Below are 454,453 nucleotides of genomic sequence, written 5' to 3' on the forward strand. Positions count from 1 at the left end.
CGAATGTCCACAAGCTGGTGACGCATGCCTATACGGCCTTCCCCAACTGCGTCGTGGTAACCAGCCAATATTATACCAGCGTCATGCTCCTCATGCCGCGCGGCCCCGATCGTACGACGGTCGAATATTTCATGCTGACCCCCGAAGCGGCGGCGACGCCCAAGGCCGAGGAGGTGTTCGCGCGCTCCTACGAACTGATCCTCGGTGTGTTCGGGGGCGAGGATTTTCGCGCCGCCGAGATCAGCCAGCAGGGGCTGAACGCGGGTGTGCCCCAAGAGACGATCTATTGCGGGCTCGAGACCAATATCATCCGCTATTATGAAGCGATCGAAGCGCTTCTTTGAACGATAAGCCGGCAAAGACCGGATGGAGAGGGACCGAATGGCGCAGACTTTGCCGGGCGCGATGGATTGGTGGGCACGGATGCGGCCGGAGCAGCCTGCGGTGGTGCTCGGCGGCGACCGGCTGAGCTACGGAGAATACAAGGATTGGTCCGACCGCGTTGCCGCCATGCTCGAGGCCGACGGGTTGCTACCCGGCGACCGCGTCGCGATCTGCTCGACCAACAGCCTGGCCTATTGCGCGCTGATCATGGGGATCATCCGCGCCGGCGGCATCGTCAATCCGGTCAACTTCCGCTTCACCCCGCGCGAAATCCGCGAGCTGTGCGAGACGACTGAGCCGCGCTTCGCTTTCGCGGCGCCCGAGTTTGCGGCGAATGTCGAGGCGGCAGGGCTAACCCCGCGTCCGATGGCAGAGATCGAGACGCTTCGCCATGCGGAGCCCGCCTTGCCCGCGCATGATCCGCTTCCCGATGCTCCCGTCGTCATCATCGCGACGAGCGGATCGACCGCCAAGCCCAAGGGGGTCGTCTTCACCAACCGCTCGATGACCGCTTACGCCGCCTGTTGGGCGGTCGAGGAGACGTCGTCGTCGCCGGGATCGCGCGTGATCACGCTCGCGCCGCTCAACACCTCGGCGGGATTCGTCCAGCTCGTCCATTATACGGTGCAGGGCTGCACCGTTTATATGGAGCCGGCCTTCGTGCCCGACGCGATCCTGCAACTGATCCAGGACGAGAAGATAAGCTGTTTCGGCGGTGTCCCGACCTTCTTCGAGGCGATTACGCGCTGTCCCGGCTTTGCCGAAGCCGACCTGTCGTCGATCCGCCTCGCGACCGCGGGCGGCGCGCGGGTGAGCCGGCAATTGCTCGACACGTGGAAGGCAAAGGGCATCACGATCCGGCAGATTTACGGCCAGACCGAAGTCGGCGGCAATGCGACGATGATGCCCGAGCATCTGGCGATCGAAGAGCCCGAAAAATGCGGCTGGGGCGGCGTCTTCATGGATCTGCGCGTCGTACGGGCCGACGGCAGCGATTGCGAACCCGGCGAACCCGGCGAAATATTGATGCGCTCGCCCGGCATGATGCAGGGCTATTGGCGCAACCCGGAGGAAACGGCGAAGGCGATCCGCGATGGCTGGCTCCATTCGGGGGATATCGGCACCCTCGACGAGCGCGGCCTTTTGACCTTCGTCGACCGGATGAAGGATCTGATCATCTCGGGCGGGCTCAACATCTCGGCGGCCGAGGTCGAGCGCGTGGTGTGCGAATTCCCCGGCGTGGTCGAGGCGCTGGCGATCGCGGCGCCCGACGAGAAGTTCGGTGAGACGCCCTTCGTCGTCTATCACGGCCCCGCCGAGGTCGACGTCGCGGCGCTGATTGCTCACTGCAACACCAATCTCTCCAATTACAAGGTGCCGCGCTACGTCGCTTTTTCGGCCGATCCGCTGCCGCGGCTCGCGACCGGCAAATTGTCGAAGCCCGCGGTGCGCGAAGCCTATGCCGGCGCGCATGAAACGATGGCGCGCGTCAGATGAGGAGCCAAGGATGACTGCTGCCCAGCTCGCCGCCGCGCCGGTGCCGCCGCATATCCCGGCGCATCTGGTGTTCGATTTCGACATCTATGCCGACCCGCGCATCGGCGAGGATGTGCAGGGGACATATGCGGCCGCACTCGAGGACGCACCGGGCATTTTCTGGACGCGGCTCAACGGCGGACACTGGATCGTCAAGAGCTTCGACGCGATCAGCCAGATCGTGCTCGATCCCGAGCATTTCTCGGTGCGCGAGATGCAGATTCCGCGCGTCCAGAACCCGCCCTTCATGATCCCGCTCAGCCTCGATCCGCCCGAAAACCTGCCCTATCGTCGTGCGATGATGCCGATGTTCGGACCCGCCGCGATCAAGGCGCTCGAACCGCGGATCCGCGAATGGGCTGCCGAATTTGTCGAGGCGGTCGCCGACAAGGGCGCCTGCGACTTCCAGGCCGATGTGTCGAAGGTCTTTCCAGTCAGCGTGTTCATGGAACTGATGGGCATGGACCTTGCGCGGTTGCAGGATTTCCGCCATCTCGCCGAGGATTTCTTCTCGGCACAGAATGACGAGGCAGAGCTAGGCCGGTTGAGTGCGTTGATCCTCGGCGAGCTCAAGGGGCTGATCGCGGAGAAACGCGCGGTTCCCGACGGCAAGCTGATGACGCACTTCATCACCGTCGAGGTCGACGGGCGCACGATGAGCGACGACGAGATATTGGCGATGAGCTTCGTGCTCTTCCTCGGCGGCATGGATACGGTGACCAATGTCACCGGCTTCGCCTTTCAGCAGCTCGCGCAGATGCCCGAGGTTCAGGCACGGCTCGCCGCCGATCCGTCGCTGATCCCGGCCTTCGCCGACGAGGCGGTGCGCCTCTATGGCGTCGTCAACACGCCGCGATTGGTGGTGCAGGACCAGCAGATCGGCGAGGCCCGGTTTCGCGAAGGCGAGATGGTGCTCAATGTCCTCTGCCTCGGCAGCCGCGACCCGGCGAAGTTCGAGCAGCCGAACATCTTCGACCTCGACCGCAAGAAGACCGCGCATCTGACCTTTTCGTCGGGCCCGCATCTGTGCGTCGGCCATGTCCTCGGCCGCGCCGAACTGCGCATCCTGACCGAGGAATGGGTGAAACGTGTCCCTGCGTTTCGCCCCGTTCCCGGCGAGAAGCACGGCTTTCGCATCGGGACGGTGATGGCACTCGAATCGCTGCCGGTCGAATGGGAAGTCGCGGGCTGAGCTAGTCGGTCTCGCCGAGCGGCGCGCCGATCGTATCGGTGCCGAGCCGGCGGCGCACCCCGACGAGAAACATCCGCAGCGCTTCGACGAACATCTCCTCGTCGCCGAAAGGATTGTCGTCCACGGCCTTCGCAAAATTCGGATATTTGGCGGCGTCGACCGGCGGGATCACCGGAATCCCACGCACCTGCGCCGACGCCTCGAACAGCGCGGTGCCGAAAGTGTACTTCTCGATCGCGTCGATCACGGTGAGGTGGATCGAGGGCGGATAGGGCTCTTCGGATGCCGCCCGCTCATAGGCGGCGAGCAGCAGGTGGCGCGGGAAATAGCGGAGCATCAGCGGCGCGGCATTGGGGTGCTTGAGCAAGGCGCGGCGGGTGACGACGCAGCGCGCGATGATCTGTTCTTCGAACGACTGGGACGGATCGTTCACGGTCGGGATGCGCACGAACATCATGCGCGCGACTTCCTGCAACAGCTCCGACTTGTCCTTGAAATGATGGTAGAGCGAGGGCGGCCGGACGCCGAGCTTTTGCGCCACGAGATTGAGGCTCAGCTCTTCGAGCCCGGCCTCGTCGATGACTTCCAGCGCGGCCTCGGCCGCATTGGCGCGCGATATCAGCGGTTTGGATGGTCGTGCCAAAGATTGTTTCCCCTTGCCCGGTCGCTCATGGCAGTGAGGCGCCGCTAGCGCCAGTGCTAAAGCCGTCGTCCGGTTGCACATGTTCAATCTATTGACGTTAGGTAAGCGCGGGGTCATTGTCGAGACCGAGGAGAGAAAAGCGATGGCAGATCGTCTGAAGCGCAGCGTTTTCGTATCGGCCGACGGCGTCAGGCTGGTCGGCGATCGGGGCGGGGCCGCCGATGCGCCGTGCGTCGTGTTGTTGCACGGCGGCGGGCAGACGCGGCACAGTTGGAGCCGCGCGGTCGACAGTCTGATCGGGGCGGGGTTGCAGGTGATCAACTTCGACGCGCGCGGGCATGGTGACAGCGATTGGTCGCCGAGCGGCTCTTATGCATTGAGCGACCGGGCTGCCGATCTTCGCGCGGTGGTCGCGGACCTTGGCGTGCCGTTCGTGCTCGTCGGCGCATCGCTTGGCGGCGCGACCGCGATCCAGGCGGTGCACGAGGGATTGCGGCCGGCGGGGGTGGTGCTCGTCGATATCGTGCCCGAGCCCGATCCGCGCGGGATCGAACGCATCGTCGGTTTCATGCACGGGCACCGCGGCGGCTTTGCGAGTATCGACGAGGCGGCGGCGGCGGTCGCGGCCTATAATCCCCAACGCGCGCGGCCGAACGACACGAGCGGGCTGATGAAGAATCTGCGTCCGCGCGACGACGGGCGCCTCTATTGGCACTGGGATCCGCGCATCCTCGATACCGCGCCGACGACGCATCATATTGTCGTCGAACGCGCGACCGAGACATTGGGCGCATTGATCGACATCCCGGTCCTGCTGGTCCGCGGCCTGTCGAGCGACGTGGTGAGCGAGGCGGGGATCGCCGCCTTTCGGCGACAGGTGCCGCGTCTCGAAATTCTCGACGTGCAGGGCGCCGGGCACATGGTCGCGGGCGATCGCAACGATGCCTTTAATGACGGCGTGATTGCCTTTGCGAAGCGGCTGCTCGTGCCTGCGGCCTGATATATCAATAGAAATAAGATATTGATTTAACGCAATATATATCGCCTGTTTCAAAAACCTTATGGCGTTAAATTTGCGATTGACTTTAAATCTAATGACTGTAGGTTAATTCCCAAGGCCGCAGATGATGGCCTCATCTTTGGGAGGAGACGGTCATGGATCGCACATTTTCGCGTCCTGCAATTCGCTACGCTAGCCTGGCATCGGTTATCGCGCTCGCGGCGGTCGCCGCACCGGTTTCTGCCCAGGACGATCCGGCTGCTCAGGCGCCGGCTGACGAAGCGACGACCGGCAGCATGGCCGACAGCGAAATCATCGTCACCGCCCGCCGCCGCGACGAGCGTCTGATCGACGCGCCCGTGGCGATCACCGCGCTCGGCGGCGCCGCGCTCGACAATTATGCGGTCACCGAATTCAACGATATTGCGCAGCTCGTGCCGACGATGGTGGCAGGCAAGGCGGCGTCGGGGTCGTCGGCAAGCATCTTCCTGCGCGGCGTCGGATCGACCGCGCTCAGCGCCGGTTTCGACCAGTCGGTGTCCTTCGTCGTCGACGGCATGCCGATGAGCCGTGGCCGCGAGATCGGGCTCAGCCAGTATGACGTCCAGCGCGTCGAGGTGCTCAAAGGGCCGCAGGCGCTGTTCTTCGGCAAGAATGCCACCGCCGGCCTGATCTCGGTCACCACGAACAACCCGCGCGACGTGTTCGAGGCTGGGCTCAAGCTCGGCTACGGCTTCGAGGCGAAAGAGAAATATGGCGAGGGCTATATTTCGGGCCCGCTCGCCGAAGGGCTGCGCGCACGGCTGGCCTTCCGCATTTCGGACAGCGAGGGCGCCTTCACCAACACGGCGGCCGAAACCTATATCGATCCGTTCGGCCTCGAACGTCACCGCAACAGCAAGAATCGCGGCTATGGGCGGACCTACAGCGGCCGCGCGACGATCGAATGGGACGCGACCGACAATCTGACCTTCCAGGTCAAGACCGGCTATACCGACCAGAAGGATGGCGGTCCGACCGACATCATCGAACGCATCTGCGGCGGCGGGCGTACCGTGCCTTTCGCGGCGAACGGCATCCCGCCGAGCCCCAACGCCGATTGCGTCATCAACGGCCGGTCGGACAGCTCGACGATCCCGGTCGAGGTTGCGGGGCTCGATTACCGCTACGCCGGCGACGGGCGCATGTATTCGCGGCTGAAATCGGGCTTCGGCATCCTGACCGCGACGCTGACCAGCGACGTGTTCGACGTGACCTCGATCACCTCATACTACCGGTTCAAGCAGACCGACCTCAACAATGTGTCGGGCGAGGCTTACCCGGCGACCTTCTCGCAGCTTGCCGATTATCGCCAGACATCGGAGGAGCTGCGCTTCCAGTCGAAATGGGACGGGCCGGTCAATGTGCTGTTCGGGCTGTTCGCGTCGAGCAACAAGTTCATCTTCAATACCGACGCCTATATCTTCCCGCTGCCGGCGGTCGCGGCGGGCACGACCTATGTGACCTTCAAGCGCGACAATGGTTTCAAGGGCAGTTCGATGTCGGCGTTCGGCGAAGTGACCGCGAACCTGTCCGATGCGATCGAACTCGCGGCGGGCGCGCGCTACAGCTATGAATCGCGCGACAGCTTCCAGCAGTCGCTCGCCGCCAATCCGGCCTTTGGCGCCGCCTTCCCGGGCGGCCTGCGGCTCGATGACCGGTACCGCGAGTCCGACGTGTCGCCGCAGGTAACGCTGCGCTACAAGCCGTCGCGCGACCTGACCTTTTATGCCGCCTATAAGGAAGGCTTCAAATCGGGCGGGTTCAATATCTCGCAGACGCTGACCCCCGCCGCAACGGTCGCGGCCGGCGAGTTCGGCGCGGAGCGCGCCCGCGGCGGCGAGGTCGGTGCCCGCGCGATCCTGATGGGCGGCGCACTGTCGCTCAACGCCACCGCTTATTATTACGACTATCTCGACCTGCAGGTGCAGAATTTCGATCCGGTCACCATCGGCCAGGTCGTGGCGAACGCCGGCACGCTGCGCGTCAAGGGTATCGAGGGCGATTTCAACTGGCGCTTGGGCGGCTTCTCGCTGCGCGGCGCGGCGGCGTTCAACGATGCAACCTACAAGGATTATGTCGGCCAATGCTATGGCGGCCAGACGATTGCGCAAGGGTGTAACTTGCTCGCGCCGGCGCCCGGGGCCGCTTTCACCAGCCAGGATTATGACGGACTGACCCCGCCCAAGGCGCCGCGCTTCGCCGGCCGTCTCGGCGCAAGCTATGAGGTCGAGCTGTCGGGATCGGGCCTGCGGCTCGAGGCGAGCGGCGACATGAGCTATTCGTCCAAATATAATTTCTCGGACACGCTACGCCCCGACGCAATCCAGCCGAGTTTCACCAAGTTCGATGCGTCGTTGCGGCTGAAAGGCCCCGAGGATCGTTGGACCCTCGCGCTGATCGGGCGTAACCTCAGCAACAAATATGTCGTGACCGGCGGTTCGGAAATCCCGTTCACCGGGGGGACCGGCACCGGCACCGCAGGACCGGGCGTGCTCAGCGATCTGTCGGCCTTCGTCGACAATCCGCGCGAATTCTACATCGAAGCATCCGTGAAATTCTGATGTCCGGAACGACATGGAGCCCGGCACCGCGCAAGCGGGCCGGGCTCATGCTATTGGCGTTGTTGGCCACGACGGTTCCGGCAGCGGCCAAGCCATCCGATGTCGGCGACGGCGGTGTGCCGTCCTTCTATCGCTGGTCCGGCGCTTTGCCGAACGAAGCGGGCGTGGTGCTGGCTGAAGAGCTTTTGCCGGACGAATTTTCGGTCGCGACGGCGGGGAAGGCCGTGCGCATCCTCTACACCGCCCGCGACGGGATCACCGACAAGGGCGTGGTGCCGGTGTCGGCGGCACTGTTCCTGCCGCGCGGGGCACCGCCGGAAGGCGGTTGGCCGGTGATGGCGTGGGCGCACGGCACGACCGGCATCGCCGATATCTGCGCGCCGTCGGCGCGTCCGCGCGGCGAACGCGACAGCCGCTATATCGCAAGCTGGCTCGACGCCGGTTTCGCGGTGGTGGCGAGCGACTATCAGGGGCTCGGCACGCCCGGCATCCATCCCTATTCCAATTATCGTGCGAGTTCGTACAGCCTGCTCGACAGCGCGCGGGCGATCATCGGGGGCCGTTATGGCGCTGCCAATGCCGTCGTCCTCGTCGGGCAATCGCAGGGCGCCGGGACCGTTGTCGCCGCCGCCGGCTATGCGCCGTCCTATGCGCCCGATTTGCAGGTCCGTGGCGTCGTCGCGACGGGCGCGCCCAACCTGTCGCGCGAGGCGATCGAGAGCGGGCTCGCGTCGAGCGCGACCGACGTCATGGTCACCGGCGCCTATGCCATGATCGGCTACGAACTCACGCGCACCCATGCCGATCTCGACGCCGATGCGGTGTTCACCGAGCAGGGGCGCGAGATCGAGGCGATGGTCGGATCGGCGTGCCTGCCCGACCTGATGAAGGCCGCCGCCGCGCGCAATCTCGACCCGTCGAAGGCCTTCCGTCCGGGGATGCTGAAGCGCCTCTGGGATACCGACGTCGATCTGCGTTCCTTTCCGACGCTCGACCTTGCGCCGCCGGTCTTTTTCGGGATCGGCGCGGCGGATACCGCGGCGCTGCCGATGACGACGCTGGCACTGGTCAATGACCTTTGCAGCCGCGGCAATGTCGTCGAGGCGCACATCTACCGGGACAAGGATCATTCGGGCGTGGTCAATGCCGCGGCGCCTGACGCCATTGTCTTTGCCAAGGCCGTGCTCGAAGGGCGGCCGCTCGCGGCGACCTGCAAGCCGTAGCCGGTCAGCGCCGCCCCTCGTCGGCGACACGCCGGTACGCCGTCGTGGCGAGCAGGATCAGCCCGACGGTGAGCGGCAGCATGATCAGCGCCAGAACCGACAGGCTCTGGCGCAGCGCGTCGCTGCCGGTGAACACCGCATCGGACAGCCACGCCGACAGTGCCGGGCCGCAAGTCAGGCCGACCAGATTGCCGACGAGTACATAAAGCGACGTGATCTTCGCGCGCATGCGCGGCGGGGCGATGTGCTGGATGATCAGCACGGCGAGCCCGCCCGCCGCGCCATAGCCGAAGGTCGCGACGGCAATGAGCGCGATCGCGCCGTCGATATCGCTCGCGAGCAGGAACGCGGCGACCGCGGCGTGACCGATGCCGAGGCCGATAGCGAGCGCGAGCACTGCCAACTCGGCGCGGCCGCGCTTCAGCACCCAGGCGCTTATGGCTGGCCAGAAAATGGCGGCGACGGCCGCTGCGATCACGCCCACCAGCCCGAAGATCGCACCGGCCTGGGCGACGCTCTGGCCATAGCTGCGCGTCAGCATCGTCGCGGTCCAGGCGATGAAGCTGTAGCTCGCGAGCGCCGAGACTCCGAAGCTCAGATAGAAGGGAAGATAGAAGCGCCAATGGCGGCCGAGATAGGCAAAGGCGACCGCGACACTCGTCTGGTCGGCCTGACCCGGTTCTTCGATGCGCTGGGGCTCGGCGACGCTGATCAGCCAGAGCGGGCCGAGGAGTAGCCCCGGCACGCCGACGATGACGAGCGTCAGGCGCCACGGGCTGAGCCCGAGGTCGGGAGACAGGATTGTCGCCAGCTCGAAAGCCCAGGCACCGATCAGGAAAGCGCCCGACGCCATCAGGGTCGACACCGCCATGAACAGTCCGATCGGTAGCGCGCGCTTTTCGGGCGGAAACAAGTCGGCGACGATCGAGACCGTTGCGGGCACCAGCACTGCTTCGCCGATCGCCACGCCGGCGCGCGTTGCCAGCAATATCTCGAAATTAGGCGCGAAGCCCGAGGCGACCGTCGAGAGGCTCCAGACGATGACGCCGATGCCGACGATCCGCACGCGCGTGCCGCGGTCGATGAGGTACGCGACGGGCACGCCCGACAGCGCGTAGAGCAATCCGAAGCCGAGCCCGATAAGCAGGCCGATCGCGGTCGCATCGATGCCCATATCCCTGATGATCGGATCGGCGAGCAGCGCGATGATATAGCGGTCGAGATAAGAGAGCGCCGCGATCAGGCAGAGCAGCCCCGCGACATACCAGGCGCGGCGGAGCGACGGCCATGCGGTCTCCGTCATGCCGCGCAAATCTCGACCGGAAAGCCTTCGAGCCAGCTCATGCCCGACACCTGCTCGGCCTGATCGGGGGTGGAGGGGGTGATTTCGTTGAGGTTGCGGCCGGGCTGTGCGTTGGCACCCTGCCAGCCGCCGCGATGACCCCAGCCGTGCGGATAGGCGACGCAGCCTTGGCGGACCTCGTCGGTGACCTCGGCAACGACCTCGATCGTGCCCCACTGCGTCGAGATCTTCACCGCCATGCCGTCGTCGATGCCGCGTGCGGCAGCGTCGACCGGGTTGATCAGCAGCGCGGGCGAGTCCGAGCGGACGAGCTTGTCGACATTATGCATCCAGCTGTTGATCGAGCGCAATTTGCGCAGGTTGATCAGGCGCAGCATATTGGGGTCGGGATCGGGTTCGGCGCGGAGCCGCGCGACCTCGTCGCCCGCGATATCGTCCCACAAGTGGATCTTGCCGTCGGGGTGGCCGATGCGCTTTTCGAAGTCGAAGGCCCAGCGGCCGCGTTCGATCATCACGCCGTGCGGGTTGGCCTTCAGCTTGGCAAGCGACAGTCCGTCCTGACCCTCGATTCCCGCTTGCAGCGCGCCGTCGGCCATCTCGAACGGCGTCATATTGCCGAAGGCGCCGTCGCGGCCCATGCGCGCGGCGAGGTCGCGCAAAATTTCATATTCGCCGCGCGCCTGCCCGGTCGGCGGGACCACCGCGGGGACATATTGGGCGAAGGGGCGGACCATGTGGTTCATGAAGAACTGGTTGATATCCTCGCGCTCAAGCGCGGTGGTCGCGGGCAGGATATAGTGCGCGTGGCGCGAGGTTTCGGTCATGTAGAGATCGACCGAAACCATCATGTCGAGCAAAGCGAAGCCCTCGGGCAGACGCGGGCCGCCGGGCATCGACAGCACGGGATTGGCGCCAACGGTCAGCAGCGTCCTGATCTGGCCTTCGCCGGGCGTCGTCATTTCCTCGAGGAAGGTCAGGCTCGACTGGGTGCCCCAGACCGAGGCCTGGCCGCTGACGCGCGAGCTGTGACGTTTGTGGCGCGCGTGCCCTGGCCCGGTCGATTGCGCCTCGGTCGCAGTGCCGCCATGCCCCCAACCGACGCCGCCGGGCTTGTGGAACTTGCCGCCGAGGACGTTGAGCAGGTGCAGGAAATAGTTGGTCAGCGTCGAGTAACTCGCGCGGCAGATGCCGATGCGCCCCATCGCGGCGGCGCGCGGCGCGGCGACGAAATCGCGCGCTAGCGTGCGGATTTCGTCGGCATCGATGCCGCAGCGCGGCGCGGCGAGTTCGGGGGTGATCCAGTCGATCGCGGCCTTGAGCTCGGCAAAACCGGTGCAATGGCGTTCGACAAAGTCCATGTCGGCCAGCCCTTCGGCAAGCACGGTCTGCACCATCGCGCCGAGCAGCCAGACGTCGCCGGCGGGGATGATCGAGACATGTTCGAACTTGCGCGCGGTTTCGCTGCGGCGCGGATCGACGACGATGACACGGCCGCGCTCGGCGATCTCGACCAGATCCTCCTTGAAGCGCGGCGCGATGAGGAGCGAGCCGTGACTGACCAGCGGGTTCGACCCGAAGATCAGCAGATGGTCGCATTGGGCGAGGTCGGGGAAGACGAAGCCGTGGGTGCCGAAGATCAGTTCGGTGGCCAGCACGACCGACGTGATGTCCTCCGACGACGGGGTGAACAGCTTGGTGCAGTCCATCGCGCGGCTGAACAGATAATTGCCCATCGAGCTGGGCCAGCCCATGCTCGGCGGGTTGCCGGTGTTCATCGCGAAGCTCTGGCTGCCATGCCGGTCGATCGAGGCCGATAGGCGCGCGGCGATGTCGTTCAGCGCTTCGTCCCAGCCGACGGGTTCGAACTCGCCGGGGCCGCCGACGCGTTTGAGCGGCGTCGTGACGCGGTCGGGATCATAGGTAACCTCGGCGAGCGCGGGTCCCTTGACGCAGATGTGGCCGCGCGAATGGGGATTGTCGCGGTCGGGGCGGACCTTGACGATCTTGCCGTCCGCGACCGTCGCGACCATGCCGCACAGCGCCTCGCAGACACGGCAGTAAGTGATGTGGTCGCCATCGGCGCCGGGGGTGGTGGTGAAGGCCATGCGACTTCCTCCTTCTGTCACTGCGCCCTTGGCGGGGTGATCCGGATATTGACGGTACGGATGCGGCCATCGAGCGCGCCCGCGGTCCTGCCGCCCTCGAGCGGGCCCGAGCCGCTGTCCTGTCCCAGGTCGAAGGTCTCGGTCGGTGAGAAGGACAGGCGGGGCAGGGCGCCTTTGATCGTGCCGCTCGCGACTTCGGCGCCGTCGGCGAGGATGTGGACCAGCGCCTCGCTTTCGCCGCGCCGCTCGAAGCGGAGCAGCAGATTGGCGGCACCGCGGCGAAGCACGCGGTCGGCGGCGACCTCGCTCAGCTTCATGTCGAGGCTGCGATAGGTGAAGACCGGACGGCCCTTGCGCACATGGAGTGCGAAGCCGCCGTGACGGCCACCGATCGCGGCGATGGTGCCATTGGCGTCAGCATCGAGATCGAGCGCCGCCTCGATCGTGAAGCTGGTCGACGGGACGGGCGGCGCAAGTGCTTCGGGGATGCGTGCGGTGGCGCCGGTGTAGGTCCACAGATAGCCGCGGCGCGCCATATCGGCCGCCATGATCTTGCGGACATAGCCCCACGCGTCGCTGGTGTTGGTCAGCGGATAGACGTTGTTCGCCTTTGCCTCGCGATCGAACAACGCCTTCATTTCGGCAAGCTTGCGTGGGTTCGCGGCAGCGACGTTGCGCTGTTCGCCGGGATCGGCCGCGACGTTATAGAGTTCCCACTTGTCGTCGCTAAACGTCGGCTTGTTCATGAAATCCCACACGTCGAGCCGGTGCGGGACGACGGCTTTCCAGCCGTTCGCATAGATCGCGCGGTTGCCGTACATCTCGTAATATTGCGTGGCATGCCGCGTCGGCGCGGCGGGGGCCGCGAAGCTGTATTTCATGCTGACGCCGTCGAACGCCATCTGGCGCTGGCCGTTGACCATCACGGCGGGGGCGATGCCTGCGGCGTCGAGGATCGTCGGCGTGATGTCGGTGACATGCTGATATTGCCCGCGCAGCTCGCCGCGGGCGGCGATGCCGCCCGGCCACGAGACGATCAGCGGGACGCGGGTGCCGCCCTCATAGGCCGTCTGCTTGTAATAGCGGAACGGCGTGTTGCCCGCGACCGCCCAGCCATTGGCGTAATGCGGATAGGTCGAGGGACCGCCCCAATCGTCATAGTGGCGCAGATTTTCGGCGAGCGTCGCGAAATAGGCGTTGGCGAAATAATGTTCGCTGAAGGTGCCTTGCGGTGCGCCCTCGGCGCTGGCGCCATTGTCGGCGGTGATCAGGACGACCGTGTTGTCGAGTTCGCCGCGCGCTTCGAGCGCATCGAGGATGCGGCCGAACTGTTCGTCGGCGTGGCTGAGTTGCGCCGCGAAGGCCTCCATCTGGCGCGCGAACATGCGCTGCTCGTCGCGGCTGAGCTCGGCCCAATGTTTTACCCCGGCGGGCAGCGGCGGCAGCGCCATGTCGGCGGGGACGAGGCCGAGCGCCTTCTGCCGGTCGAGGACCTGCTGCGCTGCGACATCCCAGCCCGCGTCGAAGCGGCCCTTATAATGGTCGAGCCAGCGCTGCGGCGCGTGATGCGGGGCGTGGACCGCGCCGGTCGCCCAATACATCATGAACGGCCGCTTCGGATCGGTGGCATCGCGCGCGCCGATCCAGCCGATTGCCCTGTCGGCCATGTCGGCGCTGAGATGATAATCGGCGCGCGGCGACAGCGCGACCGGATCATGGTCCGACCAAAGCGTCGGGTCGAAATTGTCGGCGTCGAAGGCGAGGAAGCCATAATAGCGATCGAACCCCTGACCGCTCGGCCAATAGGTGAAGGGTCCGACGGCAGACGCATCGGCTTGCGGCAGATGGTCCCATTTGCCGATCGCATAGGTGAGATAGCCCGACTGGCGCAGATTCTCGGCGACGGTGCCGGCGCTCCGCGGAACGAGCGCGTCCTGCCCCGGAAAGCCAACCGCGATCGCCGAATGGCCGCCGATATGGACCCGGTGCGAATTGCGCCCGGTGAGCAGCGCGGCGCGGCTGGCCGAGCAGATGGGGGTAGTATGGTAATTGGTGTAGCGCAGGCCCCGCTGCGCGACGCGGTCGATGTTCGGGGTTTCGACGAGGCCGCCATAGCTGCCGAGCTGGCCGAAGCCCATGTCGTCGATCACCCAGACGAGGACATTGGGGGCGCCCGCGGGGGCGACGGTGCGGGTGATTTTTCCGGGTGCCGAATCGGCGAAGGTCTTGCCGATTTTGGGCTGGTCGCCGGGTGCCGCCGATGCCGGCAAGGCCGCCGCCGCTGCGATCGCGCAGGCGCTCGCCATGTTGAAAAAGCGGTAGTTCCTCATTCCCGTACACCTCGTGTCTGTCGATCGCCGGATGCTTGACGCCGCACTATAGATGAATTACAATCTTCGTAAAGTGTAAACATGCAGGATGGCGAGGGACAGGACATGAAAATCGAGCTGGATACGATCTATCGCCGCATCGTCGACCATCTGGAAAATGGCACGACCGACATGGCCGCCGATTCGATCGAGGTCCCCGCTGCGCATTTCACCGATACCGACCATCTGGCCCGCGAACTGGAAGTGTTCCGCCGCCAGCCGCTGGCCGCTGCAACGAGCATGGAGGTCCCCGAGCCGGGCAGCTTCGTGACCCGCGACATATTGGGCGTACCGCTGCTGATCGTGCGGCAGAAGGACGGTAGCGTCGGGGTGTTTCGCAACATGTGCCGCCACCGCGGCGGCAAGGTCGAGCAGGGCGACAAGGGGAAGAAGCCCTTTTTCGTCTGCGCCTATCACGGCTGGAGCTTCAAGGGCGACGGCAGCTTGCGCGGCGTGCCGTTCGAAGAGCAATATGGCACGCTCGACAAGGGGTGCCGCAACCTCTTCTCGGTCGAGGCCGAGGAACGCCATGGCCTGATCTGGATCAAGCTGCCGCAGGCGCCGCAGGATTTGTCGCTCGCCGACTATCTGGGCGAGGCCGACGAGCGGCTCGCGGCCTATGACATCGAACGGCTCACCGTGTTCATGGACCAGAAGATCGACCTCGACATCAACTGGAAGCTGGTGATGGACGGCGCGATCGACGTGCTGCACCCGCAATTTCTGCACGCCGAGGGGGTCGGCAAGCTGATCCAGACCGGCGCCGCGGTGTGGCTCGACCTCGGGCGGCACGGCCAATCCTATTCGGCGCGCAAGCGGTTGGCGCGCAAGCTCAAGGCCGGCGAACCGATCGACAAGGGATTCCGCTACCTGACCGGCAACCTGATGATCTTCCCGAACATGAGCGTGATCCCGACCCCCGACCATATCGAGCATTGGACGGTATGGCCGCACCTGACCGACCCCGGCAAATGCCATGTCCATATCCGCTTCCTGACCGATCCGGCCAAGCTGACCGACGAGGTCGCGGCGCGGATCAACCGGAGCTGGGACATTCTGCGGCAGGCGGCGACCGAGGAGGATTTCCCGATGGAGGAAATGATCCAGGCCAATGCCGCGGCGCTGCCGACCACCGATTTCCTCTATGGCGCGAACGAGGTGCCGACGCAGCATTTGCACCTGCAGATGGCGCGCGAGTTCGAGGCGTTGACCTGACGAGCGCGCCGCGCCGATGATCGAATGAAACGACCGGACGAAGAGCCGGGCCCCGCGACAAACCCCTCGGGAGAGACTGCATGAATATCGCCGAACTCGTTCGCTATTGGGCGCGCTGGAGACCGGGGCATACCGCGGTGATCACCGACGACGTCCGCACGAGCTGGGCCGAGTTCGACGCGCGCAGCGACGCGATTGCGCGCGGGTTGCGCGCTGCCGGTGTGGTCAAGGGCGACCGCGTCGGCATGCACCTCGACAACCGGATCGAGGCGCCGCTGCTCACCGTCGCCTGCCTGAAGCTCGGCGCGATGATCGTGCCGCTCAATTTCAAGCTGACGGCGAGCGAAATCCTGCCGCTGCTCGAGGATGCCGACTGCAAGCTCGTCGTCACCCAGGCGAAGCATCTGGGCCGGCTCGAACTGGCGGCGGCGAAGCTGCCGTTCAAGATCTACAGCCTCGACGGCAGCGATGTGCCGGGCTTCTCTTCGCTGCTGATCGACAGCGGTCCGGCGCCGGTCGAGGCGATCGGGCTGAACGATGCCGGTTTCCTCTGCTACACCTCGGGCACGACGGGGCGGCAGAAGGGCGCGCTGCTGACGCATGGCGGCGCCATGTATCCGGGGCTCGCCAAGAATATCGCCGAGGGGCTGACCTGGCGCGATTCGATCATGGTCGCGGTGCCCTTCGTCTTCACCGGCGCGATCGTCTCCTGCTTCATCCAGTTCGCGGTGAATGCGGGCGGCACGATGGTGCTCGAATCCGATTTCGACATCGACCGCTACCTCGACGTGATCCAGCGCCACCGCGTCAGTGCGGCGACGACGGTGCCGGTGGTATGGGAACGGCTGATGCGCTCGCCGGGGTTCGACAAGGCCGACCTGTCGAGCATGATTTCGGCCGCCGCGGGCGGCGCGCCGGTCAGCGTCGACCTGATCGAGGCCTATCGCGCCAAGGGCATTTCGCTGATCCAGTCCTACGGCCTGACCGAAGCGTCGGGGCTGGCCGCGACGATGCACGGCGAGGATGCGATCGCGCATATCGGCTGGGCCGGGCGCCCGATCGTTGGCAGCGAAATGAAGATCGGCGATGCCGACGGCAATGCGCTCGCCAATGGCGAGATCGGTGAGATCATGGTGCGCGGGCCGCATGTGATGCGCGAATATTGGCGCAATCCGGAAGCCACCGCCGCGACCTTCGCGGGCGACTGGCTGCGCACCGGCGACACCGGCATGATGAACGACGAAGGTTTCGTGAAGGTCGTCGACCGGTCGAAGGACATGATCATTTCGGGCGGCATCAACGTCTATCCGGCCGAGATCGAAAAGATCCTGTCGGCCAACCCGCATGTCCCCGAACTGGCGGTGATCGGGGTTCCGGACAGCGACTGGGGCGAAGTGCCGATGATCGTCGCGAGCGGCGTGAAGGACGAGGGCGCGGCGCTGTCGGCCTTCGAATGCGACGGGTCGGCGCAGCTCGCGCCGTTCAAGCGGCCGCGCCGGGTGGTGTTCATCGACGAACCGCTGCCGCGTACGCTGTCGGGCAAGATTTCCAAACCGACGCTGCGCGGGCTGTTCCCGGCGGTGCCCGAGGGGGCGCGGGCGCTGTTCGGGAAATAGGGGGCAGGAGCGGAGGTTCCCTTACCTTGTCATTCCCGCGAAAGCGGGAACCCAGTGTGGGGTCAGCCGACGGACGCTCGGGTCCCCGCTTTCGCGGGGATGACAAAAGTGGGGTGCGCCATCCACCCCTAAGCCGTCTACGGCGTCATCGTGCCCGTACAACTCCAGTTGCGCGCATCATTGATGTCGCTGTCCGCCGCGCCCGTAAACTGCGCCACCTTCGGAAAGGCGCAGATGCGGTACGTGCGCGCGGGCGGGGCCTCGACCACCGCCGGCTTTTCCTTGCTCATCCCCGACACATACATGGCGGTGTTCGAGGTCGAGTTGAGCTCGAGTTCGCGCGGGGCGTTGGTCATCAGGATTTCGGTCGGGCGGTGGCCCCCCTCGACCCAGCGCTCCATCGCCTCGAGCAGCGCACGCGAGCTGTCGGTCGGCGTGCCTTCGCCGCCACGGCAATGATACATGCCGGGGATGAAGAAACTCTGGAAAAAGTCTTCGCTCGCGGCGCCGTATTGCTGGCGGACGCCGGCGCTGTAATTGGCGGTATAGGCGGGCGGAACCGCTTCGTCGGATGCCCCGGTCCACATGATCAGCTTGCCGCCGGTCCGGGTCATGCCAGCCAGCTTTTCGGGGGCATAGCCATAGCCGCCGACCTTGTCCCAGATCGCCGCTTCGGCATTGCGCTGGCGCGGATCGGCAAAATCCATCTGGCTGAGCGCGTCATAGCCGTCACCGCGCAGCGCCTTCATGCTGAGCACGGTCGATCCGAACAAGGGCGGGCGTGTCGCGTCGGTCCAGGGCGGCGCGGCGGTTCCCAATCCGATCGGGCCCAGCAGCGCGGGGTTCGCCAGCCAGTAGCCGGGCGCCGATACCGCCGATCCCTTGATCGCAGGCAGCCCGCCCGCGAGCAATTCGAGCGTCGAATATTGCGCGTCGCTGAGGAAGGAGAAGAGGGTGCGCGACAGCTCGATACGCGTCGGGTCCCAGATCAGGCCGTCGCGCGCCCCGTCGCTTTCGTCGAACCGGTCCATGATCACCTGTCCGACGCGGCCCATCTCGGCCGGTGAAATCCAGCGCTTCGGATCGCGCGCGACATGCTGCGCGATATAGGCCCAGAAGGTCTGGATATAGGCGCTGGTGGGGGCGCCGCCGGCAATGAAACCGTCGGCGTCGCCCGGATAGCGTTCGGCCTCCATCAGCGTGCTGACGCCGCCGCCCGAGCAACCCATGATATAGCGCGGCATGCGCGGCCGGTCGTAATAGCCGCGCGCGATCGCCTGCGTCGCCAGCGCCGCGACATGCGCGCCGCGATGGGCATAATCCTCGGACTTTCCGGGGTCGGCGCGGAACGACATGTCGAGCGCGCCGGTCGAATGCGACCCCTTGTCGGTCGATGCGACGGCGTAGCCCGCGGTGATATGCTCGCGCGACGGGTTGACGATATAGCCGGCGGACCCGCCGGGAATGACCATCAGGTAACGGCCGTTCCAGCTCTGCGGCAGCGCGATCATGAAGCCGACGCTGTTCGGCCCGGGCTCGTCGGTGCGCACGATCCCGTCGATGCGGCAATAGGGCGCGGGGTCGGACAGCCATTGCACCGACCGGATTTCGACATCCTTGCCGCCCCAGCCGATCGCGCCGGTCGAGCAGGCCGCCGCGGCCGTGCCGGGGATCGCGGCCGGGGGCCCGTCCTGCGCCGCCGTCGCCGGCGTCGCTGCGATCATGCCCGCCGCCATCAACATCGCCCGATACCGCATATCTTTTCCTCCCGCTCCGCGTGATTCCAACGGATCGAGAATCCGTTAAGGCATCAAATAACAAAAAATGGAAAATGTAAATAACGATGCTATGGTCGGAACCGGACGCGGAGTCGGCTGTCGGGTTCGCGGGCGGCTGCGCTGGCCAAAAGCGCGGCGGAAAGCTAGGCAGGGGGAAGGATGGGAGAGGCATTGGACGATCCGGCACAACAGGCCATGCCCGATATCGGCAAGACCGGCGCGAGGATCGTCGACGGCGCGCGGCGCTGTTTCGAGCGTTACGGTATCGAGAAGACGACGATCGAGGATATTGCGCGCGCCGCCGGGGTCTCGCGCCCGACGGTCTATAAATTCTTCGGCGGCAAGATGGATATCGTCGATTACATCGGTTTCGCCGAACTCGACAAGATCCAGGAGCTTGTTCGCGCGCGTGTCCAGCGCCACCGGAATTTCGCCGACACGACCACCGAGGCGATCGTCGCGTCGGTGCAGGTGGCGAGCGGCAATCCCTATATCCGGCGCTTCGTCGAGGATCTGGAGGTGTCGGCGCAGAGCCAGCTCCCTACCAGCCCCTATCAGGAACAGGCGCGGCACCGCTGGGAGTCGGTGATGAAACGGGCGCAGGCGAGCGGCGAACTCGCGGCCGATCTGGATCCGGCCGACGTCGTCAACTGGCTGTCGCGCAACCAGGTCATGCTGCTGCGGGTGCTCGACCAGTTTCGCGGCGACGAGGACAAGCTGCGCCACATCGTCCGCCGCTTCGTTGTCGAGCCCCTGCTTGCCAATCGGGCGATCACGTCAAGCTGACTCCTTTGGACGGCACGGGCCCGATTCGCCTTACGCCCGACATCTGCCGTATCTTGGGCCATGATCGAAATTGCGAGGGTAATGGTCGATCAGACCCAAGAATCTCAAGCTTTTCTGCGCATTAAACTACATATCATAGATTGTGCACTGCAGCGTCGTTTCTGCGTTCGGCGACAGAGTTGACATTTTATCGAATCTGTTGTCTGTAAGTTTCGGGAGTGATGCACGGCATAGGACCGGCCGACACGATCTGCCCTGATCGCGTCGAGCAGCGCGCCTCCCACGATTTTGGACTGCGCGGGCTCGCCTCCACGAATGGCGGGCGCCGCAAATGGGAGGATGCTATGCGCTTTTCTTACAAGCTCGCCACCTGCTCGCTGGCAATTGCGGTTTCGACCGTCTCGACGGTGGCGATGGCCCAGACCGCCGACGACGGCGCCGACAGCTCGGGTGCCAATGAAATCGTCGTGACCGCGCAGAAGCGCGACGAACGGTTGCAGGACGTGCCGATCGCGGTAACCGCGTTCACGCCCGATCAACTCCAGCAAAGCGGCATCTCCGACGTTCTGGAACTGGCTGCGGTTACCCCGTCGCTGTTGATCACCGAAGGATCGAGCGCGGCGCAACCCTATATTCGCGGCGTCGGCGGCCGGAACATTACGCCGGGCAACGAAGCCACGACCGCGGTTTATGTCGATGGCGTCTATCAGACCGACAAGACCGGTATCCTGCTGCAGGGTTTCCCCGATGTGCAGTCGGTGCAGGTGCTGCGCGGTCCGCAAGGCACGCTTTTCGGCCGTAATGCGACCTCGGGCGCGATCCTTGTTACCACCCTGAAGCCCGACACCGAATTCGGGGGCATGCTCGAAGGCACCTATGGCACCGACGAGGAGGGCGCGCGCGGCTTCCTGACCGGCGGCCTGTCGGAGACGATGGCGGTCAGCGTCAGCGGCTTCTACCGTAACGAGCGTCCCTATATCCGCAACCGGACCCAGGCCCTGAACGGCGCCGGAAAATATGTCGGCGGCGACCAGAGCTTCGGCTTTCGCGGGTCGCTCTTGTGGGAAGCGACGCCCGATTTCACCGCGACGCTGTCGGGCTATTATTCCAAGGGCGAAACGAACGCCGTGGTGGCTTTGCAGCCGATCCTTGGAGAAACCACCACGACCGGTCAGGTCGCATCGGGTATCGACATCTCGCGGCCGGAACGTTCCTATTACGGCGAAATCGATCCCGAGGTTCGCTTTCAGGGCTATGGTGCATCGCTGACGCTCGACGCCGATGTCGGCGCGGTCAATATCAAGTCGATTTCGGCGTATAGCCACAGCACTTCGGGCGTCGAATATGATCTCGACGGCTCGCCCGCCCCCGTCTTCTGGTTCGATACGGCGCTCAAGGGGCGGAGCTACCAGCAGGAAATCGACATCACTTCGAAGAACGACGGCCCGTTCCAGTGGATCCTTGGCGGCTTTTATCTCAACTACCGCGACGGCTATGCGGGACTCGATCAATATGTCGGCCTGCCGGTTCCGGCAACGCTGCGGCCGCACACCATCCCGCAGGCGCTGCTCGATCGCTCGGCAGCCGGCGCTGGTCCGACGTCGGGCCTCGCTTACATCGATCAAAGCGCCTTTGTCACGGTCAAGTCGCTGGGGGTGTTCGGTGAAGCATCTTATGAGTTCAGCGACGCCGCCAAGCTGACGCTGGGGTTGCGCTACACCGACGAGAAGCATGTGCTCGACAAGGATAATGCCGGCACGACCTATGTGCCCGACGGGACCGGCGGCGTCATTGCGATCGCGAGCAATTCCGCCGCGATCTGCGCCGCGAACCCGGCATGCAAGGGGCTTAGCGCGCCTTTCTCCGAGCTGACTTATCGGGCGGTTTTCGACTATAAGTTCAGCGACGATGTCATGGGCTATCTGAGCTACAACCGCGGCTTCAAGAGCGGCGTCTATAATATTTCGTCGATCCCGAACGTCATCCCGACGCAGCCGGAGACGATCGATGCGTTCGAAGCCGGTCTCAAGACCAGCCTGTTCGATCGCAAGGTGACCTTCAACGCCGCCGCCTATTATTACAAATACGACAATCTGCAGGTTCCGGTGGTCGATCCGGTGACCAACACGCAGCAGTCGATCAATGCGGCCAAGGCGACGATTTCCGGTCTTGAAATCGAAGCAGCCTACCGCCCGAATGATCGCTTCTCGCTTTCGGCCGGCTTCGCGACTTTCTTCAAATCGGAATATGACAGCTTCAACAACTGCGCCATCTACCGCCGCCGGGCATCGGGACTCGCAGTCCCCCCCAACGCGGATTGTTCGGGCTTCGACCTGCCGGCAACGCCTGACGTCACCTTCAGCCTCCAGGCCAATTACGACATTCCGCTGGCCAATGGCGGGAAGTTCGAACTCAGCGGCCTGTTCAGCTATGTCGACGAGTTCGATCACGCAACTTACGGCGCTTATCCGGCGGGGGGCACGGGTGCCGGCGCCTATCCGGCCGGCATCGGACGCGCGCCGGTCCAGAAGGCGACGGAGACTTTGAACCTGTCGGCGACCTTCCATGCGCCCGACGACGCCTTCTATGTGTCAGTGTGGGGCAAGGATCTGTTCAACCAGAACGACGTCTTCCGCAACGTGTCGACCACGTCGTTCGGCTATTATTCGGTGCTGTCGCGCGGAACGACCGCCGGCGTCACGATCGGGACGAAGTTCGGATCGCAGCGCTAAAAAAGGGGCACGGCCGCCGGCGAGGGCACTGCCGGCGGCCGCGTTTTTCTAAGGAGAGCGACGTGGCCACTTCCCCCGGTGCCGCGGGCGACATGCTGCCGCCCGACCTCTCGGCGCATTGGTATAATGCCGGTGATTTTGCGCCCGGCGAGCCGTGGAGGGCATTCGATCCCCGCCGGACCGCGCTGGTCCTCGTCGACCTGATCAATTGGCAGGTCGATCCCGGCGGCCCTTCGATCGCCGCGATCCGCGCAGCCGGGCACCCCGAGCGCGCCGGCCATCTGCTCGATCGCTTCGCGGGCACCATCGCACCCAATCTCAAGCTGCTGTTGCCTGTAGCGCGCCGCGCGGGCGTGCGCATCGTTCATGCCCGGCTCGCCAGCCGGCATCCGGGCTATGCCGACATTGTTCCGGCGCTGCGCCCCTATGTGAAGGCGGCCGAGGCCCGTGACGGATCGCTCGCCGCGGCGCCGATCGCCGAGGTGGGCAACGAACCCGGCGACCTGTCGATCGTCAAGCGAGGATCGGGGGCCTTCGGCGGCACCGAGCTCGACTTCCTGCTCCGCCGCGAAGGCATCGAGACGATCCTCTATGCCGGGGTGGTGACGACGGCGTGCGTGCTGCTCAGCGTTGCCGCAGGGTTCGACCTTGGATACCGGCAATATCTGGTCGCCGATTGCACCGGCACCCTGTCGGGGCGCGACCAGGAAGATGCCGAGCGGCTGATCGGCAATTATCTCGCCGAAATCGTGACCGCCGCCGATGCTGTGGCGGCGATGGAGAAACACAGCGATGCCCTATGATTTCCTGACCGATCTGCTGGTGATCGAGGTCTCGCATTTCGGCCCCGATGCGCTTGGCGGCCGGCTCGCCGACATGGGCGCCCGGGTGATCAAGGTCGAAGACCCCGACGGCGGCGATCCGGTGCGCCGCGCCGGGCCGTGGTCGGTGGGTGAGGAACATGGCTTCTCCTATCTCCACCTCCGCTGGAATCGCGGCAAGGAAAGCGTGATCATCGACCTGGCGACCGAGCAGGGCCGGGCCGACTTCCTGACGCTGACGGAAAAAGCCGACGTTGTGATCGAAGGAATGCGCGCGGGCGTGATGGCGCGGCTCGGCCTCGGGTACGCGGTGCTGAAGGCGGCCAATCCCGCGATTGTCTTTTGCTCGCTGTCGGGGCTCGGTGAGACGGGTCCCTATGCCAAGCTCGCCTCGCACGGCCCGTCGTTCGACGCCTATGGCGGACTCGGCACACCGGCGGGCGAGAGCATCTCGCGCTACGACGGGCCGCAGGCGCCGTCGATCGGCATGTATGCCTATGGACTGGAGGCGGCTTTTGCGGTCGTTGCGGCGGTGCATCGCGCGCGCCGGACGGGCGAGGGCGCAGCGATCGAGGTCGCCGCCGCCGATTGCTCGGCGCACTGGATGCCCGAGGCGCTCGATCCGTTGCTCAATCCTGACGCGACCTTTGCGCGGCCGGGCTTCCTCGACGCGAGCGGCAAGATGCGTTTCTGGGCGCGGATGGAGAATTACCGCTGCGCCGACGGCAAGCTGATCTTCCTGATGACCTTCACCGCGAAGAGCTGGCAGGCGCTGCTGAAGCTGATCGGCCGGCCCGATCTCGACGCCATCTATACGCGCGAGCCGCAGACGGGGACCGAGGATGCCGAGGTCAATGCCGCGCTGATCCCGATCTTCGCCTCGCGCCCGCGCGCCGAATGGCTCGCGGATTTCGAGCGTGACAATGTCGCCGCAATGCCGGTGAACAGCTTTGCCGATGTGATTGCAGACCCGCATTTCCGGGCGCGCGACAACACATATCAGGCGACTCTTCCCGATGGACGGAAACTGACGCTGACCTCGTCGGCGATCCATGTCGCGGGGCAGCATTTCGGCATGCCGCTGGCGCCCGAAGCCGGCGAGGATAGCGCCGCGATCCGCGCGGAATTCGGACTCGGCGGGGACAGGGAATAGGGCGGCTTTTGGTCGGAAGCGGACTTTTCTTTGTCGTCACCCCGGGCTTGACCCGGGGCCTGCCTTTTCTTTGATCTGACGTCGAAAGAAGGAAGGCGGGTCCCGGGTCAAGCCCGGGATGACGACTTAACAAGCGACAGTTCTCCACCCCACAGCGGTCGTTCAGCCGCGCGCGGCGCGCGCCTGCATCGGAACGACGCTGGGTCCCGCCATCACCCGGTCATAGCTGCGGTGAAACTGCTGGTTGATGACCTCGTTGTGCGCGAGCAGCATCGTGCCGGTGTTCGGCATGTTCGCCGAGCGCTGGATGCTGTCGCCGATCGGCACGTCCTCGTTCAGGATCGCGGCCTCGGCGATGTCCCAATTCTTGGCGAGGATCGTCTGGCCTTTCTCGTCATAATCGCCCGGAGCCTTCGGGGTCAGGAAGCGCAGGTGGACGCGCGAGCGGCCGGGATCGTGGACGTCCTGATACATGGTCCAGAATTCGGCGTGATGCGGGTGCAACTGGATGCTGACATTGGGAAAGACCATATTGCCATAGACCACATAAGGGTCGAGGTCGTGCTCGCCCGGCTCGCTGTCGAGGATTTCGTCGATCTTGCGCCGCGGCGTCGTCGTTACCGCATGATCGCCGGTGCCTTCGACGCGCGCCATCATGTTCATGTAGAAATAGGGCCGGATCGTCGGGCCATGGACCCATTGGACATGGTAGCCGTCGGTCAGGCCGTCGACCATGATCTTCCAGTTCTGGTCGAAGGTGAAAAAGGCCTCGCGATAGAAATATTGCCGGTCGAGGCGATAGCCCGCGAGCACGCCGTCCATCACCGGGCCGAGGTGCGCGGCGACGTCGATCGACCCTTCGGGATTTTCGACGATCCAGACGAAGCCGTGACGCTCCTCGCACGGCAGCGCGATCAAATTGCGCTCGCGGCACGGCAGGCTGAGCCCCAGCGTCTGTTTGAAGGTGAGGCCGATCAGTTCGCCCTCATTGGTATAGGTCCAGCCGTGATAGGGGCAGGAAAAGCGCCCCTGCTTGCCCTCCGCCTCTGTCACCAAAGTCGCGCCGCGGTGGCGGCACATGTTGAGGAAGGCGCGGACCTGGCCGTCCTTGCCGCGCGTGACGAGCGCCTCGCTGCGGTTGAGCTTCACCGTCACATAGCTGCCCGATTCGGGGAGCTGGCTGCTGTGCAGTGCCATCATCGGATAATGTTCGAAGATCTTCTCGCGCTCGGCGACCGCGATATCGGGGTCCGAATAGACCGAGAGCGGATATTCGTAGGTTTCCTCGATCATGTCGGTGCTGTTGTCGCGGATATGGCGGAACAGTTTCTCCGCGACCTGCCGGTTATGTTCGGGGCTCAAATACATTCGTCTCTCCGTAGGGCGCCCGCGACGGAAGCGATTGCCTTTACACATATGTAGCATTGTAAATGGCAAAAGCCTATATAAAAAGGGCTTTGCAAAAAATGCGACTTTACGCAGCCGTGAATCGGCAAGGCAAAGCGCGGGGAGAGTTATGGTCGATACGCTGAAGATGCCCTCGGTCCCGGTGCTGATCCGCGAACGCGCGGCGCACGATCCGTCGGCGCCGTTCCTCACCGATGTCGCGGGCGGCACGATGACCGGCGGCGCGTTCCACGAGGCGGCGCTGCGGATTGCGGATGCCATGGCGGCGCTGGGGATCGAGCCGGGCGAATGCGTCGCGACGATGCTCGATCCGTGCCTGACCGCTTACACGGCGTGGATCGGGCTGAGCTGGCGCGGCGCGCTCGAAGTGCCGATCAATCCCGAATATAAGGGCAATCTGCTCGCCTATGCGCTCAACGATTGCCGTGCGCGGGTGCTGATCACCAGCAATGGCTGCATCGATCAGGTCAATGCGATCCGCGATCGGCTGGAGACGCTCGAACGCATTATCACGATCGATGATGCAGTGTGCGTCAGTGAAATTCCGGTGGCGACGCTGGCGTCGGTCGAGGCCGGGGCACCGCGGATCGAGCATGCGGAACCGACACTCGCCGACACCAACGCGGTTATCTACACCTCGGGCACCACCGGCCCATCGAAGGGTGTATTGCAGGCGTGGGGTTCGATCCAGCAGGTCCAGCATAATTTCAGCGGCGAGGCGATCGATCCCGATCAGGTGCCGGTCTATTATTCGCCGTGGCCGACCTTTCATTCGTCGGGGCGTGTCGGCTTTGTCTTCGCGGTGGTGCGCGGCGGGCATATGGTGTTTCGCAGCCGCTTTTCGGTCAGCCATTACTGGGCCGATGTGCGGGCACATGGCTGTACCCACACACAGTTGATGGGGATTGCGGGCTTCCTGATGAACGTCGAGCGGCGGTCGGACGACGCCGACAATCCGTTGCAATGGGTGCTGATGAACCCGGTGCTCCCCGATTATCGCGATTTCGAGACGCGCTTCGGGGTGAAGGTGTGCACCGGCTGGGGGATGACCGAGATCGGTTTTCCATTGAACGCCTCTAACCTTCCCAATGCGCAGACCTGCGGCAAGCTGTCGCCGCTCTACGAAGTGCGCATCGTCGATGCCGATGGCCGCGACCTTCCCGACGGGCAGGCGGGCGAATTGCTGATCCGCGGCAAGGCGCCTTTCCTGATCACGCAGGGCTATCTGAACAAGCCCGACGCGAACCGGAAGTCATGGCGCGACGGCTGGTATGCGACGGGCGATATCTTGCGCCGCGACCCCGACGGTTATTTCTACTTCCTCGACCGTGCCAACGACTATCTCCGCGTGCGCGGCAATAATGTCTCGTCGCTCGAGCTGGAGGGCGAGGTGCGCGGACATCCGGCGGTTGCCGAGGCAGCGGCGATCGCGGTGAAGGCGGCGGACGTTCCGGCGCTGCCCGGTAACGCCCGCGCCAGCGAGGATGAGATCAAGGTCGCCGTGCAACTGAATGGTTCGGTGCCGCTCAACGAGGGCGACCTCGTCGATTATCTCGCCGAGCGGCTACCGCGCTATATGGTGCCGCGCTTCGTCGAGTTCGTCGATGAATTGCCGCGTACGCCGACGGGCAAGATCCGCAAGGCGGGGCTGCGCGAGGCGCCGGTCAACGCGGCGACCTGGGACCGGCTCAGCCGATCCGTTCCCGCCGCAACCTGATCCCCGCCGCCTCGCGGTCCCAGGTGTCGTCGGTCACCCCGTCGTCGCGTAGCGCATATTTCTGGATCTTCTGCGTCGGGGTGCGCGGCAGGTCGGCCATCAGGCGAAAATAGCGCGGCACCATATAGTGCGGCAGGCGGGTGGCGAGAAAGTCGGTCAGCGCCTTGAGGTCGATCTCGGCGCCGTCCGAGGGCATGATGCACGCCATTACCTCATCCTCGGTCTTGTCGCTCGCGACCCCGATCACCGCGGCCTCCTTGACCCCGGTGAAGGCACGGATTTCCTGTTCGACCTCATAGGCGGAGATATTCTCGCCGCGGCGGCGGATCGCGTCCTTGCGGCGGTCGACGAAGAAATAATCGCCGTCGGCGTCGCGGCGCAGCAGGTCGCCGGTATGCAGCCAGCCGTTGCGCCAGGTTTCGGCGGTCGCCTCGGGATTTTTGTAATATTCGGTGAACATCGTCCAGGGCTGGTCGCAGCGCAGGATGGCTTCGCCGACCGCGCCATCGGGCACCTCGATGTCATGCTCGTCGACCAGCCGGATATGCTGCCCGGCGCGCAGCCGGCCGGCGACACCGATCTTGTCGGGGTTGAGCGGACTCTGCACCGGATTGGCGAGTTCGGTCATGCTGTAGGCGGCGAAGGCGCCGACCCCGAAGCGCGCGGTGAACGCCTTGACGTCGGCGGTGTAGGGCACCGCGCTCACCGATTTCAGGCTGTGGTCGCGGTCGTCGTCCGACGGCGGCGCGCTGAGCAGGAAGGGGATCATCGCGCCGAGCAGCGTCGTGGTGTTCGCGCCATGCTCGCGGACGATCTGCCAGAACTGGTCGGTCTTGAACGATTCGACGAGCACGACCGATCCGGCGTTCGAAAGCTGGCCATAAAGGCAGCCGAAGCCGCCCGAGTGGAAGATCGGCAGATGCGCGAGATGGCGATATTCGCGGCCGATCATCGCCGGCATCGCGGCGTGATAGAAGGTCCACATATGCGCGTAGGAGCACATCACCGCCTTCGACGGGCCGGTGGTGCCAGAGGTGAAGATGATCGTCATATTGTCCCAGGGCGCGAGCGGCTTCGCGAGATCGCCGGCATGTCCGGGCGCGTCCAGCATCGCCTCGCCGTGGAGGGTGAGGCCGTCGATCGGCTCCGCTTCGCCGCCGATGACGATCACCTGTTCAAGCATGCCGCGCTCGACCTCGGCGAGACGGGGCATGAGGTCGCGGTGGACCAGCCCGACCTTCGCGTCGGCCAGCCACAGCACGTGCCGGAGCAAGCTGCCGCGATAGGCGAGGTTTGCGGGCACGAAAACGCCGCCGAGCATATGCGTGCCGAGCCAGGCGCGCACTGCGGCCTTGCCGTTGGGCAACCAGTTGAAGACATGGTCGCCCTGTTCGACGCCCAGCTTCTTCAGGGCAGCGGCGGCGCGATGCGCCTGTTCGAGCGCCTCGGCGAAGCTCCATTCGCTGCCGTCCTGAAAGCGCATATAGAGATCGTCCGGATGCTCGCGCGCCTGCCGTTCGAGCAGGTAACGGGTGATCGCCTGATCGGAGGTGGGGAAGGGCATTTCGGACATCGGCGTCATTCCTGCTGTGCACGGGTGAAGGGAAAAAGCGCGGCCTCCTCGCGGCGGAGACCGGGGCGCGCGTTGGCGAGGCGGAGCGAGGTGGCGTAGCGCTCGGGCTGCGAGCCGAAGCAGGTTGCGGGCAACGGACCCGACAGCGCGCCGTCGCGGCCATAATATTGGGTGATGTCCATGCGCTGGCCGCGCCCGACGAAGGTGCCGCGCTGGATCAGGAACAGGCGTTGGAATTCCTCCGCCGACAGCCGCTCGGCGGCCCAGCGCGCGAAGCCGCTCAGTAGGGGCGCCCCCGCATAGGCGGCGGGCGCCGTGATCTGAAAATCGGCGTCGATCATGATTTCGAGCACAAGCGCACCGTCCTGAAGGAGTCGCACCGGCTGCTTGTCGAGGTCGGCGTCGGGCAGAATCACGTCATGCCGCCGATCATCGCGCCCCTGCGAGATATGCACCGCCGCGAGGCGCAGCGTGTCGAACATATGTGTGCAGTGCAGTGCGGGTTTGGCCTGCAGCCAGCGGGTGCGGAGATCCGCAACCAGGGGCAGGCCCGCGAGACCGGCGAGCGCGCCGTCGGCGCCCGCGCAGCTCGTCAGCGGATGGCGCTCCCAGCGCCCTTCGACGGCGGTCAGCGCGTGGTCGTCGTGTTGGATCCGCAGCGCGAGCGCGTGGAACGGATCCTCCAGCACCGCTTCGATCCGGTCGGGAGCGAGGCGGCGGAAGCGTGTCGTCCGGACGAAATAGCCGTCGCCATAGGCGGGATTAGCGGGCCTTGGGTGCGCCGGATCGTCGGTCATCGCTCGATCGGGCCTCCCATGCTCTGTCGCGATTTCCGCGGCTATTTAATCGATTGATTAAATAGCTGTGTCAGCTTGGGGAGGAGGCGTCAAGCCGCCTGTGATGGCCTCAGCGGATTTCGCTGCCTGCGAGCAGGGGTTGGACGATGAAACGCCGGATGAAGCGGCGCTTTTCGGCGTCGTCGATCTGCGGCGAAGCGACCTGCAGCATCAGCATCGCCTGCGCCCGCGCGAGCCAGTAGATGCATTCGTCGATTTCGAGGTCGGTCGCGATGTCGCCGCGGGCGCGCGCCTGTTCGAACATGTTCGCCCACCAGGTGCGCTGCAATTGCTGCATCAGGCTGCTGGGCGAGATCACCGATTCCTGAAACTCGATGCTTTCGACCATGCGGCGAATATAGATATTTTCGTTCGCCAGCCGGATCACGAGCAACAAAGTGTCGGACAGGAAGTCGGCGAAATCGTCGGAACGCACCAGCCGCCGCCGAACCTCGCTGTTGACCCGCCACGTCTCGCGCACCGAAATCTCGTCGAGGATCGCATCCTTGCTCGGATAATATTTATAGACGGTCGGACGCGACACCTTGGCGCGGCTCGCGATATTCTCGATCGTCGTCTTGCCGATCCCATATTGCTCGAAACAATCATAGGCGGCGCGCAGGATGCGCTCCTGCGTCGAATTGTCGTCCGTCCGGGCTGCCACCGGGCCGCTGTCCATCACCTGATCTCCTGCCCCGCGACGGGAATGCTGCATCGCGTCGTCGTTAGCAAGGTCGGTATCGCGAACAAGTCGCAAATTTGTCACGCTGCGGCGGCGATCTTGCGGACCGATACTTCCAGTCCGTCCATGATCGTCGTGCCCGAGATCGCCTCGACCGCCTCCGGACCGACCGGCAGCAGCCAGTTGATATTGCTGCCGCCCTGCGCATTGGCGTGCTGCCAGCCGCCGTGGTGGCCCCAACCGTGCGGATAGCTGACGGTGCCGGGGCGCATATCATCGGTGACCGCGATGCATACAGTGACCATCGCGGCGCCGGTCGACAGGTCGACGGCCTCGCCATCGTGCAAGTCTAGCCGCGCGGCGTCCTCGGGATGCATCAGCAGTTCGGGATGCTGGCTGCGGACGAGGCGCGGGACATTGTGCAGCCAGCTGTTGAGCGAACGGATGTCGCGGTGCGTGATCAGGCGCAGCGTATCGGTCGGTGCGGGCGTCAGCCGCGCGAACTCGTCGGCGATCATCGCGTGCCACAGCTTCGCGCGCCCGTCGGCGATGCGCGGCCATGGATCATAGGGATCGGGCAGGTCGACCATCACGCCGTGCGGCACGTCGCGGAGCTTGTCGAAGCTCCATCCCTCGCGCGCGCCCATGTCGTCGCCGGCGGGGCCGAGGCGGAAGGCCTTGTCGAGATCGTCCATCGGCCGGCCGTGCGTCGGTTTGCCCATGCGCGCGAGCAGGCCGTTGAAAATCTCCCATTCCGATCTGGCTTCGCCGACCGGCGGGATCACCGCATCGGTCACCTGCACGAAGGGACGGATCATCGAGCCCAGTCCCGCCATCGGATAATCGTCGCGTTCGAAAAAGGTCGGGACGGGCAGGATATAGTCGGCGTAGCGGTTGCTTTCGGTCTGGTAGAGGTCGAGCGCGACGATCAGGTCGAGTTGCCCAAGCGCGTCGACCAGCGCCTGCCCGCCGGGCGCCGACATCACCATATTGCCGCCGGTCAGGATCATCGCGCGCACCTGCCCCTCGCCGGGTTCCAAAATGTCCGCGGGCAGCATCGCCGAGGCGAGGAATTGCGCGACGCTGGGGAAGTCGCCGACGCGGCTGCGTGTGTCGCCATAGCCGCCGGTCAGCACCTTCTGCGATCCGCCGAGGATCGTGCGGCTGAAGATCGCGCCGCCGGGGCGCCCCAGCTTGCCGCCGAGCAGGTTGAGCGCGATCAGCAGGAAATTCTCGAGCGTCGCATGCGGCCCACGGCAGACGCCGAGCCGGCCATAGGCGACGGCGCGCGGGGTGGCGGCGAAGCTGCGCGCGAGCTCGGCGATGGTGCCCGCGTCGACGCCCGCGCGGCCGGCGCAGTCGACGAGGTCGTATTGCGCGACCGTGGACGCGAGGTCCGCGAAGCTATCGGTATGCGCGGCGACATAGTCGGCATCGTACAATTCTTCGTCGATCAGCACGCGGAGCAGCCCGAGCAGGAGCCAGACGTCGCCGTTGGCGCGTACCGCGACATGCTGGTAGCGGCGCGCAGTCTCGGTGCGGCGGGGGTCGACGACGACGACGCGTCCGCGTTCGGCGATCGCGTCGAGGTCGTGGCGCACGCGCGGCGACCAGACCATCGATCCGTTGGAAACCAGCGGATTGGCGCCGAACATCAGCAGCATGTCGGTATGCGGCAGGTCTGGAATGTCATAGGTCACCGCCGAGCCGAAAGCGAGATAACAGGCGGTCAGCCGCGCATTGGTATCCTGCGATCCCGCGCCATAATATTTGGTGATGCCGAGCGTCCCCAGGAATGCCTTGAGGCTGAACGACACGTCGATGCCGAAGGCGATCGGATTGCCCTTGTACGACGCGACCGCGTCGGGCCCGTGGGTGTCGATCACTTGGCCGAGCCGCGCCGCAATATCGTCGAGCGCTTCGTCCCAGCCGACGGGTGCGAATTCGCCCGGTCCGCCGACGCGCTTCAGCGGGGTCAGGATGCGGTCGGGGTCGTAGGTGACATTGTGGAAGGTGATCCCCTTCAGGCAGACATGGCCCAACGAATGCGGATTTTCCTTGTCGGGCTGGACGTCGGTGATGCGGCCGTCCTCGACTTTGGCGGCGAGCCCGCAATGCGCTTCGCAGAGGCGGCAGAAGGTGACATGCACCCCGTCCTCTCCGGGCTGGAGCCGCTTGGTCTGGCTCTCGGTCATCGCCTGCCCCTCATGAATCGCCTCTCATATCTAATAGTATTTGATTATCGCCGCAAATGGTGCAAATCCGGGGACGGGAACCGGATTTCCGAACGATATGGGCGAGGGTAAAATGGACTTTGCGAGCAACTACACGCTGACCATCGATGGCGCTGCGGTCGACACCGCGGAGCGCGTCGACGTGATCAATCCCGCGACGGGCAAGGCCTTTGCCTCGGCGCCCGCGGCCGGGCAGGCCGAGCTCGACCTCGCGGTCGCCGCGGCGAAGCGCGCGCTGCCGGCGTGGAAGGCGCTCGGCTGGGAGGGACGGCGCGAATTGCTGGTCAAAGCGGCGAAGGCGATCGAACCGCATCTCGACCAGTTCGCTGCCCTGTTTGTCGCCGAACAAGGGCGACCGACCGCGCTCGCCAAGGGTGAGGTGCAGATGGGCGCCTGGTGGCTGAAGTCGGTCGCGCGGCAGGACCTGCCCAACGAGGTGGTCGAGGACAGCGACACGCGCCAGGTGATCGTCAAGCACGAGCCGCTGGGCGTCGTCGCCGCGATCGTACCGTGGAATTTCCCGTTCCTGCTCGCGATGTGGAAGATCGCGCCGGCGCTGCTCGCGGGCAACACGATGGTGCTCAAACCGTCGCCCTACACCCCGCTCTGCTCGCTGAAGCTCGCCGAACTGTGGCGCGATATCCTGCCGGCCGGTGTCTATAATGTCATTTCGGGCGACGATGCGCTCGGCCCGCTGATGACCGCGCATCCGGGCTTTGCGAAGATCAGCTTCACCGGCTCGACCGCGACGGGCAAGCGCGTGATGGAGGCGGCATCGCGCGACCTCAAGCGCATCACGCTCGAACTTGGCGGCAACGACGCCGCGATCGTGCTGCCCGACGTCGACGTGGCGGAGGTCGCGCCGAAACTCTTCTTCGGGTCCTTCTACAACACGGCGCAGGTCTGCATCGCGACCAAGCGCATGTATATCCACGACGATATCTATGACGAGATGCTGGCCGCCTTCCACCGGCTCGCGAAGGAGGCGGTCGTCGGCGACGGGGCGCAGCAGGGGGTGCAATATGGTCCGGTCCAGAACCGTGCCCAATATGACCGCGTCCGCGGCCTGATCGACGGCGCGCGCGCCGAGGGGCTGAGCTTGCTGCAGGGCGCCAACGTGCCCGAGGGCGACGGCTATTTCATCCCGATCACGCTCGTCGACAACCCGCCCGAGGATGCGGCGGTGGTGACCGAGGAAGCCTTCGGCCCGGTGCTGCCGCTGCTGCGCTTTTCGAGCATCGAGGATGTCGTCGAGCGCGCGAACAATTGCGATTACGGCCTTGCGGGCGCGGTCTGGTCGAAGGATATCGACGCGGCGGTCGCGCTCGCCGACCGGATCGAAACCGGCACCGTCTGGATCAACGACAATTTCCAGAACGGCCCACATATCCCCTTCGCGGGGGCGAAGCAGTCCGGGTTCGGAGTCGAGAATGGCGCCGAGGGCCTGCGCGAATTCACCTTTCCGAAGGTGATCTTCGTGCCGAAGAAACCGGCCTGACGGGCGAGGGCGCATCGGCGGTTCCGGCATGCGCGCCCGGCCTAAATCCCGGCGATCCGGGCGAGGTGCCAGTCGCTATCCGCCCACAGCACCTCGATCGCCATCGCGCGCTTCACATAATGGCCGACCGGCAGTTCGTCGGTCATGCCCATGCCGCCGTGAAGCTGGATCGCCTGCTGCCCGACGAAGCGGCAGGCGCGGGCGACATTGACCATCGCGCTCGACACCGCTCGGGCGCGTTCGGGCGCCGCTTCCCCGAGCGCCTCGACCGCGAGCCATGCCGACGAGCGTGCCAGCTCGCATTCGAGATACATGTCGACCATGCGGTGTTGGAGCGCCTGAAAGCCGGCGATCGGCTGGCCGAACTGGCGCCGCTGGCCGGTGTAGGCGATCGTCTGTTCGAGCAGGTTGTCGAGCAGGCCCACCGCCTCGGCCGCTAGCAACGCGAGCGCGCGGTCGCGGGCTTCTTCGAGCAGGTCGAGCGCGCCGCCTTCGGGGCCGATCAGGGCATCGGCGGGGAGGGCGTGGTTCTCGAAAACCAGATCGGCGGCGGGGTGGCTGTCGATCGTCCGGTACGGCGACAGCCGGAGGCCTTCGGTCCGGGCTGGGTCGATCCGGAAGAGCGACAGCGCGTCGGCGCCGGTGTGCGCGGCGACCAATAGGACATCGGCTTCGGCCGCCCAGCCGACGACCGCCTTGGTCCCGTCGAGGCGCCAGCCGTCGCCGTCGCGCCGTGCGTGCGTCTCGATGCCCGCAAAATCATAGCGCATAGCCGGCTCGGCCCAAGCGAGGGTCGCGATTGCCGTGGCGGGCAAGGCCGGGGCGTTGCAGCGATCGAGCAGCCACGCCGCCGTCGCCACGTCGGCGAAGGGCAGATGCGCGCGCGTGCGGCCGATCTCTTCGGCGATGATCGCACCCTGTTGCGCGTCGAGCAGCGCGGCGTCGATGCCGAGCCGTTCGGCAAAATCGGGCCAGCGAGGAGCTTCGTCCCTGCCCAGATACGCCCGCACCGCGTCCCGCAGCATCGTCTGTTCGGTTTCGGATAGCGGGGCGCTCATCGTGCCATCCCCGCCAGCGAACGCCAGATGATATTCTTCTGCACCTCGGTCGAGCCGCCGTAGATCGTCTGGGCGCGCTCGAAGAGATAGGATTGCACGGCCACCGGGCCGAACGGCGTGGTCGCCGGCGCCGCCGCTGCCCAGTCGGCCTCGCCGCGATCGAGCATCGGCAGCCGGTTACGGCCGGCGACGTCGATGCCCAACTCGGTGATCGCCTGCGCGCATTCGGTGCAGGCGATCTTGAGCGCCGCGGCGGTCGCCATCGAAATCTCGCTGCGCAGCGCGCGCAGGATCGAGGCCTCGATCGCCGCGAGCCGCGCCGCGACGCGGGCATGGGCGAGACGGAAAGCCGGGTCGCGGTCCATCGTGCCGCCGCCGTTCGCGGGCAGCCGTCCCGCTTCTTCGAGCAGCTTGGCGAGATCGCGCTTCTTCGATCCGATATGCGCGTAGGACAGGCGCTCGTTCTTGAGCAGGACATTGGCATAGTGCCAGGCCTGACCCTCGTCGCCGATGCGGTTGGTGACCGGCACGCGGACATTGTCGAATTCGATGCGATTGAGCTCGTCCGACCCGTCGATCAGCCGGATCGGGTGGACGCTGATCCCGGGCAGGTCCAGCGGCGCGCAGATCAGCGAAATGCCCTGCTGCTTGCGCTCCTCGCGGCTGGTGCGCGCGAGGCAGAATATCCAGTCGGCCCACTGCGCGCCCGACGTCCAGATCTTCGTGCCGTTGAGGATATAATCGTCGCCGTCGCGCACCGCCGAAAAGCGCAGCGAGGCGAGATCGGAGCCGGCTTCGGGCTCCGAATAGCCCTGCGCCCAGAAACTGCGCGATTCGAGGATCGCGGGCAGCCAGTCGGCCTTCTGCTGGTCCGATCCGAACGCCGCGATGATCGGCCCGATATAGATCACCGCCATCGGAATGATCGCGGCGGCGTGCGCCAGTTCGAGTTCCTGATCGAAGATATAGCGTTCGGCCGGCGTCCAGCCGGTGCCGCCGACCTCGCGCGGCCAGCCGACGCCGAGCCAGCCGCGCGCGTTCAGCGCGCGCTGCGCGTCGATATGGTCCTGCTTGGTAAGCCGCTGTCCCGCCTTGTTCCTGGCGATGACGTGCGCGGGATAGTCGCGTGCGAAAAACGTCCGCACGGCATCGCGAAACTCGGTTTCTTCGGCAGTCAGTTTGAGCACGTCGGGATCCTGTCGACAGGGTGGGACAGCGGGTTGCGGCCCCACCCTAGAACATGGTCAGGACGCGCGGAAGGTGACCGGCAGCGTTTTGAGCACCCGCGATTCCCCGACCGCGAAATCGGGCTGGAAATCGGAGCGGATCTTGAGGTCGGGCAGGCGCTCGAAGATCGAGCGGATCATCATTTCGAGCAGCGCCTTGGCGAAATGCTGGCCGATGCAGATATGCGCGCCGCCGCCGAAGCCCAGATGATCGTGCTCGCTGCGCACTGCCCGGTCGAAGCGGACCTCGTTGGGGTCGGCGAAATGGCCGGGGTCGTGGTTCGCGGCGCCGTTCATCGCCATGATGTAATCGCCGGCCTTGAGCGGACAGCCCTCGAGCTCGGTGTCGCGCGTAACGGTGCGCCGCAACCCCTGGATCGGCGAGGCGTAGCGCACGAATTCCTGCAGCGCGGTCGGGAAATCGATTTCGCCGCTCAGCAGCTTTGCGCGCTCCTCGGGATGTTCGATCAGGTACCAGAGCGACATGCCCGCGACCGCGCTGGTCGTGTCGAGCCCGCCGAACAGCACCAGCGTCGCGATGCCGACGATTTCGTCATCGGTCAGCTTTTCACCGCCGATTTCGGCGTCGATCAGCGTCTGCATCAGATCGTCCTCGGGCGGCGACTGCCGCCGCCGCGCGGCAAATTCATACAGATACTGGCTGAGCTCGAGGCCATATTGGCCGCAGGTTTCGGGATCCTCGACGCGCATGCGGGTGAGGAAGTCGATCTTGTGCGACAATATTTCCCAGTCCGCGCGGGGCACGCCGAGGAAGGGCATGATCACCGTCGCGAGCGTCGGGCGGACGAGCTGTTCCTGCAATTCGGCCTCGCCGGCCGGGACGATCGCGTCGAGCAGCTCGGTGATGATCGCCTCGAAACGCGGGCGATATTTCTGGATCGCGTCGGGCAGGAAGATCGGGTTGAGCAGCTTGCGCATCCGCGTCTGCTGCGGCGGGTCGAGGTCGATGGGATAGAGCGCCAGCGGCTGCTTGGGCAGTGCGGTGCCGTCGGCCGAACTGAAGGTCCGGAAATCGTCATAGACGCGGCGCGTCGCGGCATAGTTGGTGGTGTACCAGAAGCCGCCAAGCTGTTCCGAGCGTGCGACCGGACAGCCGCCGGCGCGGACCTTGTCATAGAAGTCATAGGGGCGCTGCATCAGCGTGCGGTCGTGCTGGCTGAATTCTTCCACCGCATAGTCTTTGACGTCCGCCATCGATCGATCCTCTCGCCTGTGCCACCCGCGGGCCTTTTCGCGATGCAATTTCGATCAAATGGCAAGCCGTGTCAACCAATCGATTAATTGTTTTCTTCTTTCGTGGGCAGGAAAATGGCACTTTCCGGCGATTTTTGTCTCGGGAGCGTGACTTTACATTTCGAAGAATATGGACAGTCGGCGAAAAGGATGAGAGGTTCTAACCGATCAACTAACTGGAGCGAATCATGCGGCCAGCGACGGGCGAGGACGGCGACCATATAACCTTCTGCCGCATCTGCACGGCGGTATGCGGGCTGGTGGCGACGGTCGAGGACGGCAAGGTCGTGCGCGCGCGGCCCGACCCCGACAACCCGTCGTCGCAGGGCCATGCCTGCGTGAAAGGCATCGCCTATCATGGCGTGACCCACGACCCCGACCGCGTGACGCGGCCGATGAAGCGCGTCGCGCCTGGCCGCTTCGAGCCGGTGAGCTGGGACGAAGCGCTGGACGATATCGCGGCGCGGCTGTCGGCGATCATCGCCGAGCACGGCCCCGACGCCGTGGCGAGCTATCAGGGCAATCCGCCCGCCTATGCCACCGACGGCATGACGGGGTTCCGCATGTTCCTGAAGGCGCTCGGTACGACCAAAATCTATGGCGCGGGCTCGCAGGACACCAACGCCCGCTTCACCGCCAACTGGATACTCTACGGCAGCCCGCTGACGATCGACGTGCCCGACGTCAACAATGCCGACTTCATGCTGATCTTCGGCGCCAACCCGCTGATCTCACACGGCTCGCTGATCTTCACCCCGCGCGTCCGGCACCAGCTCGACGCGGTCGCGGCGCGCGGCGGGGTCGTCGTCGTCGACCCGCGGCGCAGCGAGACCGCGGCGCGCTACGAACATGTCGCGATCGAGCCCAATTCGGATTGCTGGCTGATGCTCGCGATGCTCAAGACGCTTGCCGACGAGGGGCTGGCCGACGAGGCGTTTCTTGCCGAGCGTTGCGCGGGCTGGGGCGAGTTGCAGGTGGCGCTCGCGGGCATCGATTATGACGATACCGCCCGGCGTACGGGGATCGATGTCGAAACGATCAAGACCCTCGCGCGCCGCCTGACCGCCAGCCCGAAATCGGTGTGTTACGGCCGCGTCGGCATCTGCCGCGGGCCGCATGCGACGCTCGCGAACTTCCTGCTGTCGGCGCTCAACATGGTCGGCGGCACCTTCGGACACGAAGGGGGCAGCACGTTCGCGACGCCGGTGCTTGCCGGCAGCGACCGTGCTACCACCGGCGGCTATGACGAGGTGCGCAGCCGCGTCGGCAATTTCCCCAGCGTGACGCAATTCCTGCCGTCGGCGGTGATGCCCGACGACATTCTCGAACCCGGCCCGGGCAAGGTCCGCGCGCTCCTGTCGCTCGGCGGCAATGTGCTGCTCGCGGCGCCGGGCGGCGACCGGCTGCGGCGCGGGCTCGAACAGCTCGAGCTATCGGTGTCCTTCGACCTTTATATCAACGAGGCGGGGTCCTACGCCGATTATGTATTACCCGGCCTGACCTTCTACGAGCGCGCCGACCTGCCGATGGTGCCCTTCATGAGCATGGTGCAGCCCTTCCTGCAATATGCCGAGCCGGTGATCCCGCCGGTCGGCGACGCACGGAGCGAGTTCGACACCTTCTGCGATATATTGGCGCGGATGGGGCTGCGCATGCCCGCCGCTTCGCCCGATGAGGTGGCGGCGCAGGCGGCGGGCGGGCAGATGCGTCCGCTCGAAGTGCTCGACGGCGCGATCCGGCAGGGACCGGCGGGTGTCCATGGCGACTGGTCGATCGACAAGTTGCGCGACCATCCGCACGGCGTGATGCTCGACATTCCCATACCTTGGGGCAATCAGGAGAAAATCGCGCATGCCGACGGCCGCATCCATCTGTGGGACGATATGGTCGCCGCCGAACTCGGCCGCCTGTTCGCGGCGGCGCCGGTCGAAGGGCTGAAGCTGCTGTCGCGGCGCGACATGCGTTCGCACAATGGATGGCTCCACAATGTCGACCGGCTGATCCGCTCGCAGAAGCCGACCTTGCATATCCATCCCGACGATGCGGCCGAGCGCGGCCTCGCCGACGGCGACCGTGCGACCTTGTCGAACCGCTTCGGCGCGATCGAGGTCGAGGTCGAGATCAATGACGATCACCGGCGGGGTACCGTTTCCTATCCGCATTGCTTCGGGCATGACACGGGCGGCTGGCAGCGCGCGAACCGGGCCGGCGGCGCAAACGTCAACATCCTGCTCGGGCACGGCCCCGATGTCGTCGAGGCGGTGTCGGGGACGACGCTGATGGACGGGATCGCGGTCGAGGTGACCGCGCTACAGCCGGCGTGAACGCGTTGGCGTCAGGGCGCGAGGCCGCGCAGATAGATGTCGCAGACCATCTCGGCATATTTCTGCTTGATGCCATCGTCGAGCTTCGCGACCCCCAAGGTCGACGGCACGGAATAGCCGGCGTGGAAAATATGGTCGGCCGCGCCGACGAGGCAATAATAGAGCAGCCCCGGATCGACGTCCTTGAGCACGCCTTCGCGCACCCCCTGCGCGACGATGTCGCGATAGACCTCGATCATCGGCTCGATGAAGATTTGCGCGACGCGCTTGCTCGCCGCGGGGCTGCCGGACTCGACCATATAGTGGATCAGCCGGTTGATGTAGGGCGAGCGATAATAGGCGTTGATGATGCCGTTGATATGGATCTTCAGCTTCTTTTGCGCCGGAATGTCCATTTCGCTGAGCGCCTTGAGCGCGGTCATCGCGGTCTCGGCATCGCGTTCGAGCACCGCGAGCAGCAGCCCTTCCTTGTTGCCGAAATAATATTTGATCATCGCGCTGTTCACCGACGCGCGCTGCGAAATCTCGTTGAGCGACACGTCGATCGTCGTCGCCTCGGACAGCAGCTGTGCCGTCGCGTTCAAAAGCGCCTCGGCCGATGCCGAACGTTCCTCGCGCCGGGCTGCCTTGATCGTCAAGCCGCTGTCTTTGTCCATGCTGATGTCCGTTGTCTCCGCCCGGCCTACCGTTGGGACTCGGGAAGGAAGACTGTCAAGCCCTCCAGATCGTCGGTCATCGCGATCTGGCACGACAGGCGGCTGTTCGGGCGCGGGTCGTTGACGCAGTCGAGCATCTCGCTTTCGTCGGCGCCGGCGGGGCCGACGCGCTCCAGCCAGTCGGGGGCGATATAGATGTGGCACGTCGCACAGGCACAGACGCCGCCGCAATCGGCCTCGATCCCTTCGACCATATTGTCACGCGCGCCGCGCATGACGGAATCGCCGACCTCGATCTCGATCGTCTCGACACTCCCGTCCGCTGCATGGAAATTCACGCTCGGCATATGCTTTTCCCCGTCCCGGCCATGGTGGATCAATCCACTTTCAATCGATCAATTAATATTGCATGGTGACGGTGTCAACGAATGCGCTTATGCAGCGCAAATTAATTAGTCGATTGATGGAGAGGCCATGTCGGGCGAGGAAGCGGACTATATCGTCGTGGGCGGGGGCAGCGCGGGTTGCGTCCTGGCGGCGCGGTTGAGCGAGGATCCGGGCGTCCGCGTCGCGCTGGTCGAGGCGGGCGGCGAATCGACCGGCCTGATGGTCCAGATGCCCGTCGGCTTCGCCAAGATGCTCGTCGACGACCGTTACGACTGGAAATATTGGCAACAGCCCGACCCGTCGATCAACGGGCGGCGCTTCATCTGGTCGGGCGGGCGGATGCTCGGCGGCGGCAGCGCGATCAACGGCCAGGTTTATATCCGCGGCACGCGCGCCGACTTCGACGCGTGGGAACGGCTGGGCGCCACCGGCTGGAATTTCGACAGCGTCTTTCCCTATTTCCTGCGCAGCGAGAGCTGGAGCGGTGCGCCGAACCAGAGTCACGGATCGCAGGGGCCGCTGTCGGTGTCGCCGATGCGCGACCCGCATCCGCTGTGCGACCTGTTTCTCCGTGCCTGCGAGCAATATGGCCTCGCGCGGCTCGACGATTATAACGGCGGGCAGATGGAGGGCGCGTACCTCACGCAGGCGACGCAGCGCGACGGCTGGCGCTGCAGCACCGAAAAGGCCTATCTTCGCGACGCGCGGAAGCGGCCCAATCTGATGACCGTCACCCATGCGCATGTCGAAACGATCATTATCGAAAATGGCGAGGCGGTCGGCATCCGCTACCGGCAGGGCGGCGATGCCAAGGTGCTGCGCGCGCGCCGCGAGGTGATCGTCTCGTCGGGATCGATGGGATCGCCGGCGCTGCTGCTGCGCTCGGGGATCGGTGCCGGCGACTATCTGCAATCGCGCGGCATTGCGGTGCAGGCCGACCGGCCCGAGGTCGGCCACAATTTGCAGGAACATCCCGGCATTACCCAGAACAAGTTCGTCAGCGTGCCGACGCTCAACAGTCAGGTCGGCCCGCTCGACATGGTCCGCCACCTCACCAAATTCTTCTGGAACAAGACGGGGCCGATGGGCGCCCCCGCAGTGCAGGCAATGGGCCTCGCGCGGACGCGCGACGGGCTCGACGAACCCGACGTCCAGCTCCATTTCATGCCGCTCGCCTATAATGTCGAGCCCGAGACGGTGTCGTCGGCCGAGGCGGTGATGCCGAAGGAACCGTGCATCAGCATCAACGTCTCGCTGACGCGGCCGAAGTCGCGTGGCCGCGTCGAACTCGGCGATGCGCTCGAACCGGTGATCCATCACAAATTGCTCGGCGAGCGCGCCGACGTCGATACGCTGATCGGCGCGATGAAGCTGGTCGACCGGCTGTTCGCGATGCCGGCGCTCAGCGCGATCACGCTCGGCGACCGCTCGCCCGACCCGGTACCGACCGACGATGCCGGCTGGGAGGATTATGTCCGCGCCAAGACGATGATCACCTATCACCCCGTCGGGAGCTGTCGCATGGGGTCGGACGCCGGCTCGGTCGTCGACCCCGAGTGCCGCGTGCGCGGGGTCGGACGGCTGCGCGTCGCCGACGCCTCGATCATGCCGCAGATCACCAGCGGCAACACCAATGCCGCGACGATCATGATCGGCGAGAAGGCCGCCGAGCTGATCCGCACCGCCGCATGAGCAGTACCGGCGCCTATGATTTCGAGCACATAGCGGTCGAACGGCCGGCCCCCGGCCTCGTCCTGCTGACGCTCAACCGGCCCGAGCGGATGAATGCGACCAACGACGTGCTGCACGGCGAACTCGTTCGCTTACCCGCGCTGATCGACGCCGACCCGGATGCCCGCGCCGCGGTGGTGACCGGGGCAGGGCGCGCCTTTTGCGTCGGGGGAGACTGGGCCGATATCGCGAGCGACGGCAATGATTATGCCAACAAGATCCGGATGATGCGCGAAACCTCGCAGATCCTGACTGCGTTGATCGAGATGCGCAAACCGCTCGTCTCGGCGATCAACGGGCCTGCCGCCGGGATCGGCCTTGCGCTCGGGCTGCTCGCCGATATTTCGGTCGTGAACGAAGAGGCGAACCTCTCCGACGGACATCTGCGCATCGGGCTTGCCGCGGGCGATCATGCCGCGATGGTGTGGCCTTTGCTCTGTTCGATGGCGAAGGCGAAGCGCTATTTGCTCACCGGCGACAAATTGAACGGCCGCGAGGCCGAGCGGATCGGGCTCGTCTCGGACGCGGTGCCCGCCGCCGACGTGCTGTCGCTCGCGCTGCGCTATGCCGCGACGCTCGCCGAGCGCTCGCCGCTCGCGGTCGAGCTCAGCAAGCGCGCGCTCAACCATTGGTGGCGTCAGGCCATGCCGATTTTCGAAGCGTCGCTGGGTTACGAGATGGTGACCGCCTTCGACCCCGACCAAGCGGCCTATGTGCCGTCCAAAAGCTGAGGAACTGCCGATGACCACCGAACCGACGCTGATCGTCGCCACCCCCACGCCGGGCGTGCTGCACCTGACCTTCAACCGGCCCGACGTGCACAACGCCTATGACACGCCGACCTTTACGGCCTTTGCCGAACAGCTCGACCGCGCCGCGAGCGATCCCGATATCCGCGCCATCGTGATCAGCGCGCGCGGGGGAAAGGCGTTCAGCGCCGGTTTCGACATCCATGAGATGGCCGGCTTCGATGCCGCCACGATGCGCCGCGCCTTCGAGACGCGCGATCCGGTGTTCGGCCGCGTCGCCGCACATCCGCTGCCGATCATCGCCGCGATCGACGGCATCTGCTTCGGCGCGGGCGCGCTGCTCGCGCTCGCCTGCGACATGCGCATCGCCACCCCCGGCTTTCGCTTCAAGGTCACCGCCGTCGGCTATGGCTGCGCCAACGCAACCTGGTCGCTGCCGCGCGCGGTCGGCGCGCCGCGCGCCAAGGCGATCCTGATGACCGGGCAGGTCGTCGGAGCCGAGGAGGCAGAGCGCATCGGGCTGGTCAATGCGGTCGTCGAAGCGTCCGAACTCGACGCGCATGCCATCGCGCTTGCCTCGGCCATCGCCGGGCATCCGCCGCAGGGGATCAAGGGCATCAAGACGCTCGTCGACGGCAGCCTGACGCGCTCGCCGATCGAGGGCTGGCAGGCCGAATATGACTGGATGATCGCCAGCATGACCGACGCCCCGGGGGGCGGCGAGACGTTCGGAAAATTCCTGTCCGAGCACGACGACCACAAACGCTGAACACGACATCAGGAGAGTAGAATGATCGGCCAAGCCAACGCGCAGGTGGCGCATCCCGACCGGCTTTTCATCGGCGGACGCTGGATTCCCGTCGAGGGTAGCGCTCGCTTCACCGTGACCAACCCCGCGACCGAGGAAGCGTTCGGCGAAGTCGTCGCGGCAGGCGCGCCCGAGGTCGAGCGCGCGGTCGCGGCGGCGCGCAAGGCGTTCGACGAGGGTCCTTGGCCGCGGATGTCCGCCGCCGAGCGCGCAACCTACATGCGCGCCTTGTCGCAGGCGCTGCAGCGCCGCGGCGCCGCGCTCGACAGCGCGTGGATTTCGCAGGTCGGGGTGCCGATCTGGATGGCGCAGGGCTCGGGGGCGGGCACCGCGGGGCTGCTCGATTATTATGCCGGGCTCGCCGAGGCCTATCCGTTCGAGGATGTCCGCCCGTCGAATGGCATGATGTCGAAGGTTGCGGTAGTTGTGCGTGAGCCTGTCGGCGTCGTCGCGGCGATCGCGCCGTGGAACGGCCCGCTCGCCTCGCTGCTCATCAAGCTCGCTCCCGCGCTCGCGACCGGATGCACCGTCATCCTGAAACCCGCGCCCGAAACCCCGCTCGAGGCGTTCATGCTCGCCGAGGCCGCCGAGGAGGCGGGCTTCCCCGAAGGTGTGATCAACCTGCTGCCCGCCGACCGCGAGGCGTCGGACCTGCTCATCCGCCATCCTGGCGTCGACAAGGTCGCCTTCACCGGCTCGACCGAGGTCGGGCTGCATATCGCGCAGGTCTGCGCCGGCCGCATGGCGCGCTTCACGATGGAACTGGGCGGCAAGTCGGCGGCGATCGTGCTCGACGATTTCGAGCCCGAGGCGATGGGCCCCGCGCTGGCGCCGATGATCACCCTGCTCTGCGGCCAGGTGTGCATCAATTTCAGCCGCGTGCTCGTGCCCAGAGCGCGCAAGGATGCCTATGTCGAAAGCCTTGCCGCGGCAATGGCGGCGACCAGCATCGGCGACCCACTCGACGCGAACACGATGATGGGCCCGCTCGCGATGGCGCGGCACCATGCCAAGGTGTCGAGCTATTTCGACAAGGGCGTCGCCGAGGGCGCGCGCATCGCCACCGGCGGCCGCCGCCCGCCCGCGCTCAACAGCGGCTATTATGTCGAGCCGACGGTGTTCGCTGATGCGACCAACGACATGGCGATCGCACAGGAGGAAATCTTCGGCCCCGTCACTGCGGTCATCCCCTATGACAGCGTCGAGGAAGCGATCGCTATCGCCAACGACAGCCAGTTCGGCCTGTCGGGTGGCGTTTATACGCACGACACCGATCGCGCCTATGGCGTCGCGCGGCGTATCCGCACCGGCCATTTCACCCAGAACGGGCGCGATTTCGACCTGACCAATCCCTTCGGCGGCTTCAAGAAATCGGGCGTCGGGCGCGAGGGCGGACCCGAAGGCATCGAGCCCTTCACCGAGGTCAAGACCGTGTTCCTGCCGCAGGCGCCGAGCGTACTCGCATGAGCATTTATGTCGCCGGCCTGTTCGACGTCGCGGGCAAGCGCGCGCTGGTCACCGGCGCGACCTCGGGCATCGGCCGGATGATCGCGCGCGGGCTGGCGCAGGCGGGTGTCGAAGTGTGGGTCGTCGCGCGCGGCGCCGACGACGTCGATGCGATTGTCGGGGAATTGGGCGGCAAGGCGCAGGGTGTCGTGGCTGATGTCGCGACCGAGGACGGCATCGCGCGGATCGCCGAGGCGCTCGGCGACCGGCCGCTTCATATCCTCGTCAACAATGCGGGGACCGATCGCCCGACCCCGCTCGACGCCGAGGGGCGCGAGGATTTCGACGCGGTGCTTGGGCTCAACCTCACCGCGCCCTTCCTGCTGACGCGCAAACTGCTCCCGCAGCTCGAAGGCGCCGCCAGCCCCGGCGATCCGGCGCGCGTGATCAACATCGCCTCGATCGCCGCCCTCAATCCCGGCCATCTCGAAAATTTTGCTTATGCGTCGAGCAAGAGCGGGGTCGCGATGATGTCGCGCCATCTCGGCCGCCATCTCGCCAAGCGCAACATCAGCTGCAACGCGATCGCGCCGGGGCTCTTTCCGTCGCGGCTGACCGAGCAATTTCTCGGTATGGGGGAGGCGGACGAGGTCCCCAAGGCGTTCGTTTCGCCGCTCGGTGCACGGGCGGGCGAGATGGACGATATCGCGGGCGCGGTGATCTATCTTTCGTCGCGCGCGGGCGCCTGGGTGACCGGCGTGCTACTCCCGGTGAGCGGAGGGATTTCAACCGTTAGTTGAGTATTGGGGAGCGGCCTCATTTGTTTGTCATCCCCGCGAAAGCGGGGACCCAGAGCATGCATCGGCCTACCCTACACTGGGTTCCCGCTTTCGCGGGAATGACGACGTTGGGAAACATCAGCTAGCGGGCCTAACCGCCCGTCCGACGCAATCCTAATCCACCCCGAAGATTGCCGAACTGATCGTCGGCGCGCCGGGTCCGCCGGCGAGCAGACAGGTCTGCGCGTTCGGCACCGGGTTCGGGCTTTCGCCGCGCAGGCAGCGCACCGCTTCAACCGCGGTGACAAAGCCGTGGACGAAGCCATGCGCGAGGTTCCCGCCCGAGGTGTTGACCGGCAGCTTGCCCGACGGCGCGATCAGATTCTCGAAGCGCACGACCTCGGCGACATTCTCATAGGTGCAGAAACCGTGATCGATCAGCGACGCGATGCCCTGCGCGCTGAAATTCTCATAAAGCTGGACGACGTCGATATCGGCGGGGGTCAGCCCGGCGGTGCCGTAGAGCCGGTCGCGGATGGCGCGGAAGCCGGCGGTCGGATAGAGGTCGGTCGCGTCGTTTTCGAGCAGGTCGCCATAACCTGCTTCGGTGCCCTGTGCGACCGACAGCAATTTGACCGGTTTCTTCTTCAGGTCGCGCGCCATCTCGGTCGACACGAGCAGGATCGCCCCGGCACCGTCGTTCTCGCGGCTGCAATCGAACAGGTGGAAGGGTTCGGCGATGATCCGCGAGCCGCGATATTCTTGCGTGTCGAACTCTTTGCCATAGGCGACCGCTTCGGGATTGCGGCTGCCGTGGTAATAGGAAGCGCGGACCAGTTCCTCGCACAGCTCGTACGGCACGCCGTGATATTCGAACATCCGCTGCGCACGCATCGCGCAGACCTGCGCGGGCGCGAGGATGCCCGACGACACCATATGGTCGTTGAGGTGGTGCGCCATCACGGCGGCCGACAGCCGCCCGCTATTGCCCTCGACCAGTGCGCGGAACACGACGACGGCGCGCGCCTGGCCGGTCAGGATCGCCGAGGCAGCGATGCCGAAGGCGCCAGCGATGCCGCCGCCGCCGCCGCCCCACACCTGCGCCGACCAGTTGATCGCCTTGGTGCCGAGATCGGGCATCAGCCGCACGGGCTCGTTCTTGTCGTCGCCATAGGAGACGAAGCCGTCGACGTCGGCAGGGTCGAACCCCGCATCCTCGCATGCATCGACGATCGCGCGGACGAGCACGCCGCGCTCGGGCAGGGGCGCGGTGCCGCGCTTGTACTGGCGATAGCCGACGCCGGCGGCCGCCGTCAGGCCGGACAGATTGGGGGTCATGCAAGTCTCCAGCGCAGCGCAGGAATTTCTGCGTCACCGAAGGCGGTGCGCGCGATGGTGCCGGCGACGGGGGCGCCGATCTTCAGGCCCGCTTCGTCGCCTTCGAGCACGCCGACCAGGCGCACCGGCACGGCATCGAGGGTGACGACGAGCGTCGCAAAGGGTTTGGCAAAGGCTTCGGTGCCGCCGAAGGGGTGGTGGGTGCGGGTGTATGTGAAGACCGTGCCGGTCAGCGGCTGCTCGACCCATTCATGGTCCCAGCCGCCGCACGCGCTGCAACGCCAGACCGCCGGCCAATGCCAGTGTCCGCATCCCGTGCAGCGCGGCAATTCGAGCCGCCCTTCCAGAAGCGCATCCCAATAGCGCCCTTCGGCGCCGATCGGGCCCGTTGCCGAATGATAGGTCATTCGCCCCGCATCCTTTCCCGCCGCTCTCCAGCGGCCATTGCATCATTTATCTACACTATATAGATTCGATGCCGACGTGCAATGGTGAAGTGCGCGGGACGGGATAACGCCCGCGCGGAGGGGAGAGACGATGATGCTGCGAGTGACCTTCTGCCTGAAGCGGCTGCCCGGGCTGACGCGCGCGCAGTTTCAGGATTATTGGCGGAACCGCCATGCCCCGCTGGTGAGGGAACATGCCACGGCGCTCGGCATTCGCAAATATGTCCAGTCGCACAGCCTGACCCTGCCCGGTGCCTTTCCGCTGGCCGATGTAAGGGGCTCATCGGGCCTCGATTTCGACGGCGTCGCGCAGCTCTGGTGGGACGATATGGCAAGCTTTGCTGCGGCCGGGACGACCGAAGCGGGGCGTGTTGCGGGTGCGCTGCTGCTCGCCGACGAGCAAAAGTTCATCGACCTGCCCAATTCGCCGATCTTCCTGTCGGACGATTATCACGTCATCGACTAGACGCGACGGAGAGCCCTATTTGGGATGCCCCGTCGCGGTCACGGGTTCGCGGCTTGCCATATGCGCCTCGGCCTGTTGCCGGGTCAGTTCGGCAAGCGGCTCGAGGACGGCATTATCCTTGAGCGCGTCGATGCCCGCTGGGTCGACACCCAGCCAGTCGGCGATGACCTCTGCGCTCTGCTCGCCGCTCAGCGGCGCGGGGCGAGGGGGCGGCGCGGGCAGGTCGCTGGTCCGCGCGATATAGGCATCGCCGAACACGTCTTCCTGCAGCCAGGGGTGACCTTCGATCCGGTAGAAGCCGCGTTCGCGATAATAGGGAAAATCGGGAAGTTCGGAGAGGCGCAGCATCGGGGCGGCGGCGATGCCCGCCGCCTGCAGCATCTCCGCTGCCTCATATGGCGTGCGGTCGGCCAGCCAGGCCTCGATCCGCTCGTCGATCGCGCCCCGCGCGGCAAGCCGCTTGGCCGCGGTATCGAACGCCGTTCCCTCGACATAGCCGATGGTGTCGCACAATCGCGCCCAGTCTGCGTCGGACTCGACGGTGATCACGCACCATTCGTCGTCGCCCGCAGTGCGATAGGCGGCCCACGGCCAGTCAGTCGGGGCACCGCCCGCCGGCGTGCCGCGCACGACGTCGGCGGCGAAATGGCCGATCATCACCTCTGACTGCGCGACCTTGGCGACCCCGCCCAGCCCGGTGCGCAGCCGTCGGATCAATAGCGCCGCAACGCCGATCGCGCAGATGCGGCCCGCGACATGGTCGGGATAGACGGTGATCGAATCGCTGAAGCTCTGCGGGTCGTCGGGGTAGCGCCAAGCAAGCGTCAGCCCGGTCGACGCACGGACGAGCGGACCATAGCCCATGCGCCCGCTCCACGGCCCGGTGTCGCCGAAGGCCGAGCTTTCGGAAACGACGATCCGCGGGTTGATCGCGCGCAGTTCGGCTTCGCCGAGGCCCAGCTTCTCCATCGTGCCGGGTTTGAAATTCGAGCAGACGACGTCGGCCTGTTTGACGAGGTCGAGGAACAATGCGCGCCCGGCCTCGCTGCGCAGGTCCAACCCCAGGCTGCGCTTGTTACGATGGCCGGCCGCGAAGCTGACCGACATGCCATGCTCCAGATAGGATTGGCGGCTGCCGTCGGGGAAGGCCTGGCTTTCGATCTTGATCACATCGGCGCCGAAATCGCCGAGCAACCGCGCGCCCTCGGCGCCGACGACGATGACGCCAAGGTCGAGGACCTTGAGGTCGCCAAAGGGGGCGAGGGGAGGAACTTCGCTCGCCGCGGGAAAGGCGACGTCTTCCGGGGCAGAGAGCGGCCCCATACGCGCGCCGTCGATGGTCAGGAAGCCGTTGGGCAGCCGCGTTCCATCGCCGAGCGTCGCCACCGCCTCGCGCGCCGCCGCATGATCGCTGTCGAGAAACTCGCCGAGCGTCAGCACCGACGCGATCGGCACGCCATGCTCCTGCCCCTCGCGCTCGAGATCGACGCGATGCTTGTCGGCGAAGAAGCCTGCAATATAGGGAAGGAGGTCGGCCGACGCATAACGGTGCGACGTCCGGTCGAAATCGGGCGAGGCGAACTGCTCGGGCTCGCCCATCCAGCGGAACATGCCGCGCCACTGCCGCTTCGCGAGCAAACAGATTCGTACATAGCCGTCGGCGCAGCGCATGATCGGATATTGAAAACCGGCGCGCGGCCGATCGCGGAGCAGCAGCCCGACCGGCTTGCCCATCGTCGCGCTGCCATTGATGCCGAAGCCCGGATCGAGACCTTGTACCGCGCCGTCGAGCGCCGCGAAGTCGAAATGCGCGCCTGCGCCGCCGCTCAAGCTCCGATAGAGCGCGCCGAGCAGCGCAAAAACGGCCTGCGGGGCTGCGCATTGGTAAGCAAGATCGCCGGGCGGGATCAGCGGCTCGCGGCCGCGGATGCCCGAACGCGACAGCACGGCGGACAGCGCGTGAAGGACCGGGCCGGTCGCGCGCCAGTTCGCCAGCGGGCCGTTTTCGCCGAAGTCGCTGACGGACATGGTGACAAGCGCGGGTCGGTCGCGGCGCAGCGCAGCGAGGTCGATGCCCGCCGAACGATCGGCGATGACGATATGCGCTCGTTCGATGAGAGCGGAGGTTTCGGTCAGCGCTTCGACGTGAATCCGTTTGCCTGCTTGCGCGACGATTGTTTCCGCACCGCGATCCGCATCGGACGCGAAGCTGTCGACCTGCGCGCCCAGATCGGCAAGATAGCGTCCGATCATCGCCAGCGGACCGCGCACGCTTTCGACGATGCGAACGCCGGAAAGCGGTCGGTTGGACATGGACTTACCTTTCTGTTCGGCGCTCGGCCGGGCGCAAAATCGTCCGGCTGGGATCACGGGCGCTTGCCATATCCGGGCCGCGAAGAAAAGTTAATTAATCGACTAATTCGTTTTGCGGGCTCGGACCTTCTATGTTAGCGGCCCTGTCACGGAGAGCTGACGATGGACTTCACTTTCACCGACGACCAGCGTCAGTTGCGCGACGCGTTGCGCGGTTATCTGGCACGCAACAATGGATTTCCCGCGCGTACGGCGAGCGCCCGGAGTGCGTCGGGCTGGAGCGAATCGCTGTGGCGCGGGCTCGCCGACGATCTCGGTATCCTCGGCGTGCTCGTCGCCGAAGCAGCGGGCGGGGCCGGCGGCGATGCGGTCGACATGATGGTGGTGATGGAGGAACTGGGCGCCAACCTGCTTGTCGAGCCCTATCTTGAAACCGCAGTCATCGGCGCCTCGGCGCTGGGCGCCGCCGGAGGGCGCGAAGCCGAGCTGAAAGCGATCGCGAGCGGCAGCATGCGCGTTGCCTTTGCCTGGGCCGAGGCCGAAGCGCGCTTCGATCATATGCCGTACGATAGCGTCGCGTCGCGCACGGCCACCGGGTGGCGCCTCGACGGCGCCAAGGCGGTGGTGATCGCGGCACCGATCGCGACGCACTTTCTCGTCACGGCGCGCGCCGACGAGGAGCCGGCGCTGTTCCTCGTCGAAGCCGGTGCTGCCGGTATCTCGCTTACCGCTTTCCCGACTATCGACGGGCGCCGCGCGGCCGATATGCGCTTCGACGCCGTGGCGATACCCGAGAGCGCGCTCGTTGCGCGGGGCGCGGAAGCGATCGAGCGGTTATGCGATATCGCGACCGCGATGCTCGGCGCCGAAGCGCTTGGCGTGATGCGCGTGATGCTCGACGACACCATCGCCTTCACCCGCGAGCGCCGCCAGTTCGGGCAGGCGATCGCCACCTTTCAGGTGCTGCAGCACCGCATGGTCGACATGTATATGCAACTCGAGCTCGCAACTTCGGCTGTGTATCGTGCGGTGCTCAGTCTCGATGCCGCATCCGCCGAACGCGCGCGCGCCGTTTCGGCGATGAAGGTCACGGTCGCGGGCGCCTGTCGGTTCATCGGCCAGAATGCGATCCAGCTCCATGGCGGGATGGGCATGACCGACGAGGTCGCGGTGTCGCATTATTTCCGCCGCGCGACCGTCATCGAAAGCGAATTCGGATCGGCCGACTGGCACCGCCGCCGCTTCGCCAGCCTGTCGCGCGCGGCCTGAGGAGGGATAGATGGATATCGCCTGGAGCGCCGACGAAATCGCTTTTCGCGACGAAGTGCGCGCCTTTCTCGCCGACAAGCTCACCGACGACCTGCGCGCTAGCGGCGCGCATATGACAAGCGTTTATGCCGACCCCGATCATGCGCGGGCGTGGCAGGCGATCCTGCACGAAAAAGACTGGGTCGCGCCGTCCTGGCCGGTCGAGCATGGCGGCACCGGCTGGAGCCTCGCGCAGCGCTACATCTGGCAGCGCGAACGCATCGCCGCCGGCGCGCCGCCGGTCTCGCCGATGGGCGTGCAGATGTGCGGCCCGGCGATCATCGGGCATGGCAGCGCGGAGCAGAAGGCGTTTTTCCTGCCGCGCATGCTGTCGGGCGAGCATTTCTGGTGTCAGGGCTATTCGGAAACCGGCTCGGGCTCCGACCTCGCCAGCCTGCAATGCCGTGCCGAAGAGGATGGCGATCATCTGGTCGTCACCGGCCAGAAATTGTGGAGCACGCACGCGCATGCCGCGAACTGGGGCTTCTTCCTTGTCCGCACCGCGACGCTCGACCGGCCGCAAAAGGGGATCAGCTTTCTGCTGATCGACATGACTAGCCCCGGCATCACCGTCGTGCCGACGATCTCGCCCGCCGGCGAGAATATCCAGAACGAGATTTTCCTCGATAATGTGCGCGTGCCCAAGTCCAACGTCGTCGGCGCAATCGGCGACGGCTGGACCGTCGCCAAATATCTGCTCGAGTTCGAACGCGGCGGCGCCGCCTATGCGCCGGGGCTGCAGATCGATCTCGACGAAATCGAGCAATTCGCCAGCGCGTCGCGCGGCGACGATGGCGGACGTCTGATCGACGATGCCGCCTTCGCCGACGCCATGGCGCAGGCGCGGATCGACGTACTGGCACTCGAAATCTTCGAATTTCGCGCGATGAGCGATGCGGGGGCGGGCCGTTATCCGCATGCCATCCCCTCGCTGATGAAGATCCGCGGGACCGAATTACAACAGCGGATCACCGAACTGCGCCTGCTCGCCGCGGGACGTTATGGCATGGCTTATCAGCCGCAGGCCGGCGTGTCGGCCGGCCCCGTCCACTTTCCCCATGCGGAGGGCGGCTTTGCCGGGCCGCGCGAGGCCGCGATCGCGCCGATGCGCTACGTCAGCGAACGCGCCGCGTCGATCTATGCCGGGACCAACGAGATCCAGCGCAACATCATCGCCAAGATCATGGGCCTCTAACCCCTTTCGGAGAAACAAGATGACCGAAGTGCTCGCCGAACGTCGCGGCCATGTCCTGATCCTGACGATCAACCGGCCCGAGGCCCGCAACGCGGTGAACGCCGCCGTCCATGTCGGGCTTGGCGAAGGCCTCGAGCTGGCCGAGGCCGACCCCGAAATTCGCGCGGTGATCGTCACCGGCGCCGGCGATCAGGCCTTTTGTGCGGGCGCCGACCTCAAAGCGCTCTCGCGCGGCGAACGGCTGGAGCCAGAGGACAAGGCGCAGCGCGCGTGGGGTTTTGCAGGCTTTGTCCGGCATCCGATCGGCAAGCCGATCATCGCCGCGGTCAACGGCTTCGCGCTCGGCGGCGGCACCGAACTCGCGCTGGCGTCCGATATCGTCATCGCCGCCGACCATGCGCAATTCGGCCTGCCCGAGGTCAAGCGCGGCATCATTGCCGCGGCGGGCGGTGCTTTCCGCATCGTCCAGCAGCTCCCGCAAAAGGTCGCGATGCAGATATTGCTGACCGGAGAGCCGATTTCGGCGCAGCGCGCGCTCGACCTCGGCCTCGCCAACGAGGTGGTGCCGCTCGACCGGCTGATGGAGACCGCGCTCGATTTCGCCGATCGCATTGCGGTCAACGCCCCGCTCGCGGTGCAGGCGAGCAAGCGGATCGCGATGGGCATCGCCGAAGGGCGGATCGCCAGCGATGAGGATTTCTGGGAAGCGAACAAGCGCGAAACACGCCTCGTTTTCACGTCCGAGGATTCGCGCGAAGGCCCGCGGGCCTTTGCCGAAAAGCGCCAGCCCGTCTGGCAGGCTCGCTGAGGAAGCAGGTATGTCGGACGAGAATATCCCCATCATCGTCGGCGTCGGCCAGATCAACGATCGACCGGAAAACCCCGTGGACGGACACAGCCCGGTCGGCTTGATGGCCGAGGCCCTCCGGATCGCCGAAATGGATGCCGGAGGCGCGTTGCTTGCCGACGCCGATTATCTCGGCATCGTCCAGCAGATATCGTTCCGCGACATCCGCGACGCGCGCGACCCGCTGGCCCAGGAACTCGGCATCGCACCCGCGACGATGGTGCAAAGCGAAGGGCCGAACGGCGACAGTCCGGTCATGCTGCTCAACGAGGCGGCGAACCGGATCGGGGCCGGCGAATCCCGGATCGCGCTGGTCTGCGGTGCCGAGGCGCTGCGAACCGCGGCGGCGAGAGCGGCGGCACAGGAATCCGGTCGCCGCATCGACGCGACGCGCGAAGCAGCGCAGCGGCGCGAGCCGAGCTATGCCCAGCAATATGGGCTGGTGGCGCCGGTCGATGTGTATCCGCTTTACGAAAATGCGCTCCGTGCATCGCTCGGGCAAAGTTTCGCCGAGGCGCAGGCCGAGAGCGGGATGATCTGGTCGCTTTTTTCGGAGGTCGCGGCCGCCAATCCGAACGCCTGGCTTCGCAAGCCGGTCAGTGCCGACGAGGTGATCGCACCGTCGGAAAGCAACCGGCCGATCGCCTTCCCCTATAACAAGCTGATGGTCGCCAACGCTTCGGTCAACCAGGGCGCCGCCTTCATCGTGACGAGTGTTGCGGAGGCGCGCCGGCGCGGTATCGCGGAGGATCGCTGGATCTATGTCGGCAATGGCGCCGCCGCTCACGAACCGAACAGCCCGCTGCAGCGCGATCGTTACGACCATAGTGCGAGCATGGAGGTTTCGATCCGCCGGACCCTGGCGCTGAATGATGTCGACCCGTCGGGGCTAGACATCGTCGAATTGTACAGCTGTTTTCCCTGCATCCCGAAGCTCGCCCGCCGGATCATCGATTGGCCCGCCGAACGGCCAGCCACGGTCTTTGGCGGGCTGACCTTCGGCGGCGGGCCGATCGGCAACTATATGGGCCACGCCATTGCGAGCATGACCGATCGGTTGCGGGTGGATGGCGGCACGGGGCTGCTCTTTGCAAATGGCGGTTACGCGACGCACAATCACAGCATCGTGATCAGCAGCGAGCCGATCACCGCGGCCTCCTTTCCCCGCAGCTACGACTATCAGGAGGAGGCTGACGCGATGCGCGATGCAATTCCGGCGCTGGCGCGCGACTATCTGGGCGACGCGACCATCGAAAGCTACACGATCCTCTATCGGCGCGACGGATTGCCAAAGGCGGGCGTGGTTGTCGCCAGGACCCCGGCGGGCGAGCGGACGCTCGCCCATGTCCCACCCGGCGATGAAGCCGTGCTGCGCCGGCTGGCCGATGCGGAGGCGGATCCTGTCGGCGCCACCGGCCGGATCGTAGAGGGCGCGGCGCTTCGCGAATGGCGCTTTGCGTGATCGCGATCGGCAGGATTGAAGCGGAAGCGGCGCATCGCAGCCTCCTGACTGTTCAAAGCCGGGTAATGGTGGCATCTGTCGGCCTAATGCCGATAGGGAAAGGGATAAGTTTGCCCGCCAGCCAAGCCAGGAAGAAAAAGGGTCCGGGACGCCCGCTGACGCCGCTGATCACGCGCGAAACGGCGATCCTTGTGTCGATCGACCTGCTCGATCGCAAGGGGCTCGACGCGTTGACCGTGCAGGCGGTGGCGCGCGAACTGAACGTCCAGGCGCCGTCGCTCTATTATCATTTCAAGAATCGCGACGAGCTGCTCCACATGATCGCCAGGACCTTGCTGGTCGAGGTGGGGCAGGGCGAAAAGCCGGGCTCGTCATGGGAGGAGCGGGTGATCGATCTCGCGGTCGCGACGCGGCGCGTGATGTTGAACCATGCGCATGCCGGGCCGTTGATGCTACGCTTCTTCCCGCGCGAACTGATGCTCGGTGCCTATGAACGCGGACTGTCGGACTGCCCTTATCCGCCCGAGCATCACCTTGCGGTTCTCGAGGCGCTCGAAAAGCTGACCTATGGCAAGTCGCTTTTCGACGCAGCGGCCAAGGCGCACGACCATGCCGCGATGCCGCCGGTGGATGCGACGCGCTATCCGCTGCTGGCCGCGGCAATTGCCAAATCGCCGGTGTCGGACGAGGCGCTGTTCGTCGAAACATTGCAGGTGCTGCTCGACGGTTTCAGATTTCGATACGGACAGAGAGGCGGAACGATATGATCGAGGGCGGATGCAATTGCGGCGCGGTGCGTTACCGCGCCGAAGGCGACCCCATCGTGGTGGCGCAATGCCATTGCACCAACTGCCGCCGGCAGTCGGGCAGTGCCTTCTCGGTCAACCTGCTCTTCAAGGGGGCGGCCGTCAGCCATGACGGCGAACTGTCGGTCTATGAAGACAAGGACACCTTCTCCGGCAACGCGGTGCTGCGCAAATTCTGCGGTCGCTGCGGGTCGCCGATCTTTTCGGAGCCCACCGACGGAAAGGGGCTGTTGATCGTCAAGGCGGGAACGCTCGACGATCCGGCCCCCTTTGTTCCGACAGTGAGCGTCTGGACGTCGACCGCGCTGCCTTGGGTTGTGCTACCCGAAGGGCAATATGCGTTCGAAAAGAACGCCTGACGCGAACTGCCTCTTTCTGACGGCTCAGGCGGTGTAGCCGCCGTCGACGACGACCTCAGTACCCGTTACGAAGCTGCTTTCGTCCGAAAGCAGGAACAGGACCGCACCAACGCTCTCTTCCGGTTGCGCGACCCGCCCGAGCGGCGTCAACTGCGCCCCGCGGACGAGGGCCTCGCTGTTCGTCGTCTCGGTCAGCAGACGCGTTGCGAAAAAACCCGGGATCAGGACATTGACGCGAATGCCGCTGGGCGCGAGTTCCTTGGCCGCCGCCCGCGACATCCCGATCACTGCTGCTTTTGCGGCCGAATAGGCGACGAGATTCGCATGGGCTTTCGTGCCCGCAGGCGATGCGACATTGACGATCGAGCCGCCGCCCGATTCCAGCATCACGCGCGCGCCCTCGCGCATGCCCCAGAATACGCCATTCTGGTTGACCGCGATAATGTCGGCCCACTCCTCGTCGCTGATTTCGATCAGCGGGCGTGTGGCACCGACCCCTGCATTGTTCACAAGCCCGTCGATCCGGCCGAAACGCTCCACCGCGAAGTCGACTGCAACCTTCCATTCCTCGGGCCTGGTGACGTCGAGCGGCACAAAATGGGCTTTGCCGTCGAGCGATGCCGCGATCGCCGTTCCCGCGTCCCGGTCCCGGCCGCCGAAAACGACCTGCGCGCCCTCGTGTACCATTCCGCGAACCTGCGCTTCGCCCATCCCTCGGGTCCCGCCCGACAGAAGAATTATTTTCCCCGACAACCGGCCTTCCATCGAACCTTCTCCCGCAAGATCTGCGGCACCACAGCCCTCATGGGCCATCGGAGCCTATTATCTATAGGGTATAAATATATTTCCTCGGTTGCAATGGGCCGTTCGCCGCGAAGTTCCGGCAACAGGCTGTCAGGGATTGGCGAGTGCAAAGTCGATGGCGGCGCGCACCGCCGCGACCTGCGCCTCGATGCACTCCTCCGGCGATGTCCGCGGGCTGTCCGGATAGACTTCGGTGGTTGTCGTATATCGCGCTCCCGTGATCGCGCCGCAGAGACCAAGCTCCTGCAGCGGATATTCGATCACGCCATGGGCCACGACCGGTGAGCCGATGATTTCGCCATTGTCGTCGGGGGGAGCGATGTGGGTTACGCTCTCGACCGCGGCGATAATCGCCTGCTGGAATGCGGGCTGCCGATTCGCGCTGTCGTCGACGACATAAAAGCCGTCGGGGATCAGTTCCAGATCGTTGACCTTACCGTCGCGCGCCGCGCGCGCGGGCCCGAATTCGCTGGCGTCGGTGTCGGTCGTTTCATGAAGGTCGATATGCATCAGAAATGGCGACTGTACCGACGCGATCAACTCGATGAGCGCCGTCGCTTCGCGCGCCGGCCCGTCGGGACGAAAGTTGCGGTTCGGATCGACGGCGTCGTAATTCCATCGGTTGATACGCTCATAGGCCCACGGGCTGACGCAGGGAATCGCGAGAAGATTGACCTTGCCCGCATAGTCCGATGCGGCGGTTTCCATAAACGTCAGCGCGCCGAGGACGCCGCTCGTCTCGTAACCATGCACGCCTCCCGTCACGAGGGCGGTCGGAAGATGGGGCGCGAACGAGCGGTCGCGAAGCGCGAGCAGCGGGTATGTTTCCCCGGCATAATCAAGCTCGCCATAAACCACCCGATCATAGCGTCCGGCCAATGCGTCGATACGGGGCATGATATCGACATCGTAGCGGCGCTGGCGCGATTGCTGGTTCCGCCACGCTTCGATTTCGGCGGCGCCCCAAGGCTCGCCCGGCGTTCCTATCGGATAAATATTCGACTTGGTCATGATGCCTATCTTCTCGCTACTCGTCACTACCATTCAACCATATATATCGCCGTAAAATATTGAGATCACGCTAGAAAATATATTTCGCCCGAAATGACCGAGCGGCAGTCGGTCAAAAACTACGCTTATGAAAAACAAGGAGAAATTTCGCGGTTCGGCGAGACCTCGAATCCGAAGACTATCGATCGCTATGGTTGATCTGACATTGACTCCATTTTCGCGAATAAACGTCCAATAACAATTGACAATGGTGTCTGGCAAAGAGATATTTGACGAACGACCAATATGAGTTCGCTAAAGCTAGGCGGCTATCCGGTGGGGCCGGGTGCGAAGATTTCCATGTGAGCAGTCTGGCGGGCGATCATGGCCGGACTGATTGAAATGGTTGGACAGGGGCAGGCTCATGACGAAACTGGCACGGTCGTGCACGGCGGTTGCATTTGCGATGTTGGCAGCGGCCATAACTTATCCCGCGCAAGCGGCGGAGGAAGACGAGCGCGGGACGACCGTTCAGATCACACCCTATGTCTGGGCAACGGGGTTCGGCGGGACCCTCCGCCCCGGGCCGGGCGCGCCGACCGTCCATATCGACAAGAGCTTCGGCGAACTGATCGAGGATGTCGATGCGGCCTTCTTCGTCAGCGGGCTGATCAAGCATGATCGCCTGGTGATCGTCGCCGACCTCACGCATTCCTCCTCGTCACGCGAGGGACTGGTGCCGACCGGAAATCCGGCGCTTCCGGTCGTCCCGGCCGAAGGCAAGCTGAGCCAGACGTCGGCGACGGCGCTCGTCGGTTACCGGGCCGTCGAACAGGAAGGTGCCTCGCTCGACGTGCTCATCGGCGGGCGGGCCTGGTGGATCCGCCCGAAGGCGGCAGTTCCGGCGCTCAATCTTTCGGCGAGCGCAAAGGCGAGCTTCGTCGATCCGGTCTTTGCGACGCGCCTCAACATCAAGGCGTCGCCGAAACTCTCGTTCCTGCTGTACGGCGACATCGGCGGCTTCGGCGCGGCGTCGGACGTGACGGGGCAGGCGGCCGCGACGGCGAACCTGCGCGTCGCGAAAAATATCTGGCTCTCGGGCGGCTACCGTTATCTCTATGTCGATTACAAGAGCGGCAATGTCCGGACGAGCGCCGCGCTCGCCGGTCCGCTCCTGGGCGCGACGGTCGCATTCTGATCGGCCGGAAGGCAGGCGCGGAGCTTCGATAGGGACTTTCGAACTGGACAGGGGCGGGCGATGAACATGACGGCTTTGCGTTGGGGACTGGGTGTTGCGGCGGCGGTCCTCGTTTCTTCCTTCTCCGTCGGCGTACAGGCTCAGGATCCGGCGGCATCCGAAACGTTGTTCCGCAATGTCCGCGTGCTCGACGTGGTGAAGGGGCAGTTGGGTGCGCCGACCAATGTGTTGATCGAGGGCGGCCGTATCGCGAAGATCGGCGGTGACATCACTCCGCGCGGGCCTGCGAAAATCGTCGAAGGCGGCGGCCGCACGTTGATGCCGGGCATGATCGACGTGCATGTCCACTTGACCTTCGGCGCACTGACGATGCCGCAGATGCTGTCGCCCGACCTCACCCCCGAAAAGGCCGAGGATGCCGCCGGGCGCCAGGCGCATGATATGTTGCTGCGAGGGTTTACGGCAGTGCGCGACGCGGGCGGTCCGATTTTCGGTCTCAAGCGGCGGATCGACGCCGGCGATGTCGTCGGGCCGCGCGTCTGGCCGTCGGGGGCGGTGATTTCGCAGACCAGCGGGCATGGCGACTTCCGGCTGCCGAGCGAGCGGTCGCGGAAATTCGGCGGAACGGTTTCGCGATCCGAACTGTTCGGTGCCAATTTCATCGCCGACGGCACCAGCGAAGTGCTGACCGCGACGCGCGAGAATCTGCGTTTCGGTGCCAGCCAGATTAAGCTGATGGCGGGCGGCGGGACCTCGTCGGATTACGATCCGATCGACGTCACCCAATATACGTTCGAGGAGATGAAGGCTGCCGCCGACGCCGCGGCGGACTGGAACACCTATGTGATGGTCCACGCCTATACGCCGCGCGCGGTTCGCCGGGCGATCGACGCGGGCGTGAAATGCATCGAGCATGGCCAGCTTCTCGACGAGGCGACGCTCCGCGTGATGGCCGAGAAGGGCATCTGGCTTTCGACCCAGACGCTGGCCGACGACAATCCGAACATGGACCCCAACCGGCGGGAAAAGCGTCGCGAGATCCTCGCCAACAATGCGGCGCTTTGGCAGAATGCGAAGAAGCTCGGCGTGAAGCTTGCCTGGGGCACCGACTTTCTGTTCGAGCCCGAACTCAACGCCGAACAGAACGCCTATCTGATCCGATTGAAGTCGTGGTTCACCCCGGCCGAGATCGTCAAGCTGGTGACCTATGACAATGCGCAGCTTCTTGCGCTGTCCGGCCCCCGGACGCCCTATGCGGGGAAACTCGGCGTGGTCGAGGAAGGCGCGCTCGCCGATCTCATCCTTGTCGACGGCGATCCGCTCGCCAGAATCGACCTGCTCGGCGATCCGGCAAAGAATTTCGACGTGATCATGAAGGATGGCAAATTCTACAAAGGCGGCCAGTGAGCGGTCGGGCGCTTCGTGCGCGGATGCCGATGGCATGAGCGCATCGCCCATCGGAAAGGTCCCGGCCTGGACCGCGGCCCTACCGGTCCTCGCGCTTGTGCTGATTGCCGGCCTTGGCGCGCAGGTCGTGGGAGCATGGAATGCGGGCATCCTCGCGCTCGCGGCCCTGAGTTCGTAAGCGTTCGGCCCGCCGGGGCGGGCAAGGAGGAGTGAAGCCTGTGTCGACCCTGTCCATGATGCTCCGTTTCGCAGGCGTCTTTTCGGTAATCTGCGGCGTTCTTGCGATCCTCAACCCGCTGGCCGCAACGATGGCGGCGGTCACGCTCGCCGCCATTGCCCTGGTCCTGTCGGGCGGAATTCAGCTTGCCGGCGCCTTTTTCGAAACGGGATGGCGGACGCGCGCGCCATCGCTGCTGACGGCGGGCGCCGCGCTCGCGCTTGGCCTTTCGATCCTGTTTCATCCGGTCGCCGGCGCCCAGGCGCTCACCATCCTGATGGGCATATTGCTGCTGGTTTCTGGGCTCGGCAAACTGGTGTTGAGCTTCTCGCACCGCGAGGATTCGAGCTTCTGGCCGCTCCTCGTTTCGGGCGCTGTTTCGCTGCTGCTCGCGCTGCTCGTCTATCGTCACCTCCAGGGCGGGCGCTCCGCCATATTGGGCACGTTCCTGGGCGTCGAACTGATGCTCAACGGATTGGCGTTGCTGGCGGTCGCGGCGCTTGGCCGCCGGGTTCTCGCGGAGGTGCGGGGCTGATGCGGCGGATCGCCGCCTGCGCGGCGATCTTGCTCGGCGGCTGCGCCTCCTGGCCGCACGACAGATACGCCGCCTGTCCGGGCGCGCCCGAAATGCCCGTCGTTACGCGTCTGGCCGACGGGCGGCAGAGCACGACGCTCAGCGTGTTGATCTACAATGTCGAAGGGCTGCCGTGGCCGGCGCGCAAGAATCGCGGTCCTTCGCTCGACCGGATCGGCCAGACGCTCGCCGGTTTGCGGGCCGAGGGCCGGGCGCCGGACGTCGTTCTGATGCAGGAGAGCTTTACCAGCCGCGCGGCGCGGATAGGTGCGCGTGCGGGCTACGCCAACGCGATCGGCGGGCCGAAGCGATCGGATATGGTGAAGGACCCGGCCGTCGCCCGCGAATTTGTCGCCGAACGCCGCCGCAAGAAGGGCGAGCGGGCGCCCAAGCTGATGCGAAGCGGCCTTTATGTGCTCAGCGATTTTCCGGTCACCGAAATGGTCCGCGAAGGCTTCGCGCGAAAGGCGTGCGCGGGGTTCGACTGCCTTGCCGCCAAGGGCATGATGCTGGTGCGGGTGACGGTGCCGGGCGTGCCGGCGCCGATCGATATTTTTACGACGCATATGAACTCGGGCCGGGCGGCGCGTGTCTCGCTCGAACGCTCGGGCGAGGCGCATCACTATCAGGCGCTCGAGGCGGCACATTTTCTCGACAAATATCATGTGCCGGACAATCCGCTGATCATCGGCGGCGATTTCAACATGCGGAGAAGCCCCGACCGGTTCGATTTTTTTTCGACCGCGATTCCCTATACGATCGTCCATCGCCGGTGCCTCGAGAAGGCCTCGGCCTGCGAGGTCAAAATGTCATGGGACGGCGACGAGCCGTGGCTCGACACCCAGGACCTGCAGGCCTTCGACAATGGCAAGGCGGTGTCCGTCGAACCCATTCGCGTCGAAGCGATGTTCGACGGTTCGGACAATGGCGCGCGGCTCTCCGACCACGACGGCTTCCTTGTCACCTATCGCCTGTCGTGGCGAGCGAATGTGCCGCGAAACGCCGACACGGGATGTCCCGGGATGTCCGGACAGGCCACTCGGCGTTCGTCCGGTCTTCGTGCAGGATAGGGGGCAGGCACGCTCTTTCGATATTCGGTTCCGGCACGGATCGACGGCGGGCGACGATGACCATGTGGTCACGGCGCGTTCGATGAACGGGAAATATGACATCGGCTCGACCGGGAATGTCCGAAAGCTCGATCTCGGCGTCGACGAGGAAAATGGGTTTTCAGGCGACGTCAGCGGGAAGTCTTCGACGAAGAAGATGTGGCGCGGAAGCTTGTCGAGCCTGCTGGCTGAACGGCGGCGCCTGCGCCGGGTTTTGCCGATTTTACCAGTTCGAGGAAGCAGTCGCACGCTGTTGCCTGAAGCTGCGGCATGGTATCCTGCCAATATTTGCCATAGCCGGCAAACACGGCGATCCCCTCGACCGAGGACAGGATGAAGGTCGACAGGACAGAGCGGTCGCTTGCCGAAAGGGCGGGATTCAGCTCGGCAATGATTTCGTCGAAGCGTTGATGCTCGCGAAGATAGAGTTCGTCGACGCACTGTTTCGCAAAAGGGTCATGATTTGCGAGCGACCATAGCTCGGGGAACAGATAGCTGGTCTGACGCGTCGTCCCATCCTGAAGGATGAAGGAAATCAGCTGGGTCAGCTTGCCCTCCGGATCACCGGCGGTGCCGTCGGTCGCTTCGGTAATCGCCGCTTCGTAACTGCCCGATATCGCCTGCAGAAGCGCGCGGACGAGATCGTCCTTCGACTTGAAATAATAGGAGATATTACCCGCCTTCATGCCGCATTCCTTGGCAATGCGACGGAGCGTCATGTCCTTGTAGCCATGCTCGACGAGCACCGAGACAGCGGTTTTCAGAATCAGTTCGAAACCTTCCTGGCCGCGCGCATATCCGCCTTCGCGCGGGACGAATTTCAAAACCGAAAAATTGAGGTCGGGCACCCCGATACCTTTCTTCCAGCCCAGCTTCGGGCGTGAACCACTATCTCCGAACCTTCCGGCCGGTAAAGCGGTAAAGCCGTTCGCGCCATCAAATGCAATTCTTGACATATGTCAAAAATATAGAGAGCTTTCTCGATGGTAGGAAAGGCGATCGTTGCCGTTCCCAATGCTCCGAAAGAAGGCAAGATGGATACAAACCGAACAACAGCTCCGCACAAGCTTGTGCCACTCGATCCCGCCGTGGCGATCGATGGCTTGCACCCGCTGCCCGATCCGGAAGGGGCGGTGGTGCAAGGAGGAGCGCGCTCCTTCTACCGGAGCGCCGATGGGCAGATCGACGTCGGGGTCTGGCAAGGGTCGGCCGGGCGGGTGGCCATTGCAGCCTATCCGAGCGACGAACTGTGGCACATCGTTTCGGGCAAGGTATACTTCGTCAGCGAGACCGGCGAGGCGCAGTCCTTTGGCGCCGGGGACTGCTTCGTTCTGCCGAAAGGCTATTCGGGCACAGCCGAATTCAGCGACAATTTTCGTAAGGTTTACGCCATGTCCCCGGCTCTCGGAACGGTTTAACCGAACCCGAAAAGGAACCCGGCGCAGTTCTTTGGAAATGCGCCGGGCTAGGTCAGGGAGTGCTACCCCGTTCAGATGCAGTGGGACCTCACGTCAGAGGGGCCGGATATTAGAAGCGCCCGTTGATGCTCACGCCAAAGGTGCGCGGGGGCGAATAGCCGCTCAGCGAATTGTCGAGGAAGGTGACCGGATTGCGTCTCAGCACCCGGAACTGGTCGAGAACGTTCTGGACGAAGAAGGTTATCCCGTATCTTTCGTCGGCGTCCTGCAGCGTCAGCCGGAGATTGAGATTGAAGAAATCATCGGTCTTTCGCGCCGGGCTGAGCTGGGGCGCCTTCACATCGTTGCCGGTCGAATAATAGGACCCCTGCACGAAACTGAAATCGACCTGCGGCGAGATCAGCGCTGCGTCGTTCGCCACCGGCAGATCCAGTCGCACCAACCCGTTGACGGTCCAGTTGCCGGTGCCCGGAACGGTGTTTCCCGAGCGATCGATGGGGCCCGAGCCGGTCGGTTCGATGAAGCGCTTGTACTTGCCTTTCTGCCACCCGGCGCCGAGCTTCGCGGTCAGCACCTCGATCGGACGCGCGGTGGCTTCGAATTCGAAACCGTAGAACTCGACCTTGTCGGCGCTGCTCAGAAATTCGCGGGCGAACTGGTCGACAACCTTCTGGTGATAATTGTCGACGTCGTAATAGAAGGCCGCGAGGTTGGTTTGCAGGCGCCGATCCGCCAGCGTCAGCTTGACGCCGGTCTCATAGGCAAGAACGGTTTCCGGGCCGATGGAATTCGCCTCGGAAATATCGACGAGCGCCGCCGTGTTGAACGCTCCGCTTTTCACGCCGCGCGACAGGCTCGCATAGAGCAGGGCGTCGGGCGATGGCTGGTAGTCGATCGCGAGCCGGCCGCTCCAGTTTGTCCAATCGAGCTTTTGCTGCGTGCGGTCGAGGCCGGACAGGTCCGTGACGTCCGAGAATTTCGGGTGAAGCGGATCGATGGTCGCGCCGTTCACGAACGTCGTCGCGCCGTCATAATTGGCGAAGGTCAGGTCGAGCGAGCGCCTGTCCCAGGAAACGCGGCCGCCCAGCGTCAGTTTGAGCTTGTCGGTGAACTTATAGTCCCATTGCGAGAAGAGCGCGAACGACGACAGGTTTTGCTTGTAGATGCTGTAGGTCAGGAAGGCCGCAGGGTCGTTGCCGAAATAGCCGAAGGCCCCCGAATCGTCGCCGGCGAAAAACCAGATGCTCCCGTCGAGCTTTTCCTTGAGATAATAGGCCCCGAGGATGAACGACAGCGGTCCGTCGGTCTGCGACGTGAGCCGGGCCTCCTGCGAAAACTGCTTGCTGTGCGCGGTGCCGCCCTGGACGCCGTAAAGCGCGGTCTGCACGGGACCGGCGCCATAGCCGAGATCGAGGAGGCCGATCTGGGTGCCGTCGAAGAAGTTGGTCGAAAGACCCGATTTGATATCGAGATAGCCCGTTATCAGATCGAGCCCCACCGGGCCCAGATCGACTTTCAGGCGTGAAGACAGTTCGCCATATTCGACATTCTCATATTGCGCGAGTTCCTGACGGATTTCACGCTTTCCGCCCAATGTTTCTCCGGTCAGATTGTTGACATCCTGTTCGGTGGGCCGGATCGCCGGATCGCCGTTATATTTGCCGTATTGAGCCTTGATCAGGACGCTGGCGTTCGTTGCAAGGTCGACGTCGAGCAGCCCGCGGATGGCCCAGCGATTATCCTTGCCGATCCGCTCGCCGTTGTTGATGTTGATGAAATCGCCGTCGTCGCGGCGACCGAAAAAGGCGATTCGGCCGCGGACGCTGTCGCCGACCAGCAGACCGCCGACGGCCAGGTTGAGCGTCCGCTCGCCATGTCCGGCAATCGACGCCGAACCCGATCCCTCCAGACTGTCCGTCGGGCGCCGGGAGATGAACTGGATAGCGCCGGCCGAAGAGTTGTAGCCGAACAGCGTACCTTGCGGCCCCTTCAGCGCTTCGACCCGCTGGAGGTCGAACAGCGCGAACCCCTGACCCGTGACGTTGTTGATCAGGATATCGTCGCTGTAGATCGGGACGGGTGTATTCGACGACGGATTGAAATCGGCGTTGCTCATACCCCGCACCGAAAAGAGCGGCGCGCTCGCTCCCAGCGTATTGGTCGCGCTCATGTTGGGGATTTGCTGAACGATCTGGGTCGCGTCGTTGAACCGGAAGCGCTCGAGACTGTCGCCGCTGATGGCGGTGATCGCAATCGGGACGTCGTTGATCCCCTCTTCGCGGCGCTGCGCGGTGACGACGATGTCGTCGCCGCCCGATCGCGCGGCGTCTTCAGCCGGCGACTGCTGGGCTGCGGCCGGCATCGTACCGGCCACCGCGCACGCCGTGGAGAGCAAAAACAGGCACGTCTTCTTCATTTCGGATCCCCTTCCAAATCAGCGGCCGGGGAGCGTCTGTCGCGCTCCGCATGTCCAGCCATGTCTCAATATTAGATAAATGTCCAAAATTGGTCAATCGTCTTAAATTATAGTCTAAATAGATGAATATATTCAATATTATTCCAATTCGACGGGATCGGGTGTTGGGCAAACGCCATCGTTCGCTTTCGGACAGCGCGAGTCGAAACGAGAGTCACAGAAAATTTGACATATGACAAATATTGTGTTCGGAGAGCCATCCGGACAGAATTGGAAGAGGGCATCAGCAATGAGTGACGATAGATCGCAAAAGAGTTTTCCGTCGCGCCGGGCGGTGTTGGCCACGGCAGCGGCGGGCGTCATGGCATCCTCAATCGCGCAGGCGCGTCCCGCCAGCGGTGGAAAGGACAAGGGCGACTATGACGCCATCATCGTCGGGGCCGGCTTTGCCGGACTGACGGCAGCGCGCGAGCTTAAGCGGCACGGCTACAAGGTGCTGATCCTCGAGGCGCGCGACCGGATCGGCGGCCGGACCTATACCGCAGAGTTCGATGGCAAGCCCAACGACATGGGGGGCACATGGGTGCATTGGTTCCAGCCGCATGTCTGGGCGGAGATCAACCGCTACGGTGTCGAACTGGAGGAGTCGCCGGGGAATTTTGCCGATGACGTCATCTACCTCGACGAAGCGGGGACGCGCCACCACGCCAAATTGTCGGAGCGGGGGGCCGAATTTTACGGCCCTGTCCAGACGATGTTCGCGGATGCGCGTGCGATCATGCCGCGGCCGGCGGAACCGTTCGCGGACCCGGGTTGGATTGCGGCCGATACGATTTCCGTCGCGGACAAGATCGCCGCGTCTTCGCTGACGCCCGAGGCCCGCATTCTGGCGGCGACGATTTTTGCGGCGAGCAGTGGCGGTGCGGCGGAGAATGTTTCGTGGGTCGACATCGTCCGGCTGGTCGCCCTCAGCGGCTATAGTCTCGAGCTCGAGTCCGATGTCGTAAGCCGCTTCAAGCTCAAAGGTGGAATGCGCTCGCTATATTCCGCACTGGCTGACGATTGCGGGGCAACAATTGAGTTGAACAGCCCGGTGGCCACGATCGAAACGACGGGCGACGGCGTGCGCATCATCGGCACGAACGGCAAGGCCTGGTCGGCCCGGGCCGCGATTTCCACCTTGCCGCTGAACACGCTCAAGGACGTCGGTTTCCGTCCGCCGCTTCCCAGGCAGAAGCTCGACGTCTCGGTCGAAGGCCATGCGGGCAAGGCAAACAAGATCCACATCCTGATCGAGGGCGAACGGCCGATCTTTACGGCTTGGGCGCCGGGGACCGGCCCCAGCCCGATCAACCATATGTTTTGGGATGGCGCAGCGAACGGTCGCACGCATCTCATCGCTTTCGGCTCGGGCGATCACCCGCTCCGGATCATGGACAAGGGCGAGGTGCAGAAAGTGGTCAGGCAATTCCTGCCCGACGCGGTTGTGGTCGACGTCAAGGCGCACGACTGGAACAACGACCCCTATTCGAGAGGGGCTTGGTGCATTTCGCGGCCGGGGCAGATTTCGAAGGCGCTCAAGGATTTGCAGGCGCCTCACGGCCGAATCTTCTTCGCGAGCGGCGATTGGGCCAGCGCTTGGCGCAGTGCGATCGACGGCGCGATCGAACAGGGAATTACAACATCGCGCGCCTTGCATCGGCTTCTGACCGGGAATTAGGAAATCGGGTAATCCGGCTGCCGCTCCGACGCGATCGTCATCGGCGCAGGGCTCTCGGGTCTCAGGGCGGCGATCGCAGGCGCGCAGCAGGATAAACTCCTTGGCGGCTGTGGCACAGCCTTGACGCCGACGTCGAGCGGAACAGTCCGGTGCCCACGGTCTAACAGGATGCGGAGGGCGTGCGTGTCGTCAGCGCGGGCGCACCTATTTCGCCAACGCAGAGCTGCGACCTTCAAACCGACAGAGTTGGGGGGCGTCGGTTTGGCCAGTGATTACTGTTACTTGGTGTCGATTGACACCGTCACTCCCACTCGATGGTGCCCGGTGGCTTCGAGGTATAGTCGTAGACGACGCGGTTGATGCCCTGCACTTCGTTGATGATGCGCGTTGCGCAGCGGCTGAGGAAGCTGGCGTCAAAGGGGTAGATGTCGGCGGTCATGCCGTCGGTCGAGGTAACGGCGCGCAAGGCGCAGACATGGTCGTAGGTGCGCCCGTCGCCCATCACGCCGACCGTTTTCACGGGTAGCAGCACCGCGAAAGCCTGCCAGATCGCATCGTAGAGCCCGGCATTGCGGATTTCCTCGAGATAGACGGCGTCGGCCTTGCGGAGGATGTCGCAGCGTTCCTTCGACACTTCGCCCGGAATGCGGATCGCGAGGCCGGGGCCGGGGAAGGGGTGACGGCCGACGAAGATGTCGGGGAGGCCAAGCTCCTTGCCAAGCAGGCGGACCTCGTCCTTGAACAGTTCGCGCAGCGGTTCGACGAGCTTCATGTTCATGCGCTCGGGCAGGCCGCCGACGTTGTGGTGGCTCTTGATCGTGACGCTAGGTCCGCCGGTGAACGAAACGCTCTCGATGACGTCGGGGTAGAGCGTGCCCTGCGCGAGAAAATCGGCGCCGCCGATCTTCTTCGCTTCTTCCTCGAACACGTTGATGAATTCGGCGCCGATGAACTTGCGCTTCTTCTCGGGGTCGGTGACGCCTGCGAGGCCCGCCATGAAGCGCTCTTCGGCATCGACCACGACCAGCGGGATATTGTAATGGTCGCGGAACAGTCGCTCGACCTGCTCGCGCTCATTCATGCGGAGAAGGCCGTGGTCGACGAAGACGCAGGTGAGCTGCTCGCCGATCGCTTCGTGAATCAGTACCGCGGCCACCGCGCTGTCGACGCCGCCCGACAGACCGCAGAGCACGCGCTGGTCGCCGACCTGTTCGCGGATCTCGGCGATCTTGGTGGCGCGGAACTCGGCCATCGTCCAGTCGCCCGAACAGCCGCAGACGTGGCGGACGAAATTGGCGATCAGCTTTGCGCCGTCGGGCGTATGGACGACCTCGGGGTGGAATTGCGTGCCGTAATAGCGGCGCTCGTCGTCGGCGATCAGCGCGAAGGGGGCGCCGTCGCTGATCGCGACGATGCGGAAGCCGGGGGCGAACTGCGTGACGCGGTCGCCATGGCTCATCCAGACCTGATGGCGCTCGCCGACCTCCCACAGGCCGTCGAACAGGACGCAAGGCTCGGTGACAGTCAGGAAGGCGCGGCCGAACTCGCCGTCGCGTTCGCCATCGGCGCCGCCGGGCTCGACCTGTCCGCCGAGCTGCTGGCTCATCACCTGCTGGCCGTAGCAGATGCCGAGGATCGGCAGGCCGCTGTCGAAGACGGATTGCGGGGCGCGGGGGCTGCCGGATGCAGGAACAGAGGCGGGTGAGCCCGAGAGGATCACGCCCTTCGGTCGCATGCGTTCGAGCGCGGCTTCGGCAGCGCTGAATGGCACGATTTCGCTGTAGACGCCTGCTTCGCGGACACGGCGAGCGATGAGCTGGGTGACCTGGCTACCGAAATCGATGATCAGGATCGATTCAGGGGCGGCGGGAGAGTCGGGAGTCGGCATGGCTGGCCGATAAAGAGGCGCGGCGTCGCTGTCCAGCCGCCAAGGCGATGCATCGGTCGACCTTTTGCCGCGCTGCCACACTGTTGCGACAAATGCGACATAGCTGAACCGCAGGAACAAGCCGGTGTCATGACCGGTTCAGCCGCCGATGATAAGAAATAACAAAGACAAAAAGACAGAAGGCATCTCTCCCGATGAATAATAATCGCCTCTCGCTTTCGATCCGCGCCGCGTTGCTGGCAGCGACCGCGATCGCATCGACGCCTGTATTGGCGGCCGACGAGCAAGTCGCCGACCCGGCCCTCTCGACCTCCAATATCGACGATGGCGAAGAAGATATCGACGGCGAGGAAATCGTCGTAACCGCCCCCCGTCTTGCCGGGCAACTCGATACCGACTTCGCGGCGGAGGCCGAACTCGATGAAGCGGCGATCGCCAGTTACGGCGCATCGTCGATCGAGGAACTGCTCGACGCTCTCGAACCGCAGACGCGGTCGGGCCGCGGCCGCGGCGGCGGGCGCCCGGTGATCCTCGTCAACGGCCGCCGGACTTCCGGGTTCGGCGCGGTGCGCAACATCCCGCCCGAGGCGATCGCGAAGGTCGAAATCTTTCCCGAAGAAGTCGCGCTGCAATATGGCTATGCGGCGACCGAGCGCGTCGTCAATTTCGTGCTCAAGCCCAATTTCCGGCAGGTGTCGGCCGAGGCCGAGGCGGGCATCCCGACACAGGGCGGACAGTTCAAGAGCGAGTTCGAACCGGCCTTCATCGCCATCGGACAGAACGGCCGGCTCAATCTCAACGGGAGCTGGGAGCATCAGACGATGCTGCGCGAGGACGAGCGGAACCTCGTCTATGACGACCCGGTCCTCGCGGCCGGCGCCCCGGCGCGCAGCCTGTCGCCGGCGAGCGACACCTATGTCATCGACGGGACGCTGGTGCGCAACATCGGCAAGGTGACCGAGGCGTCGGTCAGCCTGCGCTTCGACCAGACCGACAGCCTCAGCCTGCTCGGTCCGGGTCCGGGCGGCGCGACCGATCCGCTCCGCCGCGACAGCCGCAGCCAGAACTGGACCAGTTCGGCCAGCGTCAACGGCATGCTCGGCGACTGGCGCTGGTCGGTCACCGGCAATTATGCCGACGCCGATACGCGCACCTTCACCGACCGCGACAGCGGCACGCGCGACCGCTTCGACAGCAGCCAGCAGAGCTTCGGCGCCAATACCAATTTCTCGGGCAGCCTTGGCGACGGCTGGGCGGGACCGATCCGCGTGTCGGCGACCGCCGGCTATTCGGGGCTCCGCTTCGACAGCCGCTCGCAGCGCGGGACGACGATTACCACCACCGACCTCGCGCGCGACGTGCCGAGCGCCTTCGGTTCGCTCAACATCCCGCTGCTCGATCCCGACTATAATGTCGGCCCGTTCCGGGTGTCGGCGACGCTCAGCGGCCAGATTCAGAAGCCGAGCGATTTCCAGACGCTCAAAAATTGGGGCGCCAACCTCAATTTCAACTTCACCGACAATCTGTCGCTGGTTGCGAGCTTCAACAGCGATGAGGAAGCGCCGACCGTGACCCAGCTCGGCGCGGCGCCGCAGGTGACCGACGGCGTCACCTATTATGATTTCCGTACCGGGCAGACGGTGCTGATCTCGACGATCAGCGGCGGCAATCCCGACCTGCTTGCCGAGCGCCGGCGCGATTTCAAGCTGGGGCTCAACTGGGCGCTGCCGATGGTCGACGGTCTCAATTTCTCGATCAATTACAACAGCAACAAGAGCTATGACACGGCGAACAGCCTGCCGGTGCTCACCCCCGAGATCGAGGCGGCTTTCCCCGGCCGCGTCATCCGCGACGACGATGGCAATCTGCTGTCGATCGACCAACGCCCGATCAATTTCGACCGCGCCAGCAATTCGCAGATTCGCTGGGGCTTCAATTTCGGCAAGAGCTTCGGACAGAAGGACGAAGCGGGCGGTCGTGGTCGCGGCGGTGCGGGCGAAGGGCGCGGAGCAGGCGGCCCGCCGCCCGGATCCGGCGACGGGCAGGCGGCGCCCGCGGGCGAAGGGCGGCCGCGGGCAGATGGCGAGCGCCGGCGCGGTGGGGGTGGCGGCGGCGGCTTCCGCGGCATGGGTGGCGGTCGCGGCATGTTCGGGCAGCAACAGCAGGGCGGCCGCTGGCAGGTGTCGCTCTATCACACCATCAAACTGACCGACAAAGTGCTGATCGGACCCGGCGTCCCCGAACTCGATCTGCTGGGCGGCTCGGCGACCGGTAGCGGCGGCGGCAGCAACCGTCATCTCGTCGAACTCGACGGCGGGCTGTTCTACAGGGGCTTCGGGACGCGCGTCAGCGCGAAATATGACAGCGGCAGCAGCATCGTCGGCGGGGCCAACGGCGACCTGAAGTTCCACGACCTCGCGACCTTCAACCTGCGCTTCTTCGCGGATTTCAACCAGATGCCGAAGCTGACCGAGGATTTGCCCTTCCTCAAGGGTTCGCGCCTGCGCCTGTCGATCGACAATCTGTTCGACGCGCAGCGCAAGGTAACCGACGGCAGCGGCGTCGTGCCGCTGAACTATCAGCCGGGGTACACCGATCCGCTTGGCCGCTATGTCGAGCTGGAGTGGCGCAAGGCCTTTTAGGCCCTAGGCGGTGGCCGGCGCTGCGGCGGCGTGGCGGGGCATCGGCTCGACGGGGATGAATGTGAGCGCCTTCAGGAATTGCTGGGTGCAGTTCGGCCAGTTGTAGCGTGCACCCAGCGTCGCCGCGTCGGCCCGGTCGCACGCCAGCGCGGCGGCAATTGCGGTATCGAGATGATCGTCGAGCGCGCCCGCACCGTCACGGACGATGTCGCCGGGCCCCGGGACCGGATAGGCAGCGACCGGCGTCCCGCACGACAGCGCCTCGATGACCACCAGACCGAAAGTGTCGGTACGGCTGGGAAAAACAAAGACATCGGCGCCGGCATAAGCGCTGGCCAGGGCTTCGCCGCCGAGCTTGCCGAGGAAGAGCGCGTCCGGATGCAGCGCCTTGAGCTCGGCGAGCGCGGGACCGTCGCCGACGATCACCTTGGTGCCGGGCTGCGTGGTATCGAGGAAGGCGCCGATATTCTTCTCGACCGCGACGCGTCCGACATAGAGCTGGATCGGCCGCGTCAGCCCTTGATAGGCCGGATATGGAGCGCGATCGGAGCGGAACAGTGCATGATCGACACCCCGTTCCCACATCATCGTCTGCCCCAGTCCCTGTTCGGCGAGTTCGCGCGCGAGGCTGCGGGTCGCGACCATGATGTGGCGCGCGGGCCGGTGGAACCAGCGGATGAAGCGCCAGACGAAGGCAGGCGAGACGGGGAGCCGCGCCGCGACATATTCAGGAAAGCGCGTGTGATAGGCGGTGGTGAAGGGAAAGCCGTTGGTCAGGCACCAGCGCCGCGCCGCGAGGCCGAGCGGCCCTTCGGTCGAAATATGGATCGCCTGCGGGCCGAACCGCTCGATCAGCCGCCCGACCCTGCGCGCGCCCGCAAAAGCGAGGCGGATCTCGCCATAGCTGGGGCAGGGGATCGAGCGGAACAGGTCGGGCGATATTACCTCGACCTCATGGCCGCCCTTGCGCAATTCGCCGATCGTCGCTTGCAGCGTGCGGACGACGCCATTGACTTGCGGCTCCCATGCGTCGGTGACGATCAGTATCTTCATGCGGCTCGCGCCGGTGCGGGCAGTTCGAGCGTTGCGGGTACCGAACGCGCCGCAACCTCTTCGGCCCAGTGTAATATCTCCATCGTGCCGTCGTGATGCTCGACCAGCGCGGTGCAGCCTTCGACCCAGTCGCCGTCGTTATAATATTCGGTGCCTTCGATCTCGCGCATCTCGGCGCTGTGGATGTGACCGCAGACGACACCGTCGACCCCCCGCGAGCGTGCGGCGTGTGCCACCACTTCTTCGTAGCGGCCGATGAACTGCACCGCGTTCTTGACCTTGTGCTTGGCGACCATCGACAGCGACCAATAGGGAAGGCCGAGCTTGCTGCGCACCGCGTTCACGACGACGTTGCACTTCATCAGCGCAGTGTAGGCAGCATCGCCGACAAAGGCGAGCCAGCGGTGCGCCAGCATCACCGCGTCGAATTCGTCGCCGTGAACGACGAGCAGCTTTCTGCCGTCGGCGGTCTCGTGGACCGCCTCGCGGCGGATTTCGACGCCGCCGAAGTCGAAGCCGTCGAACGGCTTGACCATCTCGTCATGGTTGCCGGGAACATAAACGACGCGGGTGCCGCGCTTGGCGCGCTTGAGCACCCGCCAGACGACGTCATTATGCTCGGGCGGCCAGAAGTGCCGCTTCTTGAGCCGCCAGCCGTCGATGATGTCGCCGACGAGGTAGAGCGTCTCGCAGTCGACATGGTCAAAAAAGTCGATCAGCATCGCGGCGTTGCAGCCGCGCGTGCCAAGGTGGATGTCGCTGACCCAGACGGTGCGATAGCTTCGCCGCTTGCCGATCACGCGTTCGGGAATATGCGGATCGGTCGTGAACGGGTCGGGAAAGCGGGCGGGGATCGGCAGGGTCGAAATCGTGGCCATGTCGCACTCCGGAAGCAGCCTTTGCTGCTCCCGGCCTAGACAGGAGATTTGTTACATGCGGAGAATCGAACCCGCGACAGTTTGAAGAAAGTTTGGCGGCGGATTTGTGACGATTATCCCCCTCCCGCAGGCGGGAGGGGTTAGGGGTGGGCGCGAGCGTAGCGAGCATCTGCGCAGGCAGTTGCCCACCCCGCTGCGACAAGGCAGCAAGCTGCCAAGTCTCGCTGCCCCTCCCGCCTGCGGGAGGGGAGGATCAGACCCGGCGGATCACCAGATTGCGGATTTCGCTCATATCCTCCATCGCGAAGCGCACGCCTTCGCGTCCCAGCCCGCTGTCCTTGACGCCGCCATAGGGCATGTTGTCGACGCGGTAGCTCGACACGTCGTTGACGACGACCCCGCCGACATCGAGCGTGTCCCACGCATCGAGCACTTGATGGATGTCGCGCGTGAAGATGCCCGCCTGCAGCCCGAACTTGCTGTCGTTGACTTCCGCCATCGCCTTGTCGAACTTCTTGAACTTCGACAGGATGGCGAGCGGCCCGAAGGCTTCCTCGCGATAAGCCTTCGACTTGCGGTCGACATTTTCGAGCAACGTCGCTTCGAGCATCGCGCCGTCGCGCTTGCCGCCGGTGAGCAGCTTGGCGCCACCCGCGACCGCTTCCTGGATCCAGCCGTCGAGCCGCGCGGCCTCCTTTTCGGAAATCATCGGGCCGATGAAGGTGTCGCGCTTCTTCGGATCGCCCGCGATCAGCGTCTTCGTCCGCTTGACCAGCATCGCGCGGAACTTGTCGTAGATATCCTCGTGGATGATGATCCGCTGCACCCCGATGCACGACTGTCCCGACTGGTAGAAGGCGCCGAAGATGATCCGCTCGAGCGCATGCTTGAGGTCGGCGTCCTTGTCGACGATCACCGCCGCGTTGCCGCCGAGTTCGAGAACGATCTTTTTCTTCCCCGCCTTTGCCTTGAGGTCCCAGCCGACCCCGGGCGATCCGGTGAAGGAGAGGAGTTTCAGCCGCTCGTCGGTGGTGAACAGGTCGGCGCCGTCGCGGCTCGCGGGCAGGATGCTGAACGCGCCTTCGGGCAGGATGTCGCACTCGGCGAGCACCTCACCCATGATGATCGCACCGAGCGGCGTCATCGACGCGGGCTTCATCACGAAGGGGCAGCCCATCGCGATCGCCGGCGCGATCTTGTGCGCGGCGAGGTTGAGCGGGAAGTTGAACGGCGAGATGAAGCTGCAGGGTCCGATCGGCACGCGCTTCCACATTCCCATATAGCCCTTGGCGCGGGCGCTGATGTCGAGCGGCTGGACCTCGCCATAATTGCGCACCGCTTCCTCGGCGGCGATGCGGAAGGTATCGATCAGTCGCGTGACTTCGCCCTCGGCATCGTTGATCGGTTTCCCGGCCTCGACGCACAAAGCATAGGCAAGTTCGTCGAACCGTTCCCGGAAGCGCGTAACGCAATGGTTGAGCACCGCCTGTTTCTCGAAGCTCGCAAGCCGCGCCATCGGCTCGGCTGCGCGCACGGCGCCCGCGATCGCCTCGTCGATCACATCCGGCGTAGCGAGCGCGGTGCGAAAGGCCGGCTTGCCGGTATATTTGTCGGTGACGACCAGATCGGTGTTCGGCTGTGCGGCCTTGTTGTTGAGGTAGAGCGGATAGACGGGTTTCAACTTCACAATCATTCTCCAACGCTGTCATCCCCGCGAAAGCGGGGACCCAGGGGCGGTACAATCAAACGTTGAGCCGGTCGTACAGGTCGAGCCATTGCGGATTGTCTCTTTCGATCAGTTCCAGCTTCCACGCCCGGCGCCATTTCTTGATCGCCTTTTCACGCGCAATAGCTTCGCTGACGTCAGGGAAGGCTTCCGCATGCACCAGGCGGTGAACGCCGTAACGTTCGGTAAATTGTGACCCTTGCCCATTACGATGCTGGCTGCAACGCGCTGCGAGATCTCCCGTCACGCCCGTGTAGAGCGTACCGTTGCGTCTGCTGGCAAGGATATAAACGTGATAGGTTTGATCCATCTCGCTCCTGGGTCCCCGCTTTCGCGGGGATGACAAGAAAACAGGCGGTGGCGAAGGCTTACAATTCCTTCGACAGCTTCTTGATGTCGATGTTCAAAATCTGGTCATTCTCCGAATAATCGACCGGGCAGTCGATCAGATGCACGCCCGGCGTGTCGCGGGTGTGCGCGAGCAGTTCCTTCAAATGCGCGGCGCTTTCGACGCGGTGGCCCTTGGCGCCATAGCTTTCGGCATATTTGACGAAATCGGGGTTGCCATAGGTCAGGCCCCAATCCTTGAACCCCATATTCGCCTGTTTCCAGCGGATCATGCCATAGCTGTTGTCGTTGAGGATCAGCACGGTGATGTTGAGGCCGAGGCGCACCGCGGTCTCCATCTCCTGACTGTTCATCATGAAACCGCCGTCGCCGCAGATCGCCATCACCTTGCGCCCCGGATAGACCATCGCCGACATCATCGCGCTCGGCAGCCCGGCGCCCATCGTCGCCAGCGCATTGTCGAGCAGCACGGTGTTGGGGCGATAGGCGGTGTAGCCCCGCGCGAACCAGATCTTGTAGACGCCGTTGTCGAGGCAGATGATCCCGTCGTCGGGCATCGCGTCGCGGATCGACTGCACCAGATGCGGCGGAAAGATCGGGAAACGCGCATCCTCGGCGAGCGGCGCGGTATGTTCGACCTCGGCCTTGCGATAGGCGAGCAGATGGTCGAATTTCCAGCCGCCGTTGGGGACGATATCTTCCTTCATCTGCCAGACGGCATTGGCGATATCGCCTATCACCTCGATGTCGGGGAAATAGACGGGGTCGACTTCGGCGGTCTTGGTCGAGACGTGGATGACCTTCGGCCCGCCTTGCTTCATGAAGAAGGGCGGCTTTTCGATCACGTCATGCCCCAGATTGACGATGCAATCGGACGCCTCGACCGCGCGGTGGACGAAATCGCCGGCGCTCAATGCCGCACAGCCGAGAAATTTCGGATGCCGCTCGTCGATCACGCCCTTGCCGAGCTGGGTGGTGAGGAAGGGGATGCCGGTCTTTTCGATGAATTGCAGCAGCATGCGGCTCGTCATCGTGCGGTTCGCGCCGGCGCCGATGACGAGGACGGGCGAGGTCGCTTCCTCGAGCGCCTTCACCGCCTCGCGGATCGACTTGACGTCGGCGGTCGGCCGGCGGCTGTGGCTGCGCTTGAGCGGCAGGCTGTCGGTATGTTCGTCGGCGATGTCCTCGGGCAGCTCGATATGCACCGCGCCCGGCTTTTCCTCCTCGGCAAGGCGAAAGGCCTCGCGCACCCGGCTCGGGATATTGTCCGACGAGGCCATCTGGTGGGTATATTTGGTGATCGGCCCCATCATCGCGACGACGTCGAGGATCTGGAAGCGGCCTTGTTTGGATTTCTTGATCGGCTTTTGCCCGGTGATCATCATCATCGGCATGCCGCCGAGCTGTGCGTAAGCCGCAGCGGTAACGAAGTTGGTCGCGCCGGGTCCGAGCGTCGCGAGGCAGACGCCGGTCTTGCCCGTATGGCGGCCATAGGTCGCGGCCATGAACCCCGCGCCCTGTTCATGGCGGGTCAGGATCAGCTTGATCTTCGTCGAGCGTGACAGGCTGTCGAGGAAATCGAGATTTTCCTCACCCGGAACGCCGAAAATATATTCGACGCCTTCTTCTTCCAGGCACTCGATGAACAGGTCGGATGCTTTTTTCATATGCCAGTCGCCCCCTCAGCCACGCACCACCCCGGTGCGGCCCCAAGTCATGCTGGCGACCCCTCAGCACATATGTCGTTGCAGCGGCTCTCGTCGTAGGCCGCGAGTCCCTGCTGCACCGGGAAGCGGTTGTAACGAGGGGGAAAGGGGTTGTCACCCTGCGACGCGGACCGCCTCGGGTCAGCGCCCGTCGAGCCAGAGATCGCGGTCGAGACGGCCCGAAACCTCCGAACCGGCAGGGATTTCGGCACTCCGCCCCGTCGCGATGAACGGGAAGGCGAGGAAAGCAACCGCCGTCGCTGCGGCATCGTCGGCGCCATGTTTGCCGCGCGCTTCCAGCATCCCGCTGACGCGCAGCGTGCCGCCGGGCAGCTCGGCATACAGCAATTGCACATCGAGCTTTCCGGACCTTCCGAAAGCGCCCCGTTTTTCGGCCCGCTGCAACTGGGCGACGACCACGGTATCGATGGGGATGACCGTTACGCCGTCGACGACGACCGGTGCTGCAACCTTCAGATAGAGAAGGTCGCCTTTGACGCTCTTCTGGCTGGAGATGCTGTTGGTAGTGACGAGGTCGATAACCGATCCGGCGGGGACAAGTAGCCGCGCTGCGGACACGGCCGGGGCGGTCTGCGTTGGCGTGCCGTGTTCCTGCCCGCTTGCGGGCAGCGCCAGCGTCAGTCCGGCGCATGCCGCCCATATGCGGAGCGGCGTCACAAGCCGGCCGGCAGTGCGCGCGGGAGTTCGGTGTCCTGTTCGACGAAGCCCGTCATCAGTTCGCCTGCCTTGATCTTGGCGTTATTGCCCTTGGCAAACAGGCCAAGCGGGCCAAGGGCAAGGACACCAAGCGCAGTTTCTCCGCCGCCGCCCGCGCCTTTGGCGGCGTTGGCTCCGCTGATCGGAATCTGCAGCGCGCCGCTTTCGACATACAGCAGCTTCGCTTCGAGCGACCCGGCCTTGCCGACATTGCCGCTTTTCTTCACGGTCAACACTTCGCCCCACGCCGTGGCGCCGACGGGTATGACGACGACACCATCGATTACCACCGGCTTGTCGACGCGCAGCTTGAACCGATGGCCTGCCAGATGGGTCTTTGTCGTTACTTCTGACACGACCATGAAGTGGATCGGTGTATCGCGCCGCAATATCAGCGGCGGCACGGCTGCCATCGCGGCCGGTTCTGGGGCGACCTGTCCCGCATCGATCGCGATCGAGGTGGGTTCGGGGGCCGGCAGGATCTCTGCCGCCGAAGCAAGCCATATCGCCGCCGCCGCGGCCTGAATCGATATCATGATATCCCCCTGTAAACCCCGGGACTTAGGCCACGGACTGCCCGCTTTGCCAATAGAGATTCTGATTGACGTCCCCACGCGGCACGGCGAATTACAGCGGACTTAACGGGGGAGCAGAAAATGAAACGAATCAAGATTGTTGCAGCTGTGGCTATTGCGGCCGCGGCCATTTCGACGCCGGCCATGGCGAAGAAAAAGGACGTGACTTATGTGATGGTCAACGAGGAGATGGGTGTGCCCGTTTTCCCCTATGACATCACCGACAAGCCCTACAAGATCATCGGCGTCGTGACCGCGGGGGTTCGCAAGGCGACGATATTCAGCAAGGAGCCGTCGCAGCAGAAAATCTATAACGAGATATGGGAACGCGGCGAAAAGCTGGGCGCCGACGCCGTGATCGGCGCCAAATATGGCGACAGCCATGTGACCGCGCTGAGCTGGGGCAATACGAAGGCTGGCGGCGTCGCGATCAAGTTCCTGACTGCCGAAGAAATCGCCGCGGGCACAAAAGGCGATACGCTTGAGGGTTTCGACCCCGAAGCGTGGACCGGCAAGAAGATGTAAACATCGGATATCCGGGGAAGAGGAAGGGGAGCGGCGATGCTGCTTCCCTTTTTTCTGCGAATGCTCAATCGATGTCGAACAATCCCGCGAGTTGCTCGACCATCGTCCCGCCCAATTGTTCGGCGTCCATGATCGTCACCGCGCGGCTGTAGTAGCGCGTGACATCATGCCCGATGCCGATCGCGCACAGCTCGACCGGGGAGCGGTTCTCGATCCATTCGATCACCTGACGCAGATGCTGGTCGAGATAGGCGCCATGATTTACCGACAGCGTCGAATCGTCGACCGGCGCGCCGTCCGAAATCACCATCAGGATGCGGCGTTCCTCGGGACGATTGACGATCCGGTGGTGCGCCCACATCAGCGCCTCGCCGTCGATATTTTCCTTGAGCAGCCCCTCGCGCATCATCAGCCCCAGCGACTTGCGCGCGCGGCGATAGGGTTCGTCGGCGGGCTTGTAGATGATGTGGCGAAGGTCGTTGAGGCGGCCGGGATGGGCGGGGCGCCCTGCGGCTAGCCAGTCTTCGCGGCTCTGCCCGCCTTTCCATGTCCGCGTCGTGAAGCCGAGGATTTCGGTCTTCACGCCGCAGCGTTCGAGGGTGCGCGCGAGGATGTCGGCGCTGATCGCGGCGATGCTGATCGGCCGTCCGCGCATCGAGCCCGAATTGTCGATCAGCAGCGTGACGACGGTGTCGCGGAAATCGGTATCGCGCTCGATCTTGTAGCTGAGCGAATGGCCGGGCGAGACGATGACGCGCGCCAGCCGCGCGGCGTCGAGCTGGCCTTCCTCCTGATCGAAATCCCACGCGCGGTTCTGCTGGGCCATCAGGCGGCGCTGGAGGCGGTTGGCGAGCTTGGTCACCGCGCCCTGCAGATGCGCCATCTGCTGGTCGAGATAGGCGCGGAGCCGCGTCAGTTCGTCGGCGTCGCACAGTTCGGTGGCGAGGATGATCTCGTCATGCTTTTCGGTGAAGCGGACATAGTTGAAATCGGGAACGTCGGTCGGCAGGCGGTTGGGGCGCACGGGCAGCATGCCCTCGTCGCCTTCGCCGCCCATCTCGGGTTCGCCGTCGGCTTCCATTTCCTGCGCGTCGGGGTCGGTGTCGCCGTCGTCGGCCTGATCACCCGCCATTTCGGCGCGCGCGTCGACCTGGCTTTCCCCGGCGCCGCCTTCTTCGCTTTCCTGTTCCTCGGGCGATTTCTCGGCTTCGGACTGGTCCTCGTCACCGCCGTCCTCGGCGCCCTCCTCCATCGGCTCGTCGCCATAGATGAGGTCGAGGTGGCGGAGGGCGAGCTTCGCGGTCTCGGCGAACGCCGCCTGATCGTCGAGCAGCATCGACAGCGCGGTGATATCGGCGCCCGCGTCCTTGGCGATCCATTCGCGGACCAGCGACAGGCCGGTCTCGGTACCCTGCGGCGCCTGTTCGCCGGTCAGCGCCTCGCGCAGCATCAGTTCGAGCGCGCTCGACACCGGCACTTCGTCGCGGTTCTGCGCGCGGCTGATCGGGTCCGACCGCATCCGCATCGTCAGCGCCGCCGACAGATTGCCGCGCATCCCGTCCATGTGGCGCGCGCCCAGAGCTTCGATCCGTGCGCGTTCCATGGCGTCGAAAGCGGCGGCGGCAAGCGGTTCTGCCGGCCGCGCAGCGGCGTGCAGTTTCTCGCTGTGGTGCTTCATGCGCAAGGCGTAGCTGTCGGCGAAGCCGCGCGCTTCGGCGACCTGTTCGGCGGGCAGGGTGCGCGACGGGGTCGGCACCTTGATCGCCTTGCCGATCTGCGCCGGGGCGTCGGCGGTAAATCCGACCTCGACCTCGGCATCGCGGGTGACCGCGCGCGCGACGCTCGACAGCGCGGCCTTCAGATCGTCGAGGGGAGAGGAGGCAGACATCGAGTCGGCTCTAACCAGCTTTGCCGCGTGAAGGAAGAGCTACTCCTTCGTCACCCCGGATCCAGGGTAACGAAGTGGGTGTAGGTCGGGCGATAGCTATGCTCGCTTGACCCGGCACCGCAAGGGTTGCATCCGGCAACCTATGGTCTCCCCCGCTATCTCTCCCATGAAAAAGCCGTGGATCGTTATCCTCTGCGCCGCCTTCATCGTCACGCTGGCGATGGGCGTACGGCAGAGTTTCGGCCTGTTCCTGCCGCAGATGAGCGTCGATATCGGCATCAGCCGGTCGGACTTCGGCCTTGCGATGGCGCTCCAGAATCTGCTTTTCGGTCTTGTCCAGCCGTTCGTCGGCGCGCTCGCCGACAAGCATGGCGCCGGACGCGTCGTGCTCGCCGGGGCGCTGCTCTATGCGCTCGGACTGGTCGGGGCGGCCTTTGCGACCGATGCGATCGGGCTGCATATCAGCTTCGGAATCCTTATCGGCATGGCGCAGTCGGCGACGACGTTCGTCGTGGTGCTCGGCGCGGTCGGGCGCGTCGTTAGCCCCGAAAAGCGCAGCAGCGCTTTCGGTATGGTCACCGCAGGCGGTTCGCTCGGGCAATTCCTTGTCGTGCCGCTCGCCTCGATGCTGCTCGGCGATCTCGGCTATCACCAGACGCTGTGGATCATGGCGGGGCTGGTGGCGCTTTGCGGCCTGCTGGCCATCGGCGTTGCGGGCCGGACCGACAGCAATCCGGGTATAACCGCTGCCGTCGAACAGACGGCGCGCGAGGCACTCCGCGAAGCTGCGGTTCACCGTGGTTATTGGCTGCTCAACGCGGGCTTCTTCGTCTGCGGTTTCCATATCGCCTTTATCGCGACGCACCTGCCCGCCTATCTCGACGACAAGGGGCTCGGCATCGAAATCGGGGCGCAGGTGCTTGCGCTCGTCGGCCTGTTCAACATCCTCGGTTCCTACGTGTTCGGGCGCGCGGGCGACCTGATGCGCCAGAAATATGTACTGTCGGTGCTTTACGTCGCCCGCTCGGCGGTCATTGCGCTGTTTCTATTCCTGCCGCTGACCCATTGGACCGCGCTCGCTTTCGCGGGGGCGATGGGGTTCCTGTGGCTCGGCACCGTGCCGCTGACCAGCGGTATCGTCGGGCGCATCTTCGGCGTCCGCTATCTGTCGATGCTCTATGGCATCGTCTTCCTCAGCCATCAGGTCGGCAGCTTTTTCGGCGCGTGGATGGCGGGGCTGATCTTCGACGCCACCGGCAGCTACGATATCGCATGGGGCTTCGCGATCGCGCTCGGCCTGTTCGCCGGGATCGTCCACCTGCCGATCGCCGACGCGCCGGTCAAACGGCTGCAACCGGCATGAAGCTCGCTCGGCAGGACTGGGTGGCGCTCGGCCTGTTTGCCCTGATCGCGGTCGGCGGGCTGTGGCTGTGGACCGGCGAGGGGCCGGTCGTCTGGCTCGCCGATTTCGCGGTCCTCTGCGGTTTCGGCTGACCGCGCCTATTCGTTTTCGGAGCCGCCGGTGATGCGGTTGCAGATCAGGTCGTCTTCGGGCTTTGGGTTCCCGGGATCGGGCAGCAAGCGGAAGACATGGCCAAGCTGCGTCGCCGTCCGTTCGGGCCGCGTCCGTTTGCCTGCGACGACGTCGATGAAATCGCGGCACGCGACAGCGCTGCGCAGGAAATTGCTGTGCCCTGTCGATCCGCGCGATACGTCGGTCGTGTCGACGACGGTCATTCCCGAAATCGCGACCGGATAGCAGCGTTCGGGCAATCCCTTCGCCTTCAGATCGGCTGCCTCGAACGGGTCGAAGCAATAGGGCGAGCCGAGGCGCGGATAACCGTGCAGCGCGCGCGAGGCAGCGAGCGCCTTGTCGGCGCGCGAGACATAGACGGTGATCCGCCGGTCGCGCGCGACGCGCCGCGCCGACAACACCTCTTCCTCGATATCGCGCTCGAACGTCTCGCGGTCGATGTCGGGCGAGGCGAGGATGATGTTCGAGATATTGCTGCTGTCGGCGCTGCTCGACGTGCGGTCGACATAGGAAATCGCGGGGATCACCAGCCGCGCGCCGAGCGAGTGCGAGACGATGACGATTTCCTTCACCCAGCTCTGTTCGGCGAGCGACTTCAGGAAGATGCGGAAATTGCGCACGTCGTGGTACATGTTGGTTTCGTCGACGACATAGCCGAGCACCTTGTGCTGCGATGGCCAGCTATAGGCGATAACCGGCCCGTCGAAGCCGGTCATCCGGGCGATCTGCGCGGCATCCTTCGTCGTCGTCTCGAAATTCTCGCGATAGCCATGGACATAGAGCAGGACGCGGCCTTGGCGCCGGTCGGTTTCGGCGCGCAGCGCCGCCCACCAGTCGGCGTCGGTCTGGAAGGCGAGCGGAGTCAGAAACTCCTTCTTCTTGGCGATCTCGACATCGCGTGGCGGGGCGAAACGCCCGTAACGCACCTTGTCGCCGCGATATTGCAGCAGGCGGATATCGGCAGTGCGGCAGTCGGGCAGGCGGCTCGTCGCGAAGAACAAAGGCAGCGCTTCGCCATCGACCGCGGCGCCGGGCTGCGCGGTGCAGCGGGGATCGGCGACATAATCGGCGTGGCGGACCTTGCCATAGTCGACCGGAGTGATGCAGCCGCCGAGCAGCAGTGCGGTCAGGATCGCAGGAAAGGGCGTCGTTCGCATGGCGGCTTCCATCTTCGGTCCGGCGCGTCGCGCGATGCTGGCAGGAGAACATCGCCTTTGGAAGGCGAAAACGGCAGCGTCAAGGAGTATTGATCGAATAACACACTTCGCTTATCGAGAGACCGCAGGCGCCGTGCAGACGCCGGTTTGGGGGAGATGTCCGTGTCGCTGTTCGCCGCCCTGCTGCTGGTCACCGCCGCCAGCCCGCCGCTGCCCTATGAACCGGCTTTCGACCCTCGCGACCTCAAGGCGGGGGTGGCGGGGGAGGTCGGCGAAGCGCTCGTCCTCGGCACCCCGCATCTTTCGGGCCTGCCCGACAGCTTCGCTCCCGAAAGCCTCGAGCCGCTGCTGGCGCGGCTCGCGGCGTGGAAGCCGGGGATCATCGCGGTCGAGGGATTGTCGGGCCGCGATTGCGAGCTGCTTATGCGCTACAAGCCGCTCTATCCGGGGGCATCGGACTATTGCTGGGATCCCGCGCCCGCGCAGAAGGTGATCGGTCTCGATATGGTGGCAGCAACGGTGGAGGCGGAGCGCCTGCTGGCCGCCTGGCCCGCACAGCCCGCGCCGGGCGACCGCCGTCGCCTTGCGGGACTGTTTCTCGCCGGCGGCGAACCGGCCTCTGCGCTTGTCCAGTGGCTGCGGCTTCCCGCAGACGAACGCCGCGCGGGCGATGGCCTCGACGACACGCTCGTCGCGGCGCTCGAAAAGCTGCGGACGCGCCGTAACGAGAATTTTCTCCTCGGGTCGGTGCTCGCCGCCCGGCTGGGGTTGGAGCGCGTCTACGCGGCCGACTACCACAGCGCCGACGCGACGACGGCGTCGCTCGACAAAGATCCGGGCTATGCGGCGGCGATGCAGCGTATCTGGGAAACGCCGCAGCTCAAGGACCGGATCGCCGCCGAAAAGGCGCTGGAGGCAAAGCTCGATGGCGACGGGGTGATGGCGCTCTATCGCTTCTATAATCGCCCTTCGACGATGCGCCTCGCCTTCGACACCGATTTCGGTCCCGCGCTCGCCGATGCCACGCCGCAAAACTATGGACGCCGCTACACCGGCTGGTGGGAGGTGCGGAACCTGCGCATGGTCGCCAATGTCCGCGCCGCGATGGCGGAGCGGCCGGGGACGCGCACGCTCGCGATCGTGGGTGCGTCGCACAAGGGCTATTTCGAGGCCTATCTCGCCATGATGCACGACGTCCGGCTGGTCGACGCCGAGACCCTATTGAAGTGACCGGTTATTTGCCGATCACGCTTTCGGGCAGGTCTTCGCCGAACACGCGCTGATAATATTCGGCGACGATCATCCGCTCGGCCTCGTCGCATTTGTTGAGGAAGGTGAGGCGGAAGGCGAAGCCGAGATTGTTGAAGATCGCGGCATTCTGCGCCCAGCTGATCACCGTGCGCGGCGACATCACGGTCGAGATATCGCCGTTGATGAAGCCCTGACGGGTCAGGTCGGCGACCTTGACCATATTGGCGACGGTCGTCTCGTCGGTGTTCGGCACCTTGGCGAGGATGATCGCGCTTTCGGTCGCCGCGGGCAGATAGTTCAGCGTCACGACAATGTTCCAGCGGTCCATCTGGCCCTGGTTGATCTGCTGCGTCCCGTGATAGAGCCCGCTCGTGTCGCCGAGCCCGACGGTGTTCGCGGTCGAGAAGAGGCGGAAATGCGGGTTCGGGCGGATGACCCGGTTCTGGTCGAGCAGGGTCAGCTTGCCTTCGGTCTCCAACACGCGCTGGATCACGAACATCACGTCGGGACGCCCCGCGTCATATTCGTCGAAGACGAGCGCGGTCGGGGTCTGCAGCGCCCAAGGGAGCAGGCCTTCGCGGAATTCGGTGACCTGCTGGCCGTCCTTCAGCACGATCGCGTCGCGGCCGACGAGGTCGATGCGGCTGATATGCGCGTCGAGGTTGACGCGGATGCACGGCCATTTGAGCCGCGCCGCGACCTGTTCGATGTGGGTCGACTTGCCGGTGCCGTGATAGCCCTGCACCATCACGCGGCGGTTATATTTGAAGCCCGCAAGGATCGCGAGCGTCGTGTCGCCGTCGAAGACATACGCCGGATCGAGGTCGGGGACGCGCTCGTCGGCCTCGCTGAACGCGGGGACCTTCATGTCGATATCGACGCCGAACACCTCGCGCGCATCGACCTCGGTATCGGGCGCCGAAAGGAGCGTCGAGCCGTGGTGGTCGGGAAGGCTGTTCGGAATATCGGTCATGGCAAAGGTCCAGCGAGTGCGTACGGGAGAGAGTCGCCGCCGGGCGGCGCTTCGGCTGTCGCGGTATCGCCATGGGTTGCGGCTTGCAACGCCTTTCGTGGCGATATCCTACAGGAGGCCGAGCGCCTTCATCACCGCCGACTGGTCGTAATAGGGACGTTCGCAGACGATCTTGTCGCTGCCGGGTGCGAACTGGAAGCTCGCCGCCATGCGGATACGGAACGCCTTGCCGGTCGGCTCGATCGTCCGCACGCCGAGGCGCAGCGGGCCGAGGTGGGTGCCGGTCAGCCAGAATTCGACCAGCACCGTGTCGGTATCGGCATCGGCGGCGATCGCGATCACCTCGTTCGCCTGATCGGGAAATGGCTCGCGCGACGAAGCGAAATAGGAACGGACCGCCGTCTCGCCGTCGAAGATGGTGCCGGGGCCCATCAACTCGTAGCGCGGATGCTCGAAGGTCGCGAGAACGCCGTCCCAGTCGTGCGTGATCTCGAGCGCCATGTGCCGGCGCACCACTTCGATCCTTGCCTCATCGAGATCGGTCATCGTTCCTCTCCTATGCAAAGGCCTTCGTCTTGCGCAGCAATTGATACGCCTGAACTACCTCGCCCAGCCGCGTTTCGAAACTGCGATCGCCGCCATTCCGGTCGGGATGATATTTGCGGACGAGTTCGCTGTATCGCCGCCGCAGCGCCGCACGGTCGGCGTCGGCGGGCAGGCCAAGCAGCTGCATCGCGTCATGTTCTTCGCGCGACAGGCCGGGATTGGCGGCCTCGCGCCGCGCCTCGTCCATGCGCTGGCGGAAACGCGCGCCCAAGGCGTCCATCGGATCCCTGAAATCGGCCCAGCGCGGCGGCAGGTCGGCGCTGCCCGCGGCGCGAAAGGCGCGGCTTTCGGTTTCCCAGCCGGCGGTGGGCGATTGTGCCGCCATGATCTGGTCGGCGGTCATGCCGTCGAAATAATTATAACCCGCATTATGTTCGCGCACATGGTCGAGGCACAGCCAGCGGTACGGCGGCGGCCCGTCGGGCGAGCGGTGCGGTGAGGCGGGCGCGCGAAATTCGCCGGGTTCCTCGCACCCGGGAACGGCGCAAGCGGCTTCGCGCGGGACGCGGCCGTGGAATCGGTTGGACCTGGGGCTTGTCATGCTGTTCTTTCCTCCCCAACATGGGGGCATGAGCGAAAAAGGTCCAGTGCAACGCGAGATGGAGGAGCTGCTGACGGCGGCTTTTCCCGACGCGAAATTCATTCTCAGCAACGACAGCGCCAGCCATCACGGCCATTCGGGCGACGACGGATCGGGCGAATCGCATTTCAGTCTCGCCATCGAGTGGCCGGGATTCGCAGGGCAGAATCGCGTCGCGCGCCAGCGCGCGGTGAACAAGGCGCTCGGCGACCTCCCAGGGCAGCGCGTCCACGCGCTCGCGATCAAGGCGACGGCGCCGGGCGAATAGGAGGAGCGGACGTGGACGAGCATCGTGTCTATAAATACAGCTTTGCGAGCGTCTATCCGCACTATGTCACCAAGGCCGAGCGCAAGGGGCGCACCCAGGCGGAGGTCGACCAGATTATCCGCTGGCTGACCGGATACAGCCAGCAGCAACTCGACGATCAGATTGCCGCCAAGACCGACCTTAGGGGGTTTTTCGGCGACGCGCCCGCGATGAATGCGGCGCGCGACCAGATCAAGGGCGTGATCTGCGGCATTCGCGTCGAAGAGATTGCCGAACCGCTGATGCGCGAGATCCGCTACCTCGACAAGCTGATCGACGAACTCGCGAAGGGCAAGGCAATGGAGAAGATCCTGCGCGCCGCCGATCCCGGCAAGCCCTGAGCAACCACGCCAAAAGGATAGCCGATGTTCGAAATCATCACTCCCTCGACCCACGACCTCGGCGCCTTCGAGGTGCGGCGGACGCTGCCCAACAAGGCGCGGACGATGGTCGGACCCTTCATTTTCGTCGACCAGTTCGGCCCGGCGCATTTCGACATCGGCAAGGGCATGGATGTGCGCCCGCATCCGCACATCAACCTCGCGACAGTGACCTATCTGTTCGAGGGCGCGATCGATCACCGTGACAACCTCGGCACCTATGCGACGATCCGCCCCGGCGCGTGCAATCTGATGACCGCGGGCAGCGGTATCGTCCATTCGGAACGCACGCCCGCCGCCGAGCGCGCGACCGGATCGCCGATCTCGGGAATGCAGACCTGGCTCGCGCTGCCCGACGGCAAGGAAGAGATCGACGCCGCGTTCGAGCATGTCGCGAAAGACGATTTGCCGCTGATCGAGGACGGCGGCGTGTCGGCGCGTGTCATCATGGGCAGCCTTTGGGGTGCGACCTCGCCGATCACCCAGCATGCGGCGACCATCTACGCCGATATCCTGATGAACGCAGGGGCGTCGATCCCGATCGAGGCGGAGGCCGACGAGCGCGCAGTGCTCGTCGCGCTCGGCGACGCCAGCCTCGATGGCGAAGCGCTCGACCGTTACAGCCTCTATATCCTGAAACCGGGGCAGGCGATGACGCTGCGCGCCGACAGCGACGCGCGGGTGATGCTGCTCGGCGGCGAGGCTTTCGCGACGCCGCGGCATGTCTGGTGGAATTTCGTCAGCTCGTCGCGCGACCGGATCAATCAGGCCAAGCACGACTGGAAGGAAGGCAAATTCCCGCTCGTCCCCGGTGACAGCGAGGAGTTCATCCCGCTTCCCGAAGTGCCCAAGACTGTGAGCTATCCGTGAGCCTGCTGCTTGCGCTGGCGATGACGCCGCCGCCGCCCGAGCCGATATTTGCGTGCAGTTTCGGGGCGAAGCAGTTGGTGATCGCCGAAGCGGGCGGCGCGCTCATCTATCGGTATGGCACCGCGACAAAGACCGAACTCCGCCTCGTCGCGAATGCCGCGAGCAACCGCGTATTCTATCACCGCACGCTCTATCCGCGCGCCGAGGATCAGACGCTCCGCTTCGTGAACGGCGAATATAATTATGTCGTCTACGCCCACTGGTCCGCTCCGAGCGCGGGGATGACCGAGGAGGCTTCGACGCCCGAAAGCCATTATGGCGGGCTGATCGTGATGCGCGGCGAGAGGGAATTGGCATCGTATCGCTGCAGCCGCGGCGGCGACATGCGCGAATGGCCGATCTTCAAGACGCTGCCGACCGACGAAACGAACATGACGCCGCCCGAATAGTGAATCCTTCGGCGTTGCGGCTTGCCAGCCGAAGCGATCGCCGCCAGATTGGTTTTGAAAAGAAACCAAAAGGAGCGGAATATGATCGGCGATTTCGAACAGCGGCGGGTGGCGCTTTCGACCGGGATCGAACTCGACGTCGTCGATATGGGGCCAAAGGAAGCCCCCGCGCTGATCTTCCTTCACGGTTTCCCCGAGTCGCACCGTACCTGGCGCTACCAGCTCCCGCATTTTGCCGATCGCTTCCGCTGTATCGCGCCCGATCAGCGTGGCTATCGCGGCTCGTCGAAGCCGCAGGATGCTGCTTCCTATTCCGGTGACAAGCTGATCGCCGACATCTTTGCGCTCGCCGATGCGCTGGGCGTCGGGACATTCACGATCGTCGGCCACGACTGGGGCGGCGCGATCGCGTGGGGCGTTGCGCTCGGCGGCCAGCCGGACGGACTGTTTCCGGCATGGTCGGGCCGCGTGACGCGCGCGGTGATCGCCAACGCGCCGAACCCGGCGATCTTCCAGAAATTGTTGTTGACCAACCCCGACCAGCGCGCCGCGAGCCAGTATATCCGCACCTTTCGCGATCCCGCGAGCGACGCGATCATCGAGGCGCACGGCATCGCCGGGCTCCTCGCGCACGCCTTCGCCGACAAGGTACCGAGCGGGGGCATCCAGCCGCCCGACGAGATCGCCCGGTCGCTCAAGGATTGGGAAGATCGCGACACGTGCCGCGCGATGATCAACTGGTATCGCGGGTCGGCAGTCACCGTGCCGGCGATGGACGAACCTTATGCCGAGCCGCCTGCCATGCCTTTCCCCAAGCTCGCCATCCCGACGCTGGTGATCTGGGCGCTCGACGATGTCGCGCTGCCGCCGTGCAATCTCGACGGCATCGAAGAACTGGTCCCTGATGCCACGATCGTCGAGGTTCCCGGATGCGGCCATTTCGTGCCGTGGGAGGCGCCGGACGCCGTCAATACGGCGATGGACGACTTTCTTGCGCAAAGCTGACGCGGCACCGGCGCCCGGCCGGCGCCGTCATTTCGTCGTGTAACCACCGTTCACCAGCACGGTCTGACCGGTCATCCACCAGCCGTCGGTAACGAGGAAGCGGATCCACGGCACGATATCCTCGATATCGGTGAGGCCGGTCTTCGAAAAGGGGGACAGCGCCGCTGCGGTCTTATGATAGGCGACCGCGTCTTCGCCCTCGGCCGGGTAGAAGAAGGGCGTATCCATCGGCCCCGGTCCGATCGCGGTTACCGAAATGCCCCGTTCGCCGAATTCCTTCGACGCCGCGCGCGTATAATGTTCGACCGGTGCCTTGGTACCGGCGTAGCTGGAGTAGAAAGGCGTATAGGCGCCGAGCAGCGACGTCACGAGCGTGCAGACTTTGCCATTGTCGCTGACATGCTTTCCGGCCTCCTTCAGGAAGAAAAAGGCCGATTTCGAATTGACCGCGCTCATCGCGTCGAACTCGGCTTCGCTGATATCGACCATCGGCTTTTTCAGCACCTTGCCGATCGTGTTGATCGCAATGTCGATGCCGCCCATCGCGTCCTTCGCGCTGGCGAACAGTTTTTCCATGGCGCTCGCCGAGGTCAGATCGGCTTGCATGGCGTGGCCCTTCGCGCCCGCCGCTTCGATTGCGGCGACCGTTTCCTCGGCCTCCGCGCGCGACGCTTCGCTGTTGTAGTGGACGTAGACGGCACGCGCTCCCTGCAAGGCGAAGTCGCGCGCAATCAACCCGCCGAGGTTCTTGCCGCCGCCGGCGATGAGAACCGCTTTTCCTGCGATATTATGGTCAGCCATGATCATCTTCCCGAATATCAGGAAAGGAGAACTTTCCTTGCGATTGACCCGGACCGCGAGCCTGACCAGGCAGGCGGCGCCCGCGAGGATATGGCAAAACGGTGACCGGAAAAAGTGGCGGGCAACGGGGTTGGCGCTGCCCGCCGGGAGGGGTCGGTTTCCGGTGGACGGGGTCCACCAAATCCTTGCCCCAATTCCCTAGTCCACGTCGGGAATTGAAGGCGCGAGTTAACCATAAAAGCCGCCAATATTGCAGGCTTTCAGATTCTCCCACACTTGCCATAGTCGCGTAATGGAAGTGGGCGGACTGAGGGTGGCATCGATCGTCAAGCGGATCGAGGGCCCTGGCAGCTGGACGATCGAACGCGACGTTCATGCGCTGATCCTGCACGAGGCGGGAAGCTATCACTGGCTGGAAACCTGGCTCGACGGCCGCCGAACGTCGCTCGGCGACCCATTGCCGGGCGAGATATGGCTGGCGCCCGCCGGGCATAGCTATCGCGCGACGGCGCAGGGCGGCGGTGTGCGTTATATCGAGGTCGAAATTCCGTCCGAACGATTGGCTGTTCCACCGGCCGCGCGGGCGCTCGCCGGCTATCACGATCCCGCGATGGCTGCGCTCGTTCGCGCACTGGCGGCGGGCGACGCCGAAGCTGCCGATGCGCTGGTCGCGATGCTTGCCGAAACCTTGGGCGGCATGACGTCGCCAGCCGAACCGCGCGCCATCGCACGGCGGATCGATGATCTGCTGGCGTTCATTCAGACGCGACTCGAAGCGCCGCTGACATCGCGCGAGATGGCGGCGCGTGCGGGCATGTCGGTGAATAGCCTGATCGTCCATTTCACGCGTGCGACAGGGCGCACGCCGGCGCAATATGTGCTGCACCAGCGGCTCCGTCGGGCATGCTGGTTCCTGATGCACCGGCCGCTGACGGTCGCCGAAATTGCCTTCGCTACCGGCTTCTCCAGTCATGCGCATCTGTGCGCGGCGTTTCGTCGCAAGCTCGGCATGTCGCCGGGACAATGGCGCCGCAGCTCCGCTTCGGCTATCATGACCGAGGGGGAGGCCTGACGAATGTCACACACGGCTGTCATGCTGCTCGCGGGGCTTGCCCTGCTGATCGTCTTGCGCCTCGCCGTCCGCGACGCACGGCGTGCGACCCGCCTGTTCCTTTCGTTATGGTTGATCGCGTCGATCGGCAACCTGCTCGTCGGGGTGCTCTACGCGGGCTATGGCTGGGCCGAGGAATCGGTGATCGGCTTGCTCGTCTTCGGCGTTCCGGCAGCGATCGCGTTGGGCGCGGCGCGTCTCGGCGCTAATCGGCGCTAATCGGCGGGATTGAGCAGGCAGCCGTTCGCACCGGCAAAGCGCGCGCTGCGCGAAGCGAGCAGCGGCACGCTGCCGGTGATCGTCTTCGTCGCCGGGTCTTCGGCCAGCGAGACCATCTCCATCCCCGGCTCGAAATCGCTCTGGCAGCTTTCGAGGCTGCGGCCCTGGACATAGCGGCACGAGCAACCGACTCGCGCGGCATAGGCGGAGCCGAGTTCGGCCTGCGCCTTGAACGACGGGAACTTCCAGATTGAGAAGACCGTCATCAGCGCGAGCAGGATCAGCACCCACGGCAGGCATCCGCCCCAGCGGCTCTGCCGCGGCCTGCCGCGCAGCTTCTTCGGCACCTCTGGCGGCGGGGCCGAAGGTGTCGGTGCGGGCGGTACTGGGTCGGGCGTTGCCGTGCCCGGTGGGTTGGTGTTAGTCACCGCAGCCATGATCACGAAAAAAGCCATGCTGGCAAGTGCCGCGCTCGTGATGCTGGGGGGCTGGTCGCTGACGCACGCGGCGGGGCAGGGCGCTATCGCTCCCGCATCGCCAGCACCGAGACTCGGCGCGTCGCTCGACGATGTCGCGCCGGTCGAAGCCTCGCAGGCGCTTCCCTCCCTCGATCCCGCGATCAAGGCCCGGGCCGATGCGCTGTTCGTCGATGCGGAAGATGTGGGGGAAACCCGCGCGCTGTACGTGCTCCGCGACGGCGAGCCGATCTACGAACGCTATGGTGCGGGCTTCGGCCCGGACAGCAAGCTGATCAGCTGGTCGATGGCAAAGAGCATTACCGCCGTGCTCACCGGTTTCCTCGTCTCCGACGGGCAGTTGTCGCTCGACGGCCCCGCCCCGGTCGCGGCGTGGCAGCGCAGCGGCGATCCGCGCGGTGCGATCACGCTCAAGCATCTTCTCCATATGTCGTCGGGGCTCGAGCACATCGAAAACGGCGATCCGGTCTGGGACGGCGACACGGTCGCGATGCTGTTCGGTGGCGGCGCGGGGGACATGGCCGCCTTTGCCGAAGCCAAGCCTGCGGCGGCACAGCCGGGCGAGGTTTTCAACTATAGTTCGGCGACCAGCGTCATCCTCGCCGACATATTGGCCGACACGCTGACCCCTTCGCAAAATCCCGCGGCCCGGCGCGATGCGGTGCGCGAGTTTATTCAGGGCCGTCTTGCCGAACCGCTCGGCATGACCAGCCTGACTCCCGAATTCGATGCGAAGGGCACCATGATCGGCGGCTCGATCATGCACGCGACGGCGCGCGACTATGCCAGGTTCGGCGAGTTCCTGCGCAATCACGGCGTCGTGAACGGCCAGCGGCTGCTACCCGAAACCTGGATGAACTTCATGCTGTCGCCGTCGGCGAACGACGCGGGCTATGGCGGGCATATCTGGCTCAACCGCCGCCGCCCAGCCGGCGCCGACGCGGCACTGTGGCCCGATCGCGGTCCGAACGACCTGTTCGCCTGCATCGGGCATCAGGGGCAATATATCATCGTCTCGCCGTCGCAGCGGGTGACGATCGTGCGGCTGGGCATCACCCGCGACGACCAGTTCCCGGCGTTGCGCCGGCATCTGGCGGATTTGACGGCCGCGCTCTGATTCGATCGTCGCCCCGTCGGCAGATCAGCCGGCGGGTTTCCGCTGCATCGCGCGAGCCCGGGAGACAGAGCGAAACAACGGCACGGTCAGGGTCGTCGATATCAGCGCCAGCGTTACCAGCACCGCAAAGACCGTCGGCGTGATCAGCCCCGCCTGCACGAGGATTGTTGCGGCGACGATTTCCATCAGGCCCTTGCACTGAAGCAACAGGCCCAGCCGGGTACGCTCGGTCATCTGCATGTCCGCCGCGGGCGGCGCGATATGCACCGCCGCCACCTTGGACAGGCCCGCGAGCAATAGCAGGGCCAGCGCCGCGCCGAGCGCTTCCGCAGTTACGACTGCGCCGTCGATGCTCAGTCCGCGATGCGCGAAAAACAGCGGCGACAGGCCGAACAGAGCCAGCTTGCCGAGCGCTTCCGGGTGCAATCGTTCCGCGAGCTGCCGCGGCGCCAGCATGCCGGTGAAATAGGCGCCGAGCAATTCGTGCAGGCCGAGCATGCTCGTCGCCCAGGCACCCGCTGCAAGATAGGCGATGCCGAGCGCGCCGCTGATCAGCATATGGTCGGGCAGCCGGTCGACAAACCGTCTGCGAACCGCGATCATCGCCGCGAAGACGGCGATCGCCCCGGCTTGCGGCAGGCCGCCGGCAAACAGCGAATCCGCTTCGCCCTTGTGCAGGAACAGCAATGCAGCGAGTCCGATCCACAGGATTGCGTCGTCGAGCGCCGCAATGCGAAGCGATAAATTGCCGAGCGGCCGATCTTCCATCGGCAATTCGCGGACGATTCCGACGAGCACCGGCAAGGCGCTGACCGCAAGGCACAGCCCGATCGCGCTCGCCGACAGCAGGCTTGAAACCCCCGCCGGCTGGGCGAGCACCATGTTCATCGCGCCCGACAGGATGACGACGAAACCGACCGCGAACGGCAAAGCAACGCCGACCAGCGCGGTGGTTACCACCCGGCCACCGGGCCTTGGCCCGGGATTTGCGGTGATCCGGGTTTCGAGTCCTGCGCTGAACGCGAGTATCAGCACCCCGAACCATCCGATCGTTTCGCCCCATTTCGACGGCCCGAGAACCGACTTGTCGAAGCCGAAACGATCCGCCGCGATCGCCACGGCGAGTCCGGTCAGGATCGGCAACACCGCCATGGGCACAGCGCCGCGGACGAGGCGCCAGCAGATAACGGGCACGAGCAGAAAGCAGGCCAGATCGATCAGAAACCCCATGGGCAAAGGCTAACCCCTGCCGGGCACCCGGACAAGCATTATTGTGAACGTTCTCTTTATAGCGAACCCCGCAGCTTGGGAGGCTTATAGGAGAAAGTCGCCGACCAGAGTTGTGACGCAATTGCCCGTCAGCTCGACCTGCTCGCCATCCATCCGGCAGCCGACATGCCCGCCGCGGGCGCTCGCCTGATAGGCTGCGAAGCTGTCGCGGCGCAGCCGCGCCGACCAATAGGGGGTCAACACGCTGTGCGCCGACCCGGTGACCGGGTCCTCGTCGATTCCCGCGCCCGGCGCGAAGGCCCGGCTGACGACGTCGGCGCCCGACGCGTCGCCCGTGCCCGGCGCCGTCGCAATATAGAGGATGTCGCCGCCCGCCTTCAGCGCGCGCAGGTCGGGTTCGAGCGCGCGGACGCTGGCGGCATCGGGATAGACGATCAGGGCATAGCCGCCGTCGTGCCATAGCGTCTCAAGGACGTCGCCGCCCATCGCGCGGATGATGTCGGGCATTGCCTTCGGCGCCGGCGGATAGGCGGGCAGGGCCATTTTATAGCCTTCGTCTTCGCCGTCGCGCGCGACGCGGAGCAGACCGGCCTTGCGGGTGCGAAACACCATGTCGTTGCGCCACGGCGCTGCCGACAGCAGCACATGGCCGCTCGCCAGCGTGGCATGGCCGCACAGCGCCACCTCGACCCCCGGGGTGAACCAGCGCAGCTCGTAATCGGCTTCGCCGCTTTCGTCGGGGATCAGGAAGGCGGTTTCGGCGAGATTGTTTTCGGCCGCGATCGCCTGCAGCAGATCGTCGGAAAGCCATTCGTCGAGCGGCATCACCGCGGCCGGATTGCCGGTGAACGGGCGGTCGGCGAAGGCGTCGACGCGGGTGATCGGCAATCGGCGTGATGCGCTCATGGGTAGAGATATCCTTTCGTCCAGCCCGCGCCCTCGCGCACGAACAGCGTGCGTTCGTGCAGGCGATGCGCGCGGTCCTGCCAAAATTCGATGCGCTCGGTCGTGACGCGCCAGCCCGACCAGCGCGGCGGGCGCGGCACGTCCTGTCCGTCGAACCGCGCCGCCATTTCGGCGAAGCGCGCTTCGAACGTCTCGCGGCTGCCCAGCGGGCGTGACTGGTCGCTCGCCCAGGCGCCAAGCTGCGAATCGCGGCCGCGCGTCGCGAAATAGGCGTCGGCGGTGGCATCGTCGACCGGCGCGACCGGCCCCTCGATGCGGATCTGGCGGCGCAACGATTTCCAGTGAAAGAGCAGCGCGACGTGCGGATTGGCCGCGAGTTCGCCGCCCTTGCGGCTGTCGAGATTGGTGTAGAAAACGAACCCGTCGGGGCCATGACCCTTCAGCAGCACCATGCGCAGCGACGGGTGTCCGTCGGCGGTTGTCGTCGCGAGCGCCATCGCGTTTGCGTCGTTGGGCTCGTTCGCTCGGGCTTCGGCGTACCAGTTGTCGAACAGGGCGAAAGGATCGGTCGTCATGCGGGCGCTTCTATCGTGCGCCTTGATCTAGTGAAAGCGCGATCATCGGCGGGAACTTGACCCTCTGCTGCGATGTTCCCACATGGCGCGCGCAATCGGGCCTTCCCGGCCAATCACTTATCGGGCTACAGAAGACATATGGCAGACCCCTATTCCACCCTCGGCGTCGCGAAGAGCGCCAGCGAAGCGGAGATCAAATCCGCCTATCGCAAGCTCGCCAAGGAATTGCATCCCGACAAGAACAAGGACAATCCGAAGGCGTCGGAAAAGTTTTCGGACGTCACCCGGGCCTACGACCTGCTTTCCGACAAGACCAAACGCGCGCAGTTCGATCGCGGCGAGATCGACGCCGATGGCAATCCGGCGATGCCGTTCGGCTATGGCGGAGGCGGCGGTTTTCGCGGCGATCCGCGCGGTCAGCAGGGTGGTTTCGGCGGCTTCGGAAATGATGGCGCCGACTTTGGCGACATCTTCGAGGGCTTGTTCGGCGGTCGCGGCGGTGGCGGCGGCGGCGGCCCGTTCGGCGGCTTCGGCGGCCGGGGCGCAGCGCCGCCGAAGGGCGCCAATGTCGCCTATCGCCTGTCGGTATCCTTCATCGATGCCGCGACGCAGGCGCCGCAGCGCATCACGCTCGCCGACGGCGGTACGATCGACCTCAAATTGCCCGCCGGCGTCGAAACCGGCACGCAGATGCGCCTCGCAGGCAAGGGGCAGCCGGGGCCCGGCGGCCATGGCGACGGCATCGTTACGATCACCGTCAAGGATCATCCCTTCTTCGTCCGCGAGGGCGCCAATATCCGCCTCGACCTGCCGGTGACACTGGGCGAGGCGGTCAATGGTGCCAAGGTCAAGGTGCCGACGGTCGACGGCCCGGTGATGCTGTCGATTCCCGCGGGATCGACCTCGGGCAAGGTGATGCGCCTCAAGGGCAAGGGCTTCAGCCAGAAGAGCGGCGGCCGCGGCGATCAGCTCGTGCGGTTGATGGTCGACCTGCCCGCCGACGACGATGCGCTGGTCAAGCTGGTCAGCGAATGGACCGACCCCCGTCCGGTGCGCGCGGAACTCGGTGTGTGATGCGTGGCTGAGCCGGCGGAAAAGAAGATCGTCGCCGCGCTCGAGCGCGAGGTTGCCGAAGAGGTCGGCAAGGAATTTCTCGCCGAAGGCCATTCGCCGCACTCGCCCGAAGCCCGCGCCGAACGCGCCAAACGGGTCAAATTGCGCGCCCGCGCCGAAGGGCTGATCCATCGCGGCCGCGAAACGCTCGGTCCCGGAACCCGCATCTTCCGGGTCGCGCGCCGCGTCGTCGTCGGCACCTATACCGACGGCTTCATCCACGCCGGCAATCTTGCCTATCTGGCGCTCATCGCGCTCTTTCCCTTCTTCATCCTGCTCGCTGCCGCGCTCAGCATCTTCGGCGGCAGCAGCGGGGGCGAGGCGGCGATCGAGGCGGTGTTCTCGACGATGCCGCCGACGGTCGCCAAGGCGCTGTCGGGGCCGATCCGCGAGGTGATGACCGCGCGTACCGGCATTTTCCTGTGGCTCGGTGCGCTCGTCGCGCTATGGACCGTGGGCAGCCTGATCGAAACGGTGCGCGACATCCTCCGCCGCGCCTATGGCACGCACTTCAGCAAGGGCTTTTTCCATTACCGGCTGCTGTCGATCGGCATCATCACCGGCGCGGTCGTGCTGATGCTGCTGTCGTTCAGCATGCAGGTGCTGATCGTCGGCGTCGAACAGTTCGTGACGCGCGTGCTGCCGGAACGTTTCCAGTCGGTCGGGATCGTGCTCATTTCCCGCGGCGTGTCGGGTTTCGGCCTGTTCCTCGCCATCTACATGCTGTTCTACAGCCTGACGCCGTCGAAATACCGTCGCCTGAAGAATTGCCCGAAATGGCCCGGGGCGCTGTTCACGACGCTCTGGTGGATCGCCGTGACGCTGGCGCTGCCGCCGCTGCTCGCCAGCCTGCTCAGCTATGACGCAACTTACGGCAGCCTCGCGGGTGTCATGATCGCGCTGTTCTTTTTCTACCTCGTCGGATTGGGTATGGTGATGGGCGCCGAACTCAACGCCGCTTTGGTAGAGGTTGAGGATTTGGGCCACGACGCTATTGGGCGCGTCGACGACATCATTATTGAAGCCAAAAAGGCCGGAGAAGAAAAATGACAGGTCTGATGAAGGGCAAGCGCGGGCTGATCATGGGCCTCGCGAACGATAAATCGCTTGCCTGGGGCATTGCCAAGGCGCTGCACGGCGCGGGTGCCGAGCTTGCGATCAGCTATCAGGGCGAAGTGATGGAAAAGCGGGTGAAGCCGCTTGCCGACCAGCTTGGCTGCGATTTCCTGATCGATTGCGACGTTGCAGACATGGACAATCTCGACGCGGCCTTCACCACGCTGGCCGCGCGCTGGCCGACGATCGACTTCGTCGTCCACGCCATCGGCTATACGAACAAGGAGGCGCTGCGCGGCCACTATGCCGATGTCACGCTCGAAGACTTTCTGATGACGATGAACATCAGCGTCTACAGCTTCACCGCGGTCGCCAAGCGCGCCGCGGCGATGATGACGCCGTTCGATCCTGAAACGGGCGCGGGCGGCGGCTCGCTGCTGACCCTCAGCTATTATGGCGCCGAAAAGGTGATCCCGCATTACAACGTCATGGGCGTCGCCAAATCGGCGCTCGAAACCAGCGTCAAATATCTCGCCAACGACTATGGCCCGCAGGGGGTGCGTGTGAACGCGATCTCGGCCGGTCCGATCAAGACGCTGGCGGCATCGGGGATCGGCGATTTCCGCCTGATCCTGAAGTGGAACGAGCATAATGCGCCGCTGCGTCGCAACGTCACGATCGACGACGTCGGCGGCTCGGCGCTCTATCTGCTCAGCGACCTTTCGGCGGGCGTCACCGGCGAAACGCACCATGTCGATGCGGGTTACCACACGGTCGGGATGAAGCAGGAAGACGCGCCGGACATCGCGCTTGCCTGACGGCCTCGTCATCCGACCCGCACGTGCGGAGGATGCCGAGGCGATCGATGGGGTGATCCGGGCGGCCTTCGCGGAGACCGAATTCGGTCATCAGGGGGAGGCGGACCTTGTGCGGATGGTGGGCGAAGACGGCGATACGCTCGTTTCGCTGGTCGCCGAAAGCGGCGGCGCGATCATCGGGCATGTGCTGTTCAGCCGCATGGATGTCGACGCCGACGGTGCCGCCCTGTCCGCGGCGGGGCTCGCGCCGGTCTCGGTTGCGCCGGCTTTCCAGCGGCGGGGCATCGGCGATGCGCTGATCCGCGCCGGGCTGGAGGTGCTCCGCGGGCAGGGCGTGACGATCAGCTTCGTTCTCGGTCACGAGGCCTATTATCCGCGCTTCGGCTATTCGCCGGACCTCGCCGCGCGCTTCGCTTCGCCCTTTGCCGGGCCGCATTTCATGGCGATGATGCTGGACTCGGACGCGGCTTGGCCGCTAGGCGGGCGCGCGGATTATGCGCCCGCATTTGGCCGGATGGGGTAAGGCGATGAGTTTCAACAGCTTCGGACGCGTTCTTCGCTTCACGACATGGGGGGAAAGCCATGGCCCCGCGCTCGGCGCCGTCGTCGACGGCTGCCCGCCGCGCCTGTCGCTCTCCGAAGCCGACATCCAGCCGTTCCTCGACAAGCGCCGTCCCGGCCAGTCGCGCCACACGACGCAGCGGCAGGAACCCGATCAGGTGCGTATCCTGTCGGGCGTGTTCGAGGGCAAGACCACCGGCACGCCGATCAGCCTGATGATCGAGAATGTCGACCAGCGGTCGAAGGATTATGGCGACATCGCGCAGGCCTATCGCCCCGGCCACGCCGATTATGCCTATGACGCCAAATACGGCATCCGCGACTATCGCGGCGGCGGGCGGTCGAGCGCGCGCGAAACCGCGGCGCGCGTCGCGGCGGGCGGCGTCGCGCGGCTGGTGATCCCCGAGGTGCAGATCCACGCATGGGTCGCCGAAATCGGCGGCGATGCGATCGATCCCGCCAACTTCGATCTCGAAGAAATTGATCGCAACCCCTTTTTCTGCCCCGATCCCGCCGCGGCGCAGCGCTGGGAAGGACTGATGGACGCCGCGCGCAAGTCGGGCAGTTCGCTGGGCGCGGTGATCGAATGCGCGGCGAGCGGGGTGCCCGCCGGCTGGGGCGCCCCCATCTATGCCAAGCTCGACAGCGACCTTGCCGCAGCGATGATGGGCATCAACGCCGTTAAAGGCGTCGAGATCGGCGCGGGTTTCACGGCAGCCCGGCTGCGCGGCGAGGAAAATGCCGACCCGATGCGCCCCGCCACCGACGGCAGCAATCGCCCCGATTTCCTGTCGAACAATGCCGGCGGCATCGCGGGCGGCATTTCGACCGGCCAGCCGGTCGTTGTCCGCGTCGCGTTCAAGCCGACCAGTTCGATCCTGACCCCCGTGCCGACGATCAACAAGGCGGGCGAGGCGACCGACATCGTCACCAAGGGGCGTCATGATCCGTGCGTCGGCATCCGCGGCGCGCCGGTGGTCGAAGCCATGATGGCGCTGGTCCTCGCCGATCACAAATTGCTGCACCGGGCCCAGTGCGGCTGATGACATGCGGCTGATGAGCTGATGGAGGCTGTTGCCCCTTTCATCGCGGAGCATAAGGCGGTGATCGGCCTGTTGGTCCTCGCCGGCATGTTCGCGGCCTTCGTCTGGGAACGCTTTTCGCCGTCGGTCGTCGCGGTCGCGGGGGCGGGCACGATGCTCGCGCTCGGCCTGCTCGACGAAAAGGGGGCCTATGGCGTCTTTTCGAACAGCGCGCCGCTCACTGTCGGCGCGATGTTTATCCTGTCGGGGGCGCTGATCCGCACGGGGGTGATCGACAAGGTCGGTAATTATGTCGTCGACCGGGCGAAACGGCATCCGCGGCTCGCCGTGATCGAAGTGTTTGGAGGCGGCCTGCTCGTATCGGGCTTCATCAACAGCACGCCGTTCGTCGTCGTCATGATGCCGGTCTGCTTCCGGCTTGCCGAGGCGCTCGGCATCTCGCCCAAGAAGCTGCTGATGCCGCTATCGGTGATCGCGGTGCTCGGCGGCTGCCTGACCTTGATCGGCACGTCGACCAACCTTGTCGTTGCGGGGATCGCGGAGCAGGCGGGGCTGGGGCGTTTCAGCCTGTTCAGCATCACGCCCTATGGCCTCGCCGTCGCGGCGGCGGGGGTGCTCGGGCTGCTCGTCATGGCGCGCTTCCTGCCGTCCGACTACCCCCGTATCGCCGAGAAGGCCGACGGCGAGCAGCAACTTTACCTCACCGAACTGGGGCTTGGCGAGAATGACCCCGCCGTCGATATGGCGCTGGAGGCAGCGAACCTTGGCGTCGCCGCGGGGCAAATCGTCGGCGTCATTGCCGGCGGGCGGCTGATCACCGGCAGCGACGCGCAGCATCACCGTCTCGTGGCGGGGAACCGGATCGTGGCGCGGCTCGATGGCGCCGCATTGATGACTTTGCGCAGCGAGGGGCGTTTCGCGATCGGCATCGGCGACGGGACCGAAGCGGGGGCAACCGTAGTCGAAGTGACGGTATCGCCCAGCCATGGCTCGATCGACCGCCCCCTCGCCGAAATTCCGTTTCTCCAGCGGCAACGTGTCCGCATCCTCGGGGTGACGCGCTTTCGCCATCTCCCTGGTCCGACGCTATCCGAAAATCGTATCCGTGCCGCCGACCGCTTGCTGATCGAGGCCGACGACCCGAACGTCGCGCAACTCCGCGACAATCCCAATTTGATCGGGCTCGCGATGGCGTCGGTGACCGCCTTCCGCCGCCGCCGCGCGTGGATTGCGATCCTTGTGATGGCGAGCGCGGTGCTGTTGTCGGCGACCGGGGTGATGTCGATCGGTATCGCCGCGTTCATCGGCGTCGGCATCGTGCTGCTCACGCGCTGTATCGACGCTTCGGAGGCGTGGGGCAGCATCGACGGCGACGTGCTGATCCTCATCTTCGCGATGCTCGCGGTCGGCGCGGCGCTCGAACAGGCGGGGTCGGTCTCGCTGATGGTCGGGGCGCTTGAACCGGTGCTGATCCACGCGCCGCAATGGATGGTGATCGCGATCGTCTATTTTTCCGCGCTGCTGCTGTCCGAACTGCTCAGCAACAACGCCGTCGCCGCGCTGATGGGGCCGCTGGTGATCGGGATTGCAGAGGCAACCGGCATCGCGCCGCAACCGTTGCTCATCGCGTTGATGCTCGGCGCATCGGCGTGCTTCGCGACCCCGGTCGGCTATCAGACGAACACGCTCGTCTATGCCGCCGGCGACTATCGTTTCATGGACTTCGTTCGTGTCGGCGTGCCGCTCAACATATTGACCGGCACCGCCGGGGTTGTCGCGCTGAGCTTCTGGACGCCCTGATCCGCCCGTTCGGCAACAGGCGATTGCCCGCCACGTAACGGGCTGTTACCCCCTCCGCATAGATCCGGCCCAGCCGGAACAGGGAGCATTTTTTCATGGCAAAACGCCTGACCTTATTCATTCTTGTCGGCATGGTGCTCGGCATTATCGCCGGCGCGATCGGGCATGCCCAGATCGGCGCCGACAAGGAAGCGGCGACGCAGATCGCCGGCTATTTCAAGATATTGCCCGACGTCTTTCTCCATCTGATCAAGATGATCATCGCGCCGCTGGTTCTCGCGACGATTGTCGCCGGCATCGCGAACATGGGCGACAGCGCGGCGCTCGGCCGCATCGGGCTCAAGTCGCTGCTCTGGTTCATCGGCGCCAGTTTCATGTCGATCACCCTCGGGCTGCTGCTCGTCAACCTGCTCCAGCCGGGCGTCGGGCTCGACCTGACGCCGACGGCGGAGATCGGCGAGGTGAAGACGTCGGCGCTCAACCTGCGCGATTTCATCCTCCACATCTTCCCCGAATCGATTTTCGGGGCGATGGCGTCGAACAATATCCTGCAGATTCTCGTCTTTTCGATCTTTGCCGGGGTGGGCCTGTCGGCGCTCGGCGATCGCGGCGCGCCGCTGCTCCGGGGTGTTGACGTGCTCGCCGAACTGATGCTGCAGGTCACCAACTATGTGATGCTGTTCGCGCCCTTCGCGGTGTTCGGCGCGCTTGCCGGCGTGATCACCGTCAACGGGCTCGGCATCCTGCTCGACTTCCTGCGGCTCATCCTCGAATTCTACCTCGGGCTGACCTTGCTGTGGATGATCCTGTTCGGGGTCGGGGCGCTTTTCCTCGGCAGGCGCATCCTGACGCTGGCGCGCTATATCGTCGAACCGTTGCTGCTCGCCTTCTCGACCGCCTCGTCGGAAGCGGCGCTGCCGAAGCTGTTCGAGCAGCTCGACCGTTTCGGCATCCCGCGCCGCGTTTCGGGTTTCGTGCTGCCGCTCGGCTACAGCTTCAACCTCGACGGTTCGATGATGTATATGAGCTTTGCGACGCTGTTCATCGCGCAGGCCTATGGCATCGACCTGTCGATCGGCACGCAGATCCTGATCCTGCTGACGCTCATGATCACGTCGAAGGGGATTGCGGGGGTGCCGCGCGCCAGCCTCGTCGTCATCACCGCGACGCTGACCCAGTTCGGCCTGCCGGTCGAAGGCGTCGCGCTGATCCTCGGCATCGACCAGTTCCTCGACATGGGCCGCTCGGCGACCAATGTCGTCGGCAATGCGGTGGCAACGTCGGTCATCGCCAAGTGGGAAGGCATGCTCGAAGTCCCGGAACCCGCCGACAAGGACTATCCGCACGCGCCAGCCCACACGTCGCATCACGGCGCGCGCGGGCTGACGCTCCAGGAGGATATGGTGAGCGACAGCAGCAAGCCTCCGGCCCGCTGACTGCCGCCGACCTGGTCGCCGTTATTGCGGACGGGTGCGATTGACCCGGTCGCCCGCGCCGCGCGCGGGCGGATCGGCGCGCGGTTGCGGTGCGGGGCGGGCCGCGGGGGCCGGACGCTGAGCGGGTGCGGGTCTTGCCTGCGCGGGCGGACGCGGTGCCGTCGCCGCACCGCCGGGCTGGCCGCCCGGACGTCCCGGCCGGACGCCATCGCCATTGCCGCGGCCTGGCCACGACGGGCGCACGCCATCGGGTCGGCCGGGCCTGCCCGGACGCCCGGGCGTTGCATCGACCGAACCGGGCGGACGAGGTCTCACGCCGTCGGGACGTCCCGGCCGTCCGGGGCGTGCCGGATTGGTCGTCGTCGGCGGACCGCCGGGGTTGCCCGCGCCGGGGCGACCCGGACGCGTGCCATGATGACCATCGTTGTCGCGATCGCCCGGCGTCCAGCCGCCAGGGCGTCCCGGCCGGCCCGGACGGCCGTCGCCATGGCCGGGGCGGCCCGGTCCATTCCAGTGGCCGTTGCCGGGACGGCCGCCATGATGGCGCCACCAGGCGCGGCGGCCACCCCAATAGTTGAGATACTGGCCGCGCAGCGGATAGCGGTGGCGGTAGCTGTCGTACATCCACGTGCCGTATCCGGGATAATAATAATCGTCGTACCAGCCGCCGCCGAAGCCGATGTTGACGAAGCCGCTGCCATAGTCCGACCCGTCATAGCAGTCGTAGCCATAGCCGTCGTCATAGGCATAGGGGTCGTAGTCGTAATAGCTGTCCGCACAGAGGTTTCCGGCCGAAGCATAGCTCGTCCCGACGTCGCCATAATAGCAGCCGCCAAGCGCTGTGGTCGCGAGCGCGCCGAGCACGATGGAGAGGGGACGCCTCAGGCTCTTGATCATCATCTTGTCCTTCAAGGGCCCAACGAACGGGCCCGCGATATTGGACACCCGATTGCACGAGTCGAGTTGAATTTGCGGTGAATGGAGTCGTATCGCCGACCAAGCGTTACTTGCATGAATGTAAGTAGTTCGATAGGCTCGCCCGGATAGACGGATACGAGGATATGACGCGATGAACGCCCCGACGAAGATCAACTGGCCCGAAGCGCGGTTCGGCCCCGAAACGCAGCACTGGCTGCCGCGCAATCCCGATGCCGCGCTCGATCATATTCCGGGCGAGGACGGGATGCCGGTCATCGGCAACACGCTCGACCAGCTTCGCGACTATCCCGCCTTCACCCGCCGCATGGTCGCCACCTATGGCCGGGTCTATCGCAACAACAGCTTCGGCGGGCGCAGCGTCGCGCTGCACGGCCCCGAGGCGAACGAACTCGTCATGTTCGACCGCGACAAGATTTTCTCGTCCGAACAGGGATGGGGGCCGGTGCTCAACCTGCTTTTCCCGCGCGGCCTCATGCTGATGGACTTCGAAAAGCACCGCGCCGACCGCAAGCTACTGTCGGTCGCCTTCAAGCCTGAACCGATGCGCCATTATGCCGACTCGCTGAACGAAGGCATCGCCCGGCGCGTCGCCGAATGGAGCGGCAAGAGCTTCAAATTCTATCCGGCGATCAAGGAACTGACGCTCGACCTTGCCGCAACCAGCTTCCTCGGCATCCCCTGGGGGCCCGAAGCGGACAAGGTCAACAAGGCGTTCGTCGACATGGTGCAGGCGTCGATCGGCATCGTCCGCGTGCCCTTGCCCTTCACCGCTATGGGGCGCGGCGCAAGGGGGCGGGCCTATCTCGTCGATTATTTCGGCCGCATGGTGCCCGAACGGCGCGAAGGCAGCGGCGAGGACATGTTCAGCCAGATTTGCCGGACGAAGGACGACAATGGCGACTATATGAGCGTCGAGGCGATCGTCGATCATATGAATTTCCTGATGATGGCGGCGCACGACACGATCACCAGCTCGGTCACCTCGCTCGTCTACATGCTCGGCAAGCATCCCGAATGGCAGGACCGGCTCCGCGAGGAGATGCTTGCGGTGGCGCCGGCGGGCGAGGGGGTCGGACACAACAGCCTCGGCGAGCTCGAAATGACCGAATGGGCGTTCAAGGAAGCGCTCCGGCTCGTGCCCCCGGTGCCGAGCTTCCCGCGCCGCGCGCTCAAGGATTTCGAATATGGCGGCTATCGCATCCCGGCCGGAACTTCGGTCGGGGTCAGCCCCGCCTTCACCCATATGATGGAAGAGCATTGGCCCGAGCCCGAAAAGTTCGATCCGATGCGCTTTTCGCCCGAGGTCGCCCGCGAGCGCCACAAATATGCATGGGTGCCGTTCGGCGGCGGCGCGCATATGTGCCTCGGGCTGCACTTCGCCTATATGCAGGCGAAAATCTTTTTCCACCATGTCGTCACGACGCACCGCATCGTCCTTCCGGACGGTTATGCCCCCGACTGGCAGGTGCTGCCGATCCCGCGGCCCAAGGATGGTCTGACGGTCACCTTCGCACCGCTCTGAGCTTGCCCGGCCGGTCGTCACGCGCCATCTGGGGCGCGTGACGAGTCTCCGCCCCTATCTCATCTGGTTCGCCGTCGCGGTGCTGCTGGCGCTCGGCGCGATCCGCGCGATGCAGTGGGTCCGCGACCATCCCGAACATGTTCGGACCGCGCGTTTCGAGCTGGCGCATCCGCAAGGCTGGGCCACGCACGCCAAGCTCGTCGGCCTGGCGGGCGACGATGCCGCCTGCTTTGCCGCTTTCGACCGCGCGAAGGCCGGGTACCTGCGGCGTCCGGCGGTCGGGCGCGGCGTGTGCCGGGCGAGCCAGCGGATGATCCTGACCGGGAACAAATTCGCGCCGACGATGCGGCCCGCGGGTGCCGCGCCGGGCTGCGCCGTGACCGCCGCGATGATCCTGTGGGACCGCGACGTCGTGCAGCCGCTCGCGCGGAAATATTTCGGCCAGAAGGTCACCGAACTCGAAAACCTCGGCAGCTATAACTGCCGCAAGATCGCCGGACGGCAGGCGCAGAGCGAGCATTCAACCGCCAATGCGATCGACATCTCGGCCTTCATTCTCGCCGACGGCACGCGCATTTCGCTGATCAACGATTGGGACGAAGGCGACAAGCGCGGCGAGTTCCTGCACGCGGTGCGCGACGGATCGTGCGGCCTGTTCAGTACCGTTCTGTCGCCCGACCACAATGCCGCGCACGCCAATCATTTCCACTTCGACATGGCGAAGCGGACGGCGGGCTGGACGATCTGCCGCTAGGTCCCGGGTTTAGACGGTGAAGCTCTCGCCGCAGCCGCACGCACCCTTGGCGTTCGGATTTTCGAACACGAAGCCGGCAGCGAAATCGTCCTCGACCCAGTCCATCGTGCTGCCGATCAGATAGAGTACCGACGCGCCGTCGATGTAGAAGGTGCCGCCGGGGGTCTCGATCTTCTCGTCGAACTTCTGCTCCTCGGTGACATAGTCGACCGAGTAAGCGAGTCCCGAACAGCCGCGGCGCGGCGTCGACAGGCGGACGCCGATCGCGCCTTCGGGCGCCGACGCCATCAGCTTCGCGATACGCTCCTCGGCATTGGCGGTCAGCGTGACCGCGGCGCGGCGAGCGCGGGTTTTTACGTCGGTCATCACAGCATCCCCAGTTCGAGGCGCGCTTCGTCGCTCATATTCTCGGGGCTCCACGGCGGATCCCAGACGAGATTAACCTCGGCATCGCCGACCCCGGGGACCGCGCCGACACGCAGTTCGACTTCGGCGGGCATCGATTCCGCGACGGGGCAATGCGGCGTCGTCAGCGTCATGGTGACGAGGACATGCCCTTCGTCGATCTCGACATTATAGATGAGGCCGAGGTCGTAGATATTCACCGGGATTTCGGGATCGTAAATATCCTTCAGCGCATTGACCACGGCTTCATACAGGTCGCCGCCGACCGCACCGGGCGCAACCTCTGCGGGTTTCGCCGCGAGAAAGCCTTCCAGATAGTCGCGCTTGCGCTCGAGCTTCTCGGGTGCGCTCTCGACGTCCTCGACGCGCGCCTTGGGCGGCGCTTCGACGCTCGTGACTTCTTCCACCTTGATCATGCGATCCTCGCTCATCCGAAAATCCTCTCGACGCGGGCGAGGCCGTCGATCAGCGCCGCCACATCGTCGTCATTGTTGTACACACCGAAGCTCGCGCGCGCGGTCGCCGGAACGCCGAGCTGCTCCATCAGCGGCTGCGCGCAATGGTGCCCGGCGCGGATCGCGACCCCGCTTTCGTCCAAGATAGTGCCGATATCGTGCGGATGAACCCCCGCCATCGCAAAGCTGACGATTCCAGCACTGTTTTCAGGGCCATAGAGCGTAATGCTGTTCTTGCGGGCAAGGGCTTCGCGTAACCTATTGACCAGAGCGACCTCGTGCGCGTGGATCGCGTCGATGCCGATCGCTTCGACATAATCGACCGCCGCCGCCAGCCCGATCGCCTCGACGATCGCGGGGGTGCCCGCCTCGAAACGCGTTGGGGCGGGGGCGTAGGTCGTCCGCTCGAAGGTCACGCGGTCGATCATCGACCCGCCGCCCTGCCAAGGCGGCAGCATGTCGAGCTTGTCGCTCCACAGCACACCGACGCCGGTGGGGCCATAGAGCTTGTGGCCCGAGAAGGCGTAATAGTCGCAGCCCAATGCCGCGACGTCGACGGGCAGGCGCGGCACCGCCTGACAGCCGTCGATCAGCAGCTCGGCGCCGACCCGGTGCGCGAGGTCTGCCGCGCGCGCGACGTCGAGTGGGCTGCCGAGCACGTTCGAGACATGCGCGAAGGCGACCATCGTGTGTTCGGGGGTGAGCAGCTTTTCGGCGGCATCGAGGTCGATGCAGCCGTCGGCGGTCAGCGGGCAGACGTCGACCTGCCAGCCCGCGAGCTGCCAGGGGACGATATTGCTGTGATGTTCGAGCACCGACAGCAGCACGCGGCCTTTGCGCGGGTGCGAGTAGGCGACGAGGTTGATCGCCTCGGTCGCGCCGCGCACGAAGGTCACGTCATTCTCGCGCGCGCCGATAAACGCCGCGATCCGCCGCCGCGCCGCCTCGTAAGCGAGCGTCATATCGGCCGAGCGCGCATAGACGCCGCGGTGGACGGTCGCATAGTCGCGGCCCATCGCATTGACGGTCGCGTCAATCACTGCCTGCGGCTTCTGCGCGGTCGCGGCGGTGTCGAGATAGTGCCAGCCGGGCGTCAGGCCGGGGAAGTCAGACCTTATGTCCCCCTCCCGCTTGCGGGAGGGGTTAGGGGAGGGCATGTTCCGGTTCAGGCCATCGACAGGCCCTCCCCCGACCCCTCCCGCAAGCGGGAGGGGAGAAGAGATGTCGGCGCTGCTCACACCAATTCCCCCAGTTTCGCGAGCGCGAGCGCCTGCAACTGCTCTTCATCCTCGGCGCCGTCGAATACGCCCGCGACGAAGGCCTGCAGCAAAATCTTCTTCGCTTCGGCGGGCGGCAGGCCGCGCGACTGGAGATAATAGAGGCTCATCGCGTCGAGTTCGCCGATCGCGCAGCCGTGCGCACATTTGACGTCGTCGGCGAAGATTTCGAGTTCGGGCTTGGCGTTGGCGGTCGCGCTGCGGTCGAGCAGCATCGCCTTCACATCCTGTTCGCTGTCGGTCTGCTGGGCATCGCGCGCGACGGCGACCTTGCCGAGATAGGTGCCGGTGGCGGTGCCGCCGAGGACCGAACGCACCATCTGCCGTGACGTAGCGCCGGGTTCGGCGTGGGTGACGGTGGTGACGATCTCGAGATTCTGCTCGCCGCCGCCGATCTGCGCCGCGCCGAGATGGAAGTCGGCGCCTTCGTGCAGCGTCACGGCGAGTTCGATGCGGCCATAGGCGCCGCCGATGTTGAGGATGTGCAGTTGGGCGACCGCACCCTTACCAAGGGTGAGGGTGATCTGGCGAATGTCGCCTTCGTCCTGAATGATCGCACGCGAGAAATTGCCGCCCGCGGGCACCATGATGCTTTCGGGTGCGGGCAGCGGCCACGCCGCCGCCACCGCGTCGATATCGCTATAGCGCCACGCTTCGTCGCGGCGGGTGGGGAGGGCGGTAACGGTCAAGCCGCGATCTCCGCATAGCCTTCGCGTTCGAGTTCGAGCGCGAGTTCGGGGCCGCCCGACTTGACGATGCGGCCGGCGGCGAGGACGTGGACGAAATCGGGCTGCACATAGTCGAGCAGGCGCTGATAATGGGTGATCAGCAGCACCGCCTTGTCGGGGCGGCGCATGATCGCGTTGATCCCGTCGCCGACCACGCGCAGCGCGTCGATGTCGAGGCCGCTGTCGGTCTCGTCGAGGATCGCCAGCTTGGGATCGAGGATGCCCATCTGCACCATCTCGTTGCGCTTCTTCTCGCCGCCCGAAAAGCCGACGTTCACTGGACGCTTGAGCATGTCCATGTCGAGCTTGAGCAGCCCCGCCTTCTCTCGCGCGAGCTTCAGGAAGTCGCCGCCCGAGAGCGGTTCCTCGCCGCGCGCCTTGCGCTGGGCGTTGAGGCTTTCGCGGAGGAACTGGACGTTCGATACGCCGGGGATCTCGACCGGATACTGGAAGCCGAGGAACAGGCCCGCCGCGGCGCGCTCGTGCGGGTCCATGTCGAGCAGGTCCTGCCCGTCGAAGGTCGCCGAACCGTCGGTGACCTCATAGCCGGGGCGCCCGCCGAGGACATAGGACAGCGTCGACTTGCCCGCGCCGTTGGGACCCATGATCGCATGGATTTCGCCCGCGTTGATGCTGAGCGACAGGCCCTTCAGGATCGGCTTGTCGGCGACGGTGGCGTGGAGGTTTTCAATTTTGAGCATTTTGTTTTTTCATCCACTCGGCGGTTTCTTTAGCGATTTTCACATGCGACGCGTCTTCGGTATCAAAAGTATCGTCGATCGAGGCTTTGCGCTTCTCGGCGTCTTCCCAACCGATGGTCTTGCTCAAGGCGATATCGGCGTCGATGATCGATTTCGCACGTACGTCTTTGCACCGCTCGATGTCCTTGTGCGCTTGGTGGGCGATCTCGGAAAAATTGTAGAAGGTGACTTTTCCGAGCTTTGCATCGAGACATTCCGAATAGGCTTCCAGCATCGGCCGGACAGGCGGTTCCATGCCGACGTCGATCCCCGTCGGATATCCGAGTGCCCGCGCTTCCTCGGCAGTCTGAGGGGGTTTGTGGGATTCCGTCCCCATGGCGAGCATGGTCAGCACGATCGTTGCAGGAAAAAGCATCACCCCACGCTCCCCTCAAGGCTGATCCCCAGCAATTTCTGGGCTTCGACGGCAAACTCCATCGGCAGTTGTTGCAACACTTCCTTCGCGAAACCGTTGACGATCAGCGCCACCGCCTCTTCCTGCCCCAGCCCGCGCTGCATCGCGTAGAAGAGCTGGTCGTCGCTGATCTTGCTCGTTGTCGCTTCATGCTCGACCGTCGCGCTCGGGTTGCGGACTTCGATATAGGGGACGGTGTGGGCGCCGCAGGTGCTTCCCAGAAGCAGGCTGTCGCACTGGGTGAAGTTGCGCACACCCTCGGCATTGGGCGCGACGCGGACGATGCCGCGGTAGGTGTTGTTCGACTTGCCCGCGCTGATTCCCTTGCTGACGATGGTCGAGCGCGTGCGCTTGCCATTGTGGATCATCTTGGTGCCGGTGTCGGCCTGCTGGTAATTGTTCGTCACCGCGACCGAATAAAATTCGCCGACGCTGTCGTCGCCGTTGAGCACGCAGCTCGGATATTTCCACGTGATCGCCGAGCCGGTCTCGACCTGCGTCCACGACACCTTGCTGCGCTTGCCCTGGCACAGCGCGCGCTTGGTCACGAAATTATAGATGCCGCCCAGACCCTCGGCATTGCCCGGATACCAGTTCTGGACGGTGCTGTACTTGATCTCGGCATCGTCGAGCGCAACCAGTTCGACCACTGCGGCATGAAGCTGGTTCTCGTCGCGCATCGGCGCGGTGCAGCCTTCGAGATAGGACACATATGCGCCCTTGTCGGCGACGATCAGCGTCCGCTCGAACTGCCCGGTATTCTCGGCATTGATGCGGAAATAGGTGCTGAGCTCCATCGGGCAACGCACACCCTCGGGCACATAGACGAACGTCCCGTCGGAGAAGACCGCGCAGTTGAGCGTCGCGAAATAATTGTCGTGCATCGGCACGACCTTGCCGAGCCACTTCTTCACCAGCTCGGGATATTCGCGGATGGCTTCCGAAATCGACAGGAAGATCACGCCCGCGCGCTTCAGTTCCTCGCGGAAGGTCGTCGCGACGCTGACGCTGTCGAACACCGCGTCGACCGCGACCTTGCGCGCGCCCTCGACCCCGGCGAGCACCTTCTGCTCCTCGATCGGAATGCCGAGCTTCTTGTAGACTTCGAGGATCTCGGGATCGACCTCGTCGAGGCTGGAGAGCTTCGGCTTCGCCTTGGGCGCCGCGTAATAGTAGGCGTCCTGATAGTCGATCGGCGGGACGTTGAGCTTCGCCCAGTCAGGCGTCTCCATCGTCTGCCAGTGGCGGAACGCCTTCAGCCGCCAGTCGAGCATCCATTCGGGCTCGTTCTTCTTCGCCGAAATAAAGCGGACCGTATCCTCGGTCAGCCCCTTGGGCGCGAAGTCGGTCTCGATGGCCGAGGACCAGCCATGCTCATAATCGGCGACTTTGGCGGCGGCGTCGTGCGCGGCCTGATCCTTGAGGGGGGTATCGGTGCTGTCGGTCATACTCTGATCTCGTCGCCGGCCAGCGCCGGGGCAGGCCGGGTGAATGTCGGTTTCGGTGCGGCGGCAAGGCTCGCGAGGCTGATCTGCGCCAGTGCGCCGCGCACGGCGCCGTTCACGACGCCCCAGTGCGGCTGGACCTTGCAACTGCCCTCGAGCGAGCAGTCGTGCCGCCCTTCGGACACGCAGGACGTGAGCGCGATCGGTCCCTCGACCGCTTCGATGATATCGGCGACGCTGATCGCCGCCGCGGGCCGCGCGAGGCGCACCCCGCCGCCGCTGCCGCGCGAGGCGACGAGCAGCCCGGCGCGGGCGAGCCCGCTTACCAGCTTCTGCGCGGTCGGTCCGGGAATTCCCGTCTGCTCGGCGAGCATGCCGGCGTGAATCGGCACCGACCCGCACTGGCGGGCGGCGGCACTCATCAGCACCACGGCATAATCGGCAAGGTTCGACAGGCGCATTTTTGCGAACGATTCTTAACTGGAGTAAATTACTCCACTTATATAGGCCAGCCCTTTGTGCGGCGCAACCAAGGGGCGCTATATGCCGCCCAAGAAAAAAGGCACCCACCCGGCCGGGAGCCGAATGAGTGCCAAGATGAAGGTCTCGTCCTCGCGAGGAGGATGAGCTCTTCTGGGTCGCAAGGCTGGATTATGCCCGCGGGCCGATTCGCGATTGTACGAAAACGCCAAAACGACGGCGGGCGCGATTTTCGTGGTTAACGGCGCGGTGCGGGGTGCGGCGTCAGGTTTCGGAGACGAGCGGGCTGACCTTGCCGGCCAGTTCCTTGCGGCCGCGCGTCGTCGCTTCGGTATAGCGCGACGGCTTGCCGAGCTGCCCCGGCGTGGCGCCGGCAAAGCGCTTGATCTCGCGGATCAGGTGCGACTGGTCGTAAAAGGCGTCGCCGAGCGCCGCGGCATCGAGCCCTTCGCCGCGCGCCAGCGCTGACGCCGCCCGGACGGCGCGATATTTGCGCGCCAGCATGCGCGGCGACAGGCCGTAATAATGTTTGGTCATCCGCTCGACCGAGCGGATCGACATGCCCGTCGCGTCGACCAGTTCGGGAACCTGCGGCGACGCGCTTTCGGTCAGCCAGCGGTCGACAGTGCGGATGAACCACATCGGCGCGGGCTCGTTGCGTTTCAGGATTTCGCGGACGAAATTATTGCCGATCACCAGTTGTTCGGCGGCGTCGGCGGCATTTTCGAGTGCGGCGGCGACTTCGCCGATCCAGTCGCCGAACAGGTCGGCGGCGTCGATCGCGCGGTCGGTGAGCTTTTCGGCGTCGTCGCCCATCAGCGCGGCCCAGCCCGCGGGGAGCATGCCGAAGCCGAACATGCGCGTCGGGCAATTGCTGATCGCGCGCACCCGGCCGCTCGTCGGGCCGACGATATTGGCGTTGCAGACCTGCGACCGGTGGCCGTCGGCGAAGACATATTCGCCGTCGGCGGCGGTCACGAAACGGAATTGCGGGCGGTCGGCGCGCTCATATTCGTCGAAGCGCGGCATGTTGACGCGCGCAGCGTAAAAGCTCGACACCATGTCCGCCAGATCGGGATCGGGCGGAAAATAATGCAGTTCGAACGGCGCTTCGCCGCTTACGTCCCCTGACGAGGAAATATTATCCGACATGACGAGACCGACCCCATCGGCAGCTTTTTTGCCGCCTGTTTATGCCGGATATAATTTTCCTTTCACCGCGGCGCGTCAAGCCGCAATTTATTTATCGTGGGCTAGCCCTTCTGCGTGGCAATCCACGCGTCGACGCGGCGCTCCAATATGTCGAGCGGCACCGGTCCCGATTCGAGCACGACGTCGTGAAACGCGCGGATGTCGAACCGGTCGCCGAGCGCCGCCTGCGCGCGGCCGCGAAGTTCCATGATCTTGAGCTTGCCGATCAGATAGGCGGTCGCCTGCCCCGGATAGACGATATAGCGCTCGATCGCCTTTTCGATGTCGCCTTGCGGGTTCGGCGTATTGTCCTTGAGATACTGGATCGCCTGCTCGCGGCTCCAGCGCTTGTCGTGGATGCCGGTGTCGACGACAAGCCGGCACGCGCGCCACAGCTCCATCCCCAGCCGGCCGAAATCGCTGTAGGGATCGGTATAGAAGCCCATGTCCTTGGCGAGTTCCTCCGAATAGAGGCCCCAGCCCTCGGTATAGGCGGTGAAGCCGCCGAAGCGGCGGAAGGGCGGCAGGCCGGTGAGTTCGGTCTGCACCGCGCGCTGGAGGTGATGGCCGGGAACCCCCTCATGATAGGCGAGCGCCTCAAGCTCGGTCTTCGACATGTCGCGGAGGTCATAGAGATTCACATAATAGGTGCCGGGACGCGACCCGTCGGGTGAGGGCGACTGGTAGAAGGCCTTGCCGGCCGATTTTTCGCGAAACGCCTCGACCGCCTTCACCTGCAGCGGCGCCTTGGGCAGCATGTTGAAGAAGGCCGGAAGCCGCGCCTCCATCGCCTTCACCTTCGCATCGACCTCGGCCAGATAAGCTTCGCGGGTGGTGTAATAATATTGCGGGCTGTCGCGCAGATGCGCGAAGAATTGCTGTAGCGTGCCCTTGAAGCCGACCTGCGCCATGATTTTCTTCATTTCGCCGTGGATGCGCGCGACTTCGGACAGGCCTAGATCGTGGATTTGCGCGGCGGTCATGTCGGTCGTGGTGTAATTCGCCAGCAGCGCGGCATAATAGGCGCCGCCGTCCGGCATCCGCCATACGCCGTCCTCGGTCGGCGCGCTTGCCTGCTGGCGCTGCATTTCGGCGCGCAGCCGTTCATAGGCGGGGCCAGCGCTTTCGCGCCACGCCGCCCCGGCTGCGGCGACGAGGCGCGTCTTTTCCGCCGGAGCAATGTCCAGCTTGCCGACCTTGGCGGCGAGGTCCTCCACCACGGCATTGTCGGGTTTGAGCAGATTGCCGATGTCCGAAATCACATAGGCATAGACCCATTTGGGCGGCTGCAGACCCTTGGCGGCGCGCTCCGCCGACTGCGCGGTCAGCGAATCGAGCACCGGGCCGAGGCCGCGGATTCGTTCGACATAGGCCTCGGCCTCGGCGACGTTCGACACGCGGTGGATGTTGATCAGGAAGGCGGGAAGCCGGCTCTGCGCGCCGTTCATCTGGTCGAAGAGATAGCCGTGGTCGCGAAAAGCGAACAGGCGGTCGGCGCGCTCGGCCTGCGCATTGAACAGCTCGAACGACAGCGCGTCCTCGGTCGACAGCCGGGCGGGGTCGAAACTGCCGCGCATCGCCTCCGCCGTCGCCTGCTGCAGCTTGTGCGTCGCGACCTCGCTTTCGTCGCTCGGGTCGTCCCATTTGCCATAGTCGGCGTCGCGAATGCCGCGATATGCCTTGCCCTGCGGCGAGAGCGAAAGCTGCGCCGCGTCATATTTGTCGAAGAATTCGGCGAGCCCGGCTCCGGCGGGCGGATCGGCGGGGGCAGGGGCGGCGGGCGCCGTTGCCACGGGATCGGCAGTAGCCGACGCGCATCCCGCGAGCGCAAGGACGAGCAGGCCGCTGGACAGCCTGGCGGCAAGGCGAAGGTGCGACACCATTTTTCTCCCCGGTTTCCGGTACTTCATTCTGACCCGCCGAAGGGCTTGCCATAGGCTCCGGTCCGGCGCAATGGCGGGCCATGTCGCTCTTCGCCTCTGCCGCCGATGCCGCCTATGCGCTCGTTCGTCCGCTCGTCCATGCGACCGACGGCGAAGCCGCGCACAATCTGACCCTGAACGCGCTCCAGCCGCTGCCGCGTGCCCGTCACGCGCTGACCAGCCCGGCGCTGGCGACCGAGCTCGCCGGTTTGCACTTCCCCAATCCGGTCGGGCTCGCGCCGGGGTTCGACAAGGATGCACGCGTCGCCCATGCGATGCCGCATTTCGGTTTCGGCTTCGTCGAGGTTGGCACGCTGACGCCGCTGCCGCAGGACGGCAATCCGCGCCCGCGGCTGTTCCGCCTCGTCGAAGACGGCGCGGTGATCAATCGCATGGGCTTCAACAATGGCGGTCAGGAAAAGGCGGCGGAGCGGATCGTCTGCCTGCGCCGGTTCGGGTTGCCCGTACCGCTCGGCATCAACATCGGCGCCAACAAGGATAGCGCCGACCGCATCGCCGACTATGCCAAGGGCACGGCGGCGATGGCACCGCTCGCCGACTATCTGACGGTCAATATCAGCTCGCCGAACACGCCGGGCCTCCGCGCGCTGCAGGATCGCGGCGCGCTCGAGGCGTTGCTCGACGGCGTCGCCGCGGCGCAGTCCGCAGACGGCGCGAGGCCGGTATTCCTCAAGGTCGCGCCCGATCTCGAACCCGCCGACATCGACGACATCGTTGCCGTCGCCTTCGACAAGGGGCTGGCGGCGGTGATCGTATCGAACACGACGATCGAGCGGCCGGCGCTCGCCTCGCGCCATGCGGGCGAAGCGGGCGGGCTGTCGGGTGCTCCGCTGGCAGGCCTCGCGCTCCAGCGGGTCCGCGATTTCCGGAGCGCCAGCGGCGGCAAGCTGCCGCTCGTGGCCGCAGGCGGCATTGCTTCGGCCGAACAGGCGTGGGAACGGATTCGTGCGGGGGCCAGCCTGATCCAGATCTATTCGGCGATGGTCTATGAAGGACCGGGGCTCGCGGGGCGCATCGCGCGCGGGCTCGAAACGCTCGCGGCGCGCGATGGCTTTACGCGGGTCGCCGATGCGGTGGGGACGTCCGCCTGATCCGCCATCGGGGTTGCGCTGTCTGCACCCCCGCGCCAATGTCGCGCGCATGATCAAACGACTCCTTGCCGTCATCAGCCTTTTTATCGTTTCGCTTCCCTCGCTCGCCGCGGCGCAGGGCGTTACCTCGTCCGCCGATCCGCGCGCGACCGAGGCCGGACGGGCGATCCTGCAGCAGGGGGGCACGGCAGCCGATGCGGCGGTCGCGATGGTCGCGGTGCTGACGCTCGTCGAACCGCAGTCGAGCGGCATCGGCGGCGGCGGTTTCCTCGTCTATCACGACGCCAAATCGGACGGCATCGCGACGATCGACGGCCGCGAGACCGCGCCGGCGTCGGCGAAGCCCGGGCGTTTTCTCGGCCCCGACGGCAAGCCGCGCGGTTACTCGGACGTCATTCCCGGCGGCCTTTCGGTTGGTGTTCCCGGCAATATCCGCCTGATGGAAATGGCGCACCGGAAATGGGGCAAGCTCGAATGGAAGGCTTTGTTCCAGCCCGCGATCAAACTGGCCGAGGACGGTTATGAGGTTACCCCGGCGCTCTACAACTGGCTCGACCGCTATCAGGCGCTGTGGAAGGATTTTCCGGCCGCGCGCGCGATCTATTATGTCGATGGCAAGCCGGTGCCGGTCGGGACGCGGCTGAAGAACCCGGCCTATGCGGCGCTGCTGCGCGATATCGCGGCGCGCGGTCCCGACGCCTTCTACACCGGCGCCAACGCCCGCGCGATCAGCGAAACGGTCGCGAAATCGGTGCGCAATCCGGCGGTGCTGACCGCGCAGGATCTGGCCGCCTATCGGGCGAAGGACCGTCCCGCCGTCTGCACCACCTATCGCGTCTACAAGGTCTGCGGCATGGGCCCGCCTTCGTCGGGCGCGACCACGGTGTTCGGCATCCTCGGCATGATCGAGGGCTGGGACATGAAGACGATGGGCAAGGACAATCCGATGAGCTGGCACCTCATCGCCGAGGCGATGCAACTCGCCTATGCCGACCGCGCCAAATATCTTGGTGACGGCGATTTCGTCGATGTTCCGGTCAAGGGGCTGCTCGACAAGGCCTATCTTGCAGAGCGCCGCCAGCTCATCTCGCCTTATGGCGCGGCAGGCCATTATGAGGCCGGAACGCCGCCGGGCGCCCCGGCGCGCACCTCGTCGGGTCCGGTCGCCGAGAACGGCACAACGCATTTCGTCGCGGTCGACCGCGCCGGCAATGTCGCGTCGATGACCTCGACCGTCGAAAGCATCTTTGGCAGCCATCTCAATGTGAACGGCTATTTCCTCAACAACGAGCTCACCGATTTCGATCACAGCCCCGTGCAGGACGGCGCTCCGGCCGCCAACCGCGTCGAGGCGGGCAAACGTCCGCTGTCGTCGATGTCGCCGACGATCGTTTATGGCCCCGACGGCAAGGTCATCCTTGCGGTCGGCTCGGCGGGCGGCAAGCGGATCATCATGCATGTCACGAAGACGCTGATCGGCGTGCTCGACTGGGGGCTGTCGGCCGAGGAAGCGATCGCGCTGCCGAACCTGTTCTTCGGTGAAAAGGGCGTGCTGATCGAGGACGATGCGGCGGGACAGGCGATCGCGGCGAAGATGCAGCCATTCGGTTACGCTTTCACCCCGGCCGACCTCGGGTCGAAGCTAAACGCGGCGCAGCGCGTTGGGGAGGTGTGGCACGGCGCCGCCGACCCGCGCGGTCCCGGCACCTCGTCGGTCGATGGCGCGCCGCCGCAGGGATAAGAGCATCATATAACGGAAAAACCTCTGTGGGAGAGCAAGAGGCATGAAGCTGGAAAACCCCCATCTCGACCATTTTCCGAGTCTGGTCGCGATGTTCTTCGACCGCGCCGAAAAGGGCGGCGACGATCCATTCCTGTGGCACAAGGCCGATCGGGCCTGGCAGCCGCTGAGCTGGCGGCAGGTCGCCGGCCAAGTGGCGGCGCTGGCGCATAATTTGCGCGAACTCGGCCTCAAGGAAGGCGACCGGGTGGTGCTGGTCAGCGAGAACCGCCCCGAATGGTGCATCGCCGACTTGGGCATCATGGCCGCCGGCTGCATCACCGTTCCGACCTATACGACCAACACCGAACGCGACCATCAGCATATCCTCGACAACAGCGGTGCCAAGGCGGTGATCGTGTCGACGGCGAAGCTGGCGCGCGTGTTGATGCCCGCGGTGATGCGGTCCGAAGCGCATATCGTGATCAGCATGGAAAGCCTGCGTGTCGGCCAGCAGGGCGAGGTTTCGGTCCACGACTGGGCGCCGCTCGTCCAGAACGGCGAGACATATCTGGAGGAAACCAAGGCGCGCGGGCTCGGCGTCAAGCGCGAGGATACGGCGTGCATCATCTATACCAGCGGCACCGGCGGCGCGCCGCGCGGGGTGATGCAGCATCATGGCGCGATCCTGCACAATGCAGCGGGTGCCGCGGAGGTGCTCGTTAATGATTTCGGGATCGGCGACGAAGAGGTATTCCTCTCCTTCCTGCCGCTCAGCCACGCCTATGAACATTCGGGCGGCCAGTTCCTGCCGATCATGGTCGGCGCGCAAATCTATTATAGCGAGGGGCTCGAAAAGCTCGTCTCGAACATCGAGGAAACGCGCCCGACGATCATGGTCGTCGTCCCGCGGCTGTTCGAGGTGATCCGCGCGCGGATGATCAAGGCGGTCGAAAAACAGGGCAAGCTCGCCAACTGGATGCTGAATCAGGCGCTGCGCGTCGGCGAGAAGGATTATGAGCGGCGCATGGGCCTGCTCGACCGGCCGGTCGACCTGCTGCTCGACCGGCTGTTCCGGCCCAAGATCGGCAAGCGTTTCGGCGGCCGGATGAAGGCGCTGGTGTCGGGCGGCGCGCCGCTCAATCCCGAGATCGGCGTTTTCTTCCACTCGATCGGGCTGACTTTGCTGCAAGGCTATGGCCAGACCGAGGCCGGGCCGGTGATCAGCTGCAACCGGCCGTCCGCCGGGATCAAGATGGACACCGTCGGGCCGCCGCTGATGAACACCGAGGTGAAGATCGCCGACGACGGCGAGATATTGGTGCGCGGCGAGCTGGTGATGAAAGGCTATTGGCGCAATCAGGCGGAGACCGAGCGCGTGCTCGTCCCAGATCCGGCGGAGCCGGACAAAGGCGCCTGGCTACACACGGGCGATATCGGCCATATCGACGACAAGGGCCGCATCGTCATCACCGACCGCAAGAAGGACCTGATCGTCAACGACAAGGGCGACAATGTCTCGCCGCAACGTGTCGAGGGCATGCTGACGTTGCAGCCCGAAATCCTGCAGGCGATGGTCTATGGCGACAAGCGCCCGCATCTTGTCGGCATCCTCGTCCCCGATCCCGAATGGGCGGCCGAATGGGCCGAGGCCGAGGGGCTGCCCAAGGATCTGAAGCTGCTGCGCGAGCATGAGAAGTTCCGCGCCGTGATCCGCGCCGCGGTCGACCGCGTCAACGGCCAGCTCTCGGTGATCGAAAAGGTGCGCAAGTTCGATTTCGCCGACGAGGCCTTCACGATCGAGAATGAGCAGATGACGCCGTCGATGAAGATCCGGCGCCATGTGCTGAAACAGGTTTACGAAGACAAGATCGCGGCCTTGTACAAGGCATAGCCCTTATCCGTTCGTGTCGAGCGAAGTCGAGACACCCATCGGTCTTGCGCCTAGCCCGAAGGGCATCTCGGCTTCGCTCGATGCGAGCGGGATATGGTACGCAATCTTCAAATAGCAGGCGGGGGTGCGACCCGAAGAGCTCGGCGCAAACCGGGCCCCGCCTGCGACCGAACCGCTGGTTCAGCCTTCGTCCCCCGCCGGTTTGCGATAGGGGACAAATTCTCCAAGCACGCAGGTCGGACCGCGAATGCCGCTCGACCGGTCGACCAGATGAAAGAAATCGCCGCTGCAGGTCGATGACCCGAACTGGCGGATGACCATGATGTCGCTGTCGCGCGCGAGCCCGGGGCAACTGCCCTTCAGGTCGTTGCGATAGACGAGGTTGCCGCTCGCCCGGTACAACAGGATATTGTCGGACACCCGGATCGTGTCGGTGGTGCGAAAGCTCGGCAGGCATTTCTCGGGCTTGCCGGGGACCTTGCCGGCAAGCTGCTTGTCCAGCGTTTCGGCCTGTTTCGGCGTCAGCGCCGCCGCGCCCGGCCCGGCGTCGCCCGCAGGCGCGCAGCCCGCGACCAGCGGTGCGGCCAATATCGCCAGTGCGATGCCGTGAACCGGATTGAGCTTCGCCATCATGTTGCTCCTGCCTTCGCTATGACGTCCCGAAAGTGAACGCTCCCTGAAGCTCCGCGCGCCGCCCTAGGCGGCGTCCTTCAACGCCCGGATGCGACCGAGTTCCTGCGCGCTGGCGGCGCGGAGGAACGGGTTGGTCGCGCGTTCCTCGCCGATGCTCGTCGGCACCGTCGCCTCGCCCGCACCGCGCGCCGCCTCGACCGCCGCGAGCCGCGCCGCAAGCGCCGCATTGTCGGGCTCGACGGTGACCGCGAAGCGTGCGTTCGACAGCGTATATTCGTGCGCGCAATAGACGCGCGTCGCATCGTCGAGCGTGCCCAGCCGCTGCATATTGCCGAACATCTGCTCGGCCGTCCCCTCGAACAACCGGCCACAACCCATGGCGAACATCGTGTCGCCAACGAAGATCGCGCGATCGTTCGCGAAATGATAGGCGATGTGACCGGCCGTATGCGCAGGGACGTCCCATACCTCGGCGCTGTGGCTGCCGAGCCGGACCGTGTCGCCGCCCTTCACCTGCACGTCGAGCGTCGGGATGCGCTCATATTCGGCAGCCGGGCCGGTGATCGTGCACCCCGTCGCTTCCTTGATCGCGGCGTTGCCGCCGGTGTGGTCGGGATGCCAATGGGTGTTCCAGATATCGGTGATCGTCCAGCCGCGCTCGGCCGCCGCGGCCAGCACCGGATCGGCGACCGCGGGGTCGACGACCATCGTCGCGCCGCTGCCGGGTTCGTGGACCAGCCAGACATAATTGTCGCTGAGGACCGGAATGCGGACGATGTCGAGTGCAGTCATGATCGTCTCCTTTCGCTTTCGGCCTCGTTCGCTTCCAAGACGAAGCGGAAGGCCGTCAGCCTTGATAGGTGCAGGTTGCTACATCAGCAGGCGATGGCGTCATATCCCGCGGCATTGAATTCGATCAGGCAAAATCCGTGTCCGAACGGATCGGCGAACATCGCCTGCCGGCCATAGGGCAGGTCGATCGTCTCGCCCTCCTGCGTCGCCCCGGCGGCCAGCGCTCGCGCGACGGCGCGATCGAGGTCGTCGACCGTGAAATCGGGGTGCACGGGCGACCAGTGCCGGTGATAACGCCTGAAATCGCCGCCGCCGGGGCCGATTGCGGTCCCGGCGGGCTTGGCGATCAGATAGATTGGCGCATCGCACCCGGTCAGTTCGACGATATCGCTGCCGAGGCGGCGCCCCACCGTCAGGCCGAGTGCGGCGGTATAAAATCGCTCGCCGGCGATCACGTCGGGCACGTCGATGTTGATCAACAGGCCCGGCATGGTGGCTTACCAGTTCCCCGTGTTGGGCATCGATGCCCATGGCTCCTGCGGCGGCAGATGGCCGTCCTGCAGCAGTTCGACCGAAATGCCGTCGGGCGAGCGGACAAACGCCATATGCCCGTCGCGCGGCGGACGGTTGATCGTCACGCCCGCGTCCATCAGCCGCTGGCAGGTGTCGTAGATATTGTCGACGCGATAGGCGAGATGCCCGAAATTGCGCCCGCCCGTATATTCCTCGGCCGCGCTGCCGTCGGCGGGCGGCCAGTTATAGGTCAGCTCGACCTCCGCCACCCCCGCCTGGCCCGGCGGCGCGAGGAAGATCAGCGTGAAGCGGCCCTGTTCGCTGTCGAAACGGCGCACTTCCTCGAGCCCGACGAGGTTGAAGAAGGCGATGGTGGCATCGGGATCCGACACGCGGATCATCGTATGGAGATATTTCGTCATGCGCCTTATCTAGGCGCGAAGGCTGCGTCCTTCAAACGCTTCGAACAGATTTACGAATGCATCGGGCACCGGCGCGGTCGCGCCGCGCGCTTCCTCGACATGGACGCTGACCTCGAGCCCCGATGCGCGCAGGTCGTCGCGGCCGGCGCCATGCAGTTCGAACAGGAAGGTCATCGAGCTGCGGCCGACGCGCGAGCAGCGGACGCAAATGTCGATTTCCTCGTCGAGCAGGATCGGCGCCTTGTAATCGACCTCGGCGCGCGCGACGTGGAATTCGGGGCTTTCGAGCGCGGTCCAGTGCTCGTAGACGCCGGCCGCGCGCCAATATTCGGTGATCCCGATGTCGAAATATTCGAGGTAGCGGCTGTTGAACACGACCGCCTGCGCGTCGATCTCGGCATAGCGGACGCGCTTGGTGACGTGGAAACGAAAGTCGCTGCGGGCCATGGTAATCCTCTAATTGGTCGCGAGCCGCGCGACGGAGTCTAATTTGTCGCGATCCGCGCGAGGGTGCCTAATTTGTCGCGATACGCGCGACGGTGTCGATCAGCAGCGCGATATCGGTATCGCGCGATAGCCGGTGGTCGCCGCCCTTGACGAGCGTCACCTGCACATCCTCACTGGCGAGCGCGGCGGACAGCTTCAGGCTGATATCCGGCGGAACGTCGCCGTCCTCCTCGCCGTGAAGCAGGCGCACGGGGCAGGCGAGGGGAATGTCGCCGTCGAGGAGGCGGTTCGCCTCGCCCGACTGCCAGAAGGCACGCGTCGTCACATAGGGCTGGTCGCTGTACGGCGTCTCTTCGCGCAGTTCGCCCTCGGCGAGGATGATCGCCTTTTCTTCGGGGGTGAAGCCCCAGCCGGTGAAATCGGGCGCTGCCGCGACGCCGACCAGCCCCGCGACGCGCGCCGGCCCGTCGCGCTGCACCAGCGCGAGCGCGGTAAGCAGCATCAGCCACCCGCCCATCGACGATCCGACAAGAATGACCGGTCCCGCGGCCTTCGCGTCGATCAGGTCGAGTACGTCGCCGCGCCAGTCGAGCAGGGTCTGTTCGGCGAACAGCCCGTCCGACCGTCCGCAACCGGCGTAATCGAGAAGCAGACAGGCCTGCCCTTCGGCCGCTGCCCAGTCGAAAAGCGCCGTCGCCTTGCCTCCCGCCATGTCGGACATATAGCCGGGCAGGAAGATGATCGTCGGACCTGTTCCCGCCACAAAGCGATAGGCAAGCCGCGGCCGCGCCGCGCGGTCGAGATAATCGGGGGTGTCGGACACGCGGTCAGATGACCCAGTCGACCGTGTTCATCTGCATTGCGGCCTGCCCCTTGGCGGCGCGCTGTTCGACCATGATCTTGTTGAGGCGGCGGATCGTGTCGCTGCCCGTGGTGATGCACCAGCCCGGAACGACGGCGTGGACCAGCGCGCAGGCGCCGCCCCAGATCATTGTCAGGCCAAAGCGCGATGCGACGCCGAAATGTTCGGCATAGCTTTCATCGACGGCCTTGGGGTGATCGACGAACAGGCGCTTGAACATGAAGGGCTCCCTTTCGGCATCCGGATGACCGGCGGCGTTTTACGAAGCCGCCTGCGCGAAGCGGCCATGGCGGCGATACTGGACCAGCCAGCCGTCGGTCACGTCGGCGAGCGCGGTCGGGGTGACGCCGAGTTGCGTCAGGGCGTTCGCACCCGTCGCGACGACATTGTCGGTCTGGAGCATCAGCCACTGATCCTTGGTGATCGGCGCGCCGGGTGCCCAACCGAGCCCGCTGGCCAGCGCCGATGCGACCGCGTCGGGAATATCGACGAACAGCGGCTTGCGTCCCGTCGCGTCGGCGACCCGCCGTTGCAATGCGGCCATCGTCAGCACCTCGGGCCCGCCGAGTTCGAAGGTCTTGCCCGCCGCGGCCGGGGCAAGCGCCGCGACGACCGCATCGGCGGCGTCGCCGACATAGACCGGCTGGAATTTCGCCTTCGGCGCGATCACCGGAATGACCGGCGACAGGCGCATCATCGTTGCAAAGCGGTTGATAAAGTGGTCTTCGCGGCCGAAGAGAATGGACGGGCGCAGGATTGCCGCTTGGGGAAAAGCCCCGCGCACGGCCGCCTCGCCGTCGCCCTTGCTGCGGCCATAGGCGGATGCGCTGCCGCTGTCGGCGCCGATCGCCGAGATATGGACCAGCGTCGGAACGCCGGCCGCCTTCGCCGCCGCCGCGACATGGCCGGCGCCGTCCGCCTGTACCGCACGCATATCGTCGAAGCTGCCCGCGAGGTTGATCACCGCATCGCTTCCGGCAACGGCGCGCGCGACGCTTGCGGCATCGCGGACGTCGGCGGCAACGAACTGCGTCTGGCCGAGGCCACCGAGTGGCTTCAGGAAGACCGCCTTGCGCGGTTCGCGTTCGGCAATGCGCACGCGCGCGCCGCGCGCCAGCAGACGTTGCACGACATAGCGGCCGAGGAAGCCGCCGCCGCCCAGCACCGTGATCAATTGCCCGTCGAGCTTTTGCATCATGTCCGCCTGTATCCGATTCTGTGCTGGCGCGTGCGCGCGCCCGATGGCTCCCCATGCCGCGAAGCGTTCGCCGGGGCAAGGGGCGAGGCGGCGGATGGCAACGCGAAACCGCGCCCTTGCGATAAAATATGCGGCTCCGGCCGCAGCGCGGTTGACAAGCCGACTGCCCCCCCGCTAAGCGCCCGCTCCTACCCCGTGCCCAGATGGCGGAATTGGTAGACGCACCAGCTTCAGGTGCTGGCGATCGCAAGGTCGTGGAGGTTCGAGTCCTCTTCTGGGCACCAGTGACCTTTCCGGCAACGTCCGGGAATGTCCAGCAAGCGGCTGGTTTTCCACCGTTTTTTCGATGAGAATCGCTGAATGGAATCCAGGCTGATCCAGCCGGAACCATCAGCATACCATCAGCTTTGATGGTGTTTTTGATGGTTCCGGTCAGCCTCTTGCAGGTGAAACCATCATGACGCTTACCCACATCCAGATCTCGAACGCCAAGCCCATGGAAAAGGCCTATAAAATGGCCGATTCGGATGCGCTGTACCTCTTGGTAAGGCCGAACGGGGCCAAACTCTGGCGAATGAACTATCGGCACCTCGAACGGCAAAAGACGCTCTACTTCGGGTCTTGGCCGGACGTCGGGATTTCCGCCGCCCGTGAGTTGCGAGACGCGGCCCGCAAGAAAATCGTCTCCGGTCTCGACCCGGCCGCGGAAAAGAAGGTCGAACGGATCACCCGAAAGATCGCCGAGGACAACACGTTCAAGACGATTGCGGCGGAATGGCTGGCGAAAAACGAACGGGAAGAGCGCGCGGCCGTCACGCTTCGCAAAATTCGCTGGCTTCTCGATATCGCCAATCCATTGATCGGCAGCCGGCCGATCTCAAAAATCACGCCCCAGGAAGTTCTGGCCGTTCTCCGAAAGGTCGAAGCAAATGGCCGGTATGAAAGTGCCCGTCGAATGCGCAGCGTTATTAGCAGAGTCTTCCGCTATGCAATCGCCACCGCAAGGGCCGACCGTGATCTCGCGGCTGACCTGCGCGGCGCGCTCACGGCACCCAAGGTAAAGCACCACGCCGCGATCACGACCCGCAAGGAAACAGGGGCGCTCTTGCGCGCTATCGAAGGATATACCGGTCACGAAATCACGGCGATTGCGCTGCGACTGACTCCGCATGTCTTCGTCAGGCCGGGGGAATTGCGACAGGCGGAATGGACAGAGATCGATGTCGAGGACGCGGTGTGGACGATCCCGGCCGACAAGATGAAAATGCGTCGCCAGCACTGTGTTCCCCTGTCGAGGCAGGTTCTCGAAATGCTTGAAGTACTGCACGGCCTCACCGGCCATGGGCAATTTCTGTTTCCGTCGTTTCGGACCTCCCGGCGGTGCATGTCCGAGAATACGGTGAGCGCGGCACTGCGTCGCCTCGGCTATAGCCGCGAGGAGATGACGGCGCATGGGTTCCGATCGACAGCAGCCACGCTCCTCAACCAGATGGGCATGTGGCACCCTGATGCGATCGAGAGGCAGCTCGCCCATCTCGATGCCAATGCGACCCGCCGTATCTACACGCGAGGCGAATATTGGGATGAGCGCGTCCGCATGATGCAACATTGGTCCGACTATCTGAACGAGCTTCGCGATGGCGCTCAAATTCTGCGACCCGCTTTCGGGAAACCGGCGAACTCAAGTGGCTAGCCGCCGGTCAGCGCCTTGAGGCTCTTGAATGGAATTAATGTGGACCGGCCGACCTTGACGGTGTCGAGGTCGCCGGACTCGATGAGTTCATATATTCGTGATCGACTGATGCCGGTAAGCTTGACGGCGGTCGAAATCCGCACCGTTAGGGGCTCGACAAATACGATCTCGACCGGAGCGTCATCAGAATCCCGCATCTTTCGTGTCCTCGCAACGAGACATTTTTGCGCGCGGTTCCAACGCAGCTTTCGCCGGCTCGAGTATTCCCGGCGCCACGTTCGTCACAAGGGTTAGGGCATAAATCTGCCGGTCGGCGGCATTCCTGCGCCGCGGGGGCAATCGGACCAATGCTGCAGCCAAGCCGAGCGAGGAGGAAGAGAGGGGGGGATTGCGTGTCCGTCCTGATGAAGAGGCTTGCCATGCCTGCTGGGTTTTCAACGTCTCGAAAGCCAGAACTCGAGGTCGCCGGGGCTGCTCTTGTGCGCCGCTTAGGCGGGGCTTGGTCAGGCGATTCTGGCATGTGCTGCTGTCCTGCTCATGACGATCGAACGCCGAGCCTGTCGGTCAGGGTTGGCGAAACACGACTTTTGTTCAAATGCTTTGCCGGCTGCGACATTTCCGATGTGCTCCGGGCTCTCCGTCGCGACGATCTGACCGCCCTCGACGCGCATGACGGCAGGGGTGTGCCATCCTGCCTGCCTAAGGAATGGCTACAGCGGCGTGCCCGTGAGCTGTGGGGCATTGGTCGGCCAATAAATTGGACAATCGCGGAGACCTATTTGCGGAATAGGTCGATCGATATTGCACCTGACTGCCTGCGCTTCGCTCCGCGAACGCCGCTTGGCAGGGGGCGACTGGCCGTGTTCCGACCGGCGATGCTCGCCGCGGTAACAGATGATTCGGGATTGGTGGCCGTCCACCGGACCTTCCTGGATCGCAAGGGCCGACGCGCGCGCGACCTCCAGCATCCTCGCAGATTGCTCGGTCACCCCCGCACAGGTGCGGTTCGACTCGCGCCCGCCACTGATACACTCGGAATTGCCGAGGGCATCGAGACAGCGATCTCGGCGATGATCCTCCTCGGCATTCCGGTCTGGGCTGCGCTCGGCAATGAGCGCATCCCACGTATTGCTACGCCAGATTCGGTGTCGCGTCTCATCCTGTTGCCCGACAACGACCGTGCCGGCCGCCTCGCCGTGCCGCTCGCCATGAAGGCGCAGGCGGTCTCCGGACGGCGTATCGAGACGATCTGGCCATGGAACGATCGGAACGACTGGAACGACGTCCTACGACATGGAGGGAAGGGAGCGAGGGACTGGCGGCGCCGAGCGGCCTGAATGGTCGGGCCATCGCCGCCAGGAGACAGACTATGACATTTCCCATCATATACGCTCTCGCGCGCAATTGCGTCGTGTCGCCGCTCAATGTCCGAACCGAAAGCGACCCGGATGCCGATGCCGAACTGGAAGCTATGATCGGCCAGGCCGGCTTCATCATCCAGAATCTGATTGGCACCGCTGTCAAGCGCAAGAAGGATCAGTACAGCATCTTCGGCGGCGGGCGCCGTCTCACGAGGGTGCACGCGCTGATCGAGAAGGGCGAGCTTCCGGAAGATTTCAAAGTACCGGTCATGGTTCGGCCCGACACCAAGGACGCGATCGAACTCAGCTATGCTGAAAATCGCAAGCTGCCGATGAGCGCTGCGGACGAATGCATGGCGTTCAAGAATATGATCGAGAAAGAGGACAAGACTGCGGCCCAGGTAGCGGCGCGCTTCGGCAAAACCGAGCGTTTTGTTCTCGGTCGCGTCCGTCTCGCGGACCTGCACGAGACAGTCTTCGATGCGCTGCGCAAGGGCGAAATCACCCTCGAAATCGCGAAAGCCTATGGCAGCACGTCGGACACAGCCCGACAGGCCCGTGTCTTCGAGCAATATCGCGAGAGCTATTACCGTAATGACCCGTTCACCATCCGGCGTGAGCTCGCCGCCGGCAACTATCGAGGCAACGACCCGAAGGCTTTGCTCGTTGGACGCGAAGCCTATGTCGAAGCGGGCGGGCGGATCGACTCCGACCTCTTCTCCGACAGCGCGTCCGAAAACTGGATCGACGGCGACGTCCTCGACCGGCTCGCCGATGAGAAGCTTGCGGCGGAAGCTGAATCGATCCGCGCGCGCGAGGGCTACGCGGAAATTCGCGCGGTCCCAATGACGCGCATCTCGTTCGCGGATTATGACGGCCTCCGCCCGGTCCGCGGCGAGATCCCCGAACCGACGGCAGAGGAGGAAGCGCGGTGCGCCGAGATCGAGGCCGAGATGAACTCCATCGCCGAATCCGCTGACGAGAGTGATGACGGCATCACCGAGGACGAGGAACAGCGGTATCGCGAACTCGAATCCGAACTGAGCGGCATCCAGAATCGACCGGCAGTCCTCACCGAAGACCAGAAAGCCGCGGCCCTCGCCTTCCTCGTCATCGGCGAAGACGGCCAGCCCCGCGTTCATCATCAGGCCTACATGGTCCCGAACGAGGCCGACGAAGACATCGATGGCGACGAAGATGACGACGGCGACACCGAAGGCTCTGTTTCGGCGAAACCGTCGATGAGCCAGCGGCTCATCGACGAACTCGCGACGATGAAAGCCGAGCTGCTCCGGGTCCATGTCGCAAGCGATCCGCGCTTCGCGCTCGATCTCGGCACGTTCGTGATGGTCGATGCGGCTTTGCGGCGCTACGCCTCCGATCTCGCGAGCGACCTTCGCGCCGACTCTGCGCCGTCGCGCGTCATTGGCTTCGAGAGCGGATCGCTCGCGGCTGACGAATGGACGAAGCTCGAAGAGGGGCTCGATCGAAGCTGGGTCCAGCCGAACATCGGCGTCGCCGGGCGCTACGATGCCTTCTGCGCGCTCGGCGAAGAAGCGCGTGCGGCTTGGCTCGCCTGGGCGATTGCCCGGACGATCCATGCGGTGCCCATGAAAGATTCCGCCAGCGGTTTCGTCGATCATCTCGGTCGCAAGCTCGAGATCGACGTCGCCGCCTGGTGGCGCCCGACGGCCGCGAATTACTTCAAGCGGCTGACCAAGAGCTCCATCATCGACCTCTTCCAGGACATCGGTGGCAGCGAACTCAGCCAGCGCTACGGGGCATCGAAGAAGGACTTGCTCGCGTCCTCGGCTGAACAGCTCTTCGCCGGGAACATCATCGTCGAGGCGGACGTCAAGGAAAAGGCGCTTGCGTGGCTCCCTGACGCCATGCGCTTCGAGCACCCGGTCGCCGAACCGGTGAACGATGATCGCGATGACGAAATGACCGACGCCGTCGATCCCGAGGCGGCGGGCGATCCTGCCGATGATGTCGACGAGGACGAGCAGCTCTCCGACGCGGCCTGATTCTCCGTCCGGCCTATTGGGTCGCGGCCACACGCCGCGGCCCCTCTTTTCCTGCCATTCGCGTCGGGAGGAGAGGGGGAAGGGCGATGGCAGCGGGGGCGTGTTGCTCCCGAACTTCTTCAGGAGAATTGCCATGACCCTTCCGCTTCTGAGGCTTGCCGAAATCCCGGATACCGCGGCCCGAGAAAACGCCGAACGCCTCTATGGCGTCGCGCGCGCACTGCGCGACCGGCTTGCTGTTCCGCAATCGGTGACTCGCTCCCTGCTCAAGCGGTTGATGACCGAAGCGTTCGGCGGGTCCGATGCCGACGGGCGCTGGTCGATGCGCGATGCCTATGACGCGCTCGAAGCCGCGCAGGCTTCTGACACGCTCGCGCCCGACAATGAACCGAACCCGGACTGCGCGCCCGAAGATGATTTCGCGGATATCCTCGCGTTTGAGAAGGCGCTGCCGACCCAGACCTACCGCAGCGAGCACCAGATCGACATGCAGCAGTTCAGCACGCCCGCCGCGCTGTCCTGGCTAGCGGCCCGAACGGCGGCGATCATGACCGACGATCATGTGCTCGAACCGTCGGCGGGCACGGGCATGCTCGCGGCGCACGCGATTGCCGCCGGCGCGAGCGTCTCGCTCAACGAGCGCGATCCCTGCCGGGCGGCGCTGCTTTCCCTCGTGACGAGCCGCGCGGTCACGACCCATGACGCCGAATTTATCAACGACCGACTGCCGGCGGATGTTCGGCCCACCGTCGTCCTGATCAACCCGCCCTTCAGCCGTAGCGAGGCGCGCGGCCAGGACCGTCATGCCGGGGCTCGCCATCTTCGCTCCGCGCTGCTGCGTCTTGCCGAGGGCGGACGCTGCGTCGCGATCATGTCGCCGACCTTCGCGCACGATGCGAGCGGTGCGAGCGGCTATGTCTCCGTCGCCGAAATTGCCCGCCCGCGCGTCGAGATCACGATTCTCGGCCGCCCCTATGCGAAGCATGGTACCAGCGTCGCTATCCGCCTGATCGTCTTCGACAAGGGCTGGATCGGCCAAACTGAGCGACACACGGTCGACACGATCGAGGCGGCGCTGCCGATCGTGCTCGCGCTTCCGCCGCGGCTTGACCCGTCCGACGAACCGCCGCCCGCGTCCCCGGCGGTGATCCCGATGCGGCCCGCGCTGGGGCCTTCGTCGTCTTCGCTCTTCTCCGGCCTCGCTGGCCCCAGGATCATTGCGCCTTCACGGATTGCCGCCAAGGATGATTCGGCGCGGCCGCTCGCCTATTCGGTTCGCGATACGCCGTTGCCGGTCGGCGATCCGGTCGGCATCTACGCGCCCTGGCGGCTCGCCCGCATCGATATTCCGGGCGCGAAGCCACACCCCGACAATCTCGTGGAATCGCTCGCCATGGCGTCGGTTCTGCCGCCGATCCCCCAATATCGTCCGCTCTTCCAGAAGCGGGCGAGCGAGTCGCTGTCCGACGCCCAACTCGAAGCGATCATCTACGCAGGCGATGCCTTCTCGCGCGACCTGCCGAGCCGGTTCGTCACCAACACCGCCGGCGACCTGCTGATCGAGGATTCCGAAGGCCCCGCCTATCGCATGGGTTTCTTCATCGGCGACGGGACGGGCGTGGGCAAGGGCCGCGAAGGCGCTGCGATCATTCGGGACCAATGGAACTGCGGCAACCAGCGCGCGATCTGGATATCTAGGGGCGCGACGCTCCTTGAAGATGCCCGGCGCGACTGGAGCGCGCTTGGCGGACTTCCGATCGATGTCCAGCCGCTCGACGCCTTTCCGCTCGGCCAGCCGATCGGCATGGCGAGCGGCATCCTTTTCCTCACCTATGCGACGCTCCGGTCCCAGCGCCACGACCAATGCTCGCGCCTGCAGCAGATTCTCGAGTGGACTGGCGCAAACTTCGAAGGCGTGATCCTGTTCGATGAATCCCATTCGATGGGCAACGCCGCGGGCACCAAGGACGAGTATCGGCGGGCCAAGGGTTCCGAACAGGGCCTTGCCGGGGTCCGCCTGCAAAATGCGCTGCCGCGCGCCCGCGTCGTCTATGAATCGGCCACCGGTGCGACGAAGCCCGAAAATTTGAGCTACGCCTCGCGGCTCGGCCTCTGGGGTCCGGGCACCGCCTTTGCCAACCGTGACAGCTTTCTCGCTGCGATGACGGATGGCGGCATCGCCGCGATGGAAATCGTCGCCCGCGATCTCAAGTCCATGGGCCTCTATACGGCCCGCGCCCTCAGTTTCGCCGGCGTCGAATATGACCCACTCGAGCATCAGCTCACGCCCGACCAGATCGACATCTACGACGCCTATGCCGACGCGTGGGCCATCATCCACCAGAACCTCGACGAGGTCCTTATGGCATCGAACATCGTCGACCGCATGTCGGGCCAGACGATGAACGCCCAGGCCAAGGGATCGGCGCTCAGCCGGTTCGAGAGCGCGAAGCAGCGGTTCTTCTCGCAGGTCCTGATCTCGATGAAGATGCCGACGGTCGTTCGCGCTATCGAGGATGAACTCGCCACGGGCCATGTCGCCGTCGTCCAACTCACCAGCACGGCCGAGGCAATTCTCGGCCGCCGCCTTGCAGATCTTTCGCCCGAAGAACGCGCGAACCTGTCGATCGATGTCTCGCCGCTCGACACGCTGATCGATTATCTGAGAACGGCCTTCCCGACGCGCCAGATGCGCGCCTTTCGCGCGACCGATGGATCGATGCGCTCCGAGCCGATGCTTGACGACGAGGGCAACGGTGTCCTGCGCCAGGAAGCGGTCGACGCGCGCGACGAGCTGATCGAGCGGCTCTGCTCGATACCGCCGGTTCCGGCTGCGCTCGACTTCCTGCTCGCGCATTTCGGGACCGACATGGTCGCGGAAGTCACGGGACGCACGCGGCGCATCGTCGTCGACGGGCAAGGCCGGCAGAAGGTCGAGCGTCGCACGTCCAGTTCCAACATCGCCGAGACCGACAATTTCATGTCGGGGCGAAAGCCTATCCTCGTCTTTTCCGAGGCGGGCGGCACCGGACGCTCTTATCATGCCGACTTGGGTTGCCCCACAGCGCACAAGCGGCGCATCCATTTCTTGCTCGAGCCCGGGTGGCGCGCCGACATCGCGATCCAGGGCCTCGGCCGCACCCACCGCACCTACCAATCGATGCCGCCGGTGTTCCGCCCCGTCACGACCAACTGCAAGGGCGAACGTCGGTTCATCAGCACCATCGCTCGCCGCCTCGACATGCTCGGCGCGCTCACGCGCGGCCAACGCCAGACGGGCGGCCAGAACCTGTTCGATCCGGCCGATAATCTCGAAAGCTGCTACGCCCGCGAGGCCCTGACCCAGTGGTATCACCTTCTCCACGCGGGCAAGCTCGCGAGCGTCAGCCTCGAGAAGCTCCAGATCATCACCGGTCTGAAGCTCGTCGATGAGCACGGCACCTTGCTCGACAAGCTGCCGCCGATCCAGCGATGGCTCAACCGCATCCTCGCGCTGCGGATCGCGACTCAGAATGCGATCTTCGAGGAGTATATGGGTCTAATACAGGCCCGGGTCGACGCCGCGCGCGAAGCCGGAACGCTCGATCTCGGCGTCGAGGCGATCCGCGCCGAGCACATCGTCCCGATCTCGAAGCGGGTGCTCAAGAAGGACCCGGTGTCCGGCGCCGAAACCCGGCTGCTCCGCCTCGAGCTTCATCTGAAGCCGCACGTTACCGGATGGGCGCGCCTCGACAGAATCTGGGGCGGCACCACAGATGTCCAGTATCTCCGCAACAATCGTTCGGGACGCGTCGCCCTTTGCGTTCCATCCTGGTCGATTACCGACGACGAGGGGCGCCCAGTCAAGATGCTGGAGTTTGTCCGACCGACGGGTTCCAAGCGCATCCAACTCGCCGAGCTTTGGCAGACCTTCTGGAAGGAAATTGATCGCGACAGCTTCAAGGCCTTCTGGGACGTAGAGGTGTCCGAGGCGCTCGAGAAGGTCGATATTCATACGATCAGCGTTGCGACCGGCCTCCTACTGCCCGTCTGGAACAAGCTGCCGCAAGATGATGTTCGCGTCTGGCGGATCGATGACGCAGCGGGAACCTCGATACTCGGACGCATCGTGATGCCCGCGGCGCTCGAGAAACTGGAAACCGCATTTGGTCTTGAATCGTCCATCAAGCTTACCCCTGCTGAATTGATCGAGGCGGCGCGTGGCGGCGATGGCACACTGATCCCGGGCCTCCACGGCGCGCGCCTCGTTTCCACGATGGTGAACAGTAGCCGGCGCTTTGAGGTCCGGGATTTCCAGCCGCAGGATCGCGAATGGCTCAAGGCTCGCGGCGCGTTCAGCGAGGTGATCCAGTACAAGACGCGGCTCTTCCTTCCGGCTGAAAAGGCCGACGAAATCCTCGCAGCAATCATCGACCAGCGGCCGCAGTGAATCCAAAATCGAAGAAGGAGAACGCCATGTCTGGCTCGGGTCTGCCGGTCGATCAGGACTTTGTCGACCGCTTCAACACGGCCCTCATCGCGCTCCGGAGCGAGGCAATCGGAGCCGGGTGTGGCGGCGGAATTGTCCGCAGGGCCATCGAGACGATGCAGGTTCGCATGACAGACTGTGCATCTGCGACCATTCGAGTCCCTTTCGTTCCGGCAAACGCTCGTTTCTATCCACGCCGGTCTCGATCTTCGCCTCGCAGATCCGACCCAACTAATTCTGAAAGCCGACCTAACCCGTGGAATCGGTCGATGTCGTGATCTATTTTGCGGACGAACCGGAGTGCCTCCCTTCAGGAGCGCCGGTTGCGATAACGAGCATTCCAAACGGAGAAGCGACCAGTCGGCTTCGCGCCGGATATCGGTTGCTCTGGCGGTCGTCGCAGAATTCTGAAATCGGACAGAAAGTTTCGAGCATCGAATTCAGGCCGGCGTTGCCGATGAGCGCATCGGGTCCAAGAGGAACAGCTTGTATGCCGGGCGGAAGCCGGAAGTGTCTATTTTTGTGTCGTTTCAACGGCGTAGGCGTTATTCAGGAACCGTAGGTCAAAGAAATTGTCAAAGTTGCGGTCGTCCGGCACCTCTCTGATTCTGCCCCGCCCTGAGAGAAACCGCGCGATCGGATGGAGTGATCGTGCAAAGGCACCTGCATTTCCGTCTTGTCCCAGATATGCCGACGTCAATTGCTGGCGGCAGGGCAGGACTCCCGTGCCGCGCATCATTCGCGCAGCCTCCTGTGGATCGACACCCAGCTCGCGCTCGACGATTTGCGCCGTTTCCTCGGGGTGGTCATGCCAGAACGTGATCGCAGCGCATTCCGCTTGTACATAGCGGGCGACCAGTTCCGGCCGCGCCTCGGCTAGCGCCTTGGTTACTACGGCGATGTCGCCAACAGCCAGGCCATGTTTTGCCATGTCGCGATTGTCTATCAGGATACGGCCGCCATCTGCTACCATCTGATGAAGTGCCGTCTCCCAAAGCCAGGCGCCATCGATCTCTCGCCGGTCCCATGCGGTCCGCGCTTGCGATGGTGTCATGTCGACCAGCGTGACGGCATTTTCGGGAATATGTTCCAGCCGCAACAATGACAGCAGGAGATAGTAGGACGTCGACCCGAACGGAACCGCGATCCGCTTACCCGAAAGATCGGTGGGTGCGGAAATGGGGAGGTCGGCCCGCACGACCAAGCCTTCGACGCTGCCCAGCATGTTGAGGATGAAGAGGCCGCGATAAGGAAGTCCGGCCGATATGCCCGCCGCAGCGGGGGGTGTGCCAACGGCTCCGAAGTCGATCCGGCCGGCGGCAATGGCGGCGTTGACCTGTCCGCCCGTTTCGAACGGCACCCATTCGACTTTTAGCCCGGCCCGCTCGTGGAGGCCGAGCGCCTTGCTGACCAGTTGCGCGTTGGCAAGGCGCAGATAGCCGACGCGGATCGTTCCGGAAGGCGCCTCGGGCGCTGCCGCTATCGGTGATGCAAGGGCGATTGCGGCGATCAGGATCGCAGCAGACACGCGCTTCACAGCTCCCTCGCGAAGAAGGCGGTCATTTCGCTCATGAAGGCCTCGGCATCGCCGGGCCGGCTGCCGATCGTCACGCCCTTGCGCCCAAAACCGGCCTTGGCGGCATAGCTCGTGAAATCCTTCGCCGTCAGCGCCGGGTCGGCTTGTCCAGTGCGTGGATCGATATAGATGCCCGTATCGGTCATGTAGATGGTCGGAAAGGTCGTGGAGGTGATCGCCCCGGGGATCGGCGTCGGCGGGACGTCTGCCCTGTCGAAGGCGTGGAGAGCGCCGGGCACGATCCGCATCGACGCCGCCTGGCCGCCGACGATCATCGCGTGAACCGCATCCTGGCATTGCTGAAGCGACACCCAGTCGTCGCGGTCGCCCTGAAGGACGAGCAACGCCGCCCCTCCGGACAGGCGCGCCGACTGGAACTGCGTCCCGCACCAGGGATAGCCGGCGACCACCGCGCGCAGCCCCTTGCCTGGCCCCAGCACCGCCTCGGCAAAGGGCGCGGCGGCGGCCATCATCACGGCCGTGCCGCCACGGCTTCCGCCGAGCGCGCCGATCCGCGCCGGATCGATGTCGCCTCTGGACTGGAGATAGCGGACCGCCGCCAGCACGTCATAAGTGCTGGCGACCCAGGTCAGCCGTCCCTGATCGGCGATGGTGTCCGCGATTCCGCGCGCGCGGAACGGATCGATGAGCAGTACCGCATAGCCTGCCGAATTGAGTGCGGCTGCCTCGGCCAGATGGTGCGTGCCGATATTTCCACTGCCCGGCACCATGATGATCGCGGGCAGTTCCTTCTCGCGGCGGACCGGGAGGAATATCTGCGCATTGAGTGTCACCGCCGGTCCTGTTTCCCCTTGAATCGTGGCCGCCCACTCGGTGGGCGTGCGACTTTCGAACGAGATGATCGTTCCTTTGATACCGTTCGAAAGCGTGACTGGCGCGGAAGCAAAGCTTGCGCCGCTGACGGTCGGTAAGGGGGCGTCCGCCCCGGCGGCGCCCGACGTCGGGCTGAGGCTTGCCAGCAAGGTTGCGGCCAGTAATCGTACAAACATCGAGTATCTCCCCATTCGCGCATGCAAGAAGGCGAATATTGGCGCATGGCCTGCCGGGGTCTGTCTTCAGGGGAACAATTGGATCACTCGCCACGCGCAAATTGTTCGAGCGCGGCTACATCCCGGACGACGATGCGCCCATAGCCCAGCTCTACCATGCCCCGGCTTGCGAGATCGCGCAGTATCTCGTTGATCCGGGGGCGCGTGGCACCGACCGACATCGCCAACTCCTCCTGACTGATATGGTCCAGCGGCGACACCGGCCCCGCATCCTCGCCATAGGGCCATCGACCGAGATCGCAGAGACGCGCGGCGACTCGCTGGACGAGCGGCAGGCCCATGCCTTCGATGATGAACTGAGCCAGCTTTCGCTCCGCCGCCAGTTCGGGCGCCAGCAGCAAGCGGTATGTGGCGACGTCGCGCTCGAAGATACGCGCCACGTCGGCAGGAGCCAGCGACAAGGTCCGGGCGCCATATCTCGCAATGCCTGAATAGGCGTGCGGCAGGCCGTCGAGGCAGCTCAGATAGCCGACCCACTCACCGGGATGGATGACGCCCATGATGACCGCCCGGCCATCGCGCGAATGGCCGACGACACGAATGTCGCCGGAGAAAACGCCGTGCAGGCCGGTCGGCGGGCCGTCTTGTTCGAACAGCGCCGCGCCGGGCGCGATCGTGCGCACGCTGCTCGCTTTGAAAACGGCCTGACGCACCGCTTCGGGCAGGGTCGCAAGCCAGCCGCCGCTGCGCAGCATCGCTTCGAATACAGCGGCTTTGTTCACCATCGAACCAATTGTCTCCCCAGGAACAGTCGCCGGCGATGCTGCCATGTAGCGCCATACAAGCACAAGTCGATGACCCGAAGCGCGCGGACGCATCAGGCATCCCGGTTCGCAGGAGGCCGTCCGTGCAGCATCAAGGGGGATAAGATGAACCGACCGAACCGCAACCTGTTTGCCGCCCTGTCAGGGATTTCCTGGCTGGCGCTTTGCCCGCCTGTCATGGCACAGCAGAACGAGGCGCCCGCCACGGCCGTGTCGGAAGAGGATGGCTCCGCCCCGGGTGACATCGTGGTCATGGCGCGAAAGCGGGAAGAGCGGCTTCAGGATGTGCCGCTGTCCATATCGGCAATTTCCGGCGACACTGTGGCCAATGAGCGGTTGTTCCGCATCAGCGACTATGCTGGAAAAATACCGAACTTCTCCGCGCTTCAGCAAAATACACGTACGTCCGGCCTCTATATCCGGGGCGTGGGCGGCAACGCCAACAATGACGGCGCGGAACCGGGCGTCGGGCTCATCGTCGACAATGTCTTCTTCACCCATGTGGGCTTCAGCTGGCTGGACTTCGTCGATCTCGATCATGTCGAGCTGGTGCGCGGGCCGCAGGGAACGCTGCTTGGCAAAAACACGACCATCGGTGCGCTGGTCGTTACCACCAAGAAGCCCAGCTTCGATCCGGGCCTTGAGCTGGAAGGCACGGTCGCCAACCGCAATCGCTATGAAATCCGGGCCAATGCGACAGGGCCGATTGCAGGCGACACGCTGGCCTACCGGGTCACTTTCTATAACACGAAGGGGGATGGCTGGGCCCGCAACGCATATAATGGCCGCAAGCTGCTGGACCTCAACCGCTGGGCGGTGCGCGGCCAATTGCTGTTCGAAAATGGCAACGTGACCAATCGGGTCATCGCCGAACATTATGAAACGTCGGAATATAACAACTTCTATTCGCCCTTCGCCGACGTCAATACGCTGAATGACGGCACCGTCCGCAATGGCTGGGAGCGGAAGATGCGGACCCTGTTCGGTTATGACCCGAACTATGATTTCCCCAACAATGCCAATTCCGATCAGCTCGGCCTGATGAAATCGAAGACCAACGGTCTGTCGAACCAGCTCGATGTGGAAATCGGCGATCATACGCTGACCTCGGTCTCGGCCTGGCGGGACTATAGCTATCGGCCCGATCATGACTCGGACCTGTCGCCCTTCTCGATCCTGAAGGCGGGGTTCGACCTCGACGTATCGCAGCTGTCGCAGGAAATCCGCCTGGCCTCGCCCACCGGCGGCGCGTTCGATTATCAGGTCGGCGGTTATTTTCTGCGCGAGAAGATCGACAGCAACAACCGCTCGCGGTTCCAGAAGGACGCGACCACCTATTTTCTCAGCCCGCTTTTACCGGCGTCGGTGCTCGACGGCGTGGAATATGACCAGTTCGGCCGCGCCAGGATCACCAGTTACGCCGCGTTCGGCCAGGCGAGTTGGCACGTCACCGATCGCGCGACGCTGACCGGCGGCCTGCGCTACACCATCGAGACCAAGGAAGCCTCCAATACGGGCAGCAGCTTCGGCGGAGAGACGCTCCCCGCCGGGCTGGAACCCTACCGCGCCGCGCTGGTCAGTGCTTTTGGCGGTCCTTTCCTTGTCGAAGGCAAACGGACCTACCGCTCCTTCTCCTGGCTGATCAATCCGTCCTACAAGCTGACCGACGATATTCTTGCTTATGCCTCGGTCAGCTATGGTGAAAAATCGGGTGCGGCCAATCTCTCTGCCCTGCCGGGCCGGCCGCTTTTGATCGATCCGGAAAAATCGACGGCCTATGAGATTGGTATCAAGACCAGCTTCGCCGATCGCCGCGGCACGTTCAACGTCGACCTCTACTGGAACGACATCAAGGATTATCAGGCGGGACAGATCGATCCGGACCGCCTCGCACTAGGCACCTATCTCGGCAATGCCGGCTCGGTTCGTATGCGGGGTGTGGAATTCGATGCGGCTTACCGCATCGATCGGCATTTCAACCTGTCGCTGAGCGGCGCCTATAACGATGCGATTTACAAATCCTATGCCAACGCGCCGGCACCGATCGAATATGGTTCCGGCATCCTCGACCTGTCCGGACAACGAACCGGCGCGCCGAAATGGTCGGGGCAAGCCAGCCTCAACTATGAAGCCCCGGTCACGTCGAACCTCAACATTTCGGCATTCGTGAACCAGAGCTATCGCAGCCGGACCAACCTCCTCAATCCGCTGTCCGTCTATGGCGAGCAGGAGGGATATGGGCTGACCAATGCCGGACTGGGCATCAAGGATCCCGACGATCGCTGGTCGGTGCAGATCTGGGGCCGCAACCTGCTCGACAAGATCTATGCCGTCGGCATCCAGTCGGCCAATCCCGTGGCACCCTTCTTCAAGATACCGGGCGATCGCCGCACGTTCGGCCTGACCGTGAAGGGGCGCTTCTGATTGGGTCTGACATAGACGTCACGATGGGTTTCGACCAGCATATGGTCATCTTTATCCCTTCACGCTCCGTCAAAAGCTTGGCGCGATCACCGCGACCTCACCTTGGTATGCGGCAGAAATGCGCCTCATGCCGGTCGTTGAGGCGGTCGCTGAACAGGGCCCGAAAGCAGACGATAGGGCGCCTGACCATCGATGACGTGCTTGTGCTTCGGGAGGCCGAGACATCCCGCGGCGATCTCGAGAGCCTACGTGCTACTGTGGTAAGGCCGTCCTGATTTATTGTCTGTGCAGCAAAGCTAATCGATCTTTTCGTTCCGCTTCCCACTTGATTTCAGACCAAAGCCAAAGTTCGTCGTCTCGAACAACGACACGCGCTTTGCCGGTGCCGGTAGGATCGAGGTGGGAAACCATATTGGAGGGCGCAACAAGCCGTCCGTTGTCTTCCACGCTTATGTGCAAGTATCGATCAAGTGCTGCGAGCGCCATGTCACTTTTTCCCGACGATGCCGCGTCGATGGCTTTCCTTACTAGTTGGACAACCTCGTTGCCGTGATCTTCCCATGCATCAAGCTTTGCTCTGCCATTCGGCTCTAACGTCGCAAGGAGGCCTTGGGCCGTCGCGCTTTCAAACCAGGTGAGCCGACGACGAACGGCTGCGGGCATCCCAAGACGTCCCTTCGATCCGAATTCGATCACTTCGGTCCACGTGTGCGGATACAGACCCGCAAATGGATTCCAGCTGGGAGGTCTGCCTTTCATGGGACGTTATGGGATAAAATAGGCTGCATTTGTCCACAGACTTATCATCGCGGTTATGCACCAATGCAATAGGGCAATTCATCGATATTTTCTTGTCCCGGTTCAATGACTCTGGCACAGCCTGCGAAGTATATGGGGAAAAATATGTCGCACGCTTGTCAGTACCGTTCATTCTCTCCCCAGCCGCAGAGTCGGACGGCGGCGGAAGATTATCTTTGCTGGTCGCGAATGCAGGCTGAAGCTGGGCAAATGCTCGACGCGATTATTGCGAGGAAGGAACGCGAGCGACGCGCGGGCGACGGTCTTTTCTTCTGGGGCGTCGGCAACGCACCGTCCCGCGCGATCAGCGCCCTCGCACGGATGCGGCTCCCGGTTCCGGTCATATTTTCAAAGATGAAATCTAAGCCCAAGGCCGTTGACGTCGCCCCAACCCGGACGGTGGTCTGGCGCCAATATATCGATGAAAACGGAATAGAGCGACCGCTACCAGAAAGTGCGCTCGTCACGAGCCGAGGAGATAGCGCGGGGGGCGCTAAGAACCGGCACTACGCACTTATGTGCTTCTCTGACGCGCCGTTGAAAGTACAGCGCGGCATACCTTTCGATCCCTCGGCGTTCAGAAATGCAGGTGGAGTTGGAGCTCCAATCGGCGCGTCGCAAGTGACCGCGCTGCTCCGCCAGGTCAACGAGCCCAACTCTTCAACGGACTATGAAGCCAATGTAATGGCATGGCTGACGGGTGGCTACTGGGTGAAACTTGCTGATCCGAGCGAGCTTACGCGAGATGTGATCGAGGAGATCGCCGAGTTTGAGGGCAACGAAGAGGAGTGGATCGCGCTCGCAACTCGTGTCCGGGGTTCCCCGAGCCAACGTCCAGTCTCACAAAGCAGCGAGAGGCTTTTGCTTTAATCGCTCTTCGACATCCCCGCGTGGTCGTGCTACCCGGCAAGTCCTTTGAATGGCTATGGGCGGAAATTGGACCTCGATAGTTCAAAACTTCGGCGCGGGCTTCGTGAAGCTGGCCTCAGCGATCAAGTAATCGACGCTGCCTGGCCTTCTTGGTGGCGCGACGAACTCGCCGCAGATCCGTCCGGGCGAGCAGAGTTGCGCTTTGCGCTTGCCAGAAAACTCGGCGTATCCCCCAAGGGTCTGCTGGGCGAACGTGTCGAGTTTGTTTGGAACGATGAGGCTAAATTCAAACATCTTTCCACTGAAGATGGAGCGCAGCGCGCGGCGCTGACGTCGTTTGGCGTGACAATTGGCCGAATGCTGGTTCGAGCGACGCCGAGGCCGGGAAGCTTGGAAGGTCTCGACGCATTCCTCATCCGGGAGGCCATGCTGACAAGCCAGCAGTTCGTCGATCTTGGCGGTCTTTTGGCTCTCTGTTGGGCAGTGGGGATCCCCGTCATTCACCTCAGGGTGTTTCCCCTCGAGGCGAAATCGATGCACGCGATGGTCGTGCGGGTCGACGATCGGTTTGCGATCCTGCTCGGCCGAGATGCAAGTTATCCAGCCCCAATCGCTTTTACCTTGGCACACGAGCTTGGACATGCCGTCCTCGGCCATCTGCGCGACGCCCCTGCCTTGGTAGATTTGAAGGATCCTGCGACAGTCGTTGAACCTGATGACCAAGAGAGCGAAGCTGATCAATTTGCGTTGTCTCTGCTGACAGGGCGACCCGATCCCGAGATCACAACAAGCCTTACAAGCTTTAATGCCCCTACTTTGGCGGATGCAGTAATTCGGGCGGCGCCCTCGTATCACATTGAGCCGGGTACCTTGGCGCTATGTGTCGCTCATCGTACCGGAGCTTGGCCAATGGCGATGTCTGCGCTGAAGTTCATTTACGGCCAACCCGGTCCGATCTGGAAAGACGTCAACGCATATGCAGGCACCCAGATCGACTGGGGTGAACTCGGGTCCGAAAGCGCAGAATATCTTCAGAATATTATGGATATTCGTGGCTGAGCCTGTCCTCCTAGACAATGACGTGGTTTTGAAGGCATGCGCCTACCAGAGCCACGCTGAAGCCTTGGCTAGGACAACGATCGATGAACTGCCACCTGGCATCCTGAAGATTGCAAGATACACGCTTCAGGCCGTAATCGCACGGGCCAGCAATCTCGTCGACCGCGAGTCTGCGGCTCGCGCTCTCGATATCTTTCTCAACGAAGCCATGCTTCTCGAGCCGTCTGACGGCGAGATCGAACTTGCTGCCGACCTTGAAGAAAGAGCCGCGGCGGCGTCATTGGAGTTCGATACCGGCGAGAGCCAGTTAGTCGCAATTATGATCTCGCGAGGCTGTCCTCTTCTGGTGACAGGAGATAAGCGCGCGATCATCGCGCTATCCGGGATTTTGCTCGCCGAGGCCCATGGCCGGGTGGCGTGTTTTGAGCAGTTCATGATGCTCCTGACCGCGATGATCCCTCATGACGAGCTTCGACGTCGCGTCTGTTCCGAGCCCGGAGCAGACAAGGCGATTGCAAACTGCTTCTCTTGTTCGGCTCCAGCCATCGGCCTCGAAGATATCCTTAATGGATTGCTGAGCTACAGCGAGCACCTTCGGGGGGCTTCTGGCGAGGTGTTGATCGCCGACGACCGCCTACTGGCGATAGTTTCGTAGAAACACCGCGTAAGGCTCCATCATTTCCGCAATCAAGTTGATTGGCCGCGCAGCCTTCCCAGCATCCTCGTTTGTCAGTTCCGGTTGAGGCAGAACCTCCAAGCACGCCTTGTCTACTCGGCCGTTCACATATCGGCTTCCGAGCCGTCCGCTACTTGGCCCGACCGGGACGACCGTCTGGTTCAGCGGCAGTATGAAATCGGCCATCTGCAAATCTTTGATCACCAAAGCGTATCGAGAGCCACGCACTTCGATAGCATCAGGAATGGGCGTCCAATTGAGACCGTCCACCGATGACTCCGCTGCACATAACGGCTCGGCGAAATGGTTGGATTCCATTTCTTCCATGACCAAATGGATTGGTTCTCGCCGCTCGGAATAGGTTCGCGCGAAAGGCTGCACCATTGTGCTCGGATGGCAGGTATTTCCGCCATAGCCCCAGAGAGTATGACCGACTTTCTCAATCTCCGCGCGTTTTCGGGCGATGATTTCCGCGAGACTCTCCTGTGCATGGGTACCGACTTTCATGAACAGCAGCGCCGCTCCGGGATGGATGATCTCGCTCATTTATTCTTCTCCAACAGCTCCAGAGCATATTCTTCCTCGGGAGCTTTACCATAGTCGGGCTTCTTCTTCTCCCTGACATAGTGCACCCACGGCTCTTGCGAGCGGCCATAGAAGTTCTTGAGTTTTTCTGGATCCGTAACGGCCTGGCTTGGCCGCAGTCTTTTGGCGTTGCCGGGCCGCGCACTAACGAAGAGGTTGCAGGATTTCAGATCGGGCGCGTCATCTAGATGATATTCATGCAATTTTCGTTGCATACGCGAAACGTAGAAGCCCGCTTGCGAGGCGTAGGCCTGCACATTGCCCAACACTTCCTTGGGCCAAGTAAGCTCGTCATCGTCGGCGATGACGATCATACCTTCGCCCTCGAAGTTTACCGCTTCGATTCCTCGCTGCACAAATACATTGACGCTTTCGCCGCCGTTCGACGCTCCCCACGGGGGATTGGTATAAAAGCAGTCGTATTTTCGGCGATCGGGAAAGGCGTCCAAGCAGTTATAGAGTTCCGCATCTAGGTTCTCGAGCCGTTCGCGATCGGCAAATCTTTTGACGGCCTGGACTGTACGCTCGTCGAAATCGTATACCGTGATCTTGCTCGGACCAAAATCCAGCACGTCACGCGCCTGAAGATAGGCCACACATACGCTTACAGCGTCGCCGTCACCTATGAACGCCAATCTTTTGCCGTTGGCCCACTCTGCGACAATCTCGCTCTGCATCACCATGTCACCGGTCTTCATGTGGATCTGATCGAATTCGCGCAACGGCCGCGGTCGATTTTGCACGACATCGGAAACCGCATTTACCGCCATCCTCAAATCAACTTGTTTCATTCGGACCCCTCCGAGGTTTTTACTCTGACAGTCGGATAGCCAGCTTATCAACTAGTGTCGTTTGATCGACGGCCGTGTCGAACATGTAGACTGGGCAACCTACTGCAATTCCGAATGTGCAGGCGACTGACGCTTGGGCGAAGCTATGCATCCTTGCCTCTTCGATCGATATCGATGGCCGACCGGCTGGGTCGCGTGCAATCCGTTCGACTGTGAGTTCTGGAGCCACATAAAACAACCAGATCTCAGTCGGGTGGAGGCTTTGAAACCGGTCGACGGAAAAGGCGGTTACGCGGAATCCATAATCCTCTTTTGTAACCGGATGGCTGTCGATTACAGTGTGTCCGCGAAGCCTGCTCGCTACGGTCCAGCTCAGCAGCTCATCGTCGAGCTCATCAATGTCGGATGGCTGCGCAACACTGGCAGAACGAGTCCGAAGTTCATCCTGATTGCGCAGGTCTGACCCGCGGTTTTTGAGGAAGTCTGTCAATCGACTGCCATATTCCCACACATTAATCCCAGGCACCTTCTCGCTAAGAAGCGCCATCGTTGAGCTCTTGCCGGAGGCTGGCGCGCCGGTGACATAGATAACTTTGTAGGAAGGCAAGCAACTTCCCCAATACGCCTGCAGGAATGTCGAGAAGGCGCGAAATCCGTGTCTTAGTCAAGAAGAGTTTGAAAAGTTACTCCAAGTTGGTGAGTTTTGTAGCGCTATATATTTGACCGTTGTGCCCTAGGGGTTAGCTCGATGAGCTTGGCTACCAGCATCATTTATCCGGCTTCAGTTGGCGGTGGCGCCTCCAGCGCGTCAAGAAAAGTTAGGACGCGCTCTTTTTCCCCCGAATTGACCGCGATCAAGGGGATGCCGAGGTCGGAGGCGTAGTCGTTCGCGAGCGACTTCGATCTTGCGCATTGACGCTTGAGTTCGGCTAGCGAGCGCTGCGGACGCTTGCGCTTGTCGGTCGTGCGCCGTGCCGCAATTTGTTCGGCCGGTACGTCGATCAATATGATCCCCGCAAGATCCAGCGATGCCATGACTTCGGCCGGTACGTCGATGAGCTCGCGGTCGTTGTCGATAAAACTGTGCGCTTCGAGCAGGACGGGCCTCTTCCATTGCCCGGCTCGGGCCTCGGCCAGCGCACCCGCTAATTCCGTTTGGTTCTCGCGGACATCGTCGCCCTCTGCGGTTCTCAACTTCTCGCCAGTGGTGTGGAATGAACGGCGCAGCAGGCCGCCGGCGCTCAGGCGCAAGTATTCCGGCCGCGCCCGAGCGATGCTGCGCCCGAGATAGCTTTTTCCCGATCCGGAGAGGCCAAGGATCGCAATCACCGGGCCCTTGATCACAGCGCGAATCCGAAATTCATGGATGGAAGGATATGATCCAATCGCGCCCGGTCAATTCGCGTGATCGATTGGGGCGCAGCCTTCAGAACGCCGGACCGGGTCATCTCGGCAAGGCCAATCGGCGGATCGAGATGGCGGATGAGCAGGAAATCGATAACCGCGACGCCGCCGGGCGACTCTTCCGCGATCGCGCGGAGATCCTGTTCCGAATAGACAGAGCGTCCGGCGGTGAACCGGATCAGTTCCTGTGCATCTTTCGCGCGCCGCAAATTCTCGACGACGCCGACCGTCGTCAGGGACTGCGAATTCAGGGCGGCTTCGTCCTTCGACTGGTAGAAGAAGATAACGTCGCCGGCGCGCAGGGACGCAATCTTCGAGCGACAGACATAGACCTTGCGGATGGTGTTTCCTGGCACCCTTCCTGCGTCGCGATCGTCGCGGCTCTCGTCATTGAATAGCGGCATCGGGACTAGCCTCGCTGCCTCAGGGAACAGCTGCCGGTGAAAATGCCACTGAACGGGGATTGCAAAGAGACCGACAGGCGCGTCGATACAGAACCTCGGATATCGCGTCCGGACGAGGCCGGCGGAAATGGGTTCCGGAGAAGCGTCGAGCCTAGCTGACGGAAGCTGCTTCAAGAGGATCAATTCTCCTCCCGAATTCGTGCCGGCAATCTCGAAGCCATATCGTTCTAGAAGTTCGATCAGCATCGTCTGCTTCGGAAAGGTGGTAAGATACACAGCGCCGATGCCGTTGAGCTGGGCGTGCCAGATCGATTTTCGCAGCAGCAACTCGCCAACCTTGTGACCCTGCGCCCGCGTTGCGACTTTCCAAGTGCATAGTTTGAGCATCCGCAGCGATGGATCGAGACCGATCTCGCCTCCATCTTCAATCTTGCGAACGATCAACCCATCGATATGCCCGTCACGCCCACGGATGATCCAGCAGTCGCGATGCTCTGCAACGCATTTGTTGCGCCACCAGTCTCTGAACGGTGGGTAATCCTCTTCGAGGCTGCGAAAAATCGGATCCTCTACGTCTATGGCGTACGCGGGAACATCGCCAACCAAGGCGATATCGTCATCGACGGTATCCTGAAACGCCTTGAGCCATGCGACCGCGTCGGCGATCGTCATAACACGATCGTCGAGCTCCGAGCCGCGGACGCGGCGGTGTATCCCGTCGTCCTGCGTGACGAGAACATCAACAGCGTCGAGCGACAAGGCATGAAGCAGAGCAATATCGACCCGGTCGTTATCATTTCGCGCGGGTCCGTATCGTTCTTCGAGCACTTCCCAAGGAGGGAGTGGGATTGATGCGAGGCACGGATATTTCTCCATGCGCGACGACGAGACTAGGCGGCGGACGGCATTTCGATCGCGATTGAAATCGTCGTGCATCGCTGGATGGATATGCAATGTCACATTGCCCGCCTGACACCGGCGACATAGCTCGGCAGCGACCGGGTCGGTACGCCCGGGGTCCTCGAGCGCAATCAGAACATTCGTATCAATCAGCGCCCTAGTCTTGCTCATGCGCGATAAGCTCGCGATGCGCATCGCGCAGGAAGATATAGGATTGCGGCGCCGTCAAACCGTGCGTGCTCCGCAAGTCCTGAAGCGGCACAGGTTCCTTGTATGTCTTAGGGTTGCTGAGCAACACGGCGCATCCATCTTCGACGCCGGCAAAATAGCTGCGGAAATCTTCTGCCGATATCGCGGCATCCTTGCCGTAAAGGCGCCAGATTTCGTCGGTAGACAGGCACTCGACGTTGTCGATGACGACATGACCGACGACTGCCGCTGTGGGCGATGTCGCGTAGATCAGCATCCGGCTCCCGGCGGCTTCGGAATCAAAGCGGCGACGGAGTTCCACACGCTTTTCTCCTGAAAGGATCAGACGGGCATAATGGCTGTGGATGCTGACCAGCAGCGCCTTCTCTGCATCGCGCGCAGCGACTGCGCGCTGGGTCTCACCCGAAGCCATGCCGTTCACGATTGCAGTTGGGCGCTGAACTGGCCGTTGTAGATATGTTCCACCACGCCCGGGCGATAGAGCGAATTCAGGCGCTGGGTTTCGTTAAAGCGAAACCGCTCCATCAGGGGCTGGAACTCGTCATAGCGCTGAGCCGGAACCGTGAAGAGGGGATGATCGTCGCCGATCCAGTCGATCGCCTCTTCGAGCAGCTCGCGCCCAAGGCCTCGGCCTCGGCCCGCTTCGGAAACCCACAAAGTACAGATCTTTTTCTCGGCAGCGTCGCGCTTGACGATCGCAAGGCCCGAAGGTGCATTCAGCGACCCCTGCCGGAGAATGGCACGCGTACCTCGAAAGATTCCGGGCACCACCTTGCTCCAGTACCAGCTGCTGAAACCCGGGTAGGTCGCTTTCAACGGGGCCAGAGTCGGCCAGACCGCGCAGGCTTCCTGCCATGCCGCAACTCCTTGATCGCGCGCATGGGCGTTGGCGAGGTAGGGCGCAATTGGATGGGTGCAGGACATTGACCCAATGATAGCGATGCAAGGGCGAACTGGGAAGGGGCGCCCGATTATTTCCATCGTCATAGTTTCCGCCACCATCGCTTCAGCTTCGAGAACCACATCGGAGCGAGTGCGGCTAGCCCGAGGATGAAACCCGTAATCAGGTTGGACCAGCCGACGCCGAGCGGACCCCATTCGAAGATCTTGAGAAACCTTGCCAGGCCGGACAGGCCCACGTTGAGAAGAGCGCTACCAACGCCGCCAATCGCAAGCGCAGCCACAAAATAGGCAAGGATCTTGTCCTTCGCGATGCGGAAGCTCGCGTAGGCGATGAAATCGTCAAGGTAGACCGGCTTATTCGTGGCCTTATCTTTTCGCGCAATGGCTCGCCATTGATAGATTATCATCCCGTCAGCGCGTGGCTTTCCGCTCCATTTGCGCGGTGCCGGCTGCCCTACCAGCAGATAGCTCGTCCAGATATCGGGCTCGAGGTGACGCACCTTTCTGAAGTTTTGGTGCTGGCTGCCAAGCTGGTGGTCCTTGCTACGGATGAGAAAATAATGGACCGATTCGAGGCGTACCTGACCTTCAGCAGCCCGCTCGAGGATGACATGCGGAAAGCTTCGCCGCTCGTTCAGACGGAACTCGGTCGTCTCAAGCATGTCTTGCGTGAGCGACAGGCCGAGGCTCGTCGCACCGTCCTCGGTCGTGAAGAGATTCTGCGCATCGCCGTGCAGGAAAATACGCAGCCGGACATAATGCTGCGGGGCCCTGTTCTTCTGGTCGTTGATCCTGGCGCACAGCGCGCTTTTGAGCGTGATCGTCGTCCCGCAGGGTCGGCCTGGAATAGGTACGGGTAGAACCGATATGTCGCGCGCCGGATCGACATGGTGGATGATGCGCCGGCTCGTGTCGGTCTTGATAATGAAGTGTTCGTCAGCCTCGCGCTCAATGGCTGCAACCTCGTTGAACACGGCATTTAGCGTATCGGCATCTTTGAGCGCGTTGCTGAGATCATAAATAGATGCGATCTCGATCGGGGCGGGCAGGTAAAGGTAGAGCCGGTCAAGATCAGCCGTCTCTTCCAGATGGAAGCCGATGTCGAGGAAATTGAATTTCTTGCTTATGTCGCGCCACAAATTGACGTGCAGCCGAACCAACGGCGGAACAATGGGTCGGTCAACCTCTTCTCTCGCGCCGGGCCCCTCGATTGCGCCTGCCTCTTCGCTAGCCTCCGCTTGTGGGCCCGCTGTAGCCTTGTCGCAGACCTCGCCTTCCATGCCGGTGTCCGCTGCGGTGCAGGCGTTGACCCGCTCGTCAGAATCCGGGTCCCGTTTGCTTTCATACCATAGAGCTAGAGTGCCATTCATTGGCAGGTTCATAAACGGGACAGGTTAAGAGTCTAGTCGAAGAAGAACTACATTTTCTGCTTACTTGTCGAGCACCTAATGGTGACTCCGCAGATACGTTACGTCGCCCAACCGGCGGATCGACTGTTATAATGCGGGCACAACTGGCAATGTCCGGTCCTTTGGCTCGGCCACCATAAAACCGCCAGTCTGCTATCGGCCAGAACTGCTTCAAAACAGACTCGTGAGCGGTTGACCAGTTTGACTGTTTGGCCGTGGCAGCGGGAATGGCCGCTTTAGCGGCCCGGCTGCGAATGACGCTCTAGGTCACCGACTCATAAATCGCATCCAGATTTTGGCTGAGGCGAGTTTGACGAGGGCGAGGTAGTTTGCGTCGTGCTTCTCGTATCGAGTTGCGACGGCTCGGAAGTGCTTGAGCTTACTGAAGAAGCGCTCGACGAGATTTCGGTAGCGATAAAGGAAGGCGCTGAATGCCGGCACCTTCCTCCGGTTCGGCAAAGGTTTGATGTTGGCCCAGGCACCTTGTCCGGCGATCTTCTCACGCAGCGCGTCACTGTCATAGGCGCGGTCGGCAAGGAGGATCTGATCCTCGCCGATCGCGTCGAGCATGTCGGCGGCGCTGCGGCCATCATGGGCTTGGCCCTCGGTGAGCTTCAGCATGATCGGCAGGCCGTTCGCATCAACAAGCGCATGGATCTTGGTGGTCAGTCCGCCCCGCGAGCGCCCCATGCATCGGGCTGGAGCGTCGTCCCCAGCCTCGGCTTCCTTCGGACCCCTTTTTTTGCATTCGCGCCATGCTGATGGACGCGGATCGAGGAACTATCGATCATCTGAAGCTCGCCTTCATAGGCTCTCGACACCGCCTCGAAGATGCGGTCCCAAACTCCCGCTTTGCGCCATCGAACGAAGCGGTTGTAGCAGGTCGTCGGTGGGCCATAGCGCTCAGGTATGTCCGCCCAAGGCGAACCGGTTCGAAGACGCCAGAAGATGCCGTTCAGCACCCGACGATCATCGACCCTGGCAACTCCGCGCGGCTTGTTGGGCAGCAACGGCTCGATCACCGACCACTCGAAATCCGACAGCTCGTAGCGACGCACGCTCATCATAAGCTCCCTTCCAGGAGCTTGAATCACGACCACCCCAAAAAGGGAATCCCATTTATGAGTTTGTGACCTAGCCTGAATTCGGAATGATCTCGACCGTCTGGACTGATCGTCGGCTTCCCTCGTTCAGAGGAGGAAGGGGGGTGAGGGCGGAGTGCGTCCAAAGGCTGATCGGCCTTCCGCGCAACCCATCCCACCAAGGAGAGCCACCGTGGCCACGCTCGCACCCACAACTGGAAATCCCGTTTCAGGCGCCTATCGCGTCGATATCTCCCGCGGCCGAAATATCGGGCGCGTATCTTCCGAATGGTTCTCGCGCCCCGACGATGAGCGCTATCTTTCGCTGACCGAGCTTTACGCGGCCGTTCGTGCCCGCGCCGACCGCTCCACCGCACGCGTCGTCGATAGCAAGGAAATCCGCGTCGAGGCGCGCAGCGACAGGCCCGAACGCCTCTCGCTCATCGTCCCCGGCGAGGAACGACCCGTTGCTCCAACCAACTGGTCGTTCGGCCAGCTTTGCAGCCTGGTCAGCGCACCCGCATCCTATCTGCGCGAACTGCCCGCGGCGCTCGCGGGGATCAACCTTCAGCACGGGCTCGTCGCGCACCGGGCCGAACAGGTCAAACTCTACCAGACCCACGATGGACGGACCGAACTGCGCGCTGCCACCGGTCCCGACTATGGCCGGATCTTCGATCACGAACTCGTCGCTGCGGTGATGAAGATCGCCGGAGATGGCGTCGGGCAGACCCGGTGGAAGGTTCCAGGCGTGCTCGACTGGTCGAACATGCACTATAATCCCTATGTCGACGTCAGCCGCGACACGACGACGCTCTATGCGTCCGATCGCGACGTCTTCCTGTTCCTCGTCGACGACACGCACCCGATTGAGGCGGGCAAGCTTCCGAACGGCGAACCCGATCTCTACTTTCGCGGCTTCTACAGCTGGAACTCCGAGGTCGGCGCCAAAACGCTCGGTATGGCGACCTTCTATCTCCGCGCCGTCTGCATGAACCGGAACCTCTGGGGCGTCGAGAATTTCGAGGAGGTCAAAATTCGCCACTCGAAATTCGCGGCCAACCGCTTCGCGCACGAGGCCGCACCGGCGCTCGAGAATTTCGCGGATTCCTCGCCGATGCGCTTCGTGAACGGCATCAAGGCGGCGCGCGAGCGCATCGTCGCCAGGAAGGACGAAGATCGCGAGGATTTCCTGCGCAAGCGGGGCTTTTCCAAGGCCGAGTCCGCCAAGATCGTCGCAACCGTGCTCAGCGAGGAAGGCCGTCCGCCCGAGAGCATCTACGACTTCGTGCAGGGCATCACCGCCTTCGCCCGCACCAAGACCCACCAGGACAGCAGGCTCGATACCGAGGGCAAGGCCCGCAAGCTCCTCGAAGCCGTCCACTGACATCCAGCGCCGCCGGGCGCGATTGTCCGGCGGTCCCCCTTCGAATGAGGAAAACTATGGCCGACGCACGCCACATCCTGCTTGCGACGATGCAGGACCTCATGTCCAACTATCTCGTCGACGAATGCCCCGATCATGTGACGTGGGAAGATTTCGATCCCGATATCGACGGTCTGCGATCCACCGTCATCGACCTGCTCGACAAGTTGCTGTCGCCGACCGCTCCGGCAGATATCATCACCTATGTCGTCGACGTCGATTTCTACAGCGGCGATGACTGCTTCGCGACCGAGGTCTTCACGATCGACGCTTCGACGCCCAATGGCGCCCAGCACCGCGCGCTCGATCTGTCGCTCGATAGCATCTACAATGACCCGCGCGTTCCTGACCTTTCAAGGAGGGCTTCGGCCCAGTCCACCGATGACGGCGCGGGCAGCCCGGAATGATCACCGACCGGACCCAGCGGTGGCGCAAGCGCCGGTGCCGCTGGGTGCCGGGCACTGCGGAAATCGACCCCGCAACCCTGTCCGTCGATATAATCGATACCCGGCGCGAGGCCGCGCCGTTCGTCAGGGAACATCATTATGCGGGGTCGATGCCGGTCGCACGGCTCTCGGTCGGCCTCTTCGCCAATGGCCGCGGTGGACGATCGGAACTCGTGGGCGTTTGCGTCTTCTCGCACCCGGTCAATAATGCAAGCGTTCCGAAAACGGCGGGTCTCGGCGATCCGCGCGCGGCGTGCGATCTTGGACGTCTCGTCATACTCGACAGTCAGGGCGCCAATTCGGAATCGTTCCTGGTGGCACGGGCGTTCCGGCTGCTCCGCCGTGAGAAACCCGAAATTCTGTCGGTCATATCCTATGCCGACCCGGTCAGGCGCGTCGATGCAGACGGACACGTGTTCCTTCCTGGCCATGTCGGCGGCCTCTATTCGGTGATGGGAAGCCGCTATATCGGCCGATCGAGCGCGTGCACCGACCTCATCCTGCCCGATGGCCGCCCCATATCGTCGCGGGCAATATCCAAGATCCGCAATGCCGAATGCGGTCAGAGATATGCGATGGAGGATTTGATCCGAGCCGGTGCCCGCGCGCCGCGCTTCGGCGAGGACCGCGGCGAATGGCTGGCCAGCCTCGAACGCACCGGCCTTTTGACACGGCGGCGCCATCCTGGCTGCCACGCCTATCTCTTTCCTTTGACGAAGGCGGCGGTGCCGAGCCTGCCGTATCCCATTCTCGACCGGGCGGCGACAGAAGGCGACGTCACGAAGCTCCCGCTCCTCGACCTCGCTGCCTAGGCGGTCCCTTCAGCGATCGGTGCTGGCGGCCCCAAAATCCGTTCGTTCAGGGAGAAAGCGAATGCACATCATCCAGATTCAAGGTCGGATCGACGTGCCTGACGGCACCACTCCAATACCAGGCATCGAGAACCAGTTTCGGCTTCCTTCAGGACAAATTGCCTCAGTTCACCCTGTAATCGAACTGGCAATCGGTCCCGATACGGATGACCACCGCGATCTCACCTATTCGGAAGCCGCAAGCATGGGAATCCTCCTCGACCTGTACGATCGAACAGCGACTCTCCGCACATCGAATTGAGCTCAGGCTCGACAATCCAGCACGGCCTGAAATTCTCGGCAAACAGCGACCGATAGCGCAGCCATCGTGGCAGCTGCATGGAGAAGAGGGGGATGGGGCTTGGGTGATCGTCCAATTCAGGAGGCGCCACCCATGAAAATCGAACTTCGCCGCATCACCTATAATGCCGCTCTGTCTCAGGAAACCAGCGCCTACACGGCTGACGTCTATATCGATGGCGAACTGGCCTTCCATGCCCGCAACCAGGGGAAGGGCGGCGCTGACTTCTTCCACAAGATCGGCCGCTGGACCGAGATGGAAGTCAACCAGTGGTTGCTCGCGAACCGGCCGCCGCGATCCTTCGGCAGGTTCAGCTATGATCACGACCTCGAGGTCGAAGTCGGCGATCTCCTGGCCCGCGAACTCGAACGCCGCCGGTTGAAGCGGCTGATGCGGACCTGTCTCGTCACGATCGAGCGCGGTCAGATCTACCAGTTCCCGCTTCGCAAGCGCCCGGTGGACACGATCATCAGCGCGGTCCGGGCGACCAATCCCGATGCGGTCATCGTCAATGGCGCGAGCGGCGATGTGCTCGCCCAGGCCGTCGAGGTTCTCCTCTCACAGAAATGACCTGTCGCCACGAACCCCAAGGAATCCGAACATGGCCAACAACTATGTCGAGACGGCCTTCAATGTGCCCGTCACGCCCGAAGAAGCATCGCTGCTCGAGGAATGCTTTCTTGTCGCCGAGAAACTGTCCCCCGGTTTCAGCAAATCATCGCGCGCGGCGATGCAGGCGCTCGAGTCACTCTGCGCCGCTTGCAGCGATGCCTTCCGCAAAACATTCCCAAAGCAAGATCAGGAGGAAAATCCGTTCGCGTCCTTCCTCGAACTCTGGCTCGATCCTGATGTTCCTACTTTCGATGCGGACATCACAATCGACGAAGAGCGCGACGATACGGGCCTCGTCGCGTTCATTCGCGGACATGAAGCCGATGTTCAGGCGATCGCATCGCTGATCCAGAAGGTCTGCAAAAGCGCGCTGCCATTCGGTTTCGAGTGGGCCTCAACCTGCGACAAGTTCAGGCCGGGCCAGCATGGCGGCGGATATTTCGTGATCAGCGACACGCAAATTCTCGGCGCCTCGACCCGCGAGATGATGGACGAAACCCTTCGATCGCTCCGCCCGGGAGTGAGGACGTGACCGGCATCGCCAGCGCGAGCGTGACGCACTATGTCGATGTGTGGGACGAGCAAATCATGTGGCAATCGGCCTTTTCCGCCTATGAAAAGACGAACGGAATCGCCGACCAGCCCGATTTCGAACTGATGTGTGGGACGCAGCACAAGCCCGATATCTGCGCCTGCCTCCAGATGATCTTCGATCCCGGCACCAGCCCGATGGGCGTCCAGAACGAGGATTGCTGCGCCGAGCTGATCGAGAATAGCGGACCGGAGCTGACCGAATGAAGCGGGAGGAGAGGGGGATGGGCGTGGGCGGGCGCGATGGGGCGTCCGGAGGCAGGAGCCTATTCCATGGCCTACGATATCGCGTTCCGATTCCAGCAAGCGCTCGATCCTTCGGGCTTGTCGACGCTTCCGGCCTGTCTCCACGCGCTGACCACCGCGATCAAAGATTGCCGGAACGCCGGTAAGTCCGACGATCTCGATCCGGCCGTGATTTTGCTCGCGCGCCATCTCGGCGCCGTAGCGAGAGACTTGGGAGAGAATGACAGTCTGCTTCGCCGCGTCTGCATGGACCGGATTGCCGACATGCGAGGCAAATCCGCCCTTGCGGTGCTCGCGCAGAAGGGCGTCAGCTATGACGAGCAGGCCAAGAAGCTCTTCCATAGCGATGGCCGCAAGGCGTTGAAGCGACTCGGCGACGCCCTTTGCCTCGCCGACGGAAGCTATGACCTGCGCTCGAACAAGGGCGGCATCGCCGTCAGCGGCGAGATCATCCTTCATGGCGAAGACATCTATGTCCAGCTCGGCCTCGGCATCGGGTCGGGCCGCGAGGTGATGTTCCGCCGTGTTGCAGGACGACGCGACTATTGCGGCGACCGCAATCATTGGGCTGCCATTGGCGAACTGCTCGAGCCCGATCGCCTCGCCGTCCGCATCCGCCGCGACCTCCATCTCCCCAATCCCGGAACGCCGCCCCTGCGGCTCGTCGCCTGAGGAGTAAATCGATGGAAATCCTTGTCTCCCGTTCCCGCCTCGCGGGGACGCCGCCCCATTATGTCTACCGCGTCCTGGTCCCCGTCGACGGCGTGGCGGCTGAACGCCGCGCAATGGGCGGCGTTTCGGTAGCGCCCAGGGTCGCGGGGCGGATCGCATGTGTTCGCGTGGCGCCCGTCGTGGCGCCCGAGCGCTATTTGATGATGAGCCCCGTCGAACGTGCGGCCCTCGCGCCGCGCATCGGGGCGCTCAGCCGCAGGATCGAATTGCTGATCATCCGCTCGATCTTCCCCGAGATGACCGCGGACTCGGTGCCGATCATATTCGAGCTCGACCATGACCCAGGCGATGCGTGCGTCTGGATCCAAATCGCGGACCTCACGGCCGCATTCGATCGCCTTGAGTCCAACCTCGACATTCTCACGGCCTTCGACCTCGGTCTGCGTCAGGGCGACAATCTGCGCGCCGCCTGATGTCGGCCGGCCGAGTCCACGAAACCTGCAACCTCGTCATGAAGTCACTCAAAAAGAAAGGGTCTGAAATGACCGTTATCGGACATAATCACATACGAAAGGTCGAAACGTTCGACGGCTACGATATTATCGCGCACCCGCTACCGGCACGCGATGAACGCGTCTATTATCCGACGGAACCGGACAGCTGCAGCGCAGGCGTCACCTATGCCTCGCACGATGTGATGGTCGCAAGGCCGACCGGCATCGGCAAGAAGGGCCGCCTCGCCATATTGATGCACCATGGCGGCGGCCGCCATGTTCTCGAATTCTACGAGGGGCTTTTGCCGGTCGCTTCGGCCCTGCTCGCTCTTCCCGAGCGCGAGCAATATGCGCTTGCCTATACGATCTTCGAGCAGGCCGACGAATGCGCGGCGGGCATGCGCGCCGCCGAGGCGCGGCGCTGGGCCGAGGCCCATGTCGATGGCCGCATCCGCAAGCGCCGCCGCGGTCGCTCACAACAGGTCTATGTCGAAACCGAAGCCGAGCGAGCCATTCGCCGCAGCCGATAACGGGCGCCATCTTGGCGGGCCTATGCGCCTGCTTCCCGAATGCCGGGAGGGAAGGGGGGAGCGGATCGATGCGGCAGCAATGATGTTGCCGGGCAACCGGAGATCCTGACATGGCGCTTCCCAGCGAGATTCGTCCATCAGTCGGCGATGAACTCATCACGAAGGTATCGCGCCTGTTCAACGGGACGATCACCGATGTCCTCAACGAGCTGTTCCAGAATGCCCGCCGCGCGGGCGCCGGACGGATCGAAGTTCATGTGCGCGATCATGAGGGCGGCTCGAGCCTCCACATCGCCGACGATGGCCGCGGTGTCGACGACCCTGCTTCCTTCGTCACGCTTGGGCGCTCTGGCTGGAGTGACGAGATCGCGCAGCGCGAGGACCCGGCCGGCATGGGTGTGTTCAGCCTTGCCGGCAGGACCGTGACCGTGCGGTCCTTCTCGCGGGTCGCAGACGAGGGCTGGGCAATGACCATCCCAGCGGACGCCTGGGAAGGAACGCAGCCTCTGGCTGTTGAAAGCTGTCGGATCCGGGCGGGGACAGAGATCATCATCGCCATGCCCAAGGAATGGCTCTGCAATCTTCGCGCCCAGGTCGAGGCCGCTGCGCGGCATTTCCCGCTTCCGATCCATTTTCACGGCGAACTTCTGCCGCGCGAAGATTTCCTCGAGGGAGCCCATCGCGTCGAGGAATGGAATGGTTGCCGGATCGGCATCTTTCGGGGCAGCTATGACCTCGTGAATGAGCCGCGCATCAATTTTCACGGCGTCAAGGTCGCCTGTCGATTGCCGTCGGTCAAAGAAGTCGATGCTTCGTATCCGTGGACCGCCCGGATTGATATCGTCGACGCCCCATCGTTGCAGCTCGTGCTCCCCGCGCGCAAGGAAGTGGTCGACAATGCCGCACTGGGCGCGCTGCGGGCCGCCGTTCAGACCGCCATCTATCGAACGATTGGATCCGAGGGCAGCCATCGTCTCTCATTCCAGAACTGGCAGCGCGCCGCGGACCTCGGCATCGAACTTCCCGAAGCCAGCGCCTGGCTCTACGAATGGCGCCCGTGCACCGCGGACGATCGTGGCGGCGCCGAGGGCGCCCGCATCGAGGCCGTCCCGATGATCCTGGTTCCCGATCATGACGCCGATATCGAGCAATGCGCGGCGCCGCTGCTGACCGAAGATCGGCTCGGCTTGCGTGCCGTCCGCGCCGAGGACGCTTTCTCGGGCTACACATGGTATGATGGCCTTCCCCGCGTCACGGGCCTGTCCTTTGCGACCGAGATTGACGGGCGGCAGATTCACTACGCCGACGGCGATGTGATTTTCCCGGACATTTTGTCCGGACGCGTTCCAATGATCACGCTCGAAGTTCCAGTCGTCCGCTGCGCCGCCTCCGACGAGCCGATCGTGACGCTGTGCTTCCCGGTCGATATGCTGGTCTGCGCGAATGGCGGAACGAGTCTTGATGAAACCCATGTCTTCGTTCGCGAAGGAGCCTCTATCGCACCGGCGGCGCTTGCGCAGAAGATCGAGGACTGTTGTTTCGCCTACGACGAGGATTGCATCAGCGACAGCTGGCGCACCCAGCAACGCGATTTCGAGCGCGATGCCCGAAAATTTGCAAATGAACTGCTTCTTGGAGCCGATGAAGCGCTGGCGGAGAATATCCGCGCCGTCTTCGCCGAAGAGGTTCAATGGATGATCCCGATCGGGCGGCGGCTCACGCTCGAGGCCCACCAAGGCGATGTGCGGGTCGCGCTGACGGCCAATGACGCTGACCCTGAAATCACCACGGCATGACCATGCCCAAACCCTGATCCGAGCGGGCGAACCGGTGGTCGCCCGCTCGGCCCGATTCCCGAGGAGTCACTCCCGTGGCGGAAGATGAATTCGACAATCTCATCGACAACGCGACCCATGCGGTCAACAATTTGATCCCATCCTCGCTGCTCGCCGGAATGGATGCCGAGGGGCGGTCGAATCTCTTGATCCTGATCAACGATGCCCTTGCGCCCATCTTGCGCGACCTCGGTCCTCCCGAGGGTGGCGACGCTGGCTCCGCGAGGACGCGCCTTTCGACGATGGCCACCTTCATTTCCGAACTGATCGAGACGCATGTCGACAAATGCGAAGACGTCGGGTGCGGTCCGGACGAGCGCCCGGCGCACATCGTGTCCGAGACATTCGGTACGCAGGCCCAGATCGCCAGCATCGCGACCAGTTCGAGGATCGATGCCGCGCATATTCATATCGTGCTCGAAGGCGGCGATGCCTTCCGGCTCAAGATCGAACGCGTCGGCGCCTGAAGGCGGGCCTCCCTTCATTCCCTTCGACTGGACCTTGTCATGGCGAACGCTGAACCATCGACCCAATTGTCGCCGCGGCGCGCGGAACTCGCCTCGTTCGAGCGCTGCTATGCGGTCGCTGTCAGGAACCGCCTCGCCAGCGGCTGTATCCAGTTCATCGTGAGCACCGGGGAGGCGCTGCGGCCCTTCAGGGTTTCGTCGCGGCCGCCCGAAAAGGGCGAAAACTTGACAACCCTCGTAGCCTGACCGGCCCGAAGCGGAGGAGGGAAGGCGGGGTCATTGGCACGATCCTCTGAAGGGTTTTCGCCGATGACATCTTCACGCCCACATCATTCGCACCACTTCTTGCGGCGATCGCTCGACTGCCGGAACCGCTGATATGGCTGCCGCGCTCGCCCGCCTCGCGTCTGGTGTCTGGCTACGCCCCTGCCTTACGGACGATCCTGCGCTGCCACGCACGCCGGTCATCGCCGCGTGGGGTATGGGACTCGACAGCACGGCGATGATCATCGAGTGGGTCGCGCGCGGCAGGCCCCTCGACCTCGTATTGACGGCCGATACCGGCAGCGAGCGTCCGGAAACCTATGACTATCTCCCGATATTCCAGCGCTGGATGGACGTCCGCGGCATCGCGCACGAGATCGTCCGCTACGCGCCGAAGCGCTTCAAGCATTGGCCACCCTATTTCTCGTTGCTTGAAAACTGCCTGACCAACGCGACGTTACCCTCGATCAGTTTCGGACGGCACAGTTGCAGCCAGAAATGGAAGATCCAGCCGCAGGACAAATGGGTCGAGAGCTGGGATCTCGCGAAACAGGCTTGGGCGCGCGGTGACAAGGTGATCAAGCTCATCGGCTACGACGCTTCGCCAGCGGACAGCCGCCGGTATGCGCACCGCGAGGGACATGTCGACCCGCGCTATGACTATTGTTACCCCTTACGCGACTGGGGCTGGGACCGGCATCAATGCACGGCTCGCATCAAAGCCGAAGGTCTTCCCGTTCCCGTCAAGTCGAGCTGCTTCTTCTGTGCGGCCATGAAGCCGCACGAAGTGCAGACCTTGCCCGCCTGGTGTCTGCGACTGATCGTTCTCATGGAAGCGCGCGCGGCACCCCGACTGATCAATGTCGAAGGCCTGTGGCGACGGTCCACTGGTGCGCGTCCCGGTACGATGACCGAATTTATCCGGGGACGCGGCCTTTTGCCGCCCCTCGAGATTGCCGCGATCGTGAACGGCGCCCCCGTCGCCCTCGTCGAATTCCAAGCCGTCGCGGCACAGTTTCCAGTCGAAGCGCGCCCGCCGCTGCGCGAATGGATCGACCGGTTCAACGAAGGTGTCATGCGGCTCGCTGCGTGACCGTCGAGAACCGCGGACCCGACTTCGTCGCCCGAACCGCAGACTCTGTTCATCGGATGGTTTCTGATCCGAGCTCACCACCCAAGGAACTCACTATGGAAACTGGACAATATCTTGTGCTCAGTACCGCACATATTCGCTGTGCGACCGGGCAGATACTCACCGCCTGGGCGGATTATCCGCCACACAAGCAACCGTTGCCAGTGGCGCCGACGCAATATGGCTGGTTCCTTCATACGATGACGCCGCCGCCCGAAGCGCAGCGCCGCCTCCCCAAAGAATTGCCCCCGATCCTTGCGTTCGGCCGCGACAACGGCTGCGATTATGTGCTGCTCGACAGCGACGGCCCGACCGAAGACTTGCTCCCGACTTTCCCGTGGTAGGGCACAGAAATTGGCAGCCTCGTTACGGTTCAGCATCGGACTGCGGTTTTACTTGCATTTGTTCCCGGCAAAATGCCTGCTATTGGACAAGTTAGATAGCTTGGTATTCTGAAGGGTGAACTCATGGACGATTCCGAAACGCTAGGGCTGAGACTCATTCAGAGCCAGAAGGCCAAGGTAGTGACCAGCGCGACGGCTGACAGGAAGTTGGCGGCGAGCTTGTCGTAGCGTGTGGCGATCCGACGGAAGTCTTTGATCCGGCAGAAGGCATTTTCGATGAGGTGCCGGCTACGGTAGCGGTGCTGATCGTATCGGATGGCTCGCTTGCGGTTGCGGCGACCCGGAATGACGGGGCTGGTGCCATTCTCGCGCAAGGACGTCCGCAGCCGGTTTGCGTCGTAGCCCTTGTCGCCGAGCAGGTAGCGCATCGGTCCGGCGCGTTCGAGCAGTGCCGGTGCAGCCTTCACATCGCTGACATTGCCCGCCGTCAGCATAAGGGCATAGGGGCGGCCGAGAACGTCGGTCAGGGCATGGATCTTGGTTGTCCAGCCGCCGCGAGAACGACCGATCGCCTGCGTCTGGCGCCCCCTTTTCCACCAAAGGCCGAGCGCTGGGCTTTGATGTAGGTGCTATCGATCGCCGTGCTCTTCGTCACCGCACCCGCCCCTGCCAAGGCATCGAGCAACTTCGTCCAGAACCCCCGCCGCGACCAGCGGTTGAAGCGGTTGTAGACCGTCGTCGATGGTCCATAGTCTGCCGGACAGTCGCACCACCGGCAGCCGGATTTCAGTACATGAAGGATGCCCGAAATCACCCGCCGGTCATCGACCCGTCGCGCACCAGGCTGGTTCCGGGGCAAGTACGGCTCGATCGCCAGCCAAGCTTCGTCCGACAACCAGAATAAAGAACGCGACATCGTGAAGGGCCTCCCGCTGCGGTGAAGGCCCTTTGAATCAATACATACAAGCAATTTCAAGAGGCTGATTGGGTTTTAACCCTAGACCTCCGATCTGATAATCCAGAAACAGTGGGCCGCCGAGCAGCGTCCCGTCATGGAGATCGAGCCTGATCACCCAATGTCCGTCGGATAGCAGCCAGTGTTCGGCGTTGGTTTCGTCGACGGCGACTGACACGAATTCGGCAAAGTTCCGGATATCGAGCAGGTTGGCGCTCGATGCCGATTGATCGTCCGCCGCGGTGCTGCGGAGAACCCTCGGATCAAGCGCCGGCGTCCATATTGGTCGAGCATATGGCGTCGCAAGATCCGGGTCCTCTAGTTTCATCAGTCCAAAGTCAGAGGGGACAATCTCACCAACTTCCCGAGTTAGCGTCCGCGCTCGTGGTGTAATTTCCGGTGTAGGCGATGGTGTATTCCGGGGTGGGGCATGCCCCACCCCGGAATGCGGCGTCGCTGGTGGCCACCGGGTTCATCGTTATGGTGGAGTTTGCACACTTCAACCGTGACGAAGAGGAGTTCCCGATGACCGAGGACAGATTACTGATCGAAGAGCTTGCTGCGAAGGGCGGCCAACCGGATTTTTTGCGCACCATCGCCGAGAACGTGCTGCAGCTGATCATGGAGGCCGACGTTGATGGCCTGATCGGCGCGGGTCGCCACGAACGCAGCAGCGAGCGCGCGACCTGGCGCAACGGCTATCGCGACCGTTCGCTGGATACCCGGGTAGGCACGCTGAACCTGAAAATCCCCAAGCTGCGTGCTGGGTCCTACTTTCCGGGCTTCCTTGAGCCCCGCAAGATGGTCGAGAAAGCGCTGGTTGCGGTGATCCAGGAAGCGTGGATCGGCGGGGTCAGCACCCGGCGGGTCGATGAACTCGTCCAGGCCATGGGCATGACCGGCATCTCCAAGTCCACCGTCTCCAAGCTTTGCAAGGACATTGACGAGCGCGTCCATGCCTTTCTGAAACGCCCGCTCACCGGCGAATGGCCGTATCTCTGGCTCGATGCCACCTATCTCAAGGTACGCGAAGGCGGGCGGATCATCAGCGTTGCCGCAATAATCGCCATGGCCGTCAACACCGAGGGCCGGCGCGAGATCGTCGGCCTGCATATCGGCCCCTCGGAAGCGGAGGTCTTCTGGTCCGACTTCCTGAAGGACCTTGTTCGGCGCGGTCTTACCGGCGTGAAGCTGGTCATCTCCGATGCTCACGAGGGCCTCAAGGGCGCGATCACCCGCGTCATGGGCGCCACCTGGCAGCGCTGCCGGGTGCACTTCATGCGCAATGCCCTGTCCTATGTGCCCAAGGGCCAGAACACTGTCGTCGCCGCCGCGATCCGCCAGGTCTTCCTGCAGCCCGATCAGAAAAGCGCAACGCAGGTCTGGCGACAGGTCGCCGACCAGTTGCGCACCCGTTGGCCCAAGCTCGGCGCCTGCATGGACGAGGCCGAAACCGACGTGCTCGCCTACACCGGCTTTCCCACCCAGCACCGCACGAAGTTACACTCAACCAATCCGCTCGAGCGGCTCAACAAGGAGGTCAAGCGCCGCGCCGACGTCGTCGGAATCTTCCCGAACGAAGACAGCATCATCCGCCTCGTCGGGGCTGTGCTGATGGAGCAGAACGACGAGTGGCAGCTCCAGCACCGATACATGCAGATCGAAGGCATGGCCGAACTCAACCAACCCATGATCGAGGAGGAAAATCAGCCCCTACACATCACCGCCAAAGCCGCCTGACGATGGCCCACGGCCACAGCCGAAATTACACCACCTTGACGGACGCGACCCTTCCCGATCCCGCCATGCCGCGCGATAGGGCGCGCTGCGCCGGAGCCATTCCCATGCGAAACTGCGCCGATCGGCAAACAGCAACACGGCATATTCGCTGGCCAGCAGCCAATCCGGCACTTGAGGTGCCGGTCCGGGATCGCCGCCCAGCCCGTTCACTCTGACAGTTCGTGATCTTGCTTTAGCGACCCCATGCAAAATGGATAGGCACGCCCGTCCGCGTTGTCAGCCGAATGCGTTCTGAAACAAACGGTGGTTAGCGTCCGCGCTCGTGGTGTAATTTCCGGTGTAGGCGATGGTGTATTCCGGGGTGGGGCATGCCCCACCCCGGAATGCGGCGTCGCTGGTGGCCACCGGGTTCATCGTTATGGTGGAGTTTGCACACTTCAACCGTGACGAAGAGGAGTTCCCGATGACCGAGGACAGATTACTGATCGAAGAGCTTGCTGCGAAGGGCGGCCAACCGGATTTTTTGCGCACCATCGCCGAGAACGTGCTGCAGCTGATCATGGAGGCCGACGTTGATGGCCTGATCGGCGCGGGTCGCCACGAACGCAGCAGCGAGCGCGCGACCTGGCGCAACGGCTATCGCGACCGTTCGCTGGATACCCGGGTAGGCACGCTGAACCTGAAAATCCCCAAGCTGCGTGCTGGGTCCTACTTTCCGGGCTTCCTTGAGCCCCGCAAGATGGTCGAGAAAGCGCTGGTTGCGGTGATCCAGGAAGCGTGGATCGGCGGGGTCAGCACCCGGCGGGTCGATGAACTCGTCCAGGCCATGGGCATGACCGGCATCTCCAAGTCCACCGTCTCCAAGCTTTGCAAGGACATTGACGAGCGCGTCCATGCCTTTCTGAAACGCCCGCTCACCGGCGAATGGCCGTATCTCTGGCTCGATGCCACCTATCTCAAGGTACGCGAAGGCGGGCGGATCATCAGCGTTGCCGCAATAATCGCCATGGCCGTCAACACCGAGGGCCGGCGCGAGATCGTCGGCCTGCATATCGGCCCCTCGGAAGCGGAGGTCTTCTGGTCCGACTTCCTGAAGGACCTTGTTCGGCGCGGTCTTACCGGCGTGAAGCTGGTCATCTCCGATGCTCACGAGGGCCTCAAGGGCGCGATCACCCGCGTCATGGGCGCCACCTGGCAGCGCTGCCGGGTGCACTTCATGCGCAATGCCCTGTCCTATGTGCCCAAGGGCCAGAACACTGTCGTCGCCGCCGCGATCCGCCAGGTCTTCCTGCAGCCCGATCAGAAAAGCGCAACGCAGGTCTGGCGACAGGTCGCCGACCAGTTGCGCACCCGTTGGCCCAAGCTCGGCGCCTGCATGGACGAGGCCGAAACCGACGTGCTCGCCTACACCGGCTTTCCCACCCAGCACCGCACGAAGTTACACTCAACCAATCCGCTCGAGCGGCTCAACAAGGAGGTCAAGCGCCGCGCCGACGTCGTCGGAATCTTCCCGAACGAAGACAGCATCATCCGCCTCGTCGGGGCTGTGCTGATGGAGCAGAACGACGAGTGGCAGCTCCAGCACCGATACATGCAGATCGAAGGCATGGCCGAACTCAACCAACCCATGATCGAGGAGGAAAATCAGCCCCTACACATCACCGCCAAAGCCGCCTGACGATGGCCCACGGCCACAGCCGAAATTACACCACCTTGACGGACGCGACCGATATCGCCCATCGCGGTTCGCATATATTCCGCCACAGCCTTGCAACCGAACTTCTGCGTTCGGGCGCCGCTCTGACCCAGATCAGCCAGGTGCTGCGGCATAAAGATCACGATACCACGCGCATCTACGCGAAGGTGGATCTGGCAAGCCTGCGTACCCTGAGCCAGCCATGGCCGGGAGGCGTGCAATGAGCCCGCTACGCGACGCGCTCGAGCGCTACATCACCATGCGCCGCGGGTTCGGATACAAGCTGCGATGCCAGGCTCTGCTGCTCTCGCGTTTCGTCGCCGACATGGAGCAACAGGGTGCGGCGATTATCACCACCAAGCTTGCCCTCGACTGGGCCACCAAGGAGGCAAGGCCGCCAACCTGGCCGGGACGCCTGTCGGCCGTCCGCGCCTTTGCCAGGCATTTGTCGAGCACCGAGCCGCGCACCCAGATTCCGCCGACGGACATCCTCGCGGCAAGGCAGCGCCGAACGCCCTATATCTATACCGACCAGGAGATCGGCAGCCTGCTCAATGCGATGCTGACGGTTCGCTCGGCGAAGGGCCTGCATCGCTGGACCTATTACTGCATTTTCGGCCTGCTTGCGGTCACTGGATTACGGATCGGTGAAGCGCTCAGGCTCAAGCATGACGATGTCGATCTCGGCGCTGGCCTTCTGACTATCCGCGATACCAAGTTCGGCAAGTCCCGCCTCGTTCCGATCCATTCGACCACGGTTGCCGTGCTCACCGATTACGCCAAGCGCCGCGATGCAGTCTGCTTCACGCCGATCAGCCCGACATTCTTCGTCGGGGAACAAGGTCGCGCGTTAAATCATAGCGCGATCCATCTGATATTTCGTACGGTCGCTCGCCAGATCGGCTTGCGCCGTCCCGGCGATGCATATCGCGGCCCGCGCATTCACGACCTGCGCCACAGCTATGCGGTCGCCACCCTGCTGCGCTGGTACCGTGCCGGCGACGACGTCGAGCAGCGATTGCCCATCCTGTCGACCTATCTAGGGCACAGCCATACCAGTTGCACATATTGGTATCTGTCGGCCTGTCCCGAGCTGATGGAGCATGCCGCGCGGCGGCTCGATGCCCGATGGGAGCAGGCGTCATGACCCGGTCCCCGTCCATTGCGCCACTGATCGAGCGGTATTTCGCTCAGCGCCTCATGCATCAGCGCGGTGTCAGCCCGCACACCGTCGCATCCTACCGCGACACGTTCCGGCTGCTGTTGCGCTTTGCACAGCGCAGGCTCGGGAAGCCGCCTTCGCACCTCGATCTCGCCGATCTCGATGCCCCCTTCATCATCGCCTTCCTCGACGATCTCGAAGCGGGCCGCGCGATCGGAGCCAAGACCCGCAACCTCCGGCTGACGGCGATACGGGCGTTCTTCCGTTTTCTCGCTTTCGAGGAACCGGCAAGCAGCGGGCAGATTCAGCGCATTCTCGCGATCCCCGGCAAGCTCACCGAGAAGCGCGAGGTCCATTTCCTGTCGCGCCCGGAGATCGACGCGGTCCTCGCCGCGCCCGATCGAACATGCTGGCTCGGCCGCCGCGATCATATGCTGCTGCTCTTCGCGATCCAGACGGGCCTGCGCCTTTCGGAGATCGCCAGCCTTGATCGCAGCGACATCATGCTCGGCACCGGCGCGCATGTCCGATGCGTCGGCAAGGGCCGCAAAGAACGGCGCACGCCGCTCGCAGGCAAGGTCCGCGCTGCGATGCAGAACTGGCTGAAGGAGTCGCCACGCGGCGGGGCATCGGCGCTGTTCCCCAACATCCACGGTGGCCGCCTCAGCCCCGACGCCATCCAGTATCTGCTCGCCAAGCACGTCCGGACGGCGCGCGCGCATTGCCCATCGCTGCGACACAAGCGGGTATCGCCGCATGTCCTTCGGCACACCGCCGCGATGGAACTGCTCCAGGCGGGTGTCGACCTGTCGGTGATCGCGCTGTGGCTCGGACATGAGTCGATCCTGACGACGCAGGCCTATCTCCATGCTCATATCGCACTCAAGACCGCCGCGCTCGCCAAGCTCCAGCCGCATAATATGAAGCGACCCGGGCGGTTCGAACCGGAAGATCGACTGCTGGCCTTTCTCGACGCGCTGTAGCTCGGACCGCCGCAGCGATCAGAGGTCGGCCTTCTGCCGGAGCCCATCGAGCCATTCGCGCGACACCGTCTCAACCGTGTCGCGCAGCATGGCCACCGCCGCCCTGATCGCCTGCAGATCATCGCTGCCGATATCGTACGCAGCCGAGTAGCGCGCCTCGACATAAGCGCGTTTCGCCAGTTCGAAGCGCCGGCGATCGACCTTCGTTGCCCTCGGCCAGGCCTCGACGAGCCGCGTCTCCCGGTCCTCGGCGAGCGAACGCAAAAACTTCAGATTATGCGAACGCGGAACATATTGGCTGCGCACCAGAAGGAAGCAGGTGTACGCCCGCTCGGCAGCCTGATGCAGCGTGAAGGCGGCGTCGTTCTTGTGTCCTTTGCCGATATAAAAATCGGCCCCCTCAAGCGCCGTGTCGACCTTGGCCAACCAGTCCGCAAAATAGCCGCTCGCCATTTCATAGGCATCCGCCGCGGTCAGCGGCTGCGGCGTGGCGAGCGCCGTGCCGTGCAACTCGTAGAGAGCGACACCGTCCTGCGCGATGTCGACCCAAAAATACTCGCCGCGAGTGAGCCCCCGATTCACCTCTTCGAGCGTGTGGACGATAATGTTCACGGGCCGTGCAATCGCCGCATCACGCAGGATCTTGTCCTCGGCGACATACCAATATTCCGCGATATCGGCGAGGTCAGCGTGGCTGACGATGATCAGCAGATCATAATCAGACTGATACCCGTTCTCGGGCTCATCGACCCAGTCGCCGCGCGCATAGCTGCCGAAGAGGATGACCTTCCGGACCTTGCCGTTCTTCTTCCACGGCTGCGTCGCGCGCGAGATCGCGACGGCAAATTCGTCCATCAAAATCCGCGTTGCTAGCGCCAGTTCTTCCTGCTGCGCCGGCGGAAGATGATCGACATCGTTCTTCATCCCCGGAGTCTCGCCATCTTCACGCCCGGTGGCAAGACCTCATTGCGGCCGATCGGCATCGATTGCCCCAGATCGGATGCGTAAAACTATGCCGAGCCGATCACCGCAAAGTTGCTGGAAAGCCGGGACCTACCGCGCCCGCTCGGCATAGTGTGGCGCTCGGCATAATCAAAGTTATGCCGAACTCGGCATAATTTCGAATAGCGCGCCTTCACATAGGCGTCCTTCAGCTTCTCGAACCGCGCCCGGTCAGCACGCGTCTCGCGCGGCCAAGCATCGACAAGGCGACGATCAATCCGCTCGGCCTGCTTGCGGAGGAAAATCAGATTATGGACATGCGGCGTGTAGAAAGTCTCGACCAGAAGTATGCAATGGTAAAGCATCTCAGCGGTCTGATGCAGGTCAAATGCAGCCGGCTTTAAGTGCCGCTTTTCGATATGAAACTTTGCACCTTCGTATTTTTGCATCGCGCCAGGAAACCAGTCTTCGAAATACTCCTCCGCCATCGCCAGCGCCGATTCCGGCGTCTTTGGCTTCGGTTCGTGGAGTTCATCGTCGACTGTCTGATAGAGCGCGATGCCGTCGCGCCGGACGTCCATGAAGAAATAGCGGCCATGCGCCAAGCCGTCATTCACCTCCTGGATTGTGTGCACGATGAAGTTCACCGGTGTCTTGATCGTCTGGGTGATTGCCAGTTCTCGCGTCAAGCGATCGTCGGCCTTCAACCAATAATCGACGCGATCCGTCAGCCTTTTATCGTTGACGATGATCAGCAGGTCGAAGTCCGACCGATAGCCCTTGGCCGTGTGCGGCTCGTCCACCCAGTCGCCGCGGGCATAGCTGCCATAGAGAATAATTTTCTCGATACGACCGCGTTTCTTCCATTGCTGCGTTGCCAGTGCCAGCGCATCCTCGAATTCTTCGAAGATAATCTGGACGACCCGCTCAAGGTCTCGACGCTTCTGGGGAGGGATGTGGTCAATGTTCGTCCGCATGAGAACAGCCTAGCAACACTGTGCCCACGATGCACCCATTCTTCGGGTCCATCTTTGACTAAAGCGGCGGGTCGGCGCGCGCCCATTGGTTTTCTTGCCGACGACCCTCGCAGCGAGCCCTGGTCGCCGCGGACGACCAAGGTGCTGCCCATTGAAGCTTTCATCCGCAGTCATAATCATCTCTCTGCTGCCCGATTCCTATCGCGAAACGGTGCTGCTGAGCAAACGCGCAAAGGTGCCCGCTTCATGTCTGCGTCGTTCGTGATAGCGTCCCAGGAGGTCCCGAAAGATGCGGCGGTCGTGTCTCTCGCTGGCCATCGTCTCAAGCTCGGAAAGTTCGTCCGCCGCGTCGGCGAATACCTCGAGTTCGAGCATACGCGTCCGATGCAATCGGTCGTTGAGTGCGCCCACCGCGGCGACGATTTCTCCATTTGCCGAGTAACTCGCCAGCCGAAGGAAGAGGCGGCTCGAGCGGTCCGCGATATCACCCATATTCTGGTTGCCGTCGCGTGGAAGCCCAGCCTTGCCGACGGCCGCGAGCAGCAGCAGGCGATTGAGTCCAAAGAGATCGCGTAGCTCGGCCTCGCTATACAGCGGAACGCGAAATCCTTCCCCCGCGATGAAATCCACCATGCGTTCCCCGGCAAGCCGATTGAGGGCATCGCGTACTGGTGTGATGCTGACGCCGATCTCGTCCGCGAGCCGCGCTGCTTCGATCCGAACGCCAGCAGACCAGGCGCCGGTCATCAGCCGATGCTTGGTCGCGGAATAGGTCGGCTCATGCACATGGGCGGGACTCATTGCTCAGCCCGCCGACGCCCGGAAATAATCGGCAAGCATCGCCTCCTGATCGGGGCGCAACGCATCGATCGCACCGATATGGTCGGGAACATTGTCGTCCAGCAATATCGATGGGCATTGCCCTTCATAATTGCCGAGGTTGGGGCGGTGCTGCGCATATCCCGCGAGCGCGGCGAGTTCGGGTGAGAATTTGCGGGCGATATTCGGCGGATAGGAAAGCCACAGATTCTCATAGGGCTTGAGCCATCCGAGACTGTAGCCGATGACCACCCCGCGGCGTACCGATTGGGTCAAATTGGGCCCGGCGCCGTGCGCGGTCGAGCCAAGGAAGCAAATTGCTGAACCCGGATCGCAGATCGCGGCAATCGGGTCGCCGACATCCTCCTTCTCCATCCCGTCGCGGCCGTGGCTATAGGGATAGATTTGGGTCGCGCCGTTATCAGCCGTGAATGGAGTAAGCGGCCAGATGACGTTGATCAGATATTCATGCTCGCCCTTGGCGCCATTCCACATGTCATGATCGCGATGGGGAAACTGCCGCGTCTCACCGGGATGGATTTCGATCGCTTGCGCCACATTGAGCTGAATCCGGTCGCACGCGCTGCCGAGTATGGCTTGAACGGCGCCGAGGGTCGTCGGCTCCAGGGCGAGCGTTTCAGCATGGGCAGATCGCTTCAAGAGCCCGCCGAACCGCTTGGTGCGGTAGCCGTAGAAGCGCCCCTGGCCGAAAGGCGTCGCCGCGAAGACGGGATCGAGGTCGGCATTGAATGCATCGATCGTCGCGGTCGGCAAAACGTCCGGGACGATGCAATAGCCGCATTCGACCAGCCGGGCGGTCAGTTCTTCGGAAGACATATATGTCATTCCACCAACTCCTGCTGGCCGAACAGTGCGAATGTCAGCGGTTCGAAGACGCCGCCGCGCTTCAGGCCATCGATCGTGCGCTCGTCGATCTGAATATGGAGGGCAGCGAGCGTTCTCCCGTCCTGGCGTAAGGGCCTTCCGAGCGGCCGGCACAGCCATCCGAATTGAAGAATTTGTTGGAGCCAGCCGATTTCGGCGACCCCAGTGTAATCCGTGATGCCGGTCGCCAAGGCATGCTCGGCAAGCGCGGTTACGAGTTGGTTTCGCGCCATGCGCCTCTCGCCGGCTGTCTGATTCCGGTCGAGGCAAAAGCGAGTGATCTCCCTGACATTCGGCCCTGCGGGGACGGGCCCGTCGCAGAGAAAGGGATACAGGTCGCCGAGCAGATGCGAGCTGTCGGTTGGCAGCAGCCGCGCGGATGCGCGGTGGCGACCCCATTCGTCGGCCAGAATCAGATAATGGGCCGCCGGAGTATCGAACTGGTCGATCTCGAACCGGCCGTCCAGAACGGGTAAGTCCCATTTTAGCAGGTCGACGAACACCTCTTTGCGGGCCGCGAACATGGCGCGCAGCACATCGTTCTCGGACACCTCTGGCGTCCGCGTGGTAGGGGTAGGCATATTGGCTCCTGGGCTGTCTGTTCCCGGAGTCTCATCATGATTTTGCCGATCTGCCTATAGCATGAAAGGGGGATGGCTTCCCACCGAGCCATCCTGATCCAGTGTCAGTCAGTGAACGGCGGGCCGCGCCCACCGGATGATGTCGCCGAAGCCGATCAATCCGTCGAACAGCGCGCAAAGGATGAGCGCCTGCCGACAATGCACCGCATATCGATCGCGCGCCGTTCTAAGATGCTGATTGACTGTCTCCTCGCTTATTCCAAGGATGGCGGCAATTTCGGCCTGGGACTTGCCGCGAGCAGACCAGAGGACGCATTCTCGCTGGCGCTTGCTCAGGACTGGACGCTCGCGCACGGGCGCGACCCCGACGATCCGCCGCGCGCTGGCCAATGCAAAGGCGCCGACAATTTCGGCGACATGAAGCATTTCGCGAGGGATCTCCCGGTTCGGACGAACGGCGAAAGAGCACGATCCACTGGCCTCGCCCGGCAAATGCCGGGGGACCGTGAAGCCGTCGCCGACGCCGTTTTCGCGTCCCACCGCCAGCATATGCCGATCGCCTTCGGTCATGGGGACGAGATCAGGCAGATGCTGCCACTCGAAGCCGACTAGCGATCGTTCTCCTGCCCGGCGCACCGGATCGGCGCCCCCGAGGTCGAAGTCGACATAGACATTCGCCCAAGCGTCCGGATAGTCATGGATCAGCAAATTGGCTTCGGCTTCGTCGCCGGCTCGCCGATCATAGACCAAGGCAAAATGATCGAAACACATTCGACGCGCTGCGGTCATCAGCGCTGCATGAAGTTCATCTTCGTCATCTACGGAACAAATTTCTGAAACCAGATCTTCCATCAAATGCAATCGCATGATCATTGATCGACCGAGGGCGCGTTCCCAACCCGCCATCCCGCAGGTCGCTCCTAATGTCATCGAATTCGGTTCCTTTCCTTCATCGACGATCGCTGAACATGAATGCTCGATACCGAGCGGTTGAAATAGATGCTGAATAGCTCGGTGGCTTCTCTCCTTTGCTGCGCCCCGACGAAGGCGTGGGTCGTTCCGCCAGCGGTGATAAGTCTCGGCATAGACATTGATGCGAATGTGGTGTGCCTTGGTCGGGGCGAGCCTCGTCATGTCTCGCCGCCTTCGGAGAAATAGGCATGCAGTCGGTGCGCGACCGAGGGCGCGAGCCGTACAAATTGTCGCCTGCCGTCGCTGGGATCTTCGGCGCGATAAATGAGTTCGGCGTCGCACAGCTTTTGCAGGACCCGCATCGCGCTGCTCAGAGGACGCTCGACCGCCCCGCATAGCGATCCGGTCGATATCGGTTTGTCCTCGCACTCATGGATGAAGAGCTCAACCAGCATATCCCATGCTGGTTCGCCGAGAATTTCTGGCGAGCCGAATAACTGCTGCCTTAACAGGCGCCGTCGGACAGCGCGTCGGGCGTTAGCAAGCGCTTGATCCGTTCGCGCTTGCTCCGAGCTCGATCGATCGGAAGCGCTGTCTCTCAAGTGCTGGCCTGCCGATTTGGCGGTTGTATTCGGTCGCGGGCGCGACTTCATTATTCGCCGGCACTCGGAGTTCGTGACAACGATGTGTTCGACGATTTCTATGTCGAGCGATCGGGAAATCTGTACCAGCGCGCGTGTTGCAATCAGGTCCTCCTCGCTGGGCGTCGCATCCCCACTGGGGTGATTGTGAACGAGGATGAGGCTCGCGGCGTTATGTTCCATCGCCCGGCGAAAGATTGGCCGAGGATAAATTACGAGCTGGTGCACCGTTCCGCGTTGCACTTGCTCATCGGCAATCAGCCGGCCAATGCCATCCAGAAAGAGGATACGGAGGGTTTCATCCTGGAGCGAGCCCATCGTGGCAATCAGATGCCGCAACAGCTTCTGGTCGCCTGGATCGATTATTCGCTTTCCCAGTTCCCCGCGCGACCCTTCGAGCATTAAGGCGCGCGCGCCTAACAGGAGTCCAGGCACCGCGCTGCTTTTCCCGCAAATCCGGGCCAGACTTTCCTTCGACTGCGAACAGATTCGATTGAGGGTGTGAAACTCTGCGAGGAGCGCGCTTGCTAATTGCTGGCTTTGCTCAGGGGCGACGATCGCGATGAATTTCGCCAGGACGGATCGCTGCCGTTCTGCTGTAAGCGTTGCTGATGACGCCATGTTGCAAAGATCAGAAGGGGAGGCACCAGCCATGACCAGGCGACCTGCATGATCATGTAGGCAGCCGGGTGCATCGACAAATCGGACGCCCGGCTGAGGTGTGCCATCAATGGGAGCAGGTGAAGCGCAGCGGCTATCATCGGCCAGAATCGGTGTGCGATCAGCGCTAGGACCAATGTCGAGGTAGCGCCGAATCCATCGATAACAAGATGACCGAAATCGAGTGAAGCATAGCCAAGCGGAACGAATCGATGGAGTATCGGATCGGATGCGACCATCACGATCGCAACCCCCGCCATCACCCGTTCGGGACCTCCACCGCGCCGTGCGGCGTAACCGAGAGCCACCAAAAGAAGCAGGAAGAATGCCGCGACGCGCATTGCGATCCATATTCATAGTAATGGCCCCCAGTCAAACCGTGTCAGGCAACGGCGTGGAGCGGCACGACCGCCGATTCCTGGAGCGGGCAGTCTTCGTGGATGTCGTAGCCCGCGGTTTCTCGACCGATGGTCACCAGATCACCGTGAACGCGGAATACCTCGCCGCTGATATCGACCAGCGACATTTGCGCCTTGGCGAGACGCTGGATCATCGCATGGCCTTTCGCAGCCGGTACTCCGGCAGTGTCCCGGCGGGCCGCCACGACACTGGTGGTGAGCGACAGAAGGGCGATCATCGCGTCATCGATGCGAGCCTCTGCCGCCGGCACGTCCTGCTGCAGGCGGGTTACGATGGGTTCGACTTCGGTATGCATGGCTTCTCCTTGCCGGAAGCCGCGGCGGCTCCGACTTTGTGGTTGCGACAATGTGGGATCAGACGGAAATCAGCTGCGTAAGCACCAATGCAATCGCAAGCCCGACGAGTGCTATGATCGCCGCAGAGACCGCTATGGTCACGGTGATCAGTAACCTGCTCTTCGTGGCATGATCATGCCTCCATAGATCCTTGAACGGTGATGGGCGCCTCGGCGGCTCAACCACTGACGTCATGTGCTCGCTCAGTGCGATGGCCTTGAATGCACTTCCGTTCGTGTCGATGCTTGGCACGCTGTTCTGGGGTTGGGGAAGGTCTACCGGATCATATATCACCCGATCATATATCGGCTTTAGCCGGGAATAGATGATCGCCGTTTCATCGCGGTCGGAAGCGCTGAGAATATTGCGGGCCGCCCTGATGCGCTGATCGACGGTCACCTTCGCAATGCCGAGTTCGCGGGCGATTTGTTTTGACGTTTTGCGCTCGACGAGCAGATCGAGGCAAGCACGCTGCTTCTCGGTCAGCCGAGACCAGCGTTCGGCATCATCCGATTCTCGCGATCCCAATTCGTCCATAGCGCCGCTGCCACTGTGACCCCTGGTGGCCAGATTTTCCTTCGGAGTTAGAGATATTTCACGCGGAAGGCCCGGAGGTCGAGTCGATATTACAGTTTTTTGCAGTCAGTGGCGCCGGGTGCTTTGCGGAGTTTCTCGAAATTGAGCGCCGCGAGGTAGGTGATCAGTGAAAATCATGGCTGCGTATGCGCAGGATTTCATCTTGTTCGGCGGTTGTCCCGAACGGCGGTGAGGGCAATGTGCGCCCGCGCGGCGCCCATGCCGGATCACGAGGGTCCCGGCGTTATACCTTGAAAGGGTCGATGATGGCGGACGGCTGGGCACATGACGGTGCTGTGCAGGAACAGATCGAGGATACAGTTGCCGATGCGGTCAAGATCGCGCGTTCACGCATCGCGTCGGGCGAAGGGACGCGCTTCTGCGAGGACTGCGGCATGGAAATTCCCGCCGCGCGCCGCAAGGCGATGCCATCGAGCCGGACCTGCGTTTCCTGTCAGGACAAACGCGATGCGTCGATCCGGCCAGCGGGCTCCAATCGCCGCGGCAGCAAGGACAGCCAGTTGCGCTGAAGCGGCTTTTGCGCGCGGCGATCTGTTTTGCCGGCTTGCTCATTCATGGTTAGGATCGACCAAAAGAAAATCGGAGTCGCAATCATGGGTGCCAAGGCCGACAACGACCTTTGGGGCCAAGCGCTCGCCATCGAATCTCAATATGGCGATCGCGGACCCGAGGTTATCACGACAATGATCGACGATTTGCGCCGCTCGGGTGATCACTCGGGCGCCGCGTTCTGGACGAAGGTAGCCGTTTGCCTGACGGATCTCCATGAAATCCGCTACGTCGGCAGCATAGCATCGCCGGCGGCAGACGGTCGGCGGATTGCCGCCCGTGCCGCCGCGCAGGGACAGTCCGGGCCGACGAGACAGCACCCCGATGCGGCTGCCTCGCGTCCGAATCCGGCGCCGGAAACTAGAACGGATAATTGATCCCATAGTAGCCGTAGACCTCGCGGCCATAGTCGCGATCAAAGGTCGGCTCGCTATCGGCGCCATAACGCGGCGCCTGTTCGAGAACCTTCTTGTCGAGATCAACGACATAGCCGCCCTGTTCGGTGTCGTAAGTCAGGACGTCCCAGGGCAGCGGATAATAATCGCTGCCAAGACCGAATAGACCGCCGAACTGGAGGGCCGCATATTCGACGCGACCTTCGCGCTTCGTGACCATGAAATTGTAGATCGATCCGAGCTTCTCGCGGTCGCGGTTGTAGACGGCGGTGCCTTCCACCTTGTTCGAGGCGATCAGGCGGCTGGTTTCGTCCGTGGCGATGTCCGTGTCAGCCATGACATGTTTCCTTTCTGCGTCTCCCCTCTCTCCTCACGCTACGCTTTGCATCCCGCAATCTTTCCCTGCTTCAATCGAGCATCCGGCAATATTCGCTGAGACGTCGGACTCGTGTGACGAGCCGAACGCCAGCTCAGTCCGCGCACCACCCGCGCATGGCGCGATCGTATTTAGCGCGCCGCACTGACCTTGCCTTTCGGCCGCTCTTTTTCATGAGCCTGATCGGCTTCAAGCATGCGCCAGCTGCGGTCGCGTTCGGCCTGGCGGTTCGCAATCGCCCCGCGCTGCTGCTCGCGCGGGGTTTCCTGGGACGCCGAGTCGACGACGCGAGCGCTAGCGAACTCGGCCTGGTCACGGGCTGCAATGGATTCAAGGCGGCGCTTCGCCGCGCTCTGAGAGGTTGGCCAATGATATCGAGCCGTCTCGGCTGAAGGGGCGCCGGTTCTGGTGCCGATGAGGCGCTAAATATCAGGCTCGGTTCCCATAATCAGCCTCAGGCATTCTCGAACGGTGATAATGCGCGCCCCGCCATGGCGCCCGAGACTTAACAAGTCGGCCTTATCGCCGGTGATCAAAAGTTCGGCCATCCCGGCCTCGATCGTCGCCAGAAGATAGTTGTCCCAGGGATCCGGGCTGACGGACACGTCGGGCAGATTCTCTATGACAATGGCGCTGCCCTTGAGTTCATTGACGAGTCTGCCGGCAACGGCTGGATTCAAGCGGGCTCGCAGTTTGGGATAGCGTGTAACGCGCCGAATTTCCTCTAGCTGCTCCGCAGAGGTGATTAAGGTGACCTTGCCTTGGCGCCACAAGGCAATCAGCTGAAAGGGAAGCGACCGCCCGTGCAGGAGTGCGCTGACAAGCACATTGGTGTCGATGACAACGCGCATTGATCAGTTCCGACGCGCATCCGCAATCGCTTCGTCGATCAACTCGCTCATTTCTTCCGGCGAGACGTCATCGAAACCGGCACGGGCCTCGGCGAGCGTAAGATCGAGCAGGCGCCATTTCACGGACTCTTCAATGAAGCGCGATAGATCGCCCTTTTTCATTCCGCGCTGAGCTAGATATGTGCGGACATCAATGTCGGTTTCGGTCGCGACATTGACGGTCCAACGCGTCGCATCTCCCATAATCTAGACTCCTCATGGACGTTTAAGCGGATAAGCGCTTATCATCTTTTACGCCAATCTTCAATTGCGACATATGCGCTGGATCGACTTGCCACAGGGGGGCTCGATTTAGCTTACCCCGATTTTCGAGCCTCTGCACGGAACACAATAGATCGCAGCATCCACCTCGGCGCCGGATGTTCCGGCTCTCCACGTCAAACTGACGCGAGGCGCAAACGGACGCATGGCGACGCGGATCGAACAAGATGATCCACCGTTCGATGTCGAAGCTCGACGGCTTCGCCTATGCCGTGAGCTGCTTGTCGAACGGCAGATCATTGCGCGGTACCTCAAGAAGCAAGACTGGAGCCATGCGGGCTGGATCATGCTACTGGAACTCTATGTCGCGGATACGGTCGATAAAAGGCTGCCGGTTTCGAGCCTGGGATATGCGAGTGGCGTTTCGATTCCGACTGCGACGCGGCAGACCATTGAAATGGAATCCTGCAAATTTGTGGTTCGCGAGCGCGATCCTCACGACGGGCGTCGAACGAACATCGCCCTGACCGCTCGCGGTCGAGCCATCCTCAGGTGCATTCTAGACGACTATGCGAAGTCCCGGGCGAATGCCTGATGGCTGCCGCTTCCTCGATCGTCCAGAACGAAATCTGTCATGCCTAAACGAGAGACGAAGAATCTGGCTTCAAGGTTCAAGGGAGAAAGAGGGAAGCCGAAGTTGATGTAACTACAAAAGGAAATTGGAAAATCATCGGATCAGGGAAAGCAAAATGTCCATTTCCGGAAGCTCTTTTGATTCCTTCAATCGGCATCTTCTGATAGGCTGCCGACCGAGAAAACACATGCAGGCGAGCCACCTTTCCGACGCATCAACAGCCGATACCGTTCGGGAGCCCGTCGCGCGCGATTGGCTCTGGAAGCCGTGGTACGCGAAGCTTTGGTGGGCAGCGATTCCGGTCTACTGGGCAGGCGCGGCGGCCTCGCTGAAACTCCCGGCTCTGGCGGAGTTTTATACCAGCGCTCTGGCGGGCTATCTCAACATGCTCTTCTTCCCGCTGACGACGCTGCTGGTGCTTGGTTTTGGATTCATCCGAGCTTGGTTGAACAGGCCGCTGTCTGGCGAACCTCTCTCGGACGAGGAAATCGACGAACTCGAACAGATGAGGATGGAGGACGAGCACTGGGAGCGTCTTGGGCGACCTCATTGGTCGGTCGACATCTATGATCCGCGCTCCGGCGGACTCTATATAGGCAACCCACTCAGCCCTCAGCACCCTGGACGTCGAGATTAGCGCTTCTTGTAGCTGCTATCTCCGTCGAATGGACCATTTGCTAGGTCGGTAGAAAATCGGCCACTGCTCAAGATCGAGGATTGTTCAAGCGACGTCATCGGCCCAGTAATATCGGCGGTTCCACGTGCGGAATCGGCTTGCCCAAGGTAGCGATTTCGCAGCCCCTCGGGGCCAAGCACCTGACGGTTCAACTCGCTCGTAAATGTCGTTTCAGGGTTTACAGAGCGCGCAGCCGCCCGCTCTGCGGCGGATATCGCCTCGCGTACATCATAGTTTACGATATCGAGCGAAGCCCGAGCGGTCTCGTTACTCGTGCCCATGTCGCTGCTGCTATATCCCAAGCTGCCGCCGACGCTCCCTGACGTTGCTGTCTGTGATCGTTCCTTACCCTTGACCGAACCACCACGCGACGCATAATCACCGCTTTGGGCACTTGCGCCGACATTGCCGCCAACCGTCGTTCCCATTGAGATTTGGTCTTGCGCCGAGCGAGATATAGCCCGCTGCCACCCGGTCTGGGCCATGATCGCGGACACGTCGCGCTGAAGCGTATCGGCGACCTGCGGATTGAGCCGCCACTCGCCGTTGCGGTCCATTTCGAACCCTCCACGGAGCCAGTTGGCCATCATCGCCTGACCCTCGGGGCCGCTGCTCAGCATATGCTCGACAGTGTCGGGGCCGGCCTGCTTGCCGGCTTCATATTTGGTGCTGGTATCGCTGCGCGCGGACTGCGTGAACCCGGTGCTGCTCGATACGAGCAGATCATTGTCCGCGAAACTGAAGCGCGCGCGGCCCCCCTCGGCGATCGCGCCATATTGGCTGTCGTTGATGAGGCCGGCGGCGCGGAGCTGTCGCGCGACATCGGGCGAGACATTGAGATTGAGATCGCCATTCTGCGCCATGGCGAGCTCGCGCTTGGTCATGTTGATGCCCTCGCTGCGCAGCAGACCCTGCATGCGTGTGAGCCGCTCGTTGTCGACGATGCGCGTCAGCCGCTCATTGCGCGCGCGATCGGCAATCCCGGCCGCGCCGCCCTCGGCCATGTCGACCTGGTTGCCCGCCGTGCGGCTGAGTGCCTGGATGAAGCTGTCGAGCCGCGCCGCCTCGCGCGTGGAGACGCCGGCGGCGGCTGCGCCTTCCGCGAACCCGAAATTGTCGCTCTGCCGCCGCTGCTCGCCGATGCGCGCGGCGCCACGCACGCCGTCATGCCCGACCTCGCGCTGGGCATCGAGCTTGCCCGAGCGTTCGGCAAAGTCATAGCCAGCCACCTCGCGGGTGCGGCCATAGACGCTCTTTCCCTCACGCCCGGCCTCGGCTGTCGCGCCGTCGGCGGTGCCGAGCTGGACCGAGGCGTTATAGGTTTCCAGCGCGCGCATGACCTGCGCCTCGTTGCGGCCCGTCGCGCGGGAGAGCGAGGTGATCGCCGACGAGCGGGCCTCGCCCGAGAGGGTGTTGATGAAGCCCATGCGGCGCGAGGTTTCGTCGACGGACAGGCCGAGCATCGACGCGGCGTTGCGCTGGCCCTCGTTATTCCCGGTGCGCCACGCCTGCTCGGTTGCGACGTTGCGCCGTTCGATCCCGGCGACATTGTCGCCCGCATAGTCGCGCCGGCCTTCCATCGCGCCGACATTGACCTGCGCGGTGGTGAGATCGTTCCGCAGCATCGCCTCCTGGTCGTAGGTGTTGGCGATCAGCTTGGCGAAGGTCGGGTCGGCCGAAGCCTGTGCGATCACGGTCGAGGCCTTGAGCGCGGCATCCTTCTGGTCATAGCCATTGCGCTCGAAATGCCGCTGCGCGCCCTGCATCATCATGTCGTAGGCCCGCGTGTCACCGAACGCTTTCCACTGCACCATGTTCTGCGCGAAACCGGCGAAAGCCCGCTCGCCCGCCTGACCCGGCCCGAAATAGTTCGTCCCCAAGTTCCGCAGCGCGTCCTTCTCGGCGAAATTGTGGATCGCTGACGTCGTCGCATTGGCGCGCACGGCCGCGGCCGTCGCGGGATGGGTTAAGTCGCGGCCGACAAGAGCAGGAGCGAGGCCGCCAAGTTCGCGCGCGGCATCGGTCGCTCCGAGCGCAAAACCCGTCGTTCCCGCGATGCCCGGCGTCCGGTCGGCGAGATATCCGCCGGCCGCGCCGAAAGCACGATTGGCGCCCATGGCGGACCGCACCCCAAAATCCCCGAAGCTCGATGCCGCGCTGCGGCGCGCCGTCGTGCCGGTCGCCGAGGCCTGCGCCTCGAGCGCCTGAGCGCGGCCTTCGTGCGTCATGATCGGCGTCGCGGCCGCGGTGCCCTGGCCCTGCACGCCGAGCGCGCCGCTGGTGAAGGAGGTGAACACGTTGCCCGAGAAGCGGAACACGGTGAATACGAAGGCGCCGGCGAGCCCGGCGGCGGCGGTGCGAAAACTCCCGAAGATGGCCAGCGCCTTCATCGCCGACCCCGGTGCGAGCATCCAGGCATTGGCGGCGACATGGTTCGAGCGCATCTCGGCAAGCACATCCATCGCGCGGCCGAGCGTGAGCTGGTAGATGCCGGCATCGATCACGCCCCACATGGCGACGAAGACGAAGAGGCCGAGCGCGAAGCTCGCGACGCGCAGGTTGATCGGGGTCAGGATGAAGAGCAGCGCGATCGGCATCATGAACAGCATGATCCCGAAGACGGTGGCTCGGATCGTCGGCATCCATTCGTTCGCGGTCGACATGGTCGCGAGACCGCTCGAGACGACGGCGCGGTTGGCCATGACGCGCGCGGCGGTCGCGGGGCTGTCTTCGAACAGCACGTCGCCGACAGCATTGCCGAGGTTGATGTTGGTCATCAGCTGCTGGAGCGTCAGCGGCGTCGCCAGCATCTTGTCGCCGAGCGCGCCAAGATTGGACCTGCAGCGTTGAAGCTGGGCGGCGTTCGAGACATCATAGCCGGTACGCTCGCAGACCTGACGGCTGTAATCGTCGAACAGCGCCGGATCCGAAAGCCGGCCCGAGATATGCGTCCAGGCCTCGGTACAGCTCACCGTCGTTCCGCCCTTGTCGGTCGCGGTAAAGACGGTGCTGAAGGTTGCAGGGCCCGCCATCGCGGCGAAAGCCGCTGGAAGATCGTTGCTGGTGCGGAAGAGCTGATCGTCGTCGATGCCATAGGCGGGAGAGACGCGCGCGACGGGATAGCATTGCCGGACATAATCCTTGATCGTTGCATCGAGGAAGCTGTCAGTCATCGGCCCTCGCGGGCTAACAGCGTTCAGGAACAGGTCGAAGCTGTGGCCGCCGGCGCCGAACTCGAGCTTGGCATTGGGATCGATGGTATTGTCGTCAATCGTCTCAGCGATCGCGCGCTCCATCATGTTGGTGACGCCCGCGACCAGCACGATCAGGTTCGGGACGTCGCCAACGGGCTGATAGGCGTTGCGGACCCGGTCGTAGACATGGACGGTGCCCGTGGTCGCGACCATGCCGACGAAGAGCCCGATGCCGACGAGCGTCTGAAAGCCGAAAGCGACGATCCCCATGCCGTTGCCGCGCACGCTCGCGAGTAGCGCGCCGAGCGCGATCCCGGCGACCGCGACGATGAGCACCAGCGTTTCGTAGCGCGGATCGGCAAAGATCATCGAGACGAGCCGGAACGCATCGACGGTCTCGTTGAACCCGTCATAGGTGTGGAAGCTGGTCTCGAGTGCGAGCGCGGGAGCGGGCAGCAGCGCGACCAAGGCGGCGGCGAGCGCGGAAAGCGAACTGACACGCATGGCCGTCAGCGATTGCGGTTGGCGGCGGCGCCGGCGGCGTCGCGCGCGTCGCGGTCGCGCTGGCGAACGAGCCCGGCGTAATTTGCCGATAGGTTCGCCTGGTTCAGCGACGCCATATAGGACTGGCGCATCTGCGCGCGCTGCCGCAGCACTTCTTCGCGGAGATCGCGGAGCTGCTCGATGCCTTTGGTAAGGATGCGCGTCTGACAGATATTTGCGTTGCCGGCGTCGGCGGCACCGGCGACCGACGTTCCGCGTTCGGCATTGGACAGCGCGAAGTCGATGCTGCGGGTGAGGTCGTTGAGCATCTGGTAGGCGAGGGTCAGCGCGACCAGCTCGTCGGTATCGCCAATCACCGCGTCCTCGACGCCTTCGCGCACGCCCCATTCGAGCATGCGGTAGATGGGGAGGGTCTTCACATTGGCAACGAACTGCCGTTCTTCGGCCGTCAGTGCGGTGCGGGTGCGGATCTTGGTGGCGATCGCCTGCATCCGTTCGCGCGCGAGGACGAGCGCGCCGCGGCCCGGCCCGTCGACCCTGCAGTCCGCGCCCGTCGGCGGCAGGTTGAGCGATCGGGCCGGTACCCGCCCGGTCAGGAAATCCTCGACGGCCTCGGTATCCTGGCGCGGGCAGGCAGGGATGGCCGAGAAGAGCGGCACCTTGTCGGCCTGATCCCAGCGCATGTAAACATCGCCGACCCGCGCGCGCATGACGTTGGTCCATTCGCCTGCACCGACGCGCGCCGCGGCATGCGCGAGCAGTGAGCCGGTGCGGAAGATGTCGGTGACCTCGCGCGGGCAGTTGGCGAGCGCCTCCTTCAGATCCTCGGTCGGGTTGTTGTTGTTCGCCTCGATCTTCTCGCGGCTCTGCTGATAGCTTTTGGCATAGCCCTGCTTGATCGAGCGGTAGCCGGTCATCTCCTCGATGATCCCCGACATATTGTCGTCGCCCTTCGCAATCTGCACCATGCGGTTCGCGAGACGGCAGTCGTTGACCTGGATCGAGTTCAGGAAGTTGGTCGCGGCTTCCATTTTCGAGATGATGTTGCCCATCTTCTCGTCAAGGGTTTCGAGGAGATACTGGAAGGCGACGGCGGGCGCGGCCTGCAGGATGCTCTCGAGCTTCTGGACGAGATAGTCGGGATCGAGAAACGACATGCCGCCGAGGAACATGTCGATGCCACCGCAGCCCGCGCGCACCTTGGGCAGCGTCACGCTCGTCAGATAGTCGTGGTGGACGTCGACGCGGCCCGAGAAGCCGCCCGCGGTCACATAACCGCGCGCCTGGTCCTCGAAACTACCGGGCGACGTGTAGGTCACATTGTCGAACCAGTGTTCGGCCCAGCTTTGGGCATAGGCTCCCGGCGCGCCGGCTCCGCAGGTTGACATGATGAGGGCGATCATAATGGCGCGGCGGCCGCCAAGCGAGGACATCAGCGTTCTTTCTCAGGGGCGGGATGTGGCAGGCTGAACCCACTCATGGTCGCTTGTGTTGACCTCTCGCGACAAGGACAGAGGCACGTACGCGCCTCTCAGAGGCAAGGTCCTTCCGCTAATATGTCCCACGCGAAATGGGCCACTGCCATGTCGATCATCGCCTCGTCCCATGTTTCAGGGTCGGCAAGATGCCGTGATGGATTGCAAACGCTTTCAAAGGATCGTATGTGTATGATCTAAGAAAAGGATACACATCATGCGGACCAACATCGTCATCGATGATAATCTTATGAACGAAGCTCTTCGCGCGACGGGTCTCAAGACGAAGCGCGAGGCCGTTGAACTCGGCTTGCGGACGTTGCTTCGGCTTCGCAAACAGGACGAGATTCGAAGGTTCCGGGGCAAGCTCACCTGGGCGGGCGATCTTGACGCCATGAGAACCGACGGGTGATCCTCGTCGATTCCAGCGTCTGGATCAATTACTTCCGGGGCGATGCCACACCGCAGACGGAGAGGTTGGACGCGTTGCTTGGCGCGGAACCGCTGCTGACCGGCGACATCATTCTGGCCGAGGTTCTGCAAGGTTTTACCAGCGATCGCGCCTTCAACGTCGCGCTAAGATTGATGGGGTCTCTCGACCAGATCGATATCGGAGGTCGTGACGTCGCAATCCAGGCGGCCCGAAACTTTCAGACCCTGCGCGGAAAGAGGATTACCGTTCGCAAGACAATCGATACGCTGATCGCCACGCGATGCATCGAGGATGGATTGTCACTGCTCTATAGTGATCGCGATTTTGAACCCTTTGTGGAGCATCTCGGACTGGCGTCGGCCATGTCGAGCGCACGTTGATGTGTGATCACTTATCCTTGCAAATCTGGACCGTGGCTCCAGATTTGCAAGGATAAGTGATCGGCCAACTTGGCCTCGTCGCCTTGAAGGGAGTCTCGAACCGGCATTCGATCGAAATTATGGCTTCGTTCGGCGCTGCAATGAGATGCCCGGCCCCTGAGCAACAATTCCCGTGAATTTCGAAAACGCCCGGACCCCGGCTTGCAGGGCGCATGCCGGTCAGTATCTTTACGGCGAGATATAAATTGCGCGCGATATTGGGCGCATGATTCGGTGCCAACGGCAATCGGAATGATCCGGTTCGTATCGTTCACCGGTCGGACTCATGCGGCCGGGTATCCGGATTCAGGATAGGCTGTTTCGCTGAAGCTCGTCCGATCAGGTCTCGACTGATTTCTCGGGAGTGGGCAACGAGATTGCGCGTCTTTTCGCGAAGCATGAGCTGGCCAATAATCCCTTCAACATAGGCGGGATTCGTTTTGTTGATGACTGCCAGAGCCGTTTCGCACCTCGCGCGGCCGCAATGCTCAATAGCCCCGACTACATAGTCGGGTCCAAAATGCTCGGCGACCGCTGCAAGGTCGAACATATCGCGCGGCTGGAAACTCCAACCGCGATAGAAGACCTTTTTAGCGATGATTTCCGCTGGCGTTTCAAGCGCGATGGCGTGACCTTGAACGTCGTGCGCTCGTGTTGGATCTGGAATGATGCTGTCGCAGCAGATGAAATCAATTTCGCCCAGATCGTGATAAGCAAGCTTCAGCATATCGGTGCCTGCCTGATAGCTGTCAGGAGCGTGATCGAGTTTGATGCCTTGCGTTTCCGGATTGAGAAATGGGAGGATTTGTGGATCGTCCAGAAACAGGTCGATGTCGTGACTTTCACGATGATCGATCTGCAGCATCAGTGCGGTTCCGCCGCCGAAGCTCCACTGAGGCGCGAAGCCGTTCGCCTTCCTGAAATGGTCAAGAATATCTACGGCGAGATTGAAAAGGACCGGCCATTCGCTCGGCCGCTTTGCAGACACGGCGTCAGGCCGCCAGCGGTAGCGTGTAGCCCGAAAGTTCGGAGATTTTATCGGCGACTTGGCTCGCTTGACTTGCGTCTACGCCCATCGCTGCCATGAACTGTTCCTGGACGTTCAGCGGCACTTCGGAGAAGAAAGCGAAAACCGGCGCGTTGCAGTCAATCGCGCTCTTCAAGTCGACGATCATGGCAGCAAGCTGATGTGCGGAAACGGCCGCCCCATAAGGGGCGTTCACCGTCGTCAGCACTTGAGTTACAGCGTTTGCCATCATTCCACTCATAACACGATCCTGTTTGGATCGTTGTTTTCATATAGTCGCGAGCGGTTATCAAAACAAGAATCTCGCTCAGGTCGCGTCCTACGCCCGACGCGAGGCAATAATGACAAGACCAGATTCAGCTTATGAAGCATGCATCATGGCTTTGATGTTTCAAGCAGATTCCGCGCCAGAGCTAAGAAAGTTCCGTCCGGCTTATCGCGACGGGCCCCCAACGATTCCAGTGAATTTCGAGAGTGCGCGGACGCCTACCGCTGGGCGAACGCCCGTCAGCATCTTCGCGGCGAGATAGAGGTTGCGCGCTAAATTGGGCGCATGATCGGTCCCGACGGCGATTGGAATGATCCGGTTCGTATCGTTCATCGGACGCACCCATGCGACCGGATGCCCGATCCAGGGCAAGCCGAGCCGGCCCGATCGCAGCATCGCTTCCTGCGCGGAAATGGCGCGGACCTGCCAGCCATATCGCCTTCCCAGACTTCCGAGCTTGGTCCAGAGATCGGCGCAGGGAACGCAGCCGGGCGCGGTGCTCATCTCGACGACGAAGGCCGAACTGCGTCCGCGCAGTTCCTCGGTAAAGTCCGGCGGGAAAGCGCGCGTCACCGGAACGCGCGAGAGCCAGTGGTTCATCGCCGCAGTTGTTCCGACCGGATGGATCGCGGCGCGCGCTGCATCCTCGCGGCTGACAGTCTGCGCCATGCCGGGCGAAATGACTAGGATGCTCATGCTCAGCGCGCTTGCACATCGCGCCAACATACTGAACTCGCCTTGCAGGTAAGGGGATTTGCTCTTACCTTGTGCTATTGAAAGGACTCGCCACATGAACGCTGTTACCATTACCGCGAAAGGGCAGGTCACGCTGCGGAAGGAATTGCTCAGGCATCTCGGCGTCCATCCAGGCGACAAGATCAGCTTTGACAAACTCCCCGGCGGTGAAATCAAGATTCGGGCCATCAGGCCTTCCGGAAAGATTGAGGATTTCTTCGGGTCACTCAAGCGGGAAGGCCAGCGGCCCATCTCGATCGAGGAGATGAATGAGGCCATTGAAAAGGGCTGGGCCGGACAGCTGTGAAAATTACTGCCGACACCAATATCCTCGTCCGATCCGCAACGCTGGACGATCCCGTTCAAAGCCCCTTGGCAAAAAAGCTCCTGAAGGAAGCAGAACTTATTGCTGTGACGCTTCCGGCCTTGTGCGAGTTCTGCTGGGTGCTCAGGAAAGTGTATCGCTATGAGGCGGCAAGGGTCGCTGCATCGGTCAGATTGCTTATCGACGCCGGCAATGTCGCAGCGGACCGACAGGCTGTTGAAGCGGGGCTTGCAATACTGGAGCAAGGTGGAGACTTCGCTGATGGGGTCATCGCCCACGATGGCCAATGGCTGGGAGGCGAGACCTTCGTGAGCTTCGATCGAGGCGCTGTTGGCCTTCTGGCAAAGCATGGGCAAGCTGCGATGAACCCCGATCAATCGAAAGCTTGATCCGACTGCGCGGCGCTGCGCGGCAATAGACGCTGTCATCGACGCGGCTCCATGCTTGCGCCCACCAAATCGCCGCCGAGTGCGCGCGGATCGGTCGCCGATACCGGCCCGTTGCCGAGCGCATCGAAGAAACCATCTTCCTCGCCCGCGCCGGTCAGGAACTGCTCGGGGCGGATGTCGCCGAGCATCAGCCGCACGGCCTGGTATGTGGTCTGCGCGAGATTGGGATAGGATTCGACACCCGACGCGATCACCATCCTTGCCGAGCTGTCGCGGCGGATCACCATCGTCGTCGGCGTGATCTCGACGCCGAAGCGCTGGCCGAGTTCGGGACGGCGCTCGAGATCCATCTGTGTGACCTGCCAGCCCGTCTCCTCGCGGAACCGTTCGAGGATCGGCCATTGCACCCGGCAATAGCCACAGGAATTCCGCGAGAACATGACGAGCGCGAACTGGCCTGCGTGGGCGCGGAGATACCGGCGGCGAACCGCTTCCTTCTCGGCACCCATCGCCGCGCGCGCGTCGCCGACGATCGGGTTGGCGGACTTGGCATTGAGTTCGGGGTTCTGGAGCAAGGCGATCTGAGTCACGCCTGCGAACGCACGTGCCTTGCGCCGCGCGAAGTCCTGCAGCCGCCAGAAGTCCGCGACCGCGTCGACGGTGAGCACGGTCGCGGCATAGTCGCGTTGCTGCTCGATCAGCTTGCGGATTTTGGGCGGCGTCCATGTCGCCAGTTCCGCCATCGGCGGTATCGCCGGCTTCATCAGCGCGTCGGGCTCGGCATCCGCATCTTCGACCGGCGGCGGTGCCTGATACCACCAATAGCCCTGCTTCGGTTCGCGGGTGGGTGAGGTCGGCTGCGCGGCGGCGGGGAAGGCCGTGATGAGCGCCGCGAGGAGGGCAGGGCGGATCACAGCAGCTTCTCCATGCGGGTGAGGCGCGCGATCGGCACCGGTCCGTAATAGCGGCTGTCGAACCCGCTCGGGTGCAGCGAGCCGACATAGATCAATCCCGGCGGGATCAGCCCGTGATCGGGCCGCCAATAGTCGAGCCGCTGGCCACCCCGGCCATAAGGCTTGGTCACGCCGAGCAGCACGCCGTCGCAATAATACCAGCCATCCATGGCATCGGGCTCCATCGAAGATGGCTTTTCGATCAGCGATATCCGTTCGCCCGGCATGCAGAGCGCGCGCTTGGTCACCTTGACGGGCTCGGAGCCGGCCAGCGGATGTGAGAGCATGAACAGGACGAGGTCGCCCTTGGCGATCGGCCCCGGCGCCGCGCGCACCGCCAAGGCGTCGATCGACGGTGACATGACGAGAATGGCTTGCGGGATCGCCCACCAGGTCAGCAGCGCGAGGGGCACGAGGAGCGCCGTCGCCTTCCAGAGCCGGTCGGGGCGTGCGGGTTCGCCGAGCCCCGGACTGCCGAGCGCAACGGCTGCGCGCCGCGGCAGTCCCTTCAAACCGATCGCCAGATGCTTACCGGCCTTCCAGGCGAGACTGAGCATCGCGCACCTCCTCTTTTCCGCCGAGGCGGGCAATTTCCTCGAGCAAGCCAGAAAGCGCGGCATCGCCATAGGCGACGTGCGCAGCGCGCGGGCTTTCGTCTTCGCGCTCGCAATAGGGGAGCACCGGATCGCCCGGGATCATGGCGAGCGCGGGCACGCGGGTGACGCCGTGCTGGCGAAAGACCAGCGGGTCGACGATCACCTGCACGTCGCGCATCACGCATGCCGGTCCCTCGCAGCCGGGATCGAGGCGGAGAATCTCGGCGGTGAGCTTCGCCATCGGCGCGACCTTGGCCATCCCGCCCGGCATGCCGCGGAACGCGAGGACACCGCGTGCCTTCTCGAGCTGCGCTGCATAGGTGCGCAGCGTTGACGTCGGCATCGACGAGGAGACGAACAGCACAGGCACCCAGCCTTTCGCCGCCGGCGCCGGACCGGCATCGGCGACGGCCTTGATCTCGGGCGCTTCGAGCCCGAGTGCCTGGCCGAGCCGCTTCGCCATCGCCTCGCGCTCTGCGGCGAAGCGGTCTTTGCCGGTCTCAAGCGCATCGCGGGCGCGGGCTTCCATCGCTGGCGACTTGGCACGGTCGCGCATCGCCTCGAAGGCGCGCCGGCGTTCGACCTCGCTCGGCTTCGGCAGGTCAGATGGGCCGTTTTGCTGTTGGGCTTTGCGGCGCGACACCGCGCCCTTCAGCCGGTCCATCGCCGCTTCGCCCTCGCGTTCTACCTTCTCGCGCGCCGACGGGTTGTCGTCGATGCCCGGCGATATTTGCGCTGCGGCAAGGCCGGCGATGCCGGCTACGTCGGCGAGCGCCACCGCGAGTACGGCGCGGCGCCTAGCGGCCGATGGCCTGCATATAGGCATCGATACGATCCTTCATGTCTGACTGGATGTCGGCCTGCGCGCGGGCCTGAACTTCCGAATAATATTCGGAGAGGTCCATTCGGCTGAAGTCGAGCGCTTGGAACTCTTCGGGCGTGAACCCGCGGCAGTTCGGCGTCTTCACCGGTCCCCAGCCATCCGCGAACGACTTCAGCTGCGGGCGGCCCTGTTCCTGGATGATGCGGCCGAGCTTGGTATTGAAGCAGCAATGGCTGCGCGACTTCTGGACGCAGATGCCGAGGATCTTCGACGAGCAATAGGAGCCGACCTCGACGCACATGCCCGAGCCGCGTAGCATGCCCGTCTCCATGTCCTGCTGGTCGCAGGAGGAGAGGAGGAACTCGATCATGACGTTGACCGCGAGGCTGATCGCGATCGAGGTCGGATCGATGCCGACAATGATCGCATTGGCGCCCGCGCTCGCCGCCTGGCTTGCCGTCGCGCCCGCCTGGAAGGCGGCATAGGCGGCTTGGGCTCCGGTGAACACGCCCTTGGCGATCGCGATCTTCGTCTGCGTCGACGCGATCGACGAGCCCATTCCGTCCTTGACGATCTTACCCTTGTCCTTGCAGCAGTTGGAAAAGGTTGTCTTGAGGCCCGCTGGGCGGCAGCGCAGCGCGCGGCCGCCGAATATCTCGATGTTCCCGAGACAATTGCCGTCGGTGTCGACTTCGCCGTCGGCGGGCGCGCCCGGATCGTCGACGACGGGTTCATCCTCGATCGGGTTTGCCGCGGTATCGATGCAGGCGTTCGGCGAGCAACTCGGCACGCCGCCGCTCGCCAGCGTCTCGCACGCATATTGCGAACCAAGCGGGCAGGACGACGCGCCGCCGGGCTCGGGCGCGCACGATGCCCGTTCGATCGGGCACTGCCAGCTACCACCTTGCATCCCGACGCAGCTAGCGGTCTCGCCCGCGTCGTCGGCGTCACCATTGCCATTGAGGTCGACCGCGCAAATCTGCTGCGCCTGCGCTGCCGACGCGTAAACGGCGAGCGCGAAGGCGACGATGCCGAACAGGATCAGCGCGAGGCGCGACGGCCAGAAGAGAAAGCGGCCCATCATCGCGCTGTCGCCGTGCAGGCGAGATCGGCGCCAGCGAGCCTAACCGTTTGCATCATGACCACCGCCTCGGGAAAGGTATCAAGGCAGCCGCAGGGCGTGACGATGGTCTCGCCGGGACCGGCGGGACAGACATTGCCCGGTGAGCAGGCGTGATAGAAGGTGTCGAAGCCGGTCGGGCTGGTCTGCTGCGCGCCGACGACGCCCGCAGGCGCCGCGTCGGTATTGGCTTTCGCAGAGCGCGTCTTGCAGACCGCCTCGCAAGCTGGAACCGAGCCGCGATCGGGAAGCGCGAAGGCGCGCGTAGACGCGGCGCTGCCGCCGTCGGCCGTCCGAACGCGGTCGGCGAGCAGCGTCTCGGTCGAACGATCGATGATATAGGCGCCGCGCGACAGGTCGGGTTCGGGCATCGCGCCGGTGTCGATCGCGCATTTATAGGTCCGCTGGCGCAGGAAAAAGTCGCGGGTAAGGGTAGCGGTGCAACTGCCCGTGCCGAACTGGCGCGACCGCGGGAGGGGGCGAAGGCCGGTGCCGACGCCGTTCAGAAACGTCTGGACGCCATCGACGCTCTCGCTGTCGAGGCGGCACTTTTGATTGGCGCCAATATCTGCGCACTGGTCGACGAGCCGGTCGCTCGGTTCGCATGCGTCCGAAACGCGAATCTCGACGTCGACCAGTCCCCATTCGGTCGTGAGAGGCGCACCGCCGCCGCCGCCGCGCACGCGTGCCGACACCGTCGTCGGCCCCGCCCGCAGGTCGGTGGTAAAATCATAGGAGGTGTAATTGCGCGCCGCGCCGCCATCGGTGCGGCAGTCGCCTGAAGGCAATCCTGTCGTCAGCCACGGACGCGGCCCCGCGGAGCCGACGACGCGGCCGTTGATGCGGCCCTGGACCCAGTCGTCGGCGCCCATCTCGACGATCCGCGCCGACAGGAGCTTCGCGGGGTCGCTGACTTCGAAGCGCGCGGTGAAGATCGGCGGCGCGCTACTGCAATTGCCATCTCCGATGATGCGAAAGCGTCGGCAGCCTTCGCCGCAGCCCTGAACCGAATAGATGACGCCCGTCGCGGAGACGATATCCTCATACGCGAGCGGCCGCAGTGTGACGTCGCGTTCGATCGTGCAGGCGCGGACCTGTTCGGCCTTGCCGATGCCGGCGGGCGATCCCTTGAGGCTCTGGAACAGCGAGCTTCCGGCTGCGGTCGCCGCGGCGTCGCCGAGGATCGAAGTCGGACGGCCGCGATAGGCTGTTTGCGGAAGGTCCGGCAAAGCCGTGCAGGCGGTTGATTGCGCTCCGACATACTGGATCAGCGGGCCGTTGATGCGCGCCTCGGCCACGCCGACGCGGGGATCGTGGCTCGTGAGTGCGCCGATCGCGCCGCCGCCGAGATCCTTGAGCACCGACGGCAGATTGTCCATCACGAGATTCGCGCCGCAGCTATTGTTGATGCAATAGCAGCCCGCGAGTTCGGCCATTTCGGCGGCGGCGAGCCCCAGGTCGCCCGAGACATCGACGTTCCAACGATGATAGTTGCACGCGTTCCAGCTTCCGGGCTGGCAAGCGATGACGCCGTTGGCGCAGATGCCCGAGACGGGCACGGGCAAGGTGGACACGCGGTCGAAGCTGCCGTCGAGATCGGTGTCGCGGGCGATGCGGACGGTGTTGATGTCGCCCGTGCCGTCAGGCTGGATCAGGATTTCGAGGAGGCTCGATGTTTTCTGGCAGGCGAGACTCGGCGTAAAGCTCTGGCTGCGATCGACCGTCGCGATCGGCTGTCCGCTGAGGCCGGGGGTGAGGTAATTCTCCTGGATCGCCTTGCTGGTCGAGGACTTCGCGCGAGAAGCTTCCGCGGCTGCGCGCGCGCGGTCCTCGACTGACTGCGCCAGTGTGCTGGCGGAAGCCATTGCCGCCATCGGCAGCAACAGGAGAGAAACCGAGCGCTTCACGAACGATCACCGTCCACAGTGCGCGATCCATGCGCGAGCCGAAACAGGTCTCCCGCCCGGAAGTCATCGGATCCGGGCGAGAGGTGCCGATAGACGGCCTGGCCGTCGAACACCGTGAGCACCGCTTTTACCCGAGGACACGGCGGGATCAGGGCCGGTCTCGCTTGTGGCGATGGCAATTTACCCGTATCGTCTGCAGGTGGAGCGGCGCCCGAGAGGGGGCAGGGCGCCGCTCCCGCCTCGCGCGCCTGCCGGCAGCCACCGGGGCTGTGGCGGGCAGACCGGGCCGATTCCGGGCTGCGCACGAGACGATCGGGGAGTGCCGGGTCAGGGCGTCGAAATGCCGGCACAGCAGATCGCTTTCTCGAAGAGCATGAACTGGGCGTTGTCCTTGCCCGGCGCGTGTTTGCCGGAGGTCCAGAGCGCGCCGGGACGGCCGATGTTGACGCACTTGCCGCCCTTCACCGGCTCCATGAGCTGGAGTTTGTATCGGCTCTTGGTCCAGATCGGCTGCGGCTTGAACGAGCAGCCGTCCGCCGAATGGATGGTCAGCGCGCCGAGCCGGCCCATCATGAACGTGCCGCGCGCTGCCAGCCCCGCCCAGGCTTCGACGCGGTCGCCCATGTGAATGTCGCCGGCGACAGGATAGGTGCTTCCCCAACTGCCCATGCACCAGAAGAGCGGGTCGATGACCTTGCCCGCTGCCGCCGCGGCGCTGTCGGACATGCAGGCAAGGCCGGCCGCGGGATTGCCGAACAGGATGCCTTCGGGCTGGATGATCGCTCCCAGCGTCCCCGACTGCCAGGTCGGCATCACCTCGGTCATCAGCGCGACGTCGAAACCGTCATCCTCGAGGCACGGAAGATCGCTGAACATGTCGAGCATCTTCCAGACCGGCGCGACATAATAGTGCATCTGCGCGAACAACTTCGTCGTGTTCGTGCCGTCCGAAATCGACGACTGGCTGCCCTGGAGCTTGCCGCCGGTCGCCATGATGTCCGTGCCGAGCGCCATCATGCAGCCGGGTTCGGTCACCACGTCGATCATCCGGTTCGGAGTCCAGAAACTGACCTTGACACCGAACCAGAAGGTTGCACCTTTGCGGCACGCACACAGCGGTTTCGACGCCGATTGTGCGTCGAGCGCCTTGTCGAGCTTGTCGTAGCTGCCGGCGCGCACGCCGCCGATGGTGATGGGGAAGATGCAGTTCCAACGCACCTTGGTGATCGGGTTGAAGATCGTGTCGCTCGGACATTTGGATGCTTGCGCTGGAGCGGGGATGAAAGCGAGAACTGCGCCGAGCCCGACGGGTACCGCCCAGCGAAAGGACCGGCGCGTCTTCTTCGGCTCGACTTGGCGCCTGGCGCCGCTGCTCCCCGATGCGGAAGTCGCGCGCAAGTGTCGGCAAGCTGGCATGACTTCTCCGTTCCGCCAGGTAGGGCGCTGAAAAGGTTGGATGAGGCTTCGGCGCTCTGTATGGGCGATTGGCCTGCCCGAAGCGGAGATGGACCCGCCGACATGCTCGTCGCAACCAGATGGGAAAGGATATGCCGCGGATGGGCACATCGTTGCCGCTATCAGCGGTGCGGGGCCGGCTTCCGTGACGCTGAGGTTGGATTTGCCGATCAGATGTCTGCTCGCGGTCCCGTCGCGTCCTTGCGGACCAGACCATGGCGAAGGGAAGGCACCAAAGCTCGCTTCTTGCGAAGCGAGTTCCTCCAGGCATCAACGAAGTCGACGATCGGGCCAAATGGGACCCTGCGGAATCTTGCGAACTTCATCGAAGTAAAAAAAGACGCCCGTCCAGCCGAAGCCAGGCGGGCGTCAAGATGAAGAACTCTGTCTTCGTTTCCGAGTAGAGCTCCCCTGGGTCGCGGCGTCCGAATAGGCGGATGACCGGATTTGCGATTGGATGAAGGCGCCAAAAAAGAGCTGGCGAAATTACGGCGTGCTCGCCGAGCGTAGGATTTGGCTCGCGGGAGCCGGGCCTTTTCGTTCAAGCGCGAACTCGCTGACCTCGAGCTTTTGTCCGACCTGCGCGACTATGACCGGCGCAACGCGAAGATCGAGCCGCTCCTTCACGCGCTCTTCGAGAATGAACAGCGGGCGCGCAACCTTCTCTCCGAGTGCGATCGGGTCGGTCACCTCCGGGCCGCCCCCGGCGAGCAATATCCAGTCGCTCGCCCGCGCGTGGCCAAGCGCCCAGTTCAGGTCGCGCGAATGAACCACGATCAGGCGCTGCGGCATCGACACATAGGTGAGGGGGTTGAAGGTGTAGCCTTTGGGATAGAGCAGTTTGCCGTCGTCCAACCGGACCTCAAAATCGAGCGTGTGGAACGGCACGACGCTTCGTTTCCTGTTCGCGCGCGCAACGCCGAGTGCGGCTGACTGCATTGCGCTCCACTTCTCACGCGGACCGAAACGACCCGCGATGCTTTTCGGCTGCTGCGCAACGCGCGCCTCGATTTCAGAAAGGGCATCGGGTTCAGCGATCGCCCAGGTGCGCCCGACCGCCGCGGTCTGTCCACGCGCCGTGGCGGCGATGACGAATGCCCCAAACACGAGCATCAACGAGGTGCCAAACTGCCAGGCGGCCACTCGAATGCTACCGCGATCATGTTCCACGACGATATCTCCTCCATCTTTCTCGCGGATCGGAGCTGCCAACACCGATGATCGCACCGACAAGTGAAACCAACGAGAGAAGGCTCAGCACGACGATGAGCGATCGCGGCGAGTTCGCGATTGGGCCGGGCGCGGCGAAGAGGATGAGGGCTTGCGCCTGGCCGAGCATCAGGCCACCGACGGCCAACCTGACCGCGATGGGCGAAGGAGCGTGGGAGAGGAGGCCGTTCATCGTGTCCGCCGATGACCGCGCCACCGGAGCATCAGACCGCTCGTCACGGACGAGAGCCAGATCAGGAGCAGCCCGCTTGCGAAGCAAGCGATTCCGACCGTCACCGACGCCTGCGTAAACAGCGACGTCGGCTGGTCAACCAGCAGTCCGGCGATGAGAACGAGGCCAGCCATCATGACGGATTCGATCATGACGAGCCGGAACCGCCAACCCAGTGCCTGCCGCTCGGCCACTGCCGCAACGGCCGCGTCGAACAGCGCCCGATCGGCGGGCAACATGGCGTCGAGCTGCATCGCTAGCTCGTCGGGATGGAGCGAAGGCCGCTTCATGCCGCTGGCTCCGATGCTCGCGGCAAGTCGCGGCGATCGCCCAATATCTCGCGGGGATCGACGTCGGCGAGCTCGCACACAGCCTCGAGCGGCGATCGCCCGGCCCGGATCAGTGCTTCGAACGCCGCGACTTCGCCGGGCGCGCTGGTGTTGATCCAGTAGCTGAAGGGATCGACGACAAGCCGCGCGACCCCGAGCCCGAGCGGAGAGTCGATGAAGACCTCGCTATAGTTCGGCTTGTTGTTGCGGACCGATTTCAGGAGGTCGAGGACGAACCCGGAATAGTCAAGAATTTTGCTCTCGACAGCACGATCATAGGTGGAGCCTTGCAGGAGGAACCGCGTCGCCGCATTCTCGAGGATGACTTGGCCTGTGCCGCCGAACAGCGTGAGGTCGTTCATAGACTGGAGGACGATGCCGAAGCTGCCCTGATATTTGCGGGCACGGCGGTAGCCTTGTGCGAAGGCTTCAGCCAGCCGCGACAGATCCTGACCATCGCTTTTCGTCATGAACTGCGCTGCTTCGTCACAAAGCACGAAGCGGGGCCGGTCGCGCGCCGAGAGGTAGAGCTCCTGCGTCACCGCATTTACCACCACCATGACGATGACGTTGAACAGGTCAGGCATGGCTTTCAGCCGCTCGAGCTCGAGGACGACGAACTCGTCGGCGGAGATGTCGAAGGTCGACGGCCCGTTGAAGAAGTGCCCGTAAGCGCCATCCGAGCCGAAATCCCTGAGATTGAACGCGAGCTCGCGCGCGACCGGCTTCAGATGCTCGACACGGTCGAGATCGGCTGCGGCAAATTGCGGATAGGCACCGAGCCAGGCGCGGACCCAGTCGATGCCTTCATCGGCATAGCCCCCATCGATCGTCCACTGGACGGCCGACTTGATGAGATTCCATTCTGAGGTCGAAACGCCTTTGCGCGTCGCCGCGTTCGCCATCTCGGCAACGATCGCGACCGCCATCGCGATCGCCGAATGCTTGTCCTCGCCGTCGAGCGCGAGCCCGAGGTCGAACGGGTTCAGAACCAGCCGTTCCTCGCCGACGTCGATATAACGACCCGAGCAGAGGGTGCAGAGCTTGCGGTAGGAACCGCCAATGTCGATGATGCGGATGAGGGCGTTCTGGGCATAATATTGCCGGCAGAGATCGTTGAGGAGGAAACTCTTGCCCGCGCCGCTTTCGGCCGCGACCACAAAATTATAATTGTTGATGCGCGGATCGAAGAGGTCGAGTGTGACGAGCTGACCCTTGCGGCCCACATAGAGCAGGGCAGGGCGGCCGCCTCCGCGAAAGTCGGTCTGGATCGGCACCATCAGCGCTGCCGCCTTCACCGGCATCCGGAAATCGCGCTCGAGCATCTTGATCGTTCGGCGCTCGGGATAAAGGCCGAACGGCAGGCTCGCGGTCAGCAAGATCGGATTGAGGTAGGATTCTTCCTGCACCATCCAGGGCAGCGGTTCACTTTCCCAGAGGCGCTTGGCGCGCGCGGCCATCTCGCGGGCGTGATGGGAATCGCGGCCGAACACCCAGACGGTCGGCATGACCGAGACGAAACGGCTGTTGCCGGCCTCGTCGAGCACCCAGCCGATTTCCTCGATCTGTTTGCCGACCTCGACCGCAAAGCTGCCCGCCGCTTTCTGCGCCGACAATATCTGGGCGCGCTTGTGAATTTCGAACTGCGAATGGTCGAAGAGGATGTTGAGGCAATAGAGGAAGGGGCCGCCAATCTGGTCGCTGTCCTCGGCGCTCCCGCGCATCCCGCCCATCAGCCGGTTCATGCGTTCCGCGGTAACCCGCCTCGCCGGCGCTTTCGGCGTCAGGCAGCGTGCGACCTGGCCCCCGAGGAACACTTCGGGTCCGTCGAAAGCGAGATCGGGTCCGGCATCGACGATCTGCTTGCGGATCGGCGGGGCGGGGTGCCCGGCTGCACCGCTGGCGAATACGCCAGGAGCGTCCTCGAAGACGCCGTTGAAGATACGGCGATAGAAGGAGATCATTTCGTGCGGCTCGACGCGGCGAATGCCGAGCTTGGCAAGCTGCTCTTCGATCTGGCGGCGCAGGTCGCTGTGCATGGGGGCGCGCGTTTTGACAGCGAGGAAGGTCCGGAAATCACGCACCGGAATGCCGTGGAGCGCGCCAAGCCCGTCCCGGCCTTCGTTCAGATAAGCGTGCGTCCGGCGCGCCGATGCCTGGATCAGCGGATCTGGCCGGGTCTTGAGGTCGAGATAGGCGTCGAGCGCTGGCGCAATCAGCGGGTCGGCGAAGCTGATAAGCTGGACGACGCTGTTCTCGGGAAACTGGACGTTGAACAGGCCGAGCAGCGCCTGGTGAACATGCGCGAACATATAGGCGGCAGGGGTCAACTCCCAAGCATAGCCCCAGCCATCATCGATGCAGAGAAAGGCTTCCTCTTCCTCGACCCAGGCGACGAGCGGGAGGAAATCCGAATAGCGGTCGCGCGCAACGGCGCGGTGCAGGTCGGAGAAGGTAAGACCACCGCCGGTTCCGGGCGCCTTCATGGCCGCGGCTCCGCGCGCGCGGGCACAACCGGCGGCGTCAGTTCGCTTCCGGGCACCTCGCGGATCTGCTCGAGCACCGGCACGCGCGCCGCGGCTGAGACCAGCGGCACGAGATAGCCGCCGACGACCCAGGAGGGGGTCTCGAGCACCGAATAGACGAAGCGCGACATGTAGAGCCGGTCGGGCCGGTTCCGATCGGCATAGGGCAGGATCAGTGTTCGCACCGCCTGCGCCGGCCGCAGCATCGGCGTCTCGGGCGCCTCGATCAGCCCCTGAAGCTCCCGGTAGACGCTGTCGCGGTAATCACCATAGGCATCAGCATCGCTGCGTCCTCGGCGCGCGGTGCCGCGCTGGTTCGCCTTGAGCAATATCTTGTCGCGTGTCACCGCCGGGTCCGAACGCGAAGCCCGGCCCTCCGCCGCATCCTCATAGGCTTTCTCGGGATGGATGCACTGGCCGTGATCGTCGTTCTTGCAGCTGAACTTTTCGCTGTACGGCGACATCGCTGAGCCGAGCGTTGCGCACCCTGAGAGTGGCAAGACGCCGGCAAGCAAGAGTGCGGCTGAGCAGAGGCGCGCGCGGCGCCGGTTTGACATATCGGTCATCGATATTCCTCCGAGGATGGGCGGGGGCATCAGAACTTGCTCCCGGCGGTCGGCTTGATCTCGAGCGTGACGCCTTCCTGGATGACGACGACGACGTCCTTGGCGGCGCCCACTTCGACGATAGGTCCCGCCTGCCGCGCGAGATCGAGATAGAAGTCGGTGAGCTTGTCGGACGACTTCGAGAGGCCGCCGGCGATCCCCACCTTGGCGGCGTCGCCGACATCGAGCGTCCGCACCGAACCCAAGGCCGATGTCGACACGTCACCGACCGTGTTCTCGACCGTCTGGCTGATCCCGCTGATCGTGCCGGCGATGAAGGCGCGCGCGAGACTCGCGCCGGCGCGCGTTACCACCTTGCCCGACAGCCCCTTCTTGCCGTCGGTGTCGACGAAGAAACCCTTGATCGGCTGGTCGACCACCGAGCGTTCGTCGAAATCGACGCAGGACAGCGACACGAGCTGGACCTCGACCCGCTCCTTGGCGAGGCTGCCCGTTGCATTGCCGATGACGAAGCAGCCCGAGAGATTGGCCTTGACGTCATTCGGCAGCACGGCGGGCGCCTGGACGCGCGCAATCAGCGGTTCGGGGTTCGAGGTAGCATCGCGGCTCGCGAGCGCGTCGATCCCGGTCAGCAGCCGCGCTTTCATGAAACCAGGCGGCAAATAGATCGTCCGGGTCTTTTTTTTAGCGCCAGACTGTGCATTCTTGCCGTCGGCTGCGGCGCTTGTCCCGAGAGCGGTCACCGCGGTGCCGATCCCGCCGACGGCCTTTTCAACCGGGGGCGCAGGAGGAGCAGGGGGCGCCGCCGGTGGTGAAGGAGGTGGCGGGATCTCGCCTGTCGCGATTTCGGCATCGCCGGGCGCGGGTGGATAATCTGGTATCGCGCCCGGCAGAGCCGGGGGAAGCCCGGGGTCGCCGTCGGGAGGTGCGCCTGGCTTGCTGCCGGGCACGACCTTGCCCTCCTCGATCGCGGTGACGCGGTCGCCGAGCAAGGTCTGGCCATCGAGGATCTTCTTCAGGTCGCCTCGCAGCTTGGTCTCGAGGCTGTCGCCGCGCAGACCGGCGCCCATGTCGAGCTTGGTCGCCGCTGGCGCCTCGGGCGCCTTCTCATCTCCGCCTGTACTCGCCGTGTAGAGACCGGTTCCGAGCATCGCGACGACGCCCGCGACACCCAACTGCTTGGCGCGCAGCTTCTGTTTCGAACTCAGCGTCGCCCAGCGGTCCTTGAATGCGAGAAGAGCGGGGCCGCGAGTGGCCTCGGGCGGAAGCGGTTTGCCGACCTCGCCGAGATCGAGCGGCTCTTGTTCGGGCGTGTCGTTCATTCGCCGTCTTCCCGGCGGATCACGATCAGCCGCGCGTCTTCGCCCGCCTTGAGGCTCAGTCGGTCGAGCGTGACCGCGAAGATGTCGGTGCCGAGGGCGCGGTCTAAGAACTGCCGTTCCTCGAGAACGGCGTCGCTATCGCTGGCGAGACGATACTCGGAGACGGAAAGGCCGGAGCCTTCAATCGCGAGACGGCGCCGCTCGACCAGCTGCGCCGAAGGGATGGCGGCAATCGTGATCGTCCCCGACCGCGGCGCTATCTCGGTGAAGCTCGCCGGCACGCGGTCCTGAAGCATTGCCAGCGTGACCGACACCGCCCGCTCTTCTTCGACGAGCGGACCAAGCAGTTCCTCGTTCGCCCGCGCGAGCTGCGGCCGTCCGGGCGTAAGCGTGACCGTTTGCGCGGGAATCTCCGCGGGTTCGGCATAGAGCGGATAGATGGCGCCGTTGCAGTTGATGAAGAACTCCGAGGGCGTCGTCACATAGCTGCGCGTTACCATTCCCATGTCGTCGACCTCCTTGACGAGGAACTTGACCCATGCGTCGGAGCCCGCCCGCTCGACCGCGATCGCCTTTTCGGCCGAGAATTTCACATCCTCGATCTCGCCGCCGACGCAGACGATATGATTGACGTCGCGGTTTGAGAGGCGGATCGTGCTCATCTGGTCGGGAAGGACGGTGATGGCTTGCGCCGATGCGGGCGCGGGCAACAGCAGCGCGGCAACGGGCAGCGCCGCCGCGAGCCTAGCGAGGCTGGACATCGAATTTCTCCTCGGTGAGCGCGACGAGCCAGAAGCGGCCATTTTCGACGGCGTAGCGAATGCGAAGATCGCCGCGGAACTTGCGGATGACGCCGCCGATCACGCGAACCTTCTCGATTGGCACCAGGATGTCGCGGTCGGTCCACTGCACGGGCTGGTCGGGGCGGATGTAGGTCGCGATTGACAGCGTCGGATTGTTCGCGAGATCGTCCAATATGCTGTTCAGGCTGTCGCGCATGCTGTTGTACGCCGATGGGTGGACGATCGAGAGCAGTTCCTGGAACTGCCGGTCGGCCGAGTAGGCCGAATAGGTCCCGGCGAGCGCGACGATATTGCGCGTCATCGTGCGGATATAGGCGGCCGATGGCTTCGAGCCGGTCACATAGAGATCGCCGCCCGAACCGAACGGCACGACCACCGTGCGCTCTTTCTGGTCCGAGCTGTAAATCACCGCGCCAAGCACCGCGGTAATGCCGAACAGCCCGACGATCGCGAACTTGAGCAGCCGGTTCTCTTCGAAGAGGTTCGATGAGCCCTGAATGTAACGATGGATCCCGAAGCTGGCGGGTTTACCGAGCAGCGGGTCGACCGGCGCGCTTCGGGGTTTGCGATGACGCGAGAACATCTGCGGCCTCACTCGTAAAATCGGGTTTGGGTCGGACCCGGATAATGGCGAAAGTGAAGCATCCCCCAGCGCCATGCGAGATGGGCGAGGAAACCGCGCGGCTGCGCGCGCTTCCATGGCAGGAAAAGGAGAAGGGCCGCGATGAACGCCCAACCGACCAGTCCGCCGACGATGACGGCGACGAAGATGGTGGTGACCACCAACACGAACTCGTCCGATCCGAACCACAGGATCTGAACCGGCTTGTGCAGATATTGGGGCAAGCGTTCGTCCATCGACCCTTCTCCTCCTGCTACGGTCCTCACCAGCGAAGCAAATCGAAAGCGAGGACGAGGGTCCGGGAGCACTTCCTCCCGGTGACCGGAACGTGGGCGAGCGTGGAACCCGAATGCTTGCCCACGTTCCGATGCCGTCAGATCACCATGCCGAAGGTCTGAAGGATGCTGTCCGCCTTGATGAGGCAGACGGCAGCGACGATCGTCGGGATGCCGATCATGATATTGCTGAACAGTCGCGACACGCCGAACAGGAAGGCGGCGACACCCCCGACGAAGCCGAGCGGGCCTTTGACACCCTGGTTCACGACAATGTCGTAGATGTCGTAGCCGAGATCCCCCGCCACGGGCGCGGTAAAGGCGTGGACGCTTGCCGCGAGGAGCGACAGAAGCAGGACCGGTACGCCGACATCGGCGGCCGAAAGTACGGTTCTGGTAAGTTTTTTGACCATGGATGATTGCTTTCTTGGGCATTGGGCCGCCCTGAACTCTGCCTGCCGGCATCGATGGTGATCGTTGTCGGCCGACGGCGGTGCTGGACGGCCCGAAGGGGCGTCGCCGCCGGCATTCCGGTGCGTTGGGACCGAGAGCGATGATGCTCTCTGCGTCCGAGCAGCCGCCATGAAGAGATGGAATTCAGCGAGAAACACGGTTGGTCTTCGCCGAGGATAGGAATGCCTCGATCTCGGCCTGCTGAAATCCTGAGATGAGCTTGCCCCCCACGATCAAGGTCGGCGTCCCGCTGACGCCAGCGGCGCTGACCACTTTGGCGTGAGCTTCGACCTTTCCGCGGCCTTCAGCGCAGGTTCGCAGCGCTGTCGGGGCGGCACCCGAATAGATGGCTTTAAAGGCTACCGCCTTATCGACTGAGCACAGGATGTGCTCGGACTTTGCCGCGGCTTCCGGATGGATGCCGCTCACGAAGAATATGAGACGCCGGACCGGTTTTCCCTCGGCGGCCTTCGCTGCCCAATATCGATTAAGCGCGCGACAATAGGGGCAGTCGGGATCGGTAAATTCGATCACCGTCGGCGCATCCTTGGGGCCGATTTCAAGCGCCTGTGAGGAGTCTATCGATTTCAGACGGTTGGAGATGCCGGCTTCCTGCGCGAGGGCTGTCAGATTGACGCCGTTCTTGTCGAAGATCGACGCGAACAAGAGATGCTCGCTCTCGGGCGCATAATAGACGATCCGGCCGCCAGCACTCGCTTGATAGATCGCGCCTTTCACCGGCGCCGGTTCGAAATCATCGAACTGGAGATTTGTGAAGGTTTGCTTGAGTTGCTGCTCCGCCTCCGCTGCGGCTTTTGCCAGCAACACCTTCTCCGTCTTCTCTTGTGCACTAACGACCGGCGAGGCGAGAAGTGCGGCCGCCGCCAGTAAGACGGCAGGTTTCTTGAAGGGGCCGTTCGCCGATAATGACGATAACCGGAATCGAGGCGCAGCACGATCGTTCGCGGAATCGCATGACATGAGTCCTCCCTGGCGCGACGGCGCCCGTTCGATGTGGGTTGCGTGAACGTCCGATGAGGCAGCCAGTGATAAGTCAGCCGGTCGGAACGGAGGGATAGATGGACGCGCTGTGAGCCAGCGGCAATCGTGAGGGCAGGCGCGTTCCCCAAGGCGGCACGATTGTGCCGCAGCCGAGCATCGTGATTCCAACTTTCATATTGGAATCAATGAATTGAAGGGAATTGCGTCAGGCGCGACACAGACTGAAATCGTTGAAGATGAACGAAGCTAATAGACTGAAAGCATCTCTACTTGCTGTGTCGCTCAGCGATAGCCAGCCTCGCATGGAGCGCTAGCGCACCACATACTATTCGGACGGAAGCTCATGTCGGACACCAGGACATGCGAGAAGGGCGGCGTCGCTTCGCTGGATCAGCTCAAGGAGTTCTCTGGGCGGCGCATCGAAAGCGAGCGTCTTCGCCGTCGCTTGAGTCAGGAGCATCTTGCCCGCAGAGTTGGATTGAGCGTTCGTTGGCTACGAGAGATCGAGAGCGGTAACCCGGCCGTGGCGCTCGATGACCATTTACGTTGCGCAGCGGCGCTCCGTCTCGCGCCCGCGTTCGTCCTTCTTCCCTTGTTGGACCCTGACTACAGCCAAGCTTCGTCGATCGATCCAGCGCCATTCGAATGGGCCGACATCGAATATCTGATCTGGACTCATATCGGCAGACGAGCAGGATGGGCTGCACACCGCGGCGAATTTGAACGCGCCCAGGAACCTCTGCGCGCCGAGGTTCGAGTCCCTGCTGAAAATCAGTCAAGAACAGCACAATCTTTACCTGCTACTCAGGATAGGAGCTAAAATTGCTACTTCTGAAAATTTGTCAAGTGAACCAGGGACAAGGATTTGCGTACCCGAGTTGCATTGCGATCAGAACGACGAAGTTTGGGGCAAACCGACATCCCAGGATCGTCCAGAACTTGCCAAGATACTCGATGGCTTCTGAGCTGCTACCCGTTTCTGGACCGCCCTGCTGGCAGCCTTCCAGCGTGCTGACATCAGGGCGGGCCATGTGCCGCTGATGCCAACATGAGCGATATCGGTGATTTGTTCTCGATCGCGCTGTGCGGTCGTACCTCGTTGTAGTCCCTACGCCAAGCCTCGCATTTTCGCACCGCGTCATCCAGGCTCATGAACCAGTGGGCGTTAAGGCATTCCTTGCCGTTGAAGCTCTCGATGAACGCGTTGTCGGTGGGCTTGCCAGGCCGCGAGAAGTCGAGCGTCACGCCCTTCATGTAGGCCCACAGATCGAGCTCGCGGGAGATAAAATTCGCTGCCATTGTCAGCCCTGATCGAGGCGGGATAACCCACTTGCGCGCAGCCCCGTTCCAGCACCTCGAACACATCCGGTGTCCGGTGCAGGCGCGATTGCCGCTCGACGACGTGTTCATCGCGCTGAAGGACGTGATCCCACACCTGACACGCTCGTCGCTGCACCGTTGCCTGCAACGCCACGGGATCAGTCGGTTGCCCAAAGCCGATCGGGAGAAGCCGAAGAAGTTCAAGAAATATGAGATTGGCTACTTCCACGTCGATATCGCGGAACTGCGCTATGAAGGCGGAAGAGGCTTCCTCTATGTCGAAGTGGACCGCACCTCGAAGCTGGTGTTCGCCCGCATCTATCGCCGGGCGACCAAGCTTGCCGCGGCAGCCTTCCTGCGCGTGCTTATCAAGACGGTGCCATACAGGATCCGTAAGCGCTAATTTACCCCCACATTTTCGAATGTTCTGAGATCGTTATGTTGCGCGCCTTCTGTATCGGGAGCGTAACTAGCGATGGGCGATGTAACGACGTTCGAAAGTAGCTTCGAAAGCAACGGGAACGGTCGTGCTCGCCCGATGGAGGTGATCCCGGCGGGTCGCGAGCGTCGGCAGTGGACGCCGGAAGCGAAGGCCCGGATCATCGCCGAGAGTATGGCGCCGCGGGCGAACGTCGCGGATATCGCGCGCCGGAACGATATCCTGCCGCAGCAGCTCTACGCCTGGCGCCGGGAAGCGCGCGAACGGATGGAATCGGACGACGCGCCGGCCTTCGTTCCGGCGATGGTCGAGGAGCCGAAGGCGCAGGGCAGCGGCGCCGAGATCCGCATCAACATCAAGGGCATGACGATCCGCATTCCCGACGGCGTGACGGCCGACCATATCGAGCGGGTGCTGCTGGCTGTGCAGGTGTCGACATGATCATCCCGCCGGGACCGCTCAAGGTGCTGGCGGCGGTGAAGCCGGTCGACTTCCGCAAGGGAATGGTGGGCCTGGCGTCGCTCGTGCAGCACGAGCTGAACCGCGACCCCTTCTCCGGAATCATGTTCGTGTTCCGCTGCAAGCGCGCCGATCGGATCAAGCTGCTGCTATGGGACGGGACCGGCCTGGTGCTGGTGACGAAGCGGCTCGAGACGGGCACGTTCCGCTGGCCGCGCTTCGGCGACGGGGTGATGAGCCTTACCGCGGCGCAGGCTTCGGCGCTGATCGAAGGGCTCGACTGGGCGCGTGTTCATGCCCCGCGTGTGGCGCGTCCGGTCATGGCGTTATAGGCCGTGAAAATGACTCGTCTTGCCGCACAAAACGGGCAGAAAACCGCGAAATAATGTATCCATCCGCACCATGAGCGAGGGGGTGGAAGAGCTGCCCGACGACGTCGAGGCACTAAAGGCGATGATCATCGCCGAACGGCTCCGCTCCGCCCGGCTCCAGCACCTTCTTGATGTCCTCAATCGCATGCACTTCGGCAAGCGGTCGGAGAAGATCGACAGCGGCCAGCTCGCGCTGGCGCTCGAAGATCGCGACGTATCGATGGCCGAAGCTGAACTGCTGGTCGAACAGGGCGAGGAAGCCACCGGCATCGCGCCGCCGCGGCGCAAGCGTGCGGCGGACGAACCCGCGCCTCGCTGCCGGCGCATCTTCCGCGTCACGAGATCGAGATCGCGCCGGAGGCCGGCTGCTGCGCGGGCTGCGGCGGTGCGCTGCACCGGATCGGCGAGGATCGGTCCGAACGACTCGACATCATCCCCGCCCAATATCGCGTCATCGTGACGGTGCGGCCGAGGATGGTGTGCCGATCGTGCGGCGATAGCGTCGCGCAGGCGAAGGCTCCCGCGCATGTGGTGCCGGGCGGCCTGCCGAGGGAAGCGCTGCTCGCCGATATCCTCGTCAAGAAATACGCTGATCACCTTCCGCTCTACCGGCAGGCGCAGATGTTGGCGCGCCAGGGCGTGACGATCGATCGCGCGACGCTCGCGGGCTGGGTCGGCCGCGCGGCGGGCTATCTGAAGCCGATCGTCGACCGGCAGAAGGCGGAGCTTCTGAAGAGCGATCGCCTGTTCGTCGACGAGACCACCGCGAAGGTGCTGGCGCCGAGCAGCGGCAAGACGAAGACGGGCTACCTGTGGGCGATGGTCCGCGACGACCGCCCGCATGGCGGGGTCGATCCACCCGCGATCGTTTACAGCTACATGCCGGGCCGGGGCGGCATGTGGGCGGCGAAGCTCCTCGGCGAGTATCACGGCATCCTGCAGGTCGATGGCTATGAAGCCTATGGCTAGTTTGGCAAGGCGGGCCGTCCCGGCGGACCCTCGGTGCTGGCCTATTGCTGGGCGCATGTTCGCCGCGGCTTCTTCGACGCCGGCGGCAAGGGCGATGGCGCGCCGATCGCCACCGAAGCGCTGCACCGGATCGGGCTGCTCTACAACATCGAGCGCGAGATCCACGGTCGCACGCCCGAGGAGCGCCTTGCCGTCCGCTAGGCGCGGGCCAGCCCGATCGTCGACGAGCTGCATGACTGGCTCGACGCCAAGCGCCGGCGCATGTTCAGCGGCTCGCCGACCCTCAAGGCGATCAACTATGCACTGAGCCACTGGGCCGGGCTCGTCCGGTTCCTCGACGATGGCCGGATCGACATCGACAACAACCCGGTGGAGCGGTCGATGCGGCCGATCGCACTCCAACGGAAAAATGCGTTGTTCGCGGGCCACGAACTGGGCGCCGAGAACTGGGCGGCGATCGCGTCGCTGATCGAGACCTGCAAGCTGGGTGCGATCAACCCCGCCGCCTACCTGGCCGACGTCCTTGCCCGCATCGTCACCCGCGGCGACGGCGAGCCCATCGATGACCTGCTACCTGGGAACTGGGTCGATACAAAGGCCGCCGAAATGACGTTCGAAACGAGTGCCACCGCCAACGCCGCCTGAGCAAAGCACGATCGAAATTAGATACAACGAAATTAGGCGCCAGCTTCTAATCGAAGCCCGCGCCCGTCCGCCCCGCGTGGGGGAAAATTATCGCTTACCAGGATCCACACCATCCTGACAGATAACGTCCTATGTTAGGAAGGCGTAGCGGAAAAAGGCCAGCAGATCTCGTTGCGCCGAGGGTGATCGGCGCTGGTGATTTTATGATCCAGATGGCTTCCATCGTCAAGGAAAGCACTCTCGGCCATAGCAAACACAGGATCCATCGATTGTCGAGGTCGTGGTCCTCACCGTCCTTAAGATGAGATGCGCATGCCAGATGGAAGGCCCAAACATTATCTACAGGGTCGCGCCAAGAGATCTTGGCACGCCCTCACGGCACAGCAGAGAGGGGTCCTTCCATCTGGTGTCCGCCCGTTCAACGAACGGACGGTACTCGGTTCCCGTCTTGATGACGGCGTGCACGACGCGGGCCATCTTGGCGGTGAGAGCGGTCATCGCCTTGCGGCGTCGATCAGGATCGTCGGCATGCCCGGCAACATAGCGCCCGAGCTTGTCGCGGAAGCTGTTGTTGGGCTGCCGGATCGCAACCTGGGTCGCCATCCAGAAGGTGCGTCGCAATCGGGCGCTGCCGTACTTCGACAGCTTGGTTCGTCCGCGGAACAGGCCTGACTGTCGGGTGGCGAGATCGAGGCCGCAGAACTTTAGAAACTGGCGATGGTGGCCGAAACGGCGCAGGTCGCCGGCTTCCGCCAGGATCGTCAGGGCATTGATCGGGCCGATCCCCGGGATCATGCGCAGGAGTTGATAGTCGCGGTTCGCGGCCAGCGCATCATGGGCGATCCGCTCGATCTCGTTGCGCTGCCGAATAAGGGTGCGTGCCTGAGCGATGACCATGCGGAACATTTTGACGGCGGTGGAATCTTCGTCGATCGGCAGCGCCATCGACGCGCAGGCCGTCTCGTAAATGTCGTTGACCACCCGGGCCTTGGAAACCTTGCGACCGATCAGCGGCCAGACCTGTTCGGTGAAATCCTCGCGCCCGATCGAGGCGATGCTGCCCGGAGTCGGAAAGCGCTCGATCATTGCCAGGAACCAATCTGATCGGCTGTTCCCCGCGAAGCGCTCGATCTCCGGAAAATACAGCGGCAGATAATGCGTCAGAATCCGGTACCATGTCTGGGTCTTCGCCTTGGAAATGGCTTCGTGTGTCTTCGACATCTCCTGCAGATCGTTGATGCCCGCGGCCAGCGGATCGACATAGCGCTGGGTCGCGCCGATCCGCAGCATATGCAGGATCTCCTGCGCGTCCTTGGAATCATTCTTGTCCCAGCCATTGTGCAGGGCTTCTCGGGTCCGGGCCAAAGCAACCGAGGAAATCAGGCGCAGCTCGAAGCCGGCGGTCAGTAATCGATGCGCCAGCGTGCGGTGATAGTTGCCGGTCGCTTCGAATCCGACGATGACGGGCCGGCCGATTGCGGTCAGCTCGTCCGCGAGCCGGTCATAGTCCGCCTTCGTCGCCATCACGGTCATACGGCGACGGCGGCCGCCTTCCGGTCGCTCAAGGAGAATCTCCTGGCGGTGCTTCGCCATATCGATCGCTACCAGCACGGCATCGGGTGGAGTAGAATTACGCTTGGTCATGATCGGTCAGCCTCCAAAGGGTTGTGTCGACAACTTCTCTTTAGAGACCTGCTGGCCGATCATGGCTGCCTTGATGAAGCCGGCGGGCGCTACGCGCCCTTGTCTCCATCAAGGCATTGTGGCCCTTCGATAGGCCGCTTCCCAATGTGCTACGGCGTACAGTTCGTGCAGCGGGACCAAGGCGGCCCACTGGGATGGATCGGCCATATCTTCGGCCGTGTCTGCGAGCAGAACGGCATCGAGCATCGCCTCACCAAGCCCTATCACCCATGGACCAACGGCCAGGCCGAACGGATGGTGCGCACCATCAAGGAGGCCACCGTCAAATCCTTCCGTTACACGTCGATCAATGAACTGCGCCGCCATGTCCGCGACTGGCTCGTCGCTTACAACTTCGCCAAGCAGTTGAAGGCTCTGCGCTTCAAGACAACCTACGAGGCCATCGAAGAGCTCCGGAAATCCAAGCCAGATATCTTCAATATGAAACCACACCATCACATGCTGGGACTAAACACCTAACAGTCCACGCGGACCACTCGGTGGGGGCCGGTCAGATTCGAGGGGCAGGAGCCAATGTGCCTCCCATATCGCTCGCGCGAGACGCAAGTTTCCGCAGTGCGCACGCCGGACGTATCTCACACCAATTCCTCGCCAAGACTGCAATTGGCGCATGAAATCGGCGTCGGAGGGCCTGCTACTGGCCCTCCGACGCCGCGATTTTCATGCGGTATAATTTTTCCCGATCGATTGGGACAGCTAAATCATTAGAATTTTGCGCCGATCGCGACACCATAACGCCGCGGATCAAGCGTGTAGATATTTGTAAAATTACCGGAAGATGCATCGGTGACATAAAGTCCGGTAACTGAGTTGCTATCGAAGATATTCTGAACGAACCCCCGGACAAACCAGCGCTCGTCGGCACCATTCAACTGCAAAACTGCATTAGCCTGTACGAAAGGTTGGATGCGATTAATCCTGCCGTTGAAGATATTGCCATATTGCTTTCCGGTCATGGAAATGTCGACGCGGGGGACGAGTGTCATACCATTCCCGACCTCTGCCGTGTACTGCACGCCCATCGAGACCTTGACATTCGGCGCTTGCGGCAATGTGTTGCCCTTGATGTTAACCTCGACGCCAGGACTCAATACCTGGATCCCGCTGTTCGCAGGGATAGCGCTCGCGAGGACACCGCAAATGCCGAACGCGCCGCTGGAGGCGATATTGCCGTCCGAAGGAAATTCCTGCGGTGCGCGAAGGCCGAGAGCCGCATTTACGCCCGCAACGAACGCATCAGCAACGCCAGGCGCAGGTCCCGTGACAGCGCAGTGCGCACCATTGCTGATGTCCTTGATAATCACGGCATCAGGATCCCCGCCGCCCGGATCACGCGGATTGGAGAAGAATTGATCGCCGGCGACCTTGGCATTGAGATAGCTGAAGGACAGATTGATAAGCCAGTTCGGGTCCGGCCTGATGACAGACTCCAGTTCGACACCCCAGATATTGGCGTCAACCGTGTCATTCACGGACGTTCTTGCCACGATGCGGCTGAGCTGCAGTCCACTATATTTGTAGTAAAATGCGGTGGCATTGAGTTGCAACGCGCCGTTTGCGAAGACGTTCTTGGAGCCGATCTCGAAGGCATCGATCGATTCAGAGCCGAAACTCTCGCTGACGGCGAAAATCGGAGAAAGCGGAGGATTGATCCCGCCGGATTTGTAACCCCTAGAATAAGATGCATAGAGTGAATTGTCCGGCGTAACCTCGAAGGCCAGAACTGCTCGTCCGGTAATTTCGTCGAAGCTTACTTCGCGAAACTGGGCGAGCTGTTGGCCCGGCGTCCCCGGGTCGGCATCGAAAAGCCCAGACGGCCCGGTGAGGGGCGTTATCGGGGTATCGAACGGATCTCCATCATTGGCATAAGGGTTCAGGAAACTGATCAGCGTCGTACGCGCCGTCACATCCTTCTTGTCATTGTTGTAACGCAGCCCCCCGGTCAACGTCAGCCGGTCGCTTAGATCGAAATAGACCTCGCCGAAAATGCCATAGCTCTCTAGATTCGATTCCAGCGAGTTGTTCCGATACATCGACGTCGCGAAATAGGATGGCGGAAGGCCGCCCGACAAGGAGCCGAATGAACCCAATACGGCACTGGCGTAATCGAGCGCAAACGAGTTCACATAATAGCTATTGTCGGTGGTTTTCGATTTCGCATAAATTCCGCCCAACAGGAAATTGAACGGCCCGTCGAAGTCACTCGTGAGGATGAGCTCTCCGCTCCACGATTCGCGTTGTTCCGAAGATCGATCGAAAGAAAGCGGCGTTTCGGAACACAGCGAGTTCCCTTCGAAAGCGCCTCTGCTTCCATCATCATTATCCGACGTGCACAGCACGCCCTGCGGACCGTCCGGGATTAGAGCGCCGGCAATCGGCGAAAAATAGGCCGAAGAGCCGGGAATGAAGGCTGGCGCCGGCGGAGCAAGACCTGTCGGTAATCCGTTAGCCGCAAAAAAGTCCAACGTATTGAGCGCCGGGGCGAAACCGGCACGGCTTTGAATTCCAAGAAAATAGTCCTGCCTGGAATCGACTTCAGTATCCTGATAAATGCCGGTGGCCGTCAGGGTCATCGCGCCGAATTTTTGCTCAAGGCGCGCCTGCACCTGTAGCTCTTCGGCAAAATAGAAAGGGGTATAGGCCGTGTTGACGACACGCACATCGCCAGGCTCCTGAAACCCGGAAAACCCATCAGGGCCATAAAGGCTGCCGAGGCCGAGCACGGCGGGAATGCCCTGAATGGCGAAGAACTCGGATGAACTGAGCGTCGCACCGACCGTTGAATTTGCGTTCGTGGTATCGAAATCACGTCGATTGTTCAGGCATCCGAGCACGCCCAATGGATCGCGTTGGCACGTTTGTTTCTGGTTTCTGAGGCGCGTGTCCTTTTCCCGGAAATAATAGCCCATGAGATCGATCGTCGTATCAGGACCGGGTTCGAAACGAAGGGAGCCTCGCAACGCATAGAGGTCCCGAGCGTCGATGTCCGATCCATCATAGAGATTCGTCGTATAACCGTCGCGGTTCACATATATGCCCGCCAGCCTCACGCCGATCATATCCCCGATCGGGACGTTGACCATGCCACGCGCTTCGATGCTGTTGAAATTGCCATACTCGAATTGCGCTTCAGCCTCGAAACGGGAGAGTTTGGGTTTCGCGGTCACAACATTCACGACCCCGGAGGTCGCATTCCGGCCGAACAGGGTGCCTTGAGGTCCGCGAAGGACTTCAATCCTTTCCAGATCGAAATATTCGGTCTCGAACAGGCGTGTTCCGAACAAGGGGGATCCATTGACATGGATTGCGGTCGCAGCATCGCAGGTGACGCCGACGCACAGGTCGCCAACGCCGCGAATAGTGAATGAAGCTGAGGTGAAATTGCCTTTCGAGAAAGATACATTGGGCAGCGTCAGCTGTAGATCCGAGGCATTTTCGATCTGCTGGCTTTCAAGCGCCTCAGCGCTGAATGCGCTGACAGCGATCGGTACGTCTTGCAAGCTTTGCGCCTGACGTTGCGCTGTCACGACGATGACATTGTCACCGCCATCTGGCTCTTCGGCTATGACTTCCTGAGCATTTGAGACCTGTGGCAACGCCATCACGACGGCGCTTGCCAACCAATAGGCTTTCTTATTCATCACCCTATCTCTCCCTGTCTCGATTTTTTCGTTTCTTGCGCGAACCCGTCCTTGTCCCCGATTGTCGATGTTCAAAAATGGGGCAGCTCGCCGAGCTGCCCCGAGTTTGAGGAGTGGCCAGAAGGAGATTTCCGGAGAGGAAAAGATTCTCGCCGCTCGGCTGGAAGATGAGCAGTTTTTCGGCATTTGGTAAAGAACTTTATTATGGCACTTTATTATTTTGCTCGGGGCGGTGGGAGGTGTGCCATCTCAGATCCGAAGATATCAGTTTATACATCCGATGCTTGCTGTCAGCGCTTCAGCCTTGGCGCGGTCGAGCGCGCGCCGACGACTTTTGGATGCGGCTGCGGTACGGCATGCCCGATCCGGAGCGCATGACCCGCGTGGTCGAAAGTTGGATAGCAGTGCAAAAGGCCGGGCTCTGATCCCGGCTGGTGGAAACCAGGGGGTCAGGTCAGTTCACCTATTCCTTCCCGTTCATTTTAGAGTCATCAAGATCGTATTAACCACGTCACGGTCCCTGCCGGGCAGGGCTTTCACGTGGGGGCATCCATGACCAGAACCAAACCATCCCTTAAGTCAGCTATCCTGTTGGCCAAATAGGATCAAGGCGACCGGCGCACCAATTTACCTCGTGACTGAGCCATGTGCGCGCGAAAACCGTCACCACTTCGATGGGGATTCGACATGACATTGCCATTTCACATGCCGTCCACAATCCGCCTTTCGGGTGTAGGTCTTGCCGCTTGTGCGATTGCCACGATTGCTGCCGCAAGTGCGCAGGCGCTACCACTATCCAGCTTCAAGGATCAGGGCGTCGACCATATCTTTGGCAGCTACGCCCCGCGCGGCGACTGCTCAAAGGAACCGCGCGTAACCATCGATGAAAAGGGCAGGTCGCGTCCGTCAAGGTGGTGTAATTTCGGCTGTGGCCGTGGGCCATCGTCAGGCGGCTTTGGCGGTGATGTGTAGGGGCTGATTTTCCTCCTCGATCATGGGTTGGTTGAGTTCGGCCATGCCTTCGATCTGCATGTATCGGTGCTGGAGCTGCCACTCGTCGTTCTGCTCCATCAGCACAGCCCCGACGAGGCGGATGATGCTGTCTTCGTTCGGGAAGATTCCGACGACGTCGGCGCGGCGCTTGACCTCCTTGTTGAGCCGCTCGAGCGGATTGGTTGAGTGTAACTTCGTGCGGTGCTGGGTGGGAAAGCCGGTGTAGGCGAGCACGTCGGTTTCGGCCTCGTCCATGCAGGCGCCGAGCTTGGGCCAACGGGTGCGCAACTGGTCGGCGACCTGTCGCCAGACCTGCGTTGCGCTTTTCTGATCGGGCTGCAGGAAGACCTGGCGGATCGCGGCGGCGACGACAGTGTTCTGGCCCTTGGGCACATAGGACAGGGCATTGCGCATGAAGTGCACCCGGCAGCGCTGCCAGGTGGCGCCCATGACGCGGGTGATCGCGCCCTTGAGGCCCTCGTGAGCATCGGAGATGACCAGCTTCACGCCGGTAAGACCGCGCCGAACAAGGTCCTTCAGGAAGTCGGACCAGAAGACCTCCGCTTCCGAGGGGCCGATATGCAGGCCGACGATCTCGCGCCGGCCCTCGGTGTTGACGGCCATGGCGATTATTGCGGCAACGCTGATGATCCGCCCGCCTTCGCGTACCTTGAGATAGGTGGCATCGAGCCAGAGATACGGCCATTCGCCGGTGAGCGGGCGTTTCAGAAAGGCATGGACGCGCTCGTCAATGTCCTTGCAAAGCTTGGAGACGGTGGACTTGGAGATGCCGGTCATGCCCATGGCCTGGACGAGTTCATCGACCCGCCGGGTGCTGACCCCGCCGATCCACGCTTCCTGGATCACCGCAACCAGCGCTTTCTCGACCATCTTGCGGGGCTCAAGGAAGCCCGGAAAGTAGGACCCAGCACGCAGCTTGGGGATTTTCAGGTTCAGCGTGCCTACCCGGGTATCCAGCGAACGGTCGCGATAGCCGTTGCGCCAGGTCGCGCGCTCGCTGCTGCGTTCGTGGCGACCCGCGCCGATCAGGCCATCAACGTCGGCCTCCATGATCAGCTGCAGCACGTTCTCGGCGATGGTGCGCAAAAAATCCGGTTGGCCGCCCTTCGCAGCAAGCTCTTCGATCAGTAATCTGTCCTCGGTCATCGGGAACTCCTCTTCGTCACGGTTGAAGTGTGCAAACTCCACCATAACGATGAACCCGGTGGCCACCAGCGACGCCGCATTCCGGGGTGGGGCATGCCCCACCCCGGAATACACCATCGCCTACACCGGAAATTACACCACGAGCGCGGACGCTAACAAAAGGGCATGACGTTCCGCGCCAATGGTCGGGAAATAAAGCCCCCTCGGGTGGAATATGCTCTCACCTTCATGGGCCAGAGCTATGACGGCATCATGGCAGTATTTTTTCCCTTTCCAGTTAGGGCTGAGACTCATTCAGAGCCAGAAGGCCAAGGTAGTGACCAGCGCGACGGCTGACAGGAAGTTGGCGGCGAGCTTGTCGTAGCGTGTGGCGATCCGACGGAAGTCTTTGATCCGGCAGAAGGCATTTTCGATGAGGTGCCGGCTACGGTAGCGGTGCTGATCGTATCGGATGGCTCGCTTGCGGTTGCGGCGACCCGGAATGACGGGGCTGGTGCCATTCTCGCGCAAGGACGTCCGCAGCCGGTTTGCGTCGTAGCCCTTGTCGCCGAGCAGGTAGCGCATCGGTCCGGCGCGTTCGAGCAGTGCCGGTGCAGCCTTCACATCGCTGACATTGCCCGCCGTCAGCATAAGGGCATAGGGGCGGCCGAGAACGTCGGTCAGGGCATGGATCTTGGTTGTCCAGCCGCCGCGAGAACGACCGATCGCCTGCGTCTGGCGCCCCCTTTTCCACCAAAGGCCGAGCGCTGGGCTTTGATGTAGGTGCTATCGATCGCCGTGCTCTTCGTCACCGCACCCGCCCCTGCCAAGGCATCGAGCAACTTCGTCCAGAACCCCCGCCGCGACCAGCGGTTGAAGCGGTTGTAGACCGTCGTCGATGGTCCATAGTCTGCCGGACAGTCGCACCACCGGCAGCCGGATTTCAGTACATGAAGGATGCCCGAAATCACCCGCCGGTCATCGACCCGTCGCGCACCAGGCTGGTTCCGGGGCAAGTACGGCTCGATCGCCAGCCAAGCTTCGTCCGACAACCAGAATAAAGAACGCGACATCGTGAAGGGCCTCCCGCTGCGGTGAAGGCCCTTTGAATCAATACATACAAGCAATTTCAAGAGGCTGATTGGGTTTTAACCCTAGCAGCAATGATTTTGGTCGGGTTCTCATGTATGTGAACGACGACGAGAAGCGCGGTGTCATCCGCTTTGAATCCGATCTGCCGCGCGGCCAACGCCCGGCTTCTTTCCATGCGGCCTTCACGGGTGGCGGCCCGTTCACGCTCTGCCAGGGCAGCGCTCTTGCTGGCACGCCACTGCCGCCACGGCCTGAGCCGGCGGTGGCCGTGCAAGGCATTCCAGCGGAATGGACCAATCTCGCCAGCCTCGTCGGCAAATATCCGGGAAGCTACGCCAAGGACAATATCGACCTGTTCGATAAGGGTACCTTGGCTGCGGCATTGAAGGCCCGGATGGGGCCGAAGATGGCTGCGCTGCGGACCAATCTCTCAGCCGTCTCGCCATTGCAGCGGGCTGGGAACTATTACTATCTTTCCGGCAATGCGCAGCATCAGGGCGGTGTGGAGCAGGCCTATATAATAATAGACCCGGCGCGCCGTGCGGTGCAGGTGGGCCTTTGGGAGCGCGGCAAGCTAACAGTTTATCCGTCTGCTTCGGGCGTTAGGCTGCCGATTGCGCCGGAAATCAAGACGCTGTTGGACAAAAGCCCGCCCGAAACGGCAGTGCCGCTTCCCGGTACACCCTGGGAAGTTGTACCGGTGCAAGGTCGCGCGCCCATGGCTTATGTGAGCGCCGCGGCATCGCCCAACATCGAAGCCCTCAGTCTCTATTGTGAAGGCGGAAAGCCCTACATGGCGATGCTGCTCAACAAGCCCTCCGCCGACAATGCGATGACGATGACGTGGAACTTCTCCGGTCGGCTCGTTAGCATATCCGTTCAGCGCGCCAATGCGAACGGCACTCAATGGATCGGCGGCGTGACGGGTACGCAACTTGTTCCCCTGCTCATGCAGCAAAGCGGGACGGTGATGCTACGTATCAACGGGCGGCTGGAAGGCGAAGCCTCGCTCAGCAATTCAATTGCAGTGCTGCGCGATACCCTGCGGGGATGCGTGCGGCTCTGACCTGTAAGAACGGCGCCGCCTCCATTTCAGGTGCTCTGCCACCTGAATTCTGGACCAGTTGCGGTTAGAGTTTTCCGCCGTAGATATCATTGGCTGGGCGAGGAGTTAGAGCGGGATGACATTTGGCTGATTCAAAGGGGATTCTTTTTTGGGCGGTTTTCTGATTCATATGTGGACGCCCCCTATGGCAAGGGCTTTGTGGTCGCGATGGCTTTGATCGGTTGCTTTCATATGTCCGGCCTGTTTGTGCGGCGTTTTGAGTGCCGCTGGCCTTGATGGAAATCCGCCGGTGAGGTCCCTAATCAAGTTGGCGCGCGGTTGAAGCGCATTGAATCAGACGGGTTGGTTTCACCATTGGCTCGATCGTTACTCATCATTGACTGCCACTGCCAATTCGGTTGTTCGGTATTCTGTTAGGTCGTCAGTTGATAGGGCCCATAGGCTTCCTTCCGGGTCAGCACGACCCAGGCGATCCGGGCCAACTTGTTGGCAAGCGCCACGGAGACGACCCTGAACGGCTTTTTCTCCGAGAGTTTCCTGATCCAGTCGGCCATGGGCGTTGGCTTATCCTTGATGTGGCGCATGACGGCGGTGGCGCCGACGACGAGCAGTCGGCGCAGATATCGGTCTCCCTGCTTCGAGATGCCACCCAACCTGGTCTTGCCGCCGGTGGAGTGCTGCTGCGGAGTTAGGCCGAGCCAGGCGGCGAATTGCCTTCCCGACCGGAACTGATCGGGATCGGTGACGATAGCAGCGATCGCGGTTGCCGTGATCACGCCGAGCCCCGGGATCGCGGCGAGCCTGCGAGAGGCCTCGCTCTCGGCATGCCAGGCCGCGAGTTGCTGGTCGAGCACCGCAATCTGGCTACTGACGCCCATGATCTGACGGATCAGTATCTCTACGGCCGCGCTTGCATAGGATGGAAAAGCATCTTTGTTGGCCAGCACCTGGTCGGTCAGCTTTGCAAGGTTGGCAATGCCGGGGTTAGTGACGAAGCCCAGTTCCGCCAGATGCGCGCGCAGGGCATTGGCGAGCATAGTGCGCTGGCGCACGAGCAGGGACCGGGCGCGATGGGTCATGAGGATGGCCTGCTGCTCGACTGTCTTGACGGGCACGAACCGCATCGTCGGACGCTGCACGGCTTCGCAGATCGCTTCGGCATCGAGGGCGTCGCTCTTGCCGCGCTTCACATAGGCCTTCACGTAGGATGGTGGGATCAAGCGAACCTCGTGTCCCATCTCGGCGAGCGTGCGTGCCCAGTAATGTGCCGTTCCGCACGCCTCAATGCCAATCAGGCATGGCGACAGCTTCGAAAAGAACGGCAGCATCTGCTTGCGGTGCAGCTTCTTCACCAGCACCGTGGCGCCGTTCTCATCGACGCCGTGCGCCTGGAAAACGCTCTTCGCCAGATCCAGTCCTATCGTCGCAATCCTCATCGTGAACGCTCCTCTTTCTGTTCGGGTGACCGACTCGCAGCATAGCGGCTGCGGACCGGTGCAGGGGCGTCCACATCATCAAGCTTTGTGCTGGGATTGGAGGCCAGCAAATCATGTCCAGACCCATATCGACGGATTTACGCGAGCGGCTGGTTTTGGCGGTTTTGCGGGAGGGGATTTCGGCCCGGGCTGCTGCGGCGCGCTTTGGTGTTTCGGTCAGCAGCGCGATTGTGTGGGTCCGTCGGCACCGTGAGACGGGGAGCGTGGCACCGGGCAAGATCGGCGGTTACAAGCCCAACATTCTGTCGGGCGCGCATGGCGACTGGCTGGTCGAGCGAGCCAAGTCAGATTTCACCTTGCGCGGACTGGTTGCCGAACTGGCCGAACGCGGGGTCAGGGTCGACTATGTGCAGGTCTGGCGCTTCGTCCATGCGCGGGGGCTGAGCTTCAAAAAAAAAGCGTTCTTCCCGCCGAACAGCTGCGCCCCAAGATCGCAAGGCGGCGCGCGCAGTGGCGCAAGTATCAGGGGCGGCTTGATCCCCGGCATCTCGTCTTCATCGACGAGACCTGGGCCAAGACCAACATGGCCCCGCTCAGGGGCTGGGCGCCCAAGGGCCAGCGGCTGCACGCCAAGGTGCCCTATGGCCATTGGCGCACCATGACCTTCATCGCCGCGCTGCGCTGCGACCGGATCGATGCACCGTGCGTCCTCGATCAGCCGATCAACGGGGCCAGCTTTGCCAAATGGGTCGAGCAGTTCCTCGTGCCCACCCTCGCACCGGGCGACGTCGTCATCATGGACAACCTCTCCAGCCACAAACGTCCAGCTATCCGCCAGGCCATCCGTGCCGCCAAGGCCAAGTTGCTCTACCTGCCACCATATTCGCCCGACCTGAACCCGATCGAGCAGATGTTCTCGAAGCTCAAACACCTGCTGCGAAAGGCCTCCGAGCGAACCGCTGAAAACACCTGGCGACGCATCGGATCATTGCTCGATGCCTTCAGCCCACAAGAGTGTGCCAACTACTTCGCCAACTCCGGATATGCATCAACCTAATGTCATCCCGGTCTAATGTGCGCTGGCGGCCCGCGCGTAACGAACAGCTCGGCCAGGGCCGCAAGCACGTCGTCGCTCTTGAGCTTGCGCGCGACCGGCAACGCCAGGCACTCCCGGCTCGCCTCGTCGATGATCGACAGGATCCGGTATTTGCGGCCATCGTGGGTGCGACCCTCGACGAAGTCGTAGGACCAGACATGCCCAGGATACTCGGGCCGAAGCCGGATGCATGATCCGTCGTTCAGCCACAATCGCCCGCGCTTCGGTTGCCTTTGCGGCACCTTGAGCCCCTCGCGTCGCCAGATGCGCTCGACCCGCTTGCGGTTCACATGCCACCCCGCGTCGCGCAGCAACGCAGTCACCCGGCGATAGCCATAACGACCATATTGCCGCGCCAGCGCGATGATATCCTCGGTAAGAGCCGCTTCGTCATCTGCCCCGCGGGGCGCCTTGCGCTGTGTCGACCGGTGCTGCCCAAGCACACGGCACAGCCGCCGCTCGGACACCGGCATCATCATTCTGATGTGGTCGATACAGCGCCTTCGGCGCGCGGGGCTCAGAAGTTTCCCCGAGCAGCTTCCTGCAGGATCAGTTTGTCCAGCGTCAGGTCAGAGATCGCACGACGAAGCCGCGCATTCTCTTTCTCCAGGTCCTTCATTCGCCGCGCCTGATCGGTCTTCAGGCCGCCATATTCCTTGCGCCACCGATAATAGGTCTGCTCGCTGACCGCGATCCGGCGACACGCTTCTGCGGTCGTCGCACCCTGCGCCAGAACAACCTCCGCTTCACGCAGCTTGCCGATAATCTCTTCCGGGCGATGCTTCTTGCTCGGCATTCATAATCTCCTTCGAAATCCAAAATATCATCAATTTTGGACCACTCAGAAGGAGGCAGATCAAAGGCTGGACTGTGCGCTGGTAGTTGAACGCCTCCGGCGACCGGATCGCCTTCCGGACCACCTTGCGCGATAACCGAAGATCACGGGCGATCACCTTGATCGCCTTGCCAGACGCATGCTCACGCCGAATCCGAACCACTGTCTCCACTACGAACATCCCGTTCTCGCCAACTAATCAAACCAGTCAGCCGCCTAAATCCTCGGGATGAAGGGTCCTATTGCACGCTGATCCTCAGCCTTGGCCGAAACGATCAATGGCCTTTACAAGGCGGAGGTGATCCACCGGCGAGGTCCGTGGCGATCCTTTGAAGCTGTCGAATATGCCACGCTCGAATGGGTCGACTGGTTCAACAACAGGCGGCTGCTCAAGCCTATCGGAAACATCCCGCCCGCTGAAGCCGAAGAACGATATTACGCCATGCTGGACGACATCGCCATGGCTGCGTAACTTATGCCAAATGGCCTCCGGCAGTCCCGCGGCGCTTCACTTCATATTCGACGGCGTATACGACCATGCCTTCGACAAACGATTTTAACCGGTACAACTGAGGCCGAGCCAGCAAACCCAATCATACACCGCTACGATCGCGACATCATCGATCGGAGAAAGATGCAAAAACCCCTCTTGACGGTCACGCGACCGTTACAAGTCCACGCTATTTTACCAAGTCCTTGGATATGACCTCGCGCTGGATTTCGGAGGCACCGCCGAAAATAGTGCCCGCCAAACCATTCAGATGCCTACCGACTATTGCCCAACCGTGTTCTGGCACTGGAGCCTCATTGGAAACTGCGAATGCTGGACCATCGAATGCCAAATCAGGCAGCGCATGGGGCCCAAGGGCTTCCACCGAAGCTTTTTCGATCTCTTGGAGAAGCTCAGAGGCGAGCGTCTTGATGAGCGAAGCTGTCGTGCCGAGACGTTCTCCGGTCTGTCGCTTTGCGACTAGCCGCATGTCTAGCGCTTCGAGCGCCATCACTCGCGCCTCCAATTCGCCCAATCGAAATTGCCTATCTTTTTCGTCAATCAGGCGACTGCCATGGGAATCGCCGACTTCGTTCCGCAGGACATTCTTGAATCGCTCAAGCGCCACGCGCGATCGAACGGATGGCGCGCCGCCGCCTCGTTCGAATTCAAGCAGGTACTTGGCCTGGTTCCAGCCTTTTCCTTCTTCACCAACGAGGTTTTCGACCGGCACGCGAACGTCGTCGAAGAACACCTGGTTAACTTCATGATCGCCGCCAAGAGTAATGATCGGTCGAACCGAAACACCCGGTGATTTCATGTCGATGAGGAGAAAGCTGATCCCTTGCTGCTGCCGTTCCTCCGGCGACGTGCGCGCGAGCACGAAGATCATGTTCGCGAAATGCGCATGGGTCGTCCAGATCTTTTCACCGGTGACGATGTAATGATCGCCATCCCGCACGGCCTTCGTCTTCAGGCTGGAAAGGTCAGAGCCGGCGCCAGGCTCGGAAAAGCCCTGGCACCAGTAGTCTTCGCCGGATCGAATGCGAGGTAGATAGAACTCCTTCTGCCAGGGTGAACCGAACTCGCAGATGACTGGTCCGACGAGATTGATTCCCATGGGCGCGACGGCAGGAGCGCCACAGAGTGATGCCTCGCTCTCATAGATATATCGCTGCATGGGAGACCAGCCACATCCGCCGTATTCCCGAGGCCAGGCATGGGTAATCCAGCCCTTCCGGAATAGCGCCTGATGCCATTCTTTTGACCAGGGGGGATCGACGAATACGCCGGTGGATAACCGACTCGCGCGACGGACGTCCGCCGACAGATGCTCCTCAAGGAAGGATAACACTTCCCGACGGAATTCGAGATCCTCTGGGGCTAGATCAATATCCAAGTTTACCTAACCTTCCATGTTTCAGCCATGCCCCGCAGAAAACGTGACAAAGCGCTTCGAACCAATAGTGGTCAACCGACGTTGCCGCTAAATTGCGCGATTTCTCCAGTGATACTAAGGTGCCGGGATGCCGATGCATCACACCTTGAAATATCCGGCTACGACACCGGTTGAACCGGAATGCGATGAGTCATACCCATCCTATCCTAGGCCGTAAACTCATAAACTGACTTGCGCGGCGCGGGCGCGGTTGATTCAAGGCTTCGGGAAGGAGCTTTGGATGACGCGTCGTAGATTTGAACTGACCGATGATGAGTGGCTGGTGATCGAGCCGTTGTTGCCGAACAAGCCTCGCGGGGTTCCGCGTGTGGATGACCGGCGGGTCATCGACGGGATATTGTGGCGCTTTCGCACGGGCAGTCCTTGGGCTGATATTCCCGAGCGCTATGGCCCACATACCACCTGCTACAACCGTTTCGTGCGCTGGCGCAAAGCCGGTGTGTGGGACCGCCTTCTCGAAGCGGTGAGCCAAGCCTTCGACGGCGAGTTGGTCATGATCGACAGTTCTTCCATCCGGGTCCACCAGCACGGTGCGACCCTAAAAAGGGGGACCCAAATCGCTGCATGGGACGTTCCCGGGGCGGTTTGACAACCAAGATCCATGCCCTGGTTGATGGTCGCGGCCTGCCGATCCAACTGCATCTGTCCGAAGGCCAGGCGAGCGATTGCCGTGAGGCCGAGAGGCTGCTGGCCGCCGTGCCGAACGCCACCACCTTTCTCGCCGATAAGGCTTATGACAGCGATGCCATTCGCAGTCAGATCACCGCGCAGGGTGGCTTCGCCAACATCCCAGCCAAGCGCAATCGTCGCAAAGGCTTCGCGTTCAGCAGCTTCCTGTATCGCTACCGTAATCTGGTCGAGCGTTTCTTCGGGAAACTCAAAAACGCCAGAGGCTTGGCCACCAGATACGACAAACGAAGCGATAACTTCCTCGCTGCCATCAAGCTCTTCTGCACACGCCTATGGATCGCCGCTAATGAGTCTACGCCCTAGCATAAGACAGTCCGGCCATTGCCACCGCCTTAGCCTTACCTAAATTAATATAACGCGTATCATAATTTAAGTCAATCACGGGCCCTAAACTGAGTTTGCGACATTCGTCAGCCCACACGGGCCGACGTTTTGCAATAAAGGCGTCTACGGCCTCAATGTGATCGACTGTGTGATGCGCCAAGGCCTGATAAGCAGCTGACAGTTCCAAAAGGGGGCCTAACTTCATGTCCTGACCTTCTCGAAGAAGCCGTTTCGCCAAACGTGTCGAATGGCCGGGGTTCGCTGCGATTCGGTCGGCGATATCCAGGGCTCGATCGAGACAGGTCTCGGGCTCCACCACCTCGGTCACCAGTCCGAATTCAAGCGCGGTTGCCGCATTAATCGCGTCCCCGGTCAATGTCATGATGCTGGCGCGCGCCATTCCTACTATGCGCGGCAGGAGCCAGGCACCACCATCTCCCGGGATAATTCCCAGTTTGACGAAACTCTCTGCGAATGCTGCAGTTTTCGAGGCTATTCGGACGTCACACATACAGGCGAGATCAAGTCCGGCGCCAATCGCCGGTCCGTTGACCGCCGCAACCACGGGAACTTCGAGTTCGTACAGGGAAAGAGGAATCTTTTGAATGCCAAGCCGATAGTAATTTCGCTGTTCATACGGATTGCCTGCAAACATTCCATGCCTGGCCGCCATGTCCTTAACATTTCCACCGGCACAAAAAGCGGATCCTGCGCCGGTCATGACGATCACTCTGACAGTATGATCTTCGGTCATTTCGCGGCAAAATTCCTCAATTTCCCTGCTATCATCGCGCGTGGAAATGGCGTTGCGTTGCTCAGGCCTGTTGAGGGTTGCAATAGCCACCGGCCCTTCGCGAGAAACCTTTAGGAATGAGCTCATTTCAAATTCTACTCCGTGTTGACATTTTTGCCGGAATGGGCGTTTAGTCAAACCGCTGCTATATCCGCAACCCCAATCGGTACGGATGCAATGATCGGTGAACCAGGCGTGCCACACGCTTTCGGGGAGTGTACCTCATACATGTTCAGTTCCTTTTCTCTTTCCGACATTCCGGGAGCGGATGAGGAATTCCGCTCGCGCGCGCGCGATCTTGCGGCAAGTGCGGTGGCGAATATGCCTATGGACCGTCGCGCACGCTCATGGATGGGTTTCGATGCCGAATTCAGCCGCCGTTTAGGCCAGGCCGGTCTTATCGGACTGATGCTGCCAGAAGAGTATGGCGGGGCCGGGCTGGGCCCATTCTCGCGCTTCGTGATCGTGGAAGAATTGCTTTCGGCGGGCGCGCCGGTCTCGGCCCACTGGATTGCTGAACGTCAGAGCGCGCCCCTGCTTCTAAAGTTCGGCACCGAGACCCAACGCTACAAGTATGTTCCCGGGATTTGCCGCGGCGAAATATTTTTCTGCATCGGTATGAGCGAACCAAACGCGGGTTCCGACCTGGCAAGTGTCAGGACCAGGGCCGAACCGATCGACAACGGCTGGCTCCTCAATGGCCAGAAAATCTGGACCACCAACGCTTTACATTCGGATTACATGATCGCTCTGGTCCGCACTTCCGGCACGCCGGAAGATCGGCACAAGGGCCTTTCCCAATTGATAGTGGACCTGCGCTTACCGGGCGTGGAAATCAGGCCGATAAGGGATCTCGCTGGAGACGAACATTTCGCGGAGGTTTTCTTCGATAACGTGGAACTCGATACTTCCGCGCTGATCGGTGAAGAAGGAAAGGGCTGGCAACAGGTAGCCGCAGAGCTCGCCTTTGAAAGAAGCGGTCCTGAACGGATTTACTCGTCTCTGGTGTTGCTGGACGGCTGGCGACAGCACTTGCGGAATTCTGGGCGATCCGACGAAACGACCGCACGCACCTTGGGATCGCTGGTCGCGCGATTCAGCAGTTTACGCGCTATGTCGCTCGCTTGCACTGCGCAGCTGGCTTTAGGCGAAAGTCCTGTCGTCGAAGCCTCGATGGTCAAGGATCTCGGCACAGCGTTCGAGCAAGACATACCCCGCATCGTGGGCGATGACCTGGCGTCCCATCCCGAGGAAGACGTCGATCAGGATCTGTACAAGACATTGGCTTACATCGAGATGATCTGTCCGAGCTTTTCTCTAAGAGGAGGAACGCGGGAGATTCTCAGAGGCATCATCGCTCGCGGAATGGGGTTGCGATAATGGACGAAATCGGCCTTCTTGAACCGTTTGACCGGATGCTTGCCGATCTGTTCAGCAGCGCGACCCTGCGGCAAATCGGACGGGGTGAGCTGGATCCAGAAATTTGGATTACTCTGGAATCTTCGGGTTTCCTTGATGCACTAGTGTGCGAAGAGAGCGGCGGGGCGAATCTGTCTTTTGCCACTGTCCTGCCTCTCTTCTTGGCGCTGGGACGAAGAGCGGTTCCGCTCCCGGTCGGCGAAACCATCGTGGCCCGCGCCTTGCTGGCGCAAGCGGGAAGCGATTATCGCCTCGGGCCAATCGTGCTCGGCGTTCCATCATTGATACTCCCAGGTGCGGAACACTCAAATTTTGTTCTGACGGAGGATTCGCGCGGAGTGAAACTACAACGTCTGGATGGCGTCGAAACGGTCGGCGCTTCCCGCGATCCGCTTTCGAGGAAAGAGCCAGCCATCGGGATGGAAGAAGGCCGCGTGACAAAGACCGCCCCGGCTGCCGCAGTGCTGTATGCCGCCTTGATTGTCGGCGCGAGCGAGGCAGTTCTGGAAATGTGTGTGGACTACGCCCTCCAGCGTACCCAATTTGGGAAACCGATAGCGCGCCAACAGGTGCTTCAGCAGAATCTTGCGCTTGCTAGCGAACATGTAGTCGCCGCGCGAATGGCCTGCGAGACGGCAGTCCGGCATAGCAGTTGGCCAAGTCCCCTGGCAGCTGCAAGCGCCAAATTGATCGCCTCGCGTGCGGCACCGGTCGTTGCCGGGATCGCTCACGGCCTGCACGGGGCAATTGGAATCAGCGGCGAACACGATCTCAATCTTCTTATTCGACGAATCCATGCCTCGCGCCTGGCGGGCGGAGCCGAGAATTACTGGGCCGGCCTGATCGGTCGCGAAATACTGGCTGATCCTAGATCCACGCTCGATCTCGTTCGCGAAGAGATGTTTTCGTAGAGTCTGAATTCAGAATCATTGGTGATGATTTTATGAGCTTGCGAGTCTGCGGGTGATGAGCTGGATCAAGGCGAGGTAGAGCCACGCCGCGGCGCTTCCTGCCCTTGATCTTCTTGCCCGCATCAGAGCCGCCCCGCGGCTCAGGACGTTGAAAGCTTGGCTAGTCGCAGAGCGTGCTCTCGTTTGTTGCCGTACATCTCTTGCAAAGCGAGTCCGCGCTTGTAGTGGTGTGAGAGTTCATATTCGTCCGTCAATCCGATGCCCCCGTGAAGTTGGATTGACTGCTTGCCAATGAAGTCAAAGGCTTTTGCGACCGTTACCTTGGCGGCGGAAACGAGCTTGGCAGCGTGATGTGTTCCCGCCGGAAAGATGCACAGCCCGGCAACTACACTTCGTGCCAATTCGTAATGCATGAGCATTTCGGCCAGACGGTGGCGGACTACCTGATTTCCGGTGAGCGGACGCCCAAACTGAACACGACTGTTCGTGTACTCGGTCGTCAGTTCGAACATCCGCCTCAAAATCCCCAGGCTTTCGGCGACAGCTGCGCGGGCACCCCGGTCATGCATGCCTTCAATAGCGCGGACAGCACCTGCGCCACTGGCGACCATCGCTGCGGATGTTAATCTGGTGTTTTCGAATTCAAAGTCCGCCGCCAAGGTCCCATCGATGAGCCTGTACGTCCTGGTTGAAATCCCGTCGGTTCCTGCCGGCACAAGCAATAGTATCAAACCATTCTCAGCGTCCTCATTCGCCAGAAGGGCGCTAACCAGGAGAAAGTCTGCCTCTGGATAGGAAACGACGTGCTTGGTGCCCCATAGTGTAATGTTTCCGCCATCGATCTTCGCTCGGCACGCGATTGCGGCAGCGTCGAACCGCCTGGCACCTTCTGAGAGCGCAACGCCGACGGTTTTGGTTCCTGCCTGCATCTCGGCAGCCAGGGTTCGCGCCCGACCCTCGTCGTCGAATTCCTGGAGGGCTACCGCAGGTATGACAATGTTTTCCGAAAATGGCTCAACGGCCAGCCGGTAACCCAATTCTTCCTGTATGATAGCGATTTCCGCTGCTGTTCCGCCAAGACCGCCCAAACCATCAGGGATTGGCAAGGATAACACGCCCAGATCCGCCAGCGCTGACCAGTTTTCCGGATCGTATCCGCGGCGCTGCTCCAGAAACTGCTGTCTGTGCGCAACGGAATACCGGTCATCAAGAAACCTTGCGATGGTTTCACGGTACATCGCCTGCTCTTCGGTAGGGTTGAAATGCATAATAATCCCAAAAAGAGTTTCGTGTATAATTTTGATGCCGCGCTTTGATTGCGTTGGCAAGAGATTTAGCAAGTTTAGGTCCTTATCACTCTGTCACGAGAGGCGAATCGCCGAACGATCCGCCGCGATCTGAGTGCTCGGAGTCTGCCAGAAATGGCTGAATTCCGTGCCTTGATAGCAGCGTCGCGAAAGAGTGCAGGGAAATCGCAGGTCACTGCCCGCTTCGCCGTGCGTCAAAAGTATAACAGTGCGTATATAGTGTTGCAATCCAACTCTGTGGCTGTTATCTGGCGGGCAATCAGAGCGTCCGGGATTCATGCCGCGCTGAGGGAGATGGAGAGGAAATGAAAGCCCTAGAGCCGATCTCGATCGCCGGTGTCGAAATCCCGAACAGGGTGGTGCGAACCGCTCACAGCACGCATTTTGGTAGCGGCGGAATTGTCCCCAGCCTTATAGACTATCATGTCGAACGTGCGCGTGGCGGCGTTGGTCTGACGATTCTCGAAATCGCAGGGGTGCATCCCACCTGCCCGTCTTCGATCTGCAACTTCGACGATTCGGTAATCGAAGGGTACGAACAATTGATGCGGGCCATCCGGCCCCACGGCATGCGGGTGTTCCAGCAATTATGGCACGCGGGACATAACGGGGTCCCAATTGACGGGAGCCCCCCATGGTCTTCCTGCGATCTTCCAAGCCCGGTACTCGGGATAGTGCCCATCACGATGAGCCAGTCCCAGATCCGGGAGATGGTAGAGGCTTTCGCTGCTGCTGCGGAGCGCTGTCAGAGGGGCGGGATCGACGGGGTGGAGCTGCACGGCTCGCATGGTTACCTGCCGCAGCAATTCATGTCCGCCATGCTCAATCGGCGAGAGGACGAATATGGCGGCAGCTTCGAGAACCGGATGCGGTTCACCGTGGAAGTGCTGGCGGCAATTCGCGAGCAGGTCGGCCCCGGCTACCCCGTGGGCATTCGCCTCAGCCCCGAAATCGTCGAAGGCGGAATGACGCCCGAGGAAACAGCCCGCGCGGCCAGCTATCTCGAGGAACGGGGGCTGATCGATTTTCTCGACGTATCGATGGGCGGGTATTTCGCCTTTCCCAAGATGATCGGCGGAATGTTCGAGCCGGCGGGTTACGAGCTGGCGACCAGTGCGCCCGTGACCGCGGCGGTAAAGGTTCCACGGATCGTTACAGGCAGGTTTCGTACGCTTGAGGAGGTCAGTCAGGTCATTGCCGAGGGGACGGCGGACCTAGTCGGCATGACCCGCGCGCACATTGCCGATGCCGCGATCGTCCGCAAAACGCGCGAGGGGAGGGAGGCAGAAATCCGCCCCTGCATTGGCTGCAATCAAGGTTGCGTCGGAATGCTGCTCGGTCCGGAACGGCGTATGGGGTGCACGGTCAATCCCTATATCGGGCGGGAAGGCGAAGTGAGCGACGATCGTCTGCCGCCCGCAGATGCAAAACGAACGGTACTGGTCATAGGAGGCGGGCCGGCAGGGATGGAGGCGGCTCGGGTTTCCCGGCTGCGGGGACACAACGTCATTCTCGCCGAAGCGGCCCCCCAACTTGGCGGCCAGGTGAGGATCGCGGCGCTGGCTCCCCGGCATCAAGGGATCGGCGATTACACTCTTTGGCAGGAGGCGGAAATCTATCGCCTGGGCGTCGATGTGCGGCTCAGCACATATCTGGATGGGGGCGATGCCGACGCTTTCGGAGCGGACCGGATCATCATTGCCACCGGTTCCAGTCCGCGGGTGGACGGGGTCCAGATGGCTATTCCCGCCCGCCCCATGAAAGGAATCGAACATCCCGATGCAATATCATCGATCGACTTTTTTTCCGGTCGGCATAATTCCTGCCCTGCCAGTGCGATAGTGGTCGATGACGTCGGGCATTACGAGGGCATTGCGGTCGCCGAAGCGCTCATCGAGCGTGGCTCGGATGTCACTTTCGTCACCCGTCACAAGTCCTTCGCCCACCTGCTCGAATCGGCGTTGCAGCCAGAGCCGGCGCTGCAGCGTCTCAACCGCGGGAGCTTTCGCCTGCACCTGCGCTCGCACGTGGATTCGTTCAACGGGTCCGAGGCAGTCATAAGCGATCTGAACGGCGGAGGCACAAGCACCGTCCGGGCAGATTGGGCAGTTATGGTCAGTCATAACCGGCCTGCGATCGAGCCATTTGCCGATCTTCTGGGGACCAGATCCGACATCGCGATTGTTGGGGATGCCAACAGCCCGCGCTTTCTTCTCCGCGCGATCGCCGAGGGGAACCGGGCAGGCTGTATGGCATGATAGAGTTCGTATTGAGAGCCGAGAGTGCAGTTGCTGCTAGATAAATTGATGGAAAGAGGACGACCATGACTTCTACGGTACAAGATGCGGATCCCGCCCAGTTGGATTTTGCCAATCCGCAGGTGATGGAGTGTCCCTATCCCATCTACGAGAGCTTGCGTGAAAAAGCGCCGGTTTACTTCGCGGAGAAGTTGGGATTCTGGCTCATTACCCGCTACGACGATTGCCTGAATGCCATCCGCGATCCGCAAGTATTTTCGAGCAAGATGGGTTTTCGGCCCGGCTCGGTTCCCGATGAGGTAATGCGGATTTACAACGAAGAAGGCTTTGGGGATCTTCCCGATACCTTGGTCAGCAACGATCCGCCATCGCACACGCGTTATCGCAAGCTGGTCGACCGCGCTTTTACCGCCGGTCGCGTGCGTCAGATGGAAGATTACATGGTGGTGGTCGTCAGGGAATTGATCGACGCCTTTATCGAGAAGGGTCGCCTCTCGGTCATGCAGGACTTCGCTGTCCCCGTTCCCATGTATGTGATTGCGGACCAGCTGGGCGTGCCGCGCAGCCACCGGGACAGGTTCAAGGAATGGTCGGATTCGGCGGTTGCCCCGCTCGGCCTGCTTTTGTCTGACGAGAGAAAAATCGAATGCGCCAAAAGTGCAGTCGAAATGCAACATTACTTCGTTGAGGTCTTTGCCGATCGCCGGGCAAATCCGCGCGACGACATGATTTCGGATCTGGTCACCAAGGAAATCGACGGAGCTCCGTTGAGCATCCCGGAACTCCTGTCGATCCTCAATCAGCTTCTCGTCGCCGGCAATGAGACCACGACCAGCGCAATCGCTGCGTCCATAGTGCGCCTGGCCAACGAGCCCGAACTGGTCGAACTCCTCGCCAAAGAACCGGGCAAATGCGACAATTTCGCAGAAGAAATTCTGCGTCACGAGTCTCCCGTCCAGGGACTGTTCCGGATGACGACTGCGGATGTCGAGGTCGCCGGCGTTACCATTCCCAAAGGCAGCCTTGTAAACCTTCGCTATGGCTCGGCGAACCGCGACGAGCGAAAGTATGAATGCCCCGAAGTATTCAACGTGGCTCGCGCGAACGCGTCATCCCATCTAGCATTCGGGGCCGGCATCCACCACTGCATCGGCGCTCAGCTGGCGCGTCGCGAAATCGCGATCGCCGCGCGCGAACTGACGGCCCGGCTGAAGGACATCCGCCTGGTCGAGGCGGACAAGATTTCGCATGCGCCGAGCGTGATCCTGCGGGCTCTCAATGAATTCGAGATCGAATTCTCGAAGCGGTGAGATCCCAGGTGAGAACAGACATGACCTACGACTATGATGTAATCGTGATTGGCGGCGGAGGGGCCGGGATGGCAGCCGCCATCACGGCTTGTGATTCCGGCGCGCGCGTGGCGCTTCTGGAAGCCGCAAACCAGCTTGGCGGCTCGACGGCATTGTCGGGCGGTGTGGTTTATGGTGCCCCGACCAGCATCCAGCGGGCTGCCGGCATCGACAGCGACACAGTCGATGCAATGTTCGAATATTACATGACCTTGAACCAGCACAAGGTGGAACCGTCGATCGTTCGGCGGCTCTGCGAGTTGTCCGGACCGGCGATCGAATGGCTCATCTCGATGGGGGTCGAGTTCGATCCGGCTGAACTGTATGCCTCCGGTGTGGAAAGCGTTCCGCGAGGCCACAAGACAACGGGCAACGGCGCCGCCTTGTCAGAGGTGCTGGACCGCGAGGTCAACCGCCGCAATATCGACGTTTCGCGGGGCTGCCGCGTGACCGCGCTGCACACAGACGAACACGGTTGTGTGCGCGGCGTCGTACTGGATGGCGAGACCGTAAGCGCGAATAGCGTGATAATCGCCACAGGAGGCTTCGGTCACAACCGGCTCCTCCTGAACCGTCACTATCCCGAAGCCGCCCAGCACGGCGATTGGACTTGGGCCATAACCGCCAAGACCTGCACTGGCGATGGCCTGTTGATGGGCCAGGAAGTCGGCGCGGATATTGCCGGTCACAATCGCGGGTTGCTGCTGACCACGCCCGGTTTCTATCGCGATCTCGAAGTCTTCGTCCCGGGCTGGCTGGTCTATGTCAACCGCGAGGGGCGCCGCTTCATCAACGAAACCACCGAATATGCGGTCATGGCCGGGGTCGTGAAGGACCAAATTGGCGGGTCTATCTTTGCTATCTTCGACGAGAATGCACGCGCCACTGCCGTGCCAGAGCCTCGCTATGCCGCAGCCCACAAGGCGGGGATCATCACGCTGAACTGGGTGACCGACAAGATCGACGAACAGATCGCCAAGGGCAAGGTCATCAAGGCGCAGACCTTGGCCGAACTCGCCGACCTGGTCGGTATCGAAAGCGGCGCGTTGGAAACCACGATCGCCCGTTACAATTCGGATTGCGAGCAAGGGGTGGACAGCAAATTCCACAAGGACGGCGCACTGATGAAGCCTGTCGCCCAACCGCCCTTCTATGCCGCCGAAATCCGCCCTGCGATTGTCTGTCTGACCTCGACCGGCTTGCGGGTGGACAGGGACATGCACGTTCTCGACTGCGCAGACCGCCCCATCGGCGGGCTCTTTTCTGCCGGAGAAGTGTCGGGCGGTGTTTTGGGTGACAGATATATAGGCGGCGGAAATTCGATCGCCAACGCGATCGTCTTCGGACGTGTCGCAGGTGAGCAGGCGGCGCGTGAAGCGGGCCTTGGAACCGACAGGGAGCAAGCATGATGGCAAACGAATTTTCGCTAGACGGCAAAGTGGCGCTCGTCACCGGCGCGGCACGGGGCATTGGCCTCGAAATCGCTTGCCGGCTTGCGCAAAGCGGCGCGCAGGTGGTTTTCACCGATGTCGAACCAGAACTCGGTCCCGAGGCCGCCGCTTCGGTGCAGGGTGGCTCATACCGCAATCTCGACGTCACGGCGCAATCCCAATGGGAAGACACGATCCAGGAAATTCGTGACCAGCATGGTCGCCTGGACATTCTCGTCAATAATGCCGGGATCAGCCCGGCCGGGAACATTGAACAAAGCGATCTGGCTTTGTGGCGGCGCGTTCAGACCATCAATGTCGAGAGCGTGTTTCTCGGGTGCCGAACCGCGCTGCCGCTGATGCGCCAATCTGGCGAAGGCGGTTCGATTATCAATCTCAGCTCGATTCAGGCCCTGCGCCCCGCAGCCGAACTGGCTGCCTATTCCGCATCGAAGGCCGCCGTGCGGGCTTTGACCAAATCGGTGGCACTCCACGCTGCCCGTGACCGGATACGTTGCAATTCGGTGCACCCAGGCGGGGTGCATACCCGAATGCTTGACGATTTCGCCGCGCTTACCGGCGATGCGGAAGCGGCGCTGCTCAAGCTAAATGCCGCAAACCCCTTGGGGCGGGTGGGTTTGCCGCTCGATATTGCGAATGGCGTTCTCTATCTCGCCTCAGACCTCTCGGCTTGGGTCACGGGCCTCGAACTTGTGATCGATGGAGGTTCGACCCTGTGAGGGAAGGTGTCCTCGATCCTTCAGGCTGGCGGTTGTGGCGCAGCCAGGACGAGATGAAAGATCTGGTCAAAACGGGCGTGTGGGAAAACCGCACCACTTGGCAGGATGCCGTGGCCTTTGCTCAGTCAGACCCCGACGGCGTCGCTATCTGGTTCGACGACGGTTCCGAGTTGACTTACCGTCAGGGATGCGAGGAGGCGATTACGCTTGCTGCCTCGCTGAAGGAACTGAGCCTGCGCAAGGGTGACGTGGTCAGCGCCACCCTGCCGAACTGGCGGGAGATGGCGATCATCAACCTAGCTTGCTGCGCCCTCGGCCTGGTCATCAACCCGATCATTCCGATTTACCGCGATCGCGAGGTGGGCTTCATTCTGAAGGACGCTGGCTCGCGCCTGCTGTTCACGCCGGGCGGTACGGGGAGCTTCGACTATCTCGCCATGGCGGCGCGCATTGCGGCAAAGACCCCTTCGCTGGAGCACATCGTGACGGTGAGGCCGGGCGAAAGCGAGAGCGCAACCCTGAGCTACGCTGAGCTTATCGAGAAAGGGAATCCCGAACAATTTGAAGCTGCGGAGGTCGATCCCAGTCACGTCAAGCTCTTGATGTATACCTCCGGCACCACGGGAATTCCCAAAGGGGTTCTGCACAGCCATAATACGCTGAGGCGTTCTGCGGCCAATTCCCGCGAGGCGCGAGGAGTGGGGGAAGGCGACATCACCCTGATGGCGTCGCCGGTTACTCATGTGACGGGCTATTCGTCGCTCGAGCAGGCATTCAATTCCCCGATCAAGACTGCTCTCATGTCACGCTGGGATAAGGCAGCGGCCATTGATTTCATCAATCGCACAGGGGCCACCCTGACGGTTGGCGCAACCCCTTTTCTCAAGGAGCTTCTGGACGAAGCGGAAGCGCGCGGCACCGGCCTGCCGAGCCTGCGTCAATTTGCCTGCGGTGGCGCGGAGGTGTCTCCCCAGCTGATCGTCCGGGCTCATGAGACGCTTGATAATTGTCGCTGCTTCCGGGTCTTTGGAAGCACTGAGGTGCCGCTCGTCACACAAGGATACCTGCGGCCCGAACATGCAAATCTGGCCGCCGAAACCGACGGCCGGATCTACAATTACGACGTGCGCATCGTCGATGCAGACGGCCGCGATGTCGCACCTGGCGAAGAGGGAGAAATCCTCGCGCGGGGGCCGTCGATGTTCCTTGGGTACACCGATTGGCAGGAAACGATGAAGGCGGTCGACGGGAATGGCTATTTTCATACCGGCGATCTCGTTCGCGCTGGGCCAGAAGGCAGCATTGTCGTCAGCGGGCGGTTGAAAGATCTCATCATCAGGGGTGGCGAAAACCTCAGCGCGAAAGAGATCGAGGATGTCCTGAGTCTTCATCCTGCCATTCAGGAGGCTGCGGTGGTCTCGATGCCTGATCCAAGGCTGGGAGAAGGTGTCTGTGCCTTTCTCGTTCTGCAGGCCGATTGTCCGGCGCCAAGCGTTGGCGAACTCAGCCAGTTTGTGCGGCAACAAGGCCTTGCCCCTCAAAAAGCACCAGCCAGAATCGAAGTAATCAGCAAATTTCCAATGACTGCCTCTGGCAAGATTCAGAAAAATGTTCTGCGTGAGAGAATTCGTGAAATTATATAAATATTTGGGGAGAGAACTTATGAACAATAATCACAACTTTTTGTCGGGTTGCGCAATTGCTGCTCTTGCCTGGAGTGGATTTTCTGCGCCGGCCTTTGCCCAGAACGCCAGTGAACAGGTTGCGGAGACTGCGGATCCTGCCGAGAGCGATGAGATCGTAGTTACTGCCCGTCGGCGTGACGAAGCGCTCCAGGATGTCCCGATTACCATCGCATCCATTGGTGGTGACGAACTCGAGAAGTCGCAGATCACCAAACCGGAAGCACTTGCGGCGCGCGTGCCCACATTGAATATCGCGGTGGGCGGTTCGGGTTCGGGCGGCCAGATGAGTCTGCGTGGGATCGGATCCTCGAATGTGTCTGCGGCGTTCGACAGTGCAGTTGCGCTCGATTTCGACGGCATTGTGGTCAGTTCCATGCGCCTGGTCCAGTCTGGGTTTTTCGACGTCGCCCAGATCGACATTCTGAAGGGACCGCAGTCGTTGTATTTCGGCAAGAGCGCTACCGCTGGCGTGGTTTCGATCCGGTCTGCCGGTCCTACGTCGTCACTCGAAGCATCATTGCGCGGGTCCTACGAATTCGAAGAGAAGGGCTATACTGTCGAAGGATACGTTTCCGGACCGATCAGCGACACTCTGGGTTTCCGCATCGCCGGCCGCTTTAACAAGATTGACGAGCTCTATTTCAATGCGGCACCAAATGTGGCCCACCCCTATCGCGGGGAGAAGAACATCAATCTGCGCGGCACGCTCGAATGGGAGCCGAGTGCAGACTTCACTCTCAATCTCAAAGCGAACTATGTCGGTCACAATAACAACGGCGAGATCCGGCACACACAGATTTTCTGCGGAGCGAACGGCTTAGCCGACCCCCTGCATTTGCTGGGCGGGGCTGTGGTCATTCCAGCTGGCTACGATTGCAACGCTTTCGACAATGTTTTCTGGTTGCCGGATTCCGCAGTTCCCTTGGGCGCAATGGCACCTCCGGGCATGGATAATAACGGAGGTGTTCCGTTCAACGATACGGATACGTACCTGATCCGCGCAAAAGCAGACATAGCGCTGCAGGATAATTTGTCGCTGGCGCTGGTGACCGGATATTTCGACTTCAAATCGCGCGGTCAGGATTTCTATGGTTATGGCGGCGTGATGGGGGTCGGTACCGATCTTAACCTCAACCGGAACCAGCAGTTCACGCAGGAAATTCGTTTCGCCAGCGACAATGAAGGACCGTTCAACTGGCTGGTCGGCGGTTTCTACGAGCGCCGCGACATCCTGTTCGAAGCAGCGCAGAATGCAGTCAACATTTCATTTCTGGCGGCCGACCCCATTACGGGTTCGACATTTGACTGGCGCCGTCAGCATTACACCAAGACTGACGCATACTCGGTCTTCGGCAACGTTTTGCTGGAACCCACAGAAAACCTCGAGCTGTCGGCTGGCCTGCGTTACACCAAGGAAAAGAAGATGAACCGGATCGAGGTTCCTTACGTTCACCGTATATTATCCGGCCCGCCGTTCAACTTCATCGCAAGCGGTTTCGAATCGCCGCAGATCCGCTTCCAGGACGATAATTTCTCACCAGAAGTATCGGTGAAATACAAGATTTCCGACGATGCCCAGGTCTATGCTTCCTACAAGAAGGGCTTCAAGTCAGGCGGAATCGACAATAGCGCCTTGCCCTCAAGCGGGTTGAGTGCCATCGTTGCTTCGGGCGACTATTCCTCGCTCATCTTCGCTTCCGAGACGGCCGAAGGTTTTGAGGTCGGATTGAAAAGTTCACTGGCTCAGAACAAAGTGCGATTGAACATGTCGCTGTTCAACTACACCTTCTCGGGCTTGCAGATACAAAGCTTCGATCCGGTCGCCATCCAATATAGCACAAGCAATGCTGGCCAACTGCGATCACGCGGCGGAGACCTTGAGCTCCGCTGGAAAGCGCCGACGGATGGCCTGACCCTTAGTGCGGCAGTCGCTTATACTGATGCCGAATTTACCGAGACCTTCATCAGCAATGCCGGAATCGACCTCAAAGGCAGGGCTGCACCAAGAGCGCCCAAGTGGTCAGGCAATCTGTCTTTCGACTGGGAGATCCCGATCTCTAATAGCCTCGACTTCAGTGTGTTCGGTTTGGCTAACTACAGCGGTTCCTATTTTGCCGATGCAACGACCTTGAATGACTATGTTCAGAAAGACTACGTCACATTGGATGCCAATGTTACGATCAGTTCGTCGAATGATCGTTGGCGCATTTCCTTGTTAGGAAATAACCTGACCGACAAGATCTATGTCAATCAGGCATCTGGTCGACCGTTCCGGCAAGCCGGAGTGGGTGACGACTTGGCACTCACACAGAACAGGGGCCGGCAGGTCTTCGTAGAGTTCGCTGTTAAGTACTGAGTCTCTCAAGTTTGATGTCATTGTGGATAGAGGAGTCTCGATCATGATAGAAACGCTGACCGGAACAAATCGATCAAGAGGATTATCCTATCAGGAACTCCTCAAGACTGATTCGAAAAGCGTACCTGCGTCGCTGAAGAAGGAATCGGCGCTGGATCATACTCCTCTATCTATCGATGTTGAGCGATATTACAGTCGCGAATTCCACGATCTGGAAGTCGAAAAACTCTGGCGGCGCGTGTGGCAATTGGCTTGTCACGAAGACGAAATTCCCGAGGTTGGGGATGCATTGGTCTATGACATCGCGTCGCTTTCTTTTGTTGTGGTGAGGACGGGAGAAGATGAATTCTCCGCCTATCCCAACGCCTGCCGCCACAGGGGGCGCCGCCTGCTGGATTGCCCCAAAAAGGGGCTCACCAATTTCCGATGCCCTTTCCACGGTTGGTCGTGGAAACTTGATGGGACACTCAAAGAGGTTCCATGCCACTGGGATTTCCCAAACGTCACCGAAGAAACGCACTCACTTCCCAAGGTGAAAACCGGCCGCTGGGGTGGGTTCGTGTTCATCAACCCAGACCCGGACGCGCAGCCCCTCAAGGAGTTCCTGGGGGACATTGACGAACACTGGACAACCCTTCCCTTCGAACGTCGCTACAAGGCCGTGCACGTCGCCAAAAAGCTGCCCTGCAATTGGAAAATTGCACAGGAAGCCTTCATGGAATCCTATCACGTGATCGCGACGCATCCTACTCTGCTGTATGAGATGGGGGATGCTAACTCGCAGTACGACGCTTTCGGGGTGCTTTCACGCGCCATCTCCGCGCAAGGCATAGCCAGTCCGCATATTGAGGCCGAACTTGCGGGCGAGCCGTTTGACGATACCACGCCCTTTACCGTCTACCGTCACCCCATAACTGGTGATCTCTATGAGCGCCTCAGTGAGGGCCGCATACGTTTGACAAAGGCGGATGGCCGGGTCGGGGTGTTCAATGCACAGGCAGAGCCGCTGGAGGGCGAGTTGAAAAATGCGGACCTCCACATTTGCAACTGGTTCGCGGGCAGGTTGACCCCCGATATGGAAGCGGCAAGCCATGCTTTCGGCGCCTTGCCGGTGGTCGAAGCCCGTGCGAGTCGCGCTGCTGCCAAGCGGGAGCAATTGCGACCGCTGATGGGGGACGAGATCGACCGGGTGTGTGACGCCGAATTGGTCGATTCAATATATTACAGCATCTTTCCGAACATTAGTCCGTGGGGGTGCTACAATCCAATCTTCTACAGGTTCCGACCAGATGGCGATAATCCGGAACAATGCATCCACGAAATCATGTTCATGCTTCCGGTTCCCAAAGGACAAGACCGACCGAAGCCGGCTTCGATCCATTGGCTCGGCCTAAATGATGACTACATGGAGGCTCCCGAACTCGGTTCGTTGGCGAAGGTGTTCAATCAGGATAATTTGAACCTGCCGGCAGTACAGCTGGGGTTGCGCAATGTTCCTGGGGGCAAGATCATGCTGGCGGAATATCAGGAAGCCAAGATCCGGCATTTTCATGCCACTTTGGACGATTGGCTCGATTAATAGTCCTGCGCAGGCTCGTTGGCGCCCACAGATAAACGTTTTTCAAGGTCAATGTATGAACAAATCAGATTCCTCCCATGCCTTCACGCCTGAGTTAGCGAGATCGATTTATCGCAAAGCGTATCTCATCAACCGCACGGACCAACGATTCCGGGCGATGCTGACGAATGGTGAATTGGCAGTTGCATACTACCCTGTTCGTGGACAGGAGGTCACCGCAGCCGCTGCGCTGTCTGCATTGCAGCCCGAAGACTATCTGGTGACAACCTATCGCGGCCTTCACGATTCCCTGGCCAAGGGGATTCCATCACGCTTGCTATGGGCCGAGTTTGCCGGAAAACGCACCGGGACCTGCAAGGGCAAGGGCGGACCGATGCATATCACTTATCCCCCGACCGGGGTAATGGTGACGACAGGAATCGTCGGGTCGGGCATTCCGATCGCCAATGGCCTGGCAATGGCCGCGCAAATTAGAGGCGAGAACCGGGTAGCGGTGGCGAGTTTCGGTGACGGGGCCAGCAATATCGGCGCGTTCCACGAAGCGCTCAACATGGCGTCGGTTTGGAAACTGCCGGTTGTTTTCCTCTGCCAGAACAACCAATACGCCGAGCATACGACGCTCGCGGCAGGTACTTCAGTGACGAGCATCGCCGAAAGAGCTGCGGGTTACGAAATGCCCGGCGTGTCGTGCGACGGTCTCGATCCCGAAATGATGTATCAAACAATGGCCGCAGCGGTTGCTCGTGCCCGTGCTGGAGACGGCCCTACCCTGGTCGAAGCACATACGTACCGCTTGCAGGGTCATATCTTCGGCGCTGATTACAGTTATATTCCCAAGGAAGAGCTCAAGGCTGCCGAAGAGCGGGCCAGCATGATGCGCCTTCGCCAAAGGATCAGCGAGAGACAGGTCACCGATTCCGATCTCGCGCAGATCGAACAGGAGGTGGACGCCGAAATCGAAGATGCCGTGGCGTTCGCACTGAAAAGTGATCCGCCGGATCCGGACGAGATCAGGTTCGACATCTACGAAACGGAGCAGGCAGCATGAGCGGAAAAACTATCAGCTTCGGCCAGGCTCTCAATGCTGCGCTCGATGATGCGATGGCGGACGACGGAAATGTCATGATTCTTGGCGAGGATGTTGCCGACGAGCAGGGCGGCGGCGTGTTCAAGGTCAGCAAGGGCCTTTCGAGCAAATACGGAACCAGTCGCGTTCGTTCGACTCCCATTTCTGAACAGGCCATCCTGGGCGCGGCAGTGGGTGCGGCGATTGTTGGCATGCGTCCGGTGGCCGAGATCATGCTGATGAATTTCATCACGGTCGCGATGGACCAGCTGGTCAATCACGCCGCGAAGCTGCGCTTCATGTCGGGCGGCCAGACCAATGTGCCGCTGGTTGTCCGAACGACGACCGGGGCTGGTGTGGGTTTCGGAGGTCAGCATTCCGATATGCTGGAAGCCTGGTTTGCTCATGTTCCCGGCCTAAAGATTGCGACCGCCTCGAACCCGGCGGATGCCTATGGCCTGCTTCGCTCTGCGATTGACGATGAAGATCCCGTTATCCTGATCGAGAATATCACACACTACGGAATGACAGGCCCCGCCCCAGAGGCTGGTTATCGCGTGCCGCTGGGCAAGGCAGCGATTGCGCGCGAGGGAAGGGACATCACTCTTGTTACTTACGGACGCGGTGTAAGCGATAGCCTGAAGGCGGCCAGCCTGTTGGCTGATGAAGGTATCGCCGCTGAAGTCATTGACTTGCGCACCATAGCCCCGTGGGATGAACAGGCGGTTTTCGCTTCTGTCGCCAAGACAAAGCGCGCTGTAATCGTCCACGAAGCAGTTCGTCCTTTCGGGGCCGGAGCCGAGATTTCCGCTCGCATTCACGAAGAACTGTTCTCTGATCTACTAGCGCCAGTTCAGCGGGTCGCGTCCTATCCCTCTCCGGTTCCCTTTGCGAAGCCACTGGAGACAGCATTCCTCTATAGTGTCGATGACATTGTTCGTGCGGCACACGCAACAACAGATAAGGCAATTAACTCATGACTATAGAAGTTCGCATACCAAAGCTTGGGATGAGCATGGAAACTGCAACCCTTTTGGAATGGTGCGTTGAAGATGGTGCGCAGGTCAGTGCTGGCATGCCACTTTATACGGTCGAGACAGACAAATCGACCATTGAGGTGGAAGCGCCGGCCGACGGACAGATTGAGATAATCGGCTTGGTCGATACTGAATATGAGGTCGGCACTCTCATTGCTCGTATTTCCTGAAGCCTGTTGGGAAAGTGGAGAAGACCCGAAATGCGTGACGAGGTATTTGTTGTCGACCAGGCCGGGAAGGCTCGCATTGTCGCCGGGAAGAACCGCACCAATGGACAGATTGTCTTTCCATATCCAGATGGAGAGGGCGAGGGGGCATACGAACGGATCGAGCTTCCGCAAAGCGGGACTTTGTGGACGTTTACCATACAACGTATTCCGCCGAAGAACCCGCCCTATGTAGGCGTGACCAATCCCGACGACTATGAGCCGTATGGGGTGGGGTACGTCAGCCTCGGGGATGAAATCATGATTGAAGGTCGGCTCGTTGCCGATCCCGAGAGCCTTAGAATTGGAATGCCGATGGATTGTATTGCGATTTCCCTGTCCAAGGCCGATGGCGGAGAGATGATGACATATGCGTTTGCCTCGAGCGAACAGGACAACAATTCATGAGCCAAGTTTATGTCATCGGCGCTGGAATTCATCCGTTCGGTCGACACGACGGCAAATCTGGTCTCGATCTAGGTGTCGATGCCACAAAGTTAGCGTTGAACGACTGCGGACTGGAGTGGTCGAATGTCGAAGCAGCATTCGGGGGATCGTCAGCCTCGGGGAATGCCGATGCCTTGATGCCGCGAATGGGTCTCACGGGAATTCAGTTCATAAATGTAGCGAATGGCTGCGCAACCGGTGGTTCTGCCGTGCTGTCTGCGTACTGGGCGATCAAGGCCGGTGAGTTTGACACGGCTTTGGCGGTAGGGTTTGATAAGCATCCTCGCGGCTCCTTCAATCCCGATCCAGAGAAATATGGGCTCCCACAATGGTACGGCGATACCGGCCTTATGTTGACGACCCAGTTCTTCGCCCTGAAGATTCAGCGCTATATGCACGATCATGGTATTTCGGCTCGGACGCTCGCCCGGGTCGCGTCCAAGGCATTCGAGAACGGTTCGCGCACTCCCCACGCCTGGCGGCGCGCGGCGATGGACCAGGGCGCAATCCTGGCTTCCCGCATGATAAGCGATCCTCTAACACAATATATGTTCTGCAGCCCCTCGGAGGGCGGCGTGGCGCTGATCCTTGCTTCCGAGAAAAAGGCTCGCGAATTGGGACGGACGCAGGTCAGGTTGAGGTCGGCAGCGGTGAAAACAAGGCCAGAAAACAGCTTTGAAGTGTTTTCTCCTTCTCTTTCTGTCGAGAGGGGCGAAACGCCGACAATGCTTGCAGCTCGCGCCGCCTTTGATAAGGCGGGTCTCGGTCCGAAAGACATTGATGTTGCCCAGTTACAGGATACCGAAAGCGGCGCTGAAATCATGCATATGGCGGAAAACGGCTTCTGCCGTGATGGCGATCAGGAACAATGGCTTGCCGACGGACTAACCGCTCTTGGCGGGCAACTGCCAATCAATACGGACGGTGGATGTATTGCCTGTGGGGAACCGATTGGCGCCTCCGGCTTGCGTCAGGTTTATGAAAATGTTCTGCAGTTACGCGGGAAGGCCGAAAACAGGCAGGTCGAAAACGCCAGACTTGCTTATTCGCAAGTATATGGGGCTCCAGGACTTGCTGCAGTTGCGATCCTAGAAAAGATTTAATTTGCTGCGAAGCGCAGCTGTATTTAAGGGTTTGTTCTAATATTGGATATGATAAATATTGGGAACAATAATAGGTGCTAAAAATAAAAACAACATATGATAGCGTCACGATGGCTGAACGGCGTCAGCGGATCCTTTATGAAGTTCGGAAGCTCGTCAATGAGGAGGGGTTGGAAGGCTTCAGCATGCGCGAGATCAGCAAGAGGGCGAACGTCGCGCCCAAGACTCTCTATAATGCCTTTGGAGATCGTGATCGCTTGATCGGTTGCGCCATTCGAGAGGTGTACGATGCGGTTCGACAGAATGTCCAATTCAGGACTTCAGACAGAACGCTTGAGGGTTTGTTGGATCGCGCCATAGTGCTTAATCGAGGAAATCTGAAGGCGCGAAATTACGCACAGGCAGTGGCCACAATCTACTTCTCGCCTAGTACAAATCCATACTTGCGCTCGTTGCTACAGGAAATGGCGGTTGGCAATACGCGAGAGTGGTTGGAAGATGTTCGTGCCAAGGGTGGGCTTCACGATTGGGTGAATATCGATCATCTGACCCGCCACATGGCAAACATGGAATATGGCCTAATACTTGAATGGGCGACGAGCAGCGTGAAAGATTCGGATTACCTTTTTCACTTCGTCGAGATTATTCTCTTCAGTGCGTTGGCGGCAACGCGAGGAGAAGTCAGAGAAACAGCAAATTCCATTCTTACAAAAATGGTAGCTACAGGCGAGCTACCTAAGTTCGAGAACCCAATTATTCGCCCGATTGACGTGCCAAAGTAGACTGCAATGGCGTGCCCTAGGGTCAGGATCTGTAATTGCAGAGCTTGGCGGTGCCGATCCCTTGAGGGTTTCATGGATCTGTCCGCACTGGCCGGGCCGAAGCCTGGTCGTGCTATATCGGGTCTCACAGAGGCGAACGTTGCATTGACTCGAAGCGGGCTTTGCAGCCCATCTGACTACCTTCGCAGATCGTTCGTCCCTGCGTTCCCTCGCGGGACACCGCCCTCGGATCAGCTTTGACGCGTCACCGCTGGCAAACAGACTTTAGCCTACCTCAAGCTTGGAACAAAGTGCCGTCACGCAGCATGGCATGCATGATGACCGCGAGCCGACGGGCGAGTGCGACACGGGCTTTCTTCAAGCCGCGACGCTTGGCGATCTTCATGGCCCATGTTTTCAGGGCGAAGGTCTCACGGCTCCGGGTAAGGATCGAGTTGGCAGCTTCGTACAGCAGCTTGCGCACGGTCCCATCGCCCTGTTTGGTGATCCTGCCAGTCCAATCGAGCTCGCCCGACTGATGGCGTCGGGGCACAAGGCCAAAGTAGGCCCCGGCATTGCGTGATTGTCGGAAGCGTCCGGCTTCATCGACTGCAGCGGCGAAGGCAGCAGATGTCTGCACGCCGACGCCCGGAATGGTCATCAGGATCTCGCAAGCCTGTGACTGGCTTGCGATGACACGCAGGCGGCGGTCCATTTCCTTGATTTGCTCGACCAGTTCTGCGCGCACGGACAGCAAGGATGCGATGGCGTCGCCAAGGCCCGGGGTGTGGGCGGCCTGCATGATCCGTTCGAGGAAGGCCTTCCCTTGACCTGCGCCGGGCCGATATCCGAACGTGGCGCAGAGACCGCGGATCGTGTTGTCGAGCCGGACACGCGCTTCCACCAGATGGCTCCGTGCGGTGATCACGCTGCGAACGCCATGCGCTGCCGGAGATTTGACATGCACCTCCTTGTAGAAGCCGGTGCGCGCCAACTGTGCGAGGCCGGCGGCATCGTGAGGGTCGGTCTTGTTCGCCTTCATTGCTTTGAGGCTCTGGTGCGCCTGGCGGGCATCGATGCACACCACCGGGACACCCAGTTCACGCAGACCGAGGCAAATCGCCGGCGACATGCGGCCCGTTTCGATCACCGCCCGCTCGATTGGACCGTATCGCTCCAGCATCATGGCGATCGCCTCCGGAGAGCTCTCCACTTTCTCCGACACGACCTTCCGACCATTGTCATCAACGATGCAGACCTGCGTGGATTCCATCGACAGGTCCAATCCGGCATAGTGCTTCATGGCTGCTTCCTTCCTTCAGGATTCGACAACCAGAAGTGTGCGCCTCAACCAAGGTCCGAGGGAAGCAGCCGCAATTACACGATGACTCATTGATCAGAGCCAGAAGATGACGGTTGCGGCGAGTGCGACGGCGGAGAAGAAGGCCTTCGGGCAGCGATCGTAGCGTGTTGCGACCCGCCTCCAGTCTTTGAGGCGGCCGAACATGATCTCGATGCGGTTACGGCGTTTGTAGCGGCGTTTGTCGTACTTTACGGTCGTGTTCCGGATTTTTCGGCCCGGGATGCAGGGCGTGATACTGGTCTGCCCCCACCGAGTGGACCGATTGGTTTGTTAGTGCATTAAGCTCATCGCCGCCATATCCGGACGGAGGTGGAGCGAAGCGGAACCGGAGGCCGGATATGGCGGTGTCGCCGTTTCCGGTGCCGGTGGCCGGTAGCCCAAGCTGCTATGCGGGCGGACGGTGTTGTAATGCCGCCGCCATGCCTCGATCAGCACCCTGGCCTCGGCGAGGCTGTAGAAGATCTCGCCATTGAGCAGTTCGTCGCGAAGCGACCCGTTGAAGCTTTCGTTATAGCCATTTTCCCATGGTGATCCCGGCGCGATATAGAGGGTCTTTACGCCGATCTGCCCCAGCCATTTCTGGACGGCGGTCGCGATAAACTCGCTACCATTATCGGATCGTATATGCGCTGGCGGCCCACGCGAGATGAACAGGTCGGCCAGGGCCGCCAGAACATCCTCATGCTTGAGTTGCCGTGCAACGATGAGCGCCAGGCATTCCCTGCTGGCCTCGTCGATGATCGTGAGGATGCGGAACTTGCGACCGTCATGCGTCCGCCCCTCGACGAAATCGTAGGCCCAGACATGCCCCGGATATTCGGGGCGTAGCCGGATGCACGATCCGTCATTGAGCCATAGACGCCCGCGCTTTGGCTGGCGCTGCGGGACTTTCAGTCCTTCACGCCGCCATATCCGCTCGACACGTTTATGGTTCACCGTCCATCCCGCATGGCACAGCAACGCCGTGACCCGGCGGTAGCCGTAACGACCATATTGCTTCGCCAATGCAATGATGTCCTCGGTCAGTGCCTGTTCGTCATCCGCCCCGCGCGGCATCTTGCGCTGCGTCGATCGATGCTGACCCAGCACCCGGCATATCCGTCGCTCGGATACCCGGACTGGCAGATCCCGTCGTACCTGATCGATGCAGCGCCGCCGCCGCGCGGGGCTCAGAAGTTTCCCCGTGCAGCCTCCTGCAAGATCAGCTTGTCCAAGGTCAGGTCCGAGATCGCCCGGCGCAGCCGCTGGTTCTCCTTCTCCAGATCCTTCATCCGCCGCGCCTGGTCGGTCTTCAGGCCGCCATACTCCTTGCGCCACCGATAATAGGTCTGCTCGCTGACCGCGATCCGGCGACAGGCTTCAGCCGTGCTCGCTCCCTGCGCCAGCACAATCTCAACTTCACGCAGCTTGCCGATGATCTCTTCCGGCTTGTGCTTCTTGCTCGGCATTCAATGTCCCTTTCATGGTCCAGACTATCATAGTCTCTGGGCCACTCAGCGGGGGGCAGATCAGTGTCGGTGAGTGCGAACAGCGCGGTCGCAGCGGGGCTACCAGAGGTTACTGACATGGCGCGAGCATTAGCACTCTCGGCGATTTATTCAATCAGCAATAGTTGCTTTAGCAAACGCATTTGGCCTGCCCATTAACTCAGGCCGCCGGGTACGACCGTCGCGATCCGCCGACGCGCCTCCGCGGTCATGGCGCCCTGCGCCAACACAACCTCCGCTTCACGCAATGGTAGCCGGATGCTGCACGCACCGCTTCAGAAGGAGGGTACCAGGAACGGCTGCATATCACTTCACATCGTCGAGTATTGCGTGCCGACGGCTGACTGAAATGAGAGATGGGGCGATGGGCTGTCTTGACTGCCTTTCCTGGCAGGTTTACTCGTTCGATGTTGGAGTGAGGGCTCATTCCAACGAGAAATGAGGGAGGGTGTGAAGTGGAAGGAGCCTTCGGCCAGCTTCCGAATGCGTCGCGTGCTCAGGATGAATCTGCTCGCCGATTGTTCTTGCAGCCATTGTCCTTGGCAGGCGAAGGTTCCTGTGAGGCCTACCTCCTGTCTGCTAGCCCGTCAGTCGATGGCCCCGCAGGCGGGCTAGCCGACCGCGGGATTTCACTCTCCCTGTTGGAGCGTCGCGCGATTTGGATCGGCATGCATGATGCGGCTGCCGGTTATGGACCTCTGCCCTCTGGATCAACCTGGATCAGGCGACTTATCGGCGTTTTTGCCGATGGACCGCGCAAGCAAACCTTCAACCTCTCTCAAATCCCCGTCTTGAAGCCTTTCGGTGTCTTGGTCTGCAGTTCGGCCAGGACGCCGCTGATCTGATAGAGGACAACCGTAAACTGGAGGATCGTAACCCTTGTTGCCTATCTGGAGAGATATCGCCGTTTTCCTCGACGCCACGCCTGAGGGCGAGCACATAGGTCGCCGTGCGGCTGCGATCGCGCAACGTCATAATGCGCATCTGGTGGGCGTCTATGGCGTGTCCCACGAAAACGCGCATCCCACCGAAACCTATGCAAGGGGCACTGCGGCGATTCGAGACGTGCTGACGCGGCAACGGCTTGCCGACGAACAGAAAATTATTGCCGCCGCCCGCCATTTTGGAGAGCTGGCCCGCGAATATGGCATCGGCTCCGAATTCCGGATCGTGTGGCGCGATGACCTGCGCGACGAAAGCATGTTGCGGGCGCTGCACTGCGATCTCATCGTCGCGGCGCATCCCAAACCGGCAGACCTCCCGTCAGGCTGGTCGGCCGAGCGACTGTTGCTGGCCACCGGAATTCCCGTGCTGATGATCCCTGCGGGATGGGGCGGTGAGACGATCGGCGAAAATGTGCTGATCGCATGGAATCGCAGCCGAGAAGCGCGGCGGGCGGTGAACGACGCAATTCCGTTCATCAATTCCGCGTCCAACGTGACGATACTCACCATCGACAGCGGCCGGAACCCCGAACGTTTTGGAACAGAGCCTGGTGCCAATCTCCTTGAACATTTGTCCAGACACGGCGCACGTGTCGAGATCGCCAACATCACGTCCGAGGGCGCACCGGTGGCGGATGTGATCCTCGACCAGGCGGCGGAACGCGACGCAAACCTGCTCGTGATCGGGGCTTACAGCCACCCGCGCACCACCGAGATACTCTTCGGCGGTGTCACTCGATCGCTGCTGTCGAGCGCGCGGGTTCCGCTACTGATTTCCCGCTGACCAGGGCGTATCCAGCCTAAAGACGTTGGCAGAAGATTGGACGCCAAAGATGTTCGATATATCGGAGATAACCGCAAAATGAGCGTCGTAACCAGTGCTGCCGCTTTCCTTCTGATCGGAACGCAGCCCGAAGAAATAGGCGTTGTTCACCAGAATGAGCCATTGGTCCGGACAGCTCAAGCTCAGGCAGCTTCTGCCGAACCATGTCCGATGATTGTGGATTCACAGGGCGAAGTGCAGCCCCCTATCATGATCGGCGAAAGGCCGGTGGAAGCGGGACAATCGATCGATGTGCCGGCGGAGCCTGGAAATACCTCTGAAGCATCGCCGGACGAGATTATCGTAATCGCGCGGGGCGAAGCGCCGCCGGGCGACCCACTCCAGAATGTGAATATTGAGGCCTTCCAGGTGGCTCAGTCGGTCGACAAGGCGCTCGTTGGGCCGATCGCCAAGGGATATGAGGGGGGCGTTCCGAAGCCGATCCGTGATGGTCTTGGCAACGCCTTGCGCAATCTCAGTGAGCCGATAAATTTTGTGAACTTCCTGCTCCAGTTCAAGATAGGAAAGGCTTTGGAAACGGTCGGCCGCTTCGCGATCAACTCGACGATCGGCGCCGCGGGTGTTTTCGACGTCGCCAAAAAGGCGCCCATCAATCTGCCCTATCGATCCAACGGCTTCGCAAACACGCTTGGCTTCTATGGGGTGGAGCCCGGGCCCTATTTCTTCCTTCCGCTGGTGGGGCCCACGACATTGCGCGATATGGTCGGCGATGGCATCGACCTGCTCGTCTTGCCCGTTTCCGTTGGCAAGCCTTTCAACCAGACCGCCTATGCTGTCCCGACGACCGTCATCAACAGGCTGAACGATCGTGTCGCGCGGGACGCGGAAATCGAGCGTTTGCAAGAGGAAAGCGCTGATCCCTATGTGGAGACGCGCAGCTTGTATCTTGAGATGCGGCAGCGGGAAATTGACGTGTTGCGCGGCAAGGGTCGCGATCGGGCAGGCCAGCCCGAAATCGTCATTCCCGACACGCTTGTCGCACCTCAGGCTTCCGATCCATCAGCCGACACAGCGTCAGATTGTGCAAAAACCTTGAGCAGAGGCACGACCCTTCCGATCGAAGACTGAGCAAATTCGCGGCCAGCGACAATGCTCGGATGCTGCGGTCTTCGAGACGGAGAATTGTCGATCAGCGTCAGAGTGATGCCACGCTTCACGAAAGCATAGGCGTTGATTGTTATGCCTATACTGGCGCGTGTCGGGGTCCCGGGCGGCGCCTATCGGGACCCCGGTCAAAACCACCTTTTTACGATAATTCAAAATGATAGATCGTGAAAGAGGAGGGGCGCGCTCCAACACTGATCCACACTTGAAAAGCTGCGACTGCGATCGCGAGCGAATTGGCAACCAAAGATCGGCTTCCGATATCGTCCAGCCCAGGGGAATCGCTTCAGATTAACGGTTGTCGTTGAGTGACGAGTGTTTCGAGGTAGTCCGGGTCGAGATTGGCACGTTTTCTGCGGACTTTGAGGCTGTGTTTGTCGTTTGGATTTCGCACCAGGTTCATGGCGATGTGTTTGACGACAGCCATATTCTGGGGTCCTGATCCGGTTCGCAGTCTTGTGAGGTCGTCGTGGAAGACGACGTCGAGCACCCAGTGGAGCCGGTTTTCGATGCCCCAATGGGCGCGGACTGCGGCGGCGAAGGCTTGGGCATCGAGTTTGACAGAAGTTTGACAGAAGAGAGGTAATAGCGCCGTTCCGAGCTTTTGCGGCCCTCCCGTTCGACGTGGTTTTCGACCATGGCGATCATCGCGAGATGGGGAAAATGGGGTTCATCAGGATAGCGACGATCGGAAAACAGCCATTGAGTGTTGTGACAGACGCTGTGGCGGCGTTCTTCGATGCGGCCATGATCGGCGTCGGTTGTCGTGTGCGCCGACAGGGTCATATCGGTGGGCGGATCGGCAAAGAACGCCACGACATCGGCAAACAGCGCCGGACGGTTGCCCTTCAGCGCGAGCAAATAATCTCCGCCGCGCGCCACGATGGTCTCGGCAATCGCGGCCTGTGTTCCGATCGCATCGATGGTGACGAGCGCACCGGTCAGTTCCAGCCGTTCGAGCAGCAACGGGATCGCGGTGATCTCGTTGGATTTTGCGTCTACCGCTTCCTGACCCAGCACCAGCCGCTGGCGCGACGCCCAGGCTGAAACCATGTGCAGCGGCGCGCGGCCTTTGCTCCTCGCGTGACTACGCCGCGACGTCTTGCCGTCAATCGCGATGATATCGGGTGCCTCGTCGCGCAGCGCCTCGACCCAGGTCGCAAAGCAGGTTTTGAACAGCTCGGGATCAAGCCCGTTAATGACATCATTAAGGGTGTCATGGGCTGGTATCCCGTGCGCAAACGGCAGAAAACGGTCAGAAAATCGAGCCGGTGCTGTCCCCACAGCCTGATCTCGACAAAATCTTCCATCCCCGAAAGCGTCGCGCAAAGCACTAAAAGCAAGACCTCGCGAAGCGGATACAGAACCCGCCACTGCTCCCGGTGATCACGAAGCGCAGAAAAATGATCGAGTATCGAACGCGACGATGGCAATCCAGACATCAATGGCTCCCAGGATATGGAGCATCGTCTGAATCATAACACTTCAATCAACACCAGTCCGTTCATCTGAAGCGATTGCCCTGTCGTCCAGCCCTTGCCAAATTGTGTGATGGTTTCTATGATGGTTTCAGCGGTATCTCGTTGTTGATTGCATCGGATTTCCGCCGCTTTGATGCCCAGTTCAGTTCCTCTTCTGGGCACCATTTACCCCTCTCCTGACATCCCAGAACCATCGACAAAACGGCGGAAATCTGCCATTTTCCCCTTGGTCTTGGTTAGCGTCCGCGCTCGTGGTGTAATTTCCGGTGTAGGCGATGGTGTATTCCGGGGTGGGGCATGCCCCACCCCGGAATGCGGCGTCGCTGGTGGCCACCGGGTTCATCGTTATGGTGGAGTTTGCACACTTCAACCGTGACGAAGAGGAGTTCCCGATGACCGAGGACAGATTACTGATCGAAGAGCTTGCTGCGAAGGGCGGCCAACCGGATTTTTTGCGCACCATCGCCGAGAACGTGCTGCAGCTGATCATGGAGGCCGACGTTGATGGCCTGATCGGCGCGGGTCGCCACGAACGCAGCAGCGAGCGCGCGACCTGGCGCAACGGCTATCGCGACCGTTCGCTGGATACCCGGGTAGGCACGCTGAACCTGAAAATCCCCAAGCTGCGTGCTGGGTCCTACTTTCCGGGCTTCCTTGAGCCCCGCAAGATGGTCGAGAAAGCGCTGGTTGCGGTGATCCAGGAAGCGTGGATCGGCGGGGTCAGCACCCGGCGGGTCGATGAACTCGTCCAGGCCATGGGCATGACCGGCATCTCCAAGTCCACCGTCTCCAAGCTTTGCAAGGACATTGACGAGCGCGTCCATGCCTTTCTGAAACGCCCGCTCACCGGCGAATGGCCGTATCTCTGGCTCGATGCCACCTATCTCAAGGTACGCGAAGGCGGGCGGATCATCAGCGTTGCCGCAATAATCGCCATGGCCGTCAACACCGAGGGCCGGCGCGAGATCGTCGGCCTGCATATCGGCCCCTCGGAAGCGGAGGTCTTCTGGTCCGACTTCCTGAAGGACCTTGTTCGGCGCGGTCTTACCGGCGTGAAGCTGGTCATCTCCGATGCTCACGAGGGCCTCAAGGGCGCGATCACCCGCGTCATGGGCGCCACCTGGCAGCGCTGCCGGGTGCACTTCATGCGCAATGCCCTGTCCTATGTGCCCAAGGGCCAGAACACTGTCGTCGCCGCCGCGATCCGCCAGGTCTTCCTGCAGCCCGATCAGAAAAGCGCAACGCAGGTCTGGCGACAGGTCGCCGACCAGTTGCGCACCCGTTGGCCCAAGCTCGGCGCCTGCATGGACGAGGCCGAAACCGACGTGCTCGCCTACACCGGCTTTCCCACCCAGCACCGCACGAAGTTACACTCAACCAATCCGCTCGAGCGGCTCAACAAGGAGGTCAAGCGCCGCGCCGACGTCGTCGGAATCTTCCCGAACGAAGACAGCATCATCCGCCTCGTCGGGGCTGTGCTGATGGAGCAGAACGACGAGTGGCAGCTCCAGCACCGATACATGCAGATCGAAGGCATGGCCGAACTCAACCAACCCATGATCGAGGAGGAAAATCAGCCCCTACACATCACCGCCAAAGCCGCCTGACGATGGCCCACGGCCACAGCCGAAATTACACCACCTTGACGGACGCGACCTGGTCTTGTCTTTTGGTGTCCGAGGATATTTCACTCGATCTCACTCGAAATGGGGCCACCGGAATAGGCGATGGCCCCACGGCCGTTTTCTGGTGGCCCCATCGCTGGCTTGAGATGTCGCACCGGCTGAGACCTGCTTGCAGGAGTTTGAGTCGATGTCCCTTACCGATGTTATGATCCGTTCGCTTAAGCCGGAGGACCGCCCCTACAAACGCGCGGACGCTGGAGGCCTCTATCTGGAGGTGCGCCCGACAGGCGCAAAGCTCTGGCGCTTCAAGTATCGGCACCTCGGAAAGGATAACCGGATCGCGCTCGGGGCGTATCCGGAAGTGCGCTTGGCCGAAGCTAGGCAATTGCGCGACGATGCCCGGCGTAAGCTGCGTGAAGGCGTCGACCCGCTTGCCGAGCGCAAGCGTCAGAAGCTGATCGCGCAGTTCAATGCCGGAAACACGTTCGGTGACATCGCCAAGGAGTATATCGACAAGTCGGTCGCCGAGGGGCGAGCCGATGCGACGACGGTGAAGGCGAACTGGCTCCTCGACCAGCTCAAGCCGATCGCGACCATGCCTGTCGCCGACCTCAAGCCCGTCGAGGTTCTGGCTGTGCTCAAGAGGATCGAGGCGCGCGGCAAATATGAAACGGCGCGTCGGGCCCGCTCCTTTGCCAGCAGGGTCTTCCGCTATGCGGTCGCGACTGGAAGAGGAGAGAGCGATCCTACTGCCGTGTTGCGGGGGGCGCTGATCGCCCCGCGGGTGACGCACCACGCTGCGCTCTTGGAGCCGGAGGCAGTCGGTGCGTTGCTGCGGTCTATCGACGCATATACCGGAAACGCGATTACGCGGCTCGGGTGTCAGATCGCGCCTCATGTGATGGCTAGGCCTGGAGAACTGCGTAAAGCCCTGTGGCCAGAGATCGATCTCGACAATGCGGTATGGAGTATCCCTGCTGAGCGCATGAAGATGCGCCGACCTCATGCCGTACCATTGTCGCGTCAGGTCGTGAGCTATTTGAGGGAGCTTCACGAGCTTACCGGACCAGAAGGGTTCGTCTTTCCTGCCTTTCACACGTTTCGCCGACCAATGAGCGAGAACACACTCAATCAGGCGTTCCGCCGCATGGGGTACTCCACCGGGGAGGTAACAGCTCACGGCCTGCGGACCACCGCCTCTTCGCTCTTGAATGAAAGCGGCAAATGGCATCCCGATGCGATCGAGCGTTCACTGGCGCATGCGGACGCCAATGCCGTTCGCGGGACTTATAACCGAGGGCGCTATTGGGATGAACGGGTAGCGATGCATCAGTGGTGGAGCGATTATCTCGACGCCTTACGCGCGTCTGACGAAGCCCAGATCTCAGCCCTAACCGCAAAATGAAGTGCCTCCGCTTGCAAAATCCGGCGTTTGTTCCTATGAATGGAAATGTAGATTTTCATTCTGGAGAATGTCATGGCGACGCGGCCAGCCTCCCAAGCGGATCAGGGACGAGTTCTCTCGGAAGCGGTCGCGCGTGTGGCGACGTGCTGGAAGCTGACGAACGAGCAGTTGGGCTCGGTGGTCGGTATTTCTGCTGCAACGGCCTCGCGGCTTCGTTCCGGCAGTTATCAACTTCAGCGAGCCGAGAAGGCGTTCGAACTTGGGCAGTATCTCGTCCGGCTTTTTCGCAGCCTCGATGCGCTCATGGGAAGCGACGATGCGGCGTCGACGTCTTGGCTGAAGTCGGAAAACTTGGATCTTGGCGGCAGACCCATCGATCTGATCCGCACGATCCGCGGTCTGAACGACGTGGCCGACTATGTCGATGATTACCGCGCCCGCGTTTGAGCGAACGCCGAAGCCGGAGCATCTTCGCGCCTACAGTGGGAAGCTGTGGCGGATCGTCGAAGCACAACATCGGATTTCGACCAACCGTCTGGCGGCGGGCACCGAGGATCAAGCGTTGCTCGAGCAGCTTGTGGAAGAAGTGAAACCGAACTTGCCGGTAGCGGCGCGACATCTCCACTATCTGCTCGCGACGCCGTTTCGCTACGGGCATAAGAGTAGCTCGAGATTTCGCCGCGCCGGCGAAAAGCCCGGCATTTTCTACGCCGCAGAGGCGATTGGCGCTGCGATTGCCGAGACAGCCTATTGGCGGCTGCGTTTCTACTCCCGGTCGCCTGGATTTCAGCCGCCGAGCACGACCGTGGAACACTCGGCAATCAGTATCTCGGTCGCGATGGATCGTCTGCTCGACCTGTGTGCAGAACCATTTGTTGCGGGCGCGTCGCTGTGGATGGCGCAGGACGACTATTCCGCTTGCCAGCGATTTGCGTCTGAAGCGCGAGAGATTGACGCGCAGGCTATTCGCTACGCGTCCGTTAGAGATCCTCAGCATCGCGCGAACGTGGCCCTGCTGGACCCATCGGTCTTTCGTAACCCAGCGCCTAGCAACGCTCAAACTTGGCATATTCGCTACGAGCAAGGCGAGTTGATCGCTCTTCGCGCTTTTCCGTCGGAGGAGCGGTTTAGGTTTCGGCCTTCAGACTTCGGCCTCTGACTAAGCTCTTTGCCAAGGGAGTTGGGTCAGACGATCAGCGATTGCGGCGCAGCTAATTTGTCTTGATGTAAACCCGAAGCTGGTCGCGCCTAATGTCGAAGGCGCCAGATTTTTCGATCAGCGAGACTAGCTTGGCGCACCCGTAGCTGCGTGGATCGAAATCGGGCATCTCTGCCAGAAGTCGGCTTCCAACCGCGCTTAGCGGGTACCAGCCATCCAGATCGTCGAGCTGGCCCAGCGCTGCTTGGATGAGCGGGATCGCCTCCGTCGGCTTCAGTTTGGCCGTTTCAGGTTCAGGCTCGGGGCCGCCGCCAATTGCCGTTATGCCTTCAGCTTCGTCGAGCGTAAGGTTCTCGGTGTAGATGAAGCGCTTGCACGCCTGACGGAAACTTTGCGGCGTTTTCTGTTCTCCGAAGCCATACACGGCGACGCCTTGTTCTCGTATTCGGGCGGCAAGGCGCGTGAAGTCGCTATCCGACGAGACGAGGCAAAAGGCATCGAACCGTCCCGAATGCAGAAGATCCATAGCATCGATCACGAGCGCGATGTCGGACGCGTTCTTCCCGATCGTATTGGCGAAATTCTGGTGCGGCATGATGGCATGTGTGGCCAGAACCTCTGCCCAACCCTTGAGCCGCGTGCTGGAAAAATCGCCATAAATGCGCCGAACGCTCGCTTCGCCTATCGTGGCAATCTCTTTGAAAAGGCCTGCGGCTATCCGCGGCGACGCGTTATCGGCATCAATGAGAACTGCGAGCTTGGCAGGATGTTCGAGCGTCGTTGACATGGAACGATCATGCCAGACGGCAATAAAGAAACATTGAAAGCCGCCTACTCGATGATGTCGGCCTTGGCGCAATTCTTCTCAAAGTCGAGCAGGGCGCGCCGCCACCGCTCGCGATTGGCGCCCGGAACGATACTGAAGAATAGAAGATTGGGAGCAACGCGCCCGCGAATGACCGGGCAGTTCGCCTGACTTCCTACCAGTGAGACGAGCTTGCTTCGAATATCGACCGCTCGCTGTATCGGGTCGCATTGGCGAGCGAACTGGATTGCAACGACAGACTTGCCCGCAGCCACATAGTCCGCGGCTTCGCCGAAGAGCGAATATTTGGGCCGGGTTCGCGCGGTCATTGAGGTCACCTCGAAGCCGTTATCCGGATCGAGGAAAATCAGGTCGGCCGACTGCAATTCGGCGATCGCGTTCTGGTGCCAGCTTCCACGGTCATCCGCCGGAACGTGGGCCGCAAAGTAGCAAGTGTCGGGCGGTAGAATCTCCCACGAAGCCACGTTCGAAAGCTTGCGGTCAGCGACCGTATCGAACTTGCCGATCTTTTCGAAGAGCTCGGCGTCCGCATCACGCCAAACCCCGCCTTTGAGATGATGACGCTTCTCGCCATCATTGTTGCCCGGGCGGTCAACCTGATCGGGCGTTGTAAGGTACCAGTTCACCCCGATCCGAAGCTCAAGAGATTTGCTAAGATGCCGGAGCAGGGCATACTTCAAGAAGTCGTGAGAATCCCCGAGATACCGCTCCTGCATAATTCTCTTTCTGTCAGTTGATCATCTCGGGGCGCCGGACCCCGGCCCTGCCGCGTCGAACGATAGGGCCAATTAGACGCTAGCGTCGAGGACATTCCGGAAGCGCGAGAAGGTTGTCGTTCCACTTTCCGTCGGCATAGGTACGAAGATATTTGCCGTTCGGGCCATTCACGACACCGATGTTGCCGCGGTTGTTTCCGACAAGGGTGTAGAAGGTGTTGGTCTTCGCCTCGATGGAATCGATAACCTGCTGGCGCGTCCAGTGCCAGGTCGCTCCGCCGAGGTGGGTGATCCCCTCATAGGGATCGTTGCGCGGCTGCTTGTTGATGCACGTCACTTGCACGTCTGCCATGAGCTTTTCCTTTCCAAATCTGCTTAGGGGGCGTTGGGCCTCAGGCGGCCCGTTTGTGAAATATCGGCGCCTGCACGCGCTCGGCGGTCTCGAAGAAGAGCACTTCGTCCTGCGAGAGGCGGAGAAGCTGCTTCGCACCGAGCGCGAAATATTCGCCGGCCCGGACCAGCCAGAGCTGGCGGTCGGTCGGAAGATTGGCCTTCGCGAGAAGCGAAGCCGTGTCGATCACCTCGGCGTCGATTGCCAGCAACTGCCCGTCAACGTCGACGATGTGGCGAAGTCCGATATCCCAGTAGGCCATGAGCGAATCTCCTTTCGTTCGATGAAAGCAGATTCGCACCTCAGCATGTCAGAAGCTGTCACCCCCATGCTCGCGAAGCAAACAAAGTGCATTTACGAGCATCATTTCCTCGACGGTGCGGCAGGGTGTTTCGAGGAGGAGGGGACTTGCGAAGACGACCGCCGACGTCTGCGCGCGAGAGACGGCAACATTGATCCTGTTCAGCGAGAAGAGGAAGTCGATGTCGCGCGGCAGTTCTTCGCCGCTCGATGTCGTCATGGAGACGAGGCACACCGGTGCCTCCTGCCCCTGGAAGCGATCGACCGTGCCGACACGGACAGCCGCAGGTAGCGCGGCGCGCAGCGCGTTCACCTGGGCATTGTAGGGTGCGACTACCAGAATATCGGTGTGGCCGATGACGCGCTCATTTCCGTCGCGCGCGCGATAGATTGCGCCGATCACAGCCTCGATCTGCGCTTTGATGGCCTCGATCTCTTCGGGGCTGACCTGCGAGCGCCCGAAATGCTCGATCGCGCGGACGCCCGCGCCGACGAGCGATCGCCCGTCCTTAGCAACTAGAGACTGACTGCCGGCGGCGTCGTCCGAGTGGAGTTTGCCCTCATAGAAGGCGACCGAGATATAGTTGCAGACTGCGGGATGCATTCGGCGGCTAACCGGCATGAAGATGCCGCGATCGGCGGGGACGACCCGGTGTCCGTCGATCAAATATTCGAGGCAGGAATCGCCGCTCCGTCCGGGGTGCGTACCTTGAAGCGGCTGCGGCAGCTGCATCGGATCGCCGACGAGGACGAGATTGCGGGCCGCGCGCGACATGGCAATGATGTTGGCAAGCGAGACCTGTCCCGCTTCGTCAACGAAGAGATAGTCGTAGGCCGGCGCGTCATATCTAGCGAAATGCCACGCCGTAGCGCCGACGACATCGGCGGTCCCGATTTCAGGCGCGTCATTCTCGCTCACGAGGACGATGCCGGGATGGGCATTCTCATCGTCATCGTCCGCAGCCTTCTGAACGACACTGCATCGGACCCCGTCGGTCGCGCTCCGGTCCGCGACCGCTTCAAGGAGATTGGTGATCGCCTTGTGGCTGTTCGACGAAACCGCAACGCGCTTGCCCGCACGGACGAGGTCGATGATCGATAGCGCACTGACATACGTCTTGCCGGTGCCGGGCGGTCCCTGGATCGCCAAGGTCGTGCGATCCATGGCGGCAATTGCGGCGCTGGTCTGCGCCGGGAGATCGCCTTCGGCGTTGATGATGCCCTCCGGCCGCGCGCCGTCGCGAAACGTCGGCGCCCCGCGCGTGAGCAATTGTTCTATGGCCCTGGCCATGCCGGGGTTGTCGATGATGGCGTCGGTTACCGCTGCAACCGCAGCGCGCAGCGTCGCGTTGCCGATCGGCTTTGCCGGAATGAGATCGAGCCGCTCGGGCAGCTCGCCTTTGGTCGTCGAGCGGCGCAGCACGAGCAGATTTTTCTCGTGGTCGATCTCGCGCAGATCGACATCCTCGGGCATCGCGGCGGGTTTGACGCAGGGTTTGCGGCCCGCCCTCAATTTGGTCTCCTGCGGCGGGAAGCGATAGGTTCGCTCGAACGATCTTGCCGTTACTTTGACGGGATCGCCGACCGCCTCAAGGCCTTGGACGCATTCAAGGTCATCGACGAGTTCCTCGCTCTCCTGCGCGAGCCGGTCGAAGATCGCCCACCATGCGGGCTTGTCTTCGCGCTTGTGGAAGAAGTTGAGGTCGAGCAGCAGATCGGCGATGTCTTCGCCGAGCCGGTCGCGAACCGGAAGGAGCCGCTCGCGCAGCGCCGCCATTTCTTCATCCTCGGCCTCGACATTCGCGAGCGGACCCGCGTCGGGCACCTCGCCGAGCTTCGGCCACGGCAGGCCTTCAGGGCGAACGTCGCGGATCAGCCAGTCGCGCAGCAGCTGCGTCGAGATGCAGTCGGTGCGGTTATAGTCGTAGATCTTGTCGAGCAGCTCGCCGTCCTGCGTTTCCCGCCAGCGCTCGTAGAAGACGACGCTCGCGCCCGCGGTTGCGACATCCGCCTCGCGCTTCTCCATATAAAAAGCTTCGAGATCCTTGATCGAATAGCCGTTTTCGGAAGCGATCAGCGATCCCGACACCACGCGGAACAGGTCGACGAACCGCCGTTCACGCTGAAGTTGGTCCATGGCGGCCTCGCCGATGCGATGCTCCGCGGTCAGGCGGCGAAGCGCCGCAATCTCGTAATTTGCATAATGATAGATATGCGCCTTCGGGTGGCGCTGGAGATGCGCCGTGAAGAATTGCAGCAGCTCCGCCACCGCCTTGCCCTCGGCGGCACGATCATGCGCCCAAAAGGCGCGGAAGCTCCATTCGCCCGCATCGCGAAACCAGATGCCGTGGAGATATTCGAGGCCGCCCTCATAATAGGGATCGCCCTCGATATCGTAGAAGAGGTCGCCGTCGTCGGCTTCGGGCAGCAGCCCGAATCCCTTGCCGGGCTCATAGTCCCGCAATGCAAATCCCGGAGGCCCGCCGGCGCGTCGCGCGGCCTGGAGTCGCGCCTGCGTCTGGAGCCGCTGCTGGGTCTCAGGAGCGAGCTTCGGGATGCGCTGGTCATGGACCGCGAGGCCGCCGAGCGTTTCGATGCCTGCGGCCTCGACTTTTCCACGCTGCGATCTTGTCATGCCGGCTACCAGGGCAAGGCTGTCGGCCTTGTCCCATTCGTCGCGGCAATGCTCTTTCCAGCGGCAGAGGCCGCAGCTTGAAACAGGCTCGGGCCGCGTTTCCGGACGGTCGGTCAGGAAGGTTTCGAACACCGCCCGTGCATGGCGTGCGTAAGATGCCACGTCGGCGAGCCGCACGGTGAAACGCGAGCCGTCGCCGAGTTGGAGATGCGCGGATTCCGGCCGGACGCCCTGAAGGTCGGCGATCAGGTCGGAGTAGAGCGAGAGCTGGAGAATATGTTTGGGGTCGGGCTTCCGTTTCAGCTTGGTATCGACAACCTCATAGGACCAGCTTCCGGGATTGGAGGGGCGTTCCACCCGTTCGAGAAAGTCGGAATAGCCGCCCCATGCGCCGCCGAGCAGCGCGCCCTGAAAGATGATGTCCGGGCCGGCCGTCATCGCCTCGCGTGTGAGCCGGACCGACTCTTCCAGCGTGATCCCGTCCTTAGGAATTTCGACGACATTTTTGCCCTGCGCTTTGAGCGCCTCGAGAAAGCCAAGTTCGTGGGCGTCGCCCTGCTTCTGAAGAAGTTCGGCTTCTTCGCCATCCTCGCACGGCGCGATGTCGCCGGCCTCGATCAGCCGCAGATCGAGCGTCGTCGCGTGCCTGCATCCCTTGAACCGCATAAGGTCCGAGGCCGAAAGCCTCAGGGCGTCGTCGATCATCCGCATACACAATCCCCTTTATTCCGCTATGGCAGTTCGGGACGACAAAAGCTGTCATGGAGAATCGGATGTCGTTTGCAAAGGCCCAGGACCTTCTCAAGCTGGCGATGATGGCGACGCGCCGTAGCGGGGTGTCACTCGAAGAGATTGTCGAGGAGTTCGGCTGTGTCCACCGATCGGCGCAGCGCATGACGGTCGCGCTTGAGGCGGCTTTCCCGCAGACTGAGCCCGAAGACGGTGACGATCGCAAGCGGCGATGGCGCATCCCCGCGCGGGCGGTGGCACCACTATTGTTGCCGTCGGCCGAGGAACTTGCCGCGATGACAACGGCGATTCGCCAGCTCGACGCGGCCGGCATGGCCGCTGAGGCTGCAACGGTCCGCCAGATGGAACGGAAGGTGAGGGCGCTGATTCCCGCCCATGCTGGCACGCGTTTGGCCGTCGATGAGGAAGCCCTGCTCGAAGCGCTGGGGCATGCTGCTCGTCCGGGGCCGCGACCGGCCGGAACAAGCGAGGTCGACAGCGCGATATCGGAGAGCCTGAAGGGGCCGTTTCTGCTCCGCATTTCGTATCGGCGCCGGACGCAGGACAAGCCGACCGAGCGTGTGGTAGCGCCGCACGGCCTCTTGCTCGGTGTGCGCCGCTATCTAGTCGCTCGCGACATGGCCAAGCCAGCAACGGCACCTCTGCGCCATTACAGGGTCGAGGAAATCTACTCGGCCGAGGTGCTGCACACGAGCTTCGAGATCGATCCCGGCTTCAATATCCGCGAACATTCCGAAAAGGGCTTTGGCTCGTTCGAGAATGCTGCCGAACATGGCGACGTCATTTGGCGCTTCTCGCCAGACGCTGCACCCCATGCCCGGCGGTTCGTGTTCCACCCTACGCAGAGTGTCGAGGAAGAGGCCGATGGGTCGTTGCTCGTGCGCTTCAAGGCCTCGGGACATCTCGAAATGTGCTGGCATCTCTACTCATGGGGGAAGTCGGTCGAGGTGCTGCAGCCCGCTCGGCTTCGCGAGATGGTGCATGGGCATCAGCGCGAGTTTGAAGCCTTGCCGTAAGGGGCGCGAGCCAATTTGACCTCAGGCCGAGCGGGTGACAGTTTTTGTCGTCCCAATCTCCTATTTTGGATGCTCGGCAACCATTGGGAGGACGGCATGGGACTGACAAAGCATGCGAGGCAGCGCATCCAGCAGCGTGGAATTTCGACTGAGGCGGTGGATGCGATCCTCGCTTATGGGACGCGCCGCCGTCATCGCGGCGCGGATGTTTATTATCTCGACAAGAAATCGCGGCGGCGACTGGCTGGTGCATTCGGGCGCGAGCGCTACTCGAAGCTCGAGCGCGCGCTCGACAGCTATGTCGTCGTCAGCGACGACGGGGCGATCGTTACGGCGGCGCATCGCCTGCAAAGGCTGAAGTTTTAGGCCGTTAGTGCGTCTGGACTTGGATCAAATTGCCGGCAGAGGGCACCCAATCGGCGAACGACTTCGGTTTCAGCGCAGGACGTATCTATCGTTGCGATACCTAGGCGTTCAGTTCCGCCTGCAATTCCAAATGGCGTGCGCTCTCCGCAAGGCTGACCGGGCTCCTCCGGATACAGGAGCATCAGCTCACGGGTGGGGTATAGCCGAGCATAGGCCATTAACTGATAAACGTCAGCTTGGGAAACACCGTGCTTGCGGTCAAGCGGATCGCTTGCGAGCTTTTTCCATTTTGTATCAATGATCGCGAGGATCTTTCCGCGCTTCCTCAAAATGATGTCCGGCTTGGTACGGAATACATCCCCGGTCGTCAGATGCTGACCGGTAAACGTACCTAGGGTTAAAACCCAATCAGCCTCTTGAAATTGCTTGTATGTATTGATTCAAAGGGCCTTCACCGCAGCGGGAGGCCCTTCACGATGTCGCGTTCTTTATTCTGGTTGTCGGACGAAGCTTGGCTGGCGATCGAGCCGTACTTGCCCCGGAACCAGCCTGGTGCGCGACGGGTCGATGACCGGCGGGTGATTTCGGGCATCCTTCATGTACTGAAATCCGGCTGCCGGTGGTGCGACTGTCCGGCAGACTATGGACCATCGACGACGGTCTACAACCGCTTCAACCGCTGGTCGCGGCGGGGGTTCTGGACGAAGTTGCTCGATGCCTTGGCAGGGGCGGGTGCGGTGACGAAGAGCACGGCGATCGATAGCACCTACATCAAAGCCCAGCGCTCGGCCTTTGGTGGAAAAGGGGGCGCCAGACGCAGGCGATCGGTCGTTCTCGCGGCGGCTGGACAACCAAGATCCATGCCCTGACCGACGTTCTCGGCCGCCCCTATGCCCTTATGCTGACGGCGGGCAATGTCAGCGATGTGAAGGCTGCACCGGCACTGCTCGAACGCGCCGGACCGATGCGCTACCTGCTCGGCGACAAGGGCTACGACGCAAACCGGCTGCGGACGTCCTTGCGCGAGAATGGCACCAGCCCCGTCATTCCGGGTCGCCGCAACCGCAAGCGAGCCATCCGATACGATCAGCACCGCTACCGTAGCCGGCACCTCATCGAAAATGCCTTCTGCCGGATCAAAGACTTCCGTCGGATCGCCACACGCTACGACAAGCTCGCCGCCAACTTCCTGTCAGCCGTCGCGCTGGTCACTACCTTGGCCTTCTGGCTCTGAATGAGTCTCAGCCCTAAGCATGCGCGATGACCGCCCTGATCAACTACTTCGATACCCGTTCCGGTCAATGCTTTGCGGATCATCGCGGCGATGTATTTCTCGAACAGGTCGTTCATTGGGAAGAGCAGAGTTAGCCCCTCGGGCGATTTCGCGGAATGGTGTGTAGCCTGCCAATCTCGTCCGAGAAGAAGCTGTGCGAGGCGGAAAAGGCTCTCCCATCGCCGATTGGTACGATCAACCCGCACTTCCTTCCAGGGCAGTCTATTGACCGGCACGGCTGGTACGTCGACGAGAACGTGGCGGAGTTCATCCAACCTGCGGCGGGTCTCTGATGAACGTGCGTATCTTCCAAGGTAGATGGTAGCGGCCGCCATGATCCGCATGAGGGGCGTGTCAGTATCGAGCTGATCGAAACGGCAGGAGAGCCTGTCTGGTCGTACCGCGTTGCGAGTAAACTGCCGGATCACGTCGAGACGGCCGCGCAGCGCTGGCAAATCCTCTTCGCATTGGCGATAAAGCCGTGGCAGGCCTCGACGAACTTCGGCCAGAAGCTTGTCTGCGAAGGCACGGATCAGAATTTCGAGAAGCGTATGACGCTGGTGATGGATTGCGGTCGCGTCCGTCAAGGTGGTGTAATTTCGGCTGTGGCCGTGGGCCATCGTCAGGCGGCTTTGGCGGTGATGTGTAGGGGCTGATTTTCCTCCTCGATCATGGGTTGGTTGAGTTCGGCCATGCCTTCGATCTGCATGTATCGGTGCTGGAGCTGCCACTCGTCGTTCTGCTCCATCAGCACAGCCCCGACGAGGCGGATGATGCTGTCTTCGTTCGGGAAGATTCCGACGACGTCGGCGCGGCGCTTGACCTCCTTGTTGAGCCGCTCGAGCGGATTGGTTGAGTGTAACTTCGTGCGGTGCTGGGTGGGAAAGCCGGTGTAGGCGAGCACGTCGGTTTCGGCCTCGTCCATGCAGGCGCCGAGCTTGGGCCAACGGGTGCGCAACTGGTCGGCGACCTGTCGCCAGACCTGCGTTGCGCTTTTCTGATCGGGCTGCAGGAAGACCTGGCGGATCGCGGCGGCGACGACAGTGTTCTGGCCCTTGGGCACATAGGACAGGGCATTGCGCATGAAGTGCACCCGGCAGCGCTGCCAGGTGGCGCCCATGACGCGGGTGATCGCGCCCTTGAGGCCCTCGTGAGCATCGGAGATGACCAGCTTCACGCCGGTAAGACCGCGCCGAACAAGGTCCTTCAGGAAGTCGGACCAGAAGACCTCCGCTTCCGAGGGGCCGATATGCAGGCCGACGATCTCGCGCCGGCCCTCGGTGTTGACGGCCATGGCGATTATTGCGGCAACGCTGATGATCCGCCCGCCTTCGCGTACCTTGAGATAGGTGGCATCGAGCCAGAGATACGGCCATTCGCCGGTGAGCGGGCGTTTCAGAAAGGCATGGACGCGCTCGTCAATGTCCTTGCAAAGCTTGGAGACGGTGGACTTGGAGATGCCGGTCATGCCCATGGCCTGGACGAGTTCATCGACCCGCCGGGTGCTGACCCCGCCGATCCACGCTTCCTGGATCACCGCAACCAGCGCTTTCTCGACCATCTTGCGGGGCTCAAGGAAGCCCGGAAAGTAGGACCCAGCACGCAGCTTGGGGATTTTCAGGTTCAGCGTGCCTACCCGGGTATCCAGCGAACGGTCGCGATAGCCGTTGCGCCAGGTCGCGCGCTCGCTGCTGCGTTCGTGGCGACCCGCGCCGATCAGGCCATCAACGTCGGCCTCCATGATCAGCTGCAGCACGTTCTCGGCGATGGTGCGCAAAAAATCCGGTTGGCCGCCCTTCGCAGCAAGCTCTTCGATCAGTAATCTGTCCTCGGTCATCGGGAACTCCTCTTCGTCACGGTTGAAGTGTGCAAACTCCACCATAACGATGAACCCGGTGGCCACCAGCGACGCCGCATTCCGGGGTGGGGCATGCCCCACCCCGGAATACACCATCGCCTACACCGGAAATTACACCACGAGCGCGGACGCTAACATGGATTGCGGCGCTACTTCCCAAATTAAGGTCTAGATCAAGTGCAACGTCGAGCATCCTAACGAGTCGGTCTCTGACAGTTTGAGCGCTTTCCAACGGTGCGCCTTCTGGATCAATCTTCGGCAATATTTCCAGACTGCAGCCCTTTGCGGCCACCATTCCAACCATCTGGCGCGCGACAATACGGTCCCTGCGATAAACAAGAATATTGGTGGCGTCCCGGTGAGCGAGTGGGTGTTGGGACGCCGCAACATGTAATGCGTCGGCTTGCGCGCGCTCGAACCCGCCTTCGCCAAGCTTTACATGGCCCCATTCATGTACCGTGAAGTGGCTCACGCAGTCTCAGCGCCTCGCTCGGAAAGCAAGGATGTCGGCTTACCCGAGACAAGCCGGCCATAAGCTTCGGTTTCAAATGTGTCGCGCACTCGCCAGGATTTTAAGGGCTGGCCGCCTTCACCCATCGGGTCGTCGATGACTTGGCAGGCCAAGAAGTTGCCGCCATTCTCCCGCTCGCCCAGCACCGCAGCAAGTCGGCCCCAGTCATCAAAGAAATATTCCTGAAGGAGTGGAATGACCTTGTCGCGCATCACCCCATTGACATCGCCGACTGTCTGGCAGCCGATGAAGAAGGCGTGGCCTATCCGGTGATCGCGGTCGACCAGATACTCGATCCGGCGGTTCATGGTGTTGAGAACATCGGCGAGCGGTAGGCCGGTCTCTACTTCCGCTTCCTGGAACGCCTCGACCGATGTGTCGGGAGCCATTTCCTCGAACCGGAAACGGCGGCGAAGTGCCGTGTCGAGCAGTGCAATCGAACGGTCTGCGGTATTCATGGTTCCGATGATGTGGAGGTTCGCTGGCACGCCGAACTCGTCTTCGCTGTAGGGAAGGCGCACCTTAAGCTGCTCGTCCATCCCGAGCCGCTTGTCCGGCTCGATAAGGGTGATGAGTTCGCCGAAAACTTTCGATATGTTCGCGCGATTGATCTCGTCGATGACGAGAACATATTGCTTTGGCGGCTCAGCGGGGCCGCCGGTTCCCGGCAGCAGATTGGCCAATGCCGAGCGGTTCAGGTGCTGCTCCTTCAGTAGGTAGCAAGACCATTGAATGAACGGCACATCATAAATCACGGTGTGATCGATGGGTTCGCGGAAGATCTTGAGCCAATCGACATCTCGGCGATGGTTGTAGTCGCGCGTATCGCCGGGTTCAAAGCGATAGGGTCCGGTAACGACGCCGATCGCCCGGATCAGCCTGTTGCCGTGAGTGACGACAATGATGTCGCCTTCCTCCATGTCGGCGCGGAAGCGGCTAGTCTGGATGATGTTTGCGTCATTGCCGTTGGTTCCGGGATGATCCTCGTTCCAACGCTCGTGGATCGCCTCGTAGGAATCATAAGGTGTCCAATCGATGTCGCCGCCCCATCCAAGCACGGCATAGCCATTGTCGATTGCGTCCTGGAAAATATGGTCTTCAACCCCTGCACGTCCCAATGACATCTTGAATACGCGTCGGCCGTCGAGGTCAAAAGGCTTGCCGCCTATTGCTGCGTCCGCCGCGGCTTCGGCTAACTGGCAGACATTCCGGAAGATACCGAGCTTCGGTTTGAGCTCGAATCCGGCGTTGCTTCCTTCTCCTTCTGCGCGCGCCGTTTCCGGACGTAGGCCTTCAACGAATTCTTCGTACGCGAAGTTCTGGTGAAAGGTGACGAATTCGATGCGCTTCTCTTTGCGCAGCCGATCATATTGATTCCGGAGTTCGGTCCTTTCTGCGTCCGGGACTTCTCCGCACAGCTCGACGGCCTTTGCCATCGTGCGGTACGTTTTGCCCGTTCCGGGCGGTCCATAGAGGATCAGATTGGTTGGACTGGGCATCTTGCTCACCTTCGGGCCATTTTCTTCTGCGGCTACCTCTTCGTCGTATCTGGGCCAGTATCCGGCGCGCGGTGGAATCGGGGCGATCCAGTTGGCGATCCTCTCGCGCTGCTTGTCGAGTGCGTCGGAGAAGGCCTTCTCGCCTTCCGGATCGCAATCAAAGATGCCCGTCAGTCCCAGTTCGCCGGAGGAGTGTGAAAATTCAATTCTCCCGCGCGAGGCGTGGAAGCAAGCCACAGTCCCTGAAGCTCGCGCTGCGTCGCTTTCCTTGCGCCCTAGCCGGATTTGAGGGATGTTCGTTCGATACCAGTCGAAGCCAAGTTCGTGTGCCTTTCGCGCCATCCTGCAGAATGTCGCTGTCTTCGCGTCGCTCCATTTGACGCGACGGGTGCGAAAATAATCGCAGCTGTCGAAAAGATGGAGCAGCTCTTCGTCGGTCATGTCATCATCCTGCAAGCGCTTTTGGCATGTTTCCCAAATGAAACCCTGGACGTCCCAGAGGTCTCGGGGCGCCCAATCCCATTCTTCTGCCATGATCCGCATCATCTCACGGGCCATGGCCGTCACCTTCAGCACCTCATCGCGAGATAGCTTGGCGTTGGCGAATGCTGGCTCGCCGAGAAGCATTCGGGCGGCGTTCTCCGTTGGGCTGGAGCGGATCGGCAGCACCGACTGCGGATCGACCAAAGCCCTCAACATTGTAGGAAACATTCGGCTTTCGGCGTAAGGATTGCTCGGCAAATCTCCTCGCAAAATCGGCCACACCTCGTCCACAAAGGCAATGACCGCATCTGCGGCATCATCCGCCTTTGCCAATCTCCCGACTGCGGCCGTAACGCGTCCTGGATCGGCGTCGCGGGCGCTATCGATGACCTTCTGCGCGCGCCAGTCGATCAGGTTGCAGTCCAGACCGGCTCGCCCTGCGAGCAGCTCGATAAGACGCTGACCGAGGTCCGCATCATTGCTGTCAGCCGGTTCCGCCAGCAGTCGGGCGGCTTCGCTTATTACTTTTCGTTTGTAGCCATCCTCTCGGGCCGCAAAGCTCGGGCAATTCTCGAAGCTGACGAAGTCCGGATGGAGAGCGTGGAATTTCAGCTTTAGGCGGTCGAACGCGTTGCGATCGATCGCCACGACGGAAGCGCCTTCCAGCGCGAACCGATAGCGGATCGTGGAGCTGGGTTTATCGCTACCGATTGGGCTGTGTCGCTCGATCAATTTCATGTTTGCGAGCTGGGCGAGCGCAGCACCTTCCAGCACCGAACAAACAGCTGGCAATGAGTTTTGCAATCCCATCGATTTATGCACGTCGCCGGACATAATCTCGATTGATGTCTCGCCTCGACCGCGGGCGGGTTCGACGAGCTGATCCGTTATGAATTTTCGAATCTTATCAGCTTGCGAAGGGACGGCACCAGAAGCGGAATGGACGCCAATCTTCCCGGCGATGCCTGGCTCGAGCTCGTAGGCGACCAGTTTTTGCGCTCCGAATTTCAGATAGTTTACCGGGCCGCCATCGAGTGCCTTCACTCGAGCGGGTAGACCATCGACCAGCATGGCCTTGGCAATTTCCTCGATGGTATCCAGTTCGATACAATCATCGGTTTCGTTCGACGCTCCCGGAGGCTTTGCGCGATAGGCGGACTTCTTTGTTTTGCGGTTGTAGTGCTGTACCGGCTGATAAACGCGGCCCTCGACATCGCGGAAAATCAAATCTCGGGTCACTTACTTCTCATCTCCGCTGTCGATGTAGAGGGGCGATTTCAACCCGACGCGTTCGTCAAACGGACGCCTTGGTCGGGCCGGCGGTTCTCCTTATCGCAGGAGGCCGGCGAGCATTGAGACGCCCTTCGAAGAGTGTTCAGTCGGCATTCTATTTCCGAACATCTGCGCGACCACATCTCGCAACCCCTCCACATCACCGTTAGAGATCGCTGCTTCGCCTTCGCTGGAGAGACGATCGTGAAGGCTTTTATCGAGCGCGGAGAACCGCTCGTCACGAAGGTTTTCGAAGACGGCAGCAATGAAGGCGGGTTGTTGAAATAGGGCGCGTTGAAAGATCGCATGCGCCTGCTCGACGAGGTCTCTAGCCTTCTTCCAATTGCCGTTGCTGAGTTCTTCGCGAGCCGAATGTAGCAGGATGGAAAGGCGCTGGGCCGTTTCTGCCTCGATTTTGTCGATGAGGTCGGCCGCACCTTCCTCGATCCGGTCGATCTCTTCGAGCAGAATTGCTTTGCGATGCTCCGGTGCATCACCAAGCCTGGCAAGTTCCTGTTGGACGTGCAGCGCTTCTTCCGTCACCGAACGCCGGGCTTCGGCGTCGGTGGAATTGTCGAGCAGTTCCTGCTGGCGCGCAAGCCTCCGCTCCATTCGGTCCAGTTCAGACGACGCGCCGAGGGCGGACCTTGCGTGAGAGAGGGCTTCCTGCGCCTCGTTCAGCTTCTTGGACGCGAGTTGACCTCCCTCGTCACCATCGAAGCGTTCATGGTTCGCTTGCGGGACATAGTAGCTCTTGTTGTCCAAATGAATTCCAAGGTCCGGAATCGCAATTTCGCAATTGATCAAACCATTGTCATCCATGCTCCAAAGGATCTCGATGCTGGAACCCGCAACCAACGTGTCGCCTTGATCAAGGATGTCGTCTGCGTGAACGCGAAAGACGCCGATGGACAGGTTTAGCAGGGGGTCATCGACCCCCTCTGCATGATTGAACAATTCAACATCGAAATGGGAGGACACGCCACCGGTCAACGTTTCTCGAAGACGATAGGCCGACGTGCCTTTGACCGGTAGCGGCGTGCCTTTCGAAATGAGTGGCACGAGAATGTTGCGGCGCTCAGACGCAGGGCCGTCCGCGACCTTGACCGAGACGGTTTGAGTTGCGTGGATGGCGGCCGCAGTCGCTGCCGATCTGTGAAATTCTATGGTTTGGGTGGCACATGCGGGACGGCCGTCCTGATCGGTAACGGACAACTGGAACTGATGAGCGCCGAGGTGTGGCAGAGGAAGGCTGAGCGAGGCACTGCCGTCGAAGTTGACGATTCCGCTATCGAAGCCTTGTGGCCCTGTAATTTGATAGCGATAAGTCTGGCCGCGCGTGTCGGAGGTGATACGCAACCGTGCATTTTCGTCCGACGTCCGCGCGGTGAATGCCAGCTTCAGTTCAAGCTTTCCGGTGACCGCTATGGTTCCGCGTGCGCTTTTCCTTTGCCCCGTCGGATTTCCCCAATCGCGACTCTCTGCGAAGATTGCGGCGCCTCTCGCAACGGCTGTCATCGGATCGGTTTTATGGTCCGCTGGAATCCCCAGTTCGCGGCTCACCGTCTCGCGTATGATCGGCATTTTTGACGGTCCGCCAATGAAAACGATCCGGTCGATGTCATCTTGGCTCAACCCATTGTCCGTCAGTATCTTACGGCACAATGCAATCGAGTCACTAACTTGGTCCGCGATCAGCCCTTCAAGCTGAGCGCGCGTGACCTCGACTTCGGCGTATATCTCGGCGCCGGATTCGTCGGTGGTTCGCGCATCCTCTTCGCTCAGGAAGACAATAGCTTTGTCGCGGGTAGATAGCTCGATTTTGGCCATCTCGACCTTCATTCGCAGGATACCAAACATCCGCCGATATTCGGGACGAACCGAGGCGTCGGCGGGCAGGTTAAATTTGCCCGCGAGCCAGGGGCGCACGATGGAATCCAAAATGCTCCGGTCGAAGTCACGGCCACCAAGCATATTGATGCCTTCGTGCGCTATCACATTGACGGCCCCGCCGCTGGCTTCAACCAACGCAACGTCGAAAGTGCCGCCGCCGAGATCGTAAACGAGAAAGCGGCCATCACGCCGTGACGCACCTTCCAGGGCGGCCATGGCCGCGGCCACGGGTTCCTGAAGCAATCCGACGCGTGGTAACCCTGCCTCCCTGGCAGCACGGATCGTCGCCTCTGACTGCATCTGGTTGAAGGCTGCGGGGATCGTGATAATCGCGCCTTCCACATCGACCGAGCCGGCTTCTGCCGTCGTCTGCCGAATGAGCTGTCGGATAATCTCCGAGCTTGCTTCTTCAGGAGTGAGCGTTTTTTCCGCGCCCTTTAGCTCGATCGTGCTCGATGTCCCCATGAGCCGCTTGAAACCCTGCGCGACGTTTTCCGGCGCGAGCTCCGCTTGTGCCTGAGCGCGGGTTCCCACGGACATATGACCGCGCCGGTCGAAGTGGAGCATGCTCGACAGCACATCCTTCCCGTCGTCCGTTTTGAAGAGCCGGATACCGCCGCTATCGATGCCGACTATCGCCGAATTTGAGGTTCCAAGATCAATCCCGAGGTACATGGTCGTCCGCCTTCTTAATCGCCACTCGTGCCGAATGAACTACTTGTCCCTTATAGATAATCGCCGGTTCGATGGCTTTATCGACGATTAAAGAATCCGCATCGGCGAACTCCTCGTGATTGATCGCCACGGCCGGAATTTGGGGGCCAAATGGCTGGCCCTCGAAAGTGGCGAGCTCGATTTCAAGGGCCGCGAGATGCTGCGCAAGCCTGCCCGACGAGAAACGGAGCTGCGCCGCGAACCGTTCGCTCCTGCCCTCAGGGAGGCTTTCGGATACCCGCTCGCAACTGCGCAGCAACTTCCAGTAGTCCGAAGCCAGGTTCGCCCAGATTTCTACATCATTGTCCATCAGCGCCACTTTCTTCGAGTGCATCAACCGCATCCCCGAACGTCGGCGTACCGGGATTCGAGGGCGTAAAGGATTGTGCGGGCGGAGTAATTGGCGTCGGCGAGGGGGCTCGCCCAACCAGCTCGATGCCTTCTTGCCGTAGCCGGTCCAATTCAACGGCAATTTCGCCGTCGACGACCGACTTGTCTCTTTGATCGTAATTGAAGCGACCACATCGGCTATTGAAGTCCGAGACTTCTGAATTGAAGCGGTTTTGCTGTGGATATGAGCTTACGGCCGTTCGCGCTGCCTCTAGCCGTTCGGTCTGCTTGAGACAGTAGCGAAGTTCCGATATCGAGAGCGATGCCGTTGAATAAGGGGCAGGGGGCGTCTCCACGCCGTCATCTGACGTAGCGGTGGCTTCGCTTGGATAGGATGATTGCTCGTCCGTAGTCTGAGCCGCCTCGTCGACGAAAGCGTCCTCCGAACTTGCGTAGGCAGCCTCGTCGGCAGCGCTGTCTGCTTTGCTTCCCGAATTGCTGTAGATAGCAACGACGGCAATGAGGCCAATGATACCCCAGGTTACGAACGAGCTGGTGCGGGCGGAGCTGATTTTCTCGTCGATTTGTCGTTGTATTTGGATGAAACGCGCCCGCTCCTCGGGGTCGTCGCTCTCGGTAAGGATCGCGCAGTGAAGCTTCGCATCCTTCAATCGTCCGGATTTGAGTGCCTCCGCTAGGCGAACGGATGCCGTAGTCCGCTCAAGCGTGTTGCGATCTCGGCGCAGAGCGGCCCCAAGTTCTTTCGGCAGCCTATCGACTACCAGAAACAGGTAGTCGAGAATGATGGTCGCTCCGTCGCAATCCTCCTGCTCATTGTGGAGGGCGATCGACAGGGACCGAACGATGCGCACGGCGCCGGCTATGACATTCTGTTCTCTCTGATTATCGACGATCTCTCCGTACAGGCGTCGTATCGTTCCGATCGGATCAGGAGAATTAACGGTGAAGCCTGACCGTGCCAGTGTAGCGCTGGTCCTGCTCAAATTCCCTTCCGCTGCATCAACTGCGGCAGCCAATGGCATGAGGATAGATGCGACCCGATGATCCTGTTCGAGCGAAACCAACGCCTCGACATCCGTCGCCAGCTGCGCCGCGGCGGTGGGGAGCTCGGCGAAGAGATTTTGAGCCAGTTCGCTCAGGCGCAGTGCATCCGAAGGACGCTCACGCTCATTGGCTAATGTTAGCACCGCCCTTCGAATGACCTTGTACAGGCGTTGGGAGTGAGCTTCATCTGCGCCAAGATGCTCATCCGCCCGTTGCAGCGGCTGCGCAACCTTGTCCCAATCAATCAATCTTCGTTCGATCTCCGGGAAAGCTCCGCGACCCGAGAGGTCCTCGACATACTCGTCCAGCAATGAGGAAATCGCCGATGTTTCGTTCTCGAGCGTAGTCGAGACGGAACGCTCATATTGCGCGAGAAGGGCGATAGCCAGCCGATCTTGGCGAAGCGTGTTGGCGGCGCATCTCACTTCGATAATGCGAAGGACCTCCGCGGCAGGGGCGTCAAATCGTTTGAAGGCTGCAATCGCTGTTTCTGCATGCTGCTCGGTGATTGTCTTGAGTTCGCTGCCAAGATCGGCACGGGAAACAGTACCGAAGCCGGAAACCGATCTCTCTTCCTCGACGGTTCGGTGAAGGTCCCCTTCGTCGATCTCCTCGTGAGCCGCCAGAAGTTGATCTACAATTTCTCGGGCACCTTCTTTGCTCGTTGCGAGGGATGCGGCCTCTGCCAAGAGGTTCGCCTGGGCAATGCCATCGGCATTTTTGGCAGCTTGCTCGAATTCCGTCGACGATTGGAAGCTTAGTGCCTTGCGCGCATCGCTCGGTCGCATCCCCAGAAGGTAGGCCAGTTCGGCCGACAAACGGTCTCGCGGCGTGAAAAGGGCTTGCCGCGCCATATCGAGCTTGCGCTCGTCGTCAGGGGTCTCGGCATCGAGAAGCGCATCTTGGTGAGCGTCGTTAATCTCGCTCCGCCGCGATCTGGGGCTGACGCCGAGTATTGCAAAAGGATTATCTGAAAGTCGTGGCGCCGTCACAAGCTTCTCTGATCTACCGAACTGACGAGAGTGCGGGAGCAGCTTGAATTGTCCGCTCTCAAGTCGGCGCGCTGTTGCGTGCTCTTCCTGAGAGTCGTGACTGCGTCATTCTCCCCCCGGTGTTCTAATCGCCGGTCGTCGGGAACGGATCAATTCTTTTTTCTGGGCATGAGGGTCGCGGGCAGCATTGCGAGCCGCAAGAACCATCTCGGTCCGCGCCATCTAAGTCATTGAATTATGGGGTCGATGGTGCCGCTTACAGGACTCGAACCTGTGACCCCATCATTACGAATGATGTGCTCTACCAACTGAGCTAAAGCGGCAACGAGGGGCGCCTCTACCAGCGTGCCGATGGTAAGACAAGCATCCTCGCGCAGAATCTGTTTTCGACCATATCGACCGCTTTGGTTGGTCTCGCGTGGCTGCATTGGCCCGGTCGCACGGCATTTCCCTTTTTAAAATGGGCTTCTGGCATCGGGCGCCGCTCCGCATCCCATTTCAGGAGCTTATCAGACGTGCCCACAATATTGGCAGAACGACCATCCCTCACATCCGTCAGCGACGAAGCGGAGGCCGTCCTTCGGCCCAAATTGAAGCGGGGACCCAAACCGAAGCCGATTGTCGAATTCCCTGAGCCGTCGGTCGAGGACTGGATCGATCCACCCACGTTTCCGGAAGCGCTCTCGCTGCACATGATGCGGCACGGCGACAGCTGCAATCATCTCCATCGCGCCATCATCCGTCCCGGCGACAAGACTGACCGCAAGACGATCCAGACCTGGGCCGTCGGTGCAAAATCGCCAGGGACCGTAGAAAGCCTCGCCGTCCTAGAACGAATCGAGCGGCGCTATCGTCTGCCGACGGGCTATTTCCACGCGAAGCTGGACCGGAGCGGCCGCGCCGCTGCGCGGCCTGCTATTGCGAAACTTACGACTGCCGAGCGTCGCCGGCTTGCTTGGCACCTCCCAAGCGATTTCTCGAAACGCCCCAAGCGCGAGCGCGAGGAGATATTGGCGTGGGTGCGGTCGGTCATCATCGAGGGCGCGACAGATTATCGGCGCTTCCAGCGCGAAGCGACGCAGCAGCGATTCTCGCTTCGCTTTCCGGGAAATTTTGGCGACGCGCGTGTTCGAGGCGGCGGCTGTTCCAGTAAGGTTGATACGGACGAGGGAACGGAATTGGCGTGCCGGGATGCACCTTTGCATCTCCAGCAAGAAGTTGGTCGCCTCATCGCGTTCAAAACCTCGACCCTGGCTCCATCAGGCCTTCTACGGCAGGGCATGTGGGGCGAAGAGACGGCATCGCAGAAACTCGAGCATCTCGGGTTATTATTCGGTGCGCTGCGGTCGCCGGCCGCTGGCGAGGTCAAAGGGCTCGGCGTTCCGATCGATAGGCTGTGTCTCGCCATGTTGCTCTTTCCGTCTCTTTGGGACTGGTATCTCCATTGGCGCGAAGATCGCCGGGGATTTTACACCAGCTGGGAAATCAACATGCTCGACTTCGCGCTCTCGTTAGCGCGCGACAAGACGGGCTGGATGAGGCAACACCCTGACCTTGCAGATGCGCTGCAGCCAGTTGAGAGTTTGATCTCAGCTGCGGATGTCGATGAGGCGCGGCGGGACTGGGATGCGGTCTGCGACCGGTTCACCATTTATGCGCTGAACCGAAAGAAGGACGTCCAGCGCGTCGCGAAAGTTCATCGCGATCCCTTCGAGCCCATACTGCCCATCCTCGAAGCCGAGAGCCCTGTCGGCGAATATCGCAAAATCACCGAGGAGATATTGGATCGGATGCCGAGTGCGCGTCGGTATCCGAAAGCGGCGGCCGAGGCCGTGCGCGCCTTTCTGATGTTGCGCTTCGGACTGCATCTTGGCCTCCGGCAGAAGAATTTGCGCCAGCTCCGCTTTTGCGTTCGGGGTGGGCGTCACAGCAGCGAGAAACAGCTCGAAACGCTGAAATGCGGTGAACTGCGATGGAATGATCTTTCGGGCGGCTGGGAGGTCTTCATTCCGGCGGTTGCCTTCAAGAATGCGTCCTCGTCCTTTTTCAGCCGAAAGCCTTATCGCCTGCTGCTGCCCAATCTTGGACGGCTCTATGAGTTCATAGATATCTACTTGGTGCGCGATCGGCAAATCCTGCTCGGGGGCGCCGAGGATCCGAAGACCTTCTTCGTGAAGTCTGCCAAGCTGACCACGAAAAATGCCGCTTATAGCCAAGTCGGTTTTTACGATGCCTGGCGCCTAGCGATCCAGCGCTATGGGATCTACAATCCATATACCGGCCGCGGTGCGATCAAGGGCCTACTTCCACACGGTCCGCACAATGTGCGCGACGTTCTGGCTACCCATGTCCTCAAAAAAACTGGCTCCTATGAGCAGGCGGGCTATGCCATCCAGGACAGCCCGGAAATTGTCGCGAAGCATTACGGTCGATTTTTCCCGCATGACAAATCGGCGTTAGCAGCGGTGGTGCTCAATCAGGCTTGGGAAACCTGAAAAGGACTGAGCCGACAGCAAGTTGAGCGCGGCCTGAAATGAGCGCGCACTGGCGGCGGCAGGCTGCCGCCAGAGGTCGCGCGTTTGCACGGTGGGCCGCGCAGCGCTCTTGGCTCGCTGATCTTGCCGGGGCGGCGGCTAAGCCCAGGCCCGCGCGCACACCGCCCCGCCTGCGGCTTCGCCAAGGGCGCGATTGTTCTCCGATGTTGACGCCGCGCTGACCGCACGGCGGCGTTGCCGTTGGGCCGGCCACGGACAGCGGGTCGTTCGGCGCACGGCTATGGGACCGCTCGGCCGTCGCGCAAGCCTGCGCTGCGCTTCGGCTCCTCCTCTTCGTTGCGGCCCTTCGGGTGCGCGCCGTCCTTTGGCGCGGTCCCGTCGCCTTTTCTCGCCGCCCGCCCCGCCGTCCGGGGCCGGGTGTGGTTGAAGAGAGAAGGAAGAAAGTCATGAAGCTTGATTTCATCGAATTGGGCAACCTGTCCATCGCAGCCGCCAACATGCGCGGGAAGGGGAAAGACCCCGACGTCGCAGACCTTATGCCGAGCATCCGCGCGCGCGGGGTGCTGGTTCCGCTGCTCGTCCGGCCCAATTGTTCGGAAGGCCATTTCGAGATCGTCGCGGGGCGTAGGCGCTTTACCGCCGTCGGCGCAGTCGCGCGCGAGGGTGGGGCGGTTCGGCCCATTCCCTGTGCAATTCTCGACGAGGGCGACGATGCCGATGCGCTCGAAGCGTCGATGCTCGAAAATCTCGCGCGGGTGCAGCCCGACGAGGTCAGCCAGTGGGAAGCGTTCGTCGCGCTGGTCAAGGCGGGGCGGTCGGTCGAGGAGGTCGCCGACAGCTTCGGGTTCGAGCCGCGCGCAGTGAAACGCATCCTTGCGCTCGGCAATCTGCTTCCCCGCATCCGCACCCTCTATCGCGGCGGTGAGATCGATGCGGGCACCGTCCGGCATCTGACCCTCGCTTCCAAGAGCCAGCAGAAATCATGACTGGCGCTGTTCGACGATGAAGGGGCTTACTGCCCGACCGGCCATCAGCTCAAAGCATGGCTGTTCGGCGGCACGGCTATCGCGGTCAAGCACGCGCTGTTTGATGTCGAAAAAGCGAAGCTTGCGACCGTGTCCGACCTGTTCGGCGAGGACAGCTTCTTTGCCGACGCCGATGCTTTCTGGTCGGCGCAGACCGCAGCCATCGAGGCGCGCAAGGCGGATTATCTCGAAGCAGGGTGGTCCGATGTCGTCATCATGGCGCGGGGCGACTGGTTCCGCTCGTGGGATTACACTCATGCGGGCAAGCGCAAGGGCGGCCGCATCTATGTTGAGGTGCGCGAGAGCGGCGAGATGACCTTCCACGAGGGCTTCGTCACCACCAAGGAAGCGAAGCGGCTATCGGGCGGCGACGGGCGCGAAGACGGCGATGCCGTAATTGCCAAGCCGGTGCGTCCCGAAGTGTCGGGTCCGCTCAATGCCTATATCGACCTTCATCGCCATGCAGCGGTGCGCGCCGATCTGGCGGGGCAGGGCGGGGTGGCTCTGCGGGCGATGCTCGCGCATGTCATCGCGGGGGTCGACCTCTGGCGGGTCGATGTCGAAGCCCAACGGGCACCGAAGGAGGATATTGCCGAGAGCGTCGAGACGTGTTCCGCCGAGACTGCGTTCGATCTCAAGCGCCGTGCCGTGCTGGCAGTACTGGCGTTCGACGAGGAGGCTCCGACGGTCACGGGAAGGCCTATAAACCGTCCCCCTTTTGCCCCGCTGTTCGCGCGGCTGCTCGAATTGCCCGATCCGGTGGTGCTGGAGATTGTGGCGATCGTCATGGGCGAGACGCTGCAGGCAGGAAGCGAGGCGGTGGAGATGATCGGCCTCCATCTCGGCACCGACATGCGCCAGCACTGGCAAGCGGACGCGGCCTTCTTCGACCAGCTTCGCGACCGCGAAGTTCTGCTCGCAATCACCGGCGAGGTCGCGAGCGCCGAGGTTGCCGCAGCGAACGGGGGTGAAAAGGGCAAGGCGCTGAAAGCAATCATCGCCGATTGCCTTGAGGGCACGAACGGTCGGACCAAGGCCGAGCCGTGGGTTCCGCAGTGGATGGCGTTTCCGCCTTCGGCTTACACCACGCGGGGCGGGGTCGGCAGCGTCAAATCGGCGCGGCGGGTCGCGCACGAGCTTGCGGTTCCCGCAGCGCCTGAACCCGATGCGGAGGACGAGCAGCATTTGGCAGCATGAATTTAAGGGCGGGCGGCATTGGTCGCCCGCCAAATCTTCCGTGCGGAAAATGACGCGCCGGCCTTGTGGGCCGGCGCGGCGCTTCTGGTTTTGCGGCGCGCCGCCGCAAGCGGCGCCGTCGCGCGGTTCAGCCAAAGAAAGAGGCGACGCGAAGTTGCCTTCGCGCCGCCTCAAACGAAGGATTATCTATCCATCGCCCCCACCGTCGATAGCTTGCCGGGGTCGCTAATCGCCAAGCCCGGACGGAAGTTGGCGAGCCCGATAATATCGGCTGGCCGACCTGAATTGTACGAAAGCGCCAAAATCGCATGCCGTGGGCATGATTTTCTTGCCGCCCGGAATGAACCGACGTGAGCGCGGATCGCCGCCTCCTACTCGGCTGTTTCCCTGGCCACGACGGAACGTTGGAAGATCGCTTTTCCCACTCAAGTTTCCGTATTTGATTGTTCATGCCGATAGCTCGTGACCACTCCTTGTGTTCTGCAGCACCATCCCGGCGACGGGCGATTGGACCTGCACCGGCGCGGCGTCCCGCGAAAGTGCGGCGGCGCAATTATTTCCCCGCCGGCTGTGCCGGCTCCTCGCGGCCGCTTCGCTTCAAATAATCGCGCGGCTGCACTCCTCCGCTTGCGCTACGGCCCTTCGGGTTCGCGGCATGCCTCATGCGCCGGTTCCGGGTCCGCCCATGCCGCAGGGATGGTCCCGCGGCTCATTCAAGGAGACGACCAATGGCAGCTATCGGCTTTGTGAACGGCACCATCGACACAGGTTTCGTGGGCCAACTCAAGACCCTCTCGATCCGCGCGGCGATCGAAATCAGGACCAACCGCTCGAAGAGCGGCGACGTCCAACCCGATTACCGGGTCTGGTCCGAGGGCGTCGAAATCGGCGCCGGCTGGATCCGCGTCGGACAGCAGTCGGGTGAACCTTATGTGTCGCTGAGCCTCGCGGCGCCGGAGTTCGGACCGCGCCGGCTCTATGCGAACCTCGGCCGCGCCGCCGGTCAGGACGGCGAGGACGGTTACGCCCTCATCTGGAACCCCGCCGACTGAGCTGGGCTTCCACCCCGCGCCGCCTCTGCGGCGCGGGGCTTTGCTGTGCTTCTTGTTTCAGGCGGCGATCGCCGGGAGATCGGCGAGCGTAAACGTGATCGGGTTGCGCTGCCATATTGCGACCTCGGACTCGCGCCAGCCGCAGCAACGCTCGGCGAGCTTGTGCTGCGGCGGAAAGGTGCCTGCGGCGATCTTGCGGTATAGCGTCGCCCGGCTGAGGCCGGTGCGGTCTAGAACGCTATCGAGACGGAGGAAGCGGTCGGGAGGGGGAAAAGACGCCATGCACATATCCTTCATTTACTGGCTGCGAATGATGCTCCCTGAGTGAAGAATGGATATTCATCGAGCGGCGTCAATCCCCTGAGATTCCAGCCTTTGTCCAAGTCTGTCGTCCCATGTCGTCCGTTGTCGTTCGCTGTCGTCCAACATTGTCGACGGTGCGACGAAAAATAATTTGCACCATTTTGAACATTTCGTCTCACGGGCGGAAATTGAGGCCGTCTGGGACGGTCGCGTCCAGATTGCCAAGCTGCAAGCAGCGCGATCATTATTCGAGTCGTTCCGAAATTGGGCCAGCGGTCGCCGCTGCGCGGCGGCGTCGGTCGTTCCGGCGCGGCGGGGGCAGGGTGGGCGTCACTCGCCTCTAGCCCCGCCCGGCCGGGCCGCAACCCGCGTGCCGCGGGTCCTCCTCTTCGTTCCGGTCCTGCGGATGCAGCCCGCCCAATGATGCGGGGCTGCCGGCTCCTTCCTGCCGCCCACCCCGCCCCCTTCCGGGCCGGGGTGCGGTGGCTGGAGGAGAAGGGAAGTGAAACATCAAAATGCCGAACGGGCGAGCCTCTATGCCGAGGTCACGAGCCGGATCATCGTGGAGCTGGAAGAGGGGCGGCTGCCATGGGTGCAGCCATGGGACAGCGCGTTTTGTGGATGCACGATGCCGCAGAATGCCGGAACGGCCCGCAAATACAGCGGCATCAATGTCTTGATCCTCTGGGCGGAGGTAATCGCCAAAGGCTATGCCGCGCAGCGCTGGCTGACCTACCGGCAGGCCGAGGCGGCGGGCGGCAATGTCCGGCGCGGCGAGAAGGGCACGGTCATCTGCTATGCCGACCGGTTCACGCCAAAGACCGAAGCCGAAGCGGCGCGGGGCGGAAATCGCGAAGCGCGGCAGGTGGCATTCCTGAAGCGCTTTGTCGTGTTCAATGTCGATCAGTGCGAGGGACTACCCGAGGACTATATCGCGCCGATGGTCAGCCCCGATCCGGTGCTTGCCATCGCTGAGGCCGACGCACTGATCGCGGCGAGCGGCGCGCGCTTTAACGTCGGCGGTGCCAAAGCATTCTACAGCCCGAGCCACGACTTTGTGCAGGTGCCCCCGCAGGCCGCGTTCCACGAGCCGGTGAACTGGTATCGCACCGCCCTGCACGAGCTAGGTCATAATGCCGTAACCCAGATTATGCCGCATGGCCTCCGCTGGAGGCCAGACAGCCCGGCATCGGCCATGCGGCTGTTCGGCATAATCAGAGCCCTTCTAAGAACACCAAGAGGTTATCGTCTGGTCGGAACCGGCCGGGCGGGGTGGCAGGGGCCGCGACGCGAGCGAGCGCCTTTTCCTTCATTCTCATGTCGGCATGGATGTAAATCTGGGTGGTCTCGACGTTTTCGTGACCAAGCCAGAGCGCGATCACCGTTTGATCGACACCGTGGTGGAGCAGTTCCATCGCCGTGCTGTGGCGAAGCGTATGCGGTGTGACCCGCTTGGTGTCGAGGCTCGGGCATGCGCGCGATGCCGTCAGGCAATGCTTGCGTACCAGATGTTCGAGCGCGTCGCGGCTCAGCCGCTCGCCCCGGATCGATGGGAACAGCGGCCTGCTCTCATCCTTGTCGTTGCCGATCCACGTCGCCAGCAGCTTAGCCGTTTCGCGGCGAAGCGGGGTGGCGCGCTCCTTACGGCCCTTACCCATACAGCGGACGTGCGCGCCGGTGCCGAGCGCCACATCACCCCGCGTGAGGCCAACCAGTTCGGATGCCCGCAGACCAGTCTGGACCGCGAGCAGCAGCAGAGCATGATCACGCCGCCCCGTCCATGTCGTGCGATCCGGCGCTGCGAGCAACGCCGCGATCTCATCCGCGTCAAGGAATGTGACCGCACGCTTCACATAGCGCTTGTTGGGCATGGTGAGGATGCGCTGGCAGTGCAGTAGCCAGGTTGGGTCGGTCATCGCGACGAAGCGGAAGAACGATCGGATCGCGGCCAGTCGGGTATTACGGCTGCGAGCGCCGTTGCCCCGCGCCGTTTCGATATGGCTGAGGAAGTCGGCAACCAGATCGGCGTCGATGTCTTCGACCGTCAGCTTGACCGGCGGCTTGCCACGTTGCGCGCTCGCATATCGAAGCAGGAGCCGGAACGTGTCGCGGTAGCCTGCAACCGTGTGGCGGCTTGCCTCCAGTTGCGTGCAAAGCCGGTCGGTGAAGAAGCGCTGGATCAGCGCAGGCAAGGTCGCGACGCTCATTGGTTCACCTCCGGCCGGCGGGTTGCACGGGCCATCGCCAGATCGAGCAGTTCCGGGACCGCCTCCAGATACCAGAACGTGTTGGAGGGATTGGTATGACCCAGATAGGTCGTCAGTCGGATCATTTCGCGCGCGGGGTCTTTGCCCGCGCGATACCACCCGATCATCGTGCGCACCGCGAAGCTGTGGCGAAGGTCATGGATGCGCGGCCCCCGGCCGTGCCGACCATATTGTTGGCCGGGCCGCAGCCCGATCCGCTGGCAGACGTGCGCGAAGTTGTAGCGGGCACTGCAGTCGGTCAGGCGGGTTCCCTTTTCCGTGACGAACAGTGCTGGCGAGGACCGTCCAAGCAGTCGGTCGCGCTCTGCAGCATAGGCGATGAGCTGCGCTACCACGCTTGGGTCGAGCGGAAGCAACCGTTCCTTGCCAAGCTTTCCGCGCCGTATGCGCAGCACGCCAGTCTCGGTGTCGATGTCATCGTCTTTGAGCGCCAGCGCTTCACTGATCCTGAGCCCTGTTACGGCGATAAGCCCGAACAGGGTTGAGCAGGCCAGCGCGCGCAGGCCATAGATGGACGGCAGACCCTTGGCCGCCATGACGATCGCGGCGATCTCGGCCTCCGTATAGATATAAGGACGCTGCCGCGCATAACGCTCAGGGAGCAGCCCGCGCGGCGGCACCTGGTGCGCCGGGTCGATACCGCTCAGCCACTGCGCGAACAGCCGCACCTTGCCGAACCGTGCCGAGCGTGTGGATGTGCCTACAACGGGCAGGCTCGCATCCCAGCGCAGGAACAGCGCCGTATCGACGTGCGAAGCGCGTTCCTGATCGGCGAAGCGGGCGAAGCGCCGGAGTATCCGTTCATCCGTACGAAGATCGTAGCCGAGACTGCGCCGAACGCTCAGATAACGGTCGAGTTGAAGGACGATGCTCATTGCACGCCTCCCGCAACTGGCCAAGGCTGCGCGACCGACCGCAGCCCGTCAATGTCGAGCCGCGCATATATCAGGGTCGATGACCGTGAGCGGTGCCGCAACACGTCGCTCACCTCGTCGAGCGAAGCACCGGCGTTCACCAGTCTGGTCGCAAGGCTATGACGCAACACATGTGATCCGACGTATGGCGTCACCGGCTTTTGCCCGGTCGCCGCCAGTGCATCCTTGATGATGGCGTTGACGATCTGGCCGTTCTTAAACGCGCGGTGCGGCGCGCGGTGGCTGACGAACACGGCTCGGCATGTCGTTGGCCCGCGCTCATCGCGAAGATAGCGGCTCAGCGCGTCCCCGACCTCGCCGGATATCGGCAACCGATCGTGCAACTCGCCCTTGCCGCGCACCATGAGTTCGCCCGCGCGCCAGTCGATATCGTCCAACCGTATCGCGATCACCTCGGGCGCTCGCAACCCGAGCCGCGCCATCAGCAGCAACATCGCATAGTCGCGTGCGGCATGTCGGGGATTGCTGCGCACCGAGCGAAGCACCGCCTCAACGCCATCGGGCGAGAGGTGCCGGGGCAGTCGCGCATCCCAGCGCTGGGCTGTCTTGGGGACGCTGGGTGCGAGATTGGTCGCGGTCGCGCCACGCGCGAACAGATATTGGAAGAAGGTCCGCAGATGCGTCGCTACCGTCTTGTCGCGATAGGGCGTCCGGCGCGCCAGCACTTGCTGCACGAAGCCAGTGATGTCGGCACCGCTCAACCGCGTCAGGTCGATCATTTGCCTGCCGAAGCGATAGTCGAGGAACCGGTTCGCGAAGCCCAGCGTGTGCCTGATCGTGCGCGGGCTCAGGCCCCGTTGTTTGACCAGATAGGCCTCGAAGTCCGCCAACAGCGTGGTCCGCATCACCTCAGCGTCCGTCAGCGGCACAGGCTGCGCCACGCCAATGTCGATGAGATGCGCGGCGAACCGACGCGCCAGATTATGCGGACAAAGCTTCTGACCCTGTTTTCGCGGCACCATCCGTCCCAGCCGTTCGGCCTGATCGAGCGTCAATGCGGAAGGCTCCACGCCCTCAGCGTCCATCAGCCGCCCCAGATTCCGAACGAGATGGCGGTAGGTTTTGAGCGTTCCCGTTTTGTAATTGGCGGCCGCGAAGCTCTCGATGAACGAGTCGAGATAGGGTTCGATGCAAGTGTACTGAGTTTCCGTCATGATCATCGTGCTCCATGTTGTTGGAGCGACGAAGATTATGCCGAATGGGCCAAGCGCGATCATGCCGCCAACCGCGCCTTCTCGCCACGATGCGGCATAATTTGGGTTACGGCATTATGCGACTTATGCCGATATCGGCATAAGTCGCATTGGACCGGCCATAGCAGCAGGCTCGGCCGCGACCAGATGGGCGGGTTCGGATCGGAGGCATATGCGAAGGAGGAGCTTGTTGCCGAGATGGCAGCGGCGTTTACCTGTGCCTCGCTCGGCATCGCGCCGACTGTCCGGCATGCCGATTATATCGCGTCGTGGCTGTCAGTGCTGCGCGAGGATGAGAAGGCGATCTTCCGCGCTGCCAGTCAGGCGAGCAAGGCGAGCGATTATCTGCTCGCCTTCGCGGGAGACGACCAATGAGGCGGCGTGATCTCTCCACCGTCACCATCGAGGATGCCGAGCGCCGGATGGTCATCGCGCTTCGCAAGATGACCGCGCGGCAAGGCGATATCTTCATGTCGATCCGCTTCGACGAGACGCCTTATGGCGAACTGGCAGAGCGGCATGGCATCACCGTCGAGCAGGTGACGAGCGATTTCGCTTCCGCGCTTCGCATGTGGTCGCGCTGCCTTCATGCGCGCTTCCCGCATCTCGTCTGGCCGTGGCTTTGATCCGCGGCGGGCCGGATGGCGCTTGCCATCCGGCCCGCCGCCTTCCTAAGGTTGCCGTAATGCGAACCGGCCTCGATCATCTTCCCCAGTCCAAGCAGCGCGAGCTTGCCGATGTCGTGCGCATCCTGTTCGAGGAATTCGAAACCGCGCACGCGCGCGGGAATTCGGATTGGAACCGCAAGGGGCGCATCTTCAAGATCGTCCTCTACGGCAGCTACGCGCGCGGCGATTGGGTCGACGATCCAGTTGGCGGCTACCAGTCAGACTATGACATTCTTGTCGTCGTCAACAATGAGCGGCTGACCGACTTCGAGCATTGGTCCGCCGCCGAAGATCGCCTCATGCGCGAGGTCACGATTAACCAGACCCTCACCGCGCCGGTTAGCTTCATCGTTCACTCATTGAAGGATGTGAACGCGCAGCTTGAGCGCGGGCGCCCGTTCTTTGTCGATTCCGTCGAGCAGGGGATCGGCCTCTACGAGGCAGAGGGGTATGAATTTGCGCAGCCGCGTATTCTGCCACCCGAGGAAGCGCGCGTCGAAGCAATTACTCACTTTGACAAATGGTTCAAAAGCGCTGGCGCGTTCCGGCTGATGGCGCACACTGCAATAGAAGGCGGCAACTACAACGAAGCGGCGTTTGTGCTGCATCAGGCGACTGAACGCCTGTACCATTGCACACTCCTTGTAACCTCACTTTACAGCCCAAAGTCGCATCGGCTCAACTTCCTCCGTTCTCAGTGCGAGCAGATCGCACCCGCGCTGGTCGAGGCTTGGCCGCGTGAGGACAAATTCAGCAGACGATGTTTCGAGCTTCTACGATTGGCCTATGTGAATGCTCGCTACTCAAAGTTATGCCGAACTCGGCATAACTTCGATTATGCCGAGCGCCACACTATGCCGAGCGGGCGCGGTAGGTCCCGGCTTTCCAGCAACTTTGCGGTGATCGGCTCGGCATAGTTTTACGCTCCTCCCTGCACCCATCGCAGAGGAGGAAGCTATGACGCTAAATGATTTTTTGAACGGAAGCTGGACGATCCGCGATTTGCGGGCGGGGCCATTCAGGGACTGCATCGACCTGTATTCGGACCGGCTTCGCAACGACGGCTACAGCACGGTCACGGCAAGATATTCGGTCAGGATCGTCAACGGTTTCATCCGGTGGCTGACCGAGCGCCATTTCGATCGCCGCAACATCAACGAACAGCTCGCCGCTCGCTTTTTTGAGGATGGGGATCGGGGTTGCCGTTTGCGGGGCGGCGACCCGGCGGCGATCGGTAGATTTGTGGAGGTCCTCCGCGAGGCGAAGATTGTCGCTCCGGCGTTACCGCTTCCGTCCAGCCCCACCGATCAGATACTCGAGCGCTTCCGCGCGTATCTCGATCATCGGCACGGTCTCAACGCGAGGTCGTGCGCGGCCTATGTCAAGTTCACGCGCCCCTTTTTGCGCGACATGTCGATTACCGGGCCTGGCGATTTCGCTCAACTGACAACGGCCGACGTCCTCGGATATGTCGAACGGCGTGCCCGCGACGCCAGTGCGGCGACGGCGGTGGCGATGTGCTCACGGCTCCGATCGTTCCTGCGATATCTTCAGGTCGAAGGCTTGATCGCGAACGATCTTGCGGCCTGCGTCCCCTCGGTAAAAAAGTGGCGCTTTACAGCGCTGCCGACCTATCTTTCGGCCGCGCAGCTTGAGCAGGTGCTCCAGCACTGTGACCAGAACACCGCTTCAGGGCGCCGCGATTATGCGATCCTGCTATTGCTCTCCCGGCTTGGACTGCGGGCACAAGAAGTGGCGACCCTCACGCTCGATGACATCGACTGGCGCGCTGGGCAGTTCCGCATTCAGGGCAAGGGACGGCAACAGGCGATCATGCCGCTGCCTCCCGATGTTGGCGCCGCCATCGCCGCATATCTTCAGAGCGGTCGCCCGGTATCCGATAGACGCCAGCTCTTCCTGAAGGCCTACCCGCCGCATTCGGGATTCCCGCCGACGAGCGGCATCAGGGATATTGCCGGGAGAGCGCTCCGGCGGGCGGGGATCAGCGATATCGCCCATCGCGGTTCGCATATATTCCGCCACAGCCTTGCAACCGAACTTCTGCGTTCGGGCGCCGCTCTGACCCAGATCAGCCAGGTGCTGCGGCATAAAGATCACGATACCACGCGCATCTACGCGAAGGTGGATCTGGCAAGCCTGCGTACCCTGAGCCAGCCATGGCCGGGAGGCGTGCAATGAGCCCGCTACGCGACGCGCTCGAGCGCTACATCACCATGCGCCGCGGGTTCGGATACAAGCTGCGATGCCAGGCTCTGCTGCTCTCGCGTTTCGTCGCCGACATGGAGCAACAGGGTGCGGCGATTATCACCACCAAGCTTGCCCTCGACTGGGCCACCAAGGAGGCAAGGCCGCCAACCTGGCCGGGACGCCTGTCGGCCGTCCGCGCCTTTGCCAGGCATTTGTCGAGCACCGAGCCGCGCACCCAGATTCCGCCGACGGACATCCTCGCGGCAAGGCAGCGCCGAACGCCCTATATCTATACCGACCAGGAGATCGGCAGCCTGCTCAATGCGATGCTGACGGTTCGCTCGGCGAAGGGCCTGCATCGCTGGACCTATTACTGCATTTTCGGCCTGCTTGCGGTCACTGGATTACGGATCGGTGAAGCGCTCAGGCTCAAGCATGACGATGTCGATCTCGGCGCTGGCCTTCTGACTATCCGCGATACCAAGTTCGGCAAGTCCCGCCTCGTTCCGATCCATTCGACCACGGTTGCCGTGCTCACCGATTACGCCAAGCGCCGCGATGCAGTCTGCTTCACGCCGATCAGCCCGACATTCTTCGTCGGGGAACAAGGTCGCGCGTTAAATCATAGCGCGATCCATCTGATATTTCGTACGGTCGCTCGCCAGATCGGCTTGCGCCGTCCCGGCGATGCATATCGCGGCCCGCGCATTCACGACCTGCGCCACAGCTATGCGGTCGCCACCCTGCTGCGCTGGTACCGTGCCGGCGACGACGTCGAGCAGCGATTGCCCATCCTGTCGACCTATCTAGGGCACAGCCATACCAGTTGCACATATTGGTATCTGTCGGCCTGTCCCGAGCTGATGGAGCATGCCGCGCGGCGGCTCGATGCCCGATGGGAGCAGGCGTCATGACCCGGTCCCCGTCCATTGCGCCACTGATCGAGCGGTATTTCGCTCAGCGCCTCATGCATCAGCGCGGTGTCAGCCCGCACACCGTCGCATCCTACCGCGACACGTTCCGGCTGCTGTTGCGCTTTGCACAGCGCAGGCTCGGGAAGCCGCCTTCGCACCTCGATCTCGCCGATCTCGATGCCCCCTTCATCATCGCCTTCCTCGACGATCTCGAAGCGGGCCGCGCGATCGGAGCCAAGACCCGCAACCTCCGGCTGACGGCGATACGGGCGTTCTTCCGTTTTCTCGCTTTCGAGGAACCGGCAAGCAGCGGGCAGATTCAGCGCATTCTCGCGATCCCCGGCAAGCTCACCGAGAAGCGCGAGGTCCATTTCCTGTCGCGCCCGGAGATCGACGCGGTCCTCGCCGCGCCCGATCGAACATGCTGGCTCGGCCGCCGCGATCATATGCTGCTGCTCTTCGCGATCCAGACGGGCCTGCGCCTTTCGGAGATCGCCAGCCTTGATCGCAGCGACATCATGCTCGGCACCGGCGCGCATGTCCGATGCGTCGGCAAGGGCCGCAAAGAACGGCGCACGCCGCTCGCAGGCAAGGTCCGCGCTGCGATGCAGAACTGGCTGAAGGAGTCGCCACGCGGCGGGGCATCGGCGCTGTTCCCCAACATCCACGGTGGCCGCCTCAGCCCCGACGCCATCCAGTATCTGCTCGCCAAGCACGTCCGGACGGCGCGCGCGCATTGCCCATCGCTGCGACACAAGCGGGTATCGCCGCATGTCCTTCGGCACACCGCCGCGATGGAACTGCTCCAGGCGGGTGTCGACCTGTCGGTGATCGCGCTGTGGCTCGGACATGAGTCGATCCTGACGACGCAGGCCTATCTCCATGCTCATATCGCACTCAAGACCGCCGCGCTCGCCAAGCTCCAGCCGCATAATATGAAGCGACCCGGGCGGTTCGAACCGGAAGATCGACTGCTGGCCTTTCTCGACGCGCTGTAGCTCGGACCGCCGCAGCGATCAGAGGTCGGCCTTCTGCCGGAGCCCATCGAGCCATTCGCGCGACACCGTCTCAACCGTGTCGCGCAGCATGGCCACCGCCGCCCTGATCGCCTGCAGATCATCGCTGCCGATATCGTACGCAGCCGAGTAGCGCGCCTCGACATAAGCGCGTTTCGCCAGTTCGAAGCGCCGGCGATCGACCTTCGTTGCCCTCGGCCAGGCCTCGACGAGCCGCGTCTCCCGGTCCTCGGCGAGCGAACGCAAAAACTTCAGATTATGCGAACGCGGAACATATTGGCTGCGCACCAGAAGGAAGCAGGTGTACGCCCGCTCGGCAGCCTGATGCAGCGTGAAGGCGGCGTCGTTCTTGTGTCCTTTGCCGATATAAAAATCGGCCCCCTCAAGCGCCGTGTCGACCTTGGCCAACCAGTCCGCAAAATAGCCGCTCGCCATTTCATAGGCATCCGCCGCGGTCAGCGGCTGCGGCGTGGCGAGCGCCGTGCCGTGCAACTCGTAGAGAGCGACACCGTCCTGCGCGATGTCGACCCAAAAATACTCGCCGCGAGTGAGCCCCCGATTCACCTCTTCGAGCGTGTGGACGATAATGTTCACGGGCCGTGCAATCGCCGCATCACGCAGGATCTTGTCCTCGGCGACATACCAATATTCCGCGATATCGGCGAGGTCAGCGTGGCTGACGATGATCAGCAGATCATAATCAGACTGATACCCGTTCTCGGGCTCATCGACCCAGTCGCCGCGCGCATAGCTGCCGAAGAGGATGACCTTCCGGACCTTGCCGTTCTTCTTCCACGGCTGCGTCGCGCGCGAGATCGCGACGGCAAATTCGTCCATCAAAATCCGCGTTGCTAGCGCCAGTTCTTCCTGCTGCGCCGGCGGAAGATGATCGACATCGTTCTTCATCCCCGGAGTCTCGCCATCTTCACGCCCGGTGGCAAGACCTCATTGCGGCCGATCGGCATCGATTGCCCCAGATCGGATGCGTAAAACTATGCCGAGCCGATCACCGCAAAGTTGCTGGAAAGCCGGGACCTACCGCGCCCGCTCGGCATAGTGTGGCGCTCGGCATAATCGCCGCATTACAAGATTAGCGCGGAGGAATTGAAGTGGATCGGCGAGCGCGTAGCGGTCCTAGAAGGGCTGGTCGAGAAAATTTGCCGTGATCACATCGTGGCGCTCGGCAGCGCGGACCGCGCCGCCGAATAGGGAGAATCTCATTATGGAAGACACCGAAACGCTGGTCACGCTGACCGCCGATATTGTCGCCGCGCATGTCAGCAACAACAGCGTCGCCATATCCGATATACCGCTGGTCATCCGCTCAGTACACGAAGCGCTCGCTGGTCTTTCCGCGAACGCCGAGCCGGAACCCGAACCCCAGCAACCCGCCGTCTCTGTCCGCGCGTCGATAAAGCCCGACTACATCGTCTGCCTCGAAGACGGCAAAAAGCTCACGATGATGCGCCGCTACCTGATGACAAACTTCGGCATGACGCCCGACGAGTATCGCGCGAAGTGGAACCTGCCGAAAGACTATCCGATGGTCGCGCCCAATTATGCCGAGAAGCGCCGCGAACTTGCCAAGCAGATCGGCCTTGGCACCAAGGGCCGCGGAGGCGGACGCAAGCCCGCCGCGCGCGGCCGCGCCAAGGCGAAATAGCTACTGCCCGCGATAGGGCTCGCACGCGATCCCGTCATTGTCGGCATCGAGGCTGTCGCGAAAGCCTGGCTCGCCCCGATAAATCGGGGCGGAACCCGCTGCGCGCGCGTCGTCGCAGCGTCGCCAATAATCACCCTCCTGCGGTGCACGTGCACGAGCCATTCCGGTCGCTACCGCCACGTCACTCGCTGCCGATACCAATTGCGTGCGTCCTTCGGGCGCGGTCGCGGTCGAGCCCAAGCCGACGACCGCGCCGACCACTCCGGCTCCGACGAGCAAATTGACGGCCGAATTCTTCGGCCGGCGTCTCCGTCTATGCTTCTGCCATTGGCGTGCCATACCTGGATCATGGCAGCCGAAAGTAAATCTCCAGTAAGGGAGCCTTACAGGCCGGTAGCTGCCGCGTCGAAGGCGCGCTGCCCGCGCCGTCGCCAGAGCAGCAATTGCCGCTCGCGCGTTTCGCCCCGCAACATCGCAGCGGCATCGATCAGCAGCCCAAGCAAGACCGCGCGGTCGTCGCCCGTCAGCTCGATCAGATCGGCCTTGGCAACGAGTCCGCCAAGCTCGATCAGCTGGCGCGTGCGTTCGCGGCGCTTCACTTGCCACGCCCGCGTGTCATGACGTGCCCGCTTCGCGTGAAGGCGATTGCGAGCTTGCACCACCCGACGCACCGCCGCCCGCGTTCCGACCAGCGCCTTTGCGAGCGCGGGCGCCATCGCCGTGAAAGAAGGCCGCGCCGCTTTTGCGCCACGTCTCCTTCCTCGCCGCGTCGCCGCCGACCGCATCGAGGAGCGCCCCTGCCAGCTGCTCGATCGACAACGCGTCGGCCCCGGTTGCTATCACCAGTTCGCCGAGCTGGCCTTGCTTCTTCATCTTGAGCGCCTTCGCCTTGCCGGTGAGCACGTGGAGTTCGGCGTCGAAATCACGCGGTTTGCGCATCGTCTGTCCTTCCGTTTGTGAGGGTCGGACGATCCAGCTATTCCGAGTCTCAGGGTTCGGCAAGGCGCTGAAATCTAACGAGACGCTTCGATCCCGAGCGCGATGAAATCGTGTGAGGGCGCGCTTATACGTCGTGCCGACGTGCTCGTTTTGCCCTAAATGGACAGCCTCATGGCGATCTATCATTTCTCGGCAAAAGTGATTTCGCGTGCCGCCGGCAGCAGCGCGGTCGCCGCCGCGGCCTATCGTTCGGCCGACCGCCTCCACGACGAGCGGCTGGGGCGCAGCCACGACTTTTCCAACAAGGCGGGCGTCGTTCACAGCGAAGTGCTGCTAACGGAGGGTGCACCGGAACAATGGCGCGACCGCGAAAAGCTCTGGAATGACGTTGAGGCTGCGGAGATCCGAAAGGACGCGCAGCTCGCCCGCGAAATCGAGTTCGCGATTCCGCGCGAGATGACACAGGAACAGGGCATCGAACTTGCCCGCGACTTCGTGGTTCACGAGTTCGTCGACCGCGGCATGATCGCCGATCTTAATGTGCATTGGGACATTGGCGCCGATGGACTCGCCAAGCCGCACGGGCACCTCATGCTGACGATGCGCGAGATCAAGATCGGCGAGGATGGTGGGGCTGAGTTCGGCGCCAAGGTTCGCGAGTGGAACCGTACCGAGCTTTTGACCCATTGGCGCGAAGCCTGGGCGGACCATGTGAACGAGCGGCTGGCGTCACTCGACATCGATGCGCGCGTCGATCACCGATCGCTCGAAGCACAGGGCATCGATCTCGAGCCGCAGCACAAGATCGGCCCGGCCGCGTCGCGTATGGCGGCCGCAGGGCTTGATGCCGACCGCGTCGGAGAGCATCTGGAGATCGCCCGCTCGAACGGTGACAAGATCATCGCCGATCCTGGTATCGCGCTCGACGCGATCACGCACCGCCAGGCGACATTTACGAACCGCGACCTCGCCATTTTTGTGCACCGGCACAGCGAAGGCAAGGAGCAGTTCGACGCGGTGATGGGCGCCATGAAGGCGGCGCCCGACCTGATCGCGCTCGGAAAGGATGGGCGCGGCGAAGACCGCTTCACGTCGCGGTCGATGATCGAGACCGAGCAGCGGTTGGAGCGAGCGACTGCAACGCTCGATGCGCGGCGTCATCATGGCGTTGCCGATCGTCATCGCGAGCTTGCCTTGTCCCGCGCGCTGGAGCGCGGTCTCGATCTCTCCACCGAACAGCGCGGGGCGCTCGAACATGTCACATCGTCGCGGGGCGTCAGCAACGTCATCGGCTATGCCGGAACGGGCAAGAGCGCAATGCTCGGCGTTGCCCGCGAGGCGTGGGAGGCGGCGAGCTATCAGGTGCAGGGTGCCGCGCTCTCGGGCATTGCGGCAGAAGGCTTGGAGCATGGTTCCGGCATCGCGTCGCGCACGCTCGCCAGCCTGGAGCATCATTGGGCCAATGACCGCGAGCGTCTCACCGACAAGCATGTCCTCGTCATCGACGAGGCGGGCATGGTCGGGACCCGGCAGCTCGAACGCGTCTTGTCCGAAGCGGAGCGTCAGGGCGCCAAGGTTGTCCTGGTCGGCGATCCGCAGCAGCTTCAGGCGATTGAGGCGGGTGCGGCATTCCGGTCTGTCGCCGAGCGTCATGGCGCTGTCGAGATCATGGACATCCGCCGGCAGCAGGAGGACTGGCAGCGCGAGGCGACGCGCGAGCTCGCGACCGGGCACACCGGCGAGGCGATCGGGCGCTATGCTGAGGCGGGATTTGTGCATGCCGGCGAGACCCGCGCGGCGGCGCGTGCCGAGCTCGTCGATGCTTGGGATCGCGATCGCCGGCACTATCCCGATGCCAACCGCATCATCCTCGCCCACACCAACGACGAGGTGCGGGCCCTCAACGAAGATGTGCGCGACCGGCTGAAAGCGAGTGGCGCGCTTGGCGCCGAGGTCGCCATCACCGTCGAACGCGGCCAGCGAATGTTCGCCGAGAATGACCGTGTGATGTTCCTGAAGAATGAGCGGAGCATCGGCGTGAAAAATGGCTCGCTCGGAACCGTCCAGAATGTCGACCGGATGCGCATGGCCCTGATGCTCGACGATGGGCGGAGCGTTGCGTTCGACCTGAAGGACTATGCCCATGTCGATCATGGCTATGCCGCCACGATCCACAAGGCGCAGGGCATGACCGTTGACCGCGTGCAGGTCCTCGCGACGCCGGGGGTAGACAGCAACTCGACTTACGTCGCGCTGTCCAGGCATCGCGAGCAGGTTGATCTCTACTACGGCCGCGACGATTTTGCGACCCGGAACAAGCTCGTTCGCGCCGCCTCGCGCGAGCGCGGCAAGGATATGGCGAGCGATTATCGGGCACCGACACCCGCGAAGTCATTCGAGCCCAAGCGCGGCATCTTCGACGGGCTGAAACTCTCCATTGCGCGCGAGACGCCAGCCGCGGTGACAACCGAACGGCGGCGCCCAGTCAAGCTTGCGGAGGTCCGCGTGAGCGCCCGGTCGATCGACGCCGACCCGTCGCGCTCACCGCTCGACAAGGCGGTCGAGCGCTTTGCCAGCGTCACGAAGCAGATCGTCGATGTCCGGCGAGTCGGCGGTAAGGAACTGCCGCACGAACTCGATGCCTATCGCACGGCCCGTGCGGAGCTCGATGCGCTGCGCCCCGGGGGCGCGAGCGATCTTCGCGAAGCGTTCGGGAAGAGCTACCAGCTGACTAAGGAAGCGGCGGCGGGTCGGACCGCAGGGGCGATGGCGGAGATGGATCGCAGAGACGCGGCACGCGCTGCGGAGCGAACCGCGGCCGAACGCGCGGCGCGCGAGCGCGTCCGGCATGCTGCCGATACTGAGAAGCGGGCCGATCTGTTCGTTGCGACATGGAAGAAGGAAAGCGCGCGCGTGAAAGACGCGCCGACCTATGGGGGGCGCGACGCGGCGCGTGCCAATCTTTCCGACATGGCGAAGAGCCTGCACCGCGATCCGCAGCTCGAGTCGCTGCTCCAGAATCGTCGCGCCCAGCTAGGGTTGGACGTCATGAGCACGAAAACGCTGTCTCAGGATCTCCAGCTAAGTCTAGGCCGTGGACGCGGCATGGGGATAGGGATGTAGGCTGCTTCCATGACCCAGAAACCAACCCGCACCGCCAAGCCGCCCGCCGATGCCGCCACCGCCTTCGAGGACCTGCGCCGGGAGATATCTCTTCAGCGCACCGCGATCGAAGGCCTAACGGCGGCGAAGGACAAACTCCCCGATTACTCGCCAACGCTCCGCGCCATGGAGACGCGGCTCGGCCAGTTGGAAAGGCACGTGGAAAGCATCAACGAACGCCCGGCTATGCGGCTCACGCCGCTAACGATCGCCACGGAAATGCACGAAGGATTGATCACCTACCGGGCTGATGACCGCAAGATCCTCGTGGAGGCGTGCGATGCGCTGTCGCGCTCGCTTGGCCGGGTCGAGGGCATGGTCAAGCAGAAGCGGTCGAACGACGAGCAGGATTGGTGGGTGACATGGGCCGCGACTGGGGGCTTCCTATGGGGCGCATTCTGGACCCTCGTTAGCTTAGCGGCTTTGACGTAACATGGCGATCGCGTACCTCGGAGGCAAGGCGCCTGAGTTTAGCCATTCGGAAGAGCATTTGAACATGTTGAAAGGGTGGCCTCGCTGGTGATTGCTATCACAACCAGCTAAATGCGTTATCGACTTCGATTCCGAGGATGGGCACCATTTTTCTTATGTGACGCGCTATTGAGATTATTCCCGGCAGACGGCTACCGGGAATTGTACAGCGCTCGAAAGAGATATCGATCAAAGCGTTCGAGCGCGTGCAGCTCATGCTGTGGTGCGGCTTTGGGTCGATAGCAGTGCGGCGTTCGCCGAAAAGGCGTTCAACCTCTCCGGGAGAATATCGTCTTCAGCATTGTGGATGGTGCCGCTTCAGGACTCGAACCTGTGACCCCATCATTACGAATGATGTGCTCTACCAACTGAGCTAAAGCGGCAACGCCGGCGCCTCTAACAGCGCGGCCGGATGATGACAAGCATCGTCTGGCAATTGTTTCGGTGCGCAGCATTGCGCCCCGAGCAGAGAGGGTTTGATTCGCGTTGCAGGTCGGGCGGATATCGAGCCATCCCCCGAAGCGGTCTGCAGCTTGGGGCGAATTTCGAAAAAATCATACGCAAATACTATGCGCGCCCCGATTTCGCGCTCTCGAATTCAAACGCGGCCCCGGCCTATTTGAGCCTCCTGCGGACGACTCGCCATCTTCCGTGGCCTGCGTCGTGCCGGAGCAACATCATGCAGGATCTGATCTGGATCGGCATCATCCTCGGCCTTCTCGCCGCGAGCCTCGGTTATGCGCGGCTGTGCGACGACGCATAGGGACCGATGCCATGACCCTCGACTTCTGGCTCGCGGGCCTCACCGCGCTGGGCCTTCTTTGCTGTCTCGTCGCCGTGCTCGCGCGGCCCGAACGTTTCTAGGCGAGGCGCGCCATGACGTTTCAGGGATGGCTCCTGATCGCCGCCTTCGCCGGCATCCTCCTGCTTCTGGCGAAGCCGATGGGTCAATGGCTCTTCGCGCTTTACGAGGGGCGCCGCACGCCGCTCCACCGCGTGTTGGGGCCCGTCGAGACGGGTTTTTACCGCCTCTCGGGCATCGACCCGAACGAGGAGCAGGGCTGGCGCCGCTACGCCGTGCATATGCTCGTCTTCAACGCGGCGCTCGCGCTCTTCACTTATGCGATCCTGCGCCTGCAGGGCGTGCTGCCGCTCAATCCGCTCGGCTATGACGGCACCAGCGCAGACCTCGCCTTCAACACGGCGATCAGCTTTACCGCGAACACCAACTGGCAGAGCTATGGCGGTGAGTCGACGATGTCGAACCTGAGCCAGATGCTCGGCCTCACGATCCATAACTTCCTGTCGGCGGCGACGGGCATCGCGCTCGCCTTCGCCCTGTTCCGCGGTTTCGCGCGGCGCGAGATGAAGACGATCGGCAATTTCTGGGCCGATATGACGCGCGTCACGCTCTATCTGTTGTTGCCGCTCTGCGCCGTGCTTGCGATCTTCTATATCGCGAGCGGCGTGCCGCAGACGCTCGCCGGCTCGGTCGACGTGACGACGCTCGAGGGCGTCAAACAGACCCTTGCACTGGGGCCGGTCGCTTCGCAGGAAGCGATCAAGATGCTCGGCACCAACGGCGGCGGCTTTTTCAACGCCAACTCGGCGCATCCGTTCGAGAATCCGACGGCGCTGACCAACTTCGTCCAGATGCTGTCGATCTTCGCCATCGGTACCGGGCTGACCTGGACCTTCGGCAAGGCGGTCGGCAATCCGCGTCAGGGCTGGGCGATCCTTGCCGCGATGATGGCGCTGTTCCTCGCCGGGGCTGCGATCACCTATTGGCAGGAAGCCGCGGGCAATCCGGTGTTCCACAATCTCGGCGTTGCCGGCGGCAATATGGAGGGCAAGGAGGTGCGCTTCGGCATCGCCCAGTCGGCGTTGTTCGCGGTCGTCACGACAGCGGCGTCGTGCGGGGCGGTCAATGCGATGCACGACAGCTTCACCGCGCTCGGCGGCATGATCCCGCTGTTCAACATGCAACTCGGCGAGGTCGTCGTCGGCGGGGTCGGCGCGGGGATCTATGGTTTCCTGCTCTTCGCGATCCTTGCCATTTTCGTGGCCGGGCTGATGGTCGGGCGGACCCCCGAATATGTCGGCAAGAAGATCGAGGCGCGCGAGGTCAAGCTTGCGGTGCTCGCGATCGCGGTGCTGCCGCTCGTCATCCTCGGCTTCAGTGCCATCGCGTCGGTGACGGAGGCAGGGCTTGCGGGTCCGCTCAACAAGGGGCCGCACGGATTTTCCGAAATCCTCTACGCCTTCACCAGCGCGACCGCGAACAACGGCTCTGCCTTTGCCGGGCTCAGCGCCAACACGCCCTTCTATAACGGCATGCTGGGCGTCGCGATGTGGATCGGCCGTTTCTTCATCATCGTGCCGATGCTCGCGATCGCGGGCGGCCTCGCGGCGAAGAAATATACGCCGGCGACGGCGGGTAGCTTCCCGACCACCGGGCCGCTGTGGACGGCGCTGCTCGTCGGCATCGTGCTGATCGTCGGCGGCCTGACCTTCCTGCCGAGCCTCGCGCTCGCCCCGATCGCCGATCATCTCGCGATGACGAGCGGCCAGCTTTTCTAAGGATCACGCAAAATGGCCCGGTCTGAAACCAAGTCCCTGTTTACGGCTGACCTGATCGTTCCGGCGATCGGCGACGCCTTTCGCAAGCTCAACCCGAAAGAACTGATCCGCAATCCTGTGATGTTCACCACCGCGGTCGTCGCGGCGCTGCTCACCGTCCTGCTCGTCGTCGGGCACGACGGGACCGCTACGGGCTTCAAGTTCCAGCTCGTCGTCTGGCTGTGGCTGACCGTGCTTTTCGGCACCTTCGCCGAAGCGCTCGCCGAAGGGCGCGGCAAGGCGCAGGCGGCATCGCTGCGCGCGGCCAAGGCCGAACTGACCGCGAAGCGCCTGAAGGGGCCGGGCGGGACGTGGGATGATGTCCCGGCCAGCGCGCTCAAGGTCGGCGATGAGGTACTCGTCGAGACGGGCGACCTCATTCCTTCCGATGGCGAAGTCGTCGCCGGGGTGGCATCGGTCAACGAAGCGGCGATCACCGGCGAAAGCGCGCCGGTGATCCGCGAGGCGGGCGGCGACCGCAGCGCGGTCACGGCGGGCACGCGCGTCATTTCGGACGAGATCCGGGTGCGGGTGACGGTCAATCCGGGGCAGGGCTTTCTCGACCGGATGATCGCACTCGTCGAAGGTGCCGAGCGGCAAAAGACGCCGAACGAGATCGCGCTGACCCTGCTGCTCGTCGGGCTGACGATCATCTTCCTGATCGCGGTCGGGACAATCCCCGCTTTTGCAAGCTATGCGGGCGGGAGCATTCCGGTGGCGATCCTTGCGGCGTTGCTGATCACCCTGATTCCGACGACCATCGCGGCCTTGCTTTCGGCCATCGGCATTGCGGGCATGGACCGGCTCGTGCGCTTCAATGTGCTCGCCAAGTCGGGCCGCGCGGTCGAGGCGGCGGGCGACGTCGACGTGCTGCTGCTCGACAAGACCGGCACGATCACCGTCGGCGACCGCCAGGCGACCGAATTTCGCGCCGTGGGCGGCCATTCGGCGGCGCAGCTCGCCGAGGCGGCGCTGCTCGCCAGCCTTGCCGATGAAACGCCGGAGGGGCGCTCGATCGTCGTACTGGCGCGCGAAGGCTTCGGTCAGACCGCCGAGATGCCCGCGGGTGCAGAGATTATCGCCTTCACTGCGCAGACGCGCATCTCGGGCATCCGGATCGGCGACAGCGTGATTCAGAAGGGCGCGGTGGACTCGGTCCTGCGCGCCAATCCCGGCGCGGGGACCACCGCTGCCGCGACCGAGCTCCGCCGTATCACCGACGAGATCGCGCGCGCCGGCGGCACGCCGCTGGCGGTCGCGAAGGACGGTGAGTTGCTCGGTGCGATCTTTTTGAAGGACATCGTCAAGGCGGGCATTCGCGAACGCTTCGGCGAACTGCGCGCGATGGGCATCCGCACGGTGATGATCACCGGCGACAATCCGCTCACTGCCGCGGCGATCGCGGCGGAGGCCGGGGTGGACGATTTCCTCGCGCAGGCGACGCCCGAGGACAAGCTTGAGCTGATCCGCAAGGAACAGGCGGGCGGGCGGCTGGTCGCGATGTGCGGCGACGGCACCAACGATGCGCCGGCGCTGGCGCAGGCCGATGTCGGCGTTGCGATGAACACCGGCACGCAGGCGGCGCGCGAGGCCGGCAATATGGTCGACCTCGACAGCGATCCGACCAAGCTGATCGAGGTGGTCGGGCTGGGCAAGCAGCTGCTGATGACGCGCGGGGCGCTCACGACCTTTTCGGTTGCCAACGACGTGGCCAAATATTTCGCGATCATCCCGGCGATGTTCGTCGCGCTCTATCCCGGGCTCGGCGTGCTCAACATCATGGGGCTCACCAGCCCCGAGAGCGCGATCCTGTCGGCGATCATCTTCAACGCGCTGATCATTCCGTTGCTCGTGCCGCTCGCGCTGAGGGGCGTGACCTACCGGCCGATGGGGGCGGGGCCGCTGCTCGCGCGCAACCTTGCCGTCTATGGTCTCGGCGGCCTCGTCGCGCCCTTTATCGGCATCAAGCTCATCGACCTGGCCGTCGGCGGCCTCGGTCTTGCCTGAGGATTATTCATGGACAAGGATCTCATCAGCTCGCTGCGCCCCGCGCTCGTCATGACGTTGCTTTTCGCGGCGCTGCTCGGGCTCGCCTATCCGCTCGCGATCACCGGTATCGGACAGGCCTTTTTTCCCGGTCAGGCGAACGGCAGCCTCGTACGCGAGAAGGGGATCGTCGTCGGCTCCACCGTCGTCGGGCAAGCCTTCGCGTCGGAGCGATATTTCCACAGCCGGCCTTCGGCGGCGGGCGACGGTTACGACGGAATGGCCTCGTCGGGCTCGAACCTCGGCCCGACGTCGCAGGCGCTCGCCGACCGCGTGCGGGCCGATGTCGTCCGGCTTTCCGAAACGGCGCCAGGGCCGAACGTCCCGCCTGACCTGGTGACGACCTCCGCCTCGGGGCTCGACCCTCATATCAGTCCCGAGGCGGCTCTTTACCAAAGCGAGCGCGTGGCGCGCGTGCGCGGACTCGACCCCACTAAGGTTCGCAGGCTGGTCGAACAGGCGGTCGAGACGCCGTTGTTGGGCTTTCTGGGCGAGCCGCGCGTCAATCTGTTCAAGCTCAATCGACGACTCGATGCACTTGGGGCTAAACCGGCGAGGTGACCGAAGCCGACCGACCATTACCCGAGGCCTTTCTGCGTCAGGCGGCGCAGGAAGGCCGCGGCCGTCTCAAGGTCTTTCTCGGGGCGGCCCCGGGGGTCGGCAAGACGTGGGAAATGCTGACCGACGGCCGTCAGCGCCGCGATTCGGGTGTCGATGTCGTGGTCGGGGTGGTCGAAACGCACGGCCGCCGCGAGACCGAGGCGCTCGTCCACGGCCACGAGATCGTTGCGCGGCGCGAGGTCGATCATCAGGGCCACAGCCTCGGCGAAATGGACATCGATGCGATTCTCGAACGACGCCCCGGGCTCGTGCTCGTCGACGAACTTGCCCACACCAACGCGCCGGGCAGCCGCCACCCCAAACGCTATCAGGACGTCGAGGAACTGCTCGATGCCGGGATCGACGTCTATTCGACGCTCAACATCCAGCATGTCGAAAGTTTGAACGATGTCGTGGCATCGTTCACGCGCGTCCGCGTGCGCGAAACGGTGCCCGACTCGATCCTCGAAAATGCCGAGATCGAGGTGGTGGACATTCCGCCGGACGAGCTGATCGAACGGCTGCGCGACGGCAAGGTCTATATTCCGCAGGAGGCGTCGCGGGCGCTGACGCACTTCTTCTCCAAATCGAACCTCACTGCGCTCCGCGAACTGGCGCTGCGCCGGGCCGCGCAGGCGGTCGATGCGCAGATGCTCGATCATGTCCGCAGCCATGCGCTCGCAGGCAGCTTCGCGGTGGGGGAACGGATCGTCGTGGCGGTCAGCGAACTTCCCGTCGCCGCCGAACTGGTCCGCGCGGGCAAGCGGCTCGCCGACGCGCTGAGGGCGCCGTGGAGCGCGGTCTATATCGAGACGCGGCGCAGTCGGGCGATGACCGACGACGACCGGCGGCAACTCGGCGACACGCTCGCGCTCGCCTCGCGGCTCGGTGCCTCGACCGCTACCGTCCCTGCCGCGAGCGTTGTCGAGGGGTTGCGCAGTTTTGCGCGCGACGCGCGGGCGACGCAGATCGTGATCGGCAAATCGAGCCGCCCCTGGTGGTTCGAGATGCGTCACGGCTCGGTCGTCGATCAGCTCGTGCGGACGATCGACGATGTCGCGGTTCACGTCCTGCCGGGCGAGCCCGAGGTCAAGGCGGAACGGCCGGCGCCTCCGGTCCCCGGGCGTTGGGGCAAGCCGTCACATTATATCTGGTCGCTCGCGATGGTCGCCGCGATGACGGCGCTTGGCCGCCTGCTCATCGAAGTCATCGATCTGGGCAATATTTCGCTGCTTTATCTGGTCCCCGTCATGTTTGCCGCGGCGACCTTTGGCCTGCGCGCCGGGCTGTTCGCGGGGCTGGTATCGAGCCTCGCCTATAATTTCTTCTTCCTGCCGCCGACCGGCACGTTGACCGTCAACAACCCCGAGAATGTGATCAGCATCCTCGTGTTGCTCGGCGTCGCGATCGTCACCAGCCAGTTTGCGGCGCGCGTGCGCGCCCAGGCCGACCTTGCGCAGTCGAGCGCCCGCCAGAATGCGGCGCTCGCCAGCTTCTCGCGCCAGCTTACCGCGGCGCCCGATCAGGATAGGCTGATGCAGGCTATCTGCGCCGAGGTCGGCCGCCTGCTCGACGTCCGCACCGTCCTCCTCCTGCCGTCGGCCGATGGCCCGACGCTCCGCGCCGCGGTGCCGCCCGAAGACCGGCTCGAACAGATCGAGCGGGCGGCGGCGCAGTGGGCGATGGACAATGCACAGCCCGCGGGGCGGGGTTCGTCGACGCTGACCGCGTCGGACTGGCTTTTCCACCCGCTACAGACCACGCGCGGAGTGCTTGGCGTGCTCGGGCTGACGCGCGACGATGCACAAGCGCCGGTGCGGTCGGATCAGGTGCCGCTGCTGATGAGCCTGCTCGATCAGGCATCGATCGCGCTCGACCGTATGGAACTCGAGGAAGCCTCGCTTCAAGCGCGGCAGGTCGACGAGCGCGACCGGCTGCGCTCGGCGCTGCTGTCGTCGGTCAGCCACGACCTTCGCACACCGCTCACCACGATCCTGTCGGCGGCGCAGGAGATGCGGCGCCATCCCACGGCGGAAATGGCCGAAACGATCGAGACCGAGGCGCGCCGCCTCAACCGCTTTGTCTCGAACCTGCTCGACATGGTACGCGTCGAGGCTGGCGCCCTTCCGATGAAGGCGGAAGCGACCGAGCTATTCGACGCCGCTGCGGGCGCCGCGCACGACACCCGCGCCTCGCTGGCCGGGCACGATGTCCTGATCGAAATCGCCCCCGCCATTCCGCTCGTGCGCGTCGACCCGGTGCTGCTTCATCATTGCCTGATCAATCTGCTCGATAACGCCGGACGCTACGCCGATCCCGGCACGCCGATCACCATTCGGGCGAGGCGCATCGCCGATGCCGTCCTGCTGTCGGTGATCGACCAGGGACCCGGTATCGCGCCCGGCAACGAGACGCGCGTCTTCGAAACCTTCACCCGGCTCGAAGGCAGCGACCGCGCCAAGCATGGCACCGGGCTCGGGCTTGCCATCGTCAAGGGCTTTGCCGAGGCGATGGGACTGACGGTCGAGGCGGGCAACAATGGCGAACCGCATGGCGCGTGCTTCACGATCCGCATCCCCGAAGCGCTGCTCGTCAAGGATCTGACCGTCGAGGATATTCCATGAAAATTCGCCACAAGATCCTGATCGTCGATGACGAACGCCATATCCGCCGCCTGATCCGTGCGGCGCTGGAGCGGGCCGACTATGCGATCGTCGAGGCCGAAAATGCGAGCGAGGCAATCGAACGCCTCGGTGAGGAGCGACCCGACATCGTCCTGCTCGATCTCGGCCTGCCCGATCGCGACGGGCTCGAACTGGTTCCGCTCGTCAAGCAGAAGTCGGAGGCGACGCTGATCGTCGTATCGGCGCGCGACGCGACCGACGAGAAGGTGGCAGCGCTGGATCTTGGCGCGGACGATTATCTGACGAAACCATTCGACACCGACGAACTGCTCGCGCGGGTGCGCGTCGCCTTGCGGAACCGGTTGACGCGCGACGGCGGCAATCTCGCCGTGACGGTCGGCGACGTCAAACTCGATCTGGTCGCCCGGCGCGTGACCAAGGGCGGCAAAGAGGTCCACCTCACGCCCAAGGAATATGCAGTGCTCGCCCAGCTCGCCCGCTTTCCCGGGCGCGTCATCACGCACAAGCAGCTCATGGACGAAGTATGGCCGCGCGAGCATGAGCATCATGTCGAATATTTGCGCGTGCTGATCCGCACGCTCCGCCAGAAACTCGAAGCCGATCCACAGCAGCCGCAGATCATCGGCAACGAACTCGGGATCGGCTACCGCTTGCGGCTCGGGACGGAGGGCTCCGGCGAATGAAAATATGGTGCCGACCTAAGCGGCGGTAGAGAGCAAGTCGTTCCGAATGGCCGAGGTCCGATCATCAAGCCCCACGGCCGATCATATGCAATCTCAATGCGGGGCGACGTTTCGCGATCTCGAATTACTATGCCGCCCGGCGTAACTGGTAACCTCCTTTGGAGGTTTTCATGAAAAAATGGCAGGAAACACTCGCCGCCCGTCTGGGCCTTCGCATCGGCGGCGCCATGCTTCTGGTCATCGGCTGGTTGGTCGCAGTCCGGCTCCATTGCCTTGTGCAGACGACGCCGGCACGCGACGCGACGTCGTTCATGATACTGCTCGCCGCGTTGACTTTCATTTGCGGAAGCGCGGGCAGCGCGCTTCTGTTCGTCGGGCCCGGGCTTTGGGAGCCGGTTGAGGTTTCGGAGCGCTGGCAACGGCTGCCCGATCGCGATTAGGTGCGGTGGCTGAGTCTGCAGGGTTGCCAGACGATCTGACCCCTCGAAAAGCGGAAGGCCCCGCGCGCCGCGTCCGGCGCGCGGGGTGACGCTCAGGCGGGGACGGTTCCCGCGACCGGCCGCGGCGGCGCTTCGCCTTTCGACCGGCGGCCATGCACCATGCGGTAGAGCGCCGGAAGTATGAGCAAGGTCAGGATGGTCGAAGAGACAATCCCGCCGATGACCACGGTTGCCAGCGGCCGTTGCACCTCGGCGCCGGCGCCGACGTTGAACGCCATCGGCACGAAACCGAGGCTCGCGACCAGGGCGGTCATCAGCACCGGCCGCAGGCGGGTGAGGGCGCCTTCGCGGATCGCGTCGTCGAGGCCCGTACCGCTTTCGCGAAGCTGGCGGATGAAGCTCAGCATCACAACGCCGTTGAGTACCGCGACGCCGGAGAGGGCGATGAAACCCACCCCGGCCGAGATCGACAGCGGCATTCCGCGGATCAGCAGCGCCGCGACGCCGCCGGTGAGCGCCAGCGGTACGCCCGAAAAGACGACCGCGGCATCCTTCCACGACCGGAACAGCGCGTAGAGCAGACCGAGGATCATCAGCAAGGCCGCCGGAACCACGAGCTGGAGCCGTTTCGCGGCCGAGATCAGTTGCTCGAACGTCCCGCCGTAGCTGATCCAGTAGCCGGGGGGCACCTGGACCTCGGCGCCGACCTTCGTCCGCAGTTCGTCGACGAACGATCCAAGATCGCGGCCGCGGACATTGGCGGTTACGACGACGCGGCGCTTGCCGTCCTCGCGGCTGACCTGGTTCGGTCCGACAACCACCTCGATCTTCGCGACGTCCGCGAGCGGGATGAAGCCGCGCAGGCCCGCATCGGGTGCCGCCCCCAGCGTCACATCGCTCGACGGGCCGATTGCGGGCAGGGGGATGCGAAGCCGCCCGATTTCGTCGACCCGCTCGCGCATCGTCTCGGGCAGGCGGACGATGATCGGGAAGCGGCGGTCGCCTTCGAAGATCTGCCCGGCTTCGACGCCGCCGATCGACACGCCGACGACATCCTGGATATCGGCGACATTGAGCCCGAAGCGTGCGAGCGCGGCGCGATCGGGGGTAATCTGGAGCATCGGCAGCCCCGTGACCTGCTCGACCGCGACGTCCTGCGCACCCTCGATCTTCGAGGCCACGCTTTCGATCGCATCGCCGATCTGGCTGAGCGTATCGAGATCGTCGCCGAAGACCTTGATCGCGACGTCGGCGCGAACCCCGGACAGGAGCTCGTTGAACCGCATCTGGATCGGCTGGGTGAACTCGTAATTGTTGCCGGGGATCTCGGCGACCGCGGCCTGCATTTCGCGGACGAGCTCGGCCTTCGGTTTCCTCGGGTCGGGCCATAGCTTGCGATCCTTGAGCATCACATAGGTGTCGGCAACCGACGGCGGCATCGGATCGGTCGCAACCTCCGCGGTGCCGATCTTTGCCACCACCCGTTCCACTTCGGGAAAGCGCTTGATCCGCGCTTCGAGCGTGGCCTGCATCTCGACCGCTTGCGACAGGCTGGTGCCGGGAATGCGGAGCGCGTGGAGCGCGATGTCGCCTTCGTCGAGGTTGGGGACGAACTCCGACCCCATCCGGCTGGCGGCGAGACCCGAGAGCAGGACGAGGCCGACGGCGCCCGCGACGAACGCCACGCGCAGCCGGAGCGCCTTGGCGAGCGCCGGCGCATAGGCGCGCCGTGCCCAGCCCATCAGGCGGCTTTCCTTCTCCTCGACCTTGCCCGTGACGAACAGCGCGATCGCCGCCGGCACGAAGGTCAGCGACAGGATGAGCGCCGCGGTCAGCGCCATCACGACGGTGATCGCCATCGGATGGAACATCTTTCCCTCGACGCCGGTGAGCGCGAAGATGGGCACATAGACGAGCGCGATGATCAGGACGCCGAACAGCGACGGCCGGATGACTTCGGAGGTCGCCGATGCCGCCAGCTTGAAGCGCTCGCTGCGATCGAGCAGCCGCCCGAGCCGGTGCTGCGCCTCCCCGAAGCGGCGAAGGCAATTCTCGACGATGATGACCGCCCCGTCGACGATCAGCCCGAAGTCGAGCGCGCCGAGGCTCATGAGGTTGCCCGACACGCCGCCACGCACCATGCCGGTGATCGTCATCAGCATCGTGACCGGAATGACCGCCGCCGTGATCAGCGCCGCGCGGACATTGCCGAGCAGCAGGAAAAGCACGACGATGACGAGCAGCGCGCCTTCGAGCAGGTTCTTTTCGACGGTCCAGATCGCGCGTTCGACGAGATCGGTGCGGTCGTAGATCGGCACCGCCTTCACGCCCGGCGGGAGCGCCTTCGCCGCCACCGCGAGGCGCTCGGCTGCTGCCTTGGCGACGACGCGGCTGTTCTCCCCTGCGAGCATCATCACCGTGGCGAGGACGACTTCCTTGCCGTCCTCGGTCGCGGCACCGGTGCGCAGCTCTTCGCCGAGGCCGATGTCGGCGACATCGGCGACGCGGATCGGAATGCCGTTCCGGTTGCTGACGATGACCGATTTCAGATCGTCGATGCCGGCCGCCTGACCCGGGGTGCGGACCAGATATTGCTCGCCGTAACGCTCGACATAGCCGGCGCCGCGATTGTCGTTGTTGCGTTCGAGCGCCTGGACGACATCGGCGAGCGTCAGCCCGTAAGCCGACAGCCGCGCCGGGATGGGGGTGACATGATATTGGCGCTCATAGCCGCCGATACTGTTGACCTCGGTCACCCCCGGGGTGCCCCTAAGCTGCGGCCGGATGACCCCGTCCTGCAAAGTGCGCAAGTCTTCGGCCGTATATGCCGAACCGTCGGGCTTTTTCGCTCCCGGTTCGGCCTCCAGCGTGTACATGAAGATTTCGCCGAGCCCGGTCGCGATCGGGCCCATCTCGGGCGAAACGCCCGGCGGAAGCTGTTCGCGCGCCGTTTGCAGCCGCTCGTTGATGAGTTGCCGGGCAAAATAGATGCTCGTCCCATCCTCGAACACGACGGTGACCTGGCTGAGGCCATAGCGCGAGATCGATCGCGTATATTTGAGCCCGGGCAGGCCGGCGACCGCAGTTTCGACCGGGAAGGTCACGCGCTGTTCGGCTTCGAGCGGGGAAAAGCCGGGCGCCGATGTGTTGATCTGGACCTGAACGTTGGTGATGTCGGGGGTGGCGTCGATCGGCAGCCGCTGGAAACTCCAGACGCCGATCGCGCAAAGCAGCGCGACGACGGCGAGGACGGACCAGCGGAAGCGGATCGCGCCGGCGATCATCCGCTCGAGCAAGGGAAGCTCGCCCGGCGGGGCGGCGATATCAATGGTCATGGCTGGCCCCCGATTTCTCGATGTCGGCACGGATCAGGAAAGCGCCGTCGGTCACATAGACGTCGCCGGGTTGCAGGCCGCCGAGGACCTCGGTCCATTCGGGCGTCCGGCGCCCGATATCGAGCATGCGCACCTCATAGGTGTTGCCGACCTTGATGAAGACCACCTCGAAATCGCGGAAGCGCTGGATCGCCTTGGTCCGGACGGCGAGCGGCACATCGGCCTGCGCCACCGCGAAGCTGCCCTCGACCCCCATTCCGGGGCGAAATTCGCGCGAGGCCTGGGGCGGCAGATGGACGTGCGCGAGCATCGTCTGGCTCGCGACATCGGCGGTCGGCAGCACCGCCTCGACCTCGCCCGCGAACCGGCCGTCGCCCGACAGGCTCTTGAGCGCGACCGGCTGGCCGACGCGCACCCGCTCGGCATCGCGGGGATAGACGAAGAATTCGGCGTGGAGCTGGTTCGGGTCGGCGATGGTGAACAGCGCGCGGTCGCCGGTCGTATCGCCGACGTTGACGCTCTTTTCGACGATCGTCCCGCCGATCGGGGCGGTCACCGTATAGACCTGAAGCGAATGGCTCGATTCGACGCGCGCCAGAACCTGGCCGCGGCGGACCTGCTGCCCCAGCTTGCCGCTGAGCGACACGATCAGTCCTGGCAGGCGCGCGCGCACCTCGGCCTTGCCTTCGGGGGTGATCTCGACGCGGCCGCCCATGTCGATGAGGTCGCTGACCGTCGCGGGACCTGCCGCTTCGGTCTTGATGCCACCCGCTTTTGCCGCTTCGGCGGTGATGACCGTGCGGCCTTCATAGGATTGATAGGCCCATTTGTGGCTGCGGCCGCCCTCTGACGCGGCCACGCGGACGTCGAAGCTGTGCGGTTCGCTAACTACGCCGCTGCCCCGCAAAAAATCGTCCTGCGGCGTGAAGCCGAAGCGGTCGATCTTGCCGCCGAGACGCCCCAACTCCATCGTCAGCTTGACCTCGGATGGCTTCACCGGCTTGTCGCCGCGATAGGCATAGACGCGAAACTCGGGGTCGACGCCATCTTCGAAGATGGTGACTTCGAGCGCGAAATCCCCGTCGCGGAGCATACGCCCGCGATGCGGGCCGCGCTCATATTCGCCGGCCGCGGCGGCTTCCGCGCCCTCTTTCTTTTCCGGCGTGGCTTCGCCGCAGGCGGCAAGTAGCGAAAGGGCGAGCACCGATGCTGCCCCCAGCGGATATTTGTTCATCGGATCGTCTCCATTTTTGCGAGCCAGGGGGCGTGGCGCCCGGTCAGCCGGTCGAGGCGAACCCCGAGCAGATGGAACCGGCGCAGCAGGTCGATGCGGCGCGATCGCGCATCGTTGACCGCCGTCTGGGCCTGACTGAATTCAAGGAAGGTGAAGGCCGTGCCGCCGCGCGCGAGCCCGTCGCGGATCAGGCGCACGGCGCGTTCGGCGCTGGGCAGCACCTCGGCATCGATGCGCATGACCTCGACGGCGATGAGGCGGCGGTCGGCAACCAGCCGGTCGATCTCGCGATCGATTTCGACTCGCGACACCGCGACCTCGGCTTCGAGTGCACGCTGTTCGGCCTGCGCCCGTTGGACATTGCCGCGGTTGGCGGCCTTCGTCCCGAGCGGGATCGAGCCGCCGACCATGACCGCAAAATCGTTACCCTCGCCGAACTGGCGCAGGCCGATGCGAGCGCTCGGATCGGCGACGTTGCCGGTCTCGGCCAGTTTGACTTTGGCCTCGGCGGCCGCGATCTCGGCGGCAAGCACGGCGAGGTCCGCCGAATTGCCCGCCGCGGGGACATCGGTCCCGATCTGCTGGAAGGCGGCCGAATCGAGTTTGAAATCGCCCGTGCCGCCCCACCAGGCTGCAAGGCTCGCCCGGGCGAGCCGGGCATTCTCGCGCGCCTGTTCGACCGCGATCTCGGCCTGCGCGACATTGGTCCGCGCCCGCTCGGCCGAAAACCACGGGTCCAGCGCGCCGGTGACGCGTTTCACGACATCGAGCTCGACGCGTTGCAGGTCGGCAAGCCGTGCTTCGGCGACCGGGATGGCTGCCTCTGCCGCAAGGGCTTCGACCCAGCCGGCCTGCACGCGCGCCAGCCGGTCGAGCAGCCGAACCCGGTTCTGCTGCGCGACGACCGCGACATCGGCGCGGGCTGCGCCGATCCGCGCTTCGCGCTTGCCGCCCCGCTCCCATGTCCGCTCGTACCAGCCGGTCGCTTCATACCGGCCGAGCGGCGAATAGGGGCCGGTCCCGGCGAAATTCTCGAAATCGACCCCGACCACATCGCGTGGTCTCACATCGGCCTGGAGAATGGCGGCATCGGCGGCTTCCAGCCGCGCCATATTGGCGGCAACGGCGGGGTCGGCGGTCGAGGCGCGCGAGAGCGCCTCGTCCAGGCTCAGATTTTGTGCCGCGACCGGCTGCGCTACGGCAGCCAGCAGGACACCCCCGCAGAGCCAAGCTCTACGGGCTTTATGCGCGCAAAAGCGCGCTCGAGATAAGGAATACATGGAATAATAGCCTCGCTGAAAGGCGTGGGAACAGCCCACGCCTCAGGAGGCGCGGGAAACTCAGGCGTTTAGCGAGAGGAGTCTGGGAGGGCGTTCGGGGCCGACGGGCCGCAGGCCCGCAAATTGCCGATCGGGCCGTACGCCGTGGAGGTTACCGGACGCAAAGCCGCCGAGCGCATTCGCACCGCCCGGGACCAGAAGATTGGGGCCGGTATCGCCATGGTGATGATGCCCGCCGGCGAAATGGTCGCTCGGCTGATCGTCGGTATCCGGCGCCGGAGCATGATGGTCGGCATGATCGGCCGGATCATCGTGAACGGCATCGACCATGAAGCTGCCCGGCGTGTCATGATCGTGGGCGACCATCAGCGAGGGCGAATGCTGAAGCTGGTCGGTCGCCTTCGCCGGTATCGTCGTTGCGTAGAACATCATCAACGCGACGCAGAGCGAAGCGACGAGACGGTTCAACGAGGGTAGGGACCGGAGCACGCCTTGCGTGTAGATTTGCCGGAACGAGTTGGCAAGCGGGCGCAGCCGAACACCTACCCGATATCCGGATAGAGGGTGGCCATGACCCGTTTCGGGTCGAGTGCATAATGATGCGCGACCGCGTTCGCGACCGTGGTTTCGAGGCTGCGGGTGGGCTTGAGGCCTCCTTCGTGGCGGGCAGCCGCGCCGAGGCCGGGCCAGTCTGCCGATACCTCGCCACCATTGTCTAATCCGCCGCCCAGCAGCATTGCGGTCGAGGCCGTGCCATGATCGGTGCCGCCGGTGCTGTTCGCCTCGATCGCGCGTCCGAATTCGGTCGCGACGATCGCCAGCGTGTGGCCCCATGCCGGGCCGAGGCCAGTCTGAAGGGCGCCGATCAACTGGTCGAGTCCATGGAGCTGCGCCGCGAGACGGCCGCGTTGGCCGTTATGCGTGTCCCAGCCGCCCGTTTCGATCGTCATCACGCGGGCGCCGCCTTCGGGCCGCATCAACGACGCTGCCAGCGTGCCGAGGTCGGCGCCGTTGCGGCCATTGTTTCCGCCGATGTTGCCCGCCAGTTCCCGGGTTTTGATCGCGCTGTCCCGCAATGGTTGGAGCAGCGGACCGCCGCGATAGAGAGTTGTCAGACGCCCGATGAGATCGGCCTCGGTTCGCGGCAGGCGGCTGTACGCATGGGTGTCGGGCAGTGCCGTCCCGCGCAGCGCGAGCGGTGCGCTCGCCGCGATTGCGATCGCGTCGCGCTCGGCAGCGGGCAGCAAGGGGAGCAGGCGCCCGATCCAGCCGTCCTCGCGGCCGTACGGATGCAAGCCGCCGCCCGCGAGCATGTTCTGCCCGTCGAAATGCGACCGATCACGATAGCCCGTTGCAACGGCGTGCGCGAAATGCGCCTGCTTGCCGGCATAGAGGCCGGCAATTTGCGCCAGCGACGGGTGAAGGGTGAACATCGTGTCGAGTCTGGCCCCGCCCGCCGTTTCGTCGGCCAGCGCGCGGCGCGCGGCGGCAAAGGCCGGGTCGCCGGTGGGTGCGACGGTGGCGAGGCCATCGGCGGCGCCGCGCTGAATGATGAAGACGAGGCGCTTCGGCGTGCCGGCGGCGGCGTAGGCGAGGCCGGGCAACGAACTGGCTGCGGCGGCCGTGACACCGGACAGGATGAGCGAGCGGCGTGAGAGGATCATCTTCTGTCTCCGCAAAAAGGCCGGGCTGACAGGGTGCCCCGCTCGTCGTTCGCCGCCTTTCGGAACGCGGCGCTGTTTGTCTGGTACGCGAATTCATTGCGTCCGTCGATTGATGGCCCGCGAATGCCGATTGGACCGAATCCGTTCGCCGGATCAGGCATGGCACATGCATCCGTCCGTCCACGCTCGCCTCACGCCCGACAAGCCCGCCTATCGCATGGCGGGGTCCGGCGAAACCGTTACCTATGCCCAGCTCGACGCCCGGTCGAACCAGGGCGCCCATCTGTTGCGTTCGCTCGGCCTTGTGCGCGGTGACGGCATCGCGCTGATGCTGGAGAATGACGCCCGCTTTTTCGAGATCGTCTGGGCGGCGCAGCGCGCCGGGCTCTATTACACCTGCATATCGACCCGCCTTGCGGCGCCCGAGATCGCTTTCATCATCGCGGACTCGGGATCGCGCGTGCTGATCGCGTCGGCGCCCGTATCTCCGGAGATTGCGGTGACCGGCCTCGAGATTTTCGCACCCGGCGCGCGCGATTTCGTGGCCGAACGAACGGCGTTTCCCGGGGCGCCGATCGACGACGAAGCGCCCGGTATCGACATGCTTTACTCGTCGGGCACCACCGGGCGGCCGAAGGGCATCCGTCCTGCGCTGCCCGAAGGGCCGCTGGATCAGACCAATGCCCTGACAGAGTTCGGCCGGACGAGCTATGGCATGGCCGCCGATACCATCTTTCTTTCGCCGGCGCCGCTTTACCATTCGGCCCCGCTCCGCTGGTGCATGGCGGTCCAGAAGCTCGGCGGGACCGTGATCGTGATGGAGAAGTTCGACGGCGAAGCGGCACTGTCGCTGATCGAACGCTTTGCCGTCACCCATGCGCAGTTCGTGCCGACGCATTTCATCCGGATGCTCAAGCTGCCCGCCGAAACGCGCGGCCTTTACGATCTTTCGTCGCTGCGCGTCGTCTATCATGCCGCGGCGCCGTGCCCGGTGGAGGTCAAGCGAGCGATGCTCGCATGGCTGGGGCCGATCATCCACGAATTTTACGCGGGCACCGAGGCCAACGGGCTGACCGCGATCGGGCCCGCGGAATGGCTTGCCCATCCGGGCTCGGTCGGCCGCGCGATCTGGGGGACACTGAAGATCTGCGACGAGGATGGCGACCCGCTCCCGGCCGGCGAAGTCGGCGCGATCCATTTCGCCGACGGGCCGGCGTTCGAATATCATAACGACCCCGAAAAGACCGCGGCGAGCCGCAATCGCCATGGTTGGACGACGCTCGGCGACGTCGGTTATGTCGATGCCGACGGCTATCTCTATCTCACCGATCGCCAGAGTTTCATGATCATATCGGGCGGGGTCAATATCTACCCGCAGGAGATCGAGGACGCGATCATCACCCACCCGCGCGTCGCCGATGTCGCAGTGATCGGCGCGCCCGATCCCGAAATGGGCGAGCGGGTGGTCGCGGTCGTACAGCCTGCGGACTGGGCAGAGGCCGGACCGGCGCTCGCCGAGGATATCCGGCAATCGCTGCACGGGCGCCTCGGGCGGATCAAGCAGCCGAAGCAGATCGATTTCGTCGCCGAATTGCCGCGGCATCCGACGGGCAAGCTGCTCAAGCGCCTCGTCCGAGAGCGCTACTGGCCGTGCTCATAAAAAATACCCGGCGCCAGGCGCCGGGTCATGGGAGGCGTAATGGCCCGCCGCGCATATGCGGCGGGCCTTTTCGTCAGAAGGTGACGCGCACCGATCCGCCGAAGGTGCGCGGCGCCGCCGGCACGAGGAACGGGTAAGGGAAGCCCGCACCACGCAGGTCGAGGCCATAGGCATAGGTTTTGCGATTGAATGCGTTGTTGATGAACCCCTTCACCGTGAAGCGGCCGATCTCCAGCGCGAGTGTTGCGTTCACCTTGGCATAGGAACCCTGCTGCAGCTCGGCATTCTGCTGTCCTGTGCCGGGGGCGTTCACCTCGTTCAGCGGCGAGAAGAACTGGCGGCTGAAATAGGCGACGTTCGGCGAGAAGGTCAGTTTGGCATCGCCCGTATCGAAAAGCCGGATGTCGGCGCCGGCCTGCGCCGTCCAGCGCGGCGCGAAGGGCAGGTCGTTACCCGCGATGTCGGCGCCCTGCAGCACGAGTTCCTTGTAGGTCGCGTGGAGATAGCCGACCGCGAGGTTCAGCGTCAGCGCGTCCGAGGCGCGCCAGTTGGTCTCGAGTTCGGCGCCATAGACTTCGGATTTGGGCGCGTTGACGAGAATGCCGACCGGCCCGGGGCGCAAATCCTGCAACTGCTGCTTGGAATAATCATAATAGAAGGCGGCCGCCGAATAGGTCAGCCGATTGTCCGCAAGCCGGCCTTTCGCGCCGAATTCATAGGCGTTGACGCGTTCGGGATCGACATAGTTGATGCCGCCCGAGGAGGTGTAGCTGCCGCCGTTGAACGCCCCCGAACGATAGCCGCGGTTGTAGCTGGCATAGACCAGCGGCCCGGCATCGAACTGATAGCTCAGCGAGACGCGCCCGGTCAGCGCATTGTCGCGCCCGTTGCTCGCAAAGCGGGCATCGGGATCATAGGCGCAGGTGCCCGGCTGCCCGGCGCACGGGACGGTCGTCGCGATCGGCGTCTTCGCCGTATCGACATAGCCCGCATAGAGATAGGCGAAGCCGTCGCGATATTTGGAGCGGTCCCAGGTGTAGCGCGCGCCAAGCGTCAGCGTCAGGCCGTCGGCGATCTCATAGTCGCCCTGTGCGAAGACGGCATAGGACCGGCGTTCCTGCCGGTAATGCTGGAAAAAGCCGCCGTCGACGCCGGGGCCGAGCGCCTGGCCGATAGCGAAGTCATTGTCGGTGACCACGCGGTCCCAGCCGTAGAAGAAGCCGCCGACCAGGTTCAGCCCGTCCGCGCCATAGTTGAAGCGCGCTTCCTGACTGAACTGCTGATATTTCGACTTCCACCAGACATCGAGAATATCGATCGGCGCCCCGTCGGCCGCCTGCTGGATGAGCTGCGAACCCCCGTCGCGCGAGGTGATCGAGGTGAAGCTCAAGGACGGCGACAGTTCGTAGGAGATCGTCGCCGCGATGCCATAGGCGTCGGTGCGGTTGAGCCCGATGCGGTTCTCGTTGACCTCGAAGAATTTGAGGCCGGTTCGCGCGGTGAGCAGGCCGTGGATCGCCGCCTGGGTGCCATGGTCGCGGCCGCCATAGGCCTTGATCTTGATGTCGAGCGGTCCGCCGCCGGGATTGAAGCGCAGCGTCGCGCGGCCCTGCAGCGTGTTCTGGCGGTTGGGATCGCGGCCGCCGGGGAAAACATTGTCGATGAGCCCGTCGCTCTTCAGATAATTTCCGGCGATGCGGAGCCCGAGCTGGTCCTCGATCAGCGTCGCCTCGACCGCCGCCTGCGCGGTGATCGTGTTGAAATTGCCATAGCCGGCTTCGGCATAGCCGTTGCTGCCCGACAGCGAAGGCCCGCGGGTGATGAAGTTGATCGCGCCGCCGGTGGTGTTGCGCCCGAACAGCGTGCCCTGCGGCCCGCGCAGCACCTCGACGCGGTCGAGATCGAACAGGCCCATGCCGTGCGAGGTGCGGCTCGCCATATAGACGTCGTCGATATAGACGCCGATCGGCGACGCCTGGTTCGAATTATATTCGTTCGCGACCGAAATCCCGCGCAGCGAGAAATTGGGCTGGGTGTTGCCATAGGGGCTGCTGATCTGGAGGTTCGGCACCGCATCCTGCAGATTGGCCGAATTGGTGATCCCCTTGCTGGCGAGCGCGTCGCCCGCGACCGCGGAAATTGCGATCGGCACCGACAGCAGGGATTGCTCGCGCCGGTTCGCGGTGACGATGATGTCGCCGACGCCATTATCGTCGCTCTCGGCCGCCGCCGGTGTCGCGGCGGATTCCTGTGCGAGCGCCACGGCGGGGCTCAGGGCGGTGGTGGCGGCCAGCAGCACGCCCAAACGGACAATTTTCATTTTCCCTCTCCTGATCTGCGGTCTTTGCCGCTTTGGTTTTGAATGGATTAGCTTCGGCCGAGTTCGCCGACGCGGTCGCCGACCTCGCCGCCGATCGCGGCCCAGCCCGAACCGGGCGGGCGGCCGGCGAGAAAGTCGATCGTCGCCGATGTGTCGAAGGCTTCGGCAATGCGGGTGATCCCGGCGGGCCCCGAATGGACGAAGAGCGTGTAATCATTTTCGTACCAGTCGCCCGCGAACAGCGACCAGGCGCGATAGACGAAACGCACCGCGCTCAGCGACGTGTCGCCGACCTCCTCGATGATCGTCACGGTGCAATCGCGGCGGTGATGCTCGGTCCATACCTGATCGTTGAACGCGCACACGGCTTCTATGCCTTCGAGCTTCGGCATGCCGAGCGACGCCGAAATCTCCCAGCTCACATCGGGGGCATAGAGCGCGCGCATCGCGTCGGGGTCGCCGAAACGCTCGGCGAGCTGGCGCGCGGGGGTCATGCCCCCGTCTCCCGCACCTTGTAGCGGATCGGCAGATGCTTCAGGCCCGAGACGAAGCTCGCCTCGACCCACGCGGGGTCTCCCGCCAGTTCGAAATCGTCGATCCGCCGCAGCATTTCGGTGAAGAGGATCCGGATCTCCAGCTTTGCAAGCGCGTTGCCGAGGCAGAGATGCGGACCGTAACCGAAGGAGAGATGCTTGCGCGCATCGGGGCGGTCGACGCGGAACGCATAGGGGTCGTCGAACACGCTCGCGTCGCGGTTGCCCGACGGATAGCACATCATCAGATTGTCGCCCGCCCGGATCTGCTTGCCGCCCACTTCGCAGTCGGCGACGGCGGTGCGGAAGAAATGCTTCACCGGGCTCGTCCAGCGGATGAATTCGTCGACGGCGGTGCCGATCAGCGCCGGATCGGCGCGCAGCTTGGCCATCTGGTCGGGGTTCTGGATCAGCGCGAGCAGTCCGCCCGAGATCGACGAACTCGTCGTATCGTGGCCGGCCGCCGCGACGATCAGATAATAGGCATTGCGTTCGGCCTCGCCGATCGGCTCGCCATCGATCGTCGCGGTCGCAAGGATCGTCGCGACATCACCCCGCGGATTGCGGCGGCGATCCTCGGTGACCTTGCCGAAATAGTCGTTGAAGGCGTTGAAGGCGTCGACCATTCCCGCCATGCCGTCGACCCCGCCGACGCTGCCGAACAATTTTTGCGAGAGGTGCAGCATCAGCGGCTCGTCCTCGCGCGGCACGCCGAGGACGATCATGATCGTGCGCAGCGGGAACCACGCGGCAATCTCGGCCGCGAAGTCGCAGCTTCCGCCCATCTCGACCATCCGGTCGACGGTCTCGCGGGCCAGCGCGGCGATCTCTTCCTCGAGGCCGCGAATGCTCTTGGCGCCAAACCATGCCGAGGTCAGCGAGCGGAAAGCGCGATGTTCGGGGTCGTCCATCGCGACGAGATTGTGCGCGAATTTGTGGCTGCCGGTCTGCTCGAGCAAAAGGTCTTCGTCGGCGCGCGTGACCAGGAACTGGCGCGGGTCGTTGAGGAAATTCTTCGCGTTGAGTTCGACCGCCATGATGTCCGCATGGCGCGTTACCGCCCAGAAGGGGCGATAGTCCTTCGGCTCGGTCCAATGCACCGGGTCGTCGCGGCGCAGCCGGTCGAATGCGCGGTGATAGCTATGCTCGTCGCCATAAGTCTTCGGGTCGACGATGATTTCATCGATATTGCCGGAAAGCGTGTCGCTCACGTCTTTCTCCTCTCCGCGTGCAAATTGCGGGCAGGCGCGGCGAGCGTCCAATCGGCAATGGCGCTGCATTTATCGATGCTGCCGATCCATCGTCCGGCGATCGCGGGCGATGGATTTCGGTCCCGACCATGCTATGCCGGACGCATCCCGGCGGCGATCGGGAGGCTTTTTGGGAGAGGTCGATGTTTCACCCGGATCTCCGCCTGTTGCGGAGCTTCGTGACGGTGGCGGCCGAAGGGTCGGTGACGCGCGCGGCGGAGCTTTTGCACCTCACGCAGCCGACTGTCTCGGGCCAGCTCAAGGAACTCGAGCAGGCGGTCGAGCATGTGCTGTTCCATCGAACAACGCGCAGCATCTCGCTGAGCCCGGCGGGCAAAAAGCTGCTTCCCGCGGCGCAGCGGGTGATTGCCGAGGCCGAAGCCTTGCGCGACCTGGTGGAAGCGATGCAGGGTTCGGGGCGGACGCAGTTTCGGCTCGGTGCGGCGCTTTATACGCTCGAAATTCCCGAAAAGGCGGCGCTCATCGACGCCTTTTCGATGCGTCATCCCGGGATCGGTTTCACGATCGACAACCGGCTCCAGAGCGCCCAGATTCCCGATATGCTCGGCGAGCGGCTCGACGTGGCGCTCCTGCTCGGGCTCAATGCGCCGCATGCCGCCGATGCGCGCGGCGACGAGATCACGCCGATCTTCAACGAGACCCAATATCCCGATACGTTCGAGCGCGTCATCCTGCGGCGGCAGCCGATGAGCCTGCTCGTGCCGTGCGATTCGGAACTGGCGGAACAGGATATAATCGCCCGTTCGCAGCTCAACGGCCTGTCGGTAGCGATCCTCAACCGCGAGCATGGCAAGGCGATCTCCGACCCGCTCGAGGCCTTCTTCGTCGAGAGCGGCGCCGAACTCGTCATTCCTGCCGAGGGCAATGCGCTCGCCGTCGAACGCTACGCTGCGCAGCACGGCATCTGCGGTATCGGCACGGGCTGGTTCTCGCCGCCCGCCGCGCTCGTATCGCGGCCGGTCGAGGGCCTCGACCTCTATCTGGACTTTGCGGTCGTGCTCGGTCCCGGCGCCAATCATGCGGCGCGGCAATTCTTCAACTTTGCCCGGAAATGGCAGGCGGCTCGCGATGGAGCCGCCATCGCCGCCTAGTCCTCTCCGTTCGCTGTCCATGACGTCTCGTCCGAGAGGATTGCCGCGATGTCGCCGGCATCCCACTGGAATGTCGCTTCGACATCGCCGGCGTCGGTGAAGGCGCCGGTCGGATCGGCAAGGCGCGCCGCCGCCGCTTCGAAGCGGAGCGAGCGCCCTTGGTGATGCCAGCCGAAGGAAAGGCTGCCTGTGCCGCACAGCGAAAGCGGGTCGATGGCGGCGGGAAAGCGCAGCGTTACCTCGCCCGACGCCCGCCGAGCCGACGGATCGAGCAGGACCGAGGCGCCGACGACCCGGGCATCCGTCCCGGTTCCCGGCTGGAAATTCCCCGCGCATTCCGAAAGGCGCACCCCGGGGCGGGATGGGGCGTGCGACGGAAGCGCGGCGCTGTCGTTCGCCGTGCCCGCGAGCGTGATCGAGACATTGGTCAGCCCCGAGCGCGCCCACCGGATTTCGAGCGACGATATCGCGGCATCGGACAGCCTGCGCGGCGGCCGGCCCGGCTCGCTGTGGCACAATTCGAGCCGGGGCGGGGTGCCGGTCCATGCAAATCGCTTTTCGCGATCGTCGATCGCCGGGGCGCCGAAAATCCCCGTCAGCCACAGGGCGATCGTTCCGGTTTCGAGCGGCGCGACGAGCCGGGCGGTGCCGCCGTCGAAGTCGGCACTCATCACCGGAGTGTCTGCGGCGGCAGCGCCGTCGATACCCACCGACAGCGCGCCGCCGCGAACCCAGCGGCCGTCGACATAGGGGCCGTTCCAGACTTCGGCGATCTTGCCGTCGACCACCCGAAATACCTCGATCCCGCACCATTTCCAGTTGGGGTCGCGGCCGGTGACATTCCACACGAGGGTTACATATTCATCGTCGCCGGCAAGCACGACGGGTTCGAAGGTCGGGCGCAGATCCTCGTAATTATGCCGGATCCGGGCAATCTGTTCTTCGATGCCGAGGACGGCGACGCTGTTGGCGTCGTACCGGATCATGGGATCGGCACATAGTTCCGGGACTAGTTCGATCTGGCCCTTGTTCCATATCTCCAGATTGTACAGCGTCACGATCTCCAGTGCCGACCGCGTCATCTCGTCTCTCCCTGTCGTTGCCGTGGTTCTCGCAAAGACCCGGAGGCGCCACCAATCGATAATCGGGTCCATTTCATCGCCCGCGCCGATCAATCATTGCCTGCGCCGATCCCTTCCTCGCCAATTCCGATTGGTAGTCTCGCGGATCGCGCGGCAGCATGGACCGATAAGAATCTGGGAAGGAACTGCCGGTGGGCGACCATGACGCGCCGCGATTGCTCGATCGCCATGACGATATCGATCCGGACTGGTTGACCCGGGTCCTCCGGGCGGCGGGGCATCGCGATGCCGACGTGATTTCGTTCGAAGCCCGGCCGATCGGCGCCGGTAATGTCAGCGAGACCTTATGCGTCGACCTGGCTTTCGCGGCGCCGACATCGGCCCCCGCCTCGGTCGTCTGCAAATTTCGCAGCAGCGACGAAACGTCGCATGCGCACGGCATCGGCAGCGGCTCCTATCTCCGCGAACTCGAAAGCTATCGGCTGCTGAGAGGCCGCGACGATGTCTGTCGCATCCCGGCGGTGCTGTGGGTCGACGGCCATGCCGAGAATATCAATCTGGTGATGGAGGATTTGAGTTCGACGGCCCGCGCGGGAAACCAGATCGACGGATGCGGGCTGGACGATGCGCGCAGCGTAGTCGCCGAACTCGCCAAGCTCCATCGCAGTTTCTACCCGATGGAGCGGGCCGAGGCGCCGGACTGGGGCATGACGATGGCCGGAACCGCCGATTATTGGTCGGCGGCCGTCGACCGGGGGCTGGCCGTCATCAGGCGCGATGCCGCCGACCGGCTGAGCGGCCCCGAGATGGATACCGTCGCGGCCGCTGCGGCATCGTCGCGGGGCTGGTACCGGCTGCCGATGGACCGCGGCACACTGACCCATGGCGATCCGCGGGTCGACAATATCCTGTTCGGACCATCGGGCGCGGTGCTGATCGACTGGCAGATTACCGGCTGGCGCAATCCGATGCACGACGTCGGCTATTTCCTGTCGGGCAGCGTAACGGTCGAGAGCCGGCGCCTGTCCGAGCATGAACTGCTGCGACTCTACGCCGATATATTCGGATCGGGCTATGAGCGGAAATTGATCGAGCGGGACTATCGGCTCCAGTTGCTCAGCGGGTTGATGACGACTGTCGCGGCTTACGGCCTCCTTGCCTCCTCGCCCGAGGTCGACCGGCTCCTGATCACCTTGCTTCGGCGCAACGCTGCTGCTGCCGCCGATTGGGATTCGGTCGGCGCCTTCTCTCCGTAATCGGGCCGGGGCTGCGTCAGGCGCTCGCTGCGATCACCGCTTCGATCTCGACCAGCGCGCCGAAATGGAGCGGGCCGCAGGGGACGATCGAGCGGGCCGGACGGTGCGCGCCGAAAAAAGCGGCATAGGCGCGATTGACCTCATCCCAGTGTGCGACGTCGGTGACGTAAACGGTGCAGCGGACGATATCGTCGATCTCGGCGCCGACGACGCGGCCGATTGCCGCGATGTTGGCGAGCGCGAAAGACACCTGCTCGGCAATGGGGACCGCCGCCGGATCGGGCGTGTCGCGCGTCACGCCTAGCTGGCCCGAGACATAGAGCGTGTCCCGGTGGAGCATCGCCTGGACATAATGGCCGCCGGGCATCGGCGCGTCGGCGCATCGTATTTCGGTCATTTTCTCGGTCATCAAGGATCTCCGGACAGGTTCACCAGCCGCCGGTCCGCGGCCATTGGTCGACGATGGTCCCGGCGCGCAGCACGTCGTAGGACGGATAGGCGGCGCAGGTCAGGCAGGCGTGGTTGGGCAATATCCGGACGAGGCTGCCGATCGGGAGCCGGGCGAACCAGCTTGCGTCGGGGACGGGCACATTGCCATGTTCCTGATGCACGGTCGTCACCGCGAGTTCGCCGAGCGGTTCCAGCGTCGCCGCATCGCAGACCCGGCCATAGCCGGCATCGGGCATGAAGCGATTGGCGCCGACGTCTTTCGACAGCGCGAGGGCGCCGGCATCGAGGATCAGGCTGGGGCCGCCGCGCTGATGGCCGATCACGGTGGCAAGCACCGAGATGGCAAGATCGTCTTCGCTGCAAATCCCCCGTGAGAGCTGCGCAAGATCGTGGAACAGATAGATGCCCGCGCGGACTTCGCTAACCCCGGCCAGATGCTCGGCAAAGAGCGCGGTCGGCGTCGAGCCGACGCTGACGATCGGGCATTTGTGGTCGTGCGAGCGCAGCAGTTCGGCCGAAGCGACCGCCGCCAACCGCTCGGTCTCGGCCAGCGCCCTGATCGGGGCGGGGTCGTCGAAGGCGTAGGAATGGCCGGCGTGGGTCATCACCCCCATCAGTTCGAGCCGCGGCGAAGCGGCTCTGATCGCATCGGCGATGGCGAGCAGCGCGTCCGAGGCAGGCTCGACGCCGCTGCGATGTTCGCCGCAGTCGACCTCGATGAGCAGGCCGAAGCGGGCGCCCAGGGCGGCCGCCTCGGCGCCGATCGCTACCGCCGTGTCGCGATCGTCGATGACGAACAGGATGCGCGCGCCATGGTCGCGCTGGATTTGCGCGGCGCGGCCGAGCTTCGCCGGCGCGATCGCGGTCGAATAGAGGATATCGGGCCAGCCTGCGGCCGCGAAATATTCGGCTTCGGCCAGCGTCGAAACGGTGATCGGTCCTTGCGCGCCATCGGCGGCGACGCGCGCGACATCGGCCGATTTTGCGGTCTTGAGATGCGGACGAAGCGTGACCCCCAGATCGTGACAGCGCGCGCGCATGCGCGCCGCATTGCGTTCCAGCCGGTCCGCATCGAGCAGCAGGCGCGGGGTGTATAATCCTTCGAACATTGCAGTCGGATTCCTCACGCCAGCGTTACCAGCGGGTCGAGCGTGTCGGCAATAAGCAGCGGACGCGCCGTGTCGGCGACGAACGGCAGCCCGGCCCGGTTGTGCCAGAAAACGGACATGCCGACCCCGGCCGCACCCGGGATGTCCGCAGGCGAGCCCGCGACGAACAGCGTCCGTTCGGGGTCCGCGCCGAGCCGGTCGAGCGCGGCGCGGTACGCCTGCGGATGCGGTTTGTAACAGCCGGCCTCTTCGGAGGTCATGACCACTGAAAAGGGAACGCCGACCTGCTCCGCGGCCTGCCGGCCGAGGGTGACCGAACAGTTGGTGACGACGCCGAGGCGCACACCGCGAGCGGCGAGATCGCCGAGCACGCGCGGTACCTCGGGCCAAGGCCGGAGCATGTCCCAGCCCGCGGTCAATGCCTCGGCCGCCGATGCAGCGACGCCCGCCTCGGCTGCTGCTTCGCGGACAAGGTCTTCATAGGGGCGATAGCTCCCGCAGCCATAGGTCAGCCTCAGATAGGCGCGGCGCCAGCGCAGTCCGTCGGCCGCCGATCCGGCGGCGTGATTCCAGACCGACCAGGAGTCGAGGAGTGCGGTAAGGAGGTCGAAGAGCACGGCTTCGACGGGGGCGGCCGGTTTCATGGCGAGGGTCCAGGTTCTTGCGGCCCGGATGCGACGTCCGGTCCTGCGTTGAAGTCGGTTGCGATTAACAGGGCCTCGTTCCCGGTCGCCAATGCCTGTTGCTGATAGTTTCATGCCGCGGTGTAAGCATGGCCGTTCGTTCCCCGCTCGGATGCGCCCTTTCGCTCAGGCCGAGGCCAGTTTCCAGAAGGCTTCGGCCGATGGCGATTGCCGGCCGCGCGGACGATAGAGCCGGATGTCGACCGGAATGTCCCATTGCGTGTCGCCCGCGCGGACCAGCAAGCCCTGCGCCAGATCGTCCTCGACGATGCTCAGCGGCAACCACGCCAGCCCCCGCCCGTCCCTGGCCATGCGTGCGAGGACAAGGGTGTGCGAGGTGAACACCGGCGTCAGGCTGGCCGGCGCCGCGTTTGTTCCGAGCATGGCCGATATGATCCGGTCCATGCCCGAATCCGCGCCATAGGCGAGCCATTTGACCGGGGCACCGGCATCCTCGGTCAGGGCGTGGAGCGGGTTCCCGTCTACTTCGCGCGGCGCGCTCACCGGCACCAGCGCATCGGTGCCGAGCGCGATCGATTGAAAGCCCGCCCCATCGAGCACCGACACGGCGCCGGGATGGAAATAGCAAAGCGAGAAATGCGCCTTTCCGTTCAGCATGATCTGTTCGGACGCGCCCATATTGTCGGCGGTGAGCTGGATCGGAATGGCGGTGTCGGTCATCGACTGCAGCGTCGCGAGCCATTGCGGGAAGAAGGTCAGCGCCAGCGCGTGGGTAACGAGGATCTTCACCGTCGATGCCGACGTTCCCGCAATCTCCTGCACCTCGCGCCGGCCGTGCTCGATATCGCGCAAGACCGTTTCGGCGATGACGGCGAAGCGTTTGCCGGCGGGGGTGAGGACCATCTGGTGGGTCGCGCGGTCGACGAGGTCGACGCCTAGCCAATCCTCGAGGGCGCGGATGCGGCGGCTGAAAGCTGGCTGGGTGACATGGCGTGCCGCCGCGGCGCGCGAGAAATTTCCCGCGCGGATCAGCGCGCCGAAATCTTCAAGCCATGCCATTTCCATCGTTCAGCCCTCCGGACGCCCGGACGCTTCTAATATATTGCGCGCGATCGGCCACCCTCCGTGGCGTGCATGGATTGATCCATATTGCGCATTGGTCCTGTTGCGGTTCGCCCGGCAATCTGCGCTTGATCAAAGGATGTTTCGGGGAGCGTGCGATATGGGTCTCGGGGTTGGGCGGCTTTTTCGTGACAGCGCCTGTGCCGCCGCGCTGGCGGTTGCGGCCTTCGGTGGCGGGGCCGGCGTCGGATTGTCATCTTCAGCCTTCGCCCGTTCGGTACAGCCCGAAACGCTCGTCCCGCGCGACTTGCTGTTCGCTTCGCCGACCTATTCGGAACTGCAGATCAGTCCCGATGGCAAGCAACTGGCTTTTCTCCACCCGCTCGACGGGGTGCTCAACGTCTGGGTCGCGCCGGTTGACGATCTCGCGTCGGCGACCCCCGTGACGCGGTTCGACAACCGGCCGCCCGACGGCTTCCAGTGGAGCGCCGACGGGCGTTTCATCCTGATCTTCAAGGATGTCGGCGGCGAAGAGCATAGCCAGCTCTGGATCGCCAATCTCGAGAAGGGGACGGTCATCAACGCCACCGCCGATCCCGCCGTGCAGACGAAGATCGTCAAGGTTTCGAAACGCCGCCCGGGCGAAATCCTCGTCGGCATGAACATCCGCGACCGCCGCTATCGCGACATTTATCGGATCGACCTCGCGACCGGCGCGCGCACCGAGGTGTTCCGCAACGCACCCAATTATATCGACGTCGTCGCCGATCCCGATTTCAACATCCGTCTGGGCGTGCGCGGCAATCCCGACGGATCATCGACCTATTTCCGCCTCGACCCGGCCGGACCGCAGGAATTCATGACGATCCCGCTCGCCTCTCTCCGCAATTCCAAAGTGCTGGGGCTCGATGCCGAGGGGAAAATGACGATGCTCGATAGCCGCGACGGCGACAAGGCGGGCCTCGTCTCGATCGACCTCGCGACCGGTAAGAAGACGTCGCTCGCCGCTGCCGCGCGCGCCGATATCGTCGATCCGCTGCTCGACGAGGAAAGCGGCGCGTTGCTCGCGACGCGCGAAGATCCGCTGGTGAGCGAATGGACCGTCCGCGCGGACAGTGCGCGCGCCGAGTTCGCGGCGCTCGAGGCCGCCGCCGCAGGACCGTTCAAGATCGTCGGGCAGACGCCCGACAATGCGCGCTGGCTGCTCCTCGAAACGGTACCGAACCGCCCCGACCGCTATAGCTGGTGGAACCGCAAGGACCGGGCGCTGGTGCCGCTGCTGTCGACCCGGCCCGACCTTGAGCAGCGCGCACTCGCGCGCCGCATTCCGGTCACTATCGCATCGCGCGACGGGCTGACCCTGCCGAGCTATCTGACGCTTCCGGCAGATGCGAAACCGGGCGCGGACGGCATGCCCACGGCACCGGTGCCGCTCGTGCTGCTCGTCCATGGCGGGCCCTGGCTGCGCGACGATCTGGCGTTCGATCCGCAGCACGCCTGGCTCGCCGACCGCGGCTATGCCGTGCTGTCGGTGAACTTTCGCGGTTCGGGCGGTTTCGGCAGCGATTTCATGTCGAAGGGCGACCGGAAATGGTCGGAAACGATGCACGACGACCTGCTCGACGCGGTGCAATGGGCGATCGACAAGGGCGTGACCGCGAAGGACAAGGTGGCGGTGATGGGGCTCTCTTACGGCGGTTATTCGACGCTCGTCTCGCTGAGCTTCACGCCCGACCGCTTCCAGTGCGGGGTCGATCTGGCAGGACCGAGCAACCTCACCCGGCTGATCGGCGCAATGCCCGACTGGTGGACCTGGCAGCGGCCGCAATTCGTCAACCGGGTCGGCGATCCGGGTACGAAGGAAGGCGCCGCCGACCTGATGCGCCGCTCGCCGATCGCGCGCGTCGATGCGATCGTCAAGCCGCTGCTCGTCACCAACGGCGCCAACGATCCGCGCATCTTCCCCGACCAGTCGCAGGAGATCGTCGATGCGCTGAAGGCGCGCGGCAAGCCGGTGACCTATGCCTTCTACCCCGACGAAGGACATGTCTATGCGAAGGACGCGACCAACATCTCCTTCGCGGCGATCGCCGAACATTTTCTCTCGCAATGCCTCGGCGGGCCGGCCGAACCCTATGGCAACGATCTCGCCGGCTCGCGGGTCGAGCTGAAGGCCGGCGCCGCGCTGGTCCCGGGGCTGGAGCAGGCGTTCAAGGACTCGGGCAGCGCGGCGGTCGCCGGGCAATAGTCCGGCTCAGGGTTCGCCCAGATATTGCGCGAGGCCCGCGTCGAGTGGCGGCCGCCGTCCGGCCGCCTCGGCAAGGTCCATGCGCAGGAAGGCGTTCTGGACATAACGGATGCCCGCCCAGCGCAACGGTTCGCGCTCCCAGTTCGGCGCTTGCGCGCGGATATAGGGTGCGTTCGCGCCCGGCTTCTGGCCGAGGACAAGCCCGGCGAGGGCGCGGGCGCAGATCGCACTCGTGATGACGCCGTGGCCGGTATAGCCATAGCTGTAGCCGATCCGGCGCGCCGGATCGAAATGGACGGTCGGCAGCCAGTCGCGCGATATGCCCAGATAACCCGCCCAGCGATGCGTGAAGTCGACGTCCGCGAGCAGCGGCCACCACTCGACCAGCCGGTCGCGAATCCAGTCGAAATTCGCATTGTCGCGCAGCGCGGCCTCGGACATGTCCGATCCATAGCGATAGGGGGCGCCGCGGCTGCCGAACAATATGCGCCCGTCGGCGGTTCGGGTCAGATAGTTGGTCGTATTCACATAGGAACTGAGGCATTCGCCGCCCGACCAGCCGATTTCGTCCCATTGTCCGGCGCTGAGCGGCGCGGTGAGCATGATCGTCGAGGCCATCGGGATCAGCCGGCGGCGATAATCGGGGAGGCCGGTCAGATAGGCCTCGCCCGCGAGCAGGATCGCGCGCCGCGCGCGGAGCGTTCCGCCGGCGGTGACGAGCGCGGGCCGGGCGCCGTCTTCGACGCGCAGCACATCGGTCCCTTCATAGATGCGCGCGCCGCGCCGCTCGACGGCGCGCGCAAGGCCGCGCACGAGGCGGCCGGGGTGGATCGTCCCGCCGGCGTCGAGGCGCATCCCGCCGTGGACATGGGTCGCGTGCACCAGCGCTGCGGCCTGCGCCGCATCGAGCAGCTCGCAGCCGTCCTCCATGCCGAGCTTGCCATAGGCGGCGAAGGATTTCTGCAATGCGGGCAATTGCGCCGCGCTGCGCGCGAGGGTCAGGACACCCGCCGGGTTGAAATGCGCGTCGATGCCTTCTTCTGCGCAAATCCGGCCGACCTCGTCCACCATCGCTTGCTGCGCCAGCAGGATGGCGCGGGTGGTCGCGACCCCGAAACGCCCGATGAGCGCCGACGGGTTGATCGGAAAGCGCGGCGAACACCAGCCGCCGTTGCGGCCCGATGCGCCGAAGCCGCAAAATTGCCGTTCGACGATGGTGATCGAAAGGCCGGGATTGCTCTGGAGGAGGAACCAGGCGGTCCATAGGCCCGAGAAGCCGCCGCCCAATATGGCAATATCGACGCTTTCGTCGCCCGTCAGCGCGGCGCGCGGGGTCAGGTCGTCACCGCAACTGGCAAGCCAGTAACTGCCGATGTCGGCGGGGGAGACGGCCGCGGTCACCACCCCGGCGCCGTTACCGGACCGGCGGCCGGTATTCGAGCGTCATGCTCGACGCCGCGGTCTTGCGGATCTCGTCGGGGACCAGCGTGATCTTCTTGAGCTCGTTGGTTTCGTGCATCAGCGTCTGGTCGGCAAGGTTCGGATTGCCCTTGCCCTTGGGGTCGATGAACAGATTCTGCCCGCCCGCATCGACGACCGAATAGAGCGCGCGCCGGTCGCGCCCGATTTCCATCAGCCCGACCCAGCTTTCGCCGCCGTTGTGCGGCGCCATCGTCGGGCCGAGCCCGAGCACTGCCGACAGGCGGCGTTCGGGCGCATCTTCGGCCATTTGCGGCCGGTCGGGGGTTTCGAGCGAGGCGTCGAAATATTTCCAGAAGATCGGCTGCTTCCACTCGGCCATATCCTTGCCGGGGAAGCGCGATTTGACCTCGGCGAGTGTTGCCTTGATCGTGTCGATCATCACCGCGGTGCGGTCGCGGCCGCCGAAATAGTCGACCGCCAGCGGCGCTCCGGCAGCATCGCCCTGAAAGGCGCGCAGCAGCAGGCTCGATTGATAGGTCAGATAGCGATCGGCATCGATCGTCTTCCACCAGTCGCCCATATCGTCGCCGAATATGATCTTCGGCGCGACCTGCAGCCAGCTACGATAGAGCGTCAGGCCCGGATTGTCGTATTTCTGGTCGCCGTCACGATCCTGATACAGGCCGTTGAAGCTCAGCATATATTCGCCGGCGCGTTTGACCTCGGGATCGTCGCTCGCCTCGATGGCTTTCCGGATATAGGGGGCGAAGAAATCGGGCGCCGCCTGATTGCGGTCGACCGCACCGAGCGCGTTGAAGATCTTGCCGTTGAACTCGCGCATGTCGAGCAGGGTCAGCGACTGGCCATTCTTCGCCAGCCGGTCGCCGAGCCAGGTGCGGAAGGTCGCGCCGATCCGGGCGTTGTCGCCTTCCTGCGACCAGCCCGTCGCCTTGCTGTTCCACGACATGAAATATTGCTGCTTCGGATTGATCATGTGCGGCTTTTCGGCGGGGGTCAGAAAGCCGGACCATTCATATTCGCCGGTGCCGGGGGTGGGCAGACGCGGGTCGACCCCGGCCGCCTTCTTGGGCAGCGCGCCCGCCTCGAAATAGGCGATCGTGCCATCCTCGCCGCCGTAACAGGCGCCCAGATTCCAGCCGAGCCGGTCGACACCCTTTTCGCGAAATTCGGCGAGGTTCTTGGCGCGGCCCATCTCGGCAAAGGCGACCCATGTGTCGAGTTCGCGGCCGTGTACGCCCATCTGCTGCGAATAGGCGGTGCCGTTGTCGGCATCCCATGCGATGACCGGGCCGTGGATCGTCCATGCGACCTCGTGGGTGACGGGCGCTGCATCCTTGACCCGGAAGGTCTCGGTGCGGTGCTCCATCTTTTTCCACGCGCCCTTGTACCAATATTCGTAGCGATTCTTCGGGTTCAGCTTCTCGGCGAAGGTCGTTCCCGCTTCGCTGCTGCCCGATACGAGCAGCCAGCCATGCTGCGCGCCACGCCCCATCGTCGGCACGCCCCAGCCGGTCGATCCGAAGCCGGCATTGTCGAAGCCGCCGCCCTTCAGGTGGATTTCGGGGCCGTCGGCGGTCGCTTCCAGCATCAGCACATTGCCGCTGGCCGACTTTTGCGGACCGATGACCATGCAGCGGCTCATGCCCTTTACCGGCTCGGTCGGCGCCGCTTGTGCGGCGGCCGCTGCGACGCCGCCGCCCGGCAGCTGGACAGGTGCGGGGACGGGGGTGGGGACCGGGCGCGCCGGGGCCAGATCGTCGCCAGCGGGGATCGTCGTCGGGGAATCGGGGTCGGAGATCGGGACGACGTCGTTGAAAATCTGCCAGGCCTTTTCGGCGCCATAGCGGTCGGTCATCGCCTTCAGAAATTCGAGATTGCGGATTTCATAGGTGTCGCGGCCGAGCGGCGCGGCGGTGATCAGCGCCAGATATTCGGCAAGGCTCCAGCGCGTCGGCTTGATCCCCCAGCGGACGAACTCGAGCGGGGTCAGATGTTCGGGGTCGGCGTTCACTTCGTCGATGCGCTTGTTGATCCCGTCGACCATCGCGCGGATCATCTTGCGATGCTCGGGTGCGAGGGCGCTATAGCGCTGCATCAGCACGGCATCGGACAGCTTGCGGCCGCGCATGACCTTGTCGGTGTCGAGCGCCGCGGCGCCCACCAGTTCGGCGCGGCGCCCTTGGGTGTTGTGCCGCGCCAGTTCCATTGCGGCGAGCCGGTCATGCGCGATCGCATAGCCCGCGCCGAACATCACGGCGTCCGAGGTTTCGGCCTCGACATGCGGCACGCCGAAACCGTCGCGCGAAATTTTGACCTTCTCCTGCGCCTGTGCGGTCGGCACCGACGCGATCAGGAGCGTGGCGGATCCAAGGAGCAGGGCGGCAGTCGAACGGCGCATCAAAATCGTCTCCCGGTTATTTGGGCAGGAATGCCTCGGCCAGTGCGACCCACAGCGCCGCGCCGGTCGGCGAAATGCTGTCGTCATAGGCATAGTGCGAATTGTGGAGCATCACCGATCCCGGCCCCTCGTCGCCGTTGCCGAGCAGCAGGAAGCAGCCGGGCACGACATCGAGATAGCGCGCGAAATCCTCGCCCCCCATGCCGGGAACAATGTCGAGGTCGACGAAGCGCTCCGGGCCGACGACGCCGATCGCGACCTCGCGCACCTTCGCATAGAGGTCGGCCGGGTTGTGCAGGGAAGGGTAGCCGCGCTCGTAATGGAGTTCGGCGGTGGCGCCGAACGAGGTCGCGACCCCGGTGACGATCTCGCGCAGCCGCTTTTCGACCGCATCCTGGCTGGCACGCGATAGCGTGCGCACCGTGCCGCCCATCCGCGCTTCGTCGGCGATGATGTTGAACGCCGTGCCGGCCTCGACCTTGCAGATCGACACCACCGCGGCGTCCATCGGGTCGGTGTTGCGCGCGACGATGCTCTGCACCGCGATGACGATCTGCGCTGCGACGAGGACCGGATCGATGGTGAGGTGCGGGCGCGCGGCGTGGCCGCCCTTGCCCGATACGACTATCTCGAACTTGTCGGCGGCGGCATAGAGCGCGCCCGCGCGCCCGGCGAGCTTGCCGGCCGCGATGCCGGGGCGGTTGTGGACGCCGAAGATCGCCTCCATCGGAAAGCGCTCGAACAGTCCGTCGCGGATCATCGCGCTCGCGCCGCCGTCGGGGTCGCCGCCCGGCCCCTGATAGCCGAGCGATTCCTCGGCGGGCTGGAAGATCAGGTGCACCGCGCCGTCGAAATTGCGTGTCGCCGCCAGATGCTTGGCGGCGCCGAGCAGCATCGTCGTATGGCCGTCGTGGCCGCAGGCGTGCATGACGCCGGGCGTGCAGCTTTTGTGATCGGACTCGGCGAGCTCGGTCATCGGCAGTGCATCGATGTCGGCGCGGATACCGATGGCGCGCTCGGATGCTCCGGCGCGGATCGTTGCGACGATGCCGGTGCCGCCGATCCCGGTGTGGACTTCGTCGACCCCGAATTCTTCGAGCAGGTCGAGGATGAAGCGGACGGTGCCCTGTTCGTGAAAGCCGAGTTCGGGATGCCGGTGGATATGCCGGCGCCAGGCGGTCATGTCGGCTTCGAGTGATGTCAGGTCAACGGACATGGGGAACCACCTCCTGGCGCAGCGGCGAAATCAGGCTAGGCGCGGGCTGCTGCGGACCCAAATGCCGATTGGGCATCGTTGCATGTTCGGCGGCAAAATCCATCGTCACTTCCTTCAAGGCGCGGCGTGCGCCGCCACCTGATAGAAGACCCCGGCGTGCGGGCCGAGCGGCAGGTCGAGCCCGACCCATGCTACCACCATCAGAATCCCCGTTGCCATGAAGCAGAGCGCATAGGGCAGCATCAGCGCAAGCAGCGATCCCACGCCCATCGATTTGTCCCAGCGCTGGCAGAAGACGAGGACAAGCGGGAAATAACTCATCAGCGGCGTCATGATGTTGGTATAGCTGTCGCCCATGCGATAGGCGGCGGTCGTCATTTCGGGGCTGATGCCCAGCAGCATGAACATCGGCACGACCACCGACGACAGCACGCTCCACTTCGCCGTCGCCGAGCCGATGAACAGGTCGAGCAGCGACGAGAGCAGCAGCACACAGACCAGCAGCAGCGGCGCGGGCAGGCCCATCCCCTGCAGCTTTTCGGCGCCGCTGATCGCGACGATCGGCCCGATGCCCGACCAGTTGAACATCGCGACGAAATGCGCCGCGAAGAAAACGAAGACCAGATAGGGCGCGATCGTCTTCACGCCCTCGCGCATCATGGCGATGATGTCGTTGGAGTTTTTGACCGTTCCGACAGCGCGCCCGAACACCGCGCCGGTCAGCAGAAACAGCAGGAACAGCGCGGCGATGATCGAGCCATAGAGCGGCTGCAGCCGGATCGGGCCTTCGGCGCTCTGGTCGATGAAGGGGGTATAGCCGGGCCACAGGCAGAGCGCGGCGAACAGGGCCACGACGAACAAGGCCGCGACCCCCGCGTGACGCAGCCCGCGCCGCTCGTCGTCGCTGAGCTCGCCCTTTTCCAGATCGGCGCGCAGTTCGTCGTCGACCGGCTCGTTCCAGGTGCCGAGCCGCGGTTCGACGATGCGGTCGGTGACGAACCAGACGATCGGCGTGAAAAAGACGACGATGCCGAGGATGAAATACCAGTTGCCGAGCGGGTTCATCGTCCAGCCGGGCTCGACGATCCGCGCCGCCTCCTGCGTGAAGCCGAACAGCAGCACGTCGAGCTGGCCGGGCATGATATTCCCTGCATAACCGCCCGACACCGCGGCGAGCGCCGCGGCGATCCCGGCGAGCGGATGGCGTCCGACCGAAGCGAAGAGGACCGCCGCCATCGGGATCAGCACGACATAGGCGGCGTCGGCGGCGTGGTGCGAGACCATGCCGACCACCGCGATGATCGGGGTCATGTAGCGGCGCGGCGTGTTGCGGAGCGAACCGCGGATCAGCGCGAAGAACATCCCAGACCGTTCGGCGACCGCGGCGCCCATCATGATGGTGAGGACGATGCCGAGCGGGGTGAAGCTCGCATAGGTCTTCGGCATCTCGGTGAACAGACGTGCGATATTCTCCGCCGAGAAGAGGCTGGAGGCGCGATAGGTGAGCATGCCGTTCGCGAGTTCGGCGTTGGCGGGGGCGGTCTTGCCCGAATAGGGCAGCGACGCGCTCCATCCGAGTGCCGCCCCGAGCGCCGACACGAGCATCAGAGCGACGATGAGGTAAATGAAGATGATCGTCGGGTCGGGCAGCAGGTTGCCGGCCCGCTCGACGAAGCCGAGGAAACCTCTCTGGCGGGCAGGACGGATCGTTTCAGCGGTCATCATTGCCCCTCCTGCCGGGCCGGTATCGCGTTGTTGTCCGCAAACAATATGAGGCCCGCGTCCCTGACGCGAGCCTCATTGCTGTCGGTCGAAATCAGAAGTTCACTTCGAGCCCGAGCCGGACGACCGGCCCGAACTGATCGAAGCCGCCCCCCGACGGATCGATGACCTGAACCGATTCCATCACCGGCAGCTTGACGTTGAACAGGTTGCTGACGCCGAACGAGAATTTCGCTTCCTGCCGCCCGTTCATCGGCAGCGTGTAGGATCCCGAAATATCGTTGTAGAAGCGCGAACCCGTCTTGCGCGGCGCGATGAGTTCGCGGCTGATCCCCGGCGAGATGTCGGTCAGGCTCTGGCTCGACTGATAGCGGCCCTGCCAGCCCAGCGTCAGCGGGCCGTTCGAATAGGTCAGCCCGACGACGCCCTTATATTTGGGATAGCCGTAGAAGCCTTCGAGCACGGTGTAGAGATCGGGACGCGCCTGGAACGTATAGGTGCGGAGCCGGTGCAGATAGGTGAAGGCCAGATTGGTCGAGATCTTTCCGTTGCCGACCGGGAGAGTATAGAAGATCTGCGTGTCGAGCCCCGAGGTTTCCAGCTTCGACGTGTTGACATAGGTGCTGTTGCCGCCGGTGATGCCGAAATAGTTCGGGCTGGCGGTGTTCATGTCGCGGGTGATCAGCGAACACAGGTCCGGATCGGGCCCGCCCGCACGATCGACGCAATTTTCGGCGATCTGCTGCGGGCTGAGGAAGCTGATCGCGTCGTCGATCTGGATGTTGAACCAGTCGGCCGAGATTTGCAGGCCCGGCAGGAAGCTCGGGGTCAGGACGACGCCGGCGGTCCAGCTGTCCGACACTTCGGGGCGCAGATTCTGATTCCCCGACACGATGAAGGGCACCCCGATCCCGCCGTTCAGCGGCACGAAGCCCGCCGGGCGGCCGAGCGCGGCGCAGTTGGCGGCGCGGTTGGGATTCTCGCCGATATTGGTCTGCGAACAGGGGTCTTCTACGTTGGTCGTTTGCCCTTCGCTGGGGCGGAAGGCTTCGAAGATATTCGGGGCGCGGATGGCGCGGCTGATCGTCGCGCGGAGGCGCAGGCCGTCGGTCGGCTCCCAGATGCCGCCGACCTTCCACGAGGTCGCTTGTCCGGCGTGGCTGTAGTCGGCGTGGCGCACCGCGCCCTCGATCGACAGCAGCTTGGTGAAGGGCATGTCGGTCAGGATCGGGATGCTGAGCTCGCCGAAGAATTCGGTGACGTGATAGCCGCCCTCATAATCCTGCGTCGCCGCCTGGTTGGTGAAACCGCCCTTGACCAGCGGATCGGTGGTGCGGCCGTTGCGTTCCTTGCGATACTCTGCACCGATCGCGAAGCCGATCGCGCCGCCGCCCGGCATGGTCAGGAATTTTTCGCTGTCGCCGGCGAGCGAGAAACCGGCCGTTGTCTGGCGAATGAAGGCGTTCGAAACCGTCGTCGCGGTGACGAAGTCGCGCGCCGCCTGCGAGCTGTTGACCGAACCGAAGGGATCGAACGGCGCGCAGGTGCCGCCGCCCTGGATGTTCGGGCGGACATAGCCGACCGGCTGCAGCGCGGGAACGTCCATCCGGCAGCGAATCTCGTTGGTCGCCGGATCGACAACCGCGTCGATCGCGGCGAGCAGGTTGGGAACGACCAGGCGGTTGTAGCCGATGAACTTCGCCTTGGTGCGGCCATAGGTGCCGTAGATGTCATAGCGAAGGTCGGCGAAGCCGGTTTCGAATTCGCCCTTCAAGCCGCCGACGAACGACAGGCTGTTGCGGTCGACCTGGCTGTAACGCAGGCCAAGGTCGGTGAAGAGGCGGTCGAGCCGCAGCGTGGTGGCCCCCGCCGCGAGCAGGTCGTCGCGGAAATCTTCGTTGAGGAAGGCGTTCTCGGCGACGTTGATCGCCAGCCCCGTCCGGATCACCGGCTGGCCGCGGCCATAGCTCGACGTGTTGTTATAGTCGGCGCCGAAATAGGCTGTGACGTTGTCGCTGATGTCATAATGGGCGCTGAGGTTGAGGTTGTAACGCTCGATGTCCGGGACGAGCGAGATCGAATCGTCGAAACGGAAACAGGCGGTCCCGCAATTTTCGAAGATGCCGAACAGGCTGCCGTCGGTCAGGCTGGGCGTCGGGAAGGGCCGGGGGGTGCCATCGTCGTTGAAGACGAAACGTCCGAGCCCGCCGGTGTCGTTGCTGAAGCCGACGACCCCATAGCCGGAGAAGCGCAATGCTTCGCCGCCCGGGACGACGATCATGTCGGGGATGCCGTCATCGGGACCGGTGTCGGCCGGATTGAGCATCGCGACGTAATTTTTCATGCCCGCCTGTTTCGGCGTGATTTCCTTCACCTTCGCATAGTCGCCGGCGATGGTGATATTGCCGCGCCCTTCGCTGAAATTCATGCCCGCAACAAGGCTGGCACCATAGGTCAGCCCTTCGCCGCCGCGCGTCGGCTGCGATCCGTTGAACGAGATGCGGACACCGTCGAAATTATCCTTGAGGATGATGTTGACGACGCCCGAAACGGCGTCGGAACCATAGATCGCCGAGGCACCGCCGGTGATCACTTCGATGCGCTCGATCAGATTGGGGTTGATCGAATTGAGATCGATCGCGGTGCTGTCGGTCGCGCCGGCGACGCGGCGCTTGCCGTTGACGAGCACCAGCGTGCGGTTCGACCCGAGGCTGCGCAGGTCGACGAGGGCAAGGCCGCCGCTATTCTCGCCGCGCGAGCCCGATGCGCCGGTCTGCTGGCTCTGCTGCATGCTGCCCGAAAAGCCGATCGACGGCTGCTGCGCGAGCGCGCGACCGATGTCGAACTGGGCGTTGTTGTTTTCGAGCGTATCCGACGAAACGACGCCGACCGGGGTCGGCAGGTCGAGGACGGGACGGCCGATGCGCGACCCCGTCACGACGATGTCGTTACCGTCGGTAACGCCCTGTTCGTCGACCGGTTCGGCGACGTCCTGTGCGTTCGCTGCGCCCGCCAGACTCGCGAAAAGGGAGATTGCGAGGATGGAAGTGGAAATTCTGAATTTGCCGCAAGCGGCTGCAGTTGCCGATCCCTGGATCATGTTTTTTCTCCGCCCTGAACCCCTGCCAAAGCCGTTCGTTTGCCGGATAGTGCAAGGGCCCATCCTGTCTATGGACATGCGGTCATCGATCCCAATGCCGGTTCGACATAGAATCATTCGTGCGATGCGGGCGGGGTTGGCGCAGCTTTGTTGCGCGCGCTTTCAGGCGGCTTCCGACCTCAGCCGATTCTTCAGCGACGTCCAGAAGGCCTCGACGCTCGGGCTTCGCCGCGCGATCGGTTTATAGATGCGGATTTCGATCGGGACGTGCCAGCTCGCATCGCCCGCCGCGACAAGGCGTCCGCTTTCCAGATCTTCGCCGGCAAGGCTGAGCGGCGCCCAGCACAGCCCGCGGCCGTCGCGGGCCATCGACAGGAGCGCGGTCGCCATGTGCGACCGGAAAACCGTGCGCAGCGCCGCCGAACCTGCGGAGATCACCTGCGCCGCCTGCAGGATGCGCCCCATGCCCGACTTGTCCTCGAATTCCAGATAGGGGAGCGGCTGGTCGCCCGACCCGGGGAGCCGATGCGCCGGCGATCCGTCCCCGGCCGGCGCCGCGACCGGGAGCAGGACATCCTGTCCAAGGAGGAGCGACGCAAAACCGGCCGGATCGAGGCGGTGCGCCGCCGCTGTATGGTGATGGCACAGGAGGAAATCGGCTTTTCCTTCGAGCATGAAGCGCTCGCAAGCGACCATATTGTCGGCGATCAGCGTGATCGTTCCGGCTTCCTGGCCCTCGCTGAGGCTACGGAGCCAGGACGGGAAAAAGGTGGTCGACAGCGCGTGCGTCGAGGCGAAGCGGATTTCGTTGCTCAGCGTCCCGCCGATTTCGCGGACATGATCGCGCCCGAGCGTCAGCCGCCGCAATATCTCTTCGGCGAGGATACGAAAGGCCTGACCCGCTTCGGTCAGGGCGATCCGGTGCGTATCGCGATCGACCAGCGTCGCGCCGACCCAGTCCTCGAGCGCGCGGATGCGGCGGCTGAAGGCCGGCTGGGTCAGGTTGCGCGCCTCGGCGGCGCGGGAGAAATTGCCTTCATCCGCGAGTTTGATGAAGTCCTCGAGCCACATGATATCCATTTGATTCCACTCGTCGCATCAATTGATACTGTCCCGGCATTGGCATAGCCAGAACCGTGCACGGTAAGCCCAGCCCCGCAAAACCGCAGGAAGGGTAGAAGAATGTCGGCGCCCAAAACGCTCTACGACAAGATCGTCGACGAACATCGCATATTATCTTTCGACGAATCCGGCGGCGCTGGCGAACGATTGTTGCTCTATATCGATAGAACGGTGCTCAACGAATATACAAGCCCCCAAGCGTTCAGCGGCCTCCGCGCCGCCGGGCGAACCCCGTGGCGGCCGTCGGCATCGCTGGGCGTGGTCGATCATGTCAATTCGACGAACCCGGATCGCGAGGCAGGACAACTCGACGACGGCGCGCGCCGCCAGATCGAATATCTGGGCGAAAACGGCCGCGATTTCGGCATCGAGATCTTCGATCTTTTCGACCCGCGGCAGGGGATCGAGCATGTCGTGATGCCCGAACTGGGGCTGGTGCTGCCGGGCATGGTGATTGCGGCGGGCGACAGCCATTCGACGACCTACGGCGCGTTCGGGGTGGTCGGCTTCGGCATCGGCACCTCGGATATCGAGCATCTGCTCGCGACCCAGACGCTCGTCTACCGGCGGCTCAAGACGATGCGGATCACCGTCGACGGGACGCTGGCCCCGGGCGTGACGGCAAAGGACCTGATCATGGAGGTCATCCGGCGGATCGGTGCCGACGGCGCCGCGGGACATGCCGTGGAATTTGCAGGCGATGCGATCGCGGCGCTGGGCGTCGAGGCGCGCATGACGATCTGCAACATGGCGGTCGAATGCGGCGCGCGCGTTGCGCTGATGGCGCCCGACGACAAGGTGGCGGCCTATATCGAGGGCTGTCCGCGCGCGCCGTCGGCCGAGCTGTTCGCGCGGGCGCGTATCGAATGGGACGCGCTGCGCAGCGACCCGGGCGCCCGCTTCGACAAGGAGATTTCGCTGAGTGCCGGCGATATCCCGCCGATGGTAAGCTGGGGCACCAGCCCCGACCAGTCGCTCGCGATCACCGGCCGGGTTCCCGATCCGGACGATCTGCCGCCCGAACGCCGAGCCGACGCGGTGCGTGCAATGGCCTATATGGGCCTCGCGCCGAACATGGCGCTGCAGGAGATCGCGATCGATCGCGCTTTCATCGGATCGTGCACGAATGCCCGCCTGTCGGATCTTCGCGACGCGGCGGAAATCTTGCGGGGTCGCAAGGTGGCGCCCGGCGTGCGGGCGATGATTTCGCCGGGCAGCAGCCATGTGCGCAGCCTTGCCGAAGCCGAAGGCATCGACCGCGTCTTCACCGACGCGGGCTTCGAGTGGCGACGGTCGGGCTGCTCGCTGTGCCTCGCGATGAACGACGACAGCCTTGCGCCCGGGGAACGATGCGCGTCGAGCACCAATCGCAATTTCGAAGGGCGGCAGGGGATCGGCGGACGCACCCACCTGATGAGCCCGGCGATGGTCGCCGCGGCGGCGGTCACCGGGCGGCTTGCCGACGTGCGGACGCTCGCCGCGGCGGAGCCCGCCCGATGAAGGGGTTCGTCCGCGAAACGGGACGCGTGGCGGCGATGCCCGGCGCCAATATCGATACCGACGTGATCATGCCGAAAGCCTTTCTGAAAGGCATCGACCGGTCGGGGCTTGCGGTGGGGCTTTTCCACGACCTGCGTTTCGACGAAACCGGCGCGGTGCGGAGCGACTTCATCCTCAACCGTCCCGATATGGCGGACACCCGCTTTCTGCTCGTCGGACCCAATTTCGGCTGCGGATCGTCGCGCGAGCATGCGGTGTGGGGCATGCTGCAATATGGCATCAGGGGGATTATCGGCTCGTCATACGGCGCGATCTTTGCCGACAATGCGGCGAACAACGGATTGCTCCTGCTGTCGTTGCCCGTCGCGGAGGTCGCAGCACTGGCGGCGCAACTCGAAGACGGGGCGGGGGATATGACGATCGATCTCGAAGCGCAACGGATCGAGACGGGCGCGCAAGCGACCGGTTTCGACATCGACCCTGCCACGCGACGCGCGCTGATGCTCGGACTCGACCGGATCGGCGAGACACTGACCCACGCCGATCGCATCCGGACGTTCGAGGAGGCCTATCTCGCGCGCAAGCCATGGCTTATGGATGCGGGAAGCGATGAGCGCATATCCTGAATATCCTGACCTGTTGCCCGGCTTTCGCTGGCAGGACATTGACGCCGGCGGGGTCCGCATCCGCGCTGCCGTGGGCGGGGCGGGGCCGCCGCTGCTGTTGCTGCACGGGCATCCGCAAACGCACCTGACGTGGCACAAGGTCGCACCGGTTCTCGCCAAGCGCTTCACCGTCGTCGCGACCGATCTCCGCGGCTATGGCGACAGCGAAAAGCTCCCCGGCGATGCCGACCATCGCAACTATTCGAAGCGGGCGATGGCGGCCGATCAGGTTGCGGTGATGGCGGCGCTCGGTTTCGAACGGTTCGACGTTGTCGCGCATGATCGCGGCGCACGCGTCGCGCACCGGATGGCGCTCGACCATCCGGACCGCGTCGGGCGGCTCGTGCTGCTCGATATCGCGCCGACGGCGACGATGTATGCCGAGACCAACCGCGAGTTCGCGACCCGCTATTTCTGGTGGTTCTTCCTGATCCAGCCTTTCGACCTGCCCGAACGGATGATCGCCGCCGACCCCGATCATTTTCTCGACCGTCATCTGGCCGGTCAGATCAAGATCGACGGCTCGCTCGACCCGCGCGTCGTCGCCGAATATCGCCGCTGCTACCGCGATCCCGCGACCCGCCACGCGATCTGCGAGGATTATCGGGCGGCGGCGGGCATCGACCTCGACCATGATGCCGCCGATGCCGATCGGCTGATCGAGGCGCCACTGCTCCTCCTTTGGGGCGGCCTCGGCACGGTGGGCAGCCTGTTCGACGTGCTCGAAAGCTGGCGGCCGAAGGCGCGCAGCGTGCGCGGCCGCGCCCTGCCATGCGGCCATAGCCCGCAGGAAGAGGTGCCCGACTTGCTGCTGGCCGAGCTCGACGCCTTTTTCGCCGCCTGACGCGTCGAAAGGCGCGTCAGGACCCGCGCAAAGCGGCCGAAATCCCCGCCAGTCCGCCCTCGAGTTCCTCAGCGGTCGGCCAGCCATAGCCGAGCCGGAAATAGCGGTCGGACATTTCGAACCAATGCCCCGGCCCGACATAAGTGCCATGATCCTCGAGCAGCCGCCGGTAGAATCCCTCGGTGCCGCCCGGCGGATCGGCTTTCATACGGGGGAAGCACACGACGCCGCCCGAGGGACGAACCCATTCGAGCAGTTCCTCTCCGTCGATCCACGCAGCGATCCGGTCGAGGCGTCGCCGCCATTCGGCCAGCGTCGGTGTGAGGAAGGCGTCGCGGCGCTGCAATATCTGTTCGGCGACCCATTCGTTGATCACGCTGCCGCAGATGCTGATCTGTTCCTTGGCGGCGAGAAAAACCTCCTGCAGCCCGGGATCGGTGTTGACGATCCAGCCGACCCGGATGCCGGGGACGCCATAGGCTTTCGACAGCGAGGACACGCTGATGACATGCTTGCCGCGCGTCGCCGCCATCGGCAGTTTGCCGGTCAGCGACAGGTCGCGATAGGTTTCGTCGACCAGTAACAGGCAGCCGCGCTCGGCGGCGAACCGGGCGATCCGGCGCAATTCCTCTTCGCTGACTGTCACGCCCGTCGGGTTATGCGGGCAGGTGATGCTGATCAGCCGGGTGCGCGGCGTGACGGCGGCCGCCAGCCGTTCGACATCGAGGGTAAAGCCATCCTCGAACGTCAGGTCGACGAAGGATATCGGGCATCCGATGGCGCGCGGCGTTTCGAGGTTCGTGGCATAGTTCGGCCGGACCACGACCAGATGATCGTCGGGGCCGAGCAAGGCGGTGGCAATGATGAACAGGGCGCCGGCCGCGCCGCCCGCGATTAGGACATCGTCGGCGGTCAGCGTCGGTTCGTCGGCGACGACCAGTTCGCGCAGCGCCGGGCTGCCGCGATGTTCGCCATAGAGCAGGGTCAGATCGGGGATGGTCAGGCCGAGGCTGCCGAGCGACTGATCGGCGATCGAACTTTCGGACAGATTGAAGCGGATATTGCCATATCCATATTCTTCGGGAGATTCGACTTCGATCGGCATTCGGACATAGCGCATGATGAAACCCTTTCGCTGGTCGCCGACGATTGGCACGGCCCGCAGGCACCCGCCATCCCCCCGGCGTGGGATCACCGCGCCAGCGCGAACAATTCCGCCAAGGCGCTGATCCCGAGTTTCCGGAAGATATTCTTGCGGTGATCCTTGACCGTATGCCGGCTGAGCGACAGCCGCAGCGCGATCGCATCGCTGGAGCAGCCCGCGAGGAGAAGCCGGCAAATCTCGTCCTCGCGGGTGGAAAGGACGCCGGTCCGTGCCGGCCAGCCGCTCGCCGCCGGTCGCGGCGCCGGCGCGAGGATGCGGTGGCGCTCGAACGCGGTGCCGACGGGTCCCGCCAGTTCGCCCAGCGCCCGCAGCAGTCGAGCGTGCGCCGGCCGGCGGCTGCGCTCGCGGTACAGGCCGATCTCGATCGTGCCGCCCCAGCCAGGGAAATAGACGCCGATTTCCTCCTGTCGCTCGGGCCAGCCGACGGTCCGAAATCCCAGTTCCTCGTGCGGCGTCTCTATCAGGTGCGGCCGCATGGTCTCCGGAATGTCGGCGAAGCGCCCGCGATAGTCGCGTGCGCGCATGGCGCCGCTGCTGGCGCCGCGAAGCATCGGGTTGAACCGGCAGGTCTTGCGCGCATAGGTGTCGAGCCCGGCACGATGGCCGATTGCGCCGAAATTTTCGTGGAGGATGCGCGACCGGCTGCGCGGCCGATGCACGACGACGGCCGCAAGGTCGAATTCGGCGAGAGCGCAGAGGGTGCCGGCCGTGACAGCGGCAAAATCGGGTTCGCCGATGGCGGCGATGATATCCGACACAACGGGTTCGATGCTCATCGCCATCGCCCGATCGAGCCCCCGGGCTTAGCTGACGACCACACGCAGGAAGCGGACAACCGCACTGCCCGCATTGGCATAAGCATAGCTTTGTGCGCTGCTGTAGATGGCGAAATCGCCGGCCTCGACGGTGACGATGCCATCCTCCTTCTCGATGCGCAGCCGTCCTTCGGCGACCGACACCATCTCATGCCATCCGGCCGGATCGGGCTCGGCCTGATAGCGCTCGCCGACCGCAAGCGACCATTGCCAGAGCTGGGCCTCGCGTCCCGCCGGCGCGCTGCCGAGCAGCACGCCCTTGCTCTCCGCCCCGGCGCCGCGCCAGCCGACGGCGTCGATGCGCTGGCTGCTCGCCGCCGGGTCTGCGATCATCGAAACGAAATCGACCCCCAACGCGTCGGCAAGCTTGTCGAGGCTCGACAGGCTGACATTGGTGTCGCCGCTCTCGAGGTTGACGATCATGCGCCGGCTCAGGCCCGATGCTTCGGCCAACGCGCCTTGGCTCAAGCCGGACGTCCGCCGCAGCCGGCGCAGATTGCTTGAGACATGCGCCAGCACATCGCCGCGCTCCCCCGTCGCCGGGCGCGCGTCATTCATCGGCGCACACGCCCTGTTGGGCCAGATAATCCGACATGCGTGCCAGTCCTTCCCGCAATACCGCCTCGTTGTTGCAATATCCGATCCGGACATATCCTTCCATGTCGAACGCGCTGCCCGGCGTCATCATGACGCCGGTCTTTTCGAGCAGGTCGAGGCAAAAGGCTTCCGACGGAACCGGCAGGTCGTATTTGAGCATCGCGGTGGTGCCGCCACGCGGCTTGATCCAGTCGATCAGCGGTTCGCGCTCCACCCAGTCGGCAAGGATGGCAAGGTTCGTCCGGCTTATGGACCGCGAGCGGGCGAGGATCGCATCGCGCACTTCGAGGGCGACCGCGGCGAGGTGGTCGTCGATCATCCCGACGCTGATTGTATTATAGTCGCGGTGGACGGTGATCGGGTGGACAAGGTCGACCGGGGCAATGATCCAGCCCAGTCGCAGGCCTGCCAGCGAGAAGGATTTGGACATGCTGCCGGTGCTGATCCCGCGCTCGTAGAGGTCGAAAATCGACGTCGTCATCCCGTCGCCGTCCTGTCCGGTGCCGCGATAGACTTCGTCGCAGAGCAGCCAGGCGCCGCATTCGCGGGCGATCGCGACGATCTCCTTGAGCATGGCGCGGTCCATCACCGAACCGGTAGGATTGTTCGGATTGTTGATGGCGATCAGGCGCGTGCCGGGCGTCGCAAGCGCGCGCAGTTCATCCAGATCGGGAAGGAAGCCATTCTCCTCGCGCAGCCGCAGGATCCGGACGTCGGCGCCATAGCTTTCGGGAATCGAATAATGTTGCTGATAGGTCGGCAGGACCGAGATGACGCGGTCGCCGGGTTCGACCAGCGTCTGGTGAACCAGCGCGTTGGCCCCGATGGCGCCGTGCGTCACGAGGACATTTTCGCGCTGCGCCGTCTCGGTCATGCCGGCGATCAGGCCGCGCAGCCGGTCGCTGCCCTCGATGGCGCCATAGGTCAGCTTCAGCGGCAGCAATTCGGAGAGGATGGTCTCGGTCCGCCCCGCCATTGCGAGCAGTTCGGCAACCGTCAACGACTCGACGCACGTCTCGGCAAGGTTGAGCTCGCACTGGAGCTCATAGCGGTTCATCCACATTTCGACGGCGAACTCACGGATTTTCATGGGTCGTTATTCCTTCCTGGTTGCACGGTGCACCGCATCGGCGAGCGCGACATCTTCAAGGCCGAGGCCGATCGAGCGGAAAAAGATACGCTTGCTGCCCGTCGGCTGCGGCGCCCTGCCGACCATGAGCGCGGGGAGGTCGCCGCGCAGCGCGTCGGCCGACCATAGGCCCGCCGCGATCGCCAGCTTCATCTCGCCGGCCGACAGCGGGGCAGTGGGCGCATAGTCGCAATAGACTTCCATCGCTGCGAGCGCCGCGGGGTCGATCTCGTGCGCGTCGGCGGCGTTGGTACTGATCGAGGTGATGAGCGCGTCGGCCTTTGCTCGATCGACGTCGATCACCGGCGCGCCCGAAGAGGTGCAGAGCAGGATGACGTCGGCGTCGGCGATGGCGCGGCCGGGATCGGTCTCCACTATGACCGGGCATCCGCTGTCGAGCGTGCGGGGCAGGTCCTGCCGCCCGGTCGCGCCCGGCGAGCATAAGGTCACACGGGCCCAGTCGCGGAGCGGCCCGACGTGGCGCAGGTGGGCAATGCCGACCGGGCCCGTCCCGATCACCGCGAGCGAGCGGGCGTCGGGCCTCGCCAGCAGATCGACCGCCAGCGCGGTCGTGCCGGCGGTGCGTTCGGTGGTCAGCCGCTTGGCGTCGCAAAGCAGCAGCGGCGCTCCCGTCTCCATCGACAGGATCACCGTCCACGCGGTCACCAGCGCGCCTTCCTCGCGCGGCAGATAGGGGGACAGCTTGGCGCCGAACACGGCACGGTCGGCCAGCGCGCCGAGATAGGCAATGAAGTCTCCCATCCCGTCCGGAAACAGGGTGAGCGTCTGCGGCGGCTGGGCCGCGCGCCCGTTGGCGAGGCCGGCGAACATGACGGCGAGCTCGGCGGGGACGTCGATCGTCTCAAGCGCAGCCGCGACGGCGCGATCGTCGATAACGAGCGGAAGCGTGGACATGCGAATCTCCCGGAGAATCGGTGAAACTTAGTATGTGCAGTAAACTGCATCTAAGTGAGCATTATAATGCTCATTCGTGAAGGTCAACAGCCTTGGGCCGGACACGTCCGGTCGCCCGCCGAGGGCGTGGCGGTACGATTTCCGCGCGGGCGCGGAGCTATGGGTGGCGAAGCGGGCGGGGCGCTCCCGGCGTATCAGCGCCGGCTTGTCTCAGGCTGTCAGGAGGATGTGTCGGGCTCTTCGCGGTTGTTGCGGCTGCGCTTCTGGCCGACATGCCCGGTGAACTCCTGATAGAGTTCGGATACCAGATCGAGCCGGGGCTTGGCGGCGTCGCCGCGGCGCAGCACCACCTCCTGCACGAGCAGGGTCAAGGCCGCGACCATCGGGACGAGCGTCGCGAAGAACAGTGCGCTTTCGTCGGGCAGCGCAAGGACGTGCGGCGTATATTCCTTGGCCCAGTGGCAGAATTTGTCGGTGACGATGACGATCGTGAAACCCGCCGCCGCCGCCCGCTCGGCGAGCAGCTTCGCCTGGCGCGAGTAGCGGCGGATCTCGACGATGACGACGCATTTTCCGCGGCCGCTTTCGGTGAGGATGTCGGCGAAACTACCCGCGGCCAGATCGGCCATCCGGACGCCGGGGCGCACATATTGCAGCGTGTGGGCAAAATGCTCGGCGATGCCGCGCTCGGTCTGGAAACCCGCGACCAGCACCTCTTCGCTCGAATCGAGGATGGAGACGATCGCATTCCATTCGGCGGTGCCCGCCAGCTGGTAGACCTCGCTGATCGCCGCGATCACCATGTCGCGGTCGCGCTTCAGCAAGGCCTCGCTCCCGCCCGCCGCGCCGCGCGGGGTGGACGACGGCCACGGCTCGGAACCGATATCGTACCGCAGCGCGGCCTTCAGTTCGCGGAAATTGCGGAAGCCGACACGGCGGCAGAAGCGGCCGACCGTGACCGGGCTTACGCCGACCTTCTGGGCGACCGAGACCGCGGTCTCGAACGGAATATTCTGCCGGTCGGAAAGAAGGAAGTTGGCGACGACGCGTTCGGCGTCGCTCAGCGTCGCGATCTTGTCCTCGATCATTTCGGTCAGGCCAGCGCCGCTCTTGGTGTTCATGACATGGGGCTTACCGAAGCCGCGTGCGTTTCGCCATTGCCAAAGATCGCGCCGGCGCCGGATGGCAGGCGAGGTGCTGGATCTCGTTCGGCATCGCGAGGCCGGGCAGGTCGAACACGATAGTCCTTTCGATACGGGGCTGCGAGCGGTCCGGCGATCTGGCCCGGAGCGCTTGCTTTCTATCGTATCTCGATTCTGACTTGCAAATCTTTCTGTCAGAAATGGATCGCACGCGCATAGAGATCACCTGAACCTTCGCTGTTTTGCGTACGAAATCGCGTTTTGAGTGCCCATGGACGCTATGACAACTTTTTATCGTTGACTGTTAAAAGACAGTAAATTAAACAACCGACATGCGCTGGAAGACTCTGCTCGCCCTCGGCCTTGCCGTATCGACGGCAACCAATTGCTACGCTGCGACCTTGATCCGGTCGGCGACGGTGGCCAACGGCCGCGATGCCGAAACCTCGCTGGCCGATGTGCGTATCGACGGCGACCGCATCGTCGCAGTCGGCGTGCTGACCCCGCAGAAGGGCGATGTCGTCGTTGATGGCCGCGGCCTCGTCCTCGCGCCGGGCTTCATCGATACCCACAGCCATCATGACGAGAAACTCGGCGAGCATCTCGATGCGACGCAACTGCTCGCGCAGGGGGTGACGACGGTCGTATTCGGGCAGGACGGCGGCTCCGAGTTCCCAGTCGCGAAGCTGTTCGCCGAGCGCGAGGCGCATCCGGCCGCCGTCAACATCGCCTCCTATTCCGGCCACGGAACGTTGCGCGGCGAGGTTCTCGGGTCCGACTACAAGCGCGAGGCGACGCCGGCCGAGGTCGACCGCATGCGCGCGCTGCTCGACGCCGACATGCGCGCCGGCGCGCTCGGGCTCTCGACCGGGCTCGAATATGATCCCGCAATCTATTCCTCGCACGCCGAAGTGCTCGCCCTCGCATCCGAAGCCGCCAAATTCGGCGGACGCTATATCAGCCATATGCGCAGCGAGGATCGCGAGCTCTGGGCGGCGCTCGACGAGCTGATCACGATCGGCCGCGAGACGGGCATGCCGGTGCAAGTGAGCCACGCCAAGCTCGGGATGACCGACTGGTGGGGACAGGCCGACCGCTACCTCGCAAAGCTAGATGCCGCGCGGGCCGAAGGGATCGACGCGTCGCTCGACATTTACCCCTATCCCTATTGGCAGTCGACGCTGACCGTCCTCTGGCCCGAGCGCGATTTCGACAATCGCGCGACGGCCGAGTTCGTCCTCGGCCATCTGGCGCCGCCCGAAGGGCTGCTGATCTCGGCCGACAGCGGCGACGCGTCGCACGTCGGCAAGACGGTGGCGCAGATCGCGGCCGAGCGCGGAGAAGATCCGGTCACCACCGTCATTTCGCTCATCCGCGCGGCGCGCGCCAAGGACGGCGATATCAGCGTCATCGGTACCAGCATGGACGAGGGCGATATCGCGAAGCTGATCGCGTGGCCGCATGCCAATATCTCGTCCGACGGCGCCTTCGAGGATCTGCATCCGCGCGGCGCCGGGCCGTTCGCCAAGATATTGCGCGTCTATGTCCGCGAAAAGAAGCTGCTGAGCCTCGGCGAGGCGATCAGGAAGATGAGTTCGCTGGCGGCGCGGCACATGGGTATCGCCGATCGCGGCGAAATCCGCGTCGGCGCCATCGCCGATCTCGTCCTTTTCGATCCCGACGCCATTCGCGACAATGCGACCACGGAAAACCCCGGCGCGGTCGCCACCGGCATGCGCCGCGTCTGGGTCAACGGCGTTCTCAGCTTCGTCGACGGCAAGGCGACGGGCGAACGGCCCGGCCGCGTCGTCCGCCGCGGCCATTCGACGCCCTGGCCGGCCGCCGGAAAGCGCTCCGACTGAATTTCAACGACCCGAATGACTCGCAACAGCGGGCGACAAGACACGCATGGGAGGCGGACAGGACATGAATAACAGGCTCAAGGTCGCGCTCAATTCGGCGACATTCCTGACCGGCTGCATGCTCACGACGGGGGCTATGGCGCAGGACGCTGGCGCATCTTCTGGGTCCGAAGAGATTGTGGTGACCGCGACCCGGCGCGAAACGACGCTTCAGGACACGCCGATCAACATCAGCGCCATTTCCGCCGACATGCTCGAAAAGCAGCGCATCGACGATGTGCGCGATATCGCCGACTTCACGCCGGGGATCACGATCAGCGACACCGGCCCGACATCGACCGGCTCGATCGTCCTGCGCGGCATCAGCGCGGACGATACCGGCGACAGCGGCTCGGACGGTGACAATACGCTGGGCATCTATCTCGGCGAAGTGCCGCTCTATTATGATTTCAAACTGCTCGATCTCGAACGGGTCGAAACGCTGCTCGGGCCGCAGGGCACACTCTATGGCGTCGGCACGCTGGCCGGTGCGATCCGTTACATTCCGAAGCGCCCGAACCCCGACAGTTTCGAGGCCGAGGTGCATTCGCGCGTCTATGGCAAGGATCATTCGAAGGACGTCGGCTTTCAGGGCGACTTCATGCTCAACATTCCGCTCGTCCGCGATCATGTCGCGTTCCGCACCGCCTCGGGCTATTATTTCGACCCCGGCTTCATCGACTATCCGCTCGTCCTTCGGGAACCCGGCGTGTCGCTGCCGCAGGCGGGCGGCACCGGCAATGCGATCGGCCCCGACTATGCGGCCAATCTGCGCATGGTGAGGGACGTCAATTTCGAACGCACCTATACGACGCGCAATCAATTGCTTCTTCAGTACAATCCGAACGTCAAAGCCATATTGACCTATGTCTATCAGCAGACACGGACGAACGGCCGCCAGGCGAACAGCGCCGGTGTGCTCGGGACCGGCCCCTATGAGAATGGATCACGCTACGTCGAACCGCATCGGCGCCACGCCCATCTGGTGAGCCTCGAACTCAACGCCAACCTCTGGGACATCGCCGATCTCGTGGCGACGACGGCCTATACCAACCGGAAAGTCCGCGAGGTGAAGGACCAGACCGACCAGCTACTCGATCTCGAACTCGGCTATGAAGCCTTTCCCGCCTTTTCCGCCTATCTGATCCGCGACAACAATACCGAACAATATAATGACGAAATCCGGCTGGTCTCCCGTCACGGCGGGCCGTTCAGTTGGACGATCGGCGGTTTCTACAACAAGCAGACTTCATCCTATCCCTATGTCGAAATCGCGCCGGGCCTCGCCGATTTCTATGGCGTCGGCGACACCAATCCCGACGATATCGAATATGCCAGCATCACCCGCGGCAAGGTGACCGAAAAGGCCGCCTTCGGCGAACTCACCTATCAGGTGACGCCGGCGTGGCAGGTGACGGCGGGCGCGCGCTATTTCAAATATAGTTCGCGTCTGGCCGGCGCGATCGTCCTGCCGCTGCTCGGCGACCCGCTCGATCCCGACGAGCTGCCGCAGGAAGGCGGGACCGCAGGCAAGTCCGGGTGGGTGTGGAAGTTCAACAGCTCCTACAAGATCGCCCCCGACCTGATGGTCTATGCGACCTACAGCAAGGGCTATCGTCTCGGCGGTCCGAACTATGTTGCACCCTGTCCGGATCCGGTGCCGCCGGATCAGCAGAACGCCTGCGCGCTGCCCGACGAACTGCAATATGGACCCGACACGACGAAGAATATCGAGATCGGCCTGCGCGGCGAGCTGTTCGACCGGAAGCTCAATTTCCATTTCGACGTCTTCCGCATCAACTGGAGCGGGCTGCAGCTTGGCACCGAGACGACCTATGGCGCGGTCGGCATCACCGGCAACGGCGGCTCGGCGCGTTCGCAGGGTTTCGAGGCTTCGTTCACCGCGCGCCCGACGCGCGGACTCAGCATTCAGGGGACCTATTCGTACGTCGATGCAAAGCTGACCTCGGACGCGCCGGGGATCATCAGTATTCGCACCGTGCCCGGCGATTATTCGTCGCCGGTCGTGGCGCTCGACGCGCTGGCGGGCGACCGCCTGCCCGGGTCGGCCAAAAATGCCGGCAGCCTCGGCGTGACCTACACAAGGCCGCTCGGCGATGCCGAGCTGATCGCCAACTGGACTGCCGTGTACCGCGGCAATGTCGTCTCGCGCCTCGGTTGGGAACGCACTTATGGCGAACTCATCCCCAGCTATGTCACGCATCGCGCGTCGCTTACCTACAGCACGGAGAAATACGATCTGTCGCTGTGGGCGAACAATATCTTCGACAAATATGCGGTGGTCTCGATCGGCGCCGACCGTTCGCGCATCGGCGTCAACGACGGCTTCGCGGTCCGCTATTATTCGCGCGCGGTGATCAATCCCAGGACCTTCGGGATCGAAGGCCGGTTCAAATTCTAGGCCGAACCGGGCCGGGTCATGCCCAGCGCCGCGTCCTCGATCAGCCGGCGCGCGGCGCCGAGCGCATCGGCATGGGGACGCCACTGGCCGATCGCGTCGGCGTTCAGCGGCCGCCTGACCTGCGCGGCGCTCGGCGTCGCCACCGCCCCGTCCTGCTCGTGAAAGCGGAGGCAGTTTTCGTCCCAGTCGAGTTCGCAATGATCGAGTAGCCGGCGCGTCTCGCCGGCCTGGTCGCGGATCAGATCTTCGTAACCGAGTTCGAGCACCGCACCGGGAAATGCATCGCGCCAGAAGGCGATCAGCCGGTCGAAGCGCAGATAATAGCGGGCGATACCCTCGGGGTCGTAGGAATAATCGTGGAATGCCGAGCCGTCGGCGAAGAGGTGCCGGTAATTGCTCCAGATGGTGTCCATCGGGTCGCGGCGCAGGCAGACGATCTTCGCGGCGGGGAACGCTTGCCGGATAAAGCCGACATACAGGAAATTGAACGGCAGCTTGTCGACGAAGCGCTGCCCCTCGACGGCCGGCTGTTGCCGGGCACGGGCGAGATAAAAGGCGGCGACGTCGCTTGCCGCCTGTCCCCGCGCCGCGGCGATGGTTTCTGCATCGACGACTGTCCGGGTGCGCGTGGCGGCGGCCTGCTTGATGGCGAGCGGCATCGCGGCAAGCTCGCCCGCCGACCACACCTTGGCGTGCGAGGACAGGATGCGATCGACGAGCGTCGTCCCGGTCCGCGGCATTCCCACGACGAAGATCGGTTGCGCCGCGGGGTCGCCGCTCCCGCTCAGCGGCGGGCGTCCGGCGAACAGATGCTCGACGGCGTCGAACAGCCGCGCGTCGCGCGCGAAGGTATAGCCGGATCGCTCCCTTCTTTGCTCGCCGGCCTGCTGAAGGTGCCGCAAGGCCTCGGCCGGCTGCCCGCATTCCTCATATTCCTTGCCGAGCGCGAAGCCGATACGCAGCCGGTCGTCGGGATTTTGCGCCGCGGCCAGCGCCTGCTCGAGCCGCGCGATATGGTTGCGCTCGGGCGTCTGGCGCCGCAGCCCGGACAGGGCGAAATGCGCCCGGCCGTCGGTTGGCGCGGCGGCGATGATCGCATCGAAATGCTGTTCTGCTCTATCGGGCTGCCCGGCAAAGCCCAGCTCTACCGCCAGATTGTACCGGAAATTCCGGTTGTCCGGCGCGTGCGCGACCGCCTGCTTGAAAAGGCGGAGAGCGTCAGCATGCGACCCCAGCCGCGTGTGGACGCAGCCCAGTGTGTCGAACGTCAGGGCATCCGTGGGCCGCAGCGTTTCGGCGCGGATCGCTGCCTCCCGCGCCTCGCCGTCGCGGCCCGCCGACAGGAGCAGGCGGGCCAGTTGCGCTTCATATTCGGCGCTCGGTGCGTGCGCGACCGCCGCTTTGATTAGCTCCAGCGCCGCTGCGGTGCGCCCCGTCCCTGCTTCGACGACAGCAAGCAGGAAATATGCTTCGCCATCCCCGCCGGGCGCAGACTGCAGCGCTGCCGCAACCCGCCTGACCGCTTCGACATTCCCTATCGCCAGCGCCTCGCGACCGGCGCGGCGCAGATCGGCGGTCGCCCCGGTCACCGAAAGCGCATTCGGGAAAAAGGGCGCATCCTCATCATCCTCGCTGACGAAATGTCGCGCGGCGGACGGGCAGCTGCGACAATTTTCTTTCGGGTGCGCCGGTCTGTAGAAAATGTCCCGCATGTCGAGCCTTGCGGCGTCTATCCCGTCTTCCGGCGGCGCAGGCCATAGAGCCAGTAAATGCCGCCGCCGATCGCCAGCCAGACGATCAGCCGGATCCACGTATCCTGCGGCAGCGTCCACATCAGATAGATACAGGCGATGACGCTGAGGATGGGCGTCAATGGATAGAAGGGCACCCGGAAGGGGCGTGCTACGTCCGGTTCGCGCCGCCGCAGAACGAGGACGCTGGCCGAGACCATCACGAACGCGAACAGCGTGCCCATCGAAATCAGCTCGCCGAGCAGGTTGAGCGGCAGCACGCCCGCCGCAAGCGCGGCGACGAGACCGGTAACCAGCGTTCCGGCATAGGGCACCGAACTGCCGGGTCGTGCGCGCGTGAAGGCTGGCGGCAACAGGCCGTCGCGGCCCATCGCGTAAAAGATCCGCACTTGACCCAGCAGGGTGACGAGGAGCACCGAAACCAGCCCGGCGATCGCGACGAACCCGACGATCAGCTTGGTCCACGCCAGACCGGGGCCGGCGCTGTTGAGCGCGACATAGATCGGATCGGCGACATTGAGCAGGCGGTAACTGACCAGCCCGGTGATCACGAGCCCGACGAGGGCATAGAGCAGGGTTGTGACGCCGACCGACGCGAGCAGGGCCTGCGGAACCGTGCGTTGGGGATTGCGGACGTCCTGCGCCAGCGTCGAAACGGCGTCGAAACCGACATAGGCAAAGAAGAGCACCCCGGCGCCCTGCATCACGCCCGACCAGCCGAAGCGGCCAAAGACGCCTTCGTTGGCCGGGATGAAGGGCGACCAGTTGGCGGGATCGACGAAGGCGAAACCCGTCGCGACGACGAGCAGCATCGCGGCGATCTTCACGACCACGATGAGATTGTTGATCCGGGCCGAAAAGTCGGTGCCGCGCAGCAGCATCGCCATGCAGGCGAGGGTGACCAGCGCCGCAGGAAGGTCGATGATCGAGCCGGTCGCGACCAGATGACGGTCGGCCGAGATCGAGAAGGGGGCCTGCGAAAAGATCGCCGGAAACACCACTCCGATGTCGTGCAGCGCTGCCTGGAGATAGGCCGACCACCCGATGGCGACCAGCGCGCCCGCAAACAGATATTCGAGGACGAGGCACCAGGCGACCGCCCACGCCGCGGCCTCGCCCATCGAGGCGTGCGTATAGGAATAGGCGCTTCCCGCGACCGGCATCATCGCTGCCAACTCGGCATAGCAGAGCCCGGCGAGCAGGCAGACGACGCTCGCGATCAGGAACGACAGCGCCACCGCGGGGCCCGAGTGCTGCGCGGCGACGGTGCCGGTGAGAATGAAAATGCCGGCCCCCACGGTGCCGCCAACCCCGAAACAGACGAGAGCGAACAGGCCGATCTTCGGCGCGAGGGCGTCGCCATTCTCGCGGGTGCTCGCCTGCAGCGCGGCAATGGTCTTGCGGGCGAAAGGCGTCATGGCCGCCTCCGCGCGCTGGCGGCGGGGCAGGGCGACAGGGCAGGCAGGCTGGCTGGGGGTATGAAGGTTTTCAACCGCTCTCTCCGGATTCGATGTTATGTTAGTTTTTTACCGATTGACACGTTAGAGTAATTTTTATTACTAGCAAGCCATTCCAGCGGCGGGCGCGGCTTCGCGTCCATTTTTCAGGAAAGACGGCCGAATGATCATCCCGGGGAAATATCTGCTGTTTCTGGGCGATGTCGCCGACCGGCTCGATGCGAAGACCGCTTGCGGATTGGTCGATTGGTCGCGCGAACGCTGCGTGGGGCAGTGGCGCCTGCCGTCCTGCGGCATCGACATGGGCCTCGAGGATATGGACTTTGCGCAGGCGCGGGCCGCCGGAGCCGAGACGCTCGTCATCGGTGTGACACCTTTCGGCGGCGCCATCGCGCCGCAATGGATTGCTCCGATCGTCGCCGCGCTCGGCGCCGGTCTCAATATCGCCAGCGGCATGCATGTTCGCCTCGGCAGCATTCCCGAAATCGCGGCGGCCGCCCGTGCCTCGGGCGCTTCGCTGTTCGACGTCCGGGATCCCGGACGCAGCTTTCCGGTGGGTTCGGGCCGCAAACGGTCGGGCCGGCGCATGCTGATGGTCGGCACCGATTGCGCGGTCGGCAAGAAATACAGCGCGCTCGCGATCGCGCGCGACATGAAGGCGCACGGCATGAAGGCGACCTTTCGCGCGACGGGCCAGACCGGGATATTGATCGCGGGCGAGGGCGTGCCGATCGACGCGGTCGTGTCCGATTTCGTCTCCGGAGCCGCCGAAACGCTGTCACCGGACAACGACCGCGGCCATTGGGACGTCATCGAGGGGCAGGGGTCGCTGTTTCACCCGGCCTATGCCGCGGTGGCGCTCGGCCTGCTGCACGGGTCGCAGCCCGATGCGATCATTCTCTGTCATGCCGAGGGCCGGACGCATGTCGACGGCTATCCCGATTTCCCGCTGCCCGGGCTTGCCGAGTGCATCGAGGCCAATCTGGGCATGGCGCGGCGGATCAATCCCGCGGTTCGCTGCGCGGGGATCAGCATTAATTGCTCTGCGTTGCCGGCCGAAGCGCGGGCGGGCCATCTCGCTGCCATTGCGGATCGTTTCGGCCTGCCGTGCTTCGACCCGGTGGCGACGGGACCGGCGGCGCTGATCGCGCATATTTCCGCCACCTTCGATTGATCGAGGCAAAAGCAGCGTCATGGACATCGCGGTTCGCATCGAAACCTGGCCCCTCGTTCACCCGTTCCGCATCACGGGCTGGACCTATGAGGCGATCGAGGTCGTCGCCGTGACGCTGCGCGATGGCGACTATCGGGGACGGGGCGAAGCGGCGGGGGTCGACTATCTCGGCGATACGCCGGCGAGCGTCGCGGCCACGATCGCGTCGATGCAGGACGCTTTCCGTTCGGGCATGGACCGGCAGCGGCTCCAGTCGCTGCTGCAGCCCGGCGGGGCGCGCAATGCGCTCGACTGCGCGCTGTGGGATCTCGATGCCGCCCGCTCGGGCCGGCCGGTCTGGCAGGAGGCCGGGGTTCGTGCCCCGAAGCCACGTCTGACCACATGGACCATCGGTGCCGAGCCGCCCGCGGTCGTGGGCGAACGGGCGAAGGAATATGCCGGTGCGCGCGCGATCAAGCTCAAGCTGATCAGCGACGGGCAGGATGCCGCCCGTGTCCGCGCGGCAAGAGCGGCGCGTCCCGATATATGGCTGGGCGTCGACGGCAATCAGGGATTTTCGCGCGCAACGCTCGAGCAGATCATGCCGGCGCTCGTGGAAGCGCGGGTCGAACTCATCGAGCAGCCGCTGCCGCTCGACCGCGACGCGGATCTCGACGGCTTCGTCTCGCCGATCCCGCTCGCTGCCGACGAGAGCGCACAGGGGCTGGCGTCGATCGCGACGCTGTCCGGCGCCTTTTCGGTCGTCAACATCAAGCTCGACAAGTGCGGCGGGCTCACCGAGGCGCTGGAGATGGTCGAAGCCGTCCGGGCGCGGGGGATGCAGGTGATGGTCGGCAACATGCTCGGCACGTCGCTTGCCATGGCGCCCGCCTTCATCGTCGGCCAGCTTTGCGACATCGTCGACCTCGACGGTCCGTTGCTGCTGTCGCGCGACCGGTCGCCGTCGGTCGAATATCGCGACGGCATGGTCTGGTGTTCCGAAGACATCTGGGGCGGCGCATGGCGGCCCGCTCATGTTCACGAAAATGGCTAGCTGCATCGACGGCAAGCAGGATGGAAGGGGAGAGAGAATGCTCGAACGGACGAAGATCTTTTTTGCCGCGGCGCTGGTTTGCGTCGCCGCACCGGCGCTTGCCGCACCCGACCCCGACACGTTCCGGAAACAGGTCGATACATTCGTCGAGCAGGAAATGCGCAGCGAGAAAATCCCCGGCGTCTCGGTCGCGGTGGTGCACAAGGGCGAGATCGTCCTCGCCAAGGGCTATGGCCTCGCCAACGTCGAACATAATATCGCCGTCACCCCGCAGACGATCTTCCAGTCGGGATCGGTGGGCAAGATGTTCACCGCAGCGGCGGTGATGCGGCAGGTCGAACAGGGGAAAATGAGCCTCGACGATCCGCTCACCAAATATGTTCCCGATGCGCCGGCAAGCTGGCGTCCGATCACGATCCGCCAGCTCCTCACCCACACGTCGGGTATCCCCAATGTCGGCGAAGATTTCGATTTCAAGCGCAGCTACACCGACGACGAGTTGATCAAGAGCTTCGCGGTGCTGCCGCTCAGCTTTCAGCCCGGCGCGCGCTACAGTTACAGCAACAGCGGCTATGTCTTGCTCGGCATCGTCATCGAACGGGCGACGGGCCGCTTCTACGGCGATATTCTGAGGACCGACATTTTCGAGCCGCTCGGCATGAAGACCGCGCGCGTGATCAGCGACCGCGACATCGTGCCCAATCGCGCGGCGGGATATGAGGTCGTCGACGGCGCGCTCAAGAATCAGGATTTCGTCTCGGTAAAGATGAACACCACCGCCGATGGTTCGCTCTACTTCTCGCTCGACGATCTGATTGCGTGGAACCGCGGGGTAGAGCAGGGCAAGGTGTTGAGCGCTGCGAGCTGGAAGCAGGTCTACACCCCGGTCCGGCTGAACAGCGGCAAGACCTATCCCTATGGCTTCGGCTGGGATGTCGACATGGCCGGCGGCAAGCCGCGCCTTCACCATGGCGGCTCGTGGCAGGGTTTCCGTTCCTATTATTCGCGCTATCTGGGCGACGATCTGGCGATCATCTTCCTCGCCAATTCGGCAGAGGCCAACACCGAAACCTTCGTCGACGGGGTGGCGAAGCTCTGGGATCCCGCGCTCGTCGCCGTGCCGCGTCCCAAACCCGAACCGGAGGTCGCGCGCAAGGTGACGGCGCTGATCGAAGCCGCGCGTGCCGGCCGCCTTCGTGCCGAGGACGTGCCGCTCGCGCCCGCCAATTTCATTCCCACCCAAGCTCCCTATTTCGTCAAGGACCTGCAGGAACTCGGCGCGCTGACGAAGCTGGAGCTTGTCGAGCGCAGCGAGGCGGGGGACGACGTGAATTACGTCTTCAAGGCAAGCTTCGGCGATCGCCTCGTGCGGGTCTATTATTCGGTGGCGCCGGGCGATCAGGCCTCCAACTTCTTCCTCTCCCTGTAAGCCTGAAGCAGGAGCGACACGCTCAACCGAGATGCCCCTGCTGCAAAGCCTTGAGCGCTGCCCTGGTCCTGTCGCGGGCGTCGAGTTTCAGCAGCAGGTTGGAGACGTGATTCTTGGTCGTTCCTTCGGCGATCGCGAGAAGTTCGGCGATTTCCCTGTTGCTATAGCCGGCGCAGATCAGGTGCAGCACCTCCTTTTCCCTGGCGGTGAGCGCATCGCCGGCCTCGTCGTCCGGCGATGCTGACGGGCCGCGTTGAATGGCGGCGATCAGGCTTTCGGTCATCGCCGGCTGAAACGCCGTCCGGTTGTCGGCGAGGGCGCGAATGGCTCCGGCAAGCGATTCGAGCGACACATCCTTCAGCATCAGGCCCCTGGCGCCTGCCCGGATCGCCGCGATCGCGGCATCGCTGTCGTCGAAGGTCGTGAGGATCAATGTCGGCGGCAGCGCATCCGCTTGGCGAAGCGCCTCCAGCACCGCGATGCCGTCGAGCCGCGGCATGCGAATGTCGAGAAGCAGCACGTCCGGCCTGAGTTGGGGCACCTTTTCGAGCGCTTCGGCGCCGTCGCACGCCTCTCCCGCAACCTCTATGTCCGGAAGCAGTTCGAGCAGGCCGCGGATGCCCTGCCGCACGAGCGTCTGGTCATCGACAAGGACGACCCTGATCATGCCGGCTGCGGCGGGCGTGACGGCAACCAGGCGTCGATCGTGAAGCCGAAATCGATCCCGCTGCGCAGCGTCAGCTTGCCGCCGAGGCATTCCAGCCGCTCGCGCATCCCCACCAGCCCGGACCCGGGCGAAGAAGCGGCGGGACGCGCGTTGCCGTCGTCGCGCGCGATCATGCGCACGCCGCTGTCGTCCGCCGTCACCCGCAGCCAAAGGTTCGCGGCGCCGGCATGCCTGACGGCATTGGTAATGGCTTCCTGCGCGCAGCGGATCAGGGCGTGGGCCTGATCGGGGTCGACGTGGACGTCCGGCGCGAAATCGACATGGACGGTTGGTGCGGGCACACTCTGCGCCAGCGCCTCCAGCGCCTCCTTCAGGTCGCCGCGGTCGGCTTCGCGTAAAGTTGCGACGACATCGCGGACCTTGGTGAGCAGGGCCGCGGCGAGCGCCTTCGCCTGCCGGACATGGTCGGTTGCCCGCCCCGGCCCGGTCACATGGCTTGCGATTTCGAGCTGCAGGCCGAGCGCGGTCAGTTCATGGCCCCAGGCATCGTGCAGTTCGCGCGAGATGCGCAGGCGCTCGGCATCGCGGACGCTGTTGGCGACGATGCGATTGGCTTGGCGCAGTTCCCGGTTCGCCTCGGCCAGCGCATGCGAGCTTTGCGCCTCCCGCCGCAGCGCCTGTGCGGTGAAGACCAGCAGCAGTTGCAGCGCAAAGGCCTGACCGATCACCCAGCAGAGGTCGGGATTCAGCGCCTGCGCGAGCGCGCCGATGATCGCCAGCGTCTGAAACGCCACCCACGCCAGCGCTTTGCCGGGCGTCGTCGTCATCGCCACCTGCCACGCGATGATGATGAGGAAGGTCGACATCCCGGCCCAGGGAACGATGACCGCCATCGTCACGACCGCGAGAAGCTGGACGCACAACAGCGCCCAGCGCACGCCGGGGCGCAGCTTCAGCACCATCGCGGCGAAGACGGCAAGCGCGAACAGCGCGAATGGCGCCAGCCATAGCGCCGATACCGGCGCCCCGCGCATCGTTGCGCCAGTCATGAGCTTTTGCAGCACCGGCCAACCCCAGGCGAACCACACGGCCAGCGCGGTGGCGCAGAAAATCCAGTGCTGCCGGGACCTGAGCTGCTCTGCCATCGGCGCATGCTGCCACAGCGCGGCTCCCCTTCCAATAGGCCAAAAGTCACGGGTCGCAGGCGCGACCTCCGGCACTTTTGCGGATCGGAGCGGCGCGGCATCGATGACGGACGAAAAGGGAGTGAAAGCCATGCCAAGGTCCGTCGCTATCATCGCCATCCTGCTCGCCTCCGCTTCCCCGGCGTGGGGGCAGGCCGCAAATGGAAATGCGGCGGAGCCGGCCGACAGCGAGGCTGGCAACGCGCAGACCGGGCGCGCCGACGAGAATGCGGTGCGGGCGGCCAATGACGCGTTCGGCACCAGCGTCGGGAACGAGAAGATCGGCCTTTACGGCGTCGGCGACGTCCGGGGTTTCAATCCCGCCACCGCCGGAAATATCCGCGTCGAAGGACTGTCGGTTACCGAACATGGCGGCTTCACCAGCCGGATCGCGAGCGGTTCGACGATCAGGGTCGGATTGACCGCGCAGGGCTATGCCTTTCCGGCGCCGACCGGGATCGCCGACTATGCGCTCCGCAATCCAGGCGACGAGGCGGTGCTGAGCCCGGTGCTCTATTTCGGCCCGAACCGGACCGCGGCCGTCGATCTCGACGCGCAAATCCCCATTGCCGGCAGCCGCCTCAGCATGGCTGCGGGAATCGCCTACCGCTATGAGGAGAATTTCCCGGGCGAGGACAGTCAGACGCTGCAGGGTGGCGCCGTCCTGCGCTGGCGGCCCGCCGATCAGGTCGAATTCAAATCTTTTTACACTCGCGCGGCGATCATGGACGATCTCGACATCGGCAACATCTTTTCGGGCGGGCCCTGGTTGCCGCCGCAGATCGAACGGCGCTATTTCGGCCTCGACTGGACGCAGACCGAGGTCCGGCGGCGGTTCTATGGCGCGCTGGGGTCCGTCCGGCTTTCCGACGCCTGGCAGATCCGCGCCGGTCTCTTTCGGTCCGAAAATGAGGTGAAGCTCAACCCGGTCGAACTCTATCGGGGCGTCGGGCGCGATGGTTCGGCGCAGCGGCAACTCGTCGTGACGAAGGATCAGGCGGCGAAATCGACGTCGGGGGACCTGCGCTCTTCCTATTCCTTTGGCGAAGGATCGCGGCGGCATATCATCCACCTTGCCGCGCGCGGCCGCGAGACGCGGCGTGCCTATGGCGGCGGCGACGTACGCGATCTGGGACCGGCGACGATCGGCGAGCGAAGCGACCTTCCGCAGCCGGCCTTCGATTTCGGGCCGCTGACCCGCGACGATGTCCGGCAAATCACCGGCGGCATCGGTTATGAATTGCGCTGGCCGCAGGTGGCCGAACTCAGCCTCGGCATACAGAAGACCGATTATGAGAAGAATGTCCGGATTCCGGGCCGGCCGCTGCTGACGACCAGGGATCGGCCATGGCTCTACAATGGCACGCTGGCGCTCCATCTTACCGGCAAGCTGGTAGCCTATGCCGGCTACACGCGCGGTCTCGAAGACAGCGCGACCGCGCCATCGGATGCGGTGAACCGCAACTCGGCCCCGCCCGCGCTGCGCACGAGCCAGCGCGACGCGGGGCTTCGCTATGCGATCCGCCCGGGCTTCAACCTCGTCGCGGGCCTGTTCGACGTGCGCAAACCCTATTTCAACATCGACCCCGACCGCGTCTACCGCCAACTCGGGACGGTCCGGCATCGCGGTATCGAACTGTCGCTCGCGGGACAGCCCGCCCCGGGGCTGAGCGTCATCGCCGGCGCGGTGTTCCTCGACGCCGACGTTTCGGGCGAAGCGGTGGATTTCGGGATCATCGGCCCGAAACCGGTGGGGACGGCAAACCGGATCGTCCGCGCCAACCTCGATTATCGCTTGCCCTTCTTTGCACCGCTTTCGGTCGATATCGGTGTCGTCAGCCAGGGGAAAAGGATCGCCAGCGCGCTCGAATATGCCGAACTCGGCGGACGGCAGTTGACCACCCGACCGCTGACGACCGTCGACATCGGCTTTCGCTATCGCTTTCAGGCGGGCGCTGCGCCAGTCACCTTGCGCGCCCAGGTCACCAATCTCTTCGACGTCTATGGCTGGAACGTGTCACCGAACGCGTCCTTCAAGTTCAACGAGACGCGGCGTTTCCTGATGACTCTGGCGGCGGATATCTGACCCTCGCACGGGGAAGGGCAGGGGCGGCCGGGCGCCGCTGCCATGTTAACACCGTAAATTTCGCTTGACCCGTTTCCGGCAATGTTTACAACGACAACATTGAGTCGTCCGTCACCGCTACAGGCTCTCCCCAGCCGCGGGCGACCGGAAAGGATGTCGATATGAGGTCGCTGTTATACGCTGTCGGACCGATGCTGTTCGACTCGCTGGGCGTGATCGTCTTCGCCGTCTTGCTCGGGCTCGGCGTCGATCTTGTCATTGCTACGATCGCGGGCACGGTCACCGCGGCAGGCGTCGTCGGTTATGAGCTTGCGCGGGGCAGGAAGGTCGCGGCGCTGCAGTGGATCAGCCTCGCCTCGGTACTCTTCACCGCCGCCGCGACGCTGTTTACCGGCGACCCGCGCTTCGTGATGGCAAAGCCGACGATCGTCTATCTGATCGTCGGCAGCGTGATGCTGCGCAAGGGCTGGCTCGACCGCTACATCCTGCCCGAACAGCTGGCGCTGGTCGGCGATGTGATGGACCGGTTCGGGATGATCTGGGCGGCGCTGATGTTCGCGAGCGCCGGACTGAATCTCGTCGTCGCGCTCTTTTTCACCGCGTGGTGGCCGCTGTTTATCGGGATATTCCCGCTGGCGTCGAAATTCGGCCTGTTCGCGGTCCACATCGCGGCGGTGCATTTCATCGGGCAGGCGCGGTTGCGCCGCCGCGCGGGCGGCGAGCTGCAGCCGCTGGCCGCCGAATAGCCTAGTCTGCGTCGAGCCCGTAGGCGGTGTGGAGGACGCGCACCGCCAGTTCGGTCTCGTCCTCGTCGATCAGCACGCTGACCTTGATCTCGCTGGTCGAGATCGCCTGGATGTTGATGCCGCGATCGGCCAGCGCGCGGAACATCGTGCTCGCGACCCCGGCGTGGCTCTTCATGCCGACCCCGACGACGCTGATCTTCGCCACCTTGTCGTCGCTGATGATGCGGTTGAAACCGATCTTGTCCTTCGCGGCTTCGAGCAGGTCGATCGAACGGAGCAGGTCGACGGCGGGAACGGTGAAGGTCACGTCGGTCTCGCCCTTTTCGCGGCCGACGTTCTGGATGATCATGTCGACGTTGATCCCGGCCGCGGCGAGCGGACCGAAGATGTTGGCGACCGCGCCCGGCTTGTCGGGCACGCGCGTGACGATGACCTTCGCTTCATTCTTGTCGTGGGCGATGCCGGTGATCAGCTGCCGTTCCATCTGATGTTCCTCTATTTCCTCGTCGCTGACGATCATCGTGCCTTTTTTCGGAGCCTCGTCGCCCTCGACGAAGCTGGAGAGGACCTGCACCCGCACGCCCTCCTTCATCGCGAGCCCGACCGAGCGCGTCTGCAGCACCTTGGCGCCGACGCTCGCCAGTTCGAGCATTTCCTCATAGGTGACGAAATCGAGCTTGCGCGCGCGCGCGACGATGCGCGGGTCGGTGGTGTAGACGCCGTCGACGTCGGTGTAGATGTCGCAGCGGTCGGCCTTCAACGCCGCGGCGACCGCGACCGCGCTGGTATCGGACCCGCCGCGGCCGAGCGTCGAGATGCGGCCGTCGTCCATCATGCCCTGGAAGCCCGGGATCACCGCGACCTCACCCTTCGCCATCGAGGCGCCGAGCGCGCCGGTGTCGATGTCGGCGATACGCGCGCGGGCGTGCGCTTCCTCGGTACGGATCGGGAGCTGCCAGCCAAGCCAGCTCCGCGCGGGAGTGCCCATCGCCTGCAGGGTGAGCGCAAGGAGCCCCGACGTGACCTGCTCGCCGGCGGCGACGACGACGTCATATTCGGCGGGGTCGTAACGCGGGTTTGCCTCGCGGCAGAAATTGACCAGCCGGTCGGTCTCGCCGGCCATCGCCGAGACGACGACCGCGACCTCGTTGCCGTTGGCGACTTCGCGCGCGACGAGTTTCGCCACGGTGCGAATCCGCTCGGTGCCCGCCATCGACGTGCCCCCGAATTTCATCACGATCCGCGCCATGTCGCCCCGCTTTCCTGTTCTGGTTCCGGCCGCGACTTTTCCGAGCTTTCCGCGGCGCTCGCGCTGTTAGGCAAGGGGGGCGCCGATGGCAAGCGCGGTGGCGCCCGCGCGCGGATAGATTTTCTTGCACGGACGAAGCCATAGTGCCACATCGCGGGCATGACCGCCGCGACGATCAACCCGCACGAAGCCGCCCATTTCGGGGCGCTCGCCGCCGACTGGTGGGACCCGCACGGATCGTCGGCGATGCTTCACAAGCTCAATCCCGTGCGCCTGTCGTATATCCGTGACCGGATCGACGCGCATTGGCATGTCGATGCGCGCGAGCGCCATCCGCTGGCCGGGCGCACCGCGATCGACGTCGGCTGCGGCGCCGGACTGCTCGCCGAGCCGCTCGCGCGGATGGGCGCGAACGTCACGGGCGTCGATGCGGCGCCCGAGAATATCGCGGCGGCGCGTGAGCATGCGGCGGGGCAGGGGCTGTCGATCCACTATCATGCCGGTGAACTCGCCGCGCTGCCGCCCGCGATGTTCGACCTCGTTACCTCGATGGAGGTCGTCGAGCATGTCACCGATCCCGCCGCCTTCATCGGCGAGCTCGCGGCGCGGCTCGCGCCCGGCGGGCTGATGATCCTGTCGACGCCGAACCGCACGATGCTGTCGAAGCTGCTCCTCGTCGAGGCGGCCGAGCGCGTCGGCGCGGTGCCGCGCGGTACGCACGATTGGGACCAGTTCCTGAGGCCTGACGAACTGACGTCGCTGCTCGAAGGCGCCGGGCTCGAAGTTATCGACCGCACCGGCCTGTCGCCGTCGCCGGCAAAAGGCTTCAAGCTCGGCGGCAGCGAGGCACTCAACTATCTTGTTGCGGCGAGGCACGCGGGGTGAACCGCGACCCGCGCGTCGACGAATATATCGCGAAGCGCCAGCCGTTCGCGCAGCCGATCCTCAACCATTTGCGCGAACTGGTGCACAAGCATGCGCCGGGCGCCGAAGAGACGCTGAAATGGGGCGTGCCGCATTTCGTGCTGAACGGGCAGAATCTGGCCGGCATGGCGGCGTTCAAGGAACATGCGACCTTCGGCTTCTGGCGCGACGAAGAGGTGACGGGGTCGCCGCGCGACACCGGCGCAATGGGCAGCATGGGGCGGCTGGCGTCGCTCGCCGATCTGCCCGGCGACAAGGTGATGGCGGCGTGGATCGGGAAAGCCGCGGCGCTCTGCGCCGAGGGCAAGCCCAAGCGGCCGGCGCCGAAGACGAAAGCCGCGCTCGACCTGCCGGAGGATCTGGGCGCGGCATTAAAGGCCGATGCCGCGGCGCAAGGGCATTGGGATGCCTTTTCGCCCGGCAAGCGCCGCGATTATATCGAGTGGGTGCTCGAGGCAAAGCGCGAGGAAACGCGCGTCAAACGCATCGAGACGATCGTCGCGCAGGTTGCCGAGGGCAAGGACCGGAACTGGAAATACAAGGGTTGTTGAGCAGGACGTCGCCCCCGCGAAGGCGGGGGCCGCTATCGGTTTATGCAGCGGTGGAGAACAAGGCCTCCAACGACCCCCGCCTGCGCGGGGGTTGACGCTTCGGAACGCTTCGCATTCCGTGGCGCGTCAAAAATCCACATCTTCGTAATATTTCGGCGGCGTCACGATTTCCATCCGTTCCGCCAGCAGGGGGCGAAAGGAGGGGCGGGATTTCAGTCCCGAATACCAGCCCTTCGTCTGTTCGTGCCCGGTCCAGTCGATGCCGCCCAGATAGTCGGCGACCGAAATATGCGCCGCCGCGGTCAGGTCGGCGAGTGTCATCGTCGCGCCGGCGAGCCAGGTGCGGTGGTCGATCAGATAGTCGACATAGTCGAGATGGTTGTTCGCCGCCTTCATCGCTTCGCGCAGGGCGCCGCCGTCGGGGGGCTGGCGGTGGACGATGCGCTTCTGCATCCGCTCGAACAGCAGCGGGCCGGTGACTTCATAGAAGAAATCCTGGTCGAACCAGGCGACGAGGCGGCGGATCTCGGCGCGCTGCGCCGCGGTGCCGTTGATCATCGCCTTGCCTTCGACGGTTTCCTCGAAATATTCGGCGATCGCGTTGCTGTCGATCAGCACCTGCCCGCGACCGCCGTCGACCATCACCGGGGTCCGCCCCGCCGGATTCAGGTCGATGAACTCGTCGCGCCGTTCCCACGGCGATTCGCGTACCAGTTCATAACCGACGCCCTTTTCGCCGAGCAGCAGGCGGACCTTGCGCGAAAAGGGACAGAGCGGGAATTGATAGAGTTGCCACATAAGCTTGGCATAGCGGCAGCGAGGCGTTCCGCGCAACGCCTATGGCGTGCGGAAAGTCACCTCGCTGCCAAAGCTGTGGATGGCGTCAGCGCTGCCGCGCGGCGTCGCGTTCGCGTTCCCACTGCGCCGCCATGTCGCGCGCCATGCTCTTGAGAACGGGCGCATAGGCTGCGAGCGCCGAGGCGGCGTGCCCCGCCATGCGCGTCGTGGCGCGGACATCGTCGCCGAGGCGTTCGGCGTAATAGGGATCGTCCTGCCCCGCGACTTCGCCGAGCGTCGCGTCGGGCGGGATATAGGCCGCATCCGAGGTCGGATCGACGCGTGCGACAGCCTCGGCCAGCGGGCCGACGTTGAGCTTCATCAGCGCGCCGACCAGCGCAGTGACGGTATCGGCCATGCGATCCTGCGCGACCGGGTCGTTCAGCGTCGCGACGGTATCGTTCATCTGTCCGGCGGCGGCAGGCATCGGCGCCGCAAGCGCGAGCAGGGGAAGGGCGGCAAGGGCAATACGCAACGTCGGGCGGGTCATCGGCTTCATCCTTTCGAAGGACGCAGGTTCCAGCAATGCCGCGCCTTCTAGAAACCCGACGCTTTCGCTGCGCTGAACGTCGATCGGCCATGCGACGAAATGCGGCAAGGCTGCGACAGGCTCCTTGTCAGGGAAGCGGCCGGTTATTCCGCCGCGACCACCTCAATCTCTTCCTCGTTCAGCGAATGGGTCAGGCGGCTGATCATTTCCTTCGGGCAAACCTGCCAGAAACGGCCCTTCCAGCGCTCCCAGTCGGCAAGGATCTCGTCCGACCATTTGCTGCCGGTGGCCTTGGCATGATCTTCGACCAGCGCCTTCAGTTCGCTTTCCCAATGGCTGCTCGCAAGCCGCTGCCAGACGATCGACTCGCCGTTCGCATGCCGCTCGAAGCTGTCGTCGCTGTCGAGCACGAAGGCCATGCCGCCGGTCATTCCGGCGCCGAAGTTCGACCCGACGGGGCCGAGGATGACCGCGGTGCCGCCGGTCATATATTCGCAGCCGTTGGCGCCGCAGCCCTCGACGACGACGCGCGCGCCCGAGTTGCGCACCGCGAAGCGCTCGCCCGCCTGACCCGCCGCGAGCAGGGTGCCCGCGGTCGCGCCATAGAGGACGGTGTTGCCGACGATGCTGTTGTGCTGGCTGACCAGCGGGCTCGACACGGTCGGACGCACGACGATGCGGCCGCCCGACAGGCCCTTGCCGACATAGTCGTTGGCATCGCCGAAGACTTCGAGCGTCACGCCCTGGCACAGGAAGGCGCCGAGCGACTGGCCCGCGGTGCCGCGCAGGCGGACCTGCACATGATTGTCGGCGAGCCCCTTCATCCCGAAACGTGCGGTGACCTCGGCCGACAGGCGAGTGCCGACCGCACGGTGCGTGTTGCGGACGTTGTAGGTGAGCTGCATGCGCTCGCCGCGTTCGAACAGCGGCTTCGCGTCGTTCAATATCTGCGCGTCGAGGCTGTCGGGCACCGGGTTGCGGAAGCTCGGTCCCTGCGAGCGGCGTTCCTCGTCGGGCGCGTCGACCTTGGCGAGGATCGGGTTGAGGTCGAGGTCGTCGAGATGTTCGGCGCCGCGGCTGACCTGACGCAGCAATTCGGTACGGCCGATGACCTCGTCGAGGCTGCGGCAGCCGAGTTTTGCCAGAATTTCACGCACTTCCTCGGCGATGAAGGTCATCAGATTGATCACCTTCTCGGGCGAGCCGGTGAACTTCTGGCGCAGCTTTTCGTCCTGCGTGCAGACGCCGACCGGGCAGGTGTTGCTGTGGCACTGGCGCACCATGATGCAGCCCATCGCGACGAGGCTCAGCGTCCCGATGCCATATTCCTCGGCTCCCAATATGGCCGCGATGACGATGTCGCGCCCGGTCTTGAGGCCGCCGTCGGTGCGCAGGCGGATGCGGTGACGCAGGCCATTGAGGGTGAGGACCTGGTTGACTTCGGACAGCCCCATTTCCCACGGCGTGCCGGCATATTTGACGCTGGTCTGGGGCGATGCGCCGGTGCCGCCGGTGTTGCCGGCGACGAGGATGACGTCGGCATGCGCTTTCGCGACGCCCGCCGCGACCGTCCCGATGCCCGCCGAGCTGACGAGCTTGACGCAGACGCGCGCCTTCGGGTTGATCTGCTTCAGGTCGTAGATGAGCTGTGCCAGATCCTCGATCGAATAGATGTCGTGGTGCGGCGGCGGCGAAATCAGCGTGACGCCGGGCGTCGCATGACGCAGCCGGGCGATGAATTCGGTTACCTTGAAGCCCGGAAGCTGGCCGCCTTCGCCGGGCTTGGCGCCCTGTGCGACCTTGATCTCGATCTCGTCGCACGCGCCGAGATATTCGGCGGTGACGCCGAAGCGGCCGCTCGCGATCTGCTTGATGTTGCTGTTGGCGTTGTCGCCATTGGCATAGGGCTGATAGCGCTCGCTCGCTTCGCCGCCTTCGCCGGACACCGCCTTGGCGCCGATGCGGTTCATCGCGATCGCCAGCGTCTCGTGCGCCTCCGGAGACAGCGCGCCCAGCGACATGCCCGGGGTGACGAAGCGCTTGCGGATTTCGGTGATCGCCTCGACGCTATCCAATGCGACGCCCTGCGCCGGATAGTTGAACTCCACCAGGTCGCGCAGATAGATCGGCGGCAGGTCGGCGACCCCGCGCGAGAATTGCAGATAGGTCGAATAGCTGTCGGTCGCGACCGCGGTCTGGAGCAGGTGCATCAACTGCGCCGAATAGGCATGCGCCTCACCGCCGGCGCGCTGACGATAGAAACCGCCGATGGGCAGGGTGGTGACGCGGGTGTCGAACGCCGCCTCGTGCTTCTCGACCGCGTTGATGAACAGCGACTGATAGCCTTCGCCGGAGATTTTCGCCGGCATGCCGGGGAACAGGTCGTTGACCAGCGCGCGCGAAAGGCCGACGGCTTCGAAATTATAACCGCCGCGATAGCTGGAGATCACCGCGATCCCCATCTTGGCGAGGATCTTTAGCAGGCCGTCGTCGATCGCCTTGCGGAACCGCAGATGACAATCGCCCAGCGACAGTTCGCGGCCGAATAGTCCGCGGGCATGGCGGTCGGCGATCGCCGCTTCGGTCAGATAGGCGTGAACGGTCGTCGCGCCGACGCCGATCAGGACGGCAAAGGCATGGGTGTCGAGCACCTCGGCCGAGCGGACGTTGATCGAGGCATAGCTGCGCAGCCCCTTGCGGACGAGATGCGTGTGGACCGCGGCGGCAGCGAGCACCATCGCCATGCCGACGCGCTTGTCGCCGATCGCCTGATCGGTCAGGAACAGCTCGCTACGCCCGGCGCGCACCGCGTCCTCGGCCTCGCGGCGGACGCGGGCGATCGCTTCGCGCAGCGTCGCGGCATCGCCGCCGGCCGCGAAAGTACAGTCGATATCGGCGACCGCATCGCCGAAATAGGCACGCAGCCGGTCCCAGTCGTCGCCGACGAGCACGGGCGAATCGATCGCGAGGACGTGGTCGCTCTGCCCCTTTTCGTCGAGGATGTTGGCAAGGTTCGCGAAACGCGTCTTCAGGCTCATCACATGCCGTTCGCGCAAGCTGTCGATCGGCGGGTTGGTGACCTGGCTGAAATTCTGGCGGAAGAATTGCGCGACGTGGCGCGGCTTGTCCGAAATGACCGCGAGCGGCGTGTCGTCGCCCATCGATCCGACGGCTTCCTTGGCATCCTCGACCATGGGCGAGAGGATGAGCTCCATATCCTCCATCGTCAGCCCGGCGGCGACCTGGCGGCGGAGCAGTTCGGCGCGGTCGAAGGTCGGCAGGCTCGACTTGCCGCCCTTCGGCAGGTCGGCCATCGTGCGGAAACCCTTGACGCGGGCGGGATAATCCTGCGCGTCGGCGATCAGATCCTTGATCGCGCGGTCTTCGTAAAGTGCGCCGTCGTCGAGGTCGACCGCGATCATCTGGCCGGGGCCGAGGCGGCCCTTCTTGCGGATGCTCGCCTCGGGCAGCAGCACCATGCCGCTTTCGGAGCCGACGACGAGCAGATTGTCGGCGGTCAGCGTGTAGCGCAGCGGACGCAGCGCGTTGCGGTCCATCCCCGCAACCGCCCAGCGGCCGTCGGTCATCGCGAGCGCTGCGGGGCCGTCCCACGGCTCCATCACGCTGGCGAGATAGCTGTACATCGCGCGGTGGTTGTCGGGCACGTCGCACTCGTTGGTCCACGCCTCGGGGACGAGGATCAGCTTCGCGGTCGGTGCATCGCGGCCGGCGCGGCACAGCGCCTCGAACACCGCGTCGAGCGCGGCGGTGTCCGACGCGCCCGCCGGGATCACCGGCTTGATGTCTTCCGAATGCTCGCCGAACGCTAGGCTCGCCATCTTGATCTCGTGGCTCTTCATCCAGTTCTTGTTGCCGCGGATCGTGTTGATCTCGCCATTATGGGCGAGGCAGCGGAACGGCTGGGCCAGCCACCATTGCGGGAAGGTGTTGGTCGAATAGCGCTGGTGGAAGATCGCCACCCGGCTCTCGAACAGCTTGTTCATCAGGTCGGGATAGAAATCGCCCAGACTCTCGGCGAGGAACAGGCCCTTGTAGATGATCGAGCGCGCCGACAGGCTGCAGATGTAAAAGTCGGCGATCTGCGCCGCGATCACCTTTTTCTCGATCCGGCGGCGGACGAGATAAAGCTGCTTTTCGAATTCGGCGACCGACTGTTCGTCGGGCAGCGGTCCGGCGATCATGATCTGCTCGATCTCGGGGCGCGTGCGCTGCGCCTTGTCGCCGATTACCGACACGTCGACGGGTACCTGACGCCAGCCATAGATGGTGAAGCCCGCGTCGATGATCTCGGCCTCGACGATCGTCCGGCATTCTTCCTGCGCGCCAAGGTCGGTGCGCGGCAGGAACACCATGCCGACGGCGAGGCGGTTCGGGCGCACCTTGTGCCCCGACGCTGCGATGGCGTCGTCGAAGAAGCGCACCGGCAGGTCGACATGGATTCCCGCCCCATCCCCGGTCTTGCCGTCGGCGTCGACCGCGCCGCGGTGCCACACCGCGCGCAGCGCCTCGATCGCCGCCTCGACGACGCGGCGCGAGGCCTTGCCGTCGGTCGCCGCAACCAGACCGACGCCGCAGGCATCGGATTCCATGTCGGGGCGATACATGCCGGTCTCGGCAAGGCGCGCATGGTCGGGGGTGGGGTAATGGGTCATGTTGCAGTCCTGATTTCGTTCTTACCGCCATCCCGGCGGGCACCGGGATGACGGCAGCAGCGATGCTATTTCTTCTTCTTGCGGGCGTTCTCGACCGCTTCGTCGGCGGCTTGCTGCACCGCGATCGACGCATTTTCATACGCGGTTTCGAGATCCTCGACGCGCTTCAGGTCGGCGGCCGACCAGTTGCTGCGGTCGTAAGCGGGGTCTTCGACCGCAGCGTCAGCCGCCGCTGCGGCTGCGGTCGCAGCATCCGATGCCGCATCCACGGCATAATCGTCCGCGGCGGCGTCGGCGGCCGCATCGACGGCATAATCGTCTGCCGCGACCGCGTCTGTGGCCTCCATCGTGTCGGTCTTCCACATGTCGCGCTGTTCTTTCAGCGTCTTGACGTCGACCTTCATCAGCTTGGCCAGCTTCGACAATTCGGCATCGCTCAGGTCGGCGAGCTGCTTTTCCTTGGGCAGCTCCTTCATGTCCTTCTCGATCTGCGGCGCGCGGTCGATGAACTTGCTGATCAGCGGCGGCATCGCCTTGATCACCGCCAGCATCACTTCGGGATCGGCCTGCAGCGCCATCCAGTCGCTGCCATAGGCGGTGCCGGTCGGGGTTGCGAGGAAGGCGTTGAGTTCGGTGAGCTGCGCGGCCGAGAATTTGCGCGCATAGGCCTTGGCCATGCCGGCGCGCATCGGCGGTTCCATGTCGGCGAGAACTTCGCTGATCAGCGGCTTGATCACCTTGTTGATCTGGTCTTCGCGTTCCTGGCGGTTCGGGTCGAACACATCGGCGATCTTGCCCTTGGTCGCTTCGTCGAGTGCGGCGATCTTCTCGCTCTCGACCCCGGTCTTGATCGAGATCATCAGGTCGGACTCGCCGCCCATCTCGCCCATGATGGTCTTGAACATCTTGCCGTAGAGATTGTCCATCATCCGCTCGAGACTGCCCGAAGGGATCAGCGCCCCCATCGTCGTCTGCGCGAGCGTCAGGCGTGCGGGTTCGACCGGCGGCAGGTCGCTGGTGTCGAACATTTTTTCGACGATCGCGATCGCCGCATCCATCTCGCGTTCCATCTTCGCCTTGGATTCAGCGGCATAGGCTTCGCTGTCGACATCGGCGCTGTCCTGGCTCGCATCGACGACCACCTCGGCGGCGGGCGCTTCCTCGGGTGCGGCATGGGCGGGCGCGGCCAGCGGCAGCAGCGCGATCGTGCCGGCGAGCAGCATCGTCTTGAACTTCGGCATCATGAATTTCCTTCCCTGTTGGTCATGCTGCCTTCTTTTCGCTTTTCGCTTTCGCTTTCAACCATTTCGACATCTGTTCGCTGACGTCGCGGCCGTCGCGGATGCCCCAGACGACCAGGCTGGCGCCGCGCACGATGTCGCCGGCGGCGAAAACGCCGGGCAGGCTGGTCATCATCGTCTGGTGATCGACGCGCAGCGTGCCCCAGCGGGTGACGCTGAGGTCGGGCGCACCGAACAGGTGTGGTAGTTCCTCGGGATCGAAGCCCAGCGCCTTGATCACCATGTCGGCGGGCAGGTCGAACTTGCGGCCGGGGTCGACCTCGGGGCTGCGGCGGCCGCTCGCATCGGGCGCGCCGAGGCGCATCCCCGCGACCGCGACTTCCTTGACCTTCTTGTCGGCGGTGAAGCTTTCGGGGGCGGAGAGCCAGACGAACTCGACGCCCTCCTCCTCGGCGTTCGACACTTCGCGCTGCGATCCCGGCATATTCTCGCGGTCGCGGCGATAAAGGCATTTGACCGACTTGGCGCCCTGGCGGACGGCGGTGCGGACGCAATCCATCGCGGTGTCGCCGCCGCCGATGACGACGACATGCTTGCCCTTGGCATCGAGGCTGCCGTCGTCGAACGCCGGCACCGCATCGCCGAAGCCCTTGCGGTTCGAAGCAATAAGATAGTCGAGCGCGGCGATCACGCCGTCGGCGCCATTGCCCGCGACATTGATCTCGCGGGCTTTGTAAACGCCGGTCGCGACGAGGATCGCGTCATGCTTCTGGCGCAGCGCGTCGAGCGTCGCTTCGCTGCCGACGTCGAAGCCGAGGTGGAAGTGGATGCCGCCCTGTTCGAGCCGCTCGATGCGGCGCATCACCACGTCCTTCTCCAGCTTGAAGCCGGGGATGCCATAGGTCAGCAGCCCGCCGGCGCGGTCGTGCCGGTCATAGACATGCACCTCGTGCCCTTCGGCGCGCAGATATTCGGCGGCGGTCAGCCCGGCGGGGCCGGCGCCGATGATCCCGACCGACTGGCCGGTCGCGGCGCGGACATGCAGCGGCTCGACCCAGCCTTCGGCCCAGGCGGTGTCGGTGATATATTTCTCGACGCTGCCGATCGTCACCGCGCCATGGCCCGAGAATTCGATGACGCAATTGCCTTCGCAAAGCCGGTCCTGCGGGCAGATGCGGCCGCAGATCTCGGGCATCGTCGAGGTCGCGTTGCTGAGTTCATAGGCTTCGCGCAGCCGGCCTTCCGCGGTCAGGCGCAGCCAGTCGGGGATATGGTTGTGCAGCGGGCAGTGGACCGAGCAATAGGGCACGCCGCACTGCGAACAGCGCGCCGCCTGCGCGTCGGCGTCGGGCGCGGCGTAGCGTTCGGCGATCTCGCGAAAGTCTTGCGCGCGGTCTTCGGCGGAGCGCTTGTCCGGATAGGATTGTTCACGCTCCACAAACCGGAGCATGCGATCGGCAGCCATGCAGTTTCCCCTTCGTTGCGGGGCAAATGCATGGCCGGACCGGGGCTGTCACGACATTTATGTCGATTAGGACAGTATTACTGACATTAATTCAGGGTCCAGCGACCGAATTTTGTTCCCTGCGCAACTATCTTTCGCAAATAGTAAAATATCGGCCCTATCTCATGGTGAGCCACACCAGCGCGGCGGCGCCAACGATGATTCGGTACCAGGCGAAGGGAGCGAAGCCATAACGGGTGACCACCGCGAGGAAGGCCTTGATCACCACCCACGCGACGATGAACGAGACGAAGGCGCCGAGCCCGATCAGCCCGAGATCGTTCGAGGTGATCGCATCGCGGTGCTTGAAAAGCTGCAACGCCGTCGCACCGCTCAGCGTCGGCAGCGCAAGGAAAAAGCTGAACTCGGCGGCAGTCTTGCGGTCCACCCCGAACGACATGGCGCCGAGGATCGTTGCGCCCGACCGGCTGACCCCCGGGATCATCGCGATGCACTGGACAAGGCCGACCAGAATCGACTGACGGGTAGACATGTTCGCGACCCCGCCGACATCCTTCGTCTTGGCAAAGCGTTCGACGAGCAGGATCGCGAAACCGCCGATGATCAGCGCCCAGGCGACGACCACGGCGTTTTCAAGCAGCAGTTCGATATAGTCGCCGAAAGCCAGCCCGAGGATGACGGCCGGGAAAAAGGCGAGGAGGAGGTTGCGGACAAAGGCGATGGCGACGGGATCGCGGCGAAAAAAGCCGGTGAACATGTCCCAGAACAGCTTCCGGTAGAGCACGACGATCGCCAGGATCGCGCCCGGCTGGATCGCGATGTTGAAGATCGCCCAGCGCGACGCGTCATAGCCGAGCAATTCGGTCGCGAGGATCAGATGGCCCGTCGACGAGACGGGAAGGAATTCGGTCAGCCCCTCGACGATGCCGAGGATGATCGCGGTCAGCCAGATGCTCATCGTGCGTCACCCCGTAGTTCGTGGCGCGCGGCCGGGGCGGGGCGGGGAAGCAGATCGGTGCGGGTCATGGGAATCCTGCGATGGCGATGGTCGGTCATATGCGAAAGGGCGTCCGGCCGATGCCGGGCGCCCTATTCGCATACCGACCTACGCAGGCAGGCCCGATTTTTCCAGCCGCTATTTCGGCGGGCTGACCAGCCGGCTCGGCCAGCCGACCCGGATCAGCGTCTGGTCGGGATCGGAGAGGACGAATTCGTACATGCCCCACGGCTTGTGCGTCGGCGCCTTCTCGCGTTCGAGGATGATATCGCGCATCCGCTCGGCAAGCTCCGCGACGCGGTCGGTATAGAGATAGAGCCCGAACGGATTCTGTCCGGGAATCAACCAGCCCTCGGGCGCCTCGTTCGTCAGGTGCAACTGCCAGCCCTTGCCGTCTGCGAGCAGCCGGTAGCTGCCGTGGTCGCCGACGACCGACAGGCCGAGCTGTTCGTAAAAGGCGGTGCTCGCATCGAGATCGCTGCACGGCAGGATCGCGGCGATATGGTGGGGCGGCGCGTCGGTCATGCCGCAAGCCTAGCGCCGCGATGGCGCAGCCGCCAGTTGGCGAGATGCGCACCAGCCAAGCCGAGCGCGCCGAGTGAGGTGAGCAGCCGGTCGCCCGCCGCAGGATCGGCGGCCGCGATCCATCCCTCGTGCGCCGCGAGCCCGGCCGCAAGCAGGCCGAGCCCCATCGCGGCCGCGAGGCCCGGGCCGATGTGCCGGTGCCGTTTCCAGCCGTCGTGCATCGCGACCAGCGCCGCGGGGACGGCGAGCAGCAATATCGCGGCATGCACCCCTTCGGGCAGCGCGATCCAGCGGCTGAGCGCCGGGGCCAGCAGGATGATCAGCGGCAGCGCGAGACAGTGGATCAGGCAGGTCAGCGACAGGAGGATTCCCGTCAGGTCGGCAAGACGCGGGCGCGCGGCGGGGAAGCACATGGGATGTCTTTCGCGGGAGGGGTTCGCGTGCGAGATAATGATACAATGTATCATTGCAAGGGCGATTGTGAATCCGCCCCTTGCCGCCCATATCGCATGCTGGCAAAGGGGCGCAGTTTTGGCGCCTTTTTACCGGTGCCGTCCAACCGCCAGAAAGGCCGATTTTTCGATGTCCCAGATGATCCGTGTCACCCTTCCCGATGGCTCTGCCCGAGAAGTCGTGCGCGGGACTACTCCGGCGCAGATTGCGGCGGACATCGGCCCCGGCCTCGCGAAGGCCGCGCTCGCCGCAAAGATCGACGGCGAACTGCGCGACATCATGCGTCCGCTGGAGGAGGATACCAACCTTGCGCTGGTGACGAGCCGCGACGAGGCCGACGCGCTCGAACTCGTGCGCCACGACTATGCGCATGTGCTGGCGGAGGCGGTGCAAAACCTGTTTCCGGGCACGCAGATCACCTTCGGCCCCTCGACGGGCGACGGCTTCTATTACGACTTCGCACCGACCGCCGACCATGGCGCCTTCCGCGACGACGAACTGCCGCTGATCGAAGAGGAGATGCGCCGCATCATCGCTGCCGACCTTCCTTTGACAAGGGAAGTGTGGGAGCGCGACAAGCTGATCGCCAAGTGGCAGGCCGAGGGCGAGACCTTCAAGGCCGAATGGGCCTCCGAACTGCCGCAGGGCGAGGAGCTCACCGTCTATCGCAGCGGCGACGGCTGGATGGACATGTGCCGCGGGCCACATCTGGCCTCGACCGGCAAGCTCGACCCCGCGGCGTTCAAGCTGACGCGCGTGTCGGGCGCCTATTGGCGCGGCGATCAGAAAAATGCCCAGCTCAGCCGTATCTATGGCACCGGTTGGCTCAACAAAAAGCAGCTCGCCGAGCATCTCGTCCGGCTCGAAGAGGCCGCGAAGCGCGACCATCGCAAGATCGGCCGCGAGATGGACCTCTTCCACCTGCAGGAAGAGGCGCACGGCAGCCTCTTCTGGCACCCGAAGGGCTATCGCATCTATCGCGAGCTCGAGGCGTTCATGCGCCGCGCGATCGACGGCGGCGGCTATGTCGAGGTCAAGACCCCGCAGGTGATGGACGCGCGCCAGTGGGAGCAGTCGGGTCACTGGGGCAAATATCGCGAGAATATGTTCGTCATCCCCGACGAAATCCCGAACACGGAGGATGACGGTCCGATCATCTCCGACGACGCCGAGTGGATGGCGCTGAAGCCGATGAATTGCCCGGCGCACGTCCTGATCTTCCGTCAGGGGATCAAGTCGTACCGCGACCTGCCGCTGCGCATGGCGGAAATGGGCTGCTGCCACCGCAACGAGCCGCATGGCGCGCTGCACGGCATCCTGCGCGTCCGTCAGTTCACGCAGGACGACGGCCATATCTTTTGCCGTGAGGACCAGATCGTCGAGGAGGTGCGGACCTTTTGCGAACTGCTCGACCGCGTTTACCGCGATCTCGGCTTCGAGAAATATGCGGTGAAGCTGGCGCTGCGGCCCGAAAAGCGCTTCGGCACCGAAGAGATGTGGGACAAGGCCGAGGCCGAACTTCGCGAAGCCGTCGCGCGCGCCGGGATGGCAAACGAGGATTATGGTTGGGAGGAATTGCCGGGCGAGGGCGCCTTCTATGCGCCGAAGCTCGAATTTCACCTGACCGACGCGATCGGCCGCACCTGGCAGTGCGGGACGATCCAGTCCGACCGCGTGATGCCCGAACGCCTCGATGCCTCTTATGTCGGCGAAGACGGCGAACGCCATCGCCCGGTGATGCTCCACCGCGCAATCCTCGGCACTTACGAGCGCTTCATCGGCATCCTGATCGAGCATTTCGCCGGCCGCTTCCCGACCTGGCTCGCGCCGGTGCAGGCGGTGGTCGCGACGATCGTCAGCGATGCCGACGATTATGCGAAGGGCGCCGCCGAACAGCTCGCCGCCGCCGGCATCCGCGTCGAGACCGACCTGCGCAACGAGAAGATCAATTACAAGGTGCGCGAGCACAGCCTGCAAAAGGTTCCGTACCTGCTCGTCGTCGGCAAGCGCGAGGCCGAGGAGGGGACGGTTGCGATCCGCACTCTCGGCCAGGACGGCCAGCGGATCATGCCGCTCGCCGAAGCGATCGCGCTGCTGAAGGGCGAAGCGACCCCGCCCGACCTCAGGCATTGATGACAAAGTCGCGCCGGCGGTGGCGGCGCTGGGTCGCGCTGCTGGCGCTGCTCGGCGCGGCGCTGCTCGCCAAAGGCTATTGGAACGCGACGCGCGATCCGGTCATACGGACCGCCACCGTCGGGGTCGCCGGCTGGCCGGCTGGGCAACCTCCGCTGCGGCTGCTCCTGCTATCCGATATTCACGTCGCGGGGCCCGACATGCCGCCCGAACGGCTGGAACGGATCGTCGGCGAGCTCAACCGGCTGAAGCCCGACCTCGTGCTGATCGCGGGCGATCTCGTCAGTGAAAAGCGTACCGCGACCCATATCTATACGGCGGGCCAGGTCGTCGCGCCGCTCGCAGGCCTGCGCGCGCCGCTCGGCGTCGTCGTCGCGCCGGGCAATCACGATCATTGGTTCAAGCCCGACGCGCTGCGCGGCGAGATGGAGAAGCTTGGGCTTCGCGTGCTTCAGAACGAAGCGATCAGGCGCGGCCCGCTGATCGTCGGCGGGGTCGACGACGATTTTTCGGGGCACGACGATATTGCCGCAACCTTTGCCGCGATGGACCGGCTCGGGCCGGGCGTGCCACTGCTGCTGACCCACAGCCCCGACATCGTTCCCGACTTGCCGCGGCCGGTCGCCGCCGTCTTCGCCGGGCATACCCATTGCGGCCAGATTCGCTTTCCTGTCGTCGGTGCGATCAGCTATGTCTCGCGCTACGGCGACCGCTTCGCCTGCGGCGACATGGTCGACGGAAAACAGCGCGTCTTCGTCGGCGCGGGGCTGGGAACGAGTATCGTCCCGCTTCGTTATCTGACGCCGCCCGATATATGGCTCGTCACCGTGGGTCCGAGCGGAAAGGAATGAGCGCTTTGCCCCAAATCGCCGAAATCGCCCGGCATAGGGCGCGGGAACGCCTGCCGCGCCATCGCCACGCGCGTGCTTATGTCGCGCTGGTGCTGGGCGGCGGCTATGAGGAAGCCGGCGATCAGGGGCGGGTTGCCGCCGCTGCGGGAACGGTGGTCATCCATGGTGACTGGACCGCGCATCGCGACCTGTTCGGCATTGGCGGGGCGCGGGTGCTCAACCTGCCGATGGCCCCCGATATGGTCCCGGGCGCCGGGCATATCGACGATCCCGACGCTGCAGCGCGCTTTGCCGAACGCGACGCTGCCGCGGCCGCCGATTATGTGCGCGATCATTTTCGGCCCGGTGCCGCCCTGCAACGCGACTGGCCCGACCTGCTCGCCGCAGCGCTCGCGGACGATCCCGATATCGCGCTTGCGGACTGGGCGGACGGGGTGGGGCTCGACCCGGCGTCGGTCAGCCGCGGTTTCATGCGCGCCTATGGCGTCACGCCGAAGCGCTTCCGGCTCGAGGCGCGGACCCGGCGCGCGTTGCTGGCGCTTGCCGGTTGGCGCGGCAGTCTCGCCGCGCTCGCCGCCGACCAGGGCTTCGCCGATCAGGCGCATCTCGCGCGGTCGGTGGCCGCGATGACCGGCATGCCGCCGGTTCGGTTCCGGGCAAAGTCCGTTCAAGCCTAGGCCGCTGCCTTCGGGCTAGGTGGGGGTATGGATCGCCGCCTCTTCCTCGCCGCCGCGCTTGCCGGCCTCGCCGCCCCCGCTCTTGCTCCCATTCGCGCCAATGCCCAGCGCCCGCCCTCGCGGACGCGCTGGAAGGTCCGCGCCTCGGAAGGCTTCGATGCGCTCGCCTTTCTTGGCCCGCTCGCCGGAGGCGAATTGTATCTGCGCTATTATCAGGCCGACGCCGATGCTTTTGCGCCGCGCCTTCCTGCGGCGGTCCGCGCCGATATCGCGGCGCTGTGGCAGGAGGCGGAGACGGCCGACTTCGGCCTCATGGGACCGGTGCTGTCGGTGCTCTATTCGGGCGGCGACGACAGCAGTCTCGCGTCGCTGATCGCGGCATCGGCCGACCCCGAAACGCTGCTTCTGCCGGCCTATCGTGCCAGCAACAATTGGGATGAGAAGGATTGGCGCTGGTTCCTGTCGGCCGCCCCCCGGCTGAAGGCAGTGTTCGAGGCGATGGCGGACGCGGGTTTCGCGGCTTTCCGGGCCGAACGCACCGCCGGCCTCGACGCGCGTATCGCCGAACTCGGCCGCGATCTCGCCGCCTATGACGTGATCAGCCTGCACGAAAAGCTGACCGGCCGCAGTTTCGACCCGCAGATCGAGGTCGTGCTGCTGCAATTCTGCAAACCGCACGGCATCAAGGTGCAGGGCCAGACCTTCCTGCAGGCGGCCGACTGGAACACCGCGATCACCGTCCGCAACGCGGCGCACGAGATGCTCCACCCGCCGGTGCCGATGGATGGCGCGGCCGCCAAAGCCGCGCTCGCGCTGCTCGAAAAGGATGAACTCGTCATGCACATCGTGCGCGAGCATGATCCGAAATGGGGCTACACCACGCTCGACGGTCTGCTCAACGAGGATCTGGCGCAGGCACTCGACCAGCTTATCGGCGAGGCGCTGGGCGTCGGGCGCAATCCGGCCGATCGCTGGCGGCAATCGGACGACGGCATCCATGTGCTCGCGGGCGCCTTTTACGGCATGCTGCGCGATGACAAATGGATCGAGACCGGGGGTTCGATCGAAAACTGGCTCGCGCGGGCGGTCGACAGCGGCCGGCTGGCACCGGCGCGCCTGCACGCGATTGCGGCGCGCGTCCTCGAACGGCCCGCCGATCGCCTCTGGCCATTGATCGCGCCCTGACGCTCGGCTACGGCCACCCGCTGTAACTGGCGGGGACGAAAAATCGGCGCGAATGCTCTGCAAAACCTGATCGGGCTACCGCCGCTGACGATTGCGGGTGCCGCGGCGATGACCTTTGGTGCGGCTTATGTCCGCGGGCTTACCGGCTTCGGCATGGCGATCATTCTTGTGCCGCTGCTCGGCCTGATCATCCCGCCGGGCGAGGCGGTGGTGATGGGCATATTGCTGCAATTGCTGATCGGGCCGGTGGGGATCGGGCATATCGTCGCCGACGCCGACCGTTCGACCGCCGTGCCGATCGGGCTGGCCGCGATGGCGACGACGCCGGTCGGCATGTTCGTGCTCGACATGACGCCCGCCGATATCGCGCGGCTGCTGATTACCGCGGCGGCGGTCGCCGCCTTCGTCGCAGTGCTGCTGCCGAAAAAGCCCGAAGGCCACCAGCCGGGCCGCGTGGCGGTTGCGGGGACCGGGATCGCGTCGGGTATCCTCACCGGCTTTGCCGCGATGCCGGGGCCGCCGGTCGTGCCCTTCTATCTCCGCCGCCGCGTCGACCCGAAGGTCGCACGCGCATCGATGCTGATGATCTTCTTCATGACCGCCATCGCCGGCACGCTCGCCGCACTGTGGGTCGGGATCGCGACCTGGCGGCTGTTCGCGCTGTCGCTGCTGCTCTTCCTGCCGATGTGGCTGGGCAACCGGGTGGGCGCGCGCCATTTCGGCCGCGTGCCGCCGCATGTCTGGCAGGCGATGGTCGCCGTCGTCCTCGGCATCGCCGCGGTGTCGGCAGTGGTGCGCCTGCTGAACTAGAGGCTGCGCAGCGCCTGCGCGGGCTTGGCCGAGAGCAGCGGCCAGCTTCCCGCAATCCCGATCAGGAACGACAGGCCGGCGCCGCCGATCAGCGTCGCGCCGACGATCAGCGGGTCGGGCGCGAAGCTGAAGTCGAACAGCTGCGTCACGACATACCACGCCCCTGCGAGCCCGAGCCCGAGCGCGAGCAGCGCGAGGATCGACGCGAGCACCGCATATTCGAGGCCCTGCGCCCCCAATATCTGCCCGCGCGTCGCGCCGAGCAGCTTCAGGATGACGCTGTCATAGACGCGCCGCTCGCGGCTCGCGGCGATCGCGCCGATCAGCACCGCAATGCCGGCGAGGATCGCGATGCTCGCCGCCGCGGCAATCGCCTGGCTCATCTGGGTGAGCAAAGTCGTGACCTGCGACACGACATCGCGCACCTGGATCAGCGAGGCCGAAGGGAAGGCGCGCGGGATGCTGCGCGCGAGGTCGGTTTCCGCTTTCGGGCCGACCGCGACGGTCGCGACCATATTGTGCGGCGCTGCGTCGAACGTGCCGGGCGAGAAGACGAGCACATAGTTCAGCCCGAAATTGTCCCATTCGACGGTGCGGAAGGAGGCGACCTTGGCCTGCACCTCGACCCCCAGCACATTGACCGACAGCGTGTCGCCGAGCTTGAGGCCAAGTGAGGTCGCGACCTCCTGCTCAACGCTGACCAGCGGCGGGCCCTTGTAATCCTTGGGCCACCATGTCCCGCCGACCAGTTCGCTGCCGTTGGGCAGCGCCGGGCTATAGGTCAGCCCGCGGTCGCCGCGCAGCACCCACGCGCCTTCGGGCAGCTCGGCGAGTTCGTCGACGCGCTGGCCGCGAAATTCGGTGACACTGCCGCGCAGCGCCGGGATCATGTTGATCTGTGCGCCGGCATCGGCGCCGGTCACCAGCGCGCGGAAGCGCTGCACCCCGTCACGCGGCACATCGAGCACGAAGAAGCTCGGTGCCCGCTGCGGCACCGTGCGCGCGATTTCGGCGGTAATGCTCGTCTGGATCGCGGCGAGCGTCACGAACAGGGTGAGCCCGAGACCGAGCGCGACGACGAGGGCGCCCGTCGCGGCGCCGGGGCGATGCAGATTGGCAAGCGCGAGGCGGAGCAGGGGGCGGCGCGGGCGCGGCACCCGGCTCGCGGTGCGGCGGACGAGCCAGCCGAGCCCGACAAGGACGATGAGCAGGCCGACCGCGGCGCCGATGAAGCCCAAGGCGAACAGCGGCTCGCGCGCTGTCGCCACCGCCAACCCAACGATCGCGGCAAAGGCCGCAGCCACCGCCACCAAAGTCCGCCGGTCGATCCGTCCGGCACTGTCGACCGTCGCGCGGTATAGTCCCGCGGCGGGCACATGGCGCGTCGCCGACAGCGGCGGCAGCGCAAAGGCAACGGCGATCAGCAGGCCATAGGCAGCGCTGACCGCCAGCGGCAGCGGATAGAGCGCAAAGCCCGGACGCACCGGCAGGACATCGCCCGCGATCCAGCCGATTGCCGACGGCATCAGCGCGCCGACCGCCAGTCCGAGGACGATCGATATCGCCGCAACGGCAAGAATCTGCAGGCCATAGATGCGCGCGACCGTGCCGCTGTCGGCGCCGAGCACCTTCAGGGTCGCGAGCCCCGGCCGTTTGCCCGCGAGATAGCTTGCGACGCCATTGCCGACGCCGATCCCGGCGATGACCAGCGCGGCGAGCCCGACGAGCGACAGGAACTGCCCCATCCGTTCGATGAAGCGCCGCGTCCCCGGCGCGCCGTTGCTGCGATCGGTGACGTCCCAGCCCGCATCGGGAAATTCGGCGGTAAGCGCCTTGCCGACCGCTTCGGGATTGGCATCGCCGGCCAGGCGGACGCGATATTTGCTTTCGTAGAGGCTGCCGGGCTGGATGAGCTGGGTCGCCGGCAGGTCGGCCAGCCCGATGATCGCCACCGGGCCGAGCGTGAAGCCTTCGCCGAGCCGGTCGGGTTCCTCAGCGATCACGCCGTCGATCAGGAACGGTTTTTCGCCGAACTTTACCCGGTCGCCGACCTTGAGGTCGAGGCGCGACGAAAGGTCTTTGCCGATCCAGATGCCGCCCGGCGGCGGCGGGCCGCGCCGCGCGCCGCTGTCGAGGCGCATCGTGCCGTAAAGCGGATAGGTGCCGTCGACCGCCTTCAGTTCGGACAGCAGCGCGTCGCCGTCGGGATCGTTCGCCATCGCGCGCAGCCGTACCGTCGCCGAAGCAGCGCCGGTGCGGCGGAAGGCCGCCATCTCGGCTGCGGTGGCCTGCCGCTGCGGCAGGCTGAATTCGACGTCGCCGCCAAGGATCGTCTGGCCGCGCACCTCGAGTTCGGAGGTGATGCCGCGCGTCAGGCTGCCGATCGCCGCGAGCGTCGCGACGCCGAGGAACAGGCAGACGGCGAGCAGGCGCAGCCCGCGGATGCGCGTCGCAAGGTCGCGCCGCGCGATGCGCCAGAGGGCGGCGAGGGAGAGCATCAGAACCGGCGCTCCCAGTTTCCGCTCGCATCGAGCGAAGTCGAGATGCCCATCGGTATGGCGCTCTCGTTCGGGGTGTCTCGACTTCGCTCGACACGAACGGGACGGGAGGGCGGCCTCACGCCCGTTCCTCGATCCGCCCGTCGTGCATCACGACGACACGGTCGCAATGTTCGGCAAGCTCAGGATCATGGGTGATGATCAGCAGCGTCGCGCCGAGCGCGGCCCGCCGTGCGAAGATCAGGTCGATGATCGACTGCCCCGTCGCGGTGTCGAGATTGCCCGTCGGTTCGTCGGCAAAGATGATCGCGGGCGAACTCGCCATCGCGCGCGCAATCGCGACGCGCTGTTGCTCGCCGCCCGAAAGCTGGGCGGGATAATGCGTCAGCCGGTGGCCGAGCCCGACGGCTTCGAGTTCGGCGGCGGCGCGTCCGAACGGATCGTCGATGCCCGCAAGTTCGAGCGGCACCGCGACATTTTCGAGCGCGGTCATCGTCGGCAGCAGGTGAAAGGCCTGCAGCACGATGCCGATCCGTCCGCGCCGTGCGCGCGCCAGATCGTCCTCGTCCATCGCCGCGAAATCGAGCCCTGCGACCCTGACCGTCCCGCCGCCGGCCCGTTCGAGCCCGGCGAGCACCGCCATCAGCGAGCTTTTGCCCGATCCCGAAGGTCCGAGCAGCGCCACCGATGTGCCCGCCGCGACCTCCAGGTCGACCCCGCGCAAAATTTCGACAGGGGCCTTGTCGCTCCCCAAAGTCAGCGTCACATTATGGGCGGCGATCGCCAGCTCAGGCGAAGGTCGGGTGTCGGGCAAGGAAGGACCCTTTGGAAATGCGAACGGCCGGATGGCGCTCTTACGCTCTATATGGTTGCGCGATTTTGCTTTGCCAACCACTCGCCGCCTGCGGACCCGCTGAAAAGCCGGCGGCGTCGACGAACGAAGCGGCCGCGGCGAACGCGGCGCCCGCAATCCCCGCCGACGCGCCGCTGGTCATCGCCTTCGGTGACAGCCTCTATGCGGGTTATCAGCTCGGCCCCAGGGAAGGGCTGGCGCCGCAATTGCAGGCGGCGCTGGACGCCGACGGTGTCGTCGCACGCGTCCAAAGCGCCGGGGTTTCGGGCGACACGACCGCCGCCGGGCGGCAGCGGCTGAGCTATGTCCTCGACAATGCAAAGACGAAGCCTGCGCTCGTCCTTCTCGGGCTCGGCGGCAACGACATGCTGCGCGGTATCGGTCCCGACCAGACGCGCGCCAATCTCGACGCGATGCTTGCCGAACTGAAGAAGCGCGAGATTCCCGTCCTGCTCACCGGCATGGTGGCCGCGCCCAATCTCGGCAGCGATTATGCCGCGAAGTTCAATCCCATCTATCCCGAACTGGCGGCCAAATATGACGCGAGCTTCTACCCCTTCATTCTCGACAATGTCGTGGGCAAGAAGGAGTTGATGCTCGGCGACAATATCCATCCGAACGCAAAGGGCGTGACGGTCGTCGTCGACGGCCTTGCGCCGCTGGTCGAGGACGCGCTGCCCGACGCGAAATAACTGGCGTTCCCGCGGGGGCGTTAACCTGCGTCGTCTCGCTTGCGCTGGCGGTCAACCGAGCAGTTTCTCCGCCCGCCCGCGCCAGGTGGTCGCCAGCACCTCCATCGCGGCCAGCAGACGGAGCGCCTCGGGCTCGCGCTTCCCCGCGCCGCCGATTAGCAGCGCGAACACCCGCTCGACGCTCCATCCGGGCAGCGGCCGCTCGACCAGTGCCAGCGCGTCGCCCGCCGCGACGGCGCCTTCTTCGATCACCCGGTAATACCAGCCGCTCCGCCGTGTCGTGACCACGGTCGCCGGCACCGTGGCCACGCCGAAACGATGGCCCAGCTTCCAGCATGGTTGCCGGCCTTGGCTGATCTCGACCAGCGCGCTGCCCAACCGGTAGCGGTCGCCGATACACGCCTCGCTTTCGATCAGGCCCGCGGTCGAAATATTCTCGCCGAAGGCGCCCGGCGCGGCGAGCAGGACATGGTCGCCAAGTTCGCCCGACCACCAGCCATAATGATCGCGCGGATAATGGTGGATCGCCTTGTCGACCCCGCCATGCACCGTCAGGTCGGCCTGTTCGTCGCCGTCGATCCCGAGAAAGCCGACATGCAGGACGCCGTCGACCGGGGCCTTGGCGATCGCGCTCGCTTCCTCGCCGCGAAAGGCGCGCGCCTTGCCGGTCAGCACCGCATCGATCGCATAGCTCATGCCGCGGCACCCCGCGGCCCGAACAGGATGATCGCCGCGCCGCCGAGGCAGATGACGGCACCGATCAGGTCCCACCGATCAGGCTTCGCGCCTTCGACCGCCCACAGCCACAGAAGCGCGGAGACGATATAGACGCCGCCATAGGCGGCATAGGTGCGCCCCGCATGATCGGAATCGACGAGCGTCAACAGCCACGCGAACAGCGCGAGCGAGGCCATGCCCGGTACGATCCACCACATCGATTTGTCGAGCCGCAGCCACGCCCAGAAGGCGAAGCAACCGGCGATTTCGGCAAGCGCCGCTCCGATATAGGCCAATGCGGTCATGCGGGCACCGTGGCGGCGGCGGGGCGGAAAGAAAAGCGGATTATGTGACGCAACCGACCGGGATAAACAAAAGCGGCGGTCTCGTTTCGTGAGCGGCGCGACAAAAAAAGGGCGGCGCCGATGGCTGCCGCCCTTTTCGGTCGGAAAGCTTCGCGGCACTCAGACGGCGCAGCCGCCCTGTTCGCGCGTGCGGCGCGGTGCGGCCGCGCTGCGCTTCCACGGTGCGGCGTACTGGATCGCCACCGCGGCGGCGGATGCTTCGGTAAAGGCGGTCCAGGCCCGGCCAAGCCAATTGCTTTCGTGATGATGGTTCATGTTTTTTCTCCTGCCGTCCGGGGCTGCAGGGGAGGGAGAGAGGCAGCCCGGACGCGGTCCTTTTACGCCGCCCGGAACGGCTATTGGCGCCAATATTCATCGTGCGGGCGACCAAATTTAGCGCTAAATGCGAAATCATGCGAAAAATGATCGATCTCGACCGATTCGACCGGCGTTTGCTGGAAGAGGTGCGGCGCGACAATCTCCAGCCTGCCCGCATTCTTGCCGACAAGGTCGGCCTGTCGGTTTCGGCGGTGCTTCGCCGGCTCCGGCGCCTGCGCGAGGAAAAGGTGATCGTTGCCGACATCGCGGTGGTCAACCCGGCGCTGACCGGGTCGGCGCTGACCATGCATGTGCTTGTCCAGATGCAGCAGGCGGGGCCGCAAACGATGGACGGCTTCGCGCGCGAGATCGTCCATCATCCCGAAGTGACGGGCGCGTGGGATGTCACCGGCGACGATGATTTCCTCCTCCGGGTCCAGGTCGGGGCGATGGAGGAATATGACGCCTTCACCCGCCGCGCGCTCGGCGAGGACAAGGGCGTCCATTCGTTCACGACGCTCATCACGATCCGCAACATCATCGAAAACGACGTCGCCCGCCGCCCGCTGCGCGACCGCTGAGGATTCAGGCCCGGATTGCTGCTGCGATCGCCTGCGCGCGCGTATCCAGTTCGGCGACCATCGCCCGGATGTCGTCGGCGGTCGCGTCCGGACTGATCGTGCAGGCGCGGAGGACGACGGCATCGTCGAGCCGCGTCGTCAGCGGCGCCGCGACATTGTCGTCGATCATGCGCCGCGCGATCGCCGTGTTGAGCGTGTCGAGTTCGCTGCCATCATGTCCCGGCGGCTCGTACCGGAAGGTGACGATGCCGAGCCGGGCGGGCGAAACGATCCGCCAGTGCGGGCGCTCCCCCAACGCCGCTTCCAGCGTCTCCGCCAGCATGAAACCATGGTCGATCGCATCGCCGATCGCACGCTCGCCCATGACCTGCAGCGTGAACCACAGCTTCATCGCGCGTGCCGGGCGGGTCAGTTCGACGCCATAGTCCCAGAAGTTCGGCGTCTCGTCGCCCGCCGCCGCATCCTGCAGATATTCGGCGCTGGTGGCGAAGCTTTCGAGCAGGTGCCGTCGTTCGCGGACCAGTACCATGCCGCAGCCATAGGTCTGGAACAGCCATTTGTGCGCATCCCACGACAGGCTGTCGGCGCGGCCGAGCCCGTCGACCAGCGCCCGGTGACGCCCCGACAAGGCCACCGATGCACCATAAGCGCCGTCGACATGCAGCCACAGCCGCTCGCGCGCCGCGAGGTCGGCGATGGCGTGCAGATCGTCGATGCTGCCGGTGTTCGTCGTGCCGCAGCTTGCGACCACCGCGAACGGCAGCCGGCCGGCCGCGCGATCCGCCGCGATGGCCTCGCCAAGCGCCGCGATGTCGAGCCGCCGCTCGGCATCGACCGCCACCTTGCGGATTTGCTCTGGCAGGAAACCCAGCACGCCCAGCCCCTTCGCCACCGACGAATGCGTCTGCGTCGAGACATAGGCGACGCCGCGATGGCGCTCTTCCGGCGGCAGCATGCGATCGCGCGCCAGCATCAACCCGGTGAGGTTCGCCATCGATCCGCCCGAAACGAACAGTCCGCCCGCGCTTTCCGGCAACCCGGCGCGTTCGGCCAGCCAGGCGATCAGGCCCTGTTCGATGGCGGCAGGCCCCGAGCTCTGCATCCAGCTTCCGGCATGGGCATTGTAACCGCTGGCAAGGAGTTCGCCGACCAGCGACAGCGGCGAAGCGGGTGAGGGGATAAAGCCGTAGAAGCGCGGATGGTCCATGCGAACGCGGTGCGCGAAGATCCGTTCGGCGTCGCCCACCACTTCGGCAACTGCCCGTCCGGCCCCCGGCGCTGCCAGCGCGCGGAAGGCGGCAGCCTCGTCGGGCGAGGCGATCGACACGATCGTTTCGCGCCGCGTGCGATCGGCCGCGATCCGGTCCAGCGCTTCGCGCGCGGCGCCCCAAATATCGTCGTTCATCCTCGAAAACCCTGTATCGCATCCATACACAAGTGTCTGTTACCGCGATATCGGGCTTTCGCGCCACCCCGAAATGAAGCAGGCGCAAAAAAAGGGGCGGCCCGCAGGCCGCCCCTTCCGTTTCGTATCGCTGTTCCGAAAGATCAGAACGCGAAGCCGATGCCCGCGGCAAAGCTGTCGAAGTCGCTGAAGTTGCCGATGAACTGGTGGCGATATTCGACCTTGCCGTACAGGTTGGTGCCGAACTTGTGCTGGTAACCGGCGCCGATGTACGGATCGTCGATGTCGCTGAAGGTGTAACCGCCGGTGGCATAGAGCTTGCCGGCGTCACCAAGCTTGGCGCCCAGACGGCCGCCAGCCGAGAACTGGACGTCGAAGCCGTCCTTCAGCACCTTGTCGCCAGCGACTTCCGCACCGGCGAAAGCGGTCGAACCGAGGTCGAAGTCATAACCGGCGGCAACGCCGAGCGTGGCGTCGTCGAGGCCGCTGCCGGTCACATAACCGCCGCGCACTTCGACGCGAGCTTCGCCGCCTTCGGCGGCCATGGCGGGAACGGAGACGGCGGCCGAGAGGAGAGCGGCTGCAACTGCGAATTTCTTCATTTTGTTTTCCTTTACTCTGGACTGGACCGCGCCTTTTGGCTCGCGGCCCGCGCCCTAAATGGCGCTGGCGGCTGTCTCGTCAATGAACAGCTCATTCAGAATATGACAATTTTCTTACCTGTGTTATTTTTACAACACGGTACAGAAAGATTGGGGGTAAGGCTTAGCCGAGCGCAGCCTGTTTTTCCTCGGCAATCCGGTCGAGTTCGGCACGGGTCGGCTTGGTCGCGGCGCTCTTGAGCTGGCCGCACGCGGCCATGATGTCGCGTCCGCGCGGGGTGCGCACCGGCGCCGAAATCCCCGCCTTGAAGATGAGGTTGCTGAACGCCTTGACCCGTTCAGGCGTCGAGCATTCATAGGGCGCCCCCGGCCAGGGATTGAACGGGATCAGGTTCACCTTCGCGGGCAGCTTATACTGCTTGATCAGCCGGACGAGCTCGCGCGCGTCGTCGTCGCTGTCGTTCTTGTCCTTCAGCATGACATATTCGAAGGTGATGCGCCGCGCATTGTTCGCGCCGGGATAATCGGCGCATGCCTGCAGCAGTTCCTCGATGCCATATTTGCGGTTCAGCGGCACGATCTCGTCGCGCACGTCCTTGTTCACCGCGTGGAGCGACACCGCGAGGTTGACGCCGATCTCGTCGCCGGCGCGCGCCATCATCGGGACGACACCGCTCGTCGACAAAGTGATGCGGCGCTTCGACAGCGCGAGCCCGTCGCCGTCCATGACGATCTTGAGCGCGCCCTTGACCTCGTCGAAATTATAGAGCGGCTCGCCCATGCCCATCATCACGATGTTGGTGAGCATGCGGCCGTCGGCGGTATAGTGGCCGGCGGCATCGTCGTTGGCATCGTCGTCCTCGGGGTCGGCGCCAAAGCCCGCCATCGTCCCTTTCGGCCATTCGCCGAGCGCGTCGCGCGCCAGCAGCACCTGCCCGACGATCTCGCCCGCGCCGAGGTTGCGGACGAGGCGCATCGTTCCCGTGTGACAGAAACGGCAGTTGAGCGTGCAGCCGACCTGGCTCGATACGCACAGGGTTCCCCGATCGGCGTCGGGGATGAAGACCATTTCATATTCTTGGCCGTCGGCGGCGGCGAGCAGCCATTTGCGCGTGCCGTCGTTCGACACCTGCGCCTCGCGCACCGTCGGCCGGCCGATGATGAACCGGTCAGTCAGCCACGGGCGCATCGTCTTGGCGATGTCGGTCATCGCCTCGAAATCGGTGACGCCGCGGTGATAGATCCAGTGCCAGATCTGCTTGGCGCGCAGCTTCGCCGCCTTGGCGTCGAGACCCGCCTCGACCAGCACTCCGCCGATCGCGTCGCGGGTCAGCCCGACGAGGTCGATGCGGTTGCCGCCGCGCAGCGGGACGGTGCCCGTCGTGACGGGGTCGATATGGCCGGGAATCTGCATGATGGCGCGCGATATAGTCGCGATGGGCCGCGAGCGCAATCAGGCGCCGCTGCGGCCCGCCATGATGCGCCGGTCAGGCGCCGTTATAGCCGATGAGCGAATCCTCGAACTGGTCGAGCGGCCCGACGGGCTCCTTGGGCGGCGCACCGTCGACCTGCGGAAAGATCGCGTCGAGCCGCCGCCGCAACGTGTCGTCGAACGTCGTCCGGTTGCCGACCCGGGCATTGCAGACGGTCAGTTCCGAACGGATCGCGCCCTTGATCCGTTCGAGCCCGTCGGGGGTCAATATGCCGGCGTTCAGCAATTCCTCGCAGAGCTGAATCAGCCCGACCGTCGTCGCATGCGCGCGCAAGCCGATAAAATCGAGCGTCCGGTGCCGTTCGCGCGCCGCCGCATCGCACTGGGTAATGGCATTCATGCCGGCAAGTCTCCTCTCCCACCAAATGTCGGACGACGCGCCTCTGTGGGCACCCGATAGATCGTCCGAATCCGATCATGCGCCGACGGGCGCGTATGGGCAAGGGCCGATGTAATATTATGTCGGATTTGGCGGGCAGGAGGGATGCAACGTTGCCGGGTCCGGTGGCCGCGCGGCCTATAGCGTTTTCAGCATGGCGAGCACTTGCGGCACATTGCCGTTCGCTTCGGCATTGCGCAGCGGCAGGACATTCTGGACGAGGATTTCGGCCGGCGTCGGCTGCTGTGCGAACAGCGCCATCACCTCGTCGGCGAAGGCATCGAGCGGCATATAGGCCTCGCGCGTCGCCTGCCCGGGGGTCAGGTCGGTGCGCACCGCGGGCGGCGCCAGTTCGATCACCTCGACCTTGCCTTCGAGCTGGGCGCGCAGCGCGACCGAATAGCTGTGCATCGCCGCCTTGGTCGCTGAATAGGTCGGCGCCTTGGGCAGCGGCACAAAGGCAAGGCCCGAGGTGACGTTGACGATTGCCGCATCGTCCTGCACCGCCAGATGGTTGATGAGCGCATCGATCAGCCGGATCGGGCCGAGCAGATTGGTGACCACCGTCGTCTCGGCATCGGCGAGGTCGCGTTTCGCGCCCGCCGCTTCGTACATCATCACCCCGGCATTGTTGACGAGCACATTGAGCGCCGGGAATTTTGCGACGATCTCGGCGGCGAAGGCCGCGATGGCCGTCGGATCGGTCATGTCGAGCGCCATAGCGTGCATGTCCGTGCGCCCGGCGATCGCCGCTTCCAGCTTTGCGGCGTTGCGTCCGGTGACGATGACGCTGTTACCGGCATCATGCCAGCGCTGCGCCAGCGCGAGCCCGATGCCCGAACCGCCGCCGGTGACGAGAATGGTGTTGCCCGTGGTCTTCATCGCTTTTCCTTTCGGGATGGTTGATGCGCACCAGATAGCGTTATACTCTCCAGAAGAAAGAAGGTACCCGAAAGTACTATAGTTACTCAAAAGAAAGATTTGGATTTTCCGCCATGCCGACCGCCGAAAAAATATCCTATGATCCAAATGCGCCGGTCGATCCGCGGGTGGAGACGCTGGTCAACGAGCTGATCGGCCGGGTCGCCGACAAATGGACCTTGCTCGTGCTCGAAGAACTGGAGGATCACGGCGTCTGCCGCTTCACAGAGCTGGCGCGGCGCGTGCCGGGCATCAGCCAGAAGATGCTGACCCAGACGCTCCGGCAAATGGAACGCGACGGGCTGGTCGTGCGGACTGTCTACCCGGTCGTGCCGCCCAAGGTCGAATATTGCCTGACCGAGCTTGGACATAGCCTCGGCGAGGCCTTTTGCGGCGTCTGGGTCTGGGCCGAGGCGAATCTGGAGAAGGTCGCACGGGCGCGGATGGCATTCGACGCGCGAGGGTAGGGCGGGGCAACGGCAGCTCACCGCTCCGAAGACGCCATACCTTAAAAAGACGGGGCCGCGTCGTGCCCTGATCGCGGCCCCGGTTCTGGCAAGCCCCGCAGCGGGGCGCGCCGTCATTTCTGGATCGAACTGACCTGAATCGCCCGGTCGCGCGCCGCGCCCGCGATGACCAGTTCGGCCTGTGCCGAGGCCAGCACCCGCGTATCCTTGCGGCACTGCCGCACGTCGTTCTTGCCTTCGATATCGAAATCGGACGCGGTGCCGCAGACGGTCGCGGCGGCGTGCCGGATGCGGTGCTGCAGCGTGCGGGCGCCGGCCTCGGTCCGCAGGTCGAGGTCGCTATGCTGAACGACCACCGTCGGGTTTGCGGGCGCGGGCCGGGCGAAGGCGGGCTGGCCAAGCGATGCGGCGGCCAGCGTGGCGAGGATCAGAAGCTTTTTCATCTCATGTCTCCATCGGCCGGCTGAAGGGGAGGGGAGGAAGCCGGTAGACGACAAATAATCGCCAGGCGGCGGCGATAGGAGCAACGATGTTGCGCGACCATTCTGCAAAATTGCAGAATGAGGCGAGGGCGATTATGGCGCACAAGACGCCATGTACGACTGGAACGATCTCAAGGCATTTCTCGCGGTCGCGGAAACGGGCAGCACGCTGTCTGCCGCCCAAGCGCTGCGCGTCAGCCAGACCACCGTCGCCCGGCGCATCGCCGCGCTCGAGGAAGCGACGGGGCTGAGCCTGTTCGAGCGGCGTCAGGCGGGCTATGCGCTGACCCCGGTGGGCGAGGCGATGCTGGCGAGCGCGCTGGCCGTCAGGGAAGCCGCCGACCGCTTCAGCGAAGCGGCGGGCGCGCGTTCGCGCGATGCGGGCGGAACGGTCAGCGTGACGACGATGGAGATTTTCGCGGTAACCGTGCTGCCGCCGATTCTGCGCGACCTGCGAGCCGCGCATCCCGAAATCCACATCCATCTCGACACGGCGGACGAGCCGCGCGATCTTGCCGCCGGCGCCGCGGACATCGCGATCCGCAGCAGCAAGCAGCCCGCCGGCGCCGGGCTTGTCGGACGACGGATCGCCGACAATCCGTGGACGCTCTATTGCAGCCGCGACTATGCCGACCGCCACGGCATTCCGCACACCCGCGCCGAACTCGCCGCCCACCCGTTCATCGGCGGTGGCGGCGGGGTCTGGGAACCCTATCAGGCCTGGCTGCGGCAATATGGGCTCGAGGCATCGGTGGTGATGCAATATGACAGTGCTTCGGGGCTGCTTGCCGGGGTCCGCTCGGGAATGGGGCTGACCATCCTGCCCGCCTTCCTCGCCGACCGCGAACCCGACCTCATCCGCTGCCTCCCGCCCAAGGCAGAGGACACGACCGGTCTCTGGTTGCTGACCCACGAACGGCTCCGCCATGTTCCGCGCGTGCGGATGGTGCTCGATTTCCTCGCTGCGGCGCTGACGAAACTGGGGCGGGGGTAGGTGCTGACCCTACCGCGTCCGGCACTATGGCCTCAACGCAGCCTTGCACATCCCAAGGCCGCCGCGTCGATCGCGGTCGCCGCGCCGCGCAGGCGATAGGTGTCGGCGATCGCGCGCCCGTTCGGCGTGCCGCTTTCGACGCTCATGCTCGGCGCCGACCGCATCGCGGCGATGATCGCGGCGTCCATCCTTGCGTCGCTCGCCCAGCCGTGCGCGCCGTTGCCGGTGAGGATGAAACGGCGGTTGCCGACCGTCAGCCGCAATTCGCGCTGAGGATTGCGGGCTTTCGACAGGCGGACATAGAATTGTCCGCGAATGCGCGATTTCGGCCAGTAACCGACGCTGGCATAGGCCTTGACCTGCGGTGTGCCGATCGTCGCGGCGGGGGCGGCGATCGCATAGCATCGCGGCGCCGCGGGATCGCGGAAGGCGCCCCAGCCGTCGAATATGCCGAGCGCGGTGCGGGCGGCCGCGGGGACCGCCGCTGCGATGCCGAAAAGCAGGGGGGCAAGGAGGAGGAGCGCGCGCCGCATCGGCCCTCGTTTGCGCGAAAGTGGATGCTTTGCAAGCATGGCTTGCCTCGCGCCGCGCGTGCGTTAAGGAAGGTGGACATTTTCAGGGGCCGGGAATCGGGGCTGCGAATCGCCTCCGATGCTTGTCCCCTCGGGAAATCTCCCGCGAAACAAGGGATGGCGGAGTTAGAATGAAAGCGACGATCGAACGCGCAGTGTTGTTGAAGAGCCTCGGCCACGTCCAGTCGGTGGTCGAACGGCGCAATACCATCCCCATCCTCTCGAACGTTCTCATCGAAGCCGATGCGTCGGGACAGCTCAAACTGATGGCGACCGACCTCGACCTGCAGGTCGTCGAAACCATCGCGGCGAAGGTCGAAACCCCGGGCACCACGACGGTGTCGGCGCACACGCTGTTCGAAATCGCCCGCAAACTGCCCGAAGGCACCGAGGTCAGCCTCGCCGCTGCCGAAGGCAAGATGCAGGTCAAGGCCGGCCGGTCCAACTTCAACCTGCCGACGCTGCCGCGCGACGATTTCCCGGTGATCGCCGAAGGCGACCTGCCGACCAATTTCGAACTGCCGGTTGCCGAGCTGATCCAGATCATCGACAAGACGCGCTTCGCCATCTCGACCGAGGAAACGCGCTATTATCTCAACGGCATCTTTCTGCACGTCGCCGAGGATGCATCGGGTCCGGTGCTGAAGGCCGCGGCGACCGACGGCCACCGTCTCGCCCGTTACACGGTGACGCGCCCCGACGGCGCCTCGTCGATGCCCGACGTCATCGTGCCGCGTAAATGCGTAGGCGAGATCCGCAAGCTGCTCGACGAGGCGGAGGGCAATGTCGAGATTAGCCTGTCGGCGAGCAAGATCCGCTTCCAGCTCGGCAATGCCGTGCTCACCTCGAAGCTGATCGACGGCACTTTCCCCGATTACAGCCGCGTCATCCCGACCGCGAACGACAAGCTGCTCAAGGTCGATCCGAAGAGCCTGTTCCAGGGCGTCGACCGTGTCTCGACGATCGCCAGCGAAAAGACCCGCGCGGTCAAGGTCGGGCTCGACAAGGATCGCATCACGCTCAGCGTCACCAGCCCCGAAAACGGCACCGCGGCCGAAGAACTGGCGGCGGCCTATGACAGCGATGCGATGGAGATCGGTTTCAACGCCCGTTATCTCAGCGACATCCTCGGACAGGTCGATGGCGACAATGTCGAACTCCACCTCGCCGACGCCAACGCGCCGACGTTGATCCGCGAGAGCGAGAAGAGCCCGGCACTTTATGTGCTGATGCCGATGCGCGTCTGACCGCGATGCAGATGCGGGGCTATGCGGCCGCCCTTGCGGCCGCGGCGCTGACGATCGCCGGGCCGGCAACGGCGCAGGTTCCCTCCAGTGCGGACTATAGCGACGCGCGCTGCTTTCTGGTGTTCACCATCTTGCCGGAGCGTCTGGTCGACGGGAAACCGGTCTCGCAGGAACAGCGCGCGGCGATGGATTCGGTCGCCAGCTATTTCCTCGGAAGGCTTGCGGCGCGAAGCCCGTCGCTCGATCTCGGGACCGTCATGACGCCCGCCATTATCCGCGACGTGCAAGGCAATCTGCCCGCCCAGTTCGAAAGCTGTGTTGCCGGTACCGATGCGTTGATGGCTGCGATGACCCGGTCGGGGACGTTGATGGAGGAAGCGATGAAGGCGCCCTGACCGGGCGGCTTCCGTTCCTTACCCCGCCTTCGCCACCCGCCAGATCGTGTTGCCCGCATCGTCGGCGACCAGTGCGCTGCCGTCCTTCGCGACCTTGACATCGGCGGGGCGGCCGCGCGTCGTCTTGCCGTCCTTCGCCAGAAACTGGTCGAGCAGCGTGACGGGGAGCGCATTGACCGGCTTGCCGTTGGCGCCGAACTTGACGAACACGACGTCATAGCCCGCAACGGGTTCGCGGTTCCACGATCCGTGCCGGGCGATCAGCGCACCGTTCGTCCAGCCCTCGCCGAGGTCGAGACCGGCGGTGAAGGTGAAGCCGAGCGGCGCGGTGTGGGCGCCGAGGCCATAGTCGGGACGCTTGACATATTGCCGGCGATCCTCGGCCTCGGGCTCGACGCGCGGATCGATGAAACCGCCCCAATAATACCAGGGCCAGCCATAGAAATCGCCCTCGGTGACGTCGGTCAGATAGTCGGGGACGAGGTCGCTGCCGAGCATGTCGCGCTCGTTGACGACGGTCCACAGCCGGTCGCTGCCGGGGTAGAAGGCGACGCCGACGGGGTTGCGGATGCCCGCGGCAAAGGTGCGCGTATATTTGTTTTCGGGGCGCACCTCGAGGATGCTGGCGCGGCGGAATTCGCGGTTCATCCCCGCTTCGCCGATATTGCTGTCGGCGCCGACGCCGATATAGAGCCAGCCGTTGGGCGCTGCGGCAAGGCTTTTGGTCCAGTGGCGGTTGGTGCCCTTGGCGGGCAGGTCGACCAGCTTTTCACCCTTGCCGCTCATCTTCGTTTCGCCCTCGACATAGGGAAAGGCGAGCAGCGCGTCGGTGTTCGCGACGTAGAGCGTCTTGCCGACCAGCGCCATGCCATAGGGCGAGTTGAGGCCCGTGATATAGGCGGTTTTCACTTCGGCCTTGCCGTCGCCGTCGGCGTCGCGGAGCAGGGTGATGCGGTTCGCCGATTTGCCGCCGGCGCCGGCCTTGCCCATCAGCGCGCCCATGATCTTGCCCTCGACCCCCGAGGTATCGCGCGGCGGGCTTTGCGATTCCGCGACGAGCACGTCGCCGTTGGGCAGCACGAGCATGTTGCGCGGATGATCGAGCCCTTCGGCAAAGCGCGTCACCGCCAGCCCCGCGGCGGCGCGCGGCGCCTGCCCGGCGGGCCAACTCGTCGCTTCGGGCACGTTCATCGTCGGGAAGCTCTCGGTCTTCTGCGAGGCCATCACCGGCACCCGGCCGCTGAGTTCGGCGGTCGAGAAGCGCGCAACATCGGGGCGCGACATGATGTACAGGGCGATCCCGCCGACGATCACAAGGACCAGCAGGGCGAGGGCGGCATATTTCAGGATCTTGCGCATGGCCCATGTCTACACGGGCGAAGCGCGGCGGCAAAGGTCGAAACGCGGTTCGTCCGCACGGTGCAAAGGTTAACTGCACCGCCGCTGGAATTAACCTTACCCGTTTGTTCATCACGGTTGGGAACGGGGCAGTGATCGCCCCGCGCTAGGAGAAAGGCGTGACGCAACCGACCGGGAACCCGATGCAACTGCCAGCTCCATTTCTTGCCGATCGCGCCGCGGTCGACGATGCCCATGCGCTGATCGCCCAGCATGGCGAGGAAGCGGGCTATGCGGCGGCGGCGCGCGCCGAGCAATATCGCGTGCTCGGCAACCACATCCATTTCGCGCGCTGGCGCCAGATCGAACGGCTCATCACCTATTTGTCGGTCGAGGATGTGCTCGACACGGTGCACTGAGGGTTGATCATCATCGTCACCCCGGCGCAGGCCGGGGTCTCGACCTAACGTGATAACGCACCGGCGAGATCCCGGCCTGCGCCGGGATGACGAACAAAATTAAAGCCGCAGGCCCGCCGTTTCGGGCAACCCCGCCATGATGTTGAGGTTCTGGACGCAGGCGCCGCTGGCGCCCTTGCCGAGATTGTCGAGCCGGGCGACGAGGCGCGCCTGGCTGCCGCCCGAATTGCCGAACACAAACAATTCGATCCGGTCGTCACCGCCCTGCGACCAGCGCAGCAGCATCTCGCCGTCCGCAGGTGTGCTGCCCATCGCGACGACGGGGCTGTCAGCGTAAAATTCCGCCAGCGCCGAGCGTAGCGCGTCGGGCGTCGCGGCGCCGGGCATCGCGGCGAGGGGCAGAGGCACTTCGACGACCATTCCGCGATGCGCCGCGATCACGGCGGGCGAAAAGAGCGGCTCGACCGACAGGCCGCAGTTCGACTGCATTTCGGGCACATGTTTGTGGCCGAGGGCAAGGGCATAGCCGCGCCACGCGATATCGGTGTCCTGCTCGAAGCGCTCGATCAGCGCCTTGCCGCCACCCGAATAGCCGCTGACCGCGTTGCAGCTATAGGGCCAGTCGGCGGGGAGCAGGCCGGCACGCACCAGCGGTGCGACCAGCGCGATGAAGCCGGTCGAATAGCAGCCGGGATTGCTGACACGCGCCGCTGCGGCGACGGCGTCGTGTCCGCTGACTTCGGGAAAACCATAGACCCAGCCGGGCGCGACGCGATGCGCGGTCGACGCGTCGATCACCCGCGTCGTGTCGTTTTCGATCATCGCGACGGATTCGCGCGCTGCATCGTCGGGCAGGCAGAGGATGACGAAGTCGGCGTCGTTCAAGGCTTCGCGCCGCGCCGATGCATCCTTGCGGCGCGCGTCGTCGAGCGTGACGAGGGTGAATTCGCTGCGCCCGGCCAGCCGCTCGGCGATTTCCAGGCCCGTCGTTCCCGCCGCGCCGTCGATGAAGACCGTCTGTGTCATGATTTTACCGCAATCGTTTATAGCCGGAGACCGGCACATCATTCCCTTTCGCCGCCGAACGCGCGATGACGTCGGCCAGCGGTTCGCTGTTCACCGCCATCCATCGTCGGCTGGCGTGGATGATGTTGGCGTCGTCGGCCATGATCCCGACATGGCCGGGAAAGAAGACGAGGTCGCCGCGCGCCAGCGCCGCGGGTTCGACATCCTTGTCCGCACCCAGCGATGCAAGTTGCAGGTCGCTGTCGCGCGGCAACTGGACACCCGCCATGCTCCACGCGAGCTGGACGAGCCCCGAGCAGTCGATGCCCTTTGCGGTGCGGCCGCCCCACACATAAGGGGTGCCGGTGAGCGCTTCGGCGATCGCCGCCGGGTCATCGTCCCGGGCGTCGACGTCGACCAGCGCCGCAAGCGGCAGGAAGCCATGCGAGGTCGCGAGCCATTCGTCCGCGGCTTCGCCCATGACGAGCGCACCGCGCGGCAGGATCGCCGAGCCGCCGGCCGCGGCGTCGGGGGCGCTGTGCAGGATCGCTTCGGCGGCGTGGACACGGTGGGTCGGCGCGATCGGGACGCCGAGCGCATCGGCGGCGAGATAACCGACATAATGGTCGGCGAGGCTGTAACCCCACGCCCAGCCGCCGGTCAGGTCGAGCAGCGCAAAGCCCTCGCCGAACAGCAACTCGCTCGTCTGTTCGGCATCGAGCGAGGGGGCGGCGCGCATCGTCGCGGCAGGTAGCACCCCGCTGCGCATCATCGGCGCGGCATAGTGCGGCGCGAAATGCTGTCCGGCGACGGCGATATCGGCCAGATCGGGGCGGATTGCGACGACGCGCGGATCGAACGTCTGCGACGTGCCGGTCAGGCCGAAGCGGTCACGCCCGGCGCCGACGACGCCGGGGCGTCCCATGCGCACGCGGTTCGCCGCTATACTGTCGCCATTCTTCGCTGTCACATGCCGTCCTGTAGAAGTCGTCGCCCGCCCGCGGCGGACAATCGCGGCGCATTAGACCAGCAGGCCCGCCTTTATCAAGACGCTTCGCCCACCGGACCGCGCTGGCTCCGGCGGTCGTAGCGCACCTGCAACATCGCCCATGCGGCGCGCAGTCCGAGCGCGGCGCCGCCCTTTGGCCGGCCGGGTTTCGCCGAGGGCCGCCAGGCGAAGGTGTCGAAATGCGCCCAGGCGGTATTGTCAGGAATGAAGCGCTTGAGAAACAGCGCCGCGGTGATCGTCCCGGCGAAAGCCGAACTCCCGGCATTGCCGATATCGGCGATGTCGGTTTCGAGGAGGTCGGCATAACTGTCCCACAGCGGCATCCGCCACAGCGGATCGTCGCGTTCGCTGCCGCCTTTCAGCAAATCGTCGGCGAGACTGTCGTCGTTCGCGAACAGCGCTGGCAGGTCGGGGCCCAGCGCGACGCGCGCGGCGCCGGTCAGCGTTGCGAAATCGAGGATCAGTTCGGGCTTGTCCTCGCCCGCCTTGGCGAGCGCGTCGCCGAGCACGAGCCGCCCCTCGGCATCGGTGTTGCCGATCTCGACCGTCAGCCCAAGCCGACTCTTGAGGACGTCGCCGGGGCGAAAAGCGTCGGCGGAAATCGCGTTCTCCGCCGCGGCGACGAGGCAGTGCAGGCGCACCGGCAGCCCCGCTGCCATCACCAGTTCGGCGAGCGCGAGCACATGCGCGGCGCCGCCCATATCCTTCTTCATCAGCCGCATGCCCGCCGACGGCTTGATGTCGAGCCCGCCGCTGTCGAAGCTGATGCCCTTGCCGACCAGCGCGACGCGCGGATGATCTTCCTTGCCCCAGACGATCTCGATCAGCCGCGGCGCATGATGCTTTGCCGCCGCCCGCCCGACCGCGTGGATCATCGGATAGCCCTGCTCGAGCGCTTCGCCCTTGGTGACGCTGAGCTTGCCGCCGTGCGCCTTGGCGATACGCTCGGCCGCCTTCTCGATGCTCGCCGGGCCCATGTCGGCGGCAGGCGTGTTGACGAGGTCGCGGACGAGCGCGGTTGCGCGCGCCTCGGCGACCATCGGCGCGATCGCGCCGACATCGTTGGTCAGCAGCACGCGGGCGCCCTTGGTCTCCACCTTCTTCCGATAAGCATCGAAGCGATATTGCGCGCTCATCCAGCCGAAAAGCGCCTTGCCCGGCTGCCGCCCTTCGACGCGATAGCGGCCCTCGGGCAATATCTGAGCCAGCTTGGCGAGGCACCAGGCCGAGAGGTTTTCGACATCGGCGACGGTCGTCACCACGCCCCAGCGTTCGGGGTCGTCGCCGGGCAGGATCGCGTGGACGAACGCATCGGGCTTGAACCCGACGGCGGCGAGGTGCGCGCGCTCGCGCGCGCTGCGGTCCTTCAGCCAGCCGTCATAGCTTTTCTTGTCGACGAGGTGGATGGCGCGGGCGTCCTGCCCCTGGTCGGGCTGGATCATGTCGGAATAGTCGATCATGCCAGCGTGCTAGGCCTGCAAGGAAACTTTGTCGATTCCCGGCGTTGTTCGGGGATGACGAACCTTCGACACTATCCTTCCGCTGCGCTGCTCCTGTCGGGCGCGCTGATCCTGACCGCCTGTTCGGAGAAGCCCGATACGCCCGCCGAAAAGGCGGCCGCCGCCGCCGTCCCCGGCGCACCGCCGGGCGGGCCGGCGGACGTCGCGGCGAAAAATGCGCCAGCATCCGACGTCAAGGAGAAGAACGAGCTTGTCGAGTTTGCTTATAGCTATCCCGCCGAAGCGGCGCAGATTCCCGGGCTGGCGGCATGGCTCGACAACGATCGGGCAACGCAGCGCGACGCGCTGGTAAGCGCCGCGCGCCGCGATCAGGCGGCCGCAGATAAGGAGGGCTTTCCCTATTATGCGCACAGTCACCTTCAGAAATGGCAGCGGATAACCAGCACGCCGCGCTTTCTCAGCCTGTCGGCGGAGATCGAGACCTATATGGGCGGCGCGCATGGCATGCAGACCTTCGACACGCTGGTCTGGGACCGCAATCGCGCGAAGCGGCTCAAGCCGCTCGACATGTTCGCCAGCGGCGAAGCGTTCGACAAGGCGGTGAACGACGACCTGTGCGCGGCAATCGAACGCGCAAAGGCGGCGCGCGGCGTCGAATGGGTCCGCGACGGCAGCCCCTTCGGCAAATGCCCGTCCGCTGCGGCGCAGACGGTGTGGCTCGGTTCGTCCGACGGCCGCTATCTCGACCGGCTGACGATCGCGATCGCTCCCTATGAGATCGGCGCCTATGCCGAGGGCAGCTACAAGATCAACCTGCCGATGTCGCAGGCGATCGTGCACGCGGTGAAGCCCGAATACGCCCGCGATTTCCTGCCGACGAAGTGAAGGAACCGTAGCAATGGCGAAGCAGTCCAAGGCCGGCAAGGTCGGCGAGACGCCAAAGGAGAAGAAGGGCAAGGCGCGTGCGGCCGCCAAGCTGCGCAAGGCGGTCGGACCCGCCAATTCGATCGCGAAGCCGCCGTCGGACCGCGAGGCCGATCTCGACCGGGCGCCGAAATGGCAACCGCGTTATCCGGGATCGGGCCGTCTCGACGGCAAGGTCGCGATCGTCACCGGCGGCGACAGCGGCATCGGCCGCGCGGTGTGCGCCCTGTTCGCGCGCGAGGGTGCCGACATTGCGCTCGTCTATCACAGCAACAAGGACGACGCCGCCGATACGGTGGCGATCGTCGAGGCCGAAGGGCGCCGTGCGATCGCGATCAAGGCCGATGTCGGCAAGCACGACGCGGGCGAGCGGATCGTCGAGCGCACCCTCGATAAGCTCGGCCGGCTCGATATCGTCGTCAACAACGCCGGCGAGCAGCATCCCGCCGCCGATATCCGCGACATTAGCGCCGAGCAGTTGCAGCGCACCTTCGCCACCAATATCTTCGGCATGTTCTATCTGGTGCAAGCGGCGCTGCCGCACCTCGGCAAGGGCGCCGCGATCGTGAATTGCACCAGCGTCACCATGTATCAGGGGTCGCAAGGCCTGCTCGATTACAGCGCCACCAAGGGCGCGATCACCGCTTTCACCCGTTCGCTCAGCGAAAATCTGGTGGGCAAGGGCATTCGCGTCAACGCGGTCGCGCCGGGCCCGATCTGGACCCCGCTCAACCCGCGCGGCGGCGCGCCGGCGAAGAAGGTCGAGAGCTTCGGCGAAGGCACGCCGATGAAACGCCCCGGCGAACCGAACGAGGTCGCGCCGGCGTTTCTTTTCCTCGCCTGCGACGACAGCAGCTATATGTCGGGTCAGGTGCTGCATCCCAACGGCGGCACGATCGTTAATGGGTAGAGGGTGTTAAGGGACAGCGGGGGCAGACAGGAGACTTGTCATGCCAGCCAAATCGAAAGCGCAGCAGAAGGCGGCCGGCGCCGCATTGAGCGCGAAACGCGGCGATACGCCCAAATCGAAACTCAAGGGCGCGTCGAAACAGATGGTCGACAGCATGAGTGAAAAGCAGCTTGAGGATTTTGCCAAGGGGTCGACCAAGGGCAAGCCCGAACACGTCGATTAATATGAACGCTGTCCTTGCGAGCTGAACGAAGCAATTCAGAGCAGTTTAGGCCACCCTTGGATTGCTTGGCCGGGCTCGCAAAGGTGATATTATTCCGCGGCTTCGAGCTCTGCCGACGCCGCCGAGACCTGAGCTTTGGCCACCGTGAAAGCGAGTACGCCGTCGGCGATCGCGCCGCTGCGCATGTCGATGCGATCCTGCACATAATTCTGGCTGAGCCGCCACGGCAGGGCGTCGGCATTCTTCGGCATGATATGCAGCGAGCGCTGGATATAACCCGACGAGAAATCGAAGATATTCTCCTCGGTCAGCGTCGACGGATCGGCGAGCACCGGCGTCGCCGCGTCGGTGCCGGTCGCCTGCATATGATTGAGCACGCGGCAGACATATTCGGCGACGATGTCGGCGCGCAGCGTCCACGAAGCGTTGAGATAGCCGAACACCGCCGAAAAATTCGGGACGTTCGAGAACATGCACGCCTTGTAATAGAAATGCTCGCTCCAATCGACCGGGTCGCCGTCGACGCGGACGGGGATCTTGCCGGCGACGGCGAGCTTGAGCCCCGTCGCGGTGACGATGATGTCGGCATCGAGATGCTTGCCCGATTTGAGCTGGACGCCGGTGGCGTCGAAGCGTTCGATATGGTCGGTGACCACCGACGCCTTGTCCGCCTTCATCGCCTCGAAGAAATCGGCGTCGGGGACCAGGCAGAGCCGCTGTTCCCACGGGTTATAGGGCGGCGTGAAGGCGGTCGCATCATAGCGGTCGCCGAGTGCGGCCTTCAGCTTCTTGGTCAGGAAATCCTTGACCTTCTGGGGCTTTTCGCGCGCGCGGCGGAAACTGATGTCCTGCAGCTTCACATTCTTGAAGCGGGTGATCCGGTAGGCGAGCTCCTCGGGCAGCACCTTGCGCAGGAAGTTCGCAAACCCGTCCTTCGCCGGACGGATGAAGTACCAGGTCGGCGTGCGCTGGAGCATCGTCACATGCGCCGCCTTGTCGGTCATCGCGGGAACGATCGTCACGGCGGTCGCGCCCGATCCGATCACGACGATCTTCTTGCCGGCGTAATCGAGGTCCTTCGGCCAGAATTGCGGATGCAAAATCTGTCCCTGGAAGTCCTCGCGTCCGGTGAACCCGGCGTCGAACGGCTCGTCATAGTCGTAATAGCCCGAGCCCAGATAGAGCCAGCGCGCGGTTGTCGTGGTCACCGCGCCCTTGTCGTCCTCCATCGTCACCGTCCAGCGCGCTGCGGCGCTGTCCCAGTCGGCACCGACGACCTTTTTGTTGAAGCGGATGCGTTCGCGGATGTGGCGTTCGTCGACGATGCGGTTCAGATATTCGAGGATCGCGGGACCGTCGGCGATCGTCTTTTCATGTTTCCACGGTTCGAAGACGAAACCCAGCGTGTGCATGTCGCTGTCCGACCGGATGCCCGGATAGCGGAACAGGTCCCAGGTGCCGCCAAGGTCGGCGCGGCGCTCGACGAGCGCGAAGCTGCGGTCCGGGCTATGCTGCTGGAGATGCACCGCCATGCCGATGCCCGAAATTCCCGCTCCGACGATCAGCACGTCCTGATCGACCGGTGCAGCCTTCGTCCCCGCGGGACGTTCCATCGTCGCCGTGCCTGCCATCATCCTGTCTCCCGACTATGTTTGAAGGGGAGATTACGCGCCGCGTTTCATTTTGCAATCGAATTGACAGGGGTGAAAGTAGGGGGGGTAGGGGGTGTGAAGCATCCTTGTCGCTGTCACATTATTGTCATAGGGGCGTAACGCTTTTGTCACCTGGGCGTCCCGCGCCTTGAATCTTCGCCCGAATCTTTGGAAAGGATCGAGCATATGCGCCAGATTGCCGTCCTTCCCTATCGATTCGGCGGCCCCGCGCAGGACGGACCGACCGAAATCCTGCTGATCACCTCGCGCGAGACGAAGCGCTGGGTGGTGCCGAAGGGCAATCCGCTGACCGGAATGGAACGCCATGCCGCCGCGGCGATCGAGGCCGAGGAGGAGGCGGGCGTGATCGGCGCCGTCTGCCCGACGCCGATCGGCAGTTATGAATATCGCAAGCGCCGGGCGAACGGCGCATCGATCATGTACAACGTCGAAGTGTTTCCGCTCGCCGTGACCAACGAGCTCGACGACTGGAAGGAAATGGACGAACGCGACCGCAAATGGTTCTCGTTCCGCGATGCCGCGTCGGCGGTCGAGGAACCCGATTTGCAGGCGCTGATCCGCTCGTTCGGCGATGGCGGTTTTCGTGCCGTCGCCCAGCCGCGCGGGGTCGTCCAGAATGTTGCAGACAAAACAGGGGTTAGCTGGATGTTCGCATGGTTTCAGCGTTTGCTGCCGCGACAGGGAAATTTCTTCGAATTGTTCGAAAGCCACGCCGCGACGCTGGTCGCCGGGGCGAACGCCTTGTCGCGCATGCTGCAGGGCGGCGAGGGCATGGCCGACCACGTCCAGGAAATCATCGAGCGCGAGCATGACGCCGATGCGATCACTCGCGAAGTGTTGCAGACAGTTCGCCGCACCTTCCTGACTCCGTTCGACCGCAGCGCGATCACCGACCTGATCGCCTCGATGGATGATGCGATCGACGAGATGCAGAAGACCGCGGGCGCCGTCGACCTCTATGACGTCACCGAATTCGAACCCGAAATGCGCGATATCGGCGGCATCATCGTCGACGCCGCGCGCCTGACAGCCGAGGCGCTGCCGCTGCTGCGCAACATTTCGGCCAATGCCGTGCGCCTGCACGAACTGACCGAACGGCTGGTGCGGATGGAAGGCCATGCCGACGAAATCCACGCCGCGGGCCTCAAGCGCCTGTTTAAGGAACATGGGCAGTCGAACAGCGTCCGCTTCCTGATCGGGCGCGAACTCTACCGTCATCTCGAGCGCGTCACCGACAGTTTCGAGGATGTCGCGAACGAGATCGACGGTCTGGTTATCGACCACGCATAAGCGGGGGCGTCCACCATGCACGAACTCGCTTTTCCGCTCCTCGTCGGCCTTGTCATCCTCGCGCTGGCGTTCGATTTTCTCAACGGGCTGCACGATGCGGCGAACAGCATCGCGACGGTTGTCGCGACCCGGCTGCTGCGGCCGGTGCAGGCAGTGCTCTTTGCGGCCTTTTTCAACTTTGCCGCCTATTTCCTGTCGATCATTTTCCCCGAACTGCACAAGGTTGCCGAGACGATCGGCAAGGGGATCATCGACAAGGATCTGGTGACGCCCGCCGTCGTGTTCGGGGCGCTCGTCGGCGCGATGTTCTGGAACGTCGTCACCTGGCTCAAGGGCATTCCGTCGTCGTCGAGCCACGCGCTGGTGGGCGGCATCGTCGGCGCCGGCGTTGCGCACGCCGGGTTCGAAGGGATCGAGTGGACCGGGCTCAACAAGACGGTCATCGCGATTTTCCTGTCGCCCCTGCTCGGCATGCTGCTCGCGATGCTGGTGATGCTGGTCAGCAGCTGGGCGCTGCGCCGCGCGACCGCCAGCTTTGCCGAGAAGACCTTCCGCCATCTCCACCTCCTGTCGTCGGCCGCCTATTCGATCAGCCACGGTCTCAACGACGCGCAGAAGACGATGGGGATCATCACCGTCCTCCTCTATTCGACCGGCTATCTCGGCGGCGAGTTCCACGTTCCGCACTGGGTCGCGTTCAGCTGCTACATCGCCATCGCGCTCGGTACGCTGTCGGGCGGGTGGAAGATCATCGAGACGATGGGCGGCCGGATCACCAAGCTGTCGCATCATCAGGGCTTCGCCGCCTCGACCGGCGGGTCGATCATGGTGTTCACCGCCAGCCTGCTGGGCATCCCCGTGTCGACGACGCACACGATCACCGGTAGCATCATCGGCGCCGGCATTGCGCGCCGTGCGAGTGCGGTGCGCTGGGGGGTTGCCGGCAACGTCGTCGCGGCATGGTTCATCACCATCCCGGCGAGCGCGATCGTCGCCGCGATATTTTACGCGATCACCCGCCTGTTCTGACCCTGCCGGGGGTTGCGTTCGGATGAGAACGTAATAGGAACACTCCGCTGAAGAAGCGGAGTGCAGGCGATGACGAGCGATTTCGATTTCGAGTTCGGCAGCTGGCGGGTGAAGCATCGCCGCCTGAAAGCGCGGCTGGTCGGCTGCGACGAATGGGAAGAATTCGAGGGGAGCTGCGAGACGCGGCCGATCCTCGGCGGCCATGGCAATGTCGAGGATAATGTCATCCACCTTCCCGGCGGCACCTATCGCGCCATCGCGCTCCGTTCATACGATCCGGCGCAGGATAGCTGGGCGATCTGGTGGCTCGATGCCCGCAGTCCGCACGCGCTCGACGTCCCGGTCGTCGGCGGTTTCAGGGACGGGATCGGCCATTTCCATGCCGACGACAGCCACGAGGGGCAGCCGGTCCGGCTGCGTTTCATCTGGAGCCAAACCGACACCGCGTCGCCGCGCTGGGAGCAGGCGATGTCGGTTGACGGCGGCGAGACGTGGGAGCTGAACTGGACGATGGATTTCGAGCGGGCCTAGCGCCCTGATCTATTTACCGGGTCGATAATCGACGCTCGCGCCGCCGACCATGCGCACCGGCAGATAGAGGCCGTTGCCATAGGCGGTGATCTCGCCGGTCTCGAAGCTGTCGATGCGGGTGCGGATGACGAAGGCGCCCTCGCGCCGCTGGTCGATTGCGCGCCGGATCTTGCCCTGTAATTCCGCGAGGTCGCGGGTGAAATTCTGCGTCAGCGCGTCGGCGATCAGCGGCGCGAAGCCCTCGCTCTCGGCGATGCCCAGCAACAGGTCGCCCTTCAGTCCGTTGGTGTCGCCATCGACTTTCAGGTCGATGAAGCTCACCTTGGCTGAACCGGGGGCGTTCACCGGGCGCGCGGTGACCCAGACGCGGCCGCGCGTCGGCTCGCGCTTTGCCCCCTGGACCAGCGCCTCCAGTTCGATCCCGACCGCGATCCGGTTGTCGGGGGCGCCATAGGCGGTCACCTTGCCGAACTTTGCCATCACCGGCCCGATCGCGGGCAGGACGAAGGGGCGGGCCGAGCGCTTGACCAGCGCCCGGTGGATTACCGGCTCGAGCTGGGCATAATCGGCGAGCACCGGCACCCGGACGTCGAAATGCGGCTTGGGCGTTTCGCGTACCAGCCGGGGCAGCGGGGTCGGCACGGGGTCACGCGGGCGGCCCGAAACGAAGGTTTCGGTGATCGCCTCCAGCCCGAGGTTGAGGCGCATCTGCTGGCCGTCGAGGCGGTACCCGCCATAGAGGATGCGCTGTGGCGTCACGCGCATCCACACCGGCGGGTTTTCGCGGTTGAGTTCGAGCGTGGTGAAGCTCTGCCGCCAGACTTCGGCCGCCTGTTTGCGGATATCGATCTTCGCGATCTCGCGGTTCACCTCGCGCTCGACGTCGCGGACGACGGGTTTCAGCTTGGCGTCGGCCTCGTCGGTGAAGGTGATCCGCCGCCCGAGGAAATCGATGCCCGGCGCGTTGGTCCAGCCATAGCTGATCCGCGCCTTGCCCTGCGTGCGCCAGTCGGGGGTCAGTTCGATCCGTACCCGCGCGTGCGCCATCGCGGCGCCGGTCGCGGTCTCGCCCTTCAATACGCCGCCGACATCGCGCGCGCTGATCGTCGCATGGATCGGCACATCGACGACGATCTCGCTGCCTTCGCCGCGCAGCCTAAGCGGCCCGCGCGTTACCCGCCCGACGATCGTGCAGGCGATCGGCGGGGTGACCTTGACCTTCTTGCCGAAGACCTTGACCCGCTGCGGTTTCACGCATGCGCGTTCGCGCTGGTTGATCGTCCACAGCGTCTTCGGCACCGCGCGTTCGAGCGCGGTTTTCAGCGATGCGGTGCTGGCGTTGATCGGCACCGCGATCAGCGATGTCTGGGTAGGCGAAGGCGCCTTGTCGGTCGCGCGCGGCGGTGGCTCGACTTCGGTTTTGCGCTCGCAGGCGGTGAGAGATGCGGTTAGCAGCAATGCGACGGTCGTCAGTCGAATTAGACGCATATGGTGCCCCTGATGCGGTCTCTATCGCCTATAACATCGGAAGGTGCAAAGCTGTTCCATCGGTATGGAAGAGGGAAATAACTACTTTCGGCCGGTTGTGGACCTTTTCCATTCGTCATCCCGGACTTGATCCGGGATCCATAGCTGCACCGTCGTCATGGATCCCGGATCAAGTCCGGGATGACGAAAGCGGGGGGAGGTAACGACAGCTTTCCACCCCAAAACCGCCATTCGCCCCTCAGGTCTGCAGGCCCTGCTTTACAGCGCTGCTTTACGCCACGACCCCGAACAGGTCGTGCTCGTCGGCGTCTTCGATCTCGACATCGACGATATCGCCGGCCTTCAGCGTCGCGGCCACGTCGCGGAGGTAGACATGACCATCGATTTCGGGGGCGTCGGCCTGTGAGCGGCCCGTTGCGCCGATGCTGCCGTCTTCATCCGCCTCGCCGACCTCGTCGATGATCACCGGCAGCGTGCGGCCGATCTTGGCCTCCAGCTTGGCGGCGCTGATCGCGGCGGTCTTGGCCATGATGCGCTGGTAGCGTTCTTCCTTGACCTCTTCGGGCACCGGATTGTCGAGCGCATTGGCCTGCGCCCCCGCGACGGGTTCGAAACGGAAAGCGCCGACGCGGTCGAGCTGCGCTTCGTCGAGCCAGTCGAGGAGATACTGGAAATCGGCCTCGGTCTCGCCGGGGAAGCCGACGACGAAGCTCGAGCGGATCGAAATGTCGGGCGCGATCGCGCGCCAGCTCTTCAGCCGTTCGAGCACCTTCGCTTCGTTCGCGGGGCGCTTCATGCGCTTGAGGACGCTCGGGGCCGCGTGCTGGAAGGGGATGTCGAGATAGGGCGTGAGCAGCCCCTCGGCCATCAGCGGGATGACCGCGTCGACGTGCGGATAGGGATAGACATAGTGGAGGCGCACCCACGGGGCGCGGCCTTCGCTGGTCTTGAGCTGGCCGAGTTCGCGCGCGAGGTCGGTCATATGCGCGCGCACCTCGCGGCCATGCCACTGGCGCGGGTCGTGCTTGATGTCGACGCCGTAAGCCGACGTGTCCTGGCTGATCACCAGCAGTTCCCTGGTGCCAGCGGCGACGAGCTTTTCCGCCTCGCGCAGCACCGCGTCGATGCGGCGGCTGACGAGTTTGCCGCGGAGGTCGGGGATGATGCAGAAGGAGCAGCTGTGGTTGCAGCCCTCCGAAATCTTCAGATAGCTGTAGTGGCGCGGGGTCAGCTTCAGCCCACCCTCGGGGACAAGATCGATGAACGGTCCCTGCGTCGGCGGCGCCGCGTCGTGGACGGCGTCGACGACCTGTTCGTACTGATGCGCGCCGGTGACCGCGAGGACGTTGGGGAAGCGGGCGCGGATGACCTCGGCCTCGTTGCCCATGCAGCCGGTGACGATGACGCGGCCATTCTCGGCCATCGCTTCGCCGATCGCCTCGAGGCTTTCTTCCTTCGCCGAGTCGAGGAAGCCGCAGGTGTTGACGAGCACGACGTCGGCGCCCGCATAGTCGGGCGACAGGCCATAGCCGTCGGCGCGCAGCTTGGTCAGAATCCGTTCGCTGTCGACGAGCGCCTTCGGGCAGCCGAGCGACACCATGCCGACTTTCGGCTGGGCGGGAAGAGTCTTGGTTGTCATGATTGGCCGCGCCTTTAATCGATTTTGCGGCACTTGTCACGCCCGGCGCGCGGCGGCATGGATGATGCCCGGCAGACGAAGGATGGACGCAGGATGATCGGCCTATTTGCAGCAGTTTCGGCGGCGCTTGCCGTTGCGGCCGGGGCGTTCGGCGCCCATGGCGCGGCGGGGCAGCAGGAGGCCGAATGGCTGCGCACCGGCGGGCTGTACCAGTTGATCCACGCCGTCGGCGCGCTCGCGATCATGGGTTTTGCGCGCGGGCCGGCGATCATGCTGCTGGTCGGCGGCGCGATCTTTGCCGTCACCCTCTATGCGATGGCGCTCGGCGGACCGCGCTGGCTCGGCGCCGTGACCCCGATCGGCGGCAGCCTGCTGATCATCGGCTGGCTGTGGGCCGGCTGGCTGTTCTGGCGGGGCTAACCGCCCGGAACGCTCGCTTCGCATTCCTCGCAGTTGATCACCTCGACGATCAGGTCGCCGGGTTCGAGGCGCTTGGTTTCCGCTTCCCAGAAACCATAGGGCTTGCCGCCGCGATAGATGCGCAAGCCGCGGCCGCCGCTGGCGAGCTGGTCGATGCTCCGCCCGATTTCCTCGCCGCTGACGGGGCGTTCGCGGAGCTGGACGCGGCCGCCGACGCTGGCGAGGTCGGCCATATAGTCGGCGACATGCGCGCCCTGCGCCGACCCGGCGAGCAGCAGGCCGGTGAAGCTGACCGGATTGATGACATTGTTCGCACCGGCTTGCCGCGCGAGCAGTTCATTGTCCTGGGCGCGAATGACGACGCTGATCGGCACCTTGGGAGCAAGGTGGCGGACGGTCAAAACCATCAGGATCGAGGCGTCGTCGCGCCCCGCCGAGACAAGGACCGACTGCGCCTTTGCGATCTGGACGTCGATCAACGTGTCGTCGTTCGATGCATCGCCCTGCAACACGTTGCAGCCGGCGGCTTCGGCTTCGGCAATCCGCGATCCCGACTGGTCGATCACGACGATGCAGGCGGGATCGGTGCCGCGTGCGATCAGTTCCCTGACCGCTTCGCTGCCGCTGATGCCATAGCCGAGCACGACGATATGGTTGGTGAGCTTTGCCTGGATGCGGGCCATACGCCATTTTTCCCATGTGCGTTTGATTGCGAATTGATACGCCGTTCCGACGAAGATGAAGAGTACCGCGACGCGTATTGGCGTGACGATGACCGATTCGATCAGCCGCGAACGGTCGGATACGGGGGCGATGTCGCCAAAGCCGGTCGTGGTGACCGATATCATGGTGAAATAGACGACGTCGAGGAAGCTGATCTCTCCGTCATGACTGTCGCGCAGCCCGGCCCGGTCGATCCAGTGAACGAGGACGACGAAGGCGATCAGCAGGAAGGCGACGCCCAGCCGCGTCACCACATCGGCCCAGATCGGCCATTTGCTCATGCGGCGCAGCGGATTGAACCGGTGCTCGAAAGGACTGCGGCGGGGCTTGGCCATCGCCGCTATCTTGGCGGCAATTGCTTCAGCGGGTCAATCGGAATGCGATTCTTGCGGAGCTGGAAATGGAGCTGCGGCGACTGGACCTGGCCGCTCGCCCCGGCGCGGCCGATGATGTCGCCGGCCTTGACCGCCTGCCCGCGCTGGACGTCGATCCGCCCCGCATGGCCATAGGCGCTGACCCAGCCGCCGCCATGGTTGATCAGGATCAGCCCGCCATAGACGCCGATTTGGTCGCCGGCATAGGCGACGACGCCCGGCGCGGCGGCGTGAATCGGGGTGCCGGTTGCGGCGGCGATGTTGATCCCGTCGTTGACCTTACCCGGCGCGAGCGGACCGAATTTCGCGATGATCTTTCCGGTGAGCGGCCACTGGAACCGCCCCGCGAAGGCGGCGGGCGCGGCGATCGCGGTGGTGACGGGTTTCGTCGGTGCAGCGCTGGCGGCGGTCGGCCGCGCGCTTTCGGCCAGCGCGGGCTGGCTGCCGGTCGCGATATCGTCGATGTCGAGGTTGAAGGCAGCGGCGCGCGCGGCGACGTCGACCGCCTTCGGCGGCAGCGCCTTGGCGTGCGCGGGCAGCCGTAGCCGCTGCCCGACGCGCAGAATATAGGGCTCGGCGAGTGCGTTGATCGTGATGACCTCGCCCCAGTCGACGCCATAGGCGGCCGCGATGCCGATCCCCGTCTCACCGGTCGCGACGCGGTGATACAGGCCTGCCGGAACGCGGAGCTGTTGTCCGGGTAACAGCGTGTAGGGCGGCGCGAGATCATTCTCCATCGCCAGCGCTTCGGAGCCGACGCCCGTCATCTCGCCGATTGCGCGCAATGTGTCGCCGCGGCGCACAATATAAAGGCTACCCCCGACCCATCGCGCGTTGGTCGCGACCGGTTTCAGCGTCCAGGTCGGCCGGGCGTCGCCGCCCATGACGTCCTGCCGCATATAGCTGTCGGGTTCGGGTTCGGGACTTGCGCTCGCCGGCGGCGGGGCGGGGCGGCTCGGCGCACTGGCCGCAGGAATGCATCCGGCGAGCAGCAGCACGCCGGGCAGCAACAGCCCATTACGGTGTCGGACACCCCCCATGCGCCCCCTTTTGCCAAAGCTTGGGCGCGATGGCTAGGCTTCTGTGCCGCTATGGTACAGAAAATGCAAAAGGATCAGGCGGCGTAAGCGCTCCGCAGTCCGGCGAGCGAGGCGTCGTGAGTGAGGTCGAGCTGGAGCGGGGTGACCGAGATATATTTGTCGTCGATCGCCTCGAGGTCGCTGTCGTGGCCGAGGCTATGCTCGATGCCATGCAGGCCGAACCAGAAATAGGGATAGCCGCGCGGATCGGTGCCCTCGACGATCGAGCCGCGGCCATAGTCGTGGAAACCCTGCCGCGTCACCCGGATGCCCTGCACCTCGGCGGCGGGGATCGCGGGAAAGTTGATGTTGATCAGCGTGCGCGGTGCCATTTCCATGTCGAGCAGCGGGCGCAGCACTTTTGCGCCCCACGCTTCGGCCGCCTCGAACGGCACGCTGTCGCCCATGCCTTCGCGCGCGTAGACCTGGCTGAGCGCGATCGAGCGGATGCCGGCGAGGGCGCCTTCGATCGCGGCGGAGACCGTGCCCGAATAGGTGACGTCGTCGCCGAGGTTGGCGCCGCGGTTGACCCCCGACAGGATCAGGTCGGGCTTTTCGGGCATCAGCTTGCCGATCGCCATCATCACCGAGTCGGTCGGGGTGCCGCTGCACGACCAGCGCCGTTCGTCGTGACGGCGGATGCGCACCGGGCGCGACAGGGTGAGCGAATGGCCGGCGCCCGACTGTTCCTCGGACGGTGCGCAAACCCAGATGTCGTCCGAAAGCTGGCGCGCGATCGCCTCCAGCACCGCCATGCCGGGCGCGTGATAGCCATCGTCGTTGGTGAGGAGGATGCGCACGTTTCGGTCTTTCTTTCTTCGTCATCCCGGACTTGATCCGGGATCCATTCAGCGACGGCGTCGTGGATCCCGGATCAAGTCCGGGATGACGATAGGGGTTAGGCGGCAGGTTCCAGCTTCGTGATCCCGCCCATATAGGGCAGCAGCACCTGCGGAATGTCGACGCTGCCGTCGGCCTGCTGGTAATTTTCGAGGATCGCCACCAGCGTCCGCCCGACCGCAAGGCCCGACCCGTTCAGCGTGTGGACGAACTCATTGCCCTTTGCGCCGTCGCGGCGGAAGCGGGTGTTCATCCGCCGTGCCTGGAAATCGCCGCAGTTCGAACAGCTCGAAATCTCGCGATAGGCATTCTGGCCGGGAAGCCAGACTTCGAGGTCATAGGTCTTGCGTGCGCCGAAACCCATGTCGCCGGCGCAGAGCAGCATCCGGCGATACGGCAGCTCGAGCGCTTCGAGGATCGCCTCGGCGGCGCGCGTCTTGCGTTCGAGCTCGGCATCCGAGTCCTCGGGGCGGGTGATCGAGACCAGCTCGACCTTCCAGAACTGGTGCTGGCGGATATAGCCGCGCGTGTCGCGCCCCGCAGACCCGGCTTCGGACCGGAAGCAGGGGGTCAGCGCGGTCATGCGGACCGGCAGTTCCGCTTCCGGCAAAATCTCCTCGCGCACCGCATTGGTCAGGCTCATCTCCGACGTCGAGATCAGCCAGCGGCCGTCGGTGGTCTGGAACAGATCCTCGCGGAACTTGGGGAGCTGCGCGGTGCCATAGGCCGCCTCGTCGCGGACCATCAGCGGGCTCGCGCATTCGGTATAGCCGGCCTCGATCGTCTGGCGGTCGATCATATATTGGCCGAGCGCGCGTTCGAGCCGCGCCATCTGGCCCTTCAGGAAGGCGAAGCGCGCGCCCGACATCTTTGCCGCAGTTTCGAAATCGAGCCCGAGCGCGGGCGCGAAATCGGCATGTTCCTGCGGCGCGAAATCGAAGCTGCGCGGGGTGCCCCAGCGCGAAATCTCGACATTGCCCGCTTCGTCCTCGCCCTCGGGGACGTCGGCGGCGGGCAGGTTGGGGAGGGCGGCAAGCTTGTCGTGCAGCGCGGCGAGCTGCTCGCGCTCGGCCTCTTCCTTGGCGGGGAGCGCGGTCTTGAGGTCGGCGACCTCGGCCTTCAGCGCCTCGGCGCCGTCCTTGTCGCCCTTCGCCATCGCCTGGCCGATGAGCTTCGAGGCTTCGTTGCGGCGCGCGAGCGACGACTGGATATCGGTCTGCAGCGCGCGCAGCGATGCGTCGGCGGCGAGGATTTCGGCAGACAGGGGTTCGAGACCGCGGCGTGCGAGACCGGCGTCGAAAGCTTGCGGGTTATCCCGGATCAGGCGGATATCGTGCATGCGCCGCGCTATGGCGGCGTGGCGCGGGCGGTGCAAGCCCGCTTTATCGCTCGGTCAGTTCAGCCAGTTGAGCGATCGCCGTTCCCCAGCCCTCGTGGAAGCCAAGCTCGAGATGCTTGCTGCTGTCGTCGGGATTCTTGTGGAGCACGCGCGCGGCGTAAAGCGTGCCGCCGTCCTGCGGTTCGAAGGTCAGGATAGCGGTCAGCGCGAGCCATGGTTCGGCGGGCTGCCAGCCTTCGGTCAGCACGGTGGTGAAGACGATCTTCTTTTCCGGCACCACGTCGAGGAAGCAGCCATCGACATGCGGCTGGAAATCGGCGGCGCCCTCTTCGCGCATGCGCGTGACGAAGCCGCCCCCGGGGCGCAGGTCGAGCATGTCGACCCGGCACTCGATCGGCGCGGGAATCCACCATTTCTCAAGGTTTTCGGGGATGCTCCACGCATTCCATACGGCAGCCGGCGGCGCGGCGATCAGGCGCGAGATGGTGAGTTCGCTTTCATTGGTCATGCTGCTTGCTCCGCTGTCATTTCGTGGGGGGATTTTGCGATTCGACGAAGGCGGCGAGGCGGTCGGTGCGCCCCTGCCAGACCGCCCGCTGCTCCGAGAGCCAGTCCTCGGCCGCGGCCAGCCGGTCGGCGTTGAGGTGGCAGGTCCGGACGCGGCCCGCCTTTTCGGAGCGGATCAGCCCCGATGTTTCGAGCACCGACAAATGCTTCATGAACGCAGGCAGACCCATCGCAAAGGGTTCGGCCAGCCGCTTCACCGGCGCCGCGCCGCCGAGCAGGCGGCCGATCACCGCGCGCCGCGTCGGATCGGCAAGCGCGTGGAAGACGGTGTCGAGCGAGGTTTGTTGGTTCGCCATATGGTGAACTATATCGATAGTTTTCCAGATAGCAAACTGTTTTGCGCGTGCGTAAGCCGGCAATGCCCGCCGTGGATGGATGGTAGCTTTGGGGTGGGAAGCGGACGTTTCCAACTTTTGTCATCCCCGCGAAAGCGGGGACCCAGAGTAGTGTAAACCCGCCCTGGGTTCCCGCTTTCGCGGGAATGACACAATTGAGGAATTCCAAACGACTTACGTCCACTCCCGGCCGAAACCGCCCGAAACCAGCCGGCGCCCGACACCACGCACAAAAAAGGGCCGCCCCGCGGGGCGGCCCGAATTTGGTGGCCGGTATGCCGGCCGCCAGTGGATGGCTTATGCCGCGTCCTGATCCTCGGCGTTGCGGTTGGCGGCGCGGCGACGCGCGACGAGCGCGGCGGCGGCGGCACCGAACAGGAGCATCATCGGCGGTGCCGGGACGGGGGTCGGGTCGCCCGACGAACCGCCATGGCTGCTGCTGCCGCCCGAGCTCGACGAGGACGAGCTGGACGAGGAACTGCTGCTCGACGACGAAGACGACGAGCTGCTCGTTGCGCCGAAGCTGCTGCTGCCACCGGTCGCGCCCGACGAGGTCGCGCCGCTCGACGTGCTGCTGCTCGACGACGAGGAGGAGGACGAGGAAGAGCTCGACGAGGAGCTACTCGAACCACCCTTCGACGAGCCGCCCCAGCCCGAGCTGCCGTGCGACGAACCGTGCGAACTGCCGCCATGGCCGTGCGAGCTGCCGCCCTTCGACGAGCCGCCCGACGAGGACGAGCTCGACGAGGAGGAGGACGAAGACGAGGACGAACTCGACGACGAACTGCTGCTCGACGACGAGGTGCTGACGTTGCCGGACGAGGTCGAAACGTTGCCCGACGAGGTGCTGACATTGCCCGACGAGGTCGAGACGCCGCCGGTCGAGGTGCTGACGCCGCCCGTCGACGTCGAGACGCCGCCGGTCGAGGTGCTGACACCGCCGGTCGAGGTCGATACGCCCGACGAGGTGCTGGTGGTCGAGCTGAGGCCGCCGGTTGTGGTCGAGGTGACCACGACGCTGCCGCTGCTGCCGCCGCCGCTCGAACCGCCGAAGAAGCCGCCGAAGAAGCCGCCGCCGAAACCGCCGCCAAAGCCGCCGCCGATCACGGTCACGCCGCCGCCACCGCCGCCGCCTTCAAAACCGCCGCGCTGCGGGAAGGGTGCATAGGGGATCGGGGGAAGCGGGATCGTCTGCGTCACCACCTGCGTTTGCGGGGTCGCGGTGCGGATCACCTTCTTGGTCGTTACGACGCGGCGCACGCGCTTGACCGGCTTGCGTGCCGCATGACGCTTGCGGACGACTTTCTTGGCCGGTCCTGCGCAGGGCGAACAGGACTGGGCTGCACGTGCCTTCGGAACGTCGGCGATCTGCATCGCGCCGGTTCCGATGATCGCGCCGCCGCAGGTGCAGGCGCAAAGCTTGGCGAGGGCCATTCGGACAGACATAGGTTTCTCTCTTCTTTCCCGTTGCAGGTGCGTTGGCGCCTCCGCCCACACCCCCATGCACCTTCTACTGAAGCCAAAAGGCCAAAGCTTTATGAACGCCGCAATTGCGTTAACCGCGTTTGTCCGTCCGCCATCGGGAATTGAGGGGCGGAATCAACCAAAATGACGACTTCTGTCCCAAAAAAGCACAAAATATGCGGCAATTCTATGCGGATAGTTAACTTCCGGCCCTATTCGGGCGAGTCCGGGCGCGCAGGAGGGGGCGTCCAGAATCGCCCTTGCCGGCACTGGTTCAGCCGCGCTTCACCGGACGCGGGGCATGGCCATGCTTCGGCGCTTGTGTCCTAACCGGTGGCTGGTTATAGGCGCGGCGCAATCCTTGGATCGTCATCCTCGGCGACCAGGCGACAGGAAAGGACGCGGAAGGCCCTTATGCCAACCCAGATCGCCGACGTTGGTGCCGACGCGCTCCGCGAAGCCAAATCGAACCTCGATTCGGACTATATTCCCCGCGACGACGAAGAGTTCATGAACGAGCGGCAGCAGGAATATTTCCGCGGCCTGTTGCTCGCATGGAAAAAGTCGATCCTGACCGAGGCGGAATCGACCCTCGCCCATCTGCAGGACGGGCCGCTGCGCGAGCCGGACCTCGCCGACCGCGCGTCGAGCGAGACCGACTGGGCGATCGAACTCCGCACTCGCGACCGCCAGCGCAAGCTGATCGCCAAGATCGATTCGGCGATCCGCCGCATCGACGAGGGCGAATATGGCTATTGCGCCGTGACGGGCGAACCGATTTCGCTCGCCCGGCTGCAGGCGCGTCCGATCGCGACCATGACGCTCGAGGCGCAGGAACGTCACGAGCGGAACGAGCGGATTTCGCGCGAGGATTGACGCGCGGCTGCGCGATGCCGGATTTCGGTCCGGCGTTTTCCGCAACGCCCCTTTACGTTTCGGCAATGGCTCCATTTTAGATTCGTCGCCTCACGCTAGCGAGGAACGGGTTGCAGATGGATTCGCGCGGACCAGTATCTTTGGATGAAGAAGTCGCTGCATTGTCGCGCGGCGCCGATCGCGACAGCCTGTTCATGCAGGCGGCGCTGACGATTCCGGGACATGCCGAGCCGGTGCTTGTCCGCGTCCGCAACCTGTCGGCGGGCGGCATGCTCGCGGAAAGTCCGGCGCGGGTCGCCGAAGGCGCGACGGTCGAGGTCGAGCTGCGCAACGTCGGCGCGGTGCCGGGGCGCATCGTCTGGGTCGGCGAAGGCAAGTTCGGCGTCGCGTTCGACCGGGCGGTCAATCCGCAGGCGGTACGTCGTCAGGTGGTTCAGAAACAGGATTTGCCGCCGCATCTTTCCCGGCTCGGCAAGCCTGACAAGGCCATCTACCGCCGACGCTGATCGTGACCAGCGGGCGGTAGCGGCCGGACGATCGATCAGGCGATCGTCACCATCTCTTCCTTGATTCTCAATTTCTGCTTTTTCATCTGCGCCAGCACGGCCATGTCGGGGGCGGGTCGGCGCTCTTCATTCGCAATTTTCTCGTCGAGGTCCGCGTGACGGGACTTCAGGGCGGAAAGGTGCGAGCTGCTCATTGGCCATTCTCCTTTTCGACTCGATTGGCAGGGCCGAGTAAATCACGAATCGCGCCGAATGTCGTGGCGATTCGCCGAGGCGGTCCCCGTTGCGGACGGGCCGTGATCATGGCAGGAGGGCGGGCGTGAACCCCGAAGAAATCACCCAGCGCCTCGAACTGCTTCGCATCGAACATCGCGACCTCGATGCCGCGATCATCGCGCTCGGCGATGCGACCGTTCCCGATCAACTGCAACTCGCACGGCTCAAGAAACGCAAGCTGCGCCTGCGCGACGAAATCGCGTGGTGCGAGGACCAACTGCTTCCCGACATCATCGCCTGATCGGCCGGGCGGGCGTAACGGAAGCATCCGTGACGCGAAACGGGACATCGGGCGAACCGAAAGATGGTTAGCGCCATTGCTCCCGGCGGGGGCGCCATGGCATCTCCTGTTCGGCAAGTCGGGGACAAGGGAAGATGATGGCGTTCGGTCTGCCGGTACAACGGGCCCAGGTTGAGAATCTCTATGTCGAGGCGATGCTGCTTGCCGACGAGGCGCATGCGGCGTTTGCGGTGCAGCGCGATCTTGGCCGGATCGACGGGGGGCGGATCGAAGGTAGGCGCGACAGCCTGCACCTCGTCGGCCTTGCTTGCGAATCGTTGAAGACGACGACGCGGCTGATGCACATCATCGCTTGGCTGCTCCACCGCCGCGCGATGATCGCGGGCGATCCGGGGGCCGGCCCGAACGACAGCGCGGCGCGGATCGGCGAGCCTGTTGCCGCCGACTGGAGCGTGTGCCTCGGCTTCGACTCCGCGATCCGGCGTATCATCGCAGCGAGCGAGCGCCTGTTCGAGCGCGTCGCGGCGCTGGAAGCGGGGTGGGACACGCCGCAGGCGGTCACCCCGGTGCAGGAACTGCTCGCGCAGCTCGAAGCCCGGCTCTAGGTCTAACCGGCGATAAACCCGCGCCGGGCCAGCCAGGCCGTAAGCACCGCAATATATTCGGGCGAGTCCGCCTGTTCGGTCCCGTCATATTTCGGGTCGAGCGAAATTTTCTCGTCGGCCGAGACCTGCATCGCATGGTCGGCGGCGGCGACGACATGGACCTCCATTTCGGGCATCCGTCCGGCAACGGACTTCAGCCGTTCGACCGACTCGGCGACCGGCACCACCGCATCGTTCGCGCCATAGAGGACGAGCGTCGGCACGGTGACGGCGGTCAAATTGGTCAGCGGATCATTCTCGATCTCCTTGCGCCAGCCCGAAACCGCGCGGTCGCGAACCGTTTCGCCCATGTAGAGATATTTGAACCATGGCTTTATCTTCGCGGCGTCGACCCGGCGCTGCGCGGCCTCCCGGCTCGCGGTGCCGCGCATATAATCGTCGACCGCCTTGCGCGTCGCGACCATCTGGTCGATGTCCGCCTGCGGATAGCCGTTGGCGCGCAAATGGTTGGTCGAGGAGAAGATCATCTGGACGTCGGCGGTGACGACGGGAGCCGACACCGAAATCACGAAAGCGATATCGCCGCTGCGCGACGCCGCCAACGGAGAGATCCAGCCGCCCTGGCTCAATCCCCATGTCCCGATCCGTTTCGCGTCGATGCGCGGGTCGCTCTTCAGACTTTGGACGGCGGCGATGGCATCGTCGGCAAGCGTGGTGAAATTGCCGCCCGCATCCTTGGTTCCCGACCGTCCCGAACCCCGCCGGTCATAGGTGAAGACGGCGATGCCGAGCGCGGGCAGCGTTGCTTTCAGATGATCGTAGAGCGACGCATTGCCGAGCGGCGACGAGGCGCTGTGGGTGACGACGATCGCGGCCACGGGCTTGTCGCTGCGCGGCAGGATCAGCGTTCCCGCCAGTTCGGCGTCGCCGCTCGTGAAACGGCGCTCCTCGGTTACGACCTGTGTGGTCGCAGCCGCGCTCCACGGTACGTCGGGCGCAGCCTCCGCCGCCGCGACCGGCCGGGCAAGGCACAGGGCGGCAGCAAGGACAGACAAGCCGGCAACAACACGCATCGAACGACCTCCAGCGCAAGGAGGCGATACCCTATCCGCCGCGAACGGCGCCCGTCAAATTTCCAGCGAACCAATGGCTTGCGATGCCGAACCGGCCCTCATGGATTTGCCAGCCACTCGATCCACGCGCCATGCGCATGCGCATGGCCGAGCATCTGCGGGGCGTCGCCGCCGGGCCAGTAGCGCAGCACCAGTTCGTGGCGATGCAGCGTCCGGTTCGCCTCGAGCGCGATCCAGGCGAGCGGCCGGTCGGGGGTGGCGGCGCTGCCCGCCGCCTCCATCGCGGCGGTCACCCGCGCCTGCTGGTCGGCGGGAACATATTGCCAGACGATCGAATGCATCAGCACGCGCGTCGTCCCCGCCGCCTGCGGCTTCGCCAGCTCGGCCTCGACGAAGTCGGCGGCGTTCCTATGGACGAGATCGGGCTTCTTCTCGCGGGCCGCTGCGACCGCAGCCTCCATACGGGCGAAACGGACTTCATGCTCGGGCCAGATATAGGCCTTGAGCCGCAGCGCCTGCGCCGGATCGGTCAGGTCGACGGGCGCGACGTCGCAGCCCTTGAGACTCTCGAACGCGATCCGGTGCTGCGGCGGATGCATGCCGCGCCATTCGGGGGTGAAGGCCATCACGCCCGGCTGCGGCCCGACCTGCACGCCGGCAAGATCATAATGATAGCGATCGAGCATCAGGTTGATCCCGGCGCTCGATCCGATCTCCAGACATTGAAAGCGCGGCGGCAGGCCCTGCTCGACCAGCCACAGCATCGCCGCAACGAAGTTCGACGAGCGGCCCGCCTCGTTGGTCTGCGGCGGGCCGTCGAGCCAGGGCAGCAGCGCCGCTTCGTGCCGCCGCACGACCCCCGCGACGATCGCGGCGTCGTTGATGTCGTCGGCATTGGCATAGATCGGTGCGAGCTCGCTCGCCGCGCCCGACAGGTGCAGCGCGTGGATGCCGCCGGCGGCGCGCAGCGGCAGCGCGTCGGCGAGCGGCATGCCGTCCCAGTCGGCGATCCGCCGCGCGAAATCCGTCGCCGGCTGGTCGAGCAGCGCGCCGAGCGCCGCGACGACGCGCGCGGTCACCGGGGCGTCGTTGGCGCGGCAATAGGCGACCTGATTGGCAAAGGCGGTGCGCACCGCCGCGGGGCCGGTCTCCGCCATGTCGACCATTTGATAGCGCTCGCTCATTGCCCTTTCTCCCGCCGCCGCTTATGGGCTGGCGCGCTTATGCCCGAACCGATCATCTTTGCCATCCCGAAAGGGAGGATTCTCGACGAGGCGCTGCCGCTGCTGGCAGCGGCCGGCATCGAGCCTGCGGCGGATTTCTTCGACAAGAAAAGCCGCGCGCTGGTGTTCGCGACGAACCAGCCGCACATCTCGCTGATCCGGGTGCGCGCGTTCGACGTCGCCACGTTTGTGGCGCATGGCGCGGCGCAGCTCGGCATCGTCGGTTCGGACGTCATCGACGAGTTCGACTATTCGGAGCTTTATGCGCCGGTCGACCTCGGCATCGGCCATTGCCGCCTGTCGCTCGCCGGACCCGAAGGCAGCGCCCCGCCGGGGCTCGGCGCCAGCCACATTCGCGTCGCGACCAAATATCCCGCGATCACCCGCCGCTGGTTCGAGGGTCAGGGCATCCAGGCCGAGTGCATCAAATTGAACGGCGCGATGGAGATCGCCCCGAAGCTCGGACTCGCGTCGCACATCGTCGACCTTGTTTCGACCGGGCGCACGCTCGTCGAAAATGCGCTCGCCGAGCAGACGGTGATCAGCGAGGTGTCGGCGCGGCTGATCGTCAACCGCGCCGCCTTCAAGCTGCGTTCGACCGAGGTTCCGGCGCTGGTCGAGAAATTCCGGCAGGCGGCGGGCAATGCGGCGGCTTGACGCCTCGACGCCCGGCTTTGCGGCCGCGTTCGACGCGCTGGTGAACGACCGGCGCGAGAGCGCGTCCGACGTTTCGGCCGATGTCGCGGCGATCATCGCGCGGGTGAAGGCCGAGGGCGATGCGGCGCTTGCCGATTACACCGCGAAGTTCGATCGCTTCGATTTGGACGCGAGCGGCTGGAGCATCTCGAAAGACGAATGCGCCGCGGCCTATGACGCGCTGGCGCCCGAGCTGCGCGACGCGCTGAACCTCGCCGCCGCACGCATCCGCGCCTATCACGCGGCGCAGCTTCCCGAAAACCGCGACTATCGCGACGACAGCGGCGCGCGTCTCGGCGCGCGGTGGAACGCCGTCGATGCGGCGGGGGTCTATGTGCCGGGCGGCCGCGCCGCCTATCCCTCGTCGGTGCTGATGAACATCCTGCCCGCCAAGGTCGCGGGGGTCGAACGCATCGTGATGATGACGCCGACCCCGGGCGGCGAGACTAACCCGGTCGTGATGGCGGCGGCGCATCTTGGCGGGGTCGACGAGATCTGGCGCGTCGGCGGGGCACAGGCAGTCGCCGCGCTCGCTTATGGCACCGGCCGCATCGCGCCGGTCGATGTCGTCACCGGCCCCGGCAATGCCTGGGTCGCCGAGGCGAAACGCCAGCTTTACGGTGTCGTGGGCATCGACATGGTCGCGGGGCCGAGCGAGATCGTCGTGATCGCCGACGCGCAGAACGACGCGCGCCGGATCGCCGCCGACCTTTTGAGTCAGGCCGAGCATGATCCGACCAGCCAGTCGATCCTGTTCACCGACGATGCAGCGTTTGCCGATGCGGTCGCCGACGCCGTCGATGCGATCATCCCGACGCTGTCGACCGCGGCGACGATGCGCGAAAGCTGGGATGCCAACGGTGCGATCATCGTCGTCCCGACGCTCGCCGATGCAATCCCGCTCAGCGATCGCCTCGCGCCCGAACATCTCGAGCTTGCGGTCGATGCGGTCGAAGCCGACACGCTATTCGCCAAGGTTCGCCACGCCGGCTCGGTGTTCCTCGGCCGCCACACGCCCGAAGCGATCGGCGATTATGTCGCGGGTCCCAACCATGTGCTGCCGACCGGCCGCCGCGCGCGTTTTTCGAGCGGGCTGTCGGTCACCGACTTCATGAAGCGCACCAGCTTCCTCGCGCTCGACGAAGCGAGCCTCGCCGCGATCGGCCCGGCCGCGGTCGCGCTCGCCGAGGCCGAGGGGCTTCCCGCACATGCGCTTTCGGTCAGCCAGCGTCTCAGCTAAGAAAAGAACGATGAATAAACGCGCCCAGTCCCGCTCCGCCGCCCGCCTCGCCGCCGTGCAGGCGCTTTACCAGCACGAGATGGAAGCGACGCCGGTCGCCAAGCTGATCCACGAATTTCACCAGCACCGTATCGGCGCGATCATCGAGGACGCCGAATATGCCGATGCCGATCTGCCCTTCTTCGACGACATCGTGAAGGGCGCGCTCGCACGGCTGCCCGAAGTCGACGCGGCGATCACCGCCCGGCTCGCCAGCGGCTGGACGATGGAGCGGCTCGACCGCACGATGAAGGCGATCCTGCGCGCCGGCACCTATGAACTGATCGCGCGCGGCGACGTGCCGATCGGTGCGGTGGTCAGCGAATATGTCGACGTTGCCAAGGCGTTTTTCGACACGCGCGAGGCGGGGTTCGCGAACGGGCTGCTCGACGCCATCGGGAAGTCGGTGCGGGGAACCGCCGCTTAGGCTATCCGTTCGCATCGAGCGAAGCCGAATGGACAAGGCGCCCGCATCGAAACGAGAGGGTGATATGAGCGAAGCCGATTTCATCGCCCGCCTGCGCGCCATCGCGACCGACCCCGCCGCGCGCGGCCTCGCCGACGATGCGGCGGAGTGGGAGGGTCTGGTCCTCACCCACGACATGATCGTCGAGGGTATCCATTTTCTTCCCGACGACACGCCGCAGGACGTTGCGTGGAAACTGGTGGCGGTGAACCTGTCCGATCTCGCCGCGAAAGGCGCTGCGCCGGTCGGCATACTCGTCGGCTACAGCCTCGGCGACGACGCGTGGGATGCTGCCTTCGTCGAGGGACTCGACGTGGCGCTGCGCCGTTTCGGGATCATCCTGCTTGGCGGCGACACGGTGCGGGTGCCCGCCGGGGCACCGCGCAGCTTCGGCCTCACCGCGATTGGCCGGGCGCCCGCGGGCGGCGCGCCGTCGCGCGCCGGGATGCGGCCGGGCGACCAGCTCTGGGTGACGGGGACGATCGGCAACGCCGGGCTCGGCCTCGCGATGCGGCTGGGGCAGGTCGAACCGAACGAGACCTGCCTTGCCGCCTATCGCCGCCCGCAGCCGCAACTGACCTTCGGTCGGGCGGTCGTGCCACATGTCCATGCGATGATGGACGTGTCCGACGGCCTGCTGATCGATGCCGAGCGCATGGCGACGGCGAGCGGCTGTCAGCTTGTCTTGATGCTCGAATCGCTGCCGCTGTCGGCGGCGCTGCTCGCGGTGCGGCCCGATGTGCTCGACACGCGGCTCGCCGCGGCGACCGCGGGTGATGATTATCAGCTTCTCTTTGCCGCCGATCCGGCCGCGACGGCGAGCATTCGCGAGATCGCTGCCGGGCTCGATATTGCCGCGACGCCGATCGGCCATGCCGGGGTGGGGGAGGGAATCGTCCTGACCCATCGCGCGCAGTGGATCGCGCTGCCCGAGCGTCTCGGTTTCATGCATTGAGCGCAAACCCTGATAAAATTGCCGAATAACCGGGGTTGCGTGTCGCTTTCTTTCTTCCCATAACTCGGCGTCCAAATTTGGGGCGGTCGCATCAGGGGAGAGAGCGAACCGGCAACAATACGTCGGACGTGCTCGACTGCTAACTTCTGCGTCGCCCTTCTCATGGGGAAGGAACAGTCACGCATGAATCCGGTTTTGATCGCGATAGCGTGCGGCCTTTTGGCCGTGCTCTATGGATTCATTACCTCGCGGCAGGTGCTCAGCGCATCGGCGGGTAATGAAAAGATGCAGGAAATCGCCGGCGCCATCCAGGAAGGCGCCAAGGCCTATCTGGGCCGCCAATATCGTACCATCGCCATCGTCGGCGTCGTCGTCGCCGTGCTGGTCGGGGTCTTCCTCGGCCCGATCTCGGCGACCGGCTTCGTCATCGGCGCCGTCCTGTCGGGGGTTGCCGGCTTCGTCGGCATGAACATCTCGGTGAAGGCGAACGTCCGCACCGCGGCCGCGGCGCAGACGGGCCTGCAGGCGGGCCTGACCATGGCGTTCCGCGCCGGCGCGATCACCGGCATGCTCGTGGCGGGCCTCGCGCTCCTCGCGATCTCGGTCTTCTTCTGGTACCTCGTCGGTCCCGGCGGCTACACCGTCGGCGGTGAGGATCGCACCGTGGTCGACGCGCTTGTCGCGCTGGCGTTCGGCGCCTCGCTGATCTCGATCTTCGCGCGCCTCGGCGGCGGTATCTTCACCAAGGCGGCCGATGTCGGCGCCGACCTCGTCGGCAAGGTCGAGGCCGGGATTCCCGAAGACGATCCGCGCAACCCCGCGGTGATCGCCGACAATGTCGGCGACAATGTCGGCGACTGCGCCGGCATGGCGGCGGACCTTTTCGAAACCTATGTCGTGACCGTCGGCGCCACCATGGTGCTGATCGCGCTGCTGCTGAAGAGCGCCGGCGACATGCTGGTGCCGCTGATGACGCTGCCGCTGCTGATGGGCGGCGTGTGCATCATCACCTCGATCATCGGCACCTATTTCGTCCGTCTCGGCAGCGGGACCAACGTCATGGGTGCGATGTACAAGGGCTTCCTCGTCACCGCGGTGCTGTCGATCCCCGCAATCTGGTTCTCGACGAGCTATGCGCTCGGCGGCGACATGGGCACCAACATCACGGGCACCGAATTCAACGGCAGCGACCTTTTCTATTGCTCGCTGCTCGGTCTCGTCATCACCGGGCTGATCATCTGGATCACCGAATATTACACCGGCACCAACTATCGCCCGGTGCGTTCGATCGCCAAGGCGTCGGAAACGGGCCACGGCACCAATGTCATCCAGGGCCTGGCCATCAGCCTTGAATCGACCGCGCTGCCGACGCTCGTCATCTGCGTCGGCATCATCGTCGCTTATCAGACCGCCGGCATCATCGGCATCGCTTTCGGCGCCACCGCGATGCTCGCGCTCGCCGGCATGGTCGTCGCGCTCGACGCCTATGGCCCGGTCACCGACAACGCCGGCGGCATCGCCGAAATGGCGGGCCTCGACGACTCGGTCCGTGAAAAGACCGACCTGCTCGACGCGGTGGGCAACACGACCAAGGCGGTGACCAAGGGTTACGCCATCGGTTCGGCGGGCCTCGCGGCGCTGGTGCTGTTCGGCACCTACACCGCGGACATCGCCGAATATTCGGCGAAGCTCGGCATCGACGCGCCGCTGACCTTCTCGCTGTCGTCGCCCTATGTCATCGTCGGGCTGCTGCTCGGCGCGCTGCTCCCGTACCTCTTCGGTGCGATGGGCATGACCGCGGTCGGCCGTGCGGCGGGCGACGTGGTCAAGGATGTCCGCGACCAGTTCGCGAACAACAAGGGCATCATGGACGGCACCAGCCGCCCCGACTACGCCCGCACCGTCGACCTCGTCACCAAGGCGGCGATCAAGGAAATGATCGTTCCGTCGCTGTTGCCGGTGCTGGCGCCGATCGTCGTCTATTTCGTGATCCGCGCGGTTGCCGGTCCGGCTGCGGCATTGGAAGCGCTCGGCGCGCTGCTGCTCGGCGTGATCGTCGGCGGGCTGTTCGTCGCCATCTCGATGACCTCGGGCGGCGGCGCGTGGGACAATGCCAAGAAATATATCGAGGACGGCAACCACGGCGGCAAGGGCAGCGAAGCCCATAAGGCTGCGGTCACCGGCGACACCGTCGGCGATCCGTACAAGGACACCGCGGGCCCGGCGGTCAACCCGATGATCAAGATCACCAATATCGTGGCGATCCTGCTCCTCGCGGCGCTGGCGCACGGCGCGGCATAAGCTGCGCGGCCTTCGCGGGCAAAGAAAGGCCCCGCCGGAGCGATCCGGCGGGGCTTTTTTCGGCTGATCGAGAGGGGATCTGAGCTTTCCGTGCTCAGGTGAACGCTATCTGCAAAAAACGCGGTTCCTCGATAGATCGCGCCGGGTCAATAATGCGGGCGCTTCAGGGCCGATCGCAGATGTCTGATCCGTCCCGGCCAGCGAGACGGCAACAGGAAGTTCACGATGCCGAGCGGGCGCGATCGCAATTCATGCAAATAGCTTTTGGCGACGATACCGATATGATTGCGGGGACGCCGGATTCCGTGCTCCAGGCGGCGGATGGCGCGGTCAACCAATTCGCCGGAGTCAGGAGAAGGGCCGAGGATGGCCGTAAGGTGTATGCCATGTTCGATGGCCGCGCGCTGCTTGGCTGGAATGTCTCGACGCTGCAGTATCTGCTGCGTGGATACTTCGCCGTCACGTCGCAATAGCGCGAGGTCTAGTATCTGACGCAGACTGCAGCTTCTTCTGTGATAGAAACCATCGGTTATCTGATGGTGAATGACATTGTGAAGCACACGGTCTTCGATCGTCGGGACGCGATAGGTGGATCCGCGAAAGGAAACCGAAACGGCCGATCGGCGCAGCGCTTCGCCATCCAACGCCGCGCCAGACATGGGGGCGAGCACGGCAAAGTGAATTTCGACGCCGACGCCCGTATCGGGGTTGCGTTGCATGGCGAGGTGGTGGCGGTTGCGAGGAAACAGCGAAGCGGGTTTGACGGCAATCTCAGTGAAACCGCATTGCATCAGCGCGCGGCTAGCTCCCTCGGCCTCCTGCGGTGCGACAAGCAGGTCGATATCGCCGAGAAATCGCGTGGCGGGGTCGGTATAGAGTCCGGAAACAAGGCTTGCCGCGCCCTTAAGGAAAATGGCGTCAATGCCCTGCATGGCCAGCTGCCGGCCGATTGTGGCGATGCCAGCCAGAATAGTATCGTTTCTTTGTCCATTGAGCCAATGGACCGCGTGCAGATGATCTTTGACCTCGGAGGGAACCGTCGCGACGTCCCCCAATATCGATGCGAGGGCGGGCGAGATCTTGTGGCCGTCCATCATTTCAACCAGACGCACGGTCTCCCCGGGCGATGCAGGCCATTCGATTGTCTGCGCGGGGTATTGCGCCGGATCGACAAAGCTTTTCAGTGCGGTACAGAGCCAGAGGAAATAACGCCAGCGTTCCTCGCCCGTTTCCCGGTCAATCATCAAGCTGCTCCAGTAGCGATCTTGCAGCCTCGAGTGACGAATAGCTAAGGCGATAGGCCGGAACCGGTGCAAGCCAGCTTAGAAATTCCTGCACATGGTGCTGCGTCATCGGATAGCCGATCCATATCCGATCCCCGAGCAGCAAGGCGAGCTTTTCGGTAGCGTCGAGCGGCACGAGGGCATTGGCAGCATCGGCACTGTATCGCGGAAAGACGATAGTGCCGACCGGGGTTGCTGGATGCCTTCCCGTTTTGGCGTCGCAGCGACATATTTTATCTTGCGGCCGCGAACCTCGTAAATTGTCGCTGTGGCGAGCTCCGGCATCAATGGGGCCAGCCGATGCCAGCTGCCTTCCTTGATGCTGTGCGGCATTGGCCACCCCAGCGCCCGGCCATCGGGACTGCGCAGGGCGATCATATCGTCGGACAGAAAGGCGAAGCCGCACCGCGATAGATAGGCTGCCAAGGTGCTTTTCCCGCTGCCGCTTGCGCCGGGAAGAAGTAGCGCCTTTCCCGATGGCGCAACGACCGATGCGCCGTGAATCAAGGCCAGGAAATCGGCCTCGCCATGGATAGCACCGAGGATATATCGAAAGGCCGCGCCGATCGCCTCGGCTGCCGTCGCCAGATGCATGCGATCCTGATCGTCGATCGAAAGCCGATAGGGTTCAGGGCTATCGATCAGGTCGATTACGATCGCTGTGCCGCCGACGAAGGCCTCTACCTCGAATTGGCCGAGAATCGCTCCGATATGCTCGGCGACTTCGGGGGCCGTCGTGCTGATCCGCAACCGCGTCCCGTCGATGTCATAATGGGTAAACGCAAGCTCTCCGGTCGTTGCGAGGCGGGCGGGTCGGACATGTCTGTCGGCGATTGCAGACGCTGGGGCATCGATCAGGCCTTCGGCCTTCCACTGCCGGAACAGGTTAGCGACATGCTCGCCAGCAACAGCCGGCGCGATAGTATAGCCTTCGGCCACAGCCAAGGCGATTTCCGGCTCGGGCAATCCAAGTTCGAGCAGCTGCCAGACAACACCCGCGGTCTCATTATAGAGGCGCAGCTTTTGCGTGCCCTCGTCGAGTAGAAGAATTGCGCCGGGATAGGCTATGCTGGCCACATGGGGCGACGGATGGCTAATCATGCCGTCCTGATCTTTGACAGAGATCTAAGGTTGACGAAAATCGATCAAAGGTTGACGAAAATTCGTCACATTGGAAAACCCCACTCGTCCGACACCGCATGTGCCTTTACGGGCTTCAGCAAGAGGATCATCGCCGGAGCCGTATAGGCGCCAATGATCCCTATTTTCTTCAGTGCTGCACGACGCGCCGTTGCTGCTTCATCCTGATCCGCAGTTTCGTCGCCCTCGGTTTCGATCTCTGACTTTTCCGACAAAGTCTCCACTCCCTTGCATCTGCAAGCCTAAACCTTGAATCTGTGTCAGAAAAAGTCAACTCTTATCGGCGGATTAGCTTCTGGAAACTGGGCTGGACTTGCCCGGTTCGGCCACAGGGGTTTTCAGGAGGCAATCGGTCGCCACCCATCCTTCACGACGCCGACGTCGCCTTCATCTGCTGCGCATAGCCCGCCTGCACCATCGCGCTCATCCGGTCGAACAGCGCGTCGGGATCGCTGCGGCGCAGCGCGGCGGTTGCCGCTTCGGCGCCTTCGGCGACTACCAGTTCGCGCGTGCCTGCCGCGACCGCGTCGAGAATCTGCTTTGCCGCGAAATCGGGCGACAGGCCGTTGTCGATCGCGGCGTCGCTTTCCCCGCGCACGCTGCCGTCGGCGTTCAGCGCGTTGCGGCTGACGTTGGTCGCGACCGATCCCGGCGCGACGACGAGCACCTTCAGCCCGAGGTGCTCATTTTCCGCCCGCACGCTGTCGTGATAGCCGATCAACCCGTGCTTCGCGGCGCAATAGGCGCTGCGCAGCGGCACGCCGGCGATCCCTGCGACGCTCGATATCGCGACCAGCTGCCCGCCGCCGGCGCCGACCATCCGCGGCAGCAGCGCCTGCGTCAGCGCGATCGGCGCGAGCAGGTCGACCGCGACGATCCGTTCATAGACCGGGAAATCGGTTTCGATCGCCAGGCTGCGCTGCGAAATACCCGCGTTGTTGACCAGTCCGTCGATGCGTCCGCACCAGTTCCAAGCCTGTTCGGCCAGCGCGGGAATCGCGGCATAGTCGGTCGCCTCGAACGGCAGGATCATCGTCCCGGCGCCGCAATCTTTCGCCACCGCCTCGAGCGCGGCGACATTGCGTCCCGACAGGATCAGCTTTGCGCCGCGCGCCGCCAGTGCGCGCGCCAGCGCCGCGCCGATTCCCGACGAAGCCCCGGTAATCCACCAGATTTGATCTTTCATGACGGCTCCCTATCTCTGTTTCGTTTCAACCTGAAACGGGTGGGAACAGGCGTCAAGCCATCGCCCCGACGCATTTCCGCGCAGGGGTGGCAATTTTGTTGCGAATCTGTTATAATTAATAACAACACGCCGACATTCTGCCTCTTCCCGCCGCTTGGGCTGGGGCACATTCGGCGTTCCTATGGAGCCATATCCCTTGCCACTCTGACTGGCTAGCGCCGCCCGAATTGCTGATCCCCCTCAAACCGGAGGGCGGGATGCACCGGTGTTGTCGCAGTTTCCAGCCGCGGTCAAGGCAGCAGAAAGGAATTTGCATGTCGGCGAACACGCTTTTGTTCGAAGTCGGTGATTATGTCGTTTATCCCAAACATGGCGTGGGGCGCGTCATCGAGTTGCAAAAGTCCGAAATCGCGGGAATGCAGCTCGAACTTTATGTCCTCCGCTTCGAAAAGGAAAAGATGACGCTTCGCGTGCCGACGAACAAGGCGGAAGGCGTCGGGATGCGCAAGCTGTCGTCGGACAAGACGCTGAAGGAAGCGCTGCAGGTGCTGACGACCAAGCCGAAGGTCAAGCGCACCATGTGGTCGCGCCGCGCGCAGGAATATGAAGCCAAGATCAACTCGGGCGACCTCGTGTCGATCGCCGAAGTGACCCGCGACCTGTTCCGCGCCGACGACCAGCCCGAACAGAGCTATTCGGAGCGCCAGATCTTCGAAGCGGCGTCGAGCCGCCTCGCGCGCGAACTCGGCGCGATGGAGGAAAGCGACGAAAAGACGGCGCAGGCGAAGATCCTCCAGATCCTCAACGAACATGCGCCGCTCTATTACGCCGAAAAGGCGCTCTGAGCAGGCTTTCCAAAAAGGGGAAAGAGAGGGCGGTCCCGCAAGGGCCGCCCTTTTTCGTTGGAGGCGTATATCGTCGCCCCCGCCTTCGCGGGGGCGACGATCATTCTGGATATTTCGCCTCGACGAAATACAGCCCGTCGGGCGGCGCGTTCAGCCCCAGCGCGCTGCGATCGGCGGCGTCGAGCGCGGCTTTGAGATCGCGGGCCGACCATTTGCCTTCGCCGACCATGCTGAGGCAGCCGACCATCGAGCGCACCTGATGGTGGAGGAAGCTGCGCGCCGCGGTTTCGATGATGATCTCGTCGCCGTGGCGGCTGACGCTGATCCGGTCGAGCGTCTTGACCGGGCTGTCGGCCTGGCAATGTACCGAGCGAAAGGTCGTGAAGTCATGGCGTCCGACCAGCGCCTGCGCGGCGCCGTGCATGGCCTCGGCGTCGAGCGGCTTGGCGAACTGCCACGACAGCCCCTTGTCCCAGGTCAGCGGGGCGCGGCGGTTGACGATGCGATATTCATAGGCGCGCCCGATGCACGAAAAGCGCGCGTGCCAGTCGCCCGCCACCTCGGCGCAGGCGAGCACCGCGACGGGCGCCGGGCGAAGCTGCGCGTTGAGCGCCTCCATCAGCCGGAACGGCTGGATCGGCTTTTCGATATCGACATGCGCGCGCATCGCGATCGCGTGGACCCCGGCGTCGGTGCGGCCCGCGCCGTGCACCGCGGCCGCTTCGCCGGTGATGCGCGTGACCGCCTCTTCCAGCGCCTGCTGGACGCTCGGCCCGTGGCTCTGCCGCTGCCAGCCCATGAAGGGGCGGCCGTCGAATTCGATGGTGAGGGCGAAACGCGTCATGCGAGGCGCGTGCCCTTGGGGATCGGGCGGCCGCGCAACAGTTCGGCGGCATCCATTGCGGGCTTGCCGGCGCGCTGGACGCGTGTGGCGCGGATCGCGCCGGGGTTGCAGGCGATGGTCAGATTGTCGGCGGTGGTCACGCCGGGGACGGCGCCTGCCACGGCTTCCGACGGATGCACGACCTCCGCGGCGAGGATCTTGTATCGCTCGCCCTCCAGCTCGAAAAAGGCGCCGGGCACCGGGTTGAAGGCGCGAATTTGCCGTTCGGCCTGCACCGCACTGACGAGGAAATCGAGCCGCGCCTCGTTCTTGTCGATCTTTGCCGCATAGGTGACCCCGTCCTCGGGCTGCGGTTCGGGGATGAAGGCGTGGAGGTCGCTCAGCACGCGGCGCATCATCAGCGCCCCCATTTCGGCGAGTTCGCCGGTCAGCGCGCCGGCGGTCTTGCCCGCGACCGGGGTCGTCTCGATCAGCCGCATCGCGCCCGTGTCGAGCCCGATGTCCATCTGCATGATCGTCACGCCCGTGGCGGTATCGCCCGACAGGATCGCGCGTTGCACCGGCGCGGCGCCGCGCCAGCGCGGCAGGATCGAGCCATGGACGTTCAGGCACCCCTCGCGCGGGGCGCTTAGCACCGCCTGCGGCAGGATCAGGCCGTAAGCTGCGACCACCGCGACATCGAGGTCGAGCGCGGCAAATTCGGCCTGTGCCTCCTCCGTCTTCAGGCTTCGCGGCGTGCGGACGGGCAGGCCATGTTCCTCGGCCCAGACCTGCACCGGGCTCTTCTGCAATTTCTTGCCGCGTTGCGCGGGGCGCGGCGGCTGGGTGTAGACCGCGACGATATCGTGGCCCGCCGCGTGGAGCGCAGCGAGCGTCGGCACCGCAAAGGGCGGCGTTCCCATGAAGGCGATGCGCATTGTCATTTCTCGCGCGCCGCTTAAGACCATCCGTCATGGCATCGCAAGAGATTGAAGCGCTCGTCCAGCAACTCGCCCGCCTGCCGGGGCTCGGCCCGCGGTCGGCGCGCCGCGCGGTGCTGCACCTGATGAAGAAGCGCGAAAGCAGCTTCGCGCCCTTGCTCGCGGCGCTCCAGACCGTCTCCGAACGGCTGGTGACCTGCGGCATTTGCGGCAATGTCGACACGCAGGACCCGTGCGCGATCTGCGCCGACCCGCGCCGCGACGATCGCAGCCTGTGCGTCGTCGAGGAGGTGTCCGACCTCTGGGCGCTCGACAAGTCGCGGCTGTTCCCCGGTAAATATCATGTCCTCGGCGGCCGCCTGTCGGCGCTGGAAGGCGTGCGGCCGCAGGACCTCAGCATCGACGCCCTCGTCGCGCGCGTCGCCGCGGGCGGCATCGACGAGGTCGTGCTGGCGATGAACGCGACGCTGGAGGGACAGACAACCGCGCATTATCTCGCCGAGCGGCTGGAGGGCTATCCGGTTCGGCTGACGCAGCTCGCGCATGGCCTGCCGGTGGGCGGGGAACTCGATTATCTCGACGAGGGTACGCTGGCGCAGGCGCTCAGGGCGCGGCGTCCGGTGGGGTGACAGGGAGGGAGAGTTGAAGCGTAAATTTGCCGTCGCGGCGTTTATCGCCTGTTCCGCATGTTCATCCACTGACGGCTTTCAACCCGGCGAAGCCGAAATTGCGAAGCTCGAACGTAAGCTCGCCGCCAACCATTGCGTGGGAAATCTCGACCTGTGGCAGCGAGCCTATGTGCGTAAGGAGGCGATTTCGGAGAATGAGGCGGGAATGTTCGACCGCCGGATGATTGAATTCACGTTGCAGAAAGCGGACGGGAAAGCGGTAGTTCCCGGCCGGAAGTCAATGAAGCGCTATGAGGACTGGGCGATTGCCGGCGGTTGCCAGGAACCAGATTGTTTGTTTGGTGGCTATGTCATCCCGACGGACGAATTGATCCTCGAATGCGAGGCGCGACCAGCCCCTTGACCCCGCGCCCCTGCGATCATACCTCGCACCCATGGCCATCCTACCCATCATAGAGACCCCCGATCCACGGCTGCGCGTCATTTCGAAGCCGGTCGAGACGTTCGACGCCGAATTGAAGACGCTGGTCGCCGACATGTTCGAGACGATGTACGACGCCCCCGGTATCGGGCTCGCCGCGATCCAGGTCGCGGTGCCGAAGCGCATCCTCGTCATCGACCTGCAGGAACTCGACCCCGAGGATGAAGAGGGCAAGCGGATCATCCGCACCCCGCGCGTCTTCATCAATCCCGTCTTTTCGGACGAGAGCGAGGAGCATAGCGTCTATTCGGAAGGCTGCCTGTCGGTGCCCGAACAATATGCCGATGTGACGCGTCCCGCCGAGGTGACCGTCGACTGGCAGGACGAGGATGGCAAGCACCATCAGGAACGGATGACCGGCCTGATGGCGACGTGCATCCAGCACGAGCATGACCATCTGGAGGGCATATTGTTCATCGACCATCTGTCGCGGCTGAAGCGCGATATGGTGCTGAAGAAATTGGCGAAGATGCGCAAGGCGGCGTAAACGCCCGCACGGGCGCGTGACTTTTCATCAAGAAGCTAGTGTGTCCCCGCGAAGGCGGGGACACATCTCCCGATGGCAGAAATCCGAAACGACCGGTGATGGGCCCCCGCCTTCGCGGGGGCACGCTGCTTGTTTTACGGAAGCAAAAATCAGCCCGCCTTCGCCACCCCGACCATGGCCGGGCGCAGCAGGCGGTCCTTCATCATATAACCCGCCTGCATTTCCTGCACGATCGTGCCGGGCGCCTTGTCGCTCGGGATTTCGAGCATCGCCTGATGCTGGTTGGGGTCGAGCGGCAGGCCGACCGCGGCGATGCGGGTGATGCCGTTGCGTTCGAAGACGCTCAGCAACTCGCGCTCGGTCGCTTCGAGACCGGTGATCAGCGGCTTGATCGCCTCGTCGGCGCGCTGTTCGTCGCTGAGCGCGGCGAGCGCGCGGCCGAGGTTGTCGGCGACCGAGAGGATGTCGCGCGCGAATTTCGTCGACGCATAGGCGTGCGCGTCGGCGATTTCCTTGTCCTTGCGGCGCGTGACATTCTGCGTCTCCGCGCGGGCATAGAGCAGGTCCTGCTGCAGCGCGGCGACCTGTTCGGCGAGTTTTGCCACTTCGTCGTTTTCGCCCGCGACGGCCTCGGTCGCATCGGCTTCGGCCGCGACATTTTCGGGGGTCAGCGCGTCGTCCTGGACGGGCGTGTCGTTTTCGTTGTTCGTCATAAACCTATCGTATCAGTCTGGAGAGCGATTGAGCGGTGAAATCCACCATGGGAACGATGCGCGCATAGTTCAAGCGTGTCGGGCCGATTACCCCCACCACGCCGACCACGCGCCCGTCGCTGCCGCGATAGGGCGCGGCGATAACCGACGATCCCGACAGCGAGAAGAGCTTATTCTCCGACCCGATGAAAATACGCGTCGCGCTGCCCTCGCGCGCGCTGTCGAGCAGCCCGGCGATATCCTGCTTGGTTTCGAGTTCGTCGAGCAACTGCCGCACGCGGTCGAGGTCGCCGAGCGCGCTTTCGTCGAGCAGGTTGGCCTGCCCGCGCACGATCAGCACCGGCCGGTCGGCGCCGTCGGACGACCAGATGGCGAGGCCGCGCGACACGAGATCCTGCGCCGCGCGGTCGATCGCGATGCGTTCGGCCTCGATCTCGTGGCGGACGCGCGCCATCGCTTCGGCGAGCGTCAGCCCCGACAAGGTCGCACTGATGTAATTTCCGGCCTCGGTCAGCGCCGATTGACTCAGCCCCGGCGGAACATCGATGACGCGGTTCTCGACCGCGCCGTCGCCCGCGACGAGAACGACGAGCGACTGGGTCGCCGACAGCGGCACGAACGCCACCTGTTTCAGCACCCGCTCATGCTTGGGGACGAGGACAAGACCGGCGCACGCCGACAGCCCCGACAGTGCCGATGTCGCCTGCGCCAGCGCGCTTTCGATCGGGCCCGCATCGGACAGGCTCGCCTCGATCTGGGCGCGGTCCTCGGCGCTCGGTTCGGCGACCTGCATCATGCCGTCGACGAACAGGCGCAGCCCTTGTTCGGTCGGCAGGCGTCCGGCGCTGGTGTGCGGGCTGGCGAGCAGGCCATATTCCTCGAGATCCTGCATGACGTTGCGGATCGATGCGGGCGACAGGTTCAGGGCCGCGAGCTTCGACAGCGTGCGCGATCCGACCGGCTGGCCGGTCTCGAGATAGGCGTCGACGACCAGCCGGAACACGTCGCGCGCGCGCGTGGTGAGTTCGGTGATCGGCGGGGTGGTCATGGCATGGATTTAGGGACGGGGAGGGCCGGGGGCAAGCTATGCTCTGGCCAACCGCCGTCCGCGCCGCTAAGCGCGCCCCCACACAGGACAGGAGAAACCCCATGCGCCCTTCCGGCCGCGCCCCCGACCAGATGCGTTCCATCGGCATCGAAACCGCCTTCACCATCCATGCCGAGGGCAGCGTGCTCGTCAGCTTCGGCAATACCAAGGTGCTGGTCACCGCGAGCGTCGACGAAAAGGTGCCGCCCTTCCTGCGCGGCAAGGGTTCGGGCTGGGTCACCGCTGAATATGGCATGCTGCCCCGCGCGACGCACACGCGCGGCAGCCGCGAAGCGGCGAAGGGCAAGCAGTCGGGGCGGACGCAGGAAATCCAGCGGCTTATCGGCCGTAGCTTGCGCGCCATCGTCGACATGAAGAAGCTCGGCGAGCGCCAGATCGTCATCGATTGCGACGTTTTGCAGGCCGATGGCGGCACGCGCACCGCGTCGATTTCGGGAGCGTGGGTCGCGCTGCGCCTCGCGGTCGACAAACTGCTCGCCGACAAGGTGATCGCCGAGGATCCGATCGAGGACAAGGTCGGTGCGATTTCGTGCGGCATCTACAAGGGTACGCCGGTGCTCGACCTCGACTATGATGAGGATTCGGTTGCGGAGGCCGATGGCAATTTCGTGCTGACCGGCCGCGGCCAGATCGTCGAGGTGCAGGCGAGCGCCGAGGGCGCGACCTATGACGAGGAAGGCCTGCTCCGCCTGCTCCGCCTCGCGCGCATCGGCTGCCGCGAGATTTTCGCGGCGCAGGACCGGGCGGTCGGGCGCTGAGATGACGCGCAAGCTAGCGCCTGGAAAGCTCGTCATCGCCAGCCATAACGCCGGCAAGGTGCGCGAAATCCGGGCGCTGCTCGAACCCTTCGGGATCGATCCGGTGTCGGCGGGCGATCTCGGGCTCCCCGAGCCCGAGGAGACGGGCAAGACCTTCCGCGAGAATGCGCTGCTCAAGGCGCATGCCAGCGCCTCGGCGGCGGGATGGCCGGCGCTGGCCGACGACAGCGGGCTCGAGGTCGCGGCGCTGCACGGGCGCCCCGGCGTCTACACCGCGGACTGGGCCGAGCGCCAATGGTTCGAGGGCAATCCGGGCCGCGACTGGTATATGGCGATGGGCAAGGTCGAGGGGCTGCTCGCCGAGCAGGGCCCCGATGTCGACCGCAGCGCTGCCTTCATCTGCACCCTCGCGCTCGCATGGCCCGACGGCCATGCCGAGGTTTTCGAGGGGAGGGCCGCAGGCCATCTCGACTGGCCGCCGCGCGGCAAGCTGGGCTTCGGTTACGATCCGGTGTTCGTTCCGGTCGGCAAGTCCTTGACCTATGCCGAAATCGATCCGGGCGAAAAGCATGCGATCAGCCACCGGGCCGACGCCTTTGCCAAGCTCGTCGAAGGCGTTTTCTGAATCGTGCATAATTTACCCGGGTAATATTGACGGATGTTTTATCCGGGTATAATGCCCCGGTATGACTCAGGATCATCACAGCGTCACCGCCTTCCTTGGCGACATGCATCTCGCAACGGGACCGCGCGACGCCGTCACCCGGACGATCGAGGAACGCTATCCGGGCGACATCGGCGCCATCCTCGTCTTCGACGACATGAGCGGCAAGCTCACCGACCTCGATTATTGGGACGCGGCCGCATCGACGCCCGCGCCGTCGGCGGGGCGCCCGCGGCTTGGCGTCAAGGCGCGCGAAGTGACGTTGCTGCCGCGCCACTGGGACTGGCTGGCGGCGCAGCCGGGCGGCGCGTCCGCGGCGCTGCGCCGGCTGGTCGAGGCCGCGAGCAAGGGCGCGCCCGATGCGAAGCAGCGGCGTGATGCGGCCTATAATTTTATGAGCCATGTCTGCGGCGACCGCATCGGCTACGAGGAGGCATTGCGCGCGCTCTACCGCGACGACGACGATGCTTTCGCCGCGCAGATCGCCGGCTGGCCTGACGATATCCGCGGCCATATCGCACGCCTGCTCGGCAAAGGCTGACATCGGCGGCGAAGCGCCTATATCGGCCGACATGGCCGAACCGCTCGCCCTTTATGTCCACTGGCCGTTTTGCGTGTCGAAATGCCCCTATTGCGACTTCAACAGCCATGTCCGCGAGACGGTCGATCAGGCGATCTGGCGCGACGCGTTGCTGGCCGACCTGCGGCATGAGGCCGCGCTGTTGCCGGGGCGCCGGGTCGGGTCGATCTTCTTCGGCGGCGGCACGCCCAGCCTGATGCCGCCCGCAACGGTTGCGGCGGTGATCGCTGCGGCGGATCGCGCATGGGGGCTCGCGGACGATGTCGAGATCACGCTGGAGGCCAATCCCAATTCGGTCGAGGTCGCCAACTTCGCCGATCTCGCCGCGGCCGGGGTCAATCGTGTTTCGATCGGCGTCCAGAGCTTCGATCCCGAAGTGCTTGAATTTCTTGGCCGCGCCCACAGCGGCGACGAGGCGCGGCGCGCCATCGCGGCGGCGCAGGCGCATTTCGCGCGCGTCAGCTTCGACCTGATCTACGCGCGGCCGGGGCAATCGCTTGCCGCCTGGGAAAGCGAACTGCAGGGGGCGCTCGCCTTCGGTACCGGCCATCTGTCGCTCTATCAGCTCACCATCGAACCCGGCACGCGTTTCGCGACCCTCGCCGCGAAAGGCGCGCTCGTCATCCCCGACGGCGATACCGCCGCCGACCTGTTCGACGCGACGCAGGCGATGACGCGCGCCGCCGGCCTGCCGCGTTACGAGGTGTCGAACCACGCGCGTCCGGGCGAGGAGAGCCGCCACAATCTCGCCTATTGGCGTTACGCCGATTATGCCGGCATCGGGCCGGGCGCGCACGGGCGGCGGCTGGGGCAGGCAACCGAGCGGCACAAGAAGCCCGAGAATTTCATCGCGGCGGTCGAACGGAACGGCCACGGCCTCAAGCACGAGAGCGACCTGCCATCGCACGAGCGCGCCACCGAGGCGTTGCTGATGGGGCTGCGGTTGACCGAAGGCGTCGACCTGACGCGGATTGAGGCGCGAAGCGGTTTACCGCGCGCCGCATTCGTCGATGCGGAGGCGGCGGCGCGGCTCATGAAACAAGGGTTGATGCGGCAGACCGGCGACCGGCTGTCGGTGACCGACGACGGGATATTGCTCCTCGACTCGATCCTTTCCGAGGTGGTCAAAACCCACTAACTTGCTCTCGACCCGTTCGTGTCGAGCGAAGTCGAGACACCCCTCGACCTTGCGCGCCGCCGAAGGGCATCTCGACGTCGCTCGATGCGAACGGGAATGAGGATATGGTTTGGGGCAAGATTTGATCCGCGATTGGGATGCCCATCTGGCGCATGAAAAGCGCCGGTCGGAGCATACCCGCCGCGCCTATATCGCGACGGCCGAGCGGTTCTGCGCCTTTCTTGCCGTGCATCGCGGCGGCGCGGTCGATGCGCGGCTGCTGAAATCGCTGACCGCGAACGATTTGCGCGCCTATCTCGCGGAACGGCGGGCAGAGGGGCTGGGCAACAGCTCGGCGGCGCGCGAATTGTCGGCGCTGCGCGGCTTCCTGCGCTTTACCGGCGGTTCACAGGCCTCGGTGCCCCAACTGCGCGGCCCGCGGGTCAAAAAAGGCCTGCCGCGCCCGGTCGCCCCGGCCGAAGCGCTCGCACTCGCCCAGGATGTCGAGGATAACGCCCGGCAAGGCTGGACCGGCGCGCGCGATTTCGCGCTGCTGCTGCTGCTTTACGGCACGGGGCTGCGGATCGGCGAAGCGCTGGCGTTGACCGGCGCGGCGCTGCCGCTGGGCGATACGCTGCGTGTCACCGGCAAACGGAACAAGACGCGGATCGTGCCGATCCTGCCCGCGGTGGCGGGCGCGGTGGCGCGCTATGTCGCGGCCTGCCCGTGGCCGATCGGCAAGGATGGCGCGCTGTTCCTCGGCGCGCGTGGCGGACCGCTCCAGCCCGGCGTGGTGCGGGCCAGCGTCCGCGCCGCGCGCCGCGCGCTGGGGCTGCCCGAACGCACGACGCCGCACGCGCTGCGCCACAGCTTCGCCACCCATCTGCTGGCGGGGGGAGCGGATCTTCGCAGCCTGCAGGAACTGCTCGGCCATGCGAGCCTAGCCTCGACGCAGGTCTATACCGCGGTCGATGCGGCGCATCTGCTCGACATCTATCGCAGCGCGCATCCGCGCGCCTGATCCTAGTCGCCGCGCGCCTTCGGCTTCCAGTTGATGATCCGCCAGATATAGATCAGCACCAGCGATCCGATCGCGATCAGCGCCAGCGGGCCGATAAAGGCGTCGAGATTGGCGAACTGCTTGCCGAACCAGTTGCCCGCCCCGGCGAGCGCGCTGATCCAGATCGTCGATCCGGCGGCGGTCCACAGCAGGAACTTGGCCTGATTCATCTTCACCATGCCGGCGGGCAGCGACACCATCGTGCGGGCGACGGGCATGAAACGCGCGAAAAAGATGATCGCGGGGCCATATTTCAGGAAGAAGGCGTGCAGTCGCTCGACCTCGTCCCAGTCGAGCGTCAGCCAGCGGCCGTGACGGTCGATGAAGGGTTTCAGCCGTTCGTAGCCGATCCAGCGCCCGATCCCGTACCAGACCCAGTTTCCGGCGGTCGTGCCCGCGACCGCGACCGCGACGAGGGTCCAGAAATCGAAGCGTCCCTGCGAAACGGCGATGCCGCCGAGCCCCATGATCACTTCCGACGGAATCGGCGGAAAAACGTTTTCGAGGAACATGAGGATGAAAATCCCCACATATCCCCAGCCCTGGATCAGATCGAGAATGAAGCTGGTCATGAATTGCCCAACGCGCCGGACGCGTCAGCCGATCCGTCGCAGGATCGCGTCCCAGATCATTCCCGCGGTATCGCTATTGTTGAAACGGTCGATCGCGACGATCCCCGTCGGTGAGGTGACATTGATTTCGGTCAGCCATTCGCCACCGATCACGTCGATGCCGACGAAAACCAGTCCACGTTCCTTGAGGCGCGGTCCCAGCACGTCGCAGATTTCCTGCTCGCGCGGGGTCAGTTCGGCGGCCTCGGCATAGCCGCCGACCGCGAGGTTCGACCGGAACTCGCCCTCGCCGGGTTTGCGGTTGATCGCGCCCGCGACCTCGCCGTCGACGAGGACGATGCGTTTGTCGCCCTTGCTGACGCTCGGCAGGAATTGCTGGACCATGAAGGGTTCGGGCCACACCTGGCCGAACAGTTCGACGAGCGCGCCGAGATTGCTGCCATCGGCGTCGATGCGGAACACCGCCTTGCCGCCGTTGCCGTGCAGCGGCTTGACCACAACCGCGCCGTGGCGCGCCTGAAAATCCTTCACCGCGTCGAGATCGCGCGTGACCATCGTCGGCGGCATGAACTCTGGAAAGTCGAGCACGAAGACTTTTTCGGGCGCGTTGCGCACCGATACCGGGTCGTTGACGACGAGTGTCTCGTGCGCGATGCGTTCGAGCAGCCAGGTGCCGGTGAGGTAACCGAGATCGAAGGGCGGGTCCTGCCGCATCAGCACGACATCGATGTCGCGGCCGAGGTCGAGCGTGACCGGGTCGCCGAAACTATAGTGATCGCCGGCCTCGCGCTTTGCCTCGACGATGCGGTGCGCTTTGGTGGTCAGCCGCCCGGCCTCCCACGTCAACCCGCGGACGTCGTAGTGATAGAGTTCGTACCCGCGCTCGAGCGCTTTCAGGATCAGGTGGAAACTGCTGTCGCCATTGATGTTGATGCCGGCCATCGGGTCCATTTGTACGGCTGCGCGCAGGGTCATTGATCGTTCCTCAGGGTTGCCAGACGTGGACCAAATGGCGAGGCAATCGCTTCGGCGCAAGCAGCATCACATCGATCCGTATGTCATCATCGGGTCGGGCGAGGCGATGGCGGAGGATTTCGGCGGCCGCGGCGACGCGGCGCAGGCGATATTCGTCGATCGCGAAATCGAGATCTTCGGCGCGGTCGCGCCACTTCACCTCGATGAAGGCAAGGATGCGCCCGCGCCGTGCGACAAGGTCGACCTCGCCCACCGGAACGCGCAGCCGTTCGCCGACGATGCGCCAGCCATGCAGCCGCAGCCACCATGCGGCGCGGCGTTCGGCCTTGCGGCCGCGCGCTTCGGCGGCGGCGCGGTTCAAGCCTGCTCCCGAAGCGCCAGCGCGCGGGCATAAACTTCGTGCCGGTCGAGCCCGAAACGTTTCGCGACCGCCTTTGCCGCTTGCGCGACAGGCCTGTCGGCCATTGCTTCGACGAGCGCGGCGTCGAGCGTCGCTTCGTCGGCTTCCTCGGCCGCCTGTTCGCCCGGCGGCCCGACGACGACGACGATCTCGCCCTTTGGCGGCGCGTCGGCATAGCGCGCGGCGAGCTCGGTCAGCGTCCCGGTGACGCATTGCTCGTAGAGCTTGCTGATCTCGCGCGCGACGGCGGCCTCGCGGTCACCGAGCCCTTCGGCCATTGCGGCGAGCGACGCGGCGAGGCGCGGCCCGCTTTCGTAGAAGACCAGCGTAGCGCGAAGCGCGGCAAATTCGGCGAGCGTATCGGCGCGCGCCTTCGCCTTGTTCGGCAGGAAGCCCGCGAACAGGAAGCGGTCGCTCGGCAGGCCCGACAGGGTGATCGCGGCGATCGCGGCGCAGGGGCCGGGCAGGGTGGTGACATGGCGCCCCGCCGCCCGCGCGTCGCGGACGAGCTTGTAGCCCGGGTCCGAAATCAGCGGGGTGCCGGCGTCCGACACCAAAATGACAACTTCCTGCCCCATCCGCGCAACCAGCGCGGCGCGGGTGCGTTCGTCGCTATGATCATGATAGGGGGTCATCGGCACACGCAAACCCAGATGGGCGAGAAGCTTCGCGGTCACGCGCGTATCCTCGGCCGCGATCACGTCGGCGGCGGCGAGGGTCGCCGCCGCCCGCGTGCCGATGTCGCCGAGGTTGCCGATGGGCGTCGCCACGATATAGAGTCCGGGCAAGGGAGAATCTGAGATGGTCGAATCCGGCATGACGCCGAAAATGGCAGAAACTGCAATCGAGCGCCAAGCCAATGCGGCATCGCGGCGAAAAATGCTGCGCACGATGGGTACGCTGGCGATGGCAGGGCTGCTCGCGGCGTGTCAGGTCGTGCCCAAATCCAATGGTCCGGCGACCCCGCCGCCGCCCGACCGCCCGGCCGACGACATCGGCCCCGGCCTGCCGACCGACACCGATCGTCACCGTGTCGCGCTGCTGGTCCCCGAGACCGGCCCCAATGCCGACGTCGGCACCGCGATCGCCAATGCGACGACGATGGCGCTGCTCGATTCGCGCACCGAAAAGGTCCGCATCACCACCTATGACACCGCGCTCGGCGCTGCAGCGGCGGCACGGCAGGCGGTCGCCGACGGCAACAAGCTGATCCTCGGCCCGCTGCTCAGCGAAGATGTCGCCGCGGTGGCGCCGATCGCACGCGCCGCGAAAGTGCCTGTGCTCAGCTTCTCGAACGACAGCAGCGTCGCGGGCAATGGCGTCTTCATCATGGGCTTCGTCCCCGGCCAGTCGGTCGAACGCGTCGTCGCCTATGCGCGCGGCAAGGGGCATGTGCGCTTCGGGGCGCTGGTACCCAAGAATGTCTATGGCGACCGCTCGGCCGCCGCCTTCCGCACCGCGGTGACCGAAGCCGGCGGGACGCTGGTTGCGGTCGAAAGCTATGATCGCAGCGCCACCGCGCTGTCGGGGGCGGCGCGGCGGCTGGCCAGCGGCGGCGCGATGGATGCGGTGCTGATCGCCGACAGCGGCGGTACGGCGATCCGCGCGGTGCCGCTGATCAAGAGCAGCGGCAACAAACAGATTCTCGGCACCGAACTCTGGAACACCGAGGCCTCGCTCGGCAGCAATGCCGCGATGCGCGGCGCGTGGTTCGCCAGCGTGTCGGACGGGCTCTATGGCCAGCTCGCGGGCAAATATCGCACCCGGTTCGGCAAGGCGCCTTATCGGCTCGCCAGCCTTGGGTATGACTCGGTGCTGCTCACCGTCCGCATCGCGCGCGACTGGAAACCGGGGACGAGCTTCCCGGCAAGCCGGCTGCTCGCCGCGGACGGGTTCGGCGGCATCGACGGCATTTTCCGCTTCAACAACCGCGGCATAGCGCTTCGCGCGCTCGAGGTCAGCGAAGTGGGGGCCGGGGGTTTCCGCGTCGTCGACCCTGCGCCGACGAAATGGTGAAGCGCGGTTCGATGCTGCGGGGCGTGGCATAGCCGCCACAGTGCGGTAAAAAAGCGGCGGGCGCCCCTGCGGCGCAGCCTTTACGACGGCCGCGCGTTCACTATATGGACAGTGCGCGCGCCTCGTGCCGATTCCGCGCGCCCCGACAACGACCAGGAGATACAGCTATACCACCGCCCATGACTCGCCGCCCGATGGACCGAATGCCGCCCAAGAATGGCCCGCGATACAATGAATTCATCGCTTCCCCCAAGGTCCGCGTGATCGACGAGGAAGGCGAAAATCTGGGCGTCATGCTGACCGCCGAAGCGATCGAACAGGCGGCCTCCGTCGGTCTGGACCTTGTCGAAGTGTCCCCGAATGCCGATCCGCCGGTGTGCAAGTTCCTCGACGTGGGCAAGTTCAAATACGAAGCCCAGAAAAAGGCGAACCTCGCGCGCAAGAGCCAGAAGACGCAGGAAATCAAAGAGATCAAGATGCGTCCGAATATCGACGATCATGATTTCGACGTGAAGATGCGCAAGGTGTTCGACTTCCTCGAGGAAGGCGACAAGGTCAAGATGACGATGCGCTTCCGCGGCCGCGAGATGAGCCACACCCAGCTCGGCCTCAACGTGCTCCAGCGCGTCGCCGAGATGACGGCGGAAGTCGCGAAGGTCGAGGCGCACCCGCGCACCGAAGGCCGCCAGATGCTGATGGTACTGGCGCCGAAATAAGCTTCCTCGGCTCAGCCGATGCGAAATTCGAGGGCGGTCGTTCCGATGGAGCGGCCGCCCGCTTCGTATCGGCGTTCGGTCATGCGAACGCTGCCGTCGGCGGCGATCAGCACGAGAGTCGAAGCGCGGGTGCCATAGAGGTCGCCGCGCAGGAACAGAGCGGGGTCGCCTTCCGCCGTCAGCGTATCGAGCAGGCCCTCGGGGTCAGCGTCCTCGCGGGCAACGGCTTCCAGCGCCAGACGCAGCCGCTCGGCGCGCGGGCAGGGCTCGTCGACGGGCTCGTTGGCGAGCGCGTGCACGCCAGCATCCAGCGGCATGATCAGCGGCACCGGCCGGTTGGTGAGCAGCCGCGTCGCGCCACTGGCGACGGCGAACAGGTTGAAGGCATTGAAGCGCGGCAGGTCTTCGGCCGCTGGATCGGCAAAGCGTCCGTCGCCGCGCAACAGGTCGGTCACCAGCGCGCCGCGTGACTCCTTTGCGGGATCGGGCATGGCGCCGCGGACATTGGTCACCACGACGACGCGTCCGCTCGGCCGGTGCACCCCCAGCCAGGCGCCGCCCGCCTGCAGGTCGCGCCCGGCGACGATGCCGCTGCCGTCGTCCCATTCGTGGAGCGGCGCGGCGGGACGCGCGTGAAATTCGTCGCGGTTCCCGATCAGGATCAGCGGCCAGTCGCGATGGACTTGCCGGGCGAGAGCGACGACGCACATGGCGCGCCTATCGCGCGGCGCGGCGTGCTTGCCAAGGGGCTTGACAATTAGCTTGGTTGAATGTTCAATCAACTCATCGGAACGAAGGAGGTGGCGATGGCCGACGAATTCGAAAAGATGGGTGAGAATCTGCGCGCCAAGACGGGCAAGGGGCTCGACGAATGGGTCGCCATCGCGCGCGCTGCCGGGATCGCCGGGCATATGGCGCTGGTCAATCATCTGAAATCCGACCATGGGCTGGGGCACGGCTATGCGAACATGATCGTCCACGCGGCCAATGCGTCGGCGGCGGTGTCGCAGGACGGCGACGATCTGGTCGAAGCCGCCTTTGCCGGACCGCGCGCGCATTGGCGCCCGCTCTACGACCGGCTCGTCGGGCTGGTGCAGGGCTTCGGCGGCGATGTCGAGCAGGCGCCGAAGAAGGGCTATGTGAGCCTGCGCCGCAAGAAGCAGTTCGCATTGCTCCAGCCGTCGACGAAGGATCGCTTCGATATCGGCCTCGCGCTCAAGGGGGAAGAACCTGCGGGTAAGCTCGAGCTTGCCGGAAGCTGGAATGCGATGGTCTCTCACCGCGTCAGGATTGCGGCGGACGAGGAAGCGGGCGACGATGTCACGGACTGGCTGCGCGCCGCCTATGACCGGGCCGGTTGAAGGGCAGGCCGATGAACGCCGCCGACACCCGCCACCGCATCCTGATGACCGCGATGGAGCTGTTCTGGGAGAAGGGGTATGGCTCGACCTCGATCGCCGACATATTGTCGCGCAGCCAGGTCCACTCGGGCAGCCTCTATCATTTCTTCCCCGGCAAGCAGGACGTGCTCGTCGGGGTGCTCGAAATGTATCGTGACGGCATCGGCGAGATGCTGCTGGCGCCGAACTGGGAGGGCGTCGACGATCCGATCGACAAGATTTTCGCGCTGCTCGCCGGTTACCGCACCCATTTGATCGTCACCGACTGTACCTATGGCTGCCCGATCGGCAGCCTCGCGCTCGAGATTCACGAGCCCGACCCGGTGGTGCGCGAACTGATGGCGGCGAACTTCACCAACTGGTCGACGGCGATCGCGGGCTGCTTCGATGCCGCGGCCGATCGCCTGCCGCCCGGCAGCGACGCGAAGGCGCTCGGCGAGTTCGTGCTGACGGTGATGGAGGGCGCGGTGATGCAGGCGCGTACCTATCGCGACATCGGCTATTTCGACCGCAACATCGCTGTATTGCGCGACTATGTCA

The 454,453-nt window shown here is 63.8% G+C and carries 425 protein-coding genes, 3 tRNA genes and 14 pseudogenes (2 of these 442 running past the window's edge); 212 read left to right on the plus strand and 230 right to left on the minus strand.

Going from position 1 to position 454,453, the window contains the following annotated elements:
* The 3 genes in view from LH19_RS02810 to LH19_RS02820 are tightly spaced (at most 37 nt apart) and all read left to right on the plus strand, a layout consistent with a single transcriptional unit that may run on beyond the window.
* Nucleotides 1-344 carry the final stretch of an aromatic ring-hydroxylating oxygenase subunit alpha gene (locus tag LH19_RS02810; protein ID WP_054724744.1) on the plus strand. Its footprint begins 835 nt before the window's first position, so only the last 344 of its 1,179 coding nucleotides appear in the window; its start codon lies off the left edge, out of view; its stop codon occupies nt 342-344.
* Nucleotides 345-381: 37 nt separating this feature from the next.
* Entirely contained in the window at nt 382-1,881 is a 1,500-nt protein-coding gene (locus tag LH19_RS02815) for a class I adenylate-forming enzyme family protein (protein ID WP_054724746.1), read from the plus strand.
* 10 nt (nt 1,882-1,891) lie between these two features.
* Nucleotides 1,892-3,112, plus strand: a complete 1,221-nt coding sequence (locus LH19_RS02820; RefSeq protein WP_054724748.1) for a cytochrome P450 — start codon at nt 1,892-1,894, stop codon at nt 3,110-3,112.
* 1 nt (nt 3,113) lies between these two features.
* Here LH19_RS02820 and LH19_RS02825 read toward each other — a convergent pair whose 3' ends face one another.
* Nucleotides 3,114-3,755: a TetR/AcrR family transcriptional regulator gene (locus LH19_RS02825; protein ID WP_054588841.1), complete on the minus strand. Its 642-nt coding sequence runs from the start codon at nt 3,753-3,755 to the stop codon at nt 3,114-3,116.
* Between the two features lie 142 nt (nt 3,756-3,897).
* On the opposite strand from LH19_RS02825, the gene LH19_RS02830 reads away from it, so the two are divergent.
* The 3 genes from LH19_RS02830 to LH19_RS02840 all read left to right on the plus strand — a co-directional run bounded on the left by LH19_RS02830 (nt 3,898) and on the right by LH19_RS02840 (nt 8,581).
* On the plus strand, nt 3,898-4,755 hold the full coding sequence (locus LH19_RS02830; RefSeq protein WP_054724750.1) for an alpha/beta fold hydrolase: 858 nt from the start codon (nt 3,898-3,900) through the stop codon (nt 4,753-4,755).
* Between the two features lie 155 nt (nt 4,756-4,910).
* Nucleotides 4,911-7,358: a TonB-dependent receptor gene (locus LH19_RS02835; protein ID WP_054724752.1), complete on the plus strand. Its 2,448-nt coding sequence runs from the start codon at nt 4,911-4,913 to the stop codon at nt 7,356-7,358.
* Nucleotides 7,358-8,581 (plus strand): lipase family protein, encoded by a 1,224-nt coding sequence (locus tag LH19_RS02840; protein ID WP_054724754.1) that lies wholly within the window; start codon nt 7,358-7,360, stop codon nt 8,579-8,581. The genes LH19_RS02835 and LH19_RS02840 overlap by 1 nt, the downstream gene beginning before the upstream one ends.
* Before the next feature lie 4 nt (nt 8,582-8,585).
* Here LH19_RS02840 and LH19_RS02845 read toward each other — a convergent pair whose 3' ends face one another.
* Genes LH19_RS02845 through LH19_RS02855 form a run of 3 tightly spaced genes read right to left on the minus strand, consistent with a single transcriptional unit; the run spans nt 8,586 to nt 14,319 of the window.
* On the minus strand, nt 8,586-9,884 hold the full coding sequence (locus tag LH19_RS02845) for an MFS transporter (RefSeq protein ID WP_054724756.1): 1,299 nt from the start codon (nt 9,882-9,884) through the stop codon (nt 8,586-8,588).
* Complete coding sequence (locus LH19_RS02850; protein ID WP_054724758.1) at nt 9,881-11,989, minus strand: molybdopterin-containing oxidoreductase family protein; 2,109 nt, start codon at nt 11,987-11,989, stop codon at nt 9,881-9,883. The genes LH19_RS02845 and LH19_RS02850 overlap by 4 nt, the downstream gene beginning before the upstream one ends.
* 17 nt (nt 11,990-12,006) lie before the next feature.
* Complete coding sequence (locus LH19_RS02855; RefSeq protein ID WP_054724760.1) at nt 12,007-14,319, minus strand: arylsulfatase; 2,313 nt, start codon at nt 14,317-14,319, stop codon at nt 12,007-12,009.
* Nucleotides 14,320-14,424: 105 nt separating this feature from the next.
* Between LH19_RS02855 and LH19_RS02860 the strand changes: the two genes are divergently transcribed.
* Nucleotides 14,425-15,573 carry an aromatic ring-hydroxylating oxygenase subunit alpha gene (locus LH19_RS02860; protein ID WP_158514383.1) on the plus strand — a complete coding sequence of 383 codons (1,149 nt, stop codon included), beginning with the start codon at nt 14,425-14,427 and terminating at the stop codon, nt 15,571-15,573.
* Between the two features lie 80 nt (nt 15,574-15,653).
* Nucleotides 15,654-17,189 carry a class I adenylate-forming enzyme family protein gene (locus LH19_RS02865; RefSeq protein ID WP_054724763.1) on the plus strand — a complete coding sequence of 512 codons (1,536 nt, stop codon included), beginning with the start codon at nt 15,654-15,656 and terminating at the stop codon, nt 17,187-17,189.
* Between the two features lie 137 nt (nt 17,190-17,326).
* Here the strand turns inward: LH19_RS02865 and LH19_RS02870 are convergent, their stop codons facing one another.
* Entirely contained in the window at nt 17,327-18,946 is a 1,620-nt protein-coding gene (locus LH19_RS02870) for a tannase/feruloyl esterase family alpha/beta hydrolase (RefSeq protein ID WP_082395389.1), read from the minus strand.
* Between the two features lie 180 nt (nt 18,947-19,126).
* Here LH19_RS02870 and LH19_RS02875 point away from each other — a divergent pair, with 180 nt between their 5' ends.
* The 4 genes from LH19_RS02875 (at nt 19,127) to LH19_RS02890 (ending at nt 24,459) form a co-directional block, all read left to right on the plus strand.
* On the plus strand, nt 19,127-19,753 hold the full coding sequence (locus tag LH19_RS02875) for a TetR/AcrR family transcriptional regulator (protein ID WP_082395390.1): 627 nt from the start codon (nt 19,127-19,129) through the stop codon (nt 19,751-19,753).
* A 344-nt stretch (nt 19,754-20,097) separates the two neighbouring features.
* The gene (locus LH19_RS02880; protein WP_158514384.1) at nt 20,098-22,485 is read left to right on the plus strand and encodes a TonB-dependent receptor; all 2,388 of its coding nucleotides are present in this window, start codon (nt 20,098-20,100) and stop codon (nt 22,483-22,485) included.
* Nucleotides 22,486-22,547: 62 nt separating this feature from the next.
* On the plus strand, nt 22,548-23,288 hold the full coding sequence (locus tag LH19_RS02885; RefSeq protein WP_145923329.1) for a cysteine hydrolase: 741 nt from the start codon (nt 22,548-22,550) through the stop codon (nt 23,286-23,288).
* Nucleotides 23,278-24,459: a CaiB/BaiF CoA transferase family protein gene (locus tag LH19_RS02890; protein ID WP_054724773.1), complete on the plus strand. Its 1,182-nt coding sequence runs from the start codon at nt 23,278-23,280 to the stop codon at nt 24,457-24,459. The genes LH19_RS02885 and LH19_RS02890 overlap by 11 nt, the downstream gene beginning before the upstream one ends.
* Nucleotides 24,460-24,621: 162 nt before the next feature.
* Here LH19_RS02890 and LH19_RS28350 read toward each other — a convergent pair whose 3' ends face one another.
* Nucleotides 24,622-25,827: an aromatic ring-hydroxylating oxygenase subunit alpha gene (locus LH19_RS28350; protein ID WP_054724775.1), complete on the minus strand. Its 1,206-nt coding sequence runs from the start codon at nt 25,825-25,827 to the stop codon at nt 24,622-24,624.
* Nucleotides 25,828-25,975: 148 nt separating this feature from the next.
* On the opposite strand from LH19_RS28350, the gene LH19_RS02900 reads away from it, so the two are divergent.
* Complete coding sequence (locus tag LH19_RS02900; protein WP_054724777.1) at nt 25,976-27,583, plus strand: AMP-binding protein; 1,608 nt, start codon at nt 25,976-25,978, stop codon at nt 27,581-27,583.
* Here LH19_RS02900 and LH19_RS02905 read toward each other — a convergent pair.
* The 4 genes from LH19_RS02905 to LH19_RS02920 all read right to left on the minus strand — a co-directional run bounded on the left by LH19_RS02905 (nt 27,555) and on the right by LH19_RS02920 (nt 32,869).
* The gene (locus LH19_RS02905; protein ID WP_054732926.1) at nt 27,555-29,156 is read right to left on the minus strand and encodes an AMP-binding protein; all 1,602 of its coding nucleotides are present in this window, start codon (nt 29,154-29,156) and stop codon (nt 27,555-27,557) included. The genes LH19_RS02900 and LH19_RS02905 overlap by 29 nt on opposite strands.
* A gap of 5 nt (nt 29,157-29,161) precedes the next feature.
* Complete coding sequence (locus LH19_RS02910) at nt 29,162-29,953, minus strand: DUF2889 domain-containing protein (protein WP_054724779.1); 792 nt, start codon at nt 29,951-29,953, stop codon at nt 29,162-29,164.
* A 109-nt stretch (nt 29,954-30,062) separates the two neighbouring features.
* Nucleotides 30,063-30,671 (minus strand): TetR/AcrR family transcriptional regulator, encoded by a 609-nt coding sequence (locus LH19_RS02915; RefSeq protein ID WP_054588825.1) that lies wholly within the window; start codon nt 30,669-30,671, stop codon nt 30,063-30,065.
* An 83-nt stretch (nt 30,672-30,754) separates the two neighbouring features.
* Nucleotides 30,755-32,869 (minus strand): molybdopterin-containing oxidoreductase family protein, encoded by a 2,115-nt coding sequence (locus tag LH19_RS02920; RefSeq protein WP_054724781.1) that lies wholly within the window; start codon nt 32,867-32,869, stop codon nt 30,755-30,757.
* A 97-nt stretch (nt 32,870-32,966) separates the two neighbouring features.
* Here LH19_RS02920 and LH19_RS02925 point away from each other — a divergent pair, with 97 nt between their 5' ends.
* Nucleotides 32,967-34,406, plus strand: coding sequence for an aldehyde dehydrogenase family protein (locus tag LH19_RS02925; RefSeq protein WP_234716065.1), 1,440 nt, complete (start codon nt 32,967-32,969; stop codon nt 34,404-34,406).
* Between the two features lie 41 nt (nt 34,407-34,447).
* Here the strand turns inward: LH19_RS02925 and LH19_RS02930 are convergent, their stop codons facing one another.
* Genes LH19_RS02930 through LH19_RS02940 form a run of 3 tightly spaced genes read right to left on the minus strand, consistent with a single transcriptional unit; the run spans nt 34,448 to nt 37,905 of the window.
* Nucleotides 34,448-35,464, minus strand: coding sequence for an acyl-CoA dehydrogenase family protein (locus LH19_RS02930; protein WP_054724785.1), 1,017 nt, complete (start codon nt 35,462-35,464; stop codon nt 34,448-34,450).
* Nucleotides 35,461-36,651: an acyl-CoA dehydrogenase family protein gene (locus LH19_RS02935; RefSeq protein WP_054724786.1), complete on the minus strand. Its 1,191-nt coding sequence runs from the start codon at nt 36,649-36,651 to the stop codon at nt 35,461-35,463. The genes LH19_RS02930 and LH19_RS02935 overlap by 4 nt, the downstream gene beginning before the upstream one ends.
* Nucleotides 36,652-36,708: 57 nt before the next feature.
* Nucleotides 36,709-37,905: a cytochrome P450 gene (locus tag LH19_RS02940; RefSeq protein WP_054724789.1), complete on the minus strand. Its 1,197-nt coding sequence runs from the start codon at nt 37,903-37,905 to the stop codon at nt 36,709-36,711.
* A 227-nt stretch (nt 37,906-38,132) separates the two neighbouring features.
* On the opposite strand from LH19_RS02940, the gene LH19_RS02945 reads away from it, so the two are divergent.
* Nucleotides 38,133-40,268 carry a molybdopterin-containing oxidoreductase family protein gene (locus tag LH19_RS02945; protein WP_054724791.1) on the plus strand — a complete coding sequence of 712 codons (2,136 nt, stop codon included), beginning with the start codon at nt 38,133-38,135 and terminating at the stop codon, nt 40,266-40,268.
* 11 nt (nt 40,269-40,279) lie between these two features.
* Here the strand turns inward: LH19_RS02945 and LH19_RS02950 are convergent, their stop codons facing one another.
* Both LH19_RS02950 and LH19_RS02955 read right to left on the minus strand, forming a co-directional pair.
* The gene (locus tag LH19_RS02950) at nt 40,280-40,924 is read right to left on the minus strand and encodes a TetR family transcriptional regulator (RefSeq protein ID WP_054588818.1); all 645 of its coding nucleotides are present in this window, start codon (nt 40,922-40,924) and stop codon (nt 40,280-40,282) included.
* A 26-nt stretch (nt 40,925-40,950) separates the two neighbouring features.
* Entirely contained in the window at nt 40,951-41,271 is a 321-nt protein-coding gene (locus tag LH19_RS02955; RefSeq protein WP_054588817.1) for a 2Fe-2S iron-sulfur cluster-binding family protein, read from the minus strand.
* A 127-nt stretch (nt 41,272-41,398) separates the two neighbouring features.
* On the opposite strand from LH19_RS02955, the gene LH19_RS02960 reads away from it, so the two are divergent.
* The 5 genes from LH19_RS02960 to LH19_RS02980 are packed head-to-tail and all read left to right on the plus strand — an operon-like array spanning nt 41,399 to nt 46,845.
* Entirely contained in the window at nt 41,399-43,003 is a 1,605-nt protein-coding gene (locus LH19_RS02960) for a GMC family oxidoreductase (RefSeq protein WP_054724793.1), read from the plus strand.
* Nucleotides 43,000-43,773 carry an enoyl-CoA hydratase-related protein gene (locus tag LH19_RS02965; protein WP_054724795.1) on the plus strand — a complete coding sequence of 258 codons (774 nt, stop codon included), beginning with the start codon at nt 43,000-43,002 and terminating at the stop codon, nt 43,771-43,773. Before LH19_RS02960 ends, LH19_RS02965 begins: the two co-directional genes overlap by 4 nt.
* Before the next feature lie 10 nt (nt 43,774-43,783).
* Complete coding sequence (locus LH19_RS02970) at nt 43,784-44,560, plus strand: enoyl-CoA hydratase/isomerase family protein (protein ID WP_054724797.1); 777 nt, start codon at nt 43,784-43,786, stop codon at nt 44,558-44,560.
* A 21-nt stretch (nt 44,561-44,581) separates the two neighbouring features.
* Nucleotides 44,582-46,066, plus strand: coding sequence for an aldehyde dehydrogenase (locus LH19_RS02975; protein ID WP_054724799.1), 1,485 nt, complete (start codon nt 44,582-44,584; stop codon nt 46,064-46,066).
* On the plus strand, nt 46,063-46,845 hold the full coding sequence (locus LH19_RS02980; protein WP_054724800.1) for an SDR family NAD(P)-dependent oxidoreductase: 783 nt from the start codon (nt 46,063-46,065) through the stop codon (nt 46,843-46,845). The genes LH19_RS02975 and LH19_RS02980 overlap by 4 nt, the downstream gene beginning before the upstream one ends.
* 153 nt (nt 46,846-46,998) lie before the next feature.
* Here the strand turns inward: LH19_RS02980 and LH19_RS02985 are convergent, their stop codons facing one another.
* Together LH19_RS02985 and LH19_RS02990 are read right to left on the minus strand one after the other, a co-directional pair.
* Nucleotides 46,999-48,162, minus strand: a complete 1,164-nt coding sequence (locus LH19_RS02985) for a thiolase C-terminal domain-containing protein (protein ID WP_054724802.1) — start codon at nt 48,160-48,162, stop codon at nt 46,999-47,001.
* Nucleotides 48,159-48,569, minus strand: a complete 411-nt coding sequence (locus LH19_RS02990) for a Zn-ribbon domain-containing OB-fold protein (RefSeq protein ID WP_054724804.1) — start codon at nt 48,567-48,569, stop codon at nt 48,159-48,161. Before LH19_RS02990 ends, LH19_RS02985 begins: the two co-directional genes overlap by 4 nt.
* Nucleotides 48,570-48,699: 130 nt before the next feature.
* Here LH19_RS02990 and LH19_RS02995 point away from each other — a divergent pair, with 130 nt between their 5' ends.
* The gene (locus LH19_RS02995) at nt 48,700-49,074 is read left to right on the plus strand and encodes an EthD domain-containing protein (RefSeq protein ID WP_201258410.1); all 375 of its coding nucleotides are present in this window, start codon (nt 48,700-48,702) and stop codon (nt 49,072-49,074) included.
* A 15-nt stretch (nt 49,075-49,089) separates the two neighbouring features.
* On the opposite strand, the gene LH19_RS03000 is transcribed toward LH19_RS02995, so the two are convergent.
* Nucleotides 49,090-51,387, minus strand: coding sequence for a CaiB/BaiF CoA-transferase family protein (locus LH19_RS03000; protein ID WP_054724809.1), 2,298 nt, complete (start codon nt 51,385-51,387; stop codon nt 49,090-49,092).
* Nucleotides 51,388-51,549: 162 nt separating this feature from the next.
* Here LH19_RS03000 and LH19_RS03005 point away from each other — a divergent pair, with 162 nt between their 5' ends.
* The 6 genes from LH19_RS03005 (at nt 51,550) to LH19_RS03030 (ending at nt 57,364) form a co-directional block, all read left to right on the plus strand.
* The gene (locus LH19_RS03005) at nt 51,550-52,656 is read left to right on the plus strand and encodes an acyl-CoA dehydrogenase family protein (RefSeq protein WP_054724811.1); all 1,107 of its coding nucleotides are present in this window, start codon (nt 51,550-51,552) and stop codon (nt 52,654-52,656) included.
* A 10-nt stretch (nt 52,657-52,666) separates the two neighbouring features.
* Nucleotides 52,667-53,890 carry an acyl-CoA dehydrogenase family protein gene (locus tag LH19_RS03010; RefSeq protein WP_054724813.1) on the plus strand — a complete coding sequence of 408 codons (1,224 nt, stop codon included), beginning with the start codon at nt 52,667-52,669 and terminating at the stop codon, nt 53,888-53,890.
* 19 nt (nt 53,891-53,909) lie between these two features.
* Complete coding sequence (locus tag LH19_RS03015) at nt 53,910-54,698, plus strand: crotonase/enoyl-CoA hydratase family protein (protein WP_054588806.1); 789 nt, start codon at nt 53,910-53,912, stop codon at nt 54,696-54,698.
* 10 nt (nt 54,699-54,708) lie between these two features.
* The gene (locus tag LH19_RS03020; RefSeq protein WP_054724815.1) at nt 54,709-56,199 is read left to right on the plus strand and encodes an acetyl-CoA acetyltransferase; all 1,491 of its coding nucleotides are present in this window, start codon (nt 54,709-54,711) and stop codon (nt 56,197-56,199) included.
* A 110-nt stretch (nt 56,200-56,309) separates the two neighbouring features.
* Nucleotides 56,310-56,966 carry a TetR family transcriptional regulator gene (locus LH19_RS03025; RefSeq protein WP_054724817.1) on the plus strand — a complete coding sequence of 219 codons (657 nt, stop codon included), beginning with the start codon at nt 56,310-56,312 and terminating at the stop codon, nt 56,964-56,966.
* Nucleotides 56,963-57,364, plus strand: a complete 402-nt coding sequence (locus LH19_RS03030; protein WP_054724819.1) for a GFA family protein — start codon at nt 56,963-56,965, stop codon at nt 57,362-57,364. The genes LH19_RS03025 and LH19_RS03030 overlap by 4 nt, the downstream gene beginning before the upstream one ends.
* A gap of 24 nt (nt 57,365-57,388) precedes the next feature.
* Here LH19_RS03030 and LH19_RS03035 read toward each other — a convergent pair whose 3' ends face one another.
* Together LH19_RS03035 and LH19_RS03040 are read right to left on the minus strand one after the other, a co-directional pair.
* Nucleotides 57,389-58,177, minus strand: a complete 789-nt coding sequence (locus tag LH19_RS03035) for an SDR family NAD(P)-dependent oxidoreductase (RefSeq protein ID WP_082395396.1) — start codon at nt 58,175-58,177, stop codon at nt 57,389-57,391.
* 81 nt (nt 58,178-58,258) lie between these two features.
* Nucleotides 58,259-59,179 carry a M14 family metallopeptidase gene (locus tag LH19_RS03040; protein ID WP_054724823.1) on the minus strand — a complete coding sequence of 307 codons (921 nt, stop codon included), beginning with the start codon at nt 59,177-59,179 and terminating at the stop codon, nt 58,259-58,261.
* A gap of 403 nt (nt 59,180-59,582) precedes the next feature.
* Between LH19_RS03040 and LH19_RS03045 the strand changes: the two genes are divergently transcribed.
* From LH19_RS03045 to LH19_RS03060, 4 genes are all read left to right on the plus strand, one after another.
* A complete protein-coding gene (locus LH19_RS03045; protein ID WP_054724825.1) occupies nt 59,583-60,356 on the plus strand; it encodes a hypothetical protein in 774 nt (257 codons plus the stop codon).
* Between the two features lie 60 nt (nt 60,357-60,416).
* Entirely contained in the window at nt 60,417-61,763 is a 1,347-nt protein-coding gene (locus LH19_RS03050; protein ID WP_054724827.1) for a metal-dependent hydrolase family protein, read from the plus strand.
* A 218-nt stretch (nt 61,764-61,981) separates the two neighbouring features.
* Entirely contained in the window at nt 61,982-62,515 is a 534-nt protein-coding gene (locus tag LH19_RS03055; protein WP_054724828.1) for an HdeD family acid-resistance protein, read from the plus strand.
* Nucleotides 62,515-63,624, plus strand: a complete 1,110-nt coding sequence (locus tag LH19_RS03060) for an endonuclease/exonuclease/phosphatase family protein (RefSeq protein WP_201258412.1) — start codon at nt 62,515-62,517, stop codon at nt 63,622-63,624. The genes LH19_RS03055 and LH19_RS03060 overlap by 1 nt, the downstream gene beginning before the upstream one ends.
* Before the next feature lie 170 nt (nt 63,625-63,794).
* On the opposite strand, the gene LH19_RS03065 is transcribed toward LH19_RS03060, so the two are convergent.
* A complete protein-coding gene (locus tag LH19_RS03065) occupies nt 63,795-64,511 on the minus strand; it encodes a TetR/AcrR family transcriptional regulator (RefSeq protein WP_054724830.1) in 717 nt (238 codons plus the stop codon).
* Between the two features lie 135 nt (nt 64,512-64,646).
* On the opposite strand from LH19_RS03065, the gene LH19_RS03070 reads away from it, so the two are divergent.
* On the plus strand, nt 64,647-65,081 hold the full coding sequence (locus tag LH19_RS03070) for a cupin domain-containing protein (protein WP_054724832.1): 435 nt from the start codon (nt 64,647-64,649) through the stop codon (nt 65,079-65,081).
* A 109-nt stretch (nt 65,082-65,190) separates the two neighbouring features.
* On the opposite strand, the gene LH19_RS03075 is transcribed toward LH19_RS03070, so the two are convergent.
* The gene (locus LH19_RS03075) at nt 65,191-67,497 is read right to left on the minus strand and encodes a TonB-dependent receptor (RefSeq protein ID WP_054724834.1); all 2,307 of its coding nucleotides are present in this window, start codon (nt 67,495-67,497) and stop codon (nt 65,191-65,193) included.
* A 289-nt stretch (nt 67,498-67,786) separates the two neighbouring features.
* Between LH19_RS03075 and LH19_RS03080 the strand changes: the two genes are divergently transcribed.
* The gene (locus LH19_RS03080; protein WP_158514387.1) at nt 67,787-69,217 is read left to right on the plus strand and encodes a flavin monoamine oxidase family protein; all 1,431 of its coding nucleotides are present in this window, start codon (nt 67,787-67,789) and stop codon (nt 69,215-69,217) included.
* A 301-nt stretch (nt 69,218-69,518) separates the two neighbouring features.
* On the opposite strand, the gene guaA is transcribed toward LH19_RS03080, so the two are convergent.
* Nucleotides 69,519-71,105, minus strand: a complete 1,587-nt coding sequence (gene guaA, locus LH19_RS03085; RefSeq protein WP_054732929.1) for a glutamine-hydrolyzing GMP synthase — start codon at nt 71,103-71,105, stop codon at nt 69,519-69,521.
* A gap of 194 nt (nt 71,106-71,299) precedes the next feature.
* On the opposite strand from guaA, the gene LH19_RS03090 reads away from it, so the two are divergent.
* Nucleotides 71,300-73,747 (plus strand): TonB-dependent receptor plug domain-containing protein, encoded by a 2,448-nt coding sequence (locus tag LH19_RS03090; protein ID WP_054724838.1) that lies wholly within the window; start codon nt 71,300-71,302, stop codon nt 73,745-73,747.
* A 3-nt stretch (nt 73,748-73,750) separates the two neighbouring features.
* On the opposite strand, the gene LH19_RS03095 is transcribed toward LH19_RS03090, so the two are convergent.
* The 7 genes from LH19_RS03095 to LH19_RS03125 all read right to left on the minus strand — a co-directional run bounded on the left by LH19_RS03095 (nt 73,751) and on the right by LH19_RS03125 (nt 80,711).
* The gene (locus LH19_RS03095) at nt 73,751-74,800 is read right to left on the minus strand and encodes a glycosyltransferase family 4 protein (protein WP_054724840.1); all 1,050 of its coding nucleotides are present in this window, start codon (nt 74,798-74,800) and stop codon (nt 73,751-73,753) included.
* A complete protein-coding gene (locus tag LH19_RS03100) occupies nt 74,797-75,678 on the minus strand; it encodes a UDP-2,3-diacylglucosamine diphosphatase (protein ID WP_054724842.1) in 882 nt (293 codons plus the stop codon). Before LH19_RS03100 ends, LH19_RS03095 begins: the two co-directional genes overlap by 4 nt.
* Before the next feature lie 253 nt (nt 75,679-75,931).
* Entirely contained in the window at nt 75,932-77,371 is a 1,440-nt protein-coding gene (locus LH19_RS03105) for an aldehyde dehydrogenase family protein (RefSeq protein ID WP_054724844.1), read from the minus strand.
* 49 nt (nt 77,372-77,420) lie between these two features.
* A complete protein-coding gene (locus tag LH19_RS03110; protein WP_054724846.1) occupies nt 77,421-77,714 on the minus strand; it encodes a GIY-YIG nuclease family protein in 294 nt (97 codons plus the stop codon).
* Between the two features lie 58 nt (nt 77,715-77,772).
* Nucleotides 77,773-79,419: an acetolactate synthase large subunit gene (locus tag LH19_RS03115; RefSeq protein ID WP_054588796.1), complete on the minus strand. Its 1,647-nt coding sequence runs from the start codon at nt 79,417-79,419 to the stop codon at nt 77,773-77,775.
* Between the two features lie 180 nt (nt 79,420-79,599).
* Nucleotides 79,600-80,136: a hypothetical protein gene (locus LH19_RS03120; RefSeq protein ID WP_054724847.1), complete on the minus strand. Its 537-nt coding sequence runs from the start codon at nt 80,134-80,136 to the stop codon at nt 79,600-79,602.
* A complete protein-coding gene (locus tag LH19_RS03125; RefSeq protein WP_054724849.1) occupies nt 80,133-80,711 on the minus strand; it encodes a hypothetical protein in 579 nt (192 codons plus the stop codon). The genes LH19_RS03120 and LH19_RS03125 overlap by 4 nt, the downstream gene beginning before the upstream one ends.
* Before the next feature lie 120 nt (nt 80,712-80,831).
* Here LH19_RS03125 and LH19_RS03130 point away from each other — a divergent pair, with 120 nt between their 5' ends.
* The gene (locus tag LH19_RS03130; RefSeq protein WP_234716066.1) at nt 80,832-81,275 is read left to right on the plus strand and encodes a hypothetical protein; all 444 of its coding nucleotides are present in this window, start codon (nt 80,832-80,834) and stop codon (nt 81,273-81,275) included.
* A gap of 64 nt (nt 81,276-81,339) precedes the next feature.
* Here LH19_RS03130 and cobT read toward each other — a convergent pair whose 3' ends face one another.
* Nucleotides 81,340-83,163: a cobaltochelatase subunit CobT gene (gene cobT, locus LH19_RS03135; RefSeq protein WP_054724852.1), complete on the minus strand. Its 1,824-nt coding sequence runs from the start codon at nt 83,161-83,163 to the stop codon at nt 81,340-81,342.
* Nucleotides 83,164-83,329: 166 nt separating this feature from the next.
* Between cobT and LH19_RS03140 the strand changes: the two genes are divergently transcribed.
* Together LH19_RS03140 and LH19_RS29610 are read left to right on the plus strand one after the other, a co-directional pair.
* The gene (locus LH19_RS03140) at nt 83,330-84,526 is read left to right on the plus strand and encodes an MFS transporter (protein ID WP_201258413.1); all 1,197 of its coding nucleotides are present in this window, start codon (nt 83,330-83,332) and stop codon (nt 84,524-84,526) included.
* Complete coding sequence (locus LH19_RS29610) at nt 84,523-84,657, plus strand: hypothetical protein (protein WP_257719781.1); 135 nt, start codon at nt 84,523-84,525, stop codon at nt 84,655-84,657. Before LH19_RS03140 ends, LH19_RS29610 begins: the two co-directional genes overlap by 4 nt.
* A 6-nt stretch (nt 84,658-84,663) precedes the next feature.
* Here LH19_RS29610 and LH19_RS03145 read toward each other — a convergent pair whose 3' ends face one another.
* Nucleotides 84,664-85,854, minus strand: a complete 1,191-nt coding sequence (locus LH19_RS03145; RefSeq protein WP_054732931.1) for an alpha/beta hydrolase — start codon at nt 85,852-85,854, stop codon at nt 84,664-84,666.
* Between the two features lie 156 nt (nt 85,855-86,010).
* Between LH19_RS03145 and LH19_RS03150 the strand changes: the two genes are divergently transcribed.
* A complete protein-coding gene (locus LH19_RS03150; protein ID WP_054724856.1) occupies nt 86,011-87,084 on the plus strand; it encodes a DUF5694 domain-containing protein in 1,074 nt (357 codons plus the stop codon).
* A 4-nt stretch (nt 87,085-87,088) separates the two neighbouring features.
* On the opposite strand, the gene cobS is transcribed toward LH19_RS03150, so the two are convergent.
* From cobS to LH19_RS03165, 3 genes are all read right to left on the minus strand, one after another.
* Nucleotides 87,089-88,078 (minus strand): cobaltochelatase subunit CobS, encoded by a 990-nt coding sequence (cobS, locus tag LH19_RS03155; protein WP_054724858.1) that lies wholly within the window; start codon nt 88,076-88,078, stop codon nt 87,089-87,091.
* A gap of 108 nt (nt 88,079-88,186) precedes the next feature.
* On the minus strand, nt 88,187-88,624 hold the full coding sequence (locus tag LH19_RS03160) for an ester cyclase (RefSeq protein WP_054724860.1): 438 nt from the start codon (nt 88,622-88,624) through the stop codon (nt 88,187-88,189).
* 10 nt (nt 88,625-88,634) lie between these two features.
* A complete protein-coding gene (locus tag LH19_RS03165; RefSeq protein ID WP_054724862.1) occupies nt 88,635-89,225 on the minus strand; it encodes a J domain-containing protein in 591 nt (196 codons plus the stop codon).
* Between the two features lie 28 nt (nt 89,226-89,253).
* On the opposite strand from LH19_RS03165, the gene LH19_RS03170 reads away from it, so the two are divergent.
* The 5 genes from LH19_RS03170 (at nt 89,254) to LH19_RS03190 (ending at nt 92,275) form a co-directional block, all read left to right on the plus strand.
* Nucleotides 89,254-89,532, plus strand: a complete 279-nt coding sequence (locus LH19_RS03170; RefSeq protein ID WP_054724864.1) for a BolA family protein — start codon at nt 89,254-89,256, stop codon at nt 89,530-89,532.
* Nucleotides 89,533-89,543: 11 nt separating this feature from the next.
* Nucleotides 89,544-89,912, plus strand: coding sequence for a DUF2200 domain-containing protein (locus LH19_RS03175; protein WP_054724866.1), 369 nt, complete (start codon nt 89,544-89,546; stop codon nt 89,910-89,912).
* A gap of 24 nt (nt 89,913-89,936) precedes the next feature.
* Nucleotides 89,937-90,821, plus strand: a complete 885-nt coding sequence (locus LH19_RS03180) for a pirin family protein (protein ID WP_054724868.1) — start codon at nt 89,937-89,939, stop codon at nt 90,819-90,821.
* Nucleotides 90,818-91,270, plus strand: a complete 453-nt coding sequence (locus tag LH19_RS03185; protein ID WP_054724870.1) for a hypothetical protein — start codon at nt 90,818-90,820, stop codon at nt 91,268-91,270. Before LH19_RS03180 ends, LH19_RS03185 begins: the two co-directional genes overlap by 4 nt.
* A gap of 81 nt (nt 91,271-91,351) precedes the next feature.
* Nucleotides 91,352-92,275 (plus strand): alpha/beta fold hydrolase, encoded by a 924-nt coding sequence (locus LH19_RS03190; protein WP_054724872.1) that lies wholly within the window; start codon nt 91,352-91,354, stop codon nt 92,273-92,275.
* Nucleotides 92,276-92,302: 27 nt separating this feature from the next.
* Here the strand turns inward: LH19_RS03190 and LH19_RS03195 are convergent, their stop codons facing one another.
* Complete coding sequence (locus LH19_RS03195; RefSeq protein ID WP_054724874.1) at nt 92,303-93,076, minus strand: SDR family oxidoreductase; 774 nt, start codon at nt 93,074-93,076, stop codon at nt 92,303-92,305.
* 313 nt (nt 93,077-93,389) lie between these two features.
* Here LH19_RS03195 and LH19_RS03205 point away from each other — a divergent pair, with 313 nt between their 5' ends.
* Together LH19_RS03205 and LH19_RS03210 are read left to right on the plus strand one after the other, a co-directional pair.
* The gene (locus LH19_RS03205; protein ID WP_145923332.1) at nt 93,390-94,148 is read left to right on the plus strand and encodes an AraC family transcriptional regulator; all 759 of its coding nucleotides are present in this window, start codon (nt 93,390-93,392) and stop codon (nt 94,146-94,148) included.
* 3 nt (nt 94,149-94,151) lie between these two features.
* Entirely contained in the window at nt 94,152-94,406 is a 255-nt protein-coding gene (locus tag LH19_RS03210) for a hypothetical protein (protein ID WP_054724881.1), read from the plus strand.
* On the opposite strand, the gene LH19_RS29150 is transcribed toward LH19_RS03210, so the two are convergent.
* Nucleotides 94,403-94,843, minus strand: a complete 441-nt coding sequence (locus LH19_RS29150) for a hypothetical protein (RefSeq protein ID WP_234716067.1) — start codon at nt 94,841-94,843, stop codon at nt 94,403-94,405. The genes LH19_RS03210 and LH19_RS29150 overlap by 4 nt on opposite strands.
* Here LH19_RS29150 and LH19_RS03220 point away from each other — a divergent pair.
* Nucleotides 94,842-95,999 (plus strand): serine hydrolase domain-containing protein, encoded by a 1,158-nt coding sequence (locus LH19_RS03220; RefSeq protein WP_054724883.1) that lies wholly within the window; start codon nt 94,842-94,844, stop codon nt 95,997-95,999. The genes LH19_RS29150 and LH19_RS03220 overlap by 2 nt on opposite strands.
* Before the next feature lie 24 nt (nt 96,000-96,023).
* On the opposite strand, the gene LH19_RS03225 is transcribed toward LH19_RS03220, so the two are convergent.
* The 3 genes from LH19_RS03225 to pdxH form a co-directional block, all read right to left on the minus strand.
* Nucleotides 96,024-97,229 carry a cation:proton antiporter gene (locus LH19_RS03225; protein ID WP_054724884.1) on the minus strand — a complete coding sequence of 402 codons (1,206 nt, stop codon included), beginning with the start codon at nt 97,227-97,229 and terminating at the stop codon, nt 96,024-96,026.
* 84 nt (nt 97,230-97,313) lie between these two features.
* Nucleotides 97,314-98,135, minus strand: coding sequence for a PhzF family phenazine biosynthesis protein (locus tag LH19_RS03230; RefSeq protein WP_054724886.1), 822 nt, complete (start codon nt 98,133-98,135; stop codon nt 97,314-97,316).
* Nucleotides 98,132-98,710, minus strand: a complete 579-nt coding sequence (gene pdxH / locus LH19_RS03235) for a pyridoxamine 5'-phosphate oxidase (RefSeq protein WP_054724888.1) — start codon at nt 98,708-98,710, stop codon at nt 98,132-98,134. The genes LH19_RS03230 and pdxH overlap by 4 nt, the downstream gene beginning before the upstream one ends.
* A gap of 138 nt (nt 98,711-98,848) precedes the next feature.
* On the opposite strand from pdxH, the gene LH19_RS03240 reads away from it, so the two are divergent.
* The 7 genes from LH19_RS03240 (at nt 98,849) to LH19_RS03270 (ending at nt 106,537) form a co-directional block, all read left to right on the plus strand.
* The gene (locus tag LH19_RS03240) at nt 98,849-99,784 is read left to right on the plus strand and encodes a DnaJ C-terminal domain-containing protein (RefSeq protein WP_054724891.1); all 936 of its coding nucleotides are present in this window, start codon (nt 98,849-98,851) and stop codon (nt 99,782-99,784) included.
* Between the two features lie 3 nt (nt 99,785-99,787).
* Nucleotides 99,788-100,873, plus strand: coding sequence for a YihY/virulence factor BrkB family protein (locus tag LH19_RS03245; RefSeq protein WP_054724893.1), 1,086 nt, complete (start codon nt 99,788-99,790; stop codon nt 100,871-100,873).
* Complete coding sequence (locus LH19_RS03250) at nt 100,870-101,697, plus strand: SDR family oxidoreductase (RefSeq protein WP_054724895.1); 828 nt, start codon at nt 100,870-100,872, stop codon at nt 101,695-101,697. Before LH19_RS03245 ends, LH19_RS03250 begins: the two co-directional genes overlap by 4 nt.
* On the plus strand, nt 101,690-102,220 hold the full coding sequence (locus LH19_RS03255; RefSeq protein ID WP_054724897.1) for a GNAT family N-acetyltransferase: 531 nt from the start codon (nt 101,690-101,692) through the stop codon (nt 102,218-102,220). The genes LH19_RS03250 and LH19_RS03255 overlap by 8 nt, the downstream gene beginning before the upstream one ends.
* Nucleotides 102,221-102,224: 4 nt before the next feature.
* Nucleotides 102,225-103,301, plus strand: a complete 1,077-nt coding sequence (gene aroC / locus LH19_RS03260; RefSeq protein ID WP_054724899.1) for a chorismate synthase — start codon at nt 102,225-102,227, stop codon at nt 103,299-103,301.
* Between the two features lie 21 nt (nt 103,302-103,322).
* Nucleotides 103,323-105,101 carry an SLC13 family permease gene (locus LH19_RS03265; protein ID WP_054724901.1) on the plus strand — a complete coding sequence of 593 codons (1,779 nt, stop codon included), beginning with the start codon at nt 103,323-103,325 and terminating at the stop codon, nt 105,099-105,101.
* A gap of 95 nt (nt 105,102-105,196) precedes the next feature.
* A complete protein-coding gene (locus tag LH19_RS03270; protein ID WP_054724904.1) occupies nt 105,197-106,537 on the plus strand; it encodes a dicarboxylate/amino acid:cation symporter in 1,341 nt (446 codons plus the stop codon).
* A gap of 21 nt (nt 106,538-106,558) precedes the next feature.
* Here LH19_RS03270 and LH19_RS03275 read toward each other — a convergent pair whose 3' ends face one another.
* Complete coding sequence (locus tag LH19_RS03275; protein WP_234716068.1) at nt 106,559-107,437, minus strand: peptidase; 879 nt, start codon at nt 107,435-107,437, stop codon at nt 106,559-106,561.
* A gap of 169 nt (nt 107,438-107,606) precedes the next feature.
* Between LH19_RS03275 and LH19_RS03280 the strand changes: the two genes are divergently transcribed.
* A complete protein-coding gene (locus LH19_RS03280) occupies nt 107,607-108,998 on the plus strand; it encodes a cytochrome P450 (RefSeq protein ID WP_054724909.1) in 1,392 nt (463 codons plus the stop codon).
* Nucleotides 108,999-109,035: 37 nt separating this feature from the next.
* Nucleotides 109,036-109,752: an extensin-like domain-containing protein gene (locus LH19_RS03285; protein WP_234716069.1), complete on the plus strand. Its 717-nt coding sequence runs from the start codon at nt 109,036-109,038 to the stop codon at nt 109,750-109,752.
* A gap of 9 nt (nt 109,753-109,761) precedes the next feature.
* Here the strand turns inward: LH19_RS03285 and LH19_RS03290 are convergent, their stop codons facing one another.
* The 10 genes from LH19_RS03290 to LH19_RS03335 form a co-directional block, all read right to left on the minus strand.
* Complete coding sequence (locus tag LH19_RS03290) at nt 109,762-110,118, minus strand: HesB/IscA family protein (protein WP_054732937.1); 357 nt, start codon at nt 110,116-110,118, stop codon at nt 109,762-109,764.
* Nucleotides 110,118-110,588, minus strand: coding sequence for an SUF system Fe-S cluster assembly protein (locus tag LH19_RS03295; RefSeq protein ID WP_054724913.1), 471 nt, complete (start codon nt 110,586-110,588; stop codon nt 110,118-110,120). The genes LH19_RS03290 and LH19_RS03295 overlap by 1 nt, the downstream gene beginning before the upstream one ends.
* Complete coding sequence (locus tag LH19_RS03300) at nt 110,585-111,769, minus strand: aminotransferase class V-fold PLP-dependent enzyme (protein ID WP_145923335.1); 1,185 nt, start codon at nt 111,767-111,769, stop codon at nt 110,585-110,587. Before LH19_RS03300 ends, LH19_RS03295 begins: the two co-directional genes overlap by 4 nt.
* A gap of 77 nt (nt 111,770-111,846) precedes the next feature.
* The gene (locus tag LH19_RS03305) at nt 111,847-112,578 is read right to left on the minus strand and encodes a SufD family Fe-S cluster assembly protein (protein ID WP_054724915.1); all 732 of its coding nucleotides are present in this window, start codon (nt 112,576-112,578) and stop codon (nt 111,847-111,849) included.
* The gene (gene sufC, locus LH19_RS03310; protein ID WP_054724917.1) at nt 112,575-113,318 is read right to left on the minus strand and encodes a Fe-S cluster assembly ATPase SufC; all 744 of its coding nucleotides are present in this window, start codon (nt 113,316-113,318) and stop codon (nt 112,575-112,577) included. Before sufC ends, LH19_RS03305 begins: the two co-directional genes overlap by 4 nt.
* Complete coding sequence (locus LH19_RS03315; RefSeq protein ID WP_054724919.1) at nt 113,305-113,733, minus strand: hypothetical protein; 429 nt, start codon at nt 113,731-113,733, stop codon at nt 113,305-113,307. The genes sufC and LH19_RS03315 overlap by 14 nt, the downstream gene beginning before the upstream one ends.
* The gene (sufB, locus tag LH19_RS03320) at nt 113,733-115,220 is read right to left on the minus strand and encodes a Fe-S cluster assembly protein SufB (RefSeq protein ID WP_054724921.1); all 1,488 of its coding nucleotides are present in this window, start codon (nt 115,218-115,220) and stop codon (nt 113,733-113,735) included. The genes LH19_RS03315 and sufB overlap by 1 nt, the downstream gene beginning before the upstream one ends.
* Nucleotides 115,217-115,678, minus strand: coding sequence for an SUF system Fe-S cluster assembly regulator (locus LH19_RS03325; protein ID WP_054724923.1), 462 nt, complete (start codon nt 115,676-115,678; stop codon nt 115,217-115,219). Before LH19_RS03325 ends, sufB begins: the two co-directional genes overlap by 4 nt.
* 283 nt (nt 115,679-115,961) lie before the next feature.
* Complete coding sequence (locus LH19_RS03330; protein WP_054724925.1) at nt 115,962-116,849, minus strand: AraC family transcriptional regulator; 888 nt, start codon at nt 116,847-116,849, stop codon at nt 115,962-115,964.
* Between the two features lie 101 nt (nt 116,850-116,950).
* The gene (locus LH19_RS03335; RefSeq protein ID WP_054724927.1) at nt 116,951-118,771 is read right to left on the minus strand and encodes a DUF885 domain-containing protein; all 1,821 of its coding nucleotides are present in this window, start codon (nt 118,769-118,771) and stop codon (nt 116,951-116,953) included.
* Nucleotides 118,772-118,851: 80 nt separating this feature from the next.
* On the opposite strand from LH19_RS03335, the gene LH19_RS03340 reads away from it, so the two are divergent.
* From LH19_RS03340 to LH19_RS03350, 3 genes are read left to right on the plus strand one after another with little or no spacing between them, the layout of a single operon-like run.
* On the plus strand, nt 118,852-119,922 hold the full coding sequence (locus LH19_RS03340; protein ID WP_054724929.1) for a quinone-dependent dihydroorotate dehydrogenase: 1,071 nt from the start codon (nt 118,852-118,854) through the stop codon (nt 119,920-119,922).
* Between the two features lie 49 nt (nt 119,923-119,971).
* Nucleotides 119,972-121,663, plus strand: a complete 1,692-nt coding sequence (gene ggt, locus LH19_RS03345; RefSeq protein ID WP_054732943.1) for a gamma-glutamyltransferase — start codon at nt 119,972-119,974, stop codon at nt 121,661-121,663.
* A 43-nt stretch (nt 121,664-121,706) separates the two neighbouring features.
* A complete protein-coding gene (locus LH19_RS03350; protein ID WP_054724931.1) occupies nt 121,707-123,536 on the plus strand; it encodes an AMP-dependent synthetase/ligase in 1,830 nt (609 codons plus the stop codon).
* A 180-nt stretch (nt 123,537-123,716) separates the two neighbouring features.
* On the opposite strand, the gene LH19_RS03355 is transcribed toward LH19_RS03350, so the two are convergent.
* From LH19_RS03355 to LH19_RS03390, 8 genes are all read right to left on the minus strand, one after another.
* Nucleotides 123,717-124,169: a hypothetical protein gene (locus LH19_RS03355; RefSeq protein WP_054724933.1), complete on the minus strand. Its 453-nt coding sequence runs from the start codon at nt 124,167-124,169 to the stop codon at nt 123,717-123,719.
* Nucleotides 124,170-124,232: 63 nt separating this feature from the next.
* Nucleotides 124,233-124,961, minus strand: a complete 729-nt coding sequence (gene gloB / locus LH19_RS03360) for a hydroxyacylglutathione hydrolase (RefSeq protein WP_054724935.1) — start codon at nt 124,959-124,961, stop codon at nt 124,233-124,235.
* A gap of 83 nt (nt 124,962-125,044) precedes the next feature.
* Nucleotides 125,045-125,452, minus strand: a complete 408-nt coding sequence (locus LH19_RS03365) for a VOC family protein (protein WP_054724937.1) — start codon at nt 125,450-125,452, stop codon at nt 125,045-125,047.
* 6 nt (nt 125,453-125,458) lie between these two features.
* On the minus strand, nt 125,459-125,896 hold the full coding sequence (locus LH19_RS03370; RefSeq protein WP_054724940.1) for a VOC family protein: 438 nt from the start codon (nt 125,894-125,896) through the stop codon (nt 125,459-125,461).
* Between the two features lie 9 nt (nt 125,897-125,905).
* A complete protein-coding gene (locus LH19_RS03375) occupies nt 125,906-126,343 on the minus strand; it encodes an acyl-CoA thioesterase (protein WP_054724942.1) in 438 nt (145 codons plus the stop codon).
* Nucleotides 126,344-126,410: 67 nt separating this feature from the next.
* Complete coding sequence (locus tag LH19_RS03380; RefSeq protein WP_054724945.1) at nt 126,411-127,166, minus strand: alpha/beta hydrolase; 756 nt, start codon at nt 127,164-127,166, stop codon at nt 126,411-126,413.
* Between the two features lie 4 nt (nt 127,167-127,170).
* Nucleotides 127,171-127,425, minus strand: coding sequence for a DUF6356 family protein (locus LH19_RS03385; protein ID WP_054588752.1), 255 nt, complete (start codon nt 127,423-127,425; stop codon nt 127,171-127,173).
* Between the two features lie 39 nt (nt 127,426-127,464).
* Nucleotides 127,465-128,400 (minus strand): complex I NDUFA9 subunit family protein, encoded by a 936-nt coding sequence (locus LH19_RS03390; RefSeq protein ID WP_054732947.1) that lies wholly within the window; start codon nt 128,398-128,400, stop codon nt 127,465-127,467.
* A 200-nt stretch (nt 128,401-128,600) separates the two neighbouring features.
* Between LH19_RS03390 and LH19_RS03395 the strand changes: the two genes are divergently transcribed.
* Nucleotides 128,601-128,687: transfer RNA gene (locus LH19_RS03395), tRNA-Leu, on the plus strand.
* Between the two features lie 173 nt (nt 128,688-128,860).
* Nucleotides 128,861-130,096: a tyrosine-type recombinase/integrase gene (locus LH19_RS03400; RefSeq protein WP_039575702.1), complete on the plus strand. Its 1,236-nt coding sequence runs from the start codon at nt 128,861-128,863 to the stop codon at nt 130,094-130,096.
* Here the strand turns inward: LH19_RS03400 and LH19_RS03405 are convergent.
* Nucleotides 130,093-130,293, minus strand: coding sequence for a helix-turn-helix domain-containing protein (locus LH19_RS03405; RefSeq protein WP_039575699.1), 201 nt, complete (start codon nt 130,291-130,293; stop codon nt 130,093-130,095). The genes LH19_RS03400 and LH19_RS03405 overlap by 4 nt on opposite strands.
* Nucleotides 130,294-130,488: 195 nt before the next feature.
* Here LH19_RS03405 and LH19_RS03410 point away from each other — a divergent pair, with 195 nt between their 5' ends.
* The 3 genes from LH19_RS03410 to LH19_RS03420 all read left to right on the plus strand — a co-directional run bounded on the left by LH19_RS03410 (nt 130,489) and on the right by LH19_RS03420 (nt 137,913).
* A complete protein-coding gene (locus LH19_RS03410) occupies nt 130,489-131,433 on the plus strand; it encodes a DUF7146 domain-containing protein (RefSeq protein WP_234716070.1) in 945 nt (314 codons plus the stop codon).
* A 32-nt stretch (nt 131,434-131,465) separates the two neighbouring features.
* Nucleotides 131,466-133,484 carry a ParB/RepB/Spo0J family partition protein gene (locus tag LH19_RS03415; protein ID WP_039575697.1) on the plus strand — a complete coding sequence of 673 codons (2,019 nt, stop codon included), beginning with the start codon at nt 131,466-131,468 and terminating at the stop codon, nt 133,482-133,484.
* A gap of 133 nt (nt 133,485-133,617) precedes the next feature.
* Entirely contained in the window at nt 133,618-137,913 is a 4,296-nt protein-coding gene (locus LH19_RS03420; RefSeq protein WP_054724947.1) for a strawberry notch family protein, read from the plus strand.
* A gap of 553 nt (nt 137,914-138,466) precedes the next feature.
* Here the strand turns inward: LH19_RS03420 and LH19_RS03425 are convergent.
* The 3 genes from LH19_RS03425 to LH19_RS28360 all read right to left on the minus strand — a co-directional run bounded on the left by LH19_RS03425 (nt 138,467) and on the right by LH19_RS28360 (nt 141,323).
* Nucleotides 138,467-139,480, minus strand: coding sequence for a taurine ABC transporter substrate-binding protein (locus tag LH19_RS03425; protein WP_158514388.1), 1,014 nt, complete (start codon nt 139,478-139,480; stop codon nt 138,467-138,469).
* 5 nt (nt 139,481-139,485) lie between these two features.
* Nucleotides 139,486-140,322 carry a dienelactone hydrolase family protein gene (locus LH19_RS03430; protein WP_158514389.1) on the minus strand — a complete coding sequence of 279 codons (837 nt, stop codon included), beginning with the start codon at nt 140,320-140,322 and terminating at the stop codon, nt 139,486-139,488.
* Between the two features lie 299 nt (nt 140,323-140,621).
* Nucleotides 140,622-141,323, minus strand: coding sequence for a Crp/Fnr family transcriptional regulator (locus tag LH19_RS28360; protein ID WP_039575690.1), 702 nt, complete (start codon nt 141,321-141,323; stop codon nt 140,622-140,624).
* 144 nt (nt 141,324-141,467) lie between these two features.
* On the opposite strand from LH19_RS28360, the gene LH19_RS03440 reads away from it, so the two are divergent.
* Nucleotides 141,468-143,786, plus strand: coding sequence for a TonB-dependent receptor (locus tag LH19_RS03440; protein WP_158514390.1), 2,319 nt, complete (start codon nt 141,468-141,470; stop codon nt 143,784-143,786).
* 276 nt (nt 143,787-144,062) lie between these two features.
* Here LH19_RS03440 and LH19_RS28365 read toward each other — a convergent pair whose 3' ends face one another.
* Nucleotides 144,063-144,449, minus strand: a complete 387-nt coding sequence (locus LH19_RS28365) for a hypothetical protein (RefSeq protein ID WP_145923337.1) — start codon at nt 144,447-144,449, stop codon at nt 144,063-144,065.
* A gap of 345 nt (nt 144,450-144,794) precedes the next feature.
* Between LH19_RS28365 and LH19_RS03445 the strand changes: the two genes are divergently transcribed.
* From LH19_RS03445 to LH19_RS03455, 3 genes are all read left to right on the plus strand, one after another.
* Nucleotides 144,795-145,454 carry a hypothetical protein gene (locus LH19_RS03445; RefSeq protein ID WP_145923338.1) on the plus strand — a complete coding sequence of 220 codons (660 nt, stop codon included), beginning with the start codon at nt 144,795-144,797 and terminating at the stop codon, nt 145,452-145,454.
* Between the two features lie 66 nt (nt 145,455-145,520).
* Complete coding sequence (locus LH19_RS03450; RefSeq protein ID WP_054732950.1) at nt 145,521-146,513, plus strand: ImmA/IrrE family metallo-endopeptidase; 993 nt, start codon at nt 145,521-145,523, stop codon at nt 146,511-146,513.
* Complete coding sequence (locus LH19_RS03455; protein WP_054724952.1) at nt 146,506-147,168, plus strand: hypothetical protein; 663 nt, start codon at nt 146,506-146,508, stop codon at nt 147,166-147,168. The genes LH19_RS03450 and LH19_RS03455 overlap by 8 nt, the downstream gene beginning before the upstream one ends.
* Here LH19_RS03455 and LH19_RS03460 read toward each other — a convergent pair.
* The 9 genes from LH19_RS03460 to LH19_RS27655 all read right to left on the minus strand — a co-directional run bounded on the left by LH19_RS03460 (nt 147,148) and on the right by LH19_RS27655 (nt 154,859).
* Entirely contained in the window at nt 147,148-147,735 is a 588-nt protein-coding gene (locus LH19_RS03460) for a hypothetical protein (protein WP_054724954.1), read from the minus strand. The genes LH19_RS03455 and LH19_RS03460 overlap by 21 nt on opposite strands.
* The gene (locus LH19_RS03465; RefSeq protein WP_054724956.1) at nt 147,732-148,565 is read right to left on the minus strand and encodes a bis-aminopropyl spermidine synthase family protein; all 834 of its coding nucleotides are present in this window, start codon (nt 148,563-148,565) and stop codon (nt 147,732-147,734) included. The genes LH19_RS03460 and LH19_RS03465 overlap by 4 nt, the downstream gene beginning before the upstream one ends.
* Before the next feature lie 19 nt (nt 148,566-148,584).
* On the minus strand, nt 148,585-149,172 hold the full coding sequence (locus LH19_RS27650) for an ATP-binding protein (protein WP_082395399.1): 588 nt from the start codon (nt 149,170-149,172) through the stop codon (nt 148,585-148,587).
* Between the two features lie 164 nt (nt 149,173-149,336).
* Nucleotides 149,337-149,909 carry an ATP-binding protein gene (locus tag LH19_RS03475; protein ID WP_054724960.1) on the minus strand — a complete coding sequence of 191 codons (573 nt, stop codon included), beginning with the start codon at nt 149,907-149,909 and terminating at the stop codon, nt 149,337-149,339.
* Complete coding sequence (locus tag LH19_RS03480; RefSeq protein WP_167346264.1) at nt 149,906-151,444, minus strand: GNAT family N-acetyltransferase; 1,539 nt, start codon at nt 151,442-151,444, stop codon at nt 149,906-149,908. Before LH19_RS03480 ends, LH19_RS03475 begins: the two co-directional genes overlap by 4 nt.
* Nucleotides 151,431-151,895: an ASCH domain-containing protein gene (locus tag LH19_RS03485; RefSeq protein ID WP_156343995.1), complete on the minus strand. Its 465-nt coding sequence runs from the start codon at nt 151,893-151,895 to the stop codon at nt 151,431-151,433. The genes LH19_RS03480 and LH19_RS03485 overlap by 14 nt, the downstream gene beginning before the upstream one ends.
* 5 nt (nt 151,896-151,900) lie before the next feature.
* Complete coding sequence (locus LH19_RS03490) at nt 151,901-152,470, minus strand: GNAT family N-acetyltransferase (RefSeq protein WP_167346265.1); 570 nt, start codon at nt 152,468-152,470, stop codon at nt 151,901-151,903.
* Nucleotides 152,467-153,756, minus strand: a complete 1,290-nt coding sequence (locus LH19_RS03495) for a hypothetical protein (RefSeq protein WP_145923341.1) — start codon at nt 153,754-153,756, stop codon at nt 152,467-152,469. The genes LH19_RS03490 and LH19_RS03495 overlap by 4 nt, the downstream gene beginning before the upstream one ends.
* Nucleotides 153,757-154,062: 306 nt before the next feature.
* Nucleotides 154,063-154,859, minus strand: a protein-coding gene (locus tag LH19_RS27655) for an IS5 family transposase (protein ID WP_407696735.1) whose coding sequence is annotated in 2 segments (ribosomal slippage) — nt 154,063-154,487 and nt 154,487-154,859 — 798 coding nt in all. Because the reading frame shifts where the segments join, the coding sequence is not laid out codon by codon here.
* A gap of 211 nt (nt 154,860-155,070) precedes the next feature.
* On the opposite strand from LH19_RS27655, the gene LH19_RS03510 reads away from it, so the two are divergent.
* From LH19_RS03510 to LH19_RS28370, 15 genes are all read left to right on the plus strand, one after another.
* Entirely contained in the window at nt 155,071-156,264 is a 1,194-nt protein-coding gene (locus LH19_RS03510) for a hypothetical protein (RefSeq protein ID WP_039575666.1), read from the plus strand.
* Nucleotides 156,265-156,320: 56 nt separating this feature from the next.
* On the plus strand, nt 156,321-156,710 hold the full coding sequence (locus LH19_RS03515; protein ID WP_052208316.1) for a hypothetical protein: 390 nt from the start codon (nt 156,321-156,323) through the stop codon (nt 156,708-156,710).
* On the plus strand, nt 156,707-157,561 hold the full coding sequence (locus LH19_RS03520; protein WP_039575664.1) for a Mom family adenine methylcarbamoylation protein: 855 nt from the start codon (nt 156,707-156,709) through the stop codon (nt 157,559-157,561). Before LH19_RS03515 ends, LH19_RS03520 begins: the two co-directional genes overlap by 4 nt.
* Nucleotides 157,562-157,622: 61 nt before the next feature.
* On the plus strand, nt 157,623-157,862 hold the full coding sequence (locus LH19_RS27660; protein ID WP_081997376.1) for a hypothetical protein: 240 nt from the start codon (nt 157,623-157,625) through the stop codon (nt 157,860-157,862).
* 132 nt (nt 157,863-157,994) lie between these two features.
* Nucleotides 157,995-158,471: a hypothetical protein gene (locus LH19_RS03525; RefSeq protein WP_054724971.1), complete on the plus strand. Its 477-nt coding sequence runs from the start codon at nt 157,995-157,997 to the stop codon at nt 158,469-158,471.
* Nucleotides 158,428-159,045 carry a hypothetical protein gene (locus tag LH19_RS03530; RefSeq protein ID WP_145923342.1) on the plus strand — a complete coding sequence of 206 codons (618 nt, stop codon included), beginning with the start codon at nt 158,428-158,430 and terminating at the stop codon, nt 159,043-159,045. Before LH19_RS03525 ends, LH19_RS03530 begins: the two co-directional genes overlap by 44 nt.
* Entirely contained in the window at nt 159,042-159,311 is a 270-nt protein-coding gene (locus LH19_RS03535; RefSeq protein ID WP_039575656.1) for a hypothetical protein, read from the plus strand. Before LH19_RS03530 ends, LH19_RS03535 begins: the two co-directional genes overlap by 4 nt.
* Before the next feature lie 66 nt (nt 159,312-159,377).
* The gene (locus tag LH19_RS03540; protein ID WP_039575653.1) at nt 159,378-160,022 is read left to right on the plus strand and encodes a hypothetical protein; all 645 of its coding nucleotides are present in this window, start codon (nt 159,378-159,380) and stop codon (nt 160,020-160,022) included.
* An 11-nt stretch (nt 160,023-160,033) separates the two neighbouring features.
* The gene (locus tag LH19_RS03545; RefSeq protein ID WP_039575651.1) at nt 160,034-160,495 is read left to right on the plus strand and encodes a hypothetical protein; all 462 of its coding nucleotides are present in this window, start codon (nt 160,034-160,036) and stop codon (nt 160,493-160,495) included.
* A 68-nt stretch (nt 160,496-160,563) separates the two neighbouring features.
* On the plus strand, nt 160,564-161,046 hold the full coding sequence (locus LH19_RS03550) for a hypothetical protein (RefSeq protein WP_039581098.1): 483 nt from the start codon (nt 160,564-160,566) through the stop codon (nt 161,044-161,046).
* A gap of 392 nt (nt 161,047-161,438) precedes the next feature.
* Complete coding sequence (locus LH19_RS03555) at nt 161,439-162,842, plus strand: ATP-binding protein (protein ID WP_234716071.1); 1,404 nt, start codon at nt 161,439-161,441, stop codon at nt 162,840-162,842.
* A gap of 74 nt (nt 162,843-162,916) precedes the next feature.
* The gene (locus LH19_RS03560) at nt 162,917-163,348 is read left to right on the plus strand and encodes a hypothetical protein (protein WP_039575644.1); all 432 of its coding nucleotides are present in this window, start codon (nt 162,917-162,919) and stop codon (nt 163,346-163,348) included.
* A 39-nt stretch (nt 163,349-163,387) separates the two neighbouring features.
* Nucleotides 163,388-163,594 (plus strand): hypothetical protein, encoded by a 207-nt coding sequence (locus LH19_RS03565; protein WP_039575641.1) that lies wholly within the window; start codon nt 163,388-163,390, stop codon nt 163,592-163,594.
* Between the two features lie 235 nt (nt 163,595-163,829).
* Nucleotides 163,830-164,705: a hypothetical protein gene (locus LH19_RS03570; RefSeq protein ID WP_228383923.1), complete on the plus strand. Its 876-nt coding sequence runs from the start codon at nt 163,830-163,832 to the stop codon at nt 164,703-164,705.
* Between the two features lie 95 nt (nt 164,706-164,800).
* Nucleotides 164,801-165,088: a DUF5983 family protein gene (locus LH19_RS28370; RefSeq protein WP_039575639.1), complete on the plus strand. Its 288-nt coding sequence runs from the start codon at nt 164,801-164,803 to the stop codon at nt 165,086-165,088.
* Nucleotides 165,089-165,246: 158 nt separating this feature from the next.
* On the opposite strand, the gene LH19_RS27665 is transcribed toward LH19_RS28370, so the two are convergent.
* A protein-coding gene (locus LH19_RS27665; protein ID WP_234716168.1) for an IS5 family transposase occupies nt 165,247-165,947 on the minus strand; the annotation gives its coding sequence in 2 pieces (ribosomal slippage) (nt 165,247-165,671 and nt 165,671-165,947; 702 coding nt in all).
* On the opposite strand from LH19_RS27665, the gene LH19_RS29310 reads away from it, so the two are divergent.
* Complete coding sequence (locus LH19_RS29310; protein WP_234716212.1) at nt 165,889-166,029, plus strand: hypothetical protein; 141 nt, start codon at nt 165,889-165,891, stop codon at nt 166,027-166,029. The two genes, LH19_RS27665 and LH19_RS29310, sit on opposite strands and share 59 nt — an antisense overlap.
* Before the next feature lie 12 nt (nt 166,030-166,041).
* Here LH19_RS29310 and LH19_RS03585 read toward each other — a convergent pair whose 3' ends face one another.
* Nucleotides 166,042-166,371: a hypothetical protein gene (locus tag LH19_RS03585; RefSeq protein ID WP_054724976.1), complete on the minus strand. Its 330-nt coding sequence runs from the start codon at nt 166,369-166,371 to the stop codon at nt 166,042-166,044.
* A 197-nt stretch (nt 166,372-166,568) separates the two neighbouring features.
* On the opposite strand from LH19_RS03585, the gene LH19_RS03590 reads away from it, so the two are divergent.
* Complete coding sequence (locus LH19_RS03590; RefSeq protein ID WP_006954973.1) at nt 166,569-167,783, plus strand: IS256-like element ISSpma2 family transposase; 1,215 nt, start codon at nt 166,569-166,571, stop codon at nt 167,781-167,783.
* Here the strand turns inward: LH19_RS03590 and LH19_RS29785 are convergent.
* A complete protein-coding gene (locus LH19_RS29785; protein ID WP_407696697.1) occupies nt 167,757-167,993 on the minus strand; it encodes a transcriptional regulator domain-containing protein in 237 nt (78 codons plus the stop codon). The genes LH19_RS03590 and LH19_RS29785 overlap by 27 nt on opposite strands.
* Before the next feature lie 253 nt (nt 167,994-168,246).
* Between LH19_RS29785 and LH19_RS03595 the strand changes: the two genes are divergently transcribed.
* Genes LH19_RS03595 through LH19_RS03610 form a run of 4 tightly spaced genes read left to right on the plus strand, consistent with a single transcriptional unit; the run spans nt 168,247 to nt 171,624 of the window.
* A complete protein-coding gene (locus LH19_RS03595; RefSeq protein WP_006954973.1) occupies nt 168,247-169,461 on the plus strand; it encodes an IS256-like element ISSpma2 family transposase in 1,215 nt (404 codons plus the stop codon).
* A 2-nt stretch (nt 169,462-169,463) separates the two neighbouring features.
* Nucleotides 169,464-169,703, plus strand: coding sequence for a tyrosine-type recombinase/integrase (locus LH19_RS03600; RefSeq protein WP_054724978.1), 240 nt, complete (start codon nt 169,464-169,466; stop codon nt 169,701-169,703).
* Nucleotides 169,700-170,626, plus strand: coding sequence for a tyrosine-type recombinase/integrase (locus tag LH19_RS03605; RefSeq protein ID WP_054724981.1), 927 nt, complete (start codon nt 169,700-169,702; stop codon nt 170,624-170,626). The genes LH19_RS03600 and LH19_RS03605 overlap by 4 nt, the downstream gene beginning before the upstream one ends.
* Complete coding sequence (locus LH19_RS03610) at nt 170,623-171,624, plus strand: tyrosine-type recombinase/integrase (RefSeq protein WP_054724983.1); 1,002 nt, start codon at nt 170,623-170,625, stop codon at nt 171,622-171,624. The genes LH19_RS03605 and LH19_RS03610 overlap by 4 nt, the downstream gene beginning before the upstream one ends.
* An 18-nt stretch (nt 171,625-171,642) precedes the next feature.
* On the opposite strand, the gene LH19_RS03615 is transcribed toward LH19_RS03610, so the two are convergent.
* The 10 genes from LH19_RS03615 to LH19_RS03660 all read right to left on the minus strand — a co-directional run bounded on the left by LH19_RS03615 (nt 171,643) and on the right by LH19_RS03660 (nt 179,333).
* On the minus strand, nt 171,643-172,548 hold the full coding sequence (locus LH19_RS03615) for a HEPN domain-containing protein (RefSeq protein ID WP_054724984.1): 906 nt from the start codon (nt 172,546-172,548) through the stop codon (nt 171,643-171,645).
* 86 nt (nt 172,549-172,634) lie between these two features.
* Complete coding sequence (locus tag LH19_RS03620; protein WP_082395401.1) at nt 172,635-173,543, minus strand: nucleotidyltransferase and HEPN domain-containing protein; 909 nt, start codon at nt 173,541-173,543, stop codon at nt 172,635-172,637.
* Between the two features lie 198 nt (nt 173,544-173,741).
* On the minus strand, nt 173,742-174,344 hold the full coding sequence (locus tag LH19_RS03625) for a GntR family transcriptional regulator (RefSeq protein WP_039575548.1): 603 nt from the start codon (nt 174,342-174,344) through the stop codon (nt 173,742-173,744).
* Between the two features lie 3 nt (nt 174,345-174,347).
* Nucleotides 174,348-175,208, minus strand: a complete 861-nt coding sequence (locus LH19_RS03630) for a phytanoyl-CoA dioxygenase family protein (protein WP_039575544.1) — start codon at nt 175,206-175,208, stop codon at nt 174,348-174,350.
* Nucleotides 175,205-175,828 carry an acyl-homoserine-lactone synthase gene (locus LH19_RS03635; RefSeq protein WP_052208297.1) on the minus strand — a complete coding sequence of 208 codons (624 nt, stop codon included), beginning with the start codon at nt 175,826-175,828 and terminating at the stop codon, nt 175,205-175,207. Before LH19_RS03635 ends, LH19_RS03630 begins: the two co-directional genes overlap by 4 nt.
* 108 nt (nt 175,829-175,936) lie before the next feature.
* Nucleotides 175,937-176,962 carry a LuxR family transcriptional regulator gene (locus LH19_RS03640; RefSeq protein WP_228383648.1) on the minus strand — a complete coding sequence of 342 codons (1,026 nt, stop codon included), beginning with the start codon at nt 176,960-176,962 and terminating at the stop codon, nt 175,937-175,939.
* Nucleotides 176,959-178,002, minus strand: a complete 1,044-nt coding sequence (locus LH19_RS27670) for a JAB domain-containing protein (protein ID WP_158514392.1) — start codon at nt 178,000-178,002, stop codon at nt 176,959-176,961. The genes LH19_RS03640 and LH19_RS27670 overlap by 4 nt, the downstream gene beginning before the upstream one ends.
* A complete protein-coding gene (locus tag LH19_RS28990; RefSeq protein ID WP_039575541.1) occupies nt 177,909-178,382 on the minus strand; it encodes a hypothetical protein in 474 nt (157 codons plus the stop codon). The genes LH19_RS27670 and LH19_RS28990 overlap by 94 nt, the downstream gene beginning before the upstream one ends.
* Nucleotides 178,383-178,423: 41 nt before the next feature.
* Nucleotides 178,424-178,756, minus strand: coding sequence for a hypothetical protein (locus tag LH19_RS03655; RefSeq protein WP_039575537.1), 333 nt, complete (start codon nt 178,754-178,756; stop codon nt 178,424-178,426).
* Between the two features lie 58 nt (nt 178,757-178,814).
* Entirely contained in the window at nt 178,815-179,333 is a 519-nt protein-coding gene (locus LH19_RS03660; RefSeq protein ID WP_039575534.1) for a sigma factor-like helix-turn-helix DNA-binding protein, read from the minus strand.
* A 305-nt stretch (nt 179,334-179,638) separates the two neighbouring features.
* On the opposite strand from LH19_RS03660, the gene LH19_RS03665 reads away from it, so the two are divergent.
* Both LH19_RS03665 and LH19_RS03670 read left to right on the plus strand, forming a co-directional pair.
* Complete coding sequence (locus LH19_RS03665; protein WP_039581049.1) at nt 179,639-179,902, plus strand: DksA/TraR family C4-type zinc finger protein; 264 nt, start codon at nt 179,639-179,641, stop codon at nt 179,900-179,902.
* A gap of 84 nt (nt 179,903-179,986) precedes the next feature.
* On the plus strand, nt 179,987-180,319 hold the full coding sequence (locus LH19_RS03670) for a DUF6961 family protein (RefSeq protein ID WP_054724989.1): 333 nt from the start codon (nt 179,987-179,989) through the stop codon (nt 180,317-180,319).
* Here the strand turns inward: LH19_RS03670 and LH19_RS03675 are convergent.
* The gene (locus tag LH19_RS03675; RefSeq protein WP_052208294.1) at nt 180,303-180,674 is read right to left on the minus strand and encodes a PRC-barrel domain-containing protein; all 372 of its coding nucleotides are present in this window, start codon (nt 180,672-180,674) and stop codon (nt 180,303-180,305) included. The two genes, LH19_RS03670 and LH19_RS03675, sit on opposite strands and share 17 nt — an antisense overlap.
* A 212-nt stretch (nt 180,675-180,886) precedes the next feature.
* On the opposite strand from LH19_RS03675, the gene LH19_RS03680 reads away from it, so the two are divergent.
* On the plus strand, nt 180,887-181,105 hold the full coding sequence (locus tag LH19_RS03680) for a hypothetical protein (protein ID WP_054724991.1): 219 nt from the start codon (nt 180,887-180,889) through the stop codon (nt 181,103-181,105).
* Between the two features lie 30 nt (nt 181,106-181,135).
* On the opposite strand, the gene LH19_RS03685 is transcribed toward LH19_RS03680, so the two are convergent.
* Nucleotides 181,136-181,564 (minus strand): putative toxin-antitoxin system toxin component, PIN family, encoded by a 429-nt coding sequence (locus LH19_RS03685; protein ID WP_039575528.1) that lies wholly within the window; start codon nt 181,562-181,564, stop codon nt 181,136-181,138.
* A 3-nt stretch (nt 181,565-181,567) separates the two neighbouring features.
* Nucleotides 181,568-181,807: a ribbon-helix-helix domain-containing protein gene (locus LH19_RS03690; RefSeq protein WP_039575525.1), complete on the minus strand. Its 240-nt coding sequence runs from the start codon at nt 181,805-181,807 to the stop codon at nt 181,568-181,570.
* A 223-nt stretch (nt 181,808-182,030) separates the two neighbouring features.
* Between LH19_RS03690 and LH19_RS03695 the strand changes: the two genes are divergently transcribed.
* Nucleotides 182,031-182,420 (plus strand): MarR family winged helix-turn-helix transcriptional regulator, encoded by a 390-nt coding sequence (locus LH19_RS03695; RefSeq protein ID WP_052208293.1) that lies wholly within the window; start codon nt 182,031-182,033, stop codon nt 182,418-182,420.
* A 154-nt stretch (nt 182,421-182,574) separates the two neighbouring features.
* On the plus strand, nt 182,575-183,096 hold the full coding sequence (locus LH19_RS03700) for a hypothetical protein (protein ID WP_228383647.1): 522 nt from the start codon (nt 182,575-182,577) through the stop codon (nt 183,094-183,096).
* On the opposite strand, the gene LH19_RS03705 is transcribed toward LH19_RS03700, so the two are convergent.
* Nucleotides 183,093-186,833 (minus strand): conjugal transfer protein TraG N-terminal domain-containing protein, encoded by a 3,741-nt coding sequence (locus tag LH19_RS03705; RefSeq protein WP_039575519.1) that lies wholly within the window; start codon nt 186,831-186,833, stop codon nt 183,093-183,095. The genes LH19_RS03700 and LH19_RS03705 overlap by 4 nt on opposite strands.
* Before the next feature lie 5 nt (nt 186,834-186,838).
* On the minus strand, nt 186,839-188,236 hold the full coding sequence (locus tag LH19_RS03710) for a conjugal transfer protein TraH (protein WP_407696736.1): 1,398 nt from the start codon (nt 188,234-188,236) through the stop codon (nt 186,839-186,841).
* Nucleotides 188,237-188,525: 289 nt separating this feature from the next.
* Here LH19_RS03710 and LH19_RS03715 point away from each other — a divergent pair, with 289 nt between their 5' ends.
* A complete protein-coding gene (locus tag LH19_RS03715; protein ID WP_039575512.1) occupies nt 188,526-188,720 on the plus strand; it encodes a type II toxin-antitoxin system VapB family antitoxin in 195 nt (64 codons plus the stop codon).
* Nucleotides 188,717-189,121, plus strand: coding sequence for a type II toxin-antitoxin system VapC family toxin (gene vapC, locus LH19_RS03720; RefSeq protein ID WP_039575509.1), 405 nt, complete (start codon nt 188,717-188,719; stop codon nt 189,119-189,121). Before LH19_RS03715 ends, vapC begins: the two co-directional genes overlap by 4 nt.
* Nucleotides 189,122-189,431: 310 nt before the next feature.
* On the opposite strand, the gene LH19_RS03725 is transcribed toward vapC, so the two are convergent.
* The 3 genes from LH19_RS03725 to LH19_RS03735 form a co-directional block, all read right to left on the minus strand.
* Nucleotides 189,432-190,148 carry a nucleotidyl transferase AbiEii/AbiGii toxin family protein gene (locus tag LH19_RS03725; protein WP_052208291.1) on the minus strand — a complete coding sequence of 239 codons (717 nt, stop codon included), beginning with the start codon at nt 190,146-190,148 and terminating at the stop codon, nt 189,432-189,434.
* 4 nt (nt 190,149-190,152) lie between these two features.
* Nucleotides 190,153-190,428, minus strand: coding sequence for a hypothetical protein (locus tag LH19_RS03730; protein WP_223181289.1), 276 nt, complete (start codon nt 190,426-190,428; stop codon nt 190,153-190,155).
* Between the two features lie 192 nt (nt 190,429-190,620).
* Nucleotides 190,621-191,151 (minus strand): thioredoxin domain-containing protein, encoded by a 531-nt coding sequence (locus LH19_RS03735; protein ID WP_052208289.1) that lies wholly within the window; start codon nt 191,149-191,151, stop codon nt 190,621-190,623.
* A 94-nt stretch (nt 191,152-191,245) separates the two neighbouring features.
* Here LH19_RS03735 and LH19_RS03740 point away from each other — a divergent pair, with 94 nt between their 5' ends.
* Complete coding sequence (locus tag LH19_RS03740) at nt 191,246-191,497, plus strand: AbrB/MazE/SpoVT family DNA-binding domain-containing protein (protein WP_039575504.1); 252 nt, start codon at nt 191,246-191,248, stop codon at nt 191,495-191,497.
* A complete protein-coding gene (locus LH19_RS03745) occupies nt 191,494-191,904 on the plus strand; it encodes a type II toxin-antitoxin system VapC family toxin (protein WP_039575502.1) in 411 nt (136 codons plus the stop codon). The genes LH19_RS03740 and LH19_RS03745 overlap by 4 nt, the downstream gene beginning before the upstream one ends.
* Before the next feature lie 35 nt (nt 191,905-191,939).
* On the opposite strand, the gene LH19_RS03750 is transcribed toward LH19_RS03745, so the two are convergent.
* From LH19_RS03750 to LH19_RS03830, 16 genes are all read right to left on the minus strand, one after another.
* Complete coding sequence (locus tag LH19_RS03750; RefSeq protein WP_039575499.1) at nt 191,940-192,818, minus strand: conjugal transfer protein TraF; 879 nt, start codon at nt 192,816-192,818, stop codon at nt 191,940-191,942.
* Nucleotides 192,815-193,414 (minus strand): S26 family signal peptidase, encoded by a 600-nt coding sequence (locus tag LH19_RS03755; protein WP_039575497.1) that lies wholly within the window; start codon nt 193,412-193,414, stop codon nt 192,815-192,817. Before LH19_RS03755 ends, LH19_RS03750 begins: the two co-directional genes overlap by 4 nt.
* Nucleotides 193,386-194,279 (minus strand): type-F conjugative transfer system pilin assembly protein TrbC, encoded by an 894-nt coding sequence (locus LH19_RS03760; protein ID WP_039575495.1) that lies wholly within the window; start codon nt 194,277-194,279, stop codon nt 193,386-193,388. The genes LH19_RS03755 and LH19_RS03760 overlap by 29 nt, the downstream gene beginning before the upstream one ends.
* Nucleotides 194,251-195,360: a conjugal transfer protein TraN gene (gene traN, locus LH19_RS03765; RefSeq protein WP_039575491.1), complete on the minus strand. Its 1,110-nt coding sequence runs from the start codon at nt 195,358-195,360 to the stop codon at nt 194,251-194,253. Before traN ends, LH19_RS03760 begins: the two co-directional genes overlap by 29 nt.
* Nucleotides 195,357-197,303, minus strand: a complete 1,947-nt coding sequence (locus tag LH19_RS03770) for a hypothetical protein (protein WP_321164053.1) — start codon at nt 197,301-197,303, stop codon at nt 195,357-195,359. Before LH19_RS03770 ends, traN begins: the two co-directional genes overlap by 4 nt.
* 327 nt (nt 197,304-197,630) lie before the next feature.
* Nucleotides 197,631-198,719, minus strand: coding sequence for a TraU family protein (locus tag LH19_RS03775; RefSeq protein ID WP_232014684.1), 1,089 nt, complete (start codon nt 198,717-198,719; stop codon nt 197,631-197,633).
* Between the two features lie 525 nt (nt 198,720-199,244).
* Nucleotides 199,245-199,871, minus strand: coding sequence for a conjugal transfer protein TraW (locus LH19_RS03780; RefSeq protein ID WP_039581035.1), 627 nt, complete (start codon nt 199,869-199,871; stop codon nt 199,245-199,247).
* A gap of 285 nt (nt 199,872-200,156) precedes the next feature.
* Nucleotides 200,157-200,489, minus strand: coding sequence for a hypothetical protein (locus LH19_RS03790; RefSeq protein WP_039575486.1), 333 nt, complete (start codon nt 200,487-200,489; stop codon nt 200,157-200,159).
* On the minus strand, nt 200,486-203,014 hold the full coding sequence (locus LH19_RS03795) for a TraC family protein (RefSeq protein WP_039575485.1): 2,529 nt from the start codon (nt 203,012-203,014) through the stop codon (nt 200,486-200,488). The genes LH19_RS03790 and LH19_RS03795 overlap by 4 nt, the downstream gene beginning before the upstream one ends.
* Nucleotides 203,011-203,619 carry a TraV family lipoprotein gene (locus LH19_RS03800; RefSeq protein WP_039575484.1) on the minus strand — a complete coding sequence of 203 codons (609 nt, stop codon included), beginning with the start codon at nt 203,617-203,619 and terminating at the stop codon, nt 203,011-203,013. Before LH19_RS03800 ends, LH19_RS03795 begins: the two co-directional genes overlap by 4 nt.
* 29 nt (nt 203,620-203,648) lie before the next feature.
* Nucleotides 203,649-204,941 carry a TraB/VirB10 family protein gene (locus LH19_RS03805; RefSeq protein WP_039575483.1) on the minus strand — a complete coding sequence of 431 codons (1,293 nt, stop codon included), beginning with the start codon at nt 204,939-204,941 and terminating at the stop codon, nt 203,649-203,651.
* A complete protein-coding gene (locus LH19_RS03810; protein WP_039575481.1) occupies nt 204,938-205,702 on the minus strand; it encodes a type-F conjugative transfer system secretin TraK in 765 nt (254 codons plus the stop codon). Before LH19_RS03810 ends, LH19_RS03805 begins: the two co-directional genes overlap by 4 nt.
* On the minus strand, nt 205,686-206,327 hold the full coding sequence (locus LH19_RS03815; protein WP_039575480.1) for a TraE/TraK family type IV conjugative transfer system protein: 642 nt from the start codon (nt 206,325-206,327) through the stop codon (nt 205,686-205,688). Before LH19_RS03815 ends, LH19_RS03810 begins: the two co-directional genes overlap by 17 nt.
* Before the next feature lie 8 nt (nt 206,328-206,335).
* Nucleotides 206,336-206,602 carry a type IV conjugative transfer system protein TraL gene (locus tag LH19_RS03820; protein ID WP_039575478.1) on the minus strand — a complete coding sequence of 89 codons (267 nt, stop codon included), beginning with the start codon at nt 206,600-206,602 and terminating at the stop codon, nt 206,336-206,338.
* A gap of 137 nt (nt 206,603-206,739) precedes the next feature.
* Nucleotides 206,740-207,054 carry a hypothetical protein gene (locus LH19_RS03825; RefSeq protein WP_039575476.1) on the minus strand — a complete coding sequence of 105 codons (315 nt, stop codon included), beginning with the start codon at nt 207,052-207,054 and terminating at the stop codon, nt 206,740-206,742.
* Nucleotides 207,055-207,238: 184 nt separating this feature from the next.
* On the minus strand, nt 207,239-208,075 hold the full coding sequence (locus LH19_RS03830) for a DsbC family protein (RefSeq protein WP_081997359.1): 837 nt from the start codon (nt 208,073-208,075) through the stop codon (nt 207,239-207,241).
* A 364-nt stretch (nt 208,076-208,439) separates the two neighbouring features.
* Between LH19_RS03830 and LH19_RS27675 the strand changes: the two genes are divergently transcribed.
* A complete protein-coding gene (locus tag LH19_RS27675) occupies nt 208,440-208,916 on the plus strand; it encodes a helix-turn-helix domain-containing protein (RefSeq protein WP_081997358.1) in 477 nt (158 codons plus the stop codon).
* A 197-nt stretch (nt 208,917-209,113) separates the two neighbouring features.
* Here the strand turns inward: LH19_RS27675 and LH19_RS03835 are convergent.
* Nucleotides 209,114-209,462, minus strand: a pseudogene (locus tag LH19_RS03835) (integrase core domain-containing protein); the annotation flags it as partial.
* Between the two features lie 6 nt (nt 209,463-209,468).
* Between LH19_RS03835 and LH19_RS03840 the strand changes: the two are divergent.
* From LH19_RS03840 to tnpC, 4 genes and pseudogenes are all read left to right on the plus strand, one after another.
* Nucleotides 209,469-209,807 (plus strand): annotated as a pseudogene (locus LH19_RS03840) (IS481 family transposase); the annotation flags it as partial.
* Nucleotides 209,808-209,891: 84 nt separating this feature from the next.
* Nucleotides 209,892-210,296 (plus strand): IS66-like element accessory protein TnpA, encoded by a 405-nt coding sequence (tnpA, locus tag LH19_RS03845; protein WP_081997356.1) that lies wholly within the window; start codon nt 209,892-209,894, stop codon nt 210,294-210,296.
* A complete protein-coding gene (tnpB, locus tag LH19_RS03850; protein WP_039575474.1) occupies nt 210,293-210,646 on the plus strand; it encodes an IS66 family insertion sequence element accessory protein TnpB in 354 nt (117 codons plus the stop codon). Before tnpA ends, tnpB begins: the two co-directional genes overlap by 4 nt.
* 70 nt (nt 210,647-210,716) lie before the next feature.
* Nucleotides 210,717-212,299: pseudogene (tnpC, locus tag LH19_RS03855) on the plus strand (IS66 family transposase).
* Between the two features lie 335 nt (nt 212,300-212,634).
* Here tnpC and LH19_RS03860 read toward each other — a convergent pair.
* Nucleotides 212,635-213,943, minus strand: a pseudogene (locus LH19_RS03860) (IS110 family RNA-guided transposase).
* 153 nt (nt 213,944-214,096) lie between these two features.
* Between LH19_RS03860 and LH19_RS03865 the strand changes: the two are divergent.
* Nucleotides 214,097-214,462, plus strand: a pseudogene (locus LH19_RS03865) (integrase core domain-containing protein); the annotation flags it as partial.
* A gap of 245 nt (nt 214,463-214,707) precedes the next feature.
* On the opposite strand, the gene LH19_RS03870 reads toward LH19_RS03865, so the two are convergent.
* From LH19_RS03870 to LH19_RS27680, 3 genes are all read right to left on the minus strand, one after another.
* Entirely contained in the window at nt 214,708-217,644 is a 2,937-nt protein-coding gene (locus LH19_RS03870; protein ID WP_039575467.1) for a TonB-dependent receptor, read from the minus strand.
* Nucleotides 217,645-218,589: 945 nt separating this feature from the next.
* Entirely contained in the window at nt 218,590-219,804 is a 1,215-nt protein-coding gene (locus LH19_RS03875) for an IS256-like element ISSpma2 family transposase (RefSeq protein ID WP_006954973.1), read from the minus strand.
* 294 nt (nt 219,805-220,098) lie between these two features.
* Nucleotides 220,099-220,799 (minus strand): IS5 family transposase gene (locus LH19_RS27680; RefSeq protein ID WP_234716168.1). Its coding sequence is split into 2 segments (ribosomal slippage): nt 220,099-220,523 and nt 220,523-220,799, totalling 702 coding nucleotides; the frame shifts between segments, so codons are not numbered across the junction.
* Here LH19_RS27680 and LH19_RS29315 point away from each other — a divergent pair.
* Both LH19_RS29315 and LH19_RS03885 read left to right on the plus strand, forming a co-directional pair.
* The gene (locus LH19_RS29315) at nt 220,741-220,881 is read left to right on the plus strand and encodes a hypothetical protein (RefSeq protein WP_234716212.1); all 141 of its coding nucleotides are present in this window, start codon (nt 220,741-220,743) and stop codon (nt 220,879-220,881) included. The genes LH19_RS27680 and LH19_RS29315 overlap by 59 nt on opposite strands.
* A 91-nt stretch (nt 220,882-220,972) precedes the next feature.
* A complete protein-coding gene (locus LH19_RS03885; RefSeq protein WP_234716072.1) occupies nt 220,973-221,941 on the plus strand; it encodes a hypothetical protein in 969 nt (322 codons plus the stop codon).
* Nucleotides 221,942-222,354: 413 nt separating this feature from the next.
* Here the strand turns inward: LH19_RS03885 and LH19_RS03890 are convergent, their stop codons facing one another.
* A complete protein-coding gene (locus LH19_RS03890; protein WP_039575463.1) occupies nt 222,355-223,377 on the minus strand; it encodes an IS110 family RNA-guided transposase in 1,023 nt (340 codons plus the stop codon).
* Nucleotides 223,378-223,490: 113 nt separating this feature from the next.
* On the opposite strand from LH19_RS03890, the gene LH19_RS27690 reads away from it, so the two are divergent.
* Nucleotides 223,491-224,434 (plus strand): IS630 family transposase gene (locus LH19_RS27690; protein WP_137865735.1). Its coding sequence is split into 2 segments (ribosomal slippage): nt 223,491-223,826 and nt 223,829-224,434, totalling 942 coding nucleotides; the frame shifts between segments, so codons are not numbered across the junction.
* A gap of 11 nt (nt 224,435-224,445) precedes the next feature.
* On the opposite strand, the pseudogene LH19_RS27695 reads toward LH19_RS27690, so the two are convergent.
* A pseudogene (locus LH19_RS27695) lies at nt 224,446-225,269 on the minus strand (IS3-like element ISSpwi1 family transposase); the annotation flags it as partial.
* Nucleotides 225,270-225,330: 61 nt separating this feature from the next.
* Nucleotides 225,331-225,489 (minus strand): annotated as a pseudogene (locus LH19_RS29790) (IS21 family transposase); the annotation flags it as partial.
* Nucleotides 225,490-225,564: 75 nt separating this feature from the next.
* Here LH19_RS29790 and LH19_RS03910 point away from each other — a divergent pair.
* Nucleotides 225,565-225,780 (plus strand): annotated as a pseudogene (locus tag LH19_RS03910) (integrase core domain-containing protein); the annotation flags it as partial.
* A 208-nt stretch (nt 225,781-225,988) separates the two neighbouring features.
* Here LH19_RS03910 and LH19_RS03915 read toward each other — a convergent pair.
* Complete coding sequence (locus LH19_RS03915) at nt 225,989-227,197, minus strand: acyl-CoA dehydrogenase family protein (protein ID WP_039575457.1); 1,209 nt, start codon at nt 227,195-227,197, stop codon at nt 225,989-225,991.
* 280 nt (nt 227,198-227,477) lie between these two features.
* Between LH19_RS03915 and LH19_RS27705 the strand changes: the two genes are divergently transcribed.
* A protein-coding gene (locus LH19_RS27705) for an IS5 family transposase (protein ID WP_145923346.1) occupies nt 227,478-228,250 on the plus strand; the annotation gives its coding sequence in 2 pieces (ribosomal slippage) (nt 227,478-227,796 and nt 227,796-228,250; 774 coding nt in all).
* Here the strand turns inward: LH19_RS27705 and LH19_RS03930 are convergent.
* Entirely contained in the window at nt 228,240-229,151 is a 912-nt protein-coding gene (locus tag LH19_RS03930; RefSeq protein WP_082395402.1) for a crotonase/enoyl-CoA hydratase family protein, read from the minus strand. The genes LH19_RS27705 and LH19_RS03930 overlap by 11 nt on opposite strands.
* Before the next feature lie 141 nt (nt 229,152-229,292).
* Here LH19_RS03930 and LH19_RS03935 point away from each other — a divergent pair, with 141 nt between their 5' ends.
* Together LH19_RS03935 and LH19_RS03940 are read left to right on the plus strand one after the other, a co-directional pair.
* Nucleotides 229,293-230,444, plus strand: a complete 1,152-nt coding sequence (locus LH19_RS03935; RefSeq protein ID WP_052208285.1) for an acyl-CoA dehydrogenase family protein — start codon at nt 229,293-229,295, stop codon at nt 230,442-230,444.
* Nucleotides 230,444-231,394, plus strand: a complete 951-nt coding sequence (locus LH19_RS03940) for an acyl-CoA dehydrogenase family protein (RefSeq protein WP_039575450.1) — start codon at nt 230,444-230,446, stop codon at nt 231,392-231,394. Before LH19_RS03935 ends, LH19_RS03940 begins: the two co-directional genes overlap by 1 nt.
* A gap of 140 nt (nt 231,395-231,534) precedes the next feature.
* Here the strand turns inward: LH19_RS03940 and LH19_RS03945 are convergent, their stop codons facing one another.
* Nucleotides 231,535-232,734: an acyl-CoA dehydrogenase family protein gene (locus LH19_RS03945; RefSeq protein WP_145923347.1), complete on the minus strand. Its 1,200-nt coding sequence runs from the start codon at nt 232,732-232,734 to the stop codon at nt 231,535-231,537.
* 272 nt (nt 232,735-233,006) lie between these two features.
* Between LH19_RS03945 and LH19_RS03950 the strand changes: the two genes are divergently transcribed.
* The 13 genes from LH19_RS03950 to LH19_RS04015 all read left to right on the plus strand — a co-directional run bounded on the left by LH19_RS03950 (nt 233,007) and on the right by LH19_RS04015 (nt 248,739).
* A complete protein-coding gene (locus LH19_RS03950) occupies nt 233,007-234,959 on the plus strand; it encodes an oxidoreductase (RefSeq protein WP_039575447.1) in 1,953 nt (650 codons plus the stop codon).
* Nucleotides 234,960-235,024: 65 nt separating this feature from the next.
* Nucleotides 235,025-236,269: a cytochrome P450 gene (locus tag LH19_RS03955; protein WP_039575445.1), complete on the plus strand. Its 1,245-nt coding sequence runs from the start codon at nt 235,025-235,027 to the stop codon at nt 236,267-236,269.
* 20 nt (nt 236,270-236,289) lie between these two features.
* On the plus strand, nt 236,290-237,717 hold the full coding sequence (locus LH19_RS03960) for an FAD-dependent oxidoreductase (protein ID WP_054725000.1): 1,428 nt from the start codon (nt 236,290-236,292) through the stop codon (nt 237,715-237,717).
* The gene (locus LH19_RS03965; protein ID WP_234716073.1) at nt 237,714-238,478 is read left to right on the plus strand and encodes an SDR family NAD(P)-dependent oxidoreductase; all 765 of its coding nucleotides are present in this window, start codon (nt 237,714-237,716) and stop codon (nt 238,476-238,478) included. The genes LH19_RS03960 and LH19_RS03965 overlap by 4 nt, the downstream gene beginning before the upstream one ends.
* 53 nt (nt 238,479-238,531) lie before the next feature.
* Nucleotides 238,532-240,121 (plus strand): AMP-binding protein, encoded by a 1,590-nt coding sequence (locus LH19_RS03970; RefSeq protein ID WP_082396213.1) that lies wholly within the window; start codon nt 238,532-238,534, stop codon nt 240,119-240,121.
* A gap of 19 nt (nt 240,122-240,140) precedes the next feature.
* On the plus strand, nt 240,141-242,519 hold the full coding sequence (locus LH19_RS03975; RefSeq protein WP_054725006.1) for a TonB-dependent receptor: 2,379 nt from the start codon (nt 240,141-240,143) through the stop codon (nt 242,517-242,519).
* Between the two features lie 43 nt (nt 242,520-242,562).
* A complete protein-coding gene (locus LH19_RS03985; protein ID WP_082395404.1) occupies nt 242,563-244,098 on the plus strand; it encodes an aromatic ring-hydroxylating oxygenase subunit alpha in 1,536 nt (511 codons plus the stop codon).
* Between the two features lie 55 nt (nt 244,099-244,153).
* Nucleotides 244,154-245,146: a thiamine pyrophosphate-dependent dehydrogenase E1 component subunit alpha gene (locus LH19_RS03990; protein WP_039575436.1), complete on the plus strand. Its 993-nt coding sequence runs from the start codon at nt 244,154-244,156 to the stop codon at nt 245,144-245,146.
* A complete protein-coding gene (locus LH19_RS03995) occupies nt 245,143-246,144 on the plus strand; it encodes an alpha-ketoacid dehydrogenase subunit beta (RefSeq protein ID WP_039575434.1) in 1,002 nt (333 codons plus the stop codon). Before LH19_RS03990 ends, LH19_RS03995 begins: the two co-directional genes overlap by 4 nt.
* Nucleotides 246,141-246,371: a biotin/lipoyl-containing protein gene (locus LH19_RS04000; RefSeq protein WP_039575432.1), complete on the plus strand. Its 231-nt coding sequence runs from the start codon at nt 246,141-246,143 to the stop codon at nt 246,369-246,371. Before LH19_RS03995 ends, LH19_RS04000 begins: the two co-directional genes overlap by 4 nt.
* 30 nt (nt 246,372-246,401) lie before the next feature.
* Nucleotides 246,402-246,815, plus strand: a complete 414-nt coding sequence (locus tag LH19_RS04005) for a Zn-ribbon domain-containing OB-fold protein (protein WP_039575430.1) — start codon at nt 246,402-246,404, stop codon at nt 246,813-246,815.
* Nucleotides 246,812-247,957 carry a thiolase family protein gene (locus LH19_RS04010; protein WP_039575429.1) on the plus strand — a complete coding sequence of 382 codons (1,146 nt, stop codon included), beginning with the start codon at nt 246,812-246,814 and terminating at the stop codon, nt 247,955-247,957. The genes LH19_RS04005 and LH19_RS04010 overlap by 4 nt, the downstream gene beginning before the upstream one ends.
* 110 nt (nt 247,958-248,067) lie before the next feature.
* On the plus strand, nt 248,068-248,739 hold the full coding sequence (locus tag LH19_RS04015) for a TetR/AcrR family transcriptional regulator (RefSeq protein WP_039575427.1): 672 nt from the start codon (nt 248,068-248,070) through the stop codon (nt 248,737-248,739).
* A gap of 274 nt (nt 248,740-249,013) precedes the next feature.
* On the opposite strand, the gene LH19_RS04020 is transcribed toward LH19_RS04015, so the two are convergent.
* From LH19_RS04020 to LH19_RS04030, 3 genes and pseudogenes are all read right to left on the minus strand, one after another.
* Complete coding sequence (locus LH19_RS04020; RefSeq protein ID WP_039575425.1) at nt 249,014-250,021, minus strand: IS110 family RNA-guided transposase; 1,008 nt, start codon at nt 250,019-250,021, stop codon at nt 249,014-249,016.
* A gap of 93 nt (nt 250,022-250,114) precedes the next feature.
* A pseudogene (locus LH19_RS04025) lies at nt 250,115-250,315 on the minus strand (transposase); the annotation flags it as partial.
* A gap of 36 nt (nt 250,316-250,351) precedes the next feature.
* Nucleotides 250,352-251,529, minus strand: a protein-coding gene (locus LH19_RS04030; RefSeq protein WP_145923348.1) for an IS3-like element ISSpma1 family transposase whose coding sequence is annotated in 2 segments (ribosomal slippage) — nt 250,352-251,265 and nt 251,265-251,529 — 1,179 coding nt in all. Because the reading frame shifts where the segments join, the coding sequence is not laid out codon by codon here.
* A gap of 918 nt (nt 251,530-252,447) precedes the next feature.
* Between LH19_RS04030 and LH19_RS04040 the strand changes: the two genes are divergently transcribed.
* The gene (locus tag LH19_RS04040) at nt 252,448-253,296 is read left to right on the plus strand and encodes a universal stress protein (protein ID WP_081997338.1); all 849 of its coding nucleotides are present in this window, start codon (nt 252,448-252,450) and stop codon (nt 253,294-253,296) included.
* 78 nt (nt 253,297-253,374) lie between these two features.
* Entirely contained in the window at nt 253,375-254,424 is a 1,050-nt protein-coding gene (locus LH19_RS04045; protein ID WP_081997337.1) for an MlaA family lipoprotein, read from the plus strand.
* A gap of 322 nt (nt 254,425-254,746) precedes the next feature.
* On the opposite strand, the pseudogene LH19_RS29795 reads toward LH19_RS04045, so the two are convergent.
* The 3 genes and pseudogenes from LH19_RS29795 to LH19_RS28390 form a co-directional block, all read right to left on the minus strand.
* Nucleotides 254,747-254,980, minus strand: a pseudogene (locus tag LH19_RS29795) (transposase); the annotation flags it as partial.
* A gap of 98 nt (nt 254,981-255,078) precedes the next feature.
* Nucleotides 255,079-255,902: pseudogene (locus LH19_RS04050) on the minus strand (ISAs1 family transposase); the annotation flags it as partial.
* A 33-nt stretch (nt 255,903-255,935) separates the two neighbouring features.
* Nucleotides 255,936-256,106 carry a hypothetical protein gene (locus tag LH19_RS28390; protein WP_156343998.1) on the minus strand — a complete coding sequence of 57 codons (171 nt, stop codon included), beginning with the start codon at nt 256,104-256,106 and terminating at the stop codon, nt 255,936-255,938.
* Nucleotides 256,107-256,333: 227 nt separating this feature from the next.
* Here LH19_RS28390 and LH19_RS04055 point away from each other — a divergent pair, with 227 nt between their 5' ends.
* From LH19_RS04055 to LH19_RS04070, 4 genes are all read left to right on the plus strand, one after another.
* Nucleotides 256,334-257,548 (plus strand): IS256-like element ISSpma2 family transposase, encoded by a 1,215-nt coding sequence (locus tag LH19_RS04055; RefSeq protein WP_006954973.1) that lies wholly within the window; start codon nt 256,334-256,336, stop codon nt 257,546-257,548.
* Between the two features lie 205 nt (nt 257,549-257,753).
* Nucleotides 257,754-258,971 carry a tyrosine-type recombinase/integrase gene (locus LH19_RS04060; RefSeq protein WP_054732956.1) on the plus strand — a complete coding sequence of 406 codons (1,218 nt, stop codon included), beginning with the start codon at nt 257,754-257,756 and terminating at the stop codon, nt 258,969-258,971.
* A 72-nt stretch (nt 258,972-259,043) separates the two neighbouring features.
* Nucleotides 259,044-259,418, plus strand: coding sequence for an MbcA/ParS/Xre antitoxin family protein (locus LH19_RS04065; RefSeq protein ID WP_054725015.1), 375 nt, complete (start codon nt 259,044-259,046; stop codon nt 259,416-259,418).
* A complete protein-coding gene (locus tag LH19_RS04070) occupies nt 259,390-260,130 on the plus strand; it encodes an RES family NAD+ phosphorylase (protein WP_054732959.1) in 741 nt (246 codons plus the stop codon). Before LH19_RS04065 ends, LH19_RS04070 begins: the two co-directional genes overlap by 29 nt.
* Before the next feature lie 52 nt (nt 260,131-260,182).
* On the opposite strand, the gene LH19_RS04075 is transcribed toward LH19_RS04070, so the two are convergent.
* The 5 genes from LH19_RS04075 to LH19_RS04095 all read right to left on the minus strand — a co-directional run bounded on the left by LH19_RS04075 (nt 260,183) and on the right by LH19_RS04095 (nt 265,709).
* Nucleotides 260,183-260,917, minus strand: coding sequence for an NYN domain-containing protein (locus LH19_RS04075; RefSeq protein ID WP_054725017.1), 735 nt, complete (start codon nt 260,915-260,917; stop codon nt 260,183-260,185).
* Between the two features lie 44 nt (nt 260,918-260,961).
* Nucleotides 260,962-261,672, minus strand: coding sequence for a hypothetical protein (locus tag LH19_RS04080; RefSeq protein WP_145923349.1), 711 nt, complete (start codon nt 261,670-261,672; stop codon nt 260,962-260,964).
* Between the two features lie 79 nt (nt 261,673-261,751).
* Nucleotides 261,752-262,024, minus strand: a complete 273-nt coding sequence (locus tag LH19_RS04085; RefSeq protein WP_054725021.1) for a DUF3892 domain-containing protein — start codon at nt 262,022-262,024, stop codon at nt 261,752-261,754.
* A 40-nt stretch (nt 262,025-262,064) separates the two neighbouring features.
* The gene (locus LH19_RS04090; protein WP_054725023.1) at nt 262,065-262,325 is read right to left on the minus strand and encodes a hypothetical protein; all 261 of its coding nucleotides are present in this window, start codon (nt 262,323-262,325) and stop codon (nt 262,065-262,067) included.
* Nucleotides 262,326-262,373: 48 nt separating this feature from the next.
* Entirely contained in the window at nt 262,374-265,709 is a 3,336-nt protein-coding gene (locus LH19_RS04095; protein ID WP_054725025.1) for a TM0106 family RecB-like putative nuclease, read from the minus strand.
* A gap of 62 nt (nt 265,710-265,771) precedes the next feature.
* Between LH19_RS04095 and LH19_RS04100 the strand changes: the two genes are divergently transcribed.
* Both LH19_RS04100 and LH19_RS04105 read left to right on the plus strand, forming a co-directional pair.
* Nucleotides 265,772-266,764 (plus strand): helix-turn-helix transcriptional regulator, encoded by a 993-nt coding sequence (locus LH19_RS04100; RefSeq protein ID WP_054732962.1) that lies wholly within the window; start codon nt 265,772-265,774, stop codon nt 266,762-266,764.
* Between the two features lie 96 nt (nt 266,765-266,860).
* A complete protein-coding gene (locus LH19_RS04105; RefSeq protein WP_054732965.1) occupies nt 266,861-267,130 on the plus strand; it encodes a DUF4258 domain-containing protein in 270 nt (89 codons plus the stop codon).
* Here the strand turns inward: LH19_RS04105 and LH19_RS29800 are convergent.
* Both LH19_RS29800 and LH19_RS29320 read right to left on the minus strand, forming a co-directional pair.
* Nucleotides 267,127-267,570: a 5-methylcytosine restriction system specificity protein McrC gene (locus tag LH19_RS29800; RefSeq protein ID WP_082395405.1), complete on the minus strand. Its 444-nt coding sequence runs from the start codon at nt 267,568-267,570 to the stop codon at nt 267,127-267,129. The genes LH19_RS04105 and LH19_RS29800 overlap by 4 nt on opposite strands.
* A gap of 11 nt (nt 267,571-267,581) precedes the next feature.
* A complete protein-coding gene (locus LH19_RS29320; protein ID WP_234716212.1) occupies nt 267,582-267,722 on the minus strand; it encodes a hypothetical protein in 141 nt (46 codons plus the stop codon).
* Between LH19_RS29320 and LH19_RS27715 the strand changes: the two genes are divergently transcribed.
* Nucleotides 267,664-268,364 (plus strand): IS5 family transposase gene (locus tag LH19_RS27715; RefSeq protein WP_234716168.1). Its coding sequence is split into 2 segments (ribosomal slippage): nt 267,664-267,940 and nt 267,940-268,364, totalling 702 coding nucleotides; the frame shifts between segments, so codons are not numbered across the junction. The genes LH19_RS29320 and LH19_RS27715 overlap by 59 nt on opposite strands.
* On the opposite strand, the gene LH19_RS27720 is transcribed toward LH19_RS27715, so the two are convergent.
* The 7 genes from LH19_RS27720 to LH19_RS04140 form a co-directional block, all read right to left on the minus strand.
* Nucleotides 268,295-269,023, minus strand: coding sequence for an McrC family protein (locus tag LH19_RS27720; protein WP_082395406.1), 729 nt, complete (start codon nt 269,021-269,023; stop codon nt 268,295-268,297). The genes LH19_RS27715 and LH19_RS27720 overlap by 70 nt on opposite strands.
* Nucleotides 269,024-269,025: 2 nt before the next feature.
* Nucleotides 269,026-270,240, minus strand: coding sequence for an IS256-like element ISSpma2 family transposase (locus tag LH19_RS04115; protein ID WP_006954973.1), 1,215 nt, complete (start codon nt 270,238-270,240; stop codon nt 269,026-269,028).
* 489 nt (nt 270,241-270,729) lie between these two features.
* Complete coding sequence (locus tag LH19_RS04120) at nt 270,730-273,993, minus strand: AAA family ATPase (protein ID WP_145923350.1); 3,264 nt, start codon at nt 273,991-273,993, stop codon at nt 270,730-270,732.
* A 90-nt stretch (nt 273,994-274,083) separates the two neighbouring features.
* On the minus strand, nt 274,084-276,594 hold the full coding sequence (locus LH19_RS04125; RefSeq protein WP_054725030.1) for an Hsp70 family protein: 2,511 nt from the start codon (nt 276,592-276,594) through the stop codon (nt 274,084-274,086).
* On the minus strand, nt 276,578-276,967 hold the full coding sequence (locus LH19_RS04130) for a hypothetical protein (protein ID WP_145923351.1): 390 nt from the start codon (nt 276,965-276,967) through the stop codon (nt 276,578-276,580). Before LH19_RS04130 ends, LH19_RS04125 begins: the two co-directional genes overlap by 17 nt.
* A complete protein-coding gene (locus LH19_RS04135; RefSeq protein ID WP_054725034.1) occupies nt 276,933-279,020 on the minus strand; it encodes a hypothetical protein in 2,088 nt (695 codons plus the stop codon). The genes LH19_RS04130 and LH19_RS04135 overlap by 35 nt, the downstream gene beginning before the upstream one ends.
* 247 nt (nt 279,021-279,267) lie before the next feature.
* Nucleotides 279,268-279,343, minus strand: a tRNA-Thr gene (locus LH19_RS04140).
* Between the two features lie 192 nt (nt 279,344-279,535).
* Here LH19_RS04140 and LH19_RS04145 point away from each other — a divergent pair.
* The 4 genes from LH19_RS04145 (at nt 279,536) to LH19_RS04155 (ending at nt 284,789) form a co-directional block, all read left to right on the plus strand.
* Nucleotides 279,536-281,515: a hypothetical protein gene (locus LH19_RS04145; protein WP_234716074.1), complete on the plus strand. Its 1,980-nt coding sequence runs from the start codon at nt 279,536-279,538 to the stop codon at nt 281,513-281,515.
* A gap of 446 nt (nt 281,516-281,961) precedes the next feature.
* A complete protein-coding gene (locus tag LH19_RS29325) occupies nt 281,962-282,501 on the plus strand; it encodes a ParB/RepB/Spo0J family partition protein (RefSeq protein WP_234716075.1) in 540 nt (179 codons plus the stop codon).
* A 129-nt stretch (nt 282,502-282,630) separates the two neighbouring features.
* A complete protein-coding gene (locus tag LH19_RS29330; RefSeq protein ID WP_234716076.1) occupies nt 282,631-283,737 on the plus strand; it encodes a chromosome partitioning protein ParB in 1,107 nt (368 codons plus the stop codon).
* Nucleotides 283,738-284,465: 728 nt separating this feature from the next.
* Nucleotides 284,466-284,789, plus strand: coding sequence for a DUF736 domain-containing protein (locus LH19_RS04155; protein ID WP_054725037.1), 324 nt, complete (start codon nt 284,466-284,468; stop codon nt 284,787-284,789).
* A gap of 57 nt (nt 284,790-284,846) precedes the next feature.
* Here the strand turns inward: LH19_RS04155 and LH19_RS04160 are convergent, their stop codons facing one another.
* Nucleotides 284,847-285,071, minus strand: coding sequence for a helix-turn-helix transcriptional regulator (locus LH19_RS04160; protein WP_054732968.1), 225 nt, complete (start codon nt 285,069-285,071; stop codon nt 284,847-284,849).
* 523 nt (nt 285,072-285,594) lie between these two features.
* Between LH19_RS04160 and LH19_RS27725 the strand changes: the two are divergent.
* Nucleotides 285,595-286,218 (plus strand): annotated as a pseudogene (locus tag LH19_RS27725) (ArdC family protein); the annotation flags it as partial.
* Nucleotides 286,219-286,306: 88 nt separating this feature from the next.
* Here the strand turns inward: LH19_RS27725 and LH19_RS04165 are convergent.
* The 3 genes from LH19_RS04165 to LH19_RS04175 are packed head-to-tail and all read right to left on the minus strand — an operon-like array spanning nt 286,307 to nt 289,448.
* Entirely contained in the window at nt 286,307-287,299 is a 993-nt protein-coding gene (locus LH19_RS04165) for a tyrosine-type recombinase/integrase (protein ID WP_054725040.1), read from the minus strand.
* Nucleotides 287,296-288,234 carry a tyrosine-type recombinase/integrase gene (locus LH19_RS04170; RefSeq protein ID WP_054725041.1) on the minus strand — a complete coding sequence of 313 codons (939 nt, stop codon included), beginning with the start codon at nt 288,232-288,234 and terminating at the stop codon, nt 287,296-287,298. The genes LH19_RS04165 and LH19_RS04170 overlap by 4 nt, the downstream gene beginning before the upstream one ends.
* Complete coding sequence (locus LH19_RS04175) at nt 288,231-289,448, minus strand: tyrosine-type recombinase/integrase (RefSeq protein WP_054732971.1); 1,218 nt, start codon at nt 289,446-289,448, stop codon at nt 288,231-288,233. The genes LH19_RS04170 and LH19_RS04175 overlap by 4 nt, the downstream gene beginning before the upstream one ends.
* Before the next feature lie 147 nt (nt 289,449-289,595).
* Between LH19_RS04175 and LH19_RS29335 the strand changes: the two are divergent.
* The 6 genes and pseudogenes from LH19_RS29335 to LH19_RS04205 all read left to right on the plus strand — a co-directional run.
* Nucleotides 289,596-289,862 (plus strand): annotated as a pseudogene (locus LH19_RS29335) (zincin-like metallopeptidase domain-containing protein); the annotation flags it as partial.
* Nucleotides 289,859-290,113: a sigma-70 RNA polymerase sigma factor region 4 domain-containing protein gene (locus tag LH19_RS04185; RefSeq protein WP_054725042.1), complete on the plus strand. Its 255-nt coding sequence runs from the start codon at nt 289,859-289,861 to the stop codon at nt 290,111-290,113. The pseudogene LH19_RS29335 and the gene LH19_RS04185, both read left to right, overlap by 4 nt.
* A gap of 59 nt (nt 290,114-290,172) precedes the next feature.
* Nucleotides 290,173-291,072 carry a HEPN domain-containing protein gene (locus tag LH19_RS04190; protein WP_054725044.1) on the plus strand — a complete coding sequence of 300 codons (900 nt, stop codon included), beginning with the start codon at nt 290,173-290,175 and terminating at the stop codon, nt 291,070-291,072.
* Between the two features lie 289 nt (nt 291,073-291,361).
* Nucleotides 291,362-292,354: a tyrosine-type recombinase/integrase gene (locus LH19_RS04195; protein ID WP_158514395.1), complete on the plus strand. Its 993-nt coding sequence runs from the start codon at nt 291,362-291,364 to the stop codon at nt 292,352-292,354.
* Nucleotides 292,351-293,277, plus strand: a complete 927-nt coding sequence (locus LH19_RS04200; RefSeq protein ID WP_054724981.1) for a tyrosine-type recombinase/integrase — start codon at nt 292,351-292,353, stop codon at nt 293,275-293,277. The genes LH19_RS04195 and LH19_RS04200 overlap by 4 nt, the downstream gene beginning before the upstream one ends.
* Entirely contained in the window at nt 293,274-294,275 is a 1,002-nt protein-coding gene (locus tag LH19_RS04205; RefSeq protein ID WP_054724983.1) for a tyrosine-type recombinase/integrase, read from the plus strand. The genes LH19_RS04200 and LH19_RS04205 overlap by 4 nt, the downstream gene beginning before the upstream one ends.
* 18 nt (nt 294,276-294,293) lie before the next feature.
* On the opposite strand, the gene LH19_RS04210 is transcribed toward LH19_RS04205, so the two are convergent.
* Entirely contained in the window at nt 294,294-295,199 is a 906-nt protein-coding gene (locus LH19_RS04210; protein ID WP_054724984.1) for a HEPN domain-containing protein, read from the minus strand.
* A gap of 316 nt (nt 295,200-295,515) precedes the next feature.
* Between LH19_RS04210 and LH19_RS04215 the strand changes: the two genes are divergently transcribed.
* Nucleotides 295,516-295,956 carry a MucR family transcriptional regulator gene (locus LH19_RS04215; RefSeq protein ID WP_054725047.1) on the plus strand — a complete coding sequence of 147 codons (441 nt, stop codon included), beginning with the start codon at nt 295,516-295,518 and terminating at the stop codon, nt 295,954-295,956.
* Here the strand turns inward: LH19_RS04215 and LH19_RS29730 are convergent, their stop codons facing one another.
* From LH19_RS29730 to LH19_RS04230, 3 genes are read right to left on the minus strand one after another with little or no spacing between them, the layout of a single operon-like run.
* Nucleotides 295,957-296,295 carry an excalibur calcium-binding domain-containing protein gene (locus LH19_RS29730; RefSeq protein WP_082395408.1) on the minus strand — a complete coding sequence of 113 codons (339 nt, stop codon included), beginning with the start codon at nt 296,293-296,295 and terminating at the stop codon, nt 295,957-295,959. It abuts the gene before it with no gap.
* 44 nt (nt 296,296-296,339) lie between these two features.
* Nucleotides 296,340-296,555, minus strand: coding sequence for a conjugal transfer protein TraD (locus LH19_RS29155; RefSeq protein ID WP_054725049.1), 216 nt, complete (start codon nt 296,553-296,555; stop codon nt 296,340-296,342).
* Nucleotides 296,556-296,571: 16 nt separating this feature from the next.
* On the minus strand, nt 296,572-296,895 hold the full coding sequence (locus LH19_RS04230; RefSeq protein ID WP_054725051.1) for a conjugal transfer protein TraD: 324 nt from the start codon (nt 296,893-296,895) through the stop codon (nt 296,572-296,574).
* Between the two features lie 171 nt (nt 296,896-297,066).
* Here LH19_RS04230 and traA point away from each other — a divergent pair, with 171 nt between their 5' ends.
* Entirely contained in the window at nt 297,067-300,018 is a 2,952-nt protein-coding gene (gene traA / locus LH19_RS04235; RefSeq protein ID WP_054732982.1) for a Ti-type conjugative transfer relaxase TraA, read from the plus strand.
* A 9-nt stretch (nt 300,019-300,027) separates the two neighbouring features.
* Nucleotides 300,028-300,489, plus strand: coding sequence for a hypothetical protein (locus LH19_RS04240; RefSeq protein ID WP_054725053.1), 462 nt, complete (start codon nt 300,028-300,030; stop codon nt 300,487-300,489).
* 347 nt (nt 300,490-300,836) lie between these two features.
* On the opposite strand, the gene LH19_RS04245 is transcribed toward LH19_RS04240, so the two are convergent.
* A tRNA-Thr gene (locus tag LH19_RS04245) sits at nt 300,837-300,911 on the minus strand.
* A gap of 29 nt (nt 300,912-300,940) precedes the next feature.
* Between LH19_RS04245 and LH19_RS28395 the strand changes: the two genes are divergently transcribed.
* The 8 genes from LH19_RS28395 (at nt 300,941) to LH19_RS04280 (ending at nt 309,561) form a co-directional block, all read left to right on the plus strand.
* The gene (locus tag LH19_RS28395; protein ID WP_145923352.1) at nt 300,941-301,291 is read left to right on the plus strand and encodes a hypothetical protein; all 351 of its coding nucleotides are present in this window, start codon (nt 300,941-300,943) and stop codon (nt 301,289-301,291) included.
* 11 nt (nt 301,292-301,302) lie between these two features.
* The gene (locus LH19_RS04250; protein ID WP_054725055.1) at nt 301,303-301,392 is read left to right on the plus strand and encodes an ATPase; all 90 of its coding nucleotides are present in this window, start codon (nt 301,303-301,305) and stop codon (nt 301,390-301,392) included.
* Between the two features lie 12 nt (nt 301,393-301,404).
* Complete coding sequence (gene kdpA, locus LH19_RS04255; RefSeq protein WP_054725057.1) at nt 301,405-303,108, plus strand: potassium-transporting ATPase subunit KdpA; 1,704 nt, start codon at nt 301,405-301,407, stop codon at nt 303,106-303,108.
* Nucleotides 303,109-303,120: 12 nt separating this feature from the next.
* Complete coding sequence (gene kdpB / locus LH19_RS04260; protein WP_054725058.1) at nt 303,121-305,154, plus strand: potassium-transporting ATPase subunit KdpB; 2,034 nt, start codon at nt 303,121-303,123, stop codon at nt 305,152-305,154.
* 9 nt (nt 305,155-305,163) lie between these two features.
* Nucleotides 305,164-305,754, plus strand: coding sequence for a potassium-transporting ATPase subunit KdpC (gene kdpC / locus LH19_RS04265; RefSeq protein WP_054725060.1), 591 nt, complete (start codon nt 305,164-305,166; stop codon nt 305,752-305,754).
* Nucleotides 305,751-308,417 carry a sensor histidine kinase gene (locus LH19_RS04270; RefSeq protein ID WP_054725062.1) on the plus strand — a complete coding sequence of 889 codons (2,667 nt, stop codon included), beginning with the start codon at nt 305,751-305,753 and terminating at the stop codon, nt 308,415-308,417. Before kdpC ends, LH19_RS04270 begins: the two co-directional genes overlap by 4 nt.
* Nucleotides 308,414-309,121: a response regulator gene (locus LH19_RS04275; protein WP_054725064.1), complete on the plus strand. Its 708-nt coding sequence runs from the start codon at nt 308,414-308,416 to the stop codon at nt 309,119-309,121. Before LH19_RS04270 ends, LH19_RS04275 begins: the two co-directional genes overlap by 4 nt.
* Nucleotides 309,122-309,291: 170 nt before the next feature.
* Nucleotides 309,292-309,561 (plus strand): hypothetical protein, encoded by a 270-nt coding sequence (locus LH19_RS04280; RefSeq protein ID WP_145923353.1) that lies wholly within the window; start codon nt 309,292-309,294, stop codon nt 309,559-309,561.
* Nucleotides 309,562-309,653: 92 nt separating this feature from the next.
* Here the strand turns inward: LH19_RS04280 and LH19_RS04285 are convergent, their stop codons facing one another.
* The 5 genes from LH19_RS04285 to LH19_RS04305 all read right to left on the minus strand — a co-directional run bounded on the left by LH19_RS04285 (nt 309,654) and on the right by LH19_RS04305 (nt 317,074).
* On the minus strand, nt 309,654-312,896 hold the full coding sequence (locus LH19_RS04285) for an efflux RND transporter permease subunit (protein ID WP_054725068.1): 3,243 nt from the start codon (nt 312,894-312,896) through the stop codon (nt 309,654-309,656).
* A complete protein-coding gene (locus LH19_RS04290; RefSeq protein WP_054725070.1) occupies nt 312,886-314,130 on the minus strand; it encodes an efflux RND transporter periplasmic adaptor subunit in 1,245 nt (414 codons plus the stop codon). The genes LH19_RS04285 and LH19_RS04290 overlap by 11 nt, the downstream gene beginning before the upstream one ends.
* Complete coding sequence (locus LH19_RS04295) at nt 314,127-315,242, minus strand: TolC family protein (protein ID WP_234716077.1); 1,116 nt, start codon at nt 315,240-315,242, stop codon at nt 314,127-314,129. Before LH19_RS04295 ends, LH19_RS04290 begins: the two co-directional genes overlap by 4 nt.
* 228 nt (nt 315,243-315,470) lie before the next feature.
* Nucleotides 315,471-315,842 (minus strand): hypothetical protein, encoded by a 372-nt coding sequence (locus LH19_RS04300; protein ID WP_145923354.1) that lies wholly within the window; start codon nt 315,840-315,842, stop codon nt 315,471-315,473.
* 110 nt (nt 315,843-315,952) lie between these two features.
* Nucleotides 315,953-317,074, minus strand: a complete 1,122-nt coding sequence (locus tag LH19_RS04305) for a DUF1501 domain-containing protein (RefSeq protein WP_054725075.1) — start codon at nt 317,072-317,074, stop codon at nt 315,953-315,955.
* A 166-nt stretch (nt 317,075-317,240) separates the two neighbouring features.
* On the opposite strand from LH19_RS04305, the gene LH19_RS04310 reads away from it, so the two are divergent.
* Nucleotides 317,241-318,734: an acyl-CoA synthetase gene (locus tag LH19_RS04310; RefSeq protein ID WP_054725077.1), complete on the plus strand. Its 1,494-nt coding sequence runs from the start codon at nt 317,241-317,243 to the stop codon at nt 318,732-318,734.
* Between the two features lie 73 nt (nt 318,735-318,807).
* Here LH19_RS04310 and LH19_RS04315 read toward each other — a convergent pair whose 3' ends face one another.
* The 3 genes from LH19_RS04315 to LH19_RS04325 are packed head-to-tail and all read right to left on the minus strand — an operon-like array spanning nt 318,808 to nt 322,798.
* Nucleotides 318,808-321,054 carry a TonB-dependent receptor gene (locus tag LH19_RS04315; RefSeq protein WP_054725079.1) on the minus strand — a complete coding sequence of 749 codons (2,247 nt, stop codon included), beginning with the start codon at nt 321,052-321,054 and terminating at the stop codon, nt 318,808-318,810.
* Nucleotides 321,055-321,101: 47 nt separating this feature from the next.
* Entirely contained in the window at nt 321,102-321,548 is a 447-nt protein-coding gene (locus tag LH19_RS04320; RefSeq protein ID WP_054725080.1) for a nuclear transport factor 2 family protein, read from the minus strand.
* Nucleotides 321,545-322,798 (minus strand): cytochrome P450, encoded by a 1,254-nt coding sequence (locus tag LH19_RS04325; RefSeq protein ID WP_054725082.1) that lies wholly within the window; start codon nt 322,796-322,798, stop codon nt 321,545-321,547. Before LH19_RS04325 ends, LH19_RS04320 begins: the two co-directional genes overlap by 4 nt.
* A gap of 182 nt (nt 322,799-322,980) precedes the next feature.
* On the opposite strand from LH19_RS04325, the gene LH19_RS04330 reads away from it, so the two are divergent.
* Nucleotides 322,981-323,949, plus strand: coding sequence for a LysR family transcriptional regulator (locus LH19_RS04330; protein WP_054725084.1), 969 nt, complete (start codon nt 322,981-322,983; stop codon nt 323,947-323,949).
* Here LH19_RS04330 and LH19_RS04335 read toward each other — a convergent pair.
* On the minus strand, nt 323,946-325,031 hold the full coding sequence (locus LH19_RS04335; protein ID WP_054725086.1) for a phage tail tube protein: 1,086 nt from the start codon (nt 325,029-325,031) through the stop codon (nt 323,946-323,948). The genes LH19_RS04330 and LH19_RS04335 overlap by 4 nt on opposite strands.
* Nucleotides 325,032-325,222: 191 nt before the next feature.
* Between LH19_RS04335 and LH19_RS04340 the strand changes: the two genes are divergently transcribed.
* Nucleotides 325,223-326,287 carry a phosphotransferase family protein gene (locus LH19_RS04340; protein ID WP_054725088.1) on the plus strand — a complete coding sequence of 355 codons (1,065 nt, stop codon included), beginning with the start codon at nt 325,223-325,225 and terminating at the stop codon, nt 326,285-326,287.
* Between the two features lie 16 nt (nt 326,288-326,303).
* Here the strand turns inward: LH19_RS04340 and LH19_RS04345 are convergent, their stop codons facing one another.
* From LH19_RS04345 to LH19_RS04360, 4 genes are all read right to left on the minus strand, one after another.
* Complete coding sequence (locus LH19_RS04345) at nt 326,304-326,696, minus strand: RidA family protein (RefSeq protein ID WP_201258416.1); 393 nt, start codon at nt 326,694-326,696, stop codon at nt 326,304-326,306.
* A gap of 19 nt (nt 326,697-326,715) precedes the next feature.
* A complete protein-coding gene (locus tag LH19_RS04350; protein ID WP_407696698.1) occupies nt 326,716-327,777 on the minus strand; it encodes an alanine racemase in 1,062 nt (353 codons plus the stop codon).
* Between the two features lie 83 nt (nt 327,778-327,860).
* Nucleotides 327,861-328,490: an HAD family hydrolase gene (locus LH19_RS04355; protein ID WP_054725092.1), complete on the minus strand. Its 630-nt coding sequence runs from the start codon at nt 328,488-328,490 to the stop codon at nt 327,861-327,863.
* A 165-nt stretch (nt 328,491-328,655) separates the two neighbouring features.
* A complete protein-coding gene (locus tag LH19_RS04360; protein WP_234716078.1) occupies nt 328,656-329,549 on the minus strand; it encodes a LysR family transcriptional regulator in 894 nt (297 codons plus the stop codon).
* A gap of 163 nt (nt 329,550-329,712) precedes the next feature.
* On the opposite strand from LH19_RS04360, the gene LH19_RS04365 reads away from it, so the two are divergent.
* Nucleotides 329,713-331,800, plus strand: coding sequence for a S9 family peptidase (locus LH19_RS04365; RefSeq protein WP_054725096.1), 2,088 nt, complete (start codon nt 329,713-329,715; stop codon nt 331,798-331,800).
* 6 nt (nt 331,801-331,806) lie between these two features.
* Here the strand turns inward: LH19_RS04365 and LH19_RS04370 are convergent, their stop codons facing one another.
* From LH19_RS04370 to LH19_RS04395, 6 genes are all read right to left on the minus strand, one after another.
* Nucleotides 331,807-333,201, minus strand: a complete 1,395-nt coding sequence (locus LH19_RS04370) for an NAD(P)/FAD-dependent oxidoreductase (protein ID WP_234716079.1) — start codon at nt 333,199-333,201, stop codon at nt 331,807-331,809.
* A gap of 13 nt (nt 333,202-333,214) precedes the next feature.
* The gene (locus tag LH19_RS04375; protein ID WP_054725100.1) at nt 333,215-335,641 is read right to left on the minus strand and encodes a penicillin acylase family protein; all 2,427 of its coding nucleotides are present in this window, start codon (nt 335,639-335,641) and stop codon (nt 333,215-333,217) included.
* A gap of 16 nt (nt 335,642-335,657) precedes the next feature.
* Nucleotides 335,658-336,857: a M20 aminoacylase family protein gene (locus LH19_RS04380; RefSeq protein ID WP_054725101.1), complete on the minus strand. Its 1,200-nt coding sequence runs from the start codon at nt 336,855-336,857 to the stop codon at nt 335,658-335,660.
* Nucleotides 336,858-336,971: 114 nt separating this feature from the next.
* Nucleotides 336,972-338,582 (minus strand): AbgT family transporter, encoded by a 1,611-nt coding sequence (locus LH19_RS04385; RefSeq protein ID WP_145923356.1) that lies wholly within the window; start codon nt 338,580-338,582, stop codon nt 336,972-336,974.
* Between the two features lie 91 nt (nt 338,583-338,673).
* Nucleotides 338,674-341,679, minus strand: coding sequence for a TonB-dependent receptor plug domain-containing protein (locus LH19_RS04390; RefSeq protein WP_054725105.1), 3,006 nt, complete (start codon nt 341,677-341,679; stop codon nt 338,674-338,676).
* A gap of 162 nt (nt 341,680-341,841) precedes the next feature.
* Nucleotides 341,842-342,759: a LysR family transcriptional regulator gene (locus LH19_RS04395; protein ID WP_054725107.1), complete on the minus strand. Its 918-nt coding sequence runs from the start codon at nt 342,757-342,759 to the stop codon at nt 341,842-341,844.
* 102 nt (nt 342,760-342,861) lie between these two features.
* Between LH19_RS04395 and leuC the strand changes: the two genes are divergently transcribed.
* From leuC to LH19_RS04410, 3 genes are read left to right on the plus strand one after another with little or no spacing between them, the layout of a single operon-like run.
* Entirely contained in the window at nt 342,862-344,301 is a 1,440-nt protein-coding gene (leuC, locus tag LH19_RS04400; protein WP_054725108.1) for a 3-isopropylmalate dehydratase large subunit, read from the plus strand.
* Nucleotides 344,298-344,927 carry a 3-isopropylmalate dehydratase small subunit gene (leuD, locus tag LH19_RS04405; RefSeq protein ID WP_054725110.1) on the plus strand — a complete coding sequence of 210 codons (630 nt, stop codon included), beginning with the start codon at nt 344,298-344,300 and terminating at the stop codon, nt 344,925-344,927. Before leuC ends, leuD begins: the two co-directional genes overlap by 4 nt.
* Complete coding sequence (locus LH19_RS04410) at nt 344,911-345,810, plus strand: alpha/beta fold hydrolase (RefSeq protein WP_054725112.1); 900 nt, start codon at nt 344,911-344,913, stop codon at nt 345,808-345,810. The genes leuD and LH19_RS04410 overlap by 17 nt, the downstream gene beginning before the upstream one ends.
* A 16-nt stretch (nt 345,811-345,826) precedes the next feature.
* Here LH19_RS04410 and LH19_RS04415 read toward each other — a convergent pair whose 3' ends face one another.
* The 6 genes from LH19_RS04415 to LH19_RS04440 form a co-directional block, all read right to left on the minus strand.
* A complete protein-coding gene (locus tag LH19_RS04415; RefSeq protein ID WP_054732992.1) occupies nt 345,827-346,930 on the minus strand; it encodes a pyridoxal phosphate-dependent aminotransferase in 1,104 nt (367 codons plus the stop codon).
* A gap of 71 nt (nt 346,931-347,001) precedes the next feature.
* Entirely contained in the window at nt 347,002-347,751 is a 750-nt protein-coding gene (locus LH19_RS04420) for a helix-turn-helix transcriptional regulator (protein WP_201258417.1), read from the minus strand.
* Between the two features lie 27 nt (nt 347,752-347,778).
* Nucleotides 347,779-348,348, minus strand: coding sequence for a helix-turn-helix domain-containing protein (locus tag LH19_RS04425; protein WP_054725116.1), 570 nt, complete (start codon nt 348,346-348,348; stop codon nt 347,779-347,781).
* Complete coding sequence (locus tag LH19_RS04430; RefSeq protein ID WP_054725118.1) at nt 348,341-349,477, minus strand: aminotransferase; 1,137 nt, start codon at nt 349,475-349,477, stop codon at nt 348,341-348,343. The genes LH19_RS04425 and LH19_RS04430 overlap by 8 nt, the downstream gene beginning before the upstream one ends.
* A 6-nt stretch (nt 349,478-349,483) precedes the next feature.
* Nucleotides 349,484-350,431 carry an ornithine cyclodeaminase family protein gene (locus LH19_RS04435; RefSeq protein WP_054725120.1) on the minus strand — a complete coding sequence of 316 codons (948 nt, stop codon included), beginning with the start codon at nt 350,429-350,431 and terminating at the stop codon, nt 349,484-349,486.
* Nucleotides 350,432-350,649: 218 nt separating this feature from the next.
* Nucleotides 350,650-351,552: a MurR/RpiR family transcriptional regulator gene (locus tag LH19_RS04440; protein WP_054725122.1), complete on the minus strand. Its 903-nt coding sequence runs from the start codon at nt 351,550-351,552 to the stop codon at nt 350,650-350,652.
* Between the two features lie 353 nt (nt 351,553-351,905).
* Between LH19_RS04440 and LH19_RS04445 the strand changes: the two genes are divergently transcribed.
* Together LH19_RS04445 and LH19_RS04450 are read left to right on the plus strand one after the other, a co-directional pair.
* Complete coding sequence (locus LH19_RS04445; RefSeq protein ID WP_054725124.1) at nt 351,906-353,435, plus strand: N-acyl-D-amino-acid deacylase family protein; 1,530 nt, start codon at nt 351,906-351,908, stop codon at nt 353,433-353,435.
* A 64-nt stretch (nt 353,436-353,499) separates the two neighbouring features.
* Nucleotides 353,500-355,896: a TonB-dependent receptor gene (locus LH19_RS04450; protein WP_054725126.1), complete on the plus strand. Its 2,397-nt coding sequence runs from the start codon at nt 353,500-353,502 to the stop codon at nt 355,894-355,896.
* Here the strand turns inward: LH19_RS04450 and LH19_RS04455 are convergent.
* Together LH19_RS04455 and LH19_RS04460 are read right to left on the minus strand one after the other, a co-directional pair.
* Nucleotides 355,893-357,485 carry a tetratricopeptide repeat-containing sulfotransferase family protein gene (locus LH19_RS04455; protein ID WP_054732994.1) on the minus strand — a complete coding sequence of 531 codons (1,593 nt, stop codon included), beginning with the start codon at nt 357,483-357,485 and terminating at the stop codon, nt 355,893-355,895. The genes LH19_RS04450 and LH19_RS04455 overlap by 4 nt on opposite strands.
* Before the next feature lie 140 nt (nt 357,486-357,625).
* On the minus strand, nt 357,626-359,065 hold the full coding sequence (locus LH19_RS04460; protein ID WP_054725128.1) for an APC family permease: 1,440 nt from the start codon (nt 359,063-359,065) through the stop codon (nt 357,626-357,628).
* 202 nt (nt 359,066-359,267) lie between these two features.
* Here LH19_RS04460 and LH19_RS04465 point away from each other — a divergent pair, with 202 nt between their 5' ends.
* Genes LH19_RS04465 through LH19_RS04475 form a run of 3 tightly spaced genes read left to right on the plus strand, consistent with a single transcriptional unit; the run spans nt 359,268 to nt 362,740 of the window.
* Entirely contained in the window at nt 359,268-360,278 is a 1,011-nt protein-coding gene (locus LH19_RS04465) for a DUF1611 domain-containing protein (RefSeq protein ID WP_054725130.1), read from the plus strand.
* 19 nt (nt 360,279-360,297) lie between these two features.
* On the plus strand, nt 360,298-361,311 hold the full coding sequence (locus LH19_RS04470) for a dipeptide epimerase (RefSeq protein WP_054725132.1): 1,014 nt from the start codon (nt 360,298-360,300) through the stop codon (nt 361,309-361,311).
* Nucleotides 361,312-361,348: 37 nt separating this feature from the next.
* On the plus strand, nt 361,349-362,740 hold the full coding sequence (locus tag LH19_RS04475) for a serine hydrolase domain-containing protein (protein WP_054725134.1): 1,392 nt from the start codon (nt 361,349-361,351) through the stop codon (nt 362,738-362,740).
* A gap of 22 nt (nt 362,741-362,762) precedes the next feature.
* Here LH19_RS04475 and LH19_RS04480 read toward each other — a convergent pair whose 3' ends face one another.
* Entirely contained in the window at nt 362,763-363,407 is a 645-nt protein-coding gene (locus tag LH19_RS04480) for a response regulator (protein ID WP_054725136.1), read from the minus strand.
* The gene (locus tag LH19_RS04485; RefSeq protein ID WP_054725138.1) at nt 363,404-364,552 is read right to left on the minus strand and encodes a sensor histidine kinase; all 1,149 of its coding nucleotides are present in this window, start codon (nt 364,550-364,552) and stop codon (nt 363,404-363,406) included. Before LH19_RS04485 ends, LH19_RS04480 begins: the two co-directional genes overlap by 4 nt.
* Before the next feature lie 130 nt (nt 364,553-364,682).
* On the opposite strand from LH19_RS04485, the gene LH19_RS04490 reads away from it, so the two are divergent.
* Both LH19_RS04490 and LH19_RS04495 read left to right on the plus strand, forming a co-directional pair.
* On the plus strand, nt 364,683-366,677 hold the full coding sequence (locus tag LH19_RS04490) for a TonB-dependent receptor domain-containing protein (RefSeq protein ID WP_158514396.1): 1,995 nt from the start codon (nt 364,683-364,685) through the stop codon (nt 366,675-366,677).
* Nucleotides 366,678-366,838: 161 nt separating this feature from the next.
* Nucleotides 366,839-367,423, plus strand: a complete 585-nt coding sequence (locus LH19_RS04495) for an inner membrane-spanning protein YciB (RefSeq protein WP_054725142.1) — start codon at nt 366,839-366,841, stop codon at nt 367,421-367,423.
* Between the two features lies 1 nt (nt 367,424).
* Here LH19_RS04495 and LH19_RS04500 read toward each other — a convergent pair whose 3' ends face one another.
* Nucleotides 367,425-368,672 carry an aspartate kinase gene (locus LH19_RS04500; RefSeq protein ID WP_054725143.1) on the minus strand — a complete coding sequence of 416 codons (1,248 nt, stop codon included), beginning with the start codon at nt 368,670-368,672 and terminating at the stop codon, nt 367,425-367,427.
* A gap of 159 nt (nt 368,673-368,831) precedes the next feature.
* On the opposite strand from LH19_RS04500, the gene ubiG reads away from it, so the two are divergent.
* Nucleotides 368,832-369,557 (plus strand): bifunctional 2-polyprenyl-6-hydroxyphenol methylase/3-demethylubiquinol 3-O-methyltransferase UbiG, encoded by a 726-nt coding sequence (gene ubiG, locus LH19_RS04505; RefSeq protein WP_201258418.1) that lies wholly within the window; start codon nt 368,832-368,834, stop codon nt 369,555-369,557.
* Complete coding sequence (locus LH19_RS04510) at nt 369,554-370,147, plus strand: YdeI/OmpD-associated family protein (RefSeq protein ID WP_054725147.1); 594 nt, start codon at nt 369,554-369,556, stop codon at nt 370,145-370,147. The genes ubiG and LH19_RS04510 overlap by 4 nt, the downstream gene beginning before the upstream one ends.
* Before the next feature lie 126 nt (nt 370,148-370,273).
* Here the strand turns inward: LH19_RS04510 and LH19_RS04515 are convergent, their stop codons facing one another.
* The 8 genes from LH19_RS04515 to LH19_RS04550 form a co-directional block, all read right to left on the minus strand.
* Nucleotides 370,274-370,945 (minus strand): glutathione S-transferase family protein, encoded by a 672-nt coding sequence (locus tag LH19_RS04515; RefSeq protein WP_054588640.1) that lies wholly within the window; start codon nt 370,943-370,945, stop codon nt 370,274-370,276.
* A gap of 85 nt (nt 370,946-371,030) precedes the next feature.
* On the minus strand, nt 371,031-371,474 hold the full coding sequence (locus tag LH19_RS04520) for a hypothetical protein (RefSeq protein ID WP_234716080.1): 444 nt from the start codon (nt 371,472-371,474) through the stop codon (nt 371,031-371,033).
* A 143-nt stretch (nt 371,475-371,617) separates the two neighbouring features.
* Nucleotides 371,618-376,147, minus strand: coding sequence for a glutamate synthase large subunit (gene gltB / locus LH19_RS04525; protein ID WP_054725150.1), 4,530 nt, complete (start codon nt 376,145-376,147; stop codon nt 371,618-371,620).
* A 65-nt stretch (nt 376,148-376,212) separates the two neighbouring features.
* Nucleotides 376,213-377,391: a DUF2059 domain-containing protein gene (locus LH19_RS04530; protein ID WP_054725153.1), complete on the minus strand. Its 1,179-nt coding sequence runs from the start codon at nt 377,389-377,391 to the stop codon at nt 376,213-376,215.
* A gap of 19 nt (nt 377,392-377,410) precedes the next feature.
* Nucleotides 377,411-378,853 carry an NAD(P)-dependent oxidoreductase gene (locus LH19_RS04535; RefSeq protein ID WP_054725156.1) on the minus strand — a complete coding sequence of 481 codons (1,443 nt, stop codon included), beginning with the start codon at nt 378,851-378,853 and terminating at the stop codon, nt 377,411-377,413.
* Nucleotides 378,854-379,010: 157 nt separating this feature from the next.
* Complete coding sequence (locus LH19_RS04540) at nt 379,011-379,811, minus strand: undecaprenyl-diphosphate phosphatase (protein ID WP_054725159.1); 801 nt, start codon at nt 379,809-379,811, stop codon at nt 379,011-379,013.
* Between the two features lie 177 nt (nt 379,812-379,988).
* On the minus strand, nt 379,989-380,375 hold the full coding sequence (locus LH19_RS04545) for a VOC family protein (protein WP_054725162.1): 387 nt from the start codon (nt 380,373-380,375) through the stop codon (nt 379,989-379,991).
* Nucleotides 380,372-380,788 (minus strand): MerC domain-containing protein, encoded by a 417-nt coding sequence (locus LH19_RS04550; RefSeq protein WP_054725164.1) that lies wholly within the window; start codon nt 380,786-380,788, stop codon nt 380,372-380,374. The genes LH19_RS04545 and LH19_RS04550 overlap by 4 nt, the downstream gene beginning before the upstream one ends.
* Nucleotides 380,789-380,957: 169 nt before the next feature.
* On the opposite strand from LH19_RS04550, the gene thrS reads away from it, so the two are divergent.
* From thrS to LH19_RS04575, 5 genes are all read left to right on the plus strand, one after another.
* Entirely contained in the window at nt 380,958-382,961 is a 2,004-nt protein-coding gene (gene thrS / locus LH19_RS04555) for a threonine--tRNA ligase (protein ID WP_054725166.1), read from the plus strand.
* The gene (locus LH19_RS04560) at nt 382,961-383,812 is read left to right on the plus strand and encodes a metallophosphoesterase (RefSeq protein ID WP_054725175.1); all 852 of its coding nucleotides are present in this window, start codon (nt 382,961-382,963) and stop codon (nt 383,810-383,812) included. Before thrS ends, LH19_RS04560 begins: the two co-directional genes overlap by 1 nt.
* Entirely contained in the window at nt 383,809-384,489 is a 681-nt protein-coding gene (locus LH19_RS04565) for a helix-turn-helix domain-containing protein (protein ID WP_054725179.1), read from the plus strand. Before LH19_RS04560 ends, LH19_RS04565 begins: the two co-directional genes overlap by 4 nt.
* Nucleotides 384,490-384,516: 27 nt before the next feature.
* Nucleotides 384,517-385,674 carry a hypothetical protein gene (locus LH19_RS04570; protein WP_054725182.1) on the plus strand — a complete coding sequence of 386 codons (1,158 nt, stop codon included), beginning with the start codon at nt 384,517-384,519 and terminating at the stop codon, nt 385,672-385,674.
* 108 nt (nt 385,675-385,782) lie between these two features.
* Complete coding sequence (locus LH19_RS04575; protein ID WP_054725185.1) at nt 385,783-386,484, plus strand: sulfite exporter TauE/SafE family protein; 702 nt, start codon at nt 385,783-385,785, stop codon at nt 386,482-386,484.
* Here LH19_RS04575 and LH19_RS04580 read toward each other — a convergent pair.
* Together LH19_RS04580 and LH19_RS04585 are read right to left on the minus strand one after the other, a co-directional pair.
* Complete coding sequence (locus LH19_RS04580) at nt 386,481-388,982, minus strand: ABC transporter permease (RefSeq protein ID WP_054725187.1); 2,502 nt, start codon at nt 388,980-388,982, stop codon at nt 386,481-386,483. The two genes, LH19_RS04575 and LH19_RS04580, sit on opposite strands and share 4 nt — an antisense overlap.
* Nucleotides 388,983-389,100: 118 nt before the next feature.
* The gene (locus LH19_RS04585; RefSeq protein ID WP_054725188.1) at nt 389,101-389,796 is read right to left on the minus strand and encodes an ABC transporter ATP-binding protein; all 696 of its coding nucleotides are present in this window, start codon (nt 389,794-389,796) and stop codon (nt 389,101-389,103) included.
* Nucleotides 389,797-389,813: 17 nt separating this feature from the next.
* Here LH19_RS04585 and LH19_RS04590 point away from each other — a divergent pair, with 17 nt between their 5' ends.
* Nucleotides 389,814-390,527, plus strand: a complete 714-nt coding sequence (locus tag LH19_RS04590) for an arylesterase (protein ID WP_054725189.1) — start codon at nt 389,814-389,816, stop codon at nt 390,525-390,527.
* Between the two features lie 51 nt (nt 390,528-390,578).
* On the opposite strand, the gene LH19_RS04595 is transcribed toward LH19_RS04590, so the two are convergent.
* From LH19_RS04595 to LH19_RS28400, 3 genes are all read right to left on the minus strand, one after another.
* Nucleotides 390,579-391,223: an MOSC domain-containing protein gene (locus LH19_RS04595; protein ID WP_054725190.1), complete on the minus strand. Its 645-nt coding sequence runs from the start codon at nt 391,221-391,223 to the stop codon at nt 390,579-390,581.
* Entirely contained in the window at nt 391,220-391,549 is a 330-nt protein-coding gene (locus tag LH19_RS04600) for a YnfA family protein (protein WP_054725191.1), read from the minus strand. The genes LH19_RS04595 and LH19_RS04600 overlap by 4 nt, the downstream gene beginning before the upstream one ends.
* A gap of 159 nt (nt 391,550-391,708) precedes the next feature.
* Nucleotides 391,709-391,864, minus strand: coding sequence for a hypothetical protein (locus tag LH19_RS28400; protein WP_156343999.1), 156 nt, complete (start codon nt 391,862-391,864; stop codon nt 391,709-391,711).
* Nucleotides 391,865-392,001: 137 nt separating this feature from the next.
* Between LH19_RS28400 and LH19_RS04605 the strand changes: the two genes are divergently transcribed.
* The gene (locus LH19_RS04605) at nt 392,002-392,487 is read left to right on the plus strand and encodes an Lrp/AsnC family transcriptional regulator (protein WP_054588626.1); all 486 of its coding nucleotides are present in this window, start codon (nt 392,002-392,004) and stop codon (nt 392,485-392,487) included.
* A 4-nt stretch (nt 392,488-392,491) separates the two neighbouring features.
* Here LH19_RS04605 and LH19_RS04610 read toward each other — a convergent pair whose 3' ends face one another.
* The 5 genes from LH19_RS04610 to LH19_RS04630 form a co-directional block, all read right to left on the minus strand.
* Complete coding sequence (locus LH19_RS04610) at nt 392,492-393,892, minus strand: pyridoxal phosphate-dependent decarboxylase family protein (protein ID WP_054725192.1); 1,401 nt, start codon at nt 393,890-393,892, stop codon at nt 392,492-392,494.
* A gap of 143 nt (nt 393,893-394,035) precedes the next feature.
* Entirely contained in the window at nt 394,036-394,494 is a 459-nt protein-coding gene (locus LH19_RS04615; RefSeq protein ID WP_054588624.1) for an outer membrane protein, read from the minus strand.
* A gap of 163 nt (nt 394,495-394,657) precedes the next feature.
* Nucleotides 394,658-395,908 (minus strand): 23S rRNA (adenine(2503)-C(2))-methyltransferase RlmN, encoded by a 1,251-nt coding sequence (gene rlmN / locus LH19_RS04620; protein WP_054725193.1) that lies wholly within the window; start codon nt 395,906-395,908, stop codon nt 394,658-394,660.
* A 73-nt stretch (nt 395,909-395,981) separates the two neighbouring features.
* Nucleotides 395,982-396,326: a hypothetical protein gene (locus LH19_RS04625; RefSeq protein WP_054725194.1), complete on the minus strand. Its 345-nt coding sequence runs from the start codon at nt 396,324-396,326 to the stop codon at nt 395,982-395,984.
* Between the two features lie 177 nt (nt 396,327-396,503).
* Nucleotides 396,504-397,247 carry an SDR family oxidoreductase gene (locus tag LH19_RS04630; RefSeq protein WP_054725197.1) on the minus strand — a complete coding sequence of 248 codons (744 nt, stop codon included), beginning with the start codon at nt 397,245-397,247 and terminating at the stop codon, nt 396,504-396,506.
* Between the two features lie 113 nt (nt 397,248-397,360).
* Here LH19_RS04630 and LH19_RS04635 point away from each other — a divergent pair, with 113 nt between their 5' ends.
* A complete protein-coding gene (locus LH19_RS04635) occupies nt 397,361-397,753 on the plus strand; it encodes a winged helix-turn-helix transcriptional regulator (RefSeq protein ID WP_054725200.1) in 393 nt (130 codons plus the stop codon).
* A gap of 113 nt (nt 397,754-397,866) precedes the next feature.
* Here LH19_RS04635 and LH19_RS04640 read toward each other — a convergent pair whose 3' ends face one another.
* Nucleotides 397,867-398,196, minus strand: a complete 330-nt coding sequence (locus tag LH19_RS04640; RefSeq protein ID WP_054725203.1) for a UrcA family protein — start codon at nt 398,194-398,196, stop codon at nt 397,867-397,869.
* A 151-nt stretch (nt 398,197-398,347) separates the two neighbouring features.
* Here LH19_RS04640 and LH19_RS04645 point away from each other — a divergent pair, with 151 nt between their 5' ends.
* Nucleotides 398,348-399,229, plus strand: a complete 882-nt coding sequence (locus LH19_RS04645) for a LysR family transcriptional regulator (protein WP_054725205.1) — start codon at nt 398,348-398,350, stop codon at nt 399,227-399,229.
* 32 nt (nt 399,230-399,261) lie between these two features.
* On the opposite strand, the gene LH19_RS04650 is transcribed toward LH19_RS04645, so the two are convergent.
* Nucleotides 399,262-399,762 carry a hypothetical protein gene (locus LH19_RS04650; RefSeq protein WP_054725208.1) on the minus strand — a complete coding sequence of 167 codons (501 nt, stop codon included), beginning with the start codon at nt 399,760-399,762 and terminating at the stop codon, nt 399,262-399,264.
* 170 nt (nt 399,763-399,932) lie between these two features.
* Here LH19_RS04650 and dnaN point away from each other — a divergent pair, with 170 nt between their 5' ends.
* Nucleotides 399,933-401,048 (plus strand): DNA polymerase III subunit beta, encoded by a 1,116-nt coding sequence (gene dnaN, locus LH19_RS04655; RefSeq protein WP_054725211.1) that lies wholly within the window; start codon nt 399,933-399,935, stop codon nt 401,046-401,048.
* 11 nt (nt 401,049-401,059) lie between these two features.
* Nucleotides 401,060-401,443 (plus strand): hypothetical protein, encoded by a 384-nt coding sequence (locus LH19_RS04660; protein WP_145923358.1) that lies wholly within the window; start codon nt 401,060-401,062, stop codon nt 401,441-401,443.
* Nucleotides 401,444-401,461: 18 nt separating this feature from the next.
* Here the strand turns inward: LH19_RS04660 and LH19_RS04665 are convergent, their stop codons facing one another.
* Nucleotides 401,462-402,802 (minus strand): PQQ-dependent sugar dehydrogenase, encoded by a 1,341-nt coding sequence (locus LH19_RS04665; RefSeq protein WP_054725218.1) that lies wholly within the window; start codon nt 402,800-402,802, stop codon nt 401,462-401,464.
* Nucleotides 402,803-402,984: 182 nt separating this feature from the next.
* Here LH19_RS04665 and LH19_RS04670 point away from each other — a divergent pair, with 182 nt between their 5' ends.
* The gene (locus LH19_RS04670) at nt 402,985-403,200 is read left to right on the plus strand and encodes a hypothetical protein (protein WP_082396223.1); all 216 of its coding nucleotides are present in this window, start codon (nt 402,985-402,987) and stop codon (nt 403,198-403,200) included.
* Between the two features lie 99 nt (nt 403,201-403,299).
* Here LH19_RS04670 and argC read toward each other — a convergent pair whose 3' ends face one another.
* The 3 genes from argC to LH19_RS04685 all read right to left on the minus strand — a co-directional run bounded on the left by argC (nt 403,300) and on the right by LH19_RS04685 (nt 406,674).
* The gene (gene argC, locus LH19_RS04675; protein ID WP_054725221.1) at nt 403,300-404,226 is read right to left on the minus strand and encodes an N-acetyl-gamma-glutamyl-phosphate reductase; all 927 of its coding nucleotides are present in this window, start codon (nt 404,224-404,226) and stop codon (nt 403,300-403,302) included.
* A gap of 4 nt (nt 404,227-404,230) precedes the next feature.
* Nucleotides 404,231-405,175 (minus strand): C40 family peptidase, encoded by a 945-nt coding sequence (locus LH19_RS04680; protein ID WP_234716081.1) that lies wholly within the window; start codon nt 405,173-405,175, stop codon nt 404,231-404,233.
* Nucleotides 405,176-405,249: 74 nt separating this feature from the next.
* Entirely contained in the window at nt 405,250-406,674 is a 1,425-nt protein-coding gene (locus tag LH19_RS04685; RefSeq protein ID WP_054725228.1) for a leucyl aminopeptidase family protein, read from the minus strand.
* A gap of 54 nt (nt 406,675-406,728) precedes the next feature.
* Here LH19_RS04685 and LH19_RS04690 point away from each other — a divergent pair, with 54 nt between their 5' ends.
* From LH19_RS04690 to LH19_RS04700, 3 genes are read left to right on the plus strand one after another with little or no spacing between them, the layout of a single operon-like run.
* Complete coding sequence (locus LH19_RS04690; RefSeq protein WP_054725231.1) at nt 406,729-407,559, plus strand: DUF4163 domain-containing protein; 831 nt, start codon at nt 406,729-406,731, stop codon at nt 407,557-407,559.
* Between the two features lie 13 nt (nt 407,560-407,572).
* On the plus strand, nt 407,573-408,508 hold the full coding sequence (locus LH19_RS04695) for an SDR family oxidoreductase (protein WP_082395420.1): 936 nt from the start codon (nt 407,573-407,575) through the stop codon (nt 408,506-408,508).
* A gap of 40 nt (nt 408,509-408,548) precedes the next feature.
* Nucleotides 408,549-408,731 carry a DUF3008 family protein gene (locus LH19_RS04700; RefSeq protein WP_054725234.1) on the plus strand — a complete coding sequence of 61 codons (183 nt, stop codon included), beginning with the start codon at nt 408,549-408,551 and terminating at the stop codon, nt 408,729-408,731.
* Between the two features lie 89 nt (nt 408,732-408,820).
* On the opposite strand, the gene LH19_RS04705 is transcribed toward LH19_RS04700, so the two are convergent.
* Nucleotides 408,821-410,362 carry a flavin-containing monooxygenase gene (locus LH19_RS04705; protein WP_234716171.1) on the minus strand — a complete coding sequence of 514 codons (1,542 nt, stop codon included), beginning with the start codon at nt 410,360-410,362 and terminating at the stop codon, nt 408,821-408,823.
* Between the two features lie 207 nt (nt 410,363-410,569).
* Between LH19_RS04705 and LH19_RS04710 the strand changes: the two genes are divergently transcribed.
* The 3 genes from LH19_RS04710 (at nt 410,570) to LH19_RS04720 (ending at nt 413,254) form a co-directional block, all read left to right on the plus strand.
* On the plus strand, nt 410,570-411,694 hold the full coding sequence (locus LH19_RS04710) for a DUF47 family protein (RefSeq protein WP_158500092.1): 1,125 nt from the start codon (nt 410,570-410,572) through the stop codon (nt 411,692-411,694).
* A 15-nt stretch (nt 411,695-411,709) separates the two neighbouring features.
* Nucleotides 411,710-412,723 carry an inorganic phosphate transporter gene (locus tag LH19_RS04715; RefSeq protein ID WP_054725237.1) on the plus strand — a complete coding sequence of 338 codons (1,014 nt, stop codon included), beginning with the start codon at nt 411,710-411,712 and terminating at the stop codon, nt 412,721-412,723.
* 69 nt (nt 412,724-412,792) lie between these two features.
* Nucleotides 412,793-413,254 (plus strand): hypothetical protein, encoded by a 462-nt coding sequence (locus LH19_RS04720; protein WP_054725240.1) that lies wholly within the window; start codon nt 412,793-412,795, stop codon nt 413,252-413,254.
* Between the two features lie 9 nt (nt 413,255-413,263).
* On the opposite strand, the gene LH19_RS04725 is transcribed toward LH19_RS04720, so the two are convergent.
* A complete protein-coding gene (locus LH19_RS04725; RefSeq protein WP_054725243.1) occupies nt 413,264-414,742 on the minus strand; it encodes a DUF4403 family protein in 1,479 nt (492 codons plus the stop codon).
* A gap of 271 nt (nt 414,743-415,013) precedes the next feature.
* Nucleotides 415,014-416,381, minus strand: coding sequence for a 30S ribosomal protein S12 methylthiotransferase RimO (gene rimO / locus LH19_RS04730; protein WP_054725246.1), 1,368 nt, complete (start codon nt 416,379-416,381; stop codon nt 415,014-415,016).
* 93 nt (nt 416,382-416,474) lie between these two features.
* Between rimO and LH19_RS04735 the strand changes: the two genes are divergently transcribed.
* The gene (locus tag LH19_RS04735; protein ID WP_054733014.1) at nt 416,475-416,801 is read left to right on the plus strand and encodes a DUF423 domain-containing protein; all 327 of its coding nucleotides are present in this window, start codon (nt 416,475-416,477) and stop codon (nt 416,799-416,801) included.
* Here LH19_RS04735 and LH19_RS04740 read toward each other — a convergent pair.
* The 6 genes from LH19_RS04740 to LH19_RS04765 all read right to left on the minus strand — a co-directional run bounded on the left by LH19_RS04740 (nt 416,798) and on the right by LH19_RS04765 (nt 422,019).
* Nucleotides 416,798-417,859: a potassium channel family protein gene (locus tag LH19_RS04740; RefSeq protein ID WP_054725249.1), complete on the minus strand. Its 1,062-nt coding sequence runs from the start codon at nt 417,857-417,859 to the stop codon at nt 416,798-416,800. The genes LH19_RS04735 and LH19_RS04740 overlap by 4 nt on opposite strands.
* Before the next feature lie 5 nt (nt 417,860-417,864).
* On the minus strand, nt 417,865-418,938 hold the full coding sequence (locus LH19_RS04745; RefSeq protein ID WP_145923359.1) for a LysM peptidoglycan-binding domain-containing M23 family metallopeptidase: 1,074 nt from the start codon (nt 418,936-418,938) through the stop codon (nt 417,865-417,867).
* Between the two features lie 74 nt (nt 418,939-419,012).
* On the minus strand, nt 419,013-419,777 hold the full coding sequence (gene surE, locus LH19_RS04750) for a 5'/3'-nucleotidase SurE (RefSeq protein WP_054725254.1): 765 nt from the start codon (nt 419,775-419,777) through the stop codon (nt 419,013-419,015).
* Between the two features lie 98 nt (nt 419,778-419,875).
* Nucleotides 419,876-421,156, minus strand: coding sequence for a serine--tRNA ligase (gene serS, locus LH19_RS04755; protein ID WP_054725257.1), 1,281 nt, complete (start codon nt 421,154-421,156; stop codon nt 419,876-419,878).
* A gap of 43 nt (nt 421,157-421,199) precedes the next feature.
* Entirely contained in the window at nt 421,200-421,664 is a 465-nt protein-coding gene (locus tag LH19_RS04760; RefSeq protein ID WP_054725260.1) for an SRPBCC family protein, read from the minus strand.
* A gap of 16 nt (nt 421,665-421,680) precedes the next feature.
* Nucleotides 421,681-422,019, minus strand: a complete 339-nt coding sequence (locus tag LH19_RS04765; RefSeq protein ID WP_054725263.1) for an ArsR/SmtB family transcription factor — start codon at nt 422,017-422,019, stop codon at nt 421,681-421,683.
* 367 nt (nt 422,020-422,386) lie between these two features.
* On the opposite strand from LH19_RS04765, the gene LH19_RS28405 reads away from it, so the two are divergent.
* The 3 genes from LH19_RS28405 to LH19_RS04785 all read left to right on the plus strand — a co-directional run bounded on the left by LH19_RS28405 (nt 422,387) and on the right by LH19_RS04785 (nt 424,904).
* Entirely contained in the window at nt 422,387-423,226 is an 840-nt protein-coding gene (locus LH19_RS28405; RefSeq protein ID WP_201258419.1) for a hypothetical protein, read from the plus strand.
* Nucleotides 423,227-423,936: 710 nt separating this feature from the next.
* On the plus strand, nt 423,937-424,398 hold the full coding sequence (gene dksA, locus LH19_RS04780) for an RNA polymerase-binding protein DksA (protein ID WP_054588600.1): 462 nt from the start codon (nt 423,937-423,939) through the stop codon (nt 424,396-424,398).
* A gap of 140 nt (nt 424,399-424,538) precedes the next feature.
* On the plus strand, nt 424,539-424,904 hold the full coding sequence (locus tag LH19_RS04785) for a PilZ domain-containing protein (RefSeq protein ID WP_234716082.1): 366 nt from the start codon (nt 424,539-424,541) through the stop codon (nt 424,902-424,904).
* A gap of 35 nt (nt 424,905-424,939) precedes the next feature.
* Here the strand turns inward: LH19_RS04785 and LH19_RS27745 are convergent, their stop codons facing one another.
* Nucleotides 424,940-425,098, minus strand: coding sequence for a YdcH family protein (locus LH19_RS27745; RefSeq protein ID WP_082395422.1), 159 nt, complete (start codon nt 425,096-425,098; stop codon nt 424,940-424,942).
* 125 nt (nt 425,099-425,223) lie between these two features.
* Between LH19_RS27745 and LH19_RS04790 the strand changes: the two genes are divergently transcribed.
* On the plus strand, nt 425,224-425,421 hold the full coding sequence (locus LH19_RS04790; protein ID WP_054588598.1) for a YdcH family protein: 198 nt from the start codon (nt 425,224-425,226) through the stop codon (nt 425,419-425,421).
* A 134-nt stretch (nt 425,422-425,555) separates the two neighbouring features.
* Nucleotides 425,556-426,026, plus strand: a complete 471-nt coding sequence (locus LH19_RS04795) for a DUF1465 family protein (protein WP_234716083.1) — start codon at nt 425,556-425,558, stop codon at nt 426,024-426,026.
* Between the two features lie 2 nt (nt 426,027-426,028).
* Here LH19_RS04795 and LH19_RS04800 read toward each other — a convergent pair whose 3' ends face one another.
* Both LH19_RS04800 and LH19_RS04805 read right to left on the minus strand, forming a co-directional pair.
* On the minus strand, nt 426,029-427,099 hold the full coding sequence (locus LH19_RS04800) for an alpha/beta hydrolase family protein (RefSeq protein ID WP_054725269.1): 1,071 nt from the start codon (nt 427,097-427,099) through the stop codon (nt 426,029-426,031).
* Between the two features lie 98 nt (nt 427,100-427,197).
* Complete coding sequence (locus LH19_RS04805) at nt 427,198-428,283, minus strand: DUF2332 domain-containing protein (protein WP_054725272.1); 1,086 nt, start codon at nt 428,281-428,283, stop codon at nt 427,198-427,200.
* Nucleotides 428,284-428,322: 39 nt separating this feature from the next.
* Here LH19_RS04805 and hisG point away from each other — a divergent pair, with 39 nt between their 5' ends.
* From hisG to LH19_RS04830, 5 genes are all read left to right on the plus strand, one after another.
* Nucleotides 428,323-428,979: an ATP phosphoribosyltransferase gene (gene hisG / locus LH19_RS04810; RefSeq protein WP_054725275.1), complete on the plus strand. Its 657-nt coding sequence runs from the start codon at nt 428,323-428,325 to the stop codon at nt 428,977-428,979.
* On the plus strand, nt 428,966-430,258 hold the full coding sequence (gene hisD / locus LH19_RS04815; protein WP_054725278.1) for a histidinol dehydrogenase: 1,293 nt from the start codon (nt 428,966-428,968) through the stop codon (nt 430,256-430,258). The genes hisG and hisD overlap by 14 nt, the downstream gene beginning before the upstream one ends.
* Nucleotides 430,259-430,268: 10 nt before the next feature.
* On the plus strand, nt 430,269-430,724 hold the full coding sequence (gene nusB, locus LH19_RS04820; RefSeq protein WP_054725281.1) for a transcription antitermination factor NusB: 456 nt from the start codon (nt 430,269-430,271) through the stop codon (nt 430,722-430,724).
* 64 nt (nt 430,725-430,788) lie between these two features.
* Nucleotides 430,789-431,718: a thiamine-phosphate kinase gene (thiL, locus tag LH19_RS04825; protein WP_054733017.1), complete on the plus strand. Its 930-nt coding sequence runs from the start codon at nt 430,789-430,791 to the stop codon at nt 431,716-431,718.
* Between the two features lie 183 nt (nt 431,719-431,901).
* The gene (locus LH19_RS04830) at nt 431,902-434,019 is read left to right on the plus strand and encodes a sodium-translocating pyrophosphatase (protein WP_054733023.1); all 2,118 of its coding nucleotides are present in this window, start codon (nt 431,902-431,904) and stop codon (nt 434,017-434,019) included.
* A 146-nt stretch (nt 434,020-434,165) separates the two neighbouring features.
* On the opposite strand, the gene LH19_RS04835 is transcribed toward LH19_RS04830, so the two are convergent.
* From LH19_RS04835 to LH19_RS04850, 5 genes and pseudogenes are all read right to left on the minus strand, one after another.
* Entirely contained in the window at nt 434,166-435,263 is a 1,098-nt protein-coding gene (locus LH19_RS04835; RefSeq protein ID WP_054725285.1) for a nucleotidyltransferase family protein, read from the minus strand.
* On the minus strand, nt 435,256-435,642 hold the full coding sequence (locus tag LH19_RS29345) for a hypothetical protein (RefSeq protein WP_234716084.1): 387 nt from the start codon (nt 435,640-435,642) through the stop codon (nt 435,256-435,258). The genes LH19_RS04835 and LH19_RS29345 overlap by 8 nt, the downstream gene beginning before the upstream one ends.
* A gap of 572 nt (nt 435,643-436,214) precedes the next feature.
* Nucleotides 436,215-436,403 (minus strand): annotated as a pseudogene (locus tag LH19_RS29805) (hypothetical protein); the annotation flags it as partial.
* 65 nt (nt 436,404-436,468) lie between these two features.
* Nucleotides 436,469-436,657 carry a hypothetical protein gene (locus tag LH19_RS04845; RefSeq protein ID WP_145923360.1) on the minus strand — a complete coding sequence of 63 codons (189 nt, stop codon included), beginning with the start codon at nt 436,655-436,657 and terminating at the stop codon, nt 436,469-436,471.
* Between the two features lie 152 nt (nt 436,658-436,809).
* Nucleotides 436,810-437,628 carry an SDR family NAD(P)-dependent oxidoreductase gene (locus LH19_RS04850; RefSeq protein ID WP_054725294.1) on the minus strand — a complete coding sequence of 273 codons (819 nt, stop codon included), beginning with the start codon at nt 437,626-437,628 and terminating at the stop codon, nt 436,810-436,812.
* A 314-nt stretch (nt 437,629-437,942) separates the two neighbouring features.
* On the opposite strand from LH19_RS04850, the gene LH19_RS04855 reads away from it, so the two are divergent.
* Nucleotides 437,943-438,473, plus strand: coding sequence for a CarD family transcriptional regulator (locus tag LH19_RS04855; protein WP_054588588.1), 531 nt, complete (start codon nt 437,943-437,945; stop codon nt 438,471-438,473).
* Between the two features lie 100 nt (nt 438,474-438,573).
* Here LH19_RS04855 and truA read toward each other — a convergent pair whose 3' ends face one another.
* Nucleotides 438,574-439,317 carry a tRNA pseudouridine(38-40) synthase TruA gene (gene truA, locus LH19_RS04860; RefSeq protein WP_054725297.1) on the minus strand — a complete coding sequence of 248 codons (744 nt, stop codon included), beginning with the start codon at nt 439,315-439,317 and terminating at the stop codon, nt 438,574-438,576.
* Nucleotides 439,314-440,234 carry a methionyl-tRNA formyltransferase gene (gene fmt / locus LH19_RS04865; RefSeq protein WP_054725299.1) on the minus strand — a complete coding sequence of 307 codons (921 nt, stop codon included), beginning with the start codon at nt 440,232-440,234 and terminating at the stop codon, nt 439,314-439,316. The genes truA and fmt overlap by 4 nt, the downstream gene beginning before the upstream one ends.
* 35 nt (nt 440,235-440,269) lie before the next feature.
* Between fmt and recR the strand changes: the two genes are divergently transcribed.
* From recR to def, 3 genes are read left to right on the plus strand one after another with little or no spacing between them, the layout of a single operon-like run.
* Nucleotides 440,270-440,866, plus strand: a complete 597-nt coding sequence (gene recR / locus LH19_RS04870; protein WP_054725301.1) for a recombination mediator RecR — start codon at nt 440,270-440,272, stop codon at nt 440,864-440,866.
* Between the two features lie 13 nt (nt 440,867-440,879).
* Nucleotides 440,880-441,269 carry a hypothetical protein gene (locus LH19_RS28410; protein WP_062912869.1) on the plus strand — a complete coding sequence of 130 codons (390 nt, stop codon included), beginning with the start codon at nt 440,880-440,882 and terminating at the stop codon, nt 441,267-441,269.
* Nucleotides 441,270-441,300: 31 nt separating this feature from the next.
* On the plus strand, nt 441,301-441,834 hold the full coding sequence (def, locus tag LH19_RS04880) for a peptide deformylase (protein WP_054725307.1): 534 nt from the start codon (nt 441,301-441,303) through the stop codon (nt 441,832-441,834).
* A 149-nt stretch (nt 441,835-441,983) separates the two neighbouring features.
* Here the strand turns inward: def and grpE are convergent, their stop codons facing one another.
* Both grpE and hrcA read right to left on the minus strand, forming a co-directional pair.
* The gene (gene grpE / locus LH19_RS04885) at nt 441,984-442,547 is read right to left on the minus strand and encodes a nucleotide exchange factor GrpE (protein ID WP_054725310.1); all 564 of its coding nucleotides are present in this window, start codon (nt 442,545-442,547) and stop codon (nt 441,984-441,986) included.
* 4 nt (nt 442,548-442,551) lie between these two features.
* The gene (gene hrcA / locus LH19_RS04890; protein ID WP_054725312.1) at nt 442,552-443,595 is read right to left on the minus strand and encodes a heat-inducible transcriptional repressor HrcA; all 1,044 of its coding nucleotides are present in this window, start codon (nt 443,593-443,595) and stop codon (nt 442,552-442,554) included.
* 101 nt (nt 443,596-443,696) lie between these two features.
* Between hrcA and rph the strand changes: the two genes are divergently transcribed.
* From rph to LH19_RS04915, 5 genes are all read left to right on the plus strand, one after another.
* The gene (gene rph, locus LH19_RS04895; protein WP_054725315.1) at nt 443,697-444,413 is read left to right on the plus strand and encodes a ribonuclease PH; all 717 of its coding nucleotides are present in this window, start codon (nt 443,697-443,699) and stop codon (nt 444,411-444,413) included.
* Nucleotide 444,414: 1 nt separating this feature from the next.
* Nucleotides 444,415-445,038, plus strand: a complete 624-nt coding sequence (gene rdgB / locus LH19_RS04900) for an RdgB/HAM1 family non-canonical purine NTP pyrophosphatase (protein ID WP_054725318.1) — start codon at nt 444,415-444,417, stop codon at nt 445,036-445,038.
* A 61-nt stretch (nt 445,039-445,099) separates the two neighbouring features.
* Nucleotides 445,100-445,618, plus strand: coding sequence for a DUF2239 family protein (locus LH19_RS04905; RefSeq protein ID WP_054725322.1), 519 nt, complete (start codon nt 445,100-445,102; stop codon nt 445,616-445,618).
* A 31-nt stretch (nt 445,619-445,649) separates the two neighbouring features.
* Nucleotides 445,650-446,795, plus strand: coding sequence for a radical SAM family heme chaperone HemW (hemW, locus tag LH19_RS04910; RefSeq protein WP_054725325.1), 1,146 nt, complete (start codon nt 445,650-445,652; stop codon nt 446,793-446,795).
* Between the two features lie 109 nt (nt 446,796-446,904).
* Nucleotides 446,905-447,795, plus strand: a complete 891-nt coding sequence (locus tag LH19_RS04915; protein ID WP_054725328.1) for a tyrosine recombinase XerC — start codon at nt 446,905-446,907, stop codon at nt 447,793-447,795.
* Between the two features lie 2 nt (nt 447,796-447,797).
* On the opposite strand, the gene LH19_RS04920 is transcribed toward LH19_RS04915, so the two are convergent.
* From LH19_RS04920 to rsmI, 4 genes are read right to left on the minus strand one after another with little or no spacing between them, the layout of a single operon-like run.
* Nucleotides 447,798-448,406 (minus strand): DedA family protein, encoded by a 609-nt coding sequence (locus LH19_RS04920; protein WP_054725331.1) that lies wholly within the window; start codon nt 448,404-448,406, stop codon nt 447,798-447,800.
* A 24-nt stretch (nt 448,407-448,430) separates the two neighbouring features.
* A complete protein-coding gene (gshB, locus tag LH19_RS04925; RefSeq protein ID WP_054725334.1) occupies nt 448,431-449,381 on the minus strand; it encodes a glutathione synthase in 951 nt (316 codons plus the stop codon).
* A gap of 10 nt (nt 449,382-449,391) precedes the next feature.
* Entirely contained in the window at nt 449,392-449,742 is a 351-nt protein-coding gene (locus LH19_RS04930; RefSeq protein ID WP_054588574.1) for a YraN family protein, read from the minus strand.
* Nucleotides 449,739-450,599, minus strand: a complete 861-nt coding sequence (gene rsmI, locus LH19_RS04935) for a 16S rRNA (cytidine(1402)-2'-O)-methyltransferase (RefSeq protein WP_054725337.1) — start codon at nt 450,597-450,599, stop codon at nt 449,739-449,741. The genes LH19_RS04930 and rsmI overlap by 4 nt, the downstream gene beginning before the upstream one ends.
* Nucleotides 450,600-450,660: 61 nt before the next feature.
* Here rsmI and LH19_RS04940 point away from each other — a divergent pair, with 61 nt between their 5' ends.
* Both LH19_RS04940 and infC read left to right on the plus strand, forming a co-directional pair.
* Nucleotides 450,661-451,797 carry a penicillin-binding protein activator gene (locus LH19_RS04940; protein ID WP_201258461.1) on the plus strand — a complete coding sequence of 379 codons (1,137 nt, stop codon included), beginning with the start codon at nt 450,661-450,663 and terminating at the stop codon, nt 451,795-451,797.
* A gap of 179 nt (nt 451,798-451,976) precedes the next feature.
* Nucleotides 451,977-452,513 carry a translation initiation factor IF-3 gene (gene infC, locus LH19_RS04945; RefSeq protein WP_054588572.1) on the plus strand — a complete coding sequence of 179 codons (537 nt, stop codon included), beginning with the start codon at nt 451,977-451,979 and terminating at the stop codon, nt 452,511-452,513.
* Nucleotides 452,514-452,524: 11 nt separating this feature from the next.
* Here the strand turns inward: infC and LH19_RS04950 are convergent, their stop codons facing one another.
* On the minus strand, nt 452,525-453,223 hold the full coding sequence (locus LH19_RS04950; protein WP_054725339.1) for an NRDE family protein: 699 nt from the start codon (nt 453,221-453,223) through the stop codon (nt 452,525-452,527).
* A gap of 96 nt (nt 453,224-453,319) precedes the next feature.
* Between LH19_RS04950 and LH19_RS04955 the strand changes: the two genes are divergently transcribed.
* Both LH19_RS04955 and LH19_RS04960 read left to right on the plus strand, forming a co-directional pair.
* Complete coding sequence (locus LH19_RS04955; RefSeq protein ID WP_054733028.1) at nt 453,320-453,874, plus strand: DUF4287 domain-containing protein; 555 nt, start codon at nt 453,320-453,322, stop codon at nt 453,872-453,874.
* 11 nt (nt 453,875-453,885) lie between these two features.
* Nucleotides 453,886-454,453: the 5' portion of a TetR/AcrR family transcriptional regulator gene (locus tag LH19_RS04960; RefSeq protein WP_054725342.1), read on the plus strand. 41 nt of this gene lie beyond the right edge of the window; 568 of the gene's 609 nt are visible here — the first part of the coding sequence; its start codon is at nt 453,886-453,888; the stop codon falls past the right edge of the window.

It is taken from the genome of Sphingopyxis macrogoltabida (assembly GCF_001314325.1).
GTDB classification, from domain to species: domain Bacteria; phylum Pseudomonadota; class Alphaproteobacteria; order Sphingomonadales; family Sphingomonadaceae; genus Sphingopyxis; species Sphingopyxis macrogoltabida.

Coding starts and splice junctions, on each gene's coding strand:
- LH19_RS02815 (WP_054724746.1), top strand. CDS start 382: ATGGCGCAGACTTTGCCGGGCGCGATGGATTGGTGGGCACGGATGCGG.
- LH19_RS02820 (WP_054724748.1), top strand. CDS start 1,892: ATGACTGCTGCCCAGCTCGCCGCCGCGCCGGTGCCGCCGCATATCCCG.
- LH19_RS02830 (WP_054724750.1), top strand. CDS start 3,898: ATGGCAGATCGTCTGAAGCGCAGCGTTTTCGTATCGGCCGACGGCGTC.
- LH19_RS02835 (WP_054724752.1), top strand. CDS start 4,911: ATGGATCGCACATTTTCGCGTCCTGCAATTCGCTACGCTAGCCTGGCA.
- LH19_RS02840 (WP_054724754.1), top strand. CDS start 7,358: ATGTCCGGAACGACATGGAGCCCGGCACCGCGCAAGCGGGCCGGGCTC.
- LH19_RS02845 (WP_054724756.1), bottom strand. CDS start 9,884: ATGACGGAGACCGCATGGCCGTCGCTCCGCCGCGCCTGGTATGTCGCG.
- LH19_RS02850 (WP_054724758.1), bottom strand. CDS start 11,989: ATGGCCTTCACCACCACCCCCGGCGCCGATGGCGACCACATCACTTAC.
- LH19_RS02855 (WP_054724760.1), bottom strand. CDS start 14,319: ATGAGGAACTACCGCTTTTTCAACATGGCGAGCGCCTGCGCGATCGCA.
- LH19_RS02860 (WP_158514383.1), top strand. CDS start 14,425: ATGAAAATCGAGCTGGATACGATCTATCGCCGCATCGTCGACCATCTG.
- LH19_RS02865 (WP_054724763.1), top strand. CDS start 15,654: ATGAATATCGCCGAACTCGTTCGCTATTGGGCGCGCTGGAGACCGGGG.
- LH19_RS02870 (WP_082395389.1), bottom strand. CDS start 18,946: ATGCGGTATCGGGCGATGTTGATGGCGGCGGGCATGATCGCAGCGACG.
- LH19_RS02875 (WP_082395390.1), top strand. CDS start 19,127: ATGGGAGAGGCATTGGACGATCCGGCACAACAGGCCATGCCCGATATC.
- LH19_RS02880 (WP_158514384.1), top strand. CDS start 20,098: ATGCGCTTTTCTTACAAGCTCGCCACCTGCTCGCTGGCAATTGCGGTT.
- LH19_RS02890 (WP_054724773.1), top strand. CDS start 23,278: ATGCCCTATGATTTCCTGACCGATCTGCTGGTGATCGAGGTCTCGCAT.
- LH19_RS28350 (WP_054724775.1), bottom strand. CDS start 25,827: ATGTATTTGAGCCCCGAACATAACCGGCAGGTCGCGGAGAAACTGTTC.
- LH19_RS02900 (WP_054724777.1), top strand. CDS start 25,976: ATGGTCGATACGCTGAAGATGCCCTCGGTCCCGGTGCTGATCCGCGAA.
- LH19_RS02905 (WP_054732926.1), bottom strand. CDS start 29,156: ATGTCCGAAATGCCCTTCCCCACCTCCGATCAGGCGATCACCCGTTAC.
- LH19_RS02910 (WP_054724779.1), bottom strand. CDS start 29,953: ATGACCGACGATCCGGCGCACCCAAGGCCCGCTAATCCCGCCTATGGC.
- LH19_RS02915 (WP_054588825.1), bottom strand. CDS start 30,671: ATGGACAGCGGCCCGGTGGCAGCCCGGACGGACGACAATTCGACGCAG.
- LH19_RS02920 (WP_054724781.1), bottom strand. CDS start 32,869: ATGACCGAGAGCCAGACCAAGCGGCTCCAGCCCGGAGAGGACGGGGTG.
- LH19_RS02925 (WP_234716065.1), top strand. CDS start 32,967: ATGGGCGAGGGTAAAATGGACTTTGCGAGCAACTACACGCTGACCATC.
- LH19_RS02930 (WP_054724785.1), bottom strand. CDS start 35,464: ATGAGCGCCCCGCTATCCGAAACCGAACAGACGATGCTGCGGGACGCG.
- LH19_RS02940 (WP_054724789.1), bottom strand. CDS start 37,905: ATGGCGGACGTCAAAGACTATGCGGTGGAAGAATTCAGCCAGCACGAC.
- LH19_RS02945 (WP_054724791.1), top strand. CDS start 38,133: ATGCGGCCAGCGACGGGCGAGGACGGCGACCATATAACCTTCTGCCGC.
- LH19_RS02950 (WP_054588818.1), bottom strand. CDS start 40,924: ATGGACAAAGACAGCGGCTTGACGATCAAGGCAGCCCGGCGCGAGGAA.
- LH19_RS02955 (WP_054588817.1), bottom strand. CDS start 41,271: ATGCCGAGCGTGAATTTCCATGCAGCGGACGGGAGTGTCGAGACGATC.
- LH19_RS02960 (WP_054724793.1), top strand. CDS start 41,399: ATGTCGGGCGAGGAAGCGGACTATATCGTCGTGGGCGGGGGCAGCGCG.
- LH19_RS02965 (WP_054724795.1), top strand. CDS start 43,000: ATGAGCAGTACCGGCGCCTATGATTTCGAGCACATAGCGGTCGAACGG.
- LH19_RS02970 (WP_054724797.1), top strand. CDS start 43,784: ATGACCACCGAACCGACGCTGATCGTCGCCACCCCCACGCCGGGCGTG.
- LH19_RS02975 (WP_054724799.1), top strand. CDS start 44,582: ATGATCGGCCAAGCCAACGCGCAGGTGGCGCATCCCGACCGGCTTTTC.
- LH19_RS02980 (WP_054724800.1), top strand. CDS start 46,063: ATGAGCATTTATGTCGCCGGCCTGTTCGACGTCGCGGGCAAGCGCGCG.
- LH19_RS02985 (WP_054724802.1), bottom strand. CDS start 48,162: ATGACCCCCAATCTGTCCGGCCTGACGGCGGCCGCCGGCGTCGGCTAT.
- LH19_RS02990 (WP_054724804.1), bottom strand. CDS start 48,569: ATGACCTATCATTCGGCAACGGGCCCGATCGGCGCCGAAGGGCGCTAT.
- LH19_RS02995 (WP_201258410.1), top strand. CDS start 48,700: ATGATGCTGCGAGTGACCTTCTGCCTGAAGCGGCTGCCCGGGCTGACG.
- LH19_RS03000 (WP_054724809.1), bottom strand. CDS start 51,387: ATGTCCAACCGACCGCTTTCCGGCGTTCGCATCGTCGAAAGCGTGCGC.
- LH19_RS03005 (WP_054724811.1), top strand. CDS start 51,550: ATGGACTTCACTTTCACCGACGACCAGCGTCAGTTGCGCGACGCGTTG.
- LH19_RS03010 (WP_054724813.1), top strand. CDS start 52,667: ATGGATATCGCCTGGAGCGCCGACGAAATCGCTTTTCGCGACGAAGTG.
- LH19_RS03015 (WP_054588806.1), top strand. CDS start 53,910: ATGACCGAAGTGCTCGCCGAACGTCGCGGCCATGTCCTGATCCTGACG.
- LH19_RS03020 (WP_054724815.1), top strand. CDS start 54,709: ATGTCGGACGAGAATATCCCCATCATCGTCGGCGTCGGCCAGATCAAC.
- LH19_RS03030 (WP_054724819.1), top strand. CDS start 56,963: ATGATCGAGGGCGGATGCAATTGCGGCGCGGTGCGTTACCGCGCCGAA.
- LH19_RS03035 (WP_082395396.1), bottom strand. CDS start 58,177: ATGGCCCATGAGGGCTGTGGTGCCGCAGATCTTGCGGGAGAAGGTTCG.
- LH19_RS03040 (WP_054724823.1), bottom strand. CDS start 59,179: ATGACCAAGTCGAATATTTATCCGATAGGAACGCCGGGCGAGCCTTGG.
- LH19_RS03045 (WP_054724825.1), top strand. CDS start 59,583: ATGACGAAACTGGCACGGTCGTGCACGGCGGTTGCATTTGCGATGTTG.
- LH19_RS03050 (WP_054724827.1), top strand. CDS start 60,417: ATGAACATGACGGCTTTGCGTTGGGGACTGGGTGTTGCGGCGGCGGTC.
- LH19_RS03060 (WP_201258412.1), top strand. CDS start 62,515: ATGCGGCGGATCGCCGCCTGCGCGGCGATCTTGCTCGGCGGCTGCGCC.
- LH19_RS03070 (WP_054724832.1), top strand. CDS start 64,647: ATGGTAGGAAAGGCGATCGTTGCCGTTCCCAATGCTCCGAAAGAAGGC.
- LH19_RS03075 (WP_054724834.1), bottom strand. CDS start 67,497: ATGAAGAAGACGTGCCTGTTTTTGCTCTCCACGGCGTGCGCGGTGGCC.
- LH19_RS03080 (WP_158514387.1), top strand. CDS start 67,787: ATGAGTGACGATAGATCGCAAAAGAGTTTTCCGTCGCGCCGGGCGGTG.
- guaA (WP_054732929.1), bottom strand. CDS start 71,105: ATGCCGACTCCCGACTCTCCCGCCGCCCCTGAATCGATCCTGATCATC.
- LH19_RS03090 (WP_054724838.1), top strand. CDS start 71,300: ATGAATAATAATCGCCTCTCGCTTTCGATCCGCGCCGCGTTGCTGGCA.
- LH19_RS03095 (WP_054724840.1), bottom strand. CDS start 74,800: ATGAAGATACTGATCGTCACCGACGCATGGGAGCCGCAAGTCAATGGC.
- LH19_RS03100 (WP_054724842.1), bottom strand. CDS start 75,678: ATGGCCACGATTTCGACCCTGCCGATCCCCGCCCGCTTTCCCGACCCG.
- LH19_RS03105 (WP_054724844.1), bottom strand. CDS start 77,371: ATGATTGTGAAGTTGAAACCCGTCTATCCGCTCTACCTCAACAACAAG.
- LH19_RS03110 (WP_054724846.1), bottom strand. CDS start 77,714: ATGGATCAAACCTATCACGTTTATATCCTTGCCAGCAGACGCAACGGT.
- LH19_RS03115 (WP_054588796.1), bottom strand. CDS start 79,419: ATGAAAAAAGCATCCGACCTGTTCATCGAGTGCCTGGAAGAAGAAGGC.
- LH19_RS03125 (WP_054724849.1), bottom strand. CDS start 80,711: ATGATATCGATTCAGGCCGCGGCGGCGGCGATATGGCTTGCTTCGGCG.
- LH19_RS03130 (WP_234716066.1), top strand. CDS start 80,832: ATGAAACGAATCAAGATTGTTGCAGCTGTGGCTATTGCGGCCGCGGCC.
- cobT (WP_054724852.1), bottom strand. CDS start 83,163: ATGTCTGCCTCCTCTCCCCTCGACGATCTGAAGGCCGCGCTGTCGAGC.
- LH19_RS03140 (WP_201258413.1), top strand. CDS start 83,330: ATGAAAAAGCCGTGGATCGTTATCCTCTGCGCCGCCTTCATCGTCACG.
- LH19_RS29610 (WP_257719781.1), top strand. CDS start 84,523: ATGAAGCTCGCTCGGCAGGACTGGGTGGCGCTCGGCCTGTTTGCCCTG.
- LH19_RS03145 (WP_054732931.1), bottom strand. CDS start 85,854: ATGCGAACGACGCCCTTTCCTGCGATCCTGACCGCACTGCTGCTCGGC.
- LH19_RS03150 (WP_054724856.1), top strand. CDS start 86,011: ATGTCCGTGTCGCTGTTCGCCGCCCTGCTGCTGGTCACCGCCGCCAGC.
- cobS (WP_054724858.1), bottom strand. CDS start 88,078: ATGACCGATATTCCGAACAGCCTTCCCGACCACCACGGCTCGACGCTC.
- LH19_RS03160 (WP_054724860.1), bottom strand. CDS start 88,624: ATGACCGATCTCGATGAGGCAAGGATCGAAGTGGTGCGCCGGCACATG.
- LH19_RS03165 (WP_054724862.1), bottom strand. CDS start 89,225: ATGACAAGCCCCAGGTCCAACCGATTCCACGGCCGCGTCCCGCGCGAA.
- LH19_RS03170 (WP_054724864.1), top strand. CDS start 89,254: ATGAGCGAAAAAGGTCCAGTGCAACGCGAGATGGAGGAGCTGCTGACG.
- LH19_RS03180 (WP_054724868.1), top strand. CDS start 89,937: ATGTTCGAAATCATCACTCCCTCGACCCACGACCTCGGCGCCTTCGAG.
- LH19_RS03190 (WP_054724872.1), top strand. CDS start 91,352: ATGATCGGCGATTTCGAACAGCGGCGGGTGGCGCTTTCGACCGGGATC.
- LH19_RS03195 (WP_054724874.1), bottom strand. CDS start 93,076: ATGGCTGACCATAATATCGCAGGAAAAGCGGTTCTCATCGCCGGCGGC.
- LH19_RS03210 (WP_054724881.1), top strand. CDS start 94,152: ATGTCACACACGGCTGTCATGCTGCTCGCGGGGCTTGCCCTGCTGATC.
- LH19_RS03220 (WP_054724883.1), top strand. CDS start 94,842: ATGATCACGAAAAAAGCCATGCTGGCAAGTGCCGCGCTCGTGATGCTG.
- LH19_RS29150 (WP_234716067.1), bottom strand. CDS start 94,843: ATGGCTGCGGTGACTAACACCAACCCACCGGGCACGGCAACGCCCGAC.
- LH19_RS03225 (WP_054724884.1), bottom strand. CDS start 97,229: ATGGGGTTTCTGATCGATCTGGCCTGCTTTCTGCTCGTGCCCGTTATC.
- LH19_RS03230 (WP_054724886.1), bottom strand. CDS start 98,135: ATGAGCGCATCACGCCGATTGCCGATCACCCGCGTCGACGCCTTCGCC.
- pdxH (WP_054724888.1), bottom strand. CDS start 98,710: ATGACGACCGATCCTTTCGCCCTGTTCGACAACTGGTACGCCGAAGCC.
- LH19_RS03240 (WP_054724891.1), top strand. CDS start 98,849: ATGGCAGACCCCTATTCCACCCTCGGCGTCGCGAAGAGCGCCAGCGAA.
- LH19_RS03250 (WP_054724895.1), top strand. CDS start 100,870: ATGACAGGTCTGATGAAGGGCAAGCGCGGGCTGATCATGGGCCTCGCG.
- aroC (WP_054724899.1), top strand. CDS start 102,225: ATGAGTTTCAACAGCTTCGGACGCGTTCTTCGCTTCACGACATGGGGG.
- LH19_RS03265 (WP_054724901.1), top strand. CDS start 103,323: ATGGAGGCTGTTGCCCCTTTCATCGCGGAGCATAAGGCGGTGATCGGC.
- LH19_RS03270 (WP_054724904.1), top strand. CDS start 105,197: ATGGCAAAACGCCTGACCTTATTCATTCTTGTCGGCATGGTGCTCGGC.
- LH19_RS03275 (WP_234716068.1), bottom strand. CDS start 107,437: ATGATGATCAAGAGCCTGAGGCGTCCCCTCTCCATCGTGCTCGGCGCG.
- LH19_RS03280 (WP_054724909.1), top strand. CDS start 107,607: ATGAACGCCCCGACGAAGATCAACTGGCCCGAAGCGCGGTTCGGCCCC.
- LH19_RS03290 (WP_054732937.1), bottom strand. CDS start 110,118: ATGACCGACGTAAAAACCCGCGCTCGCCGCGCCGCGGTCACGCTGACC.
- LH19_RS03295 (WP_054724913.1), bottom strand. CDS start 110,588: ATGAGCGAGGATCGCATGATCAAGGTGGAAGAAGTCACGAGCGTCGAA.
- LH19_RS03300 (WP_145923335.1), bottom strand. CDS start 111,769: ATGCCCTCCCCTAACCCCTCCCGCAAGCGGGAGGGGGACATAAGGTCT.
- sufC (WP_054724917.1), bottom strand. CDS start 113,318: ATGCTCAAAATTGAAAACCTCCACGCCACCGTCGCCGACAAGCCGATC.
- LH19_RS03315 (WP_054724919.1), bottom strand. CDS start 113,733: ATGCTTTTTCCTGCAACGATCGTGCTGACCATGCTCGCCATGGGGACG.
- sufB (WP_054724921.1), bottom strand. CDS start 115,220: ATGACCGACAGCACCGATACCCCCCTCAAGGATCAGGCCGCGCACGAC.
- LH19_RS03325 (WP_054724923.1), bottom strand. CDS start 115,678: ATGCGCCTGTCGAACCTTGCCGATTATGCCGTGGTGCTGATGAGTGCC.
- LH19_RS03330 (WP_054724925.1), bottom strand. CDS start 116,849: ATGTCGGATAATATTTCCTCGTCAGGGGACGTAAGCGGCGAAGCGCCG.
- LH19_RS03335 (WP_054724927.1), bottom strand. CDS start 118,771: ATGGTGTCGCACCTTCGCCTTGCCGCCAGGCTGTCCAGCGGCCTGCTC.
- LH19_RS03340 (WP_054724929.1), top strand. CDS start 118,852: ATGTCGCTCTTCGCCTCTGCCGCCGATGCCGCCTATGCGCTCGTTCGT.
- ggt (WP_054732943.1), top strand. CDS start 119,972: ATGATCAAACGACTCCTTGCCGTCATCAGCCTTTTTATCGTTTCGCTT.
- LH19_RS03350 (WP_054724931.1), top strand. CDS start 121,707: ATGAAGCTGGAAAACCCCCATCTCGACCATTTTCCGAGTCTGGTCGCG.
- LH19_RS03355 (WP_054724933.1), bottom strand. CDS start 124,169: ATGATGGCGAAGCTCAATCCGGTTCACGGCATCGCACTGGCGATATTG.
- gloB (WP_054724935.1), bottom strand. CDS start 124,961: ATGACTGCACTCGACATCGTCCGCATTCCGGTCCTCAGCGACAATTAT.
- LH19_RS03365 (WP_054724937.1), bottom strand. CDS start 125,452: ATGCCGGGCCTGTTGATCAACATCGACGTGCCCGACGTGATCGCCGGC.
- LH19_RS03370 (WP_054724940.1), bottom strand. CDS start 125,896: ATGACGAAATATCTCCATACGATGATCCGCGTGTCGGATCCCGATGCC.
- LH19_RS03375 (WP_054724942.1), bottom strand. CDS start 126,343: ATGGCCCGCAGCGACTTTCGTTTCCACGTCACCAAGCGCGTCCGCTAT.
- LH19_RS03385 (WP_054588752.1), bottom strand. CDS start 127,425: ATGTTCAAGCGCCTGTTCGTCGATCACCCCAAGGCCGTCGATGAAAGC.
- LH19_RS03390 (WP_054732947.1), bottom strand. CDS start 128,400: ATGCAAAAGCTCGACGGGCAATTGATCACGGTGCTGGGCGGCGGCGGC.
- LH19_RS03400 (WP_039575702.1), top strand. CDS start 128,861: ATGACGCTTACCCACATCCAGATCTCGAACGCCAAGCCCATGGAAAAG.
- LH19_RS03405 (WP_039575699.1), bottom strand. CDS start 130,293: ATGCGGGATTCTGATGACGCTCCGGTCGAGATCGTATTTGTCGAGCCC.
- LH19_RS03415 (WP_039575697.1), top strand. CDS start 131,466: ATGACATTTCCCATCATATACGCTCTCGCGCGCAATTGCGTCGTGTCG.
- LH19_RS03420 (WP_054724947.1), top strand. CDS start 133,618: ATGACCCTTCCGCTTCTGAGGCTTGCCGAAATCCCGGATACCGCGGCC.
- LH19_RS28360 (WP_039575690.1), bottom strand. CDS start 141,323: ATGGTGAACAAAGCCGCTGTATTCGAAGCGATGCTGCGCAGCGGCGGC.
- LH19_RS03440 (WP_158514390.1), top strand. CDS start 141,468: ATGAACCGACCGAACCGCAACCTGTTTGCCGCCCTGTCAGGGATTTCC.
- LH19_RS28365 (WP_145923337.1), bottom strand. CDS start 144,449: ATGCCCGCAGCCGTTCGTCGTCGGCTCACCTGGTTTGAAAGCGCGACG.
- LH19_RS03445 (WP_145923338.1), top strand. CDS start 144,795: ATGCTCGACGCGATTATTGCGAGGAAGGAACGCGAGCGACGCGCGGGC.
- LH19_RS03460 (WP_054724954.1), bottom strand. CDS start 147,735: ATGAGCGAGATCATCCATCCCGGAGCGGCGCTGCTGTTCATGAAAGTC.
- LH19_RS03465 (WP_054724956.1), bottom strand. CDS start 148,565: ATGAAACAAGTTGATTTGAGGATGGCGGTAAATGCGGTTTCCGATGTC.
- LH19_RS03480 (WP_167346264.1), bottom strand. CDS start 151,444: ATGAGCAAGACTAGGGCGCTGATTGATACGAATGTTCTGATTGCGCTC.
- LH19_RS03485 (WP_156343995.1), bottom strand. CDS start 151,895: ATGGCTTCGGGTGAGACCCAGCGCGCAGTCGCTGCGCGCGATGCAGAG.
- LH19_RS03490 (WP_167346265.1), bottom strand. CDS start 152,470: ATGACGATGGAAATAATCGGGCGCCCCTTCCCAGTTCGCCCTTGCATC.
- LH19_RS03495 (WP_145923341.1), bottom strand. CDS start 153,756: ATGAATGGCACTCTAGCTCTATGGTATGAAAGCAAACGGGACCCGGAT.
- LH19_RS03515 (WP_052208316.1), top strand. CDS start 156,321: ATGGCCGACGCACGCCACATCCTGCTTGCGACGATGCAGGACCTCATG.
- LH19_RS03520 (WP_039575664.1), top strand. CDS start 156,707: ATGATCACCGACCGGACCCAGCGGTGGCGCAAGCGCCGGTGCCGCTGG.
- LH19_RS27660 (WP_081997376.1), top strand. CDS start 157,623: ATGCACATCATCCAGATTCAAGGTCGGATCGACGTGCCTGACGGCACC.
- LH19_RS03525 (WP_054724971.1), top strand. CDS start 157,995: ATGAAAATCGAACTTCGCCGCATCACCTATAATGCCGCTCTGTCTCAG.
- LH19_RS03530 (WP_145923342.1), top strand. CDS start 158,428: ATGTGCTCGCCCAGGCCGTCGAGGTTCTCCTCTCACAGAAATGACCTG.
- LH19_RS03540 (WP_039575653.1), top strand. CDS start 159,378: ATGGCCTACGATATCGCGTTCCGATTCCAGCAAGCGCTCGATCCTTCG.
- LH19_RS03545 (WP_039575651.1), top strand. CDS start 160,034: ATGGAAATCCTTGTCTCCCGTTCCCGCCTCGCGGGGACGCCGCCCCAT.
- LH19_RS03550 (WP_039581098.1), top strand. CDS start 160,564: ATGACCGTTATCGGACATAATCACATACGAAAGGTCGAAACGTTCGAC.
- LH19_RS03555 (WP_234716071.1), top strand. CDS start 161,439: ATGGGTGTGTTCAGCCTTGCCGGCAGGACCGTGACCGTGCGGTCCTTC.
- LH19_RS03565 (WP_039575641.1), top strand. CDS start 163,388: ATGGCGAACGCTGAACCATCGACCCAATTGTCGCCGCGGCGCGCGGAA.
- LH19_RS03570 (WP_228383923.1), top strand. CDS start 163,830: ATGGGACTCGACAGCACGGCGATGATCATCGAGTGGGTCGCGCGCGGC.
- LH19_RS28370 (WP_039575639.1), top strand. CDS start 164,801: ATGGAAACTGGACAATATCTTGTGCTCAGTACCGCACATATTCGCTGT.
- LH19_RS29310 (WP_234716212.1), top strand. CDS start 165,889: ATGCCCGAAATCACCCGCCGGTCATCGACCCGTCGCGCACCAGGCTGG.
- LH19_RS03585 (WP_054724976.1), bottom strand. CDS start 166,371: ATGAAACTAGAGGACCCGGATCTTGCGACGCCATATGCTCGACCAATA.
- LH19_RS03590 (WP_006954973.1), top strand. CDS start 166,569: ATGACCGAGGACAGATTACTGATCGAAGAGCTTGCTGCGAAGGGCGGC.
- LH19_RS03595 (WP_006954973.1), top strand. CDS start 168,247: ATGACCGAGGACAGATTACTGATCGAAGAGCTTGCTGCGAAGGGCGGC.
- LH19_RS03600 (WP_054724978.1), top strand. CDS start 169,464: ATGGCCCACGGCCACAGCCGAAATTACACCACCTTGACGGACGCGACC.
- LH19_RS03605 (WP_054724981.1), top strand. CDS start 169,700: ATGAGCCCGCTACGCGACGCGCTCGAGCGCTACATCACCATGCGCCGC.
- LH19_RS03610 (WP_054724983.1), top strand. CDS start 170,623: ATGACCCGGTCCCCGTCCATTGCGCCACTGATCGAGCGGTATTTCGCT.
- LH19_RS03615 (WP_054724984.1), bottom strand. CDS start 172,548: ATGAAGAACGATGTCGATCATCTTCCGCCGGCGCAGCAGGAAGAACTG.
- LH19_RS03620 (WP_082395401.1), bottom strand. CDS start 173,543: ATGCGGACGAACATTGACCACATCCCTCCCCAGAAGCGTCGAGACCTT.
- LH19_RS03625 (WP_039575548.1), bottom strand. CDS start 174,344: ATGAGTCCCGCCCATGTGCATGAGCCGACCTATTCCGCGACCAAGCAT.
- LH19_RS03630 (WP_039575544.1), bottom strand. CDS start 175,208: ATGACATATATGTCTTCCGAAGAACTGACCGCCCGGCTGGTCGAATGC.
- LH19_RS03635 (WP_052208297.1), bottom strand. CDS start 175,828: ATGCCTACCCCTACCACGCGGACGCCAGAGGTGTCCGAGAACGATGTG.
- LH19_RS03640 (WP_228383648.1), bottom strand. CDS start 176,962: ATGACGAGGCTCGCCCCGACCAAGGCACACCACATTCGCATCAATGTC.
- LH19_RS27670 (WP_158514392.1), bottom strand. CDS start 178,002: ATGGCGTCATCAGCAACGCTTACAGCAGAACGGCAGCGATCCGTCCTG.
- LH19_RS28990 (WP_039575541.1), bottom strand. CDS start 178,382: ATGCGCGTCGCGGCATTCTTCCTGCTTCTTTTGGTGGCTCTCGGTTAC.
- LH19_RS03655 (WP_039575537.1), bottom strand. CDS start 178,756: ATGCATACCGAAGTCGAACCCATCGTAACCCGCCTGCAGCAGGACGTG.
- LH19_RS03660 (WP_039575534.1), bottom strand. CDS start 179,333: ATGGACGAATTGGGATCGCGAGAATCGGATGATGCCGAACGCTGGTCT.
- LH19_RS03665 (WP_039581049.1), top strand. CDS start 179,639: ATGGCGGACGGCTGGGCACATGACGGTGCTGTGCAGGAACAGATCGAG.
- LH19_RS03670 (WP_054724989.1), top strand. CDS start 179,987: ATGGGTGCCAAGGCCGACAACGACCTTTGGGGCCAAGCGCTCGCCATC.
- LH19_RS03675 (WP_052208294.1), bottom strand. CDS start 180,674: ATGGCTGACACGGACATCGCCACGGACGAAACCAGCCGCCTGATCGCC.
- LH19_RS03680 (WP_054724991.1), top strand. CDS start 180,887: ATGAGCCTGATCGGCTTCAAGCATGCGCCAGCTGCGGTCGCGTTCGGC.
- LH19_RS03685 (WP_039575528.1), bottom strand. CDS start 181,564: ATGCGCGTTGTCATCGACACCAATGTGCTTGTCAGCGCACTCCTGCAC.
- LH19_RS03690 (WP_039575525.1), bottom strand. CDS start 181,807: ATGGGAGATGCGACGCGTTGGACCGTCAATGTCGCGACCGAAACCGAC.
- LH19_RS03695 (WP_052208293.1), top strand. CDS start 182,031: ATGGCGACGCGGATCGAACAAGATGATCCACCGTTCGATGTCGAAGCT.
- LH19_RS03700 (WP_228383647.1), top strand. CDS start 182,575: ATGTCCATTTCCGGAAGCTCTTTTGATTCCTTCAATCGGCATCTTCTG.
- LH19_RS03705 (WP_039575519.1), bottom strand. CDS start 186,833: ATGCGTGTCAGTTCGCTTTCCGCGCTCGCCGCCGCCTTGGTCGCGCTG.
- LH19_RS03710 (WP_407696736.1), bottom strand. CDS start 188,236: ATGATCGCCCTCATCATGTCAACCTGCGGAGCCGGCGCGCCGGGAGCC.
- LH19_RS03715 (WP_039575512.1), top strand. CDS start 188,526: ATGCGGACCAACATCGTCATCGATGATAATCTTATGAACGAAGCTCTT.
- LH19_RS03730 (WP_223181289.1), bottom strand. CDS start 190,428: ATGAGTGGAATGATGGCAAACGCTGTAACTCAAGTGCTGACGACGGTG.
- LH19_RS03735 (WP_052208289.1), bottom strand. CDS start 191,151: ATGAGCATCCTAGTCATTTCGCCCGGCATGGCGCAGACTGTCAGCCGC.
- LH19_RS03740 (WP_039575504.1), top strand. CDS start 191,246: ATGAACGCTGTTACCATTACCGCGAAAGGGCAGGTCACGCTGCGGAAG.
- LH19_RS03755 (WP_039575497.1), bottom strand. CDS start 193,414: ATGCTCAGTCTCGCCTGGAAGGCCGGTAAGCATCTGGCGATCGGTTTG.
- LH19_RS03760 (WP_039575495.1), bottom strand. CDS start 194,279: ATGCCTATATGCAGGCCATCGGCCGCTAGGCGCCGCGCCGTACTCGCG.
- traN (WP_039575491.1), bottom strand. CDS start 195,360: ATGATGGGCCGCTTTCTCTTCTGGCCGTCGCGCCTCGCGCTGATCCTG.
- LH19_RS03775 (WP_232014684.1), bottom strand. CDS start 198,719: ATGCCAGCTTGCCGACACTTGCGCGCGACTTCCGCATCGGGGAGCAGC.
- LH19_RS03780 (WP_039581035.1), bottom strand. CDS start 199,871: ATGCTCGTGTTTGGGGCATTCGTCATCGCCGCCACGGCGCGTGGACAG.
- LH19_RS03790 (WP_039575486.1), bottom strand. CDS start 200,489: ATGAAGCGGCCTTCGCTCCATCCCGACGAGCTAGCGATGCAGCTCGAC.
- LH19_RS03795 (WP_039575485.1), bottom strand. CDS start 203,014: ATGAAGGCGCCCGGAACCGGCGGTGGTCTTACCTTCTCCGACCTGCAC.
- LH19_RS03800 (WP_039575484.1), bottom strand. CDS start 203,619: ATGACCGATATGTCAAACCGGCGCCGCGCGCGCCTCTGCTCAGCCGCA.
- LH19_RS03805 (WP_039575483.1), bottom strand. CDS start 204,941: ATGAACGACACGCCCGAACAAGAGCCGCTCGATCTCGGCGAGGTCGGC.
- LH19_RS03810 (WP_039575481.1), bottom strand. CDS start 205,702: ATGTCCAGCCTCGCTAGGCTCGCGGCGGCGCTGCCCGTTGCCGCGCTG.
- LH19_RS03815 (WP_039575480.1), bottom strand. CDS start 206,327: ATGTTCTCGCGTCATCGCAAACCCCGAAGCGCGCCGGTCGACCCGCTG.
- LH19_RS03820 (WP_039575478.1), bottom strand. CDS start 206,602: ATGGACGAACGCTTGCCCCAATATCTGCACAAGCCGGTTCAGATCCTG.
- LH19_RS03825 (WP_039575476.1), bottom strand. CDS start 207,054: ATGGTCAAAAAACTTACCAGAACCGTACTTTCGGCCGCCGATGTCGGC.
- LH19_RS03830 (WP_081997359.1), bottom strand. CDS start 208,075: ATGTCATGCGATTCCGCGAACGATCGTGCTGCGCCTCGATTCCGGTTA.
- LH19_RS27675 (WP_081997358.1), top strand. CDS start 208,440: ATGTCGGACACCAGGACATGCGAGAAGGGCGGCGTCGCTTCGCTGGAT.
- tnpA (WP_081997356.1), top strand. CDS start 209,892: ATGGGCGATGTAACGACGTTCGAAAGTAGCTTCGAAAGCAACGGGAAC.
- tnpB (WP_039575474.1), top strand. CDS start 210,293: ATGATCATCCCGCCGGGACCGCTCAAGGTGCTGGCGGCGGTGAAGCCG.
- LH19_RS03870 (WP_039575467.1), bottom strand. CDS start 217,644: ATGAATAAGAAAGCCTATTGGTTGGCAAGCGCCGTCGTGATGGCGTTG.
- LH19_RS03875 (WP_006954973.1), bottom strand. CDS start 219,804: ATGACCGAGGACAGATTACTGATCGAAGAGCTTGCTGCGAAGGGCGGC.
- LH19_RS29315 (WP_234716212.1), top strand. CDS start 220,741: ATGCCCGAAATCACCCGCCGGTCATCGACCCGTCGCGCACCAGGCTGG.
- LH19_RS03890 (WP_039575463.1), bottom strand. CDS start 223,377: ATGAGGATTGCGACGATAGGACTGGATCTGGCGAAGAGCGTTTTCCAG.
- LH19_RS03930 (WP_082395402.1), bottom strand. CDS start 229,151: ATGAGCTCATTCCTAAAGGTTTCTCGCGAAGGGCCGGTGGCTATTGCA.
- LH19_RS03935 (WP_052208285.1), top strand. CDS start 229,293: ATGTTCAGTTCCTTTTCTCTTTCCGACATTCCGGGAGCGGATGAGGAA.
- LH19_RS03940 (WP_039575450.1), top strand. CDS start 230,444: ATGGACGAAATCGGCCTTCTTGAACCGTTTGACCGGATGCTTGCCGAT.
- LH19_RS03950 (WP_039575447.1), top strand. CDS start 233,007: ATGAAAGCCCTAGAGCCGATCTCGATCGCCGGTGTCGAAATCCCGAAC.
- LH19_RS03955 (WP_039575445.1), top strand. CDS start 235,025: ATGACTTCTACGGTACAAGATGCGGATCCCGCCCAGTTGGATTTTGCC.
- LH19_RS03960 (WP_054725000.1), top strand. CDS start 236,290: ATGACCTACGACTATGATGTAATCGTGATTGGCGGCGGAGGGGCCGGG.
- LH19_RS03965 (WP_234716073.1), top strand. CDS start 237,714: ATGATGGCAAACGAATTTTCGCTAGACGGCAAAGTGGCGCTCGTCACC.
- LH19_RS03970 (WP_082396213.1), top strand. CDS start 238,532: ATGAAAGATCTGGTCAAAACGGGCGTGTGGGAAAACCGCACCACTTGG.
- LH19_RS03975 (WP_054725006.1), top strand. CDS start 240,141: ATGAACAATAATCACAACTTTTTGTCGGGTTGCGCAATTGCTGCTCTT.
- LH19_RS03985 (WP_082395404.1), top strand. CDS start 242,563: ATGATAGAAACGCTGACCGGAACAAATCGATCAAGAGGATTATCCTAT.
- LH19_RS03990 (WP_039575436.1), top strand. CDS start 244,154: ATGAACAAATCAGATTCCTCCCATGCCTTCACGCCTGAGTTAGCGAGA.
- LH19_RS03995 (WP_039575434.1), top strand. CDS start 245,143: ATGAGCGGAAAAACTATCAGCTTCGGCCAGGCTCTCAATGCTGCGCTC.
- LH19_RS04000 (WP_039575432.1), top strand. CDS start 246,141: ATGACTATAGAAGTTCGCATACCAAAGCTTGGGATGAGCATGGAAACT.
- LH19_RS04005 (WP_039575430.1), top strand. CDS start 246,402: ATGCGTGACGAGGTATTTGTTGTCGACCAGGCCGGGAAGGCTCGCATT.
- LH19_RS04010 (WP_039575429.1), top strand. CDS start 246,812: ATGAGCCAAGTTTATGTCATCGGCGCTGGAATTCATCCGTTCGGTCGA.
- LH19_RS04015 (WP_039575427.1), top strand. CDS start 248,068: ATGGCTGAACGGCGTCAGCGGATCCTTTATGAAGTTCGGAAGCTCGTC.
- LH19_RS04020 (WP_039575425.1), bottom strand. CDS start 250,021: ATGAAGCACTATGCCGGATTGGACCTGTCGATGGAATCCACGCAGGTC.
- LH19_RS04045 (WP_081997337.1), top strand. CDS start 253,375: ATGAGCGTCGTAACCAGTGCTGCCGCTTTCCTTCTGATCGGAACGCAG.
- LH19_RS28390 (WP_156343998.1), bottom strand. CDS start 256,106: ATGGTGCCCAGAAGAGGAACTGAACTGGGCATCAAAGCGGCGGAAATC.
- LH19_RS04055 (WP_006954973.1), top strand. CDS start 256,334: ATGACCGAGGACAGATTACTGATCGAAGAGCTTGCTGCGAAGGGCGGC.
- LH19_RS04060 (WP_054732956.1), top strand. CDS start 257,754: ATGTCCCTTACCGATGTTATGATCCGTTCGCTTAAGCCGGAGGACCGC.
- LH19_RS04065 (WP_054725015.1), top strand. CDS start 259,044: ATGGCGACGCGGCCAGCCTCCCAAGCGGATCAGGGACGAGTTCTCTCG.
- LH19_RS04070 (WP_054732959.1), top strand. CDS start 259,390: ATGTCGATGATTACCGCGCCCGCGTTTGAGCGAACGCCGAAGCCGGAG.
- LH19_RS04075 (WP_054725017.1), bottom strand. CDS start 260,917: ATGTCAACGACGCTCGAACATCCTGCCAAGCTCGCAGTTCTCATTGAT.
- LH19_RS04080 (WP_145923349.1), bottom strand. CDS start 261,672: ATGCAGGAGCGGTATCTCGGGGATTCTCACGACTTCTTGAAGTATGCC.
- LH19_RS04085 (WP_054725021.1), bottom strand. CDS start 262,024: ATGGCAGACGTGCAAGTGACGTGCATCAACAAGCAGCCGCGCAACGAT.
- LH19_RS04090 (WP_054725023.1), bottom strand. CDS start 262,325: ATGGCCTACTGGGATATCGGACTTCGCCACATCGTCGACGTTGACGGG.
- LH19_RS04095 (WP_054725025.1), bottom strand. CDS start 265,709: ATGCGGATGATCGACGACGCCCTGAGGCTTTCGGCCTCGGACCTTATG.
- LH19_RS04100 (WP_054732962.1), top strand. CDS start 265,772: ATGTCGTTTGCAAAGGCCCAGGACCTTCTCAAGCTGGCGATGATGGCG.
- LH19_RS04105 (WP_054732965.1), top strand. CDS start 266,861: ATGGGACTGACAAAGCATGCGAGGCAGCGCATCCAGCAGCGTGGAATT.
- LH19_RS29320 (WP_234716212.1), bottom strand. CDS start 267,722: ATGCCCGAAATCACCCGCCGGTCATCGACCCGTCGCGCACCAGGCTGG.
- LH19_RS27720 (WP_082395406.1), bottom strand. CDS start 269,023: ATGGCCCACGGCCACAGCCGAAATTACACCACCTTGACGGACGCGACC.
- LH19_RS04115 (WP_006954973.1), bottom strand. CDS start 270,240: ATGACCGAGGACAGATTACTGATCGAAGAGCTTGCTGCGAAGGGCGGC.
- LH19_RS04125 (WP_054725030.1), bottom strand. CDS start 276,594: ATGTACCTCGGGATTGATCTTGGAACCTCAAATTCGGCGATAGTCGGC.
- LH19_RS04130 (WP_145923351.1), bottom strand. CDS start 276,967: ATGCACTCGAAGAAAGTGGCGCTGATGGACAATGATGTAGAAATCTGG.
- LH19_RS29325 (WP_234716075.1), top strand. CDS start 281,962: ATGAAGCTTGATTTCATCGAATTGGGCAACCTGTCCATCGCAGCCGCC.
- LH19_RS04155 (WP_054725037.1), top strand. CDS start 284,466: ATGGCAGCTATCGGCTTTGTGAACGGCACCATCGACACAGGTTTCGTG.
- LH19_RS04160 (WP_054732968.1), bottom strand. CDS start 285,071: ATGGCGTCTTTTCCCCCTCCCGACCGCTTCCTCCGTCTCGATAGCGTT.
- LH19_RS04165 (WP_054725040.1), bottom strand. CDS start 287,299: ATGAGCGTCGCGACCTTGCCTGCGCTGATCCAGCGCTTCTTCACCGAC.
- LH19_RS04170 (WP_054725041.1), bottom strand. CDS start 288,234: ATGAGCATCGTCCTTCAACTCGACCGTTATCTGAGCGTTCGGCGCAGT.
- LH19_RS04175 (WP_054732971.1), bottom strand. CDS start 289,448: ATGACGGAAACTCAGTACACTTGCATCGAACCCTATCTCGACTCGTTC.
- LH19_RS04185 (WP_054725042.1), top strand. CDS start 289,859: ATGAGGCGGCGTGATCTCTCCACCGTCACCATCGAGGATGCCGAGCGC.
- LH19_RS04190 (WP_054725044.1), top strand. CDS start 290,173: ATGCGAACCGGCCTCGATCATCTTCCCCAGTCCAAGCAGCGCGAGCTT.
- LH19_RS04200 (WP_054724981.1), top strand. CDS start 292,351: ATGAGCCCGCTACGCGACGCGCTCGAGCGCTACATCACCATGCGCCGC.
- LH19_RS04205 (WP_054724983.1), top strand. CDS start 293,274: ATGACCCGGTCCCCGTCCATTGCGCCACTGATCGAGCGGTATTTCGCT.
- LH19_RS04210 (WP_054724984.1), bottom strand. CDS start 295,199: ATGAAGAACGATGTCGATCATCTTCCGCCGGCGCAGCAGGAAGAACTG.
- LH19_RS04215 (WP_054725047.1), top strand. CDS start 295,516: ATGGAAGACACCGAAACGCTGGTCACGCTGACCGCCGATATTGTCGCC.
- LH19_RS29730 (WP_082395408.1), bottom strand. CDS start 296,295: ATGGCACGCCAATGGCAGAAGCATAGACGGAGACGCCGGCCGAAGAAT.
- LH19_RS04230 (WP_054725051.1), bottom strand. CDS start 296,895: ATGCGCAAACCGCGTGATTTCGACGCCGAACTCCACGTGCTCACCGGC.
- traA (WP_054732982.1), top strand. CDS start 297,067: ATGGCGATCTATCATTTCTCGGCAAAAGTGATTTCGCGTGCCGCCGGC.
- LH19_RS04240 (WP_054725053.1), top strand. CDS start 300,028: ATGACCCAGAAACCAACCCGCACCGCCAAGCCGCCCGCCGATGCCGCC.
- LH19_RS28395 (WP_145923352.1), top strand. CDS start 300,941: ATGATGACAAGCATCGTCTGGCAATTGTTTCGGTGCGCAGCATTGCGC.
- LH19_RS04250 (WP_054725055.1), top strand. CDS start 301,303: ATGACCCTCGACTTCTGGCTCGCGGGCCTCACCGCGCTGGGCCTTCTT.
- kdpA (WP_054725057.1), top strand. CDS start 301,405: ATGACGTTTCAGGGATGGCTCCTGATCGCCGCCTTCGCCGGCATCCTC.
- kdpB (WP_054725058.1), top strand. CDS start 303,121: ATGGCCCGGTCTGAAACCAAGTCCCTGTTTACGGCTGACCTGATCGTT.
- kdpC (WP_054725060.1), top strand. CDS start 305,164: ATGGACAAGGATCTCATCAGCTCGCTGCGCCCCGCGCTCGTCATGACG.
- LH19_RS04275 (WP_054725064.1), top strand. CDS start 308,414: ATGAAAATTCGCCACAAGATCCTGATCGTCGATGACGAACGCCATATC.
- LH19_RS04280 (WP_145923353.1), top strand. CDS start 309,292: ATGAAAAAATGGCAGGAAACACTCGCCGCCCGTCTGGGCCTTCGCATC.
- LH19_RS04285 (WP_054725068.1), bottom strand. CDS start 312,896: ATGACCATTGATATCGCCGCCCCGCCGGGCGAGCTTCCCTTGCTCGAG.
- LH19_RS04290 (WP_054725070.1), bottom strand. CDS start 314,130: ATGAACAAATATCCGCTGGGGGCAGCATCGGTGCTCGCCCTTTCGCTA.
- LH19_RS04295 (WP_234716077.1), bottom strand. CDS start 315,242: ATGGCGCGGCTGGAAGCCGCCGATGCCGCCATTCTCCAGGCCGATGTG.
- LH19_RS04300 (WP_145923354.1), bottom strand. CDS start 315,842: ATGATGTTCTACGCAACGACGATACCGGCGAAGGCGACCGACCAGCTT.
- LH19_RS04305 (WP_054725075.1), bottom strand. CDS start 317,074: ATGATCCTCTCACGCCGCTCGCTCATCCTGTCCGGTGTCACGGCCGCC.
- LH19_RS04310 (WP_054725077.1), top strand. CDS start 317,241: ATGCATCCGTCCGTCCACGCTCGCCTCACGCCCGACAAGCCCGCCTAT.
- LH19_RS04315 (WP_054725079.1), bottom strand. CDS start 321,054: ATGAAAATTGTCCGTTTGGGCGTGCTGCTGGCCGCCACCACCGCCCTG.
- LH19_RS04320 (WP_054725080.1), bottom strand. CDS start 321,548: ATGACCCCCGCGCGCCAGCTCGCCGAGCGTTTCGGCGACCCCGACGCG.
- LH19_RS04330 (WP_054725084.1), top strand. CDS start 322,981: ATGTTTCACCCGGATCTCCGCCTGTTGCGGAGCTTCGTGACGGTGGCG.
- LH19_RS04335 (WP_054725086.1), bottom strand. CDS start 325,031: ATGACGCGGTCGGCACTGGAGATCGTGACGCTGTACAATCTGGAGATA.
- LH19_RS04345 (WP_201258416.1), bottom strand. CDS start 326,696: ATGACCGAGAAAATGACCGAAATACGATGCGCCGACGCGCCGATGCCC.
- LH19_RS04350 (WP_407696698.1), bottom strand. CDS start 327,777: ATGCGCGCGCGCTGTCACGATCTGGGGGTCACGCTTCGTCCGCATCTC.
- LH19_RS04355 (WP_054725092.1), bottom strand. CDS start 328,490: ATGAAACCGGCCGCCCCCGTCGAAGCCGTGCTCTTCGACCTCCTTACC.
- LH19_RS04360 (WP_234716078.1), bottom strand. CDS start 329,549: ATGGCATGGCTTGAAGATTTCGGCGCGCTGATCCGCGCGGGAAATTTC.
- LH19_RS04365 (WP_054725096.1), top strand. CDS start 329,713: ATGGGTCTCGGGGTTGGGCGGCTTTTTCGTGACAGCGCCTGTGCCGCC.
- LH19_RS04375 (WP_054725100.1), bottom strand. CDS start 335,641: ATGCGCCGTTCGACTGCCGCCCTGCTCCTTGGATCCGCCACGCTCCTG.
- LH19_RS04380 (WP_054725101.1), bottom strand. CDS start 336,857: ATGTCCGTTGACCTGACATCACTCGAAGCCGACATGACCGCCTGGCGC.
- LH19_RS04385 (WP_145923356.1), bottom strand. CDS start 338,582: ATGATGACCGCTGAAACGATCCGTCCTGCCCGCCAGAGAGGTTTCCTC.
- LH19_RS04390 (WP_054725105.1), bottom strand. CDS start 341,679: ATGATCCAGGGATCGGCAACTGCAGCCGCTTGCGGCAAATTCAGAATT.
- LH19_RS04395 (WP_054725107.1), bottom strand. CDS start 342,759: ATGGATATCATGTGGCTCGAGGACTTCATCAAACTCGCGGATGAAGGC.
- leuC (WP_054725108.1), top strand. CDS start 342,862: ATGTCGGCGCCCAAAACGCTCTACGACAAGATCGTCGACGAACATCGC.
- leuD (WP_054725110.1), top strand. CDS start 344,298: ATGAAGGGGTTCGTCCGCGAAACGGGACGCGTGGCGGCGATGCCCGGC.
- LH19_RS04410 (WP_054725112.1), top strand. CDS start 344,911: ATGAGCGCATATCCTGAATATCCTGACCTGTTGCCCGGCTTTCGCTGG.
- LH19_RS04415 (WP_054732992.1), bottom strand. CDS start 346,930: ATGCGCTATGTCCGAATGCCGATCGAAGTCGAATCTCCCGAAGAATAT.
- LH19_RS04420 (WP_201258417.1), bottom strand. CDS start 347,751: ATGAGCATCGAACCCGTTGTGTCGGATATCATCGCCGCCATCGGCGAA.
- LH19_RS04425 (WP_054725116.1), bottom strand. CDS start 348,348: ATGAATGACGCGCGCCCGGCGACGGGGGAGCGCGGCGATGTGCTGGCG.
- LH19_RS04430 (WP_054725118.1), bottom strand. CDS start 349,477: ATGAAAATCCGTGAGTTCGCCGTCGAAATGTGGATGAACCGCTATGAG.
- LH19_RS04435 (WP_054725120.1), bottom strand. CDS start 350,431: ATGTCCACGCTTCCGCTCGTTATCGACGATCGCGCCGTCGCGGCTGCG.
- LH19_RS04440 (WP_054725122.1), bottom strand. CDS start 351,552: ATGAACACCAAGAGCGGCGCTGGCCTGACCGAAATGATCGAGGACAAG.
- LH19_RS04445 (WP_054725124.1), top strand. CDS start 351,906: ATGCGCTGGAAGACTCTGCTCGCCCTCGGCCTTGCCGTATCGACGGCA.
- LH19_RS04450 (WP_054725126.1), top strand. CDS start 353,500: ATGAATAACAGGCTCAAGGTCGCGCTCAATTCGGCGACATTCCTGACC.
- LH19_RS04460 (WP_054725128.1), bottom strand. CDS start 359,065: ATGACGCCTTTCGCCCGCAAGACCATTGCCGCGCTGCAGGCGAGCACC.
- LH19_RS04465 (WP_054725130.1), top strand. CDS start 359,268: ATGATCATCCCGGGGAAATATCTGCTGTTTCTGGGCGATGTCGCCGAC.
- LH19_RS04470 (WP_054725132.1), top strand. CDS start 360,298: ATGGACATCGCGGTTCGCATCGAAACCTGGCCCCTCGTTCACCCGTTC.
- LH19_RS04475 (WP_054725134.1), top strand. CDS start 361,349: ATGCTCGAACGGACGAAGATCTTTTTTGCCGCGGCGCTGGTTTGCGTC.
- LH19_RS04480 (WP_054725136.1), bottom strand. CDS start 363,407: ATGATCAGGGTCGTCCTTGTCGATGACCAGACGCTCGTGCGGCAGGGC.
- LH19_RS04485 (WP_054725138.1), bottom strand. CDS start 364,552: ATGGCAGAGCAGCTCAGGTCCCGGCAGCACTGGATTTTCTGCGCCACC.
- LH19_RS04490 (WP_158514396.1), top strand. CDS start 364,683: ATGCCAAGGTCCGTCGCTATCATCGCCATCCTGCTCGCCTCCGCTTCC.
- LH19_RS04495 (WP_054725142.1), top strand. CDS start 366,839: ATGAGGTCGCTGTTATACGCTGTCGGACCGATGCTGTTCGACTCGCTG.
- LH19_RS04500 (WP_054725143.1), bottom strand. CDS start 368,672: ATGGCGCGGATCGTGATGAAATTCGGGGGCACGTCGATGGCGGGCACC.
- ubiG (WP_201258418.1), top strand. CDS start 368,832: ATGACCGCCGCGACGATCAACCCGCACGAAGCCGCCCATTTCGGGGCG.
- LH19_RS04515 (WP_054588640.1), bottom strand. CDS start 370,945: ATGTGGCAACTCTATCAATTCCCGCTCTGTCCCTTTTCGCGCAAGGTC.
- LH19_RS04520 (WP_234716080.1), bottom strand. CDS start 371,474: ATGACCCGCCCGACGTTGCGTATTGCCCTTGCCGCCCTTCCCCTGCTC.
- gltB (WP_054725150.1), bottom strand. CDS start 376,147: ATGACCCATTACCCCACCCCCGACCATGCGCGCCTTGCCGAGACCGGC.
- LH19_RS04530 (WP_054725153.1), bottom strand. CDS start 377,391: ATGATGCCGAAGTTCAAGACGATGCTGCTCGCCGGCACGATCGCGCTG.
- LH19_RS04535 (WP_054725156.1), bottom strand. CDS start 378,853: ATGGCTGCCGATCGCATGCTCCGGTTTGTGGAGCGTGAACAATCCTAT.
- LH19_RS04540 (WP_054725159.1), bottom strand. CDS start 379,811: ATGAGCATCTGGCTGACCGCGATCATCCTCGGCATCGTCGAGGGGCTG.
- LH19_RS04545 (WP_054725162.1), bottom strand. CDS start 380,375: ATGACCGACGCGCCGCCCCACCATATCGCCGCGATCCTGCCGTGCAGC.
- LH19_RS04550 (WP_054725164.1), bottom strand. CDS start 380,788: ATGTGCTTCCCCGCCGCGCGCCCGCGTCTTGCCGACCTGACGGGAATC.
- thrS (WP_054725166.1), top strand. CDS start 380,958: ATGTCCCAGATGATCCGTGTCACCCTTCCCGATGGCTCTGCCCGAGAA.
- LH19_RS04560 (WP_054725175.1), top strand. CDS start 382,961: ATGACAAAGTCGCGCCGGCGGTGGCGGCGCTGGGTCGCGCTGCTGGCG.
- LH19_RS04565 (WP_054725179.1), top strand. CDS start 383,809: ATGAGCGCTTTGCCCCAAATCGCCGAAATCGCCCGGCATAGGGCGCGG.
- LH19_RS04570 (WP_054725182.1), top strand. CDS start 384,517: ATGGATCGCCGCCTCTTCCTCGCCGCCGCGCTTGCCGGCCTCGCCGCC.
- LH19_RS04575 (WP_054725185.1), top strand. CDS start 385,783: ATGACCTTTGGTGCGGCTTATGTCCGCGGGCTTACCGGCTTCGGCATG.
- LH19_RS04580 (WP_054725187.1), bottom strand. CDS start 388,982: ATGCTCTCCCTCGCCGCCCTCTGGCGCATCGCGCGGCGCGACCTTGCG.
- LH19_RS04590 (WP_054725189.1), top strand. CDS start 389,814: ATGCGAACGGCCGGATGGCGCTCTTACGCTCTATATGGTTGCGCGATT.
- LH19_RS04595 (WP_054725190.1), bottom strand. CDS start 391,223: ATGAGCTATGCGATCGATGCGGTGCTGACCGGCAAGGCGCGCGCCTTT.
- LH19_RS04600 (WP_054725191.1), bottom strand. CDS start 391,549: ATGACCGCATTGGCCTATATCGGAGCGGCGCTTGCCGAAATCGCCGGT.
- LH19_RS28400 (WP_156343999.1), bottom strand. CDS start 391,864: ATGAACCATCATCACGAAAGCAATTGGCTTGGCCGGGCCTGGACCGCC.
- LH19_RS04605 (WP_054588626.1), top strand. CDS start 392,002: ATGCGAAAAATGATCGATCTCGACCGATTCGACCGGCGTTTGCTGGAA.
- LH19_RS04610 (WP_054725192.1), bottom strand. CDS start 393,892: ATGAACGACGATATTTGGGGCGCCGCGCGCGAAGCGCTGGACCGGATC.
- LH19_RS04615 (WP_054588624.1), bottom strand. CDS start 394,494: ATGAAGAAATTCGCAGTTGCAGCCGCTCTCCTCTCGGCCGCCGTCTCC.
- rlmN (WP_054725193.1), bottom strand. CDS start 395,908: ATGCAGATTCCCGGCCATATCGACCCCGTCACGACGGGCACCGTCCCG.
- LH19_RS04625 (WP_054725194.1), bottom strand. CDS start 396,326: ATGAATGCCATTACCCAGTGCGATGCGGCGGCGCGCGAACGGCACCGG.
- LH19_RS04630 (WP_054725197.1), bottom strand. CDS start 397,247: ATGAAGACCACGGGCAACACCATTCTCGTCACCGGCGGCGGTTCGGGC.
- LH19_RS04635 (WP_054725200.1), top strand. CDS start 397,361: ATGCCGACCGCCGAAAAAATATCCTATGATCCAAATGCGCCGGTCGAT.
- LH19_RS04640 (WP_054725203.1), bottom strand. CDS start 398,196: ATGAAAAAGCTTCTGATCCTCGCCACGCTGGCCGCCGCATCGCTTGGC.
- LH19_RS04645 (WP_054725205.1), top strand. CDS start 398,348: ATGTACGACTGGAACGATCTCAAGGCATTTCTCGCGGTCGCGGAAACG.
- LH19_RS04650 (WP_054725208.1), bottom strand. CDS start 399,762: ATGCGGCGCGCGCTCCTCCTCCTTGCCCCCCTGCTTTTCGGCATCGCA.
- dnaN (WP_054725211.1), top strand. CDS start 399,933: ATGAAAGCGACGATCGAACGCGCAGTGTTGTTGAAGAGCCTCGGCCAC.
- LH19_RS04660 (WP_145923358.1), top strand. CDS start 401,060: ATGCGGGGCTATGCGGCCGCCCTTGCGGCCGCGGCGCTGACGATCGCC.
- LH19_RS04665 (WP_054725218.1), bottom strand. CDS start 402,802: ATGCGCAAGATCCTGAAATATGCCGCCCTCGCCCTGCTGGTCCTTGTG.
- LH19_RS04670 (WP_082396223.1), top strand. CDS start 402,985: ATGCAACTGCCAGCTCCATTTCTTGCCGATCGCGCCGCGGTCGACGAT.
- argC (WP_054725221.1), bottom strand. CDS start 404,226: ATGACACAGACGGTCTTCATCGACGGCGCGGCGGGAACGACGGGCCTG.
- LH19_RS04685 (WP_054725228.1), bottom strand. CDS start 406,674: ATGATCGACTATTCCGACATGATCCAGCCCGACCAGGGGCAGGACGCC.
- LH19_RS04690 (WP_054725231.1), top strand. CDS start 406,729: ATGACGAACCTTCGACACTATCCTTCCGCTGCGCTGCTCCTGTCGGGC.
- LH19_RS04695 (WP_082395420.1), top strand. CDS start 407,573: ATGGCGAAGCAGTCCAAGGCCGGCAAGGTCGGCGAGACGCCAAAGGAG.
- LH19_RS04700 (WP_054725234.1), top strand. CDS start 408,549: ATGCCAGCCAAATCGAAAGCGCAGCAGAAGGCGGCCGGCGCCGCATTG.
- LH19_RS04705 (WP_234716171.1), bottom strand. CDS start 410,362: ATGGCAGGCACGGCGACGATGGAACGTCCCGCGGGGACGAAGGCTGCA.
- LH19_RS04710 (WP_158500092.1), top strand. CDS start 410,570: ATGCGCCAGATTGCCGTCCTTCCCTATCGATTCGGCGGCCCCGCGCAG.
- LH19_RS04715 (WP_054725237.1), top strand. CDS start 411,710: ATGCACGAACTCGCTTTTCCGCTCCTCGTCGGCCTTGTCATCCTCGCG.
- LH19_RS04720 (WP_054725240.1), top strand. CDS start 412,793: ATGACGAGCGATTTCGATTTCGAGTTCGGCAGCTGGCGGGTGAAGCAT.
- LH19_RS04725 (WP_054725243.1), bottom strand. CDS start 414,742: ATGCGTCTAATTCGACTGACGACCGTCGCATTGCTGCTAACCGCATCT.
- rimO (WP_054725246.1), bottom strand. CDS start 416,381: ATGACAACCAAGACTCTTCCCGCCCAGCCGAAAGTCGGCATGGTGTCG.
- LH19_RS04735 (WP_054733014.1), top strand. CDS start 416,475: ATGATCGGCCTATTTGCAGCAGTTTCGGCGGCGCTTGCCGTTGCGGCC.
- LH19_RS04740 (WP_054725249.1), bottom strand. CDS start 417,859: ATGGCCAAGCCCCGCCGCAGTCCTTTCGAGCACCGGTTCAATCCGCTG.
- LH19_RS04745 (WP_145923359.1), bottom strand. CDS start 418,938: ATGGGGGGTGTCCGACACCGTAATGGGCTGTTGCTGCCCGGCGTGCTG.
- serS (WP_054725257.1), bottom strand. CDS start 421,156: ATGCACGATATCCGCCTGATCCGGGATAACCCGCAAGCTTTCGACGCC.
- LH19_RS04760 (WP_054725260.1), bottom strand. CDS start 421,664: ATGACCAATGAAAGCGAACTCACCATCTCGCGCCTGATCGCCGCGCCG.
- LH19_RS04765 (WP_054725263.1), bottom strand. CDS start 422,019: ATGGCGAACCAACAAACCTCGCTCGACACCGTCTTCCACGCGCTTGCC.
- dksA (WP_054588600.1), top strand. CDS start 423,937: ATGCCAACCCAGATCGCCGACGTTGGTGCCGACGCGCTCCGCGAAGCC.
- LH19_RS27745 (WP_082395422.1), bottom strand. CDS start 425,098: ATGAGCAGCTCGCACCTTTCCGCCCTGAAGTCCCGTCACGCGGACCTC.
- LH19_RS04795 (WP_234716083.1), top strand. CDS start 425,556: ATGATGGCGTTCGGTCTGCCGGTACAACGGGCCCAGGTTGAGAATCTC.
- LH19_RS04800 (WP_054725269.1), bottom strand. CDS start 427,099: ATGCGTGTTGTTGCCGGCTTGTCTGTCCTTGCTGCCGCCCTGTGCCTT.
- LH19_RS04805 (WP_054725272.1), bottom strand. CDS start 428,283: ATGAGCGAGCGCTATCAAATGGTCGACATGGCGGAGACCGGCCCCGCG.
- hisG (WP_054725275.1), top strand. CDS start 428,323: ATGCCCGAACCGATCATCTTTGCCATCCCGAAAGGGAGGATTCTCGAC.
- hisD (WP_054725278.1), top strand. CDS start 428,966: ATGCGGCGGCTTGACGCCTCGACGCCCGGCTTTGCGGCCGCGTTCGAC.
- nusB (WP_054725281.1), top strand. CDS start 430,269: ATGAATAAACGCGCCCAGTCCCGCTCCGCCGCCCGCCTCGCCGCCGTG.
- thiL (WP_054733017.1), top strand. CDS start 430,789: ATGAGCGAAGCCGATTTCATCGCCCGCCTGCGCGCCATCGCGACCGAC.
- LH19_RS04830 (WP_054733023.1), top strand. CDS start 431,902: ATGAATCCGGTTTTGATCGCGATAGCGTGCGGCCTTTTGGCCGTGCTC.
- LH19_RS04835 (WP_054725285.1), bottom strand. CDS start 435,263: ATGATTGACCGGGAAACGGGCGAGGAACGCTGGCGTTATTTCCTCTGG.
- LH19_RS04850 (WP_054725294.1), bottom strand. CDS start 437,628: ATGAAAGATCAAATCTGGTGGATTACCGGGGCTTCGTCGGGAATCGGC.
- LH19_RS04855 (WP_054588588.1), top strand. CDS start 437,943: ATGTCGGCGAACACGCTTTTGTTCGAAGTCGGTGATTATGTCGTTTAT.
- truA (WP_054725297.1), bottom strand. CDS start 439,317: ATGACGCGTTTCGCCCTCACCATCGAATTCGACGGCCGCCCCTTCATG.
- fmt (WP_054725299.1), bottom strand. CDS start 440,234: ATGCGCATCGCCTTCATGGGAACGCCGCCCTTTGCGGTGCCGACGCTC.
- recR (WP_054725301.1), top strand. CDS start 440,270: ATGGCATCGCAAGAGATTGAAGCGCTCGTCCAGCAACTCGCCCGCCTG.
- def (WP_054725307.1), top strand. CDS start 441,301: ATGGCCATCCTACCCATCATAGAGACCCCCGATCCACGGCTGCGCGTC.
- grpE (WP_054725310.1), bottom strand. CDS start 442,547: ATGACGAACAACGAAAACGACACGCCCGTCCAGGACGACGCGCTGACC.
- hrcA (WP_054725312.1), bottom strand. CDS start 443,595: ATGACCACCCCGCCGATCACCGAACTCACCACGCGCGCGCGCGACGTG.
- rph (WP_054725315.1), top strand. CDS start 443,697: ATGCGCCCTTCCGGCCGCGCCCCCGACCAGATGCGTTCCATCGGCATC.
- rdgB (WP_054725318.1), top strand. CDS start 444,415: ATGACGCGCAAGCTAGCGCCTGGAAAGCTCGTCATCGCCAGCCATAAC.
- LH19_RS04905 (WP_054725322.1), top strand. CDS start 445,100: ATGACTCAGGATCATCACAGCGTCACCGCCTTCCTTGGCGACATGCAT.
- hemW (WP_054725325.1), top strand. CDS start 445,650: ATGGCCGAACCGCTCGCCCTTTATGTCCACTGGCCGTTTTGCGTGTCG.
- LH19_RS04920 (WP_054725331.1), bottom strand. CDS start 448,406: ATGACCAGCTTCATTCTCGATCTGATCCAGGGCTGGGGATATGTGGGG.
- gshB (WP_054725334.1), bottom strand. CDS start 449,381: ATGACCCTGCGCGCAGCCGTACAAATGGACCCGATGGCCGGCATCAAC.
- rsmI (WP_054725337.1), bottom strand. CDS start 450,599: ATGCCGGATTCGACCATCTCAGATTCTCCCTTGCCCGGACTCTATATC.
- LH19_RS04940 (WP_201258461.1), top strand. CDS start 450,661: ATGCTGCGCACGATGGGTACGCTGGCGATGGCAGGGCTGCTCGCGGCG.
- infC (WP_054588572.1), top strand. CDS start 451,977: ATGACTCGCCGCCCGATGGACCGAATGCCGCCCAAGAATGGCCCGCGA.
- LH19_RS04950 (WP_054725339.1), bottom strand. CDS start 453,223: ATGTGCGTCGTCGCTCTCGCCCGGCAAGTCCATCGCGACTGGCCGCTG.
- LH19_RS04955 (WP_054733028.1), top strand. CDS start 453,320: ATGGCCGACGAATTCGAAAAGATGGGTGAGAATCTGCGCGCCAAGACG.